We start from the raw sequence: 458,369 nt of genomic DNA, 5'->3' as shown, positions 1-458,369 counted from the left end.
GCTTGGCCGCCGGCAACCCGGCCTCCACCAGACGCAAGTTGCCTGACATGCCCAAATGGCTGATCAAGGTGCCGACTTCGGCGTTGATCAGCAGGTACTTGGCGCGCCGCTCCACCAATACGATGCGCTGGCCGGACAGGCGCACATCAAGGTCCTCAGGGATCGGCCAGCGCAGACGGCGATCACGCACGATCACCCGGCTGACGCGCTGGCCTTCCAGGTAAGGCGCGATGCCGCGACGGGTGGTTTCGACTTCTGGCAATTCAGGCATGGTGCTCTCGGATCAGGCGCATGGCCTGGAAAGGTCCGACGCTCAGCGATGAGTGCCGAGGTCGCGGATCGTCTGCTTGAGGGTCTCGAAGTCGTAGTCCGAGAGGCCGACATAATCGAGCACCAGCGGCGCGATGCTGTTCCACTCGTGATCTTCGGCCTGATTGCCCAGCACCCGATGCGACGCGCAAATGTGCTCGGCCATTTTCAGGATCGCCAACAGGTTCTTCAACGAACTGTTGCGCGAAGTCTCATCGCTGAATACCGCCAACGCATTGTGGTGATTGGCGATCGCCGCGCTCACGTGCTCCGGCAGACGCCAGGACTTGGCTGTGTAATAACCGACCACCGAGTGATTGGTATTGAACACCTGATTCTCCGTGTCCACCACCCGGCATTCGGCGCTGGCGTTGGCATAGGCCTGCTCCAGAACACCCATGTAGTCGGGGAAACGCTGGAGCATCAAGGGCACGCCGCAGTCGTGGAACAGGCCCAGGGCATAGGCTTCGTCGCCATTTTCAACGCCAATGCGCTTGGCCAGGGTCAGGCAAGTCATGGCCACGTCCTGAGCGGTGTCCCAGAAACGGTTCAGGGTGACAATGGTGTCGTCATTCATCTCGCCCTTGATCGACTGCGCATTGATCAGGTTGATGACCGAGCGGCTGCCCAGCAGATTGACCGCGCGCTGGATCGAGGCAATCTTGTTGCTCAGCCCGTAATACGGCGAATTGACGATCTTCAGGAGGGAACCGGAAAGACCCGGATCCTGGGATATCAGCTTGGCAATGACTTCCAGATCCGGGTCGGGCATGTACTGCTCCATCTGCAAATCCACCATGATCTGCGGCTGGGCCGGTACGCTGATGCCCTGCAGGGCTTGTTGGATCTGTTCGGAAGTCAGCTCTTGGGACATAGGTACACACTCTGGGTCAGACGGCGATTCTAACCTTTATGAAGTTGGATCCGACATACCAAATCGCAAGACAACCCTCGCCACATGTCCACTTGCAGGCCAATCCGGGGTCTCAACACGCTATACTCCCGCTCTTTTTTCCGGAGCGACGACATGTCCCTGCCTAGCCTGCGCCTCAAAGCCAACGCCGACCGTCGTCTGCGCAACGGTCACTTGTGGGTCTACAGCAACGAAATCGATGTAGCCGCTACGCCATTGCACGGTTTCAAGGCCGGTGACCAGGCGATCCTCGAAGCCGCCGGCGGCAAGCCGCTGGGCATCGTTGCCATGAGCCCGAACAACCTGATCTGCGCCCGTGTGCTGTCGCGCGACATCAAGCTGCCGCTGGACAAATCGCTGCTGGTGCACCGCCTGAACGTGGCACTGTCCCTGCGCGAGCGCCTGTTCGACAAGCCGTTCTATCGCCTGGTCTACGGCGACTCCGACCTGCTGCCAGGCCTGGTGGTCGACCGTTTCGGCGATATCCTGGTGGTGCAGATCGCTTCGGCGACCATGGAAGCCCATAAAGACGACGTGATCGCGGCGCTGACCCAAGTGCTCAAGCCAAGCGGCATCCTGTTCAAGAACGACTCCGCCGCCCGTGACGCCGAAGGCCTCACCCGCTATGTCGAAACCGTGTTCGGCCTGGTGCCGGAATGGGTCGCACTGGAAGAGAACGGCGTGAAATTCGAAGCACCGGTCATCCAGGGCCAGAAAACCGGCTGGTTCTACGACCACCGCATGAACCGCGCACGCCTGGCGCCGTACGCCAAAGGCAAACGCGTGCTGGACCTGTACAGCTACATCGGCGGCTGGGGTGTGCAGGCTGCAGCGTTCGGCGCCAGTGAAGTGTTCTGCGTCGACGCGTCGGCCTTCGCCCTTGACGGCGTCGAGCGCAACGCCGCGCTGAACGGCTTCGCCGACAAGATGACCTGCATCGAGGGCGACGTGTTCGAAGCCCTCAAAGAACTGAAAGCCAGCGAAGAACGCTTCGACGTGATCGTGGCCGACCCGCCGGCGTTCATCAAACGCAAGAAAGACATGAAAAACGGCGAAGGCGCCTACCGCCGCCTGAACGAGCAAGCCATGCGCCTGCTCACCAAGGACGGCATCCTGGTCAGCGCATCCTGCTCGATGCACCTGCCGGAAGACGACCTGCAGAACATCCTGCTGACCAGCGCCCGCCACCTGGACCGCAACATCCAGATGCTGGAACGCGGCGGCCAGGGGCCGGATCATCCGGTGCATCCGGCGATTGCCGAGACTCGCTACATCAAGAGCATTACTTGCCGGTTGTTGCCAAACAGCTGATTGCACCATTTTATTGGGGGGGAGCGACTTGCCCCCCCAAAACACATACAAAACTTCTCGCCTCCCCCCTAGCGGTACGCTACGTTATTGTTATTTATTCAAAAACTACAAAGCCAATTAATATGTAGGACCTTTCCGACAACATTATTAGAATATTCTTACTCAACATCCTCTTGAAAAAATATCACCGACACCTATGATTGAGCTGTCACTACGAAGTGACATTTACTTAAATCACAAGGAGTTCCAACCATGAAAACAATTACTCTGGAAGCTTCCCACATTGCAAACTTGGCTTTTCTGGTTTCCAAGAAAGCCTGATAAGTAAATGAAGCGCTGGGGAGTGCCGGCTACTCAGCGCTTTACAGGGCACCACCCAGAGAATCAATTAACATGCAAATAAACCCTCATGTATTCATACTTCCGCGCACCCCCAACCAAATAATCTGGGATTACAAAAATCACAAACAGTTTGAACTCAACCTTGAGTATTCAACCCGACTTGCCGAGCTAATCAAAAACCCAAACAATTTCAACGACTCAAATGAAATTGACTCTCAACTTTTTAGTGCAGGAATCCTTACAAACACCAAGTCCACCCACACAAAATGGGGCTGGGATGAACTATCAAAAATATTCCATATTGGCACCAAGAACATCCCTTGCGATCACGTTCCGCAAGATATCCATGAATGGTCAACCCTATATCTCGATCATTGTACAAACGTCCTCAACACCTCCCCCCCTCCAACCAGAGTCGCGGAATGCTTGGCTCGCGACCTAACTGCCCTACCATTCCCTTCTTGCCTGCCGGAGCGCTCCCTAGCAAACGTTCTGATTGAACGAAAAACCTGCCGCACTTTCACAGGTGAAGCTATTTCACTAGAGATCATCAGTACACTTCTTTACCTGACCCTCGGATATTTGCATGAGCGCGAAAACGAAATCGATGAAAGCACTGCCGAAGGCCTCGGAGCCCGGCGAAGCAGTCCATCTGGTGGTGGGCTAAATGCCTGTGAAGGCTTTCTTCAGGTTCAAAACGTGGTTGGTCTTAAAAACGGTTTCTACGCCTATCATCCCACGGTGCACGCGCTGAGCTTCGTCAACCATTTGCCCGATCAACCGTTAGGGCATCTTCTATCCGGGCAACACTTCATCAATAACCTGCCAGTTGGATTGTTCATAACCTGTAGATTCGACAAGCTTTGGTGGAAATATGAGCACTCGCGAGCCTATCGAATGGCTTACATCGAAGCTGGCCATATTTCCCAGACATTCCAACTAGCAGCCACCGCACTGGGGTTGAAGACTTGGTTGACCGGCGCATTGACAGATGATCAGGTGGAAGCGTTGTTGGGGTTGGAAGATAGTCCAGAGCAAGTGTTGTTTTTTGTTGGTTGCGGCAAGAGTGACGGGCAAGTGATGTGCAAAGAGTTGAAATCGCTGCTAACTGCGCAGGAGTAGGGGCAATGAACAGCTCCCCAAACGACCGCATCATGTGGGCCCGCCGTTTCACCCTTGGTGACTGGAACACACGATCCTCAGTCAGAAGCAGTGAGCACTGCTATCTATTACCCTCAGACTTAAATGAACAACTAGAAACTCGATATTGGTTTCCACCGGCCTTTCTTTTCTATCTAAATCACCCAGCGATCAAAGCAAAAAACAAAGCAATCGCTCAACGCCTTTCTGCTAACCATTTGGTGCACTTTCTTGACTACACTACCTTGCTTGAACACCGCATCGTCAACCGATCAGTTGAAATCATCGCCCACGACGAACTGGGCATTGCTATTCCTACAAGGATGAAAACAGCTGCACTGCAGCTATACACTGATGAAGGCTATCACGCGCTGTTCTCCAGTAATCTTGCCGAACAGATTGCGGACCTTTATGGCATGACTGACCGGCCGGTCATGCCCCTACGAATAACCCGACTGAATGAACTGATCGATCGCACATCGACCAAGCACAAAGCATTGGTGTGGTTTCTTGTGGGCTTCGTCTCGGAAACGATTATCGCCAAGGAGCTGCTCGAGGCTTGCCGCGATGTTTTGGTGAGCACCGTTCAGGAAATGCTCAGAGACCATCTCGCTGACGAGGCGCGACACAGTCGCTACTTCTGCGAGGTGTTTCATTATTTTTGGCAGAACTTTAGCGGCGTTCAGCGCGCAGAAGCCGCCAAGCTGCTCATAGAGATTCTGCTTATTTTCTTTGAAACAGATGAATGCTGGATCAGCGGGAGCCTACGCAGCGTCGGCCTTAGCGAAAAGTCAGTTGCACAAATTATTGCTTGTATGTCGGACGAGCACGCTCGTCTTCTTCGCATCCGATCGAGTGCCAGCGCCACATTTCAAGCATTGAAAGAGGCTGGGTTCTTTGACCTGCCTACCAATAGGCAACTGTTCTCCCAAGCAGGGCTTATTGATGAATGATGAAAAATATGCGGTAAGTGCAAAAAAGCGCCGGGCAGCGGTTGTTCTATTAATGACGATGGTATTACTCGGCGTCTTCCCCCTGGACGTTTTGCTGCCCTCCTTCCCCGCGCTGGCGAAACACTTCCAGACCACGCCTTCCAACATCGCACTATCCATCAGCCTGTTTGCCATCGGCCTCTCTCTTTCCCAACTGGTGATCGGACCGCTCTCGGACACTATCGGCCGCAAACGTCTGCTCTTGGCAGGTATGGCGGTTTCGATCGTGGGAGCCGCCGGCTGCCTGCTGACCACCGAACTCGAAGGGTTCCTGGTGTTCCGCGTGGTCCAGGCCATCGGCTGCGGTTGCTTCGTGCTGTCGCAGGCGCTAGTCCAGGATCTGTTTGAAGGCAAGGAGCGGGATCGGCTGCGGATTCTGATGGTCACGGCCAGCGGGGTATTCATTTCCGTCTCGCCGTTGTTGGGCAGTGTCTTGCAGCAAGCACTTGATTGGCCCGGTAGCTTTTTCCTGTTTATAGCCTTGGCCGTCGTCGTGTTTCTGAAGGCGTGTTTCATGCTGGAAGACCAGCGACCTGCCGTGACTTCACGCCAAAACATTTTCCACGCCTATCGTCGGGTGTGTGGCAATGCGAGCTTCTTGGGCTATTGGTTAATCGCGGCCATCGCTTTTACCTGCCATTTTTCCTTTATCGTCGTTTCGCCGTTGATCTTCATGGATCAGCTACGCATGTCGCCCTATGCATTCTCCCTGACCCTTCTGCTCTATGGCGCGGCTTATATCATTGGAGGCATCGCCGCCCGGATGCTTTCCAGCCGGATAACACCCAATACTCAAATCATCGTCGGCTTGGGCCTGATTTTCTTCTCGGGAGTGGTGATGCTTTTACTCGCAAGCAGGCTTGGACTTTCGACCCTGACGGTATTGGTGCCGATGATCATCTGCACCGCCGGCACGACCATTGCCCGCCCCATTGCCACATCCAAAGCGATGGACGTGTTTGCGGACAACGCCGGCACTTCGGCGTCGGCCGGGAACACACTGGTTTTCATTTTTGGCGGCTTGACCAGCGCATTGATCAATCTAAGTGGTATAGATCTGCAAACGACCCTGGCACTGGCGTTCCTGCTGCTCAGCGCGGTGGCGCTCGGCCTTAATACCCTGATCAATCGCCGCCCTTCCTGTAGGAGCGAGCTTGCTCGCGATGGTCGTCAACGATAACGCGGGGAGTCTGGTGCCCCGCGGTGTTCTCGGGTCCATCGCGAGCAAGCTCGCTCCTACATTTACATGACATATCCAGAACCACTGTCACTGCGACAAGCACCCATTGCGTACCTATCGTTTCTCTTCACATCTCAGAAGAGGACAACGGAATGTCCAACACGCCGAAAGCCCATAATTTACGTACCGGTCGTCATTCAGGGCCTGGTCGCATCTATCTCCTGACCGCGGTCACCCATGAACGGCAACCGATCTTCAACGATTGGCGCATGGGTCGTCTGGTGGTGCAGGAATTTAGAAAAGCTCAGGAAACCGGAAATGCCACTTCTATAGCCTGGGTGGTTATGCCGGACCACTTTCATTGGCTGGTGGAACTGCATAACGGTGATCTGCCAAAACTGATGCAAGCCACCAAATCCCGCTGTGCACGACACATCAATCAGCAGCGAAGCCTGTGTGCACCTGTATGGCAAAAGGGTTACTTCGACCGGGCCTTGCGTCGCGAGGAAGATTTGAAAGCAGCAGCCCGATACATCATCGCCAACCCATTGCGCGCCGGGCTTGTCGCTCATGTAGGTGATTACTCGCTGTGGGATGCCATTTGGCTCTAATTCATATCCCCTGTAGGAGCGAGCTTGCTCGCGATGGTCGTCAACGATAACGCGGGAAACCTGGTACCCCGCGGCGCTCTCAGGTTTATCGCGAGCAGGCTCGCTCCTTCAGGAAATGGAGTGCCCGCACGTCTTGTGAATGCTACCTCCAGGTTTGCAGGCATTCCCTCCAGCCGCCAGCCGTGTAGAATCGCGAACATTCATCGCCAGTCATCCCCGGCGGGTTTATGAGCTCAAGCTGAAGCGCGCGGCGATCCCGCAAAGTTATCGGCAACTTCCGGACACGCGGCCATTTCTGAGTGTTCCAGACGTCAATAGAAGCTCACTTCCCTTTTGATACCTGATTAGCCGCCCGGAGTGCTTCATGCCTGATTACCGCTCGAAAACATCCACCCACGGCCGCAACATGGCCGGCGCCCGCGCACTGTGGCGCGCCACGGGGATGAAAGATGACGACTTCAAGAAGCCGATCATCGCCATTGCCAACTCGTTCACCCAGTTCGTACCGGGCCACGTGCACCTCAAGGACCTGGGGCAACTGGTCGCCCGCGAGATCGAACGCGCTGGCGGCGTGGCCAAGGAATTCAACACCATCGCTGTCGATGACGGCATCGCCATGGGCCACGACGGCATGCTGTATTCGCTGCCGAGCCGCGAGATCATCGCCGACTCCGTCGAGTACATGGTCAACGCCCACTGCGCCGACGCCATCGTGTGCATTTCCAACTGCGACAAGATCACCCCTGGCATGCTGATGGCGTCCCTGCGCCTGAACATCCCGGTGATCTTCGTCTCCGGCGGCCCGATGGAAGCCGGCAAGACCAAACTCGCCTCCCACGGCCTCGACCTGGTCGACGCCATGGTGATCGCCGCCGACTCCAGCGCTTCTGACGAGAAAGTCGCTGAGTACGAGCGCAGCGCCTGCCCGACCTGCGGTTCGTGCTCCGGCATGTTCACCGCCAACTCGATGAACTGCCTGGTTGAAGCGCTGGGCCTGGCCTTGCCGGGCAACGGTTCGACCCTGGCCACCCACAGCGACCGCGAGCAGCTGTTCCTGCAGGCCGGCCGCACCATCGTCGAGCTGTGCAAGCGTTACTACGGCGAGAACGACGAGTCGGTATTGCCGCGCAACATCGCCAACTTCCAGGCCTTCGAAAACGCCATGACCCTGGACATCGCCATGGGCGGTTCCACCAACACCATCCTGCACTTGCTGGCCGCCGCCCAGGAAGCCGAGATCGATTTCGACCTGCGCGACATCGACCGCCTGTCCCGTCACGTGCCGCAACTGTGCAAGGTCGCGCCGAACATCCAGAAGTACCACATGGAAGACGTGCACCGTGCCGGCGGCATCTTCAGCATCCTCGGTTCGCTGGCCCGTGGCGGCCTGCTGCACACCCAGCTGCCGACCGTGCACAGCCGCAGCATGGAAGAAGCCATCGCCAAGTGGGACATCACCCAGACCAACGACGAAGCCGTGCACCACTTCTTCAAGGCAGGTCCTGCGGGCATCCCGACGCAAACCGCGTTCAGCCAGTCGACCCGTTGGGAAACCCTGGACGACGACCGTGAAAACGGCTGCATCCGCAGTGTCGAGCACGCTTACTCGAAAGAAGGCGGCCTGGCCGTGCTTTACGGCAACATCGCCCTGGACGGTTGCGTAGTGAAAACCGCAGGTGTCGACGAGTCGATCCACGTCTTCGAAGGCAACGCCAAGATCTTCGAAAGCCAGGACAGCGCCGTACGCGGCATCCTCGCCGACGAAGTGAAGGAAGGCGACATCGTCATCATTCGCTACGAAGGTCCGAAAGGCGGCCCGGGCATGCAGGAAATGCTCTACCCGACCTCGTACCTGAAATCCAAAGGCCTGGGCAAAGCCTGCGCCCTGCTCACCGACGGCCGTTTCTCCGGCGGCACCTCGGGCCTGTCCATCGGCCACGCTTCGCCTGAAGCGGCTGCCGGCGGCGCGATCGGCCTGGTGCAGGACGGCGACAAGGTGCTGATCGACATTCCGAACCGCTCGATCAACCTGTTGGTCAGCGACGAAGAACTGGCCGCTCGCCGCGTCGAGCAGGACAAGAAAGGCTGGAAACCGGTGGAAGTGCGTCCACGTAAAGTGACCACCGCACTGAAAGCCTACGCTCTGTTGGCCACCAGTGCCGACAAGGGTGCCGTGCGTAACAAGGCGATGCTTGACGGGCTGTAAACGTCGGTTGTCTGAATAAAAATGCCCCGCCCAGTGCGGGGCATTTTTGTTTGCACAGATCCACTGTAGGAGCGAGCTTGCTCGCGATGGTCGTAAACGATGACGCGTACTTTCTGATTTAACGCGTTGTCCTTGCGTCCATCGCGAGCAAGCTCGCTCCTACAGTTAACAGCGTTCCCATTATTCCTGCGGGTCGAGGTTATCCAGCGCCTGGTTCACCGCCAGTTCGCCCAGCATGATGACCTGCGCAATCCCCAGCATCGTGCTGCGTTGAGAGCCTTCCAGCAATCCGGCGAAATCACTGGCCATGACATTGGCCGAGGCGAGGGATTCGCAGGCGTGGGCCAAGAGGGTTTCGGTGTCGAGGCCCGGTGCGATGACGAATGTTTGGCTGGGTTTGCGCGGGGTGGAATTGATGCGGGTGGACAGGTTGTCGCAATCGGGAGGATCGGGGGTAACTTTCAACATTTGATGGAACTCCGGGTGAGAAAAATGGAGCCATCAACCTCGCTACCAAACGAGGGTGGCGGCCATACGCAGGTTGGTAGACCGGTCACCAGGAACCCGGCGCGTCCGAAGATGCCCTGCGCATGGCCACCATATGAGCAGAGACAGAAACGACCCCTGCAAAGGGTGGCGCAATGCGCCGAGGTGAACACGGGCTACCAAACCCGATCACTGATGTTCAGTGACGCGGAAACGATAGAAGCCGCCCCCCAGGCGCACAAGCCGGCGGATTCTGGCGTAGTCGTAGTCCCTTACGCAAGAATGCGTAGGTTGCGACTGTCAGGAGATGTCGATCAGGCAGAGGCTTTGAGTGCACCGACTGGCCCCTTCGCGAGCAAGCCCGCTCCCACAAGGGATCTGCGTTGATCACAGATCCAGTGTGGGAGCGGGCTTGCTCGCGAAGGCAGCGACTCGGTCTTACTGAATCTCTTCCGGCTTGACGATCACCCAGTTCTTGTCGGCAGTCACCGTCAAACCTTCCTTGGCCTGGGCCGCGGCGTTCTTGGCCATCATGCCTTGGATCTGGGTCATGTACTTGTCCTTGCGGTTGACCCACAGGTGGATGCCGCCCTTGGCCACGTCAACACTGTGGAACAGCATGTAGCCGTCGCTGCTCGGGGTATCGCCGCCCACCAGCACCGGTTTTTTCCACTGATCGATGTAGGTCAGGATCGCCGCCTGTTTGCCGGCCATCCAGGTCGCCGGGGTCCACAGGTACGGCGTCAGTTCCAGACCGAGGTTGGCCTTCTCGTCATATTTGCCGTCAGTGATCTGCTTGCGCGCGGTGGTCAGTTCGCCGGTCTTCGGGTCCTTGAGCAGCAGCGACACGCCGATCACGTTCTGCGGCTTGACGTTGTAGCCGTACTTCGGATCGGCCGCGACCATGCGCACGAGTTCTTCGGAGGCAGCGGTCATCACGTAGACCTCGATGCCGTTCTCCATCAGCTTGTTGTACAGCTCTTGCTGGCCGGTGAAGATTTTCGGCGGGTTGATGTCGAGTTTCTTGACCACGTCGCCTTCGTAGTAAGTCGCCGGCACCGGCTTGCCGGACGCCATCATCTCGTCGACATAGCCCTTGAGTTCCTTGAGGGTAAAGCCGGAGAAGACCTGGGCGACCCATGGATAGCAAACCATGTCGTCGAGTTCGCAGAGGCGGTAGTAGTAGCTGAACAGGCTTTCCTTGTGGTCGGCGGTGTCCTTGAACGGAATCAGTTTCAGGGAGGGATCGAGCTTGTCTCGGGTGATCAGGCCCTTGTTTTCCATGAATGGCAGCAACGACTCTTCGAGGTCGTAGCGGTAACTGGTGTTGTCCATGTCGAACACCGCGTAGTTACCCTTGTTGGCGTTGGCGGCGATCATCGCGTCCAGCGCCTTGGCCTGATCGGCTGGCCAGTGTTTCAGATCCGTTGCGAAAACCTGGCCGGCAAGACCCAGGCAAAGTGCTGCAGCGAGTAATTTCGGTGCGAACTTCATTGGCATGCTTCCCTTATTAAAAGATCCTGAATGTGAAAGACATCGACGCTAACAAATAAGTGTGACAGTCCTCGTCTGTCAGCGACCGCCCGCGTCCCTTTCGCGCCAGTTGCATTTCTGACAGCGACATCCGCTTATTCCAAAAACGACGGATATCATACGTTTTTGATATTAATTCATTAGTTTTCAAGCTGTTAGGCTTGCCGGTTCGCGGTTGCCCAAGGGTGCAACCGGCACAAGTCTTATCGGAGTCTTCATGAATCTGCCGCTGATCCTCAATCTGCTGGTGTTCCTCGCCCTGCTCTTCGGCCTGGCGCAAACCCGCCACACGACATGGAGCCTGGCGAAAAAAGTCCTGCTCGCGCTGGTGCTGGGCGTGGCGTTCGGTGTGGCGTTGCACACTGTCTACGGTGCCGGCAACCCGGTGCTGAAAACCTCGATCGGCTGGTTCGATCTGGTGGGCAACGGCTATGTGCAGTTGCTGCAAATGATCGTGATCCCGCTGGTGTTCGCCTCGATCCTCAGCGCCGTGGCCCGCCTGCACAACGCCTCGTCGTTGGGCAAGATCAGCTTCCTGACTATCGGCACGCTGCTGTTCACCACGGCCATTGCGGCGCTGATCGGCATCGGCCTGACCAACCTGTTCGGCCTGACCGCCGAAGGCCTGGTGGCCGGCACTCAGGAAATGGCGCGCCTGCAAACCATCCAGACCGACTACGCCGGCAAGGTCGCCGACCTGAATGTGCCGCAGCTGCTGCTGTCGTTCATTCCGCAAAACCCCTTCGCCGACCTGGCGCGGGCCAAGCCGACGTCGATCATCAGCGTGGTGATTTTCGCTGCGTTCCTGGGTGTCGCGGCGCTGCAATTGCTCAAGGATGATGCCGAGAAAGGTCAGAAAGTGATCAACGCCATCGACACCCTGCAAGCCTGGGTGATGCGTCTGGTGCGCCTGGTGATGAAGCTGACCCCGTACGGCGTGTTGGCGCTGATGACCAAAGTGGTCGCCGGTTCCAACCTGCAAGACATCATCAAGCTCGGCAGTTTCGTGGTGGTGTCCTACATCGGCCTGGGCTTGATGTTCGTGGTGCATGGCGTGCTGGTGTCGGCCGCCGGGATCAACCCGCTGCGGTTCTTCCGCAAGATTTGGCCGGTACTGACGTTTGCCTTCACCAGCCGCTCCAGCGCAGCGACGATTCCGTTGAGCATCGAAGCGCAGACCAGCCGCCTGGGCATCCCGCAGTCTATCGCCAGTTTCGCCGCCTCGTTCGGCGCGACCATTGGCCAGAACGGCTGTGCCGGTCTTTACCCGGCGATGTTGGCGGTGATGGTGGCGCCGACCGTGGGCATCAACCCGCTGGACCCGCTGTGGATCGCGACGCTGGTGGCGATTGTGACGCTGAGCTCGGCCGGTGTGGCCGGAGTGGGTGGCGGCGCGACGTTCGCCGCGCTGATCGTGCTGCCGGCGATGGGTTTGCCGGTGTCACTGGTGGCGTTGCTGATTTCGGTCGAGCCGCTGATTGATATGGGGCGTACGGCGCTGAACGTGAGCGGTTCGATGACGGCCGGGGCGATCACCAGTCAGGTGATGCAGCAGACGGACAAGGCGCTGCTGGATGCCGATGAGCATTCGGCGTTGGCGCACGCTTAAATCCTCCAACAACTCAGGAGGCCCCTTCGCGAGCAAGCCCGCTCCCACATTGGTCCTGCGGCGTACATAGATTCTGTATTCGCAGAAGATCAAATGTGGGGGCGGGCTTGCTCGCGAAGCTCTTAAGCTTTTTCCCACACTTCGAAGTTGTACGCCGGCTTGTCACCTTCCGCCGGATTCGGCACATCCGACACCAGTTTCCATTCCTTCAAATCAAACTCTGGAAACCACGCATCCCCTTCCGGGCTCAGCGCCACGCGGGTCAGGTACAACCGATCAGCCTGCGCCAGCCCTTGCGCATACAACTGCGCGCCGCCAATCAGCATCAATTCATCGACGCCCTGTTCCTTCGCCCATGCTTCGGCGCGAACGACGGCGGCTTCCAGCGACGGATAAACCTCTGCGCCTTCGAGCTGCAAATCCGCCTGGCGACTGACCACGATGTTCAGGCGGCCCGGCAGCGGACGACCGAGGGAATCCCAAGTCTTGCGACCCATGATGATCGGCTTGCCGAGGGTGGTGGCCTTGAAATATTTGAAGTCCCCCGGCAAGTGCCAGGGCATGCTGTTGTCGACGCCGATCACACGGTTTTCACCGAGGGCTGCAATCAGGCTGAGGGGGAGTGATTTAGTCATGCCGGCGAGGATACCAGAGCCTCGCTTTCGCCGATAAGCGCCACAGCGGTTATGCTCACAGCTCATTTAAGCGACGGGATGCCGCGTGACTGAACTCAATACCCTCTGGCTGACAGAAACCATCCGCCTGCGCGAAGAACACGCAGGCCCACTGGAAGACTTGGAAGCCAACCGACTGGCCCGCAGCGCCGGCGGCGATTTGCCGGCGCGCATTCAACGCCGCGCCCTGTGGCTGGCTGAACGCGATGGCCTGACTACAGCACTCAAACACTGGCTGCAAGGCGCACGACTGGCGCTGATCGTAATGGCCGTGCTGGCGGTGATCAGCGGCGCCGGCCTGGCCTTCGCGGCTATGGGCGACGGCCTGCACCCTGTGAATGTGTTCTGGGCCCTGGGCAGCCTGCTCGGGCTTAATCTGGTCCTGCTGCTGAGTTGGGCCCTGGGGCTGGTGTTTGCCGGCGAACACGGCGCCAGCCTCGGACGCCTGTGGCTATGGCTCAGTGAAAAACTCGCTCGTGACGCCAAAGCCGCGCAGTTGGCCCCCGCCCTGCTCCTGTTACTGCAACGGCAGAAACTCAATCGCTGGGCCATCGGCGTGCTGGTCAACAGCCTGTGGTTACTGGCGATGATCAGCGCGCTGGTGATCCTGCTGATGTTGATGGCGACCCGGCGCTACGGCTTCGTCTGGGAAACCACGATCCTCGGTGCCGACACCTTTATCGCCGTCACCCAGGCGCTGGGTGCGTTGCCGGCCCTGCTTGGCTTCAGTGTGCCGACCGTGGAGATGATTCGCGCCAGTGGCGATGCCGCACTGAACATCGAAAGCGCTCGCCAGGCCTGGGCCGCCTGGCTGGTGGGTGTGCTGCTGGTCTACGGCGTTTTGCCGCGCCTGCTGCTCGCGCTGTTTTGCCTGTGGCGCTGGAAGACAGGGCAAACGGCGCTGCGTCTGGATTTGAACCTGCCAGGTTATGCGCAGCTGCGCGAACGCTTGATGCCCACCAGCGAGCGCCTCGGCGTCAGCGATGCGGCACCAGCGCAACTGCATCGCGTGGAAAGCGGTGTCACCGAGCAGCAAAGCGACGGTGCGCTGTTGGTCGCCATCGAACTGGACGACCAGCGTCCGTGGCCACCGCAGTTGCCGAAAAGCGTGAATAACGCCGGGATCCTCGACAGTCGCGAATCGCGGCACAAACTCCTCGAACAACTGAGCCGCTTTCCCCCGGCGCGCCTGGCCATCGCCTGCGATCCACGGCGTTCACCGGATCGCGGCAGCCTGGCCTTGATTGCCGAACTGGCCCGCAGCGCCAGCGCCACCCGCGTGTGGTTGTTGCAAGCGCCGCCCGGTGAAGCGCTGGACGCCGAACGCCTGGGCGACTGGCACGTGGCGCTGCAACAGCTTGAGTTGCCGTTTGCCGATTGTGCACCGATGAACTGGCTGGAGACGGGTCATGACTGACACCAGGAAGCAGCCTCTGAAACTCGCCGTGGTCGGCCACACCAACGTCGGTAAAACCTCGTTGTTGCGCACCCTGACCCGCGACGTCGGTTTCGGTGAAGTGTCCCATCGTCCCAGTACCACGCGGCACGTCGAAGGCGCCCGTCTTTCGGTGGACGGCGAGCCGCTGCTCGACCTCTACGACACCCCCGGCCTGGAAGACGCCATCGCCCTGCTCGATTATCTCGAACGCCTGGAACGCCCAGGTGAACGCCTCGACGGCCCGGCACGCCTGGCGCGTTTCCTTGATGGCAGCGAAGCCCGGCAACGCTTCGAACAGGAAGCCAAGGTGCTGCGCCAGTTGCTGGCGTCGGATGCCGGTCTTTATGTGATCGACGCCCGTGAGCCGGTGCTGGCCAAGTATCGCGACGAGCTGGAAGTGTTGGCCAGTTGCGGCAAACCCTTGCTGCCGGTACTGAATTTCGTCAGTAGCGCCAACCACCGCGAACCGGCCTGGCGTGAAGCGCTGGCGCGGCTGGGCTTGCATGCCCTGGTGCGTTTCGACAGTGTCGCGCCGCCAGAAGATGGCGAACGTCGACTCTATGAAAGTCTGGCCCTGTTGCTGGAAACGGCCCGGCCGCAACTCGAGCGCCTGATCGCCGATCAGCAGGCCCAGCGTCTGGCTCGCCAGCAAAGCGCGGAGCGATTGATTGCCGAATTGCTGATCGATTGCGCGGCTTGCCGGCGCAGCGTGGTCAGTGAAGCCGAGCAGGAACAACAGGCGATCAGCGAATTGCGCAAAGCCGTACGCCAGCGCGAGCAGCGCTGCGTCGAGGCCCTGCTCAAGCTCTACGCCTTCCGCCCAGAGGATGCCGCGGCCAGTGATTTGCCGCTGCTCGATGGCCGTTGGGGTGATGATTTGTTCAATCCGGAAACCCTCAAGCAACTGGGTGTGCGCGTCGGTGGTGGAATTGCTGCAGGCGCCGCTGCCGGGGCCGGGGTCGATTTGCTCGTGGGCGGGATTACACTCGGCGCCGCTGCACTGGCCGGCGCCATCGCCGGTGGCGCCCTGCAAACCGCGCGCAGTTATGGCAGCCGCTTGCTGGGCAAGATCAAGGGCCAGCGCGAACTCACGGTGGATGACAACGTGCTGCGCCTGCTGGCGCTGCGCCAGCGGCAATTGCTGCAAGCGCTGAACGCCCGTGGGCATGCGGCGATGGACAGCATCCAGGTGGCCACGCCTCAGGACAAGAGCTGGCGCGAAGGCAAGCTGCCCGAGGCGTTGAACAAGGCGCGGGCGCATCCGCAGTGGTCGTCGTTGAATCCGCATCCGAAGTTGAATCAGGCGGAGCGGCAGGAACAGATAGAGGTTCTGGCCGCAGAGTTGTAGCGTCTGGTCCGACCCCATCGCGGGCAAGCCCGCTCCCACAGGTTTTCTGGTGCACACAAGATCTGTGTGGGAGCGGGCTTGCCCGCGATGGCAGCGACTCGATTTAAAGGCTCACGCCGCCAACAACCGAAACGCCTTGTCTTTCAACACAGCCAGATCAATCACCGGCACATGCATCTCCTTGGCCTGTTCATCCCACTGGCGCATGCGCAAACTGACTTTGCACAACGGGTCCTGCTCGAAGGCATCGGCTTCGGCCTCGGTCATCACCCCACCCTGATACTCCAGGGTCCGGCGACTGGCTTCGCTCAGGCGTTCGTAGTACCCAGGTTCCCTGAGTGTCAGATAACGCTTGGCCTGGACGTGGTACTCCACCAACCGGGCCATGCGCTCGCTGAAGCCGGCATTGCGCAAATAATCGGCGCCCAGCCGTTCGTGGCTGACCACGCCGTAGCCGCCCATGTGCTCGGCACCCTCGGCGCAGATGTGCCCGATATCGTGGAAGAACGCCGCCAACACGACTTCGTCGTCGAAGCCTTCGGCTATCGCACATTGGGCGGCCTGGGACATGTGCTCGATCTGCGACACCGGCTCGCCGATGTAATCGCTGTCGCCAAAGCGTTCATAGAGAGCGAAGACCTTGGCGACGGTTTGTTCATGGCTGTGCATCAGAAGTCTCCCGATCAGTGAGATTTGTGGTGAATGGTAGACCGCTTTCGCGAGCAAGCCCGCTCCCACAAGGATCACCAATACCCTGTGGGAGCGGGCTTGCCCGCGATGAGGCCTGTCAGACTGCGGAGATCTTACTTGGCCGCCACTTTCTCGGACTTGCCATCATAACGCTTGCGCCATTCGGTCAGGATCTCGTCGCGGTTCTTCGAGGCCCAGGCGAAGTCGTTCTTGATCAGGCGCTGTTCGTAGTCGGCCGGCAGTTCGGTCTGCGGCTTGGCGATGCCAGGCTGGGCGAGCACGGCGAAGTTTTCTTTGTAGAGTTCCATCGCCTCGGGGCTGGCGGAGAAGTCAGCCAGTTTTTTCGCGGTTTCCTCGTGGGCCGTGCCCTTGATCACCGCAGTCGCTTCGATTTCCCAGCCCAGGCCTTCCTTCGGCAGGATGATGTCCAGCGGTGCGCCCTGGCGTTTCAGTTGAACGGCCGGGTATTCGAAGGAAATACCGATCGGGAATTCACCCGCAGCCGCCAGTTTGCAAGGCTTGGAACCGGAGTGAACGTACTGGCCGATGTTCTGGTGCAGGCCGTCCATGTAGGCCCAGCCCTGCTTCTCGCCGAAGGTTTGCAGCCAGGCGCTGACGTCGAGGAAGCCGGTGCCGGACGATGCCGGGTTCGGCATTACGATCTTGCCTTTGTACTCAGGCTTGGTCAGGTCTTGCCAGCTCACGGGTTTGCTCAGGCCCTGCTTTTCGGCTTCGACGGTGTTGAAGCAAATGGTCGCGGCCCAGACGTCCATGCCGACCCAGGCGGGCGGGTTGGCGGCGTCGCGGTAGTTGGCGCCGATCTTGCCCAGGTCCTTCGGTGCATAGCTTTGCAGCATGCCCTGCTGGTCGAGGATCGCCAAGCTGGAAGCCGCCAGGCCCCACACGGCGTCCGCCTGCGGGCGGGCTTTTTCGGCGAGCAACTTGGCAGTGATGATGCCGGTGGAATCACGTACCCATTTGATTTCGACGTCCGGGTTGGCCTTTTCGAAGGCTTCTTTATAGGTTTTCAGCTGTTCGGCTTCGAGGGCGGTGTACACCGTCAACTCGGTTTTCGCCGCAAAGGCGTTCAGGCTGAAAGCGGTGAGGACAGCGGCGGCCAGGGCCATAGGCTTGAACATGATCTTTTCCTGTATTTGAGTTGAGGGTGTGAATCAGTGACCGGGCGCGGTCTGCCGCCAGGCCTGGGAGCGGCGCAGCAATCCGCGCGAGGCCCAGGCCAGCAGCAGGGACACGCCCGCCGAGGTGAACAGAATCAGGGTCGACATCGCCGCCGCGCCGCCGACGTTGCCGGCGTCGTCCATGTTCAGCACCGCCACCGCAGCGAGGATGGTGTCGGGGCTGTAGAGGAAGATCGCCGCCGAGACGGTGGTCATGGCCGAGACGAACAGGTAGCGCACGATGTCCAGCAAAGCCGGCAGGCAAATCGGCACGGTGACGCGCAAGTAGTGGCGGTACAGCGGCGCCTTGAGCGACAGCGCGGCGGCTTCGAACTCGGCATCGAGTTGACGCAATGCGGTGGTGGCGGTCATTTGCGCGGTGGTCAAATAGTGCGCAATGGTGCAGACGATCAGCAGGGTCATGGTCCCGTACAGCACATGCAGCGGGTTGCCGGTGAGGTTGAAGAAGAAGACATAACCCAACCCCAAAACCAGGCCCGGCACCGCCATCGGTACGAAACTGAGCATGCGCAAGGTCAGGTTCAGGCCGCGCTGACCCCTGGTTTTCTCCATCAGGTAGGCGCCGGTGAAAATCAGCAGGCTGCCGATCAATGCCGTGCCCAAGGCCATCTTCAAGCTGTTGCCGTAGGCCAGCCAGCCACCACCGGCGGTTTCATTGAACTGGTAGTGGTTGAGCGACAGCGACAGGTTGTACGGCCAGAACTTCACCAGGGACGAGAACACTGCCATGCCAAACACCAGCAGCAGCACAGCGCTGATCAACAGGACGATGGCCAGGTAGCAAGCGTCGCGCAGTTTCGATGGCGCAGGCTTGAACACCTGGGCACGACCACTCATGGAGTCGCCGTGACGGCGACGCAACCAGGCATCGACGCCAAAGCTGAACAGCGCCGGCAGCAACAACACCATGCCGATCAAGGCACCGCGGCCGAATTGCTGCTGGCCAACCACGGCTTTATAGGCTTCCAGCGCCAGCACTTGATAGTCGCCACCGACCACCACCGGAACCCCGAAATCAGTGATGGTCAGGGTGAACACCAGGCAGAACGCAGCGAAAACCGCCTGACGGGTCGCCGGCCAGGTGATGCTGCGGAACGCTTTCGCCGGACTGGCGCCCATGCTTGAAGCCGCATCGAACAATCGCGCATCCGCCAGGGACAATGCCGACAGAAGAATCATCAAGGCGTGCGGGAAGGTGTAGATCACCTCACCCAGAACAATGCCCCAGAAGCCGTAGATGTTGTCCGAGAGCAGGCCACGCAGCATGCCCTGGTTGCCGAACAGGTAAACCAGCGCAATCCCGGGCAGCATCGACGGCGCCATCAATGGCAGCAGGGAAATGCCACGCCAGAGGCCTTTACCCGCAATCATGGTGCGTTGCAGCGCGTAGGCAAACAGGTACGCCAGGGGTACGACAATCGCCGCGACGCTGAGGGAAACCTTCAGACTGTTGCCGAGCAACCAGTGGAAGTTCTCGCTGGTCACCAGTTCTTTCGCAGCAACCCAACCACCACCCTGCCCGGCTTCAGCGCTGAAACCACGCCAGAAGATCGCCAGCAACGGCATCAATACGGCAACACCCAACAACACCAGCAGAAGCACTTTGCCGCCGACCACGAACAGCCGGTCACCGATCTCGGCACGGGAAGTCTGCCGAACCTGCTTGTGTGGCAGCGGCAGCGCGATGTTCGCGCTCATCAGGCAAACACCTGCAGGCTGCATGGCGGCAAGGCGACCATGATCTGCTGGGCGCCAAGGCGCGGCATGGCTTCCGGTGCCAGTTCCGCCAACAGCGCATGGCCCGGCAAATGATCGAGTTCGAAGCTCATGCGGCAGCGGTTGCCGAGGAAGGTGATCTCACGAACCTTGGCCGGGAACAGGTTTTCCTCGTGCACCAGCGGATTGACGTTGATCGCTTCGGGGCGGCAGAACAAGCGGCCCGAGGCGGTCTTGGCGCTGCCGTCGGCCAGGCGCATGTTCATCCCGCCGACCTGGGCGTGGCTGTCGCTGCTGCGCTGGAACGGCAACCAGTTGCCCTGGCCGACGAACTCCGCCACGAACGGCGTGGCCGGGCGGTTGTAGATTTCCTGCGGCGTGGCGTACTGCTCGACTTTGCCGTTGTTCATCACGGCGATACGGTCAGCCATCAGCATGGCCTCGTCCTGATTGTGGGTCACCATCAGGGTGGTGATGCCGAGGTTGCGTTGCAGCTGGCGCAGTTCGGTGCACAAATGCTCCCGCACCCGGGCATCGAGGGCCGACATCGGCTCGTCGAGCAGCAACAGCGAAGGCGCCGGGGCCAGAGCGCGAGCCAGTGCAACCCGCTGCTGCTGACCACCGGACAACTGACCGGGATATTTTTTCTCGCTGCCGCCCAGGCCGACCAGTTCCAGCATCTGACCGACACGCTGGCGAATCTGGTCGCGACCATTGCCGGCGAGGCCGTAGGCAATGTTCGCTTCGACGGTGAGATTGGGAAACAACGCGTAGGACTGGAACAGAATGCCGTAGTCCCGCGCCTGGGGAACCAGGTGGGAAACGTCGCGGTCACCCAGGTACAACTCGCCGCTGTCCTGTTTTTCCAGGCCGGCGATGCAGCGCAGCAAGGTGGTCTTGCCACAGCCCGACGGCCCCAGCAGACACACCAGCTCACCGGCCGCCACGTCGAGTGAAACGTTATCCAGCGCCGTGAAAGCGCCAAAACGTTTATGTATGCCGCGCACCTTCATCGGTGCGCCGGGGTTGGTCAGGGCAGTTGCGATCGAGTTGCTCATGGACGGGCCTCATCTGGCAGATGAAGGCCATCCTAGGGTTGTAATGCTTCCGTCATATGGCAGCGAGGCAAAAACGGCTGATAGTGGTATTGGCAAATTTTAGAGTGCCGGTGGAGTTCGACAGGAGCGTTGTGCGTCTCAAATAAATACTCATCCAAACCACAATAAACATATATTTAATTACGCAAACTTCCAACGAAATAAAACAATACAAACCTCATACATAAACACCCTACAAAATCTCGCCCTCAACAAATACACTCCAACCATCAACCCCAAAACATTGAGAGACATCATGACGCCAACTGAACAACTTCTTTCCTTTACCGGAACATTAAGCTTTGATGGAAAATCGGTTGTCTTGAATTACAATCGCCTTATAAGCTATATCACGGATCAAAACACTCCTGCCAAAAAACGTGAATCTTTTATAAAACAGCTGGAAAGAATTCCCGAGCACGTTGTAACTGACCTCAACATGGAGCCGGAGTTACTTTACTTCCAACGCGACGGCGACCGTTATTTGATCAGGACACGAGGGCCAGGTCGATACAATGACCATTTACTGAGTCTGGAAGGCAGCGAGCGGTTACTATCCGCTTATTCCGGTACGAATCCGACCGGTTATTACGTCAGTCTTGTTCGAGGCAATGGCGGTAATTTTACAGTAGAAAACACATTAACCGACCAGCACACCATTTACATTCTCGCCGGAGGACGCAGACATCTATATAACTACCGTCTTCCCGGCTTCTCTGCTGCCTTCACTGACGAGTATGAAGAGGATTTAGAGCTCGCTGCCTTTCAACTAACCATAATTGATCGAAACGTCGCCCCGTAGGTTAAAACCGTAGTGCACACCTGATTATCAACAACCTGAAACTTCCTGCGCCAACCCAAGGAACGCCGCCGGCAACCGCGCGCCCTTGCGTTCCTTGAGGCAATACAGGTATTCGGGAATCTGCGGTGCTTTCTCGATGGTCAGCACCCGTAGTTGCGGGTCATGGGGTACTTCCTGGCGGGCGATGATGCTGATGCCGATGTTGCGCAGCACCGCTTCGCGGATCGATTCGCGGCTGCCGATCTCCAGCAGCGGCCCGAAACTCACTCCGGCGCTGGCCAGCAACTCTTCGGTCAAGCGGCGGGTGGTCGAGCCCGGTTCGCGCATCAGCAGGGTATGCCCGGCCAGGGCGCCAAGTGGTACGTGATCATAAACCGCCAGTGGATGATTGCGATGCACCGCCAGCACCAGCGGATCGCTGCCGAGCACCCGGCGAATCAGGCGCGCGTCATCGAGCAGCTGCGACGATGCCGCGACATCGACCCGGTAATCTTCCAGCGCTTCGAGCACCTGCTGGGAGTTGCCGATTTCCACCGACACCTCCACCTGCGGCAAGCGCTCGCGAAAGGTTTTCACCAGGTCGAGGATGTAATAGGGCGCCGTGGCGGCAATGCGCAATGTGCCCTGGACCTGGCCGCAGTTGCGCAGGAAAAACTCGATGTCGGCTTCCTGCTGCATCAGCACCTTGACCATCGGCAACAGCCGCGCGCCCTCCTCGCTGACGCTCAGACGCCGACCGCCACGGTAGAACAGCTCGACCGAATACTGACTCTCGAGGTTGCGGATCTGCGTCGTCACCGTCGGCTGGCTCAGGCCAAGCTTTTTGGCAGCCTGGGTAATGCTGCCCAGGCGGGCCACCATGTAAAACGCCTTCAGCTCGGCACTCAGCACAACCGCCCCTCATTCTTTACTTGCGCAGCAGGCGCAAACCGTTGAACACCACCAGCAAACTCACGCCCATGTCGGCGAACACTGCCATCCACATGGTAGCGACCCCGGCGAAGGTTACCCCAAGAAAGATCGCCTTAATGACCAACGCCAGGGCGATGTTCTGTTTGAGGATGCTCGACGCCTGCCGCGACAGGCGAATGAATGCCGGGATCTTGCGCAGATCATCGTCCATCAGGGCGACATCGGCGGTTTCTATCGCGGTATCGGTGCCAGCGGCGGCCATGGCGAAACCGATCTCGGAACGCGCCAGTGCAGGCGCGTCGTTGATGCCGTCGCCGACCATGCCGACCCGGTGCCCCTGGGCATAAAGGGCCTCGATAGACTGCAGTTTGTCCCCCGGCAACAGGTCGCCCCTGGCTTCGTCGATGCCGACCTGCGCGGCAATGGCCTGCGCGGTGTGGACGTTGTCGCCGGTGAGCATCAGGGTTTTGATGCCCAGGTCATGCAGTTGCTCGATGGCTTCGCGACTGGACGCCTTTACCGTATCGGCAACAGCGAACAGTGCCAAAGGACCAGACGAATCAAGCAGCAGCACCACCGACTTGCCCTGCTTTTCCAGGGCAAACAGTTTTTCTTCCAGCGCTGGCGAGCACAGGCCCAGATCTTCCACCAGACGATGGTTGCCCAAATGATACAGCTGGCCGTTGATCTCACCGCGAACACCGCGCCCGCCCAGGGCTTCGAAGTTATCCACAATCAGCGCCGCGGTTTGGTTGTCCACAGCCGCTTTGGCGATGGCCAGGGAAACCGGGTGATCCGAGCGTCCGGCCAGCGCGGCGGCAATGGCCGGCGCCGATGCATCGGCGGTCGGGTCCAGCGACAGGTAATCGGTCTGCACCGGCTTGCCGTGGGTGATGGTGCCGGTCTTGTCCAGGGCCAGGTAGTCGAGCTTGTAACCGCCCTCCAGATAGACGCCACCCTTGACCAGGATCCCTTTGCGCGCCGCCGCCGCGAGGCCGCTGACGATGGTCACCGGCGTGGAAATCACCAGCGCACACGGGCACGCCACTACCAGCAGCACCAGCGCCCGATAGATCCAGTCGAACCACAACGCGCCCATGAACAGCGGTGGGATGACCGCCACGGCCAGCGCAAGGACAAACACTGCCGGGGTATAGATTTTCGAAAATTGATCGACGAATCGCTGGGTCGGCGCTCGCGCGCCTTGGGCCTGTTCAACGGCGTGGATGATGCGTGCCAGGGTTGAATTACCCGCGGCGGCAGTGACCGCGTACTCAAGGGAACCGGCCTGATTGATGGTGCCGGCGAACACTTTGTCGCCGACGGTTTTCTCCACCGGCAGGCTTTCCCCGGTAATGGGCGCCTGATCGATGGTCGAACGCCCGGAAAGCACTTCGCCGTCCAGTCCAATGCGTTCGCCGGGACGCACACGCACCCGCGCGCCGATTTCGATGATTTTGACATCCTGCTCGACCCAACTGCCGTCGGCCTGCAACACCGTCGCCTGCTCCGGCGCCATCTGCATCAGCCCGCCGATGGCATTGCGCGCACGATCCAGGGAGCGAGCCTCGATCAGCTCGGCCACGGTGAACAGGAACATCACCATCGCCGCTTCCGGCCATTGACCGATCAGGACGGCACCGGTGACGGCAATGCTCATCAGCGCGTTGATATTCAGATTGAGGTTCTTGAGCGCGATCCAGCCCTTTTTATAGGTGCCAAGACCGCCGCTGAGGATGGACACCAGCGCAATGACCGCGACCACCCAATCAGGTGCGGTAGCGGTGAAGTGGATGACTTCCGCCAGCAATGCGCCCGCGCCGGACAACGCCAATGGCCACCAGTGTTTCCTGTCGGGTTTCGCTGCCGGTGTTTCAGCCCCCTGTTCCAGCGGTTCGGCGTGCATACCCAGGGACTTGATCGCCTCGATGATTGGCTCGGTGCCTGGCAAATCGTGGGTCACGCCGAGCACCCGGTTGATCAGATTGAACTCCAGCTGCTGCACGCCTGTCAGCTTGCTTAGCTTATTCTGGATCAGCGTCTGCTCGGTCGGGCAGTCCATCGCCTCGATGCGAAAGCTACTCAGACGGGCACCCGCCGTCGGCGATTCGCTCAGCGTGACCCGCGCAGGCGCTGCCGTTCTTGATGAGCAGCAAGCGTCGCCGTGACCGCCATGGTCATGTTTGGGCAAGGGCCGGAGCTTAACGCTGATTTCATGTTCGGCCACAGGTTTGTGGGTATGCTGAGAATCGCTCATTGGTTGCGTCCATAAGAGTGCCTGTTGCCCAGTAAAGACCCTGTAGCCACTACAGGGTCAAGCACCCATTTTGGAGTTTTGGAGATTGTCGTCATGAAGATTGGAGAATTGGCGAAACTCACGGACTGCGCCGTAGAGACGATCCGCTACTACGAGCGCGAGAACCTTCTGCCGGAACCGGCCCGCAGTGACGGCAACTATCGCGTCTACACCCAGGCCCACGCCGAGCGCCTGACCTTCATCCGCAACTGTCGCACCCTCGACATGACCCTCGAGGAAATCCGCAGCCTGCTGGCATTTCGCGACAGTCCCCAGGACCAGTGCGAAAGCGTCAACGCACTGATCGATGAGCACATCCACCACGTCAAGGCGCGGATCGACGGCCTACTGGCCTTGCAGGCACAACTGCTCGACCTGCGCCAACGCTGCGGCGAGGGGCCGGGTATCGATCAATGCGGGATTTTGCAGCAGTTGGAAGTGAGCGGCGGGGTTGTGGCGACAGAGGCTGAGCATTCCCATGTCGGCCGTAGTCACGGCCACTGAGAACACCACAAATCCCTGTGGGAGCGGGCTTGCCCGCGATAGCGGTATGTCAGTCACATCAATGTTGGATGTGCCGCCGCCATCGCGGGCAAGCCCGCTCCCACAGGTTCAGGCGTTGTACTTCAGACCGCCATCGGCGCGGTCATTGGCGCGTGGTGCTCGTAGCCTTCCAGCGAGAAGTCGCCCGGCTCCACCAGCTCCAGCCATTCCGGCTGATACACACCTGTCTTGGCAAACTCCGGCACACGGTCGGAAATCACCAGTTTCGGCATCGGGAACGGTTCACGCTTGAGCTGTTCGTTGAGCATGTCCAGGTGATTTTCGTAGACGTGCGCATCACCGATGAAATAGGTGAACCAGCGTGGCGTGTAGCCCGTCAGCCGACCGATCAGGCTCAGCAGCGCGGCGCCTTCGGTGAGGTTGAACGGCGTGCCCAGGCCCAGGTCGTTGGAGCGGATGTAGAGGGTCAAAGAAATCTCTTTGGTCTCGACATTCGGGTGGAACTGGTACAGCAGGTGGCACGGCGGCAAGGCCATTTCATCGAGTTGGGCGCAGTTCCAGCCGTGGAACAGGATGCGACGGCTGCCCGGGTCCTTGATGATGGTGTCGACGCACTGGCGCACCTGGTCGATGGCCTTGTACAGCACCACATAGGCCTGGCCGTTTTCTTCGCCTTCGGCAATCTGGCGGTAGCCTTGCTTCAGGGTTTGCTCGATGGCGGCCGGGTTGCTGAGCGGAATCTGCTTGTACGCCGGCCATTTGCGCCATTGCACGCCGTAGATTTCGCCAAGGTCGTCTTCGCCCTGGCGGAACGGGTTGGCCAGCCACTGGGCGTTTTCGTTCGCGTTCTGGTCCCAGACCTTGCAGCCCAGGGCACGGAATTCGGCAGCGTTGTTCACGCCACGCAGGAATCCGCACATTTCGCCGATGGCCGATTTAAAGGCCATCTTGCGCGTGGTGATCGCCGGGAAACCTTCCTGCAGGTCATAACGCAGCATCGCACCGGGAAAGCTGATGGTGTTCACGCCGGTACGGTTGGCCTGCTTGGTGCCGTTCTTGATGACGTGGGCGACCAGTTCGAGATATTGCTTCATGAGTTACCTGTGTCCTTGAACCCGCAGCCATCGCTGCGGGGTTCGAATTTTATACGGCTGCCGCTGGCGTTGCCGGGGCGCGGTGATACGCCAGCCAGATCAGGACCAGGCCGCCGACGATCATCGGCAGGCACAGCACCTGGCCCATGGTCAGCCAGTTCCAGGCCAGATAGCCCAGCTGCGCGTCCGGTACGCGGACGAACTCGACGATGAAACGGAAGATGCCATAGAACAGTGCGAACATCCCCGATACCGCCATGGTCGGCCGCGGCTTGCGCGAGAACAACCAGAGGATCAGGAACAGCGCCACACCTTCGAGGGCGAACTGGTACAGCTGCGAGGGGTGACGCGGCAACTGCGCCGGGTCGCTGAACGGCGGGAAGATCATCGCCCACGGCACGTCGGTCGGCTTGCCCCACAGCTCGGCATTGATGAAGTTGCCGATACGCCCGGCCCCCAGGCCAATCGGCACCATCGGCGCAACGAAGTCCATCAGCTGGAAGAACGACTTGTTGTTCTTTTTACCGAACCACAACGCCGCCAGCATCACGCCGATGAAACCGCCGTGGAACGACATGCCGCCCTTCCACACTTCGAAAATCAGCGTCGGGTTGGCCAGATAGGCGCTCAGGTCGTAGAACAGCACATAACCCAGGCGTCCGCCGACGATCACCCCCATCGACATCCAGAACACCATGTCGGAGAGCTTCTCCTTGGTCCAGGTCGGGTCGAAGCGGTTCAACCGGCGGGAGGCCAGCAGCCAGGCGCCGCCGATGCCGATCAGGTACATCAGGCCGTACCAGTGGATTTTCAGCGGACCGATGGCCAAAGCCACCGGGTCGATCTGCGGGTAAGGCAGCATTGCGACTCCTCGTTAGAGTTCAAATCTCAAAAATTCCCGGGCGACGCTGCCACCTCAGGATTAAGCCAGGATTGCGCTGTGCGTCAGAGCAGATGCTTCAGACTAGAAAGTTCAGGCCGACGCAGAACAGCAAAGCGGCAAACAGCCTTTTCAGCAACCTCGGCGACAACCTGTGGGCCAGTCGCGCGCCCAAACGGGCGAACACCATGCTGGTCAGGGCAATGCCCAGCAGCGCCGGTAAATAAACAAAACCGAGACTATGGGCCGGAAGCAACGGATCGTGCCAGCCCAGAATCATGAAACTTAATGCACTGGCCAGGGCAATCGGCAGCCCGCAGGCCGATGAAGTGGCCACGGCTTGCTGCATCGGTACGCTGCGCCAGGTCAGGAATGGCACGGTCAACGAACCGCCGCCAATGCCGAAAATCGCCGATGCCCAGCCAATCACGCTGCCGGCCACGGTCAGACCGAGTTTGCCCGGTACGGTTCGGCTGGCCTTGGGTTTGACCTCCAGTGCCAATTGAGCGGCGATCACCAGGGCAAATACACCAATGAGTTTCTGCAGGTTGGGGCCGGAAATCGCTTCCGCCGTCAAGGCGCCGAACCCGGCACCGATCAGAATGCCGACAGTCATCCACATGAAGATCGGCCAACGCACGGCGCCACGGCGGTGATGCTCGCGTACCGCGTTGACCGAGGTAAAGATGATCGTCGCCAGGGACGTCCCCACCGCCAGGTGCGTGAGGATCGACGGATCGAACCCTTGGGCCTTGAAGCTGAACACCAGCACCGGAACGATGATGATCCCGCCACCCACGCCAAACAGCCCGGCAAGCACACCTGCACAGGCGCCGAGCGCCAGATAGAGCAGAAATTCCATGGTTGTCCCGCCCGCATCCCCAAAACCGGAGCGGCATGGTAACGGATGCATGGCCTCAAGCTCCACTGTGCAAGGCGATGGATCGATGAGCGATGTCTGCGTAGAGTGGGCAAAAAACACACAAGGACTCCCTTATGTGCCTGATTGTTTTTGCCTGGCGCCCGGGCCATGCCCAGCCGCTGGTCGTGGCGGCCAATCGTGATGAATTCTACGCCCGCCCCAGCCTTCCTCTGGCGCCATGGCCCGAAGCGCCGCACGTGCATGCGGGCCGTGACCTCGAGGCCGGTGGCACCTGGCTCGGTGTTGGCGCCAACGGACGCTTTGCGGCGCTGACCAACATCCGCGACCCCCACCGACCGCCAGGGCGCAAGTCTCGTGGGGAGCTGGTCGCGCGATTTCTCACCGGGGAACTGACAATTGACGACTACTTAGCCGACGTTGTCGACCGTTCGCTGGAGTATGGTGGCTTTAACCTGCTGGTCGGCAATCCCCATGAGCTCTGGCACTTCAATCAACGGGAATCGGAAGCCGTCATGCTGGCCCCGGGGGTCTACGGGTTATCCAATGCCGGGCTGGATACACCCTGGCCGAAACTGCTCAAGGCCAGGGCGGCGTTGAGCGAGGTGCTGGATGATCCGCAGCCTCAGGCACTGCTGGCGTTATTGAGCGATGCGCAGACCGCGCCGTTTGCCGAGTTGCCCGACACCGGAGTGGGGCTGGCGACCGAGACGTTGCTATCGAGTGTGTTCATCGCCAGTCAGAGTTATGGGACTCGGGCGAGTACGGCGTTGATTGTGCAGGCGGATGGCACGCGGCATATCGTCGAACGCAGCTTCGGGCCGTATGGCGGGCATCTTGGGGAAGTGGAGATTCTGGTTTAGCAGCGCCTGGACGGACGCTATCGCTGGCAAGCCAGCTCCCACAGGGCTCTTCGGCGAACACACATTTTGTGAACACCTGAAAAACCTGTGGGAGCTGGCTTGCCAGCGATAAGGCCAGCAGGGTTTAGAGGGGCTTGATAGCCGCCGGATTGATCATCCGCGCCAACCCAAGGTTCTTCAGCGCCAGTTGCAGCGAGCTGTGGATAACCTGCGGGTTGTCGATGGTCATCAGCTCGGCCAGCAATTCCCTGGCCTTGCTCAGGTTGATCTGGCGCAGCATCCACTTCACCTTCGGCAAGTTGGTGGCGTTCATCGACAGGCTGTCGAAACCCATCGCCATCAACAGCACGGCCGCGGCCGGGTCACCGGCCATTTCACCGCAGATGCTCACCGGCTTGCCTTCGGCATGGGCGTCGCGCACTACGTTCTGCAAGGCCTGAAGCACCGCCGGGTGCAGGTAGTCGTAAAGATCGGCGACCCGCGGGTTGTTACGATCCACGGCCAACAGGTATTGGGTCAGGTCGTTGGAACCGACCGACAGGAAGTCCACCTGCCGCGCCAGTTCCTTGGTCTGGTACACCGCCGCCGGAATCTCGATCATCACGCCAATCGGCGGCATCGGCACGTCACAGCCTTCGTCGCGCACTTCGCCCCAGGCACGGTGGATCAGGTGCAGCGCTTCTTCCAATTCATGAATGCCGGAGATCATCGGCAGCAGAATGCGCAGGTTGTTCAAGCCTTCGCTGGCCTTGAGCATGGCACGGGTCTGCACCAGGAAGATTTCCGGGTGGTCGAGGGTGACGCGAATGCCACGCCAGCCGAGGAACGGGTTGTCTTCCTTGATCGGGAAGTACGACAGTGACTTGTCGCCCCCGATGTCCAGGGTGCGCATGGTCACCGGTTGCGGGTGGAACGCGGCCAGTTGTTCGCGGTAGATCGCCAGTTGTTCCTTTTCGCTCGGGAAACGCTGGTTGATCATGAACGGCACTTCGGTGCGGTACAGGCCCACGCCTTCGGCACCACGCTTCTGCGCCCGCGCCACGTCCGCCAGCAGGCCGGTGTTGACCCACAGCGGCATGCGGTGACCATCGACCGTGATACACGGCAGATCGCGCAGCGCATCCAGCCCGAGGGCCAATTGCTTCTCTTCCTCGACCACTTCGGCGAACTGCTTGCGCAGCACGTCACTCGGGTTGGTGTAGACCTCGCCATGGTAGCCGTCGACGATCATCTGGATGCCGTCGACCTTGGAGTACGGCAGGTCGACCAGGCCCATCACGGTCGGGATCCCCATGGCGCGGGCGAGGATGGCGACGTGGGAGTTACCGGAACCGAGCACCGACACCAGGCCGGCCAGCTTGCCTTCCGGCACCTCGCCGAGCATCGCCGGCGTCAGTTCTTCGCTGACCAGAATGGTGTTGTCGGGGTAGACCAGGGTTTGCTGGCGCTCTTCCTGCAAATAAGCCAGCAGACGCCGGCCGAGGTCCTTGACGTCCGAGGCGCGCTCACGCAGGTAGGCGTCGTCCATCAATTCGAAACGGTTGACGTGATCGGTGACCACCTGGCGCAACGCGCCCTGGGCCCACTGACCGGTCTTGATCACGGTGGTGACTTCGCTGCCCAGCGCGGCATCGTCGAGCATCATCAGGTAGACGTCGAACAGGGCCCGCTCTTCCGGGCGCAACTGCGTGGCAAGCTTGGCCGACAACGCGCGCATGTCGGCGCGCACGCCTTCGATGGCGGTCTTGAACAGCCCGAGTTCGGCGTCGATGTCGGTGATGGTCTTGTCCGGCACCACGTCCAGGTCGGCCGGCGGCAGCATGACCACCGCCGTGCCCACTGCCGCACCCGGCGAACCCGGTACGCCGACGAACTTGGCTTCCTGGATGCCTTTGCCCTGACGACCGAGGCCTCGGATCGAGCCGGTGGCTTCGGCGTGGGCGATAACGCCGGCGAGCTGCGCGCTCATGGTCACGAGGAAGGCTTCTTCACCTTCATCGAACTGACGACGTTCTTTTTGCTGAATGACCAACACGCCGACGACGCGGCGGTGGTGAATGATCGGCGCCCCGAGGAATGAGGCGAAGCGTTCTTCACCGGTCTCGGCGAAGTAGCGATAGCGCGGGTGGTCCGCAGCGTTTTCGAGGTTCAGGGGTTCTTCGCGCGTACCGACCAGGCCAACCAGACCTTCGTTGGGTGCCATGCTGACTTTGCCGATCGAGCGCTTGTTCAAGCCCTCGGTGGCCATCAGCACGAAGCGGTTGGTCTCGGGGTCAAGCAGGTAGACCGAGCAGACCTGGCTGCCCATGGCCTCTTTGACGCGCAACACAATAATCCCCAACGCCGCCTTGAGATCCTTGGCGGAGTTAACTTCCTGGACGATCTTGCGCAGCGTATTGAGCATGGCTCGGGGTCGAACTCCGTCGTCAGTCGCGCGCTAAAAGGCGCGGGGCAAGCTCTTTGAGAGCGCGTCGATACACCTCGCGCTTGAATGTCACCACCTGGCCCAACGGATACCAATAGCTGACCCAGCGCCAGCCATCGAATTCCGGTTTACCGGTCAAATCCATCCGCACCCGCTGCTCGTTTGAGATCAGGCGCAGGAGAAACCATTTCTGTTTCTGGCCGATGCACAGCGGTTGGCTGTGGGTACGTACCAGACGTTGCGGCAAACGATAGCGCAACCAGCCCCGGGTGCAGGCGAGAATTTCAACATCTTCGCGCTCCAGGCCTACTTCTTCGTTCAGCTCGCGGTACAAGGCGTCTTCCGGCGTCTCTTCGGGGTTGATTCCCCCCTGCGGAAACTGCCAGGCATCTTGATTGATTCGGCGAGCCCATAGCACCTGGCCGGCGTCATTCGTCAGAATGATCCCGACATTGGGGCGAAAACCATCGGGGTCGATCACGGCAACAACCTCGCAAACGCATGTCGCCGCATTGTTCCACAAAGGTTGTTAAGGCGGCAACGAAGGTTCCTACCTTATGTGCACTCTTGTGAAAAGACCGTATTCTTGTCGCCTTTTTACTGACTTTTCAGCGGGTAACTGCAATGCGCCTGGCTTTATTCGATTTGGACAACACCCTCCTGGGCGGTGACAGCGATCACGCTTGGGGCGATTACCTGTGCGAGCGCGGCTTTCTCGACGCCGTCGCCTACAAGGCACGCAACGATGCGTTCTACCAGGATTACCTGGCCGGCAAACTGGATAACGCTGCTTACCTGAACTTCTGCCTGGAAGTCCTCGGGCGTACCGAAATGGCTACGCTGGATCAGTGGCACAGCGACTACATGCGCGACTGCATCGAACCGATCGTACTGCCCAAGGCCATTGAGCTGCTGGCCAAGCACCGCGACGCCGGCGACAAACTGGTGATCATCACCGCCACCAACCGCTTCGTCACCGGGCCGATTGCCGAGCGCCTGGGCGTCGAAACCCTGATCGCCACCGAATGCGAAATGGTCGACGGCCGCTACACCGGACGCAGCACCGATGTGCCGTGCTTTCGCGAAGGCAAGGTGACGCGGTTGAATCGCTGGCTGGAAGAAACCGGGTTTACGCTGCAAGACAGCTACTTCTATAGCGACTCGATGAATGATTTGCCGTTGCTGGAGCAGGTGACGAATCCGGTAGCGGTTGATCCGGACCCGAATCTGCGGGCCGAGGCTGAGAAGCGTGGTTGGCCGGTGATCAGTCTGCGCGGCTGAAATTGCTTTCGCGAGCAAGCCCGCTCCCACACTAGATATTCAGTGAACACAGACTTTGTGAACGACGCCGATCAAATGTGGGAGCGGGCTTGCTCGCGAAGGGGTCGACGCGGTCTCAAGCCTTAAACAGGCTTGGCGCCCATCAACCCGGCAATGGCAACAAAACAGACAAAACTGAACAACGCCAGGGCAAAGGTGAACTTACCCACGCCACCCGGCGCTTTGCGCAGCTTGTTCAGCCGCACCAGCAGCCAGAACCACGCCAGTGCCGCCACGGTGTACAACACACTGGAGGCCAGCAACCAGGTCTGTCCCAGCGGCCAGCCCACCAGGTGCACCATCCACCAGCCGGTAAACGGCATGCTCAGCAGCGCCAGCCCCATCAACAGCCAGACAAATACACGTGGCCGTTGCAGGGTGCGGCTTCCCGCCGTTGCATCACCCTTGCGCCGCGCCAGCAAAACCCAGACGCCCAGACCCAGCGCACAAGCCAGCAGTACAACGGTTGCCACCATGTGCGCCGCTTTCAGGGCAGTTAACGTTTCCATTGTTCGATTTCCTTATGACCTGCCCAACAGCGTAGCCCCTCAGCCAAGAAACAGCTGATAGGCCGGGTTGTCGCTTTCATCCCAGTACGGGTAACCGATTTCTTCCAGCGCCGCCGGCACCAGGTGGCGCTCGTCGTGGGGCACTTGCAGGCCCGCGACGACACGGCCATCCGCCGCGCCATGGTTGCGGTAATGGAACATCGAGATGTTCCAGCGCCCGCCGAGCTTGTTGAGGAAGTTGAACAGCGCCCCCGGACGCTCCGGGAATTCGAAACGCAGGATCACTTCGTCGACCACATGGGCCGCACGCCCGCCGACCATGTGGCGGATGTGCAACTTGGCCAGTTCATTGTCGGTCAGGTCCAGCACCGGGAAACCTTGTTCGCTCAGGCTGGCGATCAGGGCGCTACGCGGGTCGTTTTCCGGGTGGGTCTGCACGCCGACAAAGATGTGCGCTTCGCTGCCGGTGTTGTAGCGGTAGTTGAATTCGGTGATCTGGCGCTTGCCGATGGCTTCGCAGAACGCCTTGAAGCTGCCCGGCTTCTCGGGAATGGTCACTGCGATGATGGCTTCGCGGCCCTCGCCCAGCTCCGCGCGCTCGGCGACGTGGCGCAGGCGGTCGAAGTTGACGTTGGCCCCGGAGTCGATGGCCACGAAGGTCTGACCGCTGACGCCACGCTGCTCGACATATTTTTTGATCCCGGCCACGCCCAAGGCGCCGGCAGGTTCGGTGATCGAGCGGGTATCGTCGTAGATATCCTTGATGGCAGCACAGATTTCATCGGTGCTGACGGTGATCACTTCATCGACATAGTCCTTGCAGATGTCAAAGGTGTGCTGACCGATCTGAGCCACCGCAACACCGTCGGCGAAAATGCCCACGGTCGGCAACACCACACGCTCGCCCGCCGCCATGGCGGCTTGCAGGCAATTGGAGTCATCCGGCTCGACGCCGATGATCTTGATGTCCGGGCGCAGGTATTTCACGTACGCCGCAATGCCGGCGATCAGGCCGCCACCGCCGACCGGGACGAAAATCGCATCCAGTGGCTGCGGGTGCTGGCGCAGAATCTCCATCGCCACGGTGCCCTGCCCGGCGATGGTGTGGGGATCGTCGTACGGGTGAATGTAGACGTAGCCTTTTTCATCGACCAGTTTCAGCGAATAAGCCAGGGCTTCCGGGAACGAGTCGCCGTGCAGCACCACTTTACCGCCGCGCGAGCGTACGCCTTCGACCTTGATCTCCGGGGTGGTCTTGGGCATGACGATGGTCGCCTTCACACCCAGCACCTTCGCCGCCAGGGCCAGGCCTTGCGCATGGTTGCCCGCCGAAGCCGTCACTACGCCGCGGGCGCGCTCTTCGTCGCTCAACTGGGTCAACTTGTTGTAGGCGCCGCGAATCTTGAAGGAGAACACCGGCTGCAAGTCTTCGCGCTTGAGCCAAATGCTGTTGCCCAGCCGCTCGGAAAGCTGGCGGGCAGACTGCAGCGGGGTTTCTACGGCAACGTCATAAACGCGCGAGGTGAGGATCTTTTTGACGTACTGTTCAAGCATCGGAAAGCATCACTGAGCGGGTTGGGCGGGACCAAGGAGTCTAACCCGGCTTTCAGTTACACGACCACCTGTTGTAGGAGCGAGCTTGCTCGCGAAAAACGCAATGGCACCGCTGAACATCTATTTTCGCGCGTTATCGTTCACGACCATCGCGAGCAGGCTCGCTCCTACAGGGAACGGTCACGAACCGCCAATCGGGCAATGACCTTCCCCGCCCCGGGGCCTATAATGCCGGCCTTTCGTTCCCTCCTCGGCACTCCGGAGCCCGCATGAACCAGGATCAACTCAAACAGGCAGTGGCCCAGGCCGCCGTCGACTTCATCCTTCCGAAACTCGACGACAAGAGCATCGTCGGGGTCGGCACCGGCTCCACCGCCAACTGCTTCATCGATGCCCTGGCCCAGCACAAGGGCGCATTCGATGGCGCCGTCGCCAGTTCCGAAGCCACCGCCGCGCGCCTCAAGGGCCACGGGATTCCGGTGTACGAGCTGAATACCGTCAGCGACCTGGAGTTCTATGTCGACGGCGCCGATGAAAGCGACGAGCACCTGAACCTGATCAAGGGCGGCGGCGCCGCGCTGACCCGCGAGAAGATCGTCGCGGCCGTGGCCAAGACGTTCATCTGCATCGCCGATGCCAGCAAACTGGTGCCGGTCCTCGGTACTTTCCCGCTGCCGGTGGAAGTCATCCCGATGGCCCGCAGCCATGTGGCCCGCGAACTGGTGAAGCTTGGTGGCGACCCGGTCTACCGCGAAGGCGTGCTGACCGACAACGGCAACATCATCCTCGACGTGTTCAACATGCAGATCACCAACCCGGTGGAGCTGGAGACACAGATCAACGCGATCGTCGGCGTGGTCACCAATGGTTTGTTCGCGGCGCGTCCGGCGGATCTGTTGCTGCTGGGTACCAGCGAAGGCGTGAAGACCCTGCGCGCGGAATAAGCCAGACTGCCTAAATTCTCTGGGCAGATGAATGACCTGTGGGAGCGAGCTTGCTCGCGATGAGGCCGTGTCAGTCGACTGAAATGTTGAATGACAGACCGCAATCGCGAGCAAGCTCGCTCCCACAGTATTTTGTGGTGTTGGTTAGAGTTGTGCGGGTTTCTTGAACACGTAAAACAGGTTCGGCTCGCTGACGAGGTACAGCGTACCGTCGTCGTCCACGGCGATCCCCTCCGCTTGCGGCACGGTGTTTTGCAGGCCCTGGCGCCCCTTGCCCAACGACATTGTGCTCAGCGGACGCCCGCTCACATCCAGCTCCAGAATCAACCGCGACTCATCCGACAGCGCCAGCAAGTGCCCGCTGCGCTCGTCGTATTGCAGGCTCGACAGATCCCGCACGAACATCCCGGCATCACGCTTGGGGTCGTTGATCACGTGTATCGAGTAGGATTCTTCAGGATTGAAGCGCGGAAAACCGTGCACCTCGTAGATCAGCATCGGGTTGCGCTCCTTGGCGACGAACAGGCGCTTGCCCACAGAATCGTAAGCCAGGCCCTCGAAACCCTTGTTGCCGCCCATGTGGACGCCAATGGTCATCTGCTCGGCGTCTGCCGCATCGACGAAAGTGGTGTCCTGCTCCAGACGAATCTTGATCAGCCGCTGCTGGCTTTCATCAGTGACCACATAGATGTCCTCACTGATGAACTCCACCGCCTCCGGATCGCCGAAACCGACCAGCGCCACACGGCGCAAAATCCTGCCGTCGAGGGACAACTCGATCAGCTCGCTGTGTTTATTGGTGACGGTGAACAGGCTTTTGCGCACCGGGTCGTAGGTCAACGCTGAAACGTTGTCCGCCAGGCCATCGATCACCTGCGCTTCGGTCACGACCCGGTATTGATCAAGGCCCATGGTCTGGGAACTCACCGGCTGCCACAGCGTATGCAGATTGAACCAGGCACGCTCGAACAAACGCAGGTATTGGCCGAGCGCAACCACGGCGATCAGCAAGATCACCGACAGGATCAGAATCAGGGATTTGGGGCGGGCAAATCGACGCATTCGGGCGGGCTCTGGGTCAAAACAGGCGGATGAAATATCACGCCCGTCTGAACTGAAGCTTAATGGTCGCGGGCCCTTTTCGCTTACGCAATCTGCGTAGGTGCTGCCGCAGACTGCGGCGGCTCCTACGCAGAGGCATTACCTCTGTTTTTCGAAGCGATAAAACAGGTTCGGCTCACTCACCATGTACAGCGTGCCCGCTTCATCCATGGTTACGCCTTCGGCACGCGGGATGGTGTTCTTCAGGCCGTTGAAGCCACGCAACAGGGTGATGAAACTGACCTGCTCGCCCTTCTTGTCCAGCTCCAGCAACAGGTGCGAGTCGGCGGACAGCGCCAGCATGTGGCCGGTCCGCGGGTCGATGGCCAGCGCCGACAGGTTGCGCATGCCCAGCGCATGACTGGCCAGCTTCAGCTTGTCGCCGGTCAGGACCTTGCCGTCACCCTTCCAGGCAAACAATGCCGGCGGGCGCTCTTCACCCAGCACCAGTTGCTGATTGCGCGGATCCCAGGTAACAGCCTCAAAGGCTTTGTTCTGGTCTTTGGAAGGGCCGAGGTCGTATTTCGGGAAGTCGGCGATGTTCAGTTCGCGGGTGTCGGCATCGACCTTGACGATAGAGATCAGATGCTCGCGCTCATCGACAATGGCCAGTCGGCCGTCGCCCAGCACGGTGACGCCCTCCGGGTTGCTCCAGCCGACCAAAGGCATTTTGCGCAGCACATCACCCTGCAGGTTCAACTCGACCAGGAAGGGATTCTTGCCCATGACCGAAAACAGGGTCTTGGTCTGAGGGTCATAGGCCACGTCCGATGCTTCGTCCTTCTCCATGCCCGGCAACGGCTTGGCATCGATCACCGCCCGATAGTCCGGCAGCCAGACACTGGCCTGACGCTCGGCCGGGCTTTTGAATTGTTCTTTCACCCAGAGCACGCCCCGCGCATCCCAGTGCATGGCAAATGCAACGCCGTAGGCGACAACGGCCCCCAACAAAAGCCAGGTGTGCCAACGCAGGGCGAAGCGTGAGCGGCGGGCAGGATTAAGCGTGGATAGCGGAGGAGTGGCCATTGGGGAATGCGTTCCAGAAATTCAGGCTAGGGGTAATAGCACAGTTTGGGGCCGGCTCAGAGGCCGAAAGCCCTGAAATTATCCAGACAGGATGTGAAAAAAACGGGAAATGACAGGGTGAGACTTTACAGGCCACGGAGAAACCAATGTGGGAGCGAGCCTGCTCGCGATGGGGGCGTGTCATCCAACTAAGATATTGAATGACACACCGCTTTCGCGAGCAGGCTCGCTCCCACAGGGTTTGGCGGTGTCTGGACTAGCGAACGCTGCTGCTGAAGCGGCTGGCGCCCGGCAGTTCCAGGACGATCTCGTCACCGACATTCAGCGGACCGACGCCCACTGGTGTGCCGGTGAGGATCACATCCCCGGCCTGCAACGAAAAGCAGCCGGCCATGTGCTGGATCATCGGCACAATCGGGTTGAGCATTGCGCCGCTGTTGCCGTCCTGGCGCACTTCGCCGTTGATGGTCAGGCGGATGCCGATGTCGGTCAGGTCGGCAAAGGTGCTGCCGGACACGAACGGAGCAATCACCGCCGCACCGTCGAAGGACTTGGCGATTTCCCACGGCAGACCCTTGGATTTCAGCTCGGCCTGCTTGTCGCGCAGGGTCAGGTCCAGGGCCGGGGCGAAACCGGAGATGGCGTCGAGCACTTCTTCACGGCTCGGCCTGGTCGACAACGGCTTGCCGATCAACACCGCGATCTCCGCTTCGTAGTGCACCGAGCCGCGCTCGGTGGGAATGCTGAAACCACCTTCCAGCGGCACCACGCAACTGCCCGGCTTGATGAACAGCAATGGCTCGGTCGGCACCGGGTTATCCAGCTCCTTGGCGTGTTCGGCGTAGTTGCGGCCGATGCACACCACTTTCCCCAACGGGAAATGAATACGCGTACCGTCGACATACTGGTGCTGATAGCTCATTTACCGTCTCCTGCCTTCAAGGGTGCGTAAGGTTTGCAGCTCAAACCGCGAAGATCTTGCCCGGGTTCATGATGCCATTCGGGTCGAACACGGCCTTGACCGCTTTCATGTACTCGATCTCGACCGGCGAACGGCTGTAGGTCAGGTAATCACGCTTGGTCATGCCCACGCCGTGCTCGGCGGAGATCGAACCGTTGTACTTCTCGACGGTTTCGAACACCCACTTGTTGACGGTGGCGCACTTGGCGAAGAACTCGTCCTTGCTCAGGTTATCCGGCTTGAGGATGTTCAAGTGCAGGTTGCCGTCGCCGATGTGGCCAAACCAGACGATTTCGAAATCCGGGTAGTGTTCGCCGACGATCGCGTCGATTTCCTTCAGGAACGCCGGGACTTTCGATACGGTGACCGAAATGTCGTTCTTGTACGGCGTCCAGTGGGAAATGGTTTCGGAGATGTACTCGCGCAGCTTCCACAGGTTCTGCAACTGGGTTTCGCTCTGGCTCATCACGCCGTCCAGCACCCAGCCCTGCTCGACGCAGTGCTCGAAGGTTTCCAGGGCGTGGTTAGCCACTTCTTCGGTGGTCGCTTCGAATTCCAGCAGCGCGTAGAACGGGCAGTCGGACTCGAACGGCGCCGGCACGTCGCCACGGGCCATGACCTTGGCCAGGGCCTTGTCGGAGAAGAATTCGAAAGCGGTCAGGTCGAGTTTGCTCTGGAAGGCGTGCAGCACCGGCATGATCGAGTCGAAATCGGCGGTGCCGAGGACCATCGCCGTCAGGTTTTTCGGCGCGCGATCGAGGCGCATGGTCGCTTCGACCACGAACCCGAGTGTGCCTTCAGCCCCGATGAACAGCTGGCGCATGTCGTAGCCGGTGGCGTTCTTGATCAGGTCGCGGTTCAGCTCCAGCACGTCGCCCTTGCCGGTGACGACTTTCATGCCGGCGACCCAGTTGCGGGTCATGCCGTAGCGAATCACCTTGATCCCGCCGGCATTGGTGCCGATATTGCCGCCAATCTGGCTCGATCCTGCCGAAGCGAAGTCCACCGGGTAGTACAGGCCGTTTTCTTCGGCCACGTTCTGCAGGTGCTCGGTGACCACGCCCGGCTGACACACGGCGGTGCGGTCAGTGAGGTTCACGTCGAGGATCTGGTTCATGTAGTCGAACGACACGACCACTTCGCCATTGGCCGCTACCGCTGCGGCGGAAAGGCCGGTGCGACCGCCGGACGGCACCAGCGCGACCTTGTGTTTATTGGCCCACAGGACAATGGCCTGGACCTGCTCGGTGGTCTTGGGGAACACGATGGCGGTCGGGGCCGGAGCGAAATGCTTGGTCCAATCCTTACCATAAGCATTCAGGGAGTCGGCATCGGTCAGCACCTTGCCAGGCTCAACCAGGGTCTTCAGCTCTTCAATCAGGGCAGGATTGGTCATCGACAGAACTCTCGAACAATTCATGGTCATCCTGAGAACGCTTCACGTCGCAGGAATGAGTGTTTAGCGGGGTGCATATGCTAGCATACCGACCCCGCAGGGTAGTGCCCAAAGGCTGTTCTGCGGTGACGGCATTCCTGCCGTTCGGGTCAGCTCCGGGCTGCTCCCTTCCCTGCCATTTTTCTCCGGGATACAGGTTTACGCAGATGAGCAAGACTTCTCTCGATAAGAGCAAGATCAAGTTCCTTCTTCTCGAAGGCGTCCACCAATCGGCTGTCGACGTCCTCAAGGCGGCGGGCTACACCAGCATCGAGTACCTCACGGGTTCTCTGCCGGAAGCCCAGCTCAAGGAAAAGATCGCCGACGCTCACTTCATCGGCATTCGCTCGCGCACTCAACTGACCGAAGAGATCTTCGATCACGCGAAGAAGCTGGTTGCGGTCGGCTGTTTCTGCATCGGCACCAACCAGGTCGACCTGGACGCTGCCCGCGAACGCGGTATCGCGGTGTTCAACGCGCCCTACTCCAACACCCGTTCCGTAGCGGAGCTGGTGCTGGCCGAAGCGATCCTGCTGCTGCGCGGCATCCCTGAGAAGAACGCTTCCTGCCACCGTGGCGGCTGGATCAAGAGCGCGGCCAACTCCTTCGAGATCCGTGGCAAGAAGCTGGGCATCGTCGGTTACGGCTCGATCGGTACTCAACTGTCGGTCCTGGCGGAAGGCCTGGGCATGCAGGTGTACTTCTACGACACCATCACCAAGCTGCCTTTGGGTAACGCCACCCAGGTAGGCAACCTGCACGAGCTGCTGGCGATGTCCGACATCGTTTCGCTGCACGTACCGGAAACCGCCGCCACCCAGTGGATGATGGGCGAGAAAGAAATCCGTGCCATCAAGAAAGGCGGCATCCTGATCAACGCCGCCCGCGGCACTGTGGTCGAACTGGACCACCTGGCTGCCGCCATCAAGGACAAGCACCTGATCGGCGCGGCCATCGACGTATTCCCGGTGGAGCCACGCTCCAACGACGAAGAGTTCGAAAGCCCGCTGCGTGGCCTGGACAACGTGATCCTGACCCCGCACATCGGTGGTTCTACCGCTGAAGCCCAGGCCAACATCGGTCTGGAAGTCGCGGAAAAACTGGTCAAGTACAGCGACAACGGCACTTCGGTATCGTCCGTGAACTTCCCGGAAGTGGCCCTGCCGGCTCACCCTGGCAAGCACCGCCTGCTGCACATCCACGAAAACATTCCGGGCGTACTCAGCGAGATCAACAAAGTCTTCGCCGAAAACGGCATCAACATCTCCGGCCAGTTCCTGCAGACCAACGAGAAGGTTGGCTACGTGGTGATCGACGTCGACGCCGAGTACTCGGACCTGGCGCAAGAGAAGCTGCAACACGTCAAAGGCACCATCCGTAGCCGTGTGTTGTTCTGATCGCGATCTGAGCAAAAAAAAGGGAGCCTTCGGGCTCCCTTTTTCATTGACGCAACAACGTTACTTGACGTTGACGGTGATCTTCTCGGAAACGATCGGCGGATCGAACGGCATGTGGTTGCTATCGCCCAGTTCAAGCTGCAGGGTGTGTTTGCCCGGCGTAAGCGTGACTTCAGCCTGGGTCTGCGCGGCGCCGAAATGCTGGTGGTTGGCATCTTTGGGGATCGGCGCTCCGGCGGCCGGCAACTCATCGACATCGATCAGCAAATGGTGATGACCGGTGTTCTTGGTGGGGTCGCCCGCCGGTGCCAAGGCAATATTTTCAACAGCGAACTTGACGACCACAGTCTGTGGAACATTCGCGCCGTCCTTGGGAGACACGATGGACACTTCGGCGCCTTTCGGAGCCGGCGTTGCAGCACTGGCCAGCACCGAAACACCTATCAACAGGCCAGCCAAAGCAGCACGTGACATAAAGGTTTTCATTCTCTTCTCCAGTTTTTTCGTAAAATCCGCGTGACCATGACAACTTCATGGCCATTCGTTGTCGAAGGCACTCGACAACCATAGCAAAGCGAGCCTGAATCAGAGGGTCGCGATAATAAATTCAAAGGAGTGACCATGCGCTTTCTGCCTGGCCTGATCTGCCTGCTACCCCTTCTGAGCCCTTTGGCTCATGCCGAACTGATTGATGACGTCAACGACCGGGGCGAGTTGCGCATAGCCGTTGAAGCCAACACTCCCCCATTCAACTTCAAGGATGGTGACAAGCTCGCCGGCTTCGAAGTCGAACTGGGCCAACTGCTGGCAAGTGAACTCGATGTCCGGGCCGACTTTGTCGTCACCGACGGCAGCGATCTGCTGACCGGCGTCGAAAGCGGCAAATACGACATCGCTATCAACCACATAGCAGTGACCCCGGATCTCAGCGATCGTTTCGATTTCAGCGAACCTTACGTTCAAGCCCAGGCGCAATTGATCGCGCAGAAAGAAGAGCCGCGCTCCATTCTGCTGGTGCAGTCGCTGACCGAAGGGAAGCCCAAAACCAACCCGGCCGTGAGCCTGGCGATTCCGTTTCAGAAGGGAAATCCGGCGTTCCATGCCAGCCTGGAAAACGCCTTGCAGCGGATCAAGGATGATGGACGACTGCAAGCGCTGGAGCAGAAGTGGCTGGGGGCGGATGCGGTGCCGAAGCTGCAGAACTGAAGTGAATGCAGAACCTGTGGGAGCGAGCTTGCTCGCGATGAGGCCAGTCCAGTCAACATTGATGTTGAATGTCAGGCCGCCATCGCGAGCAAGCTCGCTCCCACAGTGTCTTTTGTCGCTCGTTAATCGAGTGTTGCCAACGCCTGAGCCGCCTGCGGCAACTCCAGCTCACTGAACACCTGCACGCCATGGCGCTTGAGCAGCGCCGCCGTCACGCCCTCGCCACTGACCTTCACCCCGCTGAACGTCCCGTCATAGGTCAGCAGATTGCCGCAGGACGGACTGTTGGCCTTGAGGACGGCAATGCGGATGCCGTGTTTTTGCACCAGTTCCAGCGCCTGATACGCCCCCGACAAAAACTGCGCGCTGACATCCTCGCCCTCGGTCGTGATCACCACGGCCTGGCCATCGAGGACTTGCGCGCCCTGCCCGCCTGGAATTTCCGCGGCCGCCCGAGGCGTTGGCAAGCCACCGGCGACCTCCGGGCACAACGGTACGATCCGACCTTCGTCGAGCCAGTGCTGAAGCTGATCGAACGGCCCACTGGCCCCGCCGTCGTAACGAACGCGGTGGCCCAACAGGCAGCGGCTGACGAGAATTTTCTGCATGATCAGAACGGCTCGTTGCCGCGCCGCCGGAACCAGCCCGTCAGCGACAGGCGATCGCGGGTCGCGGGCAGGACTTCGTGGGGAACCTCTCCGGAAAGAAACACCACCAGGCAGCCGCCGGTAGGCTGCACGTCGTGGACGCGATCGTTGTCGAGGTACATGCGCAACGAGCCGCCGTGCTCGGGAAGCCAGCCGTCATTGAGGTAAACCACCGCTGAAACCATGCGCCGGTCGTCATCGCGAAAGCGATCGACATGCTTGAGGTAGAACGCCCCGGGCGGGTACATCGCAAAATGGCTTTCGAAATCCTCCAGGCCGAGAAACAGACCGCGATTGATAGCCTCGCGCAGGCTGTCCATCAAACTCAGATAGCTGTCGCAAGCCTCGGCCTGGCCGGGGTCGATCCATTGGATATGGTCGCCACGAATTCCTTCGCGGATCTCCGACGACGGCCCTCGACCCACGGCAGCCGGAGCCAGTTCACCCTCGGCAGCACGCTTGCGACACTCGGCCGCCAGCGCTCGGGTCAGGTCCTGAGGCAGGAAAATATTCTGCTGCGACCAGCCGTGCTCGGCCAGGTCGTCGACGATTCGTAACAGCAGCGGGTGATCAGAGGATATTTGCATGCCGCGCATAGTATTCCTGTGCCCGAAAATCCGACAGAGCCGCGCAGCGGGTTGATACGAATTCTCGACAAGTACGGATGCCACACGGAGAATAGTCGCCTGCTGACAGGAGTCCCTATGCGCCGTTTGCTTTTATCACTGCTGATGTTCTGCGTTTTGCCCGCCTGGGCAGACAGCCACGACCAGTTGTACAAGGTCGCCGGCTGGCCGGAACAACGCGCGCATTTCAACGACGCCCTCTCGGCTGCCCAGCAACGCTACCAGGGCAGCCTGCCTCCGGCGGTGTATCAGGCTCTGGTCAATAACAGCAATCAGCGATTTTCCGCCCAGGCCGTGGACCAGCGCGCCGAAGCGCAATTGCGCAAGAACCTCGCCGATCCAAAACCTGCACTGACGTTTTTCCAGTCGCCTTTGGGCAAGAAAATCGTCGCTGCCGAGTTGCTGGCGACCCGTCGCGACCAACTGGCGAAAAATGCCAAGGGCTTGCCAAAGATGCAGGCCAGCGACAGCCGCCTGCTGATCATCGGCCATCTGGCACAAGCGCTGCCTGCTCGCGAGGCCGGCGCGGAAGTCAGCCTGGCGATTGCCGGTGTGGCCGCCGACAGCCTGAGTTCGATGATCCCGGGGTTGCTCGGTGCCGGTCAGGCCCAGGGCATGCTCAACGGCCAGCGCCAGCGCCTGATGGACCAGATTGGCAGCGACCTGAACAACACGCTGCTGTATGTCTATCGCGACCTGTCGGACGACGAGCTGGAAGAGTTCGCGACCTTTGCCGAATCGACGCAAGGCCAGGCTTACTATCAGGCGGCACTGGCGGCGATTCGCGCGGGGTTGGCGGTGGGGCAGAGCAATTCGAACCTAAGCCAATGATTATCGGCGCCTGACAGATCGCTATCGCGGGCAAGCCCGCTCCCACAGTGTTTTGAGTCAACCCACTATTTTGTGATCACCGCGAAACCTGTGGGAGCGGGCTTGCCCGCGAAGGGGCCGGAACTGTCACTAAGGATTCCGACCCTTGATCCGCTTGGTCAAAAACCCGAAATACTCCGTGCGCATCGCCAGTGTTTCATTCGCCAGATGATGCCGCGCCTCGGGCAACATCAAGACCTGCGGCCTATCAAACTTGCCTCGCAACACTTCAAGGTTATGCTCCCAATCCACGGTCATGTCCGCCTGCCCCTGCACGATCAGCGGCCGCCTGGTGCTGACAGGCGCCGCTTCAACGCGTTTGATCCAACGCGCCAGCGCGCCCACCCAGGCTGTCGGTAGACGCAGCGGCTGCAATGGATCGGCTTGCAGGAACGGCAGAAAGGCCGGGTCGTTGGAGTTCTCACTGAAGCGCCGGGCGATGGCTTTGACGAACGGCCTGAGCACGTAATAGCTCAGATGCGACCAACCCCACGCGCGCGGCCGCACCAAGGGTGCCAACAGGATCACCTGCCCCTGGGCCGGGCTGCTCGCCCCCGCATTCAACACATGATCGATCACGATCGCCCCACCGGTACTTTGCCCGCACAGGTGCCACGGTTGCGGTAAATCGAGGGATTGCGCCTCGCTGAACAACCCTTGCAACGTGTCCTGGTACTCGGCGAAATCCTTGATGCTCGCCCGCTCGCCGCTGGACAAGCCATGCCCCGGCAGGTCGCAGGCAATCACCGCAAAGCCTTGGTCCAGTGCCCATTCGATCACATGCCGGTAGAGCCCGGTGTGGTCGTAGAAGCCGTGGATGACAAACAGCGTCGCCTTCGCCCGCTCGGGCCACCAGAACTGGCTGACCAGCTGATATCCATCGACCTCGAAGCGCCCAAGACCGCTGCGCACCTGACGCAATGAAAAATCCAGTCCGTAGAACTGCTGGTAGGCCTTCGCCTGCGCCGACAACGGCTGCCCGGCCGCCAGTGGCAGCAGACTTGCACGTAGAAGATCAGGGTCGAAAGTGGCCGGCATGGACAAGTTCCAGAGCGTGAAACGGACTTAATAGGCCTGCGATATTCTTCTGTCGCGGCAAGCATGGCAAGCTAGCCGACCTTCGAGGATTGAACCGATGCGCCCGCCCTTTCGCGCCACCCTGTTTGCCAGCCTGCTCGCCGTGGTGTGTGCCGGCGTATTGTGGGCGGCCTACGACTGGTTCCAGGGGCGTTACCTGCGGGCGTTCAGCGAGCACACGGCAATGTTTTCGGGTGATCCGCTGCGCCTTCCCGATGACCTCGCAGGCCCTGGCGCCATCCGCCTGGTGCATTTCTGGGACCCGGCCTGCCCGTGCAACGTCGGCAATCAACAACACCTGACCGAACTGGTCGAGCGCTATGTCCCCCACGGCGTGGAATTCTATACCGTGCAAAAACCCGGTAGCCATGGCCAGTTACCAGGCACCTTGAGCCGCCTGAAAACCATCGACGTCTTGCCCGGTTCCGAACAGATCCCCGCCAGCCCGGCCGTGGCAATCTGGGATCGCAGCGGCAAACTGGCGTACTTCGGCCCCTACAGCGAGGGCCTGACCTGCAATTCCAGCAACAGCTTTATCGAACCCATCCTGCAAGCGCTCGATGAAGGCCGAGCGGTGAGTGCCACGCACACACTGGCGGTGGGGTGTTACTGCCCGTGGCCTGTCGATCCGGCGAAGTAGGCAAAGCCACGCCCATACGAATCCCTCCTACGGGCGATGCGCCAAGCCGGCGCGCCGTGTTAAACAGTGGCACCTGGAATCACAATAACAACAAGGAATCCCCATGAAACGCAGCCTGACCGCTCTCGCGCTGTTGATCGTCGTGCTGGCCGCCGGAGCCGGCTGGTACCTCTACAGTAAACAGCCGTCACGCCAGGGCATGGTCGAACTGCAACACCTGCAAGGCTCAGTCACCGTGCGCTACGACGAGCGCGGCGTTCCGCATATCCGCGCCGACAACGAACCCGACCTGTACCGCGCGCTCGGCTACGTGCATGCCCAGGACCGCTTGTTCCAGATGGAAGTCCTGCGTCGCCTCGCTCGTGGCGAACTGGCCGAGGTGCTCGGACCGAAGCTGCTCGACACCGACAAACTGATGCGCAGCCTGCGCATTCGCGAGCGCGCTGAAACCTACTTCGCCAACCTCGACAAACAGTCGCCCTCTTTCATCGCCATGCAGGCCTATCTGGACGGCATCAACCAGTATCAGGACAGCCACGCCAAACCCGTGGAGTTCGATGTGCTGGGCATTCCAAAACGCCCGTTCACCGCCCAGGACACCATCAGCATCGCCGGTTACATGGCCTACAGTTTTGCGGCGGCCTTTCGTACCGAACCCTTGCTGACATTCGTACGCGATCAACTGGGCCCTGACTACCTGAGCGTTTTCGATCTCGACTGGCAGCCCAAAGGCGTGCTCGACGGGACCGCACCTTCCCTGGCCAGCGCCGACTGGAAAGACCTCAACGCCCTCGCCCGTCTGAGCGAACAGGTCTTGGCTGACAACGGTCTGCCCCAGTTCGAGGGCAGTAACGCCTGGGTCGTCGCGGGCAGCCGGACCCAAAGCGGCAAGCCACTGCTGGCGGGCGATCCGCATATCCGTTTCTCCGCACCGTCAGTGTGGTACGAAGCACAACTCTCCGCGCCGGGCTTTGAACTCTACGGGCATTACCAGGCGTTGATGCCGTTCGCCTCCCTGGGCATGAACAACGACTTCGGCTGGAGCATCACCATGTTCCAGAACGACGACCTCGACCTGATCGCCGAGAAGGTCAACCCGGACAATCCCAATCAGGTCTGGTATCGCGGCAAGTGGGTGGACATGGTCACCAGCGAACAGAAGATTGCGGTCAAGGGCCAGGAACCGGTGACGCTGGTACTGCGTCAATCACCCCACGGCCCGATCGTCAACGATGCCTTGGGCAGCGGCGTCGGCAAGACACCGATTGCCATGTGGTGGGCGTTTCTCGAAAGCCAGAACCCGATTCTGGACGGGTTCTACCAACTCAACCGCGCCGACACCCTGGTCAAGGCCCGCAGTGCCGCGGCAAAAATCCAGGCACCGGGCCTGAACGTCGTATGGGCCAATGCCAAGGGTGACATTGGCTGGTGGGCGGCGGCGCAACTGCCGAAACGTCCGGCGGGTGTAAGCCCATGGTTCATCCTCGATGGCAGCAGCGCCGAGGCCGACAAGGATGGCTTCTATCCGTTCAGCGCCAACCCTCAGGAAGAAAACCCGGCGCGGGGCTACATCGTCTCGGCCAACTTCCAGCCGGTGTCGCCGACCGGCATGGAGATTCCCGGCTATTACAACCTTGCCGATCGCGGCCAGCAGCTCAATCGCCAGCTCAGCGACAAAGCCGTGAAATGGGACCTGGAAAGCAGCCAGAAACTGCAGCTGGGCACTACCACCGCCTACGGCCAGCGCTTGCTGGCGCCGCTGCTGCCGGTGTTGCGCGAAGTGGTGAGCGACCCCGCCGAACTCAAACTGGTGGAGCAACTGGCCCAGTGGAAAGGCGACTACCCGCTCGATTCGACCAGCGCCACGCTGTTCAACCAGTTGCTGTTCAACCTGGCTGACGCGACGATGCATGACGAGCTGGGCAACGACTTCTTCGAAACGCTGCTCTCGACCCGGGTGATCGACGCCGCGCTCCCCCGCCTGGCCGCCAGCGCCGATTCACCGTGGTGGGACAACCGCAACACCGTCGGCAAGGAAACCCGCGCCGACACGGTGAAGGCCGCCTGGCAAGCCAGCCTCGCACACCTCAGGAGCACTCTCGGCGCAGATGCCTCGCAATGGCAGTGGGGTCGCGCGCACACCTTGACCCATGGTCATCCGCTGGGGCAGCAAAAGCCGCTGGACCTGGTCTTCAACGTCGGCCCCTTCGCCGCACCCGGCAGCCATGAAGTGCCGAACAACCTATCGGCGAAGATTGGCCCGGCACCCTGGCCCGTGACCTACGGCCCTTCGACCCGACGCCTGATCGACTTCGCCGACCCGGCCCACAGCCTGACCGTCAACCCGGTTGGCCAGAGCGGCGTAGTGTTCGACAGTCACTATGATGATCAGGCCGAGGCCTATATCGAGGGGATGTATTTCCAGGCGCATCTCAATGATGAAGAAGTCACGGCCAATACGCGCAGTACGTTGAAGCTGTTGCCGGCGCGGGCAGCTCAGTAAGTTTGCATTGGCTGGACCGGCCCCTTCGCGGGCAAGCCCGCTCCCACAGGTTTCTCTGGTGTTCACAAAATATGTGTTCGACACAGATCCCTGTGGGAGCGGCGGTGCGGCGATCCGACTTGCCCGCGAAGGGGCCCGCAGGAGCAATGCAAATTCATGGTTCAAACCATCGCCGCAAAATTCAACCTGAACTGCTGCGGCGTCACCCCCAATCTGCGATTGAACACACTGCGCATGTGCTGGGCATCGCGAAATCCACATTGATAGGCCACAGTCTTGAGCGGCGCCCGGGTGCTTTCGAGCATCACCCGCGCCGCATCGACCCGCGCGCGTTCGACGAACTCGGCCGGGGTGATTTTCGCTTCCCTGGCAAACACCCTGGAAAAATTGCGCGCACTCATGTTGGCGGCATTGGCCAGGTCGGCGATGGCTAAATCGCCCGTCAGGTTGGCCAGCACGTAATGCTGGACCATCGCCACCGCCGAGTCCGGTTCGGCGTGGGGCGTGAGGAACGGGCTGAACTGCGACTGCCCGCCCGAACGCTGGGTGAACACCACCAGCCGCTTGGCGACATTCAGTGCCACTTCCGGCCCGTGATCCCGGCCCAACAGATACAACGACAGATCGATCCCCGCTGTGACCCCGGCCGAGGTGAACAGGTCGCCGTCCTCAACGTACAGTCGATCCGCTTCCACCCGGGACGAGGGACACAGCGCCGCCAGATCCGATGCGTCCTGCCAATGCGTGGTGACTGTGCGCCCCTGCAGCAACCCCGCCCGGGCGAGCATGAAGGCACCGTTGCAGATCGAGCCAAACCGCTGCGCCCGCCCGCAGGCCCCGCGCAGCCAGGTGTCGAACGCCACGCCGAAACTCATGAACGGCAATTGCGGCCCGCCAGCCACCAATAACAAGTCGTACGCCTCGAGTGCTTCGCTGAAATGCCGATGGGCATTGAGTGCCAAACCGTTGGAGCACGCCATCATCCCGTGCTCGACGCCGATCACCTCCAGCCGATAGTGATCCTGCGGGGCAAGGAATCGATTGGCCTCGGAAAACACATCCATGGGGCCGGTGACATCCAGCGACTGGACGCCGGCGAAGACCACGATGGCGATGGTTTTACTCATGGTTCGAAACGCCTTTTATGAATCAGGATTGACGCGTACCTGTGGCGAGGGGGCTTGCCCCCGTTCGGCTGCGCAGCAGTCGTAAACCGCTTGAACGCGGTTTACCTGAATGAGCATTGGGGCCGCTTCGCGACCCAACGGGGGCAAGCCCCCTCGCCACAAAAGCAGGTTTAGTGCGAGCAACCCTAGCCAAACCAGGCGCAACAAGCGAGGTTGGCGCGATATGCATGCTCATTGGCCGGGATCGCAGCCATGGCGCGATTGTCCGGTTTCGGGGGGCGGAACAGACTGAAACCCTCAGCGCCACCCAGGCGTTCACGACGAGGAAAACTCCATGAGCACCACCATCGCCGGCATCAAGATCCCCGACAGCGCGCTGGCCAAGGCCACTACCGAATACATCCGTGACATCGAATCGGACCTGCTCTACCACCACTCGCGTCGGGTCTTTCTGTTCGGCGCCCTGAGCGGTGAGCGCAAGCAATTGGCCTACAACCCTGAGTTGCTGTACGTCGGCGCGATGTTCCATGACCTGGGCCTGGTGGAGGGGCACCGCAGCGACAACGAGCGTTTCGAAGTCGATGGCGCCAATGCGGCAGCCGCATTTCTCAAGCCTTACGGACTGAGCGACGACGATATCGAGCAGGTCTGGCTATCGATTGCCCTGCACACCACACCGGGCGTTCCTCAGCACTTGCGGCCCACCGTGGCGCTGGTGACGGCGGGTGTCGAGATGGACGTGCTGGGCATGGACTACGCGGCGTTCTCCACCGTGCAGCGCGAAGCGGTGGTGCATGCGCATCCACGGGGCGAGGGGTTCAAGGAGTGCATCATCTGCGCGTTTGCCGATGGCTTGCGTCATCGTCCGCAGACTACGTTCGGGAATGTGAAGACGGATGTGCTGGTGGATCAGCAGCCGGGATTCAAGCCGATGAATTTCGTCGAGGTCATTCGCCAATCTACTTGGATTTCCTGACCGCCAAAGAACCTGTGGGAGCGAGCTTGCTCGCGATGGCGGCATCACAGTCAACATCGAAGTTGAATGTCAGTCCGCTATCGCGAGCAAGCTCGCTCCCACAGGGGGTCGGGTTGGCCACAAAGTTGTGGTCAACCCGATTTCAGGCTCAAGCCGCTTCCGGTGCCTGCGCGCGACGCACGTCCGGTTGCTTCCACGAATCGGCGGCCGCTTCTTCGATCGCTTGCTGGATCGCGCGACGACGGCCCTCTTCGGCGCGACGGCTGAAGAACCAGACCAGGAAAGTCACGATGGACACTGCCAACAGGATCAGGCTGGCCACGGCGTTGATCTCGGGCTTCACGCCCAGACGTACCGCCGAGAACACCTCCATCGGCAGGGTCGTGGACCCCGGGCCCGACACGAAGCTCGCCAGCACCAGGTCATCCAGCGACAGGGCAAACGACATCATGCCGCCCGCTGCCAGCGACGGCGCGATCATCGGGATGGTGATCAGGAAGAACACCTTCCACGGTTTCGCGCCCAGGTCCATGGCCGCCTCTTCGATGGACAGGTCCAGCTCGCGCAAGCGTGCCGAAACCACCACCGCCACATAGGCCGCACAGAACGTGGTGTGGGCGATCCAGATGGTGATAATGCCGCGTTCCTGCGGCCAGCCGATCATCTGCGCCATGGCCACGAACAGCAGCAACAGCGACAGACCGGTGATCACCTCAGGCATCACCAGCGGCGCGGTGACCAGGCCACCGAACAGGGTACGGCCCTTGAAGCGCGTAATACGCGTCAGGACGAACGCCGCCAGGGTACCCAGCGCCACCGCCGCCACCGCCGTGTAGCAGGCGATTTCCAGCGAGCGCACCACCGAACCCATCAGTTGCGAATTGTCGAGCAGGCCGACGTACCACTTGATCGACCAGCCGCCCCACACCGTCACCAGTTTCGAGGCGTTGAACGAATAGATCACCAGGATCAGCATCGGCAGGTAGATGAACAACAGACCCACTACCAGCATCAGGCTGGAGAAACGGCAGCGCTTCATTCTTTACCCTCCATTTCCTTGGCCTGACTGCGGTTGAACAGGATGATCGGCACAATCAGGATCGCCAGCATCACCACCGCCAGGGCAGACGCCACCGGCCAGTCACGGTTGTTGAAGAACTCTTGCCAGAGCACTTTACCGATCATCAGGGTTTCCGGGCCGCCGAGCAGTTCCGGGATCACGAACTCACCGACCACCGGGATGAACACCAGCATGCAGCCAGCGATGATGCCGTTTTTCGACAGCGGCACGGTGATTTTCCAGAAGCTGTTGAAGGTGCTCGAACCCAGGTCCGACGCGGCTTCAAGCAGGCTCTGGTCGTGCTTCACCAGGTTGGCGTACAGCGGCAGGATCATGAACGGCAGGTAGGAATAAACCACACCGATGTAGACCGCCAGGTTGGTATTGAGGATCTGCAGCGGCTCGTTGATCCAGCCCATGCTCATCAGGAAACCGTTGAGCAGGCCATTGTTGCTGAGGATGCCCATCCACGCATACACGCGGATCAGGATCGCGGTCCAGGTCGGCATCATGATCAGCAGCACCAGCACCGTCTGCACTTCCTTGCGGGCAACGGAGATGCCGTAGGCCATCGGGTAGCCGATCAGCAGGCAGAGGATGGTGCTGAACAGCGCCATCTTCAACGACCCGAGATAAGCAGCGATGTACAGCTCGTCACCGGCCAGCATCGCGTAGTTGCCCAGGTTAAGCAGCAACTGCAGCTTCTGCTCGGCGTAGCTGTAGATTTCGGTGTAGGGAGGAATGGCCACGTCCGCTTCGGCGAAGCTGATCTTCAGTACGATGAAGAACGGCAGCATGAAGAACAGGAACAGCCAGATGAAGGGAACCCCGATGACCATCTGACGGCCACCGGGAATTATTCGATTGAGTCGGCGTTTGAATTTGCGCATGTTCATGAGCGAAGTACCACGCCGCTATCGTCTTCCCAATACACGTAGACCTGATCACCCCAGGTCGGCCGCTGGCCACGTCGCTCAGCGTTCGCGACGAAGGACTGGACGATCTTGCCGCTCGGCAATTCGACGTAGAACACCGAGTGGCCACCGAGGTAGGCGATGTCATGCACCTTGCCGCTGGACCAGTTGTATTCGCAGGTCGGCATGGTCGGGGTCACGAGCAGTTTTTCCGGACGGATCGCGTAGGTCACGGATTTGTCTTGCACCGAGGTGCTGATGCCGTGGCCCACATAGATCTTCCGGTCGAGGTCCTTGCAGGTGATGATCGCGTGGCCCTCGGCATCGTCAATCACTTCACCGTCGAAGATGTTGACGTTACCGATGAATTCACAGACCAGGCGGCTGGTCGGGGTTTCGTAGATGTCGATCGGGCTGCCGATCTGGGCGATCCAGCCCAGGTGCATGATCGCGATGCGCTCGGCCATGGTCATGGCCTCTTCCTGGTCGTGGGTCACCATGACGCAGGTTACGCCGACACGCTCGATGATCTCCACCAGCTCCAGCTGCATCTGCGAGCGAAGCTTCTTGTCCAGGGCGCCCATCGGTTCGTCGAGCAGCAGCAGCTTCGGTCGCTTGGCCAGGGAACGGGCCAGGGCCACACGCTGACGCTGGCCACCGGACAACTGGTGCGGCTTGCGCTTGGCGTACTGGCTCATCTGCACCAGCTTGAGCATATCGGCCACCCGCGCGTCGACTTCGGCGGCCGGCAGTTTGTCCTGCTTGAGGCCGAAGGCGATGTTCTGCGCCACGGTCATGTGCGGGAACAAGGCGTAGGACTGGAACATCATGTTGATCGGCCGCTCGTAGGGCGGCATGTCGGTGATGTCTACGCCATCGAGGAAAATGCGCCCCTCCGTGGGCCGTTCGAAACCTGCGAGCATGCGCAGCAATGTGGACTTGCCCGATCCCGAGCCGCCGAGCAGGGCGAAGATCTCGCCTTTCTTGATTTCCAGGGACACGTCGTCCACGGCAATCGTCTCGTCGAACTTCTTCGTGACCCGGTCGATTTTGACCAGCACCTGTTTAGGTTGCTGGTCGCCCTCGAGGGCTTTCTTATAGGCGCCGGAGGCAACTGCCATTTACGAAACTCCCAAAAAAAAAGAGTGCAGTTCGCTCAAGGTGAGCCAACTTTGGATAGTCTGAGCCTTGAAACTATTTACCCGACTTGACCATGGTCCAGCTGCGGGTCATCAAGCGTTGAATCTTCGGTGGCAACTCGACGGACACGTAGGTCTTGTCGAGCACCTCTTGCGGTGGATAAACCGCTTCGTCGGTGCGAATGGACTGTTCCATCAGTTTGTCCGACCCCGGATTAGGGTTGGCATAGCCGACGTAGTCGCTGACCTGGGCGATAACCTCGGGTTTCAGCAAGTAATTGATGAACGCGTGCGCCTCCTTGGGATTGGCCGAATCCTTCGGAATCGCCAGCATGTCGAACCAGAGAGCGCCACCTTCCTTCGGAATGGCGTAGGCGATGTTGATGCCTTTCTTGGCTTCCTGGGCACGGTTGCGGGCCTGGAAGATGTCGCCGGAGAACCCGACCGCCACGCAGATATCGCCGTTGGCCAGGTCAGTGATGTACTTGGACGAGTTGAAGTAGGTAACGTAGGGCCGCACGGCCAGCAACTTGGCGGTCGCCTTCTTGTAGTCTTCCTCGTTGGTGCTATTGGCGTTCAGGCCCATGTAGTTCAGGACCGTCGGCATCATCTCATCAGCGGAATCGAGGAACGCCACGCCGCACTTGTGCAGCTTCTTGATGTTTTCTGGCTCGAACAGCACGCTCCAGGAGTCAATCTTGTCGACACCCAGCACGGCCTTGACCTTGTCGACGTTGTAACCGATGCCGTTGGTGCCCCACAGGTACGGCACGGCGTACAGGTTGCCCGGATCGTTCTGCTCCAGGCGCTTGAGCAGCACCGGGTCGAGGTTCGAATAGTTCGGCAGCTGCGACTTGTCGAGCTTCTGGAAAGCGCCGGCCTTGATCTGCTTGCCGAGGAAGTGATTGGACGGCACGACCACGTCATACCCTGTATGCCCGGCCAGCAACTTGCCTTCCAGGGTTTCGTTGGAATCAAAGACGTCGTAGACCGGCTTGATCCCGGTCTCTTTCTGGAAGTCCGCCAGGGTGCTCTCGCCGATGTAATCCGACCAGTTATAAATATGCACGGTGCCGGCGGCCTGGACACTGACGGCAATCGTCAGCCCGGCGCCCACCAGCATGGCATTGCGCAATAAAGAAAAAATAGGCACGTGGAGGTCCTCTGAAATTAGTTGGGCCCAAGTTGCCCAGCGTTACATGACAACCGTGATTGCCCAGCAACAAAACCGGCGCGCAACTTACCCTCGAAAAACCGTTCCAGCAAAACTTTTATGCAGACCCTTGTAGGAGCGAGCCTGCTCGCGATGAACCTGAGAGCAACGCGGGGTGTCAGGCACCCAGTGTCATCGTTGACGACTATCGCGAGCGGGCTCGCTCCTACAGGGGTTTTACTTATTTACCCGATTTGATCTTGGTCCAGCTGCGGGTCATGATCCGCTGGGTCGCGGCCGGCAAGTCGGCAATCGCGTACAGCTTGGCCAGCACGTCCGCTGGCGGGTAAACGCCCGGGTCGCTGGTGATGTCTTTATCGACCAACGCAGTTGCAGCCGCGTTGCCGTTCGGGAAACGCACGGCGTTGGTGATTTCAGCCATGATTTCCGGCTTTTGCAGGAAGGTCATGAACTTGTAGGCGCCTTCGACGTTTTCGGCATCTTTAGGGATGGCGACCATGTCGTAGAAGCTGCCGGCACCTTCTTTCGGAATGTTGTAGCTGACTTTCACCTTGTCACCGGCTTCGGCAGCGCGGGATTTAGCCTGGTAAATGTCACCCGAGTAACCCACGGCCACGCAGATGTTGCCGTTGGCGAGGTCCGAGATGTACTTGGACGAGTGGAAGTAGGCGATCGAAGGACGGACCTTCATGATCAGCGCTTCAGCCTTGTCGATGTCTTCTTTCTTCTGGCTGTCGGTTGGCAGGCCCAGGTAGTGCAGCGCCACCGGAATCATCTCGGTTGGCGAGTCCAGCAGGCTGATACCGCACGCTTTCAGCTTGGCGGCGTTTTCAGGCTTGAAGATGAGGTCCCAGGAATCGACCGGTGCGTCGGCACCCAGTGCTGCCTTGACCTTCTCGGCGTTGAAGCCGATACCGATCGAACCCCACATGTACGGGAAGGCGTGCTCGTTGCCCGGGTCGCTCACGGAAACGGCCTTGAGCAGGTCGGTGTTCAAGTTCTTCCAGTTAGGCAGCTTGGACTTGTCCAGCTTCTGGTAGACCCCAGCCTTGATCTGCTTGGCCAGGAAGTTGTTCGACGGTACGACGATGTCGTAGCCGGACTTGCCTGCCAGCAACTTGGCTTCCAGGGTTTCGTTGCTGTCGAAGACGTCATAGACAACCTTGATGCCCGACTCGTCTTCAAACTTCTTGACGGTGTCCGGTGCGATGTAGTCGGACCAGTTGTACACGTGCAGTACTTTGTCATCGGCCTGAACCGCGCCCGCCATCAAACCCATCACGGACATGGCAAGCAGAGTCTTGCCAGCGAGCTTTTTACCTAGTGCCTTCATGCGTAATGCTCCAAATTTTTCTTTTTTGAACCACTTGTTCAGCGACCGAACCCGGGCAACTGGAACCGCGGCTAGTCTGGCAAGATCCACATCGGTCTTTCAAGGAAACGGCCACGCTTTCTGACAGTTCTGAGCGAAAGTTCCTACTTCATATGCAGAACTTCGGACTTCCGCTCAGAGCCTAGCACTTAGCCCTGCAATGCACTCAGGGTCAGGTCAAGGCACTTGCGAGCCTTGGTCACCAGCTCATCGATTTCCGCCGGTGTAATCACCAGTGGCGGTGCGATGATCATGGTGTCGCCGACGGCGCGCATGATCAGGCCGTTGTCGAAGCAGAACTGGCGGCAGATCATGCCGACACCCTTGCCCTCGTAACGCTTGCGCGTGGCCTTGTCCTGGACCAGTTCGATGGCCCCCAACAAACCGACCCCGCGAACTTCACCTACCAGCGGGTGATCGTTCAGTTCCCGCAGACGCTTTTGCAAATACGGTGCCGTTTCTGCATGGACGCGCTCGATAATTTTCTCGTCGCGCATGATGCGGATGTTTTCCAGCGCCACCGCAGCCGCCACCGGGTGACCGGAGTACGTGAAGCCGTGGTTGAAATCACCGCCTTCGTTCAGGACCTCCACCACTTCGTCACGCACGATCAGGCCGCCCATCGGGATGTAGCCCGAGGTCAGGCCCTTGGCGATGGTCATCATGTCCGGCTTGAGGCCGTAGAAATCGCTGCCGAACCACTCGCCGGTACGACCGAAACCACAAATCACTTCGTCAGCCACGAACAGGATGTCGTACTTGGCGAGGATTTCCTTGATGCGCGGCCAGTAGGTGTCTGGCGGAATGATCACGCCACCGGCGCCCTGGATCGGTTCGGCAATAAAGGCACCGACGTTGTCGACGCCGACTTCCAGAATCTTTTCTTCCAGCTGATTGGCCGCCCACACACCGAATTCTTCCGGGGTCATGTCGCCGCCTTCGGCGAACCAGTACGGCTGGGCAATGTGGACGATGCCCGGGATCGGCAAGTCGCCCTGTTCATGCATGTACGTCATGCCACCCAGGCTCGCGCCGGCCACGGTGGAACCGTGATAGCCGTTCTTGCGGCTGATGATGACTTTCTTGTTCGGCTGGCCCTTGATTGACCAATAGTGACGAACCATGCGCAGCATGGTGTCGTTGCCTTCAGAGCCGGAACCGGTGAAGAACACATGGTTCATGCCTTGCGGCGCGATGTCGGCGATGGCCTTGGCCAGTTCCAGTACCGGCGGGTGCGCCGTCTGGAAGAACAGGTTGTAGTAAGGCAGCTCGCGCATCTGTTTGCTGGCGGCATCGGCCAGTTCATCGCGACCATAACCAATCGCGACACACCATAGGCCGGCCATGCCGTCGAGGATCTTGTTGCCTTCGCTGTCCCAGAGGTAAACGCCCTTGGCGTTGGTGATGATCCGCGGGCCTTTCTCTTTCAGCTGTTTGAAGTCGCTGAACGGAGCCAGGTGGTGATCATTGCTCAAGGTTTGCCATTCACGGGTTTGCGGATTGTTGCTGGTCATACGAATCTCCTAAAAAAATCAGGTGAAGGCGCCATTAGAGGACAACGGCGCCCGGCGTATCAGACGGCAAAGAGCAGGAATTCCCTTTCCCACGAACTGATCACGCGCTTGAAGTTTTCATGCTCGGCCCGCTTGACCGCGACGTAGCCAGTGATGAAATTTTTGCCAAGGTAGCGCTCGATGGTCGCGCTGTTTTCCATGCGTTCCAGCGCGTCTTCGATGGTCAGCGGCAGGCGCAGGTTGCGGCGCTCATAGCCACGCCCTACCACCGGCGCACTCGGATTCAGGCCTTCAACCATGCCGATGTACCCGCAGAGCAGGCTCGCGGCAATCGCCAGGTACGGGTTGGCATCGGCGCCCGGCAGGCGGTTTTCCACCCGACGGTTCTGCGGCCCGGCATCCGGAACCCGCAGGCCCACGGTGCGGTTCTCTTCGCCCCACTCCACGTTCACCGGCGCCGAGGTATCGGGCAGGAAGCGGCGGAACGAGTTGACGTTCGGAGCGAACAGCGGCAACAGCTCGGGAATGAGTTTCTGCAAGCCACCGATGTGGTGCAGGAACAGCTGGCTCATGGTCCCGTCATCATTGGAGAAGATGTTCCTGCCGGTCTCGATGTCGATGATGCTCTGGTGCAAGTGCATGGCACTGCCCGGCTCGCCGGTCATCGGCTTGGCCATGAAGGTCGCGGCCACGTTGTGCTTGAGCGCAGCCTCGCGCATGGTGCGCTTGAACACCAGGATCTGGTCGGCCAGGGACAGGGCATCGCCGTGACGGAAGTTGATTTCCATCTGCGCCGTGCCGTCTTCATGAATCAGCGTATCGAGGTCAAGGTCCTGCAGTTCACACCAGTCATAGACGTCTTCGAACAGCGGATCGAACTCGTTCGCCGCTTCAATGGAGAACGACTGACGACCGGTTTCCGGGCGACCGGAGCGGCCGACCGGCGGCTGCAGCGGGTAGTCCGGGTCGTCGCTGCGCTTGGTCAGGTAAAACTCCATTTCCGGCGCCACGATGGGCTGCCAGCCTTTGTCGGAATAGAGTTTCAGGACTTTCTTGAGCACATTGCGCGGCGACAGCTCGATCGGGTTGCCTTGCTTGTCGTAGGTATCGTGGATAACGATGGCGGTCGGCTCGATGGCCCACGGCACCAGGTACACCGCACTCTGGTCAGGACGGCAGATCATGTCGATGTCGGCCGGGTCGAGCAGTTCGTAATAGATGTCGTCTTCGACGTAATCGCCGGTCACGGTCTGCAGCAGAACGCTTTCAGGCAGGCGCATGCCTTTCTCGGCGATGAATTTGTTGGTCGGCGAAATCTTGCCCCGGGTAATCCCGGTCAAGTCGGCGATCATGCATTCGACTTCTGTGATCTTGTGGTTTTTCAACCAATCGGTGAGCTGGTCGAGGTTGTTACTCATAAATGCCTCTAGGCTTGAGTTGTCTGACCCTTTTAAGGTCAGGCGTTGTTTGACGCATCGGCGTCGCGTTGTAGAGCGTTTCTGCGGCAGATTAGCGTGTTTGCCAACACTGCCGCAGAGGCCGGGCGTGCAGAATCACGAGCGTTGCCCCAAACGATGGTCAGGCCGCTATTGTGAATCGGTTCTATATTGAATGGAGTAACCGTAATGGGGGTGCCATCGCGACCGTCCAGAATATCGGACGGGGACGTTTGAACCGTCGCGGATGGGAGGATCACCGCAAGCGCCGGGACCACGGAACGGACGGATGTGTCATCACTGATGTGATAAACATGCCGACCGACCTGTCTTGAGCAGTCGGTGACGCCGATTATCGGCAGGCGAGACATGAAGCACCCCGGTATTATTGCTGTTATGGGTTTGATTCGAGCTTAGCCTTGTTCATTTTTTTACACAACACCCCCGTAAAAAATACAACACGGCCCGCTCAAGCTCGCGGTCGCCGCTACGTCCAGCGGAGTAAAATCGCCCCAAAGTGCCTCAAAAAAGCCATACGAGCGCTTTTTTAGGGCAAAAAAGGCCTCGCTTGACTTCGGCATGCCGTTCGGGTTGACTGAAACCAGAAAAGATCAATGATTGATATTTTTAACAACAAAGGTGTTGCATCATGTCGGTACCCCCGCGTGCCGTTCAGCTTAACGAAGCGAACGCGTTCCTTAAGGAACATCCTGAGGTTCTGTACGTTGACCTTCTGATTGCGGATATGAATGGTGTGGTGCGCGGCAAGCGCATCGAACGCACCAGCCTCCACAAGGTTTACGAGAAAGGCATCAACCTGCCGGCCTCTCTATTTGCTCTGGATATCAACGGCTCGACGGTGGAAAGCACCGGCCTGGGCCTGGACATCGGTGATGCTGACCGAATCTGCTATCCAATCCCCGATACCCTGTGCAACGAGCCATGGCAGAAGCGCCCGACCGCGCAACTGTTGATGACCATGCACGAACTCGAAGGCGAACCCTTCTTCGCCGACCCGCGTGAAGTGCTGGCCAACGTGGTGCGCAAGTTCGACGAAATGGGCCTGACCATCTGCGCCGCGTTCGAACTGGAGTTCTACCTGATCGACCAGGAGAACGTGAACGGTCGTCCGCAACCACCTCGCTCGCCGGTTTCCGGCAAACGTCCGCACTCGACCCAGGTCTACCTGATCGACGACCTCGACGAATACGTCGATTGCCTCCAGGACATTCTGGAAGGTGCCAAAGAGCAAGGCATTCCGGCCGACGCCATCGTCAAGGAAAGTGCCCCGGCGCAGTTCGAAGTGAACCTGCACCACGTGGCCGATCCGATCAAGGCCTGCGACTACGCGGTCCTGCTCAAGCGCCTGATCAAGAACATCGCCTACGACCATGAAATGGACACCACCTTCATGGCCAAGCCTTACCCAGGCCAGGCGGGTAATGGTCTGCACGTCCACATCTCGATTCTCGACAAAGACGGCAAGAACATTTTTGCCAGTGAGGATCCCGAGCAGAACGCCGCACTGCGTCACGCGATCGGCGGTGTGCTCGAGACCCTACCGGCGCAGATGGCTTTCCTCTGCCCGAACGTCAACTCCTACCGTCGTTTCGGCGCACAGTTCTACGTGCCGAACTCGCCGTGCTGGGGCCTGGACAACCGTACCGTAGCGATTCGCGTGCCGACCGGTTCTGCCGATGCCGTGCGCATCGAACACCGAGTGGCCGGCGCCGATGCCAACCCGTACCTGCTGATGGCTTCGGTATTGGCCGGCGTGCACCACGGTCTGGTCAACAAGATCGAGCCTGGCGCTCCGGTCGAAGGCAACAGCTACGAGCAGAACGAGCAAAGCCTGCCGAACAACCTGCGTGATGCGCTGCGCGAGCTGGACGACAGCGAAGTCATGGCCAAGTACATCGATCCGAAATACATCGATATCTTCGTGGCCTGTAAAGAGAGCGAGCTGGAGGAGTTCGAACACTCCATCTCCGACCTCGAGTACAACTGGTACCTGCATACCGTGTAAGCGGTTGCGGTAACAAGAACGTCGCCGGCTTCACAGCCTGCGGCGTTTTTTTATGGCCGCCTGCGGCGGATCGCTGGCAAGCCAGCTCCCACAGGGTTCTTTGTCGACAACAAATCGGGTGTACGAAACCAATCCCTGTGGGAGCGGGCTTGCCCGCGAAAGCGTCCGGGCAGACAACACACAACCCGACTCGTACAATGCCCCCTGCCCCGCAGGAGACTCCAATGACACGCGTAGCCACCCCCCGCAAACCCCGCGCACGCAGCCAGGCCCGGATCGACTCGATACTCGATGCTGCCCGCACGCTGTTGGCCGCCGAGGGCGTGGCCAGTCTGTCGATCTACAGTGTCGCCGAGCGCGCGGAGATTCCGCCCTCCTCGGTCTACCATTTCTTCGCCAGCGTGCCGGCGTTGCTCGAAGCCTTGACCGCCGACGTCCATGCGGCCTTCCGCGCGTGCCTGCAAGCACCCATCGATCATCACGCCCTTGGCAGCTGGCGCGACCTGTCACGCCTGGTGGAACAACGCATGCTCGACATCTATGCAGAGGACGCCGCCGCCCGCCAACTCATACTGGCCCAGCACGGCCTGACCGAAGTCACCCAGGCCGACCGCCAGCACGACCTCGAACTGGGCGAGCTGATGCACAAGCTGTTCGATCACCACTTCGAACTGCCGACGCTGCCGGGTGATGTCGATGTGTTCGCCCTGGCCATGGAGCTTGGCGACCGGGTGTATGCGCGCTCGGTGCAGCAACACGGGCAGATTACGCCGCGCATGGCCGAGGAAGGGATGCGGGTGTTTGATGCTTATGTGGGGCTTTATCTGCCGCCATACCTGCCCAAGCGGAATCTCTAGCGCACTCACTGGCCTCATCGCGGGCAAGCCCGCTCCCACAGGTTTATTTGTCGTTCACAAAATCTGAATTCACTGGAGATCCTTGTGGGAGCGGGCTTGCCCGCGATGAGGCCAGGGAGTGCAAATCTCGCTGATACACACACAAAAAACCCCGAAGGGCTCAAACCCTTCGGGGTTGTTGTTTACGCATGTGGCTTACAACTTGGCGATCGACACCTCAGTGGATTTCACAAACGCGATCACTTCACTGCCCACCGCCAGTTCCAACTCTTTCACCGAGCGCGTGGTGATCACCGAAGTGACGATGCCGGAAGCGGTCTGCACGTCGATTTCCGACAGCACGTCGCCGAGGACGATTTCCTTGATGGAGCCTTTGAACTGGTTGCGAACGTTGATGGCCTTGATAGTCATGATGTTGATTCCTGTCGTTGGGTAAGACTTGAGTTATTGAGCCCAGCGCAATTGCGTAGGCAAGGGTGAAACAGGTTCCGGCTCCGGTGGTTGGCCGGGCAGCGCCAGCACGCGATTGAGGACTTCGGTTTCCAGCGCCGCCAGCCGGTGGGAGCCGCGCACTCGAGGGCGCGGCAGTTCCACGTGCAGGTCGAGGCCGACTTCACCGTCTTCGATCAGGATCACCCGATCGGCAATCGCCACCGCTTCACTGACGTCGTGGGTCACCAGCAGCACCGTAAAGCCGTGCTGTTGCCAGAGCCGTTCGATCAGTTGCTGCATTTCAATTCGGGTCAGGGCATCCAGAGCACCCAGGGGTTCGTCGAGCAACAGCAGGCGCGGCTGATGAATCAACGCACGGGCCAGCGCCACGCGTTGCTTCTGTCCACCGGACAACGCTGCCGGCCATTCGTTGGCGCGGTCGGCCAGGCCCACCGCGTCCAAGGCTTCAAGCGCTTGCGGCCGCCAGTTACCCTTGAGGCCCAGACCGACGTTGTCGATGATCTTTTTCCAGGGCAGCAAACGCGCTTCCTGGAACATCAGCCGCGTGTCTTCCCGTGCGTCACTCAATGGCGCGGCACCGGCGAGCAAATCACCACCGGTGGGCCGGTCAAGGCCGGCGAGCAATCGCAGCAAGGTACTTTTGCCGCAACCGCTGCGACCCACCACGGCGACGAACTGGCCCGCCGGAATGTGCAGGTCGATCTCGCGCAGCACCTGGCGCGAGCCAAAGGTTTTTTGCAGCTTGCGCACCGCCAGCGGAATGCCGCGCAGCAGGCGTGGAGGTTGTTCCGCGATCATGCCGCACCTCCCTTGGCAACCTGATACGCCGGGTGCCAGCGCAGCCACACACGCTCAAGTCCACGGGCCGCGAGGTCGGCCAGTTTGCCGAGCACCGCGTACAGCAGAATCGCCAGCACCACCACGTCGGTCTGCAAGAACTCCCGGGCATTCATCGCCAGATAACCGATACCGGAACTGGCGGAAATGGTTTCCGCGACGATCAACGTCAGCCACATGAAGCCCAGGGCAAAGCGCACACCAACCAGAATCGAAGGCAGCGCCCCCGGCAGTATTACCTGCCAGAACAGGCTGAAGCCGGTCAGGCCATAGCTGCGCGCCATCTCCACCAGCGCCGGGTCGACGTTGCGGATGCCGTGATAGGTGTTGAGGTAAATCGGGAACAGCGTGCCCAGCGCCACCAGGAAAATCTTCGCCGACTCATCGATGCCGAACCACAGGATCACCAGCGGAATCAGCGCCAGGTGTGGCACGTTGCGGATCATCTGCACCGAACTGTCGAGCAGGCGTTCGCCCCACTTCGACAGGCCGGTGATGAAACCCAGGGTCAAACCGATGCCGCCACCGATGGTGAAGCCCAGCGCGGCACGCCAGCCACTGATCGCCAGATGCGTCCAGATTTCGCCGCTGCGCACCAGGCTGACACCGGCCTCGATCACGGCAACCGGCGCCGGCAGAATCCGTGTCGACAACCAGCCCGCCGACACACTCAACTGCCACACCGCCAGCAACAACACCGGCAACGCCCAGGGCGCGAGACTGTGGATGATTTTCTTCATGACCGCGCCTCAGCTCTGGGACGCGGCTTTGGGCAGAATGTCGTTGGCGACCATCTCGCCGAACGGACTGACGTAGCCAGCACTTTTCGGCAGTTCAGGACGCTCGACATCGAGGTGCGGAAACAGCAGTTCGGCGACTCGGTACGACTCTTCCAGGTGTGGATAACCGGAGAAAATAAAGGTGTCGATGCCGAGGTCCGCGTACTCCTTCACGCGGGCGGCCACGGTCGGGCCATCGCCCACCAGCGCCGTACCGGCACCGCCACGCACCAGGCCGACACCCGCCCACAGGTTCGGGCTGACTTCCAGGTTGTCGCGGTTGCCGCCATGCAATGCGGCCATGCGTTGCTGACCGACCGAATCGAAGCGCGCCAGCGATGCCTGGGCACGCGCGATGGTGTCGTCGTCGAGATGGGAGATCAGTCGATCCGCGGCTTTCCAGGCTTCATCGTTGGTTTCGCGCACGATCACGTGCAGGCGAATGCCAAAGCGCACGGTGCGTCCGAGCTTCGCAGCCTTGGCACGGACCTGTTCGATTTTTTCCGCCACGGCGGCCGGCGGCTCGCCCCAGGTCAAGACCATTTCCACCTGTTCGGCAGCCAGGTCTTGCGCGGCATCCGAAGAGCCGCCGAAGTACAGCGGCGGGCGCGGCTGCTGGATCGGTGGATAGAGCAGTTTCGCGCCCTTCACGCTGATGTGCTGGCCGTCGTAATCAACGGTTTCACCTTCCAGCACGCGGCGCCAGATACGGGTGAACTCCACGGAAGCCTGGTAGCGCTCTTCGTGGCTGAGGAACAGACCATCGCCCGCCAACTCCTCCGGATCACCGCCGGTCACCAGGTTGAACAGCGCGCGGCCGCCGGACAGACGATCCAGGGTCGCGGCCTGACGCGCCGCTACCGTCGGGGAAATGATCCCGGGGCGCAGGGCGACAAGGAATTTCAAACGCTGGGTCACCGGGATCAGCGACGCCGCCACCAGCCACGAATCTTCGCAGGAGCGCCCGGTGGGAATCAGCACGCCGCCGAAACCCAGTCGGTCCGCCGCTTGCGCGACTTGTTGCAGGTAACCGTGGTCAACGGCGCGTGCGCCTTCAGCGGTGCCAAGGTAATGGCCGTCGCCGTGGGTAGGCAGGAACCAGAAGATATTGAGGCTCATGGAGTGGTCTCCTTGGGGGATCGAATTATTGGGCTTTCGCAACGGCGGCCGGCGGCGTCCAGATCACGTCTTTGATGCTCAATTGCTTTGGAATCAGCTTGAGCTGGTAGAAGGTGTCGGCGATTTTCTGCTGCGCCGCGACCACTTCCGGGGTCAGGAACAACGCGCCGTAGCCCTGGCGTTTCACCGAAGTGCGGGTGATGTCTGCCGACAGGCCGAGCAGTGGCGAGACTTGCTGGGTCACGTCTTCAGGATTGGCCCGGGACCAGTCGCCGACTGCGCGCACTTCTTCCACCAGGGTCTTGATCACCTCGGGATTTTTTTGCGCGTAGGGTTTGGTCGCCAGGTAGAACTGATGGTTGTCGACGATGCCCTGGCCATCGCGCAGGGTGCGCGCCTGCAACTGTTGTTCGGCGGCGGCCTGGTACGGGTCCCAGATGACCCAGGCGTCGACACTGCCACGCTCGAACGCAGCGCGGGCATCGGCCGGCGGCAGGAATACGGTCTGGATATCGGAGTATTTGAGGCCGGCGTCTTCCAGCGCACGCACCAGCAGGTAGTGCACGTTGGAGCCCTTGTTGAGCACGACCTTCTTGCCCTTGAGCTCTGCCACCGACTTGATCGGCGAGTCCTTCGGCACCAGGATCGCCTCGCTATGCGGCGCTGGTGGTTCATAAGCGACGTAAAGCAGATCGGCGCCGGCCGCTTGGGCGAACACGGGAGGGGTTTCGCCGGTAACGCCGAAGTCGATGGAGCCGACGTTCAAGCCCTCAAGCAGTTGCGGGCCACCGGGGAATTCAGTCCATTGCACGTCCACGCCTTGGGCGGCGAGGCGTTTTTCCAGGGTGCCCTTGGCTTTGAGCAGCACCAGGGTGCCGTATTTCTGATAACCGATTCGTAGCGTCTCGGCCTGGGCTTGAGTAATGGCGCCGAAGGTGACAGCCGCAGCAAACAGAGCGACCAGACCACGACGCAAAATGACAGGGCGCATGGCGCTCTCCTTTTTGCAGTTGGGTTTTGGCTGCACCTGCTTGCCCGTTGGCGGGCGAGTAAGGCCAGTACTTCAATTTTCGGTGGGGCTGATGTTCAGTGGAGTTCATATGCTCCAGCGAGCACTCAACAAACGTTCATTCAACAGATTCGGATCGAGCGGCTTGGGCCGTCGTGCCATGGCGCTGAGAAACAGCTCCAGCGATTCATTCAGCCGTTGCTCCAGCTCCGGCGCCAACTGCGCCAGGGCGCTGCCTTCGCCGTAAGCGATCTGGCTGTCGACGGCGAAAATCCCGTGGAGCATTTCCTGGGCTTTCAACGCCGACAGCACCGGCTTGAGCGCGTAGTCCACCGCCAGCATGTGGGCGATGCTGCCGCCGGTTGCCATCGGCAACACCACCTTGTGGCTCAGCGCACGTTCGGGCAGCAGATCCAGCACGGTTTTCAATGCGCCGGAGAACGAAGCCTTGTACACCGGCGTAGCGATCAGCAGGCCATCGGCGTTTTCAATCTGTTGCAGCAGGTCAATGACCTTCGGGCTGTCGAAACGTGCATGCAGCAAGTCTTCGGCCGGGAAGTCCCGTACCTGATAACTCACCACCTCCACGCCCTGTTCTTGCAACCAACTCTTGGAGCGGTCCAGCAGCACCCCGGAACGGGAGCGCTGACTGGGACTACCTCCGAGTGAGACGACCAACATTCAGACGATTCCTTGAGCGGTGTTGGCGATTCGCGGTTTGCGATCTCGCTTCGATGGAGTGACCTTAACAGCTGATTCATATATCTATAAATCATATTTATTCATTTGGTTATTCGTTATAGGAATATAAAAAACAACTTCATTCGGGCAAAAAAAAGGCCGTCGAAACGGCCTGAAGTCCCCTGCTCTGTGGGTGCTGTCAACGGTGAAACCTGTGGTGTCTGATCTAGCGCCTTCGCGAGCAAGCCCGCTCCCACAGTTGACCGCGTACACCCTGTGGGAGCGGGCTTGCTCGCGAAGGCGGCATCAGCCACACAACAAATATTGATGACTTACCGGTTCGGCTGCGGCGTCAGGCGCAGGTAAGGCTTGACGGCACGATAGCCCTTGGGAAAACGCTGCTTGATTTCCTCTTCATCCTTGAGCGACGGCACGATCACCACTTCATCACCGTCCTGCCAGTTGGCCGGCGTGGCCACCTTGTAGTTGTCGGTGAGTTGCAGCGAGTCGATCACCCGCAGGATTTCATTGAAATTGCGCCCGGTGCTCGCCGGGTAGGTAATCGTCAACCGAACCTTTTTGTTCGGATCGATCACAAACAGCGAACGCACGGTCAGGGTGTCGTTGGCGTTGGGATGGATCAGGTCGTAGAGGTCCGAGACCTTGCGGTCGGCGTCATCCAGGATCGGAAAGTTGACCACGGTACTCTGCGTCTCGTTGATGTCCTCGATCCATCTGTGATGCGACTCCACAGGGTCCACAGACAGTGCGATAGCCTTGACACCGCGGGTCGCGAACTCATCCTTGAGCCTGGCGGTGAAACCCAGTTCGGTGGTGCATACCGGCGTGAAATCCGCCGGATGGGAAAACAGCACGCCCCAGCTATCGCCCAGCCACTGATGGAAACGGATGATGCCGGCGCTGGAGTTCTGTTCGAAATCGGGGGCGATATCGCCAAGTCTGAGACCCATGGTGCTGCTCCTTGTGAGTGCTTGATGGGTTCAACTGTGCCTGTGTTTTTTATCTATTAAAAAGAATAAATATCGATTTATTTAGATCATTAAGAAATATTAAAGATCTGTTCACTGGACGTGCACGCACAACCCGCCGAACATCGGCCGCGAGGTTCGAGAAGGCCTTGAGTTGCTGCAAAGAGGGAACCCAGGACGGGATTACGGGGGTGAACCCGTCCTGAACATGTAAAAGCCCCGCCCGGTGCAATACCGGGCGGGGCTTTTTTGCATCGGTTACGCGAACGCTATTACAACAGCGGGATCGAGTAGCTGACGATCAGACGGTTTTCGTCCTGCGAACGGGTGTTCGGCAGGTCAGTGCGCCATGTAGCGTTTTTCCACGCCAGGCCCAGGTTCTTCAACGGACCTTCCTGCACCACGTAGGCAACACTCAGGTCACGCTCCCACTCGGAAGCACCGTTGGCCGCCTGGCCACCCTTGGCGTTGACGGTATCGATGCTGTCGCCGTGCAGGTACACCAGACCCGCAGTCAGGCCAGGCACACCGACCTTGGCGAAGTCGAACGAGTAACGTGCTTGCCAGGTTTTCTCGCCGGCACGGCCGAACTTCTGGATTTGCGAATCGGTGATGGTGTAGTTCGACGAACCGTCACCCTGGTTCAGCCAAGGGAAGTCGCTGCTGCCGTTGCTGACCTGGTAACCGCCACCGAAGGTATGACCGGCAACCGAATACAGGAACAGGCCGCTGTACAGGTTGTTGTCGACCTTGCCTTTACCGTTTGGCGCGTTGTAGTTGCCAGTGGTGTAGTACAGCGGGTCGTGACCGTTGGCACCATCATCAGAGCTGTTGAAATAACGGAAATCCGACTTCAATACGCCCGGGCCGATTGCCCAGTTGTGAACCAGACCCAGGAAGTGCTGCTTGTAGAACTCTTCCAGCTTGCCGTAGTAGTACTGGGCCGTCAGGTCCTTGGTGATCTTGTAGTCGCCGCCGGCATAGATGAACTTGTTGCTGTCGCGGAACTTGGTACCGCGAGTGTTCGCACCGGAAATCGACATTTGATCGTTGTTGCTGGAGTTACGGCCTTTAACGGCTTCGATCTGACCACCGACCAGCGACAGGTCCTTGATCTCGGCGGAAGTGATCTGGCCACCCTCCCAGGTTTGCGGCAGCAGGCGACCATCGTTGGTCACGATCACCGGGTTTTTCGGCTGCAGGGTGCCCAGCTTCAGTTCAGTCTGGGAAACCTTGGCTTTGGCGGTGAGGCCCAGGCTGGAGAAATCATCTACCGCCTCGCCATTGGATTTGCTCGGGAAAACCGTGCCGCCGTAAGAGGTCGCCGTGGCGCCGTTGGTACCGCCACCCGAATCCAGCTTGACGCCCAACAGGCCGATCGCATCGATACCGAAACCGACGGTGCCTTGGGTGTAACCGGAGATGAAACGCAGATCGAAGCCTTGGCCCCACTCTTCGTTTTTGTTGGGACCGGTACCATCGCGGTAATCGGTGTTGATATAGAAGTTACGCAGCCCCAACGTTGCCTTGCTGTCTTCGATGAAACCCGCGGCGTTTGCCTGCTGGGCCAATACCCCGACGGCCACAGCCATGGCCAAGGTGGACTTGTTCATGTTTCGCTCCTCTCGTTTCTAGTTCTGATGTTCCTGGTCCCGAATCGATTGCCCGGGATCCTGAATGCATAAATTCGCGGCAAACCGTCTAGGTCGGTCGTTTGGCGGGCCGCAGGATACATGGCCTTAAAGCCAAAAAGAATTTTTTAAACGTTTTTAATAGCATTGTGGAATATGGCATTCCACGGCAGAACCGAGGTATCGGCGGCAAGGCCGATTCCTGAACCTGATCAATTGTCGAGGGACGAAACTGCCAAATCCGATCTCAGGGATGAGTGGCGGACAGGCGCACTTTAAGCGGGATGAATAAAAACCAAAAAGAATAATAAATAATCAGCAAAGATCATTATGGAATATAAAAATCAGCTCATAAAAAACCCCGCCAACAGGCGAGGTTTTTTAACAAGGCTTGTTACAGGAAGCTGTAGGTGTAGTTGAAGATCAGGCGAGTCTGGTCAACATCAGGGTTGTTGGAGACTTCACTGCCACGGTAGACGCCGTTACGCAGCGTTACGCCGAAACCTTTGAGTGCACCTTGCTGGATGGTGTAGTCGATCCGCATGTCGCGCTCCCACTCGGAGCTGTCAGGACCACTGCCGTTGGTCGCCTTGATGTCATCGCCGTGCAGGTAGGCGATCGACGTTTTCAGGCCCGGCACACCCAGTGCTGCGAAGTCATAGGAGTACTGGCCGAAAGTGGTGTTTTCACCGGCACGAACAAATCCGTTGATCATGGAGTCGGTGAACAGGTAGAAGCTGGCGCCGCCGTTCCCTTCCGGACGGCCATTGCCATCGACCACGTTGCCCTGGTTCAGGTAGACAAAACCACCGTCATCGCTGACGCGCTGATGACCGAGCAGGAAAGCGTTGCCACCCAGGGTGTAGGTGAACATGGCGCTCCAGGTCTTGTTATCGACCTCGCCCGGGTTCTTGGCGAAACCGTTGTTGTTGTTGAAACGGAAACCCGGATCACCGTTCCTGCCGTCGGAGCTGCTGTCGAAGTAACGAATATCCGTCTTGAAGGACTGGTTGGCGCTGATCGGTAGCACGTGGATCAAGCCCAGGAAATCCTGCTTGTAGTAGTCCTTCAGATTCGAGTGGTAGTACTGCAGGGTCAGGTCCTTGGTGACCTTCCAGTCAGCACCACCGTAGTAGAACTTGTTGCTGCCCTCTGTACCGCCAGCCACGGCCAGGCCGGTGGAGTTCGAAGAGGCGCGACCTGCCGAATGCTCCAACTGACCTGCGTTGAAGGTCACGTTGTCGATTTCTTTCGAAGTGATGGTGCCGCCGTCAAAGGTCTGTGGCAGCAGACGGCTGTCGTTCGCGACCAGGATCGGCAAGTTGGGTGCCAGAGCGCCACCGAGGTGGGCTTCGGTCTTCGAGAAGCGCGCCTTGACGTTAGCGGCTGCACGGCTCCATTCGGACACGGCCGAACCATCGCTGTCGCTTGGGAAGAAGGTGTTGTTGTCTGGGTGGTGACCCTTGCCGCCGTCCAAGTGGATACCCAGCAGTGCCTGGGCATCGATACCGAAACCGACGGTGCCTTGGGTGAATCCGGACAGATAATCGAGTTTCAGGCCTTCTGCGGACTCTCTCTGATCCGCACCGCCTTCACGATTATCGTTGTTGTAATACATGGTCCGGGAACTGATGGACGCCTTGCTGTCTTCCAGGAAACCTGCGGCGCCTGCCTGCTGCGCCAAAACCCCAACGGCCACGGCCAAAGCCAAGGTGGACTTGTTCATTGTGTAGCTCCTCTCGATTCTAATTCTTGTATTCCTGGTCTCGAGTCGTCGCCCGAAATCCTAAGATGCGCGATTAGCGCCAGACCGTGACCCACAAGTCAATCGTAACTATGTGTGTCTACGACCATAGTCTAACCCCCGGTTTTTTGGTCCCTGCAGGGTCATGAATTCGTCATGAACCCGAAAAGAATTACCCGATTCTTTTCTAATACCGTTTAGGAATTTAGCTCCCAGCTCCCCGCCACCCCCTGAATATAGGGTTTGGCTCATAAGCTAATTCCTAATCGGTATTTATTTTTACTTTTTTAGATCGTTTAGTTTTTGACGCAATTCGGAAACAAATCCTTTACCGAAAGGCGGCCCCATGACGACCAAACGCGCACTATCCGGATCAATTGTTACAGTTTGTGTATCGCTCGCACTTTCTCTCACCGCTCAGGCGGCGAACCTCACCGTCGGTTATCAAACCGGAATCGACCCCAGCAAAGTCCCCCAGGCCGAGGGTCTTTATGAAAAAACCATCGGCCAGCCCATCGACTGGCGGCGTTTCAACAGCGGCCCGGAAGAGGTCACGGCGATTGCCTCGGGCGATGTGCAGATCGGCAATCTCGGCTCCAGTCCGCTCGCCGCTGCGGCCTCGCGCAACCTGCCGATTGTCGCGTTCATCGTCTCGGCCCAGATCAATGCGGCCGAAGCGCTGGTGGTGCGCAACGGCAGCGGCATCGAAAAACCGCAAGATCTGATCGGAAAGACCATCGCCACGCCTTTCGTTTCAACCTCCCACTACAGCCTGCTCGGTGCGCTGAAGCACTGGGGCCTGGACAGTTCGAAAGTCAAAGTGGTGAACCTGCAGCCAGCAGAAATCGCCGCCGCCTGGAAGCGCGGCGATATTGACGGCGCGTTTGTCTGGTCGCCCGCCCTGGGGGAAATTCGCAAGACTGGCAAGACCCTGACCGACGCTGCGCAGGTCGGCCAATGGGACGCGCCAACCTTTGAGGTCTGGGTAGCGCGCAAGGATTACGCAGAGAAGCACCCAGAGGTGGTAGCCAAATTCGCCAAGGTCACCCTCGACTCCTTTGCTGATTACGCAGCGCATAAAGCCAACTGGACGGTCGACTCGGAGCCCGTTCAGAAAATCGCCAAACTGACCGGTGCTAACGCCGCCGATGTGCCGGAGTTACTGGCTGGTTCCGCATTCCCGGATGCCAAGGCGCAACAGAGCACCGCGCTGCTGGACGGCGGCACGGCCAAGGCCATTGGCGAGACGGCGAAATTCCTGAAGGAACAAGGGAAGGTGGAGACGGTGCTGCCGGACTATTCGCCGTATGTCAGCGCGAAGTTTGTCCAGGAGTAAACAAGGTTCCTGTAGGAGCTGCCGCAGGCTGCGATCTTTTGATCCTGAAAAGCAACATCAAAAGATCGCGGCCTGCGGCAGCTCCTACAACCTCAAAGGGCTTTTTCGAAGATCTTCGAATTACGCTGATAGTTGTACAGCGACGCCCGCGCCGACGGCAGCCGGTCGACGCTGCTGGGTTCGAAACCACGCTCGCGGAACCAGTGCGCGGTGCGGGTGGTGAGGACGAACAAGGTTTTCAATCCCTGCGCCCGCGCGCGGGTTTCAATACGCTCCAGCAGCTCATCACCGCGACCGCCATGGCGGTACTCCGGATTCACCGCCAGACACGCAAGTTCACCCGCGTCCGAATCGGCGATCTGATACAGCGCCGCGCAGGCGATGATCATGCCTTCGCGTTCAACCACACTGAACTGCTCGATTTCGCGCTCCAGCACCTCGCGGGAACGGCGCACCAGGATGCCCTGCTCTTCCAGCGGACTGATCAAATCCAGCAAACCACCGACGTCTTCAATGGCCGCTTCGCGTACCACTTCGAACTGTTCCTGGGCCACAAGGGTGCCGCCGCCGTCGCGAGTGAACAGTTCGGTCAACAACGCACCGTCTTCGGCGTAACTGACGATATGGCTGCGGGCCACGCCGCCACGGCAAGCCTCGGCAGCGGCATCGAGCAACTCTGCCTGATAGTTGCTGCCCAGCCGTTGCAGATGCGCCGGCACTTGCTGCGGACGCAGTTCGCGCACCAGGCGCCCGTGTTCGTCGATCAGACCCAGGTCGGCACCGAACAGCAGCAGTTTGTCCGCGCCCAGGTCGATGGCCGCGCGGGTGGCGACGTCTTCGCAGGCCAGGTTGAAAATCTCCCCGGTCGGCGAATAGCCCAGCGGCGACAGCAGCACGATGGAGCGCTCATCCAGCAGACGGTTGATGCCCTTGCGGTCGACCCGGCGCACTTCGCCGGTGTGGTGATAATCGACGCCTTCAAGCACGCCGATCGGCCGTGCCGTCACCAGGTTGCCGCTGGCCACCCGCAGGCGCGAGCCCTGCATGGGCGACGAAGCCATGTCCATCGACAGGCGAGCCTCGATGGCAATGCGCAACTGGCCGACCGCGTCGATCACGCACTCCAGGGTCGCGGCATCGGTAATACGCATGCCGTGATGGTAATGCGGGGTCAGGCCACGGGCCGCGAGGCGCGCTTCGATTTGCGGCCGGGAACCGTGAACCAGCACCAGACGCACGCCCAGGCTGTGCAACAGCACCAGGTCGTGGACGATATTGCCGAAGTTCGGGTGTTCAACGCCGTCGCCGGGCAGCATGACGACAAAGGTGCAATCGCGGTGGGCGTTGATGTAAGGCGAAGCGTGACGAAGCCAATTGACGTATTCGGGCATGAACCTGGGCCTGTAATAAATAGCAGCCGAAAAAAGGGCGAAACTGAAAACGCACAGCGGGCTGATGGTTATCGTCGGAACAGGCTTGGCGACACGCGCGCTCTCCTCATGAATACGGGTTGGGACATCGGCAATTTATACGGCTTGTCAGGCAAATCACAGCCCCTGTAGGAGCGAGCTTGCTCGCGATGGACTTCAACGATTACGCGACCTGTCTGAATGGACGCGTGGCCCTTGCGTTCATCGCGAGCAAGCTCGCTCCTACAGGGCCGCAGTTTTGGCCGGTGTCAGGCAATAGTGTTCGATCAGTTGCCTTAGTAGATGCACCGTAGGCTGCAAACGTGACATTTCGAGGTATTCCCCCGGCTGATGGGCGCAAGCGATATCACCCGGGCCAAGCACCAGCGTTTCACAGCCAAGGCGCTGAAGATAAGGTGCTTCGGTGCCGAACGCCACTGCTTCGGCGCTGTGACCGGTGAGCTTTTCGGCAAGGCGCACCAGCTCGGCGTCCTCGGCCTGTTCGAACGACGGCACGTCGGGGAACAACGGCGCGTAATCGATCTTGACCTGATGCCGCTCGGCAACCGGCTTGAGCTTCTGCAGGATCTCGGCGCGCAGGACCTTGGGGTCCATGCCGGGCAGCGGTCGCAAATCGAATTCCAGCGAACACTGGCCGCAGATGCGGTTGGGATTGTCGCCACCATGGATGCAGCCGAAGTTCATCGTTGGCGTTGGCACGCCAAACTGTGGATTGCGGAATTCGCGCTGCCATAACAAGCGCAGGCCACGCAGTTCGCCGATGGCATCGTGCATGGCCTCCAGGGCGCTGTGACCCAGGCGAGGGTCGGAAGAGTGACCGCTCTGCCCGAGGATGTCGATGCGCTCCATCATGATGCCTTTGTGCATGCGGATCGGCTTGAGCCCGGTCGGCTCGCCGATCACCGCCGCCCGCCCCAGCGGCCGCCCCGCTTCGGCCAGCGCGCGAGCACCGGACATCGAGCTTTCTTCATCGCAGGTGGCGAGAATCAGCAACGGCTGTTTGAACGGCTGATCGAGCAGTGGGATGACCGCCTCGATCGCCAGGGCGAAAAAACCCTTCATGTCGCAACTGCCCAGACCGACCCAACGACCGTCGACTTCCGTCAGCTTCAGCGGGTCGGTTTGCCACAGCGCACCGTCGAACGGCACGGTGTCGCTGTGCCCGGCCAGCACCAGGCCGCCGGGGCCGGAACCGAAACTGGCCAGCAGGTTGAACTTGCCGGGGTTGACCTGCTGGATCTCGCAGGTAAAACCCAGCTCTCCGAGCCAGGTCGCCAGCAGATCGATGACCGGGCGGTTGCTTTGATCGAGCCTGGGTTGGGTACAACTGACGGACGGCGCGGCGATCAGCGCAGCGAACTGTTCTTTCATCGACGGCAATGGCATCGCTGACTCCCGGCACCCGAATTGAAGTTCATCATAGAACCAACCGATGACAGGAATAAACCGTCTCGGCGCGTACTAACCTTGAGTCCTGTACACTGCACGACCTTGGCAGCCACACATTCCCCCGGCTGCGCTCCCGATCCTGGATTTTCCGGCCATGCAGAAAGAAACCGAAATCAAACTCCGCGTCAGCCGCGAAACCCTCGCCGCCCTGCGCGAGCACCCCTTACTGAAAAAACGCAACAAAAGTGGCTGGGAACGCCGTGAGTTGATGAATCAGTACTTCGACACGCCCGAGCGCGACCTGGCCCAGGCCAAAGTCGCCCTGCGCCTGCGCAAGGATGGCGAAGAAGTGATCCAGACCCTCAAGACCCGTGGCCAGAGCGTCGCCGGCCTGTCGGTGCGTAACGAGTACGACTGGAACCTGCCCAAAGCCAAGCTCGACCTGAAGAAACTCGACGGCGAATGCTGGCCCGAGGAACTGGCCGGACTGGACAAAAAAACCCTGAAGCCGATCTTCACCACCGACTTCGTCCGCGAGCGCGCGGAAATCGCCTGGGGCCGCGGCAAGACCAAAGTGGTCATCGAAGCCGCCCTGGACCTTGGCCACGTAGTGGTCGGCAAGCAGAAAGAAGAAATCTGCGAGCTGGAGCTGGAGTTGCGTGAAGGCGAGCCGGCCGCATTGCTGGAGCTGGCCGCCGAGCTGGCAGAGAAACTGGCGCTGATGCCATGCGATATCAGCAAGGCCGAGCGCGGTTATCGCCTGTACGACGCCCACAGCTATTCGTTGAGCCTGCCGGCGCCGCAGATCACGGCCGAAACGCCGCTGGACGACGCGTTCGCCGCGCTGAGCTGGCACCTGCTCGGCAGCAGCCAGCGCCTGGCCGAGCAATATCGCTTCAACGGTCACTGGCGCCTGTTGCAGGACTGGGTCGAGTGCCTGGCCGAAATGCGCGCGCTGATCAGCAGCCTGGGTCAAGCGGCACCACGTCAGTCCACTCACGATCTGCGCATCGCCCTTGATGCCTTGCTGGAAGACTGGCGCCCGCTGGTCCAGGCCGGCCTGGACGATGAAGACGTGCGCAAAGCCGCGCCCGAGCAGTTCCTTGAAGAGCTCGAAGACCCGCGCTGGGGCCTGTTCTCACTGACGACCTCACGCTGGCTGCTGGCCCGCACCTGGGCTGCCGACCGCAACACCCGTGGCAATCGCCAGGGCGCTGCGCAACTGGGCAGCTGGTTGCCACGCCTGCTGGGCGAAGAAGCCAACTCGCTGCAATTGCAACGCTATCAGCAACAACCGGAAGACCTGGCCGAGCAACTGCCGCGCATCGAACGCATCCAGGTCTGGCTGCACCATGCGCGTAACGTGCTGGAGATCCCGGAAATGGATCGCCTGTACGGCGAGCTGAACAAACTGGCGCAACTGGCCAACGAATCGATCACCGACGAAGTCCTGGATGCGCGCAAGCAGCAGGCGATTGCGGTGTATCAGAACCGTGCCTGGAAGATGCTGCTGCGTCTGTAACACCGTCATCGCGAGCAAGCTCGCTCCCACAAGGGTTGTGGTGTATGCATTTCCCCTGTGGGAGCGAGCTTGCTCGCGATGAGGCCAGCAGACTCACCACAAAATTCAGACCGGCAAACTGGTAGTCGACTTGATCTCCGACAACGCCACGATCGAGTTGACCTCCTGAATCCCCGGCACCATCGACAGCTTCTCGAAGAAGAAGCGCTCGTACGCCTCTATGTCCGCCGTGACAATCCGCAGCAGAAAATCCACCGCCCCCATCAGCACGTAACACTCCAGCACCTCCGGAAAGCCGCGAATCGCCTCGGTGAATTCGGTGAAGTTCGAACGCCCGTGGGCATTGAGTTTCACTTCCGCGAAGATCTGCGTGTTCAGGCCGATTTTCTTGCGGTCGAGCAGGGTCACCTGGCCGCGAATGATGCCCTCCTCCTTCATCCGCTGGATCCGCCGCCAGCAAGGCGATTGCGAAAGACCTACCTGCTCGGCGATCTGCGCACTGGAAAGCGAAGCGTCCTCTTGCAGCAAGGCGAGGATCTTGCGGTCGTAGCTGTCCAGTTCGCTCTGCATAAAAAAACCTTTAATCTCTCAATATGTGAATTGATTAAGTCTGCATTCCTGCCATTTTGCCAATCATAGAGAAGAAATACCCGACACAGGATGTAAATATTTCTCCAGTATTTCTGGAGCCTGACCATGCCGTATCTCGAAGCCGTGAACACCTCACCTGCCCGCGCCGATGTCTGGAACGTCAGCAATGCCCATTGCCGTGTTCACTATCAAATGCGGGCCGAGGCCGAACCGGACCTGCTGTGTCGCGCCCTCAATCTGTTTGCCTTGCAATTGCTCACGCCGGAACAGGTCAACGTGCAGCGCCAGGAAGACTGGCTGACCATCGAGATCGTCATCGACGGTTTGAGCTGGCACCGCGCGCAAGTGATAGCGGAAAAACTTCGTAACCTGATCTGCGTCTGCTCAGTAGAGCTGCAAGCAGCTGACTCTGCCTGGGCCGAAACGATACAGGCGGCGGGCTGAAAAACGCCGAAACGGCTTCGTCGGGTAGTGGCCCAGCGGTCAGCCGGGCCACGGCTATCCTTTGCGCACTGTCGTTCAAAAGGAGCCCGCATGTCCGTACAACTCGCCTTTCAGGACCGCTGGCTGGATCTCAATGATGTGCTGCGCGAACTGGTCGCGCAGGGCTTTATCAGCCAGGATTCGGCCGAACACGCGCTCAATGCCCGCCGCCGCAACGCTACCCATGGCCAAATGCATCCGCTGGAGTTCATTGCCAGCCAACAGTTGGGCGACCTCAGCCGCCCCGGCAAACTGCTGGACCTGGAAAGCCTGACCCTGTGGCTATCCCGGCAGGCCGGACAGCCTTATCTGCGGATCGATCCGTTGAAAATTAACGTCGCGGCCGTGACCCCGCTGATGTCCTATGCCTTCGCACAGCGTCACAAGATCCTCGCGGTAGCGATCGACCGTGATGCGGTGACCGTGGCCAGCGCCCAGCCTTATGTCAGCGGCTGGGAGGCCGACCTGACCCACGTGCTCAAATTGCCGATCAAGCGCGTGGTGGCCAACCCGGTGGACATCCAGCGCTTCAGCGTCGAATTTTTCCGTCTGGCCAAATCGGTCACCGGGGCCAACAGCGCCGACCCGCACGTCAGTACCCTCGGCAATTTCGAACAGTTGCTCAACCTCGGCGCCAGCGACCAGGAGCCGGACGCCAACGATGCCCACATCGTCAACATCGTCGACTGGCTGTTCCAGTACGCGTTCCAGCAACGCGCCAGCGACATCCACATCGAGCCCCGTCGCGAGCAAGGCACGGTGCGCTTTCGCATCGACGGCGTGCTGCACAACGTCTATCAATTCCCGCCCCAGGTCACCATGGCCATCGTCAGTCGCCTGAAAACCCTGGGGCGCATGAACGTCGCGGAGAAACGCAAACCCCAGGACGGCCGGGTGAAAACCAAGACCCCGGACGGCGGCGAAGTTGAATTGCGCTTGTCGACACTGCCCACCGCCTTCGGCGAAAAAATGGTCATGCGGATCTTCGACCCGGACGTCCTGCTCAAGGATTTCGACCAGCTCGGTTTCTCCACCGACGACCTGCGCCGCTGGCAGGACATGACCCGCCAGCCCCACGGCATCATCCTCGTCACCGGGCCGACGGGGTCGGGCAAGACCACCACCCTCTACACCACCCTGAAAAAACTGGCGACGCCGGAGGTCAACCTCTGCACCATCGAAGACCCGATTGAAATGGTCGAGCCGGCCTTCAACCAGATGCAGGTCCAGCACAACATCGACCTGACCTTCGCCGCCGGCGTGCGTGCGCTGATGCGACAAGACCCGGACATCATCATGATCGGCGAGATCCGCGACCTCGAAACCGCGGAGATGGCGATCCAGGCGGCGCTCACCGGGCACCTGGTGCTGTCGACCCTGCACACCAACGATGCGCCCGGCGCCATCAGCCGCATGCTGGAACTTGGCGTGCCGCATTACCTGATCAAGGCCACGGTGCTTGGCGTCATGGCCCAGCGACTGGTGCGAACCCTGTGCCCGCACTGCAAGGCGCCACTGGCACTGGGCGAAGACGATTGGCAAACCCTGACCCGCCCCTGGCAGGCCCCGCTGCCAGGCAATGCCCAGCGTGCCGTCGGTTGCGTGGAATGTCGCGACACCGGTTATCGCGGCCGTGCCGGGGTCTACGAAATCATGCAACTCAGTGATGGCATCAAGGCGTTGATCAGTCCCGATACCGATCTGCTGGCCGTGCGACGCCAGGCATTCAAGGAAGGCATGCGCAGCCTGCGGCTGTCGGGGGCGCAAAAGGTCGCCGCCGGGCTGACGACCATCGAGGAGGTTCTGCGCGTGACGCCCCAGAGCGAGCAGAACTGAGCCCGGCTGTTCTTATCCGCCCTCGGCACCGCTACACTCCAACGATTGCTACTCCACAGATCCACACATCAACAAGGAATCGTTATGCAGATCGGTAGTGTGCTTTTGCTTTTTGTCGGCCTGGTGGTCGCCATTCTGTTCATGGGCTTCAAGGTCGTGCCCCAGGGTTTTGAATGGACCGTCGAGCGTTTCGGGCGCTACACCAACACGCTCAAGCCGGGGCTGAACGTCATCGTTCCGGTGATGGACCGCATCGGGCGCAAGATGAATGTGATGGAAAGCGTGCTGGATATTCCACCACAGGAAGTCATCACCGCTGACAATGCCACGGTGCAAATCGACGCCGTGTGCTTCTTCCAGGTGGTCAACACGGCCCAGGCTGCCTACGAGGTGAACAACCTCGAGCACGCCATTCGTAACCTGTTGCAAACCAACATCCGCACGGTGCTCGGCTCGATGGAGCTCGACGCCATGCTCAGCCAGCGCGACGGCATCAACGAAAAACTGCTGCGCACCGTCGATGAAGCGACCGCGCCGTGGGGCATCAAGATCACCCGGATCGAGATCAAGGACATCAGCCCACCCGCCGACCTGATGGCGGCGATGAGTGGGCAGATGAAAGCCGAACGGATCAAGCGTGCACAGATCCTCGAGGCCGAAGGCCTGCGTGCCGCAGCGATCCTGACCGCCGAAGGCAAGAAGCAGGCGCAGATCCTCGAAGCCGAAGGCAGCCGGCAGGCCGCCTTCCTGGAGTCCGAAGCCCGCGAGCGGCAAGCCGCGGCAGAAGCCCAGGCCACCAAGGTGGTGTCCGAAGCGATCGCCAGCGGTAACGTGCAAGCGGTCAACTACTTCGTGGCGCAGAAGTACATCGACGCGCTGGGCAAGCTGGCTTCGGCCAACAACAGCAAAGTGATCCTGATGCCGCTGGAGGCCAGTTCGATGATCGGCGCGGTGGGCGGCATTGGCGAAATCGTCAAAGCCACTTTCGATAACAAGAAAGCCTGAGGCCCGCCATGTGGGCATTTTTGCAGCATCTTTCGTTCTGGGACTGGTTGGCGCTGGGCACGGTGCTGTTGATTCTTGAGGTGTTCGGTGCTGGCGGCTACCTGCTGTGGATCGGTATGGCAGCGGCTACCGTGGGCGTCTTGACCTTCTTCCTGCCGGGTCTGTCGTGGGAATGGCAATTTCTGTTGTTCGGCCTGCTGTCGATCGCCACCGCCTTGTACTGGTGGCGGCGTCAGCGCACGGCGACTCGCCTGAGCGATCAGCCGCACCTGAACCAGCGTGGTCAGGAACTGATCGGCAAGACCTTCGTGGTGCATGAAGCAATTGTCGACGGTCGCGGCAAAATCAAGGTGGCCGACGGCGTGTGGATGGCCCGCGGGCCGGACGTTGCCATTGGCAGCCGCGTGCGGGTGGTCGGCCAGCAAGGCGCAATCCTGTTGGTCGAAGCGGCGGAATAGGCAGCCACGGAACTCGATTGGGGGTTGGCAATCCAACCGCGTAGTCAACCCAGTGGAGTCACCCTGTCATGCGTTTCAAACTTGCTGTCGCTACCGTCGCGCTGTTGTCCCTGCCTGTCGGTTCGGCGATGGCCGATACTTTTTGGCGTAACGTTCTTACGTCCGGTGCAACCACCGGTTCGAGCTATCTGACATCCAAGGATCACAAACTGGTCGTCGCGGCCCAGGACGATGCCAGCAGCTTCGTCGCCAGCGACGGCAGCATCCGCGGTCCGTACCTGGAAGCGGCCATGCAGAAAGTCCGCGCCGACAACCCGGGCCTGCAAGCCACGGACATGGAGTTGGCGAATGCGATCCTGGCGAAGAATGCCGTGGCGTCTGAATAAGCGTTGCGAATGAAAAATGCCGCTCACATGAGCGGCATTTTTTTTGCCCGACGAACACAAATCCCATGTTCACCGGGCCCCACCTGTGGGAGCGAGCTTGCTCGCGATAGCGGTGGATCAGTAAAAGCTTCATTGACTGTCACACCGCAATCGCGAGCAAGCTCGCTCCCACAGGGGTTATGTGCAGCCTGAAATGTCAGCGGTAGTCATCCACCGGCACACACGCGCAAAACAGGTTCCGGTCCCCATACACATTGTCCACCCGGTTCACCACCGGCCAGTATTTGTGAGCCTTGGTATGCGCGTCCGGCGTGACGGCTTGCTCGATACTGTACGGCCGCTCCCAAACGCCGGTGATATCGGCCAGCGTATGCGGCGCACCTTTCAACGGGTTTTCCTCCGCCGGCCAGTTACCGTTCTGCACCTCGTTGATTTCCGCGCGGATGCTCAGCATTGCGCCGATAAACCTGTCCAGCTCCGCCTTCGATTCGCTTTCGGTCGGTTCGACCATCAGCGTCCCCGGCACCGGGAACGACATGGTCGGGGCATGGAAGCCGTAGTCCATCAGGCGCTTGGCGACGTCCTCTTCGGTGATACCGGTCAATGCCTTGAGCGGTCGCAGGTCGAGGATGCATTCGTGGGCCACCCGTTCGTTGCGTCCGGTGTACAGCACCGGAAAGGCACCGGACAAATGCCGCGCCAGGTAATTCGCAGCCAGGATCGCCACTTCGCTGGCGTCCGCCAGTTGCGGCCCCATCATGGCGATGTACATCCAGCTGATCGGCAGAATGCTTGCGCTGCCCCAGGGCGCCGCGCTGACGGCGCCGTTTTGCGGCTGCGGCCCGTCGATCGGCACCACCGGATGGTTGGCCACGAAGGGCGCCAGATGTGCCCGAACACCAATCGGCCCCATGCCCGGACCGCCGCCACCATGGGGAATGCAGAAGGTCTTGTGCAGGTTCATGTGCGAGACATCGGCGCCAATATCCGCCGGCCGCGCCAGCCCGACCTGGGCGTTTAGGTTGGCGCCATCCATGTACACCTGACCGCCGTGATGGTGGATCACTTCACAGATTTCGCTGATGCCTTCCTCATACACGCCATGGGTCGAAGGATAGGTCGCCATCAGGCAGGCGAGTTTGTCGGCGGCCTGCGCGGCTTTCTCCTTGAGGTCGTCCAGGTCGACGTTGCCCGCCTCGTCACATTCGACGATCACCACGCGCATCCCGGCCATTTGCGCCGACGCGGGATTGGTGCCGTGTGCCGACGAAGGAATCAGGCAGATATCGCGGCCGCCCTGCTGCCGGCTCTCATGATATTTGCGGATCGCCAGCAGCCCGGCGTACTCGCCTTGGGCACCGGAGTTGGGCTGCATGCAGATGGCATCGAAACCGGTGATCGCGCACAGCCAGCGCTCCAGCTCCTCGATCATCAGCCCGTACCCGGCGGCCTGCTCTTTCGGCACGAACGGGTGCAGGTTGGCGAACTGCGGCCAGGTGATCGGGATCATCTCGCTGGTGGCGTTGAGTTTCATGGTGCAGGAGCCCAGCGGGATCATCGATTGATTGAGCGCCAGGTCCTTGTTTTCCAGTTGCTTGAGGTAGCGCAGCATCTCGGTTTCGCTGTGATGGGCGCTGAACACCGGATGACGCAGATAAGGTGAGGTTCGCACCAACCCTTGGGGAATTCCGCCAGGCAGGACTTCGGCATCCAGGTCCTCGATACTGAGCCCGTGATCGGCTCCCAGAAACACGTCGAACAGCCTCTCCACGGTGGTTTCGTCGCAGGCCTCGTCGAGGCTCAAACCCAGTTGGCCGCGCCCGAGAATGCGCAGGTTGATCTGCGCGGCCCGGGCACTGTCGATGATCGCGGTCTGGGTTCCGCCGACTTCCAGCGTCAGCGTGTCGAAGAAGTGCCGGTTGACCCGGGTGATGCCCTTGCGCTCGAGCCCGGCGGCCAGGATGCAGGTCAGCCGGTGAACCCGCTGGGCGATCCGCTTGAGCCCTTCCGGGCCGTGGTAGACCGCATAGAAGCTGGCGATATTGGCCAGCAGCACCTGGGCCGTGCAGATGTTGGAGTTGGCCTTCTCCCGGCGGATATGTTGCTCGCGGGTTTGCAGGGCCATGCGCAGGGCGGTGTTGCCCCGCGCATCTTTCGAAACACCGATGATCCGTCCGGGAATCGCTCGCTTGTACTCATCGCGGCTGGCAAAGAATGCCGCATGCGGCCCGCCGTAGCCCATGGGCACGCCAAATCGCTGGGACGAGCCGAACACCACATCGGCGCCCAGTTCACCCGGCGGGGTCAGCAACAACAGGCTCAGCAAATCCGTGGCGACACAGGCCAGGGCCTGTTGCGCGTGCAGGTGATCGATCAGCGGCCGCAGGTCGTGGATCTCGCCGTGGGTGTCAGGGTATTGCAGCAGCGCGCCGAACACTTGGTGCTGCTTCAAGTTATCCACAGCGTCGACGATCAGCTCGAAGCCGAAACCTTCGGCGCGGGTCTGCACTACGGAAATGGTTTGCGGATGGCAGTTTTCGTCGACAAAGAACAGATTGCTTTTGGACTTGGCGACGCGCTTGGCCAGGGCCATGGCTTCCGCCGCGGCGGTGGCCTCATCCAGCAGCGAGGCGTTGGCCAACTCCAGGCCGGTCAGGTCGATGGTCAATTGCTGGAAGTTCAGCAGCGCTTCGAGTCGCCCTTGGGCGATCTCCGGTTGATAGGGTGTGTACGCGGTGTACCAGCCGGGATTTTCCAGCACGTTACGCAGAATGACCGCTGGCGTGAGGGTACCGTGGTAGCCCATGCCGATCAGGCTGGTCCAGACCTGGTTCTGCTCGGCATAACCGCGCAGCTTGGCCAGCGCAGCCTCCTCATCGAGTGCCGGGGGCAGGTCCAGCGCCCGGTTGAGGCGGATGCCCGGCGGCACCGTTTGCTCGATCAATTCGACCCGGCTGCCCAGGCCGAGGCTGTCGAGCATCGCCTGTTGCTCGGCGGCATCAGGACCGAGGTGGCGGCGCAGAAAGGCATTGGGGTCGCGTAACTGGCTCAGGGACGGCAACTGGGACATGACGGGCTCTCTCTTGACTGGCGCTCAGCGTCGATGCAACACGGTCAAACCAGCATAGCAGTCGATCTCCGCGTGGATGGCGTGGCATCGTCGGCCAATCCGGCTCATCATGTCCGGCGCCTCCCTAATGTCCGCTGATCGGGTGACCCGTATCCATGAGCCAACTGCCGTTCCTGCCGTTTTCCAAACCCACCATCGATGAAGCCACGATCGCCGCTGTCGGTGACGTATTGCGCTCGGGCTGGATTACCAGCGGCCCCAAGGTCCAGGCCTTCGAAGCGCAACTCTCGGAGTATTTTGGCGGGCGCCCGGTGCGCACCTTCAATTCCGGTACCTGCACCATGGAAATCGCCTTGCGTATTGCCGGGGTCGGGCCGGGCGATGAAGTGATCACCGCGCCGATTTCCTGGGTGGCCACCGCCAACGTCATCCTGGAGGTCGGCGCCACCCCGGTGTTTGCCGACATCGACCCGGTGACGCGCAATATCGATCTGGATCAACTGGAAGCGGCGATCACTCCACGCACCAAGGCCGTCATCCCGGTGTACCTCGCCGGATTGCCCGTGGACATGACGCGTCTGTACGCACTGGCGAAGAAGCACAGCCTGCGAATCGTCGAGGATGCGGCCCAGGCATTGGGCTCCAGCTGGAACGGCCAGCGCATTGGCTCGACCGGTGATTTCGTGTCTTTCAGTTTTCAGGCGAACAAGAACGTCACCTCCTCAGAAGGCGGTTGCCTGGTGCTGAATACGCCCGAAGAAGTACGACTGGCCGAGAAATACCGGCTGCAGGGCGTTACCCGCAACGGCTTCGACGGCCTGGACGTCGACGTGCTGGGTGGCAAATTCAACATGACCGACGTCGCCGCGGCCATTGGCCTGGGGCAATTTGCTCATATCGAAGCCATCACCGCTCATCGCCGTGAGCTGGCCCGGCACTATTTCGCCTGCTTTGGCGCGGATTTCGAAGCGCAGTACGGCGCGCATTTGCCTCCGGCGGATTTCACCCACAGCAACTGGCATTTATTCCAGCTGGTATTGCCGGAACGTACGGATGACAAACCGGCACGGGCGACTTTCATGGAGCAGATGCAGGCTTTGGGTGTCGGGATCGGCTATCACTACCCGCCGATTCACCTGTTGAGCCTTTACCGCGAGCGCGGTTTCAAGGAGGGCATGTTCCCGATCGCCGAGCGGATCGGTCGGCTGATTGTCTCGCTGCCGATGTTCACCGCGATGAGCAAAGCGGATGTCGAGCGTTCGGTGGCGGCGGTGAAAGCAGTACTCAAGCCTTGATCCACCCTTGTAGGAGCCGGCTTGCCGGCGATGGCGATTTAGAGGACGCCATCGCCGGCAAGCCGGCTCCTACAGGGGCGAGCATTACTCGCCGATGGCGGCCTTGTAGCCGGCGGCATCCAGCAGTTTTTCCAGATCGGCGGTGTTGCTTGGCTTGAGCTTGAAGATCCACGCGCCGTACGGATCGGAGTTGAGCAGCTCAGGCTCAGCACTCAGCGCTTCGTTGACCGCGATCACTTCACCGGCAATCGGGGAGTAGATATCAGAAGCGGCTTTGACCGATTCAACGACACCCGACTGATCACCGGCAGCAAACACGTTGCCAACTTCGGTCAGTTCGACGAACACCACATCACCCAGCGCTTCCTGCGCGTGATCGCTGATGCCCACGGTGACGGTGCCATCGGCTTCCAGACGTGCCCATTCGTGACTTTCGGCAAAACGCAGGTCGGCAGGGATATTGCTCATGTTCTGTGTCCTCAGGAAATTGTCAGCGGTCGTTAACCGCTGGAAAAGATTAGATCAAGGTTTTGCCGTGGCGCACGAAGGTCGGTTTGACCACCCGGACCGGGTACCACTTGCCACGAATTTCCACTTCAGCGCGGTCGGCAGTTGCCATCGGCACGCGCGCCAGTGCTATCGACTTGCTAAGCGTAGGAGAGAAACTACCACTGGTGATCTCCCCTTCGCCAACATCGGCGATGCGGACCACCTGATGAGCGCGTAAAACACCGCGCTCCTCAAGGACCAGACCGACCAGTTTGTGCTGTATACCCGCGGCTTGCTCGGCTTCCAGGGCCTTGCGCCCGATGAACTGCCGGGTGGCAGGTTCCCAGGCGATGGTCCAGGCCATATTGGAGGCCAGGGGTGAAACATCCTGCTGGATGTCCTGACCGTAAAGGTTCATGCCGGCTTCGACCCGCAAGGTATCCCGCGCGCCAAGACCGATGGGAGAAATCCCGGCACCGACCAGATCGTTGAAGAACCCGGGCGCCTGATTCGCCGGCAGAATGATTTCCAGGCCGTCTTCGCCGGTATAACCGGTGCGCGCGATGAACCAGTCACCATCGGGCAGGCCTTCGAAGGGCTTGAGGAGCTGGATCAGGTTGCCGCGGGACTGGTTGACCAGCTCGGCAATTTTTTGTCGGGCGTGAGGACCCTGAATGGCCAGCATCGCCAACTCGGAGCGCTCGCGAAGCTGCACGTCGAAACCGTCGAGATGCGCTTGCATCCAGGCCATGTCCTGATCGCGGGTGGAGGCGTTGACCACCAGGCGATAGCCCTCGTCGAGACGGTAGACGATCATGTCGTCGACGATACCGCCCTGCTCGTTGAGCATGGTGCTGTACAACGCACGGCCGGGGCTGTGCAGGCGTTCGACATCATTGGCCAGCAAATGCTGAAGCCAGGCTTTGGCCTGGGAGCCGTCGACGTCGATAACGGTCATGTGGGATACATCGAAGACACCGCAATCGCGGCGCACCTGATGGTGTTCCTCGACCTGCGATCCATAATGCAGAGGCATGTCCCAACCGCCAAAATCGACCATCTTTGCGCCGAGCGCGAGATGAAGGTCATACAGAGGCGTACGCTGTCCCATGGGTTTCTCCTTCCGGGCGTGGCGAAGGTGCGGGCAAGTGCTGCACGGACTGAATGCCTTGAAACAAAGGGCCTTTAGCCGATTTCAGCTACCTGGTCTGTCAGACGGACCGCACCGAATGCCGCGCATTGTAGCCGCAAGGTGTAGGACTGACACCTAGCTGTTTCGATGCGCTGAGCGTCGGATCAATCCGATGACCGGCAGCAGCCCGACCAGCACCAGCGTCAACGCTGGCAAAGATGCCCTCGCCCACTCTCCTTCGCTGGTCATTTCAAAGATCCGCACCGCCAGCGTGTCCCAGCCAAACGGGCGCATCAGCAGGGTCGCGGGCATTTCCTTGAGCACATCGACGAACACCAGCAGTGCCGCGCTCAAGGTGCCGGGCAACAACAACGGTAGATACACTTTGAAAAACAGTCGTGGCCCACTGACGCCAAGGCTACGTGCCGCTTCGGGCAAAGATGGCCGTATACGCGCCAGGCTGCTTTCCAGTGGTCCGTAGGCCACCGCAATGAAGCGCACCAGATAGGCCAGCAACAACGCTGACAGACTGCCCAGCAGCAGCGGCTTGCCCGCGCCACCGAGCCAGCTCGAGAGCGGGATCACCAGCTCGCGATCCAGGTAACTGAACGCCAGCATGATCGATACCGCCAGCACCGAGCCCGGCAAGGCGTAACCCAGGTTGGCCAGACTGACCCCGGAACGAATGACCCGGGTGGGCGCCAGGCGTCGGGCAAACGCCAGCAACAAGGCGACGCTGACGGTGATCAACGCCGCCATCGCCCCCAGGTACAAGGTATGGACGATCAACCCGGTGTAGCGCTCGTCGAGATCGAAGCGCCCGCGCTGCCAGAACCACACCGCCAATTGCAGCATCGGGATAACAAAAGCGCAGGCAAACACCAGACCGCACCAGGTCGAAGCCGCCAGCGCCTTGAAGCCTCGCAGGTGATACAGCGCCTTGGCCCGTGGCCGCTCGTTGGCCGCCCGGTTGGCCCCGCGAGCACGCCGCTCGCCGTAGAGCACGAGCATCACCACCAACAGCAACAAGCTGGCCAGTTGCGCGGCGGAAGACAGGCTGAAAAAGCCGTACCAGGTCTTGTAGATGGCCGTGGTGAAGGTATCGAAGTTGAACACCGACACGGCGCCGAAATCCGCCAGGGTTTCCATCAGCGCCAATGCCACGCCCGCACCGATGGCCGGCCGCGCCATGGGCAATGCCACGCGCCAGAACGCTTGCCAGGGCGATTGACCCAGGACCCGCGCCGCTTCCATCAGGCCTTTGCCCTGGGCGAGGAAGGCAGTGCGGGCCAGCAGATACACATAGGGATAGAAAACCAGCACCAGCACTACTATCACCCCGCCCGTGGAGCGCACGCGCGGCAGCCGCAGACCGCTGCCGAACCATTCGCGCAGCAGGGTTTGAACGGGCCCGGCAAAATCCAGCAGGCCGACGAAGACGAAGGCCAGTACATAGGCCGGAATCGCGAAAGGCAGCATCAATGCCCAGTCCAGCCAGCGCCGGCCGGGGAATTCGCAAAGGCTGGTCAGCCAGGCAAGGCTGACACCCAGCAGGGTGACACCCACAGCAACGCCGAGCACCAGCGTCAGCGTGTTGCCCAGCAAGCGCGGCATCTGCGTGTCCCACAGGTGGGACCAGATTTGAACGTCGATGGTTTGCCAGGAAAGCAGCAGGACGCTCAGGGGCAACAGGACCAGCGCAGCGATGGCGAAGACGACGGGATACCAGCGGCGTTGGGCGGGGTGGGCCAAGGAAAAGCTCTCTGGATAAATCAACGAAATGTACGTGAAACGCGAAAAGATCGCAGCCTTCGGCAGCTCCTACATCGGGTTGGTGATCACCCTGTAGGCGCTGCCGAAGGCTGCGATCTTTTGCTCTTTAAACCAGCAGGCTCAGTTCCAGCCAGCCTTGTCCATCAGACGAATCGCCTCAGCCTGGCGCTTGCCGGCAATTTCCACAGGCAAGGTATCAGCGATGAACTTGCCCCATGCGGCGACTTCAGCCGATGGCTGCACGGCCGGGTTGGCCGGGAACTCCTGGTTCACGTCGGCAAAGATCTTCTGCGCTTCAGGCGTGGTCATCCACTCCACCAGGGCCTTGGCCGCTTCCGGGTGTGGTGCGTGTTGGGTCAGGCCGATACCCGACAGGTTGATGTGTACGCCACGGTCGGCCTGGTTCGGCCAGAACAGCTTCACCGGCAGATCCGGCTTCTGCTTGTGCAGACGGCCGTAGTAGTAGGTGTTGACGATGCCGACATCGCACTGGCCGGCATTGATCGCTTCGAGCACGGCGGTGTCGTCGGAGAACACGTCAGTGGACAGGTTCTTGACCCAGCCCTTGAGGATTTCCTCGGTCTTGTCGGCGCCGTGCACTTCGATCATGGTCGCGGTCAGGGACTGGTTGTAGACCTTCTTCGCCGTACGCAGGCACAGGCGGCCTTCCCATTGCTTGTCGGCCAGTGCTTCGTAGGTGGTCAGTTCGCCCGGCTTCACGCGATCAGTGGAGTAGGCAATGGTCCGCGCCCGCAGGCTCAAGCCGGTCCAGGCGTGGGAGGCGGCCCGGTACTGCAGCGGAATGTTGGCGTCGATGGTTTTCGAGGTGAACGGCTGGAGGATGCCCATCTGCTCGGCTTGCCAGAGGTTGCCGGCATCGACGGTCAGCAGCAGGTCGGCCGGCGTATTCGCGCCCTCGGCCTTGAGCCGCTGCATCAGCGGCGCTTCCTTGTCGGTGATGAACTTCACTTTCACGCCGGTCTTGGCTGTGTAGGCATCGAATACTGGCTTGATCAGCTCGTCGATACGCGAGGAATAGACCACCACCTCGTCAGCGGCCTGGGCGGCGGTGCTGCCAATCAGGGTCAGGGCCAGTGCAGTCAGTAGACGCTTCGGTGCCAACATGGGAGCGGTCTCTCGATTGAAAAATGAGGTCAAATGATAAGGACTCACATTTAGCTTCTCAATCGAAGCTGTTCGCGGAGGAGTTACCGGATGTTGCGCCGCCTGGAATTTGTGGTGCTTGTGCTGACGCCTTCGCGGGCAAGCCCGCTCCCACAGGTTTTTTGGTGTACACAAATTTGATGTTTCACACCGGCCACTGTGGGAGCGGGCTTGCCCGCGAAGAGGCCAGCAGCCTCAACGCAGAAATCAGGGCTTGGCGAGTGCCGGCAAATCCCCGGTCAACCCCAGCGCTTCACGCACGAACAAAGCCTTGGCTTCCGGCATCTTATCAACCATTTTCAACCCGGTATTACGCAACCAGCGCACCGGCAACGGATCCGCCTGGAACAAGCGCTCGAAGCCTTCCATCGCCGCCATCAGCGCCAGGTTGTGGGGCATGCGCCGACGCTCGTAACGGCTGAGGACTTTCACATCCGCCAGGCGTTCACCACGGGTTGCCGCTTGCAGCAACACTTCGGCCAGCACGGCGGCATCGAGGAATCCGAGGTTCACGCCCTGCCCGGCCAACGGGTGAATGGTGTGGGCCGCGTCGCCGATCAACGCCAGGCCTTCAGCCACATAACGCTTGGCATGCCGCTGGCGCAGGGGCACACACAGGCGCGGGTCGGCGCTGAGCACTTCACCGAGTCGCCCCTCGAAGGCTCGCTCCAGTGCCTTGCAGAAACCCTGGTCATCCATCGCCATCAAGCGCTCGGCTTCGCCGGGTGTGGTCGACCAGACGATCGAGCACCAATCCTGTTCGCCGTCGCGCTCCAGCGGCAGAAACGCCAACGGACCGTTGTCGGTGAAGCGCTGCCAGGCCGTCATCTGGTGCGGCTTGGCGCAACGCACGCTGGTGACGATGGCATGGTGCAGATAATCCCATTCGCGGGTCGCGACCCCGGCCAAGCGCCGCACGGCCGAATTGGCGCCATCCGCGGCGATCACCAGCGGCGCGCGCAGGGTGCGGCCATCGGCCAGGGTCAGCAGCCAGTCGTCGCCGGAGCGGCGCATCTGTTCCAGCCGTGCATTGGCCAGCAAGCCCAGGTCACAGTCGTGCAGGCGCTCGAGCAAGGCATCCTGGACCACTCGGTTTTCGACGATATGCCCCAGCACCTCGGCATGCACGCTGGCCGCCGAGAAGTGGATTTGCCCGGTGCCGCTGCCATCCCAGACCTGCATGTCGGTGTAGGGGCTGCTGCGCCGCCCGGCGATGCCGTCCCAGACGCCAAGGCGTTCGAGAATCCGCTGGCTGGCAGCCGATAAGGCGCTTACGCGCGGCTCAAACGCGGCCTGAGCGTTGAAGGGTTTGACACTCATGGGGCTGCCGTCCAGCAGCAGGACTTCCAGCCCGCTGTTCTGCAACGCCAGCGCCAGGGCGCTGCCGACCATTCCGGCCCCGACAATCAGCAGATCTGCGCGCATTTCCATGCTTTAAGCCTGTCTCTCTTGCGGCTTGAGCCGCACGTAAAGGGTTTTTATCAATCGTGCCTTGCCAAACCGGCGCATCAGCCAGCTATGCATCCGGTCGCGTCCCCAGCCCCATCGCCTGTCGGGCAAACCAACGTTTGGCCGGTGGCAGCAGGTCGAGGCCGAGCAAGCCGATGTTGCGGCCCAGGGACACCAGCGGCTGGGTACTGCCGAACAGGCGCGTAACCTGATCGGAGAAGCCCACGGTGAGGTTCTGGTCGAGCCGCTGACGTTCGCGATAGGCCTGCAAGGTGGCGAAGTCGCCCAAGGGCTGTTCGCTGGCGAGCAAGGCATCGGCCAGGGCCTGGGCATCGCGCAGGGACAGGTTGAACCCCTGGCCGGCAATCGGATGCAGGCTGTGCGCCGCGTTGCCGAGCACCGCTAGATGCGGGCGCACCTGTTCCTCGGCCTCGACCAGTGTCAGCGGATACAAATGTCGTGCACCGACCTGTTTCAACGTACCGAGGCGATAACCGAAGACGCCCTGCAATTCACTGAGGAAACTGCGCTCATCAAGGGCTGCCAGGCGTTGCGCGTCCATGCCCAGGCGGGTCCAGACCAGTGCACAGCGGTTTTCCGGCAGCGGTAGCAACGCCATCGGGCCTTCGTCGGTGAAACGCTCGAAGGCCATGCCGTTATGGGCCTCGCTCGGGGTGATGTTGGCGATCAGCGCGCTCTGGTTGTACGGACGCTTGCGGATGCCGATCCCCAGTTGCTCGCGCAGGCCAGAGCGGCCGCCATCGGCGAGCACCGCGAGGTCGCACTCAAGGGTGGTTTCATCGTTGAGGGTCAGGCGATAGCCATCGGTCAGCGGCTCCATGCGGGTGACTTCTGCCGGGCAGCGCCAGCTGATCACGTCCTTGTCCAGGCCTTGCCACAGGCATTGGCCGAGCCAAGCGTTTTCAACGACATAACCCAGCGCTGGAACACCCTCTTCCATCGCCGACAACCGCGCCGTCGAGAATCGGCCACGGTCGGAAACATGAATCTGCTTGATCGGTTCGGCGCGGCGCGAGACTTCCTGCCAGACGCCCAGGCGTTGGTAAATCTGCCGCGAACCAAAGGACAGCGCCGAAGAACGGGCATCGTAACTCGGTTGATACGTATCCCCCGGAGCGAACGGCTCGATCAGCACGATCTTCCAGCCTCGGGCCTTGGCGCCGGCCTGCAAGGCCAGCGCCAGACTCGCACCGACCAGCCCGCCACCGATGATTGCCAGGTTGACTCGACTCATGCCGCTTGTGTCCGTGCTTGCGCCATCAGGGTCTCGATTTCGCTGACAGTTTTAGGGACGCCCCCCGTCAATATTTCACAGCCGGTTCTGGTGACCACTACGTCGTCCTCGATGCGCACGCCAATGCCACGCCATTTCTTCGCCACGCTCTGGTTGTCCGGAGCAATGTAGATCCCCGGCTCCACGGTCAACGCCATGCCGACCTCCAGTACGCGCCACTCGCCGCCGACCTTGTATTCGCCGACATCGTGCACATCCATGCCCAGCCAATGGCCGGCGCGGTGCATGTAGAACGCCTTGTAGGCTTCGCTGGCGATCAGTTCGTCAACCTCACCCTGGAGCAACCCCAGCTTGACCAGCCCGGCCGTGATGACCCGGACCGTGGCCTCGTGCGCCTGGTTCCAGTGTTTGTTCGGGGCGATTTCGGCAAAGGCGGCTTCTTGGGAGGCCAGCACCAATTCGTAAATCGCTTTCTGTTCCGCTGAATATTTACCGCTGACCGGAAAGGTCCGGGTGATGTCGCTGGCGTAGCAGTCGATCTCGCACCCGGCGTCGATCAGCACCAGGTCACCGTCCTTGAGCAGCGCGTCATTCTGCTGGTAATGCAGGATGCAGCTGTTGCGCCCCGCCGCGACGATCGACCCGTAGGCCGGCATCTTCGCCCCGCCCTTGCGAAATTCGTAATCGAGCTCGGCTTCCAGGCTGAATTCGTGCAACCCGGCGCGACAGGCCTGCATCGCCCGTACGTGCGCCTGGGCGGAAATCCGCGCCGCCTCGCGCATCACTTTCACTTCTGCCGCCGATTTATACAGGCGCATGTCGTGCAGCAGATGATCCAGGGCAACGAATTCGTTCGGCGGCTGGGCACCGAGGTTCGCCTTGGAGCGGATCACGTTGATCCATTCCATCAGGTGGCGGTCGAATTCGGGGTTGCTGCCCATGGCCGAGTAGACCCGGTCACGGCCTTCGATCAGGCCCGGCAGGATGTCGTCGATATCGGTGATGGGAAAGGCGTCGTCGGCGCCGAAGTCGCGAATCGCGCCTTCCTGCCCGGCACGCAGGCCATCCCACAATTCGCGCTCGGCGTTGCGCTCGCGGCAGAACAGGATGTATTCGCCATGCACGCGCCCCGGCATCAGCACCAATACCGCCTGAGGTTCAGGGAAGCCGCTGAGGTACTGGAAGTCGCTGTCCTGGCGGTAGACGTGCTCGACGTCGCGGTTACGAATGGCCACCGCGGCGGCGGGCAGGATGGCAATGCTGTTGGGTTCCATCTGCGCCATCAGGGCCTTGCGGCGACGGCTGTATTCCGATTTCGGGATGTGGATCATGGGCAGATGGCGTTCCCTGGCAAACGATTAGTGCAGCGACGGTTTGGCGGCGGCCGGCACGTCTTTCCTGGTCTCGGAGAACAGCAGCAGCGGCGCGACGCGCAGGTACTCCATGACTTCCATATAGTCGTTTTCGCCGTCGTCGGACTCTTCCAGCGCGTCTTGCACCTGGGAAATGGCCGCCAGATCCTGCAGCACTTCGGTGGCCTCGGTGCTCAGGGCGCTGCTGTCACGGCAGTTCAGGCCGAAACCGCTGAGGAAACCCTGGCACCATTGGCCCAGGGCGGCGGCACGCTCGGTGAGCGGAGCGTCGTCGGTTGGCAACAGCAGAACGACGGTCACGTCATCGCCGGTGAGCTCGCCCTTTACCATCTCTTGCAGGCCGATCAGGGCGTTGCGAACGTTGTCCTGCGGCTCGCTTTCAAGCAGTTCGGCGGCGTCGATCAGCCAGCCTTCGGCGTCGAAACCGGCGCCGGCGCAACTGCGGCCGAGCAGCAGGCCGTGCAGTTCGGCAGGCGAGACGTTGTGGCCGCTGGAAGTCAGCAGGGTGGCGAAGCCTTGGTACGGGGAATTCTGAATGGTCATGGGCAGCTAGGCGCCAGACGGCGCTATGTCTAGAATGAAGGCCTTGTATCCTACATCGACTACCCCTGTAGGAGCGAGCTTGCTCGCGATGAACCCGAGAACGCCGCGGGTTGTCAGGGACCCAGCGTTATCGTTGGCGACCATCGCGAGCAAGCTCGTTCCTACAGTCCAACACCCATCAGACAGTGAAGACAATGGAAGACACCGACCTGCAAGCGCTGATGGCCAGACTCGAACTGCTGATTACCCGAGTCGAGCAACTAAAGAGTCAAAACGGACTCTTACTAGCTCAGGAAAAGACCTGGCGCGAGGAACGCGCGCATCTCATTGAAAAAAACGAAATCGCCCGGCGTAAGGTCGAGTCGATGATTTCGCGCCTCAAGGCCCTGGAGCAAGACTCATGAGTTCAAGCAATAGCGTCACCGTGCAGATTCTCGACAAAGAGTATTCGATCATCTGCCCTCAGGAAGAGCGCAGCAACCTGGTCAGCGCCGCCCGTTATCTGGACGGCAAGATGCGCGAGATCCGCAGCAGCGGCAAAGTCATCGGCGCCGACCGTATCGCCGTGATGGCTGCGCTGAACATCACCCACGACCTGTTGCACAAGGAAGATCGCCCGGATGTTCAGGTCAGCGGCTCGACCCGCGAGCAGGTTCGCGACCTGCTCGATCGCGTCGATCTGGTTCTCGCGACCGATCCGGACGTCACCAAAGGCTGATTCGCGTCGCCGCTTGCGGTATACTGCCATCACTCCCTGGGGTGTTTGCCAGTTGGCGATGTCCCTGAGCCGATTTGCTATACCCTGGAGGTTGCACGTTGGGCTGGTGTGCATGTCCGCTAGACGGAAAGCCTTAAAGCCTACTGCATCTTCCACCTTGAACTTTCGGGTTCAAGGGCTAAGTCGACAGCGACACATTCGGGGAGCCTGATTCCAGTCCAATGCCGGTTTAAATACCGGCATTGGCGTTTTTGCGGGTACGCTTTGTGTATCCGTCCTGCCGAAGTCCGAATCCATGACCGAACCTGCGCTGCTTCCCCGCCCGCAACTTCGACGCATGCTGCGCAAGGCCCGTCGCGCACTGACACCCAGTCAGCAGCGCCAGGCCGCTCGCGGGCTGTACAAGCAATTGGCCCAGCAACCGCTGTTCCGCCGCGCCCGACATATCTCGCTCTATCTGCCGACCGACGGTGAAATTGATCCGCGCCTGTTGCTGCGTGCCGCACAGCGCCGGGGCAAGGCCACCTATCTGCCGGTGCTGAGTGCCTGGCCGCGAACCAAAATGGTGTTCCAGCGCATCCGGCCAGGGGAAAAACTCAAACCCAACCGCTTCCGCATTCTCGAACCACGGGCCAACCTCGCCCGGCAGCGCAGGATCTGGGCGCTGGACCTGGTGTTGTTGCCATTGGTGGGGTTTGACGATGTTGGCGGACGCCTGGGGATGGGCGGCGGTTTCTACGATCGGAGCCTGGCTTACCTGGCGCGCCGCAATGACTGGCGCAAGCCGACGCTGTTGGGGCTGGCCCATGAGTGTCAAAAGGTGGAGCGATTGGCTCAGGCGAGTTGGGATGTGCCGTTGCAAGGAACGGTGACGGACAAGGCCTGGTATTACGCAGGCTAGGCGCCACTTCGATCAGCGACGCCGGGACAACAGGATCAGCGCTTGAAGGCTGTCGACTGTTGCTGCAATTGGGCGAGCTCGACCGGCGCATCGGTCTTGCTGGCCCACAGGCTTTGGGCATAGCCGGTGGTCACGACGCCAAGGCCAAACAAAATGACCAAAATCCATAGTAAATCCGGTTTGCGTTTCATCGATTGCCCCCCAAAGGCAGATCTACACGATGACAGCAGCGGTTTCCGTTTGTAGGCCGTGCAGCAGCGTCAAGCTTTAAAGGCCGGCATTTTGCGACAACGTGAACCGCTGCGCAAATGCTGACGTCAACCGACTGTCGGTTTGTCATAAAATTGCCGAAAAGCGGCTCAATCACCCCGCAAGGAGCAAAAGACATGGCCTATTGGCTGATGAAATCCGAGCCCGACGAACTCTCGATCAAAGGGCTGGAAAAGTTCGGCAAAGCGCGCTGGGACGGGGTTCGCAACTACCAGGCACGCAACTTCCTGCGGGCCATGGCCGTGGGGGATGAGTTCTTTTTCTATCATTCCAGTTGCCCGGAGCCAGGCATCGCCGGCATCGGCAAGATTGTCGAAGCCGCTTATCCGGACCCGACGGCACTGGAACCTGAAAGTCATTACTACGACCCAAAGGCAACGGCGGAGAAAAACGCCTGGAGCGCGATCGATGTCGTCCATGTCGAGACGTTTGCCCGGGTGCTGAAGCTGGATTACCTGAAGCAGCAGACGGCGCTGGCCGAGTTGCCGCTGGTGCAGAAAGGTTCGCGGCTGTCGGTGATGCCGGTGACGCCGGAGCAGTGGGCGGCGGTGATATCGCTCAAGCCGTAAGGTTCTCGGTGCCCATCCAAATGCCATCGCGGGCAAGCCCGCTCCCACAGTGGCTTCTGGTGCTCACAAAATTTGTGTTCACCGCTAATCCTTGTGGGAGCGGGCTTGCTCGCGAAGAGGCCGGTACAGGCGCCAGAAGCCTTATTGAATGATCAGGTTGTTAAACAAAAGATCCTCAACCACCGGCTTGCCGGTTTCGTCATTCATCACCTGCTGGGTCTGCTTCAGGGCTTCCTGACGCAGCTTTTCCTTGGCTTCGACATTGTTCATCGTCTCGGTGGTCTGCTGGGCGAACAGCGCGACCAATTGATTGCGGATCAAGGGTTCATTGGCCTTCACCGCCTTGGCAGCCTCGTCACCGGTCACCCGCAACGCCACATCGGCCTTGTAGACTTTCAGTTTCGGCGTGCCGTCCAGCCCGTAGTTCCCCACGAAGGGTGGGCTCAGGGTGATGTAACTGACCTTCGGAGCCGTATCTTCTTTGGCTTCTTCGGCCACCGCTGCCACAGGCAGGGACAGGGCCAGCAACAACATGATCCACGCTTTCACAATTCACTCCTTATCCGGTTTGCGGCCTAGCATAACGACCCGCCATGCAAGCACAAGCTTATGGCTGACTATCAGGGCCGGGCATGCTCGTTGACCCTTCGACCCACACACCTACACTTATCGGCCATCACTCCCAAAGGAATAGCCCTGATGAAAGCCGTGCTGTGCAAAGCCTTCGGCCCTGCCGAATCGCTGGTGCTGGAAGACGTCGCCAGTCCTGTCGCGAAGAAGAATGAAATCCTGCTGGACGTGCACGCCGCCGGGGTCAATTTCCCCGACACGCTGATCATCGAGGGCAAGTACCAGTTCAAGCCGCCCTTTCCGTTTTCCCCGGGTGGCGAAGCGGCCGGCGTGGTCCGCGAAGTCGGCGAGAAGGTCAGCCATCTGAAAGTCGGTGACCGGGTCATGGCCCTGACCGGCTGGGGCAGCTTTGCCGAACAGGTCGCCGTACCGGGCTACAACGTGTTGCCGATTCCGCCCTCCATGGACTTCAACACCGCCGCCGCCTTCAGCATGACCTACGGTACCTCGATGCACGCCCTCAAGCAGCGTGGCAACCTGCAACCGGGCGAAACCCTGCTGGTGCTGGGGGCTTCTGGCGGTGTCGGCCTGGCGGCAGTAGAAATCGGCAAAGCCATGGGCGCCCGGGTGATTGCCGCGGCCAGCAGCGCGGAAAAACTCGCCGTGGCCAAGGCCGCCGGTGCCGATGAACTGATCAACTACAGCGAAACCAGCCTCAAGGACGAAATCAAGCGCCTGACCGACGGCCAGGGCGCCGACGTGATCTACGACCCGGTGGGCGGCGACCTGTTCGACCAGGCCATCCGCGCAATCGCCTGGAACGGCCGCCTGCTGGTGGTCGGCTTCGCCAGCGGGCGCATCCCCGAACTGCCGGTCAACCTGGCGCTGCTCAAAGGCGCGGCGGTGCTCGGCGTATTCTGGGGCTCCTTCGCCCAACGCCAACCGCAGGACAACGCGGCGAACTTCCAGCAACTGTTTGGCTGGTTTGCCGAAGGCAAGCTGAAGCCGCTGGTGTCGCAGGTGTATCCACTGGGCAATGCGGCGCAGGCGATCAATGATCTTGGCCAGCGTAAAGCAGTCGGGAAAGTGGTGGTGCAGGTTCGCTGAACCCGGCAAAGGGCCAGGACCTCTGGGTCCAGGCTCTTTCCCTACAGTAACTGGCGGATATCTTCCGGCAAAAACCTTACATACCTGGATCCCGGGCTGTTCGAGCATTGCCTGATAATGTTCGGCACCTTTCTGTTCATATCGGCGATCAATGACAGACGCCGTTCGGTCGGCAGTGTTGCCGTGGAAAACGCGTTCGACAGATAAGCCCGGATGTAATGGAAGGCGGCGGAATCAATCCACTTGTGCTCCGGGGCACGCGCCAATGCCTCATTGAGATCGCGGCATCTCAATGCCTTGAGCCGCTGGTTGAGATGCAGCGGTAGATACACATCGAACCCGAATATCATCGGCGCAATGACTTCCTGCTCCTCAGGCTTGTCACCCTCAACGGTCCATGGCTTGAACCGCCACTGCGCTAAGGCGACCCGGGCCGCCTCGGCGAAATCAGGGTGATCGCTTTGCAAAATGCTCACCTTGCTGACCGAGCCATTGGCATGTGCCACGAACCTGACCCGGACATTACCGGTGATTCCAGCCCGGTGCAGCGCCGGTGGGTAAATCGGCTTGGGGTTGTTTTCCGGTATCAGGAACACCTCACCTGCGTTGCTTGCAACAGACCAGACAAACAGCAGCACCACGAACAAAAACCACCGCATCCTCCTCTCCCTCGCACCTGAAACGCCAAAATTGGCTGTACGGCCAAGGTTAAAGCTCAAGGGTGCTGCACTGAAGGTCACGGCTTCCGGTAGCAGAGAAGGACATTTCCCAAAGAATTGCCCTACCCGGGATGGATCAGCTGCGTAAAGCATGGGTGGGTAATGCTTCCTACAACGCCCTTCACTTTCACCTGAGCGACATGTTCATAAAGGAATGCGCGATATCCAACATTTCCGCTGTTTTGCCGATGAGAACCGGTGCTATTTTCGGTAACGAAACTGTAACATTCGTAACCGCAGTCAAAACAAGAAATCTGGAGCTCTTGAATGTTTGCTTTCTTTCGTCCTGCCGCACATCAGGCTCCATTGCCTGAAGAAAAAATAGACAGCACCTACCGACGCCTGCGCTGGCAGATCTTCGCCGGCATCTTCATTGGCTATGCCGGTTACTACCTGCTGCGCAAGAACTTCTCCCTGGCCATGCCGTACCTGATCGACGAGGGTTACTCCCGCGGTCAGCTGGGTCTGGCGATGTCCGCCATCGCGATTGCCTACGGCCTGTCGAAGTTCCTCATGGGCCTGGTGTCCGACCGGTCCAACCCGCGTTTCTTCCTGCCGTTCGGCCTGTTGGTGTCGGCTGGGGTCATGTTCATTTTCGGTTTCGCGCCCTGGGCAACGTCCAGCGTGACCATGATGTTCATTCTGCTGTTCATCAACGGCTGGGCGCAGGGCATGGGTTGGCCGCCGAGTGGCCGGACCATGGTGCACTGGTGGTCGCAGAAGGAACGTGGCGGCGTGGTGTCGGTGTGGAACGTGGCGCACAACGTCGGTGGCGGCCTGATCGGCCCGCTGTTCCTGATCGGCATGGGCCTGTTCAATGACTGGCATGCAGCGTTCTATGTGCCAGCAGCGGTGGCACTGGCGGTAGCGGTGTTTGCCTTTGTGACCATGCGCGACACCCCGCAATCGGTTGGCCTGCCGCCGATCGAGCAGTACAAGAACGACTATCCGGAAGGCTACGATGCCAGCCACGAAGAGGAATTCAGCGCCAAGGAAATCTTCGTCAAATACGTGCTGCGCAACAAAATGCTCTGGTACATCGCCCTGGCCAACGTCTTTGTCTATCTGCTGCGCTACGGCGTGCTGGACTGGGCACCGACCTACCTCAAGGAAGCCAAGGGCTTCACCGTGGATAAAACCTCGTGGGCATATTTCTTCTACGAGTGGGCAGGCATCCCGGGCACGCTGCTGTGCGGCTGGATGTCGGACAAGATCTTCCGTGGCAACCGCGGCCTGACCGGCATGGTGTTCATGGCGCTGGTGACGGTCGCGACGCTGGTTTACTGGCTCAACCCGGCCGGCAACCCGATGATCGACATGATTGCGCTGCTTTCCATCGGCTTCCTGATCTACGGCCCGGTCATGTTGATCGGCCTGCAGGCGCTGGAACTGGCACCGAAGAAGGCGGCCGGTACGGCGGCGGGCTTTACCGGTCTGTTCGGTTACCTGGGCGGTTCGGTCGCGGCCAGTGCAGCGATGGGCTACACCGTGGACCATTTCGGTTGGGACGGCGGTTTCGTGCTGCTGGTGGGCGCCTGCCTGCTGGCGATGGCCTTCCTGGCCCCGACGCTACGACACAAACAAGTCGCCAGTCAGGGCCGCGAAGCACTCGCTTGATCGGCCTTTGATTTGCAGCGCTTGAGCCGCGCCTCCAGATTCCGGTCTGGCATGGCGTGGCTACGCAGGGCGTGCGCAGTCTGCTCGACATAATCGCGAGTGGTGCCGTAACGCCCGCAAGCGTTTTCGAACACATGGCTCAGCACATGGTCCGGCAGGTTGCCGGCATAGCTGGGCAGATGTCGCTCCAGCACAAACCCCAAGGCCTGAACCTGGCTGCCATCTTCGAGTCGGCAGTTGAGCCAGTGCGGGCGGTAGGAAGGAAATGGCATCTCGCGCTGCCAAAGTGCGTACAGCGAGGCTTCGAGTTGCTCTTCGGGCAAGCGATAGGCGAAACCGCTGCAAGAGCCACCGCGATCCAGGCCGAACACCAGGCCGGGCATTTCCGGAGTGCCGCGATGTTCGTGGGACCACAGGTACAACCCGCGATGGTAGCCATGCACCCGGCCGCGAACCCGTTCAACAGCCGTGCATTCAGGCCGCCAGATCAGCGAGCCGTAGGCAAACAGCCACACCGGCCCACCCTTGTGACGGGCCATGGTCGACTGCATCGAGCTAAGCAATTGTTCGTGGGTGAGCTGCGGCCCCAGATCGAGCCGCGGAGGGTAAGCCAGATTCAAAAAAGCAGATTCGATGGCGCTCATGGCGAATAGCGTTCAGCTCCCCGCGGGTGAAGAATTACTTAATAGAACGCACGGCTGTAACAATAAGGCACATAAGTTTTAAGGCAATTTGAATGCCATGGCACAGTTCTTAATTCAGTGCCTAGATGGAATATAACCTACCGGAATTTATATAAGTTCATAAATACCGATAGGCTATATATCAGGTTATAAACCTATAACCCTGTAGGAGCGAGATTGCTCCGGGCGGCGTTCCGACGATGGACTCAAGAACGCTGCGGGCAGCCTGACTTCCCGCGTAATCGTTAACGACCATCGCGAGCAGGCTCGCTCCTACGGGAGGGTGTAGCATCAGGATCTAGGTGCGTAGGCAAACACGTCGGCGCGCATCTGGTGGGCGTCCATTCCCGCCTCTACCAGCGCATCCAGCGTGCCGTAGACCATGGCCGGAGAACCACTGGCGTAAACGTGCAGTGGCTTGAGGTCCGGGAAATCTTCACAGACCGCTTCATGCAACATGCCGCAGCGCCCTTCCCAACCGCATTGATCGCTGACGACCTTGTGCAGGAACAGGTTGGGCAATTTCAGCCATTCGTTCCAGTGCTCGACTTGATAAAAGTCTTCTGGACGACGCACGCCCCAATACAAATGCACCGGATGCTTGAAACCCGTGGCCCGGCAATGTTCGATCAGACCATGAACCTGACCCATGCCGGTGCCGGCGGCGATCAGCACGAGAGGGCCGTCCGGCAACTCCTCGAGGTGGGTATCGCCAAACGGCAACTCGACCCGCACCATGCTGTTGCGCTGGAGCTGCTCGATCAGGCTCAGCGCACTGGATTCGCGCGCCAGTACGTGGATTTCCAGGTCGCGTCCCGCATGCGGTGCCGAGGCGAGGGAGAAGGCGGACTTTTCGCCGTTCTCGCGCTCGATCATCAGGTACTGCCCGGCGTGGTAGCGCGGCGGTTTGCCGGCCGGAGCCCGCAGACGCACGCGCCAGGTATCGCCGCCCACGTCCTTGCACTCAATGACCTGACACGACACGCTGCGCACCGGCAGTTCTCCCAAGGCGAGCACGCCATCCCACAGCACGATGCAGTCTTCCAGCGGCTCCGCTATGCAAGTGTAGAACTCACCATGATCACGCACATTACCGGCCTGCTCGACCCGACCTTCCACCAGCAGCGCCGCGCACACGTGGCAATTGCCGTTGCGGCAACTTTGCGGGCATTCGTAGCCCAGTCGTCGCGCGCCATCGAGAATCCGCTCGCCGGGCAATATCTCAAGCACTGCTCCGGAGGGCTGCAAGGTTACACGCATCAATCTATTCCTAACTGATTCCAGATGGCATCGATCCGCTGGGTCACCGCATCGTCCTTGACGATGACACGGCCCCACTCACGGGTGGTTTCGCCCGGCCATTTATGCGTGGCATCAAGGCCCATTTTCGACCCCAGGCCGGACACCGGCGAGGCGAAGTCCAGGTAGTCGATCGGCGTGTTGTCGATCATCACCGTGTCGCGCTTGGGGTCCATGCGCGTGGTGATGGCCCAGATCACGTCATTCCAGTCCCGGGCATTGATATCGTCGTCAGTGACGATAACGAACTTGGTGTACATGAACTGTCGCAAAAACGACCAGACACCCAGCATTACCCGCTTGGCATGGCCCGGGTACGACTTTTTCATGGTCACGATGGCCATGCGGTACGAGCAACCTTCGGGTGGCAGGTAGAAATCGGTGATTTCCGGGAACTGCTTCTGCAGGATCGGCACGAACACTTCGTTCAGCGCGACGCCGAGGATCGCCGGCTCATCCGGCGGACGGCCGGTGTAGGTGCTGTGGTAGATCGGCTTGATACGGTGGGTGATGCGCTCGACGGTGAACACCGGGAAGCTGTCGACTTCATTGTAGTAACCGGTGTGGTCGCCGTACGGGCCTTCATCGGCCATCTCGCCCGGATGGATCACGCCTTCAAGGATGATTTCGGCGGTGGCCGGCACTTGCAGGTCGTTGCCGCGGCATTTCACCAGCTCGGTGCGGTTACCGCGCAACAGGCCGGCGAAGGCGTATTCGGAAAGGCTGTCGGGCACCGGGGTCACGGCGCCGAGGATGGTCGCCGGGTCTGCGCCCAATGCAACGGCAACAGGAAAGGGCTGGCCCGGATGTTTTTCGCACCACTCGCGATAATCCAGCGCACCGCCACGGTGGCTCAGCCAGCGCATGATGACTTTATTGCGGCCAATCACCTGCTGACGATAGATACCGAGGTTCTGTCGGTCCTTGTTCGGCCCCTTGGTGACGGTCAGGCCCCAGGTGATCAGCGGCGCGACGTCGCCTGGCCAGCAGGTCTGCACCGGCAACTTCGCGAGGTCAACATCGTCGCCTTCGATGACCACTTCCTGGCAGATCGCGTCTTTGACCACCTTGGGCGCCATCGAGATGATCTTGCGGAAGATCGGCAGCTTGGACCAGGCGTCCTTCAGGCCTTTCGGCGGCTCGGGCTCCTTGAGGAACGCCAGCAGCTTGCCGATCTCGCGCAGTTCGCTGACCGCTTCGGCGCCCATGCCCAGTGCTACGCGCTCAGGCGTACCGAACAGGTTGCCGAGCACCGGAATGTCAAAACCCGTGGGCTTTTCGAAAAGCAGGGCCGGGCCTTTGGCGCGCAAGGTGCGGTCGCAGACCTCGGTCATTTCCAGTACTGGGGACACCGGAACCTGAATGCGCTTGAGTTCGCCGCGCTGTTCCAGCCCGCTGATAAAGTCGCGCAAGTCGCGATACTGCATGCGTAAGCCTCGTGTTTGGCCGTGGCGTTCGGGGCAGGCAGTTTAGCGCCGAACCCTTCGGTTCAGAACCACGAACTGCCACCTGATCAAAAATCGGATAGCAAAAAGCCGGGTTTCCCCGGCTTTTTGTGCCTGCTCGACTTACTTGCGTTTCATCGACAGGAAGAACTCATCGTTGGTCTTGGTCGTTTTCAGCTTGTCGACCAGGAATTCGATGGCAGCCACTTCATCCATCGGATGCAGCAGCTTGCGCAGGATCCACATGCGCTGCAGCTCGTCGTCGGCGGTCAACAACTCTTCGCGGCGGGTGCCGGAACGGTTGATGTTGATGGCCGGGAACACGCGCTTTTCAGCGATGCGGCGATCCAGCGGCAGCTCCATGTTGCCGGTGCCTTTGAATTCCTCGTAGATCACTTCGTCCATCTTCGAGCCGGTTTCAACCAGCGCGGTGGCGATGATGGTCAGCGAGCCGCCTTCTTCGATGTTCCGCGCGGCGCCGAAGAAACGTTTCGGCTTCTCCAGGGCGTGGGCATCGACACCACCGGTCAGTACCTTGCCGGAGCTCGGGATCACGGTGTTGTAGGCACGGGCCAGACGGGTGATGGAGTCGAGCAGGATCACCACGTCTTTCTTGTGCTCGACCAGGCGCTTGGCCTTCTCGATCACCATTTCGGCAACCTGTACGTGGCGGGTTGGCGGCTCGTCGAACGTCGAGGCAACCACTTCGCCGCGCACGGTGCGCTGCATTTCGGTTACTTCTTCCGGACGTTCGTCGATCAGCAGCACGATCAGGTGAACTTCAGGGTTGTTACGCGCGATGTTCGCGGCAATGTTCTGCAGCATGATCGTCTTGCCCGCTTTCGGCGGAGCAACGATCAGACCGCGCTGGCCTTTACCGATCGGGGCGCACAGGTCGATGACACGACCGGTCAAGTCTTCGGTGGAACCGTTACCGGCTTCCATCTTCATGCGCACGGTCGGGAACAGCGGGGTCAAGTTCTCGAAGAGAATCTTGTTTTTCGCGTTTTCCGGACGGTCGAAGTTGATCGTGTCGACCTTGAGCAGCGCGAAATAACGCTCGCCTTCCTTTGGAGGGCGGATCTTGCCAACGATGGTGTCACCGGTGCGCAAGTTGAAACGACGGATCTGGCTCGGCGAGACATAGATATCGTCTGGACCGGCGAGATAGGAGGCGTCAGCGGAGCGCAGGAAGCCGAAGCCGTCCTGGAGAATCTCCAGCACGCCATCACCGGAGATTTCCTCACCGCTTTTCGCGTGCTTCTTGAGCAGGGAGAAAATCACGTCCTGCTTGCGCGAACGGGCCATATTTTCTATGCCCATCTGTTCGGCCAATTCGAGCAGTTCGGTAATCGGCTTTTGCTTGAGTTCAGTCAGATTCATATAGGAATGACGTAATCATTTATGGAGGGGGGAAATTAAGCTTTTGGCTTAATGAGGCCGCGCCGCAGAGAAGGCGACAGGATCGCGTACTTATTCGAAAAGGAGTGCGTCGGCGACGGCTAGCAGGGGGCAATGGAGAAACCAGTGCGGGGCCGAATGTATCACCTGAGTTTGGGAGCGTCTAGCCCTGAATACGCAAAAAGCCCCGCTATTTGCGGGGCTTTTTCAGGACACTTTGCAACAACGCTTAGATGTTGGCGTCGAGGAAGGCAGCCAGTTGCGACTTCGACAGTGCGCCGACCTTGGTCGCTTCAACGTTGCCGTTCTTGAACAGCATCAGGGTCGGGATACCACGCACGCCATGCTTGGCCGGGGTTTCCTGGTTTTCGTCGATGTTCAGTTTGGCGACGGTCAGCTTGCCTTTGTAGGTCTCGGCAATTTCGTCCAGAACAGGAGCGATCATTTTGCAAGGGCCGCACCACTCAGCCCAGTAATCGACCAGTACAGCGCCTTCAGCCTTGAGTACGTCGGCCTCGAAGCTAGCGTCGCTAACGTGTTTGATAAGATCGCTGCTCATGGAATTCTCCAGGGTTGTAAGCAAAAAAACGTGGCCCATCATAGCTGCCCTTCCCTCGTTCAGGAAGGTGCAGTTGATTGAGTCTCGCTATGGTGTTCCATGAGTTTGGGTATAGCCCGGTTCACGCCGTGGCGGGAGCGACAAAGGCGATTCCGGTGCGCAACGCCGCGTTGCGCACGTGCTCGTGCATGGCTTTTTGCGCGGCGCCAGAGGCACGGCGAGCCAGCGCGCGAAGGATCTTGCGGTGCTCCTGCCAGGTTTCCATGGCCCGCTCGGCCCGGATGAACGGTAGTTTCTGGCTTTCCAGGAAGATATCGGCGCTGGCGGTGAGGATACTCAACATTGCCTGATTGCCGCTGGCCAACAGGATGCGCCGGTGGAATTCGAAGTCCAGGCGCGCCGCCGCTTCGAAATCAGCGGCTTTGAGTTCGTTGCGCATGGCGGCAACATTGTCTTCCAGCGCATCGAGTTCCTCGGTGCTCAAGGTCACGGCCGCCAGCCCCGCGGCAAACCCCTCCAGTGCGTAGCGCAACTGGAAGATATCCAGCGGCGAAGCCTGCGCCGCAAACGGCCAGCCCGCTGCGGCCTCGCCTCGCGGCAACTCCACCGGCGCCTGCACGAATACGCCTTTGCCCGGCTGGATGCTGATGAGGCCCAGCGCACTCAGCGACGACAGCGCCTCGCGCAAAGAAGCCCGGCTTACGCCCAGCTGTACCGCCAGGTCTCGTTGCGAGGGCAAGGCATCCCCCGGCCCGAAGCCCTGTTCGGTAATCAGTTTGCGGATGGCTTGCAGCGCCACTTCGGGTACGGCGCGGGAGATCGAGTTCATGGTTTTCCAGACGAACCAGGCCAATGTGCACTCAGTTGTAAAGCTATTCGCGACGCCCGGCAAGTCGTGCCCCATGGGGGTTCGGTGATTTTCCCGATTGCGCCATCGGGGTGCGAAACACAACCTGACTGTTCAGACCAGTAAGACCGTCCGACACCAGCAAAACCGCGCTCTGGCACCCCCAAAACCCCATGTTGGCATGGCCCATGCTCTGTCGATCGGCAGAAATCACTTCTTGCCGATTTGGAGATTTGCCATGACCCAGCGTTTCAGCGCCCTCCTCGCCGCCCTGTTTGCCAGCCTGATGCTGACCCAGGCACCCGCCCACGCCGACGGTCTGGAGGATGTGGTCAAGCGCGGCGTCCTCAAGGTGGCCGTGCCCCAGGACTTCCCGCCCTTCGGCTCGGTCGGGCCGGATATGAAGCCCCGCGGCCTCGATATCGACACCGCGAAACTGCTGGCCGACCAGCTCAAGGTCAAACTCGAACTGACCCCGGTCAACAGCACCAACCGCATCCCGTTTCTCACCACCGGCAAGGTCGACCTGGTGATTTCCAGCCTCGGCAAGAACCCGGAGCGTGAGAAGGTCATCGACTTCTCCCGCGCCTACGCGCCGTTCTACCTCGCCGTGTTCGGTCCGCCAGACGCCGACATCAAGACCCTGGACGATCTCAAGGGCAAGACCATCAGCGTCACCCGCGGCGCCATCGAAGACATCGAGCTGACCAAGGTCGCCCCCGAAGGCGTGACCATCAAGCGCTTCGAAGACAACAACTCGACCATCGCCGCTTACCTGGCGGGACAGGTCGACCTGATCGCCAGCGGCAACGTGGTAATGGTGGCGATCAGCGAGAAAAGCCCGAAACGCGTGCCGGCGCTGAAAGTGAAGCTCAAGGATTCGCCAGTCTACGTCGGCGTGAACAAGAACGAGCCGGCGCTGCTGGACAAGGTCAACCAGATCCTCGTCACCGCCAAAAGCGACGGCGCACTGGAGAAAAACGCCCTGACCTGGCTGAAAGAACCACTGCCGGCCGACCTCTGATCTCGCGCGCAGGAGAGACGTTATGGCTTATCAGTTCGACTTCTTGCCGGTGGTGAACAACACCGATCTATTGCTGCGCGGTGCGTTGTTCACCCTTGAACTGACCGCCATCGGCGCTGTGCTCGGCGTGGGGCTGGGCATCGTCGGGGCGCTGGTGCGGGCGTGGAACATCCGGCCTTTCGCGGGGATTTTCGCGGTCTACGTCGAGTTGATCCGTAACACGCCCTTCCTGGTGCAACTGTTTTTCATCTTCTTCGGCTTGCCGTCCCTGGGCGTGCAGATTTCCGAATGGCAGGCGGCGGTGCTAGCGATGGTGATCAACCTTGGCGCCTATTCGACCGAGATCATCCGCGCCGGCATTCAGGCGATCCCCCGGGGTCAGCTGGAAGCCGCGGCGGCGTTGGCGATGACGCGCTTCGAAGCGTTCCGCCATGTGGCGCTGCTGCCGGCACTGGGCAAAGTCTGGCCGGCCCTGAGCAGCCAGATCATCATCGTCATGCTCGGCTCGGCGGTGTGTTCGCAGATCGCCACTGAAGAACTGAGCTTCGCTGCCAACTTCATTCAGTCGCGCAACTTCCGCGCCTTTGAAACCTACGCCCTGACTACCTTGCTGTACCTGTGCATGGCGCTGCTGATCCGCCAGTTGCTGAACTGGATAGGCCACCGCTTCATCGCTAGGAGCAGCCGATGAGTGATTTCACCTTCTGGGACATCGTGCGCAACCTGCTCACCGGCCTGCAATGGACGCTGGCGCTGTCGCTGGTAGCGTTCATTGGCGGCGGGCTGATCGGCTTGCTGATCATGGTCATGCGCATCTCGAGTAAGTCCCTGCCGCGCAGCTTTGCCCGCACCTACATCGAACTGTTCCAGGGTACGCCGCTGCTGATGCAACTGTTCCTGGTGTTTTTCGGCGTGGCCCTGGCCGGGGTGGAGATTTCGCCGTGGATGGCGGCGGCGATCGCCCTGACGCTGTTCACCAGCGCCTACCTGGCGGAGATCTGGCGCGGCTGCGTCGAATCGATCCCCAATGGCCAGTGGGAAGCCTCGGCGAGCCTGGCGCTGAACCCGCTGGAACAATTGCGCCATGTGATCCTGCCCCAGGCGCTGCGCATCGCCGTGGCGCCGACCGTGGGCTTCTCGGTGCAAGTGGTCAAAGGCACCGCCGTCACCTCGATCATCGGTTTCACCGAACTGACCAAGACCGGCGGCATGCTCGCCAACGCGACCTTCGAACCCTTCATGGTCTATGGCCTCGTCGCCCTCGGCTATTTCCTGCTCTGCTACCCCCTGTCGCTCAGTGCGCGCTACCTGGAAAGGAGACTGCATGCCTCTGCTTAGAATTTCCGCCCTGCATAAATACTACGGCGACCATCATGTACTCAAAGGCATCGACCTGAGCATCGAGGAAGGCCAGGTGGTGGCGATCATCGGCCGCAGTGGCTCGGGCAAATCCACCTTGCTGCGCACCCTCAACGGCCTGGAGTCGATCAACGATGGTGTGATCGAAGTCGACGGCGAATACCTCGACGCCGCCCGCGCCGACCTGCGCAGCCTGCGACAGAAAGTCGGCATGGTGTTCCAGCAGTTCAACCTGTTCCCGCACCTGACCGTGGGTGAGAACGTCATGCTGGCACCGCAAGTGGTACAGAAGGTGCCAAAGGCCAAGGCCGCCGAACTAGCGCGACAGATGCTGGAGCGGGTCGGCCTGGGGGAAAAGTTCGATGCTTTTCCGGATCGGCTGTCCGGTGGCCAGCAACAACGGGTGGCGATTGCCCGTGCCCTGGCGATGTCGCCGAAAGTGTTGCTGTGCGATGAAATCACCTCGGCCCTGGACCCGGAGCTGGTCAACGAAGTGCTGAGCGTGGTCCGGCAACTGGCCAGGGAAGGCATGACACTGATCATGGTCACTCACGAAATGCGCTTCGCCCGGGAGGTTGGGGACAAGTTGGTGTTCATGCACCAGGGCAAGGTGCATGAGGTGGGGGATCCGAAAGTAGTGTTCGCCAATCCACAGACGGCGGAGCTGGCGAATTTCATCGGGACAGTTGAGGCGGCGGGCTGAAAATCATCGGTGCCAATGACGCCGCCTTCGCGGGCAAGCCCGCTCCCACAGGGTCTTCTGTTGAAATACGATTGCGTATTCGCTGCAAAAACCTGTGGGAGCGGGCTTGCCCGCGAAGAGGCCAGTGGCTGCACCACTAGAGCCCCGTGGTAAAAGATCGCAGCCTTCGGCAGCTCCTACGCGTTGGCGGCAGCCTTTGATCGTGGCACGATGTCGAGGTTATCGACCGAGACCCCCGACCATGCCGCAATCCCAAGCCAAGAATCTGTCCCTGATCGCCGCAATCGACCTGGGCTCCAACAGCTTTCACATGGTCGTGGCCAAGGCCCAGAACGGCGAAATCCGTATTCTCGAGCGTCTCGGGGAGAAGGTTCAGCTGGCCGCCGGCATCGACGAAGAGCGCCATCTCAACGAAGAATCCATGCAGCGCGGGCTCGATTGCCTCAAGCGCTTTGCCCAACTGATCAACGGTATGCCTACAGGTGCCGTGCGCATCGTTGGCACCAACGCCTTGCGTGAAGCCCGCAACCGCGCCGAATTCATCCGTCGCGCCGAAGAAATTCTCGGCCACCCGGTGGAAGTCATTTCCGGTCGAGAAGAGGCGCGCCTGATCTACCTCGGCGTGTCCCACACCCTCGCCGACACCCCGGGCAAGCGCCTGGTGGCCGACATCGGCGGCGGCAGCACCGAATTCATCATTGGCCAGCGCTTCGAACCTCTGCTGCGCGAAAGCCTGCAGATGGGTTGCGTCAGCTACACCCAGCGCTATTTCAAGGACGGCAAGATCACTCCGGCCCGTTACGCCCAAGCGTACACGGCGGCGCGGCTGGAGATCATGAGCATCGAGCACGCCCTGCACCGCCTGACCTGGGATGAAGCCATCGGCTCCTCGGGTACCATCCGCGCCATCGGTCTGGCGCTGAAGGCTGGCGGTCACGGCACCGGCGAGGTCAACGCCGAAGGCCTGGCCTGGCTCAAGCGCAAACTGATGAAGCTGGGCGACGTCGAGAAAATCGATTTCGAAGGTATCAAACCTGATCGCCGGGCGATCTTCCCGGCGGGCCTGGCGATCCTCGAAGCGATCTTCGACTCCCTCGAACTGCAACGCATGGATCACTGCGAAGGCGCCCTGCGCGAAGGCGTGCTCTATGACTTGCTCGGCCGCCATCACCATGAGGACGTGCGTGAACGCACCCTCACCTCGCTGATGGAGCGCTACCACGTCGATCAGGAACAGGCGGCACGGGTCGAGCGCAAGGCGCTGCATGCGTTTGACCAGGTGGCCGAAGACTGGGACCTGGAAGACGGTGTCTGGCGCGAACTGCTCGGCTGGGCGGCCAAGGTCCATGAAGTGGGCCTGGACATCGCTCACTACCAGTACCACAAGCACGGCGCCTACCTGATCGAGCACTCGGACCTCGCCGGATTCTCCCGCGAAGACCAGTTAATGCTCGCGCTGCTGGTACGTGGCCACCGACGCAACATTCCCAAGGACAAGTTCGCCGATTTCGGTGACGACGGCGTCAAGCTGATTCGCCTGTGCGTGCTACTGCGCTTTGCGATCCTGTTCCACCACATCCGTGGCACCCAGCAAATGCCCCAGGTGGAACTGAACGCCCATGGCAACCACCTGGAAGTGGTGTTCCCGGAGAACTGGCTGGACGAAAACCAGCTGACCCAGGCCGACTTTGAAATTGAAGCGCAATGGCTGACCCGGGTCGACATCGTGTTGACCGCTCGCTGAAATTGAAAAAGGCCTTCTTCGGAAGGCCTTTTTTTATCCACGATACAGCAGTCGATGTTCACCCCTGTGGGAGCGAGCTTGCTCGCGATGACGGCATGTCAGGCAACGAAGTGTCGATTGACGGTCCGCTATCGCGAGCAAGCTCGCTCCCACAGGTTGCTGGCGTTACCGAACCGCCAGAATCGGACTGCCCAAACGCTCCAGCAATGTCGCCTGGGCGCTGCGCGGGTTCTGATTGCCGGTCGGTGTGTTGCGAATGTAACGACCGTCCGGCTGCAGGCTCCAGCTGTGGGTGTTATCGGTCAGATACAGCTCCAGCTCTTTCTTGACCCGCATGATCAGCTTCTTGCCTTCCACCGGGAAGCAAGTCTCGACGCGCTTGTCGAGGTTGCGTTCCATCCAGTCGGCACTGGACAGGAACATCTGCTCGTCGCCGCCGTTGAGGAAGTAGAAGACCCGGGTGTGCTCCAGGAAACGACCGATGATCGAACGCACATGGATGTTGTGGGAAACCCCGGCGATGCCCGGCCGCAGGCAGCACATGCCACGCACCACCAGATCGATGCGCACGCCTGACTGGCTGGCCTTGTACAGCGCGCGGATGATCTTCGGATCGGTCAGCGAGTTGAACTTGGCGATGATGTGCGCCGGTTTGCCGTCGAGGGCGAACTGGGTTTCCCGGGCAATCATGTCGAGCATGCCCTTTTTCAGGGTGAACGGCGCGTGCAACAACTTCTTCATGCGCAGCGTCTTACCCATGCCGATCAACTGGCTGAACAGTTTGCCGACGTCTTCGCACAAGGCGTCGTCGGAGGTCAGCAGGCTGTAGTCGGTGTACAGGCGGGCGTTGCCGGCGTGGTAGTTGCCCGTGCCGAGGTGCGCGTAACGCACGATCTCGCCCGCTTCGCGACGCAGGATCAGCATCATCTTGGCGTGGGTCTTGAAGCCGACCACGCCGTAGATCACCACCGCACCGGCCGCTTGCAGTCGGCTGGCCAGTTGCAGGTTGGATTCTTCGTCGAACCGCGCACGCAATTCGATCACCGCCGTGACTTCCTTGCCGTTACGCGCCGCATCCACCAGCGCATCGACGATTTCCGAGTTGGCGCCGGAGCGGTACAGGGTCTGGCGCACCGCCAACACGTGTGGGTCCTTGGCCGCCTGGCGCAGCAGGTCGACCACCGGTGTGAACGACTCGAACGGGTGCAGCAACAGGATGTCCTGCTTGCTGATCACACTGAAAATGTTCTCGCTGTTCTGCAGCAGTTTCGGGATCTGCGGGGTGAACGGCAGGTATTGCAGCTCACGCTGGCTGTCCAGGCCGGTGATGCTGAACAGCCGCGTCAAGTTCACCGGACCGTTGACCTGGTACAACTCGGTCTCGCTCAGGTTGAACTGCTTGAGCAGGTAGTCGGACAGGTGTTTCGGGCAAGTGTCGGCCACTTCCAGGCGTACCGCGTCACCGTAGCGACGGGAGAACAGTTCGCCGCGCAAGGCGCGGGCCAGGTCTTCGACGTCTTCGGAGTCCAGCGCGAGGTCGGCGTTGCGGGTCAGGCGGAACTGGTAGCAACCCTTGACCTTCATGCCCTGGAACAGGTCATCGGCGTGAGCATGGATCATCGACGACAGGAATACATAGTTGTCGCCGGCGCCGCCGACTTCTTCCGGCACCTTGATGATGCGCGGCAGCAGGCGTGGCGCCGGGATGATCGCCAAACCGGAGTCGCGACCGAAGGCGTCGATACCTTCGAGCTCGACGATGAAGTTCAGGCTCTTGTTCACCAGCAAGGGGAACGGGTGCGTGGGGTCGAGGCCGATGGGGGTGATGATCGGTGCGATCTCGTCGCGGAAATAGCGGCGCACCCAGGTCTTGAGCTTGGTCGTCCAATTGCGGCGACGGATGAAGCGGACCTGATGTTTCTCCAGCTCCGGCAACAGTATGTCGTTGAGGATCGCGTACTGACGATCGACGTGACCGTGTACCAGCTCGCTGATGCGTGCCAGCGCCTGATGCGGTTGCAGGCCATCGGCGCCCGCCTGTTCACGGGCGAAGGTGATCTGCTTCTTCAGGCCGGCGACGCGAATTTCGAAGAACTCGTCCAGGTTGCTGGAGAAGATCAGCAGAAACTTCAGCCGCTCCAGCAATGGGTAGGACTCGTCCAGCGCCTGCTCCAGCACGCGGATGTTGAACTGCAGTTGCGACAGTTCGCGGTGGATGTACAGGCTGCTGTCATCCAGACCGGGAATGGCCACCGCCGGTGCTGCCGCAGCGGGTTCGACGACCGCCGCGGGCGGAGCTGGTTCCAGCTCCGGCGGGGTCTCGTCGACTTGCTCCACCACCGGCTGAGCGTCTTTTACGGCAACTTCAGTGAGTACTTCGGTATTCATCGAATGTTCCTGGGAGGGCTATTTTTGCTCTCGTAACAATTGAGCGGCACGAACGGCAAAGTACGTCAGGATGCCATCGGCGCCTGCACGTTTGAAAGCGGTCAGCGACTCGAGGATAACCCCTTCGCTCAACCAGCCATTCTGGATCGCCGCCATGTGCATGGCGTATTCGCCGCTGACTTGATAGACAAACGTCGGCACTTTGAATTCTTCTTTGACCCGGCACAGAATGTCGAGGTACGGCATGCCTGGCTTGACCATGACCATGTCCGCGCCTTCTGACAAGTCCGCCGCGACTTCGTGCAGGGCTTCGTTGCTGTTGGCCGGGTCCATCTGATAGGAGGCCTTGTTGGCCTTGCCCAGGTTCAGCGCCGAACCGACCGCATCGCGGAAAGGGCCGTAATAGGCGCTCGCGTACTTGGCCGAGTAGGCCATGATCCGCACATTGACGTGACCGGCCACTTCAAGGGCTTCGCGAATCGCCTGGATGCGACCGTCCATCATGTCCGATGGGGCCACGACCTGAGCGCCGGCTTCGGCGTGGGACAGGGCTTGCCTGACCAGTGCGTCGACGGTGATGTCGTTCTGCACGTAGCCTTCTTCATCAAGAATGCCGTCCTGACCGTGGGTGGTGAACGGATCCAGGGCCACGTCGGTGATCACGCCCAGCTCAGGGAATTGCGCACGCAGGGCGCGGGTGGCGCGCTGGGCGATGCCCTCCGGGTTCCAGGCCTCTTCAGCATCCAGAGACTTGAGTTCCGAAGGTGTCACCGGGAACAGCGCCAGCGCCGGAATCCCCAGTTCGACCCACTTGGCCGCCTCTTCCAGCAACAGGTCGATGGTCAGGCGTTCGACACCCGGCATCGAAGCCACCGCTTCGCGACGGTTTTCACCGTCCAGAACGAACACCGGCAGGATCAGGTCATCGACGGTCAGGATGTTTTCACGGACCAGTCGGCGCGAGAAATCGTCACGACGGTTGCGGCGCAGGCGGGTTGCGGGGAACAGACGGTTGGCGGGGGTAAAGCTCACGGCAGACTCCTGAGCCCGCGCAGACGGGCGAGCGTGACAGTTATAAGTGCCCATTATGACGAACGTATGACAGTTATGTGCACCCTGCGACGTGTAGCCGCATTCCATTGTCGTTGTAGGAAATGTTCACGTCGAGACACATTTGGACACTTTCCTGAATGTGTCCGAAGGGTTAGGCTGCGCGTTCATTTCGCCAGCACCCAGACAATGCTCCAACAATTTCTGCATGACTTCGGCTACTTTGCCCTTTTTCTAGGCACGTTCTTCGAAGGCGAAACCATCCTGGTACTCGCGGGCTTCCTCGCGTTCCGTGGATACATGGACATCAACCTGGTGGTGGTCGTGGCCTTCTTCGGCAGCTATGCCGGCGACCAACTGTGGTATTTCCTGGGACGCAAGCACGGTCGAAAACTGCTGGCGCGCAAGCCGCGCTGGCAAATGATGGGTGACCGGGCGCTGGAGCACATTCGCAAGCATCCGGACATCTGGGTACTGAGCTTCCGCTTCGTTTACGGTTTACGTACGGTCATGCCGGTGGCCATCGGGCTGTCGGGCTATCCGCCGGGGCGCTACCTGCTGCTCAACGGCATTGGCGCGGCGATCTGGGCCGCAGCCCTGGCGGCGGCCGCTTACCATTTCGGCGCAGTGCTCGAAGGCATGCTCGGCAGTGTGAAGAAGTACGAACTTTGGGTCCTCGGCGCCCTGCTGGTCCTGGGCCTCGTGCTGTGGCTGCGCCGGCGCTTCAAGAATGCCCGCCTGGCCAAGCAGGTCTATGCCGACGAGCAGGCCCTGAAAGCTGCTCGGACCAATACCGAAGACCCTACGACGCCAACCGAGTGATGCGGTTTCTGCAACAGTAGAGACCGATGCCGCTCAACAGGCTGTAACTGAGCAGGCCGACCCAGCCCACGGCGCTGGCCGACCACAGCCCCACCATCGGGGCCAGCCATGCCAAGGGCAGATTCGACGCCAGCCGCACCAGCTCCAGCTTCAACGCCCACGGGCGATTCTCCAGGGCCACGCCCAGCACAAACAGACCGAATACCACCGCCCCCCAGCCCAGCACCAGGGCGGCGACTGACAGCTTCGGTTCGAGATTCATCAAGTAGCTGCCCAGTGCGATATAGACGCAGAATTGCAACAGGACGTAGCGCTGCTGACGCCCGTCCAGCGGTACCTCGAATTTGCGGAACTGGCTCAGGTCCGGCTTGCTCATCGGGTATCTGGCCGCCACGTCCGCCGGGCGCCAGCCCGTGCGCATGAACCAGATCCGCAGCTTGTCCCAGGTGCTTTCGGCCCGCCGCGCATCGGCCCACAACTGCGCGTAGAACTGCACGTTCGCCCACACGGGATTCCAGCTCGCCAGCGGCGTGGTCACGCCGAAGATCACCGGCTCGTTGTCGTCTTCTTCCTGGAACGAGCCGAACAGACGGTCCCAAATAATGAACACGCCGCCGTAGTTGCGATCCATGTAGAGAGCGTTCTGTGCATGGTGAGCCCGATGATTGGATGGCGTGACAAAAAACCATTCGAACCAGCCAAGCTTGGGGATGTGCCGCGTATGCACCCAGAACTGATACAGCAGGTTCAGCGCCGCAACACTGACGAACACCAGCAGCGGCACGCCAAACACCGCCATTGGCAGATAGAAGATCCAGCCCAGGAGGAATCCGGTACTGGTCTGGCGCAACGCTGTGGACAGGTTGTAGTCCTCGCTCTGGTGATGCACCGAATGCGCGGCCCAGAGAATGTTGCGCTCGTGGCCCAGGCGATGCAGCCAGTAGTAGCAGAAATCATAGAGGACGAAGGCAAACACCCAGGTCCAGACGCTGTCGGCCGATAATTCGAACAGCGCCAGATGCTTGAAGGCGAACGCGTAGGTCACCAGTCCAATGCCTTTGGTCAGCAGTCCCGTGGTGGTCGACAGCACGCCGGTGCTGATGCTGTTGATCGCGTCAGCCACCCGATAGTTGCTCACCCCGCGCCTACGGTCGGCCAGCAGCTCGAGGGCGATCAGCACAAAGAAGAACGGCACCGCGTACAGAATGAAGTCCATGACGCGCCCTGATCGGAATCCTGAGGACAAATGCTATGTGTAACCGCGAATTAACCCTATGGCAACGTGTGACAAATTAGTGGACATTTAACGCCATGAATCTGGAGAAAAGCCCATGAGCAAAAAAGTTGCAGTGATCCTTTCCGGTTGTGGCGTGTACGACGGCGCCGAGCTCCACGAGAGCGTCATCACCCTGTTGCGCCTTGATCAACGCGGGGCGCAGGTGCAGTGCTTCGCACCGAACATCGCGCAGTTACATGTAATCAATCACCTGACCGGCGAAGAAATGCCCGAATCGCGCAACGTGCTGGTCGAGTCGGCGCGGATTGCCCGGGGCAACATCCAGGACATCCGTGACGCGAACGTCGATGACTTCGACGCATTGATCGTGCCCGGCGGCTTCGGCTCAGCCAAGAACCTGTCCAACTTCGCCATTGAAGGCGCCGGCTGCACCGTTCAACCGGATGTCCTGGCCCTGACCGAAGCCTTTGCCGAGGCCGGCAAGCCGGTGGGGTTGATGTGCATTTCCCCTGCCCTGGCGGCCAAGATCTACGGTCCCGGCGTCACCTGCACCATTGGCAATGACACCGACACCGCTGCCGCGATGAACAAGATGGGCGCGACCCATACCGATTGCGCGGTCAGTGACATCGTCGAAGACAAGGCACGCAAACTGGTGAGCACCCCGGCTTACATGCTGGCGCAATCGATCAGTGAAGTGGCGTCGGGGATCAACAAGCTGGTAGACCGCGTACTGGAACTGACCCACGAAAACGACGCCTGACACCCTTCAAAAATGTGGGAGCGAGCTTGCTCGCGATGGGGCCAACACATTCAACTTTGATGTTGTCTGTAAGTCTGCTATCGCGAGCAAGCTCGCTCCCACAAGGTTCGCCGCAGGTCTCAAGAATTGCGGGCCAGCCGTGTGAGGATCCGGTCCAGCGCATTGGCAAACGCCTGCTTCTCACGCTCGCCAAACGGCGCTGGCCCACCCCCCATCTGCCCCTGTTCGCGCAAATCGGTGAACAGGTTGCGCACCGCCAGCCGCTCCCCCATGTTCTGCGCGTCAAATTCCTTGCCCCGTGGGTCGAGCGCTGCCACTCCTTTCTTTACCAGGCGGTCGGCCAGCGGCACATCGCTACAGATCACCAATTCACCAGGCACCGCGTGTTCCACCAGATAGTCATCCGCCGCATCCGGTCCGCTCGGCACCACGATCAGCTTGACCAGCGCCAGCCCTGGCTTGGTCTGCGGCTGCCCGGCCACCAGCACCACTTCGAACTGGCGCTTGAGGGCGAACTTCACCACCAGATCCTTGGCCGCCCGCGGACAGGCATCGGCATCGATCCATACACGCATTGGTTTTTCCTCTGTTGAAAAGCATCACGGGCAGGCCAAGCGCCACTAAACCTGTGGGAGCGTGGCTTGCCCGCGAAAGTGAGCGAAGCGAATGCCGTTTAAGAAACCTGCACCCGCTGCCTCTCAACCACCCGGCTACGCCCATACAACACGACTATCGCAATGATTGCCACGGCCTGAGCACTCAACGAGTAGGCATCGGCGTGGATCCCCAGCCAGTCAAAGTCAAAGAACGGCACCGGCCGCGTGCCGAAAATCCCGGCTTCCTGCAGCGCTTTCACGCCATGCCCGGCAAACACCACCGACAAGGCGCACAGCAGACCCGCGTTGATGCTGAAGAACAGCGCCAGCGGCAACTTCGCCGAACCGCGCAAAATCACCCAGGCCAGGCCGACCAGCAGCACCACCGCCGTGGCCCCACCGGCCAACACGGCGTTGTGCCCTGCGGGACCTGCCTGCAGCCACAGGGTTTCATAGAACAGAATCACTTCGAACAGTTCGCGATACACCGAGAAAAACGCCAGGGTCGCGAAGCCGAAACGCCCACCGCCCCCCACCAGGCTGGTCTTGATGTAATCCTGCCAGGCCGCCGCGTGACGACGGTCATGCATCCACACGCCCAGCCACAGCACCATGACACTGGCAAACAACGCCGTCGCACCCTCCAGCAGCTCGCGCTGCGAACCGCTGACATCAATCACATAGGCTGCCAGCGCCCAGGTGCCCAACCCGGCCAGAAATGCCAGCCCCCAACCGACGTTGACGCTGCGCACCGCCGCCTGTTGGCCAGTGTTACGCAGGAAGGCCAGGATCGCCGCCAGCACCAGGATCGCTTCCAGACCTTCGCGCAGCAGAATCAGCAAGCCGGAAATGTAACTCAGCGACCAGCTCAAACCGTCGCTGCCCAGCAAGCCGGCCGAGGCCTTCAACTTGTCCTTGGCCACGTCCAGGCGTTGCTCGACCTCGCTCACCGACAAGCCGTCCTGCAACGACTGACGGTAGGCCATCAGGGATCTTTCCGTGTCTTTACGCACGTTGGCGTCAATGTTATCCAGCGAGCTCTCGACCAGCTCGAAGCCTTCCAGATACGCCGCTACCGATAAGTCATAAGCCTGATCATGCTCACCGGCACGATACGCCGCGATGCTTTTGTCCAGGGTGGCCGCCGTGTAGTCAAGCAGTTGCGCCGGGCCTCGCTTGACCTGGGGCGGTTGCGCCCGCTGGGCACGGAAGGTCGCGGCGGCTTGCGGGCCTTCGACGGCCTGTACTTCGGCCGGGGTCTGACGAGCGAGGTCGGCGATGTTGTAGGTCTTTTCAGCCTTGGCCGTCGCCGGGTCAACACTGAAGCTGGCGATATAGGTGGCCAGGTCCCAACGCTGACGATCATCCAGCTGGTCCGCGAAGGCCGGCATGTCGGTGCCTTCAATGCCTTGACCAAGGGTACTGTAGATCGCGTAGAGGCTCAGGCGGTCCAGCCGTGAGGCATCACGCAGATCGGTGGGCGCTGGGGTCATGCCGACGCCCGCCGGGCCGTCGCCGGCCCCTGTATCGCCATGGCAGACCGAGCAATGCTGAGCGTACAGCGGCGCGCCCCGCGCCGGGTCCGGCGTAATGACCGGGGCCTGGCTGACTTCATAGGCCACGGCCAGCTTCGCACCCAGTTGCCGGGCCTGGCGTGCAACTTCGGCACCGTCCTGATGGGCACCAATGGAATTTCCCAGCGCGGCCAGGCTTTGCTCCAGCGCGGCTTTTTCCGGCTTGGCCGGCATGGCTGCAATCAGACTTCCCAGCGTCCTGACCGACTCTTGTTGCGCGCGAAATCCGGACGGGTCCGTGATGCTGCCCCCCTGTACCGTGCCTGGGTAATCCGCGCCGATGTAGTCGAGCAAGTGCAGCGCCTGCGGCGTACCTTCGGCGGAGGCGGCCAGCAGTTGAAAGCTGCACGCAGCCAACAGCGGCAGCAACAGCCAGGCCAGGAAACGGGAGGGGGCAATCATGAATGAATCTCAATTTGAAAAACGAAGTTACATATTGTTATCGCCCAACGGGTTTCGCTCAAGCTTTGTTGATACTTCTTCGTAATTGCATCGGTTTCGGGAACGGCTCCCCAAACGAAAAAGGCGACCAAGGTCGCCTTTTTTTGTCAGTCGCCGTTTTACACGGCGGCTCTGCGCAACGTCGCCATAAACGCCGCCGCCCCGATGAACAGCCCGGCAAATGTCCGGTTCATGCGTTTTTGCTGTTTTGGTGTGCGCAGCAGACGCAGCACTTTGGACGCCAGACCGGTGTAGCCGGCCATGACGATCAGGTCGACGCAGACCATGGTCACGCCGATCACCAGGTACTGGATCAGCAGCGGAGCATGGGGGTCGATGAACTGCGGCAGCACCGCCAGCATGAACACCAGCGCCTTGGGGTTGCTGATGTTCACCAGAAAACCACGGAACACCAGGGCCATCGGCTTGCCGATCTGGCGCACCGCCGCGTCATCGCTCATGTCGCTGGGCAGCGCACGCCATTGCTTGATCGCGAGGTAGACCAGGTACGCCACGCCAAACCATTTGATGGCGTAGAAAGCCGTGGCCGACGCGGTGAGAATGGCGCCGACACCGGCACCGACGATGGCGATCTGCAAAGCCAGGCCCAGTTGCAGGCCCAAGGCGTTCCAGTAGCCGCGCCAGAAACCGTATTGCAGGCCGCTGGACATCGACGCAATGGCGCCGGCACCGGGGGACAGGCTGATCACCCAGCAGGCGGCAAAAAACGCCAGCCATGTTTGAAGCTCCATTGCACACCTCGACTCGGACTCGTGACAGATGTCTAAGCTAATGCGGCTTTGATTGGATGACTACCGATTTTTTGTAGGACATGGCGACGGCCGACCAGCGTTCAGTGCTTGAGGGCCCTTTCGCGAGCAAGCCCGCTCCCACAATGGCTCTCAGGTGCCCACAAGATTTGTGTTCGCTGAAGATCGACTGTGGGAGCGAGCCTGCTCGCGAAAGCAATCTGTCAGGCAACAGAAGGACTACTTTTCAAACCCGCTCGAAGGGAACACATCAGTCCCCCGCCAACGCCGAACCGAACGCTGGAAGAACAAACTGTTGGGCACCTGCACCATGGCGCTGCCGGTGCCGGCTTCTTCAGCCTCTATCAAGGTGGTGTAAAGAAGATTGATCGCCACCACCCGACCTTTGACGCCGGGCTTGTCGGTGGTGTCCACCAACTCGACCACGTCACCTATGCGGAACGGGCCGACGGTAAAGATCAGGATCGCGCACAGCAGGTTCGAGAGCACGCTCCACATGGCAAAAAACGCCACCGCCGCGACGGCGACGAAACCGGACAACGCGGTCCAGAGGACCGTGGCCGATACACCGAGTCGCTCGAGGACGAAAATCAGCGCGCTGCCCATGATCAGCCAGCGCAAGCCGCCCCGCAGCGGCATCATCAATTGCGGCGGAAACGGGTAACGCTCACCAAGACGGGTCAGGCCTTTGGCGACGAAGCGCTGGGTGAAGTAGCCGGCGAGCAGGATCAGCAGGATTTGCACGCCGAGCCAGATCGGCTCGACCCACACCGCCGGCAACGGCAGCTTGAAGGCGTCCATCAGGACAGCGCCTCCAACTCCGCCTGCATGCTTTCCAGCAATTCCAGGGCTTCCATCCACGCTTCTTCCAGCTCTGCTTCACGCACTTTCAGTTTGGCCTGCTCGGCCAGCAGGTCACGCAATTCGTTCTTGCGCGCCGGCTCGTAGATGTCGCTGTCGCCAAGGCTGGTATCGACCTTCGCCAGTTTTTCATGGAGCTTGCCCAGTTCGGCTTCGAGCTTGTCAGCCTCACGCTTGTGTGGGGCCAGTTGCTGACGCAACGCCGCTGCGGCCTGACGCTGGGCTTTCTTGTCGGTCTTGTCCGGATTGACCGGGGTGCTGCTGACCGGGGCATTGCGCTGGCGATACTCCACCAGCCAGCGGGTGTAGTCCTCCAGGTCGCCGTCGAACTCCTCGACCTTGCCATCTGCCACCAGAAAGAAATTGTCAGTGGTGCTTTTGAGCAAATGACGGTCGTGAGAGACCACCAGTACCGCACCACTGAACTCCTGCAGGGCCATGGTCAGCGCCAGGCGCATTTCCAGGTCCAGGTGGTTGGTCGGTTCGTCGAGCAGCAACAGGTTCGGCCGGTCCCAGGCAATCAATGCCAGGGCCAGGCGCGCCTTTTCACCACCGGAAAAATTCAGCACCGGCTCGTCGATCCGCGCGCCACGGAAGTCGAAACCGCCGAGGAAGTCGCGCAGGGTCTGTTCGCGCTCGGTCGGCGCCAGGCGTTGCAAGTGCAGCAACGGGCTGGCCTTGGAGTCCAGAGAGTCGAGCTGATGTTGAGCGAAGTAACCGACCACGGTGTTCTCGCCACGGGTCAAGCGACCGGCCAATGGCGAGAGCTCACCGGCGAGGTTCTTGATCAGGGTCGATTTACCGGCACCGTTAGGGCCGAGCAGACCGATTCGCGCACCCGGGGTCAGTTGCAGCTTGACCTTCTCCAGCACAGCTTTGTCACCGTAACCCAGGCGGGCGTCGGACAGGTCGATCAGCGGGCTGGAAATCTTCTGCGATTCACGGAAGACAAAGTCGAACGGCGAATCGACGTGGGCAGCAGTCAGCTCTTCCATCCGCTCCAGGGCCTTGATCCGGCTCTGAGCCTGACGGGCCTTGGTGGCCTGGGCCTTGAAGCGGGCGATGTAGCTTTCCATGTGCGCACGTTGCGCCTGCTGCTTCTCGTAGGCTTGCTGTTGCTGGGCCAGGCGTTCGGCACGGGCGCGTTCAAAGGCGCTGTAGCCACCGCGGTACAGGGTGATCTTGCGCTGATCGACGTGGGCCACGTGGTCGACCACGGCATCGAGGAAGTCCCGATCGTGGGAGATCAGCATCAGGGTGCCCGGATAGCTCTTGAGCCATTCCTCAAGCCAGATGATGGCGTCGAGGTCCAGGTGGTTGGTCGGTTCGTCGAGCAGCAGCAGGTCCGATGGGCACATCAAGGCCTGTGCCAGGTTCAGACGCATCCGCCAGCCACCGGAGAAATCCCCGACCTGGCGATCCATCTGCTCGTTGGTGAACCCAAGACCGGCCAGCAGCTTGCGTGCCCGGGCGTCGGCGGTGTAACCGTCGGCGCTGTCGAGTTCCGAATGCAGGCGCGCCTGTGCGGCACCGTCATGGGCCGCTTCGGCTGCCGCCAGGTCGCGTTGCACCTGGCGCAGGCGCAGGTCGCCATCGAGCACGTAGTCGACCGCCAGGCGTTCGAGGGTGTCGACCTCCTGGCGCATGTGGGCGATACGCCAGTCAGCCGGCAGGAAGCAATCACCCGAGTCCGGGTGCAGCTCGCCCCGAAGCAAGGCGAACAGGCTCGATTTGCCGGCGCCGTTGGCACCGATGAGGCCGGCTTTCTGGCCGGCGTGCAGGGTCAGCTCGGCGTCTTCTAGCAGACGTTGCGGGCCACGCTGTAAAGTCAGGTTCTGAAGTCGAATCATAATGGCGGCGGAGTCTACCAGCTTCGCTCGCAACTGGCGCGAGTAGCACTATGTCCTCTGACCTGTGGAGCTTTTCCCTGACCACTTACGCCCATCCCGGTGTTGAGCAGGCATGCCTGCAATTGCAGTCGGCGGGGGTCAATGTGTGTCTGCTGCTGTGTGGTGCGTGGCTGGGACAACGAGGCGTGGCCTGCGATGAGCAGCGCTTGCAGCTACTGCGCAGTGTGGCCGCCTCGTGGGACATCGATGTCGTGCGGCCGTTGCGCACCTTGCGCACACAGTGGAAAGCCGCGGCCACGGAAGACGTCGACTTGCAGACCTTGCGTGAACAAGTGAAGGCACTCGAGCTGGAAGCCGAACGGCATCTGTTATTGCGGCTGGAGAGAGCGGCGCAGAGTTGGCCGCAAAATGCCGAGACCGATCTGGCGGCCTGGCTGGAAGGTGCGGCGGCCGGGGCCGCCCACCTGCACCGCGACGCGCTGCATCAGCTGCGCGTCGCGGTAACCGGCACTTAGGAAGCGCTGGTTGGGGTGGTTGCTGCGATCGACGCGGCGGCCGGCGTTGGCGCTGGCGTGGCTGTCGATGTGGCTGCGGCTAAAGCAGACGTTGCTACCGGAGCCGGGTTGGCTGGCTTGGCAGCCGGTGCGGTGGCTGGTTTTGCAACCGGAGCGGTGGCTGGCTTGGCGGCAACCGGCTTCTTCACAGCAGGTTTGGCTGCGGGTTTTGCAGCAGGTTTTGCAGCAGGTTTTGCAGCAGCAGGTTTGGCAGCTGGTTTAGCCGCAGCAGGTTTGGCAGCTGGTTTAGCCGCAGCTGGTTTAGCAGCTGGTTTGGCCACTGCTGGCTTGGCGGCAACGACTGGTTTTGCTGCAGCTGGTTTGGCAGCCGCTTTTACAGCAGGTTTTGCCGCTGGCTTGGCTGCTGGTTTAGCGGCCGGTTTTGCAGCGACAGGTTTTGCAGCCGGCTTGGCAGCAGGTTTCGCAGCAGCGGTGCGGGCAGCTGGTTTGGCGGCTGGTTTTGCAGCGGTTTTTGCAGCTGGTTTTGCAGCCGGTTTAGCAGCAGCGGTTTTAGCAGCGGCTGGTTTGGCAGCCGCGGTTTTTGCAGCAGCAGGACGTGCAGCGGCAGGTTTGGCAGCCGTGGTTTTAGCAGCCGGTTTTGCGGCGCTGGCAGCGGCCGGTTTTCTCGCTGCAGGTTTTGCAGCCGGTTTGGCTGCGGCGGTTTTAGCTACCGGTTTGGCAGCGGCCGGTTTTGCAGCAGCAGGCTTGGCCGGTGCTTTTGCAGCAGCCGGTTTGGCAGCGGTTTTCTTCGCAGGTGCCGCAGCAGGCTTGGCCGCGCGCAGGGACAACACCTTGCCGACAGCCTCTTGTACACGACCGACACCCTGGGCCAGTTTCAGGCTTTCCTGGGCATCGCGCTTGAGTTGCAGAATGTAGCCGCGGGTTTCCGATTGACGATCCTTGAGGGCATCGAGCAGCTCCTCAAGATCGGTCACTGCGCCCTTGGCCTTGGCTTGCGCCTTGGCTTTTCCGGCCGCCGCAGCGTCCTGCAATTTGGTGCGGGACTTGTGCAGTTTTTCTTGCGCTTTTCCGCGCTGCTTTTCCAGTTTGGCGAGCAGTTTTTCAGCATCAGCCAAGGCTTCGGAACAAGCGGTTTCCAGATGCTCGAGCAGGCTGCCCGAGAGTTGTTGGAGCAGGTGCAATGGAGTGCTTACTGGCTTCTTGGTGGCCGACATGGTTTACCTCCTGGCTGAAGTGAGTGCGGCTCATACTAGACCTCTGCAGCAACCGCCGCTAGGGCATGTTGACACTATCGAAAGCGTTGTGTTGCAAAGGACTGAAAAACTTCTGCGTCGGCGTGAAAGCAGTTCACCGTTGCGCGCATTCTCGCTGGCATAATCGCCCGCAATTCAGGTCGGAGAGTGCCCATGTCGCGCTACCTTTTTTTATCGCTGTGCGCGTTTTTTTCGGTCGCCCAGGCCGCCGAAACAACACCGGAAAATGAAGCCCACGATCTCGCTTACAGCCTGGGTGCGAGCCTTGGCGAACGCTTGCGCCAGGAGGCTCCCGACCTGCAACTCCAGGCACTGGTCGAGGGATTGCAACAAGCCTATCAGGGCAAGCCGCTGGCGCTGAAAGACGAGCAGATCCAGCAGATATTGACCGAGCATGAAGCGCGGATTGCCATGCAGTCCGCCGAGCCGCAAAACGAATTGGCACTGGAAAAGGAACAGCGTTTTCTCGCCGACGAAAAAGCCAGGCCCGGCGTGCGCGAACTGGCTGACGGCGTGCTGCTGACCGAGTTGACGCCGGGCGCTGGCGCCAAGGCAGGACCCAACGGCAAGGTGCAGGTGCTGTACATCGGTCGCTTGCCCGACGGTACGGTGTTCGATCAGAACAGTCAGCCTCAATGGTTCAGTCTCGACAGCGTGATCGCCGGATGGCGCAGCGCATTGCAAAACATGCCGGTCGGGGCGAAATGGCGACTGGTGATTCCATCGGCCCAGGCCTATGGCGCCGAGGGTGCCGGTGACGTGATCGCACCGTTCACACCACTGGTGTTTGAAGTCGAATTGCGCGGTGCCACCGGCTGACGACACAAACGAAAAACGGCGTGCCTTGGCACGCCGTTTCGAGATCTTGCGGAAAGCGCTTCAGGCCTGAACCGAATCGGCTTCCTTGTGGGCCGTGTGCAACACTTCGATCAGGCAGTCTTCCAGCTCGAAGCGTTCATGCAGCAGGCCACCCAGTTCCTTGAATTTCTCGGCGACGCATTTGCCTTCATCGCACAGGTCATTGAACGCGAGCAGCTTCTCGGTGATGACGTCGATGCGCGGGTAGATCGTCTCGGCGAGTTCCAGGCCACGCGTGTCGTTGAAGGCCTTGGCCTCCCCCGTCAGTTGCTCGTAGATCTCGAAGTGCCCGGCCGATACATAATCGACCAGCACGCCGCAGAACTCCTGCAAAGGCTTGCGGTTTTCACCCAACGCCTCAGGCTTTGCGCCAAGAGCGTCATAGGCCCCGATCAGTTCGTGTCGTTCCTGCAACCAGCGATCGATCAGCAGGTGCACTCCACCCCAGCGTTCCTGAGCATTCTGACAACTTTCGAGCATGGTGATCTCTCTTCCCTTGTGGGTCAGCTGCTCTATGCCCGCTCGCCTCTTGTAACATCGGTGGGCGGTCAGGCAGAGCGTCATCGAGCAACATAATTCCAATGACACGTGCGGGCCAGATTATGCCCGCACGTCACTGGCTTCAAGGTACGCAGGCGATAAAGTTCATACAAGTGTTTAATCGCCGGCAAAGGCCCGGTGCGACGACTCGTCGCTGAGCGGTCGCTGATAGCTGATCCAGACCAGTCGCAACGACTGGTAAACGGCCAGAATCATCATCGCGACGAAGAACAGCAGGCTCCACTCCGTGAGACTCAGGTCGAACAGCGTCCAGGAAATTTCCACACAATCGACAGCGCCCTTGAACACTTGCTGCAGGATGGAGAGCAGCGCAGACCCGGCGAACATATCCGCCAGATGGGTGGAGCACGCCGCTGCCTGTTCCATCGGAAGGCTTTGCAACAGAACCTGCCGCCACGCCGTGACAGTGCCGGCCAGGCTGCATCCAAGACTGAGCAGCCAATACAGAACGGTTCCGATGCGACCTGGACCATGGACCGAAGCCATCAGGCAGACACCAGTCAGGAGCGCCAGACAAAACCGCTGCACCAGACACAAGCCGCAAGGCCTCAGGCCGACCGCATATTCCAGGTAGTAGGAAACGCCCAACGCCAGGGCACCCGCAATGAAAGCCATGAAAAACAAGGAGCGTGAGCAGGCCAAAGACATGGCTTATCCGTAAAAGTAGTGACAGGCCATTACGGTAGAGGAAAGCGCGGCGGCCTTTCAAGGCAGGCGCCCACGGAGACTTCAGCAGAAGTGTAGGGAAATCCCGACACAGACGAGAGGATAAAAAGTAGTCCTCTGTAGGACTTTGCCTGCGACGAGAATGGGTAACCGAGTTTCAGCGAATTATCTCACTGCGACGAGGACGATTACTTCCTCGCCGCAGTTCATCACACAGTCGCCGGAGCCTGGCCGCAGCGAATGGGTCAAGCGCGCACTGGCACAGGCAGAGGGGCAGCGAGCAAGCGCTCATCCAGCAATCCCAGGCCTTCCTGAAACAGCTGGTTGCTGCGCTCGGTATCGCCCATTTGCGCCAACAGCCGCGCCAGTTCCGCACAGGCTTCCGGATTGCGTTGTACACGCAGGCTGCTTTCCAGATAGTCCCGCGCCTTGCCCCACAAACTGTTTTGCAGGCACAGACGACCCAGTGTCAGCAGCAGGCCAGGATCTGTCGGATGGTCCTTGAGCCAGCCTTCAGCAGCCTGCAACTGGCGGGCCGGATCATTGCCGCGCACCAGCCCGTAGAGACGAGCCAGATGGCTGTCGTAGCTGCGCTTGAGCGCGGTGCGCAGGACTTCCTCTGCTTCGACCTGAGCCCCCAGTTGCCGCAGTTGCTCGGCGTAGGCGAGCACCAGTTGCGGCTCCTGGCGTTGCGCCGAGGTCAGTTGCTGCCAGGCACGTTCGAGCGCTTGTTGCCCCACCGCTCCGTTCTCTTCCCGTTGCGCCGCCAGGGACAGGTTCGCCCCCCAGGCCCGACGCTCCAGTTCTGCGAGTTCGGCCGCCGGCAGGACTTTGTCCTTGCGCAGCTCCGGCAGCAGGCGAATGACTGACGACCAGTCACCACGCTGCTGAAGCAGGCGCTGCAACTGACGCAGGGTCTGTGCATTATGAGGATGGCGCTCACGCATGGCTTGCAGGGTGGCGAGGGCGCCGTCGGTATCACCGCGGTCGGTCTGCAACTGGGCGTGGTTCAAGGCGATCGCCAACTCGGCCTGAGGCTGACGCTCCAGGGCGCGCTCCAGCAAGTTGTCGCTTTCTTCGTAATTGCCTTGTTCGTTTGCGGCACGGGCCGCACCGAGGTAGTAAAGCAACGGTTGGCGCTCGGCCTCGGCAGCACGATGCAAGTGACGTTGCGCGCTGGCCCAGCGCCCCTCGGCCAGGTCCAGTTGACCGTGCTCGATCGCCACCTGCACCCGACGGCTGCGGTTACGCCGCGACCACGGGTTGACCACCCCGCTGGAAGCCATCACCAGCTCGACCAGCGCCTTGATACCCCAGATCACCAGCCACAGCACAGCCACCAGCGCCAAAGTAGCCCACAGGCTCGACTCATAGCGGAAGGTCTTGTAGGCAATCAGCACATAACCGGAATGTTCGGCAATCGCCAGCCCCAGCGCAGCGGTAGCGGCGATCGCGAGGAACACGATCACATAGAGGCGCTTCATGGCGTGGCCTCCGGCGCGGTGTTCGCGGCAGGCCTGGCCATTGGCTTGACCGAATCTTCGGCGTTGACGTTGCGCCGCTCCAGGTACCCCTGCACCGCGCTCAGGGTGCCGGTCATATCTGGAGTGACTACGGTGACAGGTTGCCTGCTCAGCTCGGCTACCTGCTCAAGCATGACTTTGCTTTGCGAGTTGTCCGGGTTGAAGTTGCCCTTGAGGATGTCCCGCGCTTCGTCCAGCACTTGGGAGTACACCGCGGCCTGACCATTGAGTGCGGCCCACTGTGCCTGCTCCAGCGCCAGGCTCAGGGCCAGGCGTACCTGACTCAGGCTCTGGCCGGCCAGCAATGGACGAACGTTTTTATCGGCATTGAAATCGATACGGATGTAGCGCGAAATCTGATCCCACCATTGCGCCCAGCGACTGGCACCGTCGCCATCGGCAGTCAGGCCCAGCAGCGAATCGCCACGGTCCTTGTACTCCGGTGCCAGCTCGGTGAGGCTGGCCACTTGATCGCGCAGTGCGCCCAGACGCAGAAACAGCCCGGTGCGGTCCGGTTGTTCGGTACTGCGCAAGGCAATCAGGGTCTTGGCCACCTGCTCGCGCGCGGCAAAGGCGCCCGGATCGTTCTGCTCACGCAGTATCTCGTCGGCACCCTGGACCAGTGCCTGGGCGCTGCTGATGTCCTGTAAGGCCGACAGTCGCAGGCTGGCCAGACGCAGCAAGTGCTCGGCCTCGGCCAGGCGCCAGTCCTTGCGACTGGCGCCGAGTACGGTTTCCAGACGCTGGTTCAAACGCTGCTGATCACCTTGCAGCTGGATCACCAGGCGACTGCGTGCTTCCAGCTCATCGGCAGCCGGCAATTGTGCCAGGCGTGCGCTCAGGCGCTCCTCATTGAGCTTGAGGTTCTGCGCCTGGTCATTCAACGCCTGTACCTGGCTCAACTGCTGCTGATTGTTGGCCTGCAGGTGACGCACCTGCCAGACACCCCAGCCGCCCACCGCGACACCGGCCGCGCCCAGCAACAGTGCGAGGATTGCCAGACCATTGCCTCTACGCTGCTCGGCAGCTGGTGACGGCGGCGGCATTTCTTCTAGAGGAGCATCAACAGGTGCATCAAGCACCGGTCGCGAGTCATCTTTAGGCAAGGCTGTTTCGCTCACGTATCCATCCTTTGCATCAGAAAACGGGTACGGGTTGCTCCCGTAACGCCGTCAGCAAGGCCGCGGCACTCGCGCCGCGACAATCCACAACTGTTTTGGCCCCGGCGGCATGCGCCAGCTCGGCAACCCTGGGGCTTGGTACAAACAACGGCAACCGCGCCAACTGCGGCCAGGCATCGCCGGCCAATTGATGCAGGTGCTCAAAACCTTGTCCACTGCTGACCACCAGCCCGTTCAGGCGTTCCGCCTGGATCCGTTGCGGCAGCACTTGCGGCGGGTAAATCGGCATTGCCCGGCGGTACAGCTCCAGATACTCGACACTAGCACCAAGCTCACGCAAGCGCTCAGCCAGCAATTCGCGCCCACCCTCCCCGCGCAGGATCAGCACCCGCGCATCGGGTTGTGCGATAGCCTCGCGCAGGCGGGAAAGTTCGAGCAAGGCCTCACTGTCATCACCCTCTGCCGGGAAGCTCACGTCCAATCCGTGAGACTGGAGGATCTGCGCTGTCGCCGCGCCGACGCTGAACCACTTCACAGCGGGCGGCGCTGGCCGAAACCGCTCGAGCAGTTCGACGCCGATCCGGGCGGCAGGCTTGCTGACCACGATGATTGCGCAGAACTTTTCCAGCGTCTGAATCACCTGGCGCATTGTGTCAGTCGCCGCAATCGGCACGATGTCCAAAAGCGGCAGACTGCTGCTGAAAATCCCCTGTTCGGCCAAAAAACTACCCAGCGCCGCCGCCTCATCGGCGGGACGCGTCAGCAGCAAGCGCCAGCCGGTCACTCGTGACCTGCCTCGCCATAGACCGCTTTGAGAATGGCGTCGGCACCCTGGCTCAGAAGGTCTTCAGCGACACGCACACCCAGTGCCTCGGCATCGCCGCGAGGGGCACGGGCTTGTGCGCTGAGCAGCAGGCCACCCGCTGGATCGCCCACCAGTCCGCGCAACCAGAGTTGCTCACCCTCCAGCACGGCGTAGCAGGCAATCGGTACCTGGCAACCGCCATTGAGGTGCTTGTTGAGGGCACGTTCGGCGGTCACGCGGGTGGCGGTGTCCTGGTGATGCAGGGGCGCCAGCAGCGCATGGATTTCACTGTCGGCACTGCGACATTCGATACCCACCGCACCCTGGCCACCGGCCGGAAGGCTGTCGTCGACACTGATGGCCGAAGTGATGCGATCTTCAAAGCCCAGCCGGATCAGGCCGGCAGCGGCAAGGATGATGGCGTCGTATTCACCGGCATCGAGCTTGGCCAGGCGCGTGTTGACGTTGCCGCGCAGGAAGCGGATTTCCAGATCAGGGCGGCGGGTCAGTAATTGCGCCTGGCGACGCAGGCTGGAGGTGCCGACGATGCTGCCCTGAGGCAACTCATCCAGACTGGTGAAGGTGTTGGAAACGAAGGCGTCGCGCGGATCTTCCCGTTCGCAAATGCAGTACAGGCCAAGACCTTCGGGGAAGTCCATCGGCACGTCCTTCATGGAGTGCACGGCGATGTCGGCTTCATTGTCCAACAGCGCGGTTTCGAGCTCCTTGACGAACAGGCCCTTGCCGCCGATTTTCGACAGCGGTGAGTCAAGCAGCTTGTCACCACGGCTGACCATGGGAACGAGGGTCACCAGCAGGCCCGGATGAGCCGCTTCAAGGCGGGCTTTGACGTATTCGGCCTGCCACAGGGCGAGAGCGCTTTTGCGGGTGGCGATGCGGATCTGGCGAGAGGACATGGATCAATCCGTACTGAATAGATACGACGGATAATAACAGCTCAGCCAAATCCACTTTGACTTGTATCAGATACTACTCGGCCTCCCTGGCCCCGGATGTCCGGCAATCGGGTGTGAAATTCGCCTGCGCACAGCTGTTTAGAGCTGTTGCATCATCTTGCGCACGCCAGCCACATGGCGCCGGCTGACGATCAGCGCATCACCATTGAGGCCTTTGAGGAACAGCTGGAAATGCCCCAGGGGTGTGCGTTGCAGTCGCTCGATACGCTCACGGGCGACCAGTGCGTTGCGATGGATACGCACGAAACGGTCACCGAATTCGTCCTCGAGGGCCTTGAGTGGCTCATCGAGCAGTACTTCACCGCTTTCGTGACGCAAGGTTACGTATTTGTGGTCGGCAATGAAGTACACCACCTGATCCAGCGGAATCAGCTCGATCCCTTTACGGGTTCGGGCGCTGATATGGCTGCGCGGTCCGCTGCCGCTTTCGGCAGCAGGACGGGTCAGGGCGGCGAGCTGGGCACGATTTGGGCGCTCGGCTCTCTTTAATGCGTCATGTAACTGTTCAGTTCTCACAGGTTTCACCAGATAGCCTACGGCGCTGGCCTGTAAGGCTTCCACGGCAAATTCATCGGGCCCGGCGCAGAACACCACGGCGGGCGGAGTTTCGCGTTCGCATAACCGTGCAGCCACTTGCAGGCCATCAAGGCCGGGCATGCGGATATCAAGCAGCACGATATCCGGTTTGTGGCTGTCGATCAGTGCCAACGCCTCTTCGCCATTCGTGGCACTAGGCTCCAGGACACTGTATCCCTCGAGTTCGCCAACCATTCGGCACAGGCGCTCGCGGGCCAAGGGTTCGTCATCAACGATCAGGACATTCATATTGCGCTGGATTCCTGCGTGAGTCTCGCACAAGGATAGCGTAGACAGGTGAAGTGACGTCCGTCACCGCGATCCACGCTAAGACTAGCCCGAGCGTCAAAAAGTGCCGCTGGTCCGGCGGCTAAATTTTCATCTGCCGGGCGATTGGCGGCCCAGGCCCGCATTGGCGACACATCGCCACAGGGTTTGCTGATATGCAATATGAACACCCCCCCTCTACTTATGGTCAGCGGCTGCACCGAGAAGTGCGCTGATCCTACTTTCCAACTGTAGACGTTTGCCGGGACGTTATTGCTCAATTGAAAAATATCGTTGCGCTAATGCAGGAGCGAGCTTGCTCGCGATGAACCTGGCGCCGACGCGTTTATCCAGAAAGTATGCGTTATCGTTAACGCCCATCGCGAGCAAGCTCGCTCCTACACAAAAAAACGTATCGACCAGTGTCAACGACAGGGTTGGCAACCCTGTTATTATCCGCGCAAGCGTTCCACGCCTTCTTTCTTCAAGCCGATACGAGCGAATTCATGAGCACTGACAAGACCAATCAGTCCTGGGGCGGCCGCTTCAGTGAACCCGTCGACGCCTTCGTCGCCCGCTTCACCGCCTCCGTCACCTTCGACCAGCGCCTGTATCGCCACGACATCATGGGTTCGATCGCCCACGCCACCATGCTGGCCAAGGTCGGCGTGCTGACCGATGCCGAGCGCGACAGCATCATCGATGGCCTGAAGACCATCCAGGGTGAAATCGAGGCCGGCCAGTTCGACTGGCGCATCGACCTTGAAGACGTCCACATGAACATCGAGGCGCGGCTGACCGACCGCATCGGCGTGACCGGTAAAAAACTGCACACCGGCCGCAGTCGTAACGATCAGGTCGCCACCGATATCCGCCTGTGGTTGCGTGACGAAATCGACCTGATCCTGGCCGAAATCACTCGCCTGCAAAAAGGCTTGCTGGAGCAGGCCGAGCGCGAAGCCGCCAGCATCATGCCGGGGTTCACCCACCTGCAGACCGCCCAGCCAGTGACCTTCGGGCACCACATGCTGGCCTGGTTCGAGATGCTCAGCCGCGACTACGAGCGCCTGGTCGACTGCCGCAAGCGTACCAACCGCATGCCGCTGGGCAGTGCGGCACTGGCCGGCACCACCTACCCGATCGATCGTGAATACACCGCCCAACTGCTGGGTTTCGACGCGGTTGGCGGCAATTCGCTGGATAACGTCTCCGACCGCGATTTCGCCATCGAATTCTGCTCGGCCGCCAGCATCGCGATGATGCACCTGTCGCGCTTCTCCGAAGAGCTGGTGCTGTGGACCAGCGCGCAATTCCAGTTCATTGACCTGCCCGACCGCTTCTGCACCGGCAGCTCGATCATGCCGCAAAAGAAAAACCCTGACGTGCCGGAGCTGGTGCGCGGCAAGACCGGTCGCGTATTCGGCGCGCTGATGGGCCTGCTGACCCTGATGAAAGGCCAGCCCCTGGCCTACAACAAGGACAACCAGGAAGACAAGGAACCGCTGTTCGACGCCGCCGACACCCTGCGCGACTCGCTGCGGGCCTTTGCCGACATGGTGCCGGCGATCAAGCCCAAGCACGCAATGATGCGCGAAGCAGCCCTGCGCGGCTTCTCCACCGCCACCGACCTGGCCGACTACCTGGTGCGTCGCGGCCTGCCATTCCGTGATTGCCACGAAATCGTCGGCCATGCCGTCAAGTACGGCGTGGACAGCGGCAAGGACCTGGCGGAAATGAGCCTGGAAGAACTGCGCAAGTTCAGCGACCAGATCGATCAGGACGTGTTCGCCGTGCTGACCCTCGAAGGCTCGGTCAATGCCCGTAACCACATCGGCGGCACCGCGCCGGCGCAGGTGAAGGCTGCTGTCGCTCGCGGTCAGGCGCTGCTGGCCAGCCGTTAGATAAAAGCTTCGCGGGCAAGCCCGCTCCCACAGGGTTGTGTGTCGTTCGCGAGTCTGCGGCACGACACGAATCCTTGTGGGAGCGGGCTTGCCCGCGATGACTGACTTCAGAACGCCACAGAACTACTTTTTGGCAGCAATCATCGCCATAAACGCCGGCATCGCCGCTTCCCGATCCGCCGCCACGCGCTGCACGTTCGGGTTATCCCCCAACCGCTCCAGCAACGCCTTGGCCTTCGGCATTTCAGCCAACAAATCAATGCCGAACAACTTGTGCGCCACGCCACACGCCAGCGGCACGCTGTACAGGAAGTACAGATCCGCCACGCTCAAGCTGTCGCCAGCCACGTAAGGGCTGAATTTGCCGTGCCGGCCCAGCGCAGCCACCCCCAGCAACAGTTCGGCCTTGGTTTTTTCCTTGATCGCATCCGGCAGGGTCATACCGAAAAACGCTTCGGCGTAACAGGCTCGTGCCGGCAGCTCGATATAGAGTTCGATTTCCCTGGCCAGTGCCAGCACCTGCGCGCGCTCGAACGGGTCGCTCGGCAGCAGCGGCGTGCCGTTGTGATTTTGCTCGAGGTACTCGAGGATTATGCTGGTTTCATTGATGAACCCCTGTTCTACGTGCAGCACCGGGACCTTTCCACGCGGGCTGATGGCCAGTGCTTCGGGGGTGGTGCCGCCGTAAAACGGCACTTCTTCGAAAGGCAGTCCTTTTTCCAGCAGCGCCAGTTTGACCATGTTGTAGTAGTTACTGACGGAGAATCCATAAAGCTTGATCATCACAAAGCCTCCAGGCCGTGCGGGGTGGGCAGTGCCTGTTTATAGAACGCTCGAGGGTTTCTTGCCAGCAGCATCACGCCAATGAATACGGGTAAACTGGCTGCCTTTCCCTGAGGAGCCTGCCATGAGCGAGCCAATCGATATCGAAGACGACGAAGAAGAATTCGCCGAAAATACCTTGATCGAAGCTATCGAAAATCAGATCGAAAGTGACAACCCTCCAGCCGCCAAGGCGACCTTCAACAAGCTGACACTGGTGGGCTACGAGCGGGAAGAGATCCTCAACCTGATGGCTCACGTTTTGGCGGTAGAAATCGACGCGATCCTCGAAGAAGACCGCGCGTTCAATACCGAATGGTACGAAGCCGCGCTGCGCGCACTGCCCGAGTTGCCGCCGCAAAAGCAGTAAGATCAAAAGATCGCAGCCTGCGGCAGCTCCTACGTGGATCGCATTCCAGGTAGGAGCTGCCGCAGGCTGCGATCTTTTTTATGCGAGTCAAAAATCTCTGTCGCCAGCACTGGACATGCCGCGCAAGTGAGCTCACCTTAGGAGCGCTGTCGTCCAATTCCTAGAAAGTCTGGAGTCCTTATGTCGCTTACCCCTGAGCTGGTTGCCGAACTGGAAGTCCTTGCACTCTTCAACCTGGACAGTTCCCAGGAAGGTCTGAAAATTCATCAGACCGCTGCCCCGAAACACATTGCCGCCGCCAAACGCCTCTTTGAAAAAGAACTGACCGACCAGCCTGATGGCGGTTACCTGACCAGCCTGGGTCGTGATGCCGCGCAAAATGTGCAAAGCGTGCTGACTATTCTTAACGCCGAAGTAACAGCCTGAATTCTGCCGCATCGCCCCCGGAGACCCCGATCCAGGGATTTCCGCGGGCACACCCCCCTGATTCCTGTCCCCACCGATAGAAATCTGACGCCAGAAAAATAAATCAGCTTAAAAGTCCTCGCCTCAAGGCGCTAAACTGCCCCCACTTGAGACTCCCACGTCCGTGCCCTGCGAGCCGGTTTGAGCTGACATGACCCGCACCCATGAAATCCGCCCCGATCTGGACGAGGGAATCGACCGCAAGGTTCTCAGCCAGCTGCGCGCACGCTTTCTGAAACTCAACGAAGGGCGCATGGCTCGCGCCATGGAAGGCTTGTCGACCCGCCAGCAAGGGGTCCTGACCTTGCTGCCGCTGTTTTTCCACGTTAATCACCCGCTATTGCCCGGCTACGTTTCCGGCAGTACGCCGGCGGGGCTGTCGAATTTCGAACCGGACGCCAATGTCCTCGCAGAAGCCCAGCGCCTGACCCGCTCGTTTTCCTACAAGCCTCGCCACGGCAGCAACCCGCCGAGGCCGATTCACGGGCTGTTCCTGATGGGCAGCCTCGGCACCCTGGCCCAGGCCGACCAGAGCGACATGGATGTGTGGGTCTGCCATGGGCCGGACCTGACCGAGAACGAACTCGCCGAACTGCGCAAAAAATGCCAGCTGCTGGAAGCCTGGGCCGCCAGCCAAGGCGCCGAAGCGCACTTTTTCCTGATCGAACCGACCCGTTTCGTCCGTGGCGAGCGCGATACCCAGCTGAGTTCGGAGGATTGCGGCACTACCCAGCACTACCTGTTGCTGGACGAGTTTTACCGCACCGCGATCTGGCTGGCCGGGCGTACGCCGATCTGGTGGCTGGTGCCGGTCTACGAAGAATCGAGCTACGACCGCTACACCCATACCTTGATCTCCAAACGCTTTATCCGCGCCGATGAAACCCTCGACCTCGGCAACCTGGCCTTTATCCCGCCCGGCGAATTTATCGGCGCCGGGCTCTGGCAGCTGTTCAAGGGCATCGAGTCGCCCTACAAGTCGGTACTCAAGCTGCTGCTGACCGAGGTCTATGCCAGTGAACACCCCAGGGTCCATTGCCTGAGCCTGCGCTTCAAGCAAGCGGTGTTCGCCAACCGGCTCGACCTCGACGAGCTGGACCCGTACGTGGTGGTGTACCGGCGCATCGAGGAATACCTGATCGCCCGCAACGAACCGGAACGCCTGGAACTGGTACGTCGCGCGCTGTACCTGAAGGTCAATCGCAAACTGACCGGCAGCAGCCGTACCCAGAGCTGGCAACGCTCTTTACTCGAGCGCCTGGCCCATGAATGGCACTGGGACCAGCGCCAACTGGCCCTGCTCGACAGCCGCAGCCAGTGGAAAGTCCGTCAGGTCGGCTCCGAGCGGCGGGCGCTGGTCAATGAACTGAACTACAGCTACCGCTTCCTCACCCAGTTTGCCCGACAGGAGCAAACGGTCAGCCGCATCAACAAGCGCGACCTGAGTGTCCTCGGGCGTCGGCTATACGCCGCTTTCGAGCGCAAGGCCGGCAAAGTCGAATTCATCAACCCCGGTATCGCCCCGGACCTGGCCGAAGACACCCTGACGCTGGTACACGCACCGAACAAAAAAGAACCGGGGCAAAGCCAGTGGGGTGTGTACAACGGCAGCCTGACGGCGCTGGAGTGGGAACATTTCGCGCCGATCAAACGCAGCCGTCACTTGCTCGAGCTGCTGAGCTGGTGCCACCGCAATGGCGTAATCGACAGCAGTACCCGTCTGGCCCTGCACCCTGGCACCAGCGACTTGAGCGAGTTCGAGCTGTTCAACCTGCTCGGCAGCCTGCAACAGACTATCGCCCTGCCCTTGCCCACGGTCGCCGAAGAACCTCTGCTGCGCGCCAGCGTGCCGAGTGAAGTGCTGATTCTGGTGAATGTCGGCATCGATCCGCTCAAGCACCATCGCGACCTGAACATCCTGATGACCACCGAGCGCACCGACTCCCTGAGCTACGCCGGGGTTCGGGAAAACCTGGTGCTGACCCTGGACCAGGTCACGCTCAATAGCTGGAACGAAGTGCTGGTGGCTCGCTACGATGGCCCCCACGCCCTGCTCGACTGCATTCGCGATTACCTCAACAACCTGCCAGCCGGGCCGCAACAGCCGAAGCTGAGGGTGCGCTGTTTCTGCCATAACCGCGCGCAGTTCATCGCCCAACGGGTGGAAGACATCCTCGACACCGCACAGAACCTGCTGCTGAGCCGGCTCAATCACCGCTACCTGATCCAGGTCCAGCAGCACTACCACGTGCTGGAGCTGGTACCGGGACAGGTCCAGCACATCGCACTGGACACCCTGCCGGCGTTGATCGATTACCTGGGTGAAGAAATGGCGAGCTACAGCCCGCTTCACCTGGACCCAAACGCACTGGAAGAGCACGACCTTGCGCTGTTCCTGCCAACGGGCCAGCCGGACTGCATCCAGGTGTTCTACCGGGTCAACGAAGATCAGGCTGATCTGTACGTGCTCGATGAGTTCAATGCCCTGTGGCAGCAACGCCTCCCCTGGCACGACGAGCAAAGCCTGCTGGTGCCGCTGCAGCGTTTCCTGCAATCGATCCAGTACCGTCGCGATGCCCTGTTGCCGATGGACGCTGCCCACCCCTTGAACCTCGACACCCGGTACTGCCAGTTGCTGCCGTCAGGCCCTGGTCGGGCGCGCCGCATTGAAGCCCGGCCGGTGCCGCAGACGCCAGCGAACAAACCGTTTTACGACGTGCAGGCGATCGTCGGCAAAGCCGCACCGGGTCAGGTACAGGTGACGTTGTATTGCAATCAACGGGAGTTTTCCGAACTGGAGCATGGCGACCAGCTGTTCAGCGTGGTCGCCCGGGAAATCGTCGGGCAGCGCCGGGAAACCGAACGCTACCGCTGCTACATCACCGACCTCGACCTGTCAGGCCTGCTCGGCGAAGGGCAGAGTTCCACCCATCTGTACCTACGCTACAAAGCAGACCTGGAGCAGGCATTGAACGAGGCGCTCGATCAGGTCTGAGGGGATGTCACTCCGGGAACGCGCCGCCATTGGCCGGCTGCGATTCGACTTCCAGCAGCGTCAGCTTCAGGGTCTTGCCGCCCGGAGCCGGCCAATCGATATGCTGGCCAACCTTCAGGCCGAGCAGCGCGCTGCCCACCGGTGCCAGGATCGAGACCTTGCCTTCGTCGGCATTCGCATCCTTGGGGTACACCAGGGTCAGGTGGTAGTCCTTGCCACTGCCTTCTTCCCGGCAATGCACACGGGAATTCATCGTCACGACATCCGCCGGCACTTCATCGTGGCCGACCACGGTATCGGCGCGATCCAGTTCGGTTTGCAACGCAATAACGCCCGGCAGCGTGTCGTCCAGGCTGTCGATCAGACGCTCCAGACGCTGGACGTCCAGACGGGTAAGGGTGATGGAAGGTGCGGTCATGATCTGGGCAGACTCCTTTCTTCTGCACGAAAAAAGCAAAACCCCGCCAGAAAAAGGCGGGGTTTTCACAAGCCTCGGTGGGTTGAGGCGTTACCGGACACTATCACAGCTCAAAAAATATACAAGCCGCCACCCGGCGGCGTAGGAGCTGCCGCAGGCTGCGATCTTTTGATCTTGCTCTTCGGCAATCTTCAGAGCGGCCAAAAGATCGCAGCCTTCGGCAGTTCCTACAGGGCGGTGGCTTTGCGCTCAGAGGCCTGGGCGCAAATGACACGGCGGCGATCATCGTCCGCCGAGCGCCATTCGCGGATGTCTTCGACATGGCGGAAGCAGCCCAGGCAGACTTTCTGCTCGTCCAGCCGGCACACACCGCTGCACGGCGACGGCACCGCCGGGCTGACATTGCTGTAGAGCGGCTTCGGTGGGCGGACAGACGCAGGCTGGGTCACGATCTCACAGGCCTTCGAAATCGAGCTCGACACCGGCCTGCTGCTGGACGATACGCTCAAGCATTTCACCCAACTGCTCTTCGCTCTTGTCACACATCCAGCGCTCGCTTTCTTCGTCGTAGTCGAAGTGGAAACCACCGGACACCGCCGCCAGCCATAGCTGACGCAGCGGCTCCTGGCGACTGAAGATCAACTGGCTGCCGTTCTCGAACTTGACGGTCAGCACGCCGGCCGAGCTTTCGAGGTCGATATCCAGGTCGCTCTCGTCAAAGATGTCCTCCAAGGTTTGCTGGGTGGCATCGACCAGGTCGTGGAAACGCGCTTCGGACAAACTCATTACGGCAACCTCAAAAAGTGTCTGATCAGGCTCAAGCGCCGCAAGATACGACCGAGCCTCGTCGATTGCAAAGGATAATGACCAAGCGGCCGTCTGTGGGAGCGGGCTTGCTCGCGAAAGCGGTGGTTCAGTCAACAAAGAGGCTGAATGTGCTGGCCCCTTCGCGGGCAAGCCCGCTCCCACAGGGATTGCGTGATACCAACCGGTATCGGCCCAACCCCCGCCGGACGGGCGGTCCGTTGCATAGGCAAGCTGCCGGGTGGCCGGTATACTCCGGCGCAATTAATGTATTTTCAAGGATTTCGCCATGAAGCGCCTGATCTCTTCCCTTGCTGCGCTCCTCGCGGTTGCCTGCCTTGTGTCGGCCTGCGGTCAAAAAGGCCCGCTGTACCTGCCCGATGAAGACCAGGACCCTGTCGAGCAAGCCAAGTCGTCGCAGCAGCAGCCTGCCTCCAAAGCACACAAGCACGACGTCTACCAATAATAAGGGAACCTCATGGACGCTTTTAACTACCGTGACGGTGAACTGTTCGCGGAAGGTGTTGCCCTGTCTGCCATCGCCGAGCGCTTTGGTACACCGACCTACGTTTACTCCCGTGCACACATCGAAGCCCAGTACCTGGCTTATGCCGATGCGCTGGTTGGCACGCCGCACCTGGTGTGCTTCGCAGTCAAGGCCAACTCCAACCTGGGCGTCCTGAATGTCCTGGCGCGTCTGGGCGCCGGTTTCGACATCGTCTCCCGTGGTGAACTGGAACGTGTACTGGCCGCTGGCGGCAGCGCCGACAAGATCGTGTTCTCCGGCGTCGGCAAGACCCGTGACGACATGCGTCGCGCCCTGGAAGTCGGCGTACACTGCTTCAACGTCGAATCCACCGACGAGCTCGAACGCCTGCAAGTGGTCGCTGCCGAACTGGGCGTTCGCGCGCCGATTTCGTTGCGCGTCAACCCGGACGTCGATGCCGGCACCCACCCGTACATTTCCACCGGTCTGAAAGAGAACAAGTTCGGCATCGCCATCGCCGACGCCGAAGACGTGTACGTGCGTGCCGCGCAGCTGCCGAACCTGGAAGTGGTCGGCGTCGATTGCCACATCGGCTCGCAACTGACCACCTTGCCGCCGTTCATCGACGCTCTCGACCGCCTGCTGGGCCTGGTCGACCGCCTCGGCGATTGCGGCATCTACCTGCGCCACATCGATCTCGGTGGTGGCCTGGGCGTGCGCTACAAGGACGAGGAGCCACCACTGGCTGCCGACTACATCAAGGCCGTGCGCGAACGCCTCGATGGTCGTGATCTGGCACTGGTGTTCGAGCCGGGCCGCTTCATCGTCGCCAACGCCGGTGTATTGCTGACCCAGGTCGAATACCTCAAGCACACCGAGCACAAGGACTTCGCCATCGTTGACGCCGCCATGAACGACCTGATCCGCCCGGCGCTGTACCAGGCCTGGATGGACGTCACGGCCGTGCGCCCGCGTCAATCGGCGGCCCGCGCCTACGACATCGTCGGCCCGATCTGCGAGACCGGCGACTTCCTGGCCAAGGATCGTCAGCTGGCCCTGGAAGAAGGCGACCTGCTGGCCGTGCATTCGGCCGGTGCCTACGGGTTTGTCATGAGTTCCAACTACAACACCCGCGGCCGTACCGCTGAAGTGTTGGTGGACGGTGATCAGGCATTTGAAGTGCGTCGCCGTGAAACGGTAGCCGAGTTGTTTGCTGGCGAAAGCCTGCTGCCGGAGTAAAACCATGCTGCTGCGTTTTACCAAGATGCACGGCCTGGGCAATGACTTCATGGTCCTCGACCTGGTCAGCCAGCACGCGCACATCCTGCCCAAGCATGCCAAGCAATGGGGCGACCGGCACACCGGCATCGGTTTCGACCAGTTGCTGATCGTCGAGGCGCCGAGCAATCCGGACGTGGATTTCCGCTACCGGATCTTCAACGCCGACGGTTCCGAAGTGGAACAGTGCGGCAACGGTGCGCGCTGCTTCGCCCGTTTCGTGCTCGACAAGCGCCTGACCGCAAAGCGCCTGATTCGGGTCGAGACCAAAAGCGGCATCATCGAGCTCGACGTGCGTAACGACGGCCAGATCAGCGTGAACATGGGCGCCCCGCGCCTGGTGCCGGCGGATATTCCGTTCCAGGCACCGGAGCAGGCCCAGAGTTATCAGGTCGACGTCGAAGGCACCCCGGTCGATCTGGCCGCCGTGTCCATGGGCAACCCCCATGCCGTGCTGCGGGTCAGCGATATCAACAACGCGCCGGTGCACGAACTGGGACCGAAAATCGAACATCACCCGCGCTTCCCGGCACGGGTCAATGTCGGCTTTCTCCAGGTCATCGACCGGAGCCGCGCGCAGTTGCGCGTCTGGGAACGTGGAGCCGGGGAAACCCAGGCTTGCGGAACCGGCGCCTGTGCCGCCGCAGTGGCCGCGATCAGCCAGGGGTGGATGGATTCGCCGCTATTGATCGACCTGCCTGGCGGGCGCTTGTCCATCGAATGGGCGGGCCCTGGCCAGCCGGTGATGATGACCGGACCGGCAGTGCGCGTATACGAAGGACAAGTGCGTCTTTGAGTGAGCGAAACCTATGACAGACAAGCCTAAGGTACCCGCACGACAAGCTGACGAATCACCGTCCGAAAGCCTGGAGGCGGCGGCTGTTGCCGCGTACCTGGAGGCTCATCCGGACTTCTTCGTCGAGCACGAAGAGCTGCTCCCGTCATTGCGTATTCCCCATCGACGCGGCGATACCGTGTCGCTGGTGGAGCGTCAGATGACCATCCTGCGCGACCGCAACATTGAACTGCGTCATCGCCTTTCGCATTTGATGGACGTGGCCCGGGACAATGACCGGCTGTTCGAAAAGACCCGTCGCCTGATCCTCGCGCTGATGGACGCCGCCAGCCTGGAAGACGTGGTGATGTGCGTCGAAGACAGCCTGCGCCAGGAATTCCAGGTGCCCTTCGTCAGCCTCATCCTGCTCGGCGACAACGCCATGCCGGTGGGCCGCTGGGCCACTCACGCCGAAGCGCAAGTGGCCATCGGCGGCTTGCTCTCGGAAGACAAAAGCGTCAGCGGCAGCCTGCGCGAGCATGAACTGGACTTCCTGTTCGGCGAAGAACAGCGCAAGCAGATCGGCTCCACCGCGGTCGTCGCCATCAGCTACCAGGGCATCCACGGCATCCTGGCCATCGCCAGCCGTGATCCGCAGCACTACAAAAGCTCGGTGGGCACCTTGTTCCTGAGCTACATCGCTGAAGTCATGGGTCGCGTGCTGCCACGGGTCAACAATTCCCTGCGCTCGGTACGCTGAACATGGAACGACAACTGGACGCTTACTGCGAACACCTGCGCAGTGAGCGGCAGGTGTCGCCGCACACGCTGTCGGCCTACCGCCGCGACCTCGACAAAGTGCTCGGCTGGTGCGTCAAACAGAACATCGGCAGCTGGGCGACGCTGGACATCCAGCGCCTGCGCAGCCTGATTGCCCGCCTGCACGCCCAAGGGCAATCGTCCCGCAGCCTGGCGCGCTTGCTGTCGGCCGTTCGCGGGCTCTATCACTACCTCAATCGCGAAGGCCTGTGCGACCACGATCCGGCCAATGGCCTGGCGCCGCCGAAAGGTGAACGCCGCCTGCCGAAAACCCTCGACACCGACCGCGCCCTGCAACTGCTGGAAGGCGGAGTTGAAGATGACTTTCTGGCACGTCGGGACCAGGCGATTCTGGAGTTGTTCTACTCTTCCGGGCTGCGGCTGTCGGAGCTGACAGGACTCAACCTCGATCAGCTCGACCTCGCCGACGGCATGGTCCAGGTGCTCGGCAAAGGCAGCAAAACCCGCCTGTTGCCAGTAGGAAAAAAAGCCCGCGAAGCGCTGGAGCAGTGGCTGCCACTGCGGGCCATGGCCAACCCGGCGGACGATGCGGTGTTCGTCAGCCAACAGGGGCGACGTCTCGGCCCTCGGGCGATCCAGGTGCGGGTCAAGGCTGCCGGCGAGCGCGAACTGGGGCAGAACCTGCATCCGCACATGCTGCGGCACTCCTTCGCCAGCCATCTGCTGGAATCCTCCCAGGACCTGCGCGCGGTGCAGGAGCTGCTCGGGCACTCGGACATCAAGACCACGCAGATCTACACCCACCTGGACTTCCAGCACCTGGCCACGGTCTACGACAGCGCCCACCCAAGGGCCAAACGCATTAAGGGCGACGATTCATGAACATTCAGTTGATCACCTTCGACCTCGACGACACCCTGTGGGACACCGCACCCGTCATCGTCAGCGCCGAAGCCATATTGCGTGCATGGCTGACCGAACATGCGCCCAACCTGGGGGCGGTACCGGTGGAACATTTGTGGGCGATACGCGAACGCATCCTGAGCATCGAGCCGAACCTCAAGCACCGCATCAGCGCCTTGCGCCGGCGCGTGTTGTTCCAGGCCCTGGAAGAAGCCGGATATCCCCATGCTGAAGCGTCGGACCTGGCCGATCAGAGTTTCGAAGTGTTTCTGCACGCCCGGCATCAGCTGGAAATATTTCCGGAGGTGCAACCGACCCTGGAGTTGCTGGCCAACCATTACGCCCTCGGCGTGGTCACCAATGGCAACGCCGATGTGCGTCGGCTGGGGCTGGCGGACTACTTCAAGTTTGCGTTGTGCGCCGAAGACATCGGCATCGCCAAACCTGATGCGCGGCTGTTCCATGAAGCCTTGCAACGCGGCGGCGCGACGGCTGATACGGCGGTGCATATTGGCGATCATCCGGGCGATGACATTGCCGGTGCGCAACAAGCGGGGATGCGGGCGATCTGGTACAACCCGGCGGGCAAGGTCTGGGAGGCGGAACGACTGCCGGATGCGCAGATTGGCAGTCTGACCGAGTTACCAGCGTTGTTGGCGCGGTGGAACAAGGCTTCGGCCTGACACAAAACCTGTGGGAGCGGGCTTGCTCGCGAATGCGGTGTACCAGTCGACATTGATTTTGGCTAACACGACGCCTTCGCGAGCAAGCCCGCTCCCACAGTAGATTGTGTTCAACCCGAAAATTTTGTTCCGGGCATGAAAAAGCCCGCAGCGACGGCGGGCTTTTTCAGCAAGCGGGTAGCAGGCTCAGATAGGCCGGCTGCCGTACTTGTTATCCGGCTTCTTGGGAGGATCGGCGACCACATTGGCCTCCACTTCCTGCACCTTGCCACCACGCGCAAGGAACTCTTCCATGGCCTTGGCCAGGGCATCGCGCTCCTTGTTCTTGGCTTCGACACTCGGCAGCTCATCGACCGATACCGCTGCCTTGGCCTTGCCTTTGGCGGTCGGAACCGGCGCATCACCGCCGTCGTCTTCAGCGACGTCTTCCGCCGCTGCTTCCAGACCTTCTTCGGTTTCGTCGTCGTCGCCTACTTCGAGGTCGTCGTTTTCCAGATCATCGTCGCTCATGTTCTACCTCATGACTTGCGAAAAGCAGATTAGTTATAGCCCAGCTTTGCCCTCTGTCGAAGGCTGCCGGAAAAAAATCAACAGCCGCTGCTGACCAGCGGTTATGCCTCTTCACCGTGCACGGTGGCGAGGACTTTACGGGCACCGCCATGATCGCGGTGCTCGCCCAGATAAACGCCTTGCCAGGTTCCCAACGCCAGCCGGCCTGCCGAAATCGGCAAACAGAGCTGACAGCCAAGCACGCTGGCCTTGAAGTGCGCCGGGAGGTCGTCCTGGCCTTCGTCGTTATGCTCATAGCCGTCTGTTCCTTGTGGGATCAGACGATTGAAAAACCGTTCGAAGTCGCGACGTACCGCCGGATCGGCGTTCTCGTTGATGGTCAACGACGCCGAGGTATGCTGCAGCCACAAATGCAACAGACCGACCCGACACGCCTTGAGTTCAGGCAGGCCGGCGAGTAACTCGTCCGTTACCAGGTGAAAGCCCCGGGGCCTCGCCCGCAAGGTAATCAGAGTCTGTTGCCACATACAGTTCTCCGCACGTTCGGGGCGCATTCTAGCGCGCTCTGGGAAAAAACAAAGGCCCTAATATTCCTTCAATCATGTAAGCCTTCGACCGCACAAAAACACCCGACGTAAACATCTTAAAACCTGTAGGAAAAAACCTTTCAGCGCACCCTTCAATGACGAATTTCAGACAAAAAAATGCCCGGCAAGCCGGGCAAGTTTTTTATGCGCCTGCTTACAAGTTGTAGCCGCGTTCGTTGTGAAGCGCCAGATCGATGCCGACCGCCTCTTCTTCTTCATTGATGCGCAGACCCATGACCGCATCCAGCACCTTGAGGATGATGTACGTGGCGATCGCGGTGTAGATCACCGTGAAACCTACGCCTTTGCACTGAATCCACACTTGTGCGGCGATGTCGGTCACGGTGCCGAAGCCACCCAGAGAGGGAGCTGCGAACACACCGGTCAGGATTGCACCGAGGATACCGCCGATACCGTGTACGCCGAAGGCGTCCAGGGAGTCGTCATAGCCGAGCTTGCGTTTCAGGGTGGTGGCGCAGAAGAAGCACACCACGCCAGCCGCCAGACCGATGACCAGCGCACCCATCGGGCCAACGGTGCCGGCAGCCGGGGTAATTGCCACCAGGCCGGCAACCACGCCCGAAGCGATGCCCAGTGCGCTAGGTTTGCCATGGGTGACCCACTCGGCAAACATCCAGCCCAGCGCAGCAGCGGCAGTCGCGATTTGCGTCACCAGCATCGCCATACCGGCGGTACCGTTGGCCGCAGCGGCGGAACCGGCGTTGAAACCGAACCAGCCGACCCACAGCATGGCCGCGCCCATCAGGGTATAACCGAGGTTGTGCGGTGCCATCGGCGTGGTAGGGAAGCCTTTGCGCTTGCCCAGCACCAGGCAGGCAATCAGACCGGCCACACCGGCGTTGATGTGCACCACGGTGCCGCCGGCGAAGTCCAGAACGCCCCAGTCCCACATCAGGCCGCCGTTACCGGACCAGACCATGTGCGCAATCGGCGCGTAAACCAGGGTGAACCAGATGCCCATGAAGACCAGCATCGCGGAGAACTTCATCCGCTCGGCGAAAGCACCGACGATCAGCGCCGGCGTGATGATGGCGAAGGTCATCTGGAAGGTGATGAACACCGCTTCAGGGAACAGCGCCGCAGGACCGGTCAGGCTGGCTGGCGTGACACCGGCCAGGAATGCCTTGCCCATGCCGCCGAAGAACGAGTTGAAGTTGACGACGCCCTGCTCCATGCCGGTGGTGTCGAACGCGATGCTGTAGCCATAGATGACCCACAGGACGCTGATCAGACCGGTAATGGCGAAGCACTGCATCATCACGGAAAGAATGTTTTTCGACCGGACCATGCCGCCGTAGAACAGCGCGAGTCCGGGAATGGTCATGAACAGCACCAAGGCTGTAGAGGTCAACATCCAGGCAGTGTCGCCAGAGTTGAGGACCGGGGCCGCCACTTCGTCTGCCGCCAAAGCAAGGCTGGGCATTACGATGGACAACAGGGCTCCTAGCCCTGCGAATTTACGCAGAGTCATATTGTTTTCTCCTGGGGCGTTGGGTTTGTGGCGGCTTAGATTGCGTCGGTATCGGTTTCGCCGGTACGGATGCGAATCGCCTGTTCCAGATTGACCACGAAGATCTTGCCGTCACCGATCTTGCCGGTGTTGGCAGCCTTGGTGATGGCCTCGATTACCCGGTCCAGATCCTTGTCGTCGATGGCGACGTCGATCTTCACCTTGGGCAGGAAATCGACCACGTATTCCGCGCCGCGATACAGCTCGGTGTGCCCCTTCTGCCGGCCAAAGCCTTTGACTTCAGTGACGGTAATGCCCTGCACGCCGATCTCGGACAGCGACTCGCGTACGTCGTCCAGCTTGAACGGCTTGATGATGGCAGTGACTAGCTTCATGAAAACTCTCTCCCGAATTGGTGGACTTGCCCCAGGAAAACAAACCCGACTCAAGTCTAAGCGCAGTGCCTGGCTTTGTAACGCATCGTCGGCCTTACCTGCCCGTCCGACGCCAGCTAACCGCTCCTTGCGAAGCACTCCCCGTGATTCGCCTGGCGCACTGCATTCGTCACAGCGACTGCATCAGTGCATGGGTCACCAGCATCTAAGCAGAAAGCTTGCCATCTCCACAAAACTGACTGTTTTCAAGCCTTTACCGGCGGATGGCGGATACTTCTCGACAACAGCCGGCACGTTACGCACAACAACGGTGCGACGCCGTCCGTCCCGATGCGCGAAAACCGTGCACCCCTTGCCCGCGCAAATGACTATAGACACTGCGTGATACACTGCCCGTCATTGTTTCCAGGACATTGCCCATGCTCGCGCCAAAAGACTTCCTCGACGCCCTGACCGGCACCGCCTCCCGCCTCTTCAGCGGTGACACGCCGCTGCCGAAAGCCGAAATCGAAAGCCAGTTCAAAATGTTGCTGCAGAGCGGCTTCAGCAAACTGGATCTGGTGAGCCGGGAAGAGTTCGATAGCCAGATGGTTGTACTGGCGCGCACGCGGGCGCGGCTGGAGGCTCTTGAAACGAAGGTCGCGGAGATGGAAGCGAAGCTCAATCCGCCAACCGAGTAAATTCTGATGTGAGATGCAGCCCCTTGTGGGAGCGAGCCTGCTCGCGATTGAAGGTCGGAACGACCTTCCGCTTCACCTGTAGGAGCTGCCGAAGGCTGCGATCTTTTGATCCCAAGCCCCGCAAAAATCCCGGCAACGTCCTACAAACATCACACCGCCGTCCGATTGCGTCGCTAAGCCCCGGTTCCTAAGCTCATCCCGGCTGAACATTCAGCACTGGGTTTGGCGACCTGGAACCAAGCAATACACTGCAATCATCCAATATCGGGTGTTCTCTCCCGATTTGAATTATGGCGGCTGTGTGTGGGAGACCTTAGGGTCTGCCGGTATTCGCTTGGCCGGTTCGCCAACCCGCATGCAGCTGCCACCCTTATTGTTTGGCGACGATAAATGGCAGTTATCTATCAAGCGAACTTGGATACTGCTCTATGGACGATAACTACCTAACCCCCCACATCTTCACCCGCCACAAACTCCACCTCCACGCCCTCCTCCTGCAAAACCAACCCTGGTTCAGCGCCCGCGACCTAGGCCGACTACTACGCATCCACCTCAACGACCGCCAACTCCGAAAACTAGATCCCGACCAATACCAAACCACCAAAACCCTCATCCGCGGTCACATCGAAAACACCCTGCTGATCAGCGAATCCGGTGTCTACGCCATGCTCGTCTACCACTACTGCCCCGAATACCGAGCCTTGCGTGAATGGCTCACCCACGAAGTCGTCCCCGCCCTGCGAGACACCCAACACCCCACCACAACCGAACGCCCACAACTGAGCCTGCTCAACTGGCCGGAAATGTCGTTGAGCTTGCTGCACTGGAATAACCAGCCGTGGATTCGGTTGCAGGATGTTCCGCAGATGCTGCCTGATCAGGAGACTTCAAAGCCTGTTATCAGTGCGCCTTGGTGGAAAAGAGCCGCGAAGATGCTTCACGCAGTTTGAGTAAAACCCCACGCTTTGGCGTGGGGGGTCAGCCAAAATTCCGGAGTAGTGTCCAGACAGATTGATAACTTTTGAGCCATATCAGCACTGACACCCCGACGCTGGAGCACGATGTCGTTCACCGTAGGTGTCGACACATTCAACACTTCCAGGCAAATACCCGGTGGAGTTCGAAGATCTACGTGGGGGCGAGACTGCTCGCGATAAAGTCGAAACGACCTTCAGATTGACCTGTAGGAATTGCCGCAGGCTGCGGTATTCAAGCCCGCAAGAATACCGGCAACTTCCTACGAAGATCTCATTCGCCGTCCGATTGCGCAGCAAAGCTCCGATTCCTAAGCTCACTCCCAGCTGATTAGACAGCATCGGGTTTGGGTACTCGAACAGCACCCGACGCACCGTGACCAAGTTCGAACCAGTGATTTATTCCTTTTTCGAATTATGGACGTGCATGGAAGACCTTCGGACCTGCCAGTATTTCCGCAGGCTCCGGTTCGCCAATCCGCTTGAAAAAATTTAAGTCCATGTTACATGGCTTAGATCATAGTTTGTGATGAGCACAACTTTTTAAATGGAATGCTATTACAACACCACAAGGAGCAACACCCATGAAAATTTCCAGGTCTTTAATTGCGGCTTTCGCGATGACTATATCCCACATAAATTCAGCTGTAGCTGGGCCACCTGTAACAGTTACATTCAAGAATCTTGGAACACAGATTGCTACGTACACCCCCATAACTAACAACGAAGCTATAACAAAAGCAAACGCATCCCCTGCTCCACAAACGTCCGTGACTGCAAATGACTCGGATACGTACGACATACAAAGCCAGATATCACCTAATTACAACCATGCTAATTTACGATATCAAATCGGTAATAAGGAATGTATTTATTTAGCGACATTTGTGACTACCCCTGGCTTTGGCGCAAGTAAAATTCCAAAGTGGAGAAATACGGCCACGCCCAGTGGCGGGGCGACCTGCACCATAAAGGTAACTAAAACAAATCCGTCCACCTATGCCTGGTCAGTAGTAATCACAATGAAGTAAAGCGTTTAGCGAGCCTTAATTGGCTTGTAAGATTTTGCTAAAGCATCAACAGCCGTTAGGCAGCCTATCATATTTGAGTCCTCGAACAGGGAGTGGCAAAAAATGGTTAATTCGCTAAACAACTTTGCAACTAGCAGCAGCCAAGCACCGGCTGGAACAAAAAAATTGACAGCGACTCCCGGCAAAAACCCAGGTGTGTACCAAAGCACATCCCAAGGCCCACTTGGCAACGCACGAGATAGCAGTACCGTTTCCACGCTAGCGAGCCAATTGAGCGAAGCCTCAGTACGAGCACAGGCGCGGGATGCACGCCTGACCAGAACGGAACTGAGTTCGATGGCTAATAATACATTCAACGAATTGGAGGGCACTCATTATACTGCCAACAAAGCAAAACACGACTCAGAAGTTCCCGACACAGATAATTCCGAATTATTAGCGCGCGCCAAAAGTGCGACAAAGTATACAAGCGGGCTCGGCAAAAATCCATTTTCGGGCATGCCCAGGGATCAACTTGCTTTAATTACTTACGATGACAGCGGCACCTTTACTGTCAATGAAAGACGGGCAGCATTGGAAGAATCAGCCAAACAAGAATTTGCATGGCGACAGAAAGTGGTGGCCGAAGCAGAATATGAATATAACAGCACCGGAAAACTCACCAAATTCTTCCAAAGCGTCCTTGATCATTACAAGGAACTCCCCTTGGTGGAGCAAGCACAGTATCCCGACAACTATAAAACAAAACTGCAGGAGTGGATTGATTTGGACTTCAACTATTTCACGCATACTGCAGAAGGCAAAAACAAGCTGGATATCGAAAATTTCGTAAGTGAGGTGCTGACGGTCAGCAGCAGTTTATTTGTCAACACGAAACATTCAAAATAAACCGCTCAAACTAGTCAACAACTTTTCAATCCACTCGAGCATTGCAATAGCTGCGGCGAGGGAGCTTACCCCCTTCGCCACAGAGGCACATACTTTGCCCGTCGCACTCTCGCAACATCCTGCGAACATTCCTTACTCACTCTGCACCGCCAATACTTCGCTGCCCGACTACCCTTCACACAACCGCAGGAAGCGGTCCAACGTCAGCTCAAGGAACGCCCATGTCCCTCTCCATCGTCCACAGCCGCGCCCAGATCGGCGTGGAGGCACCCGCCGTCACCGTAGAAGTTCATCTGGCCAACGGCCTGCCATCCCTGACCATGGTCGGCCTGCCCGAGGCGGCGGTGAAGGAAAGCAAGGATCGGGTGCGCAGTGCGATCATCAATTCGGGGCTGCAATTTCCGGCGCGGCGGATCACGCTGAATCTGGCGCCCGCTGATTTGCCCAAGGATGGCGGGCGCTTCGACCTGGCGATTGCCCTGGGGATTCTCTCGGCCAGTGTGCAGGTGCCGACGCTGACACTGGATGACGTGGAGTGTTTGGGGGAGCTGGCCCTGTCAGGAGCGGTACGGGCAGTTCGAGGGGTGTTGCCGGCGGCGTTGGCGGCGCGCAAGGCCGGGCGCTGGCTGATGGTGCCACGGGCGAACGCTGAGGAAGCGTGCCTGGCGTCGGGACTGAAAGTGATTGCTGTTGACCATTTGCTGGAGGCCGTCGCGCACTTCAACGGGCATACACCGATCGAGCCTTATGCTTCCGATGGACTGCTCTGCGCCAGAAAACCGTATCCCGACCTGAATGAAGTGCAAGGGCAGCTGGCGGCCAAGCGTGCGCTGCTGATTGCGGCGGCGGGAGCTCATAACCTGCTGTTCAGCGGACCGCCGGGGACGGGGAAAACGTTGTTGGCGAGTCGTCTGCCGGGGTTGTTACCGCCACTGGCCGAGAGCGAAGCGCTGGAAGTTGCGGCAATTCTATCAGTCGCCAGTTGTGTGCCATTGAGTCATTGGCCGCAACGACCGTTTCGCCAACCCCATCACTCTGCCTCCGGCCCGGCACTGGTGGGTGGTGGCTCGAAACCACAACCGGGCGAAATCACCCTCGCCCACCACGGTGTACTGTTCCTCGATGAGCTCCCGGAATTTGATCGCAAGGTATTGGAGGTATTGAGAGAGCCACTGGAGTCCGGCCACATAGTGATTTCCCGCGCCAAGGACCGCGTACGCTTCCCGGCGCGCTTTCAACTGGTCGCAGCGATGAATCCCTGCCCCTGTGGATATCTCGGCGAACCGAGCGGCCGCTGTTCCTGTACGCCGGACATGGTGCAGCGCTATCGCAACAAACTGTCGGGGCCGCTGCTGGATCGTATCGATCTGCACCTTACGGTTGCACGCGAAGCCACGGCGTTAAATCCTGCGTTGAATCCCGACGACGATACTGCGACCGCCGCCAGGTTGGTTGCCGATGCACGAGAACAGCAACAAAAGCGCCAAGGCTGTGCCAATGCGTTCCTCGATTTGCCGGGCCTGCGCAGACACTGCAAGTTATCCACAGTTGACGAAAACTGGTTGGAAACGGCGTGTGAACGGCTGACCTTGTCACTGCGAGCGGCCCATCGGCTGCTCAAGGTTGCTCGCACCTTGGCGGACCTTGAGCAAGTCGATGGTATCACCCGTGAACACCTGGCCGAAGCGCTGCAATATCGGCCGACAACACTCTAGTCAGCGTCACCCCTTGGTGAGATCAACCAACGGCGTCTGCCGCATCTCAGTTTCCCGCCCGCCCTGAATCTCGCTCACCTGCTTCAAGGCCTTGTCCACAGCCGCCTTATCCGCCAACAAGCTGTAGCTGATGCGGAACTGCTTGTGTTCCTTGGGCCCAATTGTCGGTACCAGGTTCAGTGGCCGTTGATAACGGCGGTTGTAGGAAAAACTTGTCCCTGGCTCCAGCCCCGTGACATAGCCCTGGCCTTGGGTGTCGGTGTTTTTCCATAGGGAAAACACGGGCAGTGTCTGAGTGTTGAAGCCGACCGAAACGCCCAGGCTGCCGGCCTTGTTATGCAACACGGTCAATGTATCGCCCTTGGCATCGGCATAGGGCACCACGTTGTAAACCGTTTCGTCGTAGTCCCTGGTCGGTGCGCGGTACGTTTGCCAGTCGGGCAGATCACCCTTGGCCTTGTCGTTGAACGGCGACACCTGTTTCACCGGCGCGGCGAACCGGGCGCCCTGTTCCAGGAACGGGGTGCTGAAGTTGCTGTGGTACAGCGCCTGATATTCCTTCGGATAGTCGCCGTTATTGGTCAGGGTGTCGTTGAGGGCGAACACTACGCTGCCGGGCTCGGTGACCAGTTCGGTCGCGACGGAGAAGTCGACTTTCTTGAACGCCTGCTCTTTCAGCTCGCCGCGCAGGGTGATGGCGTATGGCGGTTTTTCATCGATGTGCAGGGTGACTCTGTTCGCGGGGATATTGGCGGCGCGACCGTGCAGGGTCAGCAGTTCGCCGTTGTCGACGCCCGGGTGGCCGACCCATTCGTATCCGCAGCGGGTGACCAGTTCATTGAAACCTTCCAACCAGCCCAGACCACCGCGGCCATTGAGTTCGATGAAGGACGGATTGACCACTTCCTTGACCGGCGAATCCCAGCCCATGCGCACATTGCCGACCGAGGCCTGCAAGACGTTCATTCCGCGAGTCGGCACTACCGAGAGTTTCATCGTGCCGTTATCGATGTCGACGATGCTGACGCCCTCCTGCCGACCGCCGTGCAAGGTGCGCAGGGTAACGCTGAAGGGTTTGTCGGTTTTTATGCCGAGTTGCTGGCTGGTGATCTGCCAGTTCCGGGCGGCTTTGTCGGTGGCGAGAAGGACGTAATCCCAGGCCATGGCGTGGGAGGCGGACAGCGCGCCAAGAGCGACGAGGAGTTTGAGCGAGATCATGGGGAAAGCCGTTCTTGGAGTTTGCATTTTTTATAGCGCTGATGAAACGATTCATCAGCTTAAAAAAGCTTACACCCAAGCCTTCCCAAGCCAATTAAAATTGACCTTATGCAACCTCCGCGTGCTTACGTTAGTCTCATAAGGTTTGAACCTCCGGCAGATTGATGGCGATGTCATGATGATATTAAGATCGCCCGCTAACTGCAGGAGCAGGTACAGACAGTTTTGTCTGTCATTTTTGCGCAACGGATCGTATGGAGTTTGAATGCGCGGGGCACTATTACGCAGCGGTAAGAGCGGGTCATTCACTGCCCTCGGCGAAACAGGTCAACCGGTCTACCGGGCAGCCCTGCAATTGCGCGAAGCCATTCGCCGCAAGAACCCCGATTTGGTCGATCATCTGGCCATCCCTCAAAGCGATGAACTCGGCAATCAGATCGATTGGTACAGCGCCCTCGACGGCGATGTGATTCCGTGGAGCAGTGCGACCGAAGAAGAACGCGCCCCTGCCCGCCGCCAACTTGAAGCCCTGAAGATCGCACTCGAGGAATTAAGCCAGCGTTTCCTGGGCACTGATTCCGGCGAACAGCAGCAAGGCGATAAAGCCGTGTTCGGCAAGTTGCTCAAGCGCGTCATTCATATCCCCGACGAAAACTTCGTCTACCTGGTGCAAGGCAAACCGGTGCTGACCTTTTGGGGGTTCGAGCACGCCGGTACCGACCTCAATCGCGATCCCCTGCACTGCCTCTATCAGGTTCCGCCGCTGCCACCCGTAGTCGAAGCGCCTGCTGTTCCACCCGTCGTGCCGGTGGTGGCCCGTCCGTGGTGGCGGCGCTGGTGGTGGCTGTTGTTGCTGCCGCTCCTGCTGCTGCTTTTGTGGCTGTTGCTCGGCCTGCGCGGTTGCGTCCCGATTCCGTTGGTGGCGGTAGACCTGCTGCCCAAGGGCGTCGTACCGGTGGAGAAACAGCTGGAAGAGCCGCCACTGACTGGCAATGTCACGACGCTCAATGGCATTCCGGTGACAGGCTCCGTTATAGGCTCCACCACTGGAACGGGCACCGCTGTGACCGGAGCCCAAGGCGTGGAATCGCCGGCCGTCGAGGGTAACGAGGCTGACGCAGCACCCGCCGACTTGAGCAAAGACCCAGCTAAAGACCCGGCAGCCGAAAACAGAACCGCGCCACCCGAAAACAAAACCGCGCCGCCGGATGTCACATCGCCCGAGGCCGAAAAATCCGCAGCCACAAAAGCCGGCCCTCCCCTGAGCATCCCGCCAGACGCCGCCGACGGTGCCGCCAAGTTCCTCGACGGTCAGTACAACGCAGGCGCCGGGATACAAGACCGCCGGACCGGCAAACCTCTGCGTCTGGAATACCAGCTCAAGGACGGTAAGGGCAAAGTCACCGTACACCAGGCCGACGGTTCCAAATGCAGCGGACCGGTAAGCGCTACCATGAAGGGTGGCAGCCTGGCCATCGACAGCCAAGGCCAGGCCGTGTGCGGAGATGGCAGCACTTACGACATGCCCAAGGTCAACTGCCGCCCAGGGGCGACCACGGTCGCGGACTGCACTGGCGGTTACGGAAAAGAACAATTCCCCATGTCCATGCGGCAAGCGGCCGAAAAAACGGAATAACCCGACATGTTGCCTGAAGTCACTCAATTCGAAGACACCGTCACGCTGGTCTGCGACACCGGCATCCAGTTCATGGATTTCGCACTGCGCCTGGATCCCCGCAAGGAACCGGCGGGCGAATTCGCACCGATGATCAGCGGGCTGATCTGCCGCCTGGCGTACAACGAAGAGAAAGACTTCTTTTTCTACGAGCCCGAACCGGAAAAGGTTGAAAAAGCCAAACCTGCGTTCAGCATCGACATGAAAAGCAGCCTCGAATTGCTCGACGGTATCTGGCTGCCGACCCCGTTTTTCCGCTTCATGCCGCCTCATCGCTTCGATGAAGGTCCGACCAACTGGTCGCGCATGCGTCTGGTGAAACTGGCGACACCCGACATCGACGGCAACACCCACCGCCTGACAATGGCCTTCGACAGCCGCGTGATGCCCAAGCGTGACGGCACTGCTTATCTGGCACCAAACGAAGAAGACATCAGCTCCGGTGTGTCTTTCAAACTGGCGACAAAGGCCAGCGAAACCCGCTGGTTCCTGGCGCAGCCGTGGGTCAACGAATGGTTGCTGGAAGTGTTCAACGAGGGCAATGCCCACCGTTCGCGCGCAGAGTTGGACACCGATATTCGCGCCAGCTATCACCTGGCGCACTACCTCAACTTGCTCAGCCTGTTGAGCACGCCGTCAGCCGCCCAGCAGTCGACGGCCCGGGCGAAAGTTGAAATCCCCGAGCTGAAAGTGGTCGCCAACGACAGTAATGGCCTGGTCAAACCGATTCCGGTGGACCTGGTGCTGGATGTCGGCAACTCGCGCACCTGCGGCATCCTGATCGAAAACCACGGCCAGGCCGGCTCCGGGCTGAAGCAGAACTACGTGCTGGAACTGCGCGACTTGATCACCCCCGAACACACCTACAACCTGCCGTTCGAAAGCCGCGTGGAATTCGCCCAGGCGTACTTCGGCAAGGACCACTGCTCGGTCAAGAGCGGCCGTCACGACGCGTTCCAATGGGCAACGATTGCCCGTGTCGGCAATGAGGCCAGCCGTCTGGCCAGCCGTCGTCGCGGTACCGAAGGCTCCACCGGCCTGTCCAGCCCGAAACGCTATCTGTGGGACGAAAACGCCTATGGCCACGGCTGGCGTTTCAACTGCTCGTACATCAAGACCGACAACGAGCCGTACGCCACCGCCGCGCCGTTCTCGCATCTGATCAACGAAACCGGCGAGGCGCTTTACAGCCTCGAAGAGGACGATCGCCTGCCGGTATTCATGCCGCGTTACTCACGCAGCTCGCTGATGACCTTCATGCTCGCCGAAGTGCTGGCCCAGGCGCTGTCGCAAATCAACAGCCCGGCCCAGCGCTCGCGCCAGGGGCACACCCGCGTGCCGCGCCAACTCAACAGCATTACCCTGACCGTGCCGCCGGGCATGCCGCAGGCCGAGCGCAGCATCCTCAACGAACGCATGCTGCAAGCCATCGGCCTGGTGTGGAAAAGCCTCGGCTGGCATGCCGGCGAGGAAGATCCACATCAGGATCAGGCCGTCAGCCCTCGCACGCCGATCCCGAGTATCCGCGTGGAATGGGACGAAGCGTCCTGCGGCCAGTTGGTGTACCTGTACACCGAGGTCAACGAGAACTTCGCCGGTCACCCGGAAGAGTTTTTTGACACCATCGCCCGGCCGGACAAGACCGACCGCCAACGCATCACCCTTGCGACCATCGACATCGGCGGCGGCACCACCGACCTGGTGATCACCGACTATCGCCTCGACCGTGCGGGAAATACCGGCAGCGGCAGCAACGTGCACATCGTGCCCGAGCAGCGTTTTCGCGATGGCTTCAAAGTGGCCGGCGACGACATCTTGCTGGACGTGATTCAGGACTTCATCCTGCCAAGTTTCGAGAAGGCCTTGCAGAACGCTGGCGTGAAAGCCCCGGACTCGCTGATGTCAAGGCTGTGTGGCGATGAATCGGTCAGCGCCCAGGACATGATCCTGCGTCAACAATTGAACCTGCAGGTGTTCGCACCGCTGGGCCTGGCGCTGCTCAAGGCGTACGAGCATTACGATCCGCAGGTCCCACAAGAAGTCACCCCGCAAAGCTACCGCCAATTGCTCGGTGACAACGCGATCAGCAAGAGCGTGCTTGACTACGTCAATGCTGCCGTGCGCCGGGATGTCGGCGGTCAGAGTGGTTTCGACCTGTATGCGGCACCAATCAGCTTCGACCTGCAAAAGCTCCACGCCGCCTTCCTCAACGACCAGATCAACATCACCAAGATCCTTGGTGCGCTGTGTGAGGTGGCCGCGCAGTACCCGTGCGATGTCTTGCTGCTGACCGGCCGCCCTTCGCGCCTGCCCGGCATCCAGGCGTTCATTCGCAAGGTGTTGCCACTGCCACCGGGACGCATTCTGGCGCTGCAAAACTACCGCACCGGCGGCTGGTATCCGTTTCACAAGAACGGCCGGATCGACGACCCGAAAAGCACCGCCTCGGTCGGCGCCATGCTCTGCCTGTTGTGCGCCAACCACAGCGTACCGAACTTCTACTTCCGTGCTTCGGCACTCAAGCCTTATTCGACGGTCAAGCACATCGGCGTCATCGACCTGAACAACGTGATCAAGGATGCGGACGTGCTGTACCGCGACATCCAGTCCGAAGACTACAAAATCAAACTGCCGGAAATCGGCGTTGGCGATGCCGCAGACACGCCACAGCTGGAAATGCGCGGCGATCTGCGCCTCGGTTTCCGCCAGTTGGCCACCGACCGCTGGGCCGCCTCGCCGCTGTATACCTTGCGGTTCACCAAGGCTGGTCGGGAGAAGTTTTCCCGCGCGATCGGTGAAAACGGCAGCGCGCCGCTGCTCAAGGTGCGGTTCGAGGTCAAACCGGCGGACAAATACACGCGCAAGCAGGATCTGGTCAGCGACCGTCTCTCGGTTCGCGACATCGAATCCAACAGCAACAACGTCAACTTCAACCCGCGCAGCGACCTCGAACTGGAACTCAACACCATGCTCGACGCCGGCCTGAGCGAGACCAAGTACTGGCTCGACAGTGGAAGTGTGAAACGCAAATGAACGATCTGACCCCCGATCAAATTCAGCTCTCTGCCAGTTGGGCCGCTGTTTATGAAGGCGCCGGTCAGGCGCTGGACTGGATTGGCCAGACGCGCGGCAATGCGCCGCGCCTGGACAGCGAAGCCGACAACCTGAACATCCGCCTTCACCGCGCCCGCAACCTGGCCCAAAGCCTCGGTCGCGTGGCCTGCACGCCGATGACCATTGGCTTTTTCGGCTTGTCCCAGGCCGGCAAGTCGTACCTGATTTCGGCCCTCGCCGCCGGTCAGAACGGCAAGCTGGAAACCGAGTTCGGCGACCAGCGCCTGGACTTCATCAAGCACATCAACCCAGTGGGTGGTGGCAAGGAAGCCACTGGCCTGGTAACACGCTTCAGCCGTCGAGCGACGGAAAGCCAGGACAAGGAATTCCCGGTAGAACTCACGCTGTTCAAGGAAATCGAGCTGGCGAAGATTCTCGCCAACGCCTGGTTCAAGGATTTCGACCTTGAACGGATTTCCTACGAGATCGACGAAGAGCGCATCCAGCGCGTGCTCAAACCGTTCGAAGGCCGCGAAACCGGGCCGCTGCAAACAGGGGTCAATTCCGACGATCTGGTGTCGCTGTGGGATTACCTGCGCGACAATTTCCGCAACTCGGTAAAGAAACTTGAGCCCCTGTACTGGCCCAAAGCGCTGCAACTGGTACCACGCCTGAATTACCAGGAACGGGCCGAGCTGTTTTCCATCCTCTGGGGTGAGCAAAGCGAGTTGACCCGCGTGTACCAGCAACTGGCAGGCGCGTTGCACAAGCTGGGCCTGCCCGAGACGGTGTTCGCACCGCTGAAGGCCCTGGTGAGCTTCGACAACGACACCTACAGCCAGCGCGACAGCATCATGAACGTCGATATCCTCGAACGTTTCGGCAGCCCGCTGGATTTACCGATCGACGTTCGACCGCTGGTGGGCGATCGCCTGCAAAACAGTCAGCCGATTCCCGTCGCGCAACTAGCGGCACTGACCGCCGAAATGACCTTTCGCCTGATCGAAGCGCCGGTGGATGACATCGTCAATCAGGTCGACTTGCTGGACTTCCCCGGTTATCGCGGACGCCAGAAACTGCACGAGATCGCCGATTCCTACGACCCGCAATCCACCGCCAAGGACAACTCGGTTTCCCAGCTGATCCTGCGCGGCAAGGTTGCCTATCTGTTCGAACGCTACACCGACAACCAGGAAATGAACGCGCTGGTGGTCTGCACAGGCACGACCAAGCAAAGTGACGTCAACGACGTGGGCCCGGTGCTGACCCGCTGGATCGAAAAGACCCAGGGCGCCGACTCAGCCGCGCGCAGCAAACGCGACACCGGTCTGATCTGGGCGTTGACCATGCTAGACCTGCGCATTACCAACTCTCTCAGCCTGACACCCGATCAGTACGACGAGAGCTGGAACGGTATGGTCAAGCTGACCATGCTGGAGCGCTTCGGCAGCCTGAGCTGGATGAACGACTGGGCCGGCACACCGTTCCAGAACACCTACCTGGTGCGCAAACCGCGTATGGACGCGGCGTTCATCGGACAAGACGCGACCGGCGCAGAAACCGGCCTCAATGCCATCTATCAGGAACGTGTCAGCGCGCTGGGCACCAGCTTCGCCAGCAACGCTCTGGTGTGCAAACACATCAAGAACCCGGCCAACGCCTGGGCAGAAATGCTGCGCAACGATGACGGTGGCATCAGCCACTTCAGCGGCAGTTTCAAAGGCGTGGCCAATATCGAATTCAAATTGCAGCGCATCCGCGAGCAATTGAGCGAATGCCTCGAAGGCCTGACCACCCACGGCCTGAGCACCTGGTACCACGCCGACGGCGACGGCGCCGCAGCCGCCAAGAAAGCCAAGTCGCAGATGATTCTGACGGGCCTTGGCCGTCGTCCGGCGGTGCTCGGTGAGTTGATCGATCAACTCGACATACCGAGCGAAGAGGTCCGCGACCTGTATCTCAGCGGTGTGTACGAAACCGATGACGAGTCCGTCGTGAACGACGAACCGGCTGCCCCGACACCGAGCCAGAGCCTATATGGCAACGACGCCGGTTTCGATTTCGATTTCAGTGACGACCTGAGCCACGATGCGCCGATCAGCAGCAAAACCGGCACCCCGGCGCCCGAGCTGCAAAGCAACGAGCACCGCTTTGCCAAAGCGGCATTCAAGGCCTGGATCGCGCACCTGCGTGAACTGACCACCCGGCAAAGCCTGCTCAACCTGCTGGGGCTTGAAAAGGCCTTGCTGGAAGCGGTGGTCGATGAACTGATAACCGCCGGCTATCGCCAGGACTTGCCGGGGCAACTGAGCCGCGCCGTCCTCAAGCGCGCACAAAGTGGCGCGCGACGCGATCAACTGGTCGAGCGCCAGGTACTGGAAGTGCAACGTGTGCTGCGTGACTTCGTATCCTGGTTCGGCTACCTCCAGAAGCCGGTGAACGAGCGTCCAAACAGCCGCGCCGGAGCCAAGGCGCCTTTGTTTTCGTTCTATGCCGACATTGGCCCGGGACAAGTGCCGGTGCTGCCGGCGCAACCAGCCAATCAGGCACAGCTGTATCTCGGCGACTGGCTCTCGGGCCTGGCCTACATCACGCAAGACAATGCCGGCCATGGTGCCGGACGTGAAATTACCCCTGAACAGAACGAACGGCTGGGCCACGTGCTCACAGCCTTCACAGCGAGATAAGCAATGCCAATTCGTGTCGACCTGCTCGCGTTAGAGCCCAATGTGCCTGGCCAGGCCCGTTTCACTGTGAAGAAATGGCAGGGTGGTGAGCAACAGCTGGAGTTTTCCATTCAGCGCAACCAGGACGGTTTTTACCTCCAGGACCACAAGGCCTGGAGCAACAATCCATTCTGGTTCAAGGTCTCGCGTTTCAAGCTCACGGCCAACGGCGAAGCTTTGGAAACGCAGGTCGGCCCGGAGGTGGTCGACCCGTTGCTGGAAGGCGGCGCCAACTCGCAATTCCAGATCGAACTGCGCGAACAGAGCCAAGGCCACACCGACAAAGGCGTGGTTCGTCCAGGCGTTGGCGTGCTGCCGTCCACGGCTGGTGGTCAGACACGCTCGACTTACGGCGGCGCCGAACTGACGGCGCCGAGCGCACCGGCACCGGAGATCCCAGAGCTGCCTGAGCTAACCCTGTCCACCGCCGAGCCAGAAGTGGAGCTGGAGTCGGTACTCACCGAGCCCGCCTATACGCCGCCTCCCGCACCGGTGAAAAAAAGCAACGCAGGCCTGATCGGTCTGTTGATTGTGGTGTTGCTGCTGGCGGCCGGCGCCGGTTTCTGGTTCTACAAGCGCGCCCCGACGCCTGCTCCAGTGGCCACAGCCGCTGGTTCCGCACCAGCCGGCGCAGATGCCCAAGCCTGCACCCTCGACAGCATGAACAGCCTGCCCGAACTGACCTTCGTCCAAACCTGCATCAAGGCGGCACCCGACAGTGCCAAGTTGCTGGAGATCATCAACCAGGCCAAGGACGGTAAACACTGCGGCGTCGCCCAGCGTCTGTACGCCAACCGCGCCCAGGCCGGTGATACGTTGATCGCCAACGCCTATGCCCGCGAATACGACCCAAAATACCTGAAGGCCAGCGAGTGCTTCCCGGCTGCGGACAACGCCACCGCCGCCTACTGGTATGAAACCATCCTCACCCAGGACCCGAACAACGCCGAAGCCAAGCAGCGCTTCGAGGAGTTGCAGAAGTGATGCGTTCACCCCTGAGTCGATTCCTGTTGAGCGGTGCCGTCTTGCTCGCACTGTGCATCAGCCCGCTGTCCCAGGCTGAAGACAAACCGCTGATCCAGACCGGTAAAAAGACCCTGTTCCAACGCGTGCTGACCACACCAGGCTGCAAAATCAGCCCGACGGCGGGCAGTGCGGCAGGCGACCCACAACCAGTCTTCAGCCGCTTTTATGTGTACGAGCGCGCCCAGGCGAACAATGCCGAGTGGCTGAAAGTCGGCCCTGACAGCTACGGCAAAACCATTGGCTGGCTGCCCGCCAACTGTACCACCGACTGGAAGATGCAACTGACACTGGCCTTCACCAACCCAGCCAACCGCGACCGCTTACTGTTCTTCAAGGACCGCGCCACTGTCGAAGGCATCCTTGATGCGCCGGATCCGGTCAGCAAAGTCGCGCCGCTGCGAGCCACGCTGAAAAAGGGCCAGCAAGCACCGGGCGTACTGGCTGAAGAACCGGAATACTTCGTCGACCTGCAAAAGCAGTTCTACCTGCTGCCGGTGCTCAGTGGCGAAGAGGTCATGACCGAAAGCGGTTTTCGCACGCGCCTGCTCAACGTCGCCTCCGTCAGCAAGCCGGATGACAAGAACGCCAAGGGCGGTGCTGCTCAGAGCGCTGCCGGCAGCAAGGAAGCCGAAGAGAAAAAGGCCAACCAGCTGAAGGAATTCAGTGCAGCCGTAGTATTTGTTATCGACTCGACGATTTCGATGGACCCCTACATCGACCGTACCCGCGAGGCGATCCGCAAGGTTTACCAGAAGATCGAAGCGCAGAATCTCGGCAAGCAGGTCAAGTTCGGCCTGGTGGCTTTCCGCTCCAACACCCAAGCGGTGCCGGGGCTGGAATATACTACCAAGATGTACGCCGACCCTACCAAGGTGAAAGACAGCGCCGATTTTTTCGCCAAGATCGCCGACCTCAAACAGGCCACCGTGTCGAGCAGCAGCTTCGATGAAGACTCGTTTGCCGGTGTCATGGAGAGCATCGACAAGGTCGACTGGAGCCAGTTCGGCGCGCGCTACGTGGTGCTGATCACCGATGCGGGCGCCATCGAAGGCGACGACAAGCTGTCGAAAACCGGTTTGAGCGCCGCACAGGTGCGGCTCGAAGCCGCCAACCCGGGCGTGGCGATTTACACCCTGCACCTGAAAACCCCGGCCGGAGCCAAGGACCACGCCAAGGCTGAAGCGCAATACAAGAACCTGTCGATCTACCCTGGCACCAACACCTCGCTGTACTACCCGGTGAATGCTGGCGATGTGCAGGAGTTCGGGCGCAAGGTTGACGCTCTGGCCGGGGCGATCACGACACAAGTGAAAGCCGCCTATATGGGCGAAGACGCCATCGGCAGCGCGGCGAACGCCAAGCAGGATCCGGCCGAGAAGAAAATGCTCGAAGACGCGGCGCTGATCGGCCACGCCATGCAACTCGCCTATCTCGGCGAGAAGACCAACAGCAAAGCCCCGCCAGTGTTCAAGGCGTGGATCACCGACCGCGACCTGATCAAGCAGAACATCCCGACCACCGACGTGCGGGTATTGCTGACCAAGTCACAGCTCAGCGACTTGAGCGACGTGATGAAGCAGATTCTCGATGCCGCCAACGAAGGCCTGATTTCACCGACGGAAATGTTCGATCGCCTGCGTTCCGTGGCAGCGACCATGGGCGCCGATCCCAATCAGCTCAAACAGAACAGTAACGCCAAACTGGCGGACATGGGCGTCCTCGGTGAATACCTCGAAGACCTGCCCTATCAGAGTGAAGTGTTGAACCTGGATGAAGAGACCTGGAAGAGCTGGGACGGTCTGGCGCAAGAAAAATTCATCCGCACGCTGAATACCAAACTGCGGCATTACCAGCGTTACAACGCCGATGTCGACCGTTGGGTAGCTTTAGCCAAAGACAGTGATGCGCGGGACAACGTCTACCCCGTACCACTGGAAATGATGCCTTAACGAGACGCCCATGCTCGATATCAAGAACCTGCTGGTACGCCGTGGTGAAGGCGCACAGGCTCATCACGTGCGACTACCGAACTTACAGGTCGGCGTCGGAGAAATTCTCGCCATCACCGGCGAGAGCGGCAGCGGTAAAAGCACGTTGCTCGAAGCCATCGGCCTGTTGCTCGTACCGGTGGAACTCGAGCGCTTTCGCCTGGGCCCGACGCACGCTCAGGATATTGCCCAACTGCTGGCCGCTGACGACCAGCCGGCTCTTGCAGCGGTGCGTTCACGGCATCTGGGATTCATTTTGCAGAGCGGCGGCTTGCTGCCGTTCCTGAGCGTACGTGACAACATCAGCTTGCCACGCCGTTTACTCGGGATGCCGGCAAAGAGCGAGCACATCGACCACGCCGTTGACGTGTTGCGCCTGCAAGGGTTGCTGGATAAACAACCTCAGGCCCTGTCGATCGGCGAACGCCAGCGCGTGGCCTGCGTTCGTGCGATTGCCCATGAACCGCTGCTCCTGCTGGCCGACGAGCCGACCGCCGCGCTCGACCCTCACAGTGCCCGGCGCTTGTTCGAGTTGCTGTTGAGCCTGGTGTCGAGCATGGGCCTGAGTGCACTCGTTGTGTCCCATGACTGGGCCTTGCTGAAGGTTTTCGGCTTGCCTCGACTCGGCGCTGTCAGCCATCAGGGAGAGACTCTGTTTGAACCGATGGATTGATCGCTTGCACCTGCTGGGCTCACTGGCGCTGCAAGATCTCTGGCACGACCGCAAGGTCTCGCTGTGTATCGCCGCCTCCCTGGTGGCGGTGATCGCACCGTTGTTGTTGCTGTTCGGGCTCAAGCACGGGGTGGTCAGCCAGTTGCAGGACGAACTGCTGCGCGACCCGCGCAACCTTGAAGTGAAGATGCTCAGCAACGGCAACTACGACACGGCCTGGATAGAGCGATTACGCCTACGCCCCGAGACTGGTTTTGCCCTCGGCCAGACCCGCTCGCTCAATACCCAGGCTGACCTGCTGATCGGCATGCAACGGTTTGTCGAAGGTGCGGAAATCATCGCCACCGAGCCGGGCGACCCGCAACTGAGCCTGGCGTCACTCAACCCCGTCGGCAATCAAGTGATCCTCAGCGCCAGCGCCGCGCAACGCTTGCAGGCCAAGGTCGGCGACAGCGTGCAACTACAGGCCTTGCGCCGCCTGGATGGGGTCAATGAACGTGGCGAGATGACGCTGACGGTACTGGCCGTGCTCGACGGTTCGCGTTTCGGTCGCGCGGCCGGGTTTGTTGCTCCGCCGTTGTTGCTGGATCTGGAGCGCTTTCGCGACGGCTATCAGGTCAGTGCGTTCGGTATCGCCACCGGCAAGCCTCAGGACAATTTGCAACCGCTGTATGCCCGCGCCCGCGTGTATGCGCGCGACATCGATCAGGTCGCACCGCTGGAACGCTGGCTCAACGAACAACATATCGAAACCTCGAGCCGACTTGCCGACATCGACAACGTCAAAGCCATCAACCATGTCCTGGGGCTGATCTTCAGTGTGATCGCCGTGGCGGCGCTGATCGGCTGTGTGGCGTCGATGGTCGGCGCGTTCCTGGCCAACATCGACCGCAAGCGCAAAAGCCTGGCGGTCCTGCGTCTGCTGGGTTTCAAACGCAGGGCCGTCGGCGGCTTCGTGGTCCTGCAAGCGCTCTTGCTGAGCCTGGCCGGCTACGTTGGCGGGCTGGGGTTTTATACCGCGGGCAGTCATTTGTTCGACTACCTGCTCGGCAGCAGCCAGGCCACCGGCACCTTTGTTTGCCACATCACTGTCTGGCATGGCCTGGCCGCCCTGCTCCTGACCTTTTTGGTCGCTGCACTGGTGGCCGTGATCGGCGCACTGCGCGCCATCAACATCCAACCTGCGGAGAGTCTGCGTGAGCTATAAACGTTTTGGCCTGCTGTTGCCCCTGAGCCTCGGCTACGTGCTCGACACCTCGGCCGCGGGCTGGGAAGAGAAGTATTACAACCCGATGCCCGACGCCTCCGACGTGGTGCTGCCAATGCCTTGCGAAGGCTCGATGGTGTTCCGTAAGGTGTTCATCCCGGTCGCCGGTCCGCTCGACGACTATCCGATCAACATCGGCCAGGACGGTGCGGAATACGGCTACGTCGAACAGACCCGTCCGACCTTTATCGCCGGCAGTTTTACCGGGGCCAAGAACGAAAAATCCCGCTACTACCTGATGGCCAAGTACGAGATGAGTCAGTTGCAATACGCCGCGCTGACCGAAACAACCTGCCCCACCGCCGCCACCAAGATGCGCGTGCCACAAACGGCGGTGAGCTGGGTGCAAGCCATCGACGCCGCCGACAAGTACAACCTGTGGCTGCGCAAAAACGCCGCCGGCAAACTGCCCAAGGAAGACGGCGCGCAGGGCTTCTTGCGGCTGCCGACCGAAGTCGAGTGGGAGTTCGCCGCGCGCGGCGGGCTGGAAGTCGGTGCTGCTGAATTCCGCGACACACACTACCCGATGCCAGAAGGCATCAACGCCTACGAGTGGTTCGCCGGTGCACAATCGTCCAACGGCAAAGTGCAATTGACCGGTCTGCAAAAGCCCAACCCGCTGGGCCTGCATGACATGCTCGGCAACGTCGACGAAATGATGTTCGAGCCGTTTCGCCTGAACAAACTTGACCGCCAGCACGGTCAGGCCGGCGGCTACGTCGTGCGTGGCGGCAACTACCTGACCGCGCAGGCCGACCTGCGGACCGCCTTGCGCAAGGAGGAACCGTATTACAATGCTGAAGGCCAGGTGAAAAACAAGACCACCGGCCTGCGACTGGTGCTGGTCTCCACGACCCTCACCTCTCGTGAACGGGTCGCCAGCATTGAAAGCAGCTGGAAGAAACTCGGCACCGGCAGCAAGGAAACCGAATCCGCCAACAAAGGCACAGTACAATCCCTGAACAGCCTCGCCTCGGGCGTCGAAGACAAAGCGCTCAAGGAAAAACTCCAGGCTCTGGAAAACCAGCTGCGTGCCAGCAACCAGCAGCAGGAAGAAACCCGCGATCAGGCGATTCGCGCCAGCCTCAACCTGGGTGCGTTCCTTTGCACCAAGATGCTCGACGACGGCCAGTACGTGGATTTCCTGCAAAAGAACTACAAGCTCAATTGCGAAAGCGCGGACAAAGACGCCAGTTGCGACATGCGCAAAGGCAAACTCGCGGAGCAAAAGGATCGCCTGCACAAACTCAGCCGTTACTACGCCAGCAGCCTGGTGGAATCCGCTACCTTGTACGGCCAGCCACTGCTTGAAACGCAAGTCCCGGTAATGGAAGAAATCCTCACCCGTAACAAACAGCTTCAAGACCTGAAACCTTACTTGCGCACCCACTGGGCCAATCAGAAGGCATTTCTGCAAAAACAGAAAATCGACACTGAAGCCTGGCTGACCAGCTGCAAAACCGTCACTCAATAACAACGCGTCAACACCGTTACGCAGGAGTTTCACCATGTCGCGCAGCCTTTGGACTCGCTTCAAGCTACAGATCGCTTTCGTTGTCGCCGGCAGCCTGTTAATGACCGGTTGCGCCAACACCGGCAGCTCTATGCTCGGCGAAGGCGACGGTGCCGACCCGCGCCTGACCCAAGGCAATGACGCAGAGTTCTTCAGCAAGTCCGGATACCAGGCCTGCGCCGTCGGCGCCGGTGTCGGCATCCTCGCTTGCGCGCTGTCCAACAGCAGCAACAAAACCGTGTGCGTCATCGCCGCCGGCATTACCGCCTGTGGCGTGGCCATGGGCGCGAACTATTACCTGGATCAACGCCGCGCCGAATACGCCGACACCACCACCCGTTTGGCGAAGATGAACAGCGACGTCGAACAAGACACGCAGAAGGTGATCGCCCGTACCGCGACCGCTAAGCAAGTGATCAATGATGACCAGGCGCAAATTGCCCAGATCAAAAAGGACATCGCCAACAAGAAAGTCGACAAGAGCAAGGCTCAGGCGCAAATCGCCGGGATCGACTCGGACATCGCGCGCCTGCGTAAAGACCTGGCCAACATGCGTACCAAAGTCACCGAGTACAGCAAAGTGGCAGACGCCGAGCGTACACAAGGCACCAGCGCCGAGATCAGGCAGGTGGACATGAACATTCAGAGAATGAACCAGAAAGTCGTCTCCTTGCAGAAAGAAGTTGACGCTCTGTACAGCCAACGCTCCGCAATCACCCTGGGCTAAGCACATGACACTACGACAACTGATGGTCATCACTGCCGTCCTTGCCCTGAGCGGTTGCGCGACCCAGCCTGGTGAGTGCGATGCGACCAATCGCGACAGCAGCATGCTGACCAAGATGAACTGCGACTACTCCGGTGGTTACAGCGATCAGGTCAAGCAGAAGGAGCTGGCCCTGAGCGAGTCCCGTCAGCAAAACGCAATGTTCCGCCAGGTGTACGAGAACATTCAGTCCCAGCAGCTCAGCACCAAGACCGATCTGGCCAGCCAGCAGAAATCCCAGGCAGCGCTTAATCAGTCGCTGGCGCAACTGCTGAACTCGCTCAAGGCTCGGCGGGGCAATGAAGCCCAGGTGCAGAAGCAGATTGCCGACCTCGAGAAGCAGCTCAAGGCTTCGCAAGCGGCGCCAACGACCAAATCAACACCCGCGACACTGGCGGCCAAGCAGCAAGAGCTGAAAGCGTTGCAGAAGAAGGTCAATCAGCTGCAATTCAGCCTCGGCTACGAAGAGTAACCTTTCACCCCGCAGGGCATCCCGACGGATGCCTGCACTTTTTCAGGAATTGTCGTCATGCAGCGGGTCATCAGGGATGCGCAAGCCACAACGGAGGGGATGAGTGCGCTGCAAGCCAAAGTCGCCCTCATCCAGAAACACTTTCCGCCAACCGTCGCCAGTCTGTTTGCTATCCCGCGGATGGGCAGCGGTGACGTGCTGGAATGGTGGACCGAACTGGGTGGCCAACCCACGCCCTATGCCGACCTCAACGAGGACGCGCAACGACGCTTGCTGGAAACCTATGAAGTGCGTCAGACGTCCCTCGGACAGTTGGCGGATGAACTGCAAAATCGCGGTCAACCGACGGAAGCGGACGACCTGCGCAGCCTGCTCGGCGCGCCTGAGCTGGACAAACTCTACAGCCTCAACGGTGAGCCATTGGTAGTGCGCTGGAACCAGCGCCCGCCCAAACCGATCGTGCCGCCGGTGGTGCCGGTCGTGCCGCCATCGCGTCGTGGCTGGTGGATCGCGGCGGCTTTGCTCGCGCTGCTGTTGCTGCTTCTGGCGCTGTGGCTCTGGTGGTTCCTGCACCGAGAGCCGGTTGTCGTGGTTCCGCCTGTAGCGCCTGTAGCGCCTGTAGCGCCGGTGGTGACACCGGTTGAGAAACCGGCTGAGCCAGTCCCCGAGCCTGTTGTGGAACCGGAACCGAAACCTGCTCCGGTACCAGAACCCGCGCCAGAACCGGTACCGGAACCCAAGCCGGTCCCGCCACCAAAACCGGCACCGGAACCCAAGCCGATACCGCCACCCAAACCAGTTCCACCACCAAAACCGGTAGTGGCTGCCCCACCACCAGCCCCGACGCTGGACAACTTCGCATGCCGTAAAAATGCGCCGAACGCAGAGATCCCGCAGTTCGTGGTGGTGCTCGACACCTCGGGTTCGATGAACTTGAACATCAAGTCAGTGAAAGCCGACGAGGACTGGTATTTCGGTAGTGACCTCAACAAGCTCCTGGACCCGAACCGCACCATGCGGCTCACCGCCAAACCCAGCCGCATGGACGTCGCCAAGGACTCGCTGGCAAGCATGATCAACGGGCTGGACCCGAAGATCGACACACGCCTGATCACCTTCGCCGGCTGCGAAAGAACACCGGACCGGGGTGTGTTCAAGTTCGGCGACCGCCCGCGGCTGATCAACGGGATTCGAGGTCTGGTTCCCGACGATGGCACACCGCTGGCCGACAGCCTGGCCCACGCGGCGAGTACCGTCGACGGGCGCAATAACGATGCGGTTATCGTGATGTTTGTCGACGGAGAAGACGGTTGCGGGCAGGACGTGTGCGCGGTATCCCGTCAAATCGCCAGGGAACAACCGCGCCTGCGGGTCAACGTAGTGAAAATCGGTGTTGGCGGCCCGTCACGTTGCATCGCTGAAAACACCGGTGGCCGGGTTTACAACAGCACCAACGCGGCCGAACTGGGCAACCAGTTGAAACAGGCAAGCAAGGAATTATCCAGCAATGCCAAGTGCGATTAGTTTGGGGACTGATCCGGCTTGCCCGCGATGATTCAGCTCAGGTGCTCGACCGCCGGTAACTCCATCGCCTGAACCTCTCCCAAGAGGAAATCGCTGAGCCGGCGCAAACGTTCACCTCCGGGACGGGTTTTCGGCCAGACCAGGTAATATTTTTCGCCGCTGGCGACCGCCGTCGGCCACGGTAAACTCAGACGTCCCTGCGCCACATCTTCCGCCACCATCAGTAGATCGCCCATGGACACGCCATATCCCCGTGCGGCGGCGATCATGCCCAGTTCCAGGGTGTCGAACACCTGCCCGCCCTTGAGCGACACCTGTTCGGCCAGGCCCATGCGCTCCAGCCAGTTGCGCCAGTCGCGGCGGTCCGGCGTCGGGTGCAGCAACTCGGCGTTGCTCAAGCGTTCGACATCCCAGGGTTGGTCGCCCCGCAGGTTGGGCGCGCCGACCGGGATCAACTCTTCGGGGAACAGGTAAATCGCCTCCCAGTCCGGAGGGAAATGCCCGTTGCTTAACAGCACCGCACAGTCGAACGGCTCGTCGTTGAAATCCACGGAATCGACGTCCATCCACGCACTGGTCAGTTGCACTTCGTTACCCGGCTGCAGATGTCGGAAACGACTGAGGCGCGCCAGCAACCAACGCATGGTCAGGGTCGACGGGGCTTTCATGCGCAGGATGTCGTCTTCGGCGCGCAAGGTATTGCAGGCGCGTTCCAGGGCGGTGAAGCCCTCGCGAATACCCGGCAACAACAAACGGGCCGACTCGGTCAGTTGCAGGTTGCGGCCACTGCGATGAAACAAGCGGCAGGCAAAATGCTCCTCAAGCGTACGAATATGTCGGCTGACCGCACTCTGGGTAATCGACAGTTCTTCCGCGGCCCGGGTAAACGACGTGTGTCGCGCCGCCGCTTCAAATGCGCGCAGGGCATATAAGGGAGGAAGACGACGCGACATCAGGAAAGCTCCTACAGCGGTTTTTGGATACCCTAGCAGAAACTATCCAGCATGAGTTTGAATCATGCTACCCATCCTTTTTATCCCTTTGTGCAAACGCCGCAGAGCGCCGAGAATCGACGCTTTCCTGTCCACTTCCAGAATCGAGCGTGATGACCATGCAGCATCCAGCACGTACTGAACTCTGGGCCATCCTGCGGCTGGCGGGGCCGCTGATTGCCTCGCAGTTGGCGCACATGCTGATGGTCCTCACCGACACCCTGATGATGGCGCGCCTGAGTCCTGAGGCGCTGGCCGGTGGCGGGCTCGGCGCGGCGACCTATTCGTTCGTGTCGATCTTCTGCATCGGCGTGATTGCTGCCGTCGGCACACTGGTGGCGATCCGTCAGGGGGCCGGCGACATTCTCGGGGCGACCCGCCTCACCCAGGCCGGGTTGTGGCTGGCATGGCTAATGGCGCTGGTCGCCGGTTTGCTGCTGTGGAACCTCAAACCGGTGCTGCTGCTGTTCGGCCAGACCGAAAGCAATGTCCAGATGGCCGGGCAGTTCTTGATCTTCCTGCCGTTCGCCCTGCCCGGCTACCTGAGCTTCATGGCCCTGCGCGGGTTCACCAGCGCCATTGGCCGTGCGACACCGGTGATGGTCATCAGCCTGGGCGGGACCGTGGCCAACTTCCTGCTCAACTATGCGCTGATTACCGGCATGTTCGGCCTGCCGAAGCTGGGGCTGATGGGCATCGGGCTGGTCACGGCGATTGTCGCCAACCTGATGGCCCTGGCGCTGGCGTGGCACATTCGGCGGCATCCGGCTTATGAGGCTTATCCGCTGCGTCAGGGCCTGTCACGCCTGAACCGCCAGTACCTGAAGGAGTTGTGGCGTCTGGGCCTGCCGATTGGCGGCACCTACGCAGTGGAAGTCGGGCTGTTTGCCTTCGCCGCGCTGTGCATGGGCACCATGGGCAGCACGCAACTGGGTGCCCACCAGATCGCCCTGCAAATCGTCTCGGTGGCGTTCATGGTCCCGGCGGGGATTTCCTATGCGATCACCATGCGCATCGGTCAGCACTACGGCGCCGGGCAACTGCTGGATGCGCGGCTGGCCGGGCGGGTCGGCATTGCGTTCGGGGCGGCGGCGATGCTGGGTTTCGCCATGGTCTTCTGGCTGTTGCCGAATCAGTTGGTCGGTTTGTTCCTCGATCATAACGACCCGGCGTTCCGCGATGTCATCAACCTCGCCGTGAGCCTGCTGGCGGTGGCGGCATGGTTCGAGCTGTTCGACGGCACGCAAACCATCGCCATGGGCTGCATTCGCGGGCTCAAGGATGCCAAGACCACGTTCCTGGTGGGCCTGGGTTGCTATTGGCTGATTGGCGCTCCGGCGGCGTGGTGGATGGCGTTCCACCTGGACTGGGGGCCAACGGGTGTCTGGTGGGGCCTGGCGCTGGGGCTGGCGTGTGCGGCGGTGAGCCTGACGCTGGGGTTTGAGTGGAAGATGAAGCGGATGATCAAGCGCGAGCCGGTGTCAGAACCATTCGAGGCGATTCAGGCCGAGTGAGATCCCTGTGGGAGCGAACCCTGTGGCGAGGGGGCTTGCCCCCGTTGGGCTGCGAAGCAGCCCCGAGGACGGCAATCGTGTAATGTCAGGACTATCGCATTCTCTGGTCTTGCGGTTGCTACGCAACCGAACGGGGGCAAGCCCCCTCACCACAAGAGCCCGCCCCTCAGGCTTAAGTCAGCTTACGACTTCCAGCGGCGGCTGCTGGCTGGAGCCAAACATCAGATATTCCACCAGTTCGGCCAGCGGCAATGGCTTGCTGATCAAATACCCCTGCACCTGATCGCATTCGAACCCGCGCAGCAGATCCAGTTGCTCCGGTGTCTCCACACCTTCGGCGACCACTTCAAGGTTGAGGTTGTGCGCCAGGTTGATCATCGCGTGGACCAATTTGCGGTTTTCTTCACGCTGCTCCATACCGCCGACAAAGCTCTTGTCGATCTTCAGCAAAGTGATCGGCAGGCTGTTGAGGTGCACGAACGACGAGAAGCCGGTGCCAAAGTCGTCGAGGGAGAAGCGCACACCGAGGCGCCCGAGGGCGTCCATGGTCTGCTTGACCAGATCGCTGCGGCGCATCACGGCCGTTTCGGTCAGTTCGAACTCCAGCCACTGCGCCTCGACGCCGCGCTCGGCAATCAGGCGGCTCAGGGTCGACAGCAACTGGCTGTCCTGAAACTGCCGGAACGACAGGTTGATCGCCATGTGCAACGGCGGCAGGCCCAATTCAAGCAGCGCCTGCATGTCGCGCAAGGCCCGGGAAATCACCCAGTACCCCAACGGAACGATCAGACCGCTTTGCTCGGCCAGCGGCACGAATTCGCTTGGCGGCAGCAAGCCGCGCTCGGCATGTCGCCAGCGCACCAACGCTTCGAGGCCGACGATCTGCCCGTCTTCGAGGTTCAACCGTGGCTGGTAGTGCAATTCCAGCTCATCGCGGCGCAGTGCCCGGCGCAGTTCGGTTTCGAGGTCGGCGATGCTGCGGGCATTGCGATTGATGCGTTCGTTGAAAATGTGAAAGGTGCAGCCCTGGGTGCTTTTGGCCTGCTGCATGGCAATGTGCGCGTGCCACATCAGCGGGTCCGCGCCGGCCTGGGCCCGGGCGTAAGCGATGCCCAGGCTGGAGCCGATCAACAGGCTTTCGCCGTCGATCCAATAGGGCTCGGCCAGCGCTTCGCTGATGCGCTCGGCCATCCACTCGGCACGCTGGGGAGCGCGACGGGTGTCGATCAACAGCGCGAATTCATCGCTGCCCAGGCGTGCCAGTTGATCGCCGGCTTCAAGCTGGCTCTTGAGCCGCGCCACCACTTGCAGGATCAGGCGGTCACCGGCCTGATGGCCGAGGGCGTCATTGGCATAACGAAAGTTGTCGAGGTCGAGATGACCGAGGGCCAGGCCGCGACCGTCGTTTTCCGCCAGCCGCGCCGTCAACAGGGTCTGGAAGCCCTGGCGATTGGCGATGCCGGTGAGCGGATCTTGCTCGGCCAGGCGTTGCAGGGTGTTTTCCAGGACGCCACGTTCGCGCACATGGCGCAGGCAACGGCGCAACATGCCCGGATCGAGATGATCGCGCACCAGCCAGTCACTTACACCGTCGGGCGGGGTCAGCGGCTCATGGTCGAGCAGCAACACCGTCGGCAGGCTGCAACGGCCCGGCGCCGGTTGAAGTTGCGGGATGGTCAATAACACCGCGCTGCGGTTGTCATCGAACAGGCTGCTGACCGACTCCCAACTCGGCGCGCTGATGAGCACGGCCGAGCTCCCCATCGGAGCCAGACACTCGCGCAACAACGCTGCCCACGCTGGCTCTTCGGCCAGTAGCAGCAAACGCAAGGGTTCGACAGGCGTAGACAAGCTAGCTCCCTAGACTCTGCAAAGATGTAGGCGACGGGCATTATGCCGTCCCGATGACCAATGACAATGACATCAGTTATCAAAACGAGCCCTTTGTATCCGGAATTACGAACATTAGCCGCAAATTCGTTGCGCATCCTGCGTGAAAGTAACAAAACCGGCAATTACAGATAGCGCGGTACGTCACAAGTCGGACAGAGCAGCACAATTCGCTGAGCCTGTTAAAATGCCGGCCCATTTCGTGACTGACTCCTGAATTTACCTATGTCCCGACTCAATCCCCGGCAGCAAGAAGCCGTGAGCTACGTCGGCGGCCCTCTTTTGGTGCTCGCCGGTGCAGGCTCCGGCAAGACCAGTGTGATCACGCGCAAAATCGCGCACCTGATCCAGAACTGCGGCATCCGCGCCCAGTACATCGTCGCCATGACCTTTACCAACAAGGCCGCCCGCGAGATGAAGGAACGGGTCGGCACCCTGCTGCGTGCCGGTGAAGGTCGCGGGCTGACGGTCTGCACCTTCCACAACCTGGGTCTGAACATCATCCGCAAGGAACACGTGCGGCTGGGCTACAAACCGGGCTTCTCGATCTTCGACGAGACCGACGTCAAGGCCCTGATGACCGACATCATGCAGAAGGAATACTCGGGCGACGACGGTGTCGACGAGATCAAGAACATGATCGGCGCCTGGAAAAACGACCTGATCCTGCCGGCCCAGGCCCTGGAAAACGCGCGAAATCCCAAGGAGCAGACCGCCGCCATCGTCTACACCCACTACCAGCGCACGCTCAAGGCGTTCAACGCAGTGGACTTCGACGACCTGATCCTGCTGCCGGTGAAGCTGTTCGAAGAACACGCCGACATCCTGGAAAAGTGGCAGAACAAGGTGCGCTACCTGCTGGTCGACGAATACCAGGACACCAACGCCAGCCAGTATTTGCTGGTGAAAATGCTCATCGGCAAACGCAACCAGTTCACCGTGGTGGGCGACGATGACCAGTCGATCTACGCCTGGCGCGGTGCCCGCCCGGAAAACCTGATGCTGCTCAAGGAGGACTACCCGTCCTTGAAAGTGGTGATGCTGGAGCAGAACTACCGCTCCACCAGCCGCATCCTGCGCTGCGCCAACGTGCTGATCTCGAACAACCCTCACGAATTCGAAAAACAGCTGTGGAGTGAAATGGGTCACGGCGACGAGATCCGCGTGATCCGCTGCCGCAACGAGGACGCCGAGGCCGAGCGCGTGGCCATGGAAATCCTCAGCCTGCACTTGCGCACCGACCGTCCGTACAGCGATTTCGCGATCCTCTATCGCGGCAACTACCAGGCCAAGCTGATCGAGCTGAAATTGCAGCACCACCAGGTGCCGTATCGCCTGTCCGGCGGCAACAGCTTTTTCGGCCGTCAGGAAGTGAAAGACCTGATGGCTTACTTCCGCCTGATCGTGAACCCGGATGACGACAACGCCTTCCTGCGGGTGATCAACGTGCCGCGCCGCGAGATCGGCTCGACCACGCTGGAAAAACTGGGTAACTACGCCACTGAACGCAAGATCTCGATGTACGCCGCCACCGACGAAATCGGCCTGGGTGAGCATCTGGACAGCCGCTTCACCGATCGCCTGTCGCGCTTCAAGCGCTTCATGGACAGGGTTCGCGAGCAGTGCGCCGGCGAAGACCCGATCTCGGCCCTGCGCAGCATGGTCATGGACATCGACTACGAGAACTGGCTGCGCACCAACAGCTCCAGCGACAAGGCCGCCGATTACCGCATGGGTAACGTCTGGTTCCTGATCGAGGCGCTGAAGAACACCTTGGAAAAAGACGAAGAAGGCGAAATGACCGTCGAGGACGCCATCGGCAAACTCGTCCTGCGTGACATGCTCGAGCGTCAGCAGGAAGAGGAAGACGGTGCCGAAGGCGTGCAGATGATGACCTTGCATGCGTCCAAGGGCCTGGAATTCCCCTACGTGTTCATCATGGGCATGGAGGAGGAAATCCTCCCGCACCGTTCCAGCATCGAGGCCGACACCATCGAAGAAGAACGTCGCCTGGCCTACGTGGGCATTACTCGCGCGCGCCAGACCCTGGCCTTCACCTTCGCCGCCAAGCGCAAGCAGTACGGCGAGATCATCGATTGTGCGCCAAGCCGCTTCCTCGATGAGTTGCCACCGGACGATCTGGCCTGGGAAGGCAACGACGACACACCGACCGAAGTCAAAGCCGTGCGGGGCAACAACGCATTGGCAGATATACGCGCGATGTTAAAGCGCTAGAATTGACAACTTTTATATGACCTTCGGCGCACAGGCGCCAAAAGAGGACAGCTTCATGGAAGCCCTGCACCAGAAAATTCGCGAACAAGGCATTGTGCTTTCCGACCAGGTCCTGAAGGTCGACGCCTTTCTGAATCACCAGATCGACCCGGCCCTGATGAAGCTGATCGGCGACGAATTCGCCACGCTGTTCAAGGACTCGGGCATCACCAAGATCGTCACCATCGAAGCCTCGGGCATCGCCCCGGCGATCATGACCGGCCTGAACCTCGGTGTGCCGGTGATTTTCGCCCGCAAGCACCAGTCCCTGACCCTCACCGAAAACCTGCTGTCGGCGACCGTTTACTCGTTCACCAAGCAGACCGAAAGCACCGTGGCCATCTCCCCGCGCCACCTGACCAGCAGCGACCGCGTGCTGATCATCGATGACTTCTTGGCCAACGGTAAGGCGTCCCAGGCGCTGATTTCGATCATCAAGCAGGCCGGCGCGACCGTGGCGGGCCTGGGCATCGTGATCGAGAAGTCGTTCCAGGGCGGCCGTGCGGAGCTGGATTCGCAGGGTTATCGCGTGGAGTCGTTGGCTCGCGTGAAGTCGCTGGCCGATGGTGTCGTGACCTTTATCGAGTAAGCCGGGAAACAGTAATACCTTGTGGGAGCGAGCTTGCTCGCGATTGCATAGTGTCAGTCGACATCTCGTTGACTGACACACCGCTATCGCGAGCAAGCTCGCTCCCACAGTTGATTTTGGGTGGGCAGTTATTGCGCGGTGGCTTTCAGGCCGGTGAGCAGCAACCGCTGATACAACTCCTCCTTCAGCCCCTCCGGGTTGGCCAGCCGCATGCGTTCCAGATGCCCCGGGAACGCTGCTGCCTCCGGCGCATCCAGCGCTGCCTTGCCCAGTTCCAGCACCTCGCTCAGCTTGAACTTGCTCTTGAGCCAGTTCAGCGCCCGCAACACATCTCGCTCGACCTCGGTGAAATCACAGCCCAGCGGATACTCTGGAAAAAGCAGCGGATGCAGGGCCTCAATCGCCTGCAAACGCTGCGGACTGTTATCGGTAAAGCGTGGATCGAGACAGAAGTCCTTGGGCAATTTGCCGACCTTCTGCGCCTGTTCAGTCAACCCCGACTGAAAACGCGAGTCGCTGATATTGAGCAAGGCTTCGATCACCGCCGCATCGGTTTTGCCACGAAGATCGGCGATGCCATATTCGGTGACCACGATGTCCCGCAAGTGCCGGGGAATCGTGCAGTGGCCATACTCCCAGACGATGTTCGAGCTGACGTCGCCGCCAGACTCACGCCAGCTGCGCAGCAGCAACACCGAGCGCGCGCCTTGCAGCGCATGACCCTGAACCACGAAGTTGTATTGCCCGCCTACGCCGCTGAGCACACGTCCGTCTTCGAGCTGATCCGCCACCGCGGCACCCAGCAAGGTCACGGTGAACGCGGTGTTGATGAACCGCGCATCCAGGCGCTGCAAGCGCTTGAGTTCTTCCTGCCCGTAGAGCTCGTTGATGTAGCTGATGCGGGTCATGTTGAATTCGAGCCGCTTGTTTTGTGGCAATTCGCGCAAGCGTTCGTAGTAGCTGCGCGGACCGAGGAAGAAACCGCCGTGCACCGAGATGCCATCGGTTTGCGCAGCCCTGTCGAGGGTGCCGGCATTCGCTTGCTGCTGGGTCGCCACGTCCGGATAAACCTTGCGCCGCACGATTCCGGCATCGGCCAGTACCAACAAGCCGTTGACGAACATTTCGCTACAGCCATACAGGCCTTTGGCGAACGGTTCGATACCGCCCTCGCGCTCGATCAGTTGCGCCCAGTGGCTCAGGTTTACGTCGGCCAGCAACGCCTTGTAAGCGTCGTTGTCCGCTTGCCGCGTCAGCAGCGCCGCCGTCAGCGCATCGCCCATGGAGCCGATGCCGATCTGCAACGTACCGCCGTCGCGCACCAGGGTGCTGGCGTGCAGGCCGATGAAATGGTCCTGGCACCCCACTGGCATGTTCGGCGTGGAAAACAGCGTGGTGTGGTCTTTCTCATCGATCAGCAGGTCGAAGGTGTCGATGCCCAGTTCCGCATCACCGGGCATGTAAGGCAGATCGTTGTGCACCTGACCGACCATCAGGATGGTTTCTCCGGCGGCACGGCGCTTGGCGATCATCGGCAACAGGTCGAGGGTGATGTCCGGGTTGCAGCTCAGGCTCAAGCGGTCGGGATGCTCGGCATGGCTGGCCAGCAGTTGCGCCACCAGATTCAACCCGGCGGCGTTGATGTCCCGCGCCGCATGGCTGTAGTTGCTGCTGACGTAATCCTGCTGAGCCGTGGCACTGTTGAGCAGGCTGCCGGGCTGCATGAAAAACTGCTGGATGTGGATGTTGCCCGGGAGTTGATCGCGACGCAGGTCGGCGAGGAAATCCAGCTCCGGATAATCGCCGAACACCCGTTCGACAAAGGGTTCGAGGAAGCGCTTTTGCAATCCGTCGCCCAAGGGCGGGCGTCCCAGGCACAACGCGGTGTAGATCGTCAGCCGCCGCTCGGGCAACTGTGCGATTCGTCGATACAGCGCGTTGACGAAGTGATTGGGTTTGCCCAACCCCAGAGGCAGGCCCATGTGGATATGCGCCGGCAACCTTGCCAGGACGTCATCGACTGCCTGTTCGATAGAGCACAGCTGAACCATCGGTTCCTCCCTCACGTTCCATGACTTGGGTTTGGACCGAGATTGCCGGGTCTTTGCTGCAATGAACAGCCTGTACCGGCCAATCGCCCGACACAAATACCTCTGTAGGAGCTGCCGCAGGCTGCGATCTTTTGATGTTGATCATAAAAAAGATCGCAGCCCGCGGCAGCTCCTACAGGGAACCGACAGGCACAAAAAAGCCGCTCGAAAGCGGCTTTTCGGCAGCAAGACCCAGGCTTATTTCAAGCCAGACATCTTCTGGATGGCGCCTTTGAGCTCGGCATCGGAGCAGTCGGCGCAAGTGCCTTTAGGCGGCATCGAGTTGATACCGGTAATGGCTTTGGCCAGGATGCCGTCGAGGCCGCCCTGGTGATCGGCACGTTCTTTCCAGGCGGCAGCATCACCGATTTTCGGTGCGCCCAACAGGCCTGAACCGTGGCAAGCGTTGCAATGTTTTGCAATCACTTCATCCGGGGTTTTTGCACCGCCACCGCCACCGGCGGAAGCGGCCACTTCCATGCCCTTGCACTCTTTACCCTGAACACAGACCTGGCCGACTGGCTCAAGGCGTTTGGCGATATCGTCGTTGGTCGCAGCCTGAGCGCTGACACTGACAGCCCATAGGGCCAATACGGTTGCTGGTGCAGCCAGCATTTTCATAATTAGGTTCACGCGTTCACCCTCAATGGTGGCTAGTCACGCCTACGGCCACGGTTCGCAGGCGGGCGCAAGTATAGCGGTAAGCCCGTCGCACTGAAACAACCCCAAAGTCGCAAGGGTCTTAGGCTGCGGCGGAAAAACGGCCCGGGCGCCTCTGCGATGCTGGCAGGACGCCTCTTTTCTTAGAAATTCGCCGGTGTGGCTGCGCTGATTAGTCGCGCAGGCGCATCGAACGGATTCCGGAAACGGTGTGGCTTGGTACTTTCAAAGTAGTAGCTATCACCGGCTTCGAGGACAAAAGTTTCGAGACCGACCACCAGTTCCAGTTTTCCTTCGACCAGGATGCCGGTTTCCTCACCCTCATGGGTGAGCATCTCGTCACCGGTGTCGGCACCTGGCGGATAGATTTCATTGAGGAATGCGATAGCCCGGCTCGGGTGCGCCCGGCCGACCAGTTTCATGGTCACGGCGCCATCGGAAATATCGATCAGCTCATTGGCCTTGTAGACGATCTGGGTCGGCTTTTCCTGCAGGATTTCTTCGGAAAAGAACTCGACCATGGACATGGGAATCCCGCCCAACACCTTGCGCAACGAACTGATCGAAGGGCTCACGCTGTTCTTTTCGATCATCGAAATGGTGCTGTTGGTGACGCCCGCCCTTTTGGCGAGCTCACGCTGGGAAAGGCCTTTGAGCCTACGGATGGATTGCAGTCGTTCACCGACGTCCAAAGCTTGCGCCTCCAGGATTCAAGATTATTGGAATAGTGGACGTTATCATGGCGACAGCGTTCAGTATTTACAACACCTTGACCTGAATCCTGCTCAGCGAGGCGACTTCCGGTCTGGAGCCTTGCGCACTAAGCCCCGGAATAGAGCAGTGGCACCCGGCGCAGGTTGCAGAAAATCTGGTAAGGAATCGTCCCGGCTGCCATGGCTACATCGCTGGCAAGGATGTTTTTGCCCCACAACTCGACGGTCGAACCGAGACCGGCCTGCGGTACATCGGTCAGGTCGATGCAGAGCATGTCCATCGACACCCGGCCGATCAACTGGCTGCGCTGCCCGGCAACCAGCACGGGTGTGCCGGTCGGTGCCAGACGCGGGTAGCCGTCGGCGTAACCCAAGGCCACCACACCAATGCGCATCGGTTTGGGCGTGATGAATCTGGCGCCGTAACCGACTGGCTCGCCAGCCGGCAATTCGCGAACACTGATGACTTTCGATTCCAGGGTCATGACCGGCTGCAGCCGCGATGCCACTTCATTGGCCTCTTCGAACGGTGTGGCGCCATAGAGCATGATGCCCGGACGTACCCAATCGCTCGGAATCTGCGGCCAACCGAGCACCGCCGGCGAGTTGCGCAGGCTGACCTCGGCGGACAAGCCCTTGCGCGCCGCTTCAAATACCGCCACCTGATCGGCACTGGCCTGTTCGTGCAGTTCATCGGCACGCGCAAAGTGGCTCATCAGCACTATCTTCGCGACCTTGCCGCTGGCCAGCAGCCGTTGATAGGCCGCCTGATAATCCGCCGGATGCAGCCCCACGCGGTGCATGCCCGAATCGAGCTTCAGCCACACGGTGATCGGCCTGCTCAACGCGGCTTTCTCGATGGCTTCGAGTTGCCACAGCGAATGCACCACGCACCAGAAATCATGTTCGACGATCAGCGCCAGCTCATCGGCTTCGAAAAAACCTTCCAGCAGCAGGACCGGTGCACGAATGCCCGCCGCCCGCAGCTCCAGCGCCTCTTCGATACAGGCCACGGCAAACCCGTCCGCTTCGGCTTCCAGCGCCTGGGCGCAACGCACCGCACCATGGCCATAGGCATCGGCCTTGATCACCGCGAGGGCCTTGGCCCCCGTGAGTTCGCGGGCGATTCGGTAGTTGTTGCGCAGGGCTTGAAGGTCGATCAGGGCACGGGCAGGACGCATGGCGGCACACTTCTGGTCGGGTTATCGGGAAGAAAAACCGGCGCTGGCTGACAGCGTGAACCACCAACAGCACCGGGAGAGGGATCTTTTCTGACAGGCTTATGGCAGAGCGGCTACAACTGACAGCTCGACCAGGATTTCCGGTTCGCACAATTTCGCTTCAACGGTGGCACGGGCCGGGGCGACGCCTTTTGGCAGCCAGTTGTCCCATACCGCGTTCATGCCTTCGAAATGCGCATCGATGTCTTTCAGGTAAATCGTCACCGACAGCAGGTTGTGCTTGTCGGTGCCGGCCAGATCGAGCAAGCGCTCGATGTTGGCGAGGGTTTCACGGGTCTGCTGTTCAATCCCGGCGTTCATGTCGTCGCCAACCTGTCCGGCCAGGTAAACCGTGCCGTTATGGGTGACGATCTGACTCATGCGCTCATTGGTGAGCTGGCGCTGGACTGACATGCTTTGCAGACTCCTGGGTTTTGTTGCCATAACGGGAAATATCGAGGCCTTCGGCGCTGATCTGCGGCTTTTTCTTCGCCATCAGGTCAGCCAGCAAACGGCCGGAGCCACAGGCCATGGTCCAGCCGAGGGTGCCGTGACCGGTGTTCAGGAACAGGTTCTTGAACGGGGTGGCGCCAACGATCGGCGTGCCATCCGGAGTGGTCGGACGCAGGCCGGTCCAGAAATCGGCCTGGGCCAGATCGCCGCCCTGAGGATAAAGGTCGTTGACGATCATCTCCAGGGTTTCCCGGCGACGCGGGTTCAGCGACAGGTCAAAACCGGCAATCTCGGCCATGCCGCCGACGCGGATGCGGTTGTCGAAACGGGTGATCGCGACCTTGTAGGTCTCGTCGAGAATGGTCGAAGTCGGGGCCATCGCCGGGTTGGTGATCGGCACGGTCAGGGAGTAGCCCTTGAGCGGGTACACCGGCGCCTTGATCCCCAGCGGCTTGAGCAGTTGCGGCGAGTAGCTGCCCAGGGCCAGCACGTAGCGGTCGGCGGTTTCCAGCTTGCCGTCGATCCATACGCCATTGATGCGGTCACCGGCGAAGTCCAGACGCTGAATGTCCTGGCCGAAACGGAATTGAACACCGAGGTTCGCGGCCATTTCTGCGAGCTTGGTGGTGAACATCTGGCAATCGCCAGTCTGGTCGTTCGGCAGGCGCAGGGCGCCGGCGAGGATGTCAGTCACGCTGGCCAGCGCCGGCTCAACGCGGGCAATGCCTTCACGGTCGAGCAGTTCGAACGGCACGCCGGACTCTTTCAACACGGCGATGTCTTTTGCGGCGCCGTCCAGTTGAGCCTGGGTGCGGAACAGTTGGGTGGTGCCGAGGCTGCGGCCTTCATAGGCGATGCCGGTTTCGGCACGCAGTTCATCGAGGCAGTCACGGCTGTACTCGGACAGACGGACCATGCGCTCCTTGTTCACCGCATAACGGCTGGCGGTGCAGTTGCGCAGCATCTGTGCCATCCACAGGTACTGGTCGATGTCGGCAGTGGCCTTGATTGCCAGGGGCGCGTGGCGCTGCAACAGCCACTTGATGGCCTTGAGCGGCACACCTGGTGCGGCCCACGGCGAGGCATAACCCGGCGAGACCTGCCCGGCGTTGGCGAAACTGGTCTCCATGGCAGCAGCCGGCTGCCGGTCGACGACCACCACTTCAAACCCGGCACGGGCCAGATAATAAGCACTGGTGGTACCGATGACGCCGCTGCCCAAGACCATGACGCGCATTTTCATATCCCTCATCGCGGCTAACCGCTGACGTTTGTTGTTCAGAGCTTTAGATGCGCGCAGTGTAAAAAAGATTTGCCAGTGCTTTTCACTATATAAGCGCCTATATTTGGCGACAATTCTCGGCAAAAACCCTTTTCACGGAGGCGCATCCCCTATGCGGACCAACACTCAGACTAAACGTGAGCTGGACAAGATCGACCGCAACATCCTGCGGATCCTGCAAGCGGACGGGCGGATTTCCTTTACCGAGCTTGGGGAAAAGGTCGGGCTCTCGACCACGCCCTGTACTGAGCGGGTCCGGCGTCTGGAGCGCGAGGGGATCATCATGGGCTACAACGCCAGACTCAACCCGCAACACCTGAAGGGTAGTCTGCTGGTGTTCGTCGAGATCAGCCTGGATTACAAATCCGGCGATACGTTCGAAGAGTTCCGACGTGCGGTGCTGAAACTGCCCCATGTACTGGAGTGTCATCTGGTGTCAGGGGATTTCGACTACCTGGTGAAGGCGCGGATTTCCGAGATGGCCTCGTACCGCAAATTGCTGGGCGACATCCTGCTCAAGCTGCCCCATGTGCGGGAATCCAAGAGCTATATCGTGATGGAAGAGGTGAAGGAGAGTTTGACTTTGCCGATTCCGGATTGAGGAACAAAGGATCAAAAGATCGCAGCCTTCGGCAGCTCCTACATAGGAGCGCGTGGCCCGCTGCGATCCTTTAAACCAGCACCTGCCGGGTGCTGGCCATGTACTCGAACACCTGTTTCTCCACCCGCGGATGAATCAACTCCACCGGCCCGCGCCCATTCGGGCATGGCAAGGTCTTGGTGGTACCGAACAACCGGCAGATCAGCGGCCGTTCGTCATACACAGTGCAGCCATTGGGCCCCAGATGCACACAGTTGAGCTCTTCCATGGCGGCATCCTGCTCGGCGCGCGTCTTGCGCGGCAGGCGCGACATTTCTTCCGGCGAGGTGGTCACCGGCCCGCAGCAGTCATGGCAGCCGGGCACGCACTCGAATGAGGGAATCTGTTGGCGCAATGTGCGGATTGTCTGGCTGTTGCAGCTCATTGCAGCGGTGACCCAAAGCGGAATAGAGCGCGATTCTGACGCAAAAGCCCCGATCCAGACAGCACCAGCCGACCAATGTTGCCCGTCCGGGAAGGTCCGGCTTATGCTCCGTCGAATTTTCTAAACGCAAGAACCAGGAACACGCACATGACCCCACGTGCTCAACAGCCTGCTCTGAACCACACCACGTCCTACTACGCCGCCGCCAGCCTGCCGCAGCCCGAACTCCCGATGCTCAAAGGCGAAGTGCTGGCTGATGTGTGCGTGGTGGGCGGCGGATTTTCGGGGTTGAACACGGCCCTTGAGCTGGCCGAACGCGGCCTCAGCGTGGTGTTGCTTGAAGCCCACAGAATCGGTTGGGGCGCCAGTGGACGCAATGGCGGGCAACTGATTCGCGGCGTCGGCCACGGCCTTGATCAGTTCACCAGCGTCATCGGCGCCGAAGGCGTGCGGCAAATGAAACTCATGGGCCTGGAAGCCGTGGAAATCGTCCGGCAACGGGTCGAGCGCTTCCAGATCCCCTGCGACCTGACCTGGGGTTACTGCGACCTCGCCAACAAGCCCCGTGATCTTGAAGGGTTCGCCGAGGATGCCGATGAACTGCGCAGCCTCGGATATCGCTACGAGACCCGTTTGCTGCAAGCCCATGAGATGCACACCGTGGTCGGTTCCACACGGTACGTCGGCGGCCTGATCGATATGGGCTCGGGGCACCTGCACCCACTGAATCTGGCCTTGGGCGAAGCGGCGGCGGCGCAACGACTGGGGGTCCGACTGTTCGAGCGGTCGGCCGTGACCCGCATCGACTATGGACCCGAGGTCAAGGTCCATACCGCCGAGGGCTCGGTGCGCGCCAAGACCCTGGTGCTGGGCTGCAACGCCTATCTCAACAACCTCAATCCGGAACTCAGCGGTAAAGTCCTGCCCGCCGGCAGCTACATCATTGCCACCGAACCACTGAGCGAGGAACAGGCCCACGCCCTGCTGCCGCAGAACATGGCGGTCTGTGACCAACGGGTGGCGCTGGACTACTACCGGCTCTCGGCGGACCGCCGCCTGCTGTTTGGTGGCGCTTGCCATTACTCCGGCCGCGACCCGAAAGACATCGCCGCGTACATGTGCCCGAAAATGCTGGATGTCTTTCCGCAACTGTCTGGTGTGAAGATCGATTATCAATGGGGCGGCATGATCGGTATCGGCGCCAACCGCCTGCCGCAGATCGGGCGGCTCAAGGACCAGCCAAATGTGTATTACGCCCAGGCTTATTCCGGTCATGGCGTGAATGCCACGCACCTGGCCGGCAAGCTGCTGGCCGAAGCCATCAGCGGCCAGCACAGCGGCGGCTTCGATCTGTTCGCCAGGGTGCCGCACATCACCTTCCCCGGCGGCAAGCATTTGCGCTCGCCGTTGCTCGCGTTGGGGATGTTGTGGCATCGGCTGAAAGAGTTGGTCTGAAGGTTTGGCGGGGCCTGTACCGGCGCCATCGCGAGCAAGCTCGGTCCCACAGTGTTTGGCGGTGTTCACAAGATTTGTGTTCACCACCGCTCCTTGTGGGAGCGAGCTTGCTCGCGATGAGGCCCTGAAGAACACTCCAAAGCTCAGATCCGCCAGAAAGGCTTCAGCCCCTCCTCCAGCGCCTGCTCCCGCGTCAGTCCGACATCCTTGAGCTGATCCGGAGTCAGCGCCAGCAACGCCTTGCGCGTGTGCAGCCGGCGCCAGAACCGGTCCCAACGACTCAGGCCGGACGACGCATTGTGCATGCCCGCCTCCCGCGCGCCGTTGTTCTGCCCAGTCGCCAGTTCCTGACTGTGTAATGTCAGCCGCACATCGCTCAAACCGTTCATCTTGGATGCTCCTGTTTACTTGGGTAGCCAGAGGTTCCATGATGCGTGGGCGCGCAAAAGCATTACAGATTCAAAGTAACTGTATTAACTCCATACAGTTTTGCCGATTCTGCCACTGAATCCCGATTTTTCGCCTGATCTGTACTGGTTAACCGAATCACCCCTATCGAGGCTGCACCATGACCCTTTACGTCAACCTGGCCGAACTGCTCGGCACGCGTATCGAACAGGGCTTCTATCGCCCCGGTGACCGGCTGCCCTCGGTACGGGCGCTGAGCGTCGAGCATGGCGTCAGCCTGAGCACGGTGCAGCAGGCCTATCGGGTGCTGGAAGACAGCGGGCTGGCCACGCCACGTCCCAAGTCCGGGTACTTCGTCCCGGCCAGCCGCGAGCTGCCGGATCTGCCGGCAGTCGGCCGCCCGGCCCAACGGCCGGTGGACATCTCCCAATGGGATCAGGTGCTGGAGTTGATTCGCGCCGTGCCGCGCAAAGACGTGGTGCAACTGGGTCGCGGCATGCCGGACATCACCAGTCCAACCATGAAACCCCTGTTGCGCGACCTGGCGCGGATCAGCCGGCGGCAGGACATGCCCGGCCTGTATTACGACAACATCCACGGCAACCTCGCACTGCGCGAACAGATCGCCCGCCTGATGCTCGATTCCGGCTGCCAATTGGGCGCCAGCGACCTGGTAGTGACCACCGGTTGCCACGAAGCGCTGTCCACCAGCATTCGCGCGATCTGCGAACCGGGAGACATTGTGGCGGTGGACTCGCCGAGCTTTCACGGTGCGATGCAGACCCTCAAGGGCCTGGGCATGAAGGCACTGGAAATCCCCACCGATCCGTTGACCGGCATCAGCCTCGAAGCGCTGGAGCTGGCCCTGGAGCAGTGGCCGATCAAGGTCATACAGCTGACGCCCAACTGCAACAACCCGCTGGGCTACATCATGCCAGAGTCACGCAAACGCTCGTTGTTGACGCTTGCGCAGCGGTTTGACGTGGCGATCATCGAGGACGATGTGTATGGCGAACTGGCCTACACCTATCCGCGCCCGCGCACGATCAAGTCCTTCGACGAGGACGGTCGCGTCCTGTTGTGCAGTTCGTTTTCCAAGACCCTGGCCCCGGGCCTGCGCATCGGCTGGGTCGCGCCCGGCCGCTATCTGGAAAGGGTGCTGCACATGAAATACATCAGCACCGGCTCCACCGCGCCGCAACCGCAGATCGCCATCGCCGAATTCCTCAAGGGCGGCCACTTCGAACCGCATTTGCGGCGGATGCGCACGCAATACCAGCGCAATCGCGACATGATGATCGACTGGGTAACCCGCTACTTCCCGGCCGGCACCCGCGCCAGTCGTCCACAAGGCAGCTTCATGCTGTGGGTCGAACTGCCGGAAGGTTTCGACACCCTGAAACTGAATCGCGCCTTGCACGACCAGGGCGTACAGATTGCCGTGGGCAGTATTTTTTCCGCCTCCGGCAAATACCGCAATTGCCTGCGCATGAACTACGCTGCCAAGCCAACACCGCAGATCGAAGACGCGGTGCGCAAGGTCGGTGCGACAGCGATCAAATTGCTGGCGGAAACCGATCAGCTCAGCGACTGACTTTTATTGGTGAATCAGCGTCCATATGCCTGACTATGCCGCCAAACGGAACGACCCTACGTGAGAGTCAGACAGCCCCTGCTTGCTCTTGTGCTACTCGCCGCGTTCCTGGGCGGTTGCGCCAGCCTCGACGTACAACGTGTACCGAGCCAGGCGCTGCCGGCTTCAGACTCCGCATTCGGCCGCTCGGTCCAGGCGCAGGCCGCGCCTTACAAGGGCCAGTCGGGCTTTCGCCTGCTATCGGACAGCACCGAGGCCTTCACCGCTCGCGCCGAACTGATCCGCAATGCCCAAAGCAGCCTCGATTTGCAGTATTACATCGTGCACGACGGCATCAGCACGCGCATGTTGATCGAGGAATTGCTCAAGGCCGCCGACCGGGGCGTGCGGGTGCGGGTACTGCTTGATGACACGACCAGCGACGGCCTGGACCGCGTCATTGCCACCCTCGCCGCGCACCCGCAAATCCAGATCCGCGTGTTCAATCCGCTGAACCTGGGCCGCAGTACGGGGGTGACACGTACCGTAGGCCGACTGCTCAACCTGTCGCAACAGCATCGACGCATGCATAACAAGTTGTGGCTGGCGGACAGCAGCATGGCCATCGTCGGCGGGCGAAATCTGGGGGATGAGTATTACGACGCCGAGCCCAACATGAATTTCACTGACATCGACTTGCTCGGTGTCGGCCCGGTTGCCGAGCAACTCGGGCACAGTTTCGACCAATACTGGAACAGCGCCCTGAGCAAGCCGATCGACGAATTCCTGTCGAGCAAACCCACCCTGCGCGACCTGGAAAACACGCGCACCCGACTGGAAGAGTCCCTGGCGGAAACGCGCAAACAGAATCATGCGCTCTACAAACACTTGATGACCTTCGCCACCCATCCGCGCCTGGAGATCTGGCGCCGCGAACTGATCTGGGCCTGGAACCAGGCATTGTGGGATGCGCCGAGCAAGGTACTGGCCAAGGGCGAGCCCGATCCGCAGTTGCTGCTGACCACGCAATTGGCGCCTGAACTCGATGGCGTCCGCAAAGAGCTGATCATGATTTCGGCTTATTTCGTGCCTGGCCAACCGGGGCTGGTGTACCTGACCGGGCGCGCCGATGCCGGCGTTTCGGTACGTTTGCTGACCAATTCTCTGGAAGCCACGGACGTTCCCGCGGTTCACGGCGGTTACGCGCCCTATCGCAGGGCATTGCTGGAACACGGCGTGAAGCTGTACGAATTGCGTCGTCAACCCGGCGAGGGAGGCGGCAGCGGTAGCGGGCCGCACCTGTTTTCCAGCAGCTCTTATCGCGGCTCTGATTCCAGCCTGCACAGCAAGGCGATGATCTTCGACCAGCAAAAATCCTTTATCGGCTCGTTCAATTTCGATCCGCGCTCAGTGCTGTGGAACACCGAGGTCGGCGTGCTGGTGGACAGTCCGGAATTGGCTGCACGGGTCCGCGAACTGGCGCTGCAGGGCATGGCGCCAGCCCTGAGCTATCAAGTGGAGCTGGAGAACGGTCAGATTGTCTGGAGTACGGAAGACGACGGAAAAATGCACACACTGACCAAGGAGCCAGGGAGCTGGTGGCGTCGTTTCAATGCCTGGCTGAGCGACACGGTTGGGCTGGAGCGGATGTTGTAGCTGCTGCCTGGCGGAACTCTTGTGGCGAGGGGGCTTGGCACTGCTTCGCAGCGCAACGGGGGCAAGCCCCCTCGCCACAGATTTTGTAATATCAGCTAAGCCGGTTGCACCGCACCAAACGCCCCCTGCCGCGACACCACGATCAACACGCCCAAGGCCCCGACCGCCATCAGCAACGGCAACGCATGCCCGCTGATCCACTGACTGCCGGCGCCCGCCAGCAACGGCCCGACCAGACAACCGATGCCCCACAGCTGGGCGATGTGCGCGTTGGCCCGCACCAGCGCATCGTCGCGATAACGCTCGCCGATCAGGATCAGCGACAAGGTGAACAAGCCACCAGCACTGGCGCCAAACAGGACCCACAACGGCCAGATCAGCAGCGTATCGATCAGCATCGGAATCGCCAGGCTAGACACCAGCAAGACGACGGCGCAGCCGGTAAACAACGCCCGGCGCGACAAGCGATCGGCCAACGCACCAATCGGCAATTGCAGCACCGCATCGCCGACCACCACCGTACTGACCATCGCCAGGGCAATCTCCGTGGTGAAGCCCTGGCGCAGGCAATAGACCGGCAGCAGGGTCAGAATCATCGCCTCGAACGCGGCGAACAGCGACACCGCCCAGGCAATCGCCGGCAGGCCACGACAGAAAGCGAGCAAATCAGTCAAGGTCACGCTGCTGGCTTCGCTGCTCGGTGCACCACTGCGGCCCAGCAACAAGAACGGAGCCGCCATCAGCAAACCAACACCCACCCAAAAGCCATAATCGTGATCGGTACCGATAAAACCCAGCAACACCGGGCCTGCCAGCTGACTCAGCGCATAGCTGCTGCCATACAGCGCCACCAGCCGCCCGCGCCACTCCTCGACCACCAATTGATTGATCCAGCTTTCACCGATGATGAATACGAGAGTCAGGATCACCCCGATCATCAATCGCAGCACCAACCAGACCGGATAACTCGGCAACAGCGCCAGCAATCCGATCGAAACCGCCCCGGCCCACAGGCACAGGCGCATCAGATTGGCCGTGCCGAATCGCGCCGCCAGATGGCTGGAGATTTTCGCCCCCAACAGGACGCCGATGGCCGGCATCGCGGCCATCACACCAATCGCAAACGAGCCATAGCCCCAGCTCTCCAGGCGAAACGACACCAGCGGCATGCTGACGCCCAGGGCCAGGCCGACACTCAGGACAGATGCCAAGACGGCGAAATAAGTCGCCCAACGCATGTTCCACGCTCCTGTGGATTGATTTTTTCTTCAGGACACACAAAACAAATGTGGGAGCGGGCTTGCTCGCGAAGAGGCCATCACATCCAACATCAATGTTGGCTGATACACCGCCTTCGCGAGCAAGCCCGCTCCCACAAGGGATCTGCGTCGTTCGGGAGGCCTGCTATCCGGCAGGCCTCCCTCACGAGCTTACAGCTTGATCCAGGTCGCCTTCAGCTCGGTGTACTTGTCGAACGCGTGCAGGGACTTGTCACGACCGTTGCCGGACTGCTTGAAGCCACCGAACGGAGCGGTCATGTCGCCGCCATCGTACTGGTTGACCCACACGCTACCGGCACGCAGTGCGCGGGCGGTGAGGTGAGCCTTGGAAATGTCGGCAGTCCAGACCGCAGCAGCCAGGCCGTACGGCGTGTCGTTGGCGATCGCGATGGCCTCTTCGGCGCTGTCGAATGCGATAACCGACAGTACCGGGCCGAAGATTTCTTCCTGGGCGATTTTCATCGCATTGCTCACACCGTCGAAAATCGTCGGCTCAACGTAAGTGCCGCCAGTTTCCTGGAGGGTACGTTTGCCACCGGCCACCAGCTTGGCGCCGTCGGCATGGCCGGACTCGATGTAGGACAACACGGTGTTCATCTGCTGGGTATCGACCAGCGCGCCAACATTGGTCTCTGGATCCAGCGGGTTACCCGGCTTCCAGGTTTTCAGCGCCTCGATCACCAGCGGCAGGAATTTATCCTTGATCGAACGCTCCACCAGCAGACGCGAACCGGCGGTGCAGACTTCGCCCTGGTTGAAGGCGATGGCGCCAGCAGCGGCTTCGGCAGCTTCCTGCAGGTTCGGCGCATCGGCGAAGACAATGTTCGGGCTCTTGCCGCCGGCTTCGAGCCAGACGCGTTTCATGTTCGACTCGCCAGAGTAGATCAGCAATTGCTTGGCGATTTTGGTAGAACCGGTGAACACCAGAGTGTCGACGTCGTTGTGCAGGGCCAGAGCCTTGCCGACGGTGTGGCCGTAACCTGGCAGCACGTTCAGCACGCCTTTCGGAATGCCGGCTTCGACGGCCAGAGCAGCGATGCGGATGGCAGTCAGTGGCGATTTTTCCGACGGCTTGAGGATCACCGAGTTACCGGTGGACAGCGCCGGGCCCAGTTTCCAGCACGCCATCATCAGCGGGAAGTTCCACGGCACGATGGCCCCGACCACGCCGACCGGCTCACGAGTCACCAGACCCAACTGATCGTGCGGGGTGGCGGCGACTTCGTCGTAGATCTTGTCGATGGCTTCGCCGCTCCAGCTCAGGGCTTGCGCCGCGCCAGGGACGTCGATGTACAGGGAGTCGCTGATCGGCTTGCCCATGTCCAGGGTTTCAAGCAGCGCCAGCTCTTCGGCGTGCTGTTTGAGCAGGCCGGCGAAACGGATCATGGTGGCTTTGCGCTTGGTCGGCGCCAGGCGCGACCAGACACCGGAATTGAACGTGGCGCGGGCGTTTTCCACAGCGCGCTGGGCATCGGCGGCGTCACAGCTGGCAATCCTGCCCAACAGACGGCCATCGACCGGGCTAATGCACTCGAAGGTCTCGGCGGAAACGGCGTCGGTGTATTCGCCATTGATATAGGCGCGGCCTTCGATTTTCAGATCGCGGGCACGTTGTTCCCAGTCGGCACGGGTCAGGGTGGTCATGCGAGTGTCCTCCTCTTATTGATACGACACCCGCGTTCTTCGCGGGCGCTGTCAGGAATTCTGCCCGGCCAGCCTGCTTTTCGGCCGAAGGCATCCACCACCCTAAACCAGCCGCACATGAAGTTTCAATATATTTGACACAACGCCGGCAAACGGCCTTGCGATGTTCATTTTAATAAACATAGACTTTGGGCTCATCAACCAACCGCGCCGCAATCACGGGGAGATAACAACAATGAACATCCAGAACGTCGTCGACTTCAGCCAGGCCACCACCGCCGCCGAGCGCTACCGCCCGGATCCGGCCAAAGTGCTCAAGGGCGACCCGGAACAAGCGGTGTACAACCACTACAACAGCCCTTGCGGTCAGTTGAATGCTGGCGTGTGGGAAGGTGAAGTCGGACAGTGGACGGTGAATTTCACCGAGCACGAGTACTGCGAGATCCAACAGGGAGTTTCGGTGCTGCGTGACAGCGACGGCAATGCCAAGACCCTGCGCGCAGGCGATCGCTTTGTGATCCCGGCAGGTTTTCGCGGCACCTGGGAAGTGCTGGAGCCGTGCCGCAAGATCTACGTAGCGTTTGAACAGAAGTCTTGAGCCCACCTCGAAACAGTCGCTGACATTCTGCCGCTGGCCCCGGGCAGCGGCACCGGGTAAGACTTGCTGACAGGTGCCCCGTATTTCATTTTGTCGGGCCGGTAACGCACAGGACGTGCAGCTTCCGACGACGTGGGCGCCCAACCAACAGTCATGCAAGGAGGCAACATGCCAGTCTTACCCGATCAATGCGATCTCGCCATCGCCCAATACACCATCGGCCAGAAATGCACACCGGAACTGCTTGAAGAGGTTCGCGCCCTGGCCAATGGCGCGCCAGTGCGAGCCACTGGACCAAAGTACCCTTCGAGCTGGGACCTGCGCCCGCAACGCATCAACCTGCACACCGATGCCGACAGGATAATCGTCAGCATCAACTGCGGCTGATCCGTTTCGGCGCTGACAAGGCACCCGATTCCCGCGTAACAAAAAAGGCCCGTATCTCGCGATACGGGCCTTTTTCGTAAGAGAGAAAAATCAATTACTTGATTTTGCCTTCTTTGTAGATCACGTGCTTGCGAACAACCGGATCATATTTCTTGATCTCGATTTTGTCCGGGGTAGTACGCTTGTTCTTGTCGGTAGTGTAGAAGTGACCAGTACCGGCGCTCGAAATCAAACGAATCAATTCACGCATGATTAGCTCCCTTAAACCTTGCCATCGCGGCGAAGTTCGGCCAGCACGACAGTGATGCCACGCTTGTCGATGATACGCATGCCTTTGGCAGATACGCGCAGACGCACAAAACGTTTCTCTTCTTCAACCCAGAAGCGGTGATGCTGCAGGTTCGGCAGGAAACGACGACGGGTTTTGTTGTTTGCGTGGGAAATGTTATTCCCGGTTACCGGACCCTTACCGGTAACTTGACATACTCTAGACATGCCTCAGCCCTCTAAAACCACATGCCCAACCCGGCATGGGTTGGCCGCTTAATCTCTCAGTCATTTGGCGCCAGGCGCCGCGTTTCTTTAGAGGTCTTACCGGCTACACCTACAGTGAAGGAACCGGGCCCCTAGAAAAGAGCGCTGCTTTATACCAGAAAGACTGGAGAGCAACAACATTCAGTGTGCGTTGAATTCACAAAATCCCCGTTTTCCGGGCTCCGAGCGCTTTGGACAAAGGCTATCGCCGATGGCGACCGCTCGTCGCAGAGAATCGGACATTGGACCAACCAAGGAGGTTTCTCAACCGCTGCACAGCAAAATCAGTCGCCTATAGTCCTCTCAAAATGAAAAAGGGGATAGTCATTTGCAAAAGACCCCACTAGGGTAAGTCTTTTCCAGACTGCACTTGCAGATGGGCCTTCGATCTGTAAAGGAAGCCGACCATGCGCCTCGCTGCCCTACCGCTGTTGCTCGCCCCGCTTCTGTTGAGCCCACAAGCCTTTGCCGCCGCCCTGAGCGTCTGCACCGAGGCCAGCCCTGAAGGGTTCGATGTGGTGCAGTACAACTCGTTGACCACCACCAACGCCTCGGCCGACGTGCTGATGAACCGCCTGGTGGATTTCGACACAGCCAGTGGCAAAGTGGTCGCCAGTCTCGCCGACAGCTGGGAAGTCAGCCCTGACGGCTTGATCTACGTCTTCAAGTTGCACCCACAGGTAAAATTCCATCGCACCGAGTACTTCACCCCAACGCGCGACCTGAACGCTGAAGACGTGATTTTCAGCTTCGACCGCATGCTCGACCCGGCCAATGCGTGGCACAAAGTCGCCCAGAGCGGCTTCCCGCATGCGCAATCGATGCAGTTGCCGGCGCTGATCAAGAAAATCGACGCCCTCGACCCACAGACCGTGCGCTTCACCCTCGACCACGCGGATTCGACCTTCCTGGCGACCCTGAGCATGGGCTTCGCTTCGATCTATTCGGCCGAGTACGCCGACAAGCTGATGAAGGCCGGCACGCCTGAAAAACTCAACAGCCAGCCGATCGGCACGGGCCCGTTCGTATTCACGCGCTTCCAGAAGGATGCCTCGGTTCGCTATAAAGCCAACCCCGACTACTTCGGCGGCAAACCCTCTGTCGATCCGCTGATTTTTGCCATCACACCGGACGCCAACGTCCGCTTGCAGAAATTGCGTCGCAATGAATGCCAGATCGCCCTGTCGCCCAAACCCCTGGACGTACAGGAAGCGCTGAAAGAGCCGACCCTGAAAGTCGAAAAGACTGACGCGTTCATGACCGCATTCGTCGGCATCAACAGCCAGCATCCACCGCTGGACAAGCCAGAAGTGCGTCAGGCCATCAACCTCGCCTTCGACAAGGCCAATTACATCAAAGCCGTGTTCGAAGACACCGCCGAAGCGGCCAATGGACCATATCCGCCGAACACCTGGAGCTATGCGAAAAGCCTTCCGGGGTATCCGCATGACGTCGAGAAGGCCAAGGCGCTGATGGCCAAGGCCGGGCTCAAGGAAGGCTTCCAGACCACCATCTGGACCCGCCCTTCCGGCAGCCTCCTCAATCCCAACCCGAGTCTCGGCGCTCAACTGCTGCAGTCCGACCTGGCGGAAGTCGGCATTCAGGCCGAAATCCGCGTGATCGAATGGGGCGAGCTGATCCGCCGCGCCAAGGCCGGTGAACACGACTTGCTGTTCATGGGCTGGGCCGGTGACAACGGCGACCCGGACAACTTCCTCACACCGCAGTTTTCCTGCGCCGCGGTCAAGTCCGGCACCAACTTCGCCCGCTACTGCAATGCGGACCTGGACAAGCTGATCAGCGCCGGCAAGACCACTGGCGAGCAAGGCGTGCGCACCAAGCTCTACGAACAGGCGCAGACGCAGATCCAGCAACAGGCGCTGTGGTTGCCCCTGGCCCACCCGACGGCCTTCGCGCTGACGCGCAAGGATGTCGAGGGGTATTCGGTCAGCCCGTTCGGGCGGCAGGATTATTCCAAGGTCAACCTCAAGTAATCAGACACAACACAAAATCTGTGGGAGCGGGCTTGCCCGCGATAGCGGACTTTCAGACAACATTTGTGCTGAATGTACCGCCGTCATCGCGGGCAAGCCCGCTCCCACAGGGTTTTGCATTCTCCTGCCGGATCTACATCCACCCATACTCAGCCATCGACAGCGGATCGCCATCGCCAATGATGAAATGGTCGAGCACCCGCACATCAATCAATTCCAGCGCCTCTTGCAGACGCTTGGTCAGCACCCGGTCGGACTGACTGGGGTTACTGTTGCCCGAAGGATGGTTGTGACAGAGGATCAATGCCGCTGCGTTGTTGGCCAAGGCGCGCTTGACCACCTCTCGCGGATGAACGCTGGTGTTGTCGATGGAGCCGCGAAACAGCGTCTCAAACGCCAGTACCTGATGCCTGGAATCAAGAAAAAGGCAACCAAACACCTCGTGTGGCTCGTGGCGCAGCATTGATTTCAGGTAGTCGCGAACCGCTTGCGGACTCTCAAGTGCCGGTTTCTGACGCGCCCGCTCGGCCAGGTGGCGCCTGCTCATTTCTTGCGCAGCCTGCAACTGTGCAAATTTCGCCGGCCCCAGCCCCAACTGCTTACTGAACGCTTCCTGATCGGCTTCTAGCAGCAAACGCAGGCTGCCAAACTGATTCAACAGGTGTCGTGCCAAATCCACGGCGCTTTTACCGACCACGCCCGTCCTTAAAAATATCGCCAGCAATTCGGCGTCCGAAAGGCTCCCCGAGCCCTGTTCAAGCAACCTCTCCCGCGGCCGTTCCGCCGCCGGCCAATCGCGAATACTCATAACACCTCCCTGTCTGTGGGCGCCGCTGTTCCGTAGCGGTCGCTGTGATATCGTAGCCCATCTTTTTTGCGGGCGAATTCACCCTGGGGAGGGGGTTTCGCCACGTATGTCACCAACGAATTGAAAGGCAGGCCTATGCAGCGGCTGTATCGGAAACGCATTGTTCTGGGCGTCGGCGGCGGTATCGCTGCCTACAAGAGCGCCGACCTGGTTCGCCGCCTGATCGACCAGGGCGCCGAAGTGCGCGTGGTCATGACCCGTGGCGGCGCAGAGTTCATCACCCCGTTGACCATGCAGGCCCTGTCCGGGCACCCGGTCCATCTGGACCTGCTGGACCCGGCGGCCGAAGCGGCCATGGGCCACATCGAACTGGCGAAATGGGCCGACCTGGTGCTGATCGCCCCCGCCACGGCGGATCTGATTGCCCGCCTGGCCCAAGGCATTGCCGATGACCTGCTGACCACGCTGGTGCTGGCCACCGACGCGGTGGTCGCCGTTGCCCCGGCCATGAACCAGGCCATGTGGCGCGATCCGGCGACCCAGGCCAACCTGCAAACCCTCGAGAGCCGCGACATCAAGGTGTTCGGCCCGGCCTCCGGCAGCCAGGCCTGCGGCGACGTCGGCCTGGGGCGCATGCTCGAAGCCCTTGAACTGGCTCAGTGCGCCGCTGACTGCTTCCAGCGCCAGGCCCTGACCGGCAAGCACGTACTGATCACTGCCGGCCCGACCCAGGAAAACATCGACCCGGTGCGCTACATCACCAACCACAGCTCCGGGAAAATGGGCTTTGCCCTGGCCGAAGCCGCCGTGGAAGCCGGTGCCCGCGTGACCCTGATCACCGGCCCCGTGCACTTGCCGACCCCGGATCGCGTCACCCGCATCGACGTGGTCAGTGCCCGCGACATGCTCGCCGCCTGCGAAGCAGCCATCCCTTGCGACCTGTTCATCGCCTCGGCAGCTGTCGCGGACTACCGGCCGGAAGTCGTCGCCCCACAGAAACTCAAGAAAGATCCTACGAACGGCGACGGCTTGTTGCTACAGATGGTGCGTAACCCGGACATCCTGGCCACCATCGCCACCCGCCCCGACCGCCCGTTCAGTGTCGGCTTCGCCGCCGAGACCGAACACCTGCTCGATTACGCTGCGCGCAAGTTGAAAGACAAGAACCTCGATTTGATCGTCGCCAACGACGTCGCCAACCCGAGCATTGGCTTCAACAGCGAAGAAAACGCCTGCAGCGTCATCGATCGTGAGCTTCACGCCACACTTTTCGCCCAGACCAGCAAGAGCAAGATTGCTCGCCAGCTGATCACTTTCATCGCCGAACGTCTGAACCAGGTTTAATTTACATGCACGCTTTGCAAGCCAAGATCCTCGACCCCCGCATCGGTACCGAATTCCCGCTGCCGCAATACGCCACACCGGGCTCCGCCGGCCTCGACCTGCGCGCCATGCTGGAGCAGGACACCGTGATCAAGCCGGGTGAAACCGTGCTGATCCCTACCGGCCTGTCGGTCTACATCGGTGACCCGAACCTGGCGGCGCTGATTCTGCCGCGCTCGGGGATGGGCCATAAGCACGGCATCGTGCTGGGCAATCTGGTCGGCCTGATCGATTCCGACTACCAGGGCCCGCTGATGGTCTCCTGCTGGAACCGTGGCCAGACCGAATTCACCATGCCGGTCGGTGAGCGCCTGGCGCAACTGGTGCTGGTGCCGGTGGTACAGGCTCACTTCGAGATGGTTGAAGAGTTTGTTGAAACCGAGCGCGGCACTGGCGGTTTCGGCCATACCGGTACCCGCTGATAGAGATTCATCGTGGCGAGGGAGCAAGCTCTCTCGCCACAAAATTCAAATTGTCATCTGCAACGTTTAGCACCGAAAATCAAGGCATTGCCCGGCCAAACCCCTGCCATCAGGGGCGTCATGGCCCTTTCACACCACGAACTCTCTGTGGAAAACGCCGTCATACCCTTCAGTTTGAGCCTGTCGCCGAATGACTCGGCGGCCTGTCCAGCCACTTTCGAGATGGAGCATTTCCACAGATGAACACCCCGGCCAAAATTGCACCCAAGTTCCCTGACAGCATCTTCCGCGCCTACGATATCCGCGGCACCGTCCCGGAATTCCTGAACGCCGAGACCGCTTACTGGATTGGCCGCGCCGTCGGCTCCCAAAGCCTGGCCCAGGGCGAGCCAAATGTGTCCGTCGGTCGCGACGGTCGCTTGTCCGGTCCGGAGCTGGTCGCGCAATTGATCAAAGGCATCGCCGACAGCGGCTGCCACGTCAGCGATGTCGGCCTGGTCCCGACGCCGGCGCTGTACTACGCCGCCAACGTGCTGGCCGGCAAATCCGGTGTGATGCTCACCGGCAGCCACAACCCGTCGAACTACAACGGCTTCAAGATCGTCATTGCCGGCGATACCCTGGCCAACGAACAGATCCAGGCCCTGCACGACCGCCTCAAGACCAATGACCTGAGCAGCGGCCAGGGCACCATCACCCGGGTCGAAATCCTCGAGCGCTACACCACCGAAATCGTCCAGGACATCAAGCTGGCCCGTCGCCTGAAAGTGGTTGTCGACTGCGGCAACGGCGCGGCCGGCGTGATTGCCCCGCAGCTGATCGAAGCGCTGAACTGCGAAGTCATCCCGCTGTTCTGCGAAGTCGACGGCAACTTCCCGAACCACCACCCGGACCCGGGCAAGCCTGAAAACCTCGTCGACCTGATCGCCAAGGTGAAGGAAACCAACGCCGACATCGGCCTGGCCTTCGACGGCGACGGCGACCGCGTCGGCGTGGTGACCAACACCGGCAGCATCGTCTATCCGGACCGCCTGCTGATGCTGTTCGCCCGCGACGTCGTGGCGCGCAACCCGGGCGCCGAGATCATCTTCGACGTCAAATGCACCCGGCGCCTGATCCCGCTGATCAAGGAGTACGGCGGTCGGTCGTTAATGTGGAAGACCGGTCACTCGTTGATCAAGAAGAAAATGAAACAATCCGGCGCCCTGCTGGCTGGCGAAATGAGCGGGCACATCTTCTTCAAGGAGCGCTGGTTCGGTTTCGACGACGGCATCTACAGCGCCGCGCGGTTGCTGGAGATCCTCAGCAAGGAAAAATCCTCGGCGGAAGAGCTGTTCGCAACCTTCCCGAACGATATTTCTACGCCGGAAATCAATATCCATGTGACCGAAGAGAGCAAATTCAGCATCATTGATGCACTGCACGACGCACAGTGGGGCGCAGGCGCCGACCTGACCACCATTGACGGCGTGCGAGTCGACTACGCCAAAGGCTGGGGCCTGGTACGCGCATCCAACACCACACCGGTGCTGGTGCTGCGTTTCGAGGCCGATGACGAGGCTGAATTGCAGCGCATCAAGGACGTTTTCAAAGTCCAGTTGAAGCGCGTTGCACCTGATCTCCAACTACCGTTCTGATTCACCCGGAGCCCTGAATGACCCTCGAACGCGAAGCCGCCGCCAACACCGCCAAGGTCCTGTCCGAAGCGTTGCCTTATATCCGCCGATACGTCGGCAAGACACTGGTGATCAAATACGGCGGCAACGCGATGGAAAGCGAGGAGCTGAAAACCGGCTTCGCCCGCGACATCGTGCTGATGAAGGCCGTGGGCATCAACCCGGTGGTGGTTCACGGCGGCGGCCCGCAAATCGGTGACCTGCTCAAGCGTCTGTCGATCGAGAGTCATTTCGTCGACGGCATGCGCGTCACCGACGCCGCAACCATGGACGTGGTGGAAATGGTCCTCGGCGGCCAGGTCAACAAGGACATCGTCAACCTGATCAACCGTCACGGCGGCAGCGCCATCGGCCTGACCGGTAAAGACGCCGAGCTGATTCGTGCGAAGAAGCTCACCGTCACCCGCCAGACCCCGGAAATGACCACCCCGGAAATCATCGACATCGGCCATGTGGGCGAAGTGGTGGGGATCAATACCGACTTGCTGAACCTGCTGGTCAAAGGCGATTTCATCCCGGTTATCGCGCCCATCGGCGTCGGCGCCAACGGTGAGTCGTACAACATCAACGCTGACCTGGTGGCCGGTAAAGTCGCCGAGGCGTTGAAGGCCGAGAAGCTGATGCTGCTGACCAACATTGCCGGCCTGATGGACAAGTCGGGCAAGGTCCTGACCGGTCTGACGACTCAACAGGTCGACGAACTGATCGCCGACGGCACCATCTACGGCGGCATGCTGCCGAAGATCCGCTGCGCACTGGAAGCGGTCCAGGGCGGCGTGGGCAGCTCGCTGATCATCGACGGTCGTGTGCCGAACGCGATCCTGCTGGAAATCTTCACCGATACCGGCGTGGGCACCCTGATCAGCAATCGCAAGCGTCCTTAAGCGATAGCGCAAACAAAAAGACCCCGCTCGGCCTGGCTGAGCGGGGTCTTTTTTGCCTGCAATTCCTGTAGAAAACTGCTTTTTTGTGGCGAGGGAGCTTACTCCCGCTGGGCTGCGTAGCAGACCCAAGATCTTATGAGCGCTGCGCACTCAAGCGGGAGCAAGCTCCCTCGCCACAAAAGCCCGATCCAACAGGGGAATTGCGGTCAAACGCCGAACTGGGCGCGGTAGGCTTCGACGGCTGGCAGGTGCTGCTTGAGCTGCGGATCATCCGCCAGGAATTCCAGCACCTGGTTCAGCGAAACGATACTGATGACCGGAATGCCGAAGTCGCGCTCGACTTCCTGGATCGCCGACAACTCGCCATTGCCGCGCTCCTGACGGTTGAGGGCGATCAGCACGCCAGCGGCCTTGGCGCCGTCCTGGGAAGCGATGATCTGCATCACCTCACGGATGGCTGTACCGGCGGTGATCACGTCGTCGATGATCAGCACTTCGCCGGTCAAAGGAGCGCCGACCAGGCTGCCGCCTTCGCCGTGGGCCTTGGCTTCCTTGCGGTTGAAACACCATGGCAAGTCACGGTTGTGGTGCTCGGCCAGGGCCACGGCCGTAGTCGCCGCCAACGGGATGCCCTTGTAGGCAGGGCCAAACAGCACGTCGAACGCAATGCCGCTCTCGGCAATGGCAGCGGCGTAGAAACGACCCAGCTGCGCCAGCGCCGAACCCGAGTTGAACAGCCCGGCATTGAAGAAGTAAGGACTGGTGCGCCCGGACTTCAGGGTGAACTCACCGAAGCGCAAAACGCCGCGATCGATGGCAAAACGGATGAAATCGCGCTGATACGCTTGCATGAAAAAACCCCAAATACCACGGATTTAGCTAATTAGCTTGACGCCGTGTATCATACACGCACGCGATTTTTGGGGCCATTTATGCGGATCATCAGTGTGAACGTCAATGGTATTCAGGCTGCAGTCGAGCGTGGTTTGCTCAGTTGGCTGCAGGCACAGAATGCCGACGTCATCTGCCTGCAGGACACCCGCGCCTCCGCCTTTGAACTGGACGATCCAGCCTTCCAACTGGATGGATACTTCCTTTATGCCTGCGATGCCGAAGTCCCCGCCCAAGGTGGCGTGGCTTTGTATTCGCGGCTGCAACCGAAGGCTGTCATCAGCGGTCTCGGTTTCGAGACGGCCGACCGCTACGGGCGCTACCTGCAAGCCGATTTCGACAAGGTCAGCATCGCGACCTTGCTGCTTCCTTCGGGGCAGAACGGCGATGAAGACTTGAACCAGAAGTTCAAGCTAATGGACGACTTCGCCCGTTATCTGGATAAACAGCGGCGCAAACGTCGCGAGTACATCTATTGTGGCTCGCTGTACGTGGCGCAACAGAAGCTGGATATCAAGAACTGGCGCGATAGCCAGCAATCTCCGGGTTTCCTGGCGCCTGAACGTGCCTGGATGGACGAGATTGTCGGCAACATGGGCTATGTCGACGCCTTGCGCGAAGTCAGCCGCGAAGGCGACCAGTACAGCTGGTGGCCGGATAACGAACAGGCGGAGATGCTCAACCTCGGTTGGCGCTTCGACTACCAACTGCTGACCCCGGGCCTGCGCCGCTTCGTACGCAGTGCACGTCTGCCACGCCAGCCGCGGTTCTCGCAACACGCGCCGCTGATCGTGGACTACGACTGGACGCTGACCATCTGAGGCGTCGTTTCGCAGACGCCCAGGCCGGTCAAAAAAAATGCCCGTATCGCAAGATACGGGCATTTTTTATGGGGCAAGCCGGCTGAACTTCAGACAGCGACGAAAAATGGCAGCGCCAGGAACAACTTGATCACGATGACGTTAATGATATCGATGAAGAATGCGCCCACCATTGGCACCACCAGAAACGCAATCTGCGAAGGTCCGTAGCGTTGTGTCACGGCCTGCATATTAGCGATGGCAGTTGGCGTGGCACCCAGCCCGAAACCGCAATGTCCTGCCGCCAGTACTGCCGCATCGTAGTTGCTCCCCATTATTCTGAATGTCACGAATATCGCAAACAGCGCCATGACGACTGTTTGCACAGCCAGAATGATAAAGATCGGTAAAGCCAGCGATGCCAGGTCCCATAGTTTGAGGGACATCAGGGCAATTGCCAGGAACAGCGACAAGCTCACATTCCCCAGTACCGAGACTTCGCGCTCAAACACCTGATACAAGCCAAGTGCCGAAAGCCCGTTGCGCAGAACAACACCGACGAACAACACACAAACGAAAGTCGGCAACTCGAACGCACTGCCGAGCAACAGCCCATTGAGAAGATTACCTGCCAGCAAGCTGACGGCGATCAGCGCGAGTGTCTCGATAAACGAGAAGGGCGTGATCGAGCGTTCCTTGTTCGGTTGCTCAAAGCCCTTTGGCGCGCGCGGCTTCGCTTGCTCAACGCAACCGGGTACCTGTACTCGCTTGATCAGCAAGCGGGCGACCGGCCCACCAATCAGACCGCCCAGCACCAGGCCGAAGGTCGCAGAGGCCATCGCAAGCTCGGAAGCCGAAGCCAGGCCGTATTTCTCACTGAATGTCGCGCTCCAGGCAGCGCCCGTGCCGTGACCACCCGCCAGGGTCACCGAGCCTGTCAGCAAGCCCATCAGAGGATCAAGCCCCAGCAGGCTGGCAAGACCGATGCCCATGGCATTCTGAACCAGCAGAAGCCCGGTGACCGCAAAAATGAAAATCCCCACGACGCGCCCGCCCTTCTTCAGGCTGGCGAAGTCGGCGCTCAAGCCAATGGTGGCGAAAAACGCCAGCATCAAGGGGGTCTGCAACGAAGTGTCGAACCGGACTTGAACATCGAAGCTGCGCAAGGCCAGGAGAACCAGGGCAACCACCAGACCACCCGCTACAGGCTCGGGGATATTGTAGGCGCGTAAAAAACCGACACGCGTGACAAGCCCGCGACCCAATAACAGCACCAGGGAGGCGGCGACTAATGTTCCATAAAAATCGAGCTGAATCATTTTGCACTTATTCTTGGATATATATTCAGGGGCGAACTTTTTACCTGGACACGCCTCTTGAACAGGTTGAATTTCTCAACACTGATTGATGGTGAATTCAAGGACCTTCAATGGTCTGAATATATCAAAATATTTCTTGAAATATTTCGTGGTGGCAACTTTATCAATCACCCTGACTTATTGCCAAGCATAAGGGCAATATCGACACTTTACAGTTGTGACTAAAAATGTATTAACTCGGCAGTACTTGCCGTAATAGCTGTTACAACTAGCAAATATAAATTACAACTTGAAACATTTATTTGATGTGACAAACGAAAATGCCCCGAATTATCGGGGCATTTTCTATTAACTTGGCTGAGCTGCTTCTGCTTTGCTTCTGTGGGTGCGAGCAGGCTCGCTCCTACAAGTGAAGATTGTTCGTTATTTGATTAGTCGCCAGGTAAACGGGTACCGGTAAGGAAAACCCTCGTTGGCCTTCACGCCAGCGATGATGGTCAGGACCAGCGCGCCGATAGCGATCAGCCCGAACAGAAAGAAGCCGAGAATCACCACCATCAGCAGGAAGCAGATGGCCGAGGCAATGGCAACGGTGATCTGGAAGTTCAATGCCTCTTTGCCCTGGGCATCGATGAACGGGTCTATCTCGCGCTTCATTTGCCAGAGAATCAGCGGGCCGATCAGCGTGCCGAACGGAATCCAGATCCCCAGCAAGGCGGACAGGTGACAGAACATCGCCCACTGACGCACCTCCTGGCTCGGCGTGGGCAGCGGCAGTTGTTCGTCACTCATGATGCCCTCCTTGCCTGGAGCGGTCCGGTCAGTCGGCCAATGCGGCCTTTTGCAGTTCGAAGATCTCGTTCATGCCTTTCTTCGCCAGCTCAAGCATGGCGTTCAACTCTTCAGGCTGGAACGGCGCGCCTTCGGCAGTACCCTGGACTTCGATGAAACCGCCGGCACTGGTCATCACCACGTTCAGGTCGGTTTCGGCCGCCGAGTCTTCCAGGTAGTCGAGGTCGAGCACAGGCTCGCCCTTGTACATGCCCACGGAAACAGCAGCGATCATCTGCTTGACCGGATCGCCGCCTTTCAGGCCGCCACGCTTCTTGATCACTTTCAAGGCATCGATCAGCGCGACCATGGAGCCGGTGATCGATGCCGTACGGGTGCCACCGTCTGCCTGGATCACGTCGCAGTCGACGTACAGGGTGACGTCGCCCAGCTTGGTCATGTCCAGCGCAGCGCGCAGGGAGCGGCCGATCAGACGCTGGATTTCCAGGGTACGGCCGCCTTGCTTGCCACGGCTGGCTTCACGCTGGTTACGCTCGCCGGTGGCACGTGGCAGCATGCCGTACTCGGCGGTCAGCCAGCCCTGGCCCTGGCCTTTCAGGAAACGCGGTACGCCCGGTTCAACGCTGACGGTGCAGATGACCTTGGTATCACCGAACTCGACCAGCACAGAACCCTCGGCGTGTTTGGTGTAGTTGCGGGTGATGCGGATCGAGCGGAGCTGATCGGCAGCGCGACCACTTGGACGTATCATAGGGAATACCTGTACTGGGGACGGAAAACTGCGGAGCATTATAGAGCCGACGGCCGCCCCTGGGCACTTCTAAAAAAATCCGCCGACGACCGAAGGCTCTGCACTGCACGCCGGCACAGGCCTGCCGCTCTTTGTCACACCCTGTGTTTGGGCGCATCCGCGCCACTGCGCTACAATCCTGCGCCTTTGCTGCCAGTCGGCTTTAATTCATTGATATCGGATTCCCGGAACCACGGTTCTGCGCCGATCTGCCTTGCGAGGTACCGCCATGGTGCACAGCATGACCGCCTTCGCCCGCGTCGAAAAAGCCGGCGTCCAGGGCACCCTGAGCTGGGAACTGCGGTCGGTCAACAGCCGCTACCTGGAACCCCACCTGCGCCTGCCGGAGTCCTTTCGCGACCTGGAAGGCGCGGTACGTGAAGCCCTGCGCCAAGGCGTATCGCGGGGCAAGCTCGAATGCACCCTGCGCTTCACCGAAGAAAACACCGGCAAAGCGCTGCAGATTGATCAGGAGCGCGCCGCGCAACTGGTCGCCGCCGCCGAGACCATCGCCGGCCTGATCAATAACCCGGCCGCACTGAACCCGCTGGAAGTCCTGGCCTGGCCCGGCGTACTGGTGGGCGACGCCACCGACCCGCAAGCCTTGAACGCCGAAGCGCTGGCACTGTTCAACCAGGGCCTCAAGGAACTCAAGGCCGGCCGCGAGCGCGAAGGTGCGGAGCTGGCACGGCTGATCAACGAGCGCCTGACCTCCATCGAAGAAGACGTGGTGACCCTGCGCGAATTGGTCCCGCAGATGCTCGCCACCCAGCGCCAGAAAGTCCTCGACCGTTTCGCCGACATGAAGGCCGAGATGGACCCGCAGCGCCTGGAGCAGGAAATGGTCATGCTCGCGCAAAAAAGCGACGTCGCCGAAGAACTGGATCGCCTGAGCACTCACATCATCGAAGTTCGCCGGGTACTCAAATCCGGCGGCGCTGCCGGTCGGCGCCTGGACTTCCTGATGCAGGAGCTCAACCGCGAAGCCAACACACTGGGCTCCAAAGCCTTCGACCCGCGCAGCACCCAGGCTGCGGTCAACCTCAAGGTGTTGATCGAGCAGATGCGCGAACAAGTGCAGAATATTGAGTAAGGCTACCCCGACATGACCCACAGCACTGGCACCCTTTACATCATTTCCGCCCCTTCGGGCGCGGGCAAGAGCAGCCTGGTCAAGGCCCTGACCGATGCCGATCCCGAGATCCGCGTCTCGGTCTCCCACACCACCCGCGCCATGCGCCCGGGTGAAGTGAATGGCGTGAACTATCACTTCGTCGACCGCAGCGAGTTCGTGAAGATGATCGAGCACGGCGATTTCCTCGAGCGCGCCGAAGTGTTCGGCAATCTCTATGGCACTTCGCAAAGCCACCTGCAGCAGACCCTGGACGAAGGCCACGACCTGATCCTGGAAATCGACTGGCAAGGTGCCGAGCAAGTGCGCAAGCTGATGCCGCAGGCTCGCTCGATCTTCATCCTGCCGCCGTCACTGCAGGCCTTGCACCAGCGCCTGACCAACCGTGGCCAGGACAGCGACGAGATCATTGACGGCCGCATGCGCGAAGCCGTCAGCGAAATGAGCCATTACGTCGACTACGATTACCTGATCATCAACGACGATTTCGCCCACGCACTGCACGATCTGAAGGCGATTTTCCGCGCCAATCAGCTGATTCAGAAGCGTCAGCAGCAGCGTCACGGCAAATTACTGGCTGAATTGCTCGGTTAATCAGCTCTTCCCAAAACCGCTGCAAGGGCTTTACATTGGCACTTGCAGCGCGTTGAAGGGCTTGGTCAAAAAATCAGCGCTTCCCTATTCGCTGGTGATTTTTTAAACTGTTGAGTCCGCTCGCCCATCCGGGCAGCGCGCATATTGCATTTGCTACGAGGAAGACCATGGCCCGCGTAACCGTTGAAGACTGCCTAGAACACGTGGATAACCGCTTTGAGCTGGTCATGCTCTCTACCAAGCGTGCCCGTCAACTGGCCACCGGCGGCAAAGAGCCGAAAGTAGCATGGGAAAACGACAAGCCTACCGTCGTCGCCCTGCGCGAAATCGCTGAAGGCCTGATCGACTACGCAGCTATCGCCGAAGCCGAAATCGTTGAAGATGAACCGCTTTTTGCTGCATTCGAGGACGAGTCCAACGAGGCCGTCTAAGCCTATGCCTGGTCGACGTAGCACGGCGCGGGATCACAGCTTACGGCAGGAGACATCATGCCGAGCATAGACGCCCTCGCCGATCGCTTATCGACCTACCTCGGCAAGGACCAGGTCAACCTGGTCCGCCGAGCGTATTTCTACGCCGAACAAGCCCACGACGGCCAACGCCGTCGTAGCGGCGAGGCGTACGTCACGCACCCACTCGCGGTGGCGAATATTCTTGCCGACATGCACATGGACCATCAGAGCCTGATGGCCGCGATGCTGCATGACGTGATCGAAGACACCGGTATTGCCAAGGAAGCGCTGCAAGCGCAGTTCGGCGAGACCGTGGCCGAACTGGTCGACGGGGTCAGCAAACTGACCCAGATGAACTTCGAGACCAAGGCCGAGGCACAAGCCGAAAACTTCCAGAAGATGGCCATGGCCATGGCCCGCGACATTCGCGTGATCCTGGTCAAGCTGGCCGACCGCCTGCACAACATGCGCACCCTGGAAGTGCTGTCCGGTGAAAAACGTCGGCGCATCGCCAAGGAAACCCTGGAAATCTATGCGCCCATCGCCAACCGGCTGGGCATGCACGCCATCCGCATAGAATTCGAAGACCTCGGCTTCAAGGCCATGCACCCGATGCGTTCCGCGCGGATCTACCAAGCCGTCAAACGCGCCCGGGGCAACCGCAAGGAAATCGTCAACAAGATCGAAGAGTCCTTAAGCCACTGCCTGGCCATCGACGGCATCCAGGGTGAGGTCAGCGGTCGCCAGAAACACCTCTACGGCATCTACAAGAAAATGCGCGGCAAGCGTCGGGCCTTCAACGAGATCATGGACGTCTACGCGTTCCGGATCATCGTCGACAAGGTCGATACCTGCTACCGCGTGCTGGGTGCTGTACATAACTTGTACAAACCGTTGCCGGGGCGCTTCAAGGATTACATCGCGATCCCCAAGGCCAATGGCTACCAGTCGCTGCACACCACGCTGTTCGGCATGCACGGTGTTCCGATCGAGATCCAGATCCGCACCCGTGAAATGGAAGAGATGGCCAACAACGGCATCGCCGCCCATTGGCTGTACAAATCCAGCGGCGACGAGCAGCCCAAAGGCACCCATGCCCGCGCCCGCCAGTGGGTCAAGGGCGTGCTGGAAATGCAGCAACGCGCCGGCAACTCGCTGGAATTCATCGAAAGCGTGAAGATCGACCTGTTCCCGGACGAGGTCTACGTGTTCACGCCCAAGGGCCGGATCATGGAGCTGCCCAAGGGCTCCACGGCGGTCGACTTCGCTTACGCGGTGCATACCGACGTGGGCAACAGTTGCATTGCCTGCCGGATCAACCGTCGTCTCGCACCGCTGTCCGAACCGCTGCAAAGCGGCTCCACGGTCGAGATCGTCAGCGCTCCTGGCGCACGGCCGAACCCGGCGTGGCTCAACTTCGTGGTCACCGGCAAGGCGCGCACGCACATCCGCCATGCCCTGAAGCTGCAACGCCGCTCCGAATCCATCAGCCTCGGCGAACGCCTACTGAACAAGGTCCTCAACGGATTCGACAGCGCGCTGGAGAAAATCCCGGCCGAACGCGTCAAGGCGATGCTCGTCGAGTACCGCCTCGAACTGATCGAGGATTTGCTCGAAGACATCGGCCTGGGCAATCGCATGGCCTATGTGGTGGCTCGCCGTCTGCTCGGCGAAGGCGAACAGCTGCCAAGCCCGGAAGGACCGCTGGCGATTCGCGGTACCGAAGGCCTGGTACTCAGCTACGCCAAGTGCTGCACGCCGATCCCGGGCGACCCGATTGTCGGCCACCTGTCCGCAGGCAAAGGCATGGTCGTGCACCTGGACAATTGCCGCAATATCAGCGAAATCCGCCACAACCCGGAAAAATGCATCCAGCTCTCGTGGGCCAAGGATGTCACCGGCGAATTCAACGTCGAACTGCGCGTCGAACTGGAACACCAGCGCGGACTGATCGCCCTGCTGGCCAGCAGCGTCAACGCCGCCGACGGCAACATCGAGAAAATCAGCATGGACGAACGCGATGGTCGCATCAGCGTGGTCCAGTTGGTGGTCAGCGTGCACGACCGCGTGCACCTGGCCCGCGTGATCAAAAAACTGCGCGCCTTGACCGGGGTGATCCGCATCACCCGCATGCGTGCATAGCTCGCAAACGTAGCCACCTCTTACAAGGAGTCATCAATGACCAAGACTGTTATCACCAGCGACAAGGCCCCGGCCGCCATCGGTACTTACTCCCAGGCGATCAAGGCTGGCAACACCGTCTACATGTCGGGTCAGATTCCCCTGGACCCAAAAACCATGGAGCTGGTTGAAGGCTTCGAAGCCCAGACCGTCCAGGTGTTCGAGAACCTCAAGGCCGTAGCCGAAGCAGCCGGTGGCTCGTTCAAGGACATCGTCAAGCTGAACATCTTCCTCACCGACCTGAGCCACTTCGCCAAGGTCAACGAGATCATGGGCAAGTACTTCGACCAGCCTTACCCTGCCCGCGCCGCCATCGGCGTTGCAGCCCTGCCAAAGGGTTCGCAGGTTGAAATGGATGCCATCCTGGTCATCGAGTAATGCGTACGGCGCAGCCTGGGGCTGCGCCGACTGCTCAGCTGCAAAGAAAGTTTGAAAGGATTCCACCATGCGCAATGCGCTTGCTCTCTCGCTGCTCGCCCTACTCTTGGGCGGATGTGCCAGCAACCCTGCCGATCGTGATATCAGCGGCACCTGGATCAATCAGGTGGCGATCGATGCCGCCGCCAAAGGCGTTCCCCTGCGTGAAGCGCTCCAGGCCTATGGCCCGAACCTGGAATGGGACATCAACACCAAGGCCGGCCAGGCCCGCTACACCAATGGTTTTGAAAATGTCGAAGGCAAGCTGCAGGGTGAAGAATCCGGCCTCTGGAAAGTCGATTTTTATGGCAGCTCCGGCAGTGAGCTGAAGCGCGACGGCAAACAATTGAGCCAGACCGCGACCGAAAACGAATCGGCCCAGGTCTTCGACCGGGCATTGATCCCGGTTCCGGATGGCGCACCGCTTGGCGCCAGCTTCGAACGCGCGCTGTATTCGGCCTACATGGGCGGTAGCTGGAAAGTCGTCAGCGGCCCCGGCGAAGGCGACACCGTGCAGTTCCAGGCCGACGGCCAGGTGACCGGCCTGCCGGGTACTGACCGTTATGCGCTGTGCCTGGCCGGCGACTGCGCCTCGATGAGTGGCGGCAACGACAACATGTGGCTGCAACTCAATGGCCAAGGAAACGCCTGGATCTTTGCGCGCAAGGGCAAGGAGCTGGAGATTTTCCAGACCGTGAATACGGCGCAGGCAGACGAAATGCCTTCGTTCACTCCGGGCGAGCGCAAGTGGTTGCTGGAAAAGCAGTAAGCGTCAGTTGAGAGCACCACAAAACACTGTGGGAGCGAGCTTGCTCGCGATGGCGGTACAACAGTCAACGATAATGTTGGATGTTATGGCCTCATCGCGAGCAAGCTCGCTCCCACAGTTGCTTCAGAGTGCCTGAGCGTCAGCAACGCCCTTCAAGAATCGCCGCGTAACCCTCGCGAAAACTCGGGTACTTCGGCGTCCAACCCAACGCTTTTGCCCTGGCATTGCTGCAGCGCTTGCTGCCAGTGCGCCGCACGCTTGAATCCTCGTCCCATTCGGTCACGCCCAGATACCCGCGCAACCAGCCCACCACATCGGCCAGCGCTGCCGGCTCGTCATCGACGCCGATATAGACATCCTCCAGCGCCACGCCACGCCGGTCCGCCTCAAGCAGGCACGCCATCAATCCTGCGGCATCGTCCGCATGGATCCGGTTGGTATACAACGGTGGCTCGACCGCCACGCGATAACCCCGGCGGACCTGGGTCAGCAACCACTCACGCCCCGGGCCGTAGATGCCGGTCAGTCGCACGACGCTGGCCGGGATACCACTCTTGAGCGCGATCTGCTCGGCCTCAAGCATCACACGTCCAGAATAACCGGACGCCACCGTAGACGAACGCTCATCGACCCATTCGCCATCCTGCTGCCCGTAAACACTGCTGCTGGACACAAACAACAGGCGATTGGGCACCTGACCGTAGTCGTTCAGCCACTCCAGCACATGCTCCAGCCCCTGGACATAGGCAGCACGGTAGCCGGCTTCGTCGTGATCGGTGGCTGCCGCGCAATACACCAGGTAATCCACGGCACCGATCGGCCAAGTGGCCGGGCAGTCCTTGTTGAACAAATCACCGGCAACGCCAATGACGCCCGCGGGCAGGCGTGAAACATCCCGCCGCAGACCATGAACCTCCCACCCCGCCGCCAGCAGTTGTGTGGCCAGGCGGCTGCCAACATCACCGCAGCCGGCGATCAAAACAGTAGGCGCAGACATCAGAAAACTCCCATCGCAAAGCCACAGACTAGCGCCGGCAACAGACAGGCGGCTAGCAACGCAGGAAAAAAAGAGACGCTATTACTTCTGTTAACAAGAATTAATTGCAATAATACGCCCCACTTTTGTTCTCGGCCCTTCGAGGCCTGGAAGAACATCACCCGTTTTTTCTCTCAGGTCCGGCCAGCATGACACGTAATCAACTCTCCGCTTCGCCAACCAAACGACCTCGCGCCTGGAGCGCGGTGGCCGCCCTGTTCCTCAGTCTGATGCTCGCGCCAGTCGCGGCTTTCGCCGATGTCCAGGCGCCAGCAACTCCGGCCGCCGCCGCAGCCCCTGCACCGGCTGATCACGCCGCCCCGGCCGTTGCTCCCGTCGCGACCGATCCTGCCCAGGCAGCGCCGACAGAAAATCTGGGTGAAGATGTTCCTGAAGTCCTCGAAGCCGACAACACTCTGGGCATGGCCCATGACCTGTCGCCGTGGGGCATGTACAAGAATGCCGACATCATCGTGAAAATCGTGATGATCGGCCTGGCCATCGCCTCGATCATCACCTGGACCATCTGGATCGCCAAGGGTCTTGAGCTGATGGGCGCCAAGCGTCGCCTGCGCGGTGAAATCGCTCAACTGAAAAAATCCACCTCCCTCAAGGAAGCCAGCGCCACGGCGGCGAAGGAAGGCACCCTCGCCAACCTGCTGGTGCACGATGCGCTCGAAGAGATGCGCCTGTCGGTCAACAGCCGTGAGAAAGAAGGCATCAAGGAACGCGTCAGCTTCCGCCTTGAGCGCCTGGTCGCGGCCTGCGGTCGCAACATGAGCAGCGGCACCGGCGTGCTGGCGACCATCGGTTCCACCGCGCCCTTCGTCGGCCTGTTCGGTACCGTGTGGGGCATCATGAACAGCTTCATCGGCATCGCCAAGACCCAGACCACCAACCTCGCCGTCGTCGCTCCCGGCATCGCCGAAGCCCTGCTGGCCACCGCACTGGGCCTGGTTGCCGCGATCCCTGCGGTCGTGATCTACAACGTCTTCGCCCGCTCCATCGCCGGTTACAAGGCTCAGGTGTCCGATGCGTCGGCACAGGTCCTGCTGCTGGTCAGCCGCGACCTCGACCACCAGCCTGAGCGCAGCTCGCAACCGCACATGGTGAAAGTGGGGTAATCGGCCATGGGCCTGCATTTGAAAGAAGGGGCAGACGACGATCTGTCCGAAAACCACGAAATCAACGTCACGCCGTTCATCGACGTGATGCTGGTGCTGTTGATCATCTTCATGGTGGCGGCCCCGCTGGCCACCGTGGACATCAAGGTCGACCTGCCCGCTTCCACCGCCAAACCGGCGCCGCGGCCAGAGAAACCGGTGTTCCTCAGCGTCAAGGCTGACCAGCGCCTGTTCCTCGGTGAAGACGAAGTGAAGGCCGAAGCACTCGGCGCCACCCTCGACGCCAGGACCCAGGGCAAAAAAGACACGACGATCTTCTTCCAGGCCGACAAAGGCGTGGATTACGGCGACCTGATGAGCGTGATGGACAACCTGCGATCGGCCGGTTATCTGAAGGTAGGCCTGGTCGGACTCGAGACGGCAGCCAAGAAATGATCACGACGCGCCATAAGCTGACGCGTTACAGCGGTAGCCTGGCTGTGGTGCTGGGCGTTCACGCGCTGGCCATCGCGCTGGCGCTGAACTGGTCCGCCCGCCCGCCCATCGAATTGCCGCCCCAGGCAATGATGGTCGAACTGGCACCGGTTCCCGCCCCGCCTCCGCCTGCTCCGCCGAAGGTCGTCACCCCACCGCAGCCACCGGCTCCGGTTGAAGAACTGCCGATCCCCAAGCTCGCCGAAGCGCCGAAAGCTGAAATTGCCGTGCCCAAGCCCGTCAAGCCAAAGCCCAAGCCACAGCCGCCCAAGCCGGTAGAGAAGAAACCCGAACCGCCGAAGGAAAAACCGGCCGAGGAGAAACCTGCCGAACCGCAGCAGACTCAGGCCCCCACGGAGAAATCCGCCCAGCCTGCGCCAGGCCCTTCGCCCGCTCAACTGGCGGCCAAGGCCAGTTGGCAAGGCACGCTGCTGGCGCACCTGCAGAAGTACAAAAAGTACCCGGCCAGTGCACAGGCACGGGGCAAGGAAGGCATGAACCGCCTGCGTTTCGTCGTGGATGCCGAAGGCAATGTGTTGTCGTTTGAGCTGGTAGGCGCCTCGGGCACCGCCGATCTGGACCGGGCCACCCTGGAAATGATCCGCCGCGCTCAACCGCTGCCCAAGCCGCCGACCGACATGCTGACCAATGGCTCCATCGAAATCGTTGCACCCTTTGTGTATTCGCTGGAAAAACGCCGTCGGTAAACGCACCACCGCCCCATGTGGGAGCGAGCTTGCTCGCGATAGCGGTCTAACATTCAACGTAGATGTCGAATGTTGGGCCCTCATCGCGAGCAAGCTCGCTCCCACAGAGATTTCTGCCAGCAGGAAGGTCGCGTTCCAAGCCAAAAAGGCACCGAAAGGTGCCTTTGTCTTATCTGCCAGCGGCAAACCGGCATTGCCCGGTGTCACCCGACACGTTCAGTCTGATAACGTGCGTCTATCGATTGCAGCCGGTATGCTTGGCACGCAAATTCATGGACGCTTGCTATGACCCTCACAGAATTACGCTACATCGTTACCCTCGCCCAAGAGCAGCACTTCGGCCACGCAGCCGAGCGTTGCCACGTCAGCCAGCCGACCCTTTCGGTGGGCGTGAAAAAGCTTGAAGACGAACTCGGTGTGCTGATTTTCGAGCGCAGCAAAAGCGCCGTGCGCCTGACGCCCGTCGGCGAAGGCATCGTGGCCCAGGCGCAAAAGGTGCTGGAACAGGCCCAGGGCATCCGCGAACTGGCCCAGGCCGGCAAGAACCAGTTGACCGCACCGCTTAAAGTCGGCGCGATCTACACCGTCGGGCCGTACCTGTTCCCGCACCTGATTCCACAACTGCACCGGGTCGCCCCGCAGATGCCGTTGTACATCGAAGAAAACTTCACCCACGTGCTGCGCGACAAACTGCGCAACGGTGAACTCGACGCGATCATCATCGCCCTGCCGTTCAGCGAAGCCGACGTGCTGACCCTGCAACTCTACGACGAGCCGTTCTACGTGCTGATGCCAGCGCAGCACCCATGGACGCAAAAAGAGTCCATCGATGCCAACCTGCTCAACGACAAGAGCCTGCTGCTGCTCGGCGAAGGCCACTGCTTCCGCGATCAGGTACTGGAAGCCTGCCCGACCCTGACCAAAGGCAACGACGGCGCCAAGCACACCACGGTGGAATCCAGCTCCCTGGAAACCATTCGCCACATGGTCGCGTCCGGCCTGGGGATTTCGATCCTGCCGTTGTCAGCGGTGGACAGCCATCACTACGCCCCCGGCGTGATCGAGGTGCGTCCGTTGTCGGCACCCGTACCGTTCCGCACCGTGGCCATTGCCTGGCGCGCGAGCTTCCCGCGTCCGAAGGCGATTGAAATCCTCGCCGACTCCATTCGCCTGTGCTCGGTGGCCAAGCCAGCGGCGCAGGTCGCTGCGGGCTAAGCGACGGTCATGAGCGAGTTGTCGCAAGTGTCGGTGACGGCACTCAAGGGTGTCGGTGAAGCCATGGCCGAGAAACTGGCCAAGGTCGGCCTGGAAAACCTCCAGGACGTGTTGTTTCACTTGCCCCTGCGCTATCAGGACCGCACCCGCGTGGTCCCGATCGGCGCGCTGCGACCCGGGCAGGATGCAGTCATCGAAGGCACGGTCAGCGGCGCCGATGTGGTCATGGGCCGTCGGCGCAGCCTCGTGGTGCGCTTGCAGGACGGCACTGGCGGACTCAGCCTGCGCTTCTACCATTTCAGCAATGCGCAGAAAGAAGGCCTCAAACGCGGCACGCGGATTCGCTGCTACGGCGAGGCTCGGCCCGGTGCTTCGGGGCTGGAAATCTACCACCCGGAATATCGCGCCATCACTGGCGACGAACCACCGCCAGTGGATGAAACCCTGACCCCGGTCTACCCGCTCACCGAAGGTCTGACCCAACAGCGCCTGCGCCAGTTGTGCATGCAGACCCTCACCCTGCTCGGCCCCAGCAGCCTGCCCGACTGGCTGCCGAACGAGCTGGCCCGCGACTACCAACTGGCACCGCTGGCCGATGCAATCCGCTACCTGCACAACCCGCCCGCCGATGCCGACGTCGATGAACTCGCCCTCGGCCATCACTGGGCGCAGCACCGCCTGGCTTTCGAAGAACTGCTGACCCATCAACTGTCGCAACAGCGCCTGCGCGAAAGCATGCGCGCCCTGCGTGCGCCGGCGATGCCCAAAGCCACGCGACTGCCGGCCAAGTACCTGGCCAACCTCGGCTTCAGCCCGACCGGCGCCCAGCAACGGGTCGGCAACGAAATCGCCTACGACCTCAGCCAGCACGAACCGATGTTGCGGCTGATCCAGGGCGACGTCGGCGCCGGCAAAACCGTGGTCGCCGCCCTTGCCGCGCTGCAAGCGCTGGAGGCCGGTTATCAGGTCGCACTGATGGCACCCACCGAGATTCTCGCCGAGCAGCACTTCATCACCTTCAAGCGCTGGCTCGAACCGCTCGGCATCGAAGTCGCGTGGCTCGCCGGCAAACTCAAGGGCAAGAACCGCACCGCCGCGCTGGAGCAGATCGCCAGTGGCACGCCCATGGTGGTCGGCACTCACGCGCTGTTCCAGGACGAAGTGCAATTCAAGAACCTGGCGCTGGTGATCATCGACGAACAGCACCGTTTCGGCGTACAGCAGCGTCTGGCACTGCGCCAGAAAGGCGTGGGCGGACGCATGTGTCCGCACCAATTGATCATGACCGCCACGCCGATTCCGCGCACGCTGGCCATGAGCGCCTACGCCGACCTCGACACCTCGATCCTCGACGAACTGCCCCCCGGCCGAACCCCGGTCAACACTGTGCTGATCACCGACACCCGGCGGGTCGAAGTCATCGAGCGGGTGCGCAGCGCTTGCGCTGAAGGGCGACAAGCCTATTGGGTGTGCACGCTGATCGAAGAGTCCGAAGAGCTGACCTGCCAGGCCGCCGAAACCACATACGAAGACCTGACCGCCGCCCTCGGCGAGCTGAAGGTCGGGCTGATCCACGGCCGTATGAAACCTGCGGAAAAGGCGGCGGTGATGGCCGAGTTCAAGGCCGGCAACCTGCAACTGCTGGTCGCGACCACGGTGATCGAAGTAGGCGTCGACGTGCCCAATGCCAGCCTGATGATCATCGAGAACCCCGAGCGCCTGGGCCTGGCGCAACTGCACCAGTTGCGCGGCCGCGTCGGTCGGGGCAGCGCCGTCAGCCATTGCGTGCTGCTCTACCATCCGCCGCTGTCGCAGATCGGCCGTCAGCGCCTGGGCATCATGCGCGAAACCAACGATGGCTTTGTCATCGCCGAGAAGGATCTGGAGTTGCGCGGCCCCGGCGAAATGCTCGGCACCCGCCAAACCGGCCTGCTTCAATTCAAGGTCGCCGACCTGATGCGCGATGCCGATTTGCTGCCTGCCGTGCGGGATGCGGCCCAGGCATTGCTCGAACGCTGGCCGACCCATGTCAGCCCGCTACTCGACCGTTGGCTGCGTCATGGCCAACAATACGGCCAAGTGTGACAACCGTCACAGTTTCTGAGGCGTGGCCTTAGGCAAGCTGGTTATACTCCTGCAATTGTTTAATCACGGATACAGACCATGACCGAAGTTGCCTTCGCACCCGATACCCCGCACGCTCCGTCGGTTATTCGGCTGATGCTGGGCAAGTTGGGCATTGCCTACGAAGAAGTTCTGGACCATCACGGCCTCAATGCCGCACGCAAAGTGCAGGCCGTTCTGCTCGATGACAGCGTCGGCGCGTTGATGGTGTTGTTCCCGCAAAGCCAGTTGCTGGACCTCAATCGCCTGACCGAACTCACCGGTCGCCGCCTCACTGCCGTACCCACCGAGCGCCTGAAAAAAATGCTCGGCAAGCACAACCTCAGCTTGCTGCCGGGCCTGCCGGCGCTGACCAGTTCACCCTGCCTGTACGACGAAAGCCTGCTGCGTGAGCCGAAGTTGCTGATCAACTCTGGTGAGCCGGGCGTACTGCTGGAAGTCTCCAGCGAAGACTTCAAAACCATGCTGACCAAGGCCAGCGCGGCCAACTTCGGCGAAAACCTGACCAGCATCCGTCCGAACCTCGACCGCCCCGATGACGACCGCAAGGAAATCACCCAGGCCGTCCAGGCGTTTACCGCACGGCGCATCCAGCAGCGTCTGGAAGAGACCATCGAGATTCCGCCGCTGGCCGAAACCGCGCAAAAAATCATCAAGCTGCGTGTCGACCCCAACGCCACCATCGACGACATCACCGGCGTGGTCGAAACCGACCCGGCGCTGGCCGCGCAAGTCGTGAGCTGGGCAGCGTCGCCGTACTACGCCTCGCCGGGCAAGATCCGTTCCGTGGAAGACGCCATCGTGCGCGTGCTGGGCTTCGACCTGGTGATCAACCTGGCACTGGGCCTGGCCCTGGGTAAAACCCTGAGCCTGCCCAAGGACCACCCGCAACAAACCACGCCGTACTGGCAGCAATCCATCTACACCGCCGCCGTCATCGAAGGCCTGACCCGCGCCATGCCGCGCGCCCAGCGCCCGGAAGCAGGCCTGACCTACCTGGCCGGCCTGCTGCACAACTTCGGCTACCTGCTGCTGGCCCACGTGTTCCCGCCACACTTCTCGTTGATCTGCCGCCATCTGGAGGTCAACCCGCACCTGTGCCACAGTTTCGTGGAACAACACCTGCTGGGCATCAGCCGTGAACAGATCGGCTCGTGGCTGATGCGCTACTGGGACATGCCCGAAGAGCTGTCCACCGCCCTGCGCTTCCAGCACGACCCGGCCTACGACGGCACCTACGCCGAATACCCGAACCTGGTCTGCCTGGCGGTGCGCCTGCTGCGCAGCCGAGGCATCGGCTCCGGCCCCGACGAAGGCATCCCGGACGCACTATTGGAACGCCTCGGCCTGAGCCGCGCCAAGGCCGAAGACGTGGTCAGCAAAGTGCTGGAAGCTGAAGTGCTGCTGCGTGAACTGGCGTCGCAATTCACTCAGGTATAAAAAATCAAAATCCCATCGCTTCTTCCAGAAGCGATGGCCCGCAAGAAAAAGCAAACATCCGATTCTCCTCATACCCCCGACTTGGCCCAAGTTAAGTGTCAACCGAGATAACGCACCGCAAAATCAAACGTAGCATTGGTTCCAAGAGAAACGATTTTGTTATCTGTCGTTAACAGGCTATCCCGGAATCCTGATGTTTGCGCATCACGAAGCACGACCCAACCATAGCCTCCACCAAATGTTCGATCCAAAGAGCCATCGAAGTTGTAGCAGGCAACCATCAGAAAGTTAAACTCACCAACTCCCATAACGATGATTCTGTCTTGTTGCAGTAATGCACACTCACTGAATAACAAATTCTGCAAAAAAGCGGGATACAGCGGCTTACCGCTATTGAAGACGGGATTTATAGTGCCGCTGGCGTTAAGAACGATTAACACCCCTTCAAAGTTGCTACCCCTAAACGATCGTCCAGACGCCACGACCCCCTCATTTGCTCTTACTGTTATTGAAGTAAGCAAGGATTTTCGCCCATCGGTACCGTTAGCGATGATCACTGTTCCTCTATCGCCGAACAAAAGATCGATTTTGCCATCGCGGTCATAGCGGATGATAAATGCATCGCCATAGGAGTCGACACCGGAGAGGTATGCGCCACCAATCAACACGCCTTCTCCGTGTACAGCCAAACACTCATTGCGTACTCGTCGATTACCAATTGGTTGCTCAAGTGTTACATGACCACCATTAAAGCTTGTGTCCAGCGAGCCGTCTTCATTAAGACGAATCACAACTGTTGTCTGGGCAGTGTTGGAATAAATGTTGCTGCTTACATATATTTTTGCGTCAAACTCGGAAACCGCAAGTTTACTGCTGCCAAAAAAAACGAAGTTAGCACCGAATAATTTTGCGGCCTCAAGTTTGACTTTCCCTCCCGCCCCGAAAGAGAGATCCACTTGCCCCGCCTCTAATAACCGCATGACATACAAGTCACTAGCGGCCGGTCCCGAGAAAGGGCCAAGGGCCAAGTATCCACCCTTTTTCAACGCATGTAATTGTCGCGGAAAGAAATTGCCTGTGCTATGAGGGATTTCAGCCACGCCGCCAATCCCGAATGAATCATCAAGTCTTCCGAACTCGGTCAATCGAGTGAGCTTCATTGGCAGGCCGTGGTCTTCTTTCGAAGCCGTAAGCAGTTTATTGCCGGGCAGACTGGCACAAGCGAATACGTTCTTCGGTAGCAGCACCAAGCCGCCAAAGCCAAAGGAAGGATCAAGAGCGCCTCGCGCTGTTGCTTTTGTTTCTGGTAGCTGATTCATCAACTTGCTCCCTGAGTGCTTGAGAGGATGTCCGCAAACATTCCGCCCCAATTAACCGCCTCAGAGAACTAAATAACAGCTGTCAGAAATGACAGCCAAACGTGTCTTTGCAAGCCTATTCAACGACATACCAGGCCAAGCTGGGTGGGTATTCATAAGTAGCGAGCAATATCAGTACCTGGCTGACCCGCGAAAAAACCAACGATGTCGCCGGAGCGCCGCCCGGAGCAAGCCGCGCCCCCACATGGATCACCTGAATCCTGTAGGAGCGGGCTTGTCCGCGAAGGTCGTCAACGATGACGCGTGCATCCTGGATAAACGCGGAGTACTTGAGTTTCTCGTCGGAACGCCGCCCGGAGCAAGCTCGCTCCTATGCCTTTTTCGGCTTCAAATACTTGGTCAGCCCCTGAAACCAGATCACCAGCGCCGGGTTGCCCTTGATCTGAATCGACTTGTCCTGAATCCCGGTCATGAACGCCAATTGCTTGTTCTTCGCCTGCATCGTGGCAAAGCCATACGCGGCATCTTTAAAAGCAATCGCAAACGCAGGCTCGGCATGCACACCCGATTGGCTGGTGATGCGCTGGTCCTTCACGCGGAATTGCCGCGCCACTTTCCCGTCCAGGGTCTGCAGCTGAAACACCAGGTCCTTGTCACCCAACTGTTGCTGAAACGCCGGATTGGTCCGGCTGGCCTTACCCATCAAAAAACCCAGCATCCACAGCAGAAAACGAAATTTCATGCGCACAGCCTCAGAAGGAAAATGAACGGCTGGGGCAGTTTAGCGACTTAAAACAAGAACGCCACCATCTAGATGCGTTAGAAGAAGATAAGCCACATTTCCCGCAAGATGACTGCCAAGTCACGCTTTTACACCGTCTCGCCGGTCACCCCCATGCTCCATAGCGGAATGCATACCGCGACGCCCTTACACCTGCAGAAACACATTCCTGTAGGAGCTGCCGCAGGCTGCGATCTTTTGATCTTGCACCCCGCAGACTTCTCGGACATTTCCTTCGCAACGCCGAGCCATGCGTGAACTAGGCGATTTTGACCGGTACCGATAACCTCTTTAAGTCACCGCAAAATCGGTGATTCGGACGTGCAAGTCCGGAATCGGCACACAATCGGTAATGGCTATTGATAGAGCGTTTTTCTATGCTCGCGGATCATTATGGCGGCTGTGTGTGGGAGATCTTTCGATCTGCCGGTTTACCGATTCCGGTCTTGCACACCTATACACAGCTGCCACCTCTTTCGAAGTGCAAGCGAAATGGTGTTAGCTCCCAAATCGGTACAACACCAATGATCAAGCCAACACCAAATCCCCCAGAAAACGAAGCCCTTGATACCAAAGAGCTCCAAGAAGCCGCAGAACGCGCCCCCGATCACCACACCACCCAAACAGAACAGAAACAACCGAAACGTAACAGCCAACTTTTCAGCGTCTGCCCAGGCATCAATACCGAAGCACTCCTGGCCAACGCCTCGGAAGATCTGCTGTCCATCAGCGCCATCGCCGCTGACCTTGCCGATGATGTAAACGGCTCCCGCCGTTCAGTAGCCCTGGCGATCAGTCGCATGGCTGACGGGGTGCATTTGCTAGTTGAGAAAGCACTGGATCATCTGGACGAACCGGAAATGGCAGCGATTATCACCCAGCAAAAAAACAGAATCATCTGACTCGCAAAGCAGAAAAAACAAACCCGTTTGTTGTCACCAGCAATCGGGGGTTTCTTTGGCTCCGTATCACGTTGTTCGCCATCAAATTCACCCGCGCCACGCCTCCAGGAAACAATCCAGGTGCCAGCTTGGATCGTTCCGCTTTAAGACATGCAACATTCTGAAACGCAGGAAGTTTCCGACCGCTGAAGGAGAGTCTTCCTACATCACCTCCTCCAAGTTCTTGTTAGCGTATTTCGGTCATGGACACCGGAATTACTAGTCCACGAACGGGCGAACTGTCAGGGAGACACTCGAATGTTTTTATGGCAAATCGTGCCCACGTGGCACGAGATTGAAAAACGTATAACCCATGAAATGGGTTACCAGGGAGGAGCCAGCTTTCGCACGCATTTCAACGAACCTGCCCCCTCCCTTTCTCTGAACATCCGACGGATCAACAGTGTCCGCTACGCATTCAACCAAGCCGAGTGGGAAGCCGGCCACCTATTGAGGCAACGGTTCTCTGACCTCGACATCTCCAGCATCCTCAACGAGTTGATCGAAGTCGTTACTCAAATGGCAATGATCGTCGCTGGCAGTGTGCTGACCGGAGGAGCAATTGGCGCGGGAGTAGGCGCTTTCCTCGGAGGGGCAGGTGCCATTCCCATGGGTGCCGCTGGCGCCGCAATGGGATTGCAAGTCAGCACCTGGATATTAGGGATACTTGGTCTGACGTCCATCGCCGAGTTTTTCGTCGAGGGATTGCCGCGCATTGGCGAGTATTACCTGACGGGCATCAACATCGCGTGGAAAGGCCCACGCGGCGAGGAAGGGTTGAACCCGTTCAGCCGGGACGATCCTTTTGCCGACAAAAGAGCCTCCCATCACATCGCACTGGGGCATGTGGAGGTTGTCGTCCTGCTGCTGGGAGCCATCGTCGCTTACATTACGCGTAGTCGAGGTAATGCAAATGTCCTCGCCCAGGAAATGCGAGCAAGCCCCAAAGGGGCCCGGCTGGGCGAATGGATGCTCAAGCATGAAGATGCACTGAAAAAACGACCAGACCTGCAAACCGCAGAGCCGCGCAGAGGTGCACTTGGCCCGCAGGAGTCTGCGCCGCCAGCAAATCGCCCATCTGGAAAAGACAAGGACTCGCCCCGTGACAAACCGAACGCCATGCCGCTTCATAAAGTCGAATGCTTCAAAGCGGACAAGATGCCAGCGTCTAAAATCGGAGAGTTCGAGCGGCAGCTGAAGGGGCAAGAGGACGGGCTGAATCGGCTGACGGTTGATGAGTTTCTGGAGAATATTGCCAATCCGGTGAAGCGTAGTCGGGCGGCTGCCAAGCAGGCTCGCAACACTTTACAAACCAACCTGCAAAGACGGTTCAACGAAGAATTTTTGCAAACGATGGGTGCCAAAGCGGCGAAAGCAGAGAGTATAAAAAAAGCCAAGGAAACAATGTCAAACCTTGCGGGGCTGCATAATCCTGATTTGAGCGCCGGCGGCAAAGATATCATTGCGGACTTCGGTGATCGACAAGTCAACTCCAGTATTGGCCCTCAGTGGAGACCAAAAGTTGCAAGTTTAAAAAATGCTGCGGAAGCAGTACCAATGCCTTTACGTGGGCAAACATATCTCAATGTCAATCTTCACAAATGTTAAGGGGAAAAAGAATGGATGAGACATTTTCCGTTTTTTTGGAGACGCTTGGCGGGCCCATTGATCGTCAAGAGGTACCGGTTTCAAGTATCGAACGCTACAGGAGCAAGCTGCCCAATCAATTGCTGGAGTACTGGGCCGAACACGGTTGGTGCGGTTACGGTGATGGGATTTTTTGGATAGTGAATCCTCAGGAATACGAAGGGGTCGTAGCATCCTGGCTTGAGGGGACGAAGTTGGAAACCATTGATACCTACCACCTGATTGCACGCAGCGCCTTTGGCGATTTGTACCTCTGGGGTGAAAAAACGGGAGCCTCCCTCGATATAACAAGTCACCTTTCTCGTTACGCTACACACACGTCTATATACACAGGAGAGCAAATGGGTAAGGGGCTTCAGGCCTTCCTGTTGTCGATCGAAGTGGACTCCAACGATTATGGCGACCTATTCAAACCCGCGAAGAAAAAGCTCGGCACCCTGCGTCACGACGAAATGTACGGCTTTGTTCCAGCGCTGATGTTCGGCGGCCCGGATACTCTCGATCATCTAGAGAAGGTGAAGGCGGTGGAGCATCTGATTCTGCTGTCTCAGATCACCGAGCTTCAGCCCTATAGTTTTTCAGACCTTTAAGGCTGATATCAGGAAGCAGATCTCAGTGAAATTACCGATCAGTGAGCTGATGCTTAAAAATAAGAAGGTTTCGCGTGGACAAAATATTTGCCCGTTTTTTAGAGAAATTTGGTGGACCTGTTGATCGGCAGGAAGTCCCAGCATCAAGTATCGAGCGCTATAGAGGCAAGCTACCCAATCAGTTATTGGAATACTGGGCCGAACACGGCTGGTGCGGATACGGTGACGGCATTTTTTGGATAGTGAACCCCCAGGAATACGATGGGGTAGTGGCGTCTTGGCTTGAAGGGACGAAATATGAAAAGCGTGATGCTTACCACCTGATTGCTCGTAGCGCCTTCGGTGACTTGTACCTGTGGGGCGAAAAAACGGGTGCCTCACTTAAAATAACCAGTGTGCTTTCTCGAAGTGTTTTTGATGATTTCGAAATTACGAGTGAAGAGATGGACAGAGAACTACAAGGTTTTCTGCTTTCCAGGAATGTGGACTCCAACGATTATGGCGACCTGTTCCAACCCGCAAAGAAAAAGCTCGGCACCCTGCGTCACGACGAAATGTACGGCTTTGTTCCAGCGCTGATGTTCGGCGGCCCCGACACCCTCGATCATCTAGAGAAGGTGAAGGCAGTGGAGCATCTGATCCTGCTATCTCAGATCACTGAGCTTCAGCCCTATAGTTTTTCAGACCTATAAGCCAGATTTCAGGGGACGGATTTCAACAAGCTCTGTTAACCCCACAAAAAATGGGCACCCAACCCTGGTTGGCGTGCCCATTTTTTATTCCACCCCCCACTACGCGAGAGGCGAAAACGGCTTACGGATTGACGCTGTCTTTCAACGACTTGCCCGGCTTGAACGCAACGGTGTTGCTGGCCTTGATTTTGACGGGTTCACCGGTTTGCGGGTTTTTGCCGGTGCGGGCACCGCGATGGCGTTGCAGGAAGGTGCCGAAGCCCACCAGCGTCACGCTGTCTTTGCGGTGCAGGGCACCGGTGATTTCTTCAAGAACGGCGTTGAGAACGCGGTTGGCTTGTTCTTTGGTGAGGTCTGCTTTTTCAGCAATGGCTGCAGCGAGGTCTGGTTTACGCATGTGAGTGAAGCCCCTTTGACGGTTTGTTGTTGTTATGTCCGTGCTGCTCTCTGCGGAGCAGCGCCAAAAGCGCCGCAGGTGCTCTACTCTGCGGCAGACGGGAGTGAGGATGGCACGCAGTGAGGCCCCGCGCCAGTATCGGCGCGGCCATTGTTAGGGCAAAAGGGGGGTGATTCCGACAGAACGACCGGTATTTATGCCAACAGGGCTGGAAGCTCTTTGTTCAGGGCCAGTTTTTCCATCACGGCGGCACCGGTGAGGGCATAACCGAGCAGTTTGCCTGCGGCATCGCGGCATAAAACCTTGATGTCGGCGCCCTGCCCTTCGACGGTCCAGATGCCTTCTGCGCCCCGTGGCGGCGGGGACACCACCAGCGGGCACACCGGTGTTTTGACGGTGATCGGCATCGGGCCATAGGTGACGGCGGTCGGGTTTCCGGAGAGGGTTTGCGCCAGCGCTCGTGCACAGCTCATCAGGGGCATGACGTACAGCAGGTTCAGCCCGTCGACCTCGGCACAATCGCCCAAGGCGTAGATGTTGGCGTGGGAGGTCTTCAGGTGCCGGTCGACCATGATGCCGCGGTTGACCTGCAAACCGGCCGCAGCCGCGAGGTCAACACGCGGGCGCAGGCCAATGGCCGAGACCACCACGTCGCACGGGATCACCTGGCCATCGGACAGATGCGCTTCCAGGCCGTCCGCCACGCGTTGCAGGCGGTTGAGCACCGGCCCGAGGTGGAAACGTGCGCCGAGGCTTTCCAGGCCAGCCTGCACCGCTGCCGCGGCCGCCGGGTGCAACAGGGTCGGCATGACTTGTTCGCACGGCGCAACCAGTTGCACCTCGTAGCCACCCAGGGTCAGGTCGTTGGCGAACTCACAACCGATCAGGCCGGCGCCGAGCAGCAGCACGCGGCGCTTGCCAGCGGCTGCCGCACGGAAACGTGCGTAATCTTCCAGGTCGTTGATCGGGAATACGCAATCCGCCGCATCGCCTTCAATGGGCACGCGCACGGTTTCGGCGCCCCAGGCCAGGATCAGGTCGCGGTACATCACCGCTTCTTCACCGATCCACAGGCGCTTGTGGCCCGGGTCAATGCCGCTGATGCGCGTGTGGGTGCGTATTTCGGCCTTGAGTTGCTCGGCCATGGCGCCGGGTTCGGCCATGCTCAGGCCGTCGGCATCCTTGTTTTTGCCGAAGCCGGTGGAGAGCATCGGCTTGGAGTAGGAGCGCCCGTCATCGGCGGTAATCAAAAGCAGCGGGGTTTCGCTGTCGAGCTTGCGAAACTCGCGGGCGACGTTGTAGCCAGCCAGACCGGTGCCAATGATGACGACAGGTGCGTTCATTCCTTACTCCTCAATTATTCAGGCAGCGATTTCGATCATTTCAAAATCCATTTTGCCCACACCGCAGTCCGGGCACAGCCAGTCTTCCGGCACGTCTTCCCAACGGGTGCCCGGCACAATGCCGTCATCCGGCCAACCGTCGGCTTCGTTGTAGATCAGGCCGCAGACGATACATTGCCACTTTTTCATCAGGTACTTCCTCAGGGTTCAGGCGTTTTGCCGGCCGGCCGGTCGATGGTTGTAGCACTGCCGTCCAGTTCAGCGCGTTTTGTACTGATCGATGCCGCCGGATGCAAGCCTGTTCGGCGCAACGGCAGGCCAATTCAATCGATATCGGTGGCTGACATGTTAAGCTCGCCGCCTCATTTGCTGCCAATAATGACTCATTGTGCAACACACAGAATCCCCCTCTCCAGCTCCTCTCTGGCTCTCGCGCAGCGAACTGGCGCCCCTCCCCGATGCTTCCATCCTGGACTGGCTGTTCGACGAAGGCTCGCTCACCCGACGCCTGATTCATCTGTCGAATGATGCCTTCAGCGTCTCGCCAATGTTCGAAGGCTGGCAAACCCTGCGCGCCGACGAATGCGCAGCGCTGGACCTGGCCGACGGCAGTGAAGGTTGGGTGCGCGAGGTGTATCTGCGCGGTCATGGCGAAGCCTGGGTGTTCGCCCGCAGCGTCGCGGCACGCAGTGCATTGCAAGGCGACGGCTTGCACATGGACGAATTGGGCAGCCGCTCCCTGGGTGAATTGCTGTTCTGCGACCAGGCCTTTCAGCGCCGGGCCATCGAGGTTTGTCATTATCCTCAAGAATGGCTGCCGGGCGAGGTGCGGGCGCCGGAACTATGGGGTCGCCGTTCACGCTTTGACCGCGGCGCGTTGAGTGTACTGGTGGCCGAAATCTTCCTGCCTTCCCTGTGGGACACCGCACGCGCCCAATCGGAGAACCTCTGATGTACCAAAGCCTGCTCAAGTCCTTGAACCGCTTGAACCCTCGGGCCTGGGATTTCATTCAGCTGACGCGGATGGACAAGCCGATCGGCATTTACCTGCTGCTTTGGCCGACACTGTGGGCGCTGTGGATTGCCGGCAAGGGTTCGCCGTCCCTGGCCAACATTGTGATTTTCGTCCTGGGCGTAGTGCTGACCCGTGCCGGTGGCTGCGTGATCAACGACTGGGCGGACCGCAAGGTCGATGGTCATGTGAAACGCACCGAGCAGCGCCCGCTGGTGAGCGGCAAGATCAGCTCGAAAGAGGCGCTGGTGTTCTTCGCATTGCTGATGGGCGTGAGCTTCCTGCTGGTGCTGTGCACCAACGCCGCGACCGTGTGGCTGTCGCTGGGCGGTCTGGCGCTGGCGTTCAGTTACCCCTTCATGAAGCGCTACACCTATTACCCGCAAGTGGTGCTGGGTGCCGCATTTTCGTGGGGGATGCCGATGGCGTTCACCGCAGAAACCGGTGAATTGCCAGCTGCGGCATGGCTGCTGTGGATCGCCAACCTGATGTGGACCGTGGGCTACGACACGTATTACGCGATGACCGACCGCGATGACGACCTGAAGATCGGCGTGAAATCCACGGCAATCCTGTTCGGCGACGCGGACCGGGCGATCATCCTGACCCTGCAAGGGCTGGCGCTCGGTTGCCTGTTGCTGGCGGGTTCGAAGTTCGACCTGGATGGCTGGTTCCACCTCGGATTACTGGTGGCGGCGGGCTGCTTTGCGTGGGAGTTCTGGTACACCCGCGACAAGGACCGGATGCGTTGCTTCAAGGCGTTTTTGCACAATCATTGGGCGGGCTTGGCGATTTTCGTCGGGATTGTGCTGGATTACGCACTGCGTTGACCGTTGAAAGGATCGCAGCCTTCGGCAGTTCCTACCCGAAGGCTGCGATCTTTTGGCGGTGTTACATATGCTCGCGAACGACGTGCCAGACATCTTTTTTCTTGTCACCCGTCATGTCTCCGGGTTTTTTGTCGTCCTCGTAGTAGTACAGCGGCTTGCCGTCATAGGCCCATTGCATCATGCCATCGTCACGCTTGATGACTGTCCATTTACCTTCGGCCTTGGCACCCGCCGGCGCCATCATTGGCGGCCAGTACTTGGCGCAGTCGCCGTTGCACATCGACTTGCCACCCGCGTCCTTGTCGAACGTGTAGACCGTCATGCCCTTATGGTCGACCATCATGCCGTCTTTCATCATCGCCGGGTCGGCGGCAAAGGCCAGTGTCGGCAGCGTTAACGCAGCAGTGACCAGCAAAGCCTTCCAAGATTGAGCAATGTAGTTCATGGAAACCTTCCTCTTGTGGTTGTCAGGATCCGGACTTAGAGCTTAGCCCAGGATCCAGCCAATCGCCGGTCGACTAAAATACTGTCACACGACTGCAATAATTCCGTTATCTAATGCGGCGCAAGACAGTTAAATGACAAGAGGATTTTGGGCATGGTTGGCAGGAGCATTCTGATCGTCGACGACGAAGCGCCTATTCGCGAAATGATCGCCGTTGCGTTGGAAATGGCCGGCTATGACTGCCTGGAGGCGGAAAACTCCCAGCAGGCCCACGCCATTATCGTCGACCGCAAACCGGACCTGATCCTGCTCGACTGGATGCTTCCCGGCACCTCCGGCATCGAGCTGGCCCGTCGCCTCAAGCGTGATGAATTGACCGGGGACATCCCGATCATCATGCTCACCGCCAAGGGTGAAGAGGACAACAAGATCCAGGGCCTGGAAGTCGGCGCCGACGACTACATCACCAAGCCGTTTTCCCCCCGTGAGCTGGTGGCGCGCCTGAAGGCCGTACTGCGCCGTGCCGGCCCGACCGATGGCGAGGCGCCCATCGAAGTCGGCGGCCTGCTGCTGGACCCGATCAGCCACCGCGTGACCATCGACGGCCGTCCCGCCGAGATGGGCCCGACCGAATACCGCCTGCTGCAATTCTTCATGACCCACCAGGAGCGCGCCTACACCCGTGGCCAGTTGCTGGATCAGGTCTGGGGCGGCAACGTCTATGTCGAAGAGCGTACCGTCGACGTGCACATTCGACGCCTGCGCAAAGCCCTCGGCGATGCTTACGAAAATCTGGTACAAACCGTGCGCGGCACTGGCTACCGGTTCTCAACCAAGGCCTGATGATCGCAGCGGTTCCACTTTCAAGGACGTATTTTTTTCGTGAACCAAAACTGGCATGGCACCCTGATTCGCCACATGCTGCTACTGGTCACCGCCTGCCTGGTGATCGGCCTGATCACCGGCTATTACGGCTGGAGCCTCGCCGCAGGCCTGGGTCTTTACCTGGCCTGGACCCTCAAGCAATTGCTGCGTCTGCACGAGTGGCTGCGCCTGCACAAACCCGATGAAGCGCCACCCGACGGCTACGGCCTGTGGGGCGAGGTGTTCGACAGCATCTACCACCTGCAACGCCGCGACCAACGGGTGCGCGGGCGCCTGCAAGCAGTGATCGACCGGGTTCAGGAATCCACCGCCGCACTGAAAGACGCGGTGATCATGCTCGACACCGACGGCAACCTGGAATGGTGGAACCGCGCCGCCGAAACCCTGCTGGGTCTCAAGACCCCGCAGGACAGCGGCCAACCGGTGACCAACCTGGTGCGCCACCCGCGCTTCAAGGAATACTTCGAGCAAGACAGCTACGCCGAGCCGCTGGAAATTCCTTCGCCGACCAACGACCGCGTGCGCATTCAGCTGTACATCACCCGTTACGGCAACAACGAACACTTGATGCTGGTGCGCGATGTGACGCGCATTCATCAGCTCGAGCAAATGCGCAAAGACTTCATCGCCAACGTATCCCATGAACTGCGCACGCCGTTGACGGTGATCTGCGGCTACCTGGAAACCCTGCTCGATAACGTCGACGAGGTGAACCCTCGCTGGGGCCGTGCCTTGCAGCAAATGCAGCAACAAGGCGGTCGCATGCAGACTCTGCTCAACGACCTGTTGTTGCTGGCCAAGCTGGAAGCCACCGATTATCCATCGGACAACCAGCCGGTGCCGATCGATGGCTTGCTGCAATCGATCAAGAGCGACGCGCAGCAGTTGTCCGGCCAGAAAAACCAGAAAATCACCCTGGAAGCCGACCCTACGATTCTGCTCAAGGGTAGCGAGGCGGAGTTGCGCAGCGCGTTTTCCAACCTGGTGTTCAACGCGGTGAAATACACCCCGGCCGAAGGCAATATCCGCATTCGCTGGTGGGGCGACGATCAGGGCGCGCACCTGAGCGTGCAGGATTCCGGGATTGGCATCGATAACAAACACCTGCCGCGTCTGACTGAACGCTTCTATCGCGTCGACTCCAGCCGCAACTCCAATACCGGTGGCACCGGTCTGGGGCTGGCGATCGTCAAACACGTTTTGTTACGTCATCGGGCACGGATGGAAATCAGCAGCGTACCGGGCCACGGCAGTACCTTTACCTGCCACTTTGCCCCGGCTCAGGTCACCCAATCACGGGTTATCAGCACCGCCGACTGATACCGGCCAGCACGCGCCACTAGGCAACCGCCCAGTCAGCCGCTACATTGGCTGACTTGCGTCTGCCTTTCAGGCGCGATTCTTACTTCCCTTTCGAATACACGGAACCCGCAAAACTCCATCATGGACCCTTCCCCTGGCTTGACCCTCGCTACAATTTTCGCCGACTTCGGCATGATTCTTTTTGCTCTGATCCTGGTTTTGCTCAACGGCTTTTTCGTTGCGGCGGAATTTGCCATGGTCAAGCTGCGCTCGACCCGGGTCGAGGCCATCGCTGATAAAAACGGCTGGCGCGGGCACATCCTGCGCACCGTGCACAGTCAGCTCGATGCGTACCTCTCGGCCTGCCAATTGGGTATCACCCTCGCCTCCCTGGGCCTGGGTTGGGTCGGTGAGCCCGCGTTTGCCCACATTCTTGAGCCGGTGTTGAGCGCTGTCGGCGTTGAGTCGGCCGAAGTGGTCAAAGGCATCTCGTTCTTCACCGCGTTCTTCATCATTTCGTACCTGCACATCGTGGTCGGTGAGCTCGCCCCAAAATCCTGGGCGATCCGCAAACCCGAATTGCTGTCGCTGTGGACCGCCGTGCCGCTGTACCTGTTCTATTGGGCCATGTACCCGGCCATCTACCTGCTCAACGCCAGCGCCAACACCATCCTGCGCATTGCAGGGCAAGGTGAGCCCGGTCCGCATCACGAGCATCACTACAGCCGTGAAGAGCTGAAACTGATCCTGCACTCCAGCCGTGGCCAGGACCCGAGCGACCAAGGCATGCGCGTGCTGGCCTCGGCGGTGGAAATGGGCGAACTGGAAGTGGTCGACTGGGCCAACTCCCGCGAAGACCTGGTGACCCTGGAGTTCAACGCACCGCTCAAGCAGATCCTGGCGATGTTCCGTCGCCACAAGTTCAGTCGCTATCCGGTGTATGACAGCGAACGCCAGGAGTTCGTCGGCCTGCTGCACATCAAGGATCTGCTGCTGGAACTGGCGGCGCTGGACCACATTCCCGAGTCGTTCAACCTCGCCGAACTGACCCGTCCGCTGGAGCGCGTGTCACGGCACATGCCGCTGTCGCAGTTGCTGGAGCAGTTCCGCAAGGGCGGTTCGCACTTCGCCGTAGTCGAAGAGGCCGACGGCAACATCATCGGCTACCTGACCATGGAAGACGTGCTGGAAGTGCTGGTGGGCGACATCCAGGACGAACACCGCAAGGCCGAGCGCGGGATCCTCGCGTACCAGCCGGGCAAGCTGCTGGTACGGGGCGATACGCCGCTATTCAAGGTTGAACGACTGCTGGGCATCGACCTCGACCACGTCGAAGCCGAAACCCTTGCCGGGCTGGTCTATGAGAGCCTCAAGCGCGTTCCGGAAGAGGAAGAAGTGCTGGAAGTCGAAGGCCTGCGGATCATCATCAAGAAGATGAAGGGGCCGAAGATTGTCCTGGCCAAGGTGTTGATGCTCGATTAAACACCTAAAAGATCGCAGCCTTCGGCAGCTCCTACAGGGCTATGCGAACACCTGTAGGAGCTGCCGAAGGCTGCGATCTTTTATTGCTTGCCCAACGCAAAGTTGGGCAAGGCACCCACCGGCTGGTTGAACTGATACGGAATCGACACCAGCCCCAGCCCGGTATTGCGCTGCACCACGAAGTGCAAATGCGGCCCGGTGCTGTTGCCGGTGTTGCCGGACAGCGCCAAAGGACTGCCTACCGTTACCCGCTGACCTTCCCGAACGCAGACCGAACCTTTCTTCAGGTGCAGATAGACACCCATGGTCCCGTCATCGTGCAGCACCCGCACGAAATTGCCGGAGGCATCGGTGCCGCGCCCGCTTTGTCTGTTCTCGGTCTTCACCACCACCCCGCTTCGCGCGGCAATGATCGGCGTGCCCTCGGGCATCGCAATGTCCATGGCGTAACGGCTCTTGGGGCCAAAGTGGCTGTAGGGCCCATTGGCACCCTGACTGATCCGGAACGGGCCACCACGCCAGGGCAACGGGTACCGATAGCCCACCGTGGGTCCTGAGGGGTCGCCCAGGGAATACTTGAACTTCGGGACGTACGCCAGCGGCCTTCCACCTTTGGCCGCCGTGAGCTGCGCCAGGCGAACGCTGCTGCGCATCGGTATCACGCGCCGAATCGTCCTGCCCGGCACACCGCTGGCGTTCTTCACCCCGGCAAAACTCAATTCGACCTCTACCGGCGCATACAGGTCATTGCGTACATACACGCTGTGCACGCCGTTCTTCTTGGTGATGATGAGGCGCACCTGACGCTCAAGGTGCTCGACCATGCCATCGCGGAAAACGAGCACATGGGCGCCTTTGCTCGGGCGGTCGCTGTAGGAAACCACGCCATTGGCGTCTTTGGACTTGTAGATGGTCATGGCCACAGCCGAGGTGGCGACCATGAACAGGCCACAGAAAAACAGCAGGCGCATGAGCATGGGCAAGAATTCTGTCGAGTGGGAACTGAGATGGAGCCTAGCAGCTGCTATGGACCCGGCTAGTCGGCAGATGTTTCAAAATGGGCCTTTCAGAAGATTTTTGACAAAGCCAAAGGCCCCTTCGCGAGCAAGCCCGCTCCCACATTTGAAATGCATTCCAAATGTGGGAGCGGGCTTGCTCGCGAAAGCGGACTGTCAGGCGACCCTACATCAAGCGCCAGGAATGAAGTGCTTCTGCGCTGTCCCCCGCGCAATCAGGCGCGAGATGTAATCGAGCTTCTGCGCATCCTGATCGACAAAGCGGAAGGTCAGTTGCAGCCAGTCGCTGTCAGGCTTCGGTTCGTGGGCCACGACGGCATGCAGATAGCCGTTGAGGCGGGCGATTTCGGCATTGTCCCCCTGCTCCAGGTCCAGCACGGCGCTGTCGAGGATCTGCGGCAGGGTCTCGGTGCGCTTGACCACCAACAGGGCCTCCTTGAGGCTCAGGGCCTTGATCACGCACTGCTGGATGCCGTTCGGCAAACGCAGCTGACCCTGGCCACGGCCGCTGGCAGGTGCCGAAGAGGCCGCAGGCGCCTTGACCGGCGGGCTGTTGAGCAAGCCTTTGGACGGTGCGGGCGCGGCTGTTGGCGTGGTGACAGACGCCTTGCCAGCGGTCAGGGCTGAGAGGGAGTCGTTGGCGAATGCAGGGCTGGTTTTGGTCGCGGCTACGCTGATCAAGGCATCGAGTTTGCCGACCTTGTGCAGCGCCTGCTTGACCTTGGTGATCAGCTGTTCGTTGGTGAACGGCTTGCTGACATAACCGGATACTCCGGCCTGGATCGCCTGGACGACGTTTTCCTTGTCGCCACGGCTGGTCACCATCACGAAGGGCATGGCTTTGAGGCTGTCTTGCTCACGACACCAGGTCAGCAGTTCCAGGCCGGACATTTCCGGCATTTCCCAGTCGCACAGGACCAGATCGAATGCTTCCTTGGCCAGCATGGCCTGGGCCTTTCTGCCGTTGATCGCGTCTTCGATCCGCATGCCCGGAAAATAATTGCGCAGGCACTTTTTCACCAAGTCACGAATGAACGACGCGTCGTCCACGACCAACACACTGACCTTACTCATCCACCACCCCTTTAAAAAATCCCGGCCAGCATACCGCCTTGCTGATGGCACATTGCCAAAAAACCTTCAGTCACGCCGGACTTTTCGTTCACGGGTGCTGCTTTTCCAATGCGTAGGCCACAAACAAAAACGCCCGGCCAACAGGCCGGGCGCTTTACTTGGGCAACCTTACTTATCGTCAGTTTTGCCCGGAACATTAGCGGTTTCGCCGGTTGTTCCTTCGACTTCTTCCTTCATGCGCTTGAGACCCAGGTGTCGCACGTCGGTGCCACGTACCAGGTAAATCACCAGTTCCGAGATATTGCGCGCGTGGTCGCCGATGCGCTCCAGCGAACGCAGTACCCAGATAATGCTCAGAACCCGCGAGATAGAACGCGGATCTTCCATCATGTAGGTCGCCAGCTCACGCAGGGCGGTCTTGTATTCGCGGTCGATGATCTTGTCGTACTGCGCCACCGACAAGGCCAGTTCGGCATCGAAACGGGCAAAGGCGTCCAGTGCATCACGGACCATGTTGCGCACCTGGTCACCGATGTGGCGCACTTCGACGTAACCGCGCGGCGCCTCGCCTTCTTCGCACAGCTGAATGGCGCGACGGGCGATCTTGGTCGCTTCGTCACCGATGCGCTCCAGATCGATCACCGATTTGGAAATGCTGATGATCAGTCGCAGGTCGGACGCTGCCGGCTGACGACGGGCCAGAATGCGCAGGCATTCTTCGTCGATGTTGCGTTCCATCTGGTTGATCTGGTCGTCGATCTCGCGCACCTGCTGGGCCAGGCCGGAGTCGGCCTCGATCAGCGCGGTGACCGCGTCGTTGACCTGCTTCTCGACCAGCCCGCCCATGGCCAGGAGGTGGCTGCGCACTTCCTCCAGTTCGGCGTTGAACTGGGCAGAGATGTGGTGGGTTAAGCCTTCCTTCGAAATCATCTTTTGCTCCGCGATAGCTGTGAGCTGCAAGCTACAAGCTGCAAGCTGTGTTGTGTCGTACTCGGACCGCTCTTACTTGCCGCTTGAAGCTTGCGGCTTGCAGCTGTTCCTAGCCATACCGTCCCGTGATGTAGTCTTCGGTCTGCTTCTTCGCCGGATTGGTGAACAGGGTGTCGGTGTCGCCAAATTCCACCAGTTTGCCCATGTACATGAACGCGGTGTAGTCGGAAACCCGCGCCGCCTGCTGCATGTTGTGGGTCACGATGACGATGGTGAACTTGGATTTCAGTTCGTAGATCAGCTCTTCGACTTTCAGCGTGGAGATCGGGTCGAGTGCCGAGCAGGGTTCGTCGAGCAGCAACACTTCCGGCTCAACGGCGATGGTGCGGGCGATCACCAGACGCTGCTGCTGACCACCGGACAGGCCCAGTGCCGACTCGTGCAGACGGTCCTTGACCTCATCCCACAGTGCCGCACCTTTCAACGCCCACTCAACGGCTTCGTCGAGCACGCGCTTCTTGTTGATGCCCTGGATGCGCAGGCCGTAAACCACGTTTTCGTAGATGGTTTTCGGGAACGGGTTGGGCTTCTGGAACACCATGCCGACGCGACGACGCAGCTCGGCCACGTCTTCGCCCTTGCGGTAGATGTTGTTGCCATACAGGTTGATCTCGCCTTCGACGCGGCAGCCATCCACCAGGTCGTTCATGCGGTTGAAGGTGCGCAGCAGCGTCGACTTGCCACAGCCGGACGGGCCGATGAAGGCGGTCACGCGCTGCTTCGGGATGTTCATGCTGACGTCGTACAGCGCTTGTTTCTCACCGTAGAACAGGCTCAGGCCCGGTACTTCGATGGCTACGGTTTCCTGCTCGAGGTTCAGGCTCTGTTTGTCGCGACCCAGTGCCGACATGTTGATGCCGTGGGTATGTGCTTCGTGCTGCATGGGAGGCTCCCTGTGCTAACAAATTCGGTTCGTTTAACCGCTGGTCCAGCCAGCGGGTTACTCAAAATTCATGTCTGGCTGAGGCCCCTGTGGGAGCTGGCTTGCCGGCGATGCAGACGATGCAGACGATGCGGTTTATCAGTAACACCGCAGTGATGCCATCGCTGGCAAGCCAGCTCCCACAGGATTCGTATTAACTATCCAGCGCCTTGTACTTCTCGCGCAGGTGGTTACGGATGTACACCGCCGACAGGTTCAACGTGGCGATCACCAGCACCAGCAGCAGCGCCGTGGCGTACACCAGCGGTCGTGCAGCTTCGACGTTCGGGCTCTGGAAGCCGACGTCATAGATGTGGAAGCCCAGGTGCATGATCTTCTGGTCCAGGTGCAGGTACGGGTAGTTACCGTCCACCGGCAACGACGGCGCCAGTTTCACCACACCCACCAGCATCAACGGCGCCACTTCACCCGCGGCACGAGCCACGGCGAGGATCATGCCGGTCATCATCGCCGGGCTGGCCATCGGCAAAACGATCTTCCACAAGGTTTCAGCCTTGGTCGCGCCGAGGGCCAACGAGCCTTCACGCACGGTGCGAGGAATCCGTGCCAGGCCTTCTTCGGTGGCCACGATCACCACCGGCACTGCCAGCAGCGCCAGGGTCAGCGAAGCCCAGAGCAGACCCGGCGTGCCGAAGGTCGGCGCCGGCAAGGCTTCCGGGAAGAACAGACGGTCGAGCGAGCCGCCCAGCACATAGACGAAGAAGCCCAGGCCGAACACCCCGTAAACGATGGCCGGAACACCTGCCAGGTTGTTCACCGCGATGCGGATCACCCGGGTCAGCGCGTTCTGCTTGGCGTATTCACGCAGGTACACCGCCGCCAGCACGCCGAACGGGGTCACGATCATCGCCATGATCAGGGTCATCATCACGGTGCCGAAAATGGCCGGGAAGATACCGCCCTCGGTGTTCGCTTCACGCGGGTCGTCGCTCAGGAACTCCCAGACCTTGCTGAAGTAGAAACCGATCTTGGTGGTCGTGCTCATGGCGTTCGGCTGGTAGGCGTGAACCACTTTGCCGATGCCGATTTCGATTTCCTTACCGTTCGCGTCGCGGGCGGTCAGGCTGTCGCGGTTGAACTGCGCATGCAGATCGTTCAGGCGCGCTTCAACATCCTGATAGCGGGCATTGAGTTCGGCGCGCTCCGATTCCATGTCCGCTTGTGCGGTGGCGTCGAGCTTGCCGTCCAGCTCCAGCTTGCGACCGTGCAGGCGAACGCGCTCGAGACCGGCGTTGATCGCGCCGATGTCGGTTTTTTCCAGGCTCTTGAGCTGTGCGGCCAGCTTGTTCACGCGATCGACACGGGCTTGCAACTCAGGCCATGCGGCTTCGCCTTCAGCGATGACCTTGCCATCCTGTTTGACGTTGACCAGGTAACCGTAGAAGTTGCCCCACTCACGCCGCTCGATCGCCATCAGCTCAGGCGGCGTCGTCTGGTTGGTCAGCCACTCGCCGACGACCCAGGTGAAGTCGTTGCCGTTCAGGTCACGGTTGCCGACCTTGATCAGCTCGCGGGTCATGAACTCCGGGCCGTCGTCAGGCACCGGCAGGCCGGCGCTCTTCAGACGGGCACGTGGCACTTCTTCCTTCTGTACGATTTCGCCGATCACCAGGTGATTGGCCTGGCCCGGTACGTCGTAACTGGCATGTACCAGGTCAGCCGGCCAGAAGTGACCCAGGCCGCGCACGGCAATCACTGCCAGCAGGCCAATGGTCATGATGACCGCGATGGACACCGCGCCACCGCTGATCCAGACGCCGGGGGCGCCGCTCTTGAACCATCCTTTCAGGGAGTTCTGTTTCACAGACTTCTACCTTTCTTAAAGCGACGAGTATTTCTTGCGCAGACGCTGACGAATCAGTTCTGCGAGGGTGTTCATGACGAAGGTGAACAACAGCAGCACCAGCGCCGAGAGGAACAGCACGCGGTAGTGGCTGCCGCCGACTTCCGACTCGGGCATTTCCACCGCAACGTTGGCCGCCAGGGTGCGCAGACCTTCGAACAGGTTCATTTCCATGACCGGGGTGTTGCCGGTGGCCATCAGCACGATCATGGTTTCCCCGACCGCACGGCCCATGCCGATCATCAGCGCCGAGAAGATGCCCGGGCTCGCGGTGAGGATCACCACGCGGGTCATGGTCTGCCACGGCGTGGCACCGAGGGCCAGGGAGCCCAGGGTCAGGCCGCGAGGCACGCTGAACACGGCGTCTTCGGCGATGGAGTAGATGTTCGGGATGACCGCGAAGCCCATGGCCAGGCCGACCACCAGGGCGTTGCGCTGGTCGTAGGTGATGCCCAGGTCGTGGGAGATCCACATGCGCATATCGCCGCCGAAGAACCAGTTCTCCATGAACGGGCTCATGTACAGCGACAGCCAGCCCACAAACAGGATCACCGGAATCAGCAGCGCACTTTCCCAGCCATCCGGGACTTTCAGGCGGATCGACTCAGGCAGGCGGCTGAAGGTGAAACCGGCGACCAGGATGCCGATCGGCAACAGCATCAGCAGGCTGAAGATGCCCGGCAAGTGTCCTTCAACATAAGGTGCGAGGAACAGACCGGCGAAGAAGCCGAGGATCACCGTCGGCATCGCTTCCATCAATTCGATCACCGGCTTGACCTTGCGGCGCATGCCCGGTGCCATGAAGTACGCGGTGTAGATCGCAGCGGCAACGGCCAGTGGAGCGGCCAGCAGCATGGCGTAGAACGCGGCTTTCAGGGTACCGAAAGTCAGCGGCGACAGGCTCAGCTTGGGTTCGAAGTCGGTGTTGGCGGCGGTCGATTGCCAGACGTATTTAGGCTCGTCGTAGTTCTCGTACCAGACCTTGCTCCACAGCGCGCTCCACGAGACTTCCGGGTGCGGGTTGTCGAGCAGCAGCGGGTGCAACTTGCCGCCCGCTTCCACGATCACGCGGTTGGCACGCGGCGACAGACCGAAAATGCCCTGGCCTTCGGCAACCGACTCAACCAGCAAAGTGCGGTGGGCAGTGCTGTGGAACACGCCGAGCTTGCCGGAAGCGTCAAGGGCAATGAAGCCCTTGCGGCGTTCTTCGGCAGTGATTTCAACGATAGGCGTGGTGCCCATCTGGAAGGTGCGGATCTGCTTCAGGCGTTGCTCGCCATCCGGGTCGCGGGCCATGAACCACTGGGCCAGACCACCCTTGGAGTCGCCGATGATCAGCGAGATGCCGCCCACCAGCTGGGTGCTGGCGGTGACTTGCGCTTCACCGTCTTCAAGCAGTTTGTAGCGACCGTTGAGGCTCTTGTCGCGCAGGCTGAACACGTCGGCCTGGGCACGCCCGTTGATCACGTACAGCCACTGCTGGCGCGGGTCGACGAAGATGTTCTTCACCGGCTCGGTCATCTGCGGCAGGTCGATGCGCTTCTGCTCGTTGGTGACTTCGCCGGTCATCATGTTCTCTTCGCTGGTCAGCGACAGAACATTGAGTTGCGAACCGGTGGAGCCAACCAGCATCAGGGTCGAATCGTTGGCGTTGAGGCTGACGTGCTCCAGCGCACCACCCGCCTCGTTCACCGCGATTGGCGCTTCGCCATACGGGTACTCGACGGCCGGGGTGATGGTTTTCTTGCCTTCCGGGTAGCTGACCTTATAGGTGTGGCGGAACACCAGGGCCTGACCGTTGGACAGACCAACAGCCACCAGCGGGTGGCCTGGCTGGTCTTCACCGATGGAGGTCACGGTGGTGCCGGCCGGAACAGGCAAATCGACGCGCTTGAGTTCGGCGCCACTGTCGATGTCGAAGAACAATGCCTGGCCCTTGTCGGAAACCCGCATCGCCACCTGATTCTGCTCTTCCAGGGAGATCATCAGCGGCTTGCCGGAATCCTGCATCCAGGCTGGAACGATCGCATCTTTCGCAGTCAGGCTGGCACCCTGGAACAACGGCGCAACCACGTAGGCGAGGAAGAAGAAGATCAGTGTGATGGCTGCCAGCACCGCCAGGCCGCCGATGAGGACGTACCAGCGAGTGAAGCGATCCTTGAGCGCGCGGATGCGACGCTTGCGTTGTAGCTCAGGCGTATTGAAGTCAATTCGCTTGGGGGGATTAGTAGTCATTGTGGAATTGGCCAGATCATTCATTCGCACACCCTAGCGATCCTGTATGACAGAAAGATGACAGTGCAGTGACGCAACAAATCCGCCGCTGGCGGTAACCAGCAGTGGATCGGGAATTTGGGGGTTGTGTAGGAGCTGTCGAGGGAACCGAGGCTGCGATCTTTTGATCTTGCAGTTGAGAAAGCCAGATCAAAAGATCGCAGCCTCGCTCCGCTCGACAGCTCCTGCACAGGAATCCGGGATTACCCCGGATTCAGGGTTTTACTTTTTTGCGACTTCAGCGCCGCCTTCCTGCAGACCCAGGTCAGCCAGTGCTTTTGCAGCAACCTTGGCCGGCAGTGGGATGTAGCCGTCTTTCACTACAACTTCCTGACCCTGTTTCGACAGAACCAGTTTCACGAACTCGGCTTCCAGCGGGGCCAGAGGCTTGTTCGGGGCTTTGTTGACGTATACGTACAGGAAGCGGGACAGCGGGTACTTGCCGTTCAGGGCGTTTTCTTCGGTGTCTTCGATGAAGTCCTGGCTGCCTTTCTTGGCCAGGGCCACAGTCTTCACGCTAGCGGTCTTGTAACCGATGCCCGAGTAACCGATACCGTTCAGCGAGGAGCTGATCGACTGCACGACCGAAGCCGAACCTGGCTGCTCGTTCACGTTAGGCTTGTAGTCGCCTTTGCACAGGGCTTCTTCCTTGAAGTAGCCGTAAGTGCCGGATACCGAGTTACGACCGAACAGTTGAACCGGCTTGTTGGCCAGGTCGCCGGTCACGCCCAGGTCGCCCCAGGTTTTCACGTCGGTTTTAGCGCCGCACAGACGAGTGGACGAGAAGATCGCGTCGACTTGCTCCATGGTCAGGTGCTGAATCGGGTTGTCCTTGTGTACGAATACCGCCAGGGCGTCCACGGCAACCGGGATTGCGGTTGGCTTGTAGCCGTACTTCTGTTCGAAGGCAGCCAGTTCGGTGTCCTTCATCTTGCGGCTCATCGGGCCCAGGTTGGAGGTACCTTCAGTCAGCGCAGGTGGCGCAGTGGCGGAGCCAGCGGCCTGAATCTGGATGTTTACGTTCGGGTATTCTTTCTTGTAGTTCTCAGCCCACAGGGTCATGAGGTTGGCCAGGGTATCGGAGCCGACGCTGGACAGGTTGCCCGACACACCAGTGGTCTTGGTGTAGCTCGGGATAGCAGGGTCAACAGCGGCAACCGCGTTGGCAGTCGCAACGCCAGCAGCGACAAAAGTCATTGCCGCCATCAAACGCTTCAGTTTCATGCCTTACTCCTAGCAGATAGGGTGTGTTAAGTCGGGGCCAAGTATCAGCAGGCCGTGTGAACACTCTATGGCTGAAATATGACAATTGGATGAAAGGCCAGTATTTGGATTTTTTGCAGGATGATTCGCGTCGCCTGCCTTCGCGAGCAAGCCCGCTCCCACATTTGACCGCACTCCTCCAGGAGAAATGCGATCGAATGTGGGAGCGGGCTTGCTCGCGAAGGCGTCAGTACAGTCGATACAAAAGGTCGATCAACGCCCTTTCTTCCAGAGGTAGGCGCCCACCACAATCCCGACCCCACACAGCACAGCCACGTAGTAGGCCGGCCCCATCGGGCTTTCCTTGAGCAGCAGACTGACGATCATCGGCGTCAAGCCACCGAAAATGGCGTAGGCCACGTTATAGGAGAACGACAGGCCACTGAAGCGCACCACTGGCGGGAACGCCTTGACCATCACGTACGGCACCGCACCGATGGTGCCGACCAACAGACCGGTCAGCGCATACATGGGGAACAGCCAGTCCGGATGGTCGGACAGGCTGTGGTAGAAGGTCCAGGAGCTGGCCAGCAACGCGGCGCAGCCCAGGACGAAGACTCGCCCCGCACCGAAGCGATCCGCCAGCGCGCCGGCGATGATGCAGCCAAAGCTCAGAAAGACGATGGCCACGCTGTTGGATTGCAGAGCCGTGGTCGGTGAGAAATGGTAGACCTTCTGCAGCACGGTCGGCGTCATCAGAATCAGTACCACGATCGCAGCAGAGAGCAGCCAGGTCAGCAGCATCGAAATGGCGATGGCACCGCGATGGTCACGCAACACCGCTCGCAATGGCACTTCTTCGGCCAGCGCCTTGCGTTGTTGCAGTTCGGCAAATACCGGCGTTTCGTGCAGCCAACGACGCAGATACACCGAAAACAGGCCGAACACGCCACCCAGCAGGAACGGAATCCGCCAGGCGTAGCCCGCGACTTCCTCCGGGGTATAAATGCTGTTGATTGCCGTGGCGACCAGCGAGCCAAGCAGAATGCCCGCCGTCAGACCGCTGGTCAGGGTGCCGCAGGCGTAGCCGATATGACGCTGCGGCACGTGTTCCGAAACGAAAACCCACGCCCCCGGCACCTCACCGCCAATGGCCGCGCCCTGGATCACCCGCATCAACAGCAGCAGAATCGGTGCCCACAGGCCAATCTGCGCGTAGGTCGGCAACAAGCCCATGATCAGGGTCGGCACGGCCATCATGAAGATACTCAAGGTGAACATCTTCTTGCGGCCCAGCAGGTCGCCGAAATGCGCCATCACGATGCCGCCCAGCGGCCGCGCCAGGTAGCCGGCGGCGAAAATGCCGAACGTTTGCATCATACGCAGCCACTCGGGCATGTCCGCCGGGAAGAACAGGTCGCCCACCACCGTGGCGAAGAACACGAAGATGATGAAATCGTAGAACTCCAGCGCACCACCCAGGGCAGACAGCGATAGAGTCTTGTAGTCGTTGCGGGTCAGCGGACGTGCGGGTTGTTCTGGCTGCGCGATGCTCGAGGGCGCTGTGGTCATGGCAAGGGCTTCTCTTATAGTCGGATCTGCAACCTCAACAACGCTGGTTGAGGCCTGGGCAGGTCCGGCACGATAGCAAATTGTTCGAAAAAGCACATAGAGGTGCGTTTTTGACGGTCAAAATGAGAACCGGACGGTCGTCGCGGAGTCTACCGACCGATATACTCGCAGCCTTGCTCCGGTTTTTGAGGGTTGCTGTGCGAAAACGCCTGTCAGGTTCATAGGCGATTTCGCAGAGTTTCCCTTTAGGCGCCTGATGGAAAACGTGACGAACGTAGTATGTTCGGTGCTGAATCGTTTTTCCCGAAGACGGCTACCACCAGCGATACCAACGAAGAGTCACGGGTCAGAGGCACCCCCGGCATGATAGAGCTCGAACAAGAAGATCCGATCCCGCAAGGCGACCTGGCCCTGCAAATCACCGCACTCCCTCGCGAAACCAACGGCTTTGGCGATATTTTCGGCGGCTGGCTGGTGGCGCAGATGGATTTGGCAGGCACTGCGATGGCCAGCAAGGTCGCCGGCGGGCGCGTTGCAACCGTTGCCATCGACCGCATGGCATTTCTGGTTCCGGTGGCAGTGGGCGCTCAGCTTTCCTTTTATACCCAGGCCCTGGAAATCGGCCGCAGCTCGATCAAGATGATGGTCGAGGTCTGGAGCGACGATCCACTGTCCAGCGAGTGGCGTAAAGTAACCGAAGCGGTGTTTGTGTTCGTTGCCATCGACGGTAGCGGCCGCACCCGTTCGGTTCCGCCCAGGGCTCGATAAAGAGCCACTAAACCTGGAAGCCGTTTTGCGGTCGATAGTCGTCCACGTTACTGATCGAGAGCTGTCCCATGAGCACGCCCAATGTTGAAGCCGTAAAACTGGATGAACTGAACTGCTGGCGCATCCGCCACGGTCAGGCCGAATTACTGGTGGCCCAGCAAGGTGCGCACATCCTCAGCTATCAGCTGGCTGGCCAGCCGCCGCTGATCTGGCTCAACGACGAGGCCGTCTTCAAGACCGGCAAGAGCATCCGTGCCGGCGTGCCGGTGTGCTGGCCGTGGTTCGGTAACTTTGCGCGCAACCCGCAAAGCGTGCAGGCGATGCGCATCGGTAATGAAGCGCCGTCGGCTCACGGCTTCGTGCGAGCGATGGATTGGGAACTGGGTGGCATCGAAGCCGAAGGCGAAAGCCTGAAGGTCGAATTCCTCCTGCCCTACCCCGAAGGCGGCTTTCCCGGCTGGCCGCACCAGGTGGACTTGACCCTGACCATTCGCCTCGACGAGCAATTGCACATCCAGCTGACCAGCCACAACCGGGGCACCGATACCGTCAACATCAGCCAGGCGCTGCACAGTTACTTTGCCGTCAGCGATGTGCGCGAGGTGCACGTCGAAGGTTTGGACGGCCTCGACTTCATCGAAACCCTGGACAACTGGAAAACCGTCACCCAAACCGGGGATCTGCGTTTTACCGGCGAGACCGACCGCATCTACCTCGACGCCCCGCCACAGTTGAGCATCGTCGATCCAGCCTGGGAACGGCGCATCGTACTGACCAGCAGCGGATCGCGCACGGCGGTGATCTGGAACCCGTGGATCGACCGCGCCGCTGCGTTCAGCGACATGGCCGACGACGGCTGGCAGCGCATGCTGTGCATCGAGACGGCGAACGTAATGGGCGATGTGGTGAGCCTGAAACCAGGGGCAAGCCATACCCTGGGCGTGAGCGTCGGTAGCGCGCCGCTCTAAGCAACACCTGAAACCAATGTGGGAGCGGGCTTGCTCGCGAAAGCGGTGTATCAGTCAGCATTGATGGCGACTGACACTCCCTCTTCGCGAGCAAGCCCGCTCCCACATTTACATCTCTACAAGTCCGACTCCTGCACCACCCGCACCTTCGCCGCATCCAGCGCATACGCCGCATCCGCCAGATCATTGCTGACCTTCTCGATCTTCAGCGTGCCGGTGACCCACAGCGGCGTGTAGATATCATCCAGCTTCAAGCCCTTGGGATAACGCACCAGCACCAGTTGATTGGGTGGCGGTGGCGGCACGTGGATGCAGGCACCGGGGTACGGCACCAGGAAGAACAACGTACTGCGGCCCTTGGCATCGGACTCCAGCGGCACTGGATAACCGCCAATGCGGATATTTCTGTCGTTCATCGACGCAACGGTCTTGGTCGAGTACATCACCGCTGGCAAGCCTTTGGCCTGCTTCATCCCGCCTTTGTCGGTGAAGGTGCCATTGGCTTCAGGGGAATTGTGGTCGATTTCGGGCATGGCCTCGAGGGCCTTCTGGTCCGACTTGGGCATCAGTTCGAGCCAGTCGGTCTCCGGCAGTTCGCCGGCATGGGCAAGGCCCGTACCCAGTAAAACAAGAGTTAGCAAAAGACGGCGCATGAAAGTGCTCGGCAATGGGAAGAACAGGAAACGCCGAGCATTCTAGCCCTCCCGACCGGCTTGGCGGAGAGGGCTTTGTCGCCTGGATCAGTTCTTTTTGATCAGTCCGTAGATCACCAGCAATACAACGGCGCCCACCAGCGCCCCGATGAAGCCTGCACCTTGGCCTGCCTGATAGATACCCAGGGCCTGACCGCCATAGGTGGCCGCCAGCGAACCGCCGATACCGAGCAGGATCGTCAAGATCCAGCCCATGCTGTCATCGCCCGGTTTCAGGAACCGGGCCAGCAGACCGACGATCAAGCCGATAAAGATGGTTCCGATAATTCCCATGGCATTCTCCTCTCAATGAAGTAGCTATCCGAAAGCCTAGTCAGACTTTCGCAACCTGCCATGAGAGAACGGCGCAACCCGAAGGTTCCGCCATTGCCAGAGAAAACTATTCGGCGATCAGCGCTTGAACCTTGAGGATCTGGTTCGCCAGCGTCTCGCGGTCTGCACAACGCAGGTTGGCGTGACCGACCTTGCGGCCGACCTTGAACGCCTTGCCATAGTGATGCAGATGGCAATCGGCGATGTTCAGGACCTTCTCGGTCTCTGGCACTGTGCCGATGAAGTTGAGCATCGCGCTTTCGCCTACCTTGGCCGTCGAACCCAATGGCAGACCGGCAACGGCCCGCAGGTGGTTTTCGAACTGGCTGCACTCGGCGCCTTCGGTGGTCCAGTGCCCGGAGTTGTGCACGCGCGGGGCGATTTCGTTGGCCTTGAGGCCACCGTCGACTTCGAAGAACTCGAACGCCATCACGCCGACGTAATCCAGCTGCTTGAGCACACGGCTGGAGTAGTCTTCGGCCAGGGCTTGCAACGGGTGATCGGTGCTGGCCACGGACAGCTTGAGGATGCCGCTTTCGTGGGTGTTGTGTACCAGCGGGTAGAAACGGGTTTCACCGTCGCGGGCACGCACGGCGATCAGCGAGACTTCACCGGTGAACGGCACGAAGCCTTCCAGCAGGCAGGCCACGCTGCCCAGCTCGGCGAAGGTGCCGACCACATCTTCAGGGGTGCGCAGGACTTTCTGGCCCTTGCCGTCGTAACCCAGGGTACGGGTCTTGAGCACCGCCGGCAGGCCGATGGAGGCCACAGCGGCGTCCAGGTCGGCCTGGGACTGGATGTCAGCGAACGCCGGGGTAGGAATCCCCAGGTCCTTGAACATGCTCTTCTCGAACCAGCGGTCGCGGGCGATGCGCAAGGCTTCGGCGCTCGGGTAGACCGGGACGAATTGCGAGAGGAACGCGACGGTTTCCGCCGGAACACTTTCGAACTCGAAGGTCACCAGATCGACTTCATCGGCCAGCTGGCGCAGGTGATCCTGATCGCCGTAGTCGGCTCGCAGGTGTTCGCCCAACGCGGCTGCGCAAGCATCCGGCGCCGGGTCCAGAAAAGCGAAGTTCATGCCCAGCGGAGTGCCCGCCAACGCCAACATGCGACCCAACTGGCCGCCACCGATTACACCGATCTTCATCGTCAACAACCTCAGGCGATGCGTGGGTCTGGATTTTCCAGGACGCTGTCTGTCTGCTCAGCACGGAAGGTTTTCAGCACCGCATGGAACTGCGGGTGCTTGGCGCCAAGGATACTCGCCGACAGCAGCGCTGCGTTGATCGCACCCGCCTTGCCGATGGCCAGGGTGGCAACCGGAATGCCTGCCGGCATCTGCACAATGGAAAGCAGCGAATCAACGCCCGACAGCATTGCGGACTGAACGGGAACGCCCAACACCGGCAGGTGGGTCTTGGCTGCACACATGCCTGGCAAGTGGGCCGCGCCGCCGGCACCGGCGATGATCACCTCGATGCCCCGTGATTCGGCCTCTTCGGCGTACTGGAACAGCAGGTCCGGGGTACGGTGGGCAGAAACCACTTTCACCTCGTAAGGGATGCCGAGCTTTTCCAGCATATCGGCGGTGTGGCTAAGGGTGGACCAATCGGACTTGGAGCCCATGATCACGCCAACCAGTGCACTCATCGTCGTGCCTCTTCTCTCTGGGCGCCCGCAGGCGCATCAAAAAACAACAAGCCACGCAGGATGCGTGGCTTGATTGTACGAATTATGGCCAGTCGTAACCGGCCGAAGGCCGCGCAGTATACCGCAAAGAAGCCAATAAACAGCCCCCGATACGACCATCTGTCATCCGACGCAAAACAGCTGTTTTATTGACTCAAGAATCAAGAACGCCAGCCCTGAACTACACCCACTAAAAGCCAGATAAAGAACATCAGGAAATAAAAGCTAAAACACTGCACGCCCATCACACACACTAATTATATATAAAACATCATCAAAACCAAATAACCCAACCAACTAAAACCATAATAACATCTTACATGTTAACCACTTCTCGCCGCCCACCAACCCAATCAGAAACCTATTGGAGCTTTTCAATGCCACACCCATTATTGTTAGTTGTTTTTATTCACAAAGACTTAGCGGATCATGACGCTGACGATATTTACGATAAACAATTTAGATGGTTGGCCAAGGAAATCGAAATAATTTCCGGACGGCCGCTCGCGATCATCTTCAAGTCACCTTCAGATGCGCCGGCCCTCACTCACCTTTCCTACAAGATTGACAGCCCTGACCAGACTCTTTATTCCTGGTATCAAAAAATCGACCAGTATAAAGATGACTATACAATCGACAGTTATAACGATCACACTCGAAAATTTCTTCTGCTGACACGTGACAACCTCAGCAGCACCGTTGCAGGGATTGCAAGCCAAAAGGGCTATTGTGCAATTTCATCTATTAACGGTGACCAGACGCCAGCTCATGAAGTGGGTCATATGTTCGGAGCACGACATGAGGACTTCGAGGTTTATTACAATGGCTGGTGGGACGAAACCATCATGACGCCCAGTACAATTGCATCCACTCTCAGAGGGAATGCCAAGCGCTTCAGCGACAAAAACAGGGAGAACATCCGCAATTATCTCGAAGAGCATGATTGAAACGCTTTGAATCATGCGATTACAAAGAGTGAAACTCTTTTTTTTGCTTTCACTCTTGCAGGCCCCTCAAGTGGTGGAGCCCGCTGCCCCACCCTCCAATTTTCGCCATAACAACCGCACGTTCGCCTTGCGCACCAATGCACAGCGATACAGACGAATCTCCAGCGGCACATGCCATTGCGCTCCGCCGCAGACCACCAGTTCACCGCGCGCCAGTTCGGCGCGCACACTGAGTTGCGGCACCCAGGCAATGCCCAGGCCTTCCAGGGCCATGCTTTTCAGGCTGTCGGCCATGGCGGTTTCGTAGATCGTGGTGAAGCGCAGCGCCCGTTGGCGCAGCAGCATGTTCACCGAACGGCCGAGAAATGCCCCGGCGCTATACGCCAGCAGCGGTACGCTGGCTTCGCCCTCCAGATCGAACAGCGGTTTGCCGTCGGCGTCCGCCGCGCAGACCGGCAGCATTTCGGTGTGGCCAAGGTGCAGGGAGGGGAAGATTTCCGGGTCCATCTGCATCGCGGCGTCCGGATCGTAGAAGGCCAGCATCAGATCGCAACCGCCTTCGCGCAAGGCATGCACCGCGTCGCCGACGTTGGTTGCCACCAGTCGCGTGGCGATGTTCAAGCCTTCGTTGCGCAACTGGGCAATCCACCGCGGAAAGAAACCGAGCGCCAGGGAGTGTGCGGCAGCGACCTGCATCACTTCGCCCTGCCCGCCTTCCAGATGATGCAGATGGCGCAATACTTCGCCGAGCTGCTCGACCACGGTGCGTGCGGTAACCAGAAACAATTGTCCCGCCGCCGTCAGTTCGATCGGCGTGCGCGAACGGTTGACCAGGGTCAGCCCCAGCGCCGCCTCCAGGCTGCGGATTCGCCGGCTGAACGCCGGTTGCGTCACGAAGCGCCGTTCGGCTGCCTGGGAGAAACTGCGGGTGGCAGCCAGGGCACTAAAGTCCTCCAGCCATTTGCTTTCCAGATTCATCACGTCCTCCCGGACACGCACCAATTTAGGTCGCACGCTCGCCGTCAAGCCGGCGTCACACGGGCATTATGCCGAATGTGCATAGGCTAGTGTTTAACAGCATTGGCCCAAAATTTCGCACAAGCCTAGCATTCACAGCGTTCCGGCACAGCCCGGGTCCATATTGAGATGATTTCTATCATGTCCTCCGCTGCATCATTCCGCACAGAAAACGACCTGCTTGGCGCCCTCGAAGTACCGGCTCAAGCGTATTACGGTATCCAGACCCTGCGAGCGGTGAACAACTTCCGCCTTTCGGGCGTTCCGATTTCGCACTACCCGAAACTGGTTGTCGGTCTGGCCATGGTCAAACAGGCCGCTGCTGACGCCAACCGTGAGCTGGGTCACCTGAGCGAAGCCAAGCACGCGGCCATCAGCGAAGCCTGTGCACGTCTGATCCGCGGCGACTTCCACGAAGAGTTCGTGGTGGACATGATTCAAGGCGGCGCTGGCACTTCGACCAACATGAATGCCAACGAAGTGATCGCCAACATCGCGCTGGAGGCCATGGGTCACCAGAAAGGCGAATACCAGTACCTGCACCCGAACGACGACGTGAACATGGCGCAGTCGACCAACGACGCCTACCCGACGGCGATCCGCCTGGGTCTGTTGCTCGGTCACGACGCACTGCTCGCCAGCCTCGACAGCCTGATTCAGGCGTTCGCGGCCAAGGGTGAAGAATTCAACCACGTCCTGAAGATGGGTCGTACCCAGCTGCAAGACGCCGTACCGATGACCCTGGGTCAAGAGTTCCGTGCCTTCGCCACCACCATGGGCGAAGACCTGGCCCGTCTGAAGACACTGGCCCCGGAACTGCTGACTGAAGTGAACCTGGGCGGCACCGCGATCGGCACCGGTATCAACGCCGACCCGCGCTATCAGGCCTTGGCTGTACAGCGCCTGGCCCTGATCAGCGGTCAGCCGCTGGTTCCGGCCGCCGACCTGATCGAAGCTACCTCCGACATGGGCGCCTTCGTGCTGTTCTCCGGCATGCTCAAGCGTACTGCGGTCAAGCTGTCGAAGATCTGCAACGACCTGCGCCTGCTGTCCAGCGGCCCACGCACCGGCATCAACGAAATCAACCTGCCAGCGCGTCAGCCAGGCAGCTCGATCATGCCCGGCAAGGTCAATCCGGTTATTCCGGAAGCCGTTAACCAGGTGGCCTTCCAGGTCATCGGTAACGATCTGGCGCTGACCATGGCGGCCGAAGGCGGCCAGCTGCAACTGAACGTGATGGAACCGCTGATCGCTTTCAAGATCCTCGATTCGATCCGCCTGCTGCAACGCGCCATGGACATGCTGCGCGAGCACTGCATCGTCGGCATCACCGCCAACGAAGCCCGCTGCCGTGAACTGGTCGAGCACTCGATCGGCCTGGTCACCGCACTGAACCCGTACATCGGCTACAAAAACGCCACCCGCATCGCCCGTATCGCCCTTGAAAGCGGCCGCGGCGTGCTGGAACTGGTGCGCGAAGAAGGTCTGCTCGACGAAGCCATGCTCGCCGACATCCTGCGCCCGGAAAACATGATTGCTCCGCGCCTGGTGCCCCTGAAGGCCTAACCCGACGCGTTACCTGTAGCACCGCTCACCAGGTCGAGGGACTAGACACCTCTCACCTTTTGAGGGCTTGGAGATCATTCTCCAGGCCCTTTTTTTTAACTGTTTACCAGTGAAAACCGTATGTCTGGGGACTGACCAATGTGGGAGCGGGCTTGCTCGCGAAGGTGGCGGCACATTCAACAATGATGTTTTTGATACACCGCTTTCGCGAGCAAGCCCGCTCCCACCCAGAGCAGCTCCCACATAGCCTGACAGCAAAAATGTCAGGTGTTTCAAGGGCTTCGTTTCACCACATGCACCACAACCGTGCAGACGGACGGCACTGTCATCGGTATAGTGCCGCCCCTCTTCGCGTGAGCGGTCGTCGGTAGCGAGACCACAACCCATGCGAAACCCGAACTAATAACAAACCCGCGATATGAAACCGGGACGAACTTCGAACCGCCCGTTGTGCTGTGCGCCCAGCGGTGTAACTCGATGTGTCTGCCCGGCAAGCATTTGCCAACACAAAAAACAGCGAGGAATAATCCATGCTCGAAGTCATTAACGACTTCCTCTCAGGAAAAGTACTGATCGTGCTCATTGTCGGGCTCGGTAGCTACTTCACGATCCGCTCGCGTTTCGTTCAATTGCGTCACTTCTTCCACATGTTCGCGGTATTCCGTGACAGCCTCAAAAGCAGCGCAGGGCAACTCAGTTCGTTCCAGGCCCTGATGCTCAGCCTCGCCGGCCGCGTCGGTGCGGGCAACATTGCCGGTGTCGGCATTGCCGTGACACTCGGTGGACCTGGCGCGGTGTTCTGGATGTGGGTGACCGCACTGGTCGGCATGTCCAGCAGCTTCTTCGAATGCTCCCTTGGTCAACTGTACAAACGCACCGACTCCGACGGCACCTTCCGGGGCGGCCCGTCCTACTACATCCAGCACGGTCTGCAGAAGCGCTGGCTGGGCATGCTCATGGCGTTCCTGTTGCTGGTGACGTTCGGCTTCGCCTTCAACGGCCTGCAAGCCCACGCCGTGACGCATTCGCTGAACAACGCGTTCGGCCTCGACACCACTTACACCGGCATCGGTCTGGCCGTGCTGCTGGGCCTGGTGTTCATCGGCGGGATCAAGCGCATCGCCAAGGTTGCCGACCTGTTGGTACCGGTGAAAACCCTGGTGTATATCGGCGTGACCATCTACGTGATCGTGCTGCAATTCGACCAGGTGCCGGGCATGCTGATGACCATCGTCAAGAGCGCCTTCGGTCTGGACCAGGCCTTCGGCGGCCTGATCGGCAGCGCCATCGTCATGGGCGTGAAACGTGGCGTATTCGCCAACGAAGCTGGCCTGGGCAGCGCGCCGAACGTGGCGGCTGTGGCAGCCGTCGAACACCCGGTGGCGCAAGGTGTGGTTCAAGCGTTCAGCGTGTTCCTCGACACCTTCGTGATCTGCACCTGCACCGCGCTGCTGATCCTGCTTTCGGGCTTCTACACCCCTGGCTTCGAAGGCGACGGCATTGCCCTGACCCAGAACTCCCTGGCCGCCGTGGTTGGTGACTGGGGCCGGATGTTCATCTCCGTGGCCCTGGCGCTGTTCGTGTTCACCTCGATCCTCTACAACTACTACCTGGGCGAGAGCAACCTGCGCTTTCTGATCGGTGAAAACCGCAAGGCGCTGATGGGCTATCGCGCGCTGGTACTGGTGCTGATCTTCTGGGGCGCCATCGAAAACCTCGGTACCGTATTTGCCTTCGCCGACATCACCATGACCATGCTCGCGTTCGTCAACCTGATCGCGCTGTTCCTGCTGTTCAAGGTCGGCATGCGCATCCTGCGTGACTACGATGACCAGCGCGCCGCCGGCATCAAGACTCCGGTGTTCGACTCCGCAAAGTTCCCGGACCTGGATCTGGATCGCCAGGCATGGCCGGCCAACCCGCCAGCCACTGTCGGCAAGGCTGAAGTTGAGCCGCAAGGTGTACCCGCAGCGCAACGCTGACAGGTGAATGACGGGCGCATCTCGCGCGCCCGTCAGTTAAAGTTCGAAAAACTGTGGGAGCGAGCTTGCTCGCGATGGCGCACTGTCAGTCAACATAGCGATGTCTGACATACCGCTATCGCGAGCAAGCTCGCTCCCACAGGAACTCTTCCTCTCGGAGAATCTTCATGAATTCGTCGACCTACCCTGCCGCCCAGCACGTCATGGTGCTCTACACCGGTGGCACCATCGGCATGCAGGCCAGCGCCCACGGCCTGGCGCCGGCGTCCGGTTTTGAAGCGCGGATGCGCGAATACCTGCACAGCCAGCCCGAACTTGTCGTGCCGCAGTGGCGTTTTCGCGAGATGTCGCCGCTGATCGACAGCGCCAACATGACCCCGACGTACTGGCAGCAGTTGCGTGAAGCAGTGGTCGATGCGGTGGATGTTCAGGGCTGCGACAGCGTGCTGATCCTGCATGGCACCGACACGCTGGCCTACAGTGCCGCCGCCATGAGCTTCCAGTTGCTCGGCCTGCATGCCCGCGTGTGTTTTACCGGCTCCATGCTTCCGGCCGGTGTCACCGACAGCGACGCCTGGGAGAACCTCGGCGGCGCGCTGGTTGCACTGGGCCAAGGCCTCGCGCCGGGTGTGCATCTGTACTTCCACGGCGAACGGCTGGACCCGACCCGTTGCGCCAAGGTTCGCAGTTTTGGCCGTCATCCGTTCAAGCGCCTGGAGCGTCAGGGCGGTGGTGTGAAAGCCACTTCGCTGCCAACAGCGTTGAACTACAACCAGGCAAAACAACTGGCGAAGGTTGCCGTGTTGCCGCTGTTCCCTGGCATCGGTGCCGAGATCCTCGATGGCCTGCTCGACAGCGGCATTCAAGGTCTGGTGCTGGAGTGCTACGGCAGCGGCACCGGGCCGAGCGACAACCCGGAGTTCCTCGCCAGCCTCGGCCGTGCTCGGGACAAGGGCGTGGTCGTGGTCGCGGTGACGCAATGCCACGAAGGCGGGGTTGAGCTGGACGTCTATGAGGCAGGCAGTCGCTTGCGCGGTGTCGGTGTGCTGTCCGGTGGCGGCATGACCCGTGAAGCGGCATTCGGCAAGTTGCATGGGTTGTTGGGGGCGGGGCTTGAAACGGACGAAGTCCGTCGGCTTGTCGAGCTCGACCTTTGCGGCGAACTGAGCTGAAAAAACACAAAACCTGTGGGAGCGGGCTTGCTCGCGAAGACGACGGCACATCCAGCATGGATGTGACAGGCCGACCGCTTTCGCGAGCAAGCCCGCTCCCACAGGGGGGCGTCGGCACACAACTTGCTCCGCATTCCAGCATCCCAAGGCTGGAAGTCCTCATGCTCCACTCCCACCTCACCACCCTCAATGCCGTCTCCCTGGTACTCGATGCCTTCAAGGCACAAGGCTTGTCCAGCGAAGCGCTGCTGGCCGGCAGCGGTATCAGTGCGGCGGATCTGAACCGGGCCGACACGCGCATCACCACCAATCAAGAGATGCAGGTCTGTGCCAACGCCGTTGCCCTCAAGCGCGACATCGGCCTGGAACTGGGTCGGCGGATGCACGTTTCCTGCTACGGCATGCTCGGTTACGCCCTGCTCACCAGTGCCACCTTCGGTGACGCATTGCGCCTGGCGATACGCTATCCGGCGCTGCTGGGAACACTTTTCGAGCTGAGCCTGGAGGACGACGGCGAGCGCATCTGGTTCGCCGCCGCCGATTACCGCGAGAGCCCGGCCATGGCGGTGTTCAACGCCGAGTTCTGCCTCGTATCGCTGAAAGTCACCTGCGACGACCTGCTTGGCCATCCCCTGCCCTTGCTCGGCGCACGCTTCGAACATGCCGCGCCCGACTACGAAACGAGTTACGCCGAACACTTCAACTGCCCGCTGGATTTCGGCGCGCGCAACAATGCCTTCGCCTTCGACAAGCGCTGGCTCGACCAGCCGTTGCCGCTGGCCGATGTGATCACCCATCAAGCCATGGCCGAGCGCTGCCGCAAACAGAACATCGAGTTCACCGGGCGACAGGCATGGCTCGGACGGATCCGCCAATTGCTCAGCGCGCAATTGAACGCGGCGCCGGGGCTGGAGGGCCTGGCCGAGCAGATGAATTGCTCGGCGCGGACCTTGCGTCGGCATCTCAAGGACATGGGCTGCAGCTATCAGGAGCTGCTCGACGAACTGCGCTTCGAACAGGCCAAGCAAATGCTGTGTGAGGATCAATTGCCGATCTACCAGATTGCCGAGGCGCTGGGCTTCAGCGAGACCGCGAGTTTTCGCCATGCGTTCGTGCGCTGGAGTGGTGTGGCGCCGAGCCAGTTCAGGCCACACGGATAACCCTGTGGGAGCGGGCTTGCCCGCGAAGAGGCCGGTACAACCGATACATCTCCATTGGCTGGAGCACCGCTTTCGCGGGCAAGCCCGCTCCCACAGGTTTAGCATTTCATGCACTCACCCGGAACTCAGCCGTGAGCAAGGGGCGAATTTCGGTCAAACGTTTTGGCCATATCGATCCCCTTTTGGCCTTTCCTGCCGTTCTCCGAAACCGTCCGTGCCGCAAGACTGTGTTCAACCGAATCAGCCTGCGGAGAACAACAAAATGCTGACGATCTACTCGAACGATCACCACCTGCACCACGGCCGTTGTGAATTGATAGACGGGCAACTCAAGCCCTGCTTCGAAATGCCTTCACGTGCCGACCACGTGCTGGCACGGGTGCAAAATCAAAATCTCGGCCCTGTCGAAGCGCCGAAGGATTTCGGCCTCGGACCGATCGAACGCATCCACAGCCGCGACTACCTCGACTTCTTCAAAGGCGCCTGGGCACGCTGGACCGAGTTCAACACCGACGGTGACTTGCTGCCCTACACCTGGCCGGCCCGCACCCTGCGCCGGATCAAACCCGCCAGCCTGCATGGCGAACTCGGTTACTACAGCTTCGATGGCGGCGCGCCAATCACCGCCGGTACCTGGCAGGCGGCGTATAGCGCAGCGCAAGTCGCCCTCACCGCCCAGGCGGAAATCCAGCGCGGCGCCCGTTCGGCCTTTGCCCTGTGCCGTCCACCGGGACACCACGCCGCCAGCGATTTGATGGGGGGTTATTGCTACCTCAACAACGCGGCCATCGCCGCCCAGGCGTTCCTCGATCAGGGCCACAAGAAGGTCGCGATCCTCGACGTCGATTACCACCATGGCAACGGCACCCAGTCGATCTTCTACGAACGCAGCGATGTGCTGTTCACTTCGATCCATGGCCACCCGGAAGCCGAATTTCCGTTCTTCCTCGGCTATGAAGACGAATTGGGCGAGGGCCCCGGCGAGGGCTTCAACTTCAACTATCCTCTGGCCGCCGGTTCAGGCTGGGACACCTGGAGCGCGGCGCTGGAACAGGCCTGCAAAGAGATCGAAAGCTATGGCGCCGACATCGTCGTGGTCTCCCTGGGCGTCGACACGTTCAAGGACGATCCGATCTCGCAATTCAAACTCGACAGCCCGGATTACCTGGCCATGGGTAAGCGCATTGCGGCTCTCGGCAAACCGACGCTGTTCGTGATGGAAGGCGGCTACGCGGTAGAAGAAATCGGTATCAACGCCGTGAACGTTCTCGAAGGTTTCGAAAGCGCCCAATGAGGAATTAGAACAATGACAAGACTCAAGCGTTTGATCGTTCCAGCCCTGGGCGCCCTGGTGCTCAGTGGCGTTGCCCATGCTGAAGAACGAACGTTGCGCGTCTACAACTGGTTCGACTACATCACCCCCAAGGCTCTGGAAGACTTCAAGGCCCAGAACAGCCAGACCAAACTGGTCTACGACATTTTCGACACCAACGAAGCACTGGAAGCCAAGTTGCTGACCGGCAACTCCGGCTACGACGTGGTGGTGCCATCCAACGTGTTCCTCGCCAAACAAATCGAAGCCGGCGTGTTCCAGCCACTGGACCGCAGCAAGTTGCCGAACTGGAACCACCTCGATCCCAAGCTGATGAAGCTGATCGAAGCCAACGACCCGGGCAACAAATTCGCCGTGCCGTACATGTACGGGACCATCCTGATCGGCTTCAATCCGGACAAGGTCAAGGCCGTGCTCGGCGACAACGCGCCAGTGGACAGCTGGGACCTGATCTTCAAGGAAGAGAACATCAGCAAGCTCAAGCAGTGCGGCGTCGCCCTGCTCGACTCGCCCTCGGAGATCTTGCCGCTGGCCCTGCAACACCTCGGCCTGGACCCCAACAGCAAAAAGCCGGCGGACTACGACAAGGCTGAAGCGCTGCTGATGAAGATCCGCCCGTACATCACCTACTTCCACTCATCGAAGTACATGGCCGATATCGCCAACGGTGACATCTGTGTCGCGGTCGGTTATTCCGGCAGCTTCTCGCAAGCCGCCAACCGCGCCAAGGAAGCCAAGAACGGTGTGATCGTCGACATGCGCTTGCCGAAGGAAGGCGCACCGATCTGGTTCGACATGCTCGCAATACCCAAGGGCGCGAAGAATCCGGAAGACGCCTACACCTTCATCAACTACCTGCTGCAACCCCAGGTGATTGCGCCGGTCAGTGACTTCGTCGGCTACCCGAACCCGAACAAGGACGCCACGGAACTGGTCGACCCGGCGATCCGCAACAACCCGAACCTGTACCCGACCGACACGGCAATGAGCACGCTCTACACCCTGCAACCGTTGCCGCGCGATGCCGAACGTGCGCGGACCCGGGCCTGGACCAAGATCAAGTCCGGTACCTGACAACCGTCTGGTTTGCCCCCCACCAGGACCTGCGCTCGCGCAGGTCTTTTTTTTGCCCGCGATATTTATTTACCGCCAACCGCACGCTGCCCGTCATTACTTTGCAACGGATTGCGCACCGACCCTTCGACGGTGCCTGCCACCTCACAAAGGATGTGACCATGACCGACGTTTCCAGCCCTCCCGCCCTAACCGGCCTCCCAGCCGATCAGGATGCCCTGCTCACCCAATTGGTGGCCGGGCCGTCGATCAGGGAGGTTGCCACCCACGCACTGCAACCGGCATTGAAAACGCTATACCCGCAGCTGTCGATCGACCCCCGACTGGCGATAGTGGTGACGCCGACCTGGACGCTGCACGGGCAGCGCGTCATCGCCGGGCCACGACACTTCGAATCACTGACCGACACCCTTGTGCGCCACGGGGTCACGAAAACACCGGTGGTTTACCTGGATGGCGAGCACTACCTCACCCTGCAACCGCTGGAGCCGACACCGGCACAACTGCCCGTCAGCATCGAAGCCATCGGGCGCCTGCTCAATGAGTTGGCGCCACTGCTGTTCGACGCGTTTCAAGAGCAGCAGGTCGACTACTGGAACCAGTTCACCGCCCCCTCGACCCCGCGCTGGCAAGGCCTGTCCCACTCGCTGCGCGAACTGTGGAACATCCAGACCCAGCCGAACTGGCAGGACGACCAGTCTGCGATGGCCCGCAACCTGTTCGCCTACCCGGACAAAAGCACGCGCATGAACCACGACAGCTACCGATCCCGCGCCTGCCTGATCGATCTGGACTACAGGAATGAGGGTGTCTCGACCCACCTCAACACCCTGGACATGGCCGTATTGATCGGGACGCTGGGCAACCGCACGTTGATCCTCAGCCACACCATCACCCAGGGCTTCCAGACCTACGAGTCGCTAGAGGAGCTGGGCAAGTCCCTGCTGACTTACACCAACGGGCAAGTACCCGGTGATACCTTGCAATGGCGTCTGATCGAACCAGAGGGCAACTTTTTCGACCACTTGGCGTGCACCCTGATCGCCCTGCAAGCGGACTCGATTGCCGCGCTGGCAAACGAGTCCGCAGACGAAAACCCCGACCTTGCGCCTCACATCAGCCGTACCACCAATAAGCTAGACCCATCGGACAAGCAGGCGCCCTCGCGCTTCAACCTGATCGAGCAGGCGCTACCAGACTGGATGGCCAACGCGTCATCCGGCGATCTCACCGCGTACAGCCGTCACCTGATGGATCTGGTAACCGTACAGAACCAGAACGCCGGGAAGTCCTTCCAGGACGGTATCAAACCGATCCGCGACTTCGCCCTCGATCAACTGCGCGAGGCCATGCTCGCCGAGCATCCCGAGGCCACAGGCTTGCAACTGGCGGACATCGAGATCGTGATCGACAGCGTCGTGGTCTGGGGCAGCTTTGTACCGCCAGTGGAGCCTGAGCGCACTACGCTGAGCCTGGTCGAGCTGGCACTGCAAAACCTGATCGCCCTGCCACCGGGAAACAAATCCGTACGCAGTACCGGCACCACGGAGCTGCCGGGCTGGCTGACGGTCAGCTACCTGGAAGCATTGATCGTCAGCGTCAACATCGGTCAAACCTATCCGACGCTGATCAAAAGCAAACTGCTCGACGATCCCCTTGAAAGCCTGCGCCGTCAGAACCTGTTCACCAGCCGACTGCGCGTCGAGTTACCGCTGCTGGCCTTGCAGCAAAAAATCCGGACTGAGGGCGGGATCGATGAGCTGGGTTACCGCTACGTCGCAGCCGTGGTTCAGGTTCTCGACGCCAATCGCTGGGTCGACAGCCAGGAGATCGTCATTCGCCCACTGGCGTTCAGCCCCGCCTGGCGCCTGGGATCATCCACGGACGAAGTGAGTAACATGTTCGTGATCGGGCCGCGCCAGATGGACAAGGGACCGTGCCTGCTCTATCGGCCGTTGCTCGACCCTCCCCTGATCCAGTACCCGACGCCGGCCAACCTGATCTATGCCATCCGGCACGCTCCGAAGCTGCGCCAATCCGTGCTCGCCTGGCTGCCGGACAGGGTTCGCGCCAATTACGCCAACTACGTGTTCACCGGCGAGCTGCCTTCGGTCTGGAGTGTCTCGCAACTGCTGGCCGACCCGCTGACGTCCCTGCAAATGAGCGGTCCGCTGACGTTAGGCTCGCGGGTCCTGGCCACCAACTACCTGGCCAACCTGTACAAGGCCAATGTCAATGCGCTGGTGGAGCTGGCACAACGGCAATCGGTGTCCAACGCGCAGAGTCGCTGGGCAACGCTCAAGCAGGCAGCCTGGAAAATCCTCAACGGGGCGCTGCCTTTTCTTGGTCGGACCGTCGGCACAGCCGCGTGGATCTACCAGGTACTCGATGACCTGCAACAGACCCTCGACGCGAACGAGGCCGGCAACGACGAACAACAGAAAACCGCCATCACCGACCTGTTGTTGACCCTGGCCATGGTCCTGGCCCATCACGCCAGTACGCGCCGCTCAATGGCCCGCAGAACCGAGAAAAATTCCACGATAGAGCCAACGGTCGAACCGGCGGAAAAACCGACAGCCACACCCATAACCTTCGCTCAGCTGCCCGACATCATCGGCGCACCTACCGAATCACAGCACCGCATTTCAGTCGCGACCGATGCCGCTCTAAGCCTGACCCGCACCCTGGATCGCTTCAAGATCGCCAAACCGGAAAGTCTCACGTCAGCCATTAGTGCCCCCGGCATCCATCAACACCTCTATCGGCTCGAAAACCGCTTTTACGCCCCCGTCGGCGAGCGCTGGTTCGAAGTGGCCGTTGAAGAAACCGGTGAGGTGTCGATCGTCGACTCAAGGCCTGAGTCCAAGGCCAATGGTCCTGCACTGATCGGCAATCAGCGCGGTCAGTGGTTTGTCGACACGCGCCTGCGCTTGCGTGGCGGCGGCTTGTCGACCCGGCGCAAAGCGTTGAAACAGCAAAACCGCCAACGCATTGCCGAACTCAAACGGCAACTGGCCGAATTCGATAACGAACGCGAGCGCGCACGGGATGAATTGATCGGCACCTACAACCAATTGAAAGCGGCCAGCGAAGATGCACGCGCCGGGATAAAACAGCAGTTTCTGGACAAGCTCGACCGGCGAACCGACGACTATGCCGCCCCCATCGAACAGTTGAAATCACTGAACCTGCTGGACTCGGTCCCCAATTACCGCACCGCCATGGTCGAGATGCTCGGCACCCAGTTGTTCTTCAACCAGACCTGGCTTGACCAGCAGAACGCGGTGTTCGCCCAGACCCTGCGTGAAACCCTGGCATTGCTGGAGGCGGAAGAAACGCCGGGAGGGACTGGCGATCGTGTGACGTACCAGAAAATGATCGACCTGACCGAGGGTGTGATCGACAAGATCCAGTTTGCCCAATCGCGGTTCGAGGAACTGAGCCGACTGGGCAGAAGTGCCGCCGAGGTCGCCAACACCTACAAAGCCAAACTGCCGGTCTACAGCCTCAACGATCTCAAGGCACTACAGGTTTCGCTGGCGCGCGAGGCCTGCCTGAAGGAGGGCGACATCGTTGCGCTGAGCGAAGCCCGAGGTGAATTCGCCCGGTTACTCGACTCCGCCAACCTGGTGATCCAGACCTCACAGGAGCTGATGCTCGAAGGCAGTGTCTGGAATGACGGTGAACGTACCGAAGCACTCAACGGCATGCTTGAACAGTTTGTCGCCATCGACCAGTCTTTCGAAGACTTCGCTGTCAGCCACAAGGACGCCGTGCTGGAGCAACCGCTCAAGCATTTGCGAGCGCGGGTCAGCGAATTCCAGCAGCACGCCGAAAGTTACCTCGGGCAGCTACTGCGCGAGCAACAGCCGCCGCAACCTCAGCCCGGTCCCTCAAGGCCGGCACCGACGCCCGGCAAACGCGTGATCAAGACACGCTTCAAGGGCACCGTCGTGGGTGAAGTCCGTCGCTCGGCTCCGGGAGAACCGGTGTTGCTGGATGTGCGTGCTCCCGTGACCGGCAAGGTCATCGCCACCTTTCATGAAAAGACTCCCGGCGTCTGGGTTGAGCGAGTGCCCGCAAAACGTCCCCGGCCAACTGCGCAGCCTCCCGCACTCGATGCGCAGATCATCCAGGGTCAGGCGCTGCTCGATGGCGTGGACACCTTCATCAGGCAAACCGAAACCAGCGCTAAAAAACCGGGGCGTAGCCCGGTTGAAATCGAGGAGCTGTTTCAACACAAAGCCGATCTGCTCGACCAGGCGGCCCGAACGCTGGAACGCTCCCTGACCGAATCGAACACCACCGAAAACCCGGAAGTTGCCGCGACAACCCTGACCCGGGAACTCAACGAAGCACGCGACCGGTTGTACACCGAGGGATACCGGTTACGGGTCCAGATGATCAAGCAGCAACCGCCCACGGCAGCGCGCGTCGAATGGCTTGTCGGCAAAGGTGAAGTCGACATTGTGCGCAACGGTGAACAACGTCGCCTCAAGGGCCCGCGCAAGGATTTCCTGCAGGAATACGAAATCCGCGAGCGCAAGTCCAGGCAGGTGCTGTGGTACGCGCACTTCCACTACCCCGCCAAGAACGCCGCCCTCGACACCTTTACCGCTGCCCACCTGAAGCTGCGTGATCAACGGCTGCTGGCAGGCGCCCTCGACCTGCGCTCGGCTGCCACCAACCCGCAACTGATTGCCATCTATCGAAGCGAAATCAGCCCGCAACTGGCGCGTACGCTGTTCTTCTCGCGACACTGAAACGTCAAAAAGGACAATGACGATGACCCCACATTCCGAGAATACCGAGTCCCCGGCCCTGCTGACCAAGAGCCTGGTGACCCACCAGACGAGTCAAGGGCCGACCGTCGATGAAGTCGCCACCCAAATGCTGCGCAAGGCCCTGAAAACGAAGTTTCCCCAACGGGATCTCGATCCCGACCATACGCTGATCGGCACACCGCAATGGCAAACGCTCGAGGGCGCGCTCGTGGCGCTGCCGACACGGTTCGAGTCGCTGACCCAGGCACTCGTGCGGCAGTTTTTTACCTCCACCAGCGCCAATTACCTGGAAGGCGAACACTTCCTGACGTCGAACCCGCAGGCCACGCCCGTGGTGCATCTGGACGTCAGCATCGAAGCCATCGCCGAGATGCTCAACGACTACGCGCCCCTGCTGTTCGTTGCGTTTGGCGAGCGCCAATTGGCCTACTGGAACAGCCCCGGAAAACACGCACCGCACTGGCAGGAACTGTCCGATGCGTTGCGCAAAGCCCTCGACGTGCAGCACGTCACCGGCTGGGATGATGCCCAGTGTCGCGCGGCCAGGGCCGTCTCGCTTGAACCTGACAAAACGCAACGGCAATCGAGTGATCCGACGCTGTCGGCCATCCAGACCTGCCTGATCGACATCGACACTGTCGATGCCAATGGCAGCACCCGGCATCTGTTATTGGGCGGCGCCGCCGTGCTCACAGGGCGCTACGAACAACGTGACCTGGTGATGATGTACACCGTGGAAGACGGGTACGAATCGTTCGACTCCCTGAAGCAACTGGGTGACTCATTACCGGCGCGCATCGAGACGCGCCTGGCCAGCCGCAACATGAAGTGGCAGCTGTTCGAGCCCGAGGGAAATTTTTTCGACCACATGGCCTGGGCCCTGATCACCAGCCAGCTCGATACCATCACCGCAATCACCGCCGAGGGTGCCGAAACGGATGATCCTGCCGAGCCTGCTTTCCCCTCCGATAGCACCAACGCTCGGGAGAAAAACACCCTCATTGGCCTCGACGATTCCATTCCCGACTGGCTGTTCGGTGCTTCGGCCGCCGACCTGGATGCCTACAGCCAATCCGTGAATGCGCTGGGCAAACTGTACAAGCAGGCCGACAACAACCTGTTCCGGATTCAGCCCATCAACACGTTCGCCCAGCAACGCATGCGTGAAGCGATCGTTGCCGACACGCCCTCTGCGGCAACGCTACCCCTGGATAAACTTGAAATCACGATCACCCACAGTTTCGAATCCGGCGGGCTGACGCTGCCCAACCCGCATGACATCCACACCGAAACCCTGGGCGAATACGCCTTGCAAAACACGGCACCGTATCAGGCCAGTGTTCGATTCAACCCACCACAGCCTGTACCTGATTGGCTGACTGTGGCCTATCTGACGCAAATGGCGAGCAACGTCGATATCGGCGCGAACTACCCCAAACTGATCAAGGACAAGTTGATCGAGGACGCCGTACAGGCCGGCTTGCAGCAGCACTTCTACATCAGTCAACTGCGTGCCTTGCTGCCGCTGATTGCATTGGAGTGCAAGATCCGTCGCATCGGCGGCATCGATCAGCGGGGTTACAGCTATGTTCGCCAATGGCTAAACCCAACGCCAGGTTACCCGCAACCGATCGCCATCCGTCCACTCGCCTTCCTCCATGCCGGGGACACCAACGCAGACATTGTGGCGAACATGTTCATCATCGCTCCACGCCAGGCGGAAAACGGGCCGTGCCTGCTGTATCGCCCGTTGTTTGAACAGCCGTTATTGCAATTCCCCTCGGCGCAAAACCTGCTGTACGCCTTGCATCAACCGGGCGAATTAAGAGACTCGGTTCTGGCCTGGCTACCCGACTCGGCCACCAGCTTCAAATACGCCCAGTACACCTTCCCGGTCGGCCTTCCCAGCCCATGGCTGGAAGCCCAACTCCTTTCCGAACCCTGGACTTCCGTGGACTGGGCGGGCCCGGTCGAGCTCTCGGCCAATGAGCTGACCGGCGATGTTTTCCCCGTCCTGTTCAAGACCCACGCCCAGGCCATGGCCGAACTCGCTGATCGACAGTCGCTGTCCAATGCGCAACGCCGATGGGCCTTGCTGCGAGACAGCGGCTGGGCCCTGTTCAACGTCGCCGCGAATTTTCTCAGCGGTCCGGCAGGGGCTGCGGTGTGGGTCTGGCAAAGCATCAGCGACATCGAGCAGGTGCTGGATGCCCACCAGCATGGCGACAAGCTCACTGAGTGGAGTACGGTCGCAGACCTGCTGCTGAGCCTGGGCATCCTTCTCGCTCACCATGCCGCCGTGCGCCGCAAGACCGGTACGCGAACGATGCCACGACGAATCGACAGCGGGATGCTCAAGCCCGAGACGTCAACGACCGAGCCGGCACGGCCCACCGCGACCCTCATTCCCACCGGTTTGACCGGTGAACTGCCCTCCAGTCATTACTCCTCACTGGAGGCCAGCGGCTCGGTGCCCCGTCGATCGCCCACGGCATTGGCCACGTATCTGGACACTTTGACCGTATCAGCTCCTGATCTCACGGCCCCGACTCTGGAAACACGCCTGCGTGATACCGCGCCCTTGTATCGCCTGGATGGCAAGACCTACGCAAAAGTCGGTGACCGCTGGTTTTGCGTGGTGGAAAACGACGATCAACAGGTACAACTCGTGTATCCGCACGAGCCCTCGAAAACCGGCCCGCTATTGATTCACAACCGACAAGGCCAGTGGTTTGTGGATACCCGGTTGCGCCTGCGCGGCGGTGCCGGTGGTAGCAGCTTGCAAAGCCAACTCAAGGCCCGGCGCAGGGAAAAGGCGCAGCAGAAGCAAGCGCTGAGCGTTGCGCTGGAGAACTTCAAACGTCAGGAAGCCGCCGGCAATGCCGCACTGAATAAGGCCCAGGCCGAAATGATGGGCACAACCGGGTCAGCCCATGAGCAGGCGACCGAGCGCTACCTCAGCCAGCTGGAAACGTTGATCGGCGATTACAGCCAGGCCCTGAAAAATCTGCAGCAAAGGCGCCTCCTGGGCGCAAGCGAAGGCTATCTCAATGATCTGCTGAGCATGACCACCCACCTGCAAAAGAACCTCAGCCTGTGGTTCGTCCTCAAGCGCAACGCCTACGCAATACTGACGGACAGGCTTGCGCAGAACACGCTCATTGATTCAAACACGTTATTGCAGGCCCACGTCGAGGACGTCCGGCAGGCGCTGGCGCTGAGCCAGGACATGATCGCCCGCCTGCAAGTGTCCGCCAGTTCCCTGGAGTCGCTCGACGCCATTGGCAGTGCCGGCCTGGTCGCCGCACAACGCTTGCGCCAACTGATGCCGACCTTCAACCAGTGGGATTTGAAATCCAACGAAATCGGCATGTCCCATGAGTTGTGCATGCGCAACGACGCCGGCCTGGACAATGAAGCGGCCCGCACAGCGGTAGGAGAGCTGATTATCGAGGCAGCGACGGCCACGCACCGGCACGCGGTCTTGAACCGGAGCCCGCAAGGCGCTGACGGTGCAGCGCTTCGCATCGACGATCTGAGCAGGCTGATCGATGTCTACGCCGATGCCGATCAGCGCCTTGAAGACCTTCCCGGTGAATATCCAGGCCAAGTGGAGCCCAGCGAACTTGAGCGAGTACGTGGCTTGATCGGCGAGTTTCGTCAACTTGCCCGGGAGCAACTGAGCGCGCTGTTGCCCGAGGGCGGCAATAGCCTTACGCCGGTCTTGCCCGAACCCGCCATTGCAGGGCCCTCGCGGCCAACCGTCAAGATCACCAAGAGTCGACCACGTGACCCGATGCCGGCCAAGGCCCCGCCACCCGAGGAACCCAGCCTCAAGGAAATGCTACCGGCCCGCCCCAAACCCGCGGCGCCGGCGGCTCTGGGCGATATCGACATCATCGCCGAAGGCCTGGACCTCAACACGAATGTTCAGGACTTCATCAAGCGAACGCAAAAAGATGCCCTCAAACCCAACCGCATACCGGCAGACATGCAGGACTTGTTCGATTTGCAGGCCCAACGGCTGGAACAGGCTGCCATCAATGTCACACAAGCCATGGCGCGTCTGCGCGCCGCAGGGCAAACACCCCCGCCGGTGGCTACCCTGGCCGCAGAACTTAACAGTGCCGCTGTGCAGTTACGCGCCAAAGGCCTCGCTACCCGTGCCAGCCTGCTCAAAGAGCGCCAACCCCGACAGGCCTATCTGCAATGGCTGCTGGACAACCATCAGGTGCGGATCGAAAGAAACGACCAGGGACGGATCAGGACCAGGAAGCGCCGGGACTATTTCCAGGAATACCGGATTCTCGATATCACGAACAACGATCAGCCGTTGTGGCTGGCGCACTTTCACTACGATTCAGTGGATGCCTCGCTGGAGCAGTTCACCGCTGCACACCTTAAAATCGCCGAACCTTACTTGCAGACATTCAGCGCCGAGCGCCGTCAGGCACTCACCACCCTGGCACCGATCGACTACGTGTTGAGGCGCATCAGCGACCCGACACTGTTCTTCAAGCTCGAAGCTCAACCCTGAAACAGCCTGGCGGGCGGCCTGAAAAGCCGCCCGCATCAGCGAACCTTCCACACGCTGCGCAATCGCTCCAGCGCCGACTCGATCGCTTTTTCGGGCACGGCGGCGAAGCCCAGCACCAGCCCCGCTCGCTGATCCATCGGTGTCGTGGAGTCGGGCAACCAATAACTGCTCAAGCCGTTGATCTCGACATCGACACTTTGCGCCAACTCCATCAATTCACGTTCGCGCGCCACACTATCGACCGGCACGGTCATGTGCAGCCCGGCGGCGACGGTGGGTAATGGTCCGACGCCGGGAATCTCCGCCGGCCAGCCATTGAGCAATGCATTACGGCGACTCAACGCCGCACGGCGCATGCGGCGGATATGCCGCTGGAAATGCCCGGCCGCCATGAACTCGGCCATCACCGCCTGGGTACTGACCTCGGAATGGCGTACGTCCACGGCACGGCGTTGGGCAAAGGCCTGCACCAGCTCCGTCGGCAACACCAGGTAACCCAGGCGCAACGCCGGAAACGCCACTTTGCCGAACGTGCCGACGTAGAGCACCCGGCCTTGCCGATCCAGTGCCGCCAAAGGCGCCAGCGGCGCCCCGCTGTAGCGGTACTCGCCGTCGTAGTCATCCTCGACGATCCAGCCCTGGGTGCGCTCGGCCCAGGCCAGCAGCTCCAGACGTCGAGCCAGGCTCATCACCACCCCGGTGGGGTACTGATGGGACGGGGTGACGTAGGTCAAACGGCAATCACGCAGCTGTGCCAGTTCAGCGCAGTCGATGCCCTCGCCATCCACCGCCACCCCATGCAACTTCGCACCTGCCACGGCGAACGCATGACCGGCCGCCCGATACCCGGGATTTTCAATCGCTATACCATCACCGGGCTCCACCAGCAGCTGTGCACAAAGGCTGATTCCCTGCTGCGCGCCACTGGTGATCACAATTTGTTCAGCCGTGCACTGCATGCCACGGGAACTGCGTAAATACGCAGCAATCATCCCGCGCAAGCGCGCATCGCCAGCCGGGTCGCCGTAGCACAGTTGCTGCAAATCCGGTTTGCGCCAGAAAGCCGCATTCAGCTTGGCCCAGACCTCGAATGGAAACAGGTCGAACGCCGGAACACCGACCCGAAATGCCCGGGGCGGACCGCTCGGCGGACTGGGTAAATGGTTGTTTTTCACCCTGGCCAACGGATCGTTGTGGATAACTTTGCTGGATGGATCCACAGGTAAATCCAGCCAATTTGTGGATAAGGTTGTTGATAACCCTGTTGAAAAGCCTGTGGATACTTTTGTGGATAGTTTTTTTGCCGGCAACGCCGCCTGAGGCAGTTGCGCAACATAAGTGCCGTCCCCGACTCGTCCCTCAATGAAGCCTTCGGCGTACAACTGATCGTAGGCACGAACCACGCTGTTACGGGAAATCGCCAGCGCTGCGGCCAGGTCACGACTGGCCGGCAGACGCGTTCCACTGGCCAATCGTCCGTCGAGGACGCGCAGGCGCAAGGCCTGATAGAGCTGGCGACTCAACCCCTGGCGACGGTCGAGTTCGATACCGGCCGGGTTGAAAGACAAGGAAAGCGGCACATCCGTCATGACAATGGACCCATGAAATTGGTCATTAATGGCTCTTACAACAGACCAATAGCCTGCCTAGGATGAAGACATTCGCCAAGGGAAATATCTCCATGTACACGCCACGCGCTTTTGCCATCGACGAGCTCTCCCAACTGCATGAACTGATCCTCGCCACCCGTCTCGCCATATTGGTGACCCACGGTGAGAGCGGCCTGCAGGCCAGTCATGTGCCGGTGCTGCTGCATTGCGAACAAGGCTTGAACGGCACGTTGTACGGGCATCTGGCCAAGGCCAACCCACAGTGGAAAGACCTGCGCGACGGTGCCGAAGCCCTGCTGATTTTTGCCGGTGCCGACGCCTACGTCAGCCCCGGCTTCTACCCGAGTAAGGCCGAACACGGCAAAGTCGTGCCAACCTGGAACTACGTCGCCGTACACGCCTATGGCCGAGCCGAAACCTTTAGCGATGGCGGGCGGCTGCTCGACATCGTCAGCACCCTCACCGACCGTCATGAAGCTGGCCGCGCCCAACCGTGGTCAGTGGCCGATGCCCCCGCCGATTACATCGACGGGATGCTCAAGGCCATCGTCGGTTTCGCCATTCCCATCGACCGTCTGGAAGGCAAGCGCAAGCTCAGCCAGAACCGCAGCCCCGCCGACATCGCCGGCGTACGCGAAGGCCTGGCCGCCAGCCCCGACGTCAACGACCAGACCCTCGCCCAATTGATGCGCTAAGGAAATCACCATGAGTCAAATCGACATTCGCCAAGTCACCGCCGGTGATCACGCGGCGTGGCTGCCGCTTTGGCAGGCCTACCTGCGCTTCTACAAAACCGAATTGCCGGAGGCCGTCACTCACAGCACCTGGCAGCGCATGCTCGACCCGAACGAACCGACATACGCCGCCCTCGCCTGGGCTGACAACAAAGCCGTGGGCATGGTGCATTTCATCTACCATCGTTCGAACTGGGCCATCGAAAACGCCTGCTACCTGCAAGACTTGCTGGTGGTCCCGGAAACCCGAGGCACCGGTGTCGGCCGGCAACTGATCGAGTTCGTCTACGCCACGGCCAAGGCCGACGGCTGCAACAAGGTGCACTGGCTGACCCACGAAACCAACGCCACCGCGATCCAGCTCTACGAGCGCATCGCCGAACGCCCCGGTTTCATCCAGTTTCGCAAAGCCATTTAAGGTTCAAGGAGAACAACATGTCGACTTCACTCGCCAACTGGAAAGGCGTCCCGGCCCCCACGACGCAACTGATCGAAGGACGCTTCATCCGCCTGGAAAAACTCGACCCGGCGCGCCACGGCGACGACCTGTTCAAAGCGCTCCAAGGCCCGGGCGCCGACCCGAAGCTTTGGGACTATCTGCCATACGGCCCCTTCCCGGAGCGCAGTGCCTTCAATGACTGGCTGAACAACCACGCGGCCAATAGCGACCCGTACTTCTTCAGCGTGATCGATCGCGCCAGCGGCGAGGTCCAGGGCATCCTCAGCCTGATGTCCATCGTCCCGGCCCAAGGCCGTATCGAAATCGGCCACGTCACCTTCGGCGCACCGATGCAACGCTCACCGAAAAGCACCGAGGCGGTTTACCTGCTGGCCAAGGAATCCTTCGCCCTCGGCTACCGTCGCCTGGAATGGAAATGCAACAACGCCAACGCGCGCTCCAAATATGCGGCTGAGCGTTTGGGTTTCAGTTTTGAGGGCGTGTTTCGCCAGCATATGGTGGTCAAGGGGCAGAACCGTGATACGGCGTGGTACTCGATCCTGGATTCGGAATGGCCGGCGATTGGGTCTGGATTCGAGCGTTGGTTGAGTGATGAGAACCAGACGGGGTCGGGGCAGTTGAAAAGCCTCGTTGAGTGCCGCGGCTAAAAGCATCAAAAGCAAAGGATCGCAGCCTTCGGCAACTCCTACAGGGTCGGTGTACATCCTGTAGGAGCAACGAAGGCTGCGACCCTTTGATCTTCAATACGCCGCTTTATCAAGCCGAATCAGGATGTGCGATCAGAGCAGTTTTAACTGATATCCCGTCGAATCCGCACCACACCCATTTTCAGTCCAAACGGACGGAACACTGCGTTCAAAGACTTCAGCGTCTGATTCCCTTCTCCATGTTCAATGTGCACCAACGTGCGCACCGAGATTTTGCACATTTTGGCGAATTGGGTCTGGTGCAAACCGGTGACTTCGACTCGCAAACGGCGAACCGCTTCGCCAACTTCAAGAGTGCCCTGAGCCAAAGCCTCTTGAATGCTTTCTATGAGCACTGTGCGTTCTGCAACGGTCATGCTCATTTCAAGCCCCATTCTTTCAAACGTTGTTCCAGATTTTTCAATGCAATTTGTGGGTGATTCATTGTCTGTCCAGGCAAACCGCTGGCCGAGAGAATATCGGGGAGTGCCATCAGGCGAGTTGCATCTTCACGCAGGCGCTCAAATGAATCCTGCACGTCACTCAAAGCGGCTAATGGATCATCCGGATCAGCGATGTCGGCCAATGTACGGCACACCCCGCGCCAATCAACGTCACCCGCTCTCTCCAGTTCTTTTGGCCACTTGGTGGTCCGTGTCACACCTTCGTCGTCCATCACCATGGGCGCTAAATCATAAATGGGTGCAAGACGAAACGAGGCGTCATCACGGATGATTGCGGTATTGCGTCCGTGGTTATCCGAGTTGCCAAGGATTTTGTTGATCAGATCCCGACGAAGATAATCGGCAACGAGATCCGGAATTTGATCCGTCTGCCCCGCCTCACGCCAAAGTCCTGCCAACAAGCGGATAACGTCCATGTGGTCCAAAGCACTACCCGGCGTCGTAATGTTTGCCAGCGAGTAAATTGACTCCACGGCAAAGCGCTCGACGCCTTGGTCGGTCACTTGACGGTCAAAACGCTGCATCCACAAGCTGGGTTTGGTCGCTTCTTCCAGTGCAAGCCCCTCGACGGCCACAGTCTCAATCCCCAGACTCTGGAGCGCCCTGTAGTAGTGATACTCGCTTCTGAGGATTACCTGATCAGTTTCCAGCCCTTTGTTGCGGGCGAACTTCACAAACCAGTGTTGAGTGACGTCGGCGTCCCCAAGTACTGCATCCGGGTACAGTAGCCCGGCCTTGTTCTGAGCCAACAAAAGCTTCGGAGCCTCGCCACCTGCACCTGTTGCGCCACCAATGGCAGCCCCCTGCTCGTAGGCATACTCAAGAAATCGATTATTGCGACTGATGACGTCCTGGCGCTCAAAACCAATCGGCTCACGCTGATCCACTGCTTCGGCAGACGCCTTGACCCGCATATTTCCGATCGGCGCCGGCGTGCTTCTGGCCAGCAGGTAAAGGTCTGCACTTACGTCCGCAGGCTTGTCTTTGCCTATATGCGCCAAAAGGAACCTTTTGGCTGCACCTGCGGGTGCAACATCATGTACAAACGCTGGCGCATTGGATCGTCTGCCATCCCAATCCAAAGGGAATCTCGCGCTCACTGCCTTGGCGAACGGCGTTCCAATATCTTCGTAATTTTCAAAAAGATACGTTTGCTGGTAGCCAAAATTGCAGCGACTTTCGAAGCCTTTTTCAGGGCTGTCGAAGCTCAAAATCATGGCGTCGTGCCAGTTTCCTGCCCAATAGATCTGTAAAGTCAGATCGTACATGTCGTCACCACCTGCATTTAAATGCATATTCTCATGGCTGATTATCGCGATGAATGCAATATAGTGCACACAAAGAGCGCAGGCACAGTGGCCATGTGTATTAAAATGCAGATCTAACCACTTGCGTGGCAAAAAAACGCAAAACAATGCAGATCACGCCGAACCAATAGTTCGAAAGCCACAAAATCAGAAATTGCTTTACGGACGATGCCGGAAACGTCGGCCGCGACAACAGGGGATGAGCGTCTGATCGCCAAATCCAGAGCATAAAAAAAGGGGAGCACATGCCCCCCCGAGGTTTAAAGCGTTGTATCGAGGCTGTTATCTCAGCCTTCGATCTCGATCAGGATCTCGCCCGGGTTCACCCGGTCGCCCTTGGCCACGTGAATGGCGGTGACTTTACCGGCGATGGCCGCCTGGACTTCGGTTTCCATCTTCATCGCTTCGGTGATCAGCACGGCCTGGCCCGCCTTGACGGTGTCGCCCTCTTTGACCAGCACATCGACGATATTGCCCGGCATGGTGGTGCTGACATGGCCCGGAGCAGTGGCTTGCTTGCGCTTGCTGCTGCCGCCGCCGACGAATTCGTTGAGCGGCTCGAACACCACTTCTTCCGGCATGCCGTCGATGGACAGGTAGAAGTGACGCTTGCCTTCAGCCTTGACGCCAACACCGGTGATGTCGACGCGGTAGGTTTCGCCGTGAACGTCGATGACGAACTCGGTCGGCACGCCTTCACCGCCCGCCGAGGCCACTTTGCCGGCTTCCGGAATCGGCAACAGCACTTCAGGTGTCAGGGTTCCAGCCGCGCGCTCTTCGAGGAACTTGCGACCGATGTCCGGGAACATGGCGAAGGTCAGCACGTCTTCTTCAGACTTGGCCAGAGCACCGATATCGGCGCGTAGCTTGGCCATTTCCGGCTTGAGCAGATCGGCTGGACGCACGTCGATCACTTCTTCGCTGCCAATGGCCTGGCGACGCAGTTGTTCGTTGACGGTGCCCGGCGCCTTGCCGTAGCCGCCTTGCAGGTACAGCTTCACTTCGTTGGTGATGGTCTTGTAGCGCTCGCCGGCCAGCACGTTGAAGAACGCCTGGGTGCCGACGATCTGCGAGGTCGGGGTCACCAGCGGCGGGAAGCCGAGGTCTTCGCGAACGCGCGGGATTTCGGCCAGCACTTCGCTCATGCGATTCAGCGCGCCCTGCTCTTTCAACTGGTTGGCCAGGTTGGAAATCATCCCGCCCGGTACCTGGTTGACTTGCACACGGGTGTCGACGGCGGTGAATTCGCTTTCGAACTGGTGGTACTTCTTGCGCACGGCGTAGAAGTACAGGCCGATCTCTTGCAGCAGTTCCAGGTTCAGCCCGGTGTCGAATTCGCTGCCTTTAAGGGCGGCGACCATCGACTCGGTGCCCGGGTGGCTGGTGCCCCAGGCGAAGCTGGAGATCGCGGTGTCGATGTGGTCAGCGCCGTTTTCGATGGCCTTCATCTGGCACATCGCGGCCAGGCCAGCGGTGTCGTGCGAGTGAATGAACACGGGCAGCGATTGCTCGGCTTTCAGTGCCTTGACCAGTTCGCCGGTGGCGTATGGGGTCAGCAAACCGGCCATGTCCTTGATCGCCACCGAGTCGCAACCCATGGCTTCCATTTGCTTGGCCTGGTTCACGAAGGCCTCGATGGTGTGCACCGGGCTGGTGGTGTAGGCGATGGTACCCTGGGCGTGTTTGCCGGCGGCTTTCACCGCTTCGATGGCCACGCGCAGGTTACGCACGTCGTTCATGGCGTCGAAGATGCGGAACACGTCGATGCCGTTGACCGCAGCCTTGGCGACGAACGCTTTGACCACGTCGTCGCTGTAGTGGCGGTAGCCCAGCAGGTTCTGGCCGCGCAACAGCATTTGCAGGCGGGTGTTAGGCAGCGCCGCGCGCAGTTGGCGCAGACGCTCCCACGGGTCTTCCTTGAGGAAACGTACGCAGGCGTCGAAGGTCGCGCCGCCCCAGCATTCCAGCGACCAGTAGCCGACTTTGTCGAGCTTGTCGCAGATCGGCAGCATGTCTTCGGTGCGCATGCGGGTGGCGAGCAGCGATTGGTGGGCGTCGCGCAGGATCGTGTCGGTAACGTGGATTTGTTTGCTCATTGTTCTATTCCTCACAGGCCTGCGTGGGCGGCGATGGCGGCGGCGATGGCCAGGGCCAGCTCTTCGGGTTTGCGCTTGATCGAGTAGTTGGTCAGTTCTGGGTGGCTTTCAACGAAGCTGGTATTGAACTGGCCGCTACGGAATTCCGGGTTACGCAGGATTTCCTGGTAGTACGCGGCAGTGGTCTTGACCCCTTGCAGACGCATGTCATCGAGGGCGCGCAGACCACGGTCCATCGCCTCTTCCCAGGTCAGCGCCCACACCACCAGTTTCAGACACATGGAGTCGTAGAACGGCGGAATGGTGTAGCCGGTGTAGATCGCCGTGTCGGTACGCACGCCGGGGCCGCCGGGTGCGTAGTAACGGGTGATCTTGCCGAAGCTCGGCAGGAAGTTGTTCTTCGGGTCTTCGGCGTTGATCCGGAATTGCAGGGCGAAACCACGGTGCTGGATGTCTTCCTGCTTCACCGAAAGCGGCAGGCCGGAGGCAATGCGAATCTGCTCGCGGACAATGTCGATGCCGGTGATTTCTTCGGTGATGGTGTGTTCCACCTGCACCCGGGTGTTCATCTCCATGAAGTACACCTCGCCCTCGGCGAGCAGGAACTCCACGGTGCCGGCGTTCTCGTAGCCCACGGCCTTGGCAGCACGCACCGACAGGTCGCCGATGTAGGCGCGCTGTTCCGGGGTCAGTTGCGGGCTCGGGGCGATCTCGATCAGCTTCTGGTTGCGCCGCTGGATCGAGCAGTCACGCTCGAACAGGTGCACCACGTTGCCGAAGCTGTCGCCAAGGATCTGCGCTTCGATGTGCTTGGGATTGACGATGCATTTTTCCAGGAACACTTCCGCCGAACCAAAAGCCTTGGTGGCTTCGGAAATGACCCGAGGGAAAGCCTGTTCGAGTTCTTCACGGCTGTTGCAGCGACGAATACCACGCCCACCGCCACCGGATGTGGCCTTGAGCATCACCGGGTAGCCAATGCGATCGCCTTCGGTCAGGGCTTCCTCGATGCCCGACACATTGCCTTCGGTGCCCGGGGTAACCGGTACGCCGGCCTTGATCATGCTGCGGCGCGCTTCGGTCTTGTCGCCCATGCGGCGAATGACTTCAGCCGATGGACCAATGAATTTGATCCCGCGCTCAGCGCAGATTTCCGCCAGTTCGGCGTTTTCCGAAAGGAAGCCATAACCGGGGTGCAACGCATCACAACCGGTTTCCACAGCCAGGTTCACCAGCTTGCGCGGGTTCAGGTAACCGGCCAGCGGTTCGGCACCGATGCTGTGGGCCTCGTCTGCACGCTTCACATGCAGGGCATGGCGGTCGGCGTCGGAATAGATCGCGACCGAGCGAATGCCCATTTCGGCACAGGCACGTACGATTCGTACGGCAATCTCACCACGGTTGGCGATCAGGATCTTTGTTATCACTTGGAGTTTCCCTTGAGGCCGGTGGTACCCACGACCTGCTAGACCCAGGTCGACGCGTGACCAAATGTTTCAATTTGGTCGCAGGCCCACACTAGCGCCCACAAGGGATTAACAAAAATGAATAAAAATTGGGTCGCGCATAAGTAAAGACTTATAGTTGATTCACCAGCCAGCGACGAGAGTGACCGGATAATGCGTAAGTCATTGATGCGTATGACTTTGCGGCAATTGCAGATCTTCAATGAGGTCTGTGATTTGCGCTCTTACAGCCGCGCGGCCGACGAAATGTCGCTCACACAACCTGCCGTCAGCCTGCAGATTCGTCAGCTCGAAGAGCTGATTGGCCAGCCTTTGTTCGATTACGTCGGCAAAAAGCTCTACATGACCGAAGCCGCTGAAGCGTTACAGCGAGCCAGCCGGGACATTTTCGGACGCCTGGAAAACCTCGACATGCAGCTGTCGGACATGCAGGGCTCGTTGCAGGGGCAACTGAAACTGGCGGTGGAATCCAGCGCCAAATATTTCGTGCCGCATCTGTTTGCCGCATTCAAACGCCAGCACCCGGAGGTGAACCTGCAACTGACGGTGGTCAATCGCGGCCAGGTGATTCGGCGTCTGTCGGACAACCGCGACGACCTGGTGATCATGTCCATGGTGCCTCAGGACATGGGCCTGGAGTTCCTGCCGTTCCTGAACAACCCGATCGTTGCCGTGGCGCCACCGGATCACCCGCTGTGCCATATGGGGCCGCTGCGCCTGCAGGATCTCGAGCCTTACACACTGCTGCTGCGAGAGCCAGGCTCCGGGACGCGGCTGGCGTGCGAAGAATACTTCAAAGAGAAGCGCGTGCACTTCAACCAGACCCAGGAGGTCTCGTCTGCCGAAGCTCAGCGTGAATGCGTACTGGCAGGCCTGGGCGTTGCGCTGTTGACGCGCCACGCCCTGAACCTTGAGCTGGCAACCGGTGGGTTGATCGAGCTACCCATCGAAGAGCTGCCACTGTTTCGCAGTTGGTGCCTGGTGCAGGCCAAGGCGAAACGCCTGTCACCGGTGGCTCACGCCTTCCTGGCGTTTATCCGCAGCGAACGGATCCAGATCAGCGCGCTGGTTGAGCGTTTCGACGGGAAGTCGAGGGAGATGCTTGCCAGAAGTTGAGTTCCAACTCCGGAAAGTCGCCAATTTCGGCGAGAAGCTGACGGCGTTCGCAGCGATCTTCGATAGCGCGACGGAATTCCATGCGGCGCTGGTCTTCCTGCTGACGACGGGTTTTGACAGCGCTGTTGCGTTCTTCGTAGGGCATGGCCATTTCGAGTCTCCCAAGGCGAGTACGGGAGTTTCAAGATAGGCGCGAGGGATGACGATTTGGCGGCTCGGGTGTTACAGACTGATGAAAATTGCGGCGTATTCGAGGACGCCATCGCGAGCAGGCTCGCTCCCACCTTTGACCGCGATCTCCTGTGGGAGCGAGCCTGCTCGCGATTAAGGTCGGAACGACCTTACGACGACGTCAGTCGTCCAGCGCTTTCACCGACTTGGGCGACAACCGCAAACTGCGCAAACTGCGCTTAACGCTCTTGAGGTGATTGACCAGACTCGGGCCGCGGGCCATGGCCACGCCCATCGCCAGCACATCGATCACCACCAGGTGAGCAATGCGCGAAGTCAGCGGCGTGTAGATTTCAGTGTCCTCGTGCACATCGATCGCCAGGTTGACCGTCGACAACTCGGCCAATGGTGTCTGGCTTGGGCACAACGTGATCAACGAAGCGCCGCTTTCGCGCACCAGGTTGGCGGTGATCAGCAGGTCCTTGGAACGACCCGACTGGGAAATGCAGATGGCCACGTCAGTCGGCTTCAATGTCACGGCCGACATCGCCTGCATGTGCGGGTCGGAGTACGCCGCTGCGGTGAGCAGCAAGCGGAAGAATTTGTGCTGTGCATCCGCCGCGACCGCACCCGAGGCGCCAAAACCATAGAACTCGACACGCTGGGCCTGGGACATCAGCGTCACAGCCCTCTGCAACTCCAGCGGATCGAGTTTCTCGCGAACCTCCATCAGGGTATGCAGGGTGGTGTCGAAGATTTTCAGGCTGTAGTCGGCGACCGAATCGTCTTCGTGGATCGCAAACTGGCCAAAACTCGCACCTGCCGCCAGGCTCTGGGCCAGCTTCAGTTTCAGGTCCTGAAAGCCGGAACATCCGATGGCACGGCAAAAACGCACGATGGTCGGTTCGCTGATACCCACGCTGTGGGCCAGGTCGGCCATGGAGCTGTGCATCACGGCCGCAGGATCAAGCAGCACGTGGTCGGCGACCTTGAGCTCCGACTTGCGTAACAGGTGGCGAGACTGGGCGATGTGTTGCAGCAGATTCAAAGGGCTGGACTCTTTGTTATTGGCAGGCGCCGGGGATGTAGCACGCTTGTAGTTATACTACATGAATCGGCTTTTTGCCTCCTCAATGCGTAACCACATCCCTCGACATTGGGGCACGCGCGCTCCATGTAGCGCTCATTGCCGGCTTTTCAGTTGCTCCTCCACGCTCGCCTTCTGGCGTGGCGGCAAAAATGCGCCTCGCGTTACAAACATCACCATTAGTTACTTCATTAATAACCCGCCACAAACATCAAATTACAAACAAGCCAACCGTCATCACCCACAAACTGAGTAAAGCTGAATATATTAAACATGCAGGACGCAATTAACTTAATTACAGGAGTTACATACCATGCTTGATAATCTAGCCGACATCCGTTGGACCGCCCAAATCGACCGCATGCCAGGAGCGGCTTCTTTCCGGGTCTTTGGCACCATAACCGTAGGAAATACGGCCAATATACCAACGCTGGTACGAAGTGAAATTCAGGACAAGCCTTGCGATTTAAGACTTGACCTGAAAGCTAACCCCAACCAAATTGGATTGACAGTTATAACGCAAGCCATCGTCGAGTATAAGTCTGCCGACATTCCCAATGTTACTAGCGTCAGTATCTATTTCGAAGGTAAATTAATGGCCTGCATTAATAAAATACTGATCACCGATTAAGAACACCCGCTGCAAACTTCCCGTCAGACCGCCAAGTCCTGACGGGAAGCCATTTCGGTCAATCCACACCATTCTCTCGCAGCAGAACGGCCAGGAACTGCGCTTCGACCGGCCGACTGATCAGATAACCTTGCACTTCATCGCAGCGCTCAGCCTTGAGAAACTCAAGCTGCTCCTGGTGTTCCACCCCTTCCGCGACAACCTTCAACGACAAGCCATGGGCCATGGCAATGATCGCCCGTGTGATCGCGGCATCTTCGGTGCCCTCGCCCAGTCCGCGGATGAACGCCTGGTCGATCTTCACGTAATCCACAGGAATGCGTTTGAGATAACTCAAAGACGAATACCCGGTGCCAAAATCATCAATCGCCAGTTTCACCCCGAGATCACGCAGCTGCTGGAAGGTTGCGATGATGTGTTCGACGCTGTCCAGCAACTGGCTTTCGGTGAGTTCCAGCTCCAGGTAGCCTGGCTCCAGCCCGGTTTCCTCCAGCACTTGGCGCACCAGGCTGACCAGCTTGCCCTGGCGCAATTGATGCACCGACAGATTGACCGACACCCGAATCGCATCGAGCCCCTGCCGCTGCCACTCACAGGCTTGCCAGCAGGCCTGACGCAGCACGAACTCACCGATCGGGCCGATCAATCCGGTTTCTTCAGCCAGGCCGATGAAATCCCCCGGCGGCACACGGCCCATGGTCGGATGATCCCAACGCACCAGCGCCTCGGCAGCATTCAGCTTGCCCGTGGCGAGGCACAGCTTGGGTTGGTAGAACACCTTCAACTGCTTCTCTTCGATGGCTTTGCGCAACTGGTTTTCCAGCTGCAAACGCTCCAGCGTGCTGGCTTGCAGGCTGTCGGTATAGAACTGGAAGTTGTTGCCGCCCAAATGCTTTGCGTGCTGCATGGCCATGTTCGATTGACTGACCAACGCGGAAATTTCCCGAGCACTGTCCGGCAACAAACTGATGCCCATCGACGCACTGACCACCAGTTCATGCCCGTCAATGGTCACCGGCAAACGCAACTTGCTCGCCAGACGAGTCGCCACTCGCGCCAGGCTCGAAAGGTTGCCGTAGGCATTGAACAGCACGGCAAACTCATCGCCGGACAGACGCGCGATGGTGTCTGCTTCAGGCAATGCATTCACCAGTCGCCGGGCCATTTTCTGCAACAACTGGTCGGCGACTTCATGCCCCAGACTGTCGTTGAGTTGCTTGAACCGGTCGAGATTGATGTGCAGCAAGGCCAGGCTGCGATAACCGCCTTGTCGTACCCGTTGATGAGCCTCGCTGAGGCGCTCGCGGAACATCGCGCGGTTGGCCAGCCCCGTGAGTTCGTCGTAATGGGTCAGATAGCGCATTCGCTCTTCGGATTCCCGGCGGGCAGAAAGATCCGCGAAGAAGCCCACGATATGGCTGACATTTCCCCGGTTATCGCGCACGGCGTTCAATTGCAGCCACTGCGGATACATCTCGCCGTTCTTGCGGGTTTCCACCAATTCGCCCTGCCAGCTGCCTTGCTGCTCCAGCGCCTGATGGATCGCGGCGTAATGCCGACGCGCATCTCGACTGCAGGGCAACTCAACGACATTGCGTCCGATCATGTCTTCGATGGCATAGCCGGTCACCCGACTGAAGGCTTGATTGATTGCGATCAGGACATAGTTCGGGTCGAAAATCACAATCCCTTCGCTGGCCGCCTCGAATACGGTCGCCGCCAGTTGCCGCTGCTCTTCCAGGTTTTTGCTGACGCTGATGTCGCGCCGAGTGCCGACCATGCGCAAAACCCGTCCGTTTTCGGCACGCTCGACCGCCCGCCCACGGTCCTCGATCCAGACCCAGTGGCCATCGCCATGGCGCACGCGATACTCGATTTGATAGTCCTCGGTGCGGCCCTTCAGATGCTCGACCAGCGCCCTTTTCAGCGCTGGAAGGTCCTCGGGGTGAAGACGCGGCTTGAGGTGACGCAGAATTGCCGTGACCTGATCCGGCTCCAGGCCGAACAATTCCTGAATCTGTGTGTGATGGACCTCGTCGGTTTGCAGATTCCAGTCCCACAACCCCAACTCGCTGGCCTTCAATGCCAGCGCCAGGCGTGCTTCGCTCTTGCTCAGCGCCTGGTTGGCGGCGTCCAGCTCCAGGCTGCGCTGAGCGACGCGGTTTTCCAGGTCGACCTGGATCTCTCGCAATTCGTTCTCGGCGCGTCGACGCTGTTCGATCTCCTTGGCCAGCTTTTGATTGAGCTGGTCACTGCAGCTTTGCGCCTGCTGCAGATGCTCGATCAATGCCTGGTTCTGAAAGCGTCGCATCAAGCCCCGATCGATCAATCGATTGACCTGCCAGGCCACCACACTCAATGCACCGAGCAGGATCAGCCCGAACCAGCCCCAGCCCTGCTGCTGTTCGTCACCGCCCCAAAACATATAGGCGATGGCCGGCAGCAGACAGGGCAAGGTGAAAGACAGAAAGGCCGGCAAACTGACGGCATAAGCCACGCTGGCCGAGAGCGCTGCGGCGCCGATGAGGCCGAAGACCCAGGCTTGCTGAATGAAGTTATCGGCGGGAACCAAGGCAATGCCGGCACCGGCCAGGGTCAGACCGGTGAGGCCGGAACCCAGCAAAAACATCCGTCGCCAAATGGGCTGGGCTTGACGATTGGGGATGGCCGAATCGAAGGCTGCGACCTGAATCACCCGCAATGCCACTAACGACAACAGCCACACCAACCAGACACTGACCAGGAAATAGCGCTGCGGACTCCAGAGCAACCCGGCACAGACCAAGCCATTGATCAGCATGAACAACGTGGGCAGCAGCGATCCCTGATACAACAGGCGCGTGCGTTCGACCGCCATTTCCATGGCGTATTGCTTTCTGATAACCCGGGGCTCCACAGTGGGGCCCGACAGGTCGAAGCTGAGGGTCATAGGCGATGTTCTTGTTCTTATAATGATGAGCATGGGCCCGAAACTGCTCGGAGCATACACAAGCAATTGCCCGGACCAAACTGCTGCTGATCAATAAATCGCCAAATTTTTCAGCTGCCGCCTCACCCTGAAAACGCTCAAGGCACGCCCCGCCAACGCCTGCAGCCGATGACTGACCGGTCGTCCCTCGCATAACTTTCATCGGTTAATGCGAAGCGGGGTTTGCCCGGTGTGACGCGGCCCCCTAGAATGCCCCGATGCGCGATGATCTCTCCCTTCTGCTGAACTCCCTCAACGATGCCCAACGCCAGGCCGTAGCGGCCCCCGTGGGTCGTCAGTTGGTCCTGGCCGGTGCTGGTTCCGGTAAAACCCGAGTGCTGGTGCACCGTATCGCCTGGCTGATCCAGGTTGAAAACGCCTCGCCCCACTCCATCCTGTCGGTGACCTTCACCAACAAGGCTGCTGCCGAGATGCGCCAGCGCATCGAGCAACTGATGGGTATCAACCCGGCCGGCATGTGGGTCGGCACCTTCCACGGCCTGGCGCACCGCTTGCTGCGGGCGCACTGGCAGGAAGCGGGCTTGAGCCAGACTTTCCAGATCCTCGACAGCGATGACCAGCAACGGCTGGTCAAGCGGGTGATCCGCGAACTCGGCCTGGACGAGCAACGCTGGCCGGCCCGTCAGGCCCAATGGTTCATCAATGGGCAGAAAGACGAAGGTCTGCGCCCGCAACACATTCAAGCCAGTGGCGATCTGTTCCTGGCGACCATGCGCGGCATCTATGAGGCCTACGAGGCCGCATGCCTGCGCGCCGGTGTCATCGACTTCTCCGAACTGTTGCTGCGCGCCCTCGATCTGTGGCGCGACCACCCGGGCCTGCTCGCTCACTATCAAAAGCGCTTCCGGCACATCCTCGTGGACGAGTTCCAGGACACCAACGCCGTGCAGTACGCCTGGTTGCGCCTGCTGGCCAAGGGTGGCGACAGCCTGATGGTGGTGGGCGATGACGACCAGTCGATCTACGGCTGGCGTGGCGCGAAAATCGAGAACATCTACCAGTATTCCGAAGACTTCCCGGACGCCGAAACCATTCGCCTGGAGCAGAACTACCGCTCCACCGCCGGCATCCTGAAGGCAGCCAACGCCTTGATCGCCAACAACACCGGGCGCCTGGGCAAAGAGTTGTGGACCGACGGTGGCGACGGCGAGGCAATCAATCTGTATGCCGCCTTCAACGAACACGACGAAGCACGTTACGTTGTCGAAACCATCGAAAGCGCGCTGAAAACCGGCCTGTCTCGCAGCGATATCGCGATTCTTTACCGCTCCAACGCCCAATCGCGGGTTTTGGAAGAAGCGCTGCTGCGTGAACGCATTCCGTACCGCATCTATGGCGGCCAGCGCTTCTTCGAGCGCGCCGAAATCAAGAACGCCATGGCTTACCTGCGATTGCTCGAAGGACGGGGCAACGACGCCGCGCTGGAACGGGTGATCAACGTGCCAGCCCGCGGCATCGGCGAGAAAACCGTCGAAGCGATCCGCGACCATGCGCGCCACAGCGATGTGTCGATGTGGGAAGCGATGCGCCAACTGGTGGCCAACAAAGGCCTGACCGGTCGTGCGGCCGGCGCCCTTGGCGCGTTTATCGAGCTGATCGAGAACCTTGCTGCCAAATGCATGGAAATGCCGCTGCACCTGATGACCCAGACCGTCATCGAGCAGTCGGGTCTGATCGCCTATCACGAAGCGGAAAAAGGCGAGAAAGGCCAGGCCCGGGTGGAAAACCTTGAGGAACTGGTCAGCGCCGCACGCAACTTCGAAAACAGCGAAGAAGACGAAGACCTGACGCCATTGGCCGCGTTCCTCGGTCACGCGTCGCTGGAGGCCGGCGATACCCAGGCCGACGAGCACGAAGACAGCATTCAACTGATGACCCTGCACAGCGCCAAAGGCCTGGAATTCCCTTACGTGTTCCTGGTGGGCATGGAAGAAGGCCTGTTTCCGCACAAGATGAGCCTGGAAGAGCCCGGCCGCCTTGAGGAAGAACGTCGCCTGGCCTACGTCGGCATTACCCGGGCGATGCAGAACCTGGTGATGACCTACGCTGAAACCCGACGCCTTTATGGCAGCGAGACCTACAACAAGGTGTCACGCTTCGTACGCGAAGTGCCGAAAGGCCTCATTCAGGAAGTGCGGTTGTCCAACAGCGTCAGCCGGCCGTTTGGTGGCAACCAGTCGATGAGTGGCAGCAACCTGTTCAGCGGCAGCGAAATTCCGGAAACCGGCTTCAGTCTGGGTCAGACCGTCCGCCATTCGATCTTCGGTGACGGCGTGATCCTCAACTTCGAGGGCGCCGGTGCTCAGGCCCGGGTGCAGGTGAACTTCAGCGAAGGCAGCAAGTGGCTGATGTTGGGTTACGCCAAGCTGGAAGCGATTTAAAAGACCGCCAGAGGTCTAATGTGGGAGCGGGCTTGCTCGCGAAGAACGATCACGCGGTGTTTCTGATGAACCGCGGTGCTGCCTTCGCGAGCAAGCCCGCTCCCACAGGGTTAGGCGTTGGCCTATGTGAATGAAAGGGAACAAATATGGGCTCAGGCTTCTTTTCCTCCTGGACATTCTGGGCCCTGTTATCGGCGGCATTCGCGGCGATGACCGCCATTTTCGCGAAAGTCGGCATCGAAAACGTCAATTCCGACTTCGCCACCCTGCTGCGGACGATCGTGGTATTGGTCAGCCTGGCCTTGATTTTGTACGCCACGGGCCAATATCAGTCATTGGGATCGATCTCGGCCAAGAGCTACCTGTTCCTGCTGTTGTCGGGCCTGGCCACTGGTGCGTCGTGGATCTGCTATTTCCGTGCACTCAAGGTAGGTCCGGCGTCACTGGTTGCCCCGGTAGATAAACTCAGCGTGGTGCTGGTGGCCGTTCTTGGCGTAGTCCTGCTGGGTGAAAAACTCGACCTGCGCCAATGGGGCGGAATCGGTCTGATCACGGCCGGAGTCGTCATGCTGGCATTACGTCGCTAGGCGAACGTCCTACAAAACTCATCCACTCATCTGACAGATCAAAGTCAAAAGGCCCTATTGCACTGACTGAAGCTGAATGAAACCTGTCAGGCAAAAGCCCGAAACACTCTGCCGCTAGCCAGTAACACTTCAGCTGTGCAACATGGCGCGCGTGCCTTCCACAAATGGGAATTCCCTTTATGAAACGTTTTCTTAGCATCGCCATGGCGTTGTGCATCGGCCTGACGATGAGTCTCGACGTCAATGCCGCCAAGCGCTTCGGTGGTGGCAAAAGCGCAGGCGCTGCGCCGACGCACCAGACCAGCCAGATGGCTCCTTCTTCTCCAGGCATGGGCGGCGCTGCGGCGACCGCTGGTGCTGCCGGTGCCGCTGGCGCCGCTGCCAAGGCCGGTGGCGCTTCGCGCTGGCTCGGCCCTCTGGCCGGTATCGCGGCCGGCGGCCTGCTGGCATCCATGTTCATGGGCGACGGCTTCCAGGGCATGCAGATCTTCGACATCCTGATCATGGCTGTCATCGCATTCCTGGTGTTCCGCTTTATCGCCGCCCGTCGTCGCAAGCAGCAGGAGCATTACGCTCCGGCCGGCCACGCGCCGATGCAACGTGAAGCGTTCGAACAGAAGCCTGCCGGCGCTTCGATCTTCGGTGGTTCGGCAGCGCCTGTTGCCGCTCGCCCAGTGATCAACGCTCCAGCCTGGTTCAACGAAAGAAACTTCGTCGAAGCGGCGCGCAATCACTTCCAGTCCCTGCAGCAGCACTGGGACGCCAACGAAATGGACAAGATCGCCGAGTTCGTGACCCCGCAAATGCTGGAGTTCCTCAAGCGTGAGCGTGCCGACCTGGGCGACGGTTTCCAGTCCACCTACATTGATAACCTCAATGTACAGCTGGACGGTGTGGATGATCGCGCCGACAAGACCATTGCCACCCTGACCTTCACCGGCGTGTCGAAAACCTCGCGTTTCGACCAGGGCGAAGTCTTCAGCGAAAGCTGGAACATGGAACGTGCACAGGGCGAAAACCAGCCTTGGCTGGTGGCCGGTATCCGCCAGAACGGCTGATCACCCTCCACGTTTCACCTGCTGCAATAAAAACCCCGGCCTCGGCCGGGGTTTTCTATTTCGCGGTTGCATCTATAGCAAGCTACTGTATAAACCGCCCCATATAAACCGCGCCATACAAGCAAGAGGATCCCGGACGTGGAAGAAATCATCGAACAACTGCGTGAAGCCAACGAACCGGTACCGGTCCCCTTGGAATTGCCTGACGAAGACCTGCTGGTGGAAATCGAAGAACAACTGTTCATCGACATTCCGTTTGTCTTCAGAGAGTTTCTGCTGACCGTCAGCGACGTGGTCTACGGTAGCCTGGAGCCGGTCACCGTGACTGACCCGCAATCCCACACCTACCTGCCCGACGTTGCCGCCAACGCCTGGGACGCCGGCGTCGATCGCAGCCTGATCCCGATCTGCCAGGACGGTGACGACTACTACTGCGTCGAAGAAGACGGCACCGTGGTGCTTTGGCAGGCCGAAGAAGAGCTGATCGCCGAAGAAACCTGGGAGTCGGTGTGGCATTGGGCACGGGATGTCTGGCTGGAAAGCTGATCCCGTCAACGCCGCTGGGTGGTCAATGCCCGGACGACTCCTTGTGATTGTCGAGGGTCTCCAGCAACGCCACCTGCATCCGCGTATGCACACGAATGAACCAGCGCCACAGTAGTGCCGCCACGGCGGCTGCGACCACGGCGATCAGTACCAGCAACTTGTTGGTCGGCAGAATACTGGCCGACAAGGCTGCCAACAGCAAAAAGATCACCAGCAGCGACAGGATCGGGATCACTTCGGCGATCACCCTGCGCACTCGCTGCGTGTGGCGCCCGGCCATCTCTGGCTTGACGCCCATTTCCGCCAGCAACATCGACAGGGCTTTGAGCTTGCGGTACGCCGCAATCAAAAAAGGCAGCGACAACAATAGCGCCCCACCCCAGATCAATGCCTTCTGCCAGCTCGGGTCGCTGATCCAGCCTTGCACGTAAGCCGACATGCGTTCGGCGAAGTACGCGCCCGAAAAGAAAATCGCGATCACCAATGCCAGGTTGACCCCGACCTGCAGCAAAATCCTTCTGATCATCGACGCCAGCAACGCCCCCTCGCCCTGAGGCTGGATGCTGCGCAGCCACTCGCCGTACATCCCCAACACCCGTCCCAGGCGTTCCGGCATGACGCTCGCGAGCTTGATCGACAATGGATCAGCCGCACGAATCAGATAAGGCGTCAGCAAGGTCGTGATCACCGACACCGCCACAGCCACCGGGTATAAAAAGTTACTGGTGACCTGCAACGTCATGCCCAGTGCAGCAATGATGAAAGAGAATTCGCCAATCTGTGAAAGACCCATCCCGACCCGCAGCGAGGTACGTCCGTCATTACCGGCGATAAACGCCCCAAGGCCGCAGGACAACATCTTGCCGAGCACCACGGCTACGGTGATTACGGCGATTGGCCAGGCATACTGAAGCAGGATCGCCGGATCGAGCATCAGCCCGATGGCGACAAAGAAAATCGCGCTGAAAAGATCTCGAACCGGTTCAATCAAGCGCTCGATTTTCAGCAGTTGCCGGGATTCAGCCATGATCGCGCCAATCAGGAACGCGCCGAGCACCATGCTGTATTCAAGCCTGACCACCAGCAGGCAGAAGCCGAAACACAGGCCCAACACGGTAATCAGCAGCATTTCGTTGCTCTCGAACCTGGCCACGTAGGCCAGCAACCGCGGCACCATCAGAATGCCGATGACCAATGCGACGATCATGAACAGCGACAGTTTGCCCACTGTAGAAAACACTTCGCCGGAGCTGACCGTACCACTGACGGCGATGCTGGACAGAAGCGCGATGATGCCGATGCCCAGAATGTCTTCGACGATCAGCACACCGAATATCAACTGCGCGAACCGCTCGTTCTTCAACTTCAGATCATTGAGTGCCTTGACGATGATGGTGGTTGAGGAAATCGCCAGGATCGCGCCGAGGAACAGTGAATCCATGGTGTTCCAGTCAAACCAGCGACCGATCTCGTAGCCGATCCAGATCATCAGCACGATTTCCAGAAATGCCGCGATGAAGGCCGTGGCACCGACCTTGAACAACTTGCGCAGGCTGAACTCCAGGCCCAGGCAGAACATCAGGAATATCACCCCGAGTTCGGCCAGGGTCTTGATGGTTTCTTCGTCATGGATCAGGCCGAACGGCGGGGTGTGCGGGCCAATGATGAAACCGGCGACGATGTAGCCCAGCACCACCGGTTGTTTCAGGCGATGAAAAACCACCGTCACCACACCTGCGATCAACATGATCACTGCCAGATCCTGAATGAAACTGATGGCATGCATGGCGAGCGGCTCCCTGATTGAAGTTGCCCGACTCACAGACGCAGGAATGGTCTGATCAAGCCGAGCAAAAGTCTGCTTTGCGCGTAGGAAATGTCCCTGTGTCCGGGCTTTTTGCAGGGTAACACCGCGACTTCTGGTAGAAAGGCGGTGCAATATATGGAAACAGATCGATCCGGCGTGACGGCGACTCCGCACCCGGCGTCCCGATAACTGTTGGTTTGAAAAAACCGCCGAGGCACCCGCAGAGGTGCATCCCTCAAACCTGGCCTTGACCCGTGAGAATGCTATGGAACCCGGAAACGCCCAGCTGTCGATGACGGTATTGATGACCCCTGACATGGCCAACTTCTCTGGCAATGTTCACGGTGGCACCCTGCTCAAATACCTCGACGAAGTGGCCTACGCCTGCGCCAGCCGTTATGCCGGCCGCTATGTGGTGACCCTGTCGGTGGACCAGGTCATTTTCCGTGAGCCGATCCATGTCGGCGAACTGGTGACCTTTCTCGCCTCGGTCAACTACACCGGCAACACCTCCATGGAGGTGGGCATCAAAGTGGTGACCGAGAACATTCGCGAGCGTTCGGTGCGTCACACCAACAGCTGCTTCTTCACCATGGTCGCGGTGGATGACCAGCGTAAACCTGCCCAGGTACCGCCGCTGCAACCGGACAATAGCGAGAGCAAACGCCGCTTCATCCAGGCCCAGCAGCGCCGGCAGATTCGCCAGGAACTGGAAAAGCGTTATCAGGAGATCAAGGGCGACGCCTGAGTTTGTTCAGTCAGGTTGACGGTGTTCTCTAGATAGCCTTCGCGAGCAAGCCCGCTCCCACACTGGATCTATGCAACACCAAAGATCAAATGTGGGAGTGGGCTTGCTCGCGAATGGGCTCAACACTCAATCAGAGGCTGATCGAGGTCGCCTCGAAGCGCACCCGCGGATGGGCAATCCGGTCCTGAGCCCGAACCAGTTCCAACTCGTAGCTGGCACAGGCCTGGGTTTCCAGCAGCACTTCATGCACCGCCGACGCCGCGAACTCGAACGCGGCCACCAGGCTGTCGCCCAACAGCACACGTGCCAGGAACAGCCCGGACGTCAGATCGCCCACGCCCACCGGCTGACGCGGGAACGCCAGCAACGGGCGCTGCAAATGCCAGCTGCCTTCGGCTGTCACCAGCAGCATCTCGAAGACCTCTGCCGACTTGCCTGGGTAGTCCAGATGCTTGACCAGCACCGCTTTCGGGCCGCGCGCCAGCAATGCACGCGCCATGGCCAGGCAATCGAACAGCGATTGCGGCTTGCGCCCGGAGAAACTGTCCAGCTCCAGCTGGTTCGGGCACATGAAGTCCGCTACGGCGGCGGCCTCCTCCAACAGAAAATCACTGACTTCCGCCGGAACACTGCAACCTTTTTCCGGATGCCCCATGACCGGGTCACACAGGTACAGTGCCTTTGGATTCATCGACTTGATCCGCGTCACACCCGTCAGGATCGCCCGGCCCTGGGCCGCACTGCCGAGGTAACCGGAGAGCACCGCATCGCAGTTGCCCAGCTCGCCAATCGCCGCGATACCCTCGACCAGCTCAGGTATCTGGTGCGGTGCCAGCACTTCACCGGCCCATTGACCGTACTGGGTGTGATTGGAGAACTGCACGGTGTTGAGCGGCCAGACATTCACCCCGACCCGTTGCATCGGGAAAACCGCGGCACTGTTGCCGGCGTGACCGAATACCACGTGGGACTGGATAGCGAGCAAATGCGGTGTACGTTTCATGCGGTGGATTTCCGTAAAACGATTGAAATTCTAGCCGCGCAGTATGCGACTAAACGCAGCCTGTACGACAGACCAGCGACGCAGTTAAGCTGACACTATCTTGTTGGAGCACCCTGTTGATGCTGACCCTTGGAAATATATTCGTGCTGATGCTGTTCGCCACTGCCGGCGCATGGCTATGGCACAACCACGGCTTGCGCGAGCGCGCGCTGGAGCGGGTCAAGCAGCATTGCACCAAGCTCGGGATCGAATTGCTGGACGGCAACGTGGCGTTGAAAAGAATCGCGTTCATCAGGGATGCCAGTGGTCGGCGACGTCTGGCCCGTGTGTATAACTTCGAATTCACCGTGACCGGCGAAACCCGCCACAACGGCACCATCACCCAGTTCGGCGCTCACAGCGCACAGATTGAACTGGCGCCCTACCCGGTCCCGTTCGACGAAACCGAACCGGTGGTCGATGTGGTAAAGCCTCGCGCAGAAGTGATCGAGCTGAGCCAGTGGCGTCAGGAACATACCAAGTGGCGGCCTTGAGCCGTTAAGCCGATTCGGCTCGGCACGCTGCCAGTTCACGCTGCAATCGCTCTGCATCCTGGAGTTCACTGAAAATCAGCTCGATGCGTGAATCCTGCCGCCACTCGCTGGGCTGCCAGTCCAGCACCGAGTTATCCACCGCGTTCGCCGAGATCCATCCGTCGACACTGTGGATAACCAGCTTCGCCCGCCTCCAGCCAAGGCCTTCAAGCCACCGGCCAACCAACGTGGCATCCAATACCTGGCTTGGGTGCCAACGCCATCCGATACTCCAGCCATCGTCCTGTTCCTGACTCAAACAAATGGGCAACGCGGGATCGCTCCAGACCGCCGGCAACTGCGCCAATCCCTTGGGCACGACGAAGTTATCCACACCTGCCCACGCTTTGGCATTCAGCCCCGGCAACTCGCTCAAGGGTAAAACCGCCTGTTGCGTCCAGTACAGAGGGGTCGGCGGCAATAGCGCGGCGACTCGCTGGCGATTGTCTTCCTCGAGACCTTCGGACTTGTTCAGCAACAACAATCCTGCATGGCTCAGGGCTTGCTGTTGTGCATCCGGCAACGGTTTGCCAGCGACGAGCGCCTGGGCGTCCAGCACCAGCACACAAGGCTGAACAGCCAGCACGCCTTGCCACGGCGCCTCGCTCAATTGCCTGAGCAACTGCGCCGGATGCCCCAAGCCCGAGGGCTCGATGAACAGCCGATCCGGTTGCGCCTTGCGCAACAAACGCCCAAGACCAATCTGAAAGGGTGCACCGTTGACGCAACACAGGCAGCCCCCGGCCACTTCACCCAGTGCGATACCATCGGCGTCCCGGGTCAGTAGCGCAGCGTCGAGACCGATCTGGCCAAACTCGTTGATCAATACCGCCCACCGCTCGCCTGCCGGGCGCTGGGCCAACAGGTGCTTGATCAGGCTGGTCTTGCCGGCGCCCAACGGACCGGCAATGACATGAGTGGGGATATTCTGCAGCATGTTCGATGATTTCTGAGGAGGAAATGGATGCGCTTGATTGGCTTGTCGTTGCTCCTGGCACTCGTTTCAGGCGAGGCGCTGGCCCAGGCCTGCGTGGTTCACAGCCAGGCCGAGCGGCTTGATGTCCAGGTTTGCCAACAGAACCGCAACATCCCGCCAAAACTCTTCGCCGATGGTTTCTGCCAGCCGAACCTGGCGGGGCAGAAAGTCGATGTGCAGTATGTCGATCAATGCCCCGGCGGAGCATTTGGCATCTGCAGCAACGCCCAAGTCGCCAATATGCCCTACCGCCAGGATATTCACTATTACGGCGTTGCCACCGACGCAGCATATTTGCAGCCGTACTGCGAGGCCCAGAACCAGGGCACATGGCTCAAGCCTTGAAGCGCCATCAGAGGATCAGGCCGCTTCTTCGTACCAAGGGCCGAAGGGATCAGGCAACAAACGCCAGCCCTCTACGCCCAACGCCATTTCCTCATCGGTCAGCAGGCAGGCGTCCAGTTCGGCGGTGAGCTGCGTGAAGTCGATGTGCTGACCGATGAACACCAGTTCCTGACGACAATCCCCGCTGTCGTCGGTCCAGTTTTTCATGATCCCGGTGGTACTTTCTTCGTCCTGCGGCCATTGGTTTTTCGGTACGAAACGCCACCAGCGCCCGGCAAAACCATAGCGCATCAAACCGCCGGCCTGGGACCAGCTGCCGGCGTCCATATGCTTGCTCGCCAGCCAGAAAAAGCCCTTTGAACGCAACAGTTTACCGTTGTCCCAAGGGCCGTCGATGAAGTCGAAGAAACGCTGTGGATGGAACGGCCGACGTGCCCGGTAAGCGCTGGAAGCAATGCCGTATTCTTCGGTTTCCGGCACGTGCTCCCCGCGCAGCTCCTGCAACCATCCCGGCGCCTGGGCAGCCTTTTCGAAATCAAAACGACCGGTGTTGAGGATTTTATCCAAGGGGATTTCGCCCATCGTCATCGAAATGATTTCCGCCCGGGCGTTGAGCCGCTCGAGGATGGCGATCAATTCCTCGCGTTGGTGGCTGCTGATCAAGTCGATCTTGCTGAGCAAAATCACATCGGCGAACTCGACCTGCTCGATCAACAGATCGGTAATTGAACGTTCGTCTTCTTCCCCAAGTGTTTCTCCCCGGGAAGCCAGGCTTTCGGCAGCCTGGTAATCGAGCAGGAAGTTCATGCCGTCGACCACCGTGACCATGGTGTCGAGACGTGCGATGTCGTTGAGGCTCTGGCCGTTTTCATCGCGAAAGGTGAAGGTTTCCGCCACCGGCAGCGGTTCGGAAATGCCGGTGGATTCGATCAGCAGATAGTCGAAGCGACCCTCCCTGGCGAGTTGGCTCACTTCCTCGAGCAAGTCTTCACGTAACGTACAGCAAATACACCCGTTGCTCATTTCCACCAACCGTTCTTCAGCCCGATTAAGGCTGACATCACGCTGGACTTCGGCACCATCTACGTTGATTTCGCTCATATCGTTGACGATGACCGCAACCCGCAAACCATCGCGATTACGTAGTATGTAATTAAGAAGTGTACTTTTTCCGGCACCAAGAAAGCCGGAGAGAACGGTCACGGGGAGTCGATTGGACATCTGCATATTCCTCACAGGGATGCCCGGTCGCTGTGTCGGGCTTACAGAATGTTATACTGTAACATTACAAATAAGCCATCCCCTCTTGCCCGGCCGGGTAAAGGACAGCACGCTGAATGCCGCTTCCGACGTGAGAAAGCCCATGCGCAACACCCTGAAAACTGCACTGATCATGCTTTCCCTGCTGGTGGCTGCCGACGCGATGGCCCAGGTCCCGAGCCTGGCCAGGTGTACCCGCAGCGCCAACCTGCTGGCCTGCGTGGATGCGGATGGCAACGCCTACAGCGTCAACACCGCCGGAAACACCATCTATCTGCGAGGTTTCGAAATGGCTGGAAAGCGCCATTGGGTGCAGACCAACAGCCGCTACGGTCAGCTGGTGTTTTTCACCGGCATCGCTTCCGATGGCGAGGCCTGGGTTGGCTACAACCAGCGCGTCGGCTGGACCACGATCAACCGGTTTTCGAGTTCCGGTGGTAGCAGCGCGAAGTTCACCTGCAACCGGATCACTGGCTGTTAGGCCCGCACCGGCCAAAACAGGCTAAGCACATGGCGCCTGGGCATGACGAAGACCTGCCCATGAAAAAAGGCATCGTTGATTTTATTGATATACTATAACATCTCAAAACAACTCCCACGATGGACCTGCTCATGAATGCGCTGACTCTGCCGGATATCGCCACGCAGGCCTCACGCCAAGCCCTGCCACTGGAGTGGGTGGGCATGTGCGGCATTGCTCTTCCCGTTTTGCTTGATGGCCAACGCTCGAATGCAAAGGCTGATGCCGGCGTGAGCCTCGACGATGGCAGTGCGCGCGGCATTCACATGTCACGGCTCTATCTGGCGCTTGATTTGCTGGAGCAGGAAAACCTTTCACCGGCTCTATTGCGGCGGGTTTTGCAGCGTTTTCTTGAAAGTCATGAAGGCCTGTCCAGCAGTGCGCACTTAACCATTAACGCCGAAGTGCTGCTGAAAAGACCGGCGCTGATCAGTCCACTGTCTGGCTGGAAAAGCTATCCGGTGAGCATCGAAGCGCGTTTGAAAAACGCGATGTTCCACGTGGAACTAAAAATCGACGTGCCTTATTCCTCAACCTGTCCATGCTCCGCGGCCCTTTCTCGGCAGTTGATACAGCAGCAATTCGTCGATGATTTCGCCAACAAGTCACTGCAACACGCCGACGTTTTAGCGTGGCTCGGCTCCACGAACGGCATCGTCGCCACCCCTCACAGTCAACGCAGCAGCGCACAGTTGCGCGTAAGGCTGGCTGATTTCCTGGATGAGTTGCCTCTGATCGCCATCATCAACGACGCCGAAGCCGCACTCGGCACAGCCGTTCAAACCGCCGTAAAACGCGCCGACGAACAGGCCTTCGCCCTGGCCAATGGTCAGAACCTGATGTTCTGCGAAGACGCCGCACGCCGTTTGAACACGGCCCTGAAACGCTCCACAGGCATCAATGCCTTCCACATTCGTGTGATCCACACCGAAAGCCTGCACGCCCACGACGCCGTTGCCGAGAGCCGTTTCAACTGGGACAACCTCACCCCCCTGTACAACGCATTGAGCAAGCCATGATCCGCAAGAATCCATCCGGAGATTTACCGCTGATTGCCGAGTCGGCGTACGTCGACAAGACGGCAATCATTTGCGGCAAAGTGGTGATTGGCGAGAACGTGTTCGTCGGGCCCTACGCGGTGATCCGAGCTGACGAAGTCGACGAGTCGGGCGATATGCAGCCGATCACCATCGGTGCCAACTCGAACATCCAGGACGGCGTGGTGATCCACTCCAAATCCGGCGCGGCGGTGACCATTGGCGAGTTCAGTTCCATCGCCCACCGCTCGATCGTGCATGGCCCCTGCATCGTGGGTAATCGGGTGTTCATCGGCTTCAACAGCGTGTTGTTCAACTGCGTGGTCGGTGACGGTTGCGTGGTGCGGCACAACTCGGTGGTCGACGGGCGTGACCTGCCTGAAGCCTTCTACGTGCCCTCCACCACGCGGATCGGCCCCAACACCGACCTCTCGCAATACCCGCCGGTGAGCGTCAGCGCTTCGGAGTTTTCCGAAGACGTGGCGCGCACCAACGTCGATCTGGTGCGCGGCTACAAAGCCCTGCAAAACGAGTTCTGACCATGAGCAACGTGCTGACTCGCAATGCCCGCCCCGTGAATGCGCCGATACAAAATGCCTGGCACGACAAAGGTCTTAATGACAGCAGCCAGGAATTAGCACTAGGTTTATGCGATAACGCTCGTTAGAAGCGACTGAGTACGCCGACCATGATCCAGATCACTCTGTCCGATGGTTCATTGCGTGAATACGACCAACCGCTCTCCGTGCACGAGTTGGCCGCCAGCATCGGCCCCGAACTGGCCAGCGCGGCCGTAGCGGGCCGGGTCGATGGTGTACTGGTGGACTGCGAATACATGATCGAGGCGGATGCCCGGGTCAGCATTGTCACCCCCCGCGAGCCGGACGGACTGGAGATCCTGCGCCGCTCCTGTGCATTGATGCTGGCCATGGCGGTCAAGCAACTCCACCCGCATGCGCAAATGCGCGCGGGCAGGGAGTTGGGCGACGGCTTCTTTTACGAGTTTGTCGTCGAGCGACCGCTGACTCCGGCAGACCTGCCCCTCATCGAGGCGCGCATGCAGTCACTGGCAGCGACCAATCATTCGATCCGTCGTCGGCGACCGCGCGAAGAGGTGTCGATGTACCGTCTGGGGGACACCGAATACCAGAGCCATGGACCGCACGTCCCCACCACCAAAGTCTTGCAGGCGTTCGCCCTCGATCACATCAGCGGCACGTTGCAACAACGGATCTACGGCACATGCTGGTCCAGCCATCAGGAACTGCAGCACTGGAGCCTTCCACCCCATGTGGTCGTCGTCAGCATGGATGACCGCCAGGCGACTTATGCACAAGCGGTGACCGAATCCCTGCGCCAAAGGGGGGTGCGCGCAAGGTCCGACCTGCGTAACGAAAAAATCCGTTTCAAGATTCGCCAGCACAGCCGGACCGTGCCGTACCTGGTGGTGGTCGGAGAAAAAGAACAGGCTGGGGGGTTTGTCAGTGTGCGCAGCCGCACGGGGGAGGATTTTGGCCGGATGGCGGTCGAGGCGGCGTGTGAATGGTTGAGCCGGCCTGGGATCTAGGGAGGCTGGATGGACGCCTTCGCGAGCAAGCCCGCTCCCACACTGGATCTGTGTCGTTCACAAATCCAGTGTGGGAGCGGGCTTGCTCGCGAAGCTTTTAAGCTCTCGGCTTCACCGTACCGCAATCCTGCCCCAGCCAGACAGCGCGGGATTCAAGGCTGCCCTTCTGCTGAATGCCGGTGGCGTTGAACGTCCCGTTGACCTTGGTGGTGAATTCGCGGTCGCTGAGGAATGTCGCCACGCCTGCGCCCTGGGCTCTCGGGCAGCTGAAGCGGAATTTCCACTGGTTACCTGAGCGGTCGGTGATTTCCTGCTTGCAGCCCGACTGCGGATCGGTCAGCGGAATATTATCGGTCTTGACCTGCTCTGGCGTCAGGCACGCCCGGATCCCTTTGCCCCCCATGGTGATCCCCTGCTTTTCCAGCTGCGCACGCTGCTCAGGGGTCATCTGGCTTTGGAGCTGACCGAGGATCAATTGCAGGTCAGGCATATTCTGCTCATCGACCTTCATGTTGCTCGTGGTCAGCTCCCACAATCCCGGTTGCAGCATTTGCGCGTGAGCCGCCACAGGAAGTGCCAAACCCAGTGCCATGGCCAAACCCAGCAGACGAACGTTCATCGAGTAACTCCTGATCAGTAGTGGCCGTTAGACGTCAGCCGCAGGCTTCGGTTCAGGGGCCAATTAATTAGCGACATTCTGCACGGAACATGGTCTGTTAAGCACTGAATCTTCAGGAGCAAGGCAGCCCCCATGGATTATTTCGGACCGCATATTTTCGGTTATACCATCGCCCTGCTGCACTCGCTGGGCATGATCGCGGCCATCCACGCCGTGTTGACCGTCCGTACTGCCCAAGGCTCGATCGCCTGGGCCCTTTCGCTATTTTTCATCCCTTACCTCACGCTGATCCCGTACCTGATGTTCGGCCGCAGCACCTTTGATGGCTACATCAAGGCCCGGCGGCAGGCCAACGAGGAGATGCGCAAGGCAGTTTCCGAACTCAACTGGCGACCCTGGGTAGAAGAAGCCCTCACCGCCCGTGCTTCCTCGGCGTATGCCTCACTCAGAGCGATGCCGAAGCTGGGACACATGCCGTGCCTAGCCAATAACGAGATGCGGTTGTTGATCAACGGCCAGTCGACGTTCGAGGCCATTTTCGATGCCATCAGCCAGGCAAAAGAGGCCGTGCTGATCCAGTTTTTCATCGTCCACGACGACCGCCTCGGCCAACGCCTGCACACTTTACTGTTGAAAAAAGCCGCCGAAGGCGTGGCGATCTATCTGTTGTATGACCGAATCGGCAGCCATTCCTTACCCAACGGCTACGTGCAGGCCTTGCGTGATGGCGGGGTCGAGGTCAAGGCTTTTGGCCCCCGTAGTGGCTGGTTCAATCGCTTTCAGGTGAACTTCCGCAACCATCGCAAGATCGTTGTGGTGGACGGCATTCTCGGCTTCGTTGGCGGGCACAACGTGGGTGATGAATACATGGGCGAGAAACCGCCCCTGGCCCCTTGGCGCGATACCCACGTGCAAGTGCGCGGGCCAGTGGTGGCGTGCATGCAGGAGTCTTTCGCTGAGGACTGGTTCTGGGTGGCTCATGCCCTGCCGCCACTGATCCTGCCCGAGGTTTATCCGGAAGACGGCGTGCTGTGCCAGTTGCTTGCCAGTGGGCCGGCAGACGCCTACGAAACCTGTTCGCTGTTCTTTGTCGAAGCGATCCATGCGGCGACGGAACGGGTCTGGATCACCAGCCCGTATTTCATCCCCGATGAAGCCGTGTTCGCAGCGTTGCGTCTGGCGGTCCTGCGGGGTGTGGATGTGCGGCTGCTGTTGCCGTCTCGACCCGACCATCGAATCGTCTACGCCGCCTCCAGCCTCTACGCCTTCGAAGCCGTGCGCGCGGGTGTGCGGGTATTCCGTTACGAACCCGGATTCCTGCATCAGAAAGTGGTGTTGATCGACAGCGAAATCAGCGCCATCGGCAGCGCCAACCTGGACAACCGTTCGTTCCGGCTGAATTTCGAAGTGATGTTGCTGACCGTCGACAGCGCCTTTGCCGCCGAGGTGGAACAGATGCTCAACGATGACTTCGCCAACGCCCACGAAATCGCCAAAGGAGAAGGCCGGGAGACCCACCGCCTGCAGCAGCTCGGCATGCGGGTCGCCCGGCTTATTTCGCCAGTTCTTTAAAGGTAGATATCGTCCCGTGTCCATGGCAGTTCATGACTGCCATCGGCGTGGGCCTTCACGGCGAGAATCTGGTGCAGGTTGATCCAGCCGCGGGCGAACGCGTAGGCGCAACCAGCCAGGTACAGCCGCCAGATGCGCAGGGCTTGTTCCGGTACCAGTTTGGAAGCCGCTTCGAGATTGTCTTCGAGGCGTTCGCTCCAGTGATCAAGCGTGCGGGCGTAGTGCAGGCGCAAGCTTTCGACGTCGACGATTTCCAGCCCGGCCTCACTGATCTGCGCAGAGATCATCGACAGGTGCGGCAGCTCGCCGTTGGGGAACACATATTTTCCGATGAAGTCACCGGCACCGCGCCCCACCGGACGGCCATCGGTGTATTTGGCGGTGATCCCGTGGTTCATCACCAGGCCGCCCTCTTTCACCGCACCGAACAGAGTCTTGCAGTACTCCGCGAGATTGGCGTGGCCCACGTGTTCGAACATGCCGACGCTGACAACCTTGTCGAAGCGGCCATCCTGCGGCAAATCGCGATAGTCGAGCAGTTGCAGTTCGACCAGGTCCTCCAGGCCCTCCGCTTTTACGCGCTCCCGGGCCAGAGCCAACTGCTCCTTGCTGAGGGTGATACCAAACACTTTCGCGCCAAACTCTCGCGCAGCAAAACGCGCCAATCCGCCCCAACCACACCCCACATCCAGCAGATATTCGCCGGGCTGCAGGCGCAGCTTGCGACACAAATGACGGAACTTGGCTTGCTGGGCCTGCTCGAGGCTTTCGCTGCCGGTCTCGAAGTAAGCGCAGGAATACGCCATGTCGCTGTCGAGCCACAGCTGATAGAACGCGTTGGAAAGGTCGTAGTGGTAGGAAATCGCCTTGGCGTCTGTATCTTTGTCGTGAACGCTACGAACAGGCTGATTGTCATCGTCTTCGTCCAGCAACGCCTGGCTCCATTCATCACAGACGCGAATCACGTCGCTGATGGAGCCTTCGAGCTCCAGTTTGCCTTCGACAAAAGCAGCACCGAGGGCATCCAGGCTTGGATGGGTAAACTGGGAGACCATTTGCGGGTCCTTGACCACAATCGTGACGCTGGGCGTCGGCCCCAGATTGAATTCATGGCCGTCCCAGAGTCTCAGGCGAAGCGGTAACTGCAGATTCTGTAAGGCCGGTGGAAGTTGCGCGAGCATGGAGAATCCCCCTTGTTTCAGACGTCTGATCAGAGGGTAGACCATCCTTGAAAAATAGCTGGCTATCGAATTAATAGCCATTTTCAATGATTCGCGACGTCAGAACCGACCGCTGCGAACGCACAAAATGATGTGCCCTCATCTCCAATGACTACGAACCGGGCGCACAGTTCTAAAAAGTTTAAGACCTGTGATTGCCCGGTTTAGAGCATTGGCCTTCAGGTTTCGTCCTTGAGCTTGAGCAATGGCTCCTGGAACCGCAGCAATCGACCGGCATTGCCTAACACCAGCAAGGTGCTGAGGTTATGCAACAACGCCGCAATCATCGCCCCGGCAGCACCAAGCCAGCCGAACGCGGCGAAGGCCACAATGGCCAGGGTCCAGCCCAGCCCGATGATCACATTGACCTGCAATGTCTGGCGGCACTGACGACTCAGGCGCACGCAGGTGCCGAGGCGACGCAGGTCACTGCCGATCAGCACGATGTCAGCCGATGCCAAGGCGATGTCTGCACCGCCCGCCCCCATGGCTACACCGACCACACCCGCCTTGAGGGCCAATGAATCATTGATGCCATCGCCGACCACCATCGGCCGGAAGCCGCTGTCGATTTCCTTGAGCACGCGGTTGAGTTTGTCTTCGGGTAGGGCTTGCGCTTCGACGTCACTGATCCCGATATCCCGGGCGAGCGTTTGCGCAACGCTGTGGCGATCACCCGTGAGCAACAACTGACGGCCCAGACCCAGTTCACGCAACTCACCCAAGGCAAACTGCGCCTCGGGTTTGACGCTGTCGGCCAGCAACAGCCAGGCTAGAAACTCCCCATTGAGCGCCAGCCCGGCAATCGGTCCATCGTGATCGGGAACTGCCGTTGTACTGATGCCCAGCTGCGCGAACAACTCCGGCCGGCCGAGCGCCGCTTCGCCCTGCCCGGTCATCGCCACCACGCCCAGGCCCTGGCGTTCATGAATGTCAGTTAGCAGCAGAAAATGTTCCTGGGCCACCAACCCCGCCAGGGCGCGGCTCACCGGATGGCTGCTGGCCGAGCCGAGGCTCGCCGCCAGCGTCAGGACATGGCTGCGATCCTCCAACGGGCTGTCGATGGATTGCAGGCGCAAGGTGCCGAAGGTCAGCGTCCCGGTCTTGTCGACCACCAGCGAGGTCAGGTCCGCCAACTCTTCAAGGAACGCAGAACTGCGGATCAGAATCCCGTGGCGTGCCGCCACCGCCACACCCGCAATCGCCGTGGCCGGCGCCGACAACACCAGCGCACAAGGACAGGCCGCCACCAACACCGCGAGCATCGCCTGGGCGTTGTTGGTAATGAACCAGGTCACGGCCGCCAGCAGCAACACCAGCACCATGTAGCTGCCGGCGTAGCGCTCCAGCAAGCGGGTAATGGGCGGCTTCGAACGCTCGGCGTTTTGCATCAGGGCAATCACTTTGCCGAGGGTCGACTCATGGCCGGTGCGGGTCACTTCGATTCGCAACAGACCATCGAGGTTGATCGCGCCACCGAACACCGACATGCCGATACCTGCTTCCATTGGTACCGACTCGCCGGTAATGGAGGCGGTGTCCAGACTGGCCTGGCCGGACAACACGCGGCCATCCGCCGGTACCCGGTCCCCGGCGCGCACCTCGACCCGATCGCCGGCCTTGAGCGTGCCGTTGTCGACTTCGATGATGGAGCCGTCCGCCTGTACCTTGCGCGCGTGGCTGCGGGTCAGTTTGCCGAGGGCGTGAATCGCCTCCTGGGAACCGATCACGCTGCGCTCCTCCAGCACGTGGCCGAAGATCATGATGATCGGCAACAGGGCCGCCGTCAGCAGATCCCCGGTGGCCCAGGCACCCAGCATGGCGAGGGCAATCAATTGATCAGTGATGCCGTGCAGGCTTGGATAACGCAGGCTGTACCAGGCCGAACGCATGACCGGTACAGCAACCAGCAACGAAGCAAACCCCAACAGCAACTGACTGACACCGGTCTGCTCCGGCGCCAGCCAACGCCAGATCAGGCCCAGCGCAAGCATGCCCAATGCGAGCATGGCCAGGGTCAGCTGGCGTGCGGCGCGGCGCTGTTCGACCGAAGAAAACAGGCTCGGTGCAGCGGTTTGAGCGGTCATTGTGCAGCTCCCTGAATGATCAGGCGGGAATCGTCTTTGGGATCGACCGTGGTGACCGAACCGGCCTGGCCGAGAATTTTCGGCATGCGCTCGCGATAAATGCGCAGCAGCATTTGCGGGTCGACACCTTGCTGCCGGGCCTTGGCCAGGCTCAACACGGTGGCCGTATCGGCAGACGCTTTGGCCAGCCGTTCACTCGCCTGGGCATGGGCAACTTGCAGCGTACGGTCGGCTTGCTCGTTGGCGGTTTGCGTCAGCTTCTCGGCTTCGGTGCGTGCATTGGCGACCGCCTTATCGGCTTGCTGGCTGGCGGTCAGTACCGCGTTGAAAGCGTTCACCGCAGGGCTTGGCAAACTCGATTGCACATCGACCCGTGCCACTTCGATGCCCAAGCCTTGCCCTGTTGCAGTGAGTTCGGCCAGCCGTTGATTGATGCCCTGCACCAGATCACCGCGCAAGCGCTCGCGTCGTTCCGCCGCCTGGCTATCGGCGCCGATCAGTTCCGGACGAGCGACCAGAATGGTGTCCAGATCCCGTGCGGCCGTGAGCGCCAGTGCGCTACGGGTCACCAGCCGATCCAGAGCCGGCAACACATGTTCGCCCTGAAGCACAAACGCATAGGGCTCGGTGACCTTGTAGAACACCCGCACATCGAGTTGCACCACGCCGGCGTCACCCGTTAACAGATAGCCGGAGCCTGCGAGGGCATCGCTGATAGGCGTGGCAAAACTGGCCACGCGATCAGCCTGCGTCGCGGCATCACTGCGCAACAGGCTTTCCACTCGACGCTCGATCACCCGATCCGCCGCGGGTAACAAAACCACCTGCTCGAAGGGTTGCGGCCAAGCCAGAAGCAGCCCGGCATTCTGAATGCGATCCAGCGCACCGAAATGCAAAACCACGGCGCGATTTTGTGGATCGATCTGCCGCACATTGGAAAACGCCCAGGCCAATGCCGCCAACACCGTCACCGCATACAGCGCAATAAACGCCAGGCGCCCGGCCTGAATCCACGGGCTGCTCAACTCATTTGTTCCACGTGGAACCAAACTCATGGCTGCGATCCGGACTTGTTATCGAGACTCGGCGGACCGTCTACCAACACCCGGAACGGTGCCGCGTCGGTGCGCAGAATCAGCTTGGTCCCCGGCGTCACCACCGTGCCCAGGGTGTCGAGCGAGCGCAGCAGGTTGTAAAGCTGCGGCGACTGCGCATAGGCGCGACCATAAATCTGCGCTGCTTCGACCCGCGATTGCGCTTCGATATCTGCCGCTTTCACTGTGGCATCAGCCTGCACAATTCGCGCATCACGTTCGGCGGCAGAACGAATTTGTGCGGCTTCACGCTTACCGATGGCCGTGCGTTCGGTGGCGATGGTTTCACGCTCGGCGCGCATCCGGTCGACGGTCGCGGTGAGCGTTACCGAAGGCAGCGTCAGTCGTTCGATACCGACCTGCAACACGCGCACGCCATACGTGGTGAGCAACTGCTGATCGATTTGCTTGCGCAGTTGCGCTTCGAAATCGGCGATGCGTACCTGGCTGGCATCGGTATTGACCAGGTTCGCCAGATCAAAACTGCTGGCGGTGGTCTCCAGTGCGGAGCCGACAAAGGTACGAATTTGCCGCGCAGCCTCATCAGGCTGGTTCTGCACCGCACGCATAAAGCGTTGCACATTGTCCGGATCGCCCTGCACCTGCCACGCCACATAGGCCTGGACGATGATGCGCAAACCGTCCCGGGTGCCGACATCCTGCAAACCGCTGGACGTGGTGCGCAGCCGCAGATCCACCGGAATCGCCGCCTCGAACGGTGCCGGCCAGCGCCAGCCCAGCCCCGGCTCCAGCAAGACCCGTGAAGGGTTGCCGAAGCGCGTGATCACCGTGGCCTCCCCCGAACGCACCTGCACCAGGCTCGCGGCGGCGACTACAAACGCCACCAGCAATGCCGCCCAGCCCATACGGCGCCACGGGAATGGACCGACCTCCTGCGGATCGCCGTGGTGATGATGGTGATGATGGTGATGATGGTGATGCCCGCCATGGCCGTGATCGTGGCCGCTGTGGTCATCGTGATCGTGCGTCTGGGACTGGCTCAATTGGCGGCTCCTGGCTGAGCGGTTTTACGCGACGGCGCGGGGTCAACCGGCAGCGTGAAAGTACGGAGGTCGATGGTCGGCGCATTGCTGCTGCCGCCCAGACGATGGTCCAGCACCAACAATTTGGCGTTGGCCAACCCCTGGGACAACTGACTGAAATACTGCTCCAGCACGAAGGCCTGGCCAGCGCTGGCATAGGCTTTCTGCTCGGCGTTGAATTTCAGGTCCGCAGCCTGGGCGCCGGCATTGATTTCACGGGCGCTGGCCGTCGCCTGATCACGGGCGATGCTGGCCTGCAACTGCGCCTGGTGAGTGGCTTCGGCGGCGGCACCGCGCTCACGGGCAATCAAGGCTTGCGCCCCAATCTGCGCCGCTTGCACGCCGTGATAGGCGTTGGCGGCACCGGCCGGCGGGTGAATCGCCTCGACCACCGTGGCGAGAATTTCCACACCGCTGTCGAGTTTTTTGAGGTCCGCCTGAACGGCGCGGCCGATTTCTTCCGCCAGCCCTACCCTGTCCTCACCCAATAAACCGTCGAGAGTGCGCGAGGCAAAATCGTGAACCAGGATTCGGCTGGCCGTGCTGCGAATCAACATCGGCACATCGGCATTGTTATAGGTCGCGGCCAATGCCGCCTCATCGCTCAGACCGATGCGATAGACGAAGCGCACATCCATGTTGACGATCTGAAAGCTCTGCTTGTCGGCTCGACTGCTGGCGATCACCTGGGATTTGTCGTTCACATGGCTGGCGTCCCACAGGCGATTGGCAATTGCCGGGGCCGGGCCTTCGGCAGGGTCAGCCTGGGCAGGGGCGGTGGTTTCGCCAACACTGGTGGCCAACTCGTGAACCACGCCATTCTCGACGCTCAATACCCGGCCCAATGGCCAAGGCAGACCTAGATGCAAACCCGGGCCAAACACCTCCACCGGCTTACCGAATCGTTCATAAATGCCACGCCCTTGCAGCGCAATTTCGTGAATGCCCGTCAGCGACCAGCCAACCAGCGTAACCACCCCCAAAACCGGCAGGAACGCCCGACGCATGTAAGTGAAAGCCCAGATCTGCCGCAGATCTATACCGAAGCGGTTGTGTAATTCGTGCTGCAACGCCAGCAATGGCTGTGGTGGCCAACGCAGCATATCGGCGACAAAGCTGCGCGCCAGTAACTCCGGCTCAAGGCGTTCGCGGCGGGGACTGAACAATGACAACACCGCACGCAGCAACAGCTCTGCCGCCACCAACCCAGGCAGCAGTCCGGACAACACCGCCAGACGTACGGGCCATACCGACGATTCACCGGCAAACAACAGACAAAACGCAGCGAGTAACAGGCTGATGATGGGCACACGCGTCAATTGCGCCAACGCGGCGGCTTCAGGCCATTGCGCGGTGTTTTCCTGTGCCAGATGACGCTCCATCACCAACAGACCGAAGGCCAACAGCAATGAGCACGCCGCCCCAACAGTGGCCGCCAGCCCCAGCCCTGCCGGGGGCAACGTAAGGTCCCAGGCCTGTTCGACGCCCAAAACGGCCAACAATGCCCAACCGCCAAGCCACAGCGTCGGCGCGCCAATTTGCCCGAGCAGGTTGTGCGATTGCCCGCTGATCCGGTCCAGCAAACGTTCATACCAGCCCAAAGGCTCGGCAGATTCGTCGACAACGACCACCGACGCCACGGGATTCATGGCGCGGGCACGCCATTGGGCGACCCAACCGGCCGATTGCAAGCCCGCCATCAGCACCACAAACGCTGTACTCAGATTCAACAATAACGCTGGCCACAACGTTTTCGAGGCGAACAGCCCGGCAAAAAACGCCAGCAACGCACCCACTGTGGCGAGTACGCCCGCACCGATGGCGAACTGACGCAAACGCCGCCCTTGAATGGACGCCTGCTGAAAACGGGGCAACCCGGCCAGCGGCGTTTCATCAACATCGAGATCGACTTGCATACCACCCCAGAGCGTCTTCGCTTACAGGACAATTCGTTACGATATAACGAAAATAGTGAAATTTCCGTATTCAAGCGCGCTATCTAAAGATGCCCAACCTGTCGCTAACCTGAAGCCTTGACCGAAAGGTTGCGGCGCTCATATATTACGCTCGTAATATTAATCAGGAACTACTTTTACCCATCCCCTTTCGATCCAGGAGTACATCCATGAGCACTTATGACGTCGTGATACTCGGCGGTGGACCCGGCGGTTACAACGCGGCGATCCGCGCCGGACAACTGGGTCTGAAGGCGGCCTGCGTGGAAGGGCGCGCCACACTCGGCGGCACCTGCCTGAATGTCGGCTGCATGCCATCCAAGGCATTGCTGCATGCCTCCGAACTGTACGACGCGGCCATGGGCGCGGAATTCGCCAACCTGGGGATCGACGTCAAGCCCAGCCTCAACCTCGCCCAGATGATGAAGCAAAAGGATGAAAGCGTTACCGGGCTGACCAAGGGCATCGAGTTTCTTTTCCGCAAAAACAAAGTCGACTGGATCAAGGGCTGGGGCCACATCGACGGGCCGGGCAAAGTCACGGTGACCGACAGCGCCGGCGGCAAGACCGAACTGAGCGCCAGGGACATCATCATCGCCACTGGTTCCGAACCCACTCCCCTGCCCGGCGTGGACATCGATAACAAGCGCATCCTCGACTCCACCGGCGCCCTGGCGCTGACCGAGGTGCCCAAGCATCTGGTGGTGATCGGCGCCGGCGTGATCGGCCTGGAGCTGGGTTCGGTATGGCGACGCCTGGGGGCACAGGTAACGGTAGTCGAGTTCCTCGACCGGATCTGCCCCGGCGTGGACATCGAAGCCGGCAAAACCCTGCAACGCTCCCTGAGCAAGCAAGGCTTGAGTTTCAAGCTGAGTTCGAAAGTGACCAGCGCCACCACCTCCGCCACCGGCGTACAGCTCAGCATCGAGCCTGCCGCAGGCGGCACTGCCGAGTTGCTGGAAGCGGATTACGTATTGGTGGCCATCGGGCGCCGACCTTATACACACGGCCTGGGCCTGGAGAACGTCGGCCTCGCCACGGACAAGCGCGGCATGCTTGCCAACAAGGGGCATCGCACCGAAGCCGCCGGGGTCTGGGTAATTGGTGACGTGACCTCCGGCCCCATGCTCGCGCACAAGGCCGAGGACGAAGCCATGGCCTGCGTCGAACAGATCGTCGGCAAGGCGGGCGAGGTCAACTACAACCTGATTCCCAGCGTGGTCTACACCCGGCCGGAACTGGCCAGCGTTGGCAAGACCGAGGAGCAGCTCAAGGCTGAAGGCCGGGCGTATAAGGTGGGCAAGTTTCCCTTCACTGCCAACAGCCGGGCGAAGATCAACCACGAGACCGAAGGCTTCGCCAAAGTGCTGGCCGATGAGCGCACGGACGAAATCCTCGGCGTGCATCTGGTCGGCCCGAGCGTCAGTGAAATGATCGGCGAGTATTGCGTGGCCATGGAATTCAGCGCCTCGGCCGAAGACATCGCCTTGACCTGCCACCCACACCCGACCCGCTCCGAGGCGTTGCGCCAGGCGGCGATGAATGTGGAGGGGATGGCGACGCAGATGTAGAGCTTTAAGCGTTGCAGTGACTGTTCTATCGCCTTCGCGAGCAAGCCCGCTCCCACATTGGTTTTGTGGCGCACACAAATCAAATGTGGGAGCGGGCTTGCTCGCGAAGGCAGACGACTCGGTCTAAAGCGGCAAATGTTCCAGCGGCAACGCCCCCGGCGCCTTCACCGTGTGAATCGCAAAGTTGCTGCGGATGTCGCTCACCCCCGGCAGCTTCAGCAAACGCCCGGTGAGAAACCGGTCATAGGCACGCAGGTCCGGCACCACCACCTGCAGCAGAAAGTCCGACTCCCCTGACACCAGAAACGCCGAAATCACCTCGGGCAATGCCGTCACCGCCAGGCGAAAGGCTTCGGCCTGTTCGTCGTTATGGCGCTCGACCTTGACCCCGACAAACACCGTCAGCCCCAACCCCACTTCGTCGCGATCCAGATTGGCCTGATAGCCGCGAATCACCCCCGCCTCTTCAAGCATCCGTACCCGGCGCAAACAAGGCGATGCCGACAGGCCGATCTCGTCTGCCAGTTGCACATTGCTCAGGCGGCCGTCCCGTTGCAGTGCGGCGAGAATCTTGCGGTCGTAGGCGTCGAGTTTCATGGTTTGGCAGATTCCGATGGTGCATGCGAAAGAAAGTGGCAGATTATGCCAATACAGCCGCCGATAGAAGCTGACAACGCAAGCACCTGCCCTGCCCTCCGGCCCTAGACTGGCACTACCGAATCGACAACGAATGGGGGTGCAACGTGGAAGGACTCTGGATGTTTTTCATGGCGCTGGCGGTGGTCTATCTGTTGCCGGGGCCTGACATGATCCTGCTGTTGCAGACGGGTGCCCGCCAGGGAAAAGGCGCCGCGCTGGCCACCGCCGTGGGTTTGGGCATCGCCCGGGGCTGTCATGTGGGACTGGCGGCGCTGGGGCTGGCGGCGCTGTTCAAGGCGGCGCCCTGGACCTTCGATGTGGTGCGCCTGGCAGGCGCCGCGTACCTGCTGTGGATCGGTATTCAGTGCCTGCGAACCACGATGCTGCCGAACCTGGGAAGCGCCGACACAACCGGCGAAAAACCGCGCTGGGGCACAGCCATCCGACGCGGATTGCTGACCAACCTGCTCAATCCCAAGGCACTGTTGTTCTGCTCGGTGCTGCTGCCGCAATTCATCAACCCACAAGCCGGGCCGGTGCTCGGACAGTTTGCGACCCTTGGCGTGGTGCTGGTCGGTGTCGGTCTGTTGTTCGACAGCACCTACGCCCTGATCGGCGCGGCACTCGGCCGTTGGCTGCAACGCAGCCCTTCAGCCCAGCGCCTGCAGCAATGGTTGTTCGGCAGCCTGTTAATCGGTTTCGCCGTGCGGCTGACCTTCGTGCAACAGACTTGAACCTCACGGCGCCTTGCGGCGGCGACGCTTGAACAGCAACAACGCGGCTGCCGCGAACGCCAGTACGCTACCGACCTGCAACGGCGTCTTGTAGGGGCGCAAGGCCGAACGCGCCGCGTCGGTGACTTGAGTCACGTAGCGCTTGTCGGCGTTCTCGAAGTCGGGGTACGGGCATTGGTGGCCGAAGTCGGCGGCCCACTCCACGTAAGGCCCTTCTTTGACGTAACGCTGATAAATCGCACTTTGCTCCTCGAGGCTGCTGTTCCACCCCGAGGCCTCGCACAGCACCGCCGCAAACGCCTGACTGGTGTGAGGCAAGTTATCCGCTGCCCTGCTCGCCAGCGCCGTGGCTACGAAGCGATAGTGATAACGCTGATCGGGCTGGGCGGCGCTGGCCTGCTGACGCTTCACTTCGTCCTCGGCCATCAATGGACCGACCTTGAGTTCGGCGTTTTCGAGGATGTAATTGCCGCCGAACGTGGCGTAATCCGGCGCCATTTCGTAGCCCAGGATATCCATGCCCCACTCACGCGCCGTCCAGGCGGCATTGAACAGTGCAGCGGCGCGACGGGTCGGCCACCAGGCTGAATCTGCCGCCTGGCGTTGCTCGCCATACAACCTGGCCTTGTGCCGCAAGCCGTCATTATCGAAGTACGCCAGCGCTTGCTCGTAATGGCCTTCACGCAACAAACGCCGCCCCAGCAAATTGCGCAGGCTCGCCGCTACGGGCAAGGGCACGTAGTTGTCGCGTTCCTGCTGGCTGAGCGGTGGCGGGGCCGGCACTTGTGTGTCGACGTAGTGCTTGAGCTCTTCGAGGGTCAACACGCGTTCGGCAACGGTGGCGGCGTCGAACCAGTAAATGCTTTGGCTGCGATACAACTGATCGAAGGCTTGCAGGTAATCCCCGCGCTGCAGAGCGAGGATCGCACTTTCACCCTCGACCCGGCATTTGGGCTGGAGCGTTTCGTAATCGTAGTCCGGGGTCCGCCGCTCGCCCCAGGACTCATTCTGCGGAAAGGCCTGGGCCGCTTTGGCATAGGCTGCGGCGGCTGCGTTTTTATCGCCGTCGCGCACCGCCAGTTTTGCCCGCAGCCACCAGGCTAACCCGCCATCGCCGGCATGCTCGAGGAACGCCTTGGCGCTGGCGTAATCGCCCTGTTGATAATTCATCGCCGCCAGGCGGTCGGCGTTTTCGAGACTGCCGCGCGTGCTGTTTTGCAACAGCTTGATCATTTTCAGTTCGTTCGGTGGTTGCTCGCCAAACGACCAGCCCAAGCGGCTGATCAAGGACGCGGTCACCAACTGCTGCACGGGCTGGCCCTTGAGCAACTCGGCCACTTGATCCTCCGGCAGCGTCATCAGGTCCGCCATCAACAGCTTCAACGAGGTGTAACCCACCGCGGAGCCGTGCAGGTTCTGCGTGGCGTACAGCTCGATGGCACGGTTCCAGTCGCCGGCAGTGCGCACCACCCGGGCTTCTTCGCCGAGACTGGCGACACCCAGTTCCAGCGGATCGCTGAAGCCGTCGATGCTCAGTTGCCGGGTTTGCTCGAAGGCCTTTGCCGATTGTTCGAGCAAATCGGGCGCCGCATTGGCTTCGGCACTCATGGCGAACAACGCGCGCCCCAGCGAGTAAGCCGCCCAGGTGCTGCGCGAAGCCCGTTGCTCGGCGGGCAAGGCCAGGACTTTCTTGAAATACCCGGCGGCCAAGGCATTATCACCCGCGCCAAATGCCACAGCGCCCGCCAGGTACCACCTGAGCTCGGGCGGCAGTTGCGTGCCTTCGGTTTCAACCTGATGGGCATTCGTCAGGCCGCGCAGGTGTTTCACCAGCACTTGTTGCTCAGCGGAAAGTCCCGCCTGCTCGGCCTGTTCCCGCAGCGCTACCGCGTCGGGTTGATCGCCGTAGTCGGCACCAGCAGTGACGTTCTTCAAGCCGCTGATGGCGTGGCCGAGACGGCTGATTTCAAAGCTGAAATTGCCTTCGGGCAGTTCCGCCAGCGACTGGCCACGGTTATCCAGCAGGCGCATGGGGAAGTCCGGGCCGCAGGCCAGCGCCGAGCCCAGCGGCAGGCTGAGGCTCAGGCAAAGCAAATGACGCGGCCAGTTACGGGTGAACATTCGAACCTCCTTGATCAATGTGTGCGCAGCGAGCCCAACCGATGGCACGCTGTCCGCCGGCCGGAATTCGGCCATCGCGCAGGCGGGTGAAGGTAAGCAGATCCGGTCGCTGTTGCAACGCGTAACCGGCCAAGGCATCGGCCCCGTCACAGCCGCTGACCGCGAGTGTCAGGCGTTCGGGCCAGGCGCTGTCGAGGTTGCCCTGGTTGCTGATGCCGATGTCATAGAGCCCATTGTCGGCCGAGAGTTGCAGCGTCAACTGACTGTCGAGAACATCAGCACGCGCCACGGCGCGCAAGGTGGTCAAGCTCCAGGCCCGGCGGTCGTTGGCCAATGGCAGGCGAAACCAGATCAAGCCCGCCAGATGTTTCGGTGGATCGGCACGCAGTTCGGTGCCGAGGGTGCGCAGTGACTGCGGATCGGCGAGTAATTCCCGGCGCAGGCCTTCGCGCTCCAGCGTCACTTCGCTTTCCACAACCGGTGCGCCGTCCGCCGATGGCAGCAACGCCACGCCGTAGGCCGGCAGCGCCAGATAGAAAGGTTTTGTCGTGACGCGGCTCCAGGCCTTCGCCCATTGCCGGGCCTGATCGGCATCAAACAAGCCACGACGCGGATCGCTCACCGCGTGCACCTGCAACACGCTGCTGTCGACTGTGGATAACAACGCCGGCAGTTCGCGACTGTCGAGCCAGGACGGCAGCGCCGTGATGCTCAGCGGCAGCGAAGTCGGCAATTCTCCACGCAGATGCGCGAGAAATTCGCGGTACGAAGGTAGCCGGGCATTACCGGCATCGTGGTCGATTTCCACGCCGGCGAGGTTCAACCCTTGCCCCTGCCAATCGCTGATCACCTGGCGGATCTGCGCGGTGATCTCTTGCTGATCGAGTGCCTTGAGCTGCCCATCCAGGCGCACCACCGCAATCACCGGCCGACCATCGCGCCTGAGCAATACCGGGTCAATGCGGGCACGGCTCCAGCCGGCATTGGGGAAGGCCTGCAAGGCCAGCACCCGCAACGTTGAAAAGTCGGCATGGCTGTCCCTGAGGGCGGCGTCGTGGGCCGGCGTCCACTGCCGCTGCCAGACGTAGAGTTGCTGATCCAGCGGCGGTGCGTCGTGCCTTTCGCATCCGGCGGTCAGCACCAGCGCCAGCAGCAAGGCGATCGAGCGAGTGAAAAAAACCATTGAAACGCCTGTTCCTGAAATGCAGAAAGGGCCGCAAACCTTGTGGGAGCGGGCTTGCTCGCGAAGGCGTCGTGTCAGTCAACATCAACGTTGCTGACACACTGCCTTCGCGAGCAAGCCCGCTCCCACAATGTCAGGGGCTTGACCGAATGGCCTTAGCCTCTGCGGCCCTTTTCGTTCTGCCCCTACCCTACCCAGCCATCGACCGGCGGGCAATGTTCAGCGGTAGTCTTCCTTCAGATATCGAGCACCAACGGCTGCGCCCCCTGCGCCGGAATCGCACAGCAAATCAGCACCTGTCCGTCATCCGGCACCTCCGCTGGCGGCAGCGGGTAATGCACCTGACCGCTGACCAGGCGCGTCTTGCAGGTGCCGCAGGAGCCGCCGCGACAGCTGAATTCCGGGCGCAGGCCACGGCTTTCCGCCAACTCCAGCAAACTGCCACCCTCCGGCTGCCAGCGCGCTTCCTTGGCCGAACGCTGGAACACCACGGGCACCGACGTGGTGGCGGCTGGCGGCTGCTCAATGACCACCGCATCGGGGTCCGGGCGTCGGCGCAAGGTGGACGGGCCAAAGGTTTCGGCGTGAATCCGCGAGTCGCGAATGTCCAGCTCGCGCAAGCCGTCGTACAGCGCCTGGGTAAAACTTCCGGGGCCACAGACGACAAAGTCCGGCTGATCGTAGTCCTCGACTGTCAGCAGCTCCTTGAGCAGCACGACGTCGATCCGCCCACTGAGGTCGAAGTCCGCGCCTTGCACCGCCTCGGCTTCCGGTTGGCTGAGCACACGCACCACCCGCACCGCGTCACCGGCGTCTTCGAGCAGGCGATCCAGTTCGCGGCGAAACGGCTGGTCGGCCAGCGTGCGCGACCCCTGGATAAACCAGGTCGGGCGGATACGGCGGGTGCGCAATCCCTGGTAAACCACCTCGCGCAGCATCGACAACAGCGGCGTGATGCCTACCCCGGCCGCCAGCAACACCAATGGCCGACGCTCATGGGGCGCCACGGTGAAATGCCCTTGCGGCGCCCGCGCCTCCAACAGGTCGCCGACCCGAATCCGCTCATGCAAATGGGTAGAGACCCGCCCGTCGCGCTTCACGCTGATGCGGAAAAAATCATCGGACGGAGCGCTCGATAAACTGTAGGTGCGGATGTGCACTTCACCGTCAATGTTGAAGCGCAAGGGTAAATGCTGCCCGGCCTGGAAAAGCGGTAATCCGGCTCCGTCGGCGGGCTCCAGGTAAATCGAGCAAATGCTGTGGCTTTGCGCTTCAATGCGTGTCACCCGCAACGGCCGCCATTGATCGCCCAGGGCTTTGGCCTGCAAACGCGCCGCGGCCTGCTCCCAGGTGCCGGTGAGCAAACTGGTGGGTGATACGCCGTCGAAGCGCCAGCGTAACGCCAGGGCGGCGGGGCGACGTACGACGTGTTCGACATCGATTGTCCACAGGCGCTCGGCTCCCTGAAACGCCTCGATCTGCGGGCCCTCGAGAATGATTTCTGTGCGCCCGCTGAGCTGCAGCAAGTCACCGGTATTGAAATCGATGAACAACAACCCGGCCCGGGGATTGAGCAGCAGGTTACCCAAGGTGTTGAAATGCAGGTTGCCGGCGAAGTCCGGAATGGTCAGGCGATTGCCTTCCACGTGTACGAAACCGGTCTGACCGCCACGGTGCGATACATCCACCGAGCGCTCGCCATCGACCTCCACATAGCTGGCAACGAAGAACGTGTCCGCCTCGGCGATCATGGCCTTGGCCGCGTCATCCAGTCCGTTGAAGTGTTGCGCGACGCGCGTCGCAGGGTCGGCCAGCGGCACCGAACGAAACTGGCGCAACTGAATGTACTGCGGGCAATTGCCGAAGGACTGATCCACCGTCACCGCGAAACCACCGGTCGTCATGGCACGCACATGTCCATTGATGCGGTTGCGCCGGCGAGTATGCAACTCGATACCCAACAGGCCGATGGCCGCGCCGTCACTCAACGGCGCGGGATCATCAAAGGCAGGCAGGCTGCTGAACTGCAACAAGCCAGGTGCTGGCGAGTGGGCGAATCCGGGCGGGCCTTCAAGAATGCTGGCCCAGGGATGACCGTCGGCATCTACCGCTCCGTACAGCATGAACGGCAACTGCTGATAGAAGGTGCGGTGCTGGTCCGGCATCTCGCTGCGAATCACCTTACGACCGAAAATCTCCATTCGTTCGGCAACGCCTACATGCGCCTGCAATTGTTTCTCGCCGGCATGCCAGGGTGAACGGTCCATACGGCTTCTCCCTTGCGCCAATGGCGCAGGTCGGGGCGGCCCGGCAACACCGGGCCGCGAGCATCAGGCAGTTTTTTGCAGGCCGGCGACGGTGCGCGGCATGCCGACAAATCCTGGCAAGGCTTCGATACGGGCCAGCCACGCGCGAATATTGGGGTACTCGTCCAGCGACACATTGCCCTCCGGCGCATGGGCGATGTAGCTGTAGGCGGCGACGTCGGCAATCGTCGGCTCAGTGCCGACCAGATACGCTGTATCGGCCAGTTCGTGATCGATCACCTTGAGCACGGTATGGGCGTAGGCAATCACTTCTTCAGCGTTGTAAGGCGCACCAAATACAGTGATCAACCTGGCCCGGGCCGGACCGAAGGCAATCGGGCCGGCAGCCACCGACAACCAGCGCTGGACGTTGGCCGCCCCCACCGGATCAGCCGGCAGCCAACGGCCGTTGCCGTACTTTTGCGCCAGATACACCAGAATCGCGTTGGAGTCGGCCAATACCACACCCTCGTCATCAATGACCGGCACCTGACCGAATGCATTGAGCGCCAGGAACGTCGGCTGCTTGTGCTCGCCCTTGGCGAGGTCAACGAAGATCAATTCGGTCGGCAATTTCAGCAGGGACAGCATCAACTCGACACGATGCGCGTGGCCGGAACGTGGGAAGTTGTAGAGTTTGATCGCTTGCATGGTCGACACCTCGGGTCTGTGGTGCTGCTCAGGAAGATCAGCGCCGGTGGGTCGTATCTTCCACTCACAAGCAAAACAACAGAATCACCAGCAAACGCAATCCATTATTTCACTGGGTGAAATAACTCAACCCTCGAGCGCCGGGTGCTCGCGCAGGGTCTTGACCGCGAAATCCACAAAACTGCGCACCCGGGCCGGGGCTTTGCGCCCGCCTTGATAGAGCACGTGGATGGGTAATGGCGGCAGTTCGAAGTCAGCCAGAACAATCTCCAGCTCACCGGCGGCCACCTTGCTCGCCACTTGATAAGACAGCACCCGCGTGAACCCCAACCCCAGACTGGCTGCCGTGATGGCGGCCTGATTCGCCGTCACCACCAGTCGCGGTTCAGCCCGCACACTCAGGGTTTCGCCGCCTTCAATGAATGGCCAACTCCTGAGCTGGCCAATGGCCGATGTCGCAATGATCGGCGCCTGAGCCAGTTCCTGTGGATGCCTGGGCTGACCATGGCTGGCCAGAAACTGAGGCGAGGCGCAGATCACCCGCCGCACCTTACCCACGCGAATCGCATGCTGATTGCTGTCGGGTAGCTCGCCGATACGGATGGCCACATCGACGCCCTCCTCGACCACGCTCACCACCCGGTCCACCAGCAGCGCGTTGATACAGACCTCGGGGTATTGCGTCAGGTAGCTCACCATCAGCGGCGTGACAAACAACTCGCCAAACAAGACCGGTGCGGTGATGGTCAGTTGCCCACGAGGATGGATATGGCTGCCTGCTGCCGAGTCCTCGGCTTCCTGCACCTCGGCGAGAATTCTCCGACAGTCCTCCAGATATCGCTGACCGGCCTCACTCAAATACACGCTGCGCGTCGTACGCGTGAGCAGTTGTGTGCCAATACGCTGCTCCAGCGCCGCCACCGCTCGGGTGACACTGGCCGCCGACAGACCCAAACGCCGCGCCGCCGCCGAAAAACCCTGTTCCTGGGCGACGGCAGCGAAGACCTGCATTTCCTGGAAGCGGTCCATGGGCATGTCCTCATTTCAAATAAATAAATCGCAACCGAAGGCCGGGATGTTAAGCGCGGGCGCCCAACAACTAAATCAACGGGCTACTGCACTCTAGCGCCTCCACCGTAAAAACGAAGCGTGGCCCCCCCCAAAGAGCAGACCGGGGATTATTGATAATTAATGAGGGTTATTTTCTTGCGACGGGTGCGACTGTCCGCAATGATCCGGCCCCGCCCGCTGAAGCGGCTAATGCGTGATCGGGAACAAGCGCCTTTGGTTCCAACCCCCCACTCGCTTCCAGCATGGGTTCATCAGCGGACACTATCCACAGCGGCAGAATTTCAGCCTGCGTAATCAGGCGGAATATCCGACTGCTCCTATACTACAAACCACCCTGTTACCTATTGGGATTTAGTAGGTACCTCGTTGAATTTTCCCTACATGAAAGAAGGCGTTAGTTGTTAACGCTTGGACGACTTCAACTGGCTGGCTAACCTGGTGACACCGCAAGGAGTTCGAAAATGTTGCGCACTAACATTTCCGCAAGAGCACTGTCCGGGGGTTTGCTCGATGTACTGATACGCGCCGGGCTGATTACGGTCCTGGTACTGTTCTGCTTCCAGATCTTCCACCCCTTCCTCAACCTGATGCTCTGGGCAATGATTCTGGCGATCACCCTGTATCCACTGCATGCGCTCATCAAGCGCAAGCTGGTCAACAAGGACGGTCGCGCCGCCACCCTGATCGTGGTGGTCGCCCTGGCCTTGCTGATGGTGCCGATCTACCTGTTGGGCACCTCGATCAGTGAATCGGTCCAGGGCACCCTGGCGGTGCTCAAGTCCGATACGCTGCAGATTCCGCTACCCAGCGAAAAAATCGCGTCCCTGCCGCTAATTGGCCAGCCGCTCTACGACTACTGGATGCAGGCCGCCACCAACATGAGCAGCGTGCTCATGAAGCTGATGCCCTATATCAAGTCCATCGGACTGACCTTGCTGGGCAAAATGGCCGACGTTGGTGTGGGTTTTCTGTTGTTCATCGGCGCCCTGATCATTGCCGGCGTGTTCATGGCCTATGGCGAAAACGGCGAAAGAAGCGCCCTGGCCATCACCTCGCGTCTTTCCGGACCGGAGCGTGGCCCACGCATCACCGAGCTCTGCACCGCAACCATCCGCGCGGTGGCCCAGGGCGTGGTCGGCATCGCGTTCATTCAGATGTTGCTGGTTGGTGTGGGTTTCGTGCTCATGGGTGTCCCCGGTGCCGGCTTGCTGGCGATGGTTGCGCTGCTGATGGGGATCATGCAATTGCCGGTGCTGCTGGTGACCCTTCCGGTGATCGCTTATGTCTTCGCCACCGAAGGGACGAGCCTGGCCACTGTTGTGTTTGGCATCTATAGCCTGATTGCCGGGATGGCCGACAACGTCCTCAAGCCGTTGATGCTTGGCCGCGGCGTCGATGTCCCCATGCCGGTGATTCTGATTGGCGCCCTGGGCGGCATGGTCAGTGGCGGTTTCATTGGTTTGTTCATCGGCCCGGTGGCGCTGGCGGTGGGCTACCAGCTGTTCTGGCAATGGGTCCAGGACCAACCGTCTGCCGAACTACTGAACGAAACACCAGAGATCGAGGCGTTGAACGAGACACCGCAAATCGGGACCATGAACGATCAGCGTCCCCTCTGAGGAGGTTGCGCTTGATGCCGCGTCCTGCTCGCATCAGCCGGCTGCTGCTCTGTGGGACCGCCTTGCTGGGGGGCTGCGTGCAACTGGGCCCGGATTTCCAATCGCCGGCCCAGCCTTGGGTCGATCACTGGAACAGCCCGGCCCTGGAGCTCGCCGGCCAACAACACGCGCAACCTGACAGCCGCCAATGGTGGCGCGTGTTTAACGACCCGGTGCTGGACCACTTGATGGCCGAAGCCGATGCCCACAACCCCGACCTGCAGGTCGCAGGCCTGCGGGTCATGGAATCGAGAGCGCAATTGGGCATCGCCCTGAGTGGACGCTACCCGCAATTGCAGCAGGCCAGCGCGGACAGCCTGTACCTGAACCGTCGACAATCGGGCGGCGCCAACCCCCAGGACACGCATTTCTGGCAACACAGCGTCGGCTTCGATATTGGTTGGGAGCTGGATTTCTGGGGTCGTTTCAGCCGTGCCATCGAGTCGGCCGACGCGTCCTGGTTCGCCGCCCAGGCCAACTATGAAAATGCCCTGGTGCTGTTGCACGCGCAGCTGGCGCAAAACTACTACGCCCTGCGCACCGCCGAGGCACGCCTGGCCATCGCCCGCAGTAACGCCACCTTGCAAAAACGCAGCTACGAGATCACCGAGCGCCTGTTCAAAAGCGGGGCCGAGGCCGAACTCGACCTGCAACAGGCCAAGACCCAGTATCTGGGCACCCTGAGTACCATCCCGGATTTCGAGAGCCAGGTGGCGAGCTTGCGAAATGCATTGTCCACCCTGACCGGCCAGCCACCCGGCTCCATCCCTGACCTGGATCGCTACACCGGGGTGGTGCCATTGCTCGATACGGCTGTGCTGCAGGATGTACCGGCCAATCTGCTGGTGCGGCGTCCCGATGTTCGTGCGGCCGAGTTGCAAGTGGCGGCGCAGTCGGCGTTGATCGGTGTGGCCGAGACTGACTTATACCCCTCCATCAGCCTGCTGGGCAGCATCGTCTGGTCTGCCAGCTCGCTCAACGGTGCATCCAATACCCTCGACATGGTGGCCGGTCCCAGCCTGCGCTGGAATATCTTCGACCATGGCCGGATCACCAACAACGTCCGCGTTCAGGATGCGCGCTTGCAGCAGTTGATCGTTATCTACCAGGACAGCGTACGCCAGGCTGCACGCGAGGCTGACGATGCCGCGACCGGTTTGATCAAGGCGCTGGAGCGCGACCGGATCCTCAGCGATGCATCGGTGGCCGCCGAACGTTCGGTGACCCTGGCCAATGCCCAGTACCGCGAAGGCTATTCGGATTTCCAGCGCGTACTGGATGCCCAGCGCGCCCTGTTTGCCCAGCAGGATATCTACCTGGTCAACCGTGGCACCGCCGTCAACAGCCTGATCGCCCTGTACAAGGCGCTGGGCGGTGGCTGGTACAGCGACCAGCCGATGATCGACCCGGCCACCCGCCAACAGATGCAACAACGGACCGATTGGGGCGACCTGCTCGACGAACCGAAGGAAAATGCCCATGAATGACAGCCCACAACCGGCCACCGAGAACACCCCGGCACCTGCCGCCGACCCGGCCAGAAAAGCTATCAACTGGGTAGTACTGCTGATCATCCTGAGCCTGGTCTGGTACCTGATGGCCGACCGTTACACGCCCTACACGCAACAGGCACGGGTGCAGGCCTTCATTGTGCCGGTGGCGGCCGAGGTATCCGGCCGGGTGACCAAGGTGCACGTACGCAACAACCAGGACGTCAAGGCTGGCGAATTGCTGTTTGAAGTCAATCCGGAGCAGTACCAGATTGCCGTCGATCGCGCCCGCGCCGACCTTGAGTCGACACGTCGCCAGGTGGGCGCCAACACGGCTGGCGTCGACTCCAAGCTGGCGTCCCTGCGCGCATCCCAGGCCAATGAGCTCAAGGCTCGCCAGGATAGCCAGCGGCTTGAACGCCTGTATCGCGAAGACCCGGGCACCATCTCGCTACGGCGCCTCGAGATCTCCCGCGCCACCTTGGAAGAGTCCATCAGTCAGGTCGCCGCGGCCAAGGCCGAAGTGCAACGGGCGCGGGAACAACAGGGCGGTAACGAAAACGAAAACGCCCAGCTGCTCAGCGCCGCCAGCAACCTCGAAAAAGCCGAGCTGGACTTGAGCAATACCAAAGTCCACGCGCGTTCGGCCGGCCTGATCACCGATTTGCGCACCGATGTCGGCCAGTTCGCCGCCGCCGGTGCGCCGGTGATGACCCTGATCGCCATCCACGACGTGTGGATCAGCGCCGACATGACCGAAAACAACCTCGGCAGTGTCCAGCCCGGGACGCCGGTGTCCATCGTCCTCGACGCCCTGCCAGGGAAAATCTACAAAGGCCATGTGCGCAGCGTCGGCTATGGCGTCGATATCGGCCAGACCACCCAGCCGGGCAGCCTGCCGAAAGTGGAAAACAGCCGCGACTGGCTCCGCCCGGCCCAGCGCTTTCCGGTCATCATCGAGTTCGAACCCGGTGAGTTGACCGGTCCACAAGGCATCCGCTCCGGCGGACAGGCCGAAGTCATGGCCTTTCCGAGCGAAGGCAACCCGTTGAATGTTCTTGGGCGCGTGTTTCTGCGCCTGATGAGCTGGATGTCCTATGCGTATTGAGCGCCCAGCCCGGGTCCAGCGCGCGCTGCGCCTGGGCTTCGGTACGGCGCTGTGCCTGGCGGCGAGCTTCGGCCTGGCCCTGCCCATCCCGTTCCTCGCGCCGATGCTGGCGCTGATGATGCTGGCAGCGATGAACCGGCCGTTGCCGTTCAAGGCCAGCCTGGGTCTGATCCTGATCCTGATGTTGACCACCGGGACCGGCCTGCTGCTGATCCCCCTGCTGCGTTACTACCCGTTCAGTGGCGTGTTGCTGGTCGGACTGTGCCTGTTCATGGCGTTCGGTTACGGCCTGCGCGGTGGCAACCCGCTGGTGGCGACGTTCCTGGTGGTGGGCCTGACCTTGATCAGTGCCGCCGGAACCGCTGAATTCGCCCTGGCGCTCGAGGTGATCGTGGCCCTGGTCAAGGGACTGTTCCTGGCCGTCACGACGCTGACCATCAGCCATTGGCTGTTTCCCGACCCCGCCAGCGCCCCACCGGCCAAGCCCGGCCCGAGCCTTACGCCCAGCGAAAGCAGCTGGCTGGCGCTACGGGCCACGCTGGTGGTGCTGCCGACGTTCCTGCTGGCCATGATCGACCCGGCCAGCTATCTGCCGATCATCATGAAAGCCGTCAGCCTCGGCCAACAAAGCTGCGCAACCAGCGCCCGCAACGCCGGCCAGGAATTGCTCGGCTCGACCCTGCTCGGCGGCCTGATGGCGATTCTTTTCTGGTGCGCGCTGAGCCTGTTCGTGAATCTGTGGATGTTTTTTCTGTGGATGCTGCTGTTCGGTTTACTGGCGGCCAGAAAACTCTACGGCCTGGCCAAAACTCGACAACCACCGAGTTTCTGGCTCAACAGCCTGGCAACCCTGATCATTCTGCTTGGCCAATCTGTACAGGACAGTGCAGCGGGTAAGGACGTCTACACCGCCTTCGCCATCCGCATGGGGCTGTTCATACTGGTGACTTTGTATGCCTGTGTGATGGTGTATTTGCTGGACACGCGGCGGCAACGGCGAATTACGCTCTCCTAGAAACAGAAAAACCCCCTGAAGAGGGGGTTTTTCTTTGTGGATAACTTATTCCACAGTAACCGACTTCGCCAGGTTGCGCGGCTGGTCGACGTCGGTGCCTTTGAGCACAGCGACGTAGTACGACAGCAGCTGCAGCGGGATGGTGTAGAGGATCGGCGACAGGATGTCGTGGATGTGCGGCATGTGCACCACGTGGGTGCCTTCACCGTTGGTCATGCCTGCCTTCTCGTCAGCGAAGACGATCAACTGGCCACCGCGGGCGCGGACTTCCTGGAGGTTGGACTTCAACTTCTCCAGCAGCTCGTTGTTCGGCGCCACGGTCACCACGGGCATGTCGTTATCCACAAGCGCCAACGGGCCGTGTTTCAGCTCGCCGGCCGGGTAGGCTTCGGCGTGGATGTAGGAGATTTCCTTGAGCTTGAGTGCGCCTTCCATTGCTACCGGGAACTGCGCGCCGCGACCGAGGAATAGCGTGTGGTTTTTCTCGGCGAACAGCTCGGAGATTTTTTCCACAGTGCTGTCCATGGCCAGCGCTTCACCCAAGCGGGTTGGCAAACGACGCAGTTCTTCGACCAGCGTCGCTTCTACGTCTTTGGCCAAGGTGCCACGAACCTGGCCCAGGGACAGCGTCAGCAACAACAGGCTGACCAATTGCGTGGTGAAGGCTTTGGTCGAGGCCACGCCGATTTCGCGGCCGGCCTGGGTCAACAGGGTCAGGTCGGACTCACGCACCAGCGAGCTGATGCCGACGTTGCAGATCGCCAGGCTGGCGAGGAAGCCCAGTTCCTTGGCGTTGCGCAGCGCGGCCAGGGTGTCGGCGGTTTCGCCGGACTGGGAAATGGTCACGAACAAGGTGTCCGGCTGCACCACCACCTTGCGGTAGCGGAATTCGCTGGCGACTTCGACCTGGCAAGGAATGCCGGCCAGCTCTTCGAGCCAGTAACGCGCGACCATGCCGGCGTGGTAACTGGTGCCACACGCGACGATCTGAACGTTGCGCACTTTGGCGAACAGCTCGGCCGCCTGTGGACCGAATGCCTGTACCAGCACCTGGTTCTGGCTCAAGCGACCTTCCAGGGTGCGCTGCACCACGGACGGTTGCTCGTGGATTTCCTTGAGCATGAAGTGGCGGAACTCGCCCTTTTCAGCGGCTTCGGCGCCATCACGGTACTGCACGGCTTCGCGCTCGACAGCCTTGCCGTCAACGTCCCAGATCTGCACGCTGTCGCGGCGGATTTCGGCGATATCGCCTTCTTCCAGGTACATGAAGCGGTCAGTGACCTGACGCAGGGCCAACTGGTCGGAGGCCAGGAAGTTTTCCCCAAGGCCCAGGCCGATCACCAGCGGGCTGCCGCTACGGGCCGCGACCAGGCGATCGGGTTGCTTGGCGCTGATCACTGCCAGGCCGTAAGCACCGTGCAGCTCTTTGACGGTTGCCTTGAGGGCCACGGTCAGGTCGCTCAGATCCTTGAGTTTGTGGTTCAGCAGGTGGGCGATGACTTCGGTGTCGGTGTCCGAGGTGAACACATAACCCAGGCCCTTGAGTTGTTCGCGCAGGGCTTCGTGGTTTTCGATGATGCCGTTGTGCACCACGGCCAGGTCACCGGAGAAATGCGGGTGGGCATTGCGCTCGCACGGTGCGCCGTGGGTAGCCCAGCGGGTGTGGGCGATGCCCAGGCGACCAACCAGCGGCTCGGTGGTCAATGCCTGCTCCAGCTCACTGACCTTGCCCGGGCGACGCAGGCGCTCGAGTTTTTCATCATTGGTGTAGACCGCCACGCCAGCGCTGTCATACCCACGGTATTCGAGGCGTTTCAGGCCTTCGACGAGGATGGCGGTGATGTTACGTTCTGCGACTGCGCCGACAATTCCACACATGCTATTTCTCCTGACTGACAGCCGCGCATATCAAATTGATGCCGCGGGCCTGAATCTGATCGCGAGCCTCAAGCGGCAGGCGTTCATCGGTAATAAGGGTATGGACGCTGCTCCAGGGCAGCTCCAGGTTGGGAATCTTGCGGCCGATCTTGTCGGCCTCCACCATCACGACGACTTCACGGGCGACTTCGGCCATGACCCGGCTCAGTCCGAGCAGTTCGTTGAAGGTGGTTGTACCGCGAACCAGATCGATGCCATCAGCACCGATAAACAGCTGGTCGAAATCGTAGGAGCGTAGTACCTGCTCGGCAACCTGCCCCTGGAAGGACTCGGAGTGCGGGTCCCAGGTGCCACCGGTCATCAACAGCACCGGTTCGTGCTCAAGTTCGCTCAAGGCATTGGCGACATGCAGCGAGTTGGTCATCACCACCAGGCCGGGTTGTTGACCGAGCTCCGGGATCATGGAGGCGGTGGTACTGCCACTGTCGATAATGATGCGCGCATGCTCGCGAATCCGCGCGACGGCGGCGCGAGCGATGGCTTGTTTGTACTTGGAAACCGGCTGGCCAAGGTCGGCCACCAGTTCCTGAGGCATGGTGATCGCCCCGCCATAACGACGCAGCAACAGACCATTGCTTTCAAGTGCCGCCAGATCCTTGCGAATCGTAACTTCCGACGTTTCGAAGCGCTTGGCCAACTCATCCACACTGACTTCGCCCTGCTCGGTGAGCAAGGCGAGGATGTTGTGACGACGTTGAGGTGTGTTGCGCTTCGACATGACTTGGTAAGTTTCGATTCGAAAGATAACGGAAGCAATCAAAACCTATCGGTGAAACTTCGTCAAGCGCGGAGTGATGAAAAGACCTGTGGATAACTTGTAGGAGCGAGCTTGCTCGTGCTGGGCGTGAACGATAATGCATTCTTTCTGGAAAAATGCGCCGCTCTCGACATCATCGCGAGCAAGCTCGCTCCTACAAGGAGGGTTGTGGATAACTCAGCCCTTCTTGACCTTCTCCGGCCGCTTCCAGCCATCGATGTTCTTCTGGCGAGCACGCCCGATAGCCAACTGGGATTTATCCACAGTCGACGTAATGGTCGAACCAGCCGCTGTGGTCGCACCGTCGAGGATATCCACAGGCGCCACCAACGAGTTGTTGGAACCAATGAACACATCTTCGCCCAACACGGTTTTCCACTTGTTGGCGCCGTCATAGTTGCAGGTGATGGTGCCGGCACCAATATTGGTGCGCGCGCCCACCTCGGCATCGCCCAGATAAGTCAAGTGACCGGCCTTGGCGCCCTCGCCCAGGTGCGCGTTTTTCAATTCGACGAAGTTACCCACATGCGCGCGAGCTTCCAGCACAGTACCTGGACGCAGACGAGCGAACGGGCCGGCATCGCTGCCTTCACCCAGGATGGCACCTTCGATATGGCTGTTGGCCTTGATGACCACGCCTTTGCGCAGGGTGCTGTCCTTGATCACGCAGTTCGGGCCGATCACCACGTCGTCTTCGATGACGACCTTGCCTTCGAGGATCACGTTGATGTCGATCAGCACGTCGCGGCCAACCGTGACGTCACCGCGAATGTCGAAACGCGCCGGGTCACGTAGCGTCACACCTTGAGCCATCAAACGACGACCGGCGCGCAATTGATAATGCCGTTCCAGTTCGGAAAGCTGCTTGCGATCGTTGGCGCCCTGCACTTCCATGGCGTCGTGCGGTTGCTCGGTGGCCACCACCAGACCATCGCTCACGGCCATGGCAATGATGTCGGTCAGGTAGTACTCGCCCTGGGCGTTGTTATTGGAGAGACGGCTCATCCAGTCGCCAAGACGGGCAAAAGGCAGCGCCAGAATGCCGGTATTGCCTTCGGTGATTTTGCGCTCGGCTTCATTGGTATCTTTCTGCTCGACAATAGCCGTGACCTTGCCCTGCACATCACGAACAATGCGGCCGTAACCGGTCGGATCATCCAGCTCGACAGTCAGCAAGGCCAATTGCTCTGGCCCCACCTGCTTGAGCAGACGTTGCAGGGTATCGACTTCGATCAACGGCACATCGCCATAAAGCACCAGCACGTTGTCGGACTGAATGAACGGCACGGCTTGAGCGACGGCGTGACCGGTACCCAGTTGCTTATCCTGCAGGACGAAGTTCAGATCATCCGCCGCCAGGCGTTCGCGCACGGCATCGGCGCCATGGCCGATCACCACGTGAATGCGCTGTGGATCAAGCTGCCGGGCGCTGTGGATAACATGTCCGAGCATGGAGTTGCCGGCAATCGGGTGCAAAACTTTCGGCAAAGCGGAACGCATGCGCGTGCCTTGGCCAGCAGCGAGAATAACGATTTCAAGAGACATGACTGGCTACCAATCCTGGGTGGTCAGCGGCTGCGACCAGGTTGTAAAAATCGGAAAAGAAAAAAGGGTAGCCGAGGCTACCCTTTTTAATCAATCGCACAACAAGCGCAACCTTAGTGGCCGAACTTCTTGCGGATCTGCTGGACGGTGCGCAGCTGAGCTGCAGCCTCGGCCAGACGTGCGGCAGCAGAACCGTAATCGAATTCAGCGCCACGTTCATGCAAGGCCTTCTCGGCAGCCTTAACGGCTTCCTGAGCGGAGGCTTCATCCAGATCGGCAGCACGTTGCACGGTGTCGGCAAGTACCTTGACCATGTTCGGCTGAACCTCGAGGAAACCACCGGAGATGTAATACACCTCCTCTTCCCCGCCCTGCTTGACCAGGCGGATCGGACCTGGCTTCAGATTAGTGATCAGCGGCGCGTGACCCAGGGCGATACCAAGATCACCCAGTGCACCGTGCGCAATCACCATCTCGACCAGACCGGAAAAGATTTCCCCTTCCGCGCTGACGATATCGCAATGGACTGTCATAGCCATCTGATTGCCTCAACCTAAATTAGCGCCCGTTGCCGGGCGCCGGGATTACAGTTTCTTGGCTTTCTCGATCGCTTCTTCGATGCCGCCAACCATGTAGAACGCTTGTTCTGGCAGGTGGTCGTAGTCACCGTTGAGGATGCCTTTGAAGCCAGCAATGGTGTCTTTCAGGGAAACGTATTTACCCGATGCACCGGTGAAGACTTCAGCCACGAAGAACGGCTGCGACAAGAAGCGCTGGATCTTACGAGCACGGTTTACCAACTGCTTGTCGGCTTCCGACAGCTCGTCCATACCCAGGATCGCAATGATGTCCTTCAGTTCTTTGTAACGCTGCAGCACGTACTGAACACCGCGAGCGGTTTCGTAGTGGTCGTTGCCGATCACGTTCGGGTCCAGCTGACGCGAAGTCGAGTCCAGTGGGTCTACCGCCGGGTAGATACCCAGGGAAGCGATGTCACGGGACAGAACGACAGTGGCGTCCAAGTGGGCGAAGGTGGTCGCTGGCGACGGGTCGGTCAAGTCGTCCGCTGGTACGTATACCGCCTGGATCGAAGTAATCGAACCTTGCTTGGTCGAAGTGATGCGCTCTTGCAGCACGCCCATCTCTTCAGCCAGGGTCGGCTGGTAACCTACTGCCGAAGGCATACGGCCCAGCAGTGCGGATACTTCAGTACCGGCCAGGGTGTAACGATAGATGTTGTCGACGAACAGCAGAACGTCGTTACCTTCGTCACGGAACTTCTCGGCCATGGTCAGGCCGGTCAGTGCTACGCGCAGACGGTTTCCCGGCGGCTCGTTCATCTGACCGTAAACCAGTGCCACTTTGTCCAGAACGTTGGAGTCCTTCATCTCGTGGTAGAAGTCGTTACCCTCACGAGTACGCTCACCCACACCGGCGAACACGGAATAACCGCTGTGCTCGATGGCGATGTTACGGATCAGTTCCATCATGTTTACGGTCTTGCCTACACCGGCACCACCGAACAGACCGACTTTACCACCCTTGGCGAACGGGCAAACCAGGTCGATAACCTTGATGCCAGTTTCCAGCAGCTCGTTGCCACCGGCTTGTTCAGCGAAGGTTGGCGCAGGACGGTGAATGCCCCAACGCTCTTCTTCGCCGATCGGGCCAGCTTCGTCGATCGGGTTGCCCAGTACGTCCATGATCCGGCCCAGGGTCGCTTTACCGACCGGTACGGAGATGGCTGCGCCAGTGTTGTTGACGTCCAGACCGCGCTTCAAGCCTTCGGTGGAGCCCATCGCAATGGTACGAACCACGCCGTCGCCCAGCTGCTGCTGAACTTCCAGAGTGGTTTCGGCGCCTTGAACTTTCAAGGCGTCGTAGATGCTCGGTACGCTGTCGCGTGGGAATTCCACGTCGATAACGGCGCCGATGATTTGAACGATACGTCCGCTACTCATAGCTGGATCCTCTGAATATTTGAACCGTTAAACCGCGGCAGCGCCGCCGACGATTTCCGAGATCTCTTGGGTGATCGCAGCCTGACGCGCCTTGTTGTAGACCAGCTGCAAATCGCTGATCAAATCACCGGCGTTGTCGGTAGCGTTCTTCATCGCGATCATCCGCGCAGCTTGTTCAGCCGCGTTGTTCTCGACCACCGCCTGGTAGACCTGCGACTCCACGTAACGGACCATCAAGCCGTCGAGCAGCTCCTTGGCATCCGGTTCGTAGAGATAGTCCCAGTGGTGCTTGAGTTCTTGATCCGGGGTTGCCACCAGTGGAATCAACTGCTCCACGGTAGGCTGTTGTGTCATGGTGTTGATGAACTTGTTGGACACCACGGACAGGCGGTCAATACGGCCGTCCAGGTAGGCATCCAGCATCACCTTGACGCTGCCGATCAGATCATTGATCGACGGCTCTTCACCCAGGTGGCTGATAGCTGCAACGACGTTACCGCCGAAGTTGCGGAAGAAAGCCGCACCCTTGCTACCAACTACACACAGATCGATCTCGACGCCGTTTTCGCGGTTTACCGCCATGTCCTTGACCAAAGCCTTGAACAGGTTGGTGTTCAAGCCACCACACAGACCACGGTCACTGCTCACTACGACATAACCGACACGCTTTACTTCACGGTCGATCATGAACGGGTGGCGATATTCCGGGTTAGCGTTGGCCAGATGACCAATAACCTGGCGGATGCGCTCCGCATAAGGACGGCTAGCAGCCATGCGCATTTGTGCCTTGCGCATTTTGCTGACCGCCACTTTTTCCATGGCGCTGGTAATCTTTTGCGTGCTTTTGATGCTCGCAATCTTACTGCGAATCTCTTTTGCGCCTGCCATGTAACACCTATCAGGTTAGCAAGCGGGAGCCGCTAGGCTCCCGCTGCGGCTTACCAGGTTTGGGTGGCCTTGAACTTCTCGATACCGGCTTTCAGGCCGCCATCGATTTCGTCATTGAAGTCACCCTTCACGTTGATCTTCGCCATCAAGTCGGCGTGATCGCGGTTGAAGTAAGCAATCAGCGCTTGTTCGAAGCTGCCGATCTTGGCGATTTCAACGTCGGTCAGGAACCCACGCTCAGCGGCATACAGCGACAGCGACATGTCGGCGATCGACATTGGCGCGTATTGCTTCTGCTTCATCAGCTCGGTAACGCGCTGACCATGCTCAAGTTGCTTACGGGTCGCTTCGTCCAGGTCAGAAGCGAACTGGGCGAATGCCGCCAGTTCACGGTACTGAGCCAGAGCGGTACGGATACCACCGGACAGCTTCTTGATGATCTTGGTCTGAGCGGCACCACCCACACGGGATACCGAAACACCGGCGTTCACTGCAGGGCGGATGCCCGAGTTGAACATGGCCGATTCCAGGAAGATCTGACCGTCGGTGATGGAAATCACGTTGGTCGGAACGAACGCGGAAACGTCGCCAGCCTGGGTTTCGATGATCGGCAGTGCGGTCAGGGAACCGGTTTTGCCGGTCACTGCGCCGTTGGTGAACTTCTCTACGTACTCTTCCGAAACGCGGGATGCGCGCTCCAGCAGACGGGAGTGGAGATAGAACACGTCGCCTGGGTAAGCTTCACGGCCTGGTGGACGGCGCAGCAGCAGGGAAATCTGGCGGTAAGCCACTGCTTGCTTGGACAGATCGTCATAAACGATCAGCGCGTCTTCACCGCGGTCGCGGAAGTATTCGCCCATGGTGCAACCGGAGTACGGAGCCAGGAACTGCAGTGCTGCAGATTCCGAAGCGCTCGCTGCAACGATGATGGTGTTAGCCAGTGCACCGTTTTCTTCCAGCTTGCGAACAACGTTGGCGATGGTCGATTGTTTCTGACCGATCGCTACGTAGACGCAGAAAATGCCGCTGTCTTTCTGGTTGATGATCGCGTCGATCGCCAGAGCGGTTTTACCGATCTGACGGTCACCGATGATCAGCTCACGCTGGCCACGGCCGACAGGGATCATGGCATCGACAGCCTTGTAGCCAGTCTGTACAGGCTGGTCTACCGACTTACGCCAGATCACGCCTGGAGCAACTTTCTCGACCGCGTCGGTCTCGGTGTTGTTCAGCGGACCTTTGCCGTCAACTGGGTTACCCAGTGCGTCGACTACGCGACCCAGCAGTTCCTTACCAACCGGAACTTCCAGGATGCGGCCAGTGCACTTGGCGCTCATGCCTTCAGCCAGAGTCTGGTATGCGCCCAATACAACGGCACCTACAGAGTCTTGCTCCAGGTTGAGGGCCATGCCGAAGACGCCGCCCGGAAACTCGATCATCTCGCCGTACATTACGTCGGCCAGACCGTGAATCCGCACGATGCCGTCAGATACGCTGACGACAGTGCCTTCGTTACGGGCTTGGGAGGTCACATCGAGCTTGTCGATGCGGCCCTTGATAATTTCACTTATTTCGGAAGGATTGAGTTGCTGCATTGCTCTGCTGCCCCTTCAAACTCAAGATTTCAATGCTTCGGCAAGTTTCGCGATTTTGCCGCGAATCGAGCCATCGATAACCAGGTCGCCGGCGCGGATGACAACACCCCCAATAAGGGATGAATCTTCCTCGACTTGCAGGCGCACTTCCCGGTTGAGTCGTGCACTGAGAACCTTGGCGAGTTTGTCTTGCTGTTCTTGGTTCAATGCGAAGGCACTGGTCACTTCAACGTCTACCGATTTCTCTTGCTCGGCCTTGTACAGGTCGAACAGAGCGGCGATCTCCGGCAACAGCGGGAGACGGTCGTTTTCGGCAACGACGTGAATGAAGTTCTGTGCCTTTACATCAAACTTGTCGCCGCACACGTCAATGAACGTGGCGGCCTTTTCTGCGCTCGTCAGTCGCGGGGCCTTGAGCACGCGCTGCATGGTGTCGTCTTCCGACACCGCTGCTGCCAGGCCGAGCATGGCTGACCAATTGGCCAGTTGCTGGTGGGCCTGAGCGTGCTCGAAGGCCGCCTTAGCGTAAGGTCGGGCCAACGTGGTCAGTTCTGCCATGATCGCCCTCGCTTAGATTTCAGCAGCCAGTTGGTTAACCAGCTCTGCGTGCGCGTTTTGATCGATTGCTTTGCCCAGGATCTTCGAAGCACCGCCAACGGCCAGGCTACCCACTTGGGCGCGCAGCGCGTCTTTGACGCTGTTCAGTTCCTGTTCGATCTCGGCCTGAGCCTGAGCCTTCACACGGTCAGCTTCGACGCGAGCCTGTTCACGGGCTTCGTCGACAATCTGGGTACCGCGTTTCTTGGCTTGCTCGATGATTTCAGCTGCCTGAGCTTTCGCTTCGCGCAGTTGCTGACCCGCTTTCTCTTGGGCCAACTCCAGGTCGCGAGCTGCTCGGCTGGCAGCGTCCAGACCATCAGCGATCTTCTTTTGACGTTCGTGCAGAGCCGTGATGACCGGAGGCCATACGAACTTCATGCAGAACAGTACAAAAATCAGGAACGCAACGGACTGGCCAATCAGGGTCGCATTAATGTTCACGCCAACACCTCGCAGTTACGTTGTCCATCACACCAAATTACCCGGAAGATCCGAGTAATTAGCCAGCGATCTGACCAACGAACGGGTTCGCAAAGGTGAAGAACAGAGCGATACCAACACCGATCATGGTTACGGCGTCGAGCAGACCGGCAACGATGAACATTTTAACTTGCAGCATTGGAACCATTTCTGGCTGACGCGCTGCGCCTTCCAGGAACTTGCCGCCCAGCAGGCCGAAACCAATTGCGGTACCCAGTGCGCCCAGGCCGATCAACAGTGCAACAGCGATAGCGGTTAGACCAACTACAGTTTCCATCTTTCCTCCCGACTTTTACGTCGTATGGTTTAGGTTTTTTTAATTTAAAGCGGTAAAACAAATCGTTTCAGAGGCCCTGTGAAGAGCCCCTTCCCGTTTGACCGGGAAGGACATCAGACTAGTCGAAACTGGTCTTAATGGTTTTCTTCGTGCGCCATCGACAGGTAGACGATGGTCAACATCATGAAGATGAACGCCTGCAGGGTGATGATCAGGATGTGGAACACAGCCCACGCCCACTGCAGAACGACGCCCAGGCCGCTGAGCCAGAGCAGACCGCTGCCGAACATCACAGCAATCAGAATGAAGACCAGTTCGCCGGCATACATGTTGCCGAACAGACGCAGAGCCAGGGAGATCGGCTTGGCGATCAGGGTCACGAATTCCAGCAGGAAGTTCACCGGGATCAGCAGGGCCTGAACGAAGATGTTCTTGCTGCCGAATGGGTGCAGGGTCAGCTCGCCGATGAAGCCGCCGAGGCCCTTGACCTTGATGCTGTAGAAAATGATCAGTGCGAAAACCGAGAACGCCATGCCCAGGGTCGCGTTCGGGTCGGTGGTCGACACGGCACGGAACGGGATGTGGTGGTCGCCGGAGATCAGGATGGCCAGTTGAGGAATCCAGTCGACCGGTACCAGGTCGACGGCGTTCATCAGGAACACCCAGACGAAGATGGTCAGTGCCAGCGGTGCAATCACCGGGCTACGGCCATGGAAGCTGTCTTTCACGCTGCCATCGACGAATTCGACCAGTACTTCAACGAAGTTCTGCAAAGCACCAGGCTGACCGGAAGTCGCCTTCTTTGCCGCCATGCGGAAAAGAAGAACGAAGATCAGACCCAATGCGACCGACCAGCCGAGCGTATCGACGTGGAAAGCCCAGAAGCCCATTTCCTTGGCTTCTGCTGCGGTGTGGGCAAAGCCCCAGCCGCCGGTAGGGAGCTGACCGAAGGTCAGGTTCTGCAAGTGGTGCTGGATATAGCCCGAAGCGGTTGTTTCTGCCATGGTTGCCTCAAACGCCCTAAGGTCTCGAAAGTCTTGTTCTCATCAGCAGGGGAGCGAACCAGCTGACTGACTGAGTCAGCACGAAGACACCGAATACTGCAATCGGCGCCAATGGCTTCACACCTGCAAACACCAGTGCAAACAGCACTGCCGTCAAAATCAGTTTGCCTGCCTCGCCGGCATAAAAAGACCGGACGATGGACTGGGCTGCTCGGGCGCCGGAAAACCGAAATGCCCTGTGAGCGAAATAAACATTGGGCAGCAAGGCTATCAGGCCTCCGCAAAATCCCGAGTACCCGGCAACGACTCCCCGCCATTGCCAGAGCGCCAAAGCAGCGATGAGCAAAACGACAAACTGAGCCATTAACACCGGAAAAACTGCCAGGCGATGGAAGGGCAAGCGGTTTGGCGTGCGGGTTTCCATCACTTTTGCTCTCCAATGGTCGGCTGCCAGAATTCAATAACTTGGCATAATTTGTGCCGACAAAATGCGCGCAGAGTATAGGGGCGGTTCTGCCCCTATTCAACTGTCAGGTAGTGATTTCCGACTGCGCGCTACATGAGGAAATGTTTCAGCGAATATGTGCAAGTACGCCTTGAAGCTCATCCAGGGAGTTGTAGCCAATCACCAACTGCCCCTTACCCTTCTTGCCGTGGCGAATCTGCACCGCAGAGCCTAGGCGCTCGGCCAAGCGCTGTTCGAGGCGGGCGATATCCGGGTCCGGTTTTTGGGGTTCAACAGGCTCCGGTTTGCCACTCAACCACTGGCGAACCAGTGCCTCAGTCTGGCGCACGGTCAGCCCGCGTGCGACAACATGTCGCGCCCCTTCAACCTGTTGATTTTCCGGCAAACCGAGCAAAGCACGGGCATGACCCATTTCCAGGTCGCCGTGGGACAGCATGGTCTTGATGACTTCCGGCAAGGAAATCAGGCGCAGCAGATTGGCCACGGTCACCCGGGACTTGCCCACGGCTTCGGCCACCTGTTGCTGGGTCAGCTGGAACTCCTGCTGCAAACGCTGCAGGGCCACCGCCTCTTCAATCGGGTTCAGGTCTTCGCGCTGGATGTTCTCGATCAGGGCGATGGCGATCGCGGTTTCATCGGGTACATCGCGAACCATCGCCGGGATGGTTTCCTGCCCGGCCTGCTGGCTGGCGCGCCAGCGACGTTCGCCAGCAATGATTTCAAAGCGACCGCTGCCGATCGGGCGAACCACGATGGGCTGCATGACGCCCTGGGCCCTGATCGACTGCGCCAATTCTTCCAGCGCCTGCGGGTCCATGTCACGACGCGGCTGGTATTTGCCGCGCTGGAGCAGATCCAGGGGAAGGTGTTGCAGCTCACGCTGGTCGGCTTGCGCCGCTTGTTCTTCCAGCGAGCTGACAGTCGGACCACTCAACAGAGCATCCAGTCCACGTCCGAGACCTCGTTTCTTGACGGCCATGGGGATTCCTTAAGTTGCCTGAGCGGCGGCGATGCGTGAGTTTTTGCGTTGACGACGAACCATTTCGCCCGCCAATGCCAGATAGGCAACGGCACCTCGCGACGCTTTGTCGTACGCCAGCGCCGGCATGCCGTAACTTGGCGCTTCGGCAAGACGGATGTTGCGCGGAATGACGGTGTCGTAGAGCTGTTCGCCGAAGTGCTCCTTGAGCTGCGCCGAGACATCGTTCATCAGGCTCAGGCGCGGGTCGTACATCGTCCGCAGCAGGCCTTCGACCTTGAGGTTCGGATTGAGCAGTTCAGCGATACGCTTGATGTTATCCACAAGGTCGCTCAAGCCTTCGAGTGCGAAGTACTCGCACTGCATGGGGATAATGACCCCATCGGCGGCAACCAGTGCATTCAAGGTCAGCATCGACAGCGACGGCGGGCAGTCGATCAGGATGTAATCGTAGTTTTCCCGGATCGGCGCCAACGCACTGCGCAGACGGCTTTCCTTCATCTGCATTTCCAGCAGCACCACTTCGGCCGCGGTCAGGTCGCGGTTGGCCGGCAACAGCTGGTAACCACCGTGTTCGGAGAAGTGCATGGCCTGGGCCAGGTCGCACTCACCGATCAACAGGTCGTAGACCGAGTTCTCCAGGCCATGTTTATCCACACCGCTACCCATGGTGGCGTTGCCCTGTGGATCGAGGTCGATCAACAGCACCCGGCGCTTGGTCGCGACCAGGGATGCTGCGAGGTTGATGCAGGTGGTGGTTTTGCCCACGCCACCTTTTTGGTTCGCTATCGCGAATACCTTAGCCATTCTTGCTTGTGTTCCCAATCATGCCGTGCGGCGCAGTATCAGCAGATGGCGTTGGCCTTGGCAACCAGGTACGGCCAGGGCGTGTTCGCTATCGAGGTGGAAGTCTGCCGGCAATGCTACCAGCTCATCGGCCGGATGAACGCCCTTCATTGCCAGCCAGCGTGTTTCGCTATCGCCGAGGTGGCGAGTCCAGTTGCTGAAGTTTTCCATGCTGCTGAACGCCCGGGAAATGATCCCGTTGAAGGGTTGGGCAGGCTGGAACGCTTCGACGCGACTGTGGATAACTTGCAGGTTATCCAGTTTGAGTTCGAGTTTGACCTGGGTCAGGAAGCGGGTTTTCTTGCCATTGCTGTCCAGGCACGTCACCTGGGACTCGGGAAACAGGATAGCCAGCGGAATGCCGGGCATGCCGCCGCCACTGCCGACGTCGAGCCAGCGTCCGTTTTCGATGAATGACATCACGCTCAGACTGTCGAGCAGGTGACGGGAGACCATTTCGTCCGGATCACGCACGGCGGTGAGGTTGTAAGCCTTGTTCCATTTGATCAACAGGGCCAGATAACCCAGCAGTTGCGCGTGCTGGGTTTCTGTCAGCGTGACGCCAAGCTGGCGGGCACCTGTGGATAACTCTTCTGCATGTTGCGAAGTGACCAACGAACTCAAGCGCTTTGCTCCAACTGACGGCCCGCGCCGCGTTTTTTCAAATGAATCATCAACAGCGAAATGGCTGCCGGCGTTACGCCCGGGATACGCGAAGCCTGGCCCAAGGTTTCAGGGCGGGTCGCACCGAGCTTGCTCTGGATCTCTTTGGAGAGACCGGAAATATTCGTGTAATCGATATCCACAGGCAATTTGGTGTCTTCGCTGGCGCGCAGGCGGGCGATTTCATCCTGTTGACGATCGATGTAGCCGGCGTACTTGGTCTTGATTTCGACCTGTTCGGCGACTTGTGGATCTTCTGCACCGCCACCGGTCACTGAGATCAGACCAGCGTAGTCGATTTCCGGACGGCTCAAGAGATTCAGCAGGTTGTATTCGTGGGTCAAAGGCGTGCCGAATTTTTCGGCAATCGCATCGCCCTGTTCGGTGCCCGGGCGAACCCAGGTGCTTTTCAGGCGTTGCTCTTCCAGTTCGATGCTTTCGCGTTTTTTGCAGAAAGCCGCCCAACGCGCGTCGTCCACCAGGCCCAGTTCGCGACCTTTTTCGGTCAGGCGCAGGTCAGCGTTGTCTTCGCGCAGGATCAAACGGTATTCGGCGCGGGAGGTGAACATCCGGTACGGCTCTTGGGTGCCGAGGGTAATCAGGTCGTCGACCAATACGCCGATATACGCCTCGTCGCGACGCGGGCACCAGGCGTCTTTGCCTTGCGCGCGCAGTGCGGCGTTGGTTCCGGCGAGCAAACCCTGGGCGCCGGCTTCTTCGTAACCGGTGGTGCCGTTGATTTGCCCGGCGAAGAACAGACCGCCGATCACTTTGGTTTCCAGGCTGTACTTCAGGTCGCGCGGATCGAAGTAGTCGTACTCGATGGCGTAGCCCGGGCGCACGATGTGTGCGTTTTCCATGCCGCGGATCGATTGCACGATCTGCAATTGCACATCGAACGGCAAGGATGTGGATATCCCGTTCGGGTACAGCTCGTTCGTGGTCAAACCTTCCGGTTCGATGAAGACCTGGTGGCTTTCCTTGTCGGCAAAGCGATGAATCTTGTCTTCGATCGACGGGCAGTAACGCGGACCGACGCCTTCGATCTCGCCTGCATCGGAATACATCGGCGAACGGTCGAGGTTGGCCGCGATGATTTCGTGGGTACGGGCGTTGGTGTGGGTAATCCAGCAACTGATCTGACGTGGATGCTGCTCTTTGGAACCCATGAACGACATCACCGGGATCGGCGTATCGCCGGCCTGCTCGGTCATCACCGAGAAATCCACAGAACGGGCGTCGATACGCGGCGGCGTACCGGTCTTCAGGCGACCGACCCGCAAAGGCAATTCACGTAGACGGTGAGCCAAAGCAATCGACGGTGGATCACCGGCACGGCCGCCGGAGAAATTCTGCAATCCAATGTGGATAAGTCCACCGAGGAAGGTGCCAGTGGTCAAAACCACCGAGTCGGCGAGGAAACGCAGGCCCATCTGGGTCACTACACCGCGCACTTGTTCCTGCTCGACGATCAGGTCATCAGCGGCCTGTTGAAATATCCACAGGTTCGGCTGATTTTCCAGGATTTCGCGGACAGCGGCCTTGTACAGAACCCGGTCGGCCTGTGCACGGGTTGCACGCACGGCCGGGCCTTTGCGGCTGTTCAACACGCGAAACTGGATGCCGCCTTTATCGGTGGCCATGGCCATCGCGCCGCCGAGGGCGTCGATTTCCTTGACCAGGTGGCTTTTGCCGATCCCGCCAATGGCCGGGTTGCAACTCATGGCACCGAGAGTTTCCACGTTATGCGTCAGCAACAGGGTTTTCACCCCCATACGTGCTGAGGCCAGTGCTGCCTCGGTACCGGCATGACCGCCGCCGATGACGATCACTTCAAAACGGGAAGGGAAATCCACCACGCACCTCGTGCCTGCTTAAGTAGGTAATTCAGGAATAGTTTGAGCTCAGGTTTTTGGACCTGGTCGACAAGTATAGGGACTTCGCCCTTCCTAAAGAACCCTTTGCACAAAATTTAACCAGCTGTGGAAAAGTCGGAGTTATAGAAATTAAAAAGAGAGAAATTTATTAAATCTTTGTTTTTATGTTTATTTCTATGCACCTACCTTTCTGTGGATAGATCTCTACAGCCCTTTATTTTCAATATGTACAGCGATTCAAAACCCTGTGTTCATGTGCCAATGAGGCCCTTGGATAACCGGTGTAAGCCTGTGGATGAAAGGGGTGCTTATCCACAGAGGCGGTTATGTTCAGTTTTCAGGCCCTGTTATCAACTGACCTTAGCGGCGGTTATTCACAGGGCTTAATCCACAGAAAAGCGTCGTTTGCCCGAAATTCAGGCACGAGAATTCCGCTCAAGCAGACAAAGTCCGCTCGGCACTGGAGGGTTTATTTAGAAAAAGAGAGAGCAGACAGGCATGAACGGCCTGTCTGTGAACAACAGGAGGGCTACTTGCCGATACAGAAGCTGGAGAAAATGCGCCCCAACAAATCGTCAGAGCTGAAAGCACCGGTGATTTCCCCAAGCGACTGCTGAGCCTGGCGCAGATCCTCGGCCAACAACTCGCCAGCACCGGCCAGGGTCAACTGGGCCCGACCATGCTCGAGGGCAGCACTGGCATGACGTAGCGCCTCCAGGTGACGCCGACGAGCACTGAAGCTGCTTTCGGACGTTTGCTCGTAGCCCATGCAGGCCTTGAGGTGATCACGCAGCAGCTCCAGACCGACACCTCCGGACTTGGCGCTCAGGCTGATGGTGACGTGGCCGTCGTCGCTGATCTCCATGGCAATGGCTTCGCCCGTAAGGTCGGCCTTGTTGCGGATCAGGGTAACTTTCGCGGGATCTGGACGGGTTTCGAGAAATTCCGGCCACAGTGCGAACGGATCGAGGGCTTCCGGTGCGGTGGCATCGACCACCAGCAGTACCCGATCCGCTTCACCGATGGCTTTCAGGGCACGTTCGACACCGATTTTTTCCACATGGTCATCGGTATCGCGCAGACCGGCGGTATCCACCACATGCAGCGGCATGCCATCAATGTGGATATGTTCACGCAGTACGTCACGGGTAGTACCGGCAATTTCAGTCACGATCGCCGCTTCGCGCCCGGCCAGTGCATTGAGCAGGCTGGATTTACCGGCATTCGGACGACCGGCAATGACCACGGTCATGCCGTCTCGCAGCAAGGCACCCTGCCCGGCTTCGCGCATGACAGTGGATAACTCGTCGCGCACTTTGTCGAGCATGCTCAGGACATGGCCATCGGCGAGGAAGTCGATTTCCTCTTCCGGGAAATCGATGGCCGCCTCGACATAGATGCGCAGGCCAATCAGTTGCTCGGTGAGGTTATGCACACGTGACGAGAAAGCACCCTGCAGGGAGCGTAATGCGTTTCGCGCAGCCTGGGCAGAGCTGGCTTCAATCAGGTCGGCAATGGCCTCGGCCTGGGCCAGGTCAAGCTTGTCGTTGAGGAACGCGCGCTCGCTGAACTCCCCCGGCCGGGCGAGCCGGCAACCCAGTTCCAGGCAGCGCTTGAGCAACATATCCAGAACGATCGGGCCACCATGCCCCTGGAGTTCCAACACATCCTCGCCGGTAAACGAGTTTGGCCCCGGAAAATACAGCGCGATGCCCTGGTCCAGTACCTCATCGTGTTCACTGAAAAACGGACCGTAGTGGGCAAATCGCGGCTTGAGCTCGCGACCGCTGAAAGCCTTGGCCGCAACGCTGGCCAACGGCCCGGAAATACGCACGATGCCTACACCGCCACGACCTTGAGCGGTGGCGACGGCGGCGATGGTTTCACGAGGAACGCTCATAAACCGGTATCCAGACAAAAGTGACAGATAGCAAAACGCCCCACTAGGGGGCGTCTTGAGTGGTTATCCACAGTGTAAATCAGGCAGCTGCCTTGGTAGCCGCTTCGATCTTACGAGTGATGTACCACTGTTGGGCGATCGACAGGCAGTTGTTCACTACCCAGTACAGCACCAGACCCGCCGGGAACCACAGGAAGAAGAAGGTGAAGATGATCGGCATCAGCTTCATCACCTTGGCCTGCATCGGATCCGGAGGAGTCGGGTTCAGCTGCTGCTGGATGAACATGGTTGCACCCATGATGATCGGCAGAATGAAGAACGGATCCTTGATCGACAGGTCAGTAATCCACAGCATGAACGGCGCCTGGCGCATTTCAACGCTTTCCAGCAGAACCCAGTACAGCGAGAGGAAAACCGGCATCTGCACGAGGATTGGCAAGCAACCACCCAGCGGATTGATCTTCTCTTTCTTGTACAGCTCCATCATGGCTTGCGACATTTTCTGCCGGTCATCGCCATGTTGCTCTTTCAGCGCGGCCAGTTTCGGTGCCACTGCACGCATGCGCGCCATGGATTTGTAGCTGGCAGCCGACAGCGGGAAGAAGATCCCTTTGATCAGCATGGTCAGGAAGATGATCGACCAGCCCCAGTTACCCACAATCGCGTGGATGTGTTGCAGCAACCAGAAGATCGGTTGGGCGATGAACCACAGGATGCCGTAGTCGACGGTCAGTTCCAGGCCTGGGGACAACTCTTTCAGCACGGCCTGGCTTTTCGGGCCGGCGTACAGCACAGCGCTGGTCTCGGCCTTGGCACCCGGGGCAACACTCATCGATGGGCCGGTGTAGCCGATGATGTAGTTGCCTTTGCTGTCTTTACGGGTCTGGACGACGTTGTTTTCGCCCTTGGCCGGAATCCACGCGGTCACGAAGTAGTGCTGCAACCAGGCAACCCAACCGCCAGTGACGGTTTCTTTCAGCGGCGCCTTGTCCATGTCCTTCATGGACACTTTCTTGTACGGTTCCGAACTTGTCCACAGGGCGGCGCCCAGGTAAGTCGCGGTGCCGGTAGCCGTGGTCGACGAAGGATCGGCGCTGGCGTCACGCTTCAACTGGGCGAACATCGCACCGGTCCAGGGCTGGGCGCTCTGGTTGTCGATCAGGTAGGAAACGGTTACGTCATACAGGCCGCGTTTCAGGGTGAAACGCTTGATGTAGTTGACGCCGTCCTTGCTGAACTTCAGGTCCACGACCAATTGGTCCTGACCGTCAGCCAGTTGATAAATCTTCTTCTCCGAGGAATAAACCGGACGACCGGCCGGATTTGCATCCGGACCGTTGGTGCCGATCAGACCGCTTTGTGCCAGATAAGTACGTTCGCCGCCGTTATCGAACAGCTGGAACGGAATTTCCGGGTGATCCTGACGACGCGGATACAGCGGCAGGGTCAGCAGGGCAACATCACCACCTTGTGGGTCGACAGCCAGGTCCAGTACATCCGTTTTGATCTGGATGAGGTCCTTGCTCACAGCCACCGGTGTTTCGGCAGGTGCGCTGGTGTCGCTTGCAGCACGTGGAATGTCGTCACTGGCGGAAGCGTTAGAGCCAGATGCCGTATCCGGCAGGCCCGATGCAGTCGTATTGGTGGCAACATTCTGAGTCGGCAGGGCAGCCTGGCCATAGTCCTGGTTCCATTTAAGAACCATAACGTAGGACACGATTGCCAGGGCGACGATCAGGATCGTGCGTTTGATATCCATGATTACTCGGCCATCGAAGAAGAACGGGAGGTAGGGATAGGTGGAACCGGGTCATAACCACCGGGATTCCACGGATGACAGCGACCTAAACGACGAAAGGTCAGCCAGCCACCGCGAAGAAGGCCATGATTTTCGATGGCTTCTAACGCGTAGCAGGAACAACTGGGGTAGAAACGACAGTGACTGGCCATCAGGGGACTAATGGCATAGCGATAAAACTGGATCGGAACGAGTGCCAGTTTACGCATCTGGACTGTCTACCCCTACAGTTTCGGTTTTGACTGCTGGTACTGGCGAACTGCGAGCCAGGCGTTTCCAGAGTTTGCCGAAATGCTGAATCAATTCGGGGTTTTCTACGTCACCCAAACCTTTGCGCGCGACGATAACAATGTCCCAGCCGACCAGTGAATCCTGGTTCAGGCGAAACGATTCGCGCATCAGACGTTTGAGGCGATTGCGCTCGACGGAGAGCTTTACGCTCTTTTTCCCGATAACCAACCCGAGACGGGGGTGATCAAGATCGTTGTTGCGCGCAAGGAGCAGGAGATTTTTCCCCGGAACCTTGCCGGTAGGGGAGTCAAAGACTGCCTTGAAATGCCGGGGAGTAAGCAGACGCTTTTCCCGACTGAAGTCCTGACTCACCTCCAGTGCCGGCTTATCAAACTGCCAGACGCGCACGACCTTTGGCGCGACGACGCGACAGAACGGCACGACCGTTCTTGGTAGCCATGCGAGCACGGAAACCGTGGGTACGAGCGCGTTTGATAGTGCTTGGTTGGAAAGTACGTTTCATTGTCGTGTTACCTGGTTCGTCCACAACGGGCCGGAATGGCCCCCGTTTTAAGAGACCGGGGATTCTAGAGAAAGCAAGCCTTCAGGTCAATTTCCAACCAGCGTTTCCTTATAAATAGATCTCCAGGCGTTTTGCGCTGAACGAACTGCCGGTAAATATAAAAATAAGAAAGGAAAGTATTTAAAGCTTTTCTGTAAAGCTTATAAAAGCTAGGCTCGCACCCTTCTGTGGATAAGTACCTTTAGCCCTTGTTTTACCTGCTGTACAGAGAATGACAACTACAGTGGAAAACCGTGTTCAGCCTGTGCTGCGCTGTCGGATAACCTGTGTGTGGAATGCCAGTTTATCCACAGGCCGGTTATCCACCGAGTTTCGCCCCCACTTGTGCAATGACCTTAACCCTGGTTATCCACAGAGCTTATGCACAGACCACTGGTCGTCTTTTTTGCGTATGAAACGGTGATTCTTCTTGGTCGATGAACCACCTTCGTGTGGATAAGTCGGCGTCTGGTCGCTACAATGGCCGCTTGTTTTTGCCTCACCGGCTTTCAACTTAGGGGATATCCGTGTCAGTGGAACTTTGGCAGCAGTGCGTGGAGCTTCTGCGCGATGAGCTGCCTGCCCAACAATTCAACACTTGGATCCGTCCACTACAGGTCGAAGCCGAAGGCGACGAGTTGCGTGTCTATGCACCCAATCGTTTTGTTCTGGACTGGGTCAACGAAAAGTACCTGGGGCGTGTTCTCGAATTGCTCGATGAGCACGGCAATGGCATGGCGCCTGCGCTCTCCTTATTAATAGGCAGCAAACGCAGTTCGGCACCGCGTGCCGCGCCAAATGCTCCCCTGGCAGCCGCGGCTTCCCAGGCCCAGGCTGCTCAAACACTTGCCAGCCCGCCGCCGCCAGCACCTGCTGCGGCTTCGACCAAGCGCGCCACGCAAAAAGTGGCCGAGGTCACCGAGGAAGAACCTTCCCGTGACAGCTTCGACCCGATGGCCGGCGCCAGTTCGCAACAGGCCCCGGTTCGCGCCGAGCAACGTACCGTGCAGGTCGAAGGTGCGCTCAAGCACACCAGTTACCTGAACCGTACCTTTACCTTCGAGAACTTCGTTGAAGGTAAATCCAACCAGTTGGCGCGCGCTGCCGCCTGGCAGGTGGCGGACAATCCGAAGCACGGCTACAACCCGCTCTTCCTTTATGGTGGCGTCGGCCTGGGTAAAACCCACTTGATGCACGCTGTGGGTAACCATCTATTAAAGAAGAACCCGAATGCCAAGGTGGTGTACCTGCATTCCGAGCGATTCGTGGCGGACATGGTCAAGGCCCTGCAACTGAACGCGATCAACGAGTTCAAACGCTTCTACCGTTCGGTGGATGCATTGCTGATCGATGACATTCAGTTCTTCGCCCGTAAAGAGCGTTCCCAGGAAGAGTTTTTCCACACCTTCAACGCCCTGCTCGAAGGTGGCCAGCAGGTCATTCTCACCAGTGACCGCTACCCGAAGGAAATCGAAGGCCTTGAAGAGCGCCTCAAATCCCGCTTTGGCTGGGGCCTGACCGTAGCGGTCGAGCCACCGGAGCTGGAAACCCGCGTGGCGATCCTGATGAAGAAGGCCGATCAGGCCAAAGTCGAGCTGCCGCATGACGCCGCGTTCTTCATTGCCCAGCGTATTCGCTCCAACGTCCGTGAGCTGGAAGGCGCGCTCAAACGCGTGATCGCCCACTCGCACTTCATGGGCCGCGATATCACCATCGAGCTGATTCGCGAATCCCTGAAGGACTTGTTGGCGTTGCAGGATAAACTGGTCTCTGTGGATAACATTCAGCGCACCGTCGCCGAGTACTACAAGATCAAGATCTCCGACTTGCTGTCCAAGCGTCGTTCTCGCTCGGTCGCACGTCCGCGTCAGGTTGCAATGGCCTTGTCCAAAGAGTTGACTAACCACAGCCTGCCGGAAATCGGCGACGTGTTTGGCGGCCGCGACCATACGACTGTTTTGCACGCCTGCCGCAAGATCAACGAACTTAAGGAATCCGACGCGGACATCCGCGAGGACTACAAGAACCTGCTGCGTACACTGACCACTTGATGAACACCAGCGCAGCTAATTAAGGCAAGGGACTAGACCATGCATTTCACCATTCAACGCGAAGCCCTGTTGAAACCCCTGCAACTGGTCGCAGGCGTCGTCGAACGCCGCCAGACCTTGCCGGTGCTCTCCAACGTGCTGCTGGTTGTCGAAGGCCAGCAATTGTCGCTGACCGGTACCGACCTGGAAGTCGAGCTGGTCGGTCGTGTTCAACTCGAAGAGCCGGCGGATCCGGGTTCCATCACCGTGCCTGCGCGCAAGCTGATGGACATCTGCAAGAGCCTGCCAAACGATGCGCTGATCGACATCAAGGTCGATGAGCAGAAGCTTGTGGTCAAGGCCGGCCGCAGCCGCTTCACCCTGTCGACGCTGCCGGCAAACGACTTCCCTACCGTGGAAGAAGGCCCTGGCTCGCTGACCTGCAGCCTGGAGCAAAGCAAACTGCGCCGTCTGATTGAGCGCACCAGCTTCGCCATGGCCCAGCAGGACGTGCGTTACTACCTCAACGGCATGCTGCTGGAAGTTTCCGCTGGTGTGATCCGCGCCGTGGCCACCGACGGTCACCGCCTGGCCATGTGCTCGATGCAGGCCGATATCGGCCAACCGGATCGTCACCAGGTCATCGTACCGCGCAAAGGTATCCTTGAACTGGCACGCCTGCTCACCGAGCCGGATGGCAATGTCAGCATCGTTCTGGGTCAGCACCACATCCGCGCCACCACCGGTGAATTCACCTTCACCTCGAAACTGGTCGACGGCAAATTCCCGGACTACGAACGCGTTCTGCCAAAAGGCGGCGACAAGCTGGTACTGGGCGATCGCCAGGCGTTGCGCGAAGCGTTCAGCCGTACCGCGATCCTGTCCAACGAGAAGTACCGTGGTATCCGTCTGCAACTGGCCAGCGGTCAACTGAAGATCCAGGCGAACAACCCGGAGCAGGAAGAAGCGGAAGAAGAAGTGGGCGTTGAATACAACGGTGGCTCTCTGGAAATCGGCTTCAACGTGAGCTACCTGCTCGACGTGCTGGGCGTGATGACCACCGAGCAGGTTCGTCTGATCCTGTCCGACTCCAACAGCAGTGCGCTGGTGCAGGAATCGGATAACGACGACTCGGCCTACGTTGTCATGCCGATGCGTCTGTAATCATGCCCAGCAGAAGCTAGATGTCCTTAAGTCGCGTCTCGGTCACCGCGGTGCGCAATCTGCACCCGGTGACCTTCTCCCCCTCCCCCCGCATCAATATCCTTTACGGCGCCAACGGCAGCGGCAAAACCAGTGTTCTGGAAGCCATCCATCTGCTGGGGCTTGCCCGTTCGTTTCGCAGCACCCGACTGTTGCCGGTCATTCAATACGAGCAACTGGCGTGCACGGTCTTTGGCCAGGTTGAACTGGCGGAGGGTGGGCACAGCGCCCTGGGCATTTCGCGGGATCGCCAAGGCGAATTCCAGATCCGTATCGATGGGCAGAACGCCCGTAGTGCCGCGCAACTGGCGGAAATATTGCCGCTGCAACTGATCAACCCGGACAGTTTTCGATTGCTGGAAGGTGCGCCGAAGATTCGCCGGCAGTTTCTCGACTGGGGCGTGTTCCACGTGGAACCGCTCTTCATGTCAACCTGGCAGCGCTTGCAGAAGGCCCTGCGCCAGAGAAACTCTTGGCTGCGGCATGGTACACTTGACGCCGTTTCGCAAGCGGTTTGGGACAGGGAACTGTGCCAGGCCAGCGCTGAAATTGATGAATACCGCCGCGCTTATATCAAAGCCTTGAAACCAGTCTTTGAACAAACCTTGAGCGAACTGGTTGAGCTTGAAGGTTTGACGCTCAGCTATTACCGCGGCTGGGACAAGGACCGTGAACTGAGTGCTGTGCTCGCCGGGTCTCTGCAGCGGGACCAGCAAATAGGGCATACCCAGGCTGGACCACAACGTGCTGATTTGCGTCTCAGACTGGGCGCACACAACGCCGCGGACATCTTGTCCCGTGGCCAGCAGAAGTTGGTGGTTTGCGCATTGCGGATTGCCCAAGGGCACCTGGTCAGCCAGGCTCGACGCGGTCAGTGTATTTATCTGGTGGATGACTTGCCGTCCGAACTGGACGAGCACCACCGTCGCGCGCTTTGCCGCTTGTTGGAAGACTTACGCTGCCAGGTATTTATCACCTGTGTAGATCACGAATTATTGAGGGAAGGCTGGCAGACGGAAACGCCAGTCGCTCTGTTCCACGTGGAACAGGGCCGTATCACCCAGACCCACGACCATCGGGAGTGAAGGCATTGAGCGAAGAAAATACGTACGACTCAACGAGCATTAAAGTGCTGAAAGGCCTGGATGCCGTACGCAAACGTCCCGGTATGTACATTGGTGATACCGACGATGGCAGCGGTCTGCACCACATGGTGTTCGAGGTGGTCGATAACTCGATCGACGAAGCGCTCGCCGGCTACTGCGACGACATCAGCATCATCATCCACCCGGATGAGTCCATCACCGTTCGCGACAACGGCCGTGGCATCCCGGTAGACGTACACAAAGAAGAAGGCGTTTCGGCAGCCGAGGTCATCATGACCGTGCTGCACGCCGGCGGTAAATTCGACGACAACTCCTACAAGGTTTCCGGCGGTCTGCACGGTGTGGGTGTGTCGGTCGTGAACGCCCTCTCGGAAGAGCTGGTCCTGACCGTTCGCCGTAGTGGCAAGATCTGGGAGCAGACTTACGTCCACGGTGTTCCGCAAGAGCCGATGAAAATCGTTGGCGACTCCGAAACCACCGGTACGCAGATCCACTTCAAGGCTTCCAGCGAAACCTTCAAGAACATTCACTTCAGCTGGGACATCCTGGCCAAGCGGATTCGTGAACTGTCTTTCCTCAACTCCGGTGTCGGTATCGTCCTCAAGGATGAGCGCAGCGGCAAGGAAGAGCTGTTCAAGTATGAAGGCGGCCTGCGTGCGTTCGTTGAATACCTGAACACCAACAAGACTCCGGTCAACCAGGTGTTCCACTTCAACATCCAGCGTGAAGACGGCATCGGCGTGGAAATCGCCTTGCAGTGGAACGACAGCTTCAACGAGAACCTGTTGTGCTTCACCAACAACATTCCACAGCGCGACGGCGGCACTCACCTGGTGGGTTTCCGTTCCGCACTGACGCGTAACCTGAACACCTATATCGAAGCAGAAGGCCTGGCGAAGAAGCACAAGGTCGCCACTACCGGTGACGATGCCCGTGAAGGCCTGACCGCGATCATTTCGGTGAAGGTACCGGATCCGAAGTTCAGCTCCCAGACCAAAGACAAGCTGGTGTCTTCCGAAGTGAAGACTGCGGTCGAACAGGAAATGGGCAAGTACTTCTCCGACTTCCTGCTGGAAAACCCGAACGAAGCCAAGCTGGTCGTCGGCAAGATGATCGACGCCGCTCGTGCCCGTGAAGCGGCGCGCAAGGCCCGTGAGATGACCCGCCGCAAGGGCGCACTGGACATCGCCGGCCTGCCGGGCAAACTGGCCGACTGCCAGGAAAAGGACCCTGCCCTGTCCGAACTGTACCTCGTGGAAGGTGACTCCGCGGGCGGCTCTGCCAAGCAGGGACGTAACCGCAGGACCCAGGCGATTCTGCCCCTCAAGGGTAAGATCCTGAACGTCGAGAAGGCACGCTTCGACAAGATGATCTCTTCCCAGGAAGTAGGCACCTTGATCACTGCGCTCGGCTGCGGCATCGGTCGCGAAGAGTACAACATCGACAAGCTGCGCTATCACAACATCATCATCATGACCGATGCTGACGTCGACGGTTCGCACATCCGTACCTTGCTGCTGACCTTCTTCTTCCGTCAGTTGCCGGAGCTGATCGAGCGTGGCTACATCTACATCGCCCAGCCGCCGCTGTACAAAGTGAAGAAAGGCAAGCAAGAGCAATACATCAAAGACGACGACGCCATGGAAGAGTACATGACGCAGTCGGCCCTGGAAGATGCGAGCCTGCACCTGAACGAGGAAGCACCGGGTATTTCCGGCGAAGCCCTTGAGCGTCTGGTGAACGACTTCCGTCTGGTAATGAAGACCCTCAAGCGTCTGTCGCGCCTGTACCCACAGGAACTGACCGAGCACTTCATCTACCTGCCCGCGGTCAGCATGGATCAACTGTCCGATCACGCAGCGATGCAGGATTGGCTGGCCCAGTACGAAGTGCGTCTGCGCACCGTCGAGAAATCGGGTCTGGTCTACAAGGCCAGCCTGCGTGAAGACCGTGAGCGTAACGTCTGGCTGCCAGAGGTCGAACTGATCTCCCACGGCCTGTCCAACTACGTCACCTTCAACCGCGACTTCTTCGGCAGCAACGACTACAAGACCGTGGTTTCCCTGGGCGCTCAACTGAGCACCTTGCTGGACGACGGCGCGTACATCCAGCGTGGCGAGCGCAAGAAGCAGGTCACCGAGTTCAAGGAAGCCCTTGAGTGGTTGATGGCCGAAAGCACCAAGCGCCACACCATCCAGCGATACAAAGGACTGGGCGAGATGAACCCGGATCAGCTGTGGGAAACCACCATGGACCCGGGCTCGCGCCGCATGCTCAAAGTGACTATCGAAGACGCCATTGGCGCGGACCAGATCTTCAACACCCTGATGGGTGATGCGGTCGAGCCTCGTCGTGACTTCATCGAGAGCAACGCCCTGGCGGTGTCCAACCTGGACTTCTGATTCCGGTCGCCCCGCCATACAAAAGGCCAACGCTCATGCGTTGGCCTTTTTATTTGTTGAGGTCAAAAGATCGCAGCCTTTGGCAACTCCTACAGGCAGAAATCGATATCCGCGCAGGAGTTGCCAAGGCTGCGATCTTTTGATTTTCCCCACCTGCTTCACTCTCGACTCGCTTTGCACACCGCCTGAAGCATCTACATTACAGGCATAAAAAAACCGGCTATATCAGCCGGTTTTTTACGTCCGAAAAAAACTTATGCACGTTTTTATGGGATTTATCATTCTAAGAAATATGTAAAAAAATCATAAACTTACGTGCAAATAACGACGGTTTTCAATGAAACGGTACACAGGTTATCCACAGAATCTCAGACAGTCACCTGATCGCTTGAAACCGGTGCTTGCGGAGCCGGTGGCAGTGAGCCCATTTCCCGTTGCATCTGCTCGTTCCACGCCTGGACCCTGTCGTTCAATTCAGCAATGGCTCGCGGTCCGGTGCCTTCGGCATACATCGGTGTGCCAATGATCACGGTGATGACGCCCTGTTTCTTCGCCCAACCGGTTTTCGGCCAGAACTTGCCAGCGTTGTGTGCAATCGGCAGCACGGGCAATTCGGCGTTGACCGCCAATGCACTGCCACCGCGCGAGAACTTTCCGATGGTGCCGTAAGGAACGCGCGTGCCTTCGGGGAAGATCAGCACCCAGACATTGTCCTTGAGCAACTCATCGCCCTTCTGCGCCACATGCTTGAGTGCGGCTTTCGGGTTGTCGCGATCGATGGCGATCGGTCGCAGCATGGCCATGGCCCAACCGAAGAACGGCACATAGAGCAATTCACGTTTGAGCACCTGGCTCAGCGGCGAGAAGTAGGCAGAGAGAAAGAACGTCTCCCAGGTGCTCTGGTGGTTCGACTGAATGACGCAAGGCCGTTCAGGAACGTTCTCGGCACCCTTCACTTCGTAGCGGATACCCAGAAACACTTTGCTCAGCCACAAGGCGCAGCGGCACCAGTACACGTTGATGAAGCGATAACGTGCCTTGAACGGCAGAAACGGCGCGATAAAAAAACTCAGGCTGCACCACAGCAAGGAGCTGGTGCCCAGCAGCAGGTAAAAGAGGAAGGTTCTGATGGCCTGCAGTATCGACATGGTGACGGTTACCGTGCGGGCTTTGCCCGTCTATATAAAGCGCACTTCCGATTACTCCCTGGTCAGGAGTCTCGAAAACGCTCTAATTGTGGATAAGTTCTGCGGCAATCGCCGCCAGATCGTCAAAAATCAAGGTGCCTGCCGGTAAGGTCTTGCCCAAGGTTTTTTCGCCTTTTCCGGTCTTAACCAAAACTGGCTGTGAATCGACGGCTTTAGCGGCTTCCAGGTCACCAAGGCTATCGCCGACGAACCATAGATCAGTCAGCGATACGTTGTAATGTGCGGCGATGTTTTTCAACATCCCGGGTTTCGGCTTGCGGCAATCGCAGCCCTCGTCCGGCCCGTGGGGGCAGTAGACGATCAGGCCGACTTCACCACCCTGCTCCGCCACCAGCGCGCGCAAGCGCTCGTGCATGGCATCCAGGGTAGCGAGGTCGTAGTAGCCGCGAGCGATGCCAGACTGGTTGGTAGCGACGGCTACCGTCCAGCCGGCCTTGCTCAACTGCGCGATGGCTTCGATCGAACCGGGGAGTGGAATCCACTCCTCCACCGACTTGATGTAAGCGTCGGAGTCGTAATTGATCACCCCGTCCCGATCGAGAATCAGCAGTTTCAAACAGTCTTACCCCAGCAACGAAATATCGGCGACGCCGAGGAACAACCCACGCAGACGCGCCAGCAACGCATAACGGTTGGCGCGGACTTTGGCGTCTTCCGCGTTGACCATCACAGCTTCGAAGAACGCATCCACCGGCTCGCGCAATGCAGCCAGGCGTGCCAGGGATTCGCTGTACTGACGCGAGGCGGCCATTGGCTGTACAGCCTGGTCAGCCTGCTGGATCGCCGAGTACAGGGAGAACTCGTTGGCATTGTCGAAGTATTTGGCTTCGACGACTGTAGGCACCGAACCTTCGACCTTGCTCAGCAGGTTCGAAACGCGCTTGTTCACCGCGGCCAGGGCAGCGGCTTCCGGCAATTTGCGGAAGGCCTCTACCGCCTGCACGCGCTGGTCGAAGTCCAGGGCCGAGCCTGGCTTCAGGGCACGCACCGACAGGTAGGTGGCGACATCGACGCCTTCGTCTTCGTAACGGGCACGCAGACGGTCGAAGATGAATTCCAGCACCGAGTCGTTGAGGCCGGCAGCCTTGACCTTGGTACCGAAGGCATCCACGGCGAAGGCCACGGCCTCGGTCAGGTCCAGGTCCAGTTGTTTCTCGATCAGGATGCGCAACACACCCAGTGCCGCACGGCGCAGGGCATACGGGTCCTTGCTACCGGTCGGCAGCATGCCGATGCCGAAAATACCGACCAGCGTATCGAGCTTGTCGGCGATGGCCACGGCCGCACCGGTCAGGGTGGACGGCAGTTCGGCGCCGGCACCGCGCGGCATGTACTGCTCGTTCAGGGCCAGGGCGACATCTTCCGGCTCGCCATCGTTGAGGGCGTAGTAGTAACCGGCGACACCTTGCATCTCCGGGAACTCACCGACCATTTCGGTCGACAGGTCGCACTTCGAAAGCAGGCCCGCACGAGCGGCCCATGCGGCGTTGCCGCCGATGCGTTGAGCGATGAACGCGGCCAGTTTGGAAACACGCTCGGCCTTGTCGTAGACGCTGCCGAGTTTTTCCTGGAACACCACGTTCTGCAGGCGCAGGTTGAAGTCTTCGAGCTTCTGCTTCTTGTCCTGCTTGAAGAAGAACTCGGCGTCGGTCAGGCGTGGGCGAACCACTTTCTCGTTACCGGCGATGATTTGCTGCGGGTCTTTGCTTTCGATGTTGGCCACGGTGATGAAACGTGGCAGCAACTTGCCGTCGGCATCCAGCAGGCAGAAGTACTTCTGGTTGTCCTGCATGGTGGTGATCAGGGCTTCCTGCGGCACATCGAGGAAACGCTCCTCGAACGAGCACACCAGCGGCACTGGCCATTCGACCAGCGCGGTCACTTCATCGAGCAGGGCCGGTGGAACGATTGCCGTGCCTTCCTGGCGGGTGGCCAGCTCTTCGGTGCGCTTGCTGATGATTTCGCGACGCTCGTTGGCATCGGCCAGCACGTAGGCGGCACGCAGGTCGGCCAGGTAGCTGGACGGCGAACCGATACGCACGCTTTCCGGGTGATGGAAGCGGTGACCACGGGAATCGCGACCGGCTTTCTGGGCGAGGATGGTGCAGTCGATGACCTGGTCACCGAGCAGCATCACCAGCCATTGGGTCGGACGCACGAATTCTTCCTTGCGCGCACCCCAACGCATGCGTTTCGGGATCGGCAGGTCGTTCAGCGAATCTTCGACGATGGTCGGCAGCAGGCTCGCGGTCGGCTTGCCGGCGATGCTCTGGCTGTAGCGCAGTTTCGGGCCGCTCTGATCGATTTCGCTCAGCTCGACGCCGCACTTCTTGGCAAAACCCAGTGCTGCCTGGGTCGGGTTGCCTTCGGCATCGAATGCAGCCTGACGTGGCGGGCCATCGAGGTTGATGCTGCGATCCGGCTGCTGGGTGGCCAGTGCAGTGATCAGCACGGCCAGGCGGCGCGGGGCGGCATAAACGGTTTTGGTCTCGTAGTTCAGGCCGGCAGCTTGCAGGCCCTTGTCGATACCGGCAAGAAACGCCTCGGCCAGGGTGTTCAGGGCTTTGGGTGGCAGTTCTTCAGTGCCCAGTTCAACCAGAAAATCCAGAGCACTCATTGTGCAGCCTCCAGCTTGGCCAGTACTTCGTCACGCAGGTCCGGGGTCGCCATCGGGAAGCCCAGCTTGGCGCGAGCCAGCAGGTAGGCTTGCGCAACGGAACGCGCCAGGGTGCGCACACGCAGGATGTATTGCTGACGCGCGGTCACCGAGATTGCCCGGCGCGCATCCAGCAGGTTGAAGGTATGGGAAGCCTTCAACACCATTTCGTAGCTCGGCAACGGCAGCGGCTGGTCGAGCTCGATCAGGCGCTTGGCTTCGCTTTCGTAGAAATCGAACAGTTCGAACAGCTTGTCGACGTTGGCGTGTTCGAAGTTGTAGGTCGATTGCTCCACTTCGTTCTGGTGGAACACATCGCCGTAGGTCACTTTGCCGAACGGACCGTCAGCCCAGACCAGGTCGTAGACCGAGTCCACGCCTTGCAGGTACATGGCCAGACGCTCGAGGCCGTAGGTGATCTCGCCGGTCACCGGGTAGCACTCGATGCCGCCCGCTTGCTGGAAGTAGGTGAACTGGGTCACTTCCATGCCGTTGAGCCAGACTTCCCAGCCCAGACCCCAGGCGCCGAGGGTCGGCGATTCCCAGTTGTCTTCGACGAAGCGGATGTCGTGGACCAGCGGGTCCAGGCCGACATGCTTGAGGGAGCCCAGGTACAGTTCCTGGAAGTTGTCCGGGTTCGGCTTCAGGACCACCTGGAACTGGTAGTAGTGCTGCAGACGGTTCGGGTTTTCGCCGTAGCGGCCGTCAGTCGGACGGCGGCTTGGCTGCACGTAGGCGGCGTTCCAGGTTTCCGGGCCAATGGCGCGCAGGAATGTAGCAGTGTGGAAAGTGCCGGCGCCTACTTCCATATCGTAGGGCTGAAGTACCACACAACCTTGCTCGGCCCAGTATTGCTGGAGGGCGAGGATCAAGTCTTGGAAGGTACGCACGGCTGGCGTAGGCTGGCTCACGAAATTCACCTGTTTCTTGGGCTGCGATTTAAAGAGCGGGAGTATACCCGATTCATTGCTGCGCACGCCCCCTGGAGCCTTATGCCACGCTGCTTTTGGTGTTCCGAAGATCCGCTGTACATGGCTTATCACGATCAGGAGTGGGGCACGCCGCTACGCGATGCGCAGGGATTGTTCGAGTTGCTTTTGCTCGAAGGGTTCCAGGCCGGGCTTTCCTGGATCACCGTGCTGCGCAAACGCGAGCATTATCGTCAGGTCATGTTTGGTTTTGATGTCCAGCGCGTGGCGCAGATGAGCGATGCCGAAATCGACGAGTTGATGCTTGATCCGGGCATCATCCGCAACCGCCTCAAGCTCAACGCGGCCCGGCGCAATGCCCAGGCCTGGCTGGCGCTGGAGGACCCGGTGGCGTTTCTCTGGTCGTTCGTCGGTGGCACGCCGGTGATCAATCATTTCAAGGACCGCAGCGAAGTCCCGGCCGTGACGCCGACCGCCGTGGAAATGAGCAAAGGCCTGAAAAAAGCCGGTTTCACCTTCGTCGGACCGACCATTTGCTACGCGCTGATGCAGGCCTCGGGCATGGTCATGGATCACACTCGGGACTGCGACCGCTACGCGCAGTTGGCGAACGGCGGTTAGAATGGCCGCCTCGCGCACAGCACAAGATCAGGAGTGACCTGTGGATAAGTTGAAAGGCGCCTTGCTGGTAGGCGCTCTGCGGCTGTTTGCCCTGCTTCCATGGCGGGCCGTGCAGGCCGTGGGCTCGGCGATTGGCTGGGTCATGTGGAAAACCCCGAACCGTTCCCGCGACGTGGTACGGATCAACCTGTCCAAGTGTTTCCCGGACATGGACCCCGCCGCGCGTGAACGCCTGGTGGGCCAGAGCCTGAAAGACATCGGCAAGTCCCTGACCGAAAGCGCCTGCGCCTGGATCTGGCCGGCCCAGCGCTCCATCGACCTGGTGCGCGAGGTCGAAGGCCTCGACATTTTGAAGGACGCCCTCGCCTCCGGCAAAGGCGTGGTTGGCATCACCAGCCATCTGGGCAATTGGGAAGTGCTCAATCACTTCTATTGCAGCCAGTGCAAACCGATCATTTTCTACCGCCCGCCAAAATTGAAGGCGGTGGACGAGTTGCTGCAAAAGCAACGGGTGCAACTGGGTAACAAGGTCGCTGCCTCCACCAAGGAAGGCATCCTCAGCGTCATCAAGGAAGTGCGCAAAGGTGGTGCAGTGGGCATTCCCGCTGACCCGGAACCGGCCGAATCCGCCGGGATCTTCGTGCCGTTCTTCGCCACCCAGGCACTGACCAGCAAGTTCGTACCCAACATGCTCGCCGGCGGCAAAGCGGTCGGCGTGTTCCTGCACGCCCTGCGCCTGCCCGACGGTTCAGGCTACAAAGTGATCCTCGAAGCCGCGCCAGAGGCCATGTACAGCACCGATACGGCGGAATCCTGTGCGGCCATGAGTAAAGTGGTCGAGCGTTATGTCGGCGCTTACCCGAGCCAGTACATGTGGAGCATGAAGCGCTTCAAGAAGCGGCCACCGGGTGAAGAGCGCTGGTATTGATTCAATTGGCATGATCTGTGGATAACCCTGGATTCTGGGTTATCCACAACCGTTCATCAAAGGGCGCAGAAGATGTCCGAACATCGCAAGTCATTCCGCATCAAGATCAGTCACGAAAACATCGGCGAATGCCTGGGCCAGACGCGCAACCTGTCGACCACCGGGGTTTACGTCAAGCATCCGAAACTGTCGGCGTTGCCCCGGGGGGCGGTGGTCTACGGGCAGGTGCAAGACTTACCCACAGGCGCACCGCGGGTACGCATGGAAGTGGTGTTGGTGGATGCCGAAGGGATTGGCTTGCGCTATCTCTGAATGTTGCGATCCAGCTTTTTCAGAAACACCGTCATTTCCTTTTCTGCCTGCTTGTCGCCATGATTGCGAGCGGCTTCCAGGCCTTGTTCCCAGGCTTGGCGCGCGGCCGCAAAGTCCGCCAGCGCCAGATGGGCCTTGCCCAGCAGTTTCCACGCCGCCGAATACTTCGGATCGAATTCGACGCAGCGCTGAAAATGCTCCGCCGCCTTGGCGTTCTCCCCCAGATCCAGATAACCCTTGCCCAGGCCGAAGCGCAGCAAGGAGTTATCCACACCCTTGGTGAGCATTTTTTCCAGGGATTCGATCATCGGTGGATTCCTTTTCTGCGGGTATCAGGGGATGTTTTTTTCGCCTTTGACACCGCCATCGCTGGCAAGCCAGCTCCCACAGGGTTCTTTGGTGTACATCATATTTGTAAACAACCAAAAAACTGTGGGAGCTGGCTTGCCAGCGATAGGGCCAATGCAGGCACTGAAAAAATCAGGATCAGAAGAAGCTCAACCCCACATGGAACAGCTTCTCCACATCGCGAATATGCTTTTTATCCACAAGGAACAGAATCACATGGTCGCCCGCTTCGATCACGGTGTCATCGTGGGCGATGATCACTTCTTCGTCGCGGATAATCGCACCGATGGTGGTGCCCGGCGGCAAGCCGATGTTCTCGATGGCCTTGCCGATCACCTTGCTTGATTTCGCATCGCCATGGGCAATCGCCTCGATGGCTTCCGCCGCGCCACGGCGCAGCGAGTGCACGCTGACGATGTCGCCACGGCGTACGTGGGCCAGCAAGGTGCCGATGGTGGCCAGTTGCGGGCTGATGGCGATGTCGATGTCGCCGCCCTGGATCAGATCGACATAGGCCGGGTTGTTGATGATGGTCATCACCTTCTTCGCGCCCAGGCGTTTGGCCAGCAGCGAAGACATGATGTTGGCTTCGTCGTCGTTGGTCAGGGCGAGGAACAGGTCGGCGTCGGCAATGTTCTCTTCCATCAGCAGGTCGCGGTCCGAGGCGCTGCCCTGCAACACCACGGTGCTGTCGAGGTGGTCCGAGAGGTGACGGCAGCGTGCCGGGTTCATCTCGATGATCTTTACCTGATAACGGCTTTCGATGGCCTCGGCCAGACGCTCGCCGATCTGCCCGCCACCGGCGATGACAATGCGCTTGTAGGTTTCGTCGAGACGGCGCATTTCGCTCATGACCGCGCGAATGTTCGCTTTGGCGGCGATGAAAAACACCTCGTCGTCGGCCTCGATCACGGTATCGCCCTGGGGCAGGATCGGCCGGTCGCGGCGGAAAATGGCGGCCACGCGGGTTTCGACGTTCGGCATGTGTTCACGCAACTGTCGCAGTTGCTGGCCCACCAGTGGCCCGCCGTAATAGGCGCGAACCGCGACCAGTTGCGCCTTGCCTTCGGCGAAGTCGATCACTTGCAAGGCACCCGGATGCTGGATCAGACGCTTGATGTAGTTGGTGACCACTTGTTCCGGGCTGATCAGCACGTCCACCGGAATCGCTTCATTCTGGAACAATTGCTCTTCGCGGGTCAGGTACGCGGCCTCACGAACCCGGGCGATCTTGGTCGGGGTGTGGAACAGGGTATGGGCGACCTGGCAGGCGACCATGTTGGTTTCGTCGCTGTTGGTCACGGCGACCAGCATGTCGGCGTCGTCGGCGCCGGCCTGGCGCAGCACGGTCGGAAACGAACCACGGCCCTGCACCGTGCGGATGTCCAGGCGGTCGCCAAGGTCGCGCAGGCGTTCGCCATCGGTGTCGACCACGGTGATGTCGTTGGCTTCGCTGGCCAGGTGTTCCGCCAGCGAACCGCCGACCTGTCCTGCGCCGAGGATGATGATTTTCATCCAGTCACTCCATTGAATCCGTTTAACCGCGTGCGGCGGCGATCTTGATCAGCTTGGCGTAGTAGAACCCGTCGTGGCCGCCTTCCTGGGCCAGCAGCTGGCGACCATGGGGCTGCTTGATGCCGGCCGCCGTGGCGAGGTCCAGTTCACGGGCGCCCGGCGTGCGGGCGAGGAACGCTTCGATGACTTCGGTGTTCTCGGTCGGCAGCGTCGAGCAGGTGGCGTATAGCAGAATGCCGCCGACTTCCAGGGTGTTCCACATGGCATCGAGCAGCTCGCCTTGCAGCAGCGCCAGCGCGGCGATGTCGTCGGGCTGGCGGGTCAGCTTGATGTCCGGATGACGACGGATCACGCCCGTCGCCGAGCATGGCGCGTCCAGCAGGATGCGCTGGAACGGCTTGCCGTCCCACCACGCCTGAGTGTCGCGGCCGTCGGCGGCAATCAGTTCGGCGCTCAGTTTCAGGCGCTCGAGGTTTTCCCGCACTCGCACCAGACGCTTGGCTTCCAGGTCTACCGCCACCACCCCGGCCAGTTTTGGCTCGGCTTCGAGAATATGGCAGGTCTTGCCGCCGGGTGCGCAGCAGGCGTCCAGTACCCGTTGGCCCGGTGCCAGATCGAGCAGATCAGCGGCCAGTTGCGCCGCTTCGTCCTGCACGCTGATCCAGCCCTCGGCGAAACCTGGCAGGCTGCGCACGTCGGCGGCGGCTTCGAGCACGATACCGTCACGGCTGTAGACACAGGGTGTGGCGGCGATACCGGCGTCGGTCAGCAAACCGAGGTAGGCATCCCGGCTGTGATGGCGACGGTTGACCCGCAGGATCATTGGCGGATGCGCGTTGTTGGCGGCGCAGATGGCTTCCCATTGCTCTGGCCAGAACGCCTTCAGGGATTTCTGCAGCCAACGCGGGTGTGCCGTGCGCACCACTGGATCGCGTTCCAGCTCGGCGAAAATCGCTTCGCTTTCGCGCTGAGCGTTACGCAGGACAGCGTTGAGCAAGGCCTTGGCCCATGGCTTTTTCAACTTGTCGGCACAACCGACCGTCTCGCCAATCGCGGCATGGGCCGGGACTCGGGTGTAGAGCAGCTGATAGAGGCCGACCAGCAGCAGCGCCTCGACATCGGCATCGGCAGCCTTGAACGGCTTTTGCAGCAACTTGGCCGCCAGTGCCGACAAGCGTGGCTGCCAGCGTGCGGTACCGAACGCCAGGTCCTGGGTGAAGCCGCGATCACGGTCCTCGACCTTGTCCAACTGCGTTGGCAGCGAACTGTTGAGCGAGGCTTTTCCGCTCAGGACGGCGGCAAGTGCCTTGGCGGCGGCCAGACGCGGATTCATTGAGCGTCCACCGCTTGACCGAGGACAGTGCCGGTGGCGAATTTCTCACGGCGGCTGTTGAACAGGTCGCTGAAGTTCAGCGCCTTGCCGCCGGGCAATTGCAGACGGGTCAGGCACAACGCCTGCTCGCCGCACGCGACGATCAGGCCATCCTTGCTGGCGCTGAGGATTTCACCGGGTGCACCTTTGCCTTCGGCCAGGTTTGCGGCCAGCACTTTCAGGGCTTCGCCATTCAAGGTGCTGTGGGTGATCGGCCACGGGTTGAAGGCACGCACCAGACGCTCCAGTTCAAGCGCCGGGCGACTCCAGTCGATGCGCGCTTCGTCCTTGTTCAATTTGTGCGCGTAGGTGGCCAGGCTGTCGTCCTGCACTTCGCTTTCCAGCGTACCCGCGGCGAGGCCGGCAATCGCCTGAACCACGGCTGGTGGACCCATTTCGGCCAGACGGTCGTGAAGGCTGCCGCCAGTGTCTTCGGCGCTGATAGGCGTAGTGACTTTAAGCAGCATCGGCCCGGTGTCGAGGCCGGCTTCCATGCGCATCACGGTCACGCCGCTTTCGGCATCACCTGCTTGCACGGCACGCTGGATCGGCGCCGCACCGCGCCAGCGCGGCAACAGCGAAGCGTGGCTGTTGATGCAACCCAGGCGCGGAATATCCAGCACCACTTGCGGCAGGATCAGGCCGTAGGCGACCACCACCATCAAGTCCGGTTTCAGCGCGGCCAGTTCGGCTTGCGCGTCTTCGTTGCGCAGGGTTGGCGGCTGCAACACCGGGATGTTGTTCTCCAGCGCAAGCTGCTTGACCGGGCTCGGCATCAGTTTTTGCCCGCGACCGGCCGGACGATCCGGTTGGGTGTAGACCGCGACGATCTCGTAAGGGCTGCTCAGCAGGGCCTTGAGGTGTTCGGCGGCGAATTCCGGGGTGCCGGCAAAGACAATGCGCAGTGGCTCAGTCATGGGTGACGTCTCTTGAAAAGAAAAAGGCTTGCCGCAGCAAGCCTTTGAAGATGGGCATCAGGCGTTCTGGCGATGAAGCTTTTCCAGTTTCTTCTTGATGCGGTCGCGTTTGAGCGTGGACAGGTAATCGACGAACAATTTGCCATTGAGGTGGTCGCATTCGTGCTGGATGCACACCGCGAGCAAATCTTCGGCGATCAGTTCGTATGGCTTGCCGTCGCGGTCCAGCGCCTTGACCTTGACCCGTTGCGGGCGATCGACGTTTTCGTAGAAACCCGGCACCGACAGGCAGCCTTCCTGGTACTGGCCCATGTCGTCGGTCAGCGGTTCGAGCTCGGGGTTGATGAACACTCGCGGCTCGGTGCGGTCTTCGGAGAGGTCCATCACGACGATACGTTTGTGCACGTTGACCTGGGTAGCGGCGAGGCCGATGCCAGGCGCTTCATACATTGTTTCAAACATGTCGTCGACCAACTGACGCACTTCGTCGTCCACTACGGCCACTGGCTTGGCGATAGTGCGCAGACGCGGATCAGGGAATTCGAGGATGTTTAAAATGGCCATAAGCTTGATCAGTGCACGTGTGAAGTAAGGTCGGGTCGATGGCCTGGCGGGTCCGAAGAAATGCAGGCTACCGTTGTAAAACGTAGCTCCCTTCTGTTGACAAGCAAGTTTTGACAAGCAAGCCGGGAGCGAGCCACTGACGGCTCTGGCGTTTCACGCGAATGCACATAATAAAGGGATTCACCGCATGAGGAAATCACTACTCGCCCTGCTGCTCCTGGCGTCGGCAGGCTGGGCGTACGGGCAGGGGCAACTTCGGGAAGATATTCCCACCATAAAGCTGTCGCCTCAGGTTCGCAGCAGCCCGGTGGCCGAGGTTATCCCCGGCATTGCGCTCAAATCGATCAACAGCTTTCTGCTGAGCAACCGCATCGTCGACAAGGCCGAGGATTTCACCAAGGCGCCTTACATCGTCGCTGGTGATTCCGAACGGGTGCTCAGCGGCGCGGGTGACCGCATCTTTGCCCGCGGCCAATTCGATCCGGCGCAACCGGCGTACGGTATCTTCCGCCAAGGCAAGGTCTACACCGATCCGCAGAGCAAGGAGATCCTGGGGATCAACGCCGACGACATCGGCGGCGGCGATGTCGTGGCCATCGAGGGTGACGTCGCCACCCTGGAATTGCAACGCACGACCCAGGAGGTCCGCCTCGGCGATCGCTTGTTCAGCGGTGAAGAGCAGGCGATCAACTCGACCTTCACGCCCAGGGCACCGAGCCACGAAATCAACGGTTTGATCATCGATGTTCCGCGCGGGGTCACGCAGATCGGTGAGTTGGACGTGGTTACGCTGAACAAGGGGCAGCGCGACGGTCTGGTCGAAGGCAATCTGCTGGCAGTGATGAAAACCGGCGAAACAGTGCGGGACCGGATCACGGGTCAGCCATTGAAAATTCCCGATGAGCGCGCCGGTCTGCTGATGGTTTTCCGCACCTACGACAAACTCAGTTATGGGCTGGTGCTCAGCGCTTCGCGCTCGCTGTCGGTGATGGACAAGGTACGAAATCCGTAAGAGTGCTTCACAAGTTACCAACAGAGTTATCCACAGCTTATTCCCGTTTGTACGGGTGCTCATAACGATCAAGGATGATCCATGTCGCTGCCTGCCGTTACACCGGTTTCCCCCGCGGAACTGGAAGCTCGTTTACGTCTGCACCGTTTGCCGGAGCTCGGCCCGGCGCGTTTCAAGAAGTTGCTCGAAGCCTTCGGCTCGGCATCCAAAGCCCTCAGTGCACCTGCCAGCGCCTGGCGTGCGCTGGGTTTGCCACTGGCCTGTTCCGAGGCCAGGCGTAGCGCTGAGATCCGTGACGGCGCCAGTCATGCATTGGCCTGGCTGGAGCATCCGGCCCAGCATTTACTGATGTGGGACCAACCGGACTACCCGGCGCTGCTGGCACAAATCAGTGATGCACCACCGCTGTTATTTGTCGCCGGCGATCCCGGCATTCTGGAAAAACCACAACTGGCGATGGTCGGCAGCCGTCGTGCGTCCCGACCAGGGATGGACACCGCTGCCGCGTTTTCCCGCAGCCTGGCGGGTGCCGGTTTTGTCATTACCAGCGGCCTGGCCCTGGGCATTGACGCCGCCGCCCACCAGGCCGCGCTGGACGTCGGCGGGCAAACGGTGGGTGTGCTCGGCACGGGGCTCGAGAAGTTTTATCCACAGCGAAATAGACGCCTGGCGGACGCCATGATCGCCTCGGGTAGCGCGGTACTTTCGGAGTTTCCGCTGGATGCCGGCCCCAGCGCCGGCAACTTCCCCCGGCGCAACCGGATCATCAGTGGCTTGTCCCTCGGGGTGCTGGTGGTCGAAGCCAGTGTCGCCAGCGGTTCGCTGATCACCGCGAGGCTGGCGGCGGAACAGGGACGCGAGGTGTTTGCGATGCCCGGGTCGATCCATCATCCCGGTGCCCGCGGCTGCCATCAGTTGATTCGCGACGGTGCGGTGCTGGTGGAAACCATCGAACATATCCTCGAAGCCTTGCGCAGCTGGCAACGACTGCCGTTATCCACAGAATCCTTTACCCCTGAAACGACTCACCCCCTGTTGAAGTTGCTGCATGCCGCACCTCTGACCAGTGAAGCGCTGGCCGACGCAAGCGGCTGGACCTTGCCGAAAGTGCTGGCGGCGTTGACCGAACTTGAAATGGACGGTCGCGCTATTTGCGAAAGCGGGCGCTGGTTTGCACGGGTGAGCTAGGTTTTATAAACAAGATCGGTAAACTGCGCAGAGCCTTATTCTGGAGAGTTTTTCATGGTCAACAGTTGGCGTGTGCAACAAGCCGCGCAAGCAATTCGCGCCGGGGCGGTGATTGCCTACCCAACCGAAGCAGTCTGGGGCCTGGGTTGCGACCCGTGGGACGAGGAAGCGGTAGAGCGACTGCTGCTGATCAAGGGGCGGTCCGAGGATAAAGGACTGATCCTGGTCGCGGACAACATCCGTCAGTTCGATTTCCTCTTCGATGACTTCCCCGAATTGTGGATGGACCGCATGGCCAGTACCTGGCCGGGTCCGAACACCTGGCTGGTGCCGCACCAGAACCTGCTGCCGCAGTGGATTACCGGTGTGCATGAAACCGTGGCGCTGCGGGTCAGTGATCACCCTCTGGTGCGGGACTTGTGCGCACTGGTCGGGCCGCTGGTGTCGACGTCGGCCAACCCGCAGGGACGCCCGGCGGCACGCACGCGGCTTCGCGTCGAGCAGTACTTCCGTGGGCAGTTGGATCTGGTACTGGGTGGCAATCTGGGCGGGCGCAAGAACCCGAGCGTGATTCGCGATCTGGCGACCGGCAAGGTTTTGCGCCCGGATTAAGACCGGGTTGACCTCCTTCGCGAGCAAGCCCGCTCCCACACTGGATCTGTGAACGACACAGATCCAGTGTGGGAGCGGGCTTGCTCGCGAAGGGGCCCTACCAGTCAACTACCCATTCAGGGCAACAGAACCACCGAACCCGTCGTACGCCGTGCCGACAACTCGGTCTGCGCCTTCGCCGCGTCAGCCAGTGGAAAACGCTGACTGATGTCCACGGTCAGCTTGCCGCTGATGATCATCTCGAACAACTCGTCGGCCATGCGTTGCAGGTTCTCGGCGTTGTTCGCATAAGTGCCCAGGGTCGGCCGGGTCACGTACAGCGAGCCTTTCCCCGCCAGGATCCCCAGGTTCACGCCGTCTACCGCACCGGACGCATTGCCGAAACTCACCACCAGGCCACGCGGTGCGGCGCTGTCGAGTGACGTCAGCCAGGTGTCCTTGCCAACGCCGTCGTACACCACCGGGACTTTTTTGCCGTCGGTCAATTCCAGCACGCGCTGGGCGACGTTTTCATGGCTGTAGTCGATGGTCGCCCAAGCACCGTTGGCCTTGGCCAGTGCGGCTTTCTCGGCCGAACTGACCGTACCGATCAGCTTCACGCCCAAGGCCCTGGCCCATTGGCAAGCCAGGGAACCGACACCACCGGCTGCGGCGTGGAACAGGATGGTTTCGCCACCCTTGAGTTCATAAGTCTGACGCAGCAGGTACTGCACGGTCAGGCCCTTGAGCATCACGCCAGCGGCCTGTTCGAAGCTGATGGCGTCCGGCAGTTTCACCAGATTGGCCTCGGGCAACACATGAACTTCGCTATAGGCGCCCAGAGGGCCGCTGCCATAGGCCACGCGATCGCCGATCTTGAAGCGGGTCACGTCGCTGCCTACCGCCTCGACCACGCCCGCACCCTCCGAGCCGAGGCCCGATGGCAGGGATGGCGGCGGGTACAGGCCGCTACGGTAATAGGTGTCGATGAAGTTCAGGCCGATGGCCTTGTTGGTCACGCGCACTTCCTTCGGACCTGGCTCGGCAGGTTGGTAATCCACATACTCGAGCACTTTGGGGCCGCCATGGGCGCGGAACTGGATACGCTTTGCCATCGGAACTCTCCATAGGTCGTTTTACCAAGCGCCCTATCGGACTCCTAAGCTTGATTCTCGTCAACTGCGAAGGGGTAACTTGCGATGTTATGCTACGCGCCCATTTGCGCAGGCTGAGCTCCAATGGAGCGCCGCGTTGTTTTGCCCGATTCAAGGTGATGACATGACGACCCGCACCGAGGCCGTAAAAGCCTACCTGCTCGACCTGCAAGACCGTATCTGCGCCGCCCTGGAAGCCGAAGACGGTGGCACGCCATTCGTCGAAGACGCCTGGACCAGGCCGGCCGGCGGTGGCGGTCGCACCCGCGTGATTGAAAACGGCACGGTGATTGAAAAGGGTGGCGTGAACTTTTCCCACGTCTTCGGCAGCGGTCTCCCACCCTCCGCCAGCGCCCACCGGCCGGAACTGGCGGGCCGTGGTTTTGAAGCCTTGGGAGTGTCGCTGGTGATTCACCCGCATAACCCCCATGTGCCGACTTCCCACGCCAACGTGCGCTTTTTCATCGCAGAAAAAGAAGGTGAAGAACCGGTCTGGTGGTTTGGCGGCGGCTTCGACCTGACCCCGTATTACGGTAACGAAGAAGACTGCATCCACTGGCATCGCATCGCCGAACAGGCCTGTGCGCCGTTCGGCCCGGACGTCTACCCGCGTTACAAGGCCTGGTGCGACAGCTACTTCCACATCAAGCATCGTCACGAGCCGCGTGGCATTGGCGGGTTGTTTTTCGACGACCTGAACGAGTGGGATTTCGACACCAGCTTCGCCTTCATGCGTGCCATCGGAGACGCGTACATCGATGCTTACCTGCCGATTGTGCAGCGCCGCAAGAACGACGCGTTCACGGCCAAGCAGCGCGAGTTCCAGGAGTTCCGCCGTGGCCGCTACGTTGAATTCAACCTGGTCTACGACCGCGGCACGTTGTTCGGCCTGCAATCGGGCGGGCGTACCGAGTCGATCTTGATGTCGCTGCCACCGCAAGTGCGCTGGGGCTACGACTGGAAGGCCGAGCCTGGTAGCGAAGAAGCGCGCCTGACCGAGTACTTCCTGCAAGACCGCGATTGGTTGGCCGAAGCTTGAACGAGGAATCCTGATGGACCGTTATGTCGTATTCGGTAACCCGATTGGCCACAGCAAATCACCGTTGATCCACCGCCTGTTCGCCGAGCAGACCGCGCAAAAGCTGGACTACAACACAATGCTGGCGCCACTCGACGACTTTTCCACCTGTGCCCGGACGTTTTTCCTCGAAGGACGCGGCGCCAACGTGACGGTGCCATTCAAGGAAGAAGCCTATCGGCTGGCGAACAGCCTGACGGCGCGGGCGCAGCGCGCCGGTGCGGTCAATACCTTGAGCAAACTGGCCGATGGCAGTCTGTTGGGCGACAACACCGACGGTGCCGGGCTGGTGCGGGACCTGACGGTCAACGCCGGATTCAGCCTCAAGGGCAAACGCATCCTGCTGCTCGGCGCTGGCGGCGCGGTGCGCGGTGCTTTGGAGCCGTTGTTGGCCGAGCAACCGGCTTCGGTGATCATCGCCAACCGCACGGTGGACAAGGCCGAGTTGCTCGCGGAGCTGTTCTGCGATCTGGGGCCGGTCTCGGCCAGTGGCTACGACTGGTTGCAGGAGTCGGTGGACCTGATCATCAACGCGACTTCCGCGAGCCTCACGGGCGATGTGCCGCCGATTGCACCGAGCCTGATCGAAACAGGCAAAACAGTGTGCTACGACATGATGTACGGCAAGGAGCCGACCTCGTTCTGCCGCTGGGCCAGGGAACACGGGGCTGCGGTGGCAATGGATGGCTTGGGGATGCTGGCCGAGCAGGCCGCGGAGGCGTTTTTCCTGTGGCGCGGTGTGCGCCCGGATACGGCGCCGGTGCTGGCGGAGTTGCGTCGGCAGTTGGCCCTTTAAAAGCTTCGCGAGCAGGCTCGCTCCCACAGGGGGTCACCAAGAACCTGTGGGAGCGAGCCTGCTCGCGAATGGCGCGACACCGATTTCGGCTCAGTCCTCAAACTGAATCGGGCACTTTTCCGCGCCCTCAAGCTTCCTAAGCTCTTCCACCACCTGCGGTCGTGCCCGGCGCAACGTCAGGCTGCGGTCCTGGCGCAGCAATCGTCGCGCCTCCTGGTGCAGCATTTCCACCCCTGAGTAATCGATGAAGTTGATCTGCTGCGCCTCGATCACCACGCGCGCGCCGTGCATGCGTTGCAGGCGTACTTGCAGGTAGTGGCTGGCACCGAAAAAGATCGAACCGCCGACCCGCAGAATGTCCTCCTCGCCATCACGTACGTGCTGCACCCGTGGCTGCGATGTGCGTTTGAGATAGAAAAAAAGCGAGGCCAATACGCCGGCGTAGATCGCCGTCTGCAATTCCAGCAGCAGCGTGGCGACGCAGGTCAGCGCCATGACCACGAACTCGGCGCGGCTGACCCGCAACAATGCGCGAATGCCGCGATGGTCCACCAGGCCCCAGGCGATCAACAGAATGCTGCCGGCCATGGCCGGAATCGGGATGTGTTCGATCAACCGCGCGCCGAATAGGGCGAACATCGCCACCCACAGTGCCGAAAAAATCCCCGCCAGCGGTGAGCAGGCGCCGGCCTCGTAGCTGAGTCCCGAGCGGGTGAAGGAGCCAGCGGACAGCGATCCGGAAAAAAACGCGCCGACCATGTTCGACAAGCCCTGAGCGCGAACTTCCTGGTTGGCGTCGAGAAGTTGCTGTGAACGTGCGGAGATCGAGCGGGCAATAGACAGGCTGGTGACCAGCCCGAGCATGCCAACCGCCACGGCGCTGGGCAGCAAACGCAGGATCAGGTCGAGATCCAGCGGCAACGGACTGAAAGGCGGCAGCCTGCCGGTAAAGGCGCTGACCAGTTGCACATGGCCGAACATCGACGGCCAAAGCCAGACCAGCAATCCGCCGAGGATCAGGGTGATCAGCAGCGTCGGCCAGCGTGGCAGCAGCAGTTTGAGAATCACGCCGACCACCACAGTCGCCAAGCCCAGCGCCAGCGAAGGTTTGTCCATTTCGCCGAGATGGCGCATCAACGTGATGAAACTGTCCAGCGCGGTGGCTTGGCTGGGCAAGTCCAGTCCCAGCAGGTTAGGCAATTGACCGATGGCAATCACCACGGCCGCCCCAAGGGTGAAGCCGAGCACCACCGAGTGCGAGACGAAATTCACCAGCGCGCCAAACCGCAGCAAACCCAGCAGCCATTGAAAGATGCCGGCCAGGAAGGTGAGCAACAGGATCACGGTGACGTAGTCCTGCGTCGCCGGAACGGCCAGAGGACTGACGCTGGCGTACAGGACAATCGAGATGGCCGCCGTAGGACCGCAGATCAAATGCCACGACGAACCCCAGAGGCAGGCGATCAGCACGGGGATGATTGCGGCATAGAGGCCGTATTCCGGAGGGAGGCCGGCAATCAGCGCGTAGGCAATGGATTGCGGCAACGCGAGAATCGCGCCACTGAGGCCGACAATCAGGTCACGACCGACGCTGGCGCGGGTTTGCTTGGGCAGCCAACTGAGGAATGGAAAGAGTGAATGGCGGCTGGGAAGGGCCATGGGGCCTCTCGGTGAATGAACGGCGAAAATGTCAGGGTGGTGGTTCAGAACCAGTTGTGCAAGGGCGACCATCGAATCGCGGGCAAGCCCGCTCCCACAAGGATCTCCGATAACCTGTGGGAGCGGGCTTGCCCGCGATGGCGTCCTTGACCGTTACAACTTGGCTTTCACCGCCGGCAACGCATCCTTCCCATCCACGGTCTTCACTCCATCAAGCCACTTGTCCAACACTGCGGGGTTGGCCTTGATCCACGCCTTGGCTGCGTCGGCGTTACTGACCTTGTTGTTCGCCACCTCGGCCATGATGCTGTTTTCCATGTCCTGGGTGAAGCTCAGGTTGGTCAGCAGCTTGCCGACGTTCGGGCAGGCCTGTGCATAACCTTTGCGGGTCAGTGTGTGCACGCTGCCGGTGTCACCGAAGTACTTCTCGCCGCCCTTGAGGTAATGCATTTTCAGCTGCACGTTCATCGGGTGCGGGGTCCAGCCGAGGAAGGTCACGAATTTCTGCTTTTTCACCGCGCGGGACACTTCTGCCAGCATGGCCTGCTCGCTGGACTCAACCAGTTTCCACTGGCCCATGTCGAAATCGTTTTTCTTGATGATCTCTTGCAGCGAGATGTTCGCCGGTGCACCGGAGCCGATGCCGTAGATCTTGCGGTCAAACTTGTCGGCGTATTTGTTCAGGTCGGCAAAGTTATGCACACCTGCATCCCATACGTAATCCGGAACAGCGAGGGTGAATTCGGTGCCGTCGAGGTTCTTCGCCAGTTGCGTGACATCGCCGTTGGCGACGAATTTGTCATAGAAACCCTGCTGCGCTGGCATCCAGTTACCCAGGAACACATCGACCTGGCCATCCTTGAGCCCGCCAAAAGTGATCGGCACCGCGAGGGTGTCGACCTTGGCCTTGTAGCCCATGCCGTCCAGCAGGAACCCGGTGATGGCATTGGTCGCGGCGATGTCGCTCCAACCCGGGTCGGCCATCTTCACGGTCTCGCAACCCTGATCGGCAAACGCCGATGCACTACTCAGAGCCAGGAGCCCGACCGTCAGTACTGTGGATAACCTTTGCATGGACTTCCCCTTAACATTATTGGTTTTGGCAGGGTTGTGGATAACGTGCTTTACGTTCCAGATCGTCGAGGTCGATGTGGTTGCGCATGTATTGCTGACTGGCGTCCACCAGCGGCTGGTGATCCCAGCTCTTCAGCTTGCCGAGGGTCAACGCCTCGGCCACGAAACGCCGGCGTCGCTGGCTGGCGAGCACCTGCTGGTGGATGGCCGGAATATTCCATTTCGCCCGCGCCTCAGCGAGAAAATCGTCGAACAGCTGGCGATGTTGCGGCGAATGGCTGAGTTCTTCCAGTTCACGAGGGTCATTGTGCACGTCGAAGAGCAGACAAGGGTCGTCTTCGCTGTAGATGAATTTATAGGCACCGCGGCGGATCATCATCAGCGGGCTGATGGTGCCTTCGGCCATGTATTCGCCGAACACTTCATCGTGACCACCCTGCCCTTGCAGGTGCGGCACCAACGAACGGCCATCCAGCGGCAAGCCCGGTTCCAGCGAGCCGCCGGCCAGCTCGACGAATGTCGGCAACAGGTCCGCCGTGGAAACACTGGCGCTGACCCGGCCAGCGCCAAACTGCCCCGGTGCGCTGATCAGCAGTGGCACCCGTGCGGCCATTTCATACCAGTGCATTTTGTACCAGAGGCCGCGCTCGCCGAGCATGTCACCGTGGTCACCGGAAAACACGATGATGGTGTCGTCGATCAGCCCGGTATCTTCGAGGGTTTGCAGGAGTTTGCCGACGTTGCTGTCGATATAGCTGCACGCGCCGAAATAGGCGCGGCGGGCATCGCGAATCTTATCCACAGGCAGTGGCTTGTCCCACAGGTCATAGACCTTGAGCAAACGCTGCGAGTGCGGATCGAGGTCATGCGGGTCCGGGGTTGCAGGCAGCGGGATATCGGCATCGTCGTACAAATCCCAGAAAGCCTTGGGAATCGTGTACGGATCGTGTGGGTGAGTCATGGAAACGGTCAGGCAGAACGGCTGGTCGCCGTCCTCGCGGATATGGTCGAACAGGTACTGCTGGGCCTTGAATACCACCTCTTCGTCGAAATCCAGCTGGTTGGTGCGCACACACGGGCCGGCTTGCAGAACCGAGGACATGTTGTGGTACCAGGTCGGCCGCACGTCCGGTTCATCCCAGTTCACTGCCCAGCCGTAGTCGGCCGGGTAGATGTCGCTGGTCAGGCGTTCTTCGTAGCCATGCAACTGGTCCGGCCCGCAGAAATGCATCTTGCCCGACAGGGCGGTGCGGTAACCGAGGCGGCGCAGGTAATGGGCATAGGTCGGTACGTCGGCGGGGAAGTCGGCGGCGTTGTCGTAGGCGCCGATCTTGCTCGGCAACTGGCCGCTGACCAGGGTGAAACGCGACGGCGCGCACAGCGGGCTGTTGCAATAAGCCGAGTCGAACACCACGCCTTGTGCGGCGAGGCGGCTGAGATGGGGCAGCTTGATGGGCGATGGGCCGTAGAACGGCAACATTGGCGCAGCCATTTGATCGGCCATGATGAAAAGAATGTTCTTGCGCTTCATGTGATCGCGGCATTCCATAGTGGATGTTTATGCGAGAGTGCTGGCTTCGAGAATGAAACCCAAGCTCTTCGCGGTAAAGCCCATGCACGGCAATGACTAGGATAAGCCCAGCTTATGTATGACGCCCTTGGTGACCTGTCACTGGATCTGCTTCGTGCCTTCGAAGCGGCAGCCCGTCAGCGCAGCTTCACCGCGGCGGCGGTTGAGCTCGGCACTACCCAGCCGGCCATCAGTCAGCAGATCAAGCGCCTTGAAGAACAACTGGCGACCCGATTGTTCGACCGCATTTATCGCGGTATCGAGCTGACTGAGGCCGGGCTGATACTTTTTCAGCAGGTTCAGCTCGGATTGCAGAATATCGACGCAGGATTGAGCGCAATCAGCACCCAGCAACAGCATGAGGTGCTGCAGGTGGCCACGGATTTTGCCTTCGCCGCCTATTGGTTGATGCCGCGTCTGCACCGCTTTCACGCGGCCAATCCGCAGGTGGATGTCAGCCTGGTTACCAGTGAGCGTAGCCATAACATGCTACGTACCGATATCGACGTGGCGATATTGTTCGGCGATGGCCGCTTCAAGCAGGGTGAAAGCCATTGGCTGTTCAGTGAGGAAGTGTTTCCGGTGTGCAGCCCGCAGTTGCTGGGTGAGCGTTCCCTGCCTTTGCCCCCCCAGGCATTGCTCGAGTTTCCGTTACTGCATCTGCGTGGGGAACACAGCAGTAACTGGTTCGACTGGAGCGGTGTATTCCGCGAGTTGGGCATCACCTCGCCCCCGGCGCCCGGTCAACTGCGTTTCGACAACTACACCTTGCTGATTCAGGCGGCGATTGGTGGTCAGGGCGTGGCCATCGGTTGGCGCCACCTTGTGGATAACTTGCTGGCGCAAGGATTGTTATGTCGACCGATCGGCGAAACGGTGATGTCCCGGCTGGGCTATTACGTGGTTTTGCCCCAGCGTAAACGGCGCGGGGTGTTGATCCAGCAGTTTGTGGACTGGTTGATGGCTGAGCAGGCGGGCAGCGCGGAGTCGTTGACGGGGTTGGCGTTTCCTTCGATTGCGGTTTGAGCGTCAGCTCCTGTAGGAGCTGCCGAAGGCTGCGATCTTTCAAGGTTCCGAGGTCGCGATGAAACTGACGTGCTCGCCGATGTGCAGTTTCAGGTGCAATTCATCGGCAATGCCCACGGCAGTTCGGGCCAGTCGCCCGAGCGGTTCGGCCAGCCCCGGCTCGAGATTGCCGCCGGGTTTGGCGAAATGTTCGATGGTCAGCCCCGGTACCCCGCGCGGTTCGTTGACCAGCGTCCACTGCAAAGGACTGCTTTGCAGTGCCTCGCGGATTTCCTCTGCGGCGTGACGTTGCAGGCTGTCCTCGAGCTCCGGCTCGTCCAGCACCGCGAAATCTCCCACCAAAAACAGCCGGGCAACGCCTGCCCCCTGCAGGCCTTCAATCAAGGCGTCAACTGCCAGCACTTGCTCGACCGGACCCGGTACGATGGTTTTTTCCACGTGTTCGCTGTTGAACGGTAAGCCAGGAGCGTCCAGCAAACAGATGACCACGGAGCTGCCGGCCACACTCTGCTTGACCCGTTGCGCGTCGAACAGGTCGCCAGTCTTGGTGCGCAGCCCCGGACGGGGTGCCAGCGCATTGAGGTCATCGAGAATCGCGATCACTTCATGCTGGCGCCTTAGCATTTCAGCCATCAGCGCACTGCCCAGGCTACTCATGGCACCATAAAGCACCACTTTCACAACGGGGGTTTCGGCATTTTTCATGGCTGAACCCTTTTCACAGCGTCTATATGACGTGTGACCCGCAGGAAAGGGTGAGGGTTCGAACAGCTTTCAGAGGGATTGCAATGCAGCAGATCACGGACTATCACGCCCATGTTTACTTCGATGCCGACTCGATCGGACAGGCGCGGGCGCTGTGTGAGCAGGCGGCGCAATTGTTTCCAGTGAAAATGGGCCGTGTACACGAGCGTCCGGTCGGTCCGCACCCGGACTGGAGCTGTCAGTTGGCGTTCGAGCCGCAGGTGCTGGGCGACGTGCTGCCGTGGCTGGCGCTCAACCGCAAGGGCCTGGTGGTGTTTTTACACCCGGACACCGGCGACGATCTGCGCGACCACACCGAGCATGCGATCTGGATGGGTGCGATTCGACCGCTGGACCTGTCTATTTTTTGATCAGAATGTTTCTTCAGCCTCGCCGGGCAAGTGTTCGTCCAGATGGAGCCACGGCAAGCGGCTGTCGGTCCAGATGTGTCGCTGCGCCGGTGCCTGCTCGGGGTGGTCTAGGGTGGCGATGGTCAGGTCGATGCTGTCCGGGCTCAGGTGCGTTACCACCGCCAGCTGCGCCCCGCAGTGACCGCAAAAATAACGTGCGCAGGTGGATGAAGAGTCGTACCGCGATGGCGTTCCGGCCAGCCATTGAAAGGCGGATGCCGGCACGGTGATCCAGGTGGTGACGATGCCGCCGCTGACCCGTCGGCAAATCGAACAATGACAGTGGACGATGTCGTGCAGTGGCCCGCTGAATTGATAGCGCAGCTGCCCGCAGTGGCAGCCGCCGGTGTGAACATTGGTCATGACATTCCTCCTGCTGCGTAATGACTGACGCCTTCGCGAGCAAGCCCGCTCTCACATTGGCTTTGTGTACGACACAGATCCGGTGTGGGAGCGGGCTTGCTCGCGAAGGCCGTAACCCGGTTCACCCCCTGCCCCCGTCCGACGACCGGTCGTGCATCCGGTCAAAGCTTTCAATTGCGAAAGCTGGCTGAAAGCTTCCCCGATTAGGATCGCCGCCACTACCGGCAAAAGACCGGTGGCCAATGCGAGTGTTCGATTGCTCGAAAGGCCCATTTAACAACAACAATGGTGATTCTGATGTCCTCTTCTACCCGCCACTTCGCTGTGCCTCCGTCCGTACCTCTCGTGCTTCCCGTTCTGCGCTGATCCCGCCCGATCCGCCCATTCCCTAGCCGCGCTACGCCTGGAGTATTCCCATGCTGACTTTCCTTGGCTTCGCCATGGTCATCACGTTCATGTTCCTGATCATGACCAAGCGCCTGTCTGCGCTAATCGCCCTGATCCTCATTCCAATCATCTTCGCCCTGTTCGGCGGCTTCGGCCCCAAAATCGGCCCGATGATGCTCGAAGGCATCACCAAGCTCGCGCCGACCGGCGTGATGCTGATGTTCGCTATTTTGTATTTCGCCCTGATGATCGACTCCGGCCTGTTCGACCCGGCCGTGCGCAAGATCCTCAAAATGGTCAAGGGCGACCCGCTGAAGGTGTCGGTCGGCACCGCTGTGCTGGCGCTGGTCGTTTCCCTCGATGGTGACGGCGCGACCACCTACATGATCTGCGTGGCCGCCATGCTGCCGCTCTACAGCCGCATCGGCATGAGCCCGCGGATCATGGCCGGCCTGATCATCCTCGCCGGTGGCGTGATGAACATGACCCCATGGGGCGGCCCGACCGCCCGTGCCGCCAGTGCACTGCACGTGGACCCGTCGGCTATTTTCGTCCCGATGATCCCGGCGATGCTGGCCGGTGTGGTGGCGATCCTGGCCATCGCCTACTTCTACGGCAAACGTGAACGTGCGCGCCTGGGTGAATTGCACCTGGTGGGCGATGAAGTCGACCACAGCGAAATCAGTGTTTCGCAGTTCCCGGATGCCCGTCGTCCGAAGCTGATCTGGTTCAACGGTGCCCTGACACTGGGCCTGATGTGCACCCTGATCGCCGGCCTGCTGCCGTTGCCGGTATTGTTCATGGTGGCGTTCAGTATCGCCATGATCGTCAACTATCCTTGCCTGCAACAGCAGAAGGATCGCGTCGCGGCTCACGCCGGTAGCGTACTGGCCGTGGTCGGGCTGATCTTTGCGGCCGGCATCTTCACCGGTATCCTGTCGGGCACCGGCATGGTCGATGCCATGTCGAAAAGCCTGTTGTCGGTGATTCCGGATTTCCTCGGCCCGTACCTGGCGGTGATCACGGCGCTGGTAAGCATGCCGTTCACCTTCTTCATGTCTAACGATGCATTTTATTACGGCGTGTTACCGGTGCTTGCCGAAGCCGCCAGTCACTACGGTATAACCGCAGTGGAAATGGCACGTGCCTCGATCGTCGGTCAGCCCGTCCACCTGTTGAGCCCGCTGGTTCCATCGACTTATCTGTTGGTGGCCCTGGCCGGTATCGATTTCGGTGACCACCAGCGCTTCACCCTGAAGTGGGCAGTGCTGGTTTGTATCTGCATACTGATTGCTGCACTGCTGTTGGGGACTTTCCCGATGTTCAGCACTCTATAAGCCCAAGACTCACCACGTCGGGTCCAGGCTTCGCTGTTTGAAGCCCGGGCCCTTTGTGGTTTAACAATCGCTCAAAGGAATACACATGGAATGGCTGACCAACCCTGAAATCTGGGTTGCCTTCTTTACCCTGACCGCCCTGGAAATCGTTCTGGGCATCGATAACATCATCATGATTTCGATCCTGGTCAGCCGCATGCCCAAACATATGCAGGCGCGCACCCGGATTTTCGGTCTGGCGCTGGCCATGATCACGCGAATCCTGCTCCTGCTGTCGATCACCTGGGTCATGCGCCTCACCGCCGACCTGTTCGTCGTGTTCGGCCAGGGCATCTCCGGACGTGACCTGATCCTGTTCTTCGGTGGTCTGTTCCTGCTGTGGAAGAGCTCGCAAGAGATGTACCACGCGCTGGAAGGTGAAGACGAAACCAACGAAGAGCCTTCGGGCAAGGGCGGCAACTTCCTCTACACCATCATCCAGATCGCGATCATCGACATCGTGTTCTCGCTGGACTCGGTCATCACCGCGGTCGGCATGGTCTCCCACGTACCGGTCATGGTCGCGGCGATCATCGTGGCGGTGTTGGTGATGATGTGGGCTTCCGGCACCATCAGCGAGTTCATCGACAAGCACCCGTCGCTGAAGATGCTGGCGCTGTCGTTCCTGTTGATCGTCGGTACCGTGCTGATTGCCGAATCCCTGGACGTGCATGTGCCAAAAGGCTACGTCTACTTCGCCATGGCGTTCTCGCTGGCAGTGGAAGCGATCAACATCAAGATGCGCACGGCCATCGCGAAAAAGAAGAAACAGCAGGATCCGGTAAAGCTGCGCAAGGACATTCCGGGCCAGTAACCCGGTAGTACGCAATACCCTGTGGGAGCGGGCTTGCTCGCGAAGACAATGTGTCAGACAACATTAATGTTGACTGATACGACGCCTTCGCGAGCAAGCCCGCTCCCACTTTGTTTTTTGCGGGTTGCTTAAACGGGATTTCATGACAGTTTTGTTTCAATCCCTTCTTTGGCTGTGCGATGCTGGCGCGCAGACCGTTAGCCAACTACAGCTTAAGTACAGAACGTAGAACGTCGCGCGGTACCGTCAATTTGCTCCTTTGGGGCGCTACACCACAGGGGGTCATTATGCTCACCCTGCTCAATTTGCTTTCCGCCGTGGCCCTGCTGATCTGGGGCACGCACATCGTCCGAACCGGCATCCTGCGGGTCTACGGCACCAATTTGCGCCATGTCATCAGCCATAACATGGCCAACCGCTGGCTGGCATTCGCCTCCGGGATCGCTGTGACGGCGATGGTCCAGAGCAGCAACGCCACTGCCATGCTCGTCACCTCCTTTGTCGGCCAGGGCCTGATGGCGCTGACCCCGGCGCTGGCCACCATGCTTGGCGCGGACGTCGGTACGGCGCTGATGGCGCGGGTGCTGACGTTCGATCTGTCATGGCTGTCGCCATTGCTGATTTTTGTCGGGGTGATTTTCTTTCTGTCGCGCAAACAGACCCGGCTCGGGCAGTTGGGCCGTGTCGCCATTGGCTTGGGGCTGATCATTCTGGCGTTGCAACTGATTGTCGAGGCGGCGCATCCGATTACCCACGCCAAAGGAGTGAAGGTGATTTTCGCCTCGCTCACCGGCGACATCCTGCTCGATGCCCTGGTCGGGGCACTGTTCGCAATGATTTCCTATTCCAGCCTGGCCGCCGTGCTGCTGACCGCGACCCTGGCGGGTGCCAACGTGATCAGCCTGCCGGTGGCCATCGGGCTGGTGATCGGCGCCAATATCGGCAGCGGCATACTCGCCTTCCTCAGCACCAGCATGCAGAACGCCGCCGGACGCCAAGTGGCGCTGGGCAGCCTGCTGTACAAAATGATTGGTCTTTTATTGATCATTCCGGTGCTCGACCCGCTGGTGCACTGGCTCGATGGCCTGGATTTCAGCCCTCAGGAAATGGTCATTGGCTTTCACCTGCTCTACAACACCGTGCGCTGCCTGATCCTGCTGCCCAGCCTCAAACCGATGGCCAGGTTTTGCGCCTGGGTGCTGCCGGAGCGCCCGCTGGCCAACGGCACGGCCAAGCCCCGGCATCTTGACCCCACGGCATTGGTCACACCTGGTCTGGCGCTGGCCAACGCGGCTCGGGAAACCTTGCGCATGGGCGACCTGATCGACAACATGCTCGAAGCCATGCTTGACGTGTTGCGTGGCAAGCAAACCGCCGTCACCCAGGAAGTCCGACGCCTGTGCGACGATGTCGAAGCGCTCTACAGCGCGATCAAGTTGTACCTGGCGCAAATGCCCCGGGAAGACCTCAGCGATCAGGACAGCCGGCGCTGGGCGGAAATCATTGAGCTGGCAATCAACCTGAAGCTCTCCAGCGACTTGATCGAACGCATGCTGCGCAAGATTCAGCAGCAGAAAACCTCGCAGCGCCGGTCGTTTTCCGAAGTCGGGCTGGACGAACTGACCGGACTGCACACCCAGTTGATTTCCAGCCTGCGGCTCGGGATGTCGGTGTTTCTCAGTGGCGACCCGGAAAGTGCGCGCCAACTGGTGCGCGAAAAACGTCGTTTCCGCGCACAGGAACGGCGCCTGGCCCACGCTCATGTCAGCCGTTTACACCGTAAAATCGTGCAAAGCATCGAAACCAGCTCGTTGCACCTGGAGCTGATCGCCGACATGAAGCGTCTGAATTCGCTGTTTTGCAGCAGCGCCTACGTGGTGCTGGAAACGTCGGACACCGGCGCATTGGTTGTTGATGATTTGAGCGACATCACCCATTCACCCTGAACGTCCACAGTTGCCTGAAGTCTGTTGAACTTACGCTGGTCGTATGGAAGCTTGTTATGCGTTGTCTGTTGTTCGCCTGCCTGTTGCTTGGTTCACTCCCGTCATTCGCCCTGGATCGCTTTCAGGTCGAGGGTTACACGCTGCGCAACGGCTTGCAGTTGCTGCTCAAACCCGGCACTGATCGCGGGCATGTGGCAATCCGGCTGGTGGTCGGCGTTGGCCTGGACGATTTCGGCTGCGAAGAAAAGGAACTGCCGCATCTGCTGGAACACCTGTTGTTCAGCGGCATCGACGCCAGTGGCGAAGGTGGCCTGGAGGAGCGCATGCAGGCCTTGGGCGGTGAGTGGAATGCATTCACCAGCAATGCCGATACGACTTTTGTCATCGAGGCCCCGGCGAAAAACCAGCGCAAGGTACTCGACCTGTTGCTGGCGCTGCTGACCCAGACCCGCTTCGACGACAGCGCCATCAACGCGGCCAAGCAGGTGGTCGAGCGTGAAGATGGCGGCCACTACTCGCACCTGCAACGCTGGCTCGATCGTCAGGACCTCGGCCACACGGCCAGCAACCAACTGGCCGTCGAGCTGGGCCTCAAATGCCCGGAGCGTGCGCAAGTCGATGGCCTGACCCGTGAACAACTGGAACAGGTGCGCAAGGACTGGTATGCGCCGAACAACATGACCCTGATCGTGGTCGGCGACCTCGACAAGTTGCTGCCAGCCTATCTGGAACGGGCGTATGGCACGCTGGAAGCGATCACCCCCGGCGAGCATCCGCCGCTGCCGCAAATCCAGACCAGCGCCGCCCATGAGCGCACCTTGCCCCACGGTCTGGTCGGCAACGGCGCCAAGTTGCACTGGTTGGTGCCGGAGCCGGTGCTGGAAGATGGGCACGACCAAACCTTCGATTTACTCAAGGACTATCTGGATTGGGCGCTCTATCGCCAGCTGCGCCTGGCTCATGGTTTGTCCTACGGCCCGTGGGCGGAACGCGAAGTGTTCGGCGGCGTGGGTTTCATGAGCCTCAATGCCGACCTTGAACGCGACGACGTGCCCGAGGCCGAACAAGTGCTCGACGAATTGAAGGCCGGACTGCTCAGGGACGGCCTCAATGCCGACACCTTCAACCGCCTGAAGCAGGCTGCGATCGCCCGCCAGGCCTGGGCCGTACAAGGCAACAGTGCGTTGGCCGACTACTATTGGAGCGCCATCGGCGACTATGAGGACGGCCGCTTCACCAATCCGGCCAGGGAGCTGCAGGGGGTGACGCTGGAAGAGGCGAACAAGGCGGTGCGTGAACTGCTGTTGCAGCCGGGGTATTTGCGGATAGAGAAGCCGTTGTTCAGCTATGACCAGTTGATGTGGCTGGTAGTTGGTGGGGTGGGCTTGATCGTGTTGATGCTGGTGGGCTGGCGTTTGCATCGCAGGAAGTAACTATTCTGTTTGGCAAGAAAACTCCTTGTGGGAAACACAATCACCTGTGGGAGCGAGCTTGCTCCGGGCGGCGTTCCGACGATGAGGCCATGTCATTCAACATCAAAGTTGACTGATCCGCCGCCATCGCGAGCAAGCTCGCTCCCACAGGTGGCGTGGTGTCACTGACCGTGAACCCTCGCCACCGCGCCGCACCAGCGGTACTCTGTCGAGGTTTTTTCCTACAATCACTGTGAACCCGTCGAATGCAGAACCTGACCCGTTTCGTACAGCGCATCCTCGAATTGATGAAGCGCTACCCTGGGGTCATTGCGCTCGCAGGTTTCATCTCCGGGGTAGGCAGTTTCATCCTGGTCGATCGCCAGCAAGGCCTGGCGAGCTGGATCACCACCATCATGCTGATCAGCTGGATCTGGCTGATGCTTGAGAACAGCCTGACCAAGCTGTTCGCGCGTATTTTCAAGCGCGAAATCCCGGAACCCTTGCTGCGTTACGCAACGCAGATGATCCATCAGGAAAGCCTGTTCTTTGTCCTGCCGTTCTTCTTCATCACCACGACCTGGAACAGCGGCCAGTTGTTTTTCACCGGGCTGCTGGGCGTCGCGGCACTGATTTCGATCATCGACCCGCTGTACTACAAGTGGCTGGCGCCACGGCGCTGGGCGTTTCTGGCCCTGCACACCCTGACCCTGTTCGCCGCGCTGCTCACCGCGTTGCCGGTGATCATGCACCTGACCACCGCGCAAAGTTTCAAATGGGCACTGGGTATCTCGGTGCTGTTGTCGTTCCCGAGCCTGGCGTCGATCTTCCCGATTCGTACCCTGCGCAGCGCGCTGGCGATTTTGAGTATCACTCTGGGCATTGGCGCCGTCGGGTGGGAGCTGCGCTCGTGGGTGCCACCGGCGACGCTGTGGATGACCGACGTGGCCATCAGTACGCAAATGCAGGACCGCACGCCCGGCGCCAGTCTCGACGAAGTCAGCGCCGAGCAGATCCGCAATGGCGGGCTTTACGCGTACACCGCGATCAATGCCCCGCGTGGCCTGGACGAGCGGATTTATCACGTCTGGCAGTTCAACGGCAAAGAGGTCGACCGTATCCCTCTGGATATTCGTGGCGGGCGCAAGGAAGGTTACCGGGCCTGGACCCACAAGCAGAATTTCCCGGGCAACCCGGCCGGCAAATGGCAGGTCCGGGTGCTGACCGAAGATGGCCAGGTCATCGGCGTGCTGCGTTTCAAGGTCACGGACAGCACAGCGATCAAAGAAAAGTAGTGCGGTTCGTGCTATTACGTAGAGCTGCCTAATCACTGAACAAGCACGGAGCTTATGATCAGCAGCACGATGGCCGGCAATGCCCAGTTGGACACGTCGCTCACCCCGGCACGGTTGCGGGTGACGGGCGACTGGACGCTTGCCCATTACGCTGACCTCAAGCTGTTGAGCGAAAAACTCCACGGCCAGTACGACGCCAACACCCCCATCGACCTCAATGGCCTCGGTGCCCTCGACACCGCTGGCGCCTCGCTGTTGGTCGAGCTGCTCGGTTCCGAGCGCCTCGGTCGCTCCGCCGAACATCCTGATTGCACACTCTCCGCCGCCGATCGGGCGTTGCTGCAAACCGTCTATTGCTCGTTGACCGATTTCTGCGTGCCGATCAAGGAGCCGGAAGTCAGCGTTTCCATTCAGTTGCTGACCCGCATTGGCCGTGCGGTGGACGCCGTCTGGCAGGACACCCTGCAACTACTGGGTTTCGTTGGCCTGATCATCGAAACCATCGTCCGCGGCCTGTTCCGTCCCAAGCGCTGGCGCGTCACGCCGATGATCGCCCACATCGAACAGACCGGTCTCGACGCCGCGCCCATCGTTGCGTTGCTGACTTTTCTGGTGGGCGCCGTCGTGGCGTTCCTCGGGTCGACAGTGCTGGCCACCTTCGGCGCCACCGTCTTCACCGTGGACCTGGTGGGATTTGCCTTCCTGCGCGAATTCGGTGTGTTGCTGACCGCGATCCTGATGGCCGGGCGCACCGCCAGTGCGTTCACGGCGCAAATCGGTTCGATGAAGGCCAACGAGGAAATCGACGCCATCCGCACCCTGGGCCTTGACCCCGTGGAGTTGCTGGTGGTGCCGCGGGTCCTGGCGTTGCTGATCGCCCTGCCGATGCTGACCTTTTTGGCGATGCTGTCGGGGATTATCGGCGGTGCCGTGGTCTGTGCGGTGGCGCTGGATATCTCGCCGGCGATGTTCCTGTCGCTGCTGCAAACGGACATCGGCGTTCAGCACTTTCTGGTGGGGATCGTCAAAGCCCCGATCTTCGCCTTCCTCATCGCCGCCATCGGTTGCCTTGAAGGCTTCAAGGTCAGTGGTAGCGCTGAGTCTGTGGGCGCGCACACCACCTCGAGTGTGGTGCAGTCGATTTTCGTGGTGATCGTGATGGATGCGGTCGCCGCGATGTTTTTCATGGAGATGGGTTGGTGAGTCGTATCCCCAGAGCGCCCTCCGAGGCGGTGATTGAAGTCCGTGGACTGTGCAACCGCTTTGGAAGCCAGAGCGTGCACGAGAACCTCGACCTGGACTTGTACAAGGGCGAGATTCTCGCCGTGGTCGGCGGTTCCGGCAGCGGCAAATCGGTGCTGCTGCGCAGCATTGTCGGGCTGCGCGAGCCCAGCGAAGGGGTGGTGAAAGTCTTCGGTAAGAACTTGCCAACCTTGTCCGAGCACGAGCGCTCGCTGGTGGAACGGCGATTCGGCGTGCTGTTCCAGAAAGGTGCGCTGTTCTCTTCGCTGACCGTGACCGAGAATGTTGCCCTGCCGCTGATCGAGCACGCCGGCTTGAGCCGCAGCGACGCCGAGCACCTCGCGGCAGTGAAAATGGCCCTGGCCGGGTTGCCGCTGTCGGCGGCGGAGAAGTACCCCGCATCGCTGTCCGGCGGCATGATCAAGCGTGCCGCGCTGGCCCGGGCATTGGCGCTGGACCCGGACATCCTGTTTCTCGACGAACCCACCGCCGGTCTCGACCCGATCGGCGCTGCCGCGTTCGACCAATTGATCCTGACCCTGCGCGATGCCCTGGGCCTGAGTGTCTTTCTGGTGACCCACGACCTCGACACGCTCTACACCATCACCGACCGGGTGGCGGTGCTGGCGCAGAAAAAGGTGCTGGTGGCGGATGCCATCGACAAGGTCTCGGAAACCAACGATCCGTGGATTCACGAATACTTCCATGGCCCTCGCGGCCGCGCGGCGTTGACAGCCGCCCAACAGCTCAACGAGGTCTGACATGGAAACCCGAGCCCATCATGTATTGATCGGCCTGTTCACCGTGATTGTGGTGACGGCCGCGCTGTTGTTCGGCCTGTGGCTGGCCAAGTCCAGTGTCGACACCGAGTTCAAGGACTACGAGGTCGTATTCAACGAGGCGGTCAGCGGTTTGTCCAAGGGCAGTTCGGTGCAGTACAGCGGGATCAAGGTCGGCGATGTGATCTCGCTGCGCCTGGACCCGAAAGACCCGCGCCGGGTGTTGGCGCGAATTCGCCTGGCCGGCGATACCCCGGTCAAGGAAGACACCCAGGCCAAACTGGCCCTGACCGGCGTCACTGGGACCTCGATCATCCAGCTCAGCGGCGGCACGCCACAGAGCCCGACGCTCAAGGGCAAGGACGGCCACCTGCCGACCATTGTCGCCTCGCCCTCGCCCATCGCCCGCCTGCTCAATGACAGCGAAGACCTGATGGCCGGGGTGAGCACGCTGATGCATAACGCCAACCTGATGTTCTCCACGGAAAACATCGCGCGCATCAGCAACACCCTGGAGCATCTGGAGCAAACCACCGGAACCATCGCCGAACAGCGCGGCGATATCCGCCAGGCCATGCAGCAATTGGCTTCGGTGGGCAAACAGGCCAACAACATGCTGGAGCAGACCACGACGCTGATGCGCAATGCCAACGGGCTGCTCAACGAGCATGGCAAGGAAGCGCTGGGCAGCGCCGAGCAGGCGATGAAGTCGCTGCAGGAGAGCAGCGCCACCCTCAACACACTGATCAGCGCCAATCAGGATTCGCTCAACAGCGGCATGCAAGGCCTCAATGGCCTGGGCCCGGCCGTGCGCGAGATGCGCGAAACCCTGTCCTCGTTGCGCGTCATTACCAAACGTCTGGAGGCCGACCCCAGCGGTTACCTGCTGGGCAGTGACAAGACCAAGGAATTCACGCCATGAAGCTGATTCGGATTGCCCTCCTCGTTGGCTTCACGCTGATCGGCGCGTGCTCGATCCTGCCCAAGCCAGAGCTTTTCGAGGTTTATCGATTGCCCTCAGCCCAGAGCAGCACGCCGGCCAGCCATGGCACGCCGCAGCACTGGTCGCTGCGCCTGACCAAGTTCCAGTCCAGTGAAGCGTTGAATAGTCCGAACATTGCAGTCATTCCTCAGGGCGACGTGATCAGCCACTACAAGGGCTCGCGCTGGAGCGACCCGGCGCCGGTGCTGGTGCGCAATCGCCTGCTGGAAGGTTTCCAGCATGACGGGCGTGTGCCGTTGTTGAGCACCGATGACAGCATTTTCCAGACCGATCTTGAATTGGGCGGCAGCCTGCAGGCGTTCCAGACGGAATACCAGGGTACGAGTGCCAGCGTGGTCGTGCGTCTGGATGCATTGCTGGTGCGCAGTTACGACCAGCGCATCCTCGCCAGTCGCCGCTTCGAAGTGCACCAGCCGTTGAGCAATGTGCAGGTCCCGGTGGTGGTGACCGGGTTCGGTCAGGCGAATGATCAGTTGACCGCGCAGGTGGTGAACTGGGCGGTGGAACAAGGACAGAAACTGGCGCCGCCCCCTCGGCCTTGAAAGCAAGTCGCGCACTGTCCAGCAACTGGGACCCTGTGGGAGCGGGCTTGCCCGCGATGGCGGCGGAATGTTCAACATAAATGCTGAATGTGCTGGCCTCTTCGCGGGCAAGCCCGCTCCCACAGATAATCGGTGAAGTTGATTCAATCAGCGCTGCAAAAACGCCTGATGCAACTCAGCCAGCGTTTCAAAGTGATACGCCGGTGCTTCGGCGCTCAGTTCTTCGTGGCTGCCGAACCCGTAACCCACCGCTGCCGCGTCCAGGCCGTTGCTGCGCGCGCCGATGAGGTCGTGCTTGCGGTCGCCGATCATCAGGGTATTGGCCGGGTCCAGCTTTTCTTCGGCCATCAGGTGGGCGATCAGCTCGACCTTGTTGGTCCGGGTGCCATCCAGTTCGCTGCCGTAAATCACCTTGAAGTGTTTGGCAAAGTCGAAATGCCGGGCGATTTCACGGGCGAACACCCAGGGTTTCGAGGTCGCGATGTACAGCTGCCGGCCTTGTCCGCTCAGGGTCTCCAGTAGCGGCGTGACGCCGTCGAACACACGGTTCTCGTAGAGTCCGGTGACCTTGAAGCGCTCGCGGTAGAAGTTCACCGCCTCCCACGCCCTGGCTTCATCGAAGTCGTAGAACTGCATGAAGGCCTGCAACAGTGGCGGGCCGATGAAGTGTTCGAGTTTGCCCAGATCCGGCTCATCGATACCCAGTTTGCCCAGGGCGAACTGGATCGAACGGGTGATGCCCTCGCGCGGGTCGGTGAGGGTGCCATCGAGGTCGAACAAAACGGTTTGGTAATGCATGTAGAGTCCTGAATGAGGGGGCCGGGTCAAAGCTGGTCGTAGCCTTCGGCCAGATGCAGGTCCTTGAGCTTCACGTAGTTCGCCGCGCTGTAGGTGAAAAAGGCGCGTTCCTTGTCCGTCAGCGGGCGGATCTGCTTCACCGGGCTGCCCACATACAGGAAGCCGCTTTGCAGATGCTTGCCCGGTGGCACCAGGCTGCCAGCGCCGATGATCACGTCATCGTCGACCGCGGCGCCGTCCATGACGATGCTGCCCATGCCGATCAACACCCGGCTGCCCACCGAACAGCCATGCAGCATGACCTTGTGGGCGATGGTCACGTCATCGCCGATCAGCAACGGAAAGCCTTCAGGGTTGAACGGGCCGGCGTGGGTGATGTGCAACACACAACCATCCTGCACGCTGGTGCGCGCGCCGATGCGGATGCGGTGCATGTCACCACGGATCACCGTCAGCGGCCAGACCGAGCTGTCTTCGCCGATTTCGACGTCGCCGATCACCACCGCCGAGCCATCGACAAAAGCGCCTTTACCCAACAGCGGCGTGTGGTTCTGATACTTGCGAAGGTTCACGATAGGGTTTCTCTCTGTTGCTGATAGCTGCGGTGAACGTCGATTGTAATTAAGATGGCTGCATGTTTCTCCAGCCAAGGTATCAACCGTGAGCGTGAACAACCCTCTTTTGCAGTCCTATGACCTGCCGCCGTTCTCCGCCATCCGCGCCGAACACGTACAACCGGCCATTGAACAGATCCTGGCTGACAACCGCGCCGCCATCGTCGAGATCCTCAAGACCCAGGCCAAGCAGCCAACGTGGGCCGGCCTGGTGCTGGCGATGGACGAACTCAACGACCGCCTGGGTGCCGCCTGGAGCCCGGTCAGCCACCTCAATGCCGTGTGCAACAGCGCCGAACTGCGTGAAGCCTACGAGTCGTGCCTGCCTGCCTTGAGCGCCTATTCCACCGAAATGGGCCAGAACCGCGAGCTGTTCCAGGCCTTCGAAGCCCTGGCCAGCAGTCCCGAAGCCGCCGGTTTCGACGTGGCGCAGAAAACTATCCTGGAACACTCCCTGCGTGACTTCCGTCTGTCGGGTATCGACCTGCCGGAAGCCGAGCAGAAACGTTACGCCGAAGTGCAGAGCAAGCTGTCGGAACTGGGCAGCCGTTTCTCCAACCAGTTGCTCGATGCCACTCAGGCGTGGACCAAGCACGTCACCGATGAAGCCGCCCTCGCCGGCCTGACCGATTCGGCCAAGGCGCAAATGGCTGCCGCGGCGCAGGCCAAGGACCTGGACGGCTGGCTGATCACCCTGGAATTCCCGAGCTATTACGCAGTGATGACCTATGCCCAGGACCGCGCACTGCGCGAAGAAGTCTACGCGGCTTACTGCACCCGTGCGTCGGACCAGGGGCCGAATGCCGGCCAGAACGACAACGGCCCGGTCATGGAAGAAATCCTCGATCTGCGCCAGGAATTGGCAAAGCTGTTGGGGTTCAGCAGTTTCTCCGAGCTGAGCCTGGCGACCAAAATGGCCGAATCCAGCGATCAGGTGCTGAGCTTCCTGCGTGACCTGGCCAAGCGCAGCAAGCCGTTCGCCGCCCAGGATCTGGAACAGCTCAAGGCCTACGCGGCCGAGCAAGGTTGCCCGGACCTGCAAAGCTGGGACAGCGGTTTCTACGGCGAAAAACTCCGTGAACAACGTTACAGCGTGGCTCAGGAAGCCCTGCGTGCCTACTTCCCGATCGACAAGGTGCTCAGCGGCCTGTTCGCCATCGTCCAGCGCCTGTACGGCATCGAGATTGCCGAACTCAAAGGCTTCGACACCTGGCACCCGGATGTGCGCCTGTTCGAGATCAAGGAAAACGGCCAGCACGTCGGCCGCTTCTTCTTCGACCTCTACGCTCGCGCCAACAAGCGCGGTGGTGCCTGGATGGATGGCGCCCGCGACCGTCGCCGCACGGCTGGCGGCGTGCTGCAAAGCCCGGTGGCGAACCTGGTGTGCAACTTCACCCCGGCTGACAGCGGTAAACCTGCGCTGCTGACCCACGATGAAGTCACTACCCTGTTCCATGAATTCGGTCACGGCCTGCATCACCTGCTGACCCGCGTCGAGCATGCTGGCGTGTCCGGCATCAACGGTGTGGCCTGGGATGCCGTCGAACTGCCAAGTCAGTTCATGGAAAACTGGTGCTGGGAGCCGGAAGGCCTGGCGCTGATTTCCGGTCATTACGAAACCGGTGAGCCACTGCCCCAGGACTTGCTCGGGAAAATGCTCGCGGCGAAAAACTTCCAGTCCGGCCTGATGATGGTCCGCCAACTGGAGTTCTCGCTGTTCGACTTCGAACTGCACGCGACCCATGGCGACGGCCGCAGCGTGCTGCAAGTGCTCGAAGGCGTGCGCGACGAGGTCTCGGTGATGCGTCCGCCAGCCTACAACCGCTTCCCCAACAGCTTTGCGCATATCTTCGCCGGCGGTTATGCCGCGGGTTACTACAGCTACAAATGGGCGGAAGTGCTCTCGGCCGATGCGTTCTCGAGGTTCGAAGAAGAAGGCGTGCTCAACGCCGACACCGGCCGTGCCTTCCGCGAAGCGATCCTGGCCCGTGGCGGTTCCCAGGAGCCGATGGTGCTGTTCGTCGACTTCCGTGGCCGTGAGCCATCGATTGACGCACTCTTGCGCCACAGCGGCCTGAGTGAGGACGCGGCAGCATGAGTGAGGGACCTGTGATTACGAAAAAACGCTTTATCGCCGGGGCGGTCTGCCCGGCATGCAGCGAGCCGGACAAGTTGATGATGTGGAACGAAGACCAGGTCCCGCACCGGGAGTGCGTGGCCTGCGGTTATTCCGACACACTCAATGAGCAGGGGCTGTCGGTGCCCAAGGAGTTAGGTACGCGGGTCAACACCACCGCACCCAAAGCCCCGGACACCAAGGTTCAGGCGGTTCAGTTCTTCCCGAATCCGAAGCTGAAGAAAAAGCCCGACGAACAGCACTGAGTGTAAAAAAGCCCCCGTTGCTCCATGCAACGGGGGCTTTTTTTATTCGATATGAGCGGACTTGAACCAGCTCTTCATCGAGCACGCAGCAAACGGGCTGGTGCTGCAATCGCCATTGGCCAGGGCCGTGCGCAGTTTTTCGACGTCGGCCTGCATCATGTAGCGGATGCCGTCCTTGAAGTGGGTACTGTCACCAAAGCCGCCCTGGGTCATTTCGTTCAGGGCCTCTTCCTTGCTCCAGCCCTGGATGACAACCCGATACATGGCGGCCATCAGTCCGGTACGGTCAGAGCCGTGTTTGCAATGCATCAGCACCGGGCCTTTGGCTTCGGCAGACTGGATGGCGCGCAAGGCCTTGAGCACGTCGGCGTCATCCACATGGTTGGTGCGATAAGGCAGCTGCACTTGCGTGATGCCTGGCGTGGACAGCCAACTGGAGTCCGCTTCAGGCAAAAAGTTGATCACTGTGCCGACCTTGAGTTTCTCCAGCAGCGGCACTGCGTCCTTGTCCGGCAAGGCACTGCGGTAGAGGGTTGGCGAGATTTGAAAGAGGTTGTATTGCTTCTCGATCGGTTGAGCCCAGTCTGCCGGACGGTGCATCGCGCTGTCGTCAGCAAATGCCGGTGTCAGGTTAACGAGTGTGACCAGCGACAGGCATATTGCAGATAAAAAACGTGATAGAGGCATGCTTGAGCGACCGTTCTGAAAGGGACGGGAAGATGCTGGCAAGGATCAGGCATGCACGGTCAAAGGCCTGTGAGCGGACCGTCAAAGAATCGTGAAGCTGACGGGATTCGAGCCTCGTTCATTGAAAGAACAATGTTATAGGCGATAAAAAATCAAACCCGATCGATTATTAACTTCGACCGGACCTGATTAATCACAATATATTTGCCTGGACCTTTGGTTCAAGGTTTCGCAATGCCGGCGTACGCTTTGGCCAGAGCCAGCAGTTTTTCCTTATCATCGGAATTGATGGTCCCGTTACCATCAATATCTTTGTCGACACTGCCAATATTAAATGTCTGGCCGCCGTCGTATGAGGACGCAATCAGCGTGGTGGAGTCCAGCAAAGAGGTGGTCGCGACCGAGTTTTCTTCATCCCAGCCTTCTTCCTTGAGTGCGAACTGCATTGATACCAGTACTTCATCGGGGTCGACTACAGTCGGTCCAAGTTTTTGCAAAAATATACCGCGGCGATTAAAAAACGACATAAATAAATCCTTTTATAGAATATCGGTGTTTATGTTTTGCAGCGAAAAAAATGGTACATGCGGCTTTGTCGAAACAGCCAGGCTTTATATGTTTCTCCCGGTTGCTTCACGCAAGCGTGCATGACAAATAATCAGAAAGTGCCGAACGGCGCTGGTCGAGCGGTTTTGATCGATGTACTGTATGCGCATACAGTAATTGGGTGTTTTTCATGCACACGCCATTTCCTCCCCGTGGCCGCGGCACTGCGACCAACCCGCACAACCGTTTCGCCCCCAGTCATTCGGTGGCCGAAGACGACGGCTGGTACCAGGAAGTACCGCTCACCCAAGGCACCGAGGTGCGCATTGAAACGGCGAAAACCATCATCACCCGCAACACGTCGCCGGACTTGCCCTTCGATCGCTCGATCAACCCCTATCGCGGTTGCGAGCACGGTTGCATTTATTGTTATGCGCGCCCCAGTCATGCCTATTGGGACATGTCGCCCGGGCTGGATTTCGAGACAAAACTGATCGCCAAGACCAACGCCGTGGATGTGCTGGAAGAGCAGTTGTCCAAACGTGGCTATCAATGTGCACCGATCAACCTCGGCTCCAACACCGACCCCTATCAGCCGATCGAGCGTGAATACAAGATCACCCGCCGAACCCTCGAAGTACTCCTGCGTTACCGGCACCCGGTGACCATCGTGACCAAGGGCTCGCTGATTCTTCGTGACCTGGACCTGCTGACCGAGCTCGCCAGCCAAAGACTGGTGGCGGTCATGATCAGCCTGACCACACTGGATGACGAACTCAAGCGCATCCTCGAACCCCGCGCCGCAGCGCCCAAGGCGCGGCTGCGGGCGATCAGGGTCATGCGCGAGGCGGGTATCCCGGTCGGCGTTCTGTGTTCACCGATGATCCCGATGATCAACGACAGCGAACTCGAAAGTCTGCTCACTGAGGCCCATGCGGCCGGGGCGCAGAGTGCCGCCTACATGATGCTGCGCTTGCCGCTTGAAGTGGCGCCTCTGTTCGAGGAATGGTTGGCGACCCACTACCCTCAACGGGCGGCGCATGTGCTGAGCCTGATTCGCCAGAGCCGTGGCGGTGAACTCTACGACAGCCGCTTTGGCGCTCGAATGCGCGGCGAAGGTCCCTTCGCCGACCTGCTGGCACAGCGCTTTGCCAAAACCATCAAGCGCCTGGGGCTCAATCACCGGGAAGGCTTTGACCTGGACTGCAATGCCTTTTGTCCGCCCGGTCGCCAAATGTCGTTGATTTGAGGACAATTGACCTATGGTTGAGTACTGAAGATCGCGCTCGCGCCTTAGGCTGGTCACGTTTTTTGTGACCTGGAACACGCATTCTAGAGCGTTTTATTCAGTTTCAATTAAGATTCGGCCGCTACCTTGTTCATCGAGTGACTGATGGGTCGAGATGTTTGACCTGGATGTTTTTTAACCAGCCACTGGCTTCACACCGGACCGCGCGGGATGACTCCCTGAGCCCGCCAATGAGGATGAATTGATGAGTGACAAGGATAAACAGTCGTTGGCTGCGTCGGCTTCAGCCCAACCCGAGGCCGAAACCGCCGATGCAGCGTTGAAGCATATCGTTGACGGCTTTTTACATTTTCATCATGAGGTCTTTCCTCAGCAGGAAGAGCTCTTCAAGAAACTCGCCACGGCCCAGCGGCCACGAGCGATGTTCATCGCCTGCGCCGATTCGCGCATCGTTCCTGAACTGATCACACAAAGCTCCCCGGGCGACCTGTTCGTGACCCGTAACGTCGGCAACGTTGTGCCGCCTTACGGGCAAATGAACGGTGGTGTTTCCACGGCCATCGAGTACGCCGTACTGGCTCTGGGGGTGCATCACATCATCATCTGCGGGCATTCCGACTGCGGCGCCATGCGCGCGGTACTCAACCCGGACAGTCTGGAGAAAATGCCCACGGTCAAAGCCTGGCTGCGTCATGCCGAAGTGGCCAAGACCATGGTGCAGGAGAACTGCAACTGCTCTAACGAAAGCGAAAGCATGCACATCCTCACCGAGGAAAATGTGATCGCCCAATTGCAGCACCTGCGTACTCATCCGTCGGTTGCCTCGCGCATGGCCAACGGTCAGCTGTTTATCCACGGCTGGGTCTACAACATCGAAACCAGCGAAATCAAAGCGTACGACGCCGATCAAGGCTGTTTCCTGCCGCTCAATGGCAGCCTGCCAATTCCCGTGGCGACGCCAAAAGCGCGCTTCTAACTCCTCCTAAATCGTTGTGTGGTTTAGCCGAGGCTGCCGTTCAGGCAGCCTGGCTTTGCCATGCCTGAAGAAAACTTCGGGAGACTCACCATGCGTGCTGCTCGACTCAAAGCTGTTCTGCCACGGGAGCTGTTGGCTTCGGTGGTCGTGTTTCTGGTCGCCCTGCCCCTGTGCATGGGCATCGCCATTGCCTCGGGGTTGCCACCCGCCAAAGGCCTGATCACCGGCATCATCGGCGGTCTGGTGGTCGGCTGGTTGGCCGGCTCGCCGTTGCAAGTCAGTGGCCCGGCGGCGGGGCTGGCCGTTCTGGTCTTCGAATTGGTCCGCCAACACGGTATCGCCATGCTTGGGCCCATCCTGCTACTGGCGGGTTTGCTGCAACTGGTGGCGGGTCGATTGAAGCTGGGATGCTGGTTTCGGGTGACGGCGCCTGCGGTGGTGTACGGCATGCTGGCCGGGATTGGTGTGCTGATCGTCCTGTCTCAAGTGCATGTAATGCTGGATGCCGTGCCCAAACCCTCGGGCCTCGATAACCTGGCAGCCTTCCCGGCGGCGCTGGCTCAGGCATTGCCCACGTTTGGCTGGCAAGCCGGTTTGCTCGGTCTGTCGACGATTGCTGTCATGTGGCTGTGGGAAAAATTCCGTCCGCAATCCCTGCGCTTCATTCCCGGTGCGCTACTGGGTGTCGGTCTGGCCACGCTTGCCAGCCTGGTGCTGGCGTTGCAGGTCAAGCGGGTTGAGGTACCGGCCAACCTGACGGAGGCCATCGATTGGCTGAAGCCGGCGGACCTGCTTAACCTGGCCGATCCGACATTGCTGATCGCGGCGTTTGCCGTAGCCTTTATCGCCAGCGCCGAAACCTTGCTCTCAGCCGCGGCGGTTGATCGCATGCACAGCGGCCAGCGCTCGGACTTTGACCGGGAATTGTCGGCGCAAGGTATCGGCAACATGCTGTGTGGTCTGCTTGGGGCATTGCCGATGACCGGCGTTATCGTGCGCAGTTCGGCGAATGTCCAGGCCGGGGCAACCACGCGTTTTTCGACCATATTCCATGGCCTGTGGCTGCTGGCGTTCGTGCTGTTGCTGTCCAGCGTCCTGCAAAGCATCCCGGTGGCAAGCCTGGCGGGTGTGCTGGTGTACACCGGTTTCAAACTGGTGGATCTCAAGGTCTTTCGGGGTTTGGGCCGGTATGGTCGGGCGCCGATGTTCACTTACGCGGCAACCGCGTTGGCCATCGTTTTTACCGACCTGCTGACGGGCGTGTTGATTGGCTTTGGCCTGACCCTGGTGAAACTGGCGCTGAAAGCTTCACGCTTGAAGATCAGCCTGATCGACCTGCCTCGGGAAGGTGAAATGGAGTTGCGCCTGGTGGGCGCGGCGACCTTCCTCAAAGTACCGGCGCTGACCCAGGTGCTGGGCAGCATTCCGGTGGGTACGACGGTGCATGTGCCGCTCAACAACCTGAGCTACATCGATCACTCGTGCCTGGAGTTGCTGGAGGAATGGGGACGAGCCAATGCGGGCAAGGGTTCGAAACTGTTGATCGAATCGCGGGGATTGAAGCGTCGGCTTGAGGGGCGGGTGCGGACGAATACCGGCGTCGGTGCGGTTGGCTGAGATACCTGAGTGGGAGCGGGCTTGCTCGCGAATACGGTCAATCATTCAACGTTTATGTCGACTGACACGCCGCATTCGCGAGCAAGCCCGCTCCCACAGGTTTCAGGGATCAAGCCGCCGGCTGATCCAGCTCCAGGCCTACGCCCAGGCGGCGGGACATGCACGGCCAGCGTTTCCATGCGGCGCCGGTGTCCGGGCTGCTGAGTTTCTCGCGGTAGGCTTCCACCGACTCCAGCGCAAAGCTTTCGTCGTTGAGCATTTCGTCCACCGCGTGATGCACCACCTCGTCCAGTTGGTTGGCGAACTCCTCACCGATCAATTGGTGGGCGATCAGGTTGGCGACAGTCATGTCCAATGGGATCAGTGGCTGGCCGAAATGCTTGATGTACAGGTCGTTGACCTCTTCGACGAACCTGTGCGCCAGGTAAGCTTCATCCAGCAGGCTGTCGAGCCCGACGTGACCGTTCAGGACGGTCGGCGGCTGGAGGAAGTACTGTTCGGCGATTTTCAGCACCGGTTTGATCTGTGACTCGATGCCCGCTTCCCTGGCAACTTCATTGGCTGCATCCAGCAGATCAGGTACTTCTTCGATATAGGCGGCAACAAAACGCGTCAGCACGCCATTGGCATCCGCTTCCGGCAACTGGATCGACGGGTGCAGGTGAGGCAGTTTGCTTTCCAGCTGACGCGTCAGCAGGCCGGTCTCGGCTTCATGTTGTTGGGCTTTTTGGATCTGCTCGCGCAATGCGGCGGTGTTCATGAAAACTCCAGGAAACAAGGCAATGAAATAGGGAAGACATAACTTAGCTGGCTTACGAAAAATGCTAAGACGCATTTGTCATAATTATTTCATCCTTGAGACGGCTCCGTTATATCGGTTTGCCACCACTCGTCTGCATCCTTCTCCATTCGTGCCCTGCAACGCAAGTTAATGCTGTTTCAGATGATTTACGCCTTCGCATTGCGAGGTCAGAGGTGCTGTCTATACTCGGGGTGGAATGGAGTTAGCTGATGACGCCCGACTGCATATGCAGCAAGGCCCGGTGCTCAAGTTCGTAGTCTGATGCAGCCGCTCCCTTGCCGCAGGTGAAAGCCGGCGGGATAACAAGAACGATAAGGGGAACCCGCAATGATGCGACATCCACATGTCTGGATGGGCCTCCTGTTGTGGTCGATTTTCAGTCAGGCGCAAGCGGCCTGGACTGTGAATATGGCGCCTGGAGCGACTGAAATCAGTCACGCAGTATTCGACCTGCACATGACCATTTTCTGGATCTGTGTGGTGATCGGCATCATCGTTTTTGGTGCCATGTTCTGGTCGATGATTCTCCACCGCCGCTCGACCGGGCAGGTGGCCGCCAAATTTCATGAAAGCACCACCGTCGAAATCCTCTGGACCATCGTGCCCTTCCTGATCCTGGTGGCCATGGCGGTTCCCGCTACGGCGACCCTGATCAAGATGTACGACGCCAGCGAGCCGGAGATCGATATCCAGGTCACTGGCTACCAGTGGAAGTGGCACTACAAATACCTGGGCCAGGACGTCGAGTTCTTCAGCAACCTGACCACCCCCCAGGATCAAATCCACAACAAGGAAGCCAAGAGCGAGCACTACCTGCTTGAGGTCGACAAGCCATTGGTGCTGCCGGTCGGCACCAAAGTGCGCTTCCTGGTGACCTCCGCCGACGTCATCCACTCCTGGTGGGTGCCGGCTTTCGCGGTCAAGCGCGATGCGATACCCGGGTTCGTCAATGAAGCCTGGACCCGCATCGACAAGCCCGGCATCTACCGTGGCCAGTGCGCCGAGTTGTGCGGCAAGGATCACGGCTTCATGCCGACCGTAGTCGAGGTCAAGGAAAAGGCCGATTACGAAAAATGGCTGGCCGATCGCAAGGTCGAGGCCGCGCAGCTCAAAGAGCTGACCAGCAAGGAATGGACCCTCGACGAGCTCAAGGAGCGCGGCGACAAGGTCTATCACACGACCTGCGTGGCCTGTCACCAGGCCGAAGGCCAGGGCCTGCCGCCGATGTTCCCGGCACTCAAGGGCTCGAAAATCGCCACCGGACCGAAAGCAGATCACCTGAGCATTGTCTTCCACGGCAAGCCTGGCACTTCCATGGCCGCGTTCGGCAAACAGCTCTCGGAAGTCGATATCGCAGCGGTCGTGACCTATGAACGTAACGCCTGGGGCAACAACAAGGGCGACATGGTCACGCCAAAAGAAGTGCTGGAGCTGAAACAGGCGGAAAGCAAATGACCCGGTCTATTGCGCACGTAAGGAACCGGTCGGGGCTACGCACCCCGGCCTGCCCAGCCCATCTGTTTGCAGGAGACAGGACATGACTGCTGTAATCGATGAACATGTTCATACCGCCACCGACCACGCCCACGGCCCCGCCAAAGGCCTGATGCGCTGGGTGCTGACCACCAACCACAAGGACATCGGCACCCTGTACCTGTGGTTTGCGTTCTCCATGTTCCTGCTTGGCGGTTCGTTCGCGATGGTGATTCGCGCCGAGCTGTTCCAGCCGGGGCTGCAGATCGTCCAGCCGGAATTCTTCAACCAGATGACCACCATGCACGGTCTGGTGATGGTCTTCGGTGCGGTGATGCCGGCCTTCGTCGGCCTCGCCAACTGGATGATCCCGCTGATGATCGGCGCGCCGGACATGGCCCTGCCGCGGATGAACAACTTCAGCTTCTGGCTGTTGCCGGCGGCGTTCCTGATGCTGGTGTCGACCCTGTTCACACCCGGTGGCGGGCCGAACTTCGGCTGGACGTTCTACGCGCCGCTGTCGACGACCTATGCGCCGGAAAGCGTGACCTTCTTCATCTTCGCCATTCACTTGATGGGGATCAGTTCGATCATGGGCGCGATCAACGTGATCGCCACCATCCTCAACCTGCGCGCCCCCGGCATGACGCTGATGAAAATGCCGCTGTTCGTCTGGACCTGGCTGATCACGGCGTTCCTGCTGATCGCGGTGATGCCGGTGCTGGCGGGCTGCGTGACCATGATGCTGATGGACATCCACTTCGGCACCAGCTTCTTCAGCGCCGCCGGTGGCGGTGACCCGGTGCTGTTCCAGCACGTGTTCTGGTTCTTCGGCCACCCTGAGGTGTACATCATGATCCTGCCGGCCTTCGGTGCCGTCAGCTCGATCATTCCGGCGTTCTCGCGCAAGCCGCTGTTCGGCTATACCTCGATGGTCTATGCCACGGCGAGTATCGCGTTCCTGTCGTTCATTGTCTGGGCGCACCACATGTTCGTGGTCGGCATTCCGCTGGTGGGCGAGCTGTTCTTCATGTACGCCACCCTGCTGATTGCGGTGCCAACGGGTGTGAAGGTATTCAACTGGGCCAGCACCATGTGGCAGGGCTCGCTGACCTTCGAGACACCGATGCTGTTTGCCGTGGCGTTCGTGATCCTGTTCTCCATCGGCGGTTTTTCGGGATTGATGCTGGCTATCGCCCCGGCGGACTTCCAGTATCAGGACACCTACTTCGTGGTCGCGCACTTCCATTACGTGCTGGTACCGGGGGCGATCTTCGGGATCTTCGCCTCGGCCTACTACTGGCTGCCGAAATGGACCGGCCACATGTACGACGAAACCCTCGGCAAGCTGCATTTCTGGCTGTCGTTCATCGGCATGAACCTGGCTTTCTTCCCTATGCACTTTGTGGGGCTGGCGGGCATGCCGCGACGGATTCCGGACTACAACCTGCAGTTCGCCGACTTCAATATGGTGTCGTCGATCGGCGCATTCATGTTCGGGGCCACGCAGCTCTTCTTCCTGTTCATCGTGATCAAGACCATTCGCGGCGGCCCGCCAGCACCGGCCAAACCGTGGGATGGGGCGGAAGGCCTGGAGTGGAGCATCCCGTCGCCGGCGCCGTATCACACCTTCACCACGCCGCCGGAAGTGAAATGAACACCTGGCCCTTTGTAGGAGCGAGCTTGCTCGCGATGGTCGTCAACGATAACGCTGGAAGCCTGATACCCCGCGGCGTTCTCCGGTTTTTCGCGAGCGGGCTCGCTCCTACAGGGGTTGGTGTAGAGGTTTGCAATCATGGCTGACTCGATTTCGCTGAAGAAACTGGTCACCCGTCTATTGCTGGTAGTGGGGGCAATGTTTGTGTTCGGGTTTGCGCTGGTGCCGATCTACGACGTGATGTGCAAGGCCTTCGGCATCAATGGCAAGACCGCCGGGCAGTACGAGGGGGAGCAGACGGTCGACACCTCGCGGCAGGTGCGTGTGCAGTTCCTGTCGACCAATACCGCCGATATGCCATGGGATTTTTACCCCAAGCATGACGAGCTGACCGCTAACCCGGGGGCGGTGAACGAGATGATCTTCATCGCCCACAACCCTACCGATAAGCCGATGAGTGCCCAGGCCGTGCCGAGCATCGCGCCAAGCTCCGCGGCGGCGTACTTCCACAAGACCGAATGTTTCTGCTTTACCCAGCAAGTGCTGCAGCCCGGTCAACGGATCGAGATGCCGGTACGTTTCATCGTTGACCGTGACATGCCCAAGGATGTGAAGCACCTGACGCTGTCTTACACGCTGTTCGATATCACCGCCCGACATCCACCGGTAGCTGTAAACACTGGCGGCTGAGCGTGCCCGATAAGGAGAACAATAAATGGCAACTCATGAACATTATTACGTACCGGCCCAGAGCAAATGGCCAATCATCGCCACGGTTGGCATGTTCGTCACGGTGTTTGGCCTGGCCACCTGGTTCAACGATCTGAAAGCGGCGCGCCCGGAATCCCACGGGCCACTGATCTTTTTCGTCGGCGGGTTACTCCTGGCCTACATGCTGTTCGGTTGGTTCGGCACGGTGATCAAGGAAAGTCGCGGCGGCTTGTACAGCGCGCAAATGGATCGCTCGTTTCGCTGGGGCATGAGCTGGTTCATTTTCTCGGAAGTGATGTTCTTCATCGCCTTTTTCGGCGCACTGTTTTATGTGCGTCACATCTCCGGGCCGGCGCTTGGCGGTGAAGGTGCCAAAGGCATCGCGCACATGCTGTGGCCGAGCTTCCAGTTCACCTGGCCGCTGCTGGACAACCCCGACTCGAAACTGTTTCCGCCGCCCAAGGAGGTCATCAGCCCCTGGGGTCTGCCGCTGCTCAACACCGTGTTGCTGGTGAGCTCCAGCGTGACGGTGACCATCGCCCACCACGCCTTGAAAAAGGGCCATCGCGGCGCACTGAAACTCTGGCTGGCGCTCACCGTAGTGTTGGGCTGTGCATTCCTCATCTTCCAGGCCGAAGAGTACATGCACGCCTACCGCGAACTGGGTCTGACCCTGGGTTCGGGCATCTACGGCGCGACCTTCTTCATGCTCACCGGGTTCCACGGCGCCCACGTGACCATCGGCACCATCATCCTGTTTGTGATGCTGATGCGGGTCATGCGCGGGCACTTCGACAGCGAGCACCAGTTCGGCTTCGAAGCGGCGAGCTGGTACTGGCACTTCGTGGATGTGGTGTGGATCGGGTTGTTCGTTTTCGTCTACGTACTGTAGGAGCCAGCAAGCTGGCTCCTACACGGCTACCAGGGGGCATGAGAAACCAGCTGGCCGCTGAAAAAACCCCAGGTGATCAGACCGAGGGTAATGGCGGCCAGCGTGACACGCACACTCAAGGCAATGACGAGGCGGTTTGAGCTGCTGTCGTCCTTGACCAGAAAAAACAGGCCGCTGAACAGGCTGACAACCGTGGCAATCAGCATCAGGACGATGGCTGTTTTGAGCATGGTGGGACTCCGGGGGACAGGCGATGCACTTGAGTATAGCTATCGCGATGACCGACTTTCTGGCGATGCCATGAAGCGCTTTCGGCCGGGTATCGTGCCAACGCTGGTGGTCGCGTTGTTGCTGCCGCTACTGGTGTCCCTGGGGTTCTGGCAATTGAGCCGGGGCGCGGAAAAAAGCGCGCTGCTGCAAACCTACGCCGAGCGCCGGGCCGCCGAGCCGATGGCCAGCACCGAACTGCAATACACCGCTGACCCGGCTTTCCGCCGGGTTCGCCTGCACGGTCGCTTCGATGCCGAACACAGCCTGCTGCTCGACAACAGTCAACGTAATGGCAGGGTCGGTGTCGAGCTGTTGCAACCCTTCCATGATCAGGCCAGCGGGCTCTGGCTGCTGGTCAATCGCGGCTGGCTGCCCTGGCCGGAACGCCGCACACCCGTGCAATTCAAGACACCTGCCGAGGCCGTCAGCTTCGACGCGTGGGTCTACGTCTCCCCCGGTGCGCCGTTTCAATTGCATGCAGACCCGGCGACATCGATGTGGCCGAAGCTGATTACCGCCGTTGAACCGGCCAGTCTCTGGAAGACGCTGAACCGCGAAGGCTTTGCCTTTGAGCTGCGCGCCGAAACCGGCCCGGCCACCTATCAGGCCGACTGGCCAGTAGTCGCCATGGGCCCGGAAAAACACATCGCTTATGCCGTGCAGTGGTTCGCCATGGCGATCGCCCTGTTCGGTCTTTATCTCTATCTCGGCTGGCACAACGCAAAGGAGAAACACCATGGGAGCGGCCATGAATCCACCCAGCATGTCTGAAGCGAAACCTTCGGTGAACCGGCGCAAGGGCCGTATGCAACTGCTGCTGATTTTGCTCGGGGTGATCGGTCCGATGATCCTTGCCACCGGCATGTACAAGCTAAATTTCTGGGTGCCCGAGGGCCGCAGTTATCACGGCGAACTGATCGGCAACGGCCAGACCCGCGCGGACATTGGCGTGCAGGCCCAGGAAGAGCGTTGGCAGATCCTGGTGACCGCCCCCAAGGATTGCGCGGTGGACTGCCAGCAACTGGTGTACCTGGCGCGGCAGATCCAGATCGGCCTCGGCCGGGATGCGTCCCGTGCCAGCCATGCATTGGCTGCCGCGCAGGCGCTGAATAGCGATTACGAGACTAAACTTCAACGCGAGTACCCGCAGTTGCAACGCTATCCACTGGACTTGCCTGCCTACACAAAAGGCGCTCAGAGCAATGACGCGCCGCACCTGTGGATCATCGACCCCCACGGCAATCTGGTGCTGCGCTACGACCCGTCGGTGAAGGGCAAGGATCTGCTGAACGATCTGCGCCACCTACTGAAACTGTCGAACATCGGATAAGGGCATCGTCATGGCCAAGCCTGGATTTCGCCTCGCGTTGTTTGCCACCTTGCTGGCACTGATTGTGGTGTTGCTCGGCGCCTACACCCGCCTGACCCACGCCGGCCTCGGCTGCCCGGACTGGCCTGGCTGCTACGGTTTCATCAGCGTGCCGAAAAGCGAAGCCCAGCTGGCTCATGCCGAATTGCATTTCCCGGACGCTCCGGTCGAGGCCCACAAGGGCTGGAACGAGATGATCCACCGCTACTTCGCTGGCACGCTGGGCGTGTTGATCGCGGTGTTGGCCGGTCGTGCGTGGTTGCATCGCCGTCATCCGGGGCAACCGGTGAAGTTGCCATTGTTTCTGTTGGCGGTGGTCGTTGGCCAGGCCGCGTTCGGCATGTGGACGGTAACGCTCAAGCTTTGGCCGCAGGTGGTCACCGGGCATTTGCTTGGCGGCTTCGCGACCTTGAGCCTGTTGTTTCTGCTGACCTTGCGCCTGTCCGGCGTACTGCCGGCGCTGACCGTGCCACGACGTTTGCAGCACTGGGCGACGGCGGGGCTGTTGTTGGTGATCGGGCAAATCGCCCTCGGTGGCTGGGTCAGTTCCAACTACGCCGCCGTGGCCTGCATCGACTTTCCAACCTGTCACGGCCAATGGCTGCCGCCTGCCGATTTTGCCAATGGCTTTCATCTGACCCAACACATCGGCCCGAATTACCTCGGCGGGCAACTGGACAGCGACGCCCGTACGGCCATCCACCTGACCCATCGCATCGGTGCCTTGCTGGTCACCCTGGTATTGCTCGGCCTGGCCTGGCAATTGAAGGCGGTCGGCATGACGCGCCTGGCAGGCCTGGTGCTGATTGCCCTTGGCGCACAAATCACCCTGGGTATCAGCAACGTGCTGTTCCATCTGCCGCTACCGGTGGCCGTCGCGCATAACGCGGGCGGCGCCGCGCTGTTGCTGACCATGGTGCTGGTCAACTACCACGCCCGAACCAGTCTGGTCCGGGTCAAGCAGCCAACGCGCTGGCGCTTCAGCCTGCGTAAACACTCAGCCGGGCCCATAACAATAAAAGGAGAGATGCCATGGCGATTCTGATCGGCGAACGTCCCAGTCAGGCGATCTGGCGTGATTACCTGGAGCTGACCAAACCCAAGGTCGTGGTGCTGATGCTCATCACTTCGCTGGTGGGGATGTTCCTCGCGACCCGTGCCGGGGTGCCGTGGACGGTGCTGGTGTTCGGCAACCTGGGCATCGCCCTGTGTGCCGGTGGCGCCGCGGCGGTCAATCATGTGGTGGACCGGCGCATCGACGCGGTGATGGCGCGCACCCACAAACGGCCGCTCGCCGAAGGCCGGATTTCTCCGACCGCCGCGCTGACGTTCGCGCTGGTATTGGCGGCCCTCGGGCAAGCCATGCTGCTGGCGTTTACCAACCCGCTGACCGCGTGGCTGACCCTCGCCTCGCTGCTTGGCTATGCGGTGATCTACACCGGATTCCTCAAGCGTGCGACCCCGCAGAACATCGTCATCGGCGGTCTGGCCGGTGCCGCTCCGCCCTTGCTCGGCTGGACCGCCGCCACCGGTCACGTCAGCGCCGAACCGCTGCTGCTGGTGCTGATCATCTTCGCCTGGACCCCGCCGCACTTCTGGGCGCTGGCGATCCATCGCAAGGAGGAATACGCCAAGGCCGACATCCCGATGCTGCCGGTCACCCATGGCGAGCACTACACCAAGATTCATATCCTGCTGTATACCTTTGCGCTACTCGCGGTCAGCCTGATGCCCTACGTGATCCACATGAGCGGTACGCTCTACCTGGTCTGTGCGCTCGGGCTGGGGGCGCGGTTTCTGCAATGGGCCGTGGTGTTGTACCGTGGCACTCGGCCGCATGCGGCGATCAACACGTTCAAGTACTCTATTTATTACTTGTTCCTGCTGTTTATCGCCCTGCTCGTAGACCACTACTTACTGTTGAACCTATGACTCGAACCCAGAAAACCGTCTTTATCCTCGTCGCCCTGGTCGCACTGATCCTGGGCCTGACCGTCAACAAGGTGCTGTCCGGAAAAAACCAGGGCGATCCGACGGCGCTGATCGACGCCGGTATCATTTTGTTGCCGCAGAGCCGCAATCTGCCGGACGTGACGATGACCAATCAGGACGGCCAGCCGGTCACGATCAACGAATTGAAGGGTAAGTGGAGCCTGCTGTTCTTCGGCTACACCTTCTGCCCGGACGTCTGCCCGACCACCCTCGCCCAGCTGCGACAGATCAAGAGCGAGTTGCCGCCCGAGGCGGTCGATAAGCTGCAGATCGTGCTGGTCAGTATCGATCCCAATCGCGACACCCCCCAGCAGCTCAAGCAGTACCTGAGCTACTTTGACCCGCAGTTTGTCGGCCTCACGCCAAAGTCGATCGATGAGCTGCAAAAGGTCGCCAACGCGGTGAGCATCCCGTTCATTCCGGCGGACACCAACAAGCCAAACTACACCGTCGACCACAGTGGCAACCTCGCGGTGATCGGGCCGGACGGCACGCAGCGCGGCTTCATCCGGGCGCCGTTGAACAACGCGAAGCTGGTGGCGCAGTTGCCGGTGATGCTCAAGCGCAACTAAAGACACCGCTAAACCTGTGGGAGCGAGCTTGCTCGCGATGAGGCCGTAATATTCAACATCTACATTGACTGATACACCGCCATCGCGAGCAAGCTCGCTCCCACAGGGGGGCGGTGTTTCTGGCACAAAAAAAGGGCGCATTCGATGCGCCCTTTTTTGTTGCTTTCAGTCGGTCAGAACGCCGGCACTACCGCGCCTTTGTACTTCTCGAGGATGAAGGCCTTCACTTCCGGGCTGTGCAAAGCTGCAACCAGCTTCTTCATCGCGTCGCTGTCCTTGTCATCCGGGCGAGCCACCAGGATGTTCACGTACGGCGAGTCGTTGCCTTCGATGACCAGCGCGTCCTTGGCCGGATCGAGCTTGGCTTCCAGCGCGTAGTTGGTGTTGATCAGCGCCAGGTCGACCTGGGTCAGTACGCGCGGGATGGTCGCGGCTTCCAGTTCGCGGATTTTCAGGTCCTTGGTGTTCTCGGTGATGTCCTTCACGGTCGACAGGATGTTGTTCGAATCCTTCAACTTGATCAGCCCGGCCTTGGCCATCAGCAACAGTGCACGGCCGCCGTTGGTGGCGTCGTTCGGGATCACCACGTTGGCGCCGCCAGGCAGTTCAGCGAGGGTCTTGTACTTGCTGGAGTAAGCGCCCAGGGGTTCCAGGTGCACGCCGGCGACGGAGACCAGGTTTGTGCCCTTGGCCTTGTTGAACTCATCCAGGTACGGCTGGTGCTGGAAGAAGTTGGCGTCCAGGCGCTTTTCCGCGACCTGCACGTTCGGCTGGATGTAGTCGGTGAAGACCTTGACCTTCAGGTCCACGCCTTCTTTGGCCAGGGTCGGCTTCACGAATTCGAGGATCTCGGCGTGTGGCACCGGGGTGGCCGCGACGGTCAGGGTGTCAGCCGCGTGGGCCGAGAATGCGGCAACGGCAGCGAAGGCGACGAGTAGTTTTTTCATTCAGCTAACTCCTTGTGAGGCGCCCGTTTGGCGCCTGCCAGCGAATGGCCGGCTCATGTCTTACTTACGGGAAAAGTGGACGACCAACTTGTCGCCAACGGTTTGTAGTACCTGGACCAGGACCAGCAGCAACACCACCGTCACGACCATCACATCGGTCTGGAAGCGCTGGTATCCGAAGCGGATCGCCAGGTCACCCAGGCCACCGGCGCCGACAACACCCGCCATCGCCGTGTAGGACACCAGTGTAATTGCAGTCACCGTAATCGCCGCGAAGATGCCCGGACGAGCCTCAGGCAGCAACGCATTGGTGATGATCTGTCGCGTGGTCGCACCCATGGCCTGGGTGGCTTCGATGATGCCGCGGTCCACTTCACGCAGGGCGGTTTCCACCAGGCGCGCGAAAAACGGCGTGGCACCCACCACCAGCGGCGGGATCGCACCGGCAACACCGAGGGACGTGCCGGTGATCAACACGGTGAACGGAATCATCACGATCAACAGGATGATAAACGGCAGCGAACGCAGAATGTTCACCACCAGCGACAACATCGCGTAGACACCTTTGGCTTCCAGCAACTGGCGCGGGCTGCACAGGAACAGCAGCACACCCAGCGGCAAGCCGAGCAGCACGGTGAACAACAGCGAACCGCCGAGCATCAGCAGGGTGTCGCCAGTGGCCAGCCAGATTTCGAACCAGTCGATATTGGCGAAGAAACTTGTCAGGGCTTCCATTAGCGCAGCACCTCCATGTGGACGTCGGCTGCGATGAAGCGGGCGAATGCCGCTTCCATGTCACCGCCGGTCACGGCCAGGGTCAGTTGCCCGTAAGGGATGTCTTTGATGCGGTCGATACGACCGGCCAGGATGCTGTAGTCCACTCCGGTTTCCCGGGCGACGGTGCCCAGCAACGGCGCGTAGGTCGCTTCGCCCTGGAAGGTCAGACGCACGATGCGACCCGGTACGTGAGCGAAGTCGTCACGCTGTTCGCTTTCGTCTATCTGCTCGTCTTCCTGCACAAAGCGTTTGGTGGTCGGGTGCTTCGGATGCAGGAACACCTCGGCCACCGAGCCTTGCTCGACGATCACGCCGGCGTCCATCACGGCCACCTGGTCGCAGACGCGGCGGATCACGTCCATTTCGTGGGTGATCAAGACGATGGTCAGTTTCAGCTCGCGATTGATCTCGGCCAGCAATTGCAGGACCGATGCGGTGGTTTGCGGGTCGAGGGCGCTGGTGGCTTCATCGCACAGCAGGATTTTTGGCTTGGTCGCCAGGGCGCGGGCAATGCCGACACGCTGCTTTTGCCCGCCGGACAATTGCGCCGGGTACTTTTTCGCGTGGTCGGACAAACCGACCCGCGCCAGCAACTCGGCCACGCGCGAATCGATCTCGCTGCGCGACAGTTCGCCGGCCAGGGTCAGTGGCAGTGCGACGTTGTCGGCGACGGTTTTGGAGGCCAGCAGGTTGAAGTGCTGGAAAATCATCCCGACCTGCTGACGGAAGCGGCGCAGGCCGTTGGCGTCGAGTGCGGTGACTTCTTCACCGTCGACGGTGATCTTGCCGCCACTGGCGTTTTCCAGGCGATTGATCAGACGCAGCAGGGTACTTTTTCCTGCGCCGGAATGACCGATCAAGCCGAAAACCTGCCCGTTCTCAATCGTCAGACTGGTCGGATGCAGCGCGGGGATTTCCTTACCGGCGACGCGGTAGGTTTTATGGACGTTTTGAAACTCGATCACGTAGCGAACCTTGTGGGGCGCGTTGGAAAAGGGTCAGCGGTTAGCCGGGCGCGCATTTTAGCCTGTCCGTATAGAGGTTCTTAGCATTTATTTCGCATTTGTCCTGTCATTTGGCAATAACGCGATCAAAGGTCAGAAAAAAGGAACGGCTGAATAAGCTCGCCAGTCACTACTTAGGCCACTGGAATATGCCTGAGGAGTTCACGCCTGATGAGTACCAAGAAGCCTGCCGCCACCAAGAGCGTCCTGGCCGGGACCGATGCCCCGGACCGCCGCAACACCAACACCAAGCTCGACAGCCTGGAAACATTTCGCTCCGATGCCACTGAGCAGGCCTTGCGCACCAACCAGGGCGTGAAGGTGGCGGACAACCAGAACACCCTGAAGGCCGGGGCCCGCGGGCCGTCGCTGTTGGAAGACTTCATCATGCGTGAAAAGATCACGCATTTTGATCACGAGCGCATTCCCGAACGCATCGTTCACGCTCGCGGCACCGGCGCCCATGGTCATTTCCAGAGCTATGAAAACCACTCGGTGCTGACCAAGGCCGGTTTCCTGCAGGACCCCGCGAAGAAAACCCCGGTGTTCGTGCGCTTTTCCACGGTACAGGGGCCGCGAGGGTCAGGCGATACCGTGCGTGATGTGCGGGGTTTCGCCGTGAAGTTCTTCACCGACGAAGGCAACTTCGACCTGGTGGGCAATAACATGCCGGTGTTCTTCATACAGGATGCGATCAAGTTTCCCGACTTCGTGCACGCGGTCAAACCCGAGCCGCATAACGAGATCCCTACCGGCGGCTCGGCCCACGACACGTTCTGGGACTTTGTTTCGCTGGTGCCGGAGTCGGCGCACATGGTGATGTGGGCAATGTCCGACCGGGCGATCCCGAAAAGCCTGCGCAGCATGCAGGGCTTCGGCGTACACACCTTTCGCCTGATCAATGCCGAGGGCAAGTCGCGCTTCGTCAAATTCCACTGGCGCCCTACGGCCGGCACTTGCTCCCTGGTGTGGGATGAAGCGCAAAAGCTTGCGGGAAAGGACGCCGACTACCATCGGCGTGATCTGTGGGAGTCGATTGAGATCGGCGACTATCCGGAATGGGAGTTGGGGGTGCAGGTCATCGAAGAGGAAAATGAACACGCCTTTGATTTCGACATTCTCGACCCGACCAAGCTGATCCCCGAAGAACTCGTACCCATCACGCCGTTGGGAAAGATGGTGCTGAACCGCAACCCGGACAACTTCTTCGCCGAAACCGAGCAGGTTGCCTTCTGCCCCGGACATATCGTTCCGGGGATCGATTTCTCCAACGACCCTCTGCTGCAAGGCCGATTGTTTTCCTACACCGACACGCAAATCAGCCGACTCGGCGGGCCGAACTTTCACGAGATCCCGATCAACCGCCCGGTGTCGCCGTTCCACAACGGCCAGCGGGATGCCCAGCACCGCACCACCATCGACAAGGGGCGTGCGTCTTATGAGCCGAACTCCATCGATGGCGGCTGGCCAAAGGAAACGCCTGTTTCGGCGCAGGATGGAGGCTTCGAGAGCTATCCGGAGCGCATCGACGCCAACAAGATTCGCCAGCGCAGCGAATCGTTCGCTGACCACTTCTCCCAGGCTCGCTTGTTTTTCCACAGCATGAGTGAGCATGAACGGGAGCACATCATCTCGGCCTACAGTTTTGAGTTGGGCAAGGTTGAGCGTGAGGTGATCCGCGCCCGGGAAGTGAACGAAATTCTCGCCAATATCGATCTGGAGTTGGCCAAACGCGTGGCGCAGAACCTTGGGTTGCCTGCGCCGGCTCGAGGAACCGTCGAGGTGCGTAAAACCGCACCGGATCACTCGCCGGCATTGAGCCAGGCCAATCTGTTGCCGGAGAACATCAAGACGCGAAAAGTCGCGATTCTGGCGGCCAATGGCGTTGATAGCGCCGCGATTGATGCGATGAAGAAAGCGCTTGCAGCGGAGGGGGCTCACGCGAAATTACTGGGGCCGACCTCTGCACCCGTGAAAACCGCCGATGGCAAAACCCTGGCGGTCGATGCTTCGATGGAGGGCTCGCCGTCGGTGGCATTCGACGCGGTGTTCGTGCCGGGCGGAGCCGCGTCGATCAAGGCGCTGAGTACGGACGGCGTGGCGTTGCATTACCTGCTGGAGGCATACAAGCATCTCAAGGCCATCGCCTTGCAGGGTGAAGCGAAGCAGTTGCTGGATGTGTTGAAGCTGGAGGCTGATGCGGGATTGATCGTGGGGGCGGATGCGAAGTTGATCAAAGCGTTTTTCGCCGCGATCGGGCAGCATCGGGTTTGGGGCAGGGAGGCGAAGGCCAAGGCTATTCCGGCCTGAACATGTTTATTGCCAGAAAGGCCGCCTTCGCGAGCAAGCCCGCTCCCACATTGGATCTGTGCCCGCCGCAGAACTCGTGTGGGAGCGGGCTTGCTCGCGAAGCTTTTTAAGGTTTGCGCGGACTCAGAACTATCTGCGCCGGAACACTGCGCAGAATCTGCCGCTCCAGCTTCAGGTCAAACTCTGGATCGAGCTTGTTCACCCGTTTTGTCAGCAATGTCGCCAGCCACGGGTAATCATCGGTGCGTGGAGCCTGAATGCTCACGTCGCACTGAAAATTCACCACATCGGCGGCGATGGCATCCAGTTGGCGACGCAGTTTGCCCATATCGTTGATATTCAGCGAGACCGTGGTGCTTTCAGCCGTCAGATCGATGACCTTGGCTTTTGGCTTGGCTTCGGCAGCCTTCAGGGCCGCTTCGGCTTTTTCCAGCTCGGCCTTGCGCGCCTGGGCAATCGAGCCGTTGACTCCGCCGGTCAGTGCCGGAGCCTTGGGCATCAACGAGCGGGCACGGCTCAGGGCGGTCGCAGCGGCATCCACATCACCTTTTTGCAGCACGATCTGGCTGCGGCGCAGATAGGCTTCGGCCAGTTGCCGCTGGTACTGCTCAAGGGACGCATCGTTGGGCGATTCGGCTTGCAAGGCCGCCAATTGGTCTTCGGCGGTGGCCAGTTCATCGCTGGCGATGTTTTGCTCCAGCTGTACGATGGCCGTGGCTCGCGCATTGGCAGCCTCGGTGGCCGCCGGTGGCGTGCTTTGGCAGGCGCCCAGCAGCAAAGAAAATGCGACAAGGAGCAGATAACGGGAGGCGAACGACTTCATTCCTGCGACTCTCTATTTGCGCAAAAAACGAGCAAGTCTACACCCCTCGACGGGGCAGAACAAAACTCAGCAGAAACAGCGCGGCGGCTGCCACCACAATCGACGGGCCGGCTGGGGTGTCCTTGAACCAGGACAACGCCAGCCCGCCACACACGGCGAGTATGCCCAGCAGGCTCGCACCCAGTGCCATCTGCTCCGGCGAGCGGGCGTGACGTTGTGCCGCGGCCGCCGGGATGATCAGCAACGAAGTGATCAGTAACACGCCGACGATTTTCATCGCCACGGCAATCACCACGGCGATCAGCAACATCAGCGCCAGGCGCAATCCGGCCACCGGAAGGCCTTCGACCCTGGCCAGTTCTTCATGCACCGTGATCGCCAGCAATGGCCGCCACAATGCAACCAGCAAGGCCAGCACGGCGGCACTGCCGCCAAGAATCCAGGCCAGATCGGTTGGACTGATTGCCAGCAGGTCACCGAACAGATAGGCCATCAGGTCGATCCGCACTTCGTGCATGAAGCTTAGTACCACCAGGCCCAGAGAGAGCGTGCTGGGTGCGAGAATTCCCAAAAGCGTGTCGGATGCCAATGGCTGGCGTTGTTGCAAGGTCACCAGTAACACCGCCAGCAGCAGGCAACCAACGGTCACGGCAACCGTCGGGCTGACATCCAGCAGGAAGCCCAAGGCCACGCCGAGCAATGCCGCGTGGGACAGGGTGTCGCCAAAATAAGCCATGCGCCGCCAGACCACGAAAGACCCCAACGGGCCTGCGACAACGGCCAGGGCCAGGCCTGCAAGCAGGGCGTAGAGCAGAAAATCAGCCATGCTTGCAGCCATCTCCGTGAACATGGGGTTGGCCCGTTGCGGGCGCCTTGACCACCGAGCCATGCAAGTCGTGGGCGTGGTCGTGATGGTGGTGATAAATCGCCAGGCTTTGTGCGTTTTTTCCGAACAGTTCGACGAACGCCGGATCGCCGCTGACCTGCTCGGGATGGCCTGAACAGCAGACGTGACGATTGAGGCAAACCACTTGATCCGTGGTGCTCATCACCAGATGCAAATCGTGGGAGACCATCAGCACGCCGCAACCGTGACGGTCGCGCAGGCGGGTGATCAGGCTGTAAAGCTCAGCCTGGCCGGCCACGTCGACACCCTGTACCGGCTCATCGAGTACCAGCAGTTCCGGTTCGCGCAACAAGGCCCGGGCCAGCAGCACGCGTTGCATTTCGCCACCGGAAACGCTTTGCACCGGGCTGTCGATGACCTGTTCGGCGCCGACTTCCTTGAGTGCTGCCAAGGCCATCGCACGGTCTACGCCCGGCACCAGACGCAGAAAGCGCAATACCGACAGCGGCAGGGTCGGGTCGACATGGAGTTTCTGCGGCATGTAGCCGACCCGCAGTTTCGGCTTGCGCCAGACGTTGCCGCTGTCCGGTTTCAACAGGCCGAGTACGGCACGTACCAGTGTGGTTTTGCCGGCGCCGTTGGGGCCGATCAGGGTCACGATCTGCCCCGGCTCGACGCTCAGCTCAATGTTGTCCAGCACCGGTTGCCCGGCGAACGTGACGGCAACCTGCTCTAGACGGATCAGCGCGTTGCTCATCAAGCCCCCTGGCAACCCGAGCACAGACCGACTACTTCGACGGTCTGGCCTTCGACGACAAACCCGACATCCCTGGCGCTGGCGATGATCGCGTCGCTGATGGACTTTTGCTCGAGCTCGATGGCGGCGTGGCACACACGGCAGATCAGGAACTGACCCTGGTGTGCATGTTCCGGGTGATTGCAGCCGATGAAGGCGTTGAGCGAGGAAATGCGATGGACCAGGCCGTTTTCCAGCAGGAAATCCAGCGCGCGGTACACCGTCGGCGGCGCGGCGCGGCGACCGTCCTGCTCGCTGAGGACCGCGAGAATGTCGTAGGCACCCAGCGGCTTGTGGCTTTGCCACACCAGTTCCAGCACCCGCCGGCGCAATGCGGTCAGGCGCAGGCCTTGACGAGCGCACAGGGCATCGGCCTCGGACAAAGCGCTATGAACGCAATGCGAGTGGTCGTGGGGGCGGCTGGCAATCGGTGTTTTTAGCATGAGCGGCGACGAGTTTTGTGAGAGACGTTATTATGTTACCCGTTCTCGCCTCTTCGAGTGGTCATCGTGTCCCGTCTTTTTTCTATCTTTGTCGCATTTTTCGCAAGTTTTCTGCTGATCGGTCCGGCGCAGGCCGAGGTCAAGGTTCTTACCAGCATCAAGCCCCTGCAGTTGATCGCCGCAGCGGTGCAGGACGGCGTGGCGATTCCTGAGGTCTTGCTGCCACCGGGTGCCTCGCCGCACAACTATGCACTGCGCCCTTCCGACGTACGCAAGGTGCAATCGGTGGACTTGCTGTACTGGATCGGCCCGGACATGGAAGGTTTCCTGCCTCGCGTGCTCAATGGTCGTACGCTGCCCAGCGTCGCCGTGCAGGATTTGCCAGGCATGAAACTGCGCCGTTTTGCCGAAGATAGCCACTCCCACGCCGAAGAAGCCGACGATCACGACCACGATCATCGCCCAGGCAGCCTGGATGCGCATTTGTGGCTGTCGCCGGTCAACGCCCGGGTCATCGCCACGAAAATGGCGGCTGACCTGAGTGCCGCCGATCCTGACAATGCCGTGCGCTATCAGGCCAACCTGAAAGCCTTCGACGAGCGTCTCGATGCGTTGGATGCGCGCCTGAAGAAACGCCTGGCCGATGTTCAGGGCAAGCCTTACTTCGTGTTCCACGAAGCGTTCGATTACTTCGAAGACGCCTACGGCCTCAAGCACGTGGGTGTGTTCAGCGTCGCGGCCGAAGTGCAACCCGGTGCCCAGCATGTCGCGGCGATGCGCGCGCGCTTGCAGGAAGTCGGCAAGACCTGCGTGTACAGCGAGCCGCCGCTACGGCCGCGCCTGGCGGAAACCCTGGTGGCGGGCTTGCCGGTGAAGCTGGCGGAACTGGATGCGTTGGGCGGGTACACGCCGGCGACTGCCCAGGGCTATGAGCAGGTGCTGGAGAAATTGGGGAATGATCTGGCGGGGTGTCTGGAGTCGTTGTAACTGACACAGGCCTGTGGCGAGGGGGCTTGCCCCCGTTGGGCTGCAAAGCAGCCCCAAATGCATTCAATCAGTTGAATCGCATGGCAGTGCTTCGCACTGCAACGGGGGCAAGCCCCCTCACCACATTTTAAAGGGCGAAAGGCAACGGCGTATTGACCGTCTGCCGCTGCGCCAGGCGCAGCTGGAACTCCATCGGATCGTGAATCAACACGTCCTGCCCGGCGAACGACTCCGCCGCGATCAAACGTGACAACCAGAAGCGTACACAAGCCACCCGCAGCATGGTCGGCCACAACTCGGCTTCGGCAGCGGTGAACGGTCGCAGGGCCGCATAAGCGCCCAGCAAGGCCCGTGCTCGCGGTCCATCGATGACGCCATCGTCGTCCGAGCACCAGTCGTTCAAGGCAATCGCCACGTCGTAGAGCATCGGCCCGGAGCAGGCATTGTAGAAGTCGATCAGTCCGGTCAGGTGGGTGCCTTCGAACATCGCGTTGTCGCGGAACAGGTCGGCGTGAATGTTCGCCCGCGGCAGAGCGAGGATTTTTTCTTTCTGTCGGGTGATTTCTTCCAGCGCCCGTTGCAGCAGGTCTTTCTGTTCGGCATCGAGGTGCGACAGGAACTGCGTGCCCTCTTCCAGCATCCAGTCCAGGCCGCGATCGGTTTTGCGCTTGATCATGTTGGCCTGGGTCGCCAGGTGCAGATGGCCGAGCAACTCACCGACCTGTGCGCAATGTTGCGCATTGGCTTGCTTGATGTGTTTGCCGGCCAGGCGCGGTTGCAGCAACGCAGGTTTGCCCGCCAGTTCGCGCAAGGCCACGCCGTCGGTGGTGCGCAGAGCGTAAGGCACCGGCAGGTCGGCGCCGTGCAGCACGTCGAGCAGCTCGATGAAGAACGGCATTTCCTGAACCGGACCGCGTTCGACCAGGGTCAGGACAAATTCGCCCTGCTCCAGGCTGATAAAGAAATTGGTGTTTTCGCTACCGGCGGCAATCCCCTGGAAATCAAGCAGGCGGCCGAGGCCATAAGGGGCGAGAAAAGCTTCCAGCTCGGGCCGAGCCAGGGGGGTGAACACAGACATGTTTAAACTGCCAGTACGGGCGCCGCTGTTGAGCCAGCGCCGATTAAAGTTAAGGACGACTTACCACTTAAAAATTTCCCACGCCGGAATCAGCATATCCGGGTAATCAGAACGGATGAAGTTACCTTCTGATCCGTCGGCGCGTACCAGGAAATACGGCTTGCCGCCTTTGGGCGTGACTTTGATCGCATACAGAAAACCGTTTTGGCGGTATTCCTGGATGACCTTGTCCCCTTCCGTGCGGATCGTGACATCTGGCTCCGGTGTCGGCGCATCGTCCGCTGCCATGACGGCCAGTGGTGTGATTGCAAACAAGCCAGCCAGCAACAGGCGATTTAGTGTGCGCATGATAACCTTGTCCCTTTGTCGTCAACGGTCCCGCTATTCTAGCGCCGGACCCGCCGAAAAGGTTGATCCTGCTCATGAGCCAAGCCCCCCTCGTCCTGGTGGACGGTTCTTCTTACCTGTACCGCGCCTTTCACGCGCTGCCGCCGCTGACCACGTCCAAAGGCCTGCCGACCGGCGCGGTCAAGGGCGTGTTGAACATGCTCAAGAGCCTGCGCAAGCAATATCCGAACAGTCCGTTCGCCGTGGTGTTCGACGCCAAGGGTGGGACTTTTCGCGATGACATGTACGCCGAATACAAGGCCAACCGTCCGAGTATGCCCGACGACATGCGCGTGCAGATCGAGCCGCTGCACCAGAGCGTGATCGCCCTGGGCTTCCCGCTGTTGTGCGTCGAAGGCGTCGAGGCCGATGACGTGATCGGCACCCTGGCCCGCAGCAGCGCGGCGGCGGATCGTCCGGTGATCATCTCCACGGGCGACAAGGATATGGCGCAACTGGTCGATGGTCACATTACCTTGGTCAACACCATGACCGGTAGCAGCATGGACGTGGAGGGCGTGAAGGAGAAATTCGGCGTCGCTCCGGAGCAGATCATCGATTATCTGGCGCTCATGGGCGATTCTTCCGACAACATTCCGGGTGTTCCGGGGATTGGCCCGAAGACGGCTTCAGGCCTGCTGGTCGGTGTGAACGGCGGCCTGACCGAGCTCTATGCGCAGCTCGACATCGTGCCGACCCTGCCGATTCGCGGTGCCAAGACCCTGCCGGCCAAGCTCGAAGAGCACAAGGAAATGGCCTTCCTGTCCTATCAGTTGGCGACCATCAAGGTCGATGTGCCGCTGGACATTGGCCTCGACGACTTGCAAATGGGTGCGGAAGATCCGGCGAAACTCTACGAGTTGTACAGCCTGCTGGAGTTCAAGAGCTGGCTGAACGACCTTGATCGCGACGCCAAGCGCCTGGAGCTGAGCGCTGCCGCCGAGCCTGCACCGGCCGTCGATCTGTTCAGCGAACCAGAGGCCGAAGCACCGACCGCCGCTGCTGAAGCCGCCTACGAAACCATCCTCGATCAGGCACGTTTCGATGCCTGGCTGGAAAAGCTGAACAACGCCAGGCTGTTCGCCTTCGACACCGAAACCACCGGCATCGACGCGCAGCAGGCGCAGCTGGTGGGTCTGTCGTTCGCGGTTCAGGCTAACGAAGCGGCCTACATCCCGTTGACTCATTCCTACATCGGCGTGCCGCAGCAACTGGACCGCGACACGGTCCTGCGCGCGCTCAAGCCGATTCTGGAAGACCCGAACAAGCTCAAGGTCGGCCAGCACGCCAAATTCGACATGAACATCCTGGCCAACTGCGCCATCGGTGGCGTACAGGACAACGGGATCACCGTGCGCGGCATCGCCTTCGATACCATGCTCGAGTCTTACGTGCTCAACTCCACGGCCACGCGCCATGACATGGACAGCCTGGCGCAGAAGTATTTGGACCACACCACGGTGAGCTTCCAGGACATCGCCGGCAAAGGCGTGAAACAGCTGACGTTCGATCAGATCGCCCTTGAGCAGGCCGGGCCTTACGCCGCCGAAGATGCGGACATCACCCTGCGTCTGCACCAGGCCCTGTTCGAAAAGCTCTCGGCCATTCCGAGCCTGGCCAGCGTGCTGACCGACATCGAAATCCCGTTGGTGCCAGTGCTGGCGCGCATCGAGCGCCAGGGCGCATTCGTCGACGCCGCCCTGCTGGGTGTGCAAAGCATCGAACTGGGCGACAAGATGGTCGCACTTGAGCGCGAAGCCTTCGAGATTGCCGGCGAGGAATTCAACCTCGGTTCGCCCAAGCAACTCGGCGTGATCCTGTACGAGAAGCTCGGCCTGCCGGTGCTGAAAAAGACTGCCAAGGGCCAGCCGTCCACGGCCGAAGAGGTGCTGGCCAAACTGGCGGAAGACGACTACCGATTGCCGAAAGTGCTCATGGAATATCGCTCCATGAGCAAGCTGAAAAGCACCTACACCGATCGTTTGCCGGAACAGATCAACCCGCGCACCGGGCGGATCCATACGTCGTACCATCAGGCTGTCGCCTCCACCGGGCGCCTGTCCTCCAGCGATCCGAACCTGCAGAACATTCCGGTGCGCACCGCCGAAGGGCGTCGTATCCGCCAGGCCTTCGTGGCCCCGACCGGTTACAAGCTGCTGGCGGCGGACTACTCGCAGATCGAACTGCGGATCATGGCGCACCTGTCACGGGATGAAGGACTGATGAACGCCTTCCGCCACAATCTGGACGTGCACACCGCGACCGCCGCCGAAGTGTTCAAGGTCGAACTGGCCGACGTGACCTCCGACCAGCGCCGTAGCGCCAAGGCGATCAACTTCGGCCTGATCTACGGCATGGGGGCGCAGAAGCTCGGCAAGGACATTGGTGTCGACACCAAGACCGCCAAGGCCTACATCGATACCTACTTCGCCCGCTACCCCGGCGTACGCCAGTACATGGACCGCACGCGAGCCCAGGCCGCCGAGCAAGGTTATGTCGAGACGTTCTTCGGTCGTCGCCTGTACCTGCCGGACATCAACTCCAACAAGCCGCAAGAACGCGCCGCCGCCGAACGCACGGCGATCAACGCACCGATGCAAGGCACTGCTGCGGACATCATCAAGAAAGCCATGGTCGCGGTGGATAACTGGCTGACCGCGTCTGGCCTCGACGCCAAAGTCATTTTGCAGGTGCACGATGAACTGGTGCTGGAGGTGCGTGAAGACCTGGTCGACCAGGTTCGCGATGAAATTCGCGTACACATGAGCGAAGCCGCGAAACTGGATGTGCCGTTGCTGGTCGAAGTGGGGGTTGGAAATAACTGGGATGAGGCTCACTGAGCCTTCCTGTAGGAGCAAGTTCGCTCCTGCAGAAAAATGTCGTGTTCTGCTGCGGCATGGTGCCGCGGCAGAAGAGCGCAAACAACTTAGTCCGGAAGGTTATCGGCGTTATTTCAAAGCTATTTGAAAAAAATCTGAACTAATCCTGCGGAGCACCACTCAGAGGTACTGAATGGCTGGTGAAGCCCTTCGATGCTCCTATGTTGTGTTAAGTGTTGGCAGATATCTGGACCCCGCCCTAGCGGTCTAGAGCTTGAACCCCGGAACTTCTCCCTCCCCATATGAAGTCCGGGGTTTTTTTTGCCTGAAAACTGCCTGTGGCACGCTCATGCTGCGTTAAAAGCGCGGCTCGAAATGCTCATTTAGGCCCCTAAAGTCGAGCGCGACCCCGGCCGTTTCGAGCCGCGCTTTTGCCTTGCCTGAGCGCACCACAAACAGTTTTCGATTTTTATTGGGTTTCTACCTCGGCGCCCTTGTCCGCCAACTCCATCCAGCCTGCCAGTACGGTATAGGCTTCTTCCAGGCCCATGCGTTTCGGGGCCGAGAACAGTTGAATCGTCACCAGATCGCCCCAGCCCTTGCGGATTTCCGCCTGAACCTTGAGCAGCGTGTTCTTGGCCGCGCCATAGGTCAGCTTGTCCGCTTTGGTCAGCAGAATGTGCATCGGCATGCCAGCAGCCACGGCCCAATCGAGCATTAGCAGGTCGAAATCGGTCATCGGATGGCGGATGTCCATCATCAGGATCAGGCCTTTCAAACTCTCGCGGCCACCCAGGTACGCTTCCAGGTGACGCTGCCAGTGTTGCTTGAGCGGGATCGGTACTTTTGCATAACCGTAGCCCGGCAGGTCGACCAGACGGCGTTCATCGTCTAGCTTGAAGAAATTCAACAGTTGCGTGCGCCCCGGGGTTTTCGAGGTGCGCGCCAGGCTGGCGTGGGTCAGGGTGTTCAAGGCACTCGATTTGCCGGCGTTGGAACGCCCGGCGAAGGCGACTTCGAAGCCCTCGTCATCCGGACATTGGTCGACTTTGGCGGCGCTGAGCATGAAGGTGGACTGTTGGCACAGACCGAGGATGGGATTCTTGAGTTGCATGGGATTTCCGATGTGGGCGGCGCCAGGAATGGGTGCGGCAAGCAGTGTCGCTTCCGTTTCAGTGACGCCAGTATATAATGCCGCAGATTTTGTGTGCGCTTTGTCCCAGCGTAGGATGAAGTTCACGAGAGCGACAGACCTTGATTGCGCACTAGAACGCAGCACGCTCTCAACCCTGAAAAGGTCGTTTTATGACGAAATGGCTGCTAGCTGCCGGTATCTTGATGCCGCTTTACAGCGCTCAGGCTACACAGGATCCGGAAGCTGTGTACAACCGTGTTTGTGGTGCCTGTCATTCCGGCCAATTACCCATGGCGCCGAAAAAAGGCGATCAGGATGCTTGGACGCCGAGGTTGGCGAAAGGTATGGAGACGCTGGTGCAACACGTGACCCAGGGTTTCAAGGCGATGCCGCCGCGTGGTTTGTGCATGGACTGCAGTGCCGAGGATTACCAAGCCATCATCCATTGGATGAGCGAGTAAGCCCGGTCCATAACTCTTAACCCTTAGCCGTAGTTGGATTAGCTGATGAAGAAATTGATCGTGAGTCTGCTGTTGACCGTGGGCATCTCCGGCATAGCCCATGCTGCAGGTGAGGCAGTACAACCGGGTGATGCTAAAGCTGGCCAAGCCAAAGCCGCCGTCTGTGGCGCCTGCCACGGTCCGGATGGCAACAGCATGGCGCCAAACTTTCCAAAACTGGCGGGTCAGGGGGAACGCTACCTGACCAAGCAATTGCACGACATCAAGTCGGGCAAGCGCACCGTTCTGGAAATGACCGGCCTGCTGACCAACCTGAGCGATCAGGACCTGGCGGACATCGCCGCCTACTTCGCCAGCCAGAAAGGCAGCGTCGGTGCCGCTGATCCTAAAGTCGTCGCTCGCGGTGAAGCCCTGTTCCGTGGCGGTGACCTGGCCAAGGGCCTGCCATCCTGCACCGGCTGCCACTCGCCAAATGGCGCAGGTAACGCACCAGCGGGCTTCCCGCACCTGGGTGGCCAGCACGCTCAATACGTCGCCAAGCAACTGACCGATTTCCGCAAGGAAGAAGGCGGCCGCACCAACGACGGCGATACCAAACCTATGCAGAGTATTGCCAAGAAGCTGAGCGACGAAGACATCGCTGCGGTGTCCAGCTACATCCAGGGCCTGCACTAAGGCCGGCGGATCGGGCGTTGAGCGCTGTACATATCGCCTGCAACGTTAACGCTCGATTAATCCGTTGCAACGAGTATAAAAAGGGTGGCCTTGGCCGCCCTTTTTTGTGGCCGCTGCCGTTACACTACAGAACTCAAGCCCGCCAGGACCTGTCTGATAACACGTCGCGCGAGGCGAAAAATTTGTCCAGGAGTAAAGCATGCGTAATCTGATCATCAGCGCCGTTTTTGCCGCTGCCAGCCTGTTCGGCATGACTGCCCAGGCCGCTGAAGCCCCCGCCGCACCTTATGTCGAACTGAGCAATCCGGTTCCGGTCGCCGTGCCTGGCAAGATCGAAGTGGTGGAGCTGTTCTGGTATGGCTGCCCGCACTGCTATCACTTTGAGCCGACAATCAATCCCTGGGCCGAAAAACTGCCATCGGATGTGAACTTCAAGCGTATTCCAGCGATGTTCGGCGGTCCTTGGGACGCTCATGGCCAAATGTTCCTGACTCTTGAATCCATGGGGGTTGAGCATAAGGTTCATGCTGCGGTGTTCGACGCGATCCAGAACAAAAAAATGAAACTGACCGATAAGAATGATATGGCCGACTTCCTGGCTACCCAGGGCGTAGACAAGGAAAAGTTCCTGGCCACTTTCGACTCCTTTGCAATCAAGGGACAGGTCGTTCAAGCCCGTGAACTGGCCAAGAAATATGAGATCTCTGGCGTTCCAACCCTGATTGTGAATGGCAAATACCGCTTCGACGTGGGCTCCGCTGGCGGTGCCGAACAGGCCCTGCAACTGGCCGATAAACTGATCGACAAAGAGCGAGCGGCTAACAAGGCTGCCGCCAACTAAGGGCAGTCACTGCCATGCGCCGATGGGGTACTGAACGCATCGTTGGCCTGCATGATCCGCGGGTCAACGAGCATCATCTGGAGTCCACGGGCCTGCCCGCAGACAGTCGTCTGCGCTTGCTCAGTTTCAACATCCAGGTCGGCATCAGCACCGAGCGCTACCGGCATTACCTGACCCGGGGCTGGCAGCATCTGCTGCCGCACACCGGGCGTGCCGACAATCTGCAGAAGATCGGCAATCTGCTGGGCGACTTCGATCTGGTCGCCTTGCAGGAGGCCGATGGTGGCAGCCTGCGTTCAGGCTACGTCAATCAGGTTGAGCATCTGGCCCAGCTCGGCGCCTTCCCCTACTGGTATCAACAACTCAATCGCAATCTCGGACGCCTGGCCCAGCACAGCAATGGCGTGCTCAGCCGATTGCGCCCGTGGGCCATTGAAGATCATCCGCTGCCGGGCCCAAAGGGGCGTGGAGCCATCCTGGTACGCTTCGGTGAAGGCCCGGAAGCACTGGTGGTCGTCATGATGCACCTGGCGCTGGGCGCCCGTGCGCGCAGCCTGCAACTGGCCTACATCCGCGATCTGATTGGCGACTACAAACACCAGGTACTGATGGGCGACATGAACACCCATGCCAGTGACCTGCTGCAAAATTCCGCGTTGCGCGATCTCGGCCTGCTCGCGCCGCAAATGGAAGCAACGTTCCCCAGCTGGCGCCCACAGCGCTGCCTGGACCATATCCTGCTGAGCCCGAGCCTGACCCTGGAAAAGGTCGAGGTGCTGGCACAGCCCATTTCCGATCACCTGCCGGTCGCGGTAGAGATTCGTCTGCCGGGTTCGCTCACGGCCGATGCATTGCCCGCGTTGAGTCCTGCCCCTCGCGGAACCCATGAATGAGCGACGAAGCACAGCGCTGGAAAGAGAAATACCTCAAAAGCATCGAACAACAGGAAAAGCTCGAACGTCGCTGGGACGCGCGGCTCGACTTGCTGCGTCGCGGGCTGGTGCGCAGCACCCTGGCGGCGGAAGGTACTGACCGCGCGGTTGACCAATGCATGAAGGAAATGCGCGAAGTCGTGCGCACCGACGACATGGACGCCGGCCTGGCCGCGCTTATTCCACGCCTGGAAAAAGCCGTGCTCGACTCCGAACAGCGTCGGGAAACCCGAATCAACCAGACCAGTGCCGCCCTGACCGCACTGGTCACTCAACTGCAAACATTGCCGCTGCCACGGGATGTGAGCCGGCCACTCAAGAGTTTCGCCAAGCAACTGGATGCGCGGGTCAGTCAGGCGCGTGAGATACCTTTGTTGCTCAGCGAGCTGAGTGGCTTGCAAGGCAAGGCCCTGAGCCAGCTGGAGACCCCGGCGGAACCTGGTCGGCCGGGCTTGCTTCAGCGATTGTTCGGCGGTCGTGAAGCAGACGAGGCGGTGGCATCAACGACTGCTTCTCCTGCGCCGGCGGCCCCCGTAGCCGAGAGCCCTGCGGCGATTATCGAGTCGGCCCCGGTCGCGATTGAGACGGCAATCTGCGAAGTGCCCATGGCTGAGCCGGTTGCAGAGGAGTCCGCGCCGACCAAGCCAGTCGAGGCTTCCCCTGCTCCGGCAGTCGTGGTCATGGCACCTGCCGTCGTGCAGCCTCAACCCGCCATGGCAGGCGTGGCAGAAACCGAGTCAGGCGAGAAGCCGGCCCCGGAAACACCTCTTGAGTCGCAAATGAACCCCGACGAGCTGACCGCGTCAGCATCGTCGGATAGCCTGGCCTTGCTTGCGAATCCGACAGCGGAGGTGGCCGCCGCAGATCAGCCTCTATCCGGGCACGACACTTTCTACGCACTCCCGGATTCCCCTGAGCCCTCCTACAGCTCGGTGGCCAGCCACATCGAAGGCACACTGCTGGGGCTGCTCGAAGACCTGACATTGCCCGAGCGTCATCGCCCGCAAGCCGAATCCATGCGCGATCGTCTGAAAAACGGTCTTAACTGGTACGAATTACTACCGATCCTCGACGACTTCGCCACGTTGATGCTGGCTATTACCGACAGCGGCCAGCATGAGTTCGAAGCCTACCTGCAACGACTGAACGAGCGCCTCGAGTCGTTCCAGAGCAACTTGCAGGCCGCCACCGAAGGACACGCCGACAACCGTTCGGCTGCGCGGCAGATGGACACGCAGATCCGCGAACAGGTTGATGGCCTGCAAAGCAGCATGCAGGACGCTGCGGATCTGGAAGATCTCAAGCACGTTCTGGAAAACCATCTCGAAGGCTTGCTGGGCACCATGGACCAGCACCAGAAACAACGCGATGAGCGCGAGCAAGAGGTCGCTGCGCGCCTGCACAGCCTGGCCGAGCGCGTTGCCCATATGGAGCAGGAGGCCCAGGGTTACCGTGAGCATCTTGAGGAGCAAAGGCAGAAGGCGCTGGTCGACCCGTTGACCGGCCTGCCTAACCGCGCGGCCTGGAGCGAGCGCCTGGATCATGAAGTCAAACAATGGCAGCAACATGGCAACACGCTGTTGCTGGCCATGCTCGACCTCGATCATTTCAAGCGCATCAACGATAACTACGGGCACCTGGCCGGTGACAAAGTGCTGAAGATCATTGCCAGCGTGTTGCGCAAGCGTCTTCGCGGAACGGACTTCATTGCCCGGTTCGGCGGCGAAGAGTTTGTGCTGTTAATGCCATCCACGGTGCCGGCGGCGGGGCTGAAGTTGCTGGAAAGCCTGCGTGCCTCCATCGAGGCCTGTCCGTTCCACTTCAAGGGAGAGCCGGTGACCATTACCGTTTCTGTCGGAATGTCGGCGTTCAGGCCGGGTGAGCACAGCGATCAAGTGCTTAAAAGAGCCGATCAGGCGTTGTACCGTGCAAAAAATGCCGGACGCAACCGCGTGGAGCCGGGCTGAGTATTATTTGTTCCATTTTTGTTTAATTCGCGGCGATTGCCGTCAGCTCGCAAGGCATTACGTTACACTGTTGCATTATTGTCTTGTGTGTATTGCCTTTCGCCATGAAATATCTTGCTCTGATCGTGTCACTTGTTTTGCTGGCCGGCTGCGCCAGCGGTCCCCGTTTTGACACCAGTCACCCTTCAACCAATTACGACAGCCGTGTGCAGTTCGTGGTGGTGCATTACACCAACGCCTCGCTGGAGCGTTCGCTGCAACTGCTGACCCACGGCGAAGTCAGCAGTCATTATCTGATCGGTGACGACAAGGGCGCCACAATCTACAAGCTGATGGATGAAAACGTTCGCGCCTGGCACGCCGGGGAGAGCGAATGGGATGGCCGGACCTGGCTGAATTCCAGTTCCATCGGTATCGAAATCGTCAACCCGGGGTTCAAGGACACTCCAACCGGGCGCGTTTGGTACCCCTACAGCGAAGATCAGGTTCAGTCCTTGATCGTATTGCTCAAGGACATCAGCAAGCGTCAGGGTATCAAGCCTCGCGACATCATTGGCCATAGCGACATTGCGCCGTTGCGCAAACTGGACCCGGGGCCGCTGTTCCCCTGGAAGCGTCTGGCTGCCGAAGGTCTGGGCATCTGGCCGAACGAGCAGGCGGTTGCGCGCCAGCAAATGCTGTTCGCCGAACAGTTGCCGAGCATCAGCTGGTTTCAGGGGCAATTGGCCCGCCTGGGGTATGCCTCGCCACAAACCGGCGAGCTCGATGTTGCGACACGACATGTGATAGCAGCCTTCCAGATGCACTTCCGCCCGGCACGTTTCGATGGCACTCCGGACGCGCAAACAGCCGCGCTGCTTTTGGTGTTGAACCAGACAAAATAATGGCGCCCGCCCGGCGGTCAGGGCTTTTTCCCAATCAGCAGCTATAACTCATTGGTAATCCATCGGATATTGCGCAATGACTGCTGCTCGAGAGACCTTCCGTAGTTGGTTCCATCGCCCCTGGTTCCTGGGGTTGATGTCGGCTGTCTTGAGCGCAACGTTATTGATGGCCGGCAGCCTGTTCGTCGCCATTCATCAGGTCGAGCAAAACGAAAGCGAAGAAATGAATGCTCAGGGTGAGCGCTTTCTCGCCCGCCTGGAACAGCTCTTCGGGCAACTGCGTGAAAGCCTCGACGACCTTGAAGCGCAACCGTTGCGCGGTTGCGATGCTGAAATGATCGCGACCTTGCAACAGGTTACGTTCAACTATCGCTTCGTCTACGAAGCCGCCTACATGGACTCTTCGCGAATCTGCTCCAATCGCCCTCGCCAGGAAGGGCTGTCGCTGATACGAGCGCCGGACATCAAAGGCCCGACCTACAGCTATTGGCTCAATACCACCACCGAACCCGATGAAAACCGCGCTGCCCTGATGCTGGGGCGCGGGAATTTTCGGGTCGCGACCTCTCGGGGGCATTTGACCGATATGGTCGACCTGTCGCCGGGCAGCAGCTTGCTGGTCGTCCTGGATCATGGCGCTCGCGCGATTCCGGTGTTGGGTTCTTCCCAGATCTGGCCGCCGGTCGAGGCCTGGCCACCGAAAAACCGCGATGCGCTGCAGATCACCCAGACACGCCTGATATACCGCATGCCCACCGACAACCCGGAGTATCAATTGGTGTTGATCAGCCTGCGTACGGGCATGCATATCCCGTCGGTCTGGTGGTGGCTGCTGCCGGCCAGTATTGCGCTGGGCATATGCGTCGGGTTCCTGGTGTTCCTGCTGGTGCAGCAGCGGCAGTCGCTGGATGCCGAACTGGCCGGGGCGATTCGCCGGGGCGAGTTGCAGGTGCTGTATCAACCGATCTTCGACCTCGATAGCCGCAACTGTGTCGGGGCTGAAGCGCTGCTGCGCTGGCGCAGGCCGGACGGTACCCTGACCAGTCCCGACCTGTTCATTCCGATGGCGGAGGACACCGGGCAGATTCGCCAGATGACGGATTTCGTCTTGCAACGCTTGCTCGAGCAACTCGGTCAGTTGCTGCGTGCCAACCCGCAACTGTACATCTCGGTCAATCTCGCGGCGTGTGATGTGATGGTCCCGCGAATCGGCCAGGTCATGGCGAGGCTGCTGACCCTGCACCGCGTCGCTGCGCGGCAAATCGCCTTCGAGGTTACCGAGCGTGGGCTGGTCGATGTGGTGGTGGCCCGGGAAAACCTGCAATCGCTGCGGGATGTCGGGCACCAGGTGTTGATCGATGATTTTGGCACCGGCTACTGCAGCCTCGCCTATTTGCAAACCCTGCCGGTGGATTGCCTGAAAATCGACAAGGCGTTCATTGATGCGTTGGGCCATGACGCCGCCAGCAGCGGTGTGGCCCCACACATCATTCACATGGCCCAATCGCTGCATTTGAAGGTGATTGCCGAGGGCATCGAACATGAGGCCCAAGCCGAGTTCCTGAGCAGTGAAGGCGTGAAGTTCGGCCAGGGCTGGCTGTTCGCCCACGCCCTGAGCGCGGTTCAGTTCATTGAATTGATAACCCGGGGGCGACGTCGGGCGGGCGGCCGGCGCCTGGATGACGAAGCGTGACCGCGATCTAGACCGTCAGCGCCATGTAGAACTGAGTGCCCTGCCCCGGCCGTGAATAGACGCCCATCCGCCCGCCATGCAATTGCACGATTTCCTTGCACAATGCCAGGCCGAGACCGGCTCCGCCTTTCTTGCGCCCGACCTGCACGAACGGCTCGAAGATCCGCCCCTGCTGACCGTAGGCGATGCCTTCGCCGTTGTCCTCGACGCTGACGATGACGCGGTCGCCGTGGCGCCGGGCGTGCAGGCGTATCCGCCCGCCGGAACCGGTGTGACGCAAGGCGTTGTCGAGCAAATTATCGAGTACCCGCTCCAGTTGTGGCTGATCGGCCTGCAAACGCGGCAACGGCCCCTGCACCTCCACCAGCAGACTGATGTCTTTCTCGGCGGCCGATACGGCAAAGCGTGACTCAGCCTGTTCCAGCAGCGCCTCGATGGAACACGGCGCCAAGGTGAGTTTCTGCAAACCGTTCTGGTAACGGGAGAAATTCAGCAGGTCATTGATCAGCTGCATCAGCCGCTGCATCTCTTCATTCACGGTATCGAGCAGGTCGGCTTCCCGGGAGTCCGGGGCAAAGTGCGCGCGCTCGCGGAATAATCCGAAGGCCATGTGCATGCCGGTGACCGGTGTGCGCAATTCATGGGAGGCGCGCAACACAAATTCGCTGCGTACCCGTTCGAAGGCACGCTGCTCCGTGACGTCATGCAGCACCATCACGGCCCCGAGAATATGGCCCTGGGTGTGGCTGACCGGGGTCAGGCTATAGGTCAGCAGTCGCGACTCGCCATCGACTTCGACACTCAAGTCCTCCGGCGCCCGCTCCAGAGTGCCGCCGCGCAGCACCAGTTGCAGCTGCTCATCGAGTTCAGGGCGCTCCAGCGCCGTGCCCAATCCCTGTCCCAGGCGATCGGATTCCCAGCCCAGCTGACGCTGGGCCACAGGGTTAAGGTGTTCCAGATGGCCCTGACGGTCGATCATCAGCAGCCCGTCGTCGATGCTGTCGAGCACGGCCTGCAAACGCTGCTGGCCGGCCAGCAACTCATCGACATTGGTGGCCTGATGTTCACGTAGCGCCTGGGCCATGATCCCGAAACGCCGGGTCAACTGGTTGAGCTCCACTGCCGAGGAGATCGGCAGGGTGACATCGAAATTGCCCTGGCCGATATTGTCCGCTGCCTTGGCCAAGGCTTCGATGGGCGCTCCGAAACGCCGGGCAATGGCCTGCGCGGTCACGAAGCCGATGATCAGCACCGCCAGCCCCACCAGGGCAAGCAGCCCTGCAATCAGCAGTGCCCGCTCCCGGGCCTGGCGCTCGGTATCATTGATGTTATCCAGGGCGCGCTTGTGCTCGGCGATCAGACCATTGCGCAGTGCGTTGAATTTTTCCGTCAGGATGTCATGGCTGCTGAGCACAGTCGAAGGGTCCGGGGACGCCTCATAAGCTTCGATAAAGCGCTCGTAGTCAGCCCTGGCTTTTCTGAAGCCGTACTCGCTTGCGTTCTGCTCGGGCTCCTGGGCGATGCCTTCCTCCAGCAATTGGAAGTAACGCTGCTTCGAGGCGGCGAAAGCGGCGGAGTCAGGCTTCTCGCTGAGCATGATGATCAGTTGATCACCCAGGGTCTGGCGCAGTTTGAGTCCCAGGTCCAGGGTGATGAAGTTACTGCGGGTCAGTGCTTCCTGGCTGCCGGCCATCTGCATCACGCTGACCAGCCCGAGCAGGAGCCCGAGCAAGGCGACGGTGATCAGTGCGGAGATGCTCAGGAAAAGCCGGGTCCGCAATTTCATCGCCAGTTTCATCGCCTATTGCTCACAAGTTGTACTGCTTGCGTTTGCGGTACAGCGTCGAAGCATCGATGCCCAGGGTTTTTGCCGCTTGATCCAGCGTGTCGGCGGTGGCGAGGACCGCGCCGATGTGGGCCTTTTCCAGCTCATCCAGGCTCAGCGCTGCGCCGATGCGCGGTGCATTGTTGACGGGGGTTTCGGCCATGCCCAGATGACTGATCTCGACCCGCTCCTGCGGACAGATGATGCTCGCGCGCTCTATCACGTTGCGCAGCTCACGGATATTGCCCGGCCAGCGATAGCCCAGCAGGGCTTCCCGGGCCTCGTCGCTTAGCATGCGCGCGGGACGGGCATACTCCTTGACGAAACGCGCCAGGAAACGATCCGCCAGGTTGAGAATATCTTCACGGCGTTCGCGTAGCGGTGGCAGGTGCAGGGTAATGACATTCAGGCGATAGAGCAGGTCCTCACGGAAACGACCATCGCGGACCATGTCCTCGAGGTTGAGGTTGGTGGCTGCAAGGATGCGCACATCGGCACGGCGGGTCACCGGATCACCGACGCGCTCATATTCTTTGTCCTGAATGAAGCGCAGCAATTTCGGCTGCAATGTCAGCGGAAAGTCGCCTATTTCGTCGAGAAACAGCGTCCCGCCGTCCGCCTGGTTGACTCGGCCCAAGGTGCTTTCGCTGGCGCCGGTGAAGGCGCCGCGACTGTGGCCGAAGAGCTCGCTTTCCATAAGCTCGGCGGTCAGCGACGGGCAGTTGATCGTGACGCAGGATTTCTTCGCGCGTTTGCTCCAGCCGTGAATGGCTTGGGACAGCTCGCCCTTGCCGGTGCCGGACTCACCGAGGATCAGGATATTGGCATCGGTCGTGGCCACCTGGCGCGCGGTTTCGAGTACCACTTTCATGGCCGGGCTGTGGGAGTCCAGACCATCCTTGGGCTTGCGCACTTCACCTTCCAGGGCTTCCAGTCGCGCCGACAACTGCCGCACTTCCAGTTGCTTGGCGGTTGCCAAGCGCAATTGATCGGGGCTGCACGGCTTGACCAGGTAGTCGGCGGCACCGGCCTGAATCGCATCCACCGCCGTGTCGACAGCTGAGTGCGCAGTGACGATCACCACCCGCATCCAGGGCGCCTGGATACGCATCTGGGCCAGCACATCGAGGCCGTTGTCTTCGCCCAGACGCAAATCGAGGAAGCACAGGTCGAAGACCTGCCGCTGCAACAGGGCTTCTGCCTGCGCGGCGCTGGTGGCGGTGGCAACGCTGTAGCCTTCGTCTTCGAGGCAGTAACGGAAAGTACGCAGGATGGCGGACTCATCATCCACCAGCAGAATGCGGCCTTGGTGCTCAGTGGCTGATTCCATTTTCCTACGCTCCTTAATGAATGATCTTGATTTAGTCCCGGAGAAATCGGGCAAGTTGCATGATTGATTCTGAGCCATTCCTGTCATGGCAGGGTAACTTTCATCCGATGCATCGGTTAGCCAGCTGATGTCGCGGCTCTTTTAATCGATGTCCGGTTTCTGACAGCGGCCAGCGTGTATTTCTGACATCTGCGTCCTCCTCTCAATTCAAAAAATTTACACCTTCCTTCAAACGAATCGTGCAATACGCACGACCGCACACCTGGCATCGTGCAGGATGCGTACGATGTGATTTCTTTGATGATCTTAAGGTATTGATATTAAAGGAAATTAATTCATTTCAATGCTGGCATGCGGGCTGCAATTGTCTGGTTGACCAGGGCATTCAAATACAAACGCCCGCTATCGAATACCGACCCGAGTGGTAGGAGCTCCAGGATGAACCGTCAACGTGCCGCCCACCTGCACCTCTCGCCTGTGCATATTCAGCAAGGACTGTTTGCTGTTCTGGCGCTGTTGCTCACCCTTATCGGCGGCCAACAGTTTCTGCGCTGGGAGCAGAGTCAGCAGCCGCAAGCGCCACAACTGTCGATTCAGCATCCGACCCAAACCCATTTCAGTGCTGTTGGCAGCGTTCAGGCCGATAGCCCCCCGCTGCGAATGATGGACGTCGACCAGGCCGGGCCTGCAGGCGAGATACGTCATCAGGAGCGCTGGGTGTTCTAGGTAAAAAATTTCCGCCGCAGCGATGTGCCGGGAAACGCAACACCTCTAAATAGAAGCGTAAGGAGAATCACCATGTTGAGTTGGGCAATCACATTCCTGATCATTGCCATCATCGCTGCAGTACTGGGCTTCGGTGGTATCGCGGGCACCGCCACGGGTATCGCCAAGATTCTGTTTGTCGTGTTCCTGGTGATGTTCATTGCTTCCTTCTTCTTTGGCCGTCGCGGTCGAGGCTGACATGAAAGGTTTGTTCAAGACGCTGGCAGCCGCCCTGCTATCAGGGCGGTAGTGCCACGGCATGCGGGTTGAGGTTTCTCTCCGGCATGCCTGAGGCCTTCATGCAGGGCTTGTCGATAGAACAGAATTTGTACAGGAAGGAGGTCACAGCGCCTCTTTCTATCTGCGTCACCTGAGGAAGGCTGGCGCATGACCAAGGGGTCGGGACGTTCTGCCTGTTTCAGGGGCGGAGTGACCTACGGGTACAGGGAGTACCTGCGTAAGGGCCGGGTCAGGAAAAGCTGCTGCGCAAGTTCGCCGGACCACCATGGCTCGACGAGCTTGCGAAGGGCTGGATCACGCAACACATTGAAATAGAGCGTTCGTCTCGATTTCATCACTGTTATCGCCTCCTTGTCCCTGTTACGTCGGAAATTACTTTTCTCGGTGTTTCACAGGCGACCGTATATCGAGAAAAATCCATTTTTTTGGGCTGCGATTATTCGCTTTGTCCTGCGGGATTTTGTTGAAAAATCAACGCTCGGCCACTGCTCAAAAAACATTCAATCTGCTCTGTGATGACCGGTTCACGGCACTTATGCCTGCCGAAATGTCGCAATCGAACCGATTGCGACGTCACATTCAGTAAAAAAACCTCATGCCGATTCGGCATGGGGTAGGCGTTTACGGCATTAGACGGCGCTTCCTTGCATCGGAATAGTTGCGCCTTTTTTCGCCTGCCAGAGAGCCGCAAACACGCGTTCCGGGGCACCTTATACGGGGGGTAGATGCACTAGACTTTTTCGCCACGAGCGTTCCAGTTCGCGCATCTCCCTGAGTCAAACGCAAGTAAGGGTAAAGATATGAAGAAGGCAAAGCTTAGCCTCGCCTGGCAGATCCTCATCGGTCTGGTATTGGGGATAGCAATCGGTGCACTGCTCAACCATTTCAGTGCCGAAAAAGCCTGGTGGATCAGCAACGTCCTGCAACCAGCAGGCGATATCTTTATCCGTCTGATCAAGATGATCGTGATCCCGATCGTCATCTCCTCTTTGATCGTCGGCATTGCCGGTGTCGGTGACGCCAAGAAGCTGGGGCGCATCGGCTTCAAGACCATCATCTACTTCGAAATCGTCACCACCATCGCCATCGTGGTCGGTCTGCTGCTGGCCAACCTATTCCATCCGGGTGCCGGCATCGACATGAGCACCCTGGGCACTGTGGACATTTCCAAGTACCAGGCGACTGCCGCCGAGGTCCAGCATGAACACGCGTTCATCCAAACCATCCTCAACCTGATCCCGTCGAACATCTTCGCGGCCATGGTTCGCGGCGAAATGCTGCCGATCATCTTCTTCTCCGTATTGTTCGGTCTCGGGCTGTCGAGCCTGCAGGCGGACCTGCGCGAACCGCTGGTGAAGATGTTCCAGGGCGTGTCGGAAAGCATGTTCAAGGTCACTCACATGATCATGAACTACGCCCCGATCGGTGTGTTCGCACTGATCGCGGTGACCGTGGCCAACTTCGGCTTCGCGTCGTTGATACCGCTGGCCAAGCTGGTGATCCTGGTTTACGTCGCCATCGCCTTCTTCGCGTTCGTGATCCTGGGCCTGATCGCTCGCCTGTTCGGCTTCTCGGTGATCAAGCTGATGCGCATCTTCAAGGATGAGCTGGTACTGGCCTACTCCACTGCCAGCTCCGAAACCGTGCTGCCGCGCGTGATCGAGAAGATGGAAGCTTACGGCGCGCCGAAAGCCATTTGCAGCTTCGTGGTACCGACCGGCTACTCGTTCAACCTCGACGGTTCGACCCTGTACCAAAGCATTGCGGCGATCTTCATTGCCCAGCTGTATGGCATCGACCTGTCGATCAGCCAGCAACTGCTGCTGGTCCTGACGTTGATGGTCACCTCCAAAGGCATCGCCGGCGTACCGGGCGTGTCCTTCGTGGTCCTGCTGGCCACCCTCGGCAGCGTCGGTATTCCACTGGAAGGCCTGGCGTTCATCGCCGGTGTCGATCGCGTCATGGACATGGCCCGTACCGCACTGAACGTGATCGGCAACGCCCTGGCTGTTCTTGTAATCGCTCGTTGGGAAGGCATGTACGACGACGCCAAGGGCCAGCGTTACTGGAACTCTCTGCCGCACTGGCGTAGCAAGGAAAAGCTGCCGGCGGGTGAAACCTCCAGCAACTGATACAAAACCTGTGGGAGCGAGCTTGCTCGCGATGACCGACTAAAGCCGACATTGATGTCGACTGATACACCGCTATCGCGAGCAATCGAGCGTCGACCGGCTGCTCCCAAAGTGATCTACGAAAGCCGCACCAGACAAACCCCGGAGAAATCCGGGGTTTGTCGTTTCTGGCCACCCCGCTATCATTCGCGGATCTTTTGGGGGATTTGACTGATGCTCAATGGCCTGTGGCTTGGCTTCTTCATCGTGGCAGCCGTTTCGGCGCTGGCGCAGTGGCTGATTGGTGGCAACGCCGGGATATTCGCGGCGATGGTGGAGAGCATTTTTGCCATGGCCAAGCTGTCGGTCGAGGTCATGGTGCTGCTGTTCGGCACCCTCACCCTCTGGTTGGGTTTTCTGCGCATTGCCGAGAAGGCCGGCATCGTCGAATGGTTGGCCAAGGCCTTGGGGCCGTTGTTTTTGCGCCTGATGCCTGAAGTTCCGCCGGGTCATCCGGCCATCGGCCTGATCACCCTGAACTTCGCCGCCAACGGCCTCGGTCTGGACAACGCCGCCACGCCTATTGGCCTGAAGGCCATGAAAGCACTGCAAGAACTCAACCCAAGCGCTACCGTCGCCAGCAACGCACAGATCCTGTTCCTGGTGCTCAATGCCTCTTCGCTGACCCTGTTGCCGGTGACCATCTTCATGTATCGCGCCCAGCAAGGCGCGCCTGACCCGACGCTGGTGTTCCTGCCGATCCTGCTGGCGACCAGTTGCTCGACCATTGTCGGCTTCCTGTCGGTGGCGTTCATGCAGCGCCTGCGCGTCTGGGATCCGGTGGTGCTGGCCTACCTGATCCCCGGCGCCCTCGCCCTCGGTGGTTTCATGGCGTTGCTGGCGACCCTTTCGGCGACCGCGCTGGCCGGCTTGTCATCGATCCTCGGCAACCTGACGCTGTTTGGCCTGATCATGCTGTTTCTGCTGATCGGTGCGCTGCGCAAAGTGAAGGTGTACGAGGCCTTCGTTGAAGGTGCCAAGGAGGGTTTCGACGTCGCCAAGAACCTGCTGCCTTATCTGGTGGCAATGCTCTGCGCGGTGGGTGTCCTGCGGGCCTCCGGGGCGCTTGACTTCGGCCTGGACGGGATTCGTCATCTGGTGGCGTGGGCCGGTTGGGACACGCGCTTCGTCGATGCGCTGCCGACGGCGATGGTCAAACCCTTCTCCGGCAGTGCCGCCCGGGCGATGCTGATTGAAACCATGAAGACCTCGGGCGTGGACAGCTTCCCGGCGCTGGTGGCGGCGACAATCCAGGGCAGTACCGAAACGACGTTCTATGTGCTGGCGGTGTACTTCGGTGCCGTGGGCATCCAGCGCGCGCGCCATGCGGTTGGCTGCGCCTTGCTGGCGGAGCTTGCCGGGGTGCTGGGTGCAATCGGCGTTTGCTACTGGTTCTTTGGTTGATCGGCGCCGTCAGCCAGCGTCTTGAGCGCGGCCTTGCGCTCTTCCGTCGGCAAGCCACCTAGCTTTTCCACGGCGGCATAGAACCTGGGCCAATCGCCATCCACCTGATGGAACAGCGCATCAAATGCCGGTACCCACTGGTCGTACAAGCCAAACGGCAATAACCGGGCATTGTTCATGGGGGCATGGACCCAGGCGTCGTAGCGTTTGTCTCCAGCCCACTGACTGTCACGCAGTTGCCGGTATTCGCTGCGCAAGCGCTCGAACTCGGCCGCCTTGCGCTGGCGCATCTGTTCGGTTGGCAACGGCAAGGCGTAGAGCTTTTCCAGCCGGGCGCGGGTTTCCAGCACCAACTCAGTGAACTGGTCGCGCTGACGCGCCTGCGCATTGTTGTCCGGTGGCAGGTGGCGATAGGCACGCCATTGGCGAGTGCCTTCCTGCTCGACGAAGGTGGCAAAGGATTCGTTGAACTCAGTGTCGTCCTTCACATAGAAGCGCTGATGGGCCAGTTCGTGAAAAATCAGCGTGGCCAGTCGCTCATCTCCCCAGCCCATCATCGAACTGATGATCGGGTCGTTGAACCAGCCGAGTGTCGAATAGGCCTCGACGCCGCCGATCGACACGTCCATGCCCTGCAAGCGTTGCAAGGCTGCTTCGCCGCGCGCTGCGCTCTGACTGTAGTACCCGCGGTAGGCCACGCAGCCGGCGATGGGAAAGCAGTGGTTTACAGGCTTGAGAGAAAATTCCGGCGTGACGAAGACATTCCAGACGACGAAGGGACGGCCAATGTCCGCGTACAAGCGGTAACTTTGGTTATCCGGCAGGTGCAATTGCCGGCTGGCGAACGTTCGGGCCTTTTGTGATTGCTCCAGGTGTATACGCAGTTTTTGGTCGCGCGCCGGGTCGGCAATCACGCTGGAAACCGGCTCCCTGGCCCGCAGCAACTGCAGTTGGCCGCTGGCCAGTTGGCTGTAATAGCTGATGCTGGTGCAACCGTTGAGCAACAAAAACAACACGCCCGGAAACAAAACGCGAAAAACGCGATCAAGTAACCCAAGGCTAGGAAGCGGCCTGAACACAATAATTCTTCCTTGGAGAGTCTTCCCGCAAGACTATCCCGCCTCACTGGAGCTCCGCTATGCGCACGATGATACTGACAGGAAGTCTGCTGTTGCTGGCCGGCTGTGCCGGATTCGGAATACCCCGCCATGATCCTGCGCAAGCCTGGATCGACCTGGACTCGAAGCAAGAAGATACGGCGTTGCAGGCACTGGAGGTCGATGACAAGGCCACCGACGACAAGCGCTACTTCGAGGTTCAGCCCGGTAGCCATGAATTGACAGTCCGCTACCAGTTTCCGGTGCAGCCCACCAACATCGGCCCCGACGCCGAGCCGTTGTGGCGCGATTGTCAGTTGAACGTGAAATTCAAGGATTTCAACGCTGGCGAACGCTATCAACTGCAAGCGGGGAACATTGGTTTTCGGCCGTGGGCCAAGCTCTATGATCAGCAACGAAAAGTGATCGGCCAGGGTACCCCTGCGGGCTGTCAACGAACCTGATCGGCGTTATGCTGGATGCATATCCCCTGGGACATCCATCATGCGCAGGTTGATGCTGTTACTCGCCGTCGGTGTCGTCGCGGGCTGTCAAAGCCCGATGCCGACACCTGATCCAAAAATGGCCTGGGTTGATTTTTCGACGCCCTTCCCTAACGACAAGTTGTTGATGGCCGAACGCCTGGACAAACAGCGATTGCGCGATGGGCGTTATTTCGAAGTGACGCCCGGCAGCCACGAACTGATCGTGCGTTTCGACTTTGAAGTCCCCGGCGGCGGCGGCTTGAGTATGATGAGCGGGCCCTCTGAGCGGCTGTGCTACCTGACCATCCGTTACGATCATTTCGAAGCCGGTCAGCGTTATGTACTCGAAGGCCGCTCCATTGCGTTTACCCCCGGCGCCCGCCTGTACAACGCCAAGCGCGAGATCGTCGCTGAAGACCGGGAAGCCAACTGCCTGATGTGAGATGTCAGCGGTCGTTCTTCTGGTAGATGATTTTTTTGGTGCCGTTTTCGCACGAACCCACGACCATGTTCTGGTCGTGCACTTCGTCGTTGGTGACGACTTCAAGCGTGTAGGAAGTGACGCCACTGGCCTGGATCTTGGCTTCGATCTCGGCCTTGAGCTCTTCGCAGGGTTTCGGTGCTGCGAGGGCCGACGTGGCCAGTACGCAACAGATAACCGCCAGGGCAAAACGTTTCATGGTTGAAGCTCCTTTGAGGCAGCACGCCTATTCACAGGTTTTTGCTGCTGTCATTTATTCGACCATATTATTGGCGGGCAAATCTGTCACGACACAAAAAAGATCGCAGCCTTGGGCACCTCTTGCCGAATGATCCCGGCAGGTTACGCAAGGCTGCGATTTTTTCTTTGCAAAAATGAAAGATCTAGCTGACCAATGTTGCCTCCAGGCTGATCTTGGCATTCAGCACTTTGGACACTGGGCAGCCTTCTTTGGCCTTGTTGCTGAGTTCTTCGAACTGCGCCTGGCTTGCCCCGGGGATTTTCGCCTTCAGAATCAATTTCACTGCGGTGATCGCAAAACCGCCGTCCACTTGATCCAGAGTGACTTCTGCCTGGGTATCGATGCTATCGGCCTTCAGGCCGGCGTCACCGAGGATCATGGAGAACGCCATGGAGAAACAGCCGGCGTGGGCTGCGCCGATCAACTCTTCCGGGTTGGTGCCACGGCCGCCTTCGAAGCGCGCCTTGAAGCCGTAGGGGGCTTCCCGGAGCACGCCGGTTTCTGTGGAAATCGAGCCGATGCCGGTTTTCAGATCACCTTCCCAATGGGCCGATGCTTTCTTGACGATAGCCATGCCAGTCTCCTAAAGGTCGGCGCGAAGGTCGCGCCTGCGAGGTTTCGGTTGCCAGGATTGTGAGGATAGACGAAGGGGCAAAGTTCACTTCGTCCGATCAATCTGCTTTTTTCGCGGGATTTTTTACCGGGCTATTGAAACTCGGGTATATGCCCACATTGCATGAACACGCTTTTGGATTCGGCAGGTTTGCGTTCGCAAGAACAAACCTGCGCCCTCAATTGGAGAAGCAGGTTTATGAAACGACTGTCCGATATCAAGTTCTCGACCCTCGATCTGGTGCCGGTGCGCGAGAACGGCAGCGCGGCCCAGTCGCTGCGCAACTCGCTGGACCTGGCGCAGCATGTCGAGAAGTTCGGTTACAACCGCTTCTGGGTGGCTGAGCACCACAACATGGACGGCATCGCCAGTTCCGCGACTTCGGTGCTGCTCGGTTATCTGGCCGGTGGCACGTCGACCATTCGAGTCGGTTCAGGCGGGGTGATGTTGCCCAACCACGCACCCTTGGTGATTGCCGAGCAGTTCGGCACCCTGGAAAGCCTTTATCCGGGCCGGATTGATCTGGGCCTGGGACGCGCCCCCGGTTCCGACCAGATGACCGCGCGTGCGTTGCGCCGTGAGCGCTCCGGCAGTGCCGACGACTTCCCGGAAGATGTGGCGGAACTGGTGCGCTACCTCGGGCCACGTACCCCGGATCAACGGATCATCGCCATGCCGGGAACCGGGACCAATGTGCCGGTCTGGTTGTTGGGATCGAGCCTGTTCAGTGCACAGCTGGCCGGTGAACGCGGTTTGCCCTACGCTTTCGCTTCGCATTTCGCGCCGCGCTACATGCATGAAGCGATTCGGGTCTACCGCAATCACTTCAAGCCCTCAGCCGTTTTGGACAAACCTTACGTAATGCTCGGCGTGCCCTTGGTGGCGGCCGATACGGACGAGCAGGCCGAGTACCTCGCGACTTCGGTGTTCCAGCGGATTCTCGCCCTGATGCGCGGCCAAAGCCTGGTACAGCGTCCGCCGGTGAAGACCATGGACGGCTTGTGGCTGCCCCATGAGAAAGAGGCTGTGCACGATTTTCTTGGTCTGGCCATGATTGGCAGCCCACAGAAAATCCGCGCCAAACTCGAGGTCCTGATCGAACAGACCCAGGCTGACGAGCTGATTTTCACCTGTGACCTGTACGAACATTCGGATCGCGTGCATTCCTACGAGCTGCTGGCGCAGGTCATGCGCGGCTGATACTCAAGTGGCAGACATGAAAAAGCCGGCGCCAGGGCGTCGGCTTTTTCTTTCAGGCGAGGATCAGCCTACTTTTTGTAGACGATCACTTTGGCGCCCTTTTCGCATTGACCAACGACTTTTCCGCCAGATGCACTACCTTTATCGACAATCTCCAGCGAATAACCGGAAACGCCCTTGGCATCAAGTTTCGCTGCGATTTCGGCTTTCAGCTCTTCGCATGGCTTGCCACCATCTGCCAATACGGTCCCCGCAAGGCTCAACAAACCTACCGCCAACATAAACTTCTTCATCGGTTGCATTCCCTGGTCGGATCATAGGGGTAACCAGCCGTCAGCCGGACGCACTCATTCAGCGCTTTGCCATTCCCTATGGCATTCGTCCGGCGTGCAAGTTCAGAAGACTAGCCCAAAGTCAGCTGCTGGCAATCCGGAATCCGACTTTCAGGGTCACCTGAAAGTGCGCAGCCTTGCCGTCCCTGATGTGCCCACGGGTCTCGGTGACTTCAAACCATTCCATGTACTTGATGCTTTTGTTGGCTTCGGTCAATGCGTTGTTGATCGCATCTTCGATACTGCTGGTGGACGAGCCGACCAGCTCGACTTTCTTGTAGGTGTGATGGTCAGACATGGCGTTCTCCTTGGCGTGTGAATTACAGCCTAGCAGTGATTTTTCCTATTTCTTCTGTTGGCCGTTCTGAGAGTGAAGTTCAGATTTTCTGCACTTTCTCGAACCCCTGAAGTCCCAACCAACACACGCCACTCATCACCAATGCAGGAGAGCCACCATGGCCAACACCTCGTTACGCAAAGCCTCATTGCAAAGCATGGAAGCCGAGATCGAGAGTCTGCTCAAGTCTTTGGAAAGCCTGAAGGACGACGCCTCGGACGAGTCGCGTAAAACCCTCAAGACCCTGAAAAGTAACGCCGAAAATGCCTTGAAGCACTCGCGCCATCTGCTGGCCGACGCCTATGAAGAGGTCAAGGTCAAAACCCGCGAAACCGGGATCGCCACCCGGGACTACGCCCAGGAGCACCCCTGGACTACAGCCGGTGTCGCCGTGGGCGCATTGGGCCTGCTGGCCGCTTATCTGTTGTGCAAGCGTGATTAATCTGCCCGGCGCAGCTCGTTTTTCAGCCACTGCGCCAGTTGCCGGGCGCGCCCGTCCGCGGCGCGCTTGGGTAGCCACAACGCCAGTTGTGCCGGGGTTTCACTGAAGCCCCATGGCGCAACCAGGCGGCCGGCCTTCAAGTCCTCCGTCACCAAAGGTTCCGGGGCGATCGCCACGCCCAGACCCGCGACGGCGGCTTCCAGCAAGTAGTACAAATGTTCAAATCCCTGACCGTACTTCAACGCCCTGGCGTCGAGGCCGCATTGTTGCGCCCAGTTTGGCCAGGCTTGCGGGCGTGAGGTGGTGTGCAGCAAGGGTTCGTTCAGCAGTACGCTTTCCGGCGCTTGTTTGAGCCGCTCGTAGCCGGCGAACCGAGGGCTCATGACCGGACCGATGCGTTCGCTGGCCAGCTCGAAAACCTGCATGTCCGCCGGCCAGGGTGGCTCGGCAAAGACCAGCAAGGCATCCAGTCCCGGTCTTCGCGGATCGAGATCGCCTTCTCCGGCCGACAGGTGCAGGCGCAGGTCCGGCAGGTCGGCATTGAGTCTCCCCAGTCGCGGAATAAACCAGCGCGCCAGCAGGCTTCCCGAGCAACCGAGCACGAACGGGGCGTCGGCCGTGCTTTGTGTGAGTTCCGCGCAGACGCTGCGCAGGCGCTCGAAGGCTTCGCTGCTGGCGTCACGCAGGCGTAGGCCGGCATCTGTGAGTTTCAGGCCGCGACCGTCCTTGATGAACAGGCTGACGCCGAGGTGTTCTTCAAGCACCTTGAGCTGCCGGCTGACCGCGCCATGGGTGACATGCAGCTGCTCGGCGGCCTGACTGACGCTGTTCAAGCGGGCAGTGGCTTCGAAGGCGCGAAGCGCATTCAGCGGAGGAAGGTCATGGCTCATGGGATCTGTGAGTTTTCCTGACAGGTTGTGGCGATCTTATCGGTTTTCAGGCTGAGGTGTCAGGGGTAGAGTGAAGCCCACTATCTCTTTATGCATCACTTCACGCATTCAACTGGAGCGCCAAATGACCCAGACTAATCTGCGCAACGGCCCTGATGCCAACGGCCTGTTTGGCGCGTTCGGTGGCCGCTACGTTGCCGAAACCCTGATGCCGTTGATCCTCGACCTGGCCCGTGAATATGAATTGGCCAAGGAAGATCCTGCATTCAAGGAAGAACTGGCCTACTTCCAGCGTGACTACGTCGGACGTCCAAGCCCGTTGTACTTCGCCGAGCGTCTGACCGAGTTCTGTGGCGGCGCGAAGATCTACCTGAAGCGCGAAGAGCTGAACCACACCGGCGCGCACAAGATCAACAACTGCATCGGCCAGATCCTGCTGGCGCGACGCATGGGCAAGAAGCGCATCATCGCCGAGACCGGCGCCGGCATGCACGGCGTGGCGACGGCCACCGTGGCTGCGCGTTTCGGCCTGGATTGCGTGATCTACATGGGCACCACAGACATCGAGCGCCAGCAGGCCAACGTGTTCCGCATGAAGCTGCTGGGCGCCGAGGTTATCCCGGTGGTCGCCGGTACCGGCACACTGAAGGATGCAATGAACGAAGCCCTGCGTGACTGGGTGACCAACGTCGACAACACCTTCTACTTGATCGGCACCGTGGCCGGTCCGCACCCTTACCCGGCGATGGTCCGCGACTTCCAGGCCGTGATCGGCAAGGAAACCCGCGAGCAGTTGCAAGCCCAGGAAGGTCGCCTGCCGGACAGCCTGGTGGCGTGCATTGGCGGTGGCTCCAACGCCATGGGCCTGTTCCATCCGTTCCTCGACGACAAGAGTGTCGAGATCATCGGCGTTGAAGCGGCCGGTTACGGCATCGAGACCGGCAAGCATGCGGCCAGCCTGAACGGCGGCGTTCCAGGCGTGCTGCACGGCAACCGCACGTTCCTGCTGCAGGACGACGATGGCCAGATCATCGATGCCCACTCGATCTCCGCCGGCCTCGACTACCCGGGCATCGGCCCGGAACACGCCTGGTTGCACGACATTGGCCGCGTCCAGTACACCTCGGTGACCGACGACGAAGCCCTCGCTGCATTCCACCAGTGCTGCCGCCTGGAGGGGATCATCCCGGCGCTGGAAAGCGCCCATGCCCTGGCTGAAGTATTCAAGCGCGCACCGACCTTGCCAAAGGATCACCTGATGGTGGTCAACCTGTCCGGCCGTGGCGACAAAGACATGCAGACCGTGATGCACCACATGGAACAATCCAAGCAGGAGAAACACTGATGAGCCGCCTGCAAACGCGTTTTGCCGAACTCAAGGAACAGAACCGCGCCGCCCTGGTGACTTTCGTGACCGCTGGCGACCCGGGCTATGACACCTCCCTGGCCATCCTCAAGGGCTTGCCGGCGGCCGGTGCCGATGTGATCGAGCTGGGCATGCCCTTCACCGACCCGATGGCTGACGGCCCGGCCATCCAGCTCGCCAACATCCGTGCGCTGGGTGCCAAACAGAATCTGGCGAAAACCCTGCAAATGGTTCGCGAGTTCCGCCAGGACAACAACGAAACACCGCTGGTGCTAATGGGATACTTCAACCCGATCCACATGTACGGGGTGCCGCGCTTCATTGCCGAAGCCAAAGAGGCCGGCGTTGACGGCCTGATCGTGGTCGACCTGCCGCCGGAGCACAACGGCGAGCTGTGTGACCCGGCGCAGGCTGCGGGCCTGGACTTCATCCGCCTGACCACGCCAACCACCGACGATGTGCGCCTGCCGACCGTTCTCAACGGCAGCTCCGGTTTCGTTTACTACGTCTCGGTGGCCGGTGTGACCGGCGCCGGTGCCGCCACGCTGGAGCACGTCGAGGAAGCGGTCGCCCGTCTGCGCCGCCATACCGACCTGCCGATCAGCATCGGTTTCGGTATCCGGACTCCGGAACAGGCAGCGTCCATTGCACGCCTGGCTGATGGCGTGGTGGTGGGCTCGGCGTTGATCGATCACATCGCCAATGCAGCAACTGCGGACCAGGCCGTCGACGGCGTATTGAGCCTGTGTTCGGCACTGGCGGACGGCGTGCGCAAGGCCCGTTCCTGATACAGAGGAATTAGAGCCTCGCGGCACAGGCCAAACAGCAAAACGCTGTAAACCTTGTGGGAGCGAGCTTGCTCCGGGCGGCGATCCGACGATAGCGGCGTGTCAGCCGACATCAATGCTGGATGTGCAGCCCTCATCGCGAGCAAGCTCGCTCCCACAGGTGCGGGTCAAGGCAACTCTATGCCGCCTGCTGCCTTGTGCAGTTTGCGCAAATGCTCGCCAATCTGCTTCACGTTGGCTTCGTTGGCGGCCATTTCGGCGGCACGACCCGGTTCGAGCAACGCTCTCACTTCCTTGTCCAGGTCCCCGGACAGCGCCAGGAGTTGCTTCTGGCGCTGGCTGCTTTCCGATTCCAGATGCTCCCACTCGCTCGGCTGTGGCAAGCCATAACCGTTGGTGCCCAGCAGTTCCGCCGGACGGCTGAGGAAGCCGCTGTTGGCGAGAATGTCCTTGAGCGTTTCGTTGGCCTTGTCCATGCCGCCATTCTGCAATTCCCGGGCGCCCAGATAGCGCTGCTTCACTTCATCCTGAGCCAGCAGCAACTGCTGGCGGAAACTGGCCTGTTCCAGCAGGAGCAACGCTGCGCTGGTGCGCAGGTCCGCCTGCTCGAACCATTGCCGACGTTCCGCGGCTTTCAAGTCCAGCCACTCTTCGACAGTTTCCTGTTTGATCGGCAAGTGCTTTTTCAGGATTTCGAACATCGCCTGATAGCGTTCGCGGAAGGAATCGAAACGATAACCCATACGCAAGGCTTCCCGCGGATCGTCCAGCACACTGGTGTCCGCCAGCCCTCGACCTTTGAGCACTTCCAGCAAACCGTTGGGCATGATGTTGTCGAGCCCTACCAGTTTCGGGTTGTTGGTGCCGCCACGCAGCAATTTCAGTTCTTCCACCGCGCAGTTGTTCGACAGGAAGAAATAGTTGCCGTCGTAGCTCCAGTGCATCTCGGCGGCACGTTCCACCACGTCTTCAATCTCTGTGCGCGACAGGTTCAGGGGCACGGAGGCCAGGCTGCGCAGTTCGGTCTTGGTATATTCGTCGATGACCTGGGACAGCGGCAGGATAAACAGCCGCGACGGGTATTTGCCGACCAGGCCATCCCAGCTCGACAACTGTACGTCGCCGACGAAGGCGCGATACGACAGCACCAGATGCTGGTCCAGGTCCAGCCGACAATCCGGGCCACGGGGGCGGCCCGGCGCGCAGATCACCAGACGCAGCATGCTGTGGCCCCAGCGGCTGAACAGGTTCTGGTTAGCCTCGGCCAACAGATAGTCAACGGCATAGACCCGCTCCGGATCGACCTGCCCCAGCGGTGTCTTGGCGAAGTCGTTACCGGCATTGAGGAACGCGACGGTTTTGCTGCAGGTGTCACTGGCGGTGGGCGCCCAGCCGAAATGCTCTTTGTAGTAGCGATACAGTGCGGGACGGCGGCAGGCGTAGCTCGGGTCGAGGAGGAAATACTCCATGTTGACCGCGACGAATTCCTTGGGACTGCTGGTCTCGTAGATATCCGGACTGCGGGCGATCTGGCGATTGTGCTGTTCGCGTTCACCCCGACGGCCTACGTATTGCTGCCAGCCGGCCAGGTCGAGAAGGCGCGGATCATCGCTGAGGGTAAAGCGCCGATCGGACTGGCCCCTGCATTGGTCGGGTATGCCGACCAGCCCTGAGCTGTTGTTGCGCCGGGTGCAGCGCTGAATCAGCTTGCGCTCGTCATCCGGCCACAGGCGCGAACGGTCGTAGATGTGAGTCAGCTCGTGCAGCACAGTTGCCAGCATTTCCCGGCGCACGGTGCCATGGGGGCGATGGGTTTTTTTGCTCGCGGCGCTGCCATCGGTGAGGCCCGCCAGCAGGTTGCGGTTCAGATCGAGCTCGGACACCAGCGATGCCTGGCCGTAGGCATTGCGCGGCATGTCATCGGTCCAGCCGACCACGATACGTCGGTCCAACTGCTCGATGAAGCGTGGCGGCAGCGCCTGCATCGCTTCATCAAGCAACGCGTGGCTGGCTTGCTGTTGCGCGGGCGTCAGACCTTCGGTCTTGAGTTGTAACTGAAGGCCTGCGTGGGCCGTGTTGCCGAGCAGCAACAGGGCCCCGGTCAGCAGCCAGGCGCGTGCACACCTCACAGTGCGAGGATGGCTTCGGCGAGATCCTGATCGCTGGCGTCGCGCGCTTCCGGCACGCGGGTGCGCAGCAAGTTGAAAGCGGACTCCAGGTGAGCGCCACGAATGTCGCCATCGCTGGCGACGAAACTGGCGGCGTCGTCCTGGGCTTCGCGCACGATTTTCGAATCGCGAATGGACGTGGTGGTGTCGGAGGTGAAATCGAGGGTGCGCTGGGTCGCACGGATCAGGATGTTACTGGTGGCAACCAGAGTATGTGCCTGGGCCACATCGGCCAACAGCAGCAGGCCGAGGATGGCAGCAATCAGCGGGTTACGCATGGAACGAACTCCAGAAAAGCAGGGATAACTATTGGACGAGAATTGCTTGCGCCAGTTCAAGGTCGCTGGCATGAAGTTTTGCCTGGGTCTGGCGCAGATACCGCAGGGCCGACTCCAGTCTTGCGCCTCTCAGTTGGCCGTCACTGGCAATGAATGCCGCGGCGTCATCGTGGGCGGCGATCAATAGTTTATGGTCGAAGGGGGCGGAGGTCACGAGGCTTGTGGCGTAACCACTGGCGACAGTGCCCTGGGTGGACAGGTTGAAGGCGTCATAAGCGTGGGCTGATGCGCAGTAACCCAGGGTGAGAAAGACTGGAGTGATCAGGAAATGGGAAGGAAAACGCATGAGACTCGACAGTTGAAAGTGAGTCCCAAGGCTAGTGCAAGGGCCGGTCTAGAGCCAGTGCCGAAACATTGGGGCACGCCGGGCGTACCCCATGTCTGTACCGCGGTTTAGATGGTCAGGATCGCCTGAGCCAGTTGTGCGTCTGTTGCACTCAGTTGCGGCGCCTTATGGCGAATGTGATCGAGGGCGCTTTCCAGCTTCACACCGCGGATGGAGCCTTCGCTGGCGACGAAGCTGGCGGCGTCGTCACGGGCGGCGAGGACGATCTTGTCATCCTTGAACGACGACGAAACGATGTTGGTGGTCGCATCGGAAGTGGCCTTGAGTGCGTTGACCACCGCATCCGTGGTCACGATGAAGCTGGAGGCTTGGGCACCGGCAGCCACGGCAAACAGGGCCGCGGCGCTAAGCAGGCGAAGACGGGACATGGGGTAACTCCTTTTGGTAGACCATTTGAAATATGGCGCAGTGTCTGCAAAGTCAGACGCCAGGCACTCGGCGTTCGCCACGTTCTGAAGTGATATTAGGCCTGTATGTGTCGGTTCGAACAGTCCTGACCCTGCACGCAGGAAGTCAGCGCCAGAACGGCTTATCCAATTCATGGCTGCGGTCGGCGTGGCTGATACCCAGATCCGCTAGCTGGCGATCATCGAGTTGAGTCAGCAAACGTCGCGTTCTCGCCCTTTCCAGGCCAGCGCAGAGCCCCTTCAGCAGCCCTCGAAGCCTCTGCTGGCAAGGTCTCGGTTGAGCCGAGGGAATGGAAAAATCCTGTACGTTCTTCATGGCACGGTCCCTGTCCTGATAAGTGGAGAGCTCCATGCTGACACCCGCCGAATATCCACTACAGACACACAGAGGCAATATTGTACTCATACAGTTTGTACTTTTTGCAAACTGTACCTGTGCTCAGGTTTCTCTTCTGTAAGACCGGGTTTGCCAGGCTAAAACGACAAAACCCGTCGTGGTTGCCCACGACGGGTTCTGTTTTTTCAATTCGGGTTGCTGGCGGTGGACCTTAAGGTCAGAGCCAGCGACGCTAACTTAGCGCCAGAACGGCTTGCTCAGCTCTTCGTAGCGTTGTGCTTCGCTAATCCCGGCGTCAGCCAGCAGACGCGAATCCAGGCGAGCCAGTTGATGGCGGCTGGTAATGCGGCGCTGCCACAACATCAGGTTGGCGATAACGCGCAGAGGCAGGGAAGCCTGGGTTTTTGCAGCAGTGTCTTCGAAAAACAGATCGGAACTGAGTGTACGTTCCATGGTGGTCATCCTTCCGCTTGTGGCGGGATTAGGTAGTGGTTTAACTGGTGCCCATGATCCTCTTGTTTGCCTAGTCTCTGTAGATACAGTTCATCTGTATTGTGAGAGCTCAGTTAACTGTTTATAGGGGGTGTACTGGTCGAAATTGAGGCAACTGTACCTGTCTGCACTGTTTGAGTGCAAAACCGCAGTTTTTGCCCGAGGAGGTAGGAGTTTTCCGTAGGAAATGACCAGTACAGCAGTACAGTTTTTTTCATATTGCGAGAGTGGCAAGAGCCAGCTGGCGAAACTGTGTTTGCGCCAGCTGCTATCTGTAGCAATTACTTCTTCAGCATGTGCCCGGTTTCTTCCAGGTTTATGTGCCATCTGAGTGCGTCACGCAGGATGTGCGGGGTGTGTCCGCCGATGGCGCACGCTGCGGTGAAGTAATCATTCAGAGCCTGGCGGTAATCCGGGTGCACGCACTTGTCGATGATGACCCGGGCACGCTCCCGGGGCGCCAGGCCTCGCAAGTCTGCCAGGCCCACTTCGGTCACGAGGATGTCGACATCATGTTCGGTGTGGTCGACATGGCTGACCATCGGCACCACGCTGGAGATTGCGCCGCCCTTGGCGATCGACTTGGTCACGAACACGGACAGGTGTGCGTTGCGCGCGAAGTCGCCCGAGCCACCGATGCCGTTCATCATCCGGGTGCCACAGACGTGGGTGGAGTTGACGTTGCCGTAGATGTCGAACTCCAGCGCCGTGTTGATGCCGATGATGCCGAGGCGGCGTACAACTTCCGGGTGGTTGGAGATTTCCTGCGGGCGCAGCACCAGCTTGTCTTTATAGCGCTCCAGGTTGCCAAACACATCGGCGTTGCGCCGGCTCGACAGGGTGATCGAGCTGCCCGAAGCAAAACTCAGCTTCCCGGCGTCGATCAGGTCGAAAGTCGAGTCCTGCAGCACCTCGGAATACATCGTCAGGTCTTCGAACGGCGAGTCGATCAGGCCACACATCACCGAGTTGGCGATGGTGCCGATACCGGCTTGCAGCGGACCGAGCTTGTTGGTCATGCGTCCGGCGGCCACTTCCTGTTTGAAGAAGTCAATCAGGTGGTCGGCAATGGCTTGGGTCTCTGCGTCTGGCGCCAGCACTGTGGAGGGTGAGTCAGCCTGATTGGTAATCACAATGGCGACGATCTTTTCCGCCGGAATCGGGATGGCGGTGCTGCCAATGCGGTCGTCGACTCTGACCAACGGAATCGGAGTGCGGGTCGGGCGATAGGTCGGGATGTAGATGTCGTGCAGGCCTTCGAGGTTCGGATTGTGCGCCATATTGATCTCGACGATCACGTGCTTGGCGAAAATCGCGAAGCTGGCCGAGTTGCCTACCGAGGTGGTTGGCACGATATGCCCTTGCTCGGTGATCGCAACGGCTTCGATCACGGCGATGTCCGGCAGTTTCAATTGCTGGTTGCGCAATTGCTCCACGGTTTCCGACAAGTGCTGGTCGATGAACATGACTTCACCGGCGTTGATCGCCTTGCGCAGGGTGCTGTCGACCTGAAACGGCATGCGTCGCGACAGCACGCCAGCTTCGGTCAACTGCTTGTCGAGGTCGTTGCCCAGGCTTGCGCCAGTCATCAGGCTGATCTTCAGCGGCGTGACCTTGGCGCGCTCGGCCAGCGCCTGAGGAACGGCCTTGGCTTCGCCGGCGCGAGTAAAACCACTCATGCCGACGGTCATGCCGTCCTCAATCAGAGCGGCAGCGTCGGCAGCGCTCATCACTTTGTCCAACAACGAAGGCAGGCGAATACGGTCACGGTACATGGATTGTTATCTCGGGCAACAGGTAGCAGGACGTGCAGTCTAGTGAATTGCGCTGGCTTCTGTCCCGCTACCAAGGTCGCAATCGAGGCGTCTATTCCGGGCCTTTCAAGCAAAACACCGTTACCGGATCGGTAACAAAAGGATAGTTTGTCCGACGATTTGCGCAAACAAAAACGCCCCGACGAGTCGGGGCGTTCTGTTTACTGCAGAGGATCAGTCGACGGCTTTTACCATGTCTTCGATGACCTTTTTGGCGTCACCGAACACCATCATGGTTTTGTCCAGGTAGAACAGTTCGTTGTCCAGGCCGGCATAGCCGCTGGCCATCGAGCGTTTGTTGACGATGATGGTCTTGGCCTTGAACGCTTCGAGGATCGGCATGCCGGCAATCGGCGATTTCGGATCGTTCTTCGCGGCCGGGTTGACCACGTCGTTGGCGCCCAACACCAGCACCACGTCGGCCTGACCGAACTCGGAGTTGATGTCTTCCATCTCGAACACCTGGTCGTAAGGCACTTCGGCCTCCGCCAGCAACACGTTCATGTGGCCCGGCATACGACCGGCAACCGGGTGGATCGCGTACTTCACGGTCACGCCGCGATGGGTCAGCTTCTCGGTCAGTTCCTTCAACGCATGCTGCGCCCGTGCTACCGCCAGGCCATAGCCCGGAACGATGATCACGGTGTCGGCGTTGGTCAGCAGGAAAGTCGCGTCGTCAGCCGAGCCGGATTTCACCGGACGGGCTTCCTTGGCGCCTGCCGGACCTGCATCGGCGGTATTGCCGAAACCGCCGAGCAGTACATTAAAGAAGGAGCGGTTCATCGCCTTGCACATGATGTACGAGAGGATCGCACCGGACGAGCCCACCAGCGAACCCGCGATGATCAGCATCGAGTTGTTCAGCGAGAAGCCGATACCTGCCGCTGCCCAGCCGGAGTAGCTGTTGAGCATCGACACGACCACTGGCATGTCCGCGCCACCGATCGGGATGATGATCAGCACACCCATGATGAAGGCCAGGGCCAGCATCAAGGCGAAGGCGCTGAGGTCGCCGGTCAACATGAAGGTGATGCCCAGGCCCAGGGTGGCCACGCCGAGCAGCAGGTTCAGTTTGTGTTGACCGGTGAACTGTACCGGTGCGCCCTGGAACAGGCGGAACTTGTACTTGCCCGACAGCTTGCCGAAGGCGATGACCGAACCGGAGAAGGTGATCGCACCAATGGCGGCACCGAGGAACAGCTCCAGGCGGTTACCGGCCGGGATCGCGTCACCCAGTTGCGCAACGATACCCAGCGACTGTGGCTCGACGACCGCCGCAATGGCGATGAACACCGCGGCCAGGCCGATCATGCTGTGCATGAAGGCGACCAGCTCGGGCATCTTGGTCATTTCAACGCGTTTGGCCATGATCGAACCGGCAGTGCCGCCGATCAGCAGGCCGACGATCACGTAGACGATACCATCATGGGCCAGCTCGGCACCGAGCTTGTAGATCAGGCCGACCGTGGTGAGGATCGCCAGGCCCATGCCGAGCATGCCGAACAGATTGCCGCGACGTGACGTGGTGGGATGCGAAAGGCCCTTGAGCGCCTGGATGAAGCAAACCGAGGCGATCAAATACAGGGAAGTAACCAGGTTCATGCTCATGCTTGCTGCACCTCAGCCTTGACTGCTTCGGCCTTGGCGGCCGGAGCTTTTGCCGGGGCCGCTTTCTTCTTGAACATTTCCAGCATGCGCCGGGTGACCAGGAAGCCACCAAACACATTGACCGCGGCCAGGGCCACGGCCAGGGTGCCCATGGTCTTGCCCAGCGGGGTCACAGTGAGGGCGGCGGCGAGCATGGCGCCGACGATCACAATGGCCGAGATGGCGTTGGTAACAGCCATCAGTGGCGTGTGCAGTGCAGGTGTAACGTTCCAGACCACGTGGTAGCCGACATAGATGGCCAGCACGAAGATGATCAGGTTGTAGATACCGTGAGAGATCAGCATGTCTTCCATTGTTTTTATCCTCAGCCGTTCTTGCGCACGATCTGGCCGTCGCGGCACATCAGGCACGCGGCGACGATATCGTCTTCAAGGTTGATCACCAGTTGTCCTTCTTTATCGAACAACAGTTTCATGAAGTCCAGCAGGTTGCGTGCGTACAGCGCCGAAGCATCGGCCGCCACTGCGCCCGCCAGGTTGGTCGGGCCAACGATGGTCACGCCATTCTCGACGACCACCTGATCGGCTACGGTCAGCGGGCAGTTACCGCCCTGGGCTGCCGCGAGGTCGATGACCACCGAACCCGGTTTCATCTGTGCCACGGTTTCTGCGCTGAGCAGCGTCGGTGCCTTGCGGCCGGGAATCAGCGCTGTGGTGATAACGATGTCAGCCTGCTTGGCGCGCTCGTGCACGGCCGCGGCCTGGCGCTGCATCCAACTGGCTGGCATCGGCCGGGCGTAACCACCGACACCAACGGCGCATTCACGCTCTTCGTCGGTCTCGTAAGGCACGTCGACGAACTTCGCGCCGAGGGATTCGATCTGCTCTTTCACCGCAGGACGCACGTCGGAGGCTTCGATCACCGCACCCAGGCGTTTTGCCGTAGCAATGGCCTGCAATCCGGCCACGCCGGCACCCAGGATCAGCACGCGCGCCGCTTTCACGGTGCCCGCAGCCGTCATCAACATCGGCATGAAACGAGGGTAATGGTGAGCGGCCAGCAAGACAGCCTTGTAACCGGCAATGTTGGCTTGCGACGACAGCACATCCAGGCTTTGGGCGCGGGAGGTACGTGGCGCAGCCTCCAGGGCGAAGGCGGTAATGCCGCACTCGGCCATCTTGGCGATGGTTTCGTTGTTGAACGGATTGAGCATACCCACCACAACGGTGCCGCTTTTAATCAGCGCCAGCTCGCTGTCGCTGGGGGCGACCACCTTCAAAATCAGCTCTGCTCCAAACGCATCATTGGCGCTGCCAATGGTTGCGCCTGCCGCTTCATAGGCACTGTCGACAACGCTGGCATTAACGCCGGCGCCGCTTTGTACAGTGACCTTATGACCCTGGCTGATCAGCTTCTTGATGGTTTCCGGGGTTGCAGCAACCCGTGTTTCACCGGTCTGGGTTTCGAGAGGAACACCAATGTGCACGTCAAATCTCCTGCGTGATCTTATTGAGTAAACCCATGCACTACGGATGGTGCGGCTGGGGCGGCCGATCAGCACGATCCCGCCAAATCAGGGCGGGGCGCGGCATTTTGCAGGCGAACTTTGTGCCCTTCAAGGGATTATGACGGGTGACGGAAAATTAACTACAAGTCACCCCGTGACCGAATGTCGCAACCAACCGGTTCTATCCCTTGCACACCGTGCTTTACAAGGATTCTGGTCGAAATTGAAGAATTTATACATCGGCCGTATGAATGATGCGGCATCGCCTCGAAATAGTGGCGCAAAGCCGCATGATCAGGCGCTTGTGGGACGTTTGTACGACTTTTCGATACAGTTTGCTGTTATGCGACAAATCCGTATATCTGTAGGGCTTTGTTTTTGCTGACTACGGGGTCAAGTAGCGTGGAGGAGCCTTTACTCCTCTAGGCTGTAGCTGTGCGCCTGGTTTACCAGCCAGTCACGAAATGCCCTTAAAGACGCGGATTCGACCTTTCGCTCAGGAATCATCAGGTAATAAGCCTTGATGCTGGACAGTGCTTGCGGGTTGGCGATCACCAGGCGTTTTTCTTTCAACTCCCTTTGAATCAGGAACGGCGGAATCAGGGCAATGCCCATGTCATGCATGGCCGCCTGGGCGAGCATGGAGAATAGCTCGTAGCGGGGGCCTGTCATGTCTCGCGGGACATTCAGGTGCTGGGAATCGAACCACTGGCGCCAGGCATAAGGGCGGGTGGTTTGTTGCAGCAGGGGCAAATCGGCGATTTCGCCGGGCGTAAGGCTGGTCTTGTTTCCGAGCAGGTTGGGGCTGCAAACAGGCATCGGATTTTCACCCATCAGCCTGTGGGATTCTGTACCCGACCAATCCGCGTCGCCGAAGTAGATCGCGGCATCGAAATCAGTGTCGGCGAACAGGAACGGGCGTGTGCGGTTGGTCAGGTTGACCGTCACTTCCGGGTGCTTGTGCTGGAAGTCCTTGAGTCGTGGCAGCAGCCATTGGGTACCGAAGGTCGGAACCACAGCCAATTCGATAACGTTGGTGCCCTGCTGACCCATCACGGACAAGGTGTCGCGCTCAACCGCATCCAGTTGAGTGGCGACCCGGCGGCTGTAGGAAAGCCCGGCTTCCGTCAGCTTCACTCCGCGTCGCGAACGTCGGAACAGTTCTACGCTGAGGAACTCTTCAAGGCTGGCGATCTGTCGGCAAATCGCCCCCTGGGTCAGCGAAAGCTCCTGGGCGGCCTTGGTGAAGCTTTCATGGCGCGCCGCGGCCTCGAAGCTGATCAGGGCGGTGGTGCTGGGTATCTTCCTGCGCATGTACGTCAACCTCACTAATGCATCGCATAAAAGCTCTTTTGCGACGTTTCGGAGTGAGAAATTAGCACAACAGTATGCGAAATCCTCGTTTGCCGTAGCGTCGATCCAGGCCTAGGATCACTCCACGTTATTTGACCCGATTCGAGAGGACACACTCATGGGCGGTAAAGCTAGCTTCAACTGGATCGATCCCCTGCTGCTGGATCAACAGCTCACTGAAGAAGAACGCATGATTCGCGACACGGCTGCGCAGTTCGCTCAGCAGAGCCTGGCGCCGCGCATTCTTGAAGCTTTCCGCCATGAGAAGACCGATCCGGCGATCTTCCGCGAAATGGGCGAAGTGGGTCTGTTGGGTGCAACCATCCCGGAGCAATACGGTGGCAGCGGCCTGAACTACGTCAGCTACGGCCTGATTGCCCGTGAAGTCGAGCGTATCGACTCCGGTTATCGCTCGATGATGAGCGTTCAGTCCTCGCTGGTGATGGTGCCGATCAATGAGTTCGGTACCGAAGCGCAGAAGCAGAAGTACCTGCCGAAACTGGCCTCGGGCGAGTGGATCGGCTGCTTCGGCCTGACCGAGCCTAACCACGGTTCCGACCCGGGCGCGATGATCACTCGTGCGCGCAAAGTGGAAGGCGGCTACAGCCTCACCGGCAGCAAGATGTGGATCACCAACAGCCCGATTGCCGACGTGTTTGTGGTCTGGGGCAAGGACGATGCCGGCGACATTCGTGGCTTCGTTCTGGAGAAAGGCTGGAAAGGCCTGAGCGCTCCGGCGATTCACGGCAAGGTTGGCCTGCGGGCTTCGATCACCGGTGAAATCGTCATGGACAACGTGTTCGTGCCCGAAGAGAACATCTTCCCGGATGTCCGTGGCCTGAAAGGTCCTTTCACCTGCCTCAACTCGGCACGTTACGGCATCTCATGGGGCGCACTGGGTGCGGCCGAGTTCTGCTGGCACACCGCTCGCCAGTACACCCTGGATCGTCAGCAGTTCGGTCGTCCATTGGCAGCCACTCAGTTGATCCAGAAGAAACTGGCCGACATGCAGACCGAAATCACCATGGCGCTGCAAGGTTGCCTGCGTCTGGGTCGTATGAAGGATGAAGGCACGGCGGCGGTCGAAATCACTTCGATGATGAAGCGCAATTCCTGCGGCAAGTCCCTGGACATCGCGCGCATGGCTCGCGATATGTTGGGCGGCAATGGCATCTCCGATGAATTCGGCGTTGCTCGCCACCTGGTGAACCTGGAAGTGGTGAATACCTATGAAGGTACGCACGACGTCCATGCACTGATCCTCGGTCGTGCGCAAACCGGCATCCAGGCGTTCTATTAACAGGAGGACGTCCATGGGCGCGCTATCGCATCTACGGGTACTGGATTTATCGCGGGTGCTGGCCGGGCCTTGGGCCGGGCAGATCCTGGCCGACCTCGGCGCCGAAGTGATCAAGGTCGAGCGCCCCGGTAACGGTGATGACACGCGCGCCTGGGGGCCACCGTTCCTTAAAGACGCTTATGGGGAAAACACCAGCGAGGCCGCCTATTACCTGTCGGCCAATCGCAACAAGCAATCGGTCACCATCGACTTCACTCGCCCCGAAGGGCAGAAGCTGGTGCGTGAGCTGGCGGCGAAGTCGGACATCCTGATCGAAAACTTCAAGGTTGGTGGTCTGGCGGCCTATGGCCTGGACTATGAATCGCTGAAGGCGATCAATCCGGACCTGATCTATTGCTCGATCACCGGGTTTGGCCAGACCGGTCCTTACGCCAAGCGTGCGGGTTATGACTTCATGATCCAGGGGCTGGGCGGTCTCATGAGTCTCACGGGGCGACCTGAAGGCGAAGACGGTGCGGGGCCGGTGAAGGTTGGCGTGGCGCTGACCGACATCTTGACCGGGTTGTATTCGACTGTCGCGATCCTGGCTGCGCTGGCGCATCGGGATCACGACGGCGGTGGTCAGCATATCGACATGGCGCTGCTGGACGTGCAGGTGGCCTGTCTGGCCAACCAGGCCATGAACTACCTGACGACAGGCAATGCGCCTAAACGCTTGGGCAATGCTCATCCGAACATTGTGCCCTATCAGGATTTTCCTACGGCGGATGGCGATTTCATCCTTACCGTCGGGAACGACGGGCAGTTCCGCAAGTTCGCGGAAGTGGCCGGTCAGCCGCAGTGGGCGGACGATCCGCGTTTTTCCACCAACAAGGTGCGGGTGGCGAACCGCGCGGTGCTGATTCCGCTGATCCGCCAGGCAACGGTGTTCAAGACCACTGCTGAATGGGTGGCGCAGCTGGAGCAGGCGGGAGTGCCATGCGGGCCTATCAATGACCTGGCGCAGATGTTTGCCGATCCTCAGGTCAAGGCACGCGGGTTGGCCATCGAGCTGCCGCATGCGCTGGCGGGAATGGTGCCTCAGGTGGCGAGCCCTATTCGTCTGTCCGAAACCCCGGTGGAGTACCGGTTTGCGCCACCTTTGCTGGGTGAGCATACGCAGGAGGTATTGCATCGGGTCCTGGGGCTGGATGCTGGAGCGGTGTCTGCGCTCAAGGCGTCTGGTGTGCTCTGATTGCTCTCTTCTATATAGGGAAGCGCTTTTGCTTCTCTATATAGGCCTCAAATCAGGCGTTTTGGCGCTTTCTGCAAGTTATTGATAGAAAAGCAAATTCGGTGCTTGACGGCAGATCTCAGGTGTCTATAATTCGCCCCACTTCCGGCGCAGTCGAAACGGAAAACTCCTTGATAAACAAAGAGTTACGCAGTTTTCGACAGCAGGTTGCTTCAGGTCATCGAAGCCGAAAAGAAGTTGAAAAAGAGGTGTTGACAGCAGCGAATAACGCTGTAGAATTCGCCTCCCGCTGACGAGAGATCGAAAGCGCAAGTGGTTGAAGTTGTTAAGGATTCCTTGAAAACTTCTGAAAAATATCACTTGACAGCAAATGAGGCTGCTGTAGAATGCGCGCCTCGGTTGAGACGAAAGATCTTAACCAATCGCTCTTTAACAACTGAATCAAGCAATTCGTGTGGGTGCTTGTGGAGTCAGACTGCTAGTCAACAGATTATCAGCATCACAAGTTACTCCGCGAGAAATCAAAGATGTAACCAACGATTGCTGAGCC

At 60.0% G+C, this 458,369-nt stretch carries 421 protein-coding genes, 1 other RNA gene and 3 pseudogenes (1 of these 425 running past the window's edge); 201 read left to right on the top strand and 224 right to left on the bottom strand.

Annotated features, from left to right (window positions below):
* Together mutM and KW841_RS02115 are read right to left on the bottom strand one after the other, a co-directional pair.
* Positions 1–271: the 5' portion of a bifunctional DNA-formamidopyrimidine glycosylase/DNA-(apurinic or apyrimidinic site) lyase gene (mutM, locus tag KW841_RS02120; protein WP_015097228.1), read on the bottom strand. It extends 542 nt beyond the left edge of the window; the window shows 271 of its 813 coding nt (coding positions 1–271); the start codon lies at positions 269–271; its stop codon lies off the left edge, out of view.
* A gap of 42 nt (positions 272–313) precedes the next feature.
* The gene (locus KW841_RS02115) at positions 314–1,183 is read right to left on the bottom strand and encodes an HDOD domain-containing protein (protein ID WP_102699978.1); all 870 of its coding nucleotides are present in this window, start codon (positions 1,181–1,183) and stop codon (positions 314–316) included.
* Between the two features lie 153 nt (positions 1,184–1,336).
* On the opposite strand from KW841_RS02115, the gene KW841_RS02110 reads away from it, so the two are divergent.
* From KW841_RS02110 to ilvD, 6 genes are all read left to right on the top strand, one after another.
* Complete coding sequence (locus tag KW841_RS02110) at positions 1,337–2,533, top strand: class I SAM-dependent rRNA methyltransferase (protein ID WP_102673476.1); 1,197 nt, start codon at positions 1,337–1,339, stop codon at positions 2,531–2,533.
* Between the two features lie 393 nt (positions 2,534–2,926).
* Positions 2,927–3,997 carry a SagB family peptide dehydrogenase gene (locus tag KW841_RS02105; protein ID WP_007978941.1) on the top strand — a complete coding sequence of 357 codons (1,071 nt, stop codon included), beginning with the start codon at positions 2,927–2,929 and terminating at the stop codon, positions 3,995–3,997.
* Positions 3,998–4,002: 5 nt separating this feature from the next.
* A complete protein-coding gene (locus KW841_RS02100) occupies positions 4,003–4,968 on the top strand; it encodes a diiron oxygenase (RefSeq protein ID WP_218473250.1) in 966 nt (321 codons plus the stop codon).
* Positions 4,961–6,187: a multidrug effflux MFS transporter gene (locus KW841_RS02095; RefSeq protein ID WP_007978937.1), complete on the top strand. Its 1,227-nt coding sequence runs from the start codon at positions 4,961–4,963 to the stop codon at positions 6,185–6,187. The genes KW841_RS02100 and KW841_RS02095 overlap by 8 nt, the downstream gene beginning before the upstream one ends.
* Positions 6,188–6,339: 152 nt before the next feature.
* Complete coding sequence (locus KW841_RS02090) at positions 6,340–6,798, top strand: transposase (protein ID WP_218473249.1); 459 nt, start codon at positions 6,340–6,342, stop codon at positions 6,796–6,798.
* Between the two features lie 364 nt (positions 6,799–7,162).
* A complete protein-coding gene (ilvD, locus tag KW841_RS02085; RefSeq protein WP_007976450.1) occupies positions 7,163–9,004 on the top strand; it encodes a dihydroxy-acid dehydratase in 1,842 nt (613 codons plus the stop codon).
* A 180-nt stretch (positions 9,005–9,184) separates the two neighbouring features.
* On the opposite strand, the gene KW841_RS02080 is transcribed toward ilvD, so the two are convergent.
* On the bottom strand, positions 9,185–9,472 hold the full coding sequence (locus KW841_RS02080; protein ID WP_218473248.1) for a DUF6124 family protein: 288 nt from the start codon (positions 9,470–9,472) through the stop codon (positions 9,185–9,187).
* Positions 9,473–9,928: 456 nt separating this feature from the next.
* Positions 9,929–10,984 (bottom strand): haloacid dehalogenase-like hydrolase, encoded by a 1,056-nt coding sequence (locus KW841_RS02075; protein ID WP_218473247.1) that lies wholly within the window; start codon positions 10,982–10,984, stop codon positions 9,929–9,931.
* 256 nt (positions 10,985–11,240) lie between these two features.
* On the opposite strand from KW841_RS02075, the gene KW841_RS02070 reads away from it, so the two are divergent.
* Entirely contained in the window at positions 11,241–12,632 is a 1,392-nt protein-coding gene (locus KW841_RS02070; protein WP_218473245.1) for an L-cystine transporter, read from the top strand.
* Positions 12,633–12,754: 122 nt separating this feature from the next.
* Here the strand turns inward: KW841_RS02070 and KW841_RS02065 are convergent, their stop codons facing one another.
* Positions 12,755–13,267 carry a dihydrofolate reductase gene (locus KW841_RS02065; protein ID WP_218473243.1) on the bottom strand — a complete coding sequence of 171 codons (513 nt, stop codon included), beginning with the start codon at positions 13,265–13,267 and terminating at the stop codon, positions 12,755–12,757.
* Between the two features lie 85 nt (positions 13,268–13,352).
* Between KW841_RS02065 and KW841_RS02060 the strand changes: the two genes are divergently transcribed.
* Both KW841_RS02060 and KW841_RS02055 read left to right on the top strand, forming a co-directional pair.
* Positions 13,353–14,723, top strand: a complete 1,371-nt coding sequence (locus KW841_RS02060) for a DUF2868 domain-containing protein (protein WP_218473241.1) — start codon at positions 13,353–13,355, stop codon at positions 14,721–14,723.
* On the top strand, positions 14,716–16,092 hold the full coding sequence (locus KW841_RS02055) for a GTPase/DUF3482 domain-containing protein (RefSeq protein ID WP_218473239.1): 1,377 nt from the start codon (positions 14,716–14,718) through the stop codon (positions 16,090–16,092). The genes KW841_RS02060 and KW841_RS02055 overlap by 8 nt, the downstream gene beginning before the upstream one ends.
* Positions 16,093–16,203: 111 nt before the next feature.
* Here the strand turns inward: KW841_RS02055 and KW841_RS02050 are convergent, their stop codons facing one another.
* The 4 genes from KW841_RS02050 to KW841_RS02035 form a co-directional block, all read right to left on the bottom strand.
* Positions 16,204–16,761: a phosphonate degradation HD-domain oxygenase gene (locus KW841_RS02050; RefSeq protein WP_218473237.1), complete on the bottom strand. Its 558-nt coding sequence runs from the start codon at positions 16,759–16,761 to the stop codon at positions 16,204–16,206.
* A 134-nt stretch (positions 16,762–16,895) separates the two neighbouring features.
* Positions 16,896–17,921, bottom strand: coding sequence for a putative 2-aminoethylphosphonate ABC transporter substrate-binding protein (locus KW841_RS02045; RefSeq protein ID WP_218473235.1), 1,026 nt, complete (start codon positions 17,919–17,921; stop codon positions 16,896–16,898).
* Positions 17,922–17,954: 33 nt separating this feature from the next.
* Positions 17,955–19,679 (bottom strand): putative 2-aminoethylphosphonate ABC transporter permease subunit, encoded by a 1,725-nt coding sequence (locus KW841_RS02040; protein WP_218473234.1) that lies wholly within the window; start codon positions 19,677–19,679, stop codon positions 17,955–17,957.
* The gene (locus KW841_RS02035) at positions 19,679–20,755 is read right to left on the bottom strand and encodes a putative 2-aminoethylphosphonate ABC transporter ATP-binding protein (RefSeq protein WP_218473233.1); all 1,077 of its coding nucleotides are present in this window, start codon (positions 20,753–20,755) and stop codon (positions 19,679–19,681) included. Before KW841_RS02035 ends, KW841_RS02040 begins: the two co-directional genes overlap by 1 nt.
* 295 nt (positions 20,756–21,050) lie before the next feature.
* On the opposite strand from KW841_RS02035, the gene KW841_RS02030 reads away from it, so the two are divergent.
* Positions 21,051–21,596, top strand: a complete 546-nt coding sequence (locus KW841_RS02030) for a hypothetical protein (protein ID WP_007976425.1) — start codon at positions 21,051–21,053, stop codon at positions 21,594–21,596.
* A 27-nt stretch (positions 21,597–21,623) separates the two neighbouring features.
* Here KW841_RS02030 and KW841_RS02025 read toward each other — a convergent pair whose 3' ends face one another.
* Together KW841_RS02025 and KW841_RS02020 are read right to left on the bottom strand one after the other, a co-directional pair.
* Positions 21,624–22,487, bottom strand: coding sequence for a LysR family transcriptional regulator (locus tag KW841_RS02025; RefSeq protein ID WP_218473232.1), 864 nt, complete (start codon positions 22,485–22,487; stop codon positions 21,624–21,626).
* A gap of 16 nt (positions 22,488–22,503) precedes the next feature.
* Complete coding sequence (locus tag KW841_RS02020; protein WP_218473231.1) at positions 22,504–24,765, bottom strand: heavy metal translocating P-type ATPase; 2,262 nt, start codon at positions 24,763–24,765, stop codon at positions 22,504–22,506.
* 93 nt (positions 24,766–24,858) lie between these two features.
* On the opposite strand from KW841_RS02020, the gene cadR reads away from it, so the two are divergent.
* Positions 24,859–25,308, top strand: coding sequence for a Cd(II)/Pb(II)-responsive transcriptional regulator (gene cadR, locus KW841_RS02015; protein ID WP_104450177.1), 450 nt, complete (start codon positions 24,859–24,861; stop codon positions 25,306–25,308).
* Between the two features lie 122 nt (positions 25,309–25,430).
* Here the strand turns inward: cadR and KW841_RS02010 are convergent, their stop codons facing one another.
* The 3 genes from KW841_RS02010 to KW841_RS02000 form a co-directional block, all read right to left on the bottom strand.
* Positions 25,431–26,402 carry a thymidylate synthase gene (locus tag KW841_RS02010; RefSeq protein WP_007976417.1) on the bottom strand — a complete coding sequence of 324 codons (972 nt, stop codon included), beginning with the start codon at positions 26,400–26,402 and terminating at the stop codon, positions 25,431–25,433.
* Positions 26,403–26,451: 49 nt separating this feature from the next.
* On the bottom strand, positions 26,452–27,264 hold the full coding sequence (gene lgt, locus KW841_RS02005; RefSeq protein WP_007976415.1) for a prolipoprotein diacylglyceryl transferase: 813 nt from the start codon (positions 27,262–27,264) through the stop codon (positions 26,452–26,454).
* A 97-nt stretch (positions 27,265–27,361) separates the two neighbouring features.
* Positions 27,362–28,144 carry a sulfite exporter TauE/SafE family protein gene (locus tag KW841_RS02000; protein WP_033048041.1) on the bottom strand — a complete coding sequence of 261 codons (783 nt, stop codon included), beginning with the start codon at positions 28,142–28,144 and terminating at the stop codon, positions 27,362–27,364.
* 134 nt (positions 28,145–28,278) lie between these two features.
* Between KW841_RS02000 and KW841_RS01995 the strand changes: the two genes are divergently transcribed.
* The gene (locus KW841_RS01995; protein ID WP_218473230.1) at positions 28,279–29,025 is read left to right on the top strand and encodes an NRDE family protein; all 747 of its coding nucleotides are present in this window, start codon (positions 28,279–28,281) and stop codon (positions 29,023–29,025) included.
* 124 nt (positions 29,026–29,149) lie between these two features.
* On the opposite strand, the gene ptsP is transcribed toward KW841_RS01995, so the two are convergent.
* On the bottom strand, positions 29,150–31,429 hold the full coding sequence (gene ptsP / locus KW841_RS01990) for a phosphoenolpyruvate--protein phosphotransferase (RefSeq protein ID WP_007976410.1): 2,280 nt from the start codon (positions 31,427–31,429) through the stop codon (positions 29,150–29,152).
* Positions 31,430–31,451: 22 nt separating this feature from the next.
* The gene (locus tag KW841_RS01985) at positions 31,452–31,931 is read right to left on the bottom strand and encodes an RNA pyrophosphohydrolase (protein WP_003229203.1); all 480 of its coding nucleotides are present in this window, start codon (positions 31,929–31,931) and stop codon (positions 31,452–31,454) included.
* Between the two features lie 143 nt (positions 31,932–32,074).
* Between KW841_RS01985 and KW841_RS01980 the strand changes: the two genes are divergently transcribed.
* Positions 32,075–32,731 (top strand): HAD family phosphatase, encoded by a 657-nt coding sequence (locus KW841_RS01980; protein ID WP_218473229.1) that lies wholly within the window; start codon positions 32,075–32,077, stop codon positions 32,729–32,731.
* Between the two features lie 122 nt (positions 32,732–32,853).
* Here KW841_RS01980 and KW841_RS01975 read toward each other — a convergent pair whose 3' ends face one another.
* Together KW841_RS01975 and ilvA are read right to left on the bottom strand one after the other, a co-directional pair.
* On the bottom strand, positions 32,854–33,279 hold the full coding sequence (locus KW841_RS01975; protein ID WP_104450181.1) for a DUF2269 domain-containing protein: 426 nt from the start codon (positions 33,277–33,279) through the stop codon (positions 32,854–32,856).
* Between the two features lie 39 nt (positions 33,280–33,318).
* Positions 33,319–34,833 carry a threonine ammonia-lyase, biosynthetic gene (gene ilvA / locus KW841_RS01970; RefSeq protein ID WP_102700005.1) on the bottom strand — a complete coding sequence of 505 codons (1,515 nt, stop codon included), beginning with the start codon at positions 34,831–34,833 and terminating at the stop codon, positions 33,319–33,321.
* 269 nt (positions 34,834–35,102) lie between these two features.
* Between ilvA and rpiA the strand changes: the two genes are divergently transcribed.
* Positions 35,103–35,777, top strand: coding sequence for a ribose-5-phosphate isomerase RpiA (rpiA, locus tag KW841_RS01965; protein WP_015097253.1), 675 nt, complete (start codon positions 35,103–35,105; stop codon positions 35,775–35,777).
* A 144-nt stretch (positions 35,778–35,921) separates the two neighbouring features.
* Here rpiA and KW841_RS01960 read toward each other — a convergent pair whose 3' ends face one another.
* The 4 genes from KW841_RS01960 to KW841_RS01945 all read right to left on the bottom strand — a co-directional run bounded on the left by KW841_RS01960 (position 35,922) and on the right by KW841_RS01945 (position 40,261).
* Positions 35,922–36,839: an SdiA-regulated domain-containing protein gene (locus tag KW841_RS01960; RefSeq protein ID WP_126048144.1), complete on the bottom strand. Its 918-nt coding sequence runs from the start codon at positions 36,837–36,839 to the stop codon at positions 35,922–35,924.
* A gap of 138 nt (positions 36,840–36,977) precedes the next feature.
* On the bottom strand, positions 36,978–37,904 hold the full coding sequence (locus KW841_RS01955; RefSeq protein ID WP_218473227.1) for an SdiA-regulated domain-containing protein: 927 nt from the start codon (positions 37,902–37,904) through the stop codon (positions 36,978–36,980).
* Between the two features lie 256 nt (positions 37,905–38,160).
* Positions 38,161–38,826, bottom strand: coding sequence for a fumarylacetoacetate hydrolase family protein (locus tag KW841_RS01950; protein ID WP_218473226.1), 666 nt, complete (start codon positions 38,824–38,826; stop codon positions 38,161–38,163).
* Positions 38,827–38,866: 40 nt separating this feature from the next.
* Entirely contained in the window at positions 38,867–40,261 is a 1,395-nt protein-coding gene (locus KW841_RS01945; protein WP_032829505.1) for an FAD-binding oxidoreductase, read from the bottom strand.
* Positions 40,262–40,467: 206 nt separating this feature from the next.
* On the opposite strand from KW841_RS01945, the gene serA reads away from it, so the two are divergent.
* On the top strand, positions 40,468–41,697 hold the full coding sequence (serA, locus tag KW841_RS01940) for a phosphoglycerate dehydrogenase (protein WP_007976393.1): 1,230 nt from the start codon (positions 40,468–40,470) through the stop codon (positions 41,695–41,697).
* Between the two features lie 60 nt (positions 41,698–41,757).
* On the opposite strand, the gene KW841_RS01935 is transcribed toward serA, so the two are convergent.
* Positions 41,758–42,183 carry a DUF4399 domain-containing protein gene (locus KW841_RS01935; protein WP_218473225.1) on the bottom strand — a complete coding sequence of 142 codons (426 nt, stop codon included), beginning with the start codon at positions 42,181–42,183 and terminating at the stop codon, positions 41,758–41,760.
* Positions 42,184–42,318: 135 nt separating this feature from the next.
* On the opposite strand from KW841_RS01935, the gene KW841_RS01930 reads away from it, so the two are divergent.
* Positions 42,319–42,903: a transporter substrate-binding domain-containing protein gene (locus KW841_RS01930; protein ID WP_218473224.1), complete on the top strand. Its 585-nt coding sequence runs from the start codon at positions 42,319–42,321 to the stop codon at positions 42,901–42,903.
* A gap of 122 nt (positions 42,904–43,025) precedes the next feature.
* Here the strand turns inward: KW841_RS01930 and KW841_RS01925 are convergent, their stop codons facing one another.
* Both KW841_RS01925 and KW841_RS01920 read right to left on the bottom strand, forming a co-directional pair.
* Positions 43,026–43,511, bottom strand: coding sequence for a DUF523 domain-containing protein (locus KW841_RS01925; RefSeq protein WP_218473223.1), 486 nt, complete (start codon positions 43,509–43,511; stop codon positions 43,026–43,028).
* A gap of 2 nt (positions 43,512–43,513) precedes the next feature.
* Positions 43,514–44,146, bottom strand: coding sequence for a 2OG-Fe(II) oxygenase (locus tag KW841_RS01920; protein WP_007976386.1), 633 nt, complete (start codon positions 44,144–44,146; stop codon positions 43,514–43,516).
* Positions 44,147–44,254: 108 nt separating this feature from the next.
* Between KW841_RS01920 and KW841_RS01915 the strand changes: the two genes are divergently transcribed.
* Positions 44,255–45,007 carry a DUF2059 domain-containing protein gene (locus KW841_RS01915; RefSeq protein WP_218473222.1) on the top strand — a complete coding sequence of 251 codons (753 nt, stop codon included), beginning with the start codon at positions 44,255–44,257 and terminating at the stop codon, positions 45,005–45,007.
* A gap of 129 nt (positions 45,008–45,136) precedes the next feature.
* Here the strand turns inward: KW841_RS01915 and KW841_RS01910 are convergent, their stop codons facing one another.
* A complete protein-coding gene (locus KW841_RS01910; protein ID WP_218473220.1) occupies positions 45,137–46,084 on the bottom strand; it encodes an alpha/beta hydrolase in 948 nt (315 codons plus the stop codon).
* Positions 46,085–46,181: 97 nt separating this feature from the next.
* Here KW841_RS01910 and KW841_RS01905 point away from each other — a divergent pair, with 97 nt between their 5' ends.
* Both KW841_RS01905 and KW841_RS01900 read left to right on the top strand, forming a co-directional pair.
* Complete coding sequence (locus KW841_RS01905) at positions 46,182–46,763, top strand: DUF6436 domain-containing protein (RefSeq protein ID WP_116579675.1); 582 nt, start codon at positions 46,182–46,184, stop codon at positions 46,761–46,763.
* A 103-nt stretch (positions 46,764–46,866) separates the two neighbouring features.
* Entirely contained in the window at positions 46,867–49,266 is a 2,400-nt protein-coding gene (locus KW841_RS01900) for a penicillin acylase family protein (RefSeq protein ID WP_218473218.1), read from the top strand.
* A 161-nt stretch (positions 49,267–49,427) separates the two neighbouring features.
* Here KW841_RS01900 and KW841_RS01895 read toward each other — a convergent pair whose 3' ends face one another.
* Positions 49,428–50,393 (bottom strand): GlxA family transcriptional regulator, encoded by a 966-nt coding sequence (locus KW841_RS01895; protein ID WP_218473217.1) that lies wholly within the window; start codon positions 50,391–50,393, stop codon positions 49,428–49,430.
* 334 nt (positions 50,394–50,727) lie between these two features.
* Here KW841_RS01895 and KW841_RS01890 point away from each other — a divergent pair, with 334 nt between their 5' ends.
* Positions 50,728–51,369: an HD domain-containing protein gene (locus KW841_RS01890; RefSeq protein ID WP_218473216.1), complete on the top strand. Its 642-nt coding sequence runs from the start codon at positions 50,728–50,730 to the stop codon at positions 51,367–51,369.
* Positions 51,370–51,517: 148 nt separating this feature from the next.
* Here KW841_RS01890 and KW841_RS01885 read toward each other — a convergent pair whose 3' ends face one another.
* The 7 genes from KW841_RS01885 to KW841_RS01855 all read right to left on the bottom strand — a co-directional run bounded on the left by KW841_RS01885 (position 51,518) and on the right by KW841_RS01855 (position 59,960).
* Complete coding sequence (locus KW841_RS01885; protein ID WP_218473215.1) at positions 51,518–52,408, bottom strand: ABC transporter permease subunit; 891 nt, start codon at positions 52,406–52,408, stop codon at positions 51,518–51,520.
* On the bottom strand, positions 52,405–53,286 hold the full coding sequence (locus KW841_RS01880) for an ABC transporter permease subunit (RefSeq protein ID WP_240629020.1): 882 nt from the start codon (positions 53,284–53,286) through the stop codon (positions 52,405–52,407). Before KW841_RS01880 ends, KW841_RS01885 begins: the two co-directional genes overlap by 4 nt.
* A 35-nt stretch (positions 53,287–53,321) precedes the next feature.
* Entirely contained in the window at positions 53,322–54,464 is a 1,143-nt protein-coding gene (locus KW841_RS01875; RefSeq protein WP_007976366.1) for an ABC transporter ATP-binding protein, read from the bottom strand.
* 73 nt (positions 54,465–54,537) lie between these two features.
* Positions 54,538–55,635, bottom strand: coding sequence for a polyamine ABC transporter substrate-binding protein (locus KW841_RS01870; RefSeq protein ID WP_007976363.1), 1,098 nt, complete (start codon positions 55,633–55,635; stop codon positions 54,538–54,540).
* 241 nt (positions 55,636–55,876) lie between these two features.
* Positions 55,877–56,989 (bottom strand): polyamine ABC transporter substrate-binding protein, encoded by a 1,113-nt coding sequence (locus KW841_RS01865; RefSeq protein WP_007976361.1) that lies wholly within the window; start codon positions 56,987–56,989, stop codon positions 55,877–55,879.
* Positions 56,990–57,177: 188 nt separating this feature from the next.
* On the bottom strand, positions 57,178–58,542 hold the full coding sequence (locus KW841_RS01860) for an aspartate aminotransferase family protein (RefSeq protein WP_007976359.1): 1,365 nt from the start codon (positions 58,540–58,542) through the stop codon (positions 57,178–57,180).
* A gap of 59 nt (positions 58,543–58,601) precedes the next feature.
* On the bottom strand, positions 58,602–59,960 hold the full coding sequence (locus KW841_RS01855; RefSeq protein WP_218473213.1) for a glutamine synthetase family protein: 1,359 nt from the start codon (positions 59,958–59,960) through the stop codon (positions 58,602–58,604).
* A 667-nt stretch (positions 59,961–60,627) separates the two neighbouring features.
* Here KW841_RS01855 and KW841_RS01850 point away from each other — a divergent pair.
* Together KW841_RS01850 and KW841_RS01845 are read left to right on the top strand one after the other, a co-directional pair.
* On the top strand, positions 60,628–62,004 hold the full coding sequence (locus KW841_RS01850; protein ID WP_015097275.1) for a glutamine synthetase family protein: 1,377 nt from the start codon (positions 60,628–60,630) through the stop codon (positions 62,002–62,004).
* A 224-nt stretch (positions 62,005–62,228) separates the two neighbouring features.
* Positions 62,229–62,861, top strand: a complete 633-nt coding sequence (locus KW841_RS01845; protein WP_218473211.1) for a TetR/AcrR family transcriptional regulator — start codon at positions 62,229–62,231, stop codon at positions 62,859–62,861.
* 195 nt (positions 62,862–63,056) lie between these two features.
* On the opposite strand, the gene KW841_RS01840 is transcribed toward KW841_RS01845, so the two are convergent.
* From KW841_RS01840 to KW841_RS01800, 9 genes are all read right to left on the bottom strand, one after another.
* Entirely contained in the window at positions 63,057–63,272 is a 216-nt protein-coding gene (locus KW841_RS01840; protein WP_007967989.1) for a molybdopterin-binding protein, read from the bottom strand.
* A gap of 33 nt (positions 63,273–63,305) precedes the next feature.
* Complete coding sequence (gene ssuB, locus KW841_RS01835; RefSeq protein ID WP_218473209.1) at positions 63,306–64,112, bottom strand: aliphatic sulfonates ABC transporter ATP-binding protein; 807 nt, start codon at positions 64,110–64,112, stop codon at positions 63,306–63,308.
* On the bottom strand, positions 64,109–64,891 hold the full coding sequence (gene ssuC / locus KW841_RS01830; protein ID WP_007976348.1) for an aliphatic sulfonate ABC transporter permease SsuC: 783 nt from the start codon (positions 64,889–64,891) through the stop codon (positions 64,109–64,111). Before ssuC ends, ssuB begins: the two co-directional genes overlap by 4 nt.
* Before the next feature lie 9 nt (positions 64,892–64,900).
* The gene (ssuD, locus tag KW841_RS01825; protein ID WP_102673502.1) at positions 64,901–66,049 is read right to left on the bottom strand and encodes an FMNH2-dependent alkanesulfonate monooxygenase; all 1,149 of its coding nucleotides are present in this window, start codon (positions 66,047–66,049) and stop codon (positions 64,901–64,903) included.
* A gap of 25 nt (positions 66,050–66,074) precedes the next feature.
* A complete protein-coding gene (locus KW841_RS01820; protein ID WP_218473206.1) occupies positions 66,075–67,040 on the bottom strand; it encodes a sulfonate ABC transporter substrate-binding protein in 966 nt (321 codons plus the stop codon).
* A 105-nt stretch (positions 67,041–67,145) separates the two neighbouring features.
* Complete coding sequence (gene ssuE / locus KW841_RS01815; protein ID WP_104450203.1) at positions 67,146–67,739, bottom strand: NADPH-dependent FMN reductase; 594 nt, start codon at positions 67,737–67,739, stop codon at positions 67,146–67,148.
* Positions 67,740–68,071: 332 nt separating this feature from the next.
* The gene (locus tag KW841_RS01810; RefSeq protein WP_218473203.1) at positions 68,072–68,710 is read right to left on the bottom strand and encodes a peroxiredoxin; all 639 of its coding nucleotides are present in this window, start codon (positions 68,708–68,710) and stop codon (positions 68,072–68,074) included.
* Positions 68,711–69,000: 290 nt separating this feature from the next.
* Positions 69,001–70,341: an OprD family porin gene (locus KW841_RS01805; RefSeq protein WP_218473200.1), complete on the bottom strand. Its 1,341-nt coding sequence runs from the start codon at positions 70,339–70,341 to the stop codon at positions 69,001–69,003.
* 412 nt (positions 70,342–70,753) lie between these two features.
* Positions 70,754–72,085 (bottom strand): OprD family porin, encoded by a 1,332-nt coding sequence (locus tag KW841_RS01800; RefSeq protein WP_218473197.1) that lies wholly within the window; start codon positions 72,083–72,085, stop codon positions 70,754–70,756.
* A gap of 364 nt (positions 72,086–72,449) precedes the next feature.
* Between KW841_RS01800 and tauA the strand changes: the two genes are divergently transcribed.
* Complete coding sequence (tauA, locus tag KW841_RS01795) at positions 72,450–73,439, top strand: taurine ABC transporter substrate-binding protein (protein WP_218473195.1); 990 nt, start codon at positions 72,450–72,452, stop codon at positions 73,437–73,439.
* A 92-nt stretch (positions 73,440–73,531) separates the two neighbouring features.
* On the opposite strand, the gene argA is transcribed toward tauA, so the two are convergent.
* Positions 73,532–74,830 carry an amino-acid N-acetyltransferase gene (gene argA, locus KW841_RS01790; protein WP_007978929.1) on the bottom strand — a complete coding sequence of 433 codons (1,299 nt, stop codon included), beginning with the start codon at positions 74,828–74,830 and terminating at the stop codon, positions 73,532–73,534.
* 261 nt (positions 74,831–75,091) lie between these two features.
* Positions 75,092–76,255 (bottom strand): acetylornithine deacetylase, encoded by a 1,164-nt coding sequence (gene argE / locus KW841_RS01785; protein ID WP_007978928.1) that lies wholly within the window; start codon positions 76,253–76,255, stop codon positions 75,092–75,094.
* A 157-nt stretch (positions 76,256–76,412) separates the two neighbouring features.
* Here argE and KW841_RS01780 point away from each other — a divergent pair, with 157 nt between their 5' ends.
* Positions 76,413–77,780: an inorganic triphosphatase gene (locus KW841_RS01780; RefSeq protein WP_218473194.1), complete on the top strand. Its 1,368-nt coding sequence runs from the start codon at positions 76,413–76,415 to the stop codon at positions 77,778–77,780.
* Positions 77,781–77,885: 105 nt separating this feature from the next.
* Here the strand turns inward: KW841_RS01780 and KW841_RS01775 are convergent, their stop codons facing one another.
* Positions 77,886–78,350 (bottom strand): Lrp/AsnC family transcriptional regulator, encoded by a 465-nt coding sequence (locus KW841_RS01775; protein WP_008015415.1) that lies wholly within the window; start codon positions 78,348–78,350, stop codon positions 77,886–77,888.
* Positions 78,351–78,476: 126 nt separating this feature from the next.
* Between KW841_RS01775 and KW841_RS01770 the strand changes: the two genes are divergently transcribed.
* From KW841_RS01770 to KW841_RS01750, 5 genes are all read left to right on the top strand, one after another.
* Positions 78,477–78,815: a hypothetical protein gene (locus KW841_RS01770; protein WP_116579691.1), complete on the top strand. Its 339-nt coding sequence runs from the start codon at positions 78,477–78,479 to the stop codon at positions 78,813–78,815.
* 90 nt (positions 78,816–78,905) lie between these two features.
* Positions 78,906–80,690: a GspE/PulE family protein gene (locus KW841_RS01765; RefSeq protein WP_218473193.1), complete on the top strand. Its 1,785-nt coding sequence runs from the start codon at positions 78,906–78,908 to the stop codon at positions 80,688–80,690.
* Positions 80,691–80,774: 84 nt separating this feature from the next.
* Complete coding sequence (locus tag KW841_RS01760; RefSeq protein WP_007978923.1) at positions 80,775–81,695, top strand: SPFH domain-containing protein; 921 nt, start codon at positions 80,775–80,777, stop codon at positions 81,693–81,695.
* Positions 81,696–81,703: 8 nt separating this feature from the next.
* The gene (locus KW841_RS01755; protein WP_218473192.1) at positions 81,704–82,153 is read left to right on the top strand and encodes an NfeD family protein; all 450 of its coding nucleotides are present in this window, start codon (positions 81,704–81,706) and stop codon (positions 82,151–82,153) included.
* 68 nt (positions 82,154–82,221) lie between these two features.
* Positions 82,222–82,539: a DUF2388 domain-containing protein gene (locus tag KW841_RS01750; protein WP_007978921.1), complete on the top strand. Its 318-nt coding sequence runs from the start codon at positions 82,222–82,224 to the stop codon at positions 82,537–82,539.
* A gap of 196 nt (positions 82,540–82,735) precedes the next feature.
* Here the strand turns inward: KW841_RS01750 and gcvP are convergent, their stop codons facing one another.
* A complete protein-coding gene (gcvP, locus tag KW841_RS01745; RefSeq protein ID WP_218473191.1) occupies positions 82,736–85,609 on the bottom strand; it encodes an aminomethyl-transferring glycine dehydrogenase in 2,874 nt (957 codons plus the stop codon).
* Positions 85,610–85,764: 155 nt separating this feature from the next.
* Between gcvP and KW841_RS01740 the strand changes: the two genes are divergently transcribed.
* Positions 85,765–86,904, top strand: coding sequence for a DegT/DnrJ/EryC1/StrS aminotransferase family protein (locus KW841_RS01740; protein WP_218473190.1), 1,140 nt, complete (start codon positions 85,765–85,767; stop codon positions 86,902–86,904).
* A gap of 84 nt (positions 86,905–86,988) precedes the next feature.
* Here the strand turns inward: KW841_RS01740 and gcvH are convergent, their stop codons facing one another.
* The 8 genes from gcvH to KW841_RS01700 form a co-directional block, all read right to left on the bottom strand.
* Complete coding sequence (gcvH, locus tag KW841_RS01735; protein ID WP_116579697.1) at positions 86,989–87,372, bottom strand: glycine cleavage system protein GcvH; 384 nt, start codon at positions 87,370–87,372, stop codon at positions 86,989–86,991.
* A 49-nt stretch (positions 87,373–87,421) separates the two neighbouring features.
* Complete coding sequence (gene gcvT / locus KW841_RS01730) at positions 87,422–88,504, bottom strand: glycine cleavage system aminomethyltransferase GcvT (protein WP_218473189.1); 1,083 nt, start codon at positions 88,502–88,504, stop codon at positions 87,422–87,424.
* 156 nt (positions 88,505–88,660) lie between these two features.
* Positions 88,661–90,277 carry an iron ABC transporter permease gene (locus KW841_RS01725; protein WP_218473188.1) on the bottom strand — a complete coding sequence of 539 codons (1,617 nt, stop codon included), beginning with the start codon at positions 90,275–90,277 and terminating at the stop codon, positions 88,661–88,663.
* 141 nt (positions 90,278–90,418) lie between these two features.
* Positions 90,419–91,423, bottom strand: a complete 1,005-nt coding sequence (locus tag KW841_RS01720) for an extracellular solute-binding protein (protein ID WP_218473187.1) — start codon at positions 91,421–91,423, stop codon at positions 90,419–90,421.
* A 246-nt stretch (positions 91,424–91,669) separates the two neighbouring features.
* Positions 91,670–92,887, bottom strand: a complete 1,218-nt coding sequence (locus KW841_RS01715; protein ID WP_218473499.1) for a 2-octaprenyl-3-methyl-6-methoxy-1,4-benzoquinol hydroxylase — start codon at positions 92,885–92,887, stop codon at positions 91,670–91,672.
* Between the two features lie 91 nt (positions 92,888–92,978).
* Positions 92,979–94,166, bottom strand: coding sequence for a 2-octaprenyl-6-methoxyphenyl hydroxylase (gene ubiH / locus KW841_RS01710; RefSeq protein ID WP_218473185.1), 1,188 nt, complete (start codon positions 94,164–94,166; stop codon positions 92,979–92,981).
* Positions 94,163–95,497 (bottom strand): Xaa-Pro aminopeptidase, encoded by a 1,335-nt coding sequence (pepP, locus tag KW841_RS01705; protein ID WP_218473184.1) that lies wholly within the window; start codon positions 95,495–95,497, stop codon positions 94,163–94,165. The genes ubiH and pepP overlap by 4 nt, the downstream gene beginning before the upstream one ends.
* Positions 95,498–95,524: 27 nt before the next feature.
* The gene (locus tag KW841_RS01700) at positions 95,525–96,082 is read right to left on the bottom strand and encodes a YecA family protein (protein ID WP_218473183.1); all 558 of its coding nucleotides are present in this window, start codon (positions 96,080–96,082) and stop codon (positions 95,525–95,527) included.
* Positions 96,083–96,276: 194 nt separating this feature from the next.
* Here KW841_RS01700 and KW841_RS01695 point away from each other — a divergent pair, with 194 nt between their 5' ends.
* The 4 genes from KW841_RS01695 (at position 96,277) to KW841_RS01680 (ending at position 97,701) form a co-directional block, all read left to right on the top strand.
* Positions 96,277–96,486, top strand: coding sequence for a TIGR02449 family protein (locus tag KW841_RS01695; protein WP_007982902.1), 210 nt, complete (start codon positions 96,277–96,279; stop codon positions 96,484–96,486).
* Positions 96,483–96,800 (top strand): cell division protein ZapA, encoded by a 318-nt coding sequence (locus tag KW841_RS01690; protein ID WP_007978902.1) that lies wholly within the window; start codon positions 96,483–96,485, stop codon positions 96,798–96,800. Before KW841_RS01695 ends, KW841_RS01690 begins: the two co-directional genes overlap by 4 nt.
* A 30-nt stretch (positions 96,801–96,830) precedes the next feature.
* Positions 96,831–97,009, top strand: a non-coding RNA gene (ssrS, locus tag KW841_RS01685) — 6S RNA.
* A gap of 86 nt (positions 97,010–97,095) precedes the next feature.
* Positions 97,096–97,701, top strand: coding sequence for a 5-formyltetrahydrofolate cyclo-ligase (locus KW841_RS01680; protein ID WP_007978899.1), 606 nt, complete (start codon positions 97,096–97,098; stop codon positions 97,699–97,701).
* Positions 97,702–97,736: 35 nt separating this feature from the next.
* Here the strand turns inward: KW841_RS01680 and KW841_RS01675 are convergent, their stop codons facing one another.
* Positions 97,737–97,892: a hypothetical protein gene (locus KW841_RS01675; protein ID WP_007978897.1), complete on the bottom strand. Its 156-nt coding sequence runs from the start codon at positions 97,890–97,892 to the stop codon at positions 97,737–97,739.
* Positions 97,893–98,087: 195 nt separating this feature from the next.
* Between KW841_RS01675 and KW841_RS01670 the strand changes: the two genes are divergently transcribed.
* Positions 98,088–98,540 carry an EVE domain-containing protein gene (locus KW841_RS01670; protein ID WP_218473182.1) on the top strand — a complete coding sequence of 151 codons (453 nt, stop codon included), beginning with the start codon at positions 98,088–98,090 and terminating at the stop codon, positions 98,538–98,540.
* Positions 98,541–98,681: 141 nt separating this feature from the next.
* On the opposite strand, the gene KW841_RS01665 is transcribed toward KW841_RS01670, so the two are convergent.
* Positions 98,682–99,089 carry a flagellar basal body-associated protein FliL gene (locus KW841_RS01665; RefSeq protein ID WP_102699646.1) on the bottom strand — a complete coding sequence of 136 codons (408 nt, stop codon included), beginning with the start codon at positions 99,087–99,089 and terminating at the stop codon, positions 98,682–98,684.
* Positions 99,090–99,239: 150 nt separating this feature from the next.
* Here KW841_RS01665 and KW841_RS01660 point away from each other — a divergent pair, with 150 nt between their 5' ends.
* Complete coding sequence (locus KW841_RS01660; protein WP_007978892.1) at positions 99,240–100,217, top strand: NADPH:quinone oxidoreductase family protein; 978 nt, start codon at positions 99,240–99,242, stop codon at positions 100,215–100,217.
* A 41-nt stretch (positions 100,218–100,258) separates the two neighbouring features.
* Here the strand turns inward: KW841_RS01660 and KW841_RS01655 are convergent, their stop codons facing one another.
* Positions 100,259–100,876, bottom strand: a complete 618-nt coding sequence (locus KW841_RS01655) for an energy transducer TonB (RefSeq protein ID WP_218473181.1) — start codon at positions 100,874–100,876, stop codon at positions 100,259–100,261.
* A gap of 327 nt (positions 100,877–101,203) precedes the next feature.
* On the opposite strand from KW841_RS01655, the gene glpT reads away from it, so the two are divergent.
* Complete coding sequence (gene glpT, locus KW841_RS01650; RefSeq protein WP_015097309.1) at positions 101,204–102,553, top strand: glycerol-3-phosphate transporter; 1,350 nt, start codon at positions 101,204–101,206, stop codon at positions 102,551–102,553.
* On the opposite strand, the gene KW841_RS01645 is transcribed toward glpT, so the two are convergent.
* From KW841_RS01645 to KW841_RS01620, 6 genes are all read right to left on the bottom strand, one after another.
* Positions 102,529–103,197: a gamma-glutamylcyclotransferase gene (locus tag KW841_RS01645; RefSeq protein ID WP_007978886.1), complete on the bottom strand. Its 669-nt coding sequence runs from the start codon at positions 103,195–103,197 to the stop codon at positions 102,529–102,531. The genes glpT and KW841_RS01645 overlap by 25 nt on opposite strands.
* 330 nt (positions 103,198–103,527) lie before the next feature.
* A complete protein-coding gene (locus KW841_RS01640; protein WP_218473179.1) occupies positions 103,528–104,496 on the bottom strand; it encodes a CDP-6-deoxy-delta-3,4-glucoseen reductase in 969 nt (322 codons plus the stop codon).
* Entirely contained in the window at positions 104,496–105,962 is a 1,467-nt protein-coding gene (ubiD, locus tag KW841_RS01635) for a 4-hydroxy-3-polyprenylbenzoate decarboxylase (RefSeq protein ID WP_104450230.1), read from the bottom strand. Before ubiD ends, KW841_RS01640 begins: the two co-directional genes overlap by 1 nt.
* 141 nt (positions 105,963–106,103) lie before the next feature.
* Entirely contained in the window at positions 106,104–107,363 is a 1,260-nt protein-coding gene (gene rho, locus KW841_RS01630) for a transcription termination factor Rho (protein ID WP_003206716.1), read from the bottom strand.
* 247 nt (positions 107,364–107,610) lie between these two features.
* Positions 107,611–107,940 carry a thioredoxin TrxA gene (trxA, locus tag KW841_RS01625; protein ID WP_003206727.1) on the bottom strand — a complete coding sequence of 110 codons (330 nt, stop codon included), beginning with the start codon at positions 107,938–107,940 and terminating at the stop codon, positions 107,611–107,613.
* Positions 107,941–108,061: 121 nt separating this feature from the next.
* Positions 108,062–108,769: a FadR/GntR family transcriptional regulator gene (locus KW841_RS01620; RefSeq protein WP_218473177.1), complete on the bottom strand. Its 708-nt coding sequence runs from the start codon at positions 108,767–108,769 to the stop codon at positions 108,062–108,064.
* Positions 108,770–109,025: 256 nt separating this feature from the next.
* Here KW841_RS01620 and KW841_RS01615 point away from each other — a divergent pair, with 256 nt between their 5' ends.
* The 5 genes from KW841_RS01615 to ppx all read left to right on the top strand — a co-directional run bounded on the left by KW841_RS01615 (position 109,026) and on the right by ppx (position 113,617).
* Positions 109,026–109,811, top strand: coding sequence for a transporter substrate-binding domain-containing protein (locus KW841_RS01615; protein ID WP_095964292.1), 786 nt, complete (start codon positions 109,026–109,028; stop codon positions 109,809–109,811).
* A gap of 22 nt (positions 109,812–109,833) precedes the next feature.
* Positions 109,834–110,502: an amino acid ABC transporter permease gene (locus tag KW841_RS01610; RefSeq protein ID WP_218473175.1), complete on the top strand. Its 669-nt coding sequence runs from the start codon at positions 109,834–109,836 to the stop codon at positions 110,500–110,502.
* Positions 110,499–111,149: an amino acid ABC transporter permease gene (locus KW841_RS01605; protein WP_218473173.1), complete on the top strand. Its 651-nt coding sequence runs from the start codon at positions 110,499–110,501 to the stop codon at positions 111,147–111,149. The genes KW841_RS01610 and KW841_RS01605 overlap by 4 nt, the downstream gene beginning before the upstream one ends.
* Entirely contained in the window at positions 111,136–111,873 is a 738-nt protein-coding gene (locus KW841_RS01600; RefSeq protein WP_218473171.1) for an amino acid ABC transporter ATP-binding protein, read from the top strand. The genes KW841_RS01605 and KW841_RS01600 overlap by 14 nt, the downstream gene beginning before the upstream one ends.
* A gap of 241 nt (positions 111,874–112,114) precedes the next feature.
* Entirely contained in the window at positions 112,115–113,617 is a 1,503-nt protein-coding gene (ppx, locus tag KW841_RS01595) for an exopolyphosphatase (protein WP_218473170.1), read from the top strand.
* A gap of 165 nt (positions 113,618–113,782) precedes the next feature.
* Here ppx and ppk1 read toward each other — a convergent pair whose 3' ends face one another.
* Complete coding sequence (ppk1, locus tag KW841_RS01590) at positions 113,783–116,005, bottom strand: polyphosphate kinase 1 (protein ID WP_007978866.1); 2,223 nt, start codon at positions 116,003–116,005, stop codon at positions 113,783–113,785.
* Between the two features lie 18 nt (positions 116,006–116,023).
* Positions 116,024–117,037, bottom strand: a complete 1,014-nt coding sequence (gene hemB / locus KW841_RS01585; RefSeq protein ID WP_218473169.1) for a porphobilinogen synthase — start codon at positions 117,035–117,037, stop codon at positions 116,024–116,026.
* 207 nt (positions 117,038–117,244) lie between these two features.
* Between hemB and KW841_RS01580 the strand changes: the two genes are divergently transcribed.
* Entirely contained in the window at positions 117,245–117,877 is a 633-nt protein-coding gene (locus KW841_RS01580; RefSeq protein WP_104450239.1) for a DedA family protein, read from the top strand.
* Here KW841_RS01580 and KW841_RS01575 read toward each other — a convergent pair.
* Positions 117,858–119,093 (bottom strand): sterol desaturase family protein, encoded by a 1,236-nt coding sequence (locus KW841_RS01575; RefSeq protein WP_218473168.1) that lies wholly within the window; start codon positions 119,091–119,093, stop codon positions 117,858–117,860. The genes KW841_RS01580 and KW841_RS01575 overlap by 20 nt on opposite strands.
* 115 nt (positions 119,094–119,208) lie before the next feature.
* Between KW841_RS01575 and elbB the strand changes: the two genes are divergently transcribed.
* The gene (elbB, locus tag KW841_RS01570; protein ID WP_007978857.1) at positions 119,209–119,877 is read left to right on the top strand and encodes an isoprenoid biosynthesis glyoxalase ElbB; all 669 of its coding nucleotides are present in this window, start codon (positions 119,209–119,211) and stop codon (positions 119,875–119,877) included.
* Between the two features lie 119 nt (positions 119,878–119,996).
* Here elbB and KW841_RS01565 read toward each other — a convergent pair whose 3' ends face one another.
* The 5 genes from KW841_RS01565 to KW841_RS01545 form a co-directional block, all read right to left on the bottom strand.
* Complete coding sequence (locus KW841_RS01565; protein WP_007978855.1) at positions 119,997–120,452, bottom strand: YaiI/YqxD family protein; 456 nt, start codon at positions 120,450–120,452, stop codon at positions 119,997–119,999.
* Between the two features lie 98 nt (positions 120,453–120,550).
* Positions 120,551–122,449 (bottom strand): FTR1 family protein, encoded by a 1,899-nt coding sequence (locus KW841_RS01560; protein ID WP_218473167.1) that lies wholly within the window; start codon positions 122,447–122,449, stop codon positions 120,551–120,553.
* A gap of 158 nt (positions 122,450–122,607) precedes the next feature.
* Positions 122,608–123,240, bottom strand: a complete 633-nt coding sequence (gene rhtB / locus KW841_RS01555) for a homoserine/homoserine lactone efflux protein (RefSeq protein ID WP_007998964.1) — start codon at positions 123,238–123,240, stop codon at positions 122,608–122,610.
* Positions 123,241–123,477: 237 nt separating this feature from the next.
* Positions 123,478–124,059: a mechanosensitive ion channel family protein gene (locus tag KW841_RS01550; RefSeq protein WP_116579718.1), complete on the bottom strand. Its 582-nt coding sequence runs from the start codon at positions 124,057–124,059 to the stop codon at positions 123,478–123,480.
* Positions 124,059–125,969 carry an ATP-binding cassette domain-containing protein gene (locus KW841_RS01545; protein ID WP_218473166.1) on the bottom strand — a complete coding sequence of 637 codons (1,911 nt, stop codon included), beginning with the start codon at positions 125,967–125,969 and terminating at the stop codon, positions 124,059–124,061. Before KW841_RS01545 ends, KW841_RS01550 begins: the two co-directional genes overlap by 1 nt.
* 50 nt (positions 125,970–126,019) lie before the next feature.
* Between KW841_RS01545 and KW841_RS01540 the strand changes: the two genes are divergently transcribed.
* Entirely contained in the window at positions 126,020–126,484 is a 465-nt protein-coding gene (locus KW841_RS01540) for a TIGR02444 family protein (protein ID WP_218473165.1), read from the top strand.
* Here the strand turns inward: KW841_RS01540 and KW841_RS01535 are convergent.
* Complete coding sequence (locus KW841_RS01535; RefSeq protein WP_218473163.1) at positions 126,481–127,698, bottom strand: AlgP family protein; 1,218 nt, start codon at positions 127,696–127,698, stop codon at positions 126,481–126,483. The genes KW841_RS01540 and KW841_RS01535 overlap by 4 nt on opposite strands.
* Positions 127,699–127,890: 192 nt before the next feature.
* Here KW841_RS01535 and KW841_RS01530 point away from each other — a divergent pair, with 192 nt between their 5' ends.
* Positions 127,891–128,556, top strand: a complete 666-nt coding sequence (locus KW841_RS01530; RefSeq protein ID WP_218473161.1) for an FKBP-type peptidyl-prolyl cis-trans isomerase — start codon at positions 127,891–127,893, stop codon at positions 128,554–128,556.
* A 60-nt stretch (positions 128,557–128,616) separates the two neighbouring features.
* Here the strand turns inward: KW841_RS01530 and KW841_RS01525 are convergent, their stop codons facing one another.
* The 7 genes from KW841_RS01525 to KW841_RS01495 all read right to left on the bottom strand — a co-directional run bounded on the left by KW841_RS01525 (position 128,617) and on the right by KW841_RS01495 (position 135,073).
* The gene (locus tag KW841_RS01525; RefSeq protein ID WP_015097328.1) at positions 128,617–129,075 is read right to left on the bottom strand and encodes an Rsd/AlgQ family anti-sigma factor; all 459 of its coding nucleotides are present in this window, start codon (positions 129,073–129,075) and stop codon (positions 128,617–128,619) included.
* A 177-nt stretch (positions 129,076–129,252) separates the two neighbouring features.
* Complete coding sequence (locus KW841_RS01520) at positions 129,253–129,804, bottom strand: disulfide bond formation protein B (RefSeq protein ID WP_218473159.1); 552 nt, start codon at positions 129,802–129,804, stop codon at positions 129,253–129,255.
* A 263-nt stretch (positions 129,805–130,067) separates the two neighbouring features.
* A complete protein-coding gene (locus KW841_RS01515) occupies positions 130,068–131,306 on the bottom strand; it encodes a heme biosynthesis protein HemY (RefSeq protein WP_218473157.1) in 1,239 nt (412 codons plus the stop codon).
* Positions 131,303–132,466, bottom strand: coding sequence for a uroporphyrinogen-III C-methyltransferase (locus tag KW841_RS01510; RefSeq protein WP_218473155.1), 1,164 nt, complete (start codon positions 132,464–132,466; stop codon positions 131,303–131,305). Before KW841_RS01510 ends, KW841_RS01515 begins: the two co-directional genes overlap by 4 nt.
* Before the next feature lie 16 nt (positions 132,467–132,482).
* Positions 132,483–133,250: a uroporphyrinogen-III synthase gene (locus KW841_RS01505; protein WP_218473153.1), complete on the bottom strand. Its 768-nt coding sequence runs from the start codon at positions 133,248–133,250 to the stop codon at positions 132,483–132,485.
* Positions 133,247–134,188 (bottom strand): hydroxymethylbilane synthase, encoded by a 942-nt coding sequence (gene hemC, locus KW841_RS01500; RefSeq protein WP_102673521.1) that lies wholly within the window; start codon positions 134,186–134,188, stop codon positions 133,247–133,249. The genes KW841_RS01505 and hemC overlap by 4 nt, the downstream gene beginning before the upstream one ends.
* A gap of 138 nt (positions 134,189–134,326) precedes the next feature.
* A complete protein-coding gene (locus tag KW841_RS01495; RefSeq protein WP_102699667.1) occupies positions 134,327–135,073 on the bottom strand; it encodes a LytTR family DNA-binding domain-containing protein in 747 nt (248 codons plus the stop codon).
* Between the two features lie 524 nt (positions 135,074–135,597).
* Between KW841_RS01495 and argH the strand changes: the two genes are divergently transcribed.
* Positions 135,598–136,992, top strand: coding sequence for an argininosuccinate lyase (argH, locus tag KW841_RS01490; RefSeq protein WP_007978825.1), 1,395 nt, complete (start codon positions 135,598–135,600; stop codon positions 136,990–136,992).
* A 123-nt stretch (positions 136,993–137,115) separates the two neighbouring features.
* Here the strand turns inward: argH and KW841_RS01485 are convergent, their stop codons facing one another.
* On the bottom strand, positions 137,116–137,775 hold the full coding sequence (locus KW841_RS01485) for a glutathione S-transferase family protein (RefSeq protein WP_007978823.1): 660 nt from the start codon (positions 137,773–137,775) through the stop codon (positions 137,116–137,118).
* Positions 137,776–137,899: 124 nt separating this feature from the next.
* Between KW841_RS01485 and KW841_RS01480 the strand changes: the two genes are divergently transcribed.
* The 3 genes from KW841_RS01480 to KW841_RS01470 all read left to right on the top strand — a co-directional run bounded on the left by KW841_RS01480 (position 137,900) and on the right by KW841_RS01470 (position 141,644).
* Positions 137,900–138,184, top strand: a complete 285-nt coding sequence (locus KW841_RS01480) for a hypothetical protein (RefSeq protein WP_007978820.1) — start codon at positions 137,900–137,902, stop codon at positions 138,182–138,184.
* 180 nt (positions 138,185–138,364) lie between these two features.
* Positions 138,365–138,610 (top strand): TIGR02647 family protein, encoded by a 246-nt coding sequence (locus tag KW841_RS01475; protein ID WP_007980796.1) that lies wholly within the window; start codon positions 138,365–138,367, stop codon positions 138,608–138,610.
* A gap of 190 nt (positions 138,611–138,800) precedes the next feature.
* Positions 138,801–141,644: a class I adenylate cyclase gene (locus tag KW841_RS01470; protein ID WP_218473151.1), complete on the top strand. Its 2,844-nt coding sequence runs from the start codon at positions 138,801–138,803 to the stop codon at positions 141,642–141,644.
* Between the two features lie 7 nt (positions 141,645–141,651).
* Here KW841_RS01470 and rnk read toward each other — a convergent pair whose 3' ends face one another.
* From rnk to cyaY, 3 genes are all read right to left on the bottom strand, one after another.
* Positions 141,652–142,062, bottom strand: coding sequence for a nucleoside diphosphate kinase regulator (rnk, locus tag KW841_RS01465; RefSeq protein ID WP_007980800.1), 411 nt, complete (start codon positions 142,060–142,062; stop codon positions 141,652–141,654).
* A gap of 227 nt (positions 142,063–142,289) precedes the next feature.
* Complete coding sequence (locus KW841_RS01460) at positions 142,290–142,511, bottom strand: DUF1289 domain-containing protein (RefSeq protein ID WP_015097337.1); 222 nt, start codon at positions 142,509–142,511, stop codon at positions 142,290–142,292.
* Positions 142,512–142,515: 4 nt separating this feature from the next.
* Positions 142,516–142,848 (bottom strand): iron donor protein CyaY, encoded by a 333-nt coding sequence (gene cyaY, locus KW841_RS01455; RefSeq protein ID WP_008050853.1) that lies wholly within the window; start codon positions 142,846–142,848, stop codon positions 142,516–142,518.
* Between the two features lie 307 nt (positions 142,849–143,155).
* On the opposite strand from cyaY, the gene KW841_RS01450 reads away from it, so the two are divergent.
* From KW841_RS01450 to KW841_RS01425, 6 genes are read left to right on the top strand one after another with little or no spacing between them, the layout of a single operon-like run.
* Positions 143,156–143,332, top strand: a complete 177-nt coding sequence (locus KW841_RS01450) for a lipoprotein (protein ID WP_007980804.1) — start codon at positions 143,156–143,158, stop codon at positions 143,330–143,332.
* Positions 143,333–143,344: 12 nt separating this feature from the next.
* Complete coding sequence (gene lysA, locus KW841_RS01445; protein ID WP_218473149.1) at positions 143,345–144,592, top strand: diaminopimelate decarboxylase; 1,248 nt, start codon at positions 143,345–143,347, stop codon at positions 144,590–144,592.
* 4 nt (positions 144,593–144,596) lie between these two features.
* Positions 144,597–145,427, top strand: coding sequence for a diaminopimelate epimerase (gene dapF, locus KW841_RS01440; RefSeq protein ID WP_218473148.1), 831 nt, complete (start codon positions 144,597–144,599; stop codon positions 145,425–145,427).
* A 13-nt stretch (positions 145,428–145,440) separates the two neighbouring features.
* Entirely contained in the window at positions 145,441–146,166 is a 726-nt protein-coding gene (locus KW841_RS01435) for a DUF484 family protein (protein ID WP_218473147.1), read from the top strand.
* Positions 146,167–146,168: 2 nt separating this feature from the next.
* Positions 146,169–147,068: a tyrosine recombinase XerC gene (gene xerC, locus KW841_RS01430; RefSeq protein WP_218473146.1), complete on the top strand. Its 900-nt coding sequence runs from the start codon at positions 146,169–146,171 to the stop codon at positions 147,066–147,068.
* Positions 147,065–147,772, top strand: coding sequence for an HAD family hydrolase (locus tag KW841_RS01425; RefSeq protein ID WP_218473145.1), 708 nt, complete (start codon positions 147,065–147,067; stop codon positions 147,770–147,772). The genes xerC and KW841_RS01425 overlap by 4 nt, the downstream gene beginning before the upstream one ends.
* Before the next feature lie 186 nt (positions 147,773–147,958).
* Here KW841_RS01425 and sutA read toward each other — a convergent pair whose 3' ends face one another.
* From sutA to glnK, 4 genes are all read right to left on the bottom strand, one after another.
* Entirely contained in the window at positions 147,959–148,282 is a 324-nt protein-coding gene (sutA, locus tag KW841_RS01420) for a transcriptional regulator SutA (protein ID WP_007980816.1), read from the bottom strand.
* Between the two features lie 101 nt (positions 148,283–148,383).
* Positions 148,384–148,809, bottom strand: coding sequence for a secondary thiamine-phosphate synthase enzyme YjbQ (locus KW841_RS01415; protein ID WP_007980818.1), 426 nt, complete (start codon positions 148,807–148,809; stop codon positions 148,384–148,386).
* A 214-nt stretch (positions 148,810–149,023) separates the two neighbouring features.
* Positions 149,024–150,361, bottom strand: coding sequence for an ammonium transporter (locus KW841_RS01410; protein ID WP_102699675.1), 1,338 nt, complete (start codon positions 150,359–150,361; stop codon positions 149,024–149,026).
* A 35-nt stretch (positions 150,362–150,396) separates the two neighbouring features.
* Positions 150,397–150,735: a P-II family nitrogen regulator gene (glnK, locus tag KW841_RS01405; RefSeq protein WP_002555808.1), complete on the bottom strand. Its 339-nt coding sequence runs from the start codon at positions 150,733–150,735 to the stop codon at positions 150,397–150,399.
* Between the two features lie 419 nt (positions 150,736–151,154).
* Between glnK and KW841_RS01400 the strand changes: the two genes are divergently transcribed.
* Both KW841_RS01400 and KW841_RS01395 read left to right on the top strand, forming a co-directional pair.
* Entirely contained in the window at positions 151,155–151,415 is a 261-nt protein-coding gene (locus KW841_RS01400) for an accessory factor UbiK family protein (RefSeq protein ID WP_007980822.1), read from the top strand.
* A gap of 428 nt (positions 151,416–151,843) precedes the next feature.
* Positions 151,844–152,365, top strand: a complete 522-nt coding sequence (locus tag KW841_RS01395; protein WP_218473144.1) for a Bro-N domain-containing protein — start codon at positions 151,844–151,846, stop codon at positions 152,363–152,365.
* A 29-nt stretch (positions 152,366–152,394) separates the two neighbouring features.
* On the opposite strand, the pseudogene KW841_RS29540 reads toward KW841_RS01395, so the two are convergent.
* Positions 152,395–152,508: pseudogene (locus KW841_RS29540) on the bottom strand (addiction module antidote protein, HigA family); the annotation flags it as partial.
* Between the two features lie 465 nt (positions 152,509–152,973).
* Here KW841_RS29540 and KW841_RS01390 point away from each other — a divergent pair.
* The 3 genes from KW841_RS01390 to KW841_RS01380 all read left to right on the top strand — a co-directional run bounded on the left by KW841_RS01390 (position 152,974) and on the right by KW841_RS01380 (position 156,023).
* Positions 152,974–153,420, top strand: a complete 447-nt coding sequence (locus tag KW841_RS01390) for a hypothetical protein (protein WP_218473143.1) — start codon at positions 152,974–152,976, stop codon at positions 153,418–153,420.
* 102 nt (positions 153,421–153,522) lie between these two features.
* The gene (locus KW841_RS01385; RefSeq protein ID WP_256357667.1) at positions 153,523–154,308 is read left to right on the top strand and encodes a hypothetical protein; all 786 of its coding nucleotides are present in this window, start codon (positions 153,523–153,525) and stop codon (positions 154,306–154,308) included.
* A gap of 221 nt (positions 154,309–154,529) precedes the next feature.
* Positions 154,530–156,023, top strand: a complete 1,494-nt coding sequence (locus tag KW841_RS01380) for a YifB family Mg chelatase-like AAA ATPase (protein WP_218473142.1) — start codon at positions 154,530–154,532, stop codon at positions 156,021–156,023.
* Between the two features lie 6 nt (positions 156,024–156,029).
* On the opposite strand, the gene KW841_RS01375 is transcribed toward KW841_RS01380, so the two are convergent.
* Positions 156,030–157,241, bottom strand: a complete 1,212-nt coding sequence (locus tag KW841_RS01375) for an aldose 1-epimerase family protein (protein ID WP_218473140.1) — start codon at positions 157,239–157,241, stop codon at positions 156,030–156,032.
* A 265-nt stretch (positions 157,242–157,506) separates the two neighbouring features.
* Between KW841_RS01375 and KW841_RS01370 the strand changes: the two genes are divergently transcribed.
* Genes KW841_RS01370 through KW841_RS01320 form a run of 11 tightly spaced genes read left to right on the top strand, consistent with a single transcriptional unit; the run spans position 157,507 to position 173,925 of the window.
* Entirely contained in the window at positions 157,507–158,877 is a 1,371-nt protein-coding gene (locus KW841_RS01370; protein ID WP_218473139.1) for an SrfA family protein, read from the top strand.
* Positions 158,878–158,883: 6 nt separating this feature from the next.
* Entirely contained in the window at positions 158,884–161,949 is a 3,066-nt protein-coding gene (locus tag KW841_RS01365; RefSeq protein ID WP_218473138.1) for a virulence factor SrfB, read from the top strand.
* Entirely contained in the window at positions 161,946–164,657 is a 2,712-nt protein-coding gene (locus KW841_RS01360; RefSeq protein WP_218473137.1) for a putative virulence factor, read from the top strand. The genes KW841_RS01365 and KW841_RS01360 overlap by 4 nt, the downstream gene beginning before the upstream one ends.
* 3 nt (positions 164,658–164,660) lie before the next feature.
* Positions 164,661–165,680, top strand: coding sequence for a hypothetical protein (locus tag KW841_RS01355; protein ID WP_218473136.1), 1,020 nt, complete (start codon positions 164,661–164,663; stop codon positions 165,678–165,680).
* On the top strand, positions 165,680–167,671 hold the full coding sequence (locus KW841_RS01350; protein ID WP_218473495.1) for a vWA domain-containing protein: 1,992 nt from the start codon (positions 165,680–165,682) through the stop codon (positions 167,669–167,671). The genes KW841_RS01355 and KW841_RS01350 overlap by 1 nt, the downstream gene beginning before the upstream one ends.
* 10 nt (positions 167,672–167,681) lie before the next feature.
* Complete coding sequence (locus tag KW841_RS01345; RefSeq protein WP_218473135.1) at positions 167,682–168,383, top strand: ABC transporter ATP-binding protein; 702 nt, start codon at positions 167,682–167,684, stop codon at positions 168,381–168,383.
* The gene (locus KW841_RS01340) at positions 168,367–169,590 is read left to right on the top strand and encodes an ABC transporter permease (protein WP_218473134.1); all 1,224 of its coding nucleotides are present in this window, start codon (positions 168,367–168,369) and stop codon (positions 169,588–169,590) included. Before KW841_RS01345 ends, KW841_RS01340 begins: the two co-directional genes overlap by 17 nt.
* Positions 169,580–171,124 carry an SUMF1/EgtB/PvdO family nonheme iron enzyme gene (locus tag KW841_RS01335; protein WP_218473133.1) on the top strand — a complete coding sequence of 515 codons (1,545 nt, stop codon included), beginning with the start codon at positions 169,580–169,582 and terminating at the stop codon, positions 171,122–171,124. Before KW841_RS01340 ends, KW841_RS01335 begins: the two co-directional genes overlap by 11 nt.
* 34 nt (positions 171,125–171,158) lie before the next feature.
* Positions 171,159–171,890, top strand: a complete 732-nt coding sequence (locus tag KW841_RS01330) for a hypothetical protein (protein ID WP_218473131.1) — start codon at positions 171,159–171,161, stop codon at positions 171,888–171,890.
* Between the two features lie 4 nt (positions 171,891–171,894).
* Positions 171,895–172,401 (top strand): hypothetical protein, encoded by a 507-nt coding sequence (locus KW841_RS01325; RefSeq protein WP_218473129.1) that lies wholly within the window; start codon positions 171,895–171,897, stop codon positions 172,399–172,401.
* 57 nt (positions 172,402–172,458) lie between these two features.
* Entirely contained in the window at positions 172,459–173,925 is a 1,467-nt protein-coding gene (locus KW841_RS01320) for a VWA domain-containing protein (RefSeq protein WP_218473126.1), read from the top strand.
* Between the two features lie 32 nt (positions 173,926–173,957).
* Here the strand turns inward: KW841_RS01320 and KW841_RS01315 are convergent, their stop codons facing one another.
* Positions 173,958–174,878 carry a LysR substrate-binding domain-containing protein gene (locus KW841_RS01315; RefSeq protein ID WP_218473124.1) on the bottom strand — a complete coding sequence of 307 codons (921 nt, stop codon included), beginning with the start codon at positions 174,876–174,878 and terminating at the stop codon, positions 173,958–173,960.
* 158 nt (positions 174,879–175,036) lie between these two features.
* On the opposite strand from KW841_RS01315, the gene KW841_RS01310 reads away from it, so the two are divergent.
* Positions 175,037–176,431, top strand: coding sequence for a NorM family multidrug efflux MATE transporter (locus KW841_RS01310; protein ID WP_218473122.1), 1,395 nt, complete (start codon positions 175,037–175,039; stop codon positions 176,429–176,431).
* Between the two features lie 177 nt (positions 176,432–176,608).
* On the opposite strand, the gene KW841_RS01305 is transcribed toward KW841_RS01310, so the two are convergent.
* A complete protein-coding gene (locus KW841_RS01305) occupies positions 176,609–178,282 on the bottom strand; it encodes a bifunctional diguanylate cyclase/phosphodiesterase (protein WP_218473120.1) in 1,674 nt (557 codons plus the stop codon).
* Positions 178,283–178,546: 264 nt separating this feature from the next.
* Between KW841_RS01305 and rep the strand changes: the two genes are divergently transcribed.
* A complete protein-coding gene (rep, locus tag KW841_RS01300; protein ID WP_007975144.1) occupies positions 178,547–180,556 on the top strand; it encodes a DNA helicase Rep in 2,010 nt (669 codons plus the stop codon).
* Positions 180,557–180,611: 55 nt separating this feature from the next.
* Complete coding sequence (locus KW841_RS01295; protein WP_007975145.1) at positions 180,612–181,184, top strand: xanthine phosphoribosyltransferase; 573 nt, start codon at positions 180,612–180,614, stop codon at positions 181,182–181,184.
* 128 nt (positions 181,185–181,312) lie between these two features.
* Here the strand turns inward: KW841_RS01295 and KW841_RS01290 are convergent, their stop codons facing one another.
* The 6 genes from KW841_RS01290 to dadA form a co-directional block, all read right to left on the bottom strand.
* Complete coding sequence (locus tag KW841_RS01290; protein ID WP_218473118.1) at positions 181,313–183,235, bottom strand: acetyl-CoA hydrolase/transferase C-terminal domain-containing protein; 1,923 nt, start codon at positions 183,233–183,235, stop codon at positions 181,313–181,315.
* 237 nt (positions 183,236–183,472) lie between these two features.
* Positions 183,473–183,895, bottom strand: a complete 423-nt coding sequence (locus tag KW841_RS01285) for a cytochrome c5 family protein (protein ID WP_033047925.1) — start codon at positions 183,893–183,895, stop codon at positions 183,473–183,475.
* 182 nt (positions 183,896–184,077) lie between these two features.
* Positions 184,078–184,626, bottom strand: coding sequence for a cupin domain-containing protein (locus KW841_RS01280; RefSeq protein WP_007975150.1), 549 nt, complete (start codon positions 184,624–184,626; stop codon positions 184,078–184,080).
* Between the two features lie 128 nt (positions 184,627–184,754).
* Complete coding sequence (alr, locus tag KW841_RS01275) at positions 184,755–185,828, bottom strand: alanine racemase (RefSeq protein WP_218473115.1); 1,074 nt, start codon at positions 185,826–185,828, stop codon at positions 184,755–184,757.
* A gap of 99 nt (positions 185,829–185,927) precedes the next feature.
* Positions 185,928–186,281: a RidA family protein gene (locus KW841_RS01270; RefSeq protein ID WP_007975152.1), complete on the bottom strand. Its 354-nt coding sequence runs from the start codon at positions 186,279–186,281 to the stop codon at positions 185,928–185,930.
* On the bottom strand, positions 186,253–187,557 hold the full coding sequence (gene dadA / locus KW841_RS01265) for a D-amino acid dehydrogenase (RefSeq protein WP_218473112.1): 1,305 nt from the start codon (positions 187,555–187,557) through the stop codon (positions 186,253–186,255). Before dadA ends, KW841_RS01270 begins: the two co-directional genes overlap by 29 nt.
* 157 nt (positions 187,558–187,714) lie before the next feature.
* Between dadA and KW841_RS01260 the strand changes: the two genes are divergently transcribed.
* Positions 187,715–188,203, top strand: a complete 489-nt coding sequence (locus KW841_RS01260) for an Lrp/AsnC ligand binding domain-containing protein (protein ID WP_007975155.1) — start codon at positions 187,715–187,717, stop codon at positions 188,201–188,203.
* A 70-nt stretch (positions 188,204–188,273) separates the two neighbouring features.
* Here the strand turns inward: KW841_RS01260 and KW841_RS01255 are convergent, their stop codons facing one another.
* Entirely contained in the window at positions 188,274–188,627 is a 354-nt protein-coding gene (locus KW841_RS01255; RefSeq protein WP_007975156.1) for a YkgJ family cysteine cluster protein, read from the bottom strand.
* A gap of 147 nt (positions 188,628–188,774) precedes the next feature.
* Here KW841_RS01255 and KW841_RS01250 point away from each other — a divergent pair, with 147 nt between their 5' ends.
* Positions 188,775–190,082: an FAD-binding oxidoreductase gene (locus KW841_RS01250; RefSeq protein ID WP_218473110.1), complete on the top strand. Its 1,308-nt coding sequence runs from the start codon at positions 188,775–188,777 to the stop codon at positions 190,080–190,082.
* A 143-nt stretch (positions 190,083–190,225) separates the two neighbouring features.
* On the opposite strand, the gene KW841_RS01245 is transcribed toward KW841_RS01250, so the two are convergent.
* Complete coding sequence (locus KW841_RS01245) at positions 190,226–190,471, bottom strand: DUF1127 domain-containing protein (protein WP_218473108.1); 246 nt, start codon at positions 190,469–190,471, stop codon at positions 190,226–190,228.
* Positions 190,472–190,650: 179 nt separating this feature from the next.
* On the opposite strand from KW841_RS01245, the gene KW841_RS01240 reads away from it, so the two are divergent.
* Both KW841_RS01240 and KW841_RS01235 read left to right on the top strand, forming a co-directional pair.
* Positions 190,651–192,084, top strand: coding sequence for a PLP-dependent aminotransferase family protein (locus tag KW841_RS01240; RefSeq protein WP_218473106.1), 1,434 nt, complete (start codon positions 190,651–190,653; stop codon positions 192,082–192,084).
* A gap of 60 nt (positions 192,085–192,144) precedes the next feature.
* Positions 192,145–193,719 (top strand): phospholipase D family protein, encoded by a 1,575-nt coding sequence (locus KW841_RS01235; RefSeq protein WP_218473104.1) that lies wholly within the window; start codon positions 192,145–192,147, stop codon positions 193,717–193,719.
* A gap of 95 nt (positions 193,720–193,814) precedes the next feature.
* On the opposite strand, the gene KW841_RS01230 is transcribed toward KW841_RS01235, so the two are convergent.
* Positions 193,815–194,957, bottom strand: coding sequence for an MFS transporter (locus KW841_RS01230; RefSeq protein WP_218473101.1), 1,143 nt, complete (start codon positions 194,955–194,957; stop codon positions 193,815–193,817).
* A gap of 192 nt (positions 194,958–195,149) precedes the next feature.
* Positions 195,150–196,643, bottom strand: coding sequence for an aldehyde dehydrogenase (locus KW841_RS01225; protein WP_007975163.1), 1,494 nt, complete (start codon positions 196,641–196,643; stop codon positions 195,150–195,152).
* 235 nt (positions 196,644–196,878) lie between these two features.
* On the opposite strand from KW841_RS01225, the gene KW841_RS01220 reads away from it, so the two are divergent.
* Positions 196,879–197,241: a cupin domain-containing protein gene (locus KW841_RS01220; RefSeq protein ID WP_218473100.1), complete on the top strand. Its 363-nt coding sequence runs from the start codon at positions 196,879–196,881 to the stop codon at positions 197,239–197,241.
* 168 nt (positions 197,242–197,409) lie between these two features.
* Positions 197,410–197,628: a peptidase inhibitor gene (locus KW841_RS01215; protein ID WP_007975165.1), complete on the top strand. Its 219-nt coding sequence runs from the start codon at positions 197,410–197,412 to the stop codon at positions 197,626–197,628.
* A 94-nt stretch (positions 197,629–197,722) separates the two neighbouring features.
* On the opposite strand, the gene rpmG is transcribed toward KW841_RS01215, so the two are convergent.
* Positions 197,723–197,878, bottom strand: a complete 156-nt coding sequence (rpmG, locus tag KW841_RS01210; RefSeq protein WP_003177274.1) for a 50S ribosomal protein L33 — start codon at positions 197,876–197,878, stop codon at positions 197,723–197,725.
* 11 nt (positions 197,879–197,889) lie between these two features.
* Positions 197,890–198,123 (bottom strand): 50S ribosomal protein L28, encoded by a 234-nt coding sequence (rpmB, locus tag KW841_RS01205; RefSeq protein ID WP_007975166.1) that lies wholly within the window; start codon positions 198,121–198,123, stop codon positions 197,890–197,892.
* A 446-nt stretch (positions 198,124–198,569) separates the two neighbouring features.
* On the opposite strand from rpmB, the gene KW841_RS01200 reads away from it, so the two are divergent.
* The gene (locus KW841_RS01200) at positions 198,570–200,156 is read left to right on the top strand and encodes an ABC transporter substrate-binding protein (protein ID WP_218473099.1); all 1,587 of its coding nucleotides are present in this window, start codon (positions 198,570–198,572) and stop codon (positions 200,154–200,156) included.
* Positions 200,157–200,289: 133 nt separating this feature from the next.
* Here the strand turns inward: KW841_RS01200 and radC are convergent, their stop codons facing one another.
* Positions 200,290–200,964, bottom strand: a complete 675-nt coding sequence (gene radC, locus KW841_RS01195) for a DNA repair protein RadC (RefSeq protein ID WP_007975168.1) — start codon at positions 200,962–200,964, stop codon at positions 200,290–200,292.
* A gap of 135 nt (positions 200,965–201,099) precedes the next feature.
* Here radC and coaBC point away from each other — a divergent pair, with 135 nt between their 5' ends.
* From coaBC to argB, 4 genes and pseudogenes are all read left to right on the top strand, one after another.
* Complete coding sequence (gene coaBC / locus KW841_RS01190) at positions 201,100–202,308, top strand: bifunctional phosphopantothenoylcysteine decarboxylase/phosphopantothenate--cysteine ligase CoaBC (RefSeq protein WP_102700099.1); 1,209 nt, start codon at positions 201,100–201,102, stop codon at positions 202,306–202,308.
* 5 nt (positions 202,309–202,313) lie between these two features.
* Complete coding sequence (gene dut / locus KW841_RS01185) at positions 202,314–202,769, top strand: dUTP diphosphatase (protein ID WP_007975171.1); 456 nt, start codon at positions 202,314–202,316, stop codon at positions 202,767–202,769.
* Between the two features lie 260 nt (positions 202,770–203,029).
* A pseudogene (locus KW841_RS01180) lies at positions 203,030–204,406 on the top strand (phosphomannomutase/phosphoglucomutase); the annotation flags it as partial.
* Positions 204,407–204,423: 17 nt separating this feature from the next.
* Positions 204,424–205,329, top strand: coding sequence for an acetylglutamate kinase (argB, locus tag KW841_RS01175; protein ID WP_015097366.1), 906 nt, complete (start codon positions 204,424–204,426; stop codon positions 205,327–205,329).
* Positions 205,330–205,535: 206 nt separating this feature from the next.
* On the opposite strand, the gene pyrE is transcribed toward argB, so the two are convergent.
* The gene (pyrE, locus tag KW841_RS01170; protein WP_007975175.1) at positions 205,536–206,180 is read right to left on the bottom strand and encodes an orotate phosphoribosyltransferase; all 645 of its coding nucleotides are present in this window, start codon (positions 206,178–206,180) and stop codon (positions 205,536–205,538) included.
* Between the two features lie 81 nt (positions 206,181–206,261).
* Between pyrE and KW841_RS01165 the strand changes: the two genes are divergently transcribed.
* Positions 206,262–207,041 carry an exodeoxyribonuclease III gene (locus tag KW841_RS01165; RefSeq protein ID WP_003176915.1) on the top strand — a complete coding sequence of 260 codons (780 nt, stop codon included), beginning with the start codon at positions 206,262–206,264 and terminating at the stop codon, positions 207,039–207,041.
* A gap of 89 nt (positions 207,042–207,130) precedes the next feature.
* On the opposite strand, the gene gltS is transcribed toward KW841_RS01165, so the two are convergent.
* From gltS to rph, 3 genes are all read right to left on the bottom strand, one after another.
* Complete coding sequence (gene gltS, locus KW841_RS01160; RefSeq protein ID WP_218473097.1) at positions 207,131–208,339, bottom strand: sodium/glutamate symporter; 1,209 nt, start codon at positions 208,337–208,339, stop codon at positions 207,131–207,133.
* A 423-nt stretch (positions 208,340–208,762) separates the two neighbouring features.
* Positions 208,763–209,131 (bottom strand): DUF4870 domain-containing protein, encoded by a 369-nt coding sequence (locus tag KW841_RS01155; protein ID WP_218473096.1) that lies wholly within the window; start codon positions 209,129–209,131, stop codon positions 208,763–208,765.
* Positions 209,132–209,159: 28 nt separating this feature from the next.
* Positions 209,160–209,882, bottom strand: coding sequence for a ribonuclease PH (gene rph / locus KW841_RS01150; protein WP_007975179.1), 723 nt, complete (start codon positions 209,880–209,882; stop codon positions 209,160–209,162).
* Between the two features lie 268 nt (positions 209,883–210,150).
* Here rph and KW841_RS01145 point away from each other — a divergent pair, with 268 nt between their 5' ends.
* The 6 genes from KW841_RS01145 (at position 210,151) to KW841_RS01120 (ending at position 215,466) form a co-directional block, all read left to right on the top strand.
* Positions 210,151–211,014: a YicC/YloC family endoribonuclease gene (locus KW841_RS01145; protein ID WP_218473095.1), complete on the top strand. Its 864-nt coding sequence runs from the start codon at positions 210,151–210,153 to the stop codon at positions 211,012–211,014.
* A gap of 12 nt (positions 211,015–211,026) precedes the next feature.
* Positions 211,027–211,647, top strand: a complete 621-nt coding sequence (gene gmk, locus KW841_RS01140) for a guanylate kinase (protein ID WP_007975181.1) — start codon at positions 211,027–211,029, stop codon at positions 211,645–211,647.
* Positions 211,648–211,814: 167 nt separating this feature from the next.
* Entirely contained in the window at positions 211,815–212,078 is a 264-nt protein-coding gene (rpoZ, locus tag KW841_RS01135) for a DNA-directed RNA polymerase subunit omega (protein ID WP_007921129.1), read from the top strand.
* A gap of 57 nt (positions 212,079–212,135) precedes the next feature.
* Positions 212,136–214,241, top strand: a complete 2,106-nt coding sequence (gene spoT, locus KW841_RS01130) for a bifunctional GTP diphosphokinase/guanosine-3',5'-bis pyrophosphate 3'-pyrophosphohydrolase (protein WP_103395945.1) — start codon at positions 212,136–212,138, stop codon at positions 214,239–214,241.
* Positions 214,242–214,277: 36 nt separating this feature from the next.
* A complete protein-coding gene (locus tag KW841_RS01125; protein ID WP_003229509.1) occupies positions 214,278–214,658 on the top strand; it encodes a RidA family protein in 381 nt (126 codons plus the stop codon).
* A gap of 67 nt (positions 214,659–214,725) precedes the next feature.
* Positions 214,726–215,466, top strand: a complete 741-nt coding sequence (locus KW841_RS01120; protein ID WP_218473093.1) for a hypothetical protein — start codon at positions 214,726–214,728, stop codon at positions 215,464–215,466.
* 139 nt (positions 215,467–215,605) lie between these two features.
* Here KW841_RS01120 and KW841_RS01115 read toward each other — a convergent pair whose 3' ends face one another.
* On the bottom strand, positions 215,606–216,463 hold the full coding sequence (locus tag KW841_RS01115; protein ID WP_218473092.1) for an SDR family oxidoreductase: 858 nt from the start codon (positions 216,461–216,463) through the stop codon (positions 215,606–215,608).
* A gap of 188 nt (positions 216,464–216,651) precedes the next feature.
* Between KW841_RS01115 and exbB the strand changes: the two genes are divergently transcribed.
* The 6 genes from exbB (at position 216,652) to KW841_RS01085 (ending at position 223,586) form a co-directional block, all read left to right on the top strand.
* Positions 216,652–217,626 (top strand): tonB-system energizer ExbB, encoded by a 975-nt coding sequence (exbB, locus tag KW841_RS01110; RefSeq protein ID WP_218473091.1) that lies wholly within the window; start codon positions 216,652–216,654, stop codon positions 217,624–217,626.
* Positions 217,627–217,632: 6 nt separating this feature from the next.
* Entirely contained in the window at positions 217,633–218,061 is a 429-nt protein-coding gene (exbD, locus tag KW841_RS01105) for a TonB system transport protein ExbD (protein WP_007975187.1), read from the top strand.
* On the top strand, positions 218,058–218,807 hold the full coding sequence (locus KW841_RS01100; RefSeq protein WP_218473090.1) for an energy transducer TonB: 750 nt from the start codon (positions 218,058–218,060) through the stop codon (positions 218,805–218,807). Before exbD ends, KW841_RS01100 begins: the two co-directional genes overlap by 4 nt.
* Positions 218,808–219,092: 285 nt before the next feature.
* Positions 219,093–220,022 carry a hydrogen peroxide-inducible genes activator gene (locus KW841_RS01095; RefSeq protein WP_095964342.1) on the top strand — a complete coding sequence of 310 codons (930 nt, stop codon included), beginning with the start codon at positions 219,093–219,095 and terminating at the stop codon, positions 220,020–220,022.
* Between the two features lie 9 nt (positions 220,023–220,031).
* Positions 220,032–222,107, top strand: coding sequence for an ATP-dependent DNA helicase RecG (recG, locus tag KW841_RS01090; RefSeq protein ID WP_218473089.1), 2,076 nt, complete (start codon positions 220,032–220,034; stop codon positions 222,105–222,107).
* Positions 222,108–222,185: 78 nt separating this feature from the next.
* Entirely contained in the window at positions 222,186–223,586 is a 1,401-nt protein-coding gene (locus KW841_RS01085; protein WP_218473088.1) for an aminoacyl-tRNA deacylase and HDOD domain-containing protein, read from the top strand.
* Between the two features lie 98 nt (positions 223,587–223,684).
* Here the strand turns inward: KW841_RS01085 and KW841_RS01080 are convergent, their stop codons facing one another.
* Together KW841_RS01080 and KW841_RS01075 are read right to left on the bottom strand one after the other, a co-directional pair.
* Positions 223,685–224,905 carry a hypothetical protein gene (locus KW841_RS01080; RefSeq protein ID WP_218473085.1) on the bottom strand — a complete coding sequence of 407 codons (1,221 nt, stop codon included), beginning with the start codon at positions 224,903–224,905 and terminating at the stop codon, positions 223,685–223,687.
* Between the two features lie 370 nt (positions 224,906–225,275).
* Positions 225,276–225,647, bottom strand: a complete 372-nt coding sequence (locus tag KW841_RS01075) for a helicase (RefSeq protein ID WP_218473084.1) — start codon at positions 225,645–225,647, stop codon at positions 225,276–225,278.
* Positions 225,648–226,210: 563 nt separating this feature from the next.
* On the opposite strand from KW841_RS01075, the gene KW841_RS01070 reads away from it, so the two are divergent.
* From KW841_RS01070 to KW841_RS01055, 4 genes are all read left to right on the top strand, one after another.
* Positions 226,211–226,588 carry a DUF6124 family protein gene (locus tag KW841_RS01070; RefSeq protein ID WP_218473083.1) on the top strand — a complete coding sequence of 126 codons (378 nt, stop codon included), beginning with the start codon at positions 226,211–226,213 and terminating at the stop codon, positions 226,586–226,588.
* A gap of 297 nt (positions 226,589–226,885) precedes the next feature.
* Entirely contained in the window at positions 226,886–228,235 is a 1,350-nt protein-coding gene (locus KW841_RS01065) for a DUF6861 domain-containing protein (RefSeq protein ID WP_218473082.1), read from the top strand.
* 11 nt (positions 228,236–228,246) lie between these two features.
* Complete coding sequence (locus KW841_RS01060) at positions 228,247–228,864, top strand: GAD-like domain-containing protein (RefSeq protein ID WP_218473081.1); 618 nt, start codon at positions 228,247–228,249, stop codon at positions 228,862–228,864.
* A gap of 74 nt (positions 228,865–228,938) precedes the next feature.
* A complete protein-coding gene (locus KW841_RS01055; RefSeq protein ID WP_218473080.1) occupies positions 228,939–229,556 on the top strand; it encodes a GAD-like domain-containing protein in 618 nt (205 codons plus the stop codon).
* Positions 229,557–229,677: 121 nt separating this feature from the next.
* On the opposite strand, the gene KW841_RS01050 is transcribed toward KW841_RS01055, so the two are convergent.
* From KW841_RS01050 to KW841_RS01040, 3 genes are all read right to left on the bottom strand, one after another.
* Positions 229,678–229,953, bottom strand: a complete 276-nt coding sequence (locus KW841_RS01050; protein ID WP_003195589.1) for an HU family DNA-binding protein — start codon at positions 229,951–229,953, stop codon at positions 229,678–229,680.
* Positions 229,954–230,147: 194 nt separating this feature from the next.
* Positions 230,148–231,296, bottom strand: coding sequence for an NAD(P)/FAD-dependent oxidoreductase (locus KW841_RS01045; RefSeq protein ID WP_116579768.1), 1,149 nt, complete (start codon positions 231,294–231,296; stop codon positions 230,148–230,150).
* Positions 231,297–231,314: 18 nt separating this feature from the next.
* Positions 231,315–231,485 carry a rubredoxin gene (locus KW841_RS01040; protein WP_218473074.1) on the bottom strand — a complete coding sequence of 57 codons (171 nt, stop codon included), beginning with the start codon at positions 231,483–231,485 and terminating at the stop codon, positions 231,315–231,317.
* Between the two features lie 199 nt (positions 231,486–231,684).
* On the opposite strand from KW841_RS01040, the gene KW841_RS01035 reads away from it, so the two are divergent.
* Positions 231,685–232,248 (top strand): chorismate lyase, encoded by a 564-nt coding sequence (locus KW841_RS01035; protein WP_218473073.1) that lies wholly within the window; start codon positions 231,685–231,687, stop codon positions 232,246–232,248.
* Positions 232,248–233,138 carry a 4-hydroxybenzoate octaprenyltransferase gene (gene ubiA / locus KW841_RS01030; protein ID WP_218473072.1) on the top strand — a complete coding sequence of 297 codons (891 nt, stop codon included), beginning with the start codon at positions 232,248–232,250 and terminating at the stop codon, positions 233,136–233,138. The genes KW841_RS01035 and ubiA overlap by 1 nt, the downstream gene beginning before the upstream one ends.
* Positions 233,139–233,199: 61 nt before the next feature.
* Here ubiA and KW841_RS01025 read toward each other — a convergent pair whose 3' ends face one another.
* The gene (locus KW841_RS01025) at positions 233,200–233,583 is read right to left on the bottom strand and encodes a hypothetical protein (protein WP_218473071.1); all 384 of its coding nucleotides are present in this window, start codon (positions 233,581–233,583) and stop codon (positions 233,200–233,202) included.
* Between the two features lie 153 nt (positions 233,584–233,736).
* Between KW841_RS01025 and phoB the strand changes: the two genes are divergently transcribed.
* From phoB to KW841_RS01010, 3 genes are all read left to right on the top strand, one after another.
* The gene (gene phoB, locus KW841_RS01020; protein ID WP_003229608.1) at positions 233,737–234,426 is read left to right on the top strand and encodes a phosphate regulon transcriptional regulator PhoB; all 690 of its coding nucleotides are present in this window, start codon (positions 233,737–233,739) and stop codon (positions 234,424–234,426) included.
* Between the two features lie 75 nt (positions 234,427–234,501).
* Entirely contained in the window at positions 234,502–235,788 is a 1,287-nt protein-coding gene (gene phoR, locus KW841_RS01015) for a phosphate regulon sensor histidine kinase PhoR (RefSeq protein WP_238540821.1), read from the top strand.
* Between the two features lie 123 nt (positions 235,789–235,911).
* Positions 235,912–237,252, top strand: coding sequence for a hemolysin family protein (locus tag KW841_RS01010; RefSeq protein ID WP_007975205.1), 1,341 nt, complete (start codon positions 235,912–235,914; stop codon positions 237,250–237,252).
* An 80-nt stretch (positions 237,253–237,332) separates the two neighbouring features.
* Here the strand turns inward: KW841_RS01010 and KW841_RS01005 are convergent, their stop codons facing one another.
* The 8 genes from KW841_RS01005 to KW841_RS00970 form a co-directional block, all read right to left on the bottom strand.
* The gene (locus KW841_RS01005; protein WP_218473070.1) at positions 237,333–238,229 is read right to left on the bottom strand and encodes a peptidoglycan DD-metalloendopeptidase family protein; all 897 of its coding nucleotides are present in this window, start codon (positions 238,227–238,229) and stop codon (positions 237,333–237,335) included.
* Positions 238,230–238,439: 210 nt separating this feature from the next.
* Positions 238,440–239,342 carry a response regulator gene (locus tag KW841_RS01000; RefSeq protein ID WP_102700119.1) on the bottom strand — a complete coding sequence of 301 codons (903 nt, stop codon included), beginning with the start codon at positions 239,340–239,342 and terminating at the stop codon, positions 238,440–238,442.
* 168 nt (positions 239,343–239,510) lie between these two features.
* Positions 239,511–240,272, bottom strand: a complete 762-nt coding sequence (phoU, locus tag KW841_RS00995; protein WP_095964354.1) for a phosphate signaling complex protein PhoU — start codon at positions 240,270–240,272, stop codon at positions 239,511–239,513.
* Between the two features lie 109 nt (positions 240,273–240,381).
* The gene (gene pstB / locus KW841_RS00990; RefSeq protein ID WP_007971742.1) at positions 240,382–241,215 is read right to left on the bottom strand and encodes a phosphate ABC transporter ATP-binding protein PstB; all 834 of its coding nucleotides are present in this window, start codon (positions 241,213–241,215) and stop codon (positions 240,382–240,384) included.
* Between the two features lie 193 nt (positions 241,216–241,408).
* Positions 241,409–243,079 carry a phosphate ABC transporter permease PstA gene (gene pstA / locus KW841_RS00985; RefSeq protein WP_218473069.1) on the bottom strand — a complete coding sequence of 557 codons (1,671 nt, stop codon included), beginning with the start codon at positions 243,077–243,079 and terminating at the stop codon, positions 241,409–241,411.
* A 15-nt stretch (positions 243,080–243,094) separates the two neighbouring features.
* Positions 243,095–245,377 carry an ABC transporter permease subunit gene (locus KW841_RS00980; protein ID WP_102700121.1) on the bottom strand — a complete coding sequence of 761 codons (2,283 nt, stop codon included), beginning with the start codon at positions 245,375–245,377 and terminating at the stop codon, positions 243,095–243,097.
* A gap of 237 nt (positions 245,378–245,614) precedes the next feature.
* Entirely contained in the window at positions 245,615–246,616 is a 1,002-nt protein-coding gene (locus tag KW841_RS00975; RefSeq protein ID WP_007971739.1) for a phosphate ABC transporter substrate-binding protein PstS, read from the bottom strand.
* A gap of 252 nt (positions 246,617–246,868) precedes the next feature.
* Positions 246,869–248,167 (bottom strand): MFS transporter, encoded by a 1,299-nt coding sequence (locus tag KW841_RS00970; RefSeq protein ID WP_218473068.1) that lies wholly within the window; start codon positions 248,165–248,167, stop codon positions 246,869–246,871.
* Between the two features lie 363 nt (positions 248,168–248,530).
* Here KW841_RS00970 and KW841_RS00965 point away from each other — a divergent pair, with 363 nt between their 5' ends.
* Positions 248,531–248,935 (top strand): acyl-CoA thioesterase, encoded by a 405-nt coding sequence (locus KW841_RS00965; RefSeq protein ID WP_007942704.1) that lies wholly within the window; start codon positions 248,531–248,533, stop codon positions 248,933–248,935.
* A 68-nt stretch (positions 248,936–249,003) separates the two neighbouring features.
* Positions 249,004–249,903, top strand: coding sequence for a D-hexose-6-phosphate mutarotase (locus KW841_RS00960; RefSeq protein WP_218473067.1), 900 nt, complete (start codon positions 249,004–249,006; stop codon positions 249,901–249,903).
* A 116-nt stretch (positions 249,904–250,019) separates the two neighbouring features.
* On the opposite strand, the gene KW841_RS00955 is transcribed toward KW841_RS00960, so the two are convergent.
* The 4 genes from KW841_RS00955 to purE form a co-directional block, all read right to left on the bottom strand.
* Entirely contained in the window at positions 250,020–250,556 is a 537-nt protein-coding gene (locus KW841_RS00955; RefSeq protein WP_218473066.1) for a DUF3299 domain-containing protein, read from the bottom strand.
* An 87-nt stretch (positions 250,557–250,643) separates the two neighbouring features.
* A complete protein-coding gene (locus tag KW841_RS00950) occupies positions 250,644–250,889 on the bottom strand; it encodes a GlsB/YeaQ/YmgE family stress response membrane protein (protein ID WP_104450305.1) in 246 nt (81 codons plus the stop codon).
* A gap of 106 nt (positions 250,890–250,995) precedes the next feature.
* Positions 250,996–252,078, bottom strand: coding sequence for a 5-(carboxyamino)imidazole ribonucleotide synthase (locus KW841_RS00945; RefSeq protein WP_218473065.1), 1,083 nt, complete (start codon positions 252,076–252,078; stop codon positions 250,996–250,998).
* Positions 252,079–252,089: 11 nt separating this feature from the next.
* The gene (gene purE / locus KW841_RS00940) at positions 252,090–252,581 is read right to left on the bottom strand and encodes a 5-(carboxyamino)imidazole ribonucleotide mutase (protein ID WP_046818578.1); all 492 of its coding nucleotides are present in this window, start codon (positions 252,579–252,581) and stop codon (positions 252,090–252,092) included.
* Between the two features lie 416 nt (positions 252,582–252,997).
* On the opposite strand from purE, the gene KW841_RS00935 reads away from it, so the two are divergent.
* Entirely contained in the window at positions 252,998–253,567 is a 570-nt protein-coding gene (locus tag KW841_RS00935; RefSeq protein WP_218473064.1) for a hypothetical protein, read from the top strand.
* A gap of 66 nt (positions 253,568–253,633) precedes the next feature.
* On the opposite strand, the gene KW841_RS00930 is transcribed toward KW841_RS00935, so the two are convergent.
* Entirely contained in the window at positions 253,634–254,545 is a 912-nt protein-coding gene (locus KW841_RS00930) for a LysR substrate-binding domain-containing protein (protein WP_218473063.1), read from the bottom strand.
* Between the two features lie 180 nt (positions 254,546–254,725).
* On the opposite strand from KW841_RS00930, the gene aspA reads away from it, so the two are divergent.
* From aspA to KW841_RS00890, 8 genes are all read left to right on the top strand, one after another.
* Positions 254,726–256,150 carry an aspartate ammonia-lyase gene (gene aspA / locus KW841_RS00925; RefSeq protein ID WP_003229645.1) on the top strand — a complete coding sequence of 475 codons (1,425 nt, stop codon included), beginning with the start codon at positions 254,726–254,728 and terminating at the stop codon, positions 256,148–256,150.
* A 530-nt stretch (positions 256,151–256,680) separates the two neighbouring features.
* The gene (locus tag KW841_RS00920; protein ID WP_218473062.1) at positions 256,681–258,132 is read left to right on the top strand and encodes a sodium:alanine symporter family protein; all 1,452 of its coding nucleotides are present in this window, start codon (positions 256,681–256,683) and stop codon (positions 258,130–258,132) included.
* A gap of 167 nt (positions 258,133–258,299) precedes the next feature.
* Positions 258,300–259,304, top strand: coding sequence for an asparaginase (locus KW841_RS00915; RefSeq protein WP_218473061.1), 1,005 nt, complete (start codon positions 258,300–258,302; stop codon positions 259,302–259,304).
* A gap of 161 nt (positions 259,305–259,465) precedes the next feature.
* Complete coding sequence (locus KW841_RS00910) at positions 259,466–260,464, top strand: AraC family transcriptional regulator (protein WP_218473060.1); 999 nt, start codon at positions 259,466–259,468, stop codon at positions 260,462–260,464.
* 262 nt (positions 260,465–260,726) lie between these two features.
* The gene (locus KW841_RS00905; RefSeq protein ID WP_007971719.1) at positions 260,727–261,758 is read left to right on the top strand and encodes a histone deacetylase family protein; all 1,032 of its coding nucleotides are present in this window, start codon (positions 260,727–260,729) and stop codon (positions 261,756–261,758) included.
* A gap of 12 nt (positions 261,759–261,770) precedes the next feature.
* A complete protein-coding gene (locus KW841_RS00900) occupies positions 261,771–262,871 on the top strand; it encodes a polyamine ABC transporter substrate-binding protein (RefSeq protein ID WP_102701928.1) in 1,101 nt (366 codons plus the stop codon).
* A 161-nt stretch (positions 262,872–263,032) separates the two neighbouring features.
* Complete coding sequence (locus tag KW841_RS00895; protein ID WP_218473059.1) at positions 263,033–267,637, top strand: dermonecrotic toxin domain-containing protein; 4,605 nt, start codon at positions 263,033–263,035, stop codon at positions 267,635–267,637.
* 22 nt (positions 267,638–267,659) lie between these two features.
* On the top strand, positions 267,660–272,195 hold the full coding sequence (locus tag KW841_RS00890) for a hypothetical protein (protein ID WP_218473058.1): 4,536 nt from the start codon (positions 267,660–267,662) through the stop codon (positions 272,193–272,195).
* 35 nt (positions 272,196–272,230) lie between these two features.
* On the opposite strand, the gene KW841_RS00885 is transcribed toward KW841_RS00890, so the two are convergent.
* The gene (locus KW841_RS00885) at positions 272,231–273,784 is read right to left on the bottom strand and encodes a PLP-dependent aminotransferase family protein (RefSeq protein WP_218473056.1); all 1,554 of its coding nucleotides are present in this window, start codon (positions 273,782–273,784) and stop codon (positions 272,231–272,233) included.
* A 92-nt stretch (positions 273,785–273,876) separates the two neighbouring features.
* Between KW841_RS00885 and KW841_RS00880 the strand changes: the two genes are divergently transcribed.
* The 3 genes from KW841_RS00880 to KW841_RS00870 are packed head-to-tail and all read left to right on the top strand — an operon-like array spanning position 273,877 to position 275,646.
* Entirely contained in the window at positions 273,877–274,500 is a 624-nt protein-coding gene (locus KW841_RS00880; protein WP_007971713.1) for an FMN-binding negative transcriptional regulator, read from the top strand.
* 10 nt (positions 274,501–274,510) lie between these two features.
* Positions 274,511–274,957 carry a GNAT family N-acetyltransferase gene (locus KW841_RS00875; RefSeq protein ID WP_218473054.1) on the top strand — a complete coding sequence of 149 codons (447 nt, stop codon included), beginning with the start codon at positions 274,511–274,513 and terminating at the stop codon, positions 274,955–274,957.
* 17 nt (positions 274,958–274,974) lie between these two features.
* Positions 274,975–275,646: a GNAT family N-acetyltransferase gene (locus KW841_RS00870; protein ID WP_218473052.1), complete on the top strand. Its 672-nt coding sequence runs from the start codon at positions 274,975–274,977 to the stop codon at positions 275,644–275,646.
* A gap of 143 nt (positions 275,647–275,789) precedes the next feature.
* Here KW841_RS00870 and KW841_RS00865 read toward each other — a convergent pair whose 3' ends face one another.
* The 4 genes from KW841_RS00865 to KW841_RS00850 all read right to left on the bottom strand — a co-directional run bounded on the left by KW841_RS00865 (position 275,790) and on the right by KW841_RS00850 (position 280,979).
* Positions 275,790–276,068 (bottom strand): helix-turn-helix domain-containing protein, encoded by a 279-nt coding sequence (locus KW841_RS00865; RefSeq protein ID WP_218473049.1) that lies wholly within the window; start codon positions 276,066–276,068, stop codon positions 275,790–275,792.
* Entirely contained in the window at positions 276,065–277,417 is a 1,353-nt protein-coding gene (locus KW841_RS00860; protein WP_218473047.1) for a HipA domain-containing protein, read from the bottom strand. The genes KW841_RS00865 and KW841_RS00860 overlap by 4 nt, the downstream gene beginning before the upstream one ends.
* A gap of 326 nt (positions 277,418–277,743) precedes the next feature.
* The gene (oadA, locus tag KW841_RS00855; protein WP_015097410.1) at positions 277,744–279,552 is read right to left on the bottom strand and encodes a sodium-extruding oxaloacetate decarboxylase subunit alpha; all 1,809 of its coding nucleotides are present in this window, start codon (positions 279,550–279,552) and stop codon (positions 277,744–277,746) included.
* A gap of 11 nt (positions 279,553–279,563) precedes the next feature.
* Positions 279,564–280,979 (bottom strand): acetyl-CoA carboxylase biotin carboxylase subunit, encoded by a 1,416-nt coding sequence (locus tag KW841_RS00850; RefSeq protein ID WP_007971702.1) that lies wholly within the window; start codon positions 280,977–280,979, stop codon positions 279,564–279,566.
* A 192-nt stretch (positions 280,980–281,171) separates the two neighbouring features.
* Here KW841_RS00850 and KW841_RS00845 point away from each other — a divergent pair, with 192 nt between their 5' ends.
* Positions 281,172–282,134 carry a LysR family transcriptional regulator gene (locus KW841_RS00845; protein WP_218473044.1) on the top strand — a complete coding sequence of 321 codons (963 nt, stop codon included), beginning with the start codon at positions 281,172–281,174 and terminating at the stop codon, positions 282,132–282,134.
* On the opposite strand, the gene KW841_RS00840 is transcribed toward KW841_RS00845, so the two are convergent.
* Together KW841_RS00840 and hexR are read right to left on the bottom strand one after the other, a co-directional pair.
* Positions 282,076–282,285: a PA3496 family putative envelope integrity protein gene (locus KW841_RS00840; RefSeq protein WP_007971698.1), complete on the bottom strand. Its 210-nt coding sequence runs from the start codon at positions 282,283–282,285 to the stop codon at positions 282,076–282,078. The two genes, KW841_RS00845 and KW841_RS00840, sit on opposite strands and share 59 nt — an antisense overlap.
* 201 nt (positions 282,286–282,486) lie before the next feature.
* Complete coding sequence (hexR, locus tag KW841_RS00835; RefSeq protein ID WP_007954250.1) at positions 282,487–283,353, bottom strand: transcriptional regulator HexR; 867 nt, start codon at positions 283,351–283,353, stop codon at positions 282,487–282,489.
* A 352-nt stretch (positions 283,354–283,705) separates the two neighbouring features.
* On the opposite strand from hexR, the gene KW841_RS00830 reads away from it, so the two are divergent.
* Positions 283,706–284,023, top strand: a complete 318-nt coding sequence (locus KW841_RS00830; protein WP_218473042.1) for a hypothetical protein — start codon at positions 283,706–283,708, stop codon at positions 284,021–284,023.
* Between the two features lie 58 nt (positions 284,024–284,081).
* On the opposite strand, the gene KW841_RS00825 is transcribed toward KW841_RS00830, so the two are convergent.
* Positions 284,082–286,952, bottom strand: coding sequence for an EAL domain-containing protein (locus tag KW841_RS00825; protein WP_218473041.1), 2,871 nt, complete (start codon positions 286,950–286,952; stop codon positions 284,082–284,084).
* Positions 286,953–287,209: 257 nt separating this feature from the next.
* Here KW841_RS00825 and uvrD point away from each other — a divergent pair, with 257 nt between their 5' ends.
* From uvrD to KW841_RS00805, 4 genes are all read left to right on the top strand, one after another.
* Entirely contained in the window at positions 287,210–289,393 is a 2,184-nt protein-coding gene (uvrD, locus tag KW841_RS00820; RefSeq protein ID WP_007971693.1) for a DNA helicase II, read from the top strand.
* A 146-nt stretch (positions 289,394–289,539) separates the two neighbouring features.
* Positions 289,540–289,980 (top strand): EamA family transporter, encoded by a 441-nt coding sequence (locus tag KW841_RS00815; RefSeq protein ID WP_007971691.1) that lies wholly within the window; start codon positions 289,540–289,542, stop codon positions 289,978–289,980.
* A gap of 179 nt (positions 289,981–290,159) precedes the next feature.
* Positions 290,160–291,038, top strand: coding sequence for a Tim44 domain-containing protein (locus tag KW841_RS00810; protein WP_218473040.1), 879 nt, complete (start codon positions 290,160–290,162; stop codon positions 291,036–291,038).
* A 138-nt stretch (positions 291,039–291,176) separates the two neighbouring features.
* Positions 291,177–291,584, top strand: coding sequence for an SMI1/KNR4 family protein (locus KW841_RS00805; protein WP_003187120.1), 408 nt, complete (start codon positions 291,177–291,179; stop codon positions 291,582–291,584).
* A 22-nt stretch (positions 291,585–291,606) separates the two neighbouring features.
* Here the strand turns inward: KW841_RS00805 and KW841_RS00800 are convergent, their stop codons facing one another.
* Positions 291,607–293,370, bottom strand: a complete 1,764-nt coding sequence (locus KW841_RS00800; protein ID WP_218473039.1) for a cation:proton antiporter — start codon at positions 293,368–293,370, stop codon at positions 291,607–291,609.
* Positions 293,371–293,656: 286 nt separating this feature from the next.
* Between KW841_RS00800 and KW841_RS00795 the strand changes: the two genes are divergently transcribed.
* On the top strand, positions 293,657–294,139 hold the full coding sequence (locus KW841_RS00795; RefSeq protein ID WP_007971685.1) for an acyl-CoA thioesterase: 483 nt from the start codon (positions 293,657–293,659) through the stop codon (positions 294,137–294,139).
* A 130-nt stretch (positions 294,140–294,269) separates the two neighbouring features.
* Here KW841_RS00795 and pdxY read toward each other — a convergent pair whose 3' ends face one another.
* Complete coding sequence (gene pdxY / locus KW841_RS00790; protein WP_126048365.1) at positions 294,270–295,142, bottom strand: pyridoxal kinase PdxY; 873 nt, start codon at positions 295,140–295,142, stop codon at positions 294,270–294,272.
* 119 nt (positions 295,143–295,261) lie between these two features.
* On the opposite strand from pdxY, the gene KW841_RS00785 reads away from it, so the two are divergent.
* On the top strand, positions 295,262–295,675 hold the full coding sequence (locus KW841_RS00785; protein WP_007971681.1) for a DUF3301 domain-containing protein: 414 nt from the start codon (positions 295,262–295,264) through the stop codon (positions 295,673–295,675).
* A 4-nt stretch (positions 295,676–295,679) separates the two neighbouring features.
* Here KW841_RS00785 and KW841_RS00780 read toward each other — a convergent pair whose 3' ends face one another.
* Entirely contained in the window at positions 295,680–296,651 is a 972-nt protein-coding gene (locus KW841_RS00780) for a GTP-binding protein (protein ID WP_218473038.1), read from the bottom strand.
* 27 nt (positions 296,652–296,678) lie between these two features.
* Here KW841_RS00780 and KW841_RS00775 point away from each other — a divergent pair, with 27 nt between their 5' ends.
* Positions 296,679–297,035, top strand: a complete 357-nt coding sequence (locus KW841_RS00775) for an NADH:ubiquinone oxidoreductase (protein ID WP_218473037.1) — start codon at positions 296,679–296,681, stop codon at positions 297,033–297,035.
* Between the two features lie 15 nt (positions 297,036–297,050).
* Here the strand turns inward: KW841_RS00775 and zigA are convergent, their stop codons facing one another.
* Positions 297,051–298,256, bottom strand: a complete 1,206-nt coding sequence (gene zigA, locus KW841_RS00770) for a zinc metallochaperone GTPase ZigA (RefSeq protein WP_218473036.1) — start codon at positions 298,254–298,256, stop codon at positions 297,051–297,053.
* A gap of 142 nt (positions 298,257–298,398) precedes the next feature.
* Between zigA and KW841_RS00765 the strand changes: the two genes are divergently transcribed.
* The 4 genes from KW841_RS00765 (at position 298,399) to KW841_RS00750 (ending at position 301,419) form a co-directional block, all read left to right on the top strand.
* Positions 298,399–298,776 carry a glutamine synthetase gene (locus KW841_RS00765; protein ID WP_218473035.1) on the top strand — a complete coding sequence of 126 codons (378 nt, stop codon included), beginning with the start codon at positions 298,399–298,401 and terminating at the stop codon, positions 298,774–298,776.
* Positions 298,777–298,907: 131 nt separating this feature from the next.
* Positions 298,908–299,834: a GTP cyclohydrolase FolE2 gene (gene folE2, locus KW841_RS00760; protein ID WP_218473034.1), complete on the top strand. Its 927-nt coding sequence runs from the start codon at positions 298,908–298,910 to the stop codon at positions 299,832–299,834.
* A complete protein-coding gene (locus KW841_RS00755) occupies positions 299,831–300,391 on the top strand; it encodes a carbonate dehydratase (protein WP_218473033.1) in 561 nt (186 codons plus the stop codon). Before folE2 ends, KW841_RS00755 begins: the two co-directional genes overlap by 4 nt.
* 149 nt (positions 300,392–300,540) lie before the next feature.
* Positions 300,541–301,419: a His/Gly/Thr/Pro-type tRNA ligase C-terminal domain-containing protein gene (locus KW841_RS00750; protein ID WP_218473032.1), complete on the top strand. Its 879-nt coding sequence runs from the start codon at positions 300,541–300,543 to the stop codon at positions 301,417–301,419.
* A 97-nt stretch (positions 301,420–301,516) separates the two neighbouring features.
* On the opposite strand, the gene KW841_RS00745 is transcribed toward KW841_RS00750, so the two are convergent.
* Positions 301,517–302,038, bottom strand: coding sequence for a DUF3617 domain-containing protein (locus KW841_RS00745; protein WP_007971671.1), 522 nt, complete (start codon positions 302,036–302,038; stop codon positions 301,517–301,519).
* Between the two features lie 132 nt (positions 302,039–302,170).
* On the opposite strand from KW841_RS00745, the gene cls reads away from it, so the two are divergent.
* Entirely contained in the window at positions 302,171–303,610 is a 1,440-nt protein-coding gene (gene cls / locus KW841_RS00740) for a cardiolipin synthase (RefSeq protein WP_218473031.1), read from the top strand.
* Here cls and cfaB read toward each other — a convergent pair.
* The 5 genes from cfaB to hflK (KW841_RS00715) all read right to left on the bottom strand — a co-directional run bounded on the left by cfaB (position 303,607) and on the right by hflK (KW841_RS00715) (position 310,970).
* On the bottom strand, positions 303,607–304,791 hold the full coding sequence (gene cfaB / locus KW841_RS00735) for a C17 cyclopropane fatty acid synthase CfaB (RefSeq protein ID WP_217836742.1): 1,185 nt from the start codon (positions 304,789–304,791) through the stop codon (positions 303,607–303,609). The two genes, cls and cfaB, sit on opposite strands and share 4 nt — an antisense overlap.
* A gap of 218 nt (positions 304,792–305,009) precedes the next feature.
* Complete coding sequence (locus KW841_RS00730; protein ID WP_218473030.1) at positions 305,010–306,917, bottom strand: cation-translocating P-type ATPase; 1,908 nt, start codon at positions 306,915–306,917, stop codon at positions 305,010–305,012.
* On the bottom strand, positions 306,914–307,972 hold the full coding sequence (hflK, locus tag KW841_RS00725; protein ID WP_218473028.1) for a protease modulator HflK: 1,059 nt from the start codon (positions 307,970–307,972) through the stop codon (positions 306,914–306,916). Before hflK (KW841_RS00725) ends, KW841_RS00730 begins: the two co-directional genes overlap by 4 nt.
* Positions 307,969–309,015 (bottom strand): protease modulator HflC, encoded by a 1,047-nt coding sequence (gene hflC, locus KW841_RS00720; protein ID WP_218473026.1) that lies wholly within the window; start codon positions 309,013–309,015, stop codon positions 307,969–307,971. The genes hflK (KW841_RS00725) and hflC overlap by 4 nt, the downstream gene beginning before the upstream one ends.
* Positions 309,012–310,970, bottom strand: a complete 1,959-nt coding sequence (gene hflK / locus KW841_RS00715; RefSeq protein ID WP_218473024.1) for a protease modulator HflK — start codon at positions 310,968–310,970, stop codon at positions 309,012–309,014. The genes hflC and hflK (KW841_RS00715) overlap by 4 nt, the downstream gene beginning before the upstream one ends.
* 209 nt (positions 310,971–311,179) lie before the next feature.
* Here hflK (KW841_RS00715) and lpdA point away from each other — a divergent pair, with 209 nt between their 5' ends.
* On the top strand, positions 311,180–312,580 hold the full coding sequence (gene lpdA / locus KW841_RS00710; RefSeq protein ID WP_218473022.1) for a dihydrolipoyl dehydrogenase: 1,401 nt from the start codon (positions 311,180–311,182) through the stop codon (positions 312,578–312,580).
* Between the two features lie 123 nt (positions 312,581–312,703).
* On the opposite strand, the gene KW841_RS00705 is transcribed toward lpdA, so the two are convergent.
* Positions 312,704–313,177 carry an Lrp/AsnC family transcriptional regulator gene (locus KW841_RS00705; protein ID WP_007969928.1) on the bottom strand — a complete coding sequence of 158 codons (474 nt, stop codon included), beginning with the start codon at positions 313,175–313,177 and terminating at the stop codon, positions 312,704–312,706.
* A gap of 146 nt (positions 313,178–313,323) precedes the next feature.
* On the opposite strand from KW841_RS00705, the gene KW841_RS00700 reads away from it, so the two are divergent.
* Complete coding sequence (locus KW841_RS00700; protein WP_218473019.1) at positions 313,324–313,953, top strand: LysE family translocator; 630 nt, start codon at positions 313,324–313,326, stop codon at positions 313,951–313,953.
* 3 nt (positions 313,954–313,956) lie between these two features.
* Here the strand turns inward: KW841_RS00700 and KW841_RS00695 are convergent, their stop codons facing one another.
* The 5 genes from KW841_RS00695 to KW841_RS00675 form a co-directional block, all read right to left on the bottom strand.
* Positions 313,957–316,074, bottom strand: coding sequence for a hypothetical protein (locus tag KW841_RS00695; protein ID WP_218473016.1), 2,118 nt, complete (start codon positions 316,072–316,074; stop codon positions 313,957–313,959).
* Entirely contained in the window at positions 316,061–317,257 is a 1,197-nt protein-coding gene (locus KW841_RS00690; protein WP_218473013.1) for a DUF3142 domain-containing protein, read from the bottom strand. Before KW841_RS00690 ends, KW841_RS00695 begins: the two co-directional genes overlap by 14 nt.
* Positions 317,258–317,493: 236 nt before the next feature.
* Positions 317,494–319,524, bottom strand: coding sequence for a pyridoxamine 5'-phosphate oxidase family protein (locus tag KW841_RS00685; RefSeq protein WP_218473011.1), 2,031 nt, complete (start codon positions 319,522–319,524; stop codon positions 317,494–317,496).
* A 63-nt stretch (positions 319,525–319,587) separates the two neighbouring features.
* The gene (locus tag KW841_RS00680) at positions 319,588–320,214 is read right to left on the bottom strand and encodes a glutathione S-transferase family protein (protein ID WP_218473009.1); all 627 of its coding nucleotides are present in this window, start codon (positions 320,212–320,214) and stop codon (positions 319,588–319,590) included.
* 126 nt (positions 320,215–320,340) lie between these two features.
* On the bottom strand, positions 320,341–321,243 hold the full coding sequence (locus KW841_RS00675; RefSeq protein WP_218473007.1) for a LysR family transcriptional regulator: 903 nt from the start codon (positions 321,241–321,243) through the stop codon (positions 320,341–320,343).
* A 503-nt stretch (positions 321,244–321,746) separates the two neighbouring features.
* On the opposite strand from KW841_RS00675, the gene KW841_RS00670 reads away from it, so the two are divergent.
* From KW841_RS00670 to KW841_RS00655, 4 genes are read left to right on the top strand one after another with little or no spacing between them, the layout of a single operon-like run.
* A complete protein-coding gene (locus KW841_RS00670) occupies positions 321,747–322,904 on the top strand; it encodes an AI-2E family transporter (protein ID WP_218473005.1) in 1,158 nt (385 codons plus the stop codon).
* A 14-nt stretch (positions 322,905–322,918) separates the two neighbouring features.
* A complete protein-coding gene (locus KW841_RS00665) occupies positions 322,919–324,430 on the top strand; it encodes an efflux transporter outer membrane subunit (RefSeq protein WP_218473003.1) in 1,512 nt (503 codons plus the stop codon).
* Positions 324,423–325,541: an HlyD family secretion protein gene (locus KW841_RS00660; protein WP_218473001.1), complete on the top strand. Its 1,119-nt coding sequence runs from the start codon at positions 324,423–324,425 to the stop codon at positions 325,539–325,541. Before KW841_RS00665 ends, KW841_RS00660 begins: the two co-directional genes overlap by 8 nt.
* Complete coding sequence (locus KW841_RS00655) at positions 325,531–326,556, top strand: DUF2955 domain-containing protein (protein WP_218472999.1); 1,026 nt, start codon at positions 325,531–325,533, stop codon at positions 326,554–326,556. The genes KW841_RS00660 and KW841_RS00655 overlap by 11 nt, the downstream gene beginning before the upstream one ends.
* Before the next feature lie 45 nt (positions 326,557–326,601).
* Here KW841_RS00655 and glmS read toward each other — a convergent pair whose 3' ends face one another.
* The 21 genes from glmS to rpmH all read right to left on the bottom strand — a co-directional run bounded on the left by glmS (position 326,602) and on the right by rpmH (position 346,884).
* Entirely contained in the window at positions 326,602–328,434 is a 1,833-nt protein-coding gene (gene glmS / locus KW841_RS00650) for a glutamine--fructose-6-phosphate transaminase (isomerizing) (protein WP_218472998.1), read from the bottom strand.
* A gap of 1 nt (position 328,435) precedes the next feature.
* The gene (locus tag KW841_RS00645; RefSeq protein ID WP_007969913.1) at positions 328,436–329,212 is read right to left on the bottom strand and encodes a DeoR family transcriptional regulator; all 777 of its coding nucleotides are present in this window, start codon (positions 329,210–329,212) and stop codon (positions 328,436–328,438) included.
* Positions 329,213–329,428: 216 nt separating this feature from the next.
* The gene (gene glmU / locus KW841_RS00640; RefSeq protein ID WP_218472996.1) at positions 329,429–330,796 is read right to left on the bottom strand and encodes a bifunctional UDP-N-acetylglucosamine diphosphorylase/glucosamine-1-phosphate N-acetyltransferase GlmU; all 1,368 of its coding nucleotides are present in this window, start codon (positions 330,794–330,796) and stop codon (positions 329,429–329,431) included.
* 113 nt (positions 330,797–330,909) lie between these two features.
* Positions 330,910–331,335 carry a F0F1 ATP synthase subunit epsilon gene (locus KW841_RS00635; RefSeq protein ID WP_007969909.1) on the bottom strand — a complete coding sequence of 142 codons (426 nt, stop codon included), beginning with the start codon at positions 331,333–331,335 and terminating at the stop codon, positions 330,910–330,912.
* A gap of 45 nt (positions 331,336–331,380) precedes the next feature.
* The gene (gene atpD / locus KW841_RS00630) at positions 331,381–332,757 is read right to left on the bottom strand and encodes a F0F1 ATP synthase subunit beta (RefSeq protein ID WP_007969907.1); all 1,377 of its coding nucleotides are present in this window, start codon (positions 332,755–332,757) and stop codon (positions 331,381–331,383) included.
* A 27-nt stretch (positions 332,758–332,784) separates the two neighbouring features.
* Entirely contained in the window at positions 332,785–333,645 is an 861-nt protein-coding gene (gene atpG / locus KW841_RS00625) for a F0F1 ATP synthase subunit gamma (RefSeq protein ID WP_007934344.1), read from the bottom strand.
* A 50-nt stretch (positions 333,646–333,695) separates the two neighbouring features.
* Positions 333,696–335,240, bottom strand: coding sequence for a F0F1 ATP synthase subunit alpha (gene atpA / locus KW841_RS00620; protein WP_007969905.1), 1,545 nt, complete (start codon positions 335,238–335,240; stop codon positions 333,696–333,698).
* A gap of 21 nt (positions 335,241–335,261) precedes the next feature.
* Positions 335,262–335,798, bottom strand: coding sequence for a F0F1 ATP synthase subunit delta (locus tag KW841_RS00615; protein ID WP_007985049.1), 537 nt, complete (start codon positions 335,796–335,798; stop codon positions 335,262–335,264).
* A 12-nt stretch (positions 335,799–335,810) separates the two neighbouring features.
* Complete coding sequence (locus KW841_RS00610) at positions 335,811–336,281, bottom strand: F0F1 ATP synthase subunit B (protein WP_007969903.1); 471 nt, start codon at positions 336,279–336,281, stop codon at positions 335,811–335,813.
* Between the two features lie 58 nt (positions 336,282–336,339).
* Positions 336,340–336,597 carry a F0F1 ATP synthase subunit C gene (atpE, locus tag KW841_RS00605; protein WP_003097235.1) on the bottom strand — a complete coding sequence of 86 codons (258 nt, stop codon included), beginning with the start codon at positions 336,595–336,597 and terminating at the stop codon, positions 336,340–336,342.
* A gap of 134 nt (positions 336,598–336,731) precedes the next feature.
* On the bottom strand, positions 336,732–337,601 hold the full coding sequence (atpB, locus tag KW841_RS00600) for a F0F1 ATP synthase subunit A (protein WP_104450363.1): 870 nt from the start codon (positions 337,599–337,601) through the stop codon (positions 336,732–336,734).
* A 16-nt stretch (positions 337,602–337,617) separates the two neighbouring features.
* Positions 337,618–338,025: a F0F1 ATP synthase subunit I gene (locus KW841_RS00595; RefSeq protein ID WP_218472994.1), complete on the bottom strand. Its 408-nt coding sequence runs from the start codon at positions 338,023–338,025 to the stop codon at positions 337,618–337,620.
* 148 nt (positions 338,026–338,173) lie between these two features.
* A complete protein-coding gene (locus tag KW841_RS00590) occupies positions 338,174–339,046 on the bottom strand; it encodes a ParB/RepB/Spo0J family partition protein (RefSeq protein ID WP_007969899.1) in 873 nt (290 codons plus the stop codon).
* 9 nt (positions 339,047–339,055) lie between these two features.
* Positions 339,056–339,853 (bottom strand): ParA family protein, encoded by a 798-nt coding sequence (locus KW841_RS00585; protein WP_007969897.1) that lies wholly within the window; start codon positions 339,851–339,853, stop codon positions 339,056–339,058.
* A gap of 18 nt (positions 339,854–339,871) precedes the next feature.
* Entirely contained in the window at positions 339,872–340,516 is a 645-nt protein-coding gene (gene rsmG, locus KW841_RS00580; RefSeq protein ID WP_007969895.1) for a 16S rRNA (guanine(527)-N(7))-methyltransferase RsmG, read from the bottom strand.
* A complete protein-coding gene (gene mnmG, locus KW841_RS00575; protein WP_218472992.1) occupies positions 340,513–342,411 on the bottom strand; it encodes a tRNA uridine-5-carboxymethylaminomethyl(34) synthesis enzyme MnmG in 1,899 nt (632 codons plus the stop codon). The genes rsmG and mnmG overlap by 4 nt, the downstream gene beginning before the upstream one ends.
* Positions 342,412–342,961: 550 nt before the next feature.
* Positions 342,962–344,332: a tRNA uridine-5-carboxymethylaminomethyl(34) synthesis GTPase MnmE gene (gene mnmE, locus KW841_RS00570; RefSeq protein WP_104450366.1), complete on the bottom strand. Its 1,371-nt coding sequence runs from the start codon at positions 344,330–344,332 to the stop codon at positions 342,962–342,964.
* Between the two features lie 79 nt (positions 344,333–344,411).
* Positions 344,412–346,091, bottom strand: a complete 1,680-nt coding sequence (gene yidC, locus KW841_RS00565; protein WP_218472990.1) for a membrane protein insertase YidC — start codon at positions 346,089–346,091, stop codon at positions 344,412–344,414.
* A gap of 2 nt (positions 346,092–346,093) precedes the next feature.
* Positions 346,094–346,339 carry a membrane protein insertion efficiency factor YidD gene (yidD, locus tag KW841_RS00560; RefSeq protein WP_010207715.1) on the bottom strand — a complete coding sequence of 82 codons (246 nt, stop codon included), beginning with the start codon at positions 346,337–346,339 and terminating at the stop codon, positions 346,094–346,096.
* On the bottom strand, positions 346,332–346,733 hold the full coding sequence (rnpA, locus tag KW841_RS00555; protein ID WP_015097448.1) for a ribonuclease P protein component: 402 nt from the start codon (positions 346,731–346,733) through the stop codon (positions 346,332–346,334). The genes yidD and rnpA overlap by 8 nt, the downstream gene beginning before the upstream one ends.
* Positions 346,734–346,749: 16 nt before the next feature.
* A complete protein-coding gene (gene rpmH / locus KW841_RS00550) occupies positions 346,750–346,884 on the bottom strand; it encodes a 50S ribosomal protein L34 (RefSeq protein ID WP_003213577.1) in 135 nt (44 codons plus the stop codon).
* A 566-nt stretch (positions 346,885–347,450) separates the two neighbouring features.
* On the opposite strand from rpmH, the gene dnaA reads away from it, so the two are divergent.
* From dnaA to gyrB, 4 genes are read left to right on the top strand one after another with little or no spacing between them, the layout of a single operon-like run.
* Positions 347,451–348,974 (top strand): chromosomal replication initiator protein DnaA, encoded by a 1,524-nt coding sequence (dnaA, locus tag KW841_RS00545; RefSeq protein ID WP_007969887.1) that lies wholly within the window; start codon positions 347,451–347,453, stop codon positions 348,972–348,974.
* Between the two features lie 39 nt (positions 348,975–349,013).
* Positions 349,014–350,117, top strand: coding sequence for a DNA polymerase III subunit beta (gene dnaN, locus KW841_RS00540; protein WP_007969885.1), 1,104 nt, complete (start codon positions 349,014–349,016; stop codon positions 350,115–350,117).
* A 20-nt stretch (positions 350,118–350,137) separates the two neighbouring features.
* A complete protein-coding gene (recF, locus tag KW841_RS00535; protein WP_218472988.1) occupies positions 350,138–351,241 on the top strand; it encodes a DNA replication/repair protein RecF in 1,104 nt (367 codons plus the stop codon).
* 5 nt (positions 351,242–351,246) lie between these two features.
* Positions 351,247–353,664, top strand: coding sequence for a DNA topoisomerase (ATP-hydrolyzing) subunit B (gene gyrB / locus KW841_RS00530; RefSeq protein ID WP_007969881.1), 2,418 nt, complete (start codon positions 351,247–351,249; stop codon positions 353,662–353,664).
* Positions 353,665–354,032: 368 nt separating this feature from the next.
* On the opposite strand, the gene KW841_RS00525 is transcribed toward gyrB, so the two are convergent.
* From KW841_RS00525 to glyQ, 4 genes are all read right to left on the bottom strand, one after another.
* Positions 354,033–354,812 carry a 1-acyl-sn-glycerol-3-phosphate acyltransferase gene (locus KW841_RS00525; RefSeq protein ID WP_102700991.1) on the bottom strand — a complete coding sequence of 260 codons (780 nt, stop codon included), beginning with the start codon at positions 354,810–354,812 and terminating at the stop codon, positions 354,033–354,035.
* 82 nt (positions 354,813–354,894) lie between these two features.
* Positions 354,895–355,428, bottom strand: a complete 534-nt coding sequence (gene gmhB / locus KW841_RS00520; protein ID WP_102700992.1) for a D-glycero-beta-D-manno-heptose 1,7-bisphosphate 7-phosphatase — start codon at positions 355,426–355,428, stop codon at positions 354,895–354,897.
* 6 nt (positions 355,429–355,434) lie between these two features.
* Entirely contained in the window at positions 355,435–357,489 is a 2,055-nt protein-coding gene (glyS, locus tag KW841_RS00515; RefSeq protein WP_218472986.1) for a glycine--tRNA ligase subunit beta, read from the bottom strand.
* Entirely contained in the window at positions 357,486–358,439 is a 954-nt protein-coding gene (gene glyQ / locus KW841_RS00510; RefSeq protein WP_003187265.1) for a glycine--tRNA ligase subunit alpha, read from the bottom strand. The genes glyS and glyQ overlap by 4 nt, the downstream gene beginning before the upstream one ends.
* Before the next feature lie 81 nt (positions 358,440–358,520).
* On the opposite strand from glyQ, the gene KW841_RS00505 reads away from it, so the two are divergent.
* From KW841_RS00505 to KW841_RS00495, 3 genes are all read left to right on the top strand, one after another.
* Complete coding sequence (locus KW841_RS00505) at positions 358,521–359,078, top strand: DNA-3-methyladenine glycosylase I (RefSeq protein WP_007985082.1); 558 nt, start codon at positions 358,521–358,523, stop codon at positions 359,076–359,078.
* Positions 359,079–359,118: 40 nt separating this feature from the next.
* On the top strand, positions 359,119–360,006 hold the full coding sequence (locus tag KW841_RS00500; protein ID WP_007969875.1) for a lysophospholipid acyltransferase: 888 nt from the start codon (positions 359,119–359,121) through the stop codon (positions 360,004–360,006).
* Between the two features lie 72 nt (positions 360,007–360,078).
* On the top strand, positions 360,079–360,318 hold the full coding sequence (locus KW841_RS00495) for a PilZ domain-containing protein (protein ID WP_015092855.1): 240 nt from the start codon (positions 360,079–360,081) through the stop codon (positions 360,316–360,318).
* Here the strand turns inward: KW841_RS00495 and KW841_RS00490 are convergent.
* The 5 genes from KW841_RS00490 to def all read right to left on the bottom strand — a co-directional run bounded on the left by KW841_RS00490 (position 360,309) and on the right by def (position 365,034).
* Positions 360,309–360,626, bottom strand: a complete 318-nt coding sequence (locus tag KW841_RS00490; RefSeq protein ID WP_218472984.1) for a tetratricopeptide repeat protein — start codon at positions 360,624–360,626, stop codon at positions 360,309–360,311. The genes KW841_RS00495 and KW841_RS00490 overlap by 10 nt on opposite strands.
* A 178-nt stretch (positions 360,627–360,804) precedes the next feature.
* A complete protein-coding gene (trkA, locus tag KW841_RS00485; protein ID WP_046042728.1) occupies positions 360,805–362,181 on the bottom strand; it encodes a Trk system potassium transporter TrkA in 1,377 nt (458 codons plus the stop codon).
* Positions 362,182–362,203: 22 nt separating this feature from the next.
* Positions 362,204–363,514: a 16S rRNA (cytosine(967)-C(5))-methyltransferase RsmB gene (gene rsmB, locus KW841_RS00480; RefSeq protein WP_218472983.1), complete on the bottom strand. Its 1,311-nt coding sequence runs from the start codon at positions 363,512–363,514 to the stop codon at positions 362,204–362,206.
* The gene (fmt, locus tag KW841_RS00475) at positions 363,511–364,470 is read right to left on the bottom strand and encodes a methionyl-tRNA formyltransferase (protein ID WP_218472982.1); all 960 of its coding nucleotides are present in this window, start codon (positions 364,468–364,470) and stop codon (positions 363,511–363,513) included. The genes rsmB and fmt overlap by 4 nt, the downstream gene beginning before the upstream one ends.
* A 57-nt stretch (positions 364,471–364,527) precedes the next feature.
* Positions 364,528–365,034: a peptide deformylase gene (gene def / locus KW841_RS00470; protein WP_007969867.1), complete on the bottom strand. Its 507-nt coding sequence runs from the start codon at positions 365,032–365,034 to the stop codon at positions 364,528–364,530.
* 271 nt (positions 365,035–365,305) lie between these two features.
* Here def and KW841_RS00465 point away from each other — a divergent pair.
* From KW841_RS00465 to KW841_RS00455, 3 genes and pseudogenes are all read left to right on the top strand, one after another.
* Positions 365,306–366,046, top strand: a pseudogene (locus KW841_RS00465) (peptidoglycan-binding protein); the annotation flags it as partial.
* Between the two features lie 81 nt (positions 366,047–366,127).
* Entirely contained in the window at positions 366,128–367,234 is a 1,107-nt protein-coding gene (gene dprA, locus KW841_RS00460; RefSeq protein WP_218472980.1) for a DNA-processing protein DprA, read from the top strand.
* Positions 367,235–367,288: 54 nt separating this feature from the next.
* Positions 367,289–367,846 (top strand): L-threonylcarbamoyladenylate synthase, encoded by a 558-nt coding sequence (locus KW841_RS00455; protein ID WP_104450378.1) that lies wholly within the window; start codon positions 367,289–367,291, stop codon positions 367,844–367,846.
* Positions 367,847–367,962: 116 nt separating this feature from the next.
* Here KW841_RS00455 and KW841_RS00450 read toward each other — a convergent pair whose 3' ends face one another.
* Positions 367,963–368,940 carry an NADPH:quinone reductase gene (locus KW841_RS00450; RefSeq protein ID WP_218472979.1) on the bottom strand — a complete coding sequence of 326 codons (978 nt, stop codon included), beginning with the start codon at positions 368,938–368,940 and terminating at the stop codon, positions 367,963–367,965.
* 163 nt (positions 368,941–369,103) lie between these two features.
* On the opposite strand from KW841_RS00450, the gene hemF reads away from it, so the two are divergent.
* Together hemF and aroE are read left to right on the top strand one after the other, a co-directional pair.
* Positions 369,104–370,018 (top strand): oxygen-dependent coproporphyrinogen oxidase, encoded by a 915-nt coding sequence (hemF, locus tag KW841_RS00445; RefSeq protein WP_218472978.1) that lies wholly within the window; start codon positions 369,104–369,106, stop codon positions 370,016–370,018.
* Positions 370,019–370,031: 13 nt separating this feature from the next.
* Positions 370,032–370,853: a shikimate dehydrogenase gene (gene aroE / locus KW841_RS00440; RefSeq protein WP_218472976.1), complete on the top strand. Its 822-nt coding sequence runs from the start codon at positions 370,032–370,034 to the stop codon at positions 370,851–370,853.
* A 90-nt stretch (positions 370,854–370,943) separates the two neighbouring features.
* Here aroE and KW841_RS00435 read toward each other — a convergent pair whose 3' ends face one another.
* The 3 genes from KW841_RS00435 to betC form a co-directional block, all read right to left on the bottom strand.
* Positions 370,944–372,512, bottom strand: a complete 1,569-nt coding sequence (locus KW841_RS00435) for a SulP family inorganic anion transporter (protein WP_218472974.1) — start codon at positions 372,510–372,512, stop codon at positions 370,944–370,946.
* A 153-nt stretch (positions 372,513–372,665) separates the two neighbouring features.
* Positions 372,666–373,586, bottom strand: coding sequence for a choline ABC transporter substrate-binding protein (gene choX, locus KW841_RS00430; RefSeq protein ID WP_218472972.1), 921 nt, complete (start codon positions 373,584–373,586; stop codon positions 372,666–372,668).
* Between the two features lie 16 nt (positions 373,587–373,602).
* Complete coding sequence (gene betC / locus KW841_RS00425) at positions 373,603–375,117, bottom strand: choline-sulfatase (protein WP_218472970.1); 1,515 nt, start codon at positions 375,115–375,117, stop codon at positions 373,603–373,605.
* Between the two features lie 114 nt (positions 375,118–375,231).
* On the opposite strand from betC, the gene KW841_RS00420 reads away from it, so the two are divergent.
* Complete coding sequence (locus KW841_RS00420) at positions 375,232–376,182, top strand: LysR family transcriptional regulator (RefSeq protein ID WP_007969852.1); 951 nt, start codon at positions 375,232–375,234, stop codon at positions 376,180–376,182.
* A 39-nt stretch (positions 376,183–376,221) separates the two neighbouring features.
* Here the strand turns inward: KW841_RS00420 and KW841_RS00415 are convergent, their stop codons facing one another.
* Positions 376,222–376,887 carry an NAD(P)-dependent oxidoreductase gene (locus KW841_RS00415; RefSeq protein WP_007969850.1) on the bottom strand — a complete coding sequence of 222 codons (666 nt, stop codon included), beginning with the start codon at positions 376,885–376,887 and terminating at the stop codon, positions 376,222–376,224.
* 83 nt (positions 376,888–376,970) lie between these two features.
* Between KW841_RS00415 and KW841_RS00410 the strand changes: the two genes are divergently transcribed.
* Positions 376,971–377,297: a DOPA 4,5-dioxygenase family protein gene (locus tag KW841_RS00410; RefSeq protein ID WP_218472968.1), complete on the top strand. Its 327-nt coding sequence runs from the start codon at positions 376,971–376,973 to the stop codon at positions 377,295–377,297.
* Here the strand turns inward: KW841_RS00410 and KW841_RS00405 are convergent, their stop codons facing one another.
* Entirely contained in the window at positions 377,298–377,699 is a 402-nt protein-coding gene (locus KW841_RS00405; RefSeq protein ID WP_218472967.1) for a GFA family protein, read from the bottom strand.
* Between the two features lie 416 nt (positions 377,700–378,115).
* Between KW841_RS00405 and KW841_RS00400 the strand changes: the two genes are divergently transcribed.
* The 9 genes from KW841_RS00400 to KW841_RS00360 all read left to right on the top strand — a co-directional run bounded on the left by KW841_RS00400 (position 378,116) and on the right by KW841_RS00360 (position 388,495).
* A complete protein-coding gene (locus KW841_RS00400) occupies positions 378,116–379,423 on the top strand; it encodes a CitMHS family transporter (RefSeq protein WP_007969845.1) in 1,308 nt (435 codons plus the stop codon).
* Between the two features lie 85 nt (positions 379,424–379,508).
* On the top strand, positions 379,509–380,276 hold the full coding sequence (locus tag KW841_RS00395) for a TerC family protein (protein WP_007969844.1): 768 nt from the start codon (positions 379,509–379,511) through the stop codon (positions 380,274–380,276).
* A 287-nt stretch (positions 380,277–380,563) separates the two neighbouring features.
* Complete coding sequence (locus KW841_RS00390; RefSeq protein WP_218472966.1) at positions 380,564–382,222, top strand: Na/Pi cotransporter family protein; 1,659 nt, start codon at positions 380,564–380,566, stop codon at positions 382,220–382,222.
* A gap of 56 nt (positions 382,223–382,278) precedes the next feature.
* On the top strand, positions 382,279–383,655 hold the full coding sequence (locus KW841_RS00385) for a pitrilysin family protein (RefSeq protein WP_218472965.1): 1,377 nt from the start codon (positions 382,279–382,281) through the stop codon (positions 383,653–383,655).
* Positions 383,656–383,900: 245 nt separating this feature from the next.
* Positions 383,901–384,929, top strand: coding sequence for a DUF5924 family protein (locus KW841_RS00380; RefSeq protein WP_218472964.1), 1,029 nt, complete (start codon positions 383,901–383,903; stop codon positions 384,927–384,929).
* 54 nt (positions 384,930–384,983) lie between these two features.
* Complete coding sequence (locus tag KW841_RS00375; protein ID WP_218472963.1) at positions 384,984–386,132, top strand: ABC transporter permease; 1,149 nt, start codon at positions 384,984–384,986, stop codon at positions 386,130–386,132.
* Positions 386,129–386,932, top strand: coding sequence for an ABC transporter ATP-binding protein (locus KW841_RS00370; protein WP_104450393.1), 804 nt, complete (start codon positions 386,129–386,131; stop codon positions 386,930–386,932). Before KW841_RS00375 ends, KW841_RS00370 begins: the two co-directional genes overlap by 4 nt.
* A gap of 1 nt (position 386,933) precedes the next feature.
* On the top strand, positions 386,934–387,872 hold the full coding sequence (locus KW841_RS00365; protein ID WP_007969837.1) for an MlaD family protein: 939 nt from the start codon (positions 386,934–386,936) through the stop codon (positions 387,870–387,872).
* Complete coding sequence (locus tag KW841_RS00360; RefSeq protein WP_218472962.1) at positions 387,869–388,495, top strand: ABC-type transport auxiliary lipoprotein family protein; 627 nt, start codon at positions 387,869–387,871, stop codon at positions 388,493–388,495. The genes KW841_RS00365 and KW841_RS00360 overlap by 4 nt, the downstream gene beginning before the upstream one ends.
* Positions 388,496–388,642: 147 nt before the next feature.
* Here the strand turns inward: KW841_RS00360 and KW841_RS00355 are convergent, their stop codons facing one another.
* On the bottom strand, positions 388,643–389,293 hold the full coding sequence (locus KW841_RS00355; RefSeq protein WP_218472961.1) for an HAD family hydrolase: 651 nt from the start codon (positions 389,291–389,293) through the stop codon (positions 388,643–388,645).
* A 26-nt stretch (positions 389,294–389,319) separates the two neighbouring features.
* Positions 389,320–389,865, bottom strand: coding sequence for a gamma carbonic anhydrase family protein (locus KW841_RS00350; protein WP_218472960.1), 546 nt, complete (start codon positions 389,863–389,865; stop codon positions 389,320–389,322).
* A gap of 88 nt (positions 389,866–389,953) precedes the next feature.
* Here KW841_RS00350 and prlC point away from each other — a divergent pair, with 88 nt between their 5' ends.
* The gene (gene prlC / locus KW841_RS00345) at positions 389,954–392,005 is read left to right on the top strand and encodes an oligopeptidase A (RefSeq protein WP_126048451.1); all 2,052 of its coding nucleotides are present in this window, start codon (positions 389,954–389,956) and stop codon (positions 392,003–392,005) included.
* Positions 392,002–392,289 (top strand): YheV family putative zinc ribbon protein, encoded by a 288-nt coding sequence (locus KW841_RS00340; RefSeq protein ID WP_007969831.1) that lies wholly within the window; start codon positions 392,002–392,004, stop codon positions 392,287–392,289. Before prlC ends, KW841_RS00340 begins: the two co-directional genes overlap by 4 nt.
* Before the next feature lie 42 nt (positions 392,290–392,331).
* Here the strand turns inward: KW841_RS00340 and KW841_RS00335 are convergent, their stop codons facing one another.
* Both KW841_RS00335 and KW841_RS00330 read right to left on the bottom strand, forming a co-directional pair.
* A complete protein-coding gene (locus tag KW841_RS00335) occupies positions 392,332–392,976 on the bottom strand; it encodes a dual specificity protein phosphatase family protein (RefSeq protein WP_218472958.1) in 645 nt (214 codons plus the stop codon).
* A 221-nt stretch (positions 392,977–393,197) separates the two neighbouring features.
* A complete protein-coding gene (locus KW841_RS00330) occupies positions 393,198–393,503 on the bottom strand; it encodes a hypothetical protein (protein WP_116579856.1) in 306 nt (101 codons plus the stop codon).
* 209 nt (positions 393,504–393,712) lie between these two features.
* On the opposite strand from KW841_RS00330, the gene KW841_RS00325 reads away from it, so the two are divergent.
* From KW841_RS00325 to KW841_RS00315, 3 genes are all read left to right on the top strand, one after another.
* Positions 393,713–394,771: a PA0069 family radical SAM protein gene (locus KW841_RS00325; protein ID WP_218472956.1), complete on the top strand. Its 1,059-nt coding sequence runs from the start codon at positions 393,713–393,715 to the stop codon at positions 394,769–394,771.
* Positions 394,772–395,015: 244 nt separating this feature from the next.
* Positions 395,016–395,747, top strand: coding sequence for a carbonic anhydrase (locus tag KW841_RS00320; RefSeq protein WP_218472954.1), 732 nt, complete (start codon positions 395,016–395,018; stop codon positions 395,745–395,747).
* Between the two features lie 90 nt (positions 395,748–395,837).
* Positions 395,838–397,364, top strand: a complete 1,527-nt coding sequence (locus KW841_RS00315; RefSeq protein ID WP_102702122.1) for a SulP family inorganic anion transporter — start codon at positions 395,838–395,840, stop codon at positions 397,362–397,364.
* 109 nt (positions 397,365–397,473) lie between these two features.
* Here KW841_RS00315 and KW841_RS00310 read toward each other — a convergent pair whose 3' ends face one another.
* Positions 397,474–398,124, bottom strand: coding sequence for a hypothetical protein (locus KW841_RS00310; protein ID WP_218472952.1), 651 nt, complete (start codon positions 398,122–398,124; stop codon positions 397,474–397,476).
* 369 nt (positions 398,125–398,493) lie between these two features.
* On the opposite strand from KW841_RS00310, the gene coxB reads away from it, so the two are divergent.
* From coxB to KW841_RS00290, 4 genes are all read left to right on the top strand, one after another.
* Positions 398,494–399,621, top strand: coding sequence for a cytochrome c oxidase subunit II (coxB, locus tag KW841_RS00305; protein WP_102674486.1), 1,128 nt, complete (start codon positions 398,494–398,496; stop codon positions 399,619–399,621).
* Between the two features lie 82 nt (positions 399,622–399,703).
* Positions 399,704–401,296, top strand: a complete 1,593-nt coding sequence (ctaD, locus tag KW841_RS00300; protein WP_218472950.1) for a cytochrome c oxidase subunit I — start codon at positions 399,704–399,706, stop codon at positions 401,294–401,296.
* A gap of 138 nt (positions 401,297–401,434) precedes the next feature.
* On the top strand, positions 401,435–401,986 hold the full coding sequence (locus KW841_RS00295) for a cytochrome c oxidase assembly protein (RefSeq protein WP_104450405.1): 552 nt from the start codon (positions 401,435–401,437) through the stop codon (positions 401,984–401,986).
* 25 nt (positions 401,987–402,011) lie between these two features.
* Complete coding sequence (locus tag KW841_RS00290; protein ID WP_218472948.1) at positions 402,012–402,899, top strand: cytochrome c oxidase subunit 3; 888 nt, start codon at positions 402,012–402,014, stop codon at positions 402,897–402,899.
* Positions 402,900–402,925: 26 nt separating this feature from the next.
* Here KW841_RS00290 and KW841_RS00285 read toward each other — a convergent pair whose 3' ends face one another.
* Positions 402,926–403,129, bottom strand: coding sequence for a twin transmembrane helix small protein (locus KW841_RS00285; RefSeq protein ID WP_218472945.1), 204 nt, complete (start codon positions 403,127–403,129; stop codon positions 402,926–402,928).
* A gap of 70 nt (positions 403,130–403,199) precedes the next feature.
* Here KW841_RS00285 and KW841_RS00280 point away from each other — a divergent pair, with 70 nt between their 5' ends.
* The 5 genes from KW841_RS00280 to KW841_RS00260 are packed head-to-tail and all read left to right on the top strand — an operon-like array spanning position 403,200 to position 407,102.
* Positions 403,200–403,940 (top strand): SURF1 family protein, encoded by a 741-nt coding sequence (locus KW841_RS00280; RefSeq protein WP_218472943.1) that lies wholly within the window; start codon positions 403,200–403,202, stop codon positions 403,938–403,940.
* Entirely contained in the window at positions 403,906–404,499 is a 594-nt protein-coding gene (locus KW841_RS00275) for a hypothetical protein (protein ID WP_218472941.1), read from the top strand. The genes KW841_RS00280 and KW841_RS00275 overlap by 35 nt, the downstream gene beginning before the upstream one ends.
* Positions 404,500–404,509: 10 nt before the next feature.
* Complete coding sequence (locus KW841_RS00270; RefSeq protein ID WP_102702115.1) at positions 404,510–405,583, top strand: heme A synthase; 1,074 nt, start codon at positions 404,510–404,512, stop codon at positions 405,581–405,583.
* Entirely contained in the window at positions 405,571–406,470 is a 900-nt protein-coding gene (gene cyoE, locus KW841_RS00265) for a heme o synthase (RefSeq protein ID WP_007969813.1), read from the top strand. The genes KW841_RS00270 and cyoE overlap by 13 nt, the downstream gene beginning before the upstream one ends.
* Positions 406,467–407,102: an SCO family protein gene (locus KW841_RS00260; protein WP_104450410.1), complete on the top strand. Its 636-nt coding sequence runs from the start codon at positions 406,467–406,469 to the stop codon at positions 407,100–407,102. The genes cyoE and KW841_RS00260 overlap by 4 nt, the downstream gene beginning before the upstream one ends.
* Before the next feature lie 173 nt (positions 407,103–407,275).
* On the opposite strand, the gene KW841_RS00255 is transcribed toward KW841_RS00260, so the two are convergent.
* From KW841_RS00255 to KW841_RS00245, 3 genes are read right to left on the bottom strand one after another with little or no spacing between them, the layout of a single operon-like run.
* Entirely contained in the window at positions 407,276–408,049 is a 774-nt protein-coding gene (locus tag KW841_RS00255; RefSeq protein ID WP_007969811.1) for a MetQ/NlpA family ABC transporter substrate-binding protein, read from the bottom strand.
* Positions 408,050–408,109: 60 nt separating this feature from the next.
* A complete protein-coding gene (locus KW841_RS00250; RefSeq protein WP_008002212.1) occupies positions 408,110–408,784 on the bottom strand; it encodes a methionine ABC transporter permease in 675 nt (224 codons plus the stop codon).
* Entirely contained in the window at positions 408,784–409,791 is a 1,008-nt protein-coding gene (locus KW841_RS00245) for a methionine ABC transporter ATP-binding protein (protein WP_102701561.1), read from the bottom strand. Before KW841_RS00245 ends, KW841_RS00250 begins: the two co-directional genes overlap by 1 nt.
* A 210-nt stretch (positions 409,792–410,001) precedes the next feature.
* Between KW841_RS00245 and katE the strand changes: the two genes are divergently transcribed.
* Positions 410,002–412,140: a catalase HPII gene (katE, locus tag KW841_RS00240; protein ID WP_218472939.1), complete on the top strand. Its 2,139-nt coding sequence runs from the start codon at positions 410,002–410,004 to the stop codon at positions 412,138–412,140.
* A gap of 106 nt (positions 412,141–412,246) precedes the next feature.
* Here the strand turns inward: katE and KW841_RS00235 are convergent, their stop codons facing one another.
* Genes KW841_RS00235 through zur form a run of 4 tightly spaced genes read right to left on the bottom strand, consistent with a single transcriptional unit; the run spans position 412,247 to position 415,049 of the window.
* The gene (locus KW841_RS00235) at positions 412,247–412,963 is read right to left on the bottom strand and encodes a PA5502 family lipoprotein (protein WP_218472937.1); all 717 of its coding nucleotides are present in this window, start codon (positions 412,961–412,963) and stop codon (positions 412,247–412,249) included.
* 37 nt (positions 412,964–413,000) lie between these two features.
* Complete coding sequence (gene znuB / locus KW841_RS00230; RefSeq protein WP_015092904.1) at positions 413,001–413,789, bottom strand: zinc ABC transporter permease subunit ZnuB; 789 nt, start codon at positions 413,787–413,789, stop codon at positions 413,001–413,003.
* Positions 413,782–414,567: a zinc ABC transporter ATP-binding protein ZnuC gene (gene znuC / locus KW841_RS00225; protein ID WP_218472936.1), complete on the bottom strand. Its 786-nt coding sequence runs from the start codon at positions 414,565–414,567 to the stop codon at positions 413,782–413,784. Before znuC ends, znuB begins: the two co-directional genes overlap by 8 nt.
* Entirely contained in the window at positions 414,567–415,049 is a 483-nt protein-coding gene (gene zur, locus KW841_RS00220) for a zinc uptake transcriptional repressor Zur (RefSeq protein WP_008045818.1), read from the bottom strand. The genes znuC and zur overlap by 1 nt, the downstream gene beginning before the upstream one ends.
* Before the next feature lie 66 nt (positions 415,050–415,115).
* Here zur and KW841_RS00215 point away from each other — a divergent pair, with 66 nt between their 5' ends.
* Positions 415,116–416,036 carry a metal ABC transporter solute-binding protein, Zn/Mn family gene (locus tag KW841_RS00215; RefSeq protein ID WP_218472934.1) on the top strand — a complete coding sequence of 307 codons (921 nt, stop codon included), beginning with the start codon at positions 415,116–415,118 and terminating at the stop codon, positions 416,034–416,036.
* 127 nt (positions 416,037–416,163) lie between these two features.
* Here KW841_RS00215 and KW841_RS00210 read toward each other — a convergent pair whose 3' ends face one another.
* Both KW841_RS00210 and KW841_RS00205 read right to left on the bottom strand, forming a co-directional pair.
* A complete protein-coding gene (locus tag KW841_RS00210; RefSeq protein ID WP_007969797.1) occupies positions 416,164–417,114 on the bottom strand; it encodes a homoserine kinase in 951 nt (316 codons plus the stop codon).
* A gap of 60 nt (positions 417,115–417,174) precedes the next feature.
* On the bottom strand, positions 417,175–417,462 hold the full coding sequence (locus KW841_RS00205) for a DUF2782 domain-containing protein (RefSeq protein ID WP_102701556.1): 288 nt from the start codon (positions 417,460–417,462) through the stop codon (positions 417,175–417,177).
* Positions 417,463–417,536: 74 nt separating this feature from the next.
* Here KW841_RS00205 and polA point away from each other — a divergent pair, with 74 nt between their 5' ends.
* Positions 417,537–420,341: a DNA polymerase I gene (polA, locus tag KW841_RS00200; protein WP_218472932.1), complete on the top strand. Its 2,805-nt coding sequence runs from the start codon at positions 417,537–417,539 to the stop codon at positions 420,339–420,341.
* A 448-nt stretch (positions 420,342–420,789) separates the two neighbouring features.
* On the opposite strand, the gene yihA is transcribed toward polA, so the two are convergent.
* Entirely contained in the window at positions 420,790–421,434 is a 645-nt protein-coding gene (yihA, locus tag KW841_RS00195) for a ribosome biogenesis GTP-binding protein YihA/YsxC (protein ID WP_218472930.1), read from the bottom strand.
* Between the two features lie 191 nt (positions 421,435–421,625).
* Between yihA and KW841_RS00190 the strand changes: the two genes are divergently transcribed.
* The 7 genes from KW841_RS00190 (at position 421,626) to KW841_RS00160 (ending at position 428,908) form a co-directional block, all read left to right on the top strand.
* Positions 421,626–421,916 (top strand): cytochrome c5 family protein, encoded by a 291-nt coding sequence (locus KW841_RS00190; protein WP_218472917.1) that lies wholly within the window; start codon positions 421,626–421,628, stop codon positions 421,914–421,916.
* Positions 421,917–421,961: 45 nt separating this feature from the next.
* Positions 421,962–422,591 carry a cytochrome c gene (locus KW841_RS00185; RefSeq protein ID WP_007969791.1) on the top strand — a complete coding sequence of 210 codons (630 nt, stop codon included), beginning with the start codon at positions 421,962–421,964 and terminating at the stop codon, positions 422,589–422,591.
* A 199-nt stretch (positions 422,592–422,790) separates the two neighbouring features.
* The gene (gene dsbA, locus KW841_RS00180) at positions 422,791–423,432 is read left to right on the top strand and encodes a thiol:disulfide interchange protein DsbA (RefSeq protein ID WP_095967849.1); all 642 of its coding nucleotides are present in this window, start codon (positions 422,791–422,793) and stop codon (positions 423,430–423,432) included.
* A gap of 14 nt (positions 423,433–423,446) precedes the next feature.
* On the top strand, positions 423,447–424,325 hold the full coding sequence (locus KW841_RS00175; RefSeq protein ID WP_007969788.1) for an endonuclease/exonuclease/phosphatase family protein: 879 nt from the start codon (positions 423,447–423,449) through the stop codon (positions 424,323–424,325).
* Positions 424,322–426,331 carry a GGDEF domain-containing protein gene (locus tag KW841_RS00170; RefSeq protein WP_218472915.1) on the top strand — a complete coding sequence of 670 codons (2,010 nt, stop codon included), beginning with the start codon at positions 424,322–424,324 and terminating at the stop codon, positions 426,329–426,331. The genes KW841_RS00175 and KW841_RS00170 overlap by 4 nt, the downstream gene beginning before the upstream one ends.
* 104 nt (positions 426,332–426,435) lie before the next feature.
* Positions 426,436–427,215 (top strand): N-acetylmuramoyl-L-alanine amidase, encoded by a 780-nt coding sequence (locus KW841_RS00165; protein WP_218472912.1) that lies wholly within the window; start codon positions 426,436–426,438, stop codon positions 427,213–427,215.
* A 76-nt stretch (positions 427,216–427,291) separates the two neighbouring features.
* On the top strand, positions 427,292–428,908 hold the full coding sequence (locus tag KW841_RS00160) for an EAL domain-containing protein (RefSeq protein ID WP_218472910.1): 1,617 nt from the start codon (positions 427,292–427,294) through the stop codon (positions 428,906–428,908).
* A 7-nt stretch (positions 428,909–428,915) separates the two neighbouring features.
* Here the strand turns inward: KW841_RS00160 and KW841_RS00155 are convergent, their stop codons facing one another.
* Together KW841_RS00155 and algB are read right to left on the bottom strand one after the other, a co-directional pair.
* Positions 428,916–430,706: an ATP-binding protein gene (locus KW841_RS00155; protein WP_218472907.1), complete on the bottom strand. Its 1,791-nt coding sequence runs from the start codon at positions 430,704–430,706 to the stop codon at positions 428,916–428,918.
* Positions 430,707–430,716: 10 nt separating this feature from the next.
* Complete coding sequence (algB, locus tag KW841_RS00150; protein ID WP_218472895.1) at positions 430,717–432,063, bottom strand: sigma-54-dependent response regulator transcription factor AlgB; 1,347 nt, start codon at positions 432,061–432,063, stop codon at positions 430,717–430,719.
* Positions 432,064–432,501: 438 nt separating this feature from the next.
* On the opposite strand from algB, the gene KW841_RS00145 reads away from it, so the two are divergent.
* The 4 genes from KW841_RS00145 to KW841_RS00130 all read left to right on the top strand — a co-directional run bounded on the left by KW841_RS00145 (position 432,502) and on the right by KW841_RS00130 (position 436,643).
* Positions 432,502–432,789 carry a hypothetical protein gene (locus KW841_RS00145; RefSeq protein WP_007969782.1) on the top strand — a complete coding sequence of 96 codons (288 nt, stop codon included), beginning with the start codon at positions 432,502–432,504 and terminating at the stop codon, positions 432,787–432,789.
* 72 nt (positions 432,790–432,861) lie between these two features.
* Positions 432,862–433,026 carry a DUF1328 domain-containing protein gene (locus KW841_RS00140; RefSeq protein WP_003177151.1) on the top strand — a complete coding sequence of 55 codons (165 nt, stop codon included), beginning with the start codon at positions 432,862–432,864 and terminating at the stop codon, positions 433,024–433,026.
* Positions 433,027–433,868: 842 nt separating this feature from the next.
* A complete protein-coding gene (gltP, locus tag KW841_RS00135) occupies positions 433,869–435,200 on the top strand; it encodes a glutamate/aspartate:proton symporter GltP (protein ID WP_218472894.1) in 1,332 nt (443 codons plus the stop codon).
* A gap of 213 nt (positions 435,201–435,413) precedes the next feature.
* Positions 435,414–436,643, top strand: coding sequence for a nucleoside recognition domain-containing protein (locus KW841_RS00130; protein ID WP_007969778.1), 1,230 nt, complete (start codon positions 435,414–435,416; stop codon positions 436,641–436,643).
* On the opposite strand, the gene KW841_RS00125 is transcribed toward KW841_RS00130, so the two are convergent.
* Entirely contained in the window at positions 436,625–437,722 is a 1,098-nt protein-coding gene (locus KW841_RS00125; protein WP_218472893.1) for an aminopeptidase, read from the bottom strand. The two genes, KW841_RS00130 and KW841_RS00125, sit on opposite strands and share 19 nt — an antisense overlap.
* Before the next feature lie 59 nt (positions 437,723–437,781).
* Between KW841_RS00125 and KW841_RS00120 the strand changes: the two genes are divergently transcribed.
* Together KW841_RS00120 and KW841_RS00115 are read left to right on the top strand one after the other, a co-directional pair.
* Positions 437,782–438,204, top strand: coding sequence for a hypothetical protein (locus tag KW841_RS00120; RefSeq protein WP_007969774.1), 423 nt, complete (start codon positions 437,782–437,784; stop codon positions 438,202–438,204).
* A gap of 40 nt (positions 438,205–438,244) precedes the next feature.
* A complete protein-coding gene (locus tag KW841_RS00115; RefSeq protein ID WP_007969772.1) occupies positions 438,245–438,667 on the top strand; it encodes a hypothetical protein in 423 nt (140 codons plus the stop codon).
* A 4-nt stretch (positions 438,668–438,671) separates the two neighbouring features.
* Here KW841_RS00115 and KW841_RS00110 read toward each other — a convergent pair whose 3' ends face one another.
* Together KW841_RS00110 and KW841_RS00105 are read right to left on the bottom strand one after the other, a co-directional pair.
* Positions 438,672–438,905, bottom strand: coding sequence for a DUF1161 domain-containing protein (locus KW841_RS00110; protein ID WP_007969770.1), 234 nt, complete (start codon positions 438,903–438,905; stop codon positions 438,672–438,674).
* A 184-nt stretch (positions 438,906–439,089) separates the two neighbouring features.
* On the bottom strand, positions 439,090–439,521 hold the full coding sequence (locus tag KW841_RS00105) for an OsmC family protein (protein ID WP_007969768.1): 432 nt from the start codon (positions 439,519–439,521) through the stop codon (positions 439,090–439,092).
* 237 nt (positions 439,522–439,758) lie between these two features.
* Between KW841_RS00105 and KW841_RS00100 the strand changes: the two genes are divergently transcribed.
* A complete protein-coding gene (locus tag KW841_RS00100; protein ID WP_218472892.1) occupies positions 439,759–440,760 on the top strand; it encodes an LLM class flavin-dependent oxidoreductase in 1,002 nt (333 codons plus the stop codon).
* A 68-nt stretch (positions 440,761–440,828) separates the two neighbouring features.
* On the opposite strand, the gene KW841_RS00095 is transcribed toward KW841_RS00100, so the two are convergent.
* Together KW841_RS00095 and KW841_RS00090 are read right to left on the bottom strand one after the other, a co-directional pair.
* The gene (locus KW841_RS00095; protein WP_015092928.1) at positions 440,829–441,053 is read right to left on the bottom strand and encodes a DUF1161 domain-containing protein; all 225 of its coding nucleotides are present in this window, start codon (positions 441,051–441,053) and stop codon (positions 440,829–440,831) included.
* A 121-nt stretch (positions 441,054–441,174) separates the two neighbouring features.
* On the bottom strand, positions 441,175–441,390 hold the full coding sequence (locus KW841_RS00090; protein ID WP_007969765.1) for a dodecin: 216 nt from the start codon (positions 441,388–441,390) through the stop codon (positions 441,175–441,177).
* A gap of 157 nt (positions 441,391–441,547) precedes the next feature.
* Here KW841_RS00090 and KW841_RS00085 point away from each other — a divergent pair, with 157 nt between their 5' ends.
* Positions 441,548–441,871 carry a YqjD family protein gene (locus KW841_RS00085; protein WP_007969764.1) on the top strand — a complete coding sequence of 108 codons (324 nt, stop codon included), beginning with the start codon at positions 441,548–441,550 and terminating at the stop codon, positions 441,869–441,871.
* Here the strand turns inward: KW841_RS00085 and KW841_RS00080 are convergent.
* Positions 441,868–442,761, bottom strand: coding sequence for a LysR family transcriptional regulator (locus tag KW841_RS00080; protein WP_218472891.1), 894 nt, complete (start codon positions 442,759–442,761; stop codon positions 441,868–441,870). The genes KW841_RS00085 and KW841_RS00080 overlap by 4 nt on opposite strands.
* Before the next feature lie 124 nt (positions 442,762–442,885).
* Here KW841_RS00080 and trpB point away from each other — a divergent pair, with 124 nt between their 5' ends.
* On the top strand, positions 442,886–444,106 hold the full coding sequence (trpB, locus tag KW841_RS00075; protein ID WP_218472890.1) for a tryptophan synthase subunit beta: 1,221 nt from the start codon (positions 442,886–442,888) through the stop codon (positions 444,104–444,106).
* Positions 444,106–444,915: a tryptophan synthase subunit alpha gene (trpA, locus tag KW841_RS00070; RefSeq protein ID WP_218472889.1), complete on the top strand. Its 810-nt coding sequence runs from the start codon at positions 444,106–444,108 to the stop codon at positions 444,913–444,915. The genes trpB and trpA overlap by 1 nt, the downstream gene beginning before the upstream one ends.
* Positions 444,916–445,082: 167 nt before the next feature.
* Here the strand turns inward: trpA and KW841_RS00065 are convergent, their stop codons facing one another.
* The 11 genes from KW841_RS00065 to KW841_RS00015 all read right to left on the bottom strand — a co-directional run bounded on the left by KW841_RS00065 (position 445,083) and on the right by KW841_RS00015 (position 455,246).
* Positions 445,083–447,044 (bottom strand): DUF4105 domain-containing protein, encoded by a 1,962-nt coding sequence (locus tag KW841_RS00065; RefSeq protein WP_218472878.1) that lies wholly within the window; start codon positions 447,042–447,044, stop codon positions 445,083–445,085.
* Positions 447,041–447,361: a DUF2388 domain-containing protein gene (locus tag KW841_RS00060; protein WP_007969755.1), complete on the bottom strand. Its 321-nt coding sequence runs from the start codon at positions 447,359–447,361 to the stop codon at positions 447,041–447,043. Before KW841_RS00060 ends, KW841_RS00065 begins: the two co-directional genes overlap by 4 nt.
* Before the next feature lie 28 nt (positions 447,362–447,389).
* Entirely contained in the window at positions 447,390–447,707 is a 318-nt protein-coding gene (locus tag KW841_RS00055; RefSeq protein ID WP_218472867.1) for a DUF2388 domain-containing protein, read from the bottom strand.
* A 107-nt stretch (positions 447,708–447,814) separates the two neighbouring features.
* Positions 447,815–448,135, bottom strand: a complete 321-nt coding sequence (locus tag KW841_RS00050) for a DUF2388 domain-containing protein (protein WP_015092936.1) — start codon at positions 448,133–448,135, stop codon at positions 447,815–447,817.
* A gap of 145 nt (positions 448,136–448,280) precedes the next feature.
* Positions 448,281–448,490: a DUF1127 domain-containing protein gene (locus KW841_RS00045; protein ID WP_218472864.1), complete on the bottom strand. Its 210-nt coding sequence runs from the start codon at positions 448,488–448,490 to the stop codon at positions 448,281–448,283.
* 258 nt (positions 448,491–448,748) lie between these two features.
* Positions 448,749–448,964, bottom strand: coding sequence for a DUF1127 domain-containing protein (locus KW841_RS00040; protein WP_007969750.1), 216 nt, complete (start codon positions 448,962–448,964; stop codon positions 448,749–448,751).
* A 320-nt stretch (positions 448,965–449,284) separates the two neighbouring features.
* The gene (locus tag KW841_RS00035; RefSeq protein WP_218472861.1) at positions 449,285–450,778 is read right to left on the bottom strand and encodes an acetyl-CoA hydrolase/transferase family protein; all 1,494 of its coding nucleotides are present in this window, start codon (positions 450,776–450,778) and stop codon (positions 449,285–449,287) included.
* 213 nt (positions 450,779–450,991) lie between these two features.
* Positions 450,992–452,425 (bottom strand): NAD(P)(+) transhydrogenase (Re/Si-specific) subunit beta, encoded by a 1,434-nt coding sequence (locus KW841_RS00030; RefSeq protein ID WP_007969748.1) that lies wholly within the window; start codon positions 452,423–452,425, stop codon positions 450,992–450,994.
* Positions 452,422–452,778 (bottom strand): NAD(P) transhydrogenase subunit alpha, encoded by a 357-nt coding sequence (locus KW841_RS00025; protein WP_007992881.1) that lies wholly within the window; start codon positions 452,776–452,778, stop codon positions 452,422–452,424. Before KW841_RS00025 ends, KW841_RS00030 begins: the two co-directional genes overlap by 4 nt.
* A gap of 11 nt (positions 452,779–452,789) precedes the next feature.
* Positions 452,790–453,911 carry a Re/Si-specific NAD(P)(+) transhydrogenase subunit alpha gene (locus tag KW841_RS00020; RefSeq protein ID WP_007969746.1) on the bottom strand — a complete coding sequence of 374 codons (1,122 nt, stop codon included), beginning with the start codon at positions 453,909–453,911 and terminating at the stop codon, positions 452,790–452,792.
* A 435-nt stretch (positions 453,912–454,346) separates the two neighbouring features.
* A complete protein-coding gene (locus KW841_RS00015; RefSeq protein WP_218472859.1) occupies positions 454,347–455,246 on the bottom strand; it encodes a LysR family transcriptional regulator in 900 nt (299 codons plus the stop codon).
* 157 nt (positions 455,247–455,403) lie between these two features.
* Between KW841_RS00015 and KW841_RS00010 the strand changes: the two genes are divergently transcribed.
* Together KW841_RS00010 and KW841_RS00005 are read left to right on the top strand one after the other, a co-directional pair.
* Positions 455,404–456,585 carry an acyl-CoA dehydrogenase gene (locus KW841_RS00010; protein ID WP_007969743.1) on the top strand — a complete coding sequence of 394 codons (1,182 nt, stop codon included), beginning with the start codon at positions 455,404–455,406 and terminating at the stop codon, positions 456,583–456,585.
* A gap of 13 nt (positions 456,586–456,598) precedes the next feature.
* Positions 456,599–457,819, top strand: a complete 1,221-nt coding sequence (locus KW841_RS00005; RefSeq protein ID WP_218472857.1) for a CaiB/BaiF CoA-transferase family protein — start codon at positions 456,599–456,601, stop codon at positions 457,817–457,819.
* The last annotated feature ends 550 nt before the right edge of the window (positions 457,820–458,369 follow it).

It is taken from the genome of Pseudomonas sp. PDM28 (genome assembly GCF_019219115.1).
Taxonomy (GTDB): domain Bacteria; phylum Pseudomonadota; class Gammaproteobacteria; order Pseudomonadales; family Pseudomonadaceae; genus Aquipseudomonas; species Aquipseudomonas laurylsulfatiphila.
Note: the sequence above shows the minus strand (reverse complement) of the source record. Positions and strands in the feature narration are given on the sequence as shown.

Bases quoted from the DNA above. Each gene is read 5' to 3' on its own strand.
- argA (WP_007978929.1), bottom strand. From the start codon at position 74,830: ATGCCCGAATACGTCAATTGGCTTCGTCACGCTTCGCCTTACATCAAC.
- gcvP (WP_218473191.1), bottom strand. From the start codon at position 85,609: ATGTCCCAGTTGCCGTCCCTGAGCCAGTTACGCGACCCCAATGCCTTT.
- KW841_RS00960 (WP_218473067.1), top strand. From the start codon at position 249,004: ATGAGCACGCCCAATGTTGAAGCCGTAAAACTGGATGAACTGAACTGC.
- KW841_RS01100 (WP_218473090.1), top strand. From the start codon at position 218,058: ATGATCACGACGCGCCATAAGCTGACGCGTTACAGCGGTAGCCTGGCT.
- KW841_RS01640 (WP_218473179.1), bottom strand. From the start codon at position 104,496: ATGCGTGTAACCTTGCAGCCCTCCGGAGCAGTGCTTGAGATATTGCCC.
- KW841_RS01120 (WP_218473093.1), top strand. From the start codon at position 214,726: ATGCGCAATGCGCTTGCTCTCTCGCTGCTCGCCCTACTCTTGGGCGGA.
- KW841_RS00670 (WP_218473005.1), top strand. From the start codon at position 321,747: ATGTTGCGCACTAACATTTCCGCAAGAGCACTGTCCGGGGGTTTGCTC.
- KW841_RS00165 (WP_218472912.1), top strand. From the start codon at position 426,436: ATGAAATATCTTGCTCTGATCGTGTCACTTGTTTTGCTGGCCGGCTGC.
- KW841_RS00695 (WP_218473016.1), bottom strand. From the start codon at position 316,074: ATGTTCACCCGTAACTGGCCGCGTCATTTGCTTTGCCTGAGCCTCAGC.
- KW841_RS00505 (WP_007985082.1), top strand. From the start codon at position 358,521: ATGCCACGCTGCTTTTGGTGTTCCGAAGATCCGCTGTACATGGCTTAT.
- KW841_RS01855 (WP_218473213.1), bottom strand. From the start codon at position 59,960: ATGAGTAACAACCTCGACCAGCTCACCGATTGGTTGAAAAACCACAAG.
- KW841_RS00155 (WP_218472907.1), bottom strand. From the start codon at position 430,706: ATGAAACTGGCGATGAAATTGCGGACCCGGCTTTTCCTGAGCATCTCC.
- KW841_RS00975 (WP_007971739.1), bottom strand. From the start codon at position 246,616: ATGAAACTGAAGCGTTTGATGGCGGCAATGACTTTTGTCGCTGCTGGC.
- ssuD (WP_102673502.1), bottom strand. From the start codon at position 66,049: ATGAGCCTCAATATCTTCTGGTTCCTGCCTACCCACGGCGACGGCCAT.
- ppx (WP_218473170.1), top strand. From the start codon at position 112,115: ATGCCGCAATCCCAAGCCAAGAATCTGTCCCTGATCGCCGCAATCGAC.
- KW841_RS01380 (WP_218473142.1), top strand. From the start codon at position 154,530: ATGTCCCTCTCCATCGTCCACAGCCGCGCCCAGATCGGCGTGGAGGCA.
- KW841_RS00950 (WP_104450305.1), bottom strand. From the start codon at position 250,889: ATGGGAATTATCGGAACCATCTTTATCGGCTTGATCGTCGGTCTGCTG.
- cyaY (WP_008050853.1), bottom strand. From the start codon at position 142,848: ATGAGTTTGTCCGAAGCGCGTTTCCACGACCTGGTCGATGCCACCCAG.
- KW841_RS01840 (WP_007967989.1), bottom strand. From the start codon at position 63,272: ATGACTATCAAGGCCATCAACGTTCGCAACCAGTTCAAAGGCTCCATC.
- KW841_RS01615 (WP_095964292.1), top strand. From the start codon at position 109,026: ATGACCCAGCGTTTCAGCGCCCTCCTCGCCGCCCTGTTTGCCAGCCTG.
- alr (WP_218473115.1), bottom strand. From the start codon at position 185,828: ATGCGTCCTGCCCGTGCCCTGATCGACCTTCAAGCCCTGCGCAACAAC.
- pstB (WP_007971742.1), bottom strand. From the start codon at position 241,215: ATGCAGCACGAAGCACATACCCACGGCATCAACATGTCGGCACTGGGT.
- KW841_RS01780 (WP_218473194.1), top strand. From the start codon at position 76,413: ATGCAGAAAGAAACCGAAATCAAACTCCGCGTCAGCCGCGAAACCCTC.
- tauA (WP_218473195.1), top strand. From the start codon at position 72,450: ATGACGACCAAACGCGCACTATCCGGATCAATTGTTACAGTTTGTGTA.
- KW841_RS01240 (WP_218473106.1), top strand. From the start codon at position 190,651: ATGACCCTTTACGTCAACCTGGCCGAACTGCTCGGCACGCGTATCGAA.
- KW841_RS00365 (WP_007969837.1), top strand. From the start codon at position 386,934: ATGGAAACCCGAGCCCATCATGTATTGATCGGCCTGTTCACCGTGATT.
- zur (WP_008045818.1), bottom strand. From the start codon at position 415,049: ATGCTAAAAACACCGATTGCCAGCCGCCCCCACGACCACTCGCATTGC.
- trkA (WP_046042728.1), bottom strand. From the start codon at position 362,181: ATGAAAATCATCATCCTCGGCGCAGGACAGGTCGGCGGTTCGCTGGCG.
- KW841_RS01355 (WP_218473136.1), top strand. From the start codon at position 164,661: ATGCCAATTCGTGTCGACCTGCTCGCGTTAGAGCCCAATGTGCCTGGC.
- KW841_RS00860 (WP_218473047.1), bottom strand. From the start codon at position 277,417: ATGTACGATCTGACTTTACAGATCTATTGGGCAGGAAACTGGCACGAC.
- polA (WP_218472932.1), top strand. From the start codon at position 417,537: ATGAGCCAAGCCCCCCTCGTCCTGGTGGACGGTTCTTCTTACCTGTAC.
- ubiH (WP_218473185.1), bottom strand. From the start codon at position 94,166: ATGAGTCGAGTCAACCTGGCAATCATCGGTGGCGGGCTGGTCGGTGCG.
- KW841_RS00635 (WP_007969909.1), bottom strand. From the start codon at position 331,335: ATGGCTATGACAGTCCATTGCGATATCGTCAGCGCGGAAGGGGAAATC.
- KW841_RS00825 (WP_218473041.1), bottom strand. From the start codon at position 286,952: ATGACCCTCAGCTTCGACCTGTCGGGCCCCACTGTGGAGCCCCGGGTT.
- KW841_RS01935 (WP_218473225.1), bottom strand. From the start codon at position 42,183: ATGAAAACCTTTATGTCACGTGCTGCTTTGGCTGGCCTGTTGATAGGT.
- KW841_RS01845 (WP_218473211.1), top strand. From the start codon at position 62,229: ATGACACGCGTAGCCACCCCCCGCAAACCCCGCGCACGCAGCCAGGCC.
- trxA (WP_003206727.1), bottom strand. From the start codon at position 107,940: ATGAGCAGCGATCTTATCAAACACGTTAGCGACGCTAGCTTCGAGGCC.
- KW841_RS01245 (WP_218473108.1), bottom strand. From the start codon at position 190,471: ATGAACGGTTTGAGCGATGTGCGGCTGACATTACACAGTCAGGAACTG.
- KW841_RS02115 (WP_102699978.1), bottom strand. From the start codon at position 1,183: ATGTCCCAAGAGCTGACTTCCGAACAGATCCAACAAGCCCTGCAGGGC.
- KW841_RS00095 (WP_015092928.1), bottom strand. From the start codon at position 441,053: ATGAAGAAGTTTATGTTGGCGGTAGGTTTGTTGAGCCTTGCGGGGACC.
- KW841_RS00590 (WP_007969899.1), bottom strand. From the start codon at position 339,046: ATGGCCGTCAAGAAACGAGGTCTCGGACGTGGACTGGATGCTCTGTTG.
- KW841_RS00045 (WP_218472864.1), bottom strand. From the start codon at position 448,490: ATGAAGAACGTACAGGATTTTTCCATTCCCTCGGCTCAACCGAGACCT.
- KW841_RS00405 (WP_218472967.1), bottom strand. From the start codon at position 377,699: ATGACCAATGTTCACACCGGCGGCTGCCACTGCGGGCAGCTGCGCTAT.
- KW841_RS01415 (WP_007980818.1), bottom strand. From the start codon at position 148,809: ATGTGGCAACAGACTCTGATTACCTTGCGGGCGAGGCCCCGGGGCTTT.
- exbB (WP_218473091.1), top strand. From the start codon at position 216,652: ATGACACGTAATCAACTCTCCGCTTCGCCAACCAAACGACCTCGCGCC.
- rnk (WP_007980800.1), bottom strand. From the start codon at position 142,062: ATGACCGCACCTTCCATCACCCTTACCCGTCTGGACGTCCAGCGTCTG.
- KW841_RS02045 (WP_218473235.1), bottom strand. From the start codon at position 17,921: ATGTTCAAGCCTATGGCCCTGGCCGCCGCTGTCCTCACCGCTTTCAGC.
- ssuC (WP_007976348.1), bottom strand. From the start codon at position 64,891: ATGAAGAAAATCATCCACAGTCTCGCGCCCTGGGCGTTGCCGGTGTTG.
- rpiA (WP_015097253.1), top strand. From the start codon at position 35,103: ATGAACCAGGATCAACTCAAACAGGCAGTGGCCCAGGCCGCCGTCGAC.
- KW841_RS00295 (WP_104450405.1), top strand. From the start codon at position 401,435: ATGGCTGACTCGATTTCGCTGAAGAAACTGGTCACCCGTCTATTGCTG.
- cls (WP_218473031.1), top strand. From the start codon at position 302,171: ATGGATTATTTCGGACCGCATATTTTCGGTTATACCATCGCCCTGCTG.
- KW841_RS02055 (WP_218473239.1), top strand. From the start codon at position 14,716: ATGACTGACACCAGGAAGCAGCCTCTGAAACTCGCCGTGGTCGGCCAC.
- gltS (WP_218473097.1), bottom strand. From the start codon at position 208,339: ATGATTCAGCTCGATTTTTATGGAACATTAGTCGCCGCCTCCCTGGTG.
- KW841_RS02030 (WP_007976425.1), top strand. From the start codon at position 21,051: ATGACGCCAACTGAACAACTTCTTTCCTTTACCGGAACATTAAGCTTT.
- KW841_RS00745 (WP_007971671.1), bottom strand. From the start codon at position 302,038: ATGAACGTTCGTCTGCTGGGTTTGGCCATGGCACTGGGTTTGGCACTT.
- KW841_RS00105 (WP_007969768.1), bottom strand. From the start codon at position 439,521: ATGGCTATCGTCAAGAAAGCATCGGCCCATTGGGAAGGTGATCTGAAA.
- KW841_RS00870 (WP_218473052.1), top strand. From the start codon at position 274,975: ATGTCGACTTCACTCGCCAACTGGAAAGGCGTCCCGGCCCCCACGACG.
- KW841_RS00050 (WP_015092936.1), bottom strand. From the start codon at position 448,135: ATGTCCCGTCTTCGCCTGCTTAGCGCCGCGGCCCTGTTTGCCGTGGCT.
- KW841_RS00320 (WP_218472954.1), top strand. From the start codon at position 395,016: ATGAGTGACAAGGATAAACAGTCGTTGGCTGCGTCGGCTTCAGCCCAA.
- rpmB (WP_007975166.1), bottom strand. From the start codon at position 198,123: ATGTCTAGAGTATGTCAAGTTACCGGTAAGGGTCCGGTAACCGGGAAT.
- KW841_RS01370 (WP_218473139.1), top strand. From the start codon at position 157,507: ATGCGCGGGGCACTATTACGCAGCGGTAAGAGCGGGTCATTCACTGCC.
- zigA (WP_218473036.1), bottom strand. From the start codon at position 298,256: ATGTCCAATCGACTCCCCGTGACCGTTCTCTCCGGCTTTCTTGGTGCC.
- KW841_RS02065 (WP_218473243.1), bottom strand. From the start codon at position 13,267: ATGACTAAATCACTCCCCCTCAGCCTGATTGCAGCCCTCGGTGAAAAC.
- KW841_RS00085 (WP_007969764.1), top strand. From the start codon at position 441,548: ATGGCCAACACCTCGTTACGCAAAGCCTCATTGCAAAGCATGGAAGCC.
- KW841_RS01485 (WP_007978823.1), bottom strand. From the start codon at position 137,775: ATGATCAAGCTTTATGGATTCTCCGTCAGTAACTACTACAACATGGTC.
- KW841_RS00905 (WP_007971719.1), top strand. From the start codon at position 260,727: ATGCTGACGATCTACTCGAACGATCACCACCTGCACCACGGCCGTTGT.
- KW841_RS01330 (WP_218473131.1), top strand. From the start codon at position 171,159: ATGTCGCGCAGCCTTTGGACTCGCTTCAAGCTACAGATCGCTTTCGTT.
- KW841_RS00945 (WP_218473065.1), bottom strand. From the start codon at position 252,078: ATGAAGATCGGTGTAATCGGTGGCGGCCAGTTGGGTCGCATGTTGGCG.
- rph (WP_007975179.1), bottom strand. From the start codon at position 209,882: ATGATACGTCCAAGTGGTCGCGCTGCCGATCAGCTCCGCTCGATCCGC.
- KW841_RS01040 (WP_218473074.1), bottom strand. From the start codon at position 231,485: ATGAAAAAGTGGCAATGTATCGTCTGCGGCCTGATCTACAACGAAGCC.
- trpA (WP_218472889.1), top strand. From the start codon at position 444,106: ATGAGCCGCCTGCAAACGCGTTTTGCCGAACTCAAGGAACAGAACCGC.
- lgt (WP_007976415.1), bottom strand. From the start codon at position 27,264: ATGCTGCCTTACCCGCAGATCGACCCGGTGGCTTTGGCCATCGGTCCG.
- KW841_RS00795 (WP_007971685.1), top strand. From the start codon at position 293,657: ATGGAACCCGGAAACGCCCAGCTGTCGATGACGGTATTGATGACCCCT.
- cfaB (WP_217836742.1), bottom strand. From the start codon at position 304,791: ATGCTCGCGCAACTTCCACCGGCCTTACAGAATCTGCAGTTACCGCTT.
- KW841_RS01400 (WP_007980822.1), top strand. From the start codon at position 151,155: ATGCTCGCGCCAAAAGACTTCCTCGACGCCCTGACCGGCACCGCCTCC.
- oadA (WP_015097410.1), bottom strand. From the start codon at position 279,552: ATGAGCAAACAAATCCACGTTACCGACACGATCCTGCGCGACGCCCAC.
- trpB (WP_218472890.1), top strand. From the start codon at position 442,886: ATGACCCAGACTAATCTGCGCAACGGCCCTGATGCCAACGGCCTGTTT.
- sutA (WP_007980816.1), bottom strand. From the start codon at position 148,282: ATGAGCGACGATGATCTGGAAAACGACGACCTCGAAGTAGGCGACGAC.
- KW841_RS01085 (WP_218473088.1), top strand. From the start codon at position 222,186: ATGACCGAAGTTGCCTTCGCACCCGATACCCCGCACGCTCCGTCGGTT.
- KW841_RS00615 (WP_007985049.1), bottom strand. From the start codon at position 335,798: ATGGCAGAACTGACCACGTTGGCCCGACCTTACGCTAAGGCGGCCTTC.
- dnaN (WP_007969885.1), top strand. From the start codon at position 349,014: ATGCATTTCACCATTCAACGCGAAGCCCTGTTGAAACCCCTGCAACTG.
- KW841_RS00810 (WP_218473040.1), top strand. From the start codon at position 290,160: ATGAAACGTTTTCTTAGCATCGCCATGGCGTTGTGCATCGGCCTGACG.
- elbB (WP_007978857.1), top strand. From the start codon at position 119,209: ATGAGCAAAAAAGTTGCAGTGATCCTTTCCGGTTGTGGCGTGTACGAC.
- KW841_RS00880 (WP_007971713.1), top strand. From the start codon at position 273,877: ATGTACACGCCACGCGCTTTTGCCATCGACGAGCTCTCCCAACTGCAT.
- KW841_RS00680 (WP_218473009.1), bottom strand. From the start codon at position 320,214: ATGCAAGCGATCAAACTCTACAACTTCCCACGTTCCGGCCACGCGCAT.
- KW841_RS01115 (WP_218473092.1), bottom strand. From the start codon at position 216,463: ATGTCTGCGCCTACTGTTTTGATCGCCGGCTGCGGTGATGTTGGCAGC.
- rhtB (WP_007998964.1), bottom strand. From the start codon at position 123,240: ATGGAGCTTCAAACATGGCTGGCGTTTTTTGCCGCCTGCTGGGTGATC.
- KW841_RS01260 (WP_007975155.1), top strand. From the start codon at position 187,715: ATGCGGACCAACACTCAGACTAAACGTGAGCTGGACAAGATCGACCGC.
- KW841_RS01390 (WP_218473143.1), top strand. From the start codon at position 152,974: ATGAAAATTTCCAGGTCTTTAATTGCGGCTTTCGCGATGACTATATCC.
- KW841_RS00280 (WP_218472943.1), top strand. From the start codon at position 403,200: ATGAAGCGCTTTCGGCCGGGTATCGTGCCAACGCTGGTGGTCGCGTTG.
- KW841_RS01230 (WP_218473101.1), bottom strand. From the start codon at position 194,957: ATGCGTTGGGCGACTTATTTCGCCGTCTTGGCATCTGTCCTGAGTGTC.
- KW841_RS01255 (WP_007975156.1), bottom strand. From the start codon at position 188,627: ATGAGCTGCAACAGCCAGACAATCCGCACATTGCGCCAACAGATTCCC.
- KW841_RS00205 (WP_102701556.1), bottom strand. From the start codon at position 417,462: ATGCGCACACTAAATCGCCTGTTGCTGGCTGGCTTGTTTGCAATCACA.
- KW841_RS00185 (WP_007969791.1), top strand. From the start codon at position 421,962: ATGAAGAAATTGATCGTGAGTCTGCTGTTGACCGTGGGCATCTCCGGC.
- KW841_RS01945 (WP_032829505.1), bottom strand. From the start codon at position 40,261: ATGACCAATCCTGCCCTGATTGAAGAGCTGAAGACCCTGGTTGAGCCT.
- pyrE (WP_007975175.1), bottom strand. From the start codon at position 206,180: ATGCAAGCGTATCAGCGCGATTTCATCCGTTTTGCCATCGATCGCGGC.
- hemC (WP_102673521.1), bottom strand. From the start codon at position 134,188: ATGTCCTCTCGCCAGATCCGCATCGCCACCCGCAAAAGCGCTCTCGCC.
- KW841_RS01865 (WP_007976361.1), bottom strand. From the start codon at position 56,989: ATGAAGGCACTAGGTAAAAAGCTCGCTGGCAAGACTCTGCTTGCCATG.
- purE (WP_046818578.1), bottom strand. From the start codon at position 252,581: ATGAGTGCACTGGTTGGCGTGATCATGGGCTCCAAGTCCGATTGGTCC.
- KW841_RS00310 (WP_218472952.1), bottom strand. From the start codon at position 398,124: ATGAACACCGCCGCATTGCGCGAGCAGATCCAAAAAGCCCAACAACAT.
- ubiD (WP_104450230.1), bottom strand. From the start codon at position 105,962: ATGCAGTATCGCGACTTGCGCGACTTTATCAGCGGGCTGGAACAGCGC.
- KW841_RS01670 (WP_218473182.1), top strand. From the start codon at position 98,088: ATGGCCTATTGGCTGATGAAATCCGAGCCCGACGAACTCTCGATCAAA.
- KW841_RS02040 (WP_218473234.1), bottom strand. From the start codon at position 19,679: ATGAGCGCGAACATCGCGCTGCCGCTGCCACACAAGCAGGTTCGGCAG.
- KW841_RS00315 (WP_102702122.1), top strand. From the start codon at position 395,838: ATGCGTGCTGCTCGACTCAAAGCTGTTCTGCCACGGGAGCTGTTGGCT.
- KW841_RS00415 (WP_007969850.1), bottom strand. From the start codon at position 376,887: ATGAAAAATGCCGAAACCCCCGTTGTGAAAGTGGTGCTTTATGGTGCC.
- KW841_RS00525 (WP_102700991.1), bottom strand. From the start codon at position 354,812: ATGTCGATACTGCAGGCCATCAGAACCTTCCTCTTTTACCTGCTGCTG.
- rho (WP_003206716.1), bottom strand. From the start codon at position 107,363: ATGAATCTGACTGAACTCAAGCAAAAGCCGATTACCGAACTGCTCGAA.
- KW841_RS00385 (WP_218472965.1), top strand. From the start codon at position 382,279: ATGCGTTGTCTGTTGTTCGCCTGCCTGTTGCTTGGTTCACTCCCGTCA.
- KW841_RS00785 (WP_007971681.1), top strand. From the start codon at position 295,262: ATGCTGACCCTTGGAAATATATTCGTGCTGATGCTGTTCGCCACTGCC.
- argE (WP_007978928.1), bottom strand. From the start codon at position 76,255: ATGCCATTGCCGTCGATGAAAGAACAGTTCGCTGCGCTGATCGCCGCG.
- coxB (WP_102674486.1), top strand. From the start codon at position 398,494: ATGATGCGACATCCACATGTCTGGATGGGCCTCCTGTTGTGGTCGATT.
- KW841_RS00090 (WP_007969765.1), bottom strand. From the start codon at position 441,390: ATGTCTGACCATCACACCTACAAGAAAGTCGAGCTGGTCGGCTCGTCC.
- KW841_RS01620 (WP_218473177.1), bottom strand. From the start codon at position 108,769: ATGAACTCGATCTCCCGCGCCGTACCCGAAGTGGCGCTGCAAGCCATC.
- KW841_RS00010 (WP_007969743.1), top strand. From the start codon at position 455,404: ATGGGCGGTAAAGCTAGCTTCAACTGGATCGATCCCCTGCTGCTGGAT.
- KW841_RS01550 (WP_116579718.1), bottom strand. From the start codon at position 124,059: ATGGACGCCTTCAAGCTGCCGTTGCCGGCGGTGTGGGTCGAGCCGATC.
- KW841_RS01285 (WP_033047925.1), bottom strand. From the start codon at position 183,895: ATGAAAATGCTGGCTGCACCAGCAACCGTATTGGCCCTATGGGCTGTC.
- KW841_RS01325 (WP_218473129.1), top strand. From the start codon at position 171,895: ATGACACTACGACAACTGATGGTCATCACTGCCGTCCTTGCCCTGAGC.
- aspA (WP_003229645.1), top strand. From the start codon at position 254,726: ATGTCCTCCGCTGCATCATTCCGCACAGAAAACGACCTGCTTGGCGCC.
- KW841_RS01535 (WP_218473163.1), bottom strand. From the start codon at position 127,698: ATGTCGGCCACCAAGAAGCCAGTAAGCACTCCATTGCACCTGCTCCAA.
- KW841_RS00015 (WP_218472859.1), bottom strand. From the start codon at position 455,246: ATGCGCAGGAAGATACCCAGCACCACCGCCCTGATCAGCTTCGAGGCC.
- glyS (WP_218472986.1), bottom strand. From the start codon at position 357,489: ATGAGTGCTCTGGATTTTCTGGTTGAACTGGGCACTGAAGAACTGCCA.
- KW841_RS00685 (WP_218473011.1), bottom strand. From the start codon at position 319,524: ATGGACCGTTCACCCTGGCATGCCGGCGAGAAACAATTGCAGGCGCAT.
- ilvA (WP_102700005.1), bottom strand. From the start codon at position 34,833: ATGCTTGAACAGTACGTCAAAAAGATCCTCACCTCGCGCGTTTATGAC.
- KW841_RS00435 (WP_218472974.1), bottom strand. From the start codon at position 372,512: ATGGCCCTTCCCAGCCGCCATTCACTCTTTCCATTCCTCAGTTGGCTG.
- KW841_RS01025 (WP_218473071.1), bottom strand. From the start codon at position 233,583: ATGAACTACATTGCTCAATCTTGGAAGGCTTTGCTGGTCACTGCTGCG.
- KW841_RS01820 (WP_218473206.1), bottom strand. From the start codon at position 67,040: ATGCGCCCTGTCATTTTGCGTCGTGGTCTGGTCGCTCTGTTTGCTGCG.
- KW841_RS00815 (WP_007971691.1), top strand. From the start codon at position 289,540: ATGGGCTCAGGCTTCTTTTCCTCCTGGACATTCTGGGCCCTGTTATCG.
- KW841_RS00190 (WP_218472917.1), top strand. From the start codon at position 421,626: ATGACGAAATGGCTGCTAGCTGCCGGTATCTTGATGCCGCTTTACAGC.
- KW841_RS01775 (WP_008015415.1), bottom strand. From the start codon at position 78,350: ATGCAGAGCGAACTGGACAGCTACGACCGCAAGATCCTCGCCTTGCTG.
- choX (WP_218472972.1), bottom strand. From the start codon at position 373,586: ATGCAAAGGTTATCCACAGTACTGACGGTCGGGCTCCTGGCTCTGAGT.
- KW841_RS00585 (WP_007969897.1), bottom strand. From the start codon at position 339,853: ATGGCTAAGGTATTCGCGATAGCGAACCAAAAAGGTGGCGTGGGCAAA.
- KW841_RS01075 (WP_218473084.1), bottom strand. From the start codon at position 225,647: ATGAAATTTCGTTTTCTGCTGTGGATGCTGGGTTTTTTGATGGGTAAG.
- KW841_RS00250 (WP_008002212.1), bottom strand. From the start codon at position 408,784: ATGGAAGCCCTGACAAGTTTCTTCGCCAATATCGACTGGTTCGAAATC.
- KW841_RS00775 (WP_218473037.1), top strand. From the start codon at position 296,679: ATGCGCTTGATTGGCTTGTCGTTGCTCCTGGCACTCGTTTCAGGCGAG.
- KW841_RS00490 (WP_218472984.1), bottom strand. From the start codon at position 360,626: ATGATCGAATCCCTGGAAAAAATGCTCACCAAGGGTGTGGATAACTCC.
- hflK (WP_218473024.1), bottom strand. From the start codon at position 310,970: ATGCAAGTCGATCTCGATGTTGATGAAACGCCGCTGGCCGGGTTGCCC.
- KW841_RS02000 (WP_033048041.1), bottom strand. From the start codon at position 28,144: ATGGAATTTCTGCTCTATCTGGCGCTCGGCGCCTGTGCAGGTGTGCTT.
- znuB (WP_015092904.1), bottom strand. From the start codon at position 413,789: ATGGCTGATTTTCTGCTCTACGCCCTGCTTGCAGGCCTGGCCCTGGCC.
- KW841_RS00035 (WP_218472861.1), bottom strand. From the start codon at position 450,778: ATGTACCGTGACCGTATTCGCCTGCCTTCGTTGTTGGACAAAGTGATG.
- KW841_RS01980 (WP_218473229.1), top strand. From the start codon at position 32,075: ATGCGCCTGGCTTTATTCGATTTGGACAACACCCTCCTGGGCGGTGAC.
- KW841_RS01475 (WP_007980796.1), top strand. From the start codon at position 138,365: ATGTCGCTTACCCCTGAGCTGGTTGCCGAACTGGAAGTCCTTGCACTC.
- KW841_RS01740 (WP_218473190.1), top strand. From the start codon at position 85,765: ATGAGCCAACTGCCGTTCCTGCCGTTTTCCAAACCCACCATCGATGAA.
- KW841_RS00210 (WP_007969797.1), bottom strand. From the start codon at position 417,114: ATGTCTGTGTTCACCCCCCTGGCTCGGCCCGAGCTGGAAGCTTTTCTC.
- KW841_RS01565 (WP_007978855.1), bottom strand. From the start codon at position 120,452: ATGCGTGTATGGATCGATGCCGATGCCTGTCCGCGGGCGGCCAAGGAT.
- KW841_RS00335 (WP_218472958.1), bottom strand. From the start codon at position 392,976: ATGCCTCTATCACGTTTTTTATCTGCAATATGCCTGTCGCTGGTCACA.
- KW841_RS01600 (WP_218473171.1), top strand. From the start codon at position 111,136: ATGCCTCTGCTTAGAATTTCCGCCCTGCATAAATACTACGGCGACCAT.
- KW841_RS00060 (WP_007969755.1), bottom strand. From the start codon at position 447,361: ATGCGTAACCCGCTGATTGCTGCCATCCTCGGCCTGCTGCTGTTGGCC.
- KW841_RS00325 (WP_218472956.1), top strand. From the start codon at position 393,713: ATGCACACGCCATTTCCTCCCCGTGGCCGCGGCACTGCGACCAACCCG.
- rpmH (WP_003213577.1), bottom strand. From the start codon at position 346,884: ATGAAACGTACTTTCCAACCAAGCACTATCAAACGCGCTCGTACCCAC.
- glnK (WP_002555808.1), bottom strand. From the start codon at position 150,735: ATGAAGCTAGTCACTGCCATCATCAAGCCGTTCAAGCTGGACGACGTA.
- glmS (WP_218472998.1), bottom strand. From the start codon at position 328,434: ATGTGTGGAATTGTCGGCGCAGTCGCAGAACGTAACATCACCGCCATC.
- KW841_RS00115 (WP_007969772.1), top strand. From the start codon at position 438,245: ATGCGCAGGTTGATGCTGTTACTCGCCGTCGGTGTCGTCGCGGGCTGT.
- ppk1 (WP_007978866.1), bottom strand. From the start codon at position 116,005: ATGAATACCGAAGTACTCACTGAAGTTGCCGTAAAAGACGCTCAGCCG.
- ubiA (WP_218473072.1), top strand. From the start codon at position 232,248: ATGTACCAAAGCCTGCTCAAGTCCTTGAACCGCTTGAACCCTCGGGCC.
- KW841_RS00275 (WP_218472941.1), top strand. From the start codon at position 403,906: ATGGGAGCGGCCATGAATCCACCCAGCATGTCTGAAGCGAAACCTTCG.
- folE2 (WP_218473034.1), top strand. From the start codon at position 298,908: ATGAATGCGCTGACTCTGCCGGATATCGCCACGCAGGCCTCACGCCAA.
- KW841_RS01900 (WP_218473218.1), top strand. From the start codon at position 46,867: ATGAAACGCAGCCTGACCGCTCTCGCGCTGTTGATCGTCGTGCTGGCC.
- atpA (WP_007969905.1), bottom strand. From the start codon at position 335,240: ATGCAGCAACTCAATCCTTCCGAAATAAGTGAAATTATCAAGGGCCGC.
- KW841_RS00175 (WP_007969788.1), top strand. From the start codon at position 423,447: ATGCGCCGATGGGGTACTGAACGCATCGTTGGCCTGCATGATCCGCGG.
- KW841_RS02020 (WP_218473231.1), bottom strand. From the start codon at position 24,765: ATGAGCGATTCTCAGCATACCCACAAACCTGTGGCCGAACATGAAATC.
- glmU (WP_218472996.1), bottom strand. From the start codon at position 330,796: ATGTCTCTTGAAATCGTTATTCTCGCTGCTGGCCAAGGCACGCGCATG.
- KW841_RS02100 (WP_218473250.1), top strand. From the start codon at position 4,003: ATGAACAGCTCCCCAAACGACCGCATCATGTGGGCCCGCCGTTTCACC.
- KW841_RS01875 (WP_007976366.1), bottom strand. From the start codon at position 54,464: ATGGCAGTTGCCTCCGGCGCCTATAAGAAAGCCCTCGAGGGCGACCAG.
- pdxY (WP_126048365.1), bottom strand. From the start codon at position 295,142: ATGAAACGTACACCGCATTTGCTCGCTATCCAGTCCCACGTGGTATTC.
- KW841_RS00340 (WP_007969831.1), top strand. From the start codon at position 392,002: ATGAGTGAGGGACCTGTGATTACGAAAAAACGCTTTATCGCCGGGGCG.
- KW841_RS01545 (WP_218473166.1), bottom strand. From the start codon at position 125,969: ATGATTCGACTTCAGAACCTGACTTTACAGCGTGGCCCGCAACGTCTG.
- KW841_RS01695 (WP_007982902.1), top strand. From the start codon at position 96,277: ATGGAAGACACCGACCTGCAAGCGCTGATGGCCAGACTCGAACTGCTG.
- KW841_RS02090 (WP_218473249.1), top strand. From the start codon at position 6,340: ATGTCCAACACGCCGAAAGCCCATAATTTACGTACCGGTCGTCATTCA.
- KW841_RS00910 (WP_218473060.1), top strand. From the start codon at position 259,466: ATGCTCCACTCCCACCTCACCACCCTCAATGCCGTCTCCCTGGTACTC.
- spoT (WP_103395945.1), top strand. From the start codon at position 212,136: ATGCCGAGCATAGACGCCCTCGCCGATCGCTTATCGACCTACCTCGGC.
- KW841_RS02075 (WP_218473247.1), bottom strand. From the start codon at position 10,984: ATGAAGTTCGCACCGAAATTACTCGCTGCAGCACTTTGCCTGGGTCTT.
- KW841_RS01425 (WP_218473145.1), top strand. From the start codon at position 147,065: ATGAACATTCAGTTGATCACCTTCGACCTCGACGACACCCTGTGGGAC.
- glpT (WP_015097309.1), top strand. From the start codon at position 101,204: ATGTTTGCTTTCTTTCGTCCTGCCGCACATCAGGCTCCATTGCCTGAA.
- yihA (WP_218472930.1), bottom strand. From the start codon at position 421,434: ATGCAACTCAAGAATCCCATCCTCGGTCTGTGCCAACAGTCCACCTTC.
- dut (WP_007975171.1), top strand. From the start codon at position 202,314: ATGCACGCTTTGCAAGCCAAGATCCTCGACCCCCGCATCGGTACCGAA.
- KW841_RS01960 (WP_126048144.1), bottom strand. From the start codon at position 36,839: ATGCGTCGATTTGCCCGCCCCAAATCCCTGATTCTGATCCTGTCGGTG.
- KW841_RS02105 (WP_007978941.1), top strand. From the start codon at position 2,927: ATGCAAATAAACCCTCATGTATTCATACTTCCGCGCACCCCCAACCAA.
- KW841_RS01975 (WP_104450181.1), bottom strand. From the start codon at position 33,279: ATGGAAACGTTAACTGCCCTGAAAGCGGCGCACATGGTGGCAACCGTT.
- KW841_RS01435 (WP_218473147.1), top strand. From the start codon at position 145,441: ATGACAGACAAGCCTAAGGTACCCGCACGACAAGCTGACGAATCACCG.
- KW841_RS00675 (WP_218473007.1), bottom strand. From the start codon at position 321,243: ATGGACCGCTTCCAGGAAATGCAGGTCTTCGCTGCCGTCGCCCAGGAA.
- KW841_RS01560 (WP_218473167.1), bottom strand. From the start codon at position 122,449: ATGATTGCCCCCTCCCGTTTCCTGGCCTGGCTGTTGCTGCCGCTGTTG.
- ptsP (WP_007976410.1), bottom strand. From the start codon at position 31,429: ATGCTCAATACGCTGCGCAAGATCGTCCAGGAAGTTAACTCCGCCAAG.
- KW841_RS01915 (WP_218473222.1), top strand. From the start codon at position 44,255: ATGCGCCGTTTGCTTTTATCACTGCTGATGTTCTGCGTTTTGCCCGCC.
- KW841_RS01860 (WP_007976359.1), bottom strand. From the start codon at position 58,542: ATGACCAGCAACAATCCGCAAACCCGTGAATGGCAAACCTTGAGCAAT.
- KW841_RS01660 (WP_007978892.1), top strand. From the start codon at position 99,240: ATGAAAGCCGTGCTGTGCAAAGCCTTCGGCCCTGCCGAATCGCTGGTG.
- KW841_RS00885 (WP_218473056.1), bottom strand. From the start codon at position 273,784: ATGACGGATGTGCCGCTTTCCTTGTCTTTCAACCCGGCCGGTATCGAA.
- KW841_RS00055 (WP_218472867.1), bottom strand. From the start codon at position 447,707: ATGCGTTTTCCTTCCCATTTCCTGATCACTCCAGTCTTTCTCACCCTG.
- KW841_RS00920 (WP_218473062.1), top strand. From the start codon at position 256,681: ATGCTCGAAGTCATTAACGACTTCCTCTCAGGAAAAGTACTGATCGTG.
- KW841_RS01540 (WP_218473165.1), top strand. From the start codon at position 126,020: ATGTCCTCTGACCTGTGGAGCTTTTCCCTGACCACTTACGCCCATCCC.
- KW841_RS00140 (WP_003177151.1), top strand. From the start codon at position 432,862: ATGTTGAGTTGGGCAATCACATTCCTGATCATTGCCATCATCGCTGCA.
- coaBC (WP_102700099.1), top strand. From the start codon at position 201,100: ATGCAGCGGCTGTATCGGAAACGCATTGTTCTGGGCGTCGGCGGCGGT.
- KW841_RS00355 (WP_218472961.1), bottom strand. From the start codon at position 389,293: ATGCATTACCAAACCGTTTTGTTCGACCTCGATGGCACCCTCACCGAC.
- KW841_RS01480 (WP_007978820.1), top strand. From the start codon at position 137,900: ATGAGCGAGCCAATCGATATCGAAGACGACGAAGAAGAATTCGCCGAA.
- phoR (WP_238540821.1), top strand. From the start codon at position 234,502: ATGCTGCTACTGGTCACCGCCTGCCTGGTGATCGGCCTGATCACCGGC.
- KW841_RS01800 (WP_218473197.1), bottom strand. From the start codon at position 72,085: ATGAACAAGTCCACCTTGGCTTTGGCCGTGGCCGTTGGGGTTTTGGCG.
- KW841_RS00390 (WP_218472966.1), top strand. From the start codon at position 380,564: ATGCTCACCCTGCTCAATTTGCTTTCCGCCGTGGCCCTGCTGATCTGG.
- KW841_RS01045 (WP_116579768.1), bottom strand. From the start codon at position 231,296: ATGAACGCACCTGTCGTCATCATTGGCACCGGTCTGGCTGGCTACAAC.
- KW841_RS00915 (WP_218473061.1), top strand. From the start codon at position 258,300: ATGAATTCGTCGACCTACCCTGCCGCCCAGCACGTCATGGTGCTCTAC.
- KW841_RS01605 (WP_218473173.1), top strand. From the start codon at position 110,499: ATGAGTGATTTCACCTTCTGGGACATCGTGCGCAACCTGCTCACCGGC.
- KW841_RS01955 (WP_218473227.1), bottom strand. From the start codon at position 37,904: ATGGCCACTCCTCCGCTATCCACGCTTAATCCTGCCCGCCGCTCACGC.
- KW841_RS01010 (WP_007975205.1), top strand. From the start codon at position 235,912: ATGGACCCTTCCCCTGGCTTGACCCTCGCTACAATTTTCGCCGACTTC.
- KW841_RS00375 (WP_218472963.1), top strand. From the start codon at position 384,984: ATGATCAGCAGCACGATGGCCGGCAATGCCCAGTTGGACACGTCGCTC.
- hflK (WP_218473028.1), bottom strand. From the start codon at position 307,972: ATGAGTTTGGTTCCACGTGGAACAAATGAGTTGAGCAGCCCGTGGATT.
- KW841_RS00765 (WP_218473035.1), top strand. From the start codon at position 298,399: ATGCGCAACACCCTGAAAACTGCACTGATCATGCTTTCCCTGCTGGTG.
- znuC (WP_218472936.1), bottom strand. From the start codon at position 414,567: ATGAGCAACGCGCTGATCCGTCTAGAGCAGGTTGCCGTCACGTTCGCC.
- KW841_RS00400 (WP_007969845.1), top strand. From the start codon at position 378,116: ATGCTGACTTTCCTTGGCTTCGCCATGGTCATCACGTTCATGTTCCTG.
- KW841_RS01000 (WP_102700119.1), bottom strand. From the start codon at position 239,342: ATGAGTAAGGTCAGTGTGTTGGTCGTGGACGACGCGTCGTTCATTCGT.
- ssuB (WP_218473209.1), bottom strand. From the start codon at position 64,112: ATGATCGCGGAACAACCTCCACGCCTGCTGCGCGGCATTCCGCTGGCG.
- KW841_RS01810 (WP_218473203.1), bottom strand. From the start codon at position 68,710: ATGGGTCTCAGACTTGGCGATATCGCCCCCGATTTCGAACAGAACTCC.
- phoU (WP_095964354.1), bottom strand. From the start codon at position 240,272: ATGATTTCGAAGGAAGGCTTAACCCACCACATCTCTGCCCAGTTCAAC.
- KW841_RS01520 (WP_218473159.1), bottom strand. From the start codon at position 129,804: ATGTCTTTGGCCTGCTCACGCTCCTTGTTTTTCATGGCTTTCATTGCG.
- KW841_RS01700 (WP_218473183.1), bottom strand. From the start codon at position 96,082: ATGACCATTCAGAATTCCCCGTACCAAGGCTTCGCCACCCTGCTGACT.
- algB (WP_218472895.1), bottom strand. From the start codon at position 432,063: ATGGAATCAGCCACTGAGCACCAAGGCCGCATTCTGCTGGTGGATGAT.
- betC (WP_218472970.1), bottom strand. From the start codon at position 375,117: ATGAAGCGCAAGAACATTCTTTTCATCATGGCCGATCAAATGGCTGCG.
- KW841_RS00290 (WP_218472948.1), top strand. From the start codon at position 402,012: ATGGCAACTCATGAACATTATTACGTACCGGCCCAGAGCAAATGGCCA.
- KW841_RS01645 (WP_007978886.1), bottom strand. From the start codon at position 103,197: ATGAGCGCCATCGAATCTGCTTTTTTGAATCTGGCTTACCCTCCGCGG.
- gltP (WP_218472894.1), top strand. From the start codon at position 433,869: ATGAAGAAGGCAAAGCTTAGCCTCGCCTGGCAGATCCTCATCGGTCTG.
- KW841_RS01385 (WP_256357667.1), top strand. From the start codon at position 153,523: ATGGTTAATTCGCTAAACAACTTTGCAACTAGCAGCAGCCAAGCACCG.
- KW841_RS00455 (WP_104450378.1), top strand. From the start codon at position 367,289: ATGGTCAACAGTTGGCGTGTGCAACAAGCCGCGCAAGCAATTCGCGCC.
- KW841_RS01345 (WP_218473135.1), top strand. From the start codon at position 167,682: ATGCTCGATATCAAGAACCTGCTGGTACGCCGTGGTGAAGGCGCACAG.
- atpD (WP_007969907.1), bottom strand. From the start codon at position 332,757: ATGAGTAGCGGACGTATCGTTCAAATCATCGGCGCCGTTATCGACGTG.
- exbD (WP_007975187.1), top strand. From the start codon at position 217,633: ATGGGCCTGCATTTGAAAGAAGGGGCAGACGACGATCTGTCCGAAAAC.
- gmk (WP_007975181.1), top strand. From the start codon at position 211,027: ATGACCCACAGCACTGGCACCCTTTACATCATTTCCGCCCCTTCGGGC.
- KW841_RS01450 (WP_007980804.1), top strand. From the start codon at position 143,156: ATGAAGCGCCTGATCTCTTCCCTTGCTGCGCTCCTCGCGGTTGCCTGC.
- KW841_RS01145 (WP_218473095.1), top strand. From the start codon at position 210,151: ATGGTGCACAGCATGACCGCCTTCGCCCGCGTCGAAAAAGCCGGCGTC.
- KW841_RS01675 (WP_007978897.1), bottom strand. From the start codon at position 97,892: ATGAAACGCAAACCGGATTTACTATGGATTTTGGTCATTTTGTTTGGC.
- KW841_RS01250 (WP_218473110.1), top strand. From the start codon at position 188,775: ATGACCCCACGTGCTCAACAGCCTGCTCTGAACCACACCACGTCCTAC.
- yidD (WP_010207715.1), bottom strand. From the start codon at position 346,339: ATGCGTAAACTGGCACTCGTTCCGATCCAGTTTTATCGCTATGCCATT.
- KW841_RS00025 (WP_007992881.1), bottom strand. From the start codon at position 452,778: ATGGAAGACATGCTGATCTCTCACGGTATCTACAACCTGATCATCTTC.
- KW841_RS00270 (WP_102702115.1), top strand. From the start codon at position 404,510: ATGGCCAAGCCTGGATTTCGCCTCGCGTTGTTTGCCACCTTGCTGGCA.
- KW841_RS01155 (WP_218473096.1), bottom strand. From the start codon at position 209,131: ATGAGTGACGAACAACTGCCGCTGCCCACGCCGAGCCAGGAGGTGCGT.
- KW841_RS00160 (WP_218472910.1), top strand. From the start codon at position 427,292: ATGACTGCTGCTCGAGAGACCTTCCGTAGTTGGTTCCATCGCCCCTGG.
- KW841_RS02010 (WP_007976417.1), bottom strand. From the start codon at position 26,402: ATGAAGCAATATCTCGAACTGGTCGCCCACGTCATCAAGAACGGCACC.
- atpB (WP_104450363.1), bottom strand. From the start codon at position 337,601: ATGGCAGAAACAACCGCTTCGGGCTATATCCAGCACCACTTGCAGAAC.
- KW841_RS00930 (WP_218473063.1), bottom strand. From the start codon at position 254,545: ATGAATCTGGAAAGCAAATGGCTGGAGGACTTTAGTGCCCTGGCTGCC.
- KW841_RS01930 (WP_218473224.1), top strand. From the start codon at position 42,319: ATGCGCTTTCTGCCTGGCCTGATCTGCCTGCTACCCCTTCTGAGCCCT.
- KW841_RS00665 (WP_218473003.1), top strand. From the start codon at position 322,919: ATGCCGCGTCCTGCTCGCATCAGCCGGCTGCTGCTCTGTGGGACCGCC.
- KW841_RS00040 (WP_007969750.1), bottom strand. From the start codon at position 448,964: ATGGAACGTACACTCAGTTCCGATCTGTTTTTCGAAGACACTGCTGCA.
- ssuE (WP_104450203.1), bottom strand. From the start codon at position 67,739: ATGTTGGTCGTCTCACTCGGAGGTAGTCCCAGTCAGCGCTCCCGTTCC.
- KW841_RS00410 (WP_218472968.1), top strand. From the start codon at position 376,971: ATGCAGCAGATCACGGACTATCACGCCCATGTTTACTTCGATGCCGAC.
- KW841_RS02110 (WP_102673476.1), top strand. From the start codon at position 1,337: ATGTCCCTGCCTAGCCTGCGCCTCAAAGCCAACGCCGACCGTCGTCTG.
- recG (WP_218473089.1), top strand. From the start codon at position 220,032: ATGAGCGAGTTGTCGCAAGTGTCGGTGACGGCACTCAAGGGTGTCGGT.
- fmt (WP_218472982.1), bottom strand. From the start codon at position 364,470: ATGACTGAGCCACTGCGCATTGTCTTTGCCGGCACCCCGGAATTCGCC.
- KW841_RS01065 (WP_218473082.1), top strand. From the start codon at position 226,886: ATGTTTTTATGGCAAATCGTGCCCACGTGGCACGAGATTGAAAAACGT.
- rpmG (WP_003177274.1), bottom strand. From the start codon at position 197,878: ATGCGTGAATTGATTCGTTTGATTTCGAGCGCCGGTACTGGTCACTTC.
- KW841_RS01080 (WP_218473085.1), bottom strand. From the start codon at position 224,905: ATGAATCAGCTACCAGAAACAAAAGCAACAGCGCGAGGCGCTCTTGAT.
- cadR (WP_104450177.1), top strand. From the start codon at position 24,859: ATGAAGATTGGAGAATTGGCGAAACTCACGGACTGCGCCGTAGAGACG.
- KW841_RS01295 (WP_007975145.1), top strand. From the start codon at position 180,612: ATGGAAGCCCTGCACCAGAAAATTCGCGAACAAGGCATTGTGCTTTCC.
- KW841_RS00030 (WP_007969748.1), bottom strand. From the start codon at position 452,425: ATGAGCATGAACCTGGTTACTTCCCTGTATTTGATCGCCTCGGTTTGC.
- KW841_RS00655 (WP_218472999.1), top strand. From the start codon at position 325,531: ATGCGTATTGAGCGCCCAGCCCGGGTCCAGCGCGCGCTGCGCCTGGGC.
- KW841_RS01375 (WP_218473140.1), bottom strand. From the start codon at position 157,241: ATGATCTCGCTCAAACTCCTCGTCGCTCTTGGCGCGCTGTCCGCCTCC.
- KW841_RS00360 (WP_218472962.1), top strand. From the start codon at position 387,869: ATGAAGCTGATTCGGATTGCCCTCCTCGTTGGCTTCACGCTGATCGGC.
- KW841_RS01530 (WP_218473161.1), top strand. From the start codon at position 127,891: ATGTCGCGCTACCTTTTTTTATCGCTGTGCGCGTTTTTTTCGGTCGCC.
- KW841_RS01360 (WP_218473137.1), top strand. From the start codon at position 161,946: ATGAACGATCTGACCCCCGATCAAATTCAGCTCTCTGCCAGTTGGGCC.
- KW841_RS01050 (WP_003195589.1), bottom strand. From the start codon at position 229,953: ATGCGTAAACCAGACCTCGCTGCAGCCATTGCTGAAAAAGCAGACCTC.
- dapF (WP_218473148.1), top strand. From the start codon at position 144,597: ATGCTGCTGCGTTTTACCAAGATGCACGGCCTGGGCAATGACTTCATG.
- rpoZ (WP_007921129.1), top strand. From the start codon at position 211,815: ATGGCCCGCGTAACCGTTGAAGACTGCCTAGAACACGTGGATAACCGC.
- KW841_RS00100 (WP_218472892.1), top strand. From the start codon at position 439,759: ATGAAACGACTGTCCGATATCAAGTTCTCGACCCTCGATCTGGTGCCG.
- KW841_RS00955 (WP_218473066.1), bottom strand. From the start codon at position 250,556: ATGCGCCGTCTTTTGCTAACTCTTGTTTTACTGGGTACGGGCCTTGCC.
- KW841_RS01225 (WP_007975163.1), bottom strand. From the start codon at position 196,643: ATGACCACCCTGACCCGTGCCGACTGGGAACAACGTGCCCGCGATCTG.
- KW841_RS00255 (WP_007969811.1), bottom strand. From the start codon at position 408,049: ATGAAAAAACTACTCGTCGCCTTCGCTGCCGTTGCCGCATTCTCGGCC.
- KW841_RS01750 (WP_007978921.1), top strand. From the start codon at position 82,222: ATGCGTTTCAAACTTGCTGTCGCTACCGTCGCGCTGTTGTCCCTGCCT.
- KW841_RS01165 (WP_003176915.1), top strand. From the start codon at position 206,262: ATGCGGATCATCAGTGTGAACGTCAATGGTATTCAGGCTGCAGTCGAG.
- KW841_RS01905 (WP_116579675.1), top strand. From the start codon at position 46,182: ATGCGCCCGCCCTTTCGCGCCACCCTGTTTGCCAGCCTGCTCGCCGTG.
- KW841_RS00750 (WP_218473032.1), top strand. From the start codon at position 300,541: ATGATCCAGATCACTCTGTCCGATGGTTCATTGCGTGAATACGACCAA.
- KW841_RS01995 (WP_218473230.1), top strand. From the start codon at position 28,279: ATGTGCCTGATTGTTTTTGCCTGGCGCCCGGGCCATGCCCAGCCGCTG.
- katE (WP_218472939.1), top strand. From the start codon at position 410,002: ATGAGTACCAAGAAGCCTGCCGCCACCAAGAGCGTCCTGGCCGGGACC.
- KW841_RS02080 (WP_218473248.1), bottom strand. From the start codon at position 9,472: ATGTTGAAAGTTACCCCCGATCCTCCCGATTGCGACAACCTGTCCACC.
- atpG (WP_007934344.1), bottom strand. From the start codon at position 333,645: ATGGCAGGCGCAAAAGAGATTCGCAGTAAGATTGCGAGCATCAAAAGC.
- KW841_RS00005 (WP_218472857.1), top strand. From the start codon at position 456,599: ATGGGCGCGCTATCGCATCTACGGGTACTGGATTTATCGCGGGTGCTG.
- hemF (WP_218472978.1), top strand. From the start codon at position 369,104: ATGACGACCCGCACCGAGGCCGTAAAAGCCTACCTGCTCGACCTGCAA.
- KW841_RS02050 (WP_218473237.1), bottom strand. From the start codon at position 16,761: ATGCACAGCCATGAACAAACCGTCGCCAAGGTCTTCGCTCTCTATGAA.
- KW841_RS00330 (WP_116579856.1), bottom strand. From the start codon at position 393,503: ATGTCGTTTTTTAATCGCCGCGGTATATTTTTGCAAAAACTTGGACCG.
- KW841_RS01850 (WP_015097275.1), top strand. From the start codon at position 60,628: ATGTCGGTACCCCCGCGTGCCGTTCAGCTTAACGAAGCGAACGCGTTC.
- KW841_RS01070 (WP_218473083.1), top strand. From the start codon at position 226,211: ATGATCAAGCCAACACCAAATCCCCCAGAAAACGAAGCCCTTGATACC.
- KW841_RS00840 (WP_007971698.1), bottom strand. From the start codon at position 282,285: ATGGCCATGCCCTACGAAGAACGCAACAGCGCTGTCAAAACCCGTCGT.
- KW841_RS02035 (WP_218473233.1), bottom strand. From the start codon at position 20,755: ATGAGCAACTCGATCGCAACTGCCCTGACCAACCCCGGCGCACCGATG.
- rsmB (WP_218472983.1), bottom strand. From the start codon at position 363,514: ATGAATCCGCGTCTGGCCGCCGCCAAGGCACTTGCCGCCGTCCTGAGC.
- KW841_RS01950 (WP_218473226.1), bottom strand. From the start codon at position 38,826: ATGAGCTATCAGCACCAGTATGTCGACGGTACGCGTATTCATTTCCCG.
- KW841_RS01610 (WP_218473175.1), top strand. From the start codon at position 109,834: ATGGCTTATCAGTTCGACTTCTTGCCGGTGGTGAACAACACCGATCTA.
- KW841_RS00980 (WP_102700121.1), bottom strand. From the start codon at position 245,377: ATGAATGATCTGGCCAATTCCACAATGACTACTAATCCCCCCAAGCGA.
- KW841_RS01215 (WP_007975165.1), top strand. From the start codon at position 197,410: ATGCCAGTCTTACCCGATCAATGCGATCTCGCCATCGCCCAATACACC.
- pepP (WP_218473184.1), bottom strand. From the start codon at position 95,497: ATGATCCACATCCCGAAATCGGAATACAGCCGTCGCCGCAAGGCCCTG.
- KW841_RS00495 (WP_015092855.1), top strand. From the start codon at position 360,079: ATGTCCGAACATCGCAAGTCATTCCGCATCAAGATCAGTCACGAAAAC.
- ctaD (WP_218472950.1), top strand. From the start codon at position 399,704: ATGACTGCTGTAATCGATGAACATGTTCATACCGCCACCGACCACGCC.
- KW841_RS00755 (WP_218473033.1), top strand. From the start codon at position 299,831: ATGATCCGCAAGAATCCATCCGGAGATTTACCGCTGATTGCCGAGTCG.
- KW841_RS01515 (WP_218473157.1), bottom strand. From the start codon at position 131,306: ATGAAGCGCCTCTATGTGATCGTGTTCCTCGCGATCGCCGCTACCGCT.
- KW841_RS01895 (WP_218473217.1), bottom strand. From the start codon at position 50,393: ATGAGTAAAACCATCGCCATCGTGGTCTTCGCCGGCGTCCAGTCGCTG.
- serA (WP_007976393.1), top strand. From the start codon at position 40,468: ATGAGCAAGACTTCTCTCGATAAGAGCAAGATCAAGTTCCTTCTTCTC.
- KW841_RS00895 (WP_218473059.1), top strand. From the start codon at position 263,033: ATGACCGACGTTTCCAGCCCTCCCGCCCTAACCGGCCTCCCAGCCGAT.
- phoB (WP_003229608.1), top strand. From the start codon at position 233,737: ATGGTTGGCAGGAGCATTCTGATCGTCGACGACGAAGCGCCTATTCGC.
- KW841_RS01200 (WP_218473099.1), top strand. From the start codon at position 198,570: ATGCGCCTCGCTGCCCTACCGCTGTTGCTCGCCCCGCTTCTGTTGAGC.
- KW841_RS01655 (WP_218473181.1), bottom strand. From the start codon at position 100,876: ATGCGGTGGTTTTTGTTCGTGGTGCTGCTGTTTGTCTGGTCTGTTGCA.
- KW841_RS00285 (WP_218472945.1), bottom strand. From the start codon at position 403,129: ATGCTCAAAACAGCCATCGTCCTGATGCTGATTGCCACGGTTGTCAGC.
- KW841_RS00080 (WP_218472891.1), bottom strand. From the start codon at position 442,761: ATGAGCCATGACCTTCCTCCGCTGAATGCGCTTCGCGCCTTCGAAGCC.
- uvrD (WP_007971693.1), top strand. From the start codon at position 287,210: ATGCGCGATGATCTCTCCCTTCTGCTGAACTCCCTCAACGATGCCCAA.
- KW841_RS01580 (WP_104450239.1), top strand. From the start codon at position 117,245: ATGCTCCAACAATTTCTGCATGACTTCGGCTACTTTGCCCTTTTTCTA.
- KW841_RS00145 (WP_007969782.1), top strand. From the start codon at position 432,502: ATGAACCGTCAACGTGCCGCCCACCTGCACCTCTCGCCTGTGCATATT.
- KW841_RS01755 (WP_218473192.1), top strand. From the start codon at position 81,704: ATGTGGGCATTTTTGCAGCATCTTTCGTTCTGGGACTGGTTGGCGCTG.
- lysA (WP_218473149.1), top strand. From the start codon at position 143,345: ATGGACGCTTTTAACTACCGTGACGGTGAACTGTTCGCGGAAGGTGTT.
- cyoE (WP_007969813.1), top strand. From the start codon at position 405,571: ATGGCGATTCTGATCGGCGAACGTCCCAGTCAGGCGATCTGGCGTGAT.
- atpE (WP_003097235.1), bottom strand. From the start codon at position 336,597: ATGGAAACTGTAGTTGGTCTAACCGCTATCGCTGTTGCACTGTTGATC.
- KW841_RS00900 (WP_102701928.1), top strand. From the start codon at position 261,771: ATGACAAGACTCAAGCGTTTGATCGTTCCAGCCCTGGGCGCCCTGGTG.
- KW841_RS00260 (WP_104450410.1), top strand. From the start codon at position 406,467: ATGACTCGAACCCAGAAAACCGTCTTTATCCTCGTCGCCCTGGTCGCA.
- gcvH (WP_116579697.1), bottom strand. From the start codon at position 87,372: ATGAGCAATATCCCTGCCGACCTGCGTTTTGCCGAAAGTCACGAATGG.
- KW841_RS00830 (WP_218473042.1), top strand. From the start codon at position 283,706: ATGCTTGATAATCTAGCCGACATCCGTTGGACCGCCCAAATCGACCGC.
- dprA (WP_218472980.1), top strand. From the start codon at position 366,128: ATGTCGCTGCCTGCCGTTACACCGGTTTCCCCCGCGGAACTGGAAGCT.
- KW841_RS00420 (WP_007969852.1), top strand. From the start codon at position 375,232: ATGTATGACGCCCTTGGTGACCTGTCACTGGATCTGCTTCGTGCCTTC.
- KW841_RS00970 (WP_218473068.1), bottom strand. From the start codon at position 248,167: ATGACCACAGCGCCCTCGAGCATCGCGCAGCCAGAACAACCCGCACGT.
- argB (WP_015097366.1), top strand. From the start codon at position 204,424: ATGACCCTCGAACGCGAAGCCGCCGCCAACACCGCCAAGGTCCTGTCC.
- rep (WP_007975144.1), top strand. From the start codon at position 178,547: ATGTCCCGACTCAATCCCCGGCAGCAAGAAGCCGTGAGCTACGTCGGC.
- KW841_RS01920 (WP_007976386.1), bottom strand. From the start codon at position 44,146: ATGCGCGGCATGCAAATATCCTCTGATCACCCGCTGCTGTTACGAATC.
- xerC (WP_218473146.1), top strand. From the start codon at position 146,169: ATGGAACGACAACTGGACGCTTACTGCGAACACCTGCGCAGTGAGCGG.
- KW841_RS01005 (WP_218473070.1), bottom strand. From the start codon at position 238,229: ATGCTCATGCGCCTGCTGTTTTTCTGTGGCCTGTTCATGGTCGCCACC.
- radC (WP_007975168.1), bottom strand. From the start codon at position 200,964: ATGAGTATTCGCGATTGGCCGGCGGCGGAACGGCCGCGGGAGAGGTTG.
- KW841_RS01885 (WP_218473215.1), bottom strand. From the start codon at position 52,408: ATGAAGCGCTGCCGTTTCTCCAGCCTGATGCTGGTAGTGGGTCTGTTG.
- KW841_RS00705 (WP_007969928.1), bottom strand. From the start codon at position 313,177: ATGAAACTCGACGCCTACGACCGCAAGATTCTCGCCGCACTGCAACGG.
- KW841_RS01315 (WP_218473124.1), bottom strand. From the start codon at position 174,878: ATGTCGCGTCGTCTTCCTCCCTTATATGCCCTGCGCGCATTTGAAGCG.
- KW841_RS00595 (WP_218472994.1), bottom strand. From the start codon at position 338,025: ATGGAAACCCGCACGCCAAACCGCTTGCCCTTCCATCGCCTGGCAGTT.
- KW841_RS01925 (WP_218473223.1), bottom strand. From the start codon at position 43,511: ATGCAGAAAATTCTCGTCAGCCGCTGCCTGTTGGGCCACCGCGTTCGT.
- def (WP_007969867.1), bottom strand. From the start codon at position 365,034: ATGGCCATTTTAAACATCCTCGAATTCCCTGATCCGCGTCTGCGCACT.
- KW841_RS00380 (WP_218472964.1), top strand. From the start codon at position 383,901: ATGCAGAACCTGACCCGTTTCGTACAGCGCATCCTCGAATTGATGAAG.
- KW841_RS01410 (WP_102699675.1), bottom strand. From the start codon at position 150,361: ATGACTCTGCGTAAATTCGCAGGGCTAGGAGCCCTGTTGTCCATCGTA.
- KW841_RS00395 (WP_007969844.1), top strand. From the start codon at position 379,509: ATGGAATGGCTGACCAACCCTGAAATCTGGGTTGCCTTCTTTACCCTG.
- KW841_RS01910 (WP_218473220.1), bottom strand. From the start codon at position 46,084: ATGCCGGCCACTTTCGACCCTGATCTTCTACGTGCAAGTCTGCTGCCA.
- KW841_RS01495 (WP_102699667.1), bottom strand. From the start codon at position 135,073: ATGAATGTCCTGATCGTTGATGACGAACCCTTGGCCCGCGAGCGCCTG.
- KW841_RS01680 (WP_007978899.1), top strand. From the start codon at position 97,096: ATGACCGAACCTGCGCTGCTTCCCCGCCCGCAACTTCGACGCATGCTG.
- gcvT (WP_218473189.1), bottom strand. From the start codon at position 88,504: ATGGGACAGCGTACGCCTCTGTATGACCTTCATCTCGCGCTCGGCGCA.
- KW841_RS00845 (WP_218473044.1), top strand. From the start codon at position 281,172: ATGCGTAAGTCATTGATGCGTATGACTTTGCGGCAATTGCAGATCTTC.
- KW841_RS00690 (WP_218473013.1), bottom strand. From the start codon at position 317,257: ATGGTTTTTTTCACTCGCTCGATCGCCTTGCTGCTGGCGCTGGTGCTG.
- KW841_RS00450 (WP_218472979.1), bottom strand. From the start codon at position 368,940: ATGGCAAAGCGTATCCAGTTCCGCGCCCATGGCGGCCCCAAAGTGCTC.
- KW841_RS01470 (WP_218473151.1), top strand. From the start codon at position 138,801: ATGACCCGCACCCATGAAATCCGCCCCGATCTGGACGAGGGAATCGAC.
- KW841_RS01060 (WP_218473081.1), top strand. From the start codon at position 228,247: ATGGATGAGACATTTTCCGTTTTTTTGGAGACGCTTGGCGGGCCCATT.
- ilvD (WP_007976450.1), top strand. From the start codon at position 7,163: ATGCCTGATTACCGCTCGAAAACATCCACCCACGGCCGCAACATGGCC.
- KW841_RS00120 (WP_007969774.1), top strand. From the start codon at position 437,782: ATGCGCACGATGATACTGACAGGAAGTCTGCTGTTGCTGGCCGGCTGT.
- KW841_RS01760 (WP_007978923.1), top strand. From the start codon at position 80,775: ATGCAGATCGGTAGTGTGCTTTTGCTTTTTGTCGGCCTGGTGGTCGCC.
- mnmE (WP_104450366.1), bottom strand. From the start codon at position 344,332: ATGAGCGTTCCTCGTGAAACCATCGCCGCCGTCGCCACCGCTCAAGGT.
- KW841_RS01575 (WP_218473168.1), bottom strand. From the start codon at position 119,093: ATGGACTTCATTCTGTACGCGGTGCCGTTCTTCTTTGTGCTGATCGCC.
- yidC (WP_218472990.1), bottom strand. From the start codon at position 346,091: ATGGATATCAAACGCACGATCCTGATCGTCGCCCTGGCAATCGTGTCC.
- KW841_RS00865 (WP_218473049.1), bottom strand. From the start codon at position 276,068: ATGAGCATGACCGTTGCAGAACGCACAGTGCTCATAGAAAGCATTCAA.
- KW841_RS00875 (WP_218473054.1), top strand. From the start codon at position 274,511: ATGAGTCAAATCGACATTCGCCAAGTCACCGCCGGTGATCACGCGGCG.
- dsbA (WP_095967849.1), top strand. From the start codon at position 422,791: ATGCGTAATCTGATCATCAGCGCCGTTTTTGCCGCTGCCAGCCTGTTC.
- KW841_RS02070 (WP_218473245.1), top strand. From the start codon at position 11,241: ATGAATCTGCCGCTGATCCTCAATCTGCTGGTGTTCCTCGCCCTGCTC.
- KW841_RS01320 (WP_218473126.1), top strand. From the start codon at position 172,459: ATGCAGCGGGTCATCAGGGATGCGCAAGCCACAACGGAGGGGATGAGT.
- KW841_RS01350 (WP_218473495.1), top strand. From the start codon at position 165,680: ATGCGTTCACCCCTGAGTCGATTCCTGTTGAGCGGTGCCGTCTTGCTC.
- KW841_RS00730 (WP_218473030.1), bottom strand. From the start codon at position 306,917: ATGACCGCTCAAACCGCTGCACCGAGCCTGTTTTCTTCGGTCGAACAG.
- KW841_RS00130 (WP_007969778.1), top strand. From the start codon at position 435,414: ATGCTCAATGGCCTGTGGCTTGGCTTCTTCATCGTGGCAGCCGTTTCG.
- KW841_RS01220 (WP_218473100.1), top strand. From the start codon at position 196,879: ATGAACATCCAGAACGTCGTCGACTTCAGCCAGGCCACCACCGCCGCC.
- KW841_RS00965 (WP_007942704.1), top strand. From the start codon at position 248,531: ATGATAGAGCTCGAACAAGAAGATCCGATCCCGCAAGGCGACCTGGCC.
- KW841_RS00935 (WP_218473064.1), top strand. From the start codon at position 252,998: ATGCCACACCCATTATTGTTAGTTGTTTTTATTCACAAAGACTTAGCG.
- KW841_RS00170 (WP_218472915.1), top strand. From the start codon at position 424,322: ATGAGCGACGAAGCACAGCGCTGGAAAGAGAAATACCTCAAAAGCATC.
- argH (WP_007978825.1), top strand. From the start codon at position 135,598: ATGAGCACTGACAAGACCAATCAGTCCTGGGGCGGCCGCTTCAGTGAA.
- KW841_RS00235 (WP_218472937.1), bottom strand. From the start codon at position 412,963: ATGAAGTCGTTCGCCTCCCGTTATCTGCTCCTTGTCGCATTTTCTTTG.
- KW841_RS01290 (WP_218473118.1), bottom strand. From the start codon at position 183,235: ATGGTTCAGCTGTGCTCTATCGAACAGGCAGTCGATGACGTCCTGGCA.
- KW841_RS00800 (WP_218473039.1), bottom strand. From the start codon at position 293,370: ATGCATGCCATCAGTTTCATTCAGGATCTGGCAGTGATCATGTTGATC.
- KW841_RS00110 (WP_007969770.1), bottom strand. From the start codon at position 438,905: ATGAAACGTTTTGCCCTGGCGGTTATCTGTTGCGTACTGGCCACGTCG.
- KW841_RS01765 (WP_218473193.1), top strand. From the start codon at position 78,906: ATGTCCGTACAACTCGCCTTTCAGGACCGCTGGCTGGATCTCAATGAT.
- KW841_RS01690 (WP_007978902.1), top strand. From the start codon at position 96,483: ATGAGTTCAAGCAATAGCGTCACCGTGCAGATTCTCGACAAAGAGTAT.
- KW841_RS01770 (WP_116579691.1), top strand. From the start codon at position 78,477: ATGCCGTATCTCGAAGCCGTGAACACCTCACCTGCCCGCGCCGATGTC.
- recF (WP_218472988.1), top strand. From the start codon at position 350,138: ATGTCCTTAAGTCGCGTCTCGGTCACCGCGGTGCGCAATCTGCACCCG.
- lpdA (WP_218473022.1), top strand. From the start codon at position 311,180: ATGAGCACTTATGACGTCGTGATACTCGGCGGTGGACCCGGCGGTTAC.
- KW841_RS01720 (WP_218473187.1), bottom strand. From the start codon at position 91,423: ATGTTGGCACCGAAGCGTCTACTGACTGCACTGGCCCTGACCCTGATT.
- KW841_RS01365 (WP_218473138.1), top strand. From the start codon at position 158,884: ATGTTGCCTGAAGTCACTCAATTCGAAGACACCGTCACGCTGGTCTGC.
- KW841_RS00660 (WP_218473001.1), top strand. From the start codon at position 324,423: ATGAATGACAGCCCACAACCGGCCACCGAGAACACCCCGGCACCTGCC.
- KW841_RS01395 (WP_218473144.1), top strand. From the start codon at position 151,844: ATGGACGATAACTACCTAACCCCCCACATCTTCACCCGCCACAAACTC.
- KW841_RS00780 (WP_218473038.1), bottom strand. From the start codon at position 296,651: ATGCTGCAGAATATCCCCACTCATGTCATTGCCGGTCCGTTGGGCGCC.
- KW841_RS01095 (WP_095964342.1), top strand. From the start codon at position 219,093: ATGACCCTCACAGAATTACGCTACATCGTTACCCTCGCCCAAGAGCAG.
- KW841_RS00645 (WP_007969913.1), bottom strand. From the start codon at position 329,212: ATGTCGAAGCGCAACACACCTCAACGTCGTCACAACATCCTCGCCTTG.
- KW841_RS01270 (WP_007975152.1), bottom strand. From the start codon at position 186,281: ATGTCAGTCCAGCGCCAGCTCACCAATGAGCGCATGAGTCAGATCGTC.
- KW841_RS02095 (WP_007978937.1), top strand. From the start codon at position 4,961: ATGAATGATGAAAAATATGCGGTAAGTGCAAAAAAGCGCCGGGCAGCG.
- aroE (WP_218472976.1), top strand. From the start codon at position 370,032: ATGGACCGTTATGTCGTATTCGGTAACCCGATTGGCCACAGCAAATCA.
- KW841_RS01715 (WP_218473499.1), bottom strand. From the start codon at position 92,887: ATGCGCGCAGATCTGCTGATTGTCGGGGCCGGAATGGTCGGCAGCGCC.
- KW841_RS01525 (WP_015097328.1), bottom strand. From the start codon at position 129,075: ATGCTCGAAAGTTGTCAGAATGCTCAGGAACGCTGGGGTGGAGTGCAC.
- KW841_RS00890 (WP_218473058.1), top strand. From the start codon at position 267,660: ATGACCCCACATTCCGAGAATACCGAGTCCCCGGCCCTGCTGACCAAG.
- dadA (WP_218473112.1), bottom strand. From the start codon at position 187,557: ATGCGCGTCATGGTCTTGGGCAGCGGCGTCATCGGTACCACCAGTGCT.
- KW841_RS01805 (WP_218473200.1), bottom strand. From the start codon at position 70,341: ATGAACAAGTCCACCTTGGCCATGGCTGTGGCCGTCGGGGTATTGGCC.
- KW841_RS01890 (WP_218473216.1), top strand. From the start codon at position 50,728: ATGAGCACCACCATCGCCGGCATCAAGATCCCCGACAGCGCGCTGGCC.
- KW841_RS01125 (WP_003229509.1), top strand. From the start codon at position 214,278: ATGACCAAGACTGTTATCACCAGCGACAAGGCCCCGGCCGCCATCGGT.
- KW841_RS01310 (WP_218473122.1), top strand. From the start codon at position 175,037: ATGCAGCATCCAGCACGTACTGAACTCTGGGCCATCCTGCGGCTGGCG.